The organism is Dyadobacter sp. CY312 (assembly GCF_021390535.1).
GTDB lineage: Bacteria > Bacteroidota > Bacteroidia > Cytophagales > Spirosomataceae > Dyadobacter.
The window spans coordinates 57672-396520 of sequence record NZ_JAJUXG010000012.1; the positions used below are offsets into that span (position 1 = coordinate 57672).

The window sequence follows — 338849 nt, forward strand, 5'->3', positions numbered from 1 at the left end:
ATTCAAAACAATACCTTTCCCGCTGTCACGGAATGCTCAGGAGAAGCAAATTTATGTTTTGATCGTGTGTCATGACTTAGTTTTATTTGCGAAATTTCGCTGACTGCGATTTTCTTCTGCAAAGAAAGTACAAGTTTTGAGCTAAACAAATAATATTTGGCAAAAACTTCAAAAAAATCAAATTCTCTTCAAAAGTTCTTCACCTGCAGACTGTGTATTCAGAATTTTATCCGCCGGAGTTGTTTCGTCTGCAATGTCCTTCGTTCTGAATCCGTCTTTAAGCAATTTGTCCACTGCAGCAATAATCGCGTCGGATTCTTCTTTCAAACCAAACGAGATATCAAGCAGAAGTGCGGCTGAAAGCACAGATGCTAACGGATTCGCGATACCCTTACCTGTAATATCGTGAGCAGAACCGTGGATTGGCTCGTAAACACCAGTACTGTCACCAATTGAAGCGGATGCAAGCATACCCATTGAACCAGCAATCTGGCTTGCTTCGTCAGTAAGAATATCTCCGAAAAGGTTGGCAGTTACAACAACATCGAAACGACGCGGATCTTTGATGAGCATCATTGCTGCTGAATCAACAAACTGGTGTTCAACTTCCACGTCAGGATATTCAGGAGCTAGTTTTTGAACAACTTCTCTCCACAATCTGCTTGTTTCCAATACGTTTGCTTTGTCAACAGAGCAAAGTTTTTTACGACGCGTACGGGCTGCATCAAAAGCTTTGCGGGCAATACGTTCAACTTCGTAACGGCTGTATTCTGCGATGTCGTAAGCAGTGTCGCCATCGTTTTTACGACCTTTTTCTCCGAAATAAATATCGCCGGTAAGCTCGCGGAAGAAAAGAATATCCGATCCTTTCAGGATTTCTGGTTTGATAGAAGATGCGCCAAGCAACTCGTCAAACAACTTGATCGGGCGAAGATTGGCATACAAACCAAGTTCTTTACGCATTTTCAAAAGACCTTGTTCCGGACGAACTTTTGCGCTTGGATCGTTATCATATTTTGGGTGACCCACTGCTCCGAAAAGAACGGCGTCAGAAGCTCTCATTTTTTCAAGCGTTTCATCAGGAAGCGGATTTCCTGTTGCTTCAATGGCAACGTGGCCAATCAGTGCCTCATCATAGGTAAATTCGTGACCAAATTTGGCAGCGATTTTCTCTAAAACTTTTTTACCAACTTCTGTAACTTCCTGTCCGATACCATCACCGGGAACAATTAGAATATGCTTCTTCATTAATAAATTTGGTTTACCACGGAGTTGCGCTGAGTTTAGCACAGAGTTTCACCGTGTTTATAATACAAAACGTTTTATTCCACTTTTTAAACTACTTACATTGAAATTGATCAAATAGCCGATTTTGAATTGCCCTAATCGCATGTATGTCAAGACTTGTGAAGTATGAACATCATGTAGTGACTCAACTGATTTTAATTCAAGTACAATCTTATTTTCTATCAATAGGTCAATCCTGTAACCACAATCAAGTTTTATCTCTTCAAAAATCAGAGGCATTGCCTTTTCTTTTTCAACAAATAAGCCGCTTTTGGTCATTTTATAGTAAAGGCATTCCTTATATGCATGTTCTAATAAACCCGGACCAAGCGCAGTGTGAACTGCGAAAGCCGAACTTAGGATTTGACTGGTAATATGGTCAAACTCCGGGTAACTCAGTGCCATACTCCGACAACTCCGTGGTTAATTGGCTCATTAGGAACGCCAATCAAATTCAACATCTTCTGCGTTGCCATGATCGCCGATACAGTTTGATCGGAGTCCAGACCTCTTGTTTTTACATCTTTACCATTAATTTCCCAGGTTATAATCGTTTCGCACAGGGCATCGGTTTTTCCGCCCGGCGGAATCCTTACGGCATAATCCGTCAGCATAGGAAGGCTGATTCCCTTTTTGCAATATATCTTTTTCAGCGCGTTCATAAAGGCATCATACTGACCGTCACCCTGTGCACTTTCTTCAAAAATTTCGTCACCAAACCGTATTTGCAATGTAGCGGAAGGCTTAAGATTTTTAGAATGCGTGAGTACATAGTTCACGATAACTACCTTTTCTTCAATAGCATTACTATCCAGAACATCAGAAATGATGTAGGGGAGATCGTCAGGTGTGACCGCTTCTTTTCTGTCGCCAAGCTCGATGATCCGCTGCGTTACTTTTTTCAGATCAGCATCTGCAAGGGTAATTCCAAGGTCACGCAGATTGTTCTCAATATTGGCTTTTCCTGATGTTTTACCCAAGGCATAAGAACGAAGACGTCCAAATCGCTCAGGCATTAACTTGCTGAAATAGAGATTGTTTTTCTTGTCTCCATCTGCGTGAATACCGGCGGTTTGCGTAAAAACACTTTCGCCAACAATAGGTTTATTGGAAGGAATACGAATCCCTGAAAATGTCTCAACAAGTTTGCTAACTGAATACAGTGATTTTTCATTCACAGAGGTTTCATACTCCGGCATGAAATCCTTCAAAACCGCAATTGTACTTGCAAGAGGGGCATTTCCGGTTCTTTCTCCCATACCATTTACGGTAAGGTGAAGTCCGTGTGCGCCAGCTCTCAATGCCTCCATCACGTTGGCAACGCTCAGGTCGTAATCGTTATGTGCATGAAATTCGAATCGACAGTTTGGATAACGGTCAACAATGGATTTCACAAACTCATAAGACTCAGATGGAGTTAAAATCCCTAACGTATCTGGCAGCAAAATCCGTTTAATAGGTATTGTACAAAGGAAATCCAGTGCCTGGAAAACGTACTCTTTCGAACTCCGCATCCCGTTACTCCAATCTTCCATGTACACGTTGCAGTCTATTCCGGAAGCCTGCGCCAGTTCAATGACCTTCCTGATGTCCTCAAAATGTTCGGCAGGTTGCTTTTTAAGCTGATGCGTAAGATGATTAAGCGAACCTTTTGTGAGCAGGTTCATTACTCTCGCACCAGATTCCAGCATCCAGTTTATCGAAGCGTCTCCGTCAACAAATGTGAGAACTTCTATTTTATCAAGAAATCCGTTTGCTTTTGCCCATTCAGTAATTTTTTTTACCGCCTGAAATTCACCCTCAGACACACGTGCCGAGGCCACTTCAATGCGATCTACTTTAACTTCCTGCAACAGGAGCTGGGCGATGGTTAATTTTTCTGATGCAGAAAACGACACACCGCTGGTTTGCTCACCATCGCGAAGTGTCGTATCCATTATTTCAATATAGCGTCTGTTCATGTGGGGCTGTCGGCCGTCGGCTGTCGGCTATCGGCCTGCATCGGTAAAAAAGCCGAAAGCCGATTGCTGAAAGCCGAAAGCCTTTTAATAAATTCTCGCTGCTTCAAATTCTTCGATCTCACTTTTCATAGCCTGAAGATAATCGATATCGTCAAAGCCGTTGGTCATATTGTGTTTTTTATAACCATTGATGTCGAAAGATTCTTTCTCTCCTGTTGCAAGAAGTGTAATGGTTTGCTCAGGAAGATTCACTTCCAGTTCAGCATTTGGATCAGCTTCAATAGCCTGGAATATTTTGTCAAGAAACTCTTCACTAACCTGAACTGGTAAGATTCCGATATTGAGAGAGTTGCCTTTAAAAATATCTGCGAAGAAGCTGGAAACTACGCAACGGAAACCGTAATCGTAAATCGCCCATGCAGCGTGCTCACGGCTCGATCCGCTACCGAAGTTGCGTCCGCCTACAAGGATTTTACCGGAGTAAATTGGGTTGTTCAATACGAAATCCTGCTTCGGAGTATCGTCACCGTTGTAACGCCAGTCTCTGAAAAGGTTATCGCCAAATCCTTCGCGTTTGGTCGCTTTAAGGAAGCGTGCAGGGATGATCTGATCCGTGTCAACGTTCTCAATCGGCAAAGGAACTGCCGTGCTTTTTAATATTGTGAATTTATCGTATGCCATTTGTATGTATGTTTTTAAGCAGGTTACACAGAGATTCACGGAGTTAAAAAAGAGGGACACAGAGATTTATCAACACTGCGCATAAACTTTTAACATCCCTTGAATCATGATTCTGAGTAACCTCATTTAATTTAAAAATCTTTTTATACCGTTTTTAAGCATTGAAACATTGAAATTTATCAGAAGACCTGCATCCATCTCTGCGAACTTCATGTATGTCAAAATTTGAGCAGTATGGACAGAACTTATTGCTTCAACGCTTTTCAATTCAACAACTACTAAATTTTCCACTACAAAATCCATTCGGTAACCGTACTCAATGTCAATTTCCTTGTATCGGATCGGAATTGGTTTTTGCCTTTCGAAAAGTAATCCAGCCTTAGTTAATTCATAAGCCAGGCACTCTTCATATGCAGACTCTAACATTCCAGGTCCCAGTTCTCTATGGATCTCAATGCAGCAACCAATAATCTCACCAGTTAAATCATTGATGTCCATAAATCAGTTGTGGTTATGCTTTATCTTACAGACACACAAGTGCAGTGCTGAGTCACACAGAAAATTATAGAACTTATTTAAAATAATCTCTGTGGCTCTCTTTTGTACTCCGTGAATCTCTGTGTAACCTTTCGAATTACAACAAATCTCTCGGATCTGTTACAACACCAGTCACAGCAGCAGCTGCTGCAACCAATGGACTAGCAAGCAAAGTACGGGCTCCTGGGCCTTGTCTTCCTTCGAAGTTTCTGTTTGAGGTACTTACAGCGTATTTTCCGGCTGGGATTTTGTCGTCGTTCATGGCCAGACATGCTGAGCAACCTGGCTGACGAAGTTCGAAACCTGCTTCAGTAAGGATATCAAGAATTCCTTCTTCTTTGATCTGCGCTTCAACGATATGAGAGCCCGGAACAACCCAAGCAGTTACGTTATCTGCTTTTTTGCGACCTTTTACGATGGATGCAAATGCACGGAAGTCTTCAATACGTCCGTTTGTACAGCTGCCGATGAATACGTAATCGATTTTTTTACCCAGCATGGATTCGTTTTCATGGAAACCCATGTAGTTCAGAGACTTGTCATAAGTAGCTTTGCCACCTTCAACTTGCTCAGCAGTAGGGATATTCAAAGAAATTCCCTGACCCATACCCGGATTGGTTCCGTAGGTAATCATGGGTTCAATGTCAGCTGCATCGAAAGTGTATTCCTTATCGAATGTGGCATCTTCATCCGTTACCAATGTTTTCCAGTAAGCAAGTGCTTTATCCCACTTCTCACCTTTGGGAGCTTGTTCGCGGCCTTCGATGTAGTCAAAGGTGGTTTGGTCAGGAGCGATCATGCCGCCGCGTGCACCCATTTCGATACTCATATTACAAACCGTCATACGGCCTTCCATGGTCATGTTACGGAACACATCACCTGCATATTCAACGAAATAACCCGTTGCACCAGCAGTTGTCAGTTTTGAAATGATATATAGCGTAACATCCTTAGGAGTAACAGCTTTACCCAAAACGCCATTGACGTTCACACGCATTTTCTTTGGCTTAGGCTGCATGATGCATTGCGAAGAAAGCACCATTTCAACCTCCGAGGTACCAATACCAAAAGCAATGGCACCAAAAGCACCATGGGTAGAAGTATGAGAATCACCGCAAACGATGGTCATACCCGGAAGTGTGATACCGTTTTCTGGACCCACAACGTGCACAATACCATTTCTTGCATTGCCCAATCCCCAGTGAGAAATACCGTATTTTGCAGAGTTAGTTTCCAAAGCTTTAAGCTGGTTGGCCGAAAGTGGATCTGCAACCGGAAGATGTTGATTAATCGTCGGTGTGTTGTGATCAGCCGTTGCGAAAGTACGCTCAGGATAAATAACACCAACGTTTCTACTTTCCAGACCAAGAAAAGCAACCGGACTGGTTACTTCGTGGATAAAATGACGGTCGATGAAAAATACATCCGGACCATCTTCAATTTTGCGTACAACGTGTGCGTCCCACACTTTGTCGAACAATGTACTCGCTTGATTACTCATAAGTTACAATATATAATTTCGCCATGGTGTTCAATTCTCAATTATAGGAATGCCCATTTTTCAACAGGTTTTCCGCAAAGGAGAAATGAGGCTACAAATTACCATATTATTATACAAATTAGTATAACGGTAAACGTTCAAAAAGTAGTGATTTTAGTTTGGAGGTGTAGTTTGGGCGGGAATTGGTATTGGGGGTAAAGAAACAGTGATCGGGGGGGTAATCCTAAAATACTTTTAAGCGCTTTAGAATCAAAATTGAAATAATTATAAGCAATGGCATCCCGAACAGTTGGAAAATCTCTTTTTGTTTGTTTGATAGGCTTTGATAAAGCTTAACTAATGATAAAAAAACAGGTATTGCCAGTGAGAGTGCTGCACCAACTAAGGAAAGTATGGCAAGAATTAAATAGCCTGCGCTTCTAAAACTTTCATTACTAACACTGGAATGACTTTTATTAGGTTCGGACAAATAGTAAAACAAGCACGCTATTGAACAATTGATGACAAAACCCCAGATAAAAATTTGATACTTTTTATCACCTGCATTTAATTGCATAACAATCGTATTTTATTCCTAGTGGAAATATTCAAACTTACTTTTCAAAAGACGGGAATTATAATAAAAGTAACAATAAGCGATTCATCGATTAAACACATTATACCGAATCACCCATGCCTCTTAGGCGTCACCCCAAATTTCTCCTTATAGGTTTTAATAAAATGAGAAACACTCTCATAACCAATCTCGGTACTAATTTCTGAAACGTTTTTGGTGCTGTTTCTTAACTGAAAATCGGCGTAGTCCAGTCTCTTGTTTTTCAGCCAGAATGCTGGGGAACTATCAAATTCTTCCTGAAAATCCCGCTTGAAGGCAGAAAGGCTGCGTCCGGATAAGCGTGCAAGCTCGTTTAGGGTTAATGGTTTCAGGTAATAGCTGTTCATGAGGAACGAAAGATCTACTTTTTCTCCTTTGTAAAGGCTATATAGAATAGCACGCAGCTGTTGCGAAGCATCCAGTTCGAGCAAGTGAAGTAGTAATTCCTGGAATTTGAGACGTAGGAAATGGTTTTTAAGGGCTGTTCTTGACTTAAAATAGGGAAATACGGATTGTATAAACTTCTCAAAATTATCATCCGATTTGAGAAGAAGAATGGGGTTTTCAAGAATTGCAGTTGGTTCTTCGGCATTGAAAAGCTCAGGATGAAGCCCTACAAATTCCTTCAAAAGTTTTTCGTCAAAAAAGAATACAAGGCTTTTGTAAGATTCATTGATGGATTCAGACATTAAATAGAAACCCCTCTGAATGAACAAAATATCACCCTTTTCAACATGTACTTCCTGTGTAGGGCTGGTGAATTTTTTCTCGCCTTCCAAAACGACAATCACCGCATGTTCTTCAAAAAAAACGTCGTATTTCGACGGATATACTTCGTTGCGATAGGCAACAAAAGTCATATCCTGAATCTTTAACGATTCAAATTCGGAAGAGCTGATATCAGAAGGAACGCGTAGCATGCTATTACTGACGCTTTTCTTCCATGATGATGAAATCAAGCCATTCCTTAGCAAGCGGAATGTTGTTTTGAATTACTTCCCAGACCAACTCGTAATCTACCTGAAAGTATTCGTGGATTAACACATCTCTTAGGCCTGTCATACCACGCCAGTCAACTTCTTTATACTTATAGCGAATTTCGTCGGGTACTTTTTTGGAGGCTTCTCCAATAATTTCAAGACTTCTTAAATAGGCCCGATTAATTAAATCGTCTTCAAGAAATTTATCAAATGTGATAGTCCTAGAGTGCGTTACGAGAAAAGTTAACTCTTTCTGAATATGTTCTAAAAACTCAATCAACGAAGGAGACATATTGAATATCTTTTTTTGCTTCTCTTTGAACGAAGGAAGCCATTCCTTCCCAAGTCAGTAAATCAACTTTTCTTTGAAGTGTTTCCTCTAATAAATCTGCCAAATCAAGGAGATTCTTATACTTTTTCATGCCTGATTTGAATTCGACAACAAAATCAATGTCGCTTGTTTCGTTCTGCTCGTTTCGGGCGAATGAACCAAAAAGGCCGAGTCGTTCAGCACCAAGCATTTGAATAGCTAGTCTACGACTTTGGATTAACTCTATAATATGCTGTTTATCAGGTAGCATAAATTTGGGGGATTGATTAACTGGCTAACAAAGATAACAAATAACCCAGCCATATGATTTTGTATTTTCTAGAGACCATCACACCAAAAACTGAAACAAATCCTGCTGGTCGTTCAGGTATTCGTAAACAACTTTATTTTCATCCATTCTTGAGATAAGCGGTTCAAAATCTTCTCTGTATTTCAGCTCAATTCCTACCAAAGCGGGGCCCTGTTCTTTGTTGGTTTTCTTGACGTATTCAAATCTGGCGATGTCATCATTTGGTCCAAGAACGTTCAAAAACTCACGGAATGCGCCTGAACGTTGCGGAAAACGGATGATGAAATAATGTTTTAGCCCTTCGTAGAGCAGTGAGCGCTCTTTTATTTCCTCGGTTCGGGTGATGTCGTTGTTTCCACCACTGATAAGTGCAACTACATTTTTGCCTTTAATTTCATCTTTTACAAAGTCCAAAGCAGCAACTGTTAATGCTCCGGCTGGTTCGGCAACAATGGCTTCTTCGTTGTAAAGCTGAAGAATGGTAGAGCAAACTTTTCCTTCCGGAATGAGCAAAACCTTATCTAAACTTTTACTACATATGTCAAACGTAATATCACCTGCCCGGCGAACGGCTGCGCCATCTACAAATTTGTCAATATGTTCCAGCGTCACTACGCTGCCAGCTTCCATGGAGGCGTGCATGGTGGGCGATCCTGCTGGTTCTACACCAATTAATTTTGTTTTGGGAGAAAGCTGTTTAAAAACCGTAGAAATTCCGGAAGCAAGTCCACCGCCACCAATCGCCATAAGCAGGTAATCGACCTTGAAATCGGCGTCTTTAAAAATTTCCAAACCTACGGTTCCCTGTCCTTCAATCACCTGAAGATCGTCGAAAGGATGTACAAATGTGGCATTGTTGGCTTTTTGGTATACTACCGACGCGTGATAAGCATCATCATAAGTGTCTCCTACCAAAAGAACATCCACCCATTCTTTTCCGAAAAGACGAACTTGTTTTACCTTTTGTGCGGGAGTAGTCGTAGGCATGAAAATCGCTCCTTTTACCTGCATTTTACGGCAAGCATAGGCAACGCCCTGCGCATGATTTCCTGCACTTGCACATACAACGCCACCAGCAAGAGCTTCGGCACCTATACTGGCCATTTTGTTATATGCCCCTCTGATTTTATAAGAACGAACCGTTTGCAAATCTTCCCTTTTTAGGTAAATATTCGCTTCGTATTGTTCGGATAAATGTGCGTTGTAGAGTAACGGAGTATGGTTTATGATTCCTCTTAGCCGTTCAGCAGCTAGGAAAATATTGTCGAGAGTGGGAGCGGAGTGAAACTGAGTGGTCATCAAATTATGGTTGAAAGGGAACTAATTATCCGAAGAGTACTTCTGAAATGTACTTCGGATCTTTCCCAAAATGTTCTGCAATATCTTTGACGATGCCTCGTAAAGTGTTTGTTTTTATTGGTTTGTGATCAGGAATGGTAATGTGATGCTGACCATTAATAGTAGTTGTAGCACGAATGTGACTGCCTACCTGCCGGGTTTTTTCATACCCAAAATGTCTAGAGCAAAGTTTGAGAAGTTCTTTTCCCGTAAGATCAGAAGGCACTATCATACAATCTCCAAAATTTCGTCTTTAACGAAATGAAGATGGGCAATCTTTGGTTTGTCAGTTGGATTATCAAAATGGCATTCAATTGCTTCCTGAATATTCGTTTTCAGTTCATCCATAGTTTCAGCATCTGTAAAAATGGACTCTCCCAAAGCTCTTGCTGTAAATCCGCCTTCTTCGGCTTCATTAATTAGAAAAATGATTTCCTTCATATTCCTGTGTCTTTTTTGCTTATCAAATATATGATTTTTGACTCAGACTGCAATCTCAACCCTGGCTCCAATTGCTTCGGAGACTAAACAAGCTAACTGTTTACAAAGGTCTGCTTTCAAGGTTTGATATTGTTTTAGAATTAGATCTTCTGACTTGGCTGAAATATGCCTTCTGAGCGTTTCCTCGATGTTGCCGATTTTTTGAATTATACATAATATTTCTATGTCAGGACCGCCAACAAATTCCACACTCAATGTTTTAAGCTAACCTCAGGTTTTATAACAAAAGTACCCCTAAACCAAAAGCTCAGGGGTACATGTATATTGAGATAGTTTAAAACTAGCTGTTTTCAGGACGTAATCCACGTACAGTAGTTCCAGCTCTCCACATTTCTGAATCGCGAAGCTCAGCAAGTTCAACTTCCAGTTTCACGCGGTAGTCAGGTTGTGAGTTACGAGTGATAGAAATCGTAGCTTGTTCTCCTGATTTTACAGAGTTGTAAAGTTGTTCGAAAACAGGCTTAGTTGCGTCACGGAAAGGCTTCCACCAGTCAAGAGCACCACGTTGAGCTGTTGTAGAGCAGTTTGCGTACATCCAGTCCATTCCGTTTTCAGCAACAAGAGGCATCAATGACTGAGTCAATTCTTCAACTGTTTCATTGAATGCTTCTGATGGAGAGTGTCCGTTTGAACGAAGTACTTCATACTGAGCAGCAAAGATACCCTGAATAGCACCCATCAAAGTACCACGCTCACCTGTAAGGTCAGATGTTACTTCACGGTAGAAATCAGTTTCGAACAAATATCCTGAACCAACACCGATACCCATTGCGATACATTTTTCACGTGCTTTGCCAGTTGCATCCTGGAACACAGCGAAAGATGAGTTCAAGCCTTTTCCTTCTACAAACAAACGACGAAGTGAAGTTCCTGATCCTTTTGGCGCTACAAGATATACATCTACGTCAGCAGGAGGAACGATACCAGTCTGATCTTTATAAGTTACACCGAAACCGTGTGAGAAATAAAGCGATTTTCCGGCAGTAAGGTTGGCTTTAACCGTAGGCCAAAGTTCGATTTGAGCTGCATCAGAAAGAAGGTAGCAAATGATTGTTCCTTTTGCCAAAGCTTCTTCAAGTTCGAAAAGTGTTTCGCCAGGAACCCATCCGTCAGCAACGGCTTTGTCCCATGATTTTCCGCCTTTACGTTGTCCAACGATTACATTGAATCCATTGTCGCGCATGTTAAGGCTTTGACCAGGACCTTGTACACCGTAACCGATTACAGCGATAGTTTCAGTAGAAAGTACTTCACGTGCTTTTTCAAGAGGGAATTCTTCACGGGTTACTACTTCTTCTTCGACCCCGCCGAAATTTAATTTTGCCATTGATTATTGATTGGATTAATTAATTACTCGATTTAAAAACAATATTACTAAAAATGAAAATCCTATTGGTAATACTCCCACTCAGCTTCCGGCAGGTAATCCACCAGCGTTTGAGGTGATTTGCTCACTGCCACACGTCCTGATCTTACAAATTCCAGGATTCCGTGCGGTTTGATATAGTCGAAGAACTCGAAAATCTCTTCTTCCGTACCTGTTTTCTGAATGATCACGTATGTCAGGTGCCAGTAAACAACCCATGCTTTGTGAGTCTTGTTAATTGTTTCAATATCAAGAGGTTTTGCGCCAATGGGTGTTGAAATTTTAAACATCGCAATCTCATTGTATGCGATGTCTTCATTCAGATAGCCAAATACAGCCAAAACTTCGATCACCTTACGGATCTGACGAACCAGTTTTTCGACTGCTTCGCGCGACTCATGGTGAATGACGATCGTGAACCGGGAAATACCCTTACGTTCCGTTTCCGAAACTGTCAGACTGTCAATATTTATCCTCCTTCTGGTCAGGATGGTTGTGATCTTGTTGAGAATACCAATCGTATTTTCGGTAAAGACACAAATGGTGTATGCTGTCATAATTTTTTTAGAATTCTTGTGAATGATGTGAAAGGATTTTAGAGATCGATTCTACATTATTCAAGTCTTATATCGGCCACACAAGCTCCGGTTGGAACCATCGGGAATACGTTTTCTTCTTTTTCCACAAGAACTTCCAGTAGATAAGGTTTGTCGGAAGCCAGCATTTTATCAAGAGAATCGTTCAAATCTTCTCTTGCTCCGCAGGTATGTCCGTCTATTCCAAATCCTTTTGCAATGGTGATAAAATCAGGATTTTGAAGTTCTACGAAAGAATAGCGCTTTTGGTGGAAAAGCTGTTGCCACTGGCGAACCATTCCTAAGAAATTGTTATTCAGAATAATAATTTTAACAGGAAGGCCGCTTTGCGCAATTGTTCCCAATTCCTGAATCGTCATTTGGAAACAGCCGTCACCGATAATCGCGACAACTTCACGGTCGGGAGCTCCCACTTTTGCACCAAATGATGCAGGAAGCGCATAACCCATCGTTCCAAGTCCGCCCGAAGTGATGAAAGAATTCGGTTTTTTGAACTGATAGTAACGGGCTGTCATCATCTGGTGCTGACCAACATCCGCAACGATCACCGCCTCACCCTTGGTTTTATCCGAAAGTGTACGAATCACTTCCGCCATTTTAATTTTTTCTGTTGTAGGCGCAAGTTCAGGCTGCGTTATTTTTTCATCCTCAATTTGTGCAAACTTATCAAATTCAGCTCTCCATGCTTTGTGATCGTTTTCTTTCAAAAGAGGAATAAGCAACTCCAATGCCTTTTTTGCATCACCAACTACCGGTGCGTCCGCTTTAACGATCTTATCAATTTCAGCAGGGTCAATCTCAATATGAACCACTTTTGCCTGTTTGGCATAACGGCTTAAATCGCCGGTTACCCGGTCATCGAAGCGCATACCTACCGCAATAATCAGGTCACATTGATTGGTAAGTACATTTGTGCCGTAGTTCCCGTGCATTCCCAACCAGCCCACATAGTTAGGGTGGTCAACTGAAACAGAAGAAAGCCCAAGAAGCGTTGAAGCTGCTGGAATATCTGTTTTTTCAAGCAATTGAATCAGTTCTTGTTCTGCACCAGCAATTTGTACCCCATGTCCAAAGAACAAAAATGGCTTTTTAGCTTCATTTATGAGTTTGGCAGCAGCTACAACCTGGTCTTCTTTCGGAGACAGTCTTGGATGATAACTGATCAGTTTCTCACATTTTTTGTGAACAAATGGTTTAGTCATCAATTTTTGCTGTGCATCCTTAGTAATATCGAGCAAAACAGGCCCCGGACGACCTGATTTAGCTATATAAAATGCCTTGGCAATGATTTCAGGAATTTCATCTGCATTGGTGATCTGGTAATTCCATTTTGTAATCGGAATAGTAACACCCATCACATCTGTCTCCTGAAATGCATCCGTTCCAAGCAAGTGAGACGCAACTTGTCCAACAATACAAACCATTGGCGTTGAGTCAATTATTGCATCGGCAATTCCGGTAACGAGGTTCGTTGCACCCGGTCCGGATGTTACCAAACAGACACCAACTTGACCTGTGATACGCGCAAAACCTTCGGCAGCATGTGCAGCACCTTGTTCGTGACGAACAAGGATGTGATTGACCTGCTCCTGATAATCATAAATCGCATCATAAACAGGCATGATTGCTCCGCCCGGATAGCCGAAAATGGTTTCTACACCTTCGGCAATCAGTGACTGAATGACTGCATGAGAACCGTTAATCAGTTCTGGAGTTGTAACCGGTGCCACTGGTTCAGCGATGTCGGCTACTTGTGTTTGGTTTTCATTAAATTCCATGACCTTTTCTATTTAGTCGGATGAATTTCAAGCTTTCTATATTGTAGACTATGTTTCCATAATCTTTAACTCTCTTCTTCTACGCTTCGTCAGTCACACATCCTTCACTGGCCGACTTCACCGTACGGATGTATCTTCCCAACATTCCTTTTGTGAACTTTGGCTCTGGTTGTACCCATGCTGCCTTTCTTGCTGCCATTTCTTCATCAGAGATATGAACAATCAGTTGGCGGGTATTTGCATCGATTGTGATACGGTCGCCGTCTTTCACAAGGGCAATCGGACCACCGTCAAATGCTTCCGGCGTAATATGCCCTACTACAAATCCGTGTGTTCCTCCTGAGAAACGGCCATCTGTGATCAGTGCAATTTTGTCTCCAAGTCCGGCCCCCATTACCGCAGATGTAGGTTTTAACATTTCCGACATTCCCGGTCCGCCCTTTGGTCCTGCATTACGGATTACAACTACATGTCCTTCTTTGATCTCACCTTGGGAAAGCATGGTAATAATTTCCGATTCGTGCTCACAAATTTTTGCTTCGCCGTCGAAAGTCAAACCCTCTTTACCTGTAATTTTTGCAACCGATCCTTGTGGCGCAAGGTTTCCGTACAATACCTGAATGTGGCCCGATGACTTTATCGGTGATTCAAGTGGGAAAATGATTTTTTGTGTTTCAAAGTTAAGATCAGGTGCTTCGGCAAGATCTTCCGCCAAAGTTCTTCCCGTTACGGTAAGACATTCACCGTGGATCAAACCTTTTGAATACAAATATTTCATTACAGCCGGCACACCACCAATTTCCAAAATATCTTCCATGTAATATTTACCGCTTGGTTTCAAGTCAGCAATAAATGGAACGCGATTGGAAATTTCCTGGATATCGTCCAATGTCAATGGTAGATCCGCTGCGCGGGCAATCGCCAAAAAGTGCAAAGCTGCGTTGGTAGAGCCACCCAATGCCATTACAACGGTAAGTGCATTTTCAAGAGATTCTTTGGTGATGATATCTCTTGGTGTAAGGTTCAATTCCAACAGACGTTTCATTGCAACGCCTATTTTTTTGCATTCCTCCTGCTTTCCTGCATGGGTTGCAGGATAACTGCTGCTGAAAGGAAGGCTCAATCCCATTGCTTCAATGGAAGCAGCCATGGTATTGGCAGTGTACATACCACCACAAGCGCCCTGGCCCGGAATCGCATTTTGAATTACACCTTTATAATCTTCGTCGGATATATTGTTTGCGAATTTTTTGCCGAGAGCTTCAAATGCAGAAACGATATCCAGTTTTTGTCCTTTGTAATGTCCTGAACGAATTGTTCCGCCATACACCATAATGGCAGGACGATCAAGGCGCGCCATGGCCATTATAGCACCAGGCATATTTTTATCACAACCTACAACCGCTATTACACCATCGTACCATTGTGCAGCAACCACAGTTTCAATAGAATCAGCAATAATATCACGGCTTGGAAGTGAGTAGCGCATGCCGTCATTTCCATTTGTCATACCATCGGATACACCAATGGTATTGAAAATAAGACCGATCATATCGTTGTTTGCCTGAACACCCTGTTTTACATAAACAGAAAGTCCGTTCAGGTGCATATTACATGTATTTCCTTCGTAACCTGTACTGGCAATTCCGATTTGGGGTTTTTCCATATCGGCTTCTTTCAAGCCAATTCCGTACAACATCGCTTGCGCAGCCGGATTGGTTACTTCCTGAGTTAGGGTTTTTGAAAATCTGTTAAGTTCTGTCGCCATTGGTGAATATGTTGTAAATAAAAAACCTCACTCATTTTGGTGAGCGAGGTGTAAGATATCAGGTTGTATATCATCCTCACTCACGCTCTTGGCGTGACTAGCACTAGGACCGGAATGAGAATAGCTTGTTTCATGTATAAAAACGTAAATTTTAAGTCTAGCGAAATTTCGCTGATTTGTTAATTTCGTTACAAATTAGAAGTCAATCTTTTTATTTTCCAAATAATGGAGCAATTTTTTGAAAATATTCTTCGATAAATACCAAATTTACATTGGTAAAAGAATGGTATGAGGAAAACAATTACTTTTGAAATCAAAAATCGGCAATATTATGCTTACCACAGAATCATCATCTCTTTATAATAATCTTGAACAAATGAGTGTTCAGGAAATCCTGAATTCGATCAATCGGGAGGATCAAACCGTGCCTGCGGCAGTGGCAAAATCGATCCCGCAAGTAGAAGCTTTGGTAGAACAGATCGTGCCCCGAATGAAAAACGGAGGAAGATTATTCTACATTGGAGCCGGTACCAGTGGCCGGTTGGGGGTGGTGGATGCTTCTGAATGTCCGCCTACTTTCGGAGTTCCTTTTGATCTTGTTGTAGGAATTATTGCAGGAGGTGATACCGCAATCCGGAAAGCGGTTGAAAATGCCGAGGACGACTGGAATCAGGCGTGGATAGATTTGGCTTCGTATGGGGTCAATGAGAATGATACCCTTATTGGTATTGCAGCTTCTGGGAGAACACCTTATGTAATAGGAGGGCTTAATGAAGCAAAAAAAGCAGGTTTGCTTACAGGTTGTGTCGTCTGTAACGATGGTTCGGCAGTGGCAAAAGCAGCGGAATTTCCTGTTGAAGTAGTCGTGGGGCCTGAGTTTTTAACCGGAAGTACTCGTATGAAATCAGGAACGGCTCAGAAATTGGTATTGAATATGATTTCGACTTCGGTCATGATCCGTCTGGGAAAAGTGAAAGGCAACAAAATGGTAGACATGCAAATGACCAACGAAAAGCTGGTGAATCGAGCCATTCACATGATTATTGACGAATTGGGAGTATCGCCTGATGAAGCTGAATCTTTATTGGAAGAATATGGAAGTGTACGTGGAGCGATTGAGGCTGTTAAGAAATAAAATAGGTTACAATAAAAAAGGAGCAATCAGCCCATGTAAGTTGATTGCTCCCAATGTTTTCAGTCGAAAGTTTTAAATGTCCGAATACTCTGTTGGATACAAAAATAGCTGCACATTTTTAGATACATTATTCTGATATTCAGGATTAACCTTCAATTTATTCCACTCAGCATCGTCGCTGAATGATTTCCAGTGTGCATCACGATCTGCCTTATTTGCAAATGTTGTCATGTACATCAGGTTAGGCATCTTGCTTCCTGCAATTACTTCACCATAGAAAACAGCGTTAAATCCTAACCTTTCAAATAGCGGTATTTCTCCTCCCGCATTGAACATTTTTAGCTTATTCCGGTAAATTTTCTCCGTATGCCCTTCATAGCTGCGCAACTCGTATATGCGTTCACTTTTCGGACCGTCCAGTTTGGATTTTGCATGAACGGGCATTTGGTCAAATGCCTGTAAGATAATCGATTCGAATCTTGAATAAGGTGGGTTTTTATACTCGGCATCAATGTAATCTCTCCCTGCTGCAAGGTATCCTGCGTCTTTATCAAGCTGTTTTGGTAAAGTATATAGTTGATCCAGTGATTTGAGAGGCGTTAATACATAAACCAGTTTTCCGGCCGCGGCAGTATCGGATTTTACTGGCTTAAAAACACCTACACTTTTTATACCCAAACGATGCAATGCAGGTATGTAGGCTTCTTTCAAATACTTTTCAACCCGTGATTCCTGATCAGCATTTTTTACCTGATATATTCTTATCTCGTAAAATTCTTTTTTGGGTGGAGCAGAGAAAGCATTGGAAGCGATTATCAGAAATGCCAAACTTAAAAGAATGGAGATTTTGGATGAATTAAACATGCGATAAGCTAATGGTTAGGTATTAATATTAATACAGCAAAGACGGCCTTTTCTGTACTTTACCTTATCCAATATTTAAAAAATTTAGAATTTTGGGCAGGATAATTGCTTTTTGCTGCTTTTTGATCTCTTTTGTTTTGGGGTGAGAGGCTCAAAAACGTATGAGAGCGATATTTCATGTGCGCCACCACTGCTTGCACCAAGGGTAGAGATCGTTACATCGTAGCTGTACCCGATTGAAAATTTGTCCTGACGAAAACCCGCAAGGAAAACAAGTGATTCGTGGTTGTTTATGCCTTTTTCGTATTGCTTGAAGGGGATTCCCCGGTACCATGCACCTAATACAAGGGGTTCGAGGGTTACGTATAAGCCTGCATCGAACTGATCATATTTGCCCTGTTTTTTATACATGATGGCAGGAGATATTGTTTTCTCCTTATCAATCTCATTTCCCAGATAAGTATAACCTGCAAACGGAATACGAAGACCCGCCTGAAAACTTGTTTTCATAGGAAGACGGGCAGTTTCGACTGAAGAAAATGCCTGATTCGGTCTGTTTAGATGATGTGCTGAAATTCCTGCCCAATACCAGTCGGAATATACCATTAAACCGGACCCAAAATCAGCATAATTTACATTCGGACCACCCTGCGCATATGGATCCTGTGATCCACCAGGCTGCAACCCACCATTGTTATATTGATCACCAAAAGTAAGACCGAAATAATCGAGCGTTCTGGAAGCGAATCCTCCTTGAATACCAAGGCGTAGAGATGTGACGTCGTTTAGCTGGATTTGGTACGAATATTGTAACGCAATGTCTGTCGATTTTAGGTTTCCTAATCCCTGGCTATCCATTGTAACTAATACGCCCAGGCCACTGTTGTAGTTGGGAAGGAAGACATCCGCACCAAAGCTGGTTGTTACGAAATTAGCAGAAAGTGATGGCCACTGGTTGCGGTAATTGACTGTTGCACGAGGTGCAAGTGCGCCACCAGCAAGGGCAGGGTTAAGGTACAGCGGGTTAGCGTAAAACTGTGAAAATTGTGGATCCTGACTCCAACCTTTCTGGCAAAGAAGTGTCAATATCAGGAAAGAAAGTATATGCTTGGTCATAAATGGTATACATTAACTGGCTTTTCAGAACATGAACGAAAAACCAGCAAAAAAAATACAAATATATTTCCACGAAAAGTGGTCAAATTGCGTATTAATATTCAAATTAGAATGCTTTTTATGACATTACCGCACAAAATTTTAACATTTTATTTTCGTTAGAACAATCAGGTAATGAGAATATCTAAAATGAATGGTTGGGGGCGATTGATCTAGTAACGAAACATGACTCAATTTTATAATAAACTGTCGCAACAATTTTATTGTTTTTTCTTCCTGATGCTCCTTCTGGCTGTTACAGGAAAGGCGCAGGATTTCACAGTTGATGGGCAATGTATGCTAAATCCCGACTGTGAGGATGATTCAACCACATTTACAGATACGCATGGGACCGCTATTGCGTGGCAATGGAGCTTCGGCGACGGTGGAACTGATACAAGAAAAATCGCACAGCATTCTTACGCCACTCCCGGACCATATACAGTTACTTTGGTGCGAACCTTACCCGGCGGCACTAGAGAGACATTAACCAAGGCTATTAATATTGGTGAACTGCCTCCCGTTTTTCAGGAATGGAAAGCGGATACGACCATTTGTAAAGGCGATACGCTCACACTGGATCCTTACCCTAACGGTGCGCCAGCGGGAGCCAAATTTTTATGGTACCCCAAAGGTGACACCACTCAGACTTTAAAAGTTGACAGTGCAGGATGCTACTCGGTGGAGGTCTTTTTGAATGGCTGTAAAATACAGGATCGGGTAAATGTAAAAATCTGTATTGAACCTCCTGCTCAGGAAGGAGCCAAATGGTATTTTGGTGGCAATGCGGGTCTTGATTTTTCTAATAATCCACCTTCTCCTATTACCGATGGAAAGGTAAATACTCCGGAAGGAACTTCGTCTATTGCCAATTCGAATGGTCAGTTGCTTTTTTATTCGGATGGGATTAAGATATGGAATAGGGATGGGGAGGAGATGCCGTGTTTTAACGCGGCTTGCGAGCCTTTGAAAGGTAGTCCTAATAGTACGCAATCGGTGCTCATCGTTCCTCAGCCGACCTGTAAAGGTTGTGAATACCTGTTTAATGTATTTACAACTTCTGATATCAATGGAGAAAAGCTGTTAACCAAAAGTGTGGTTGATATGCGTAGGGAAAATGGTAAGGGAGCGGTAATTGAGCAAAATACAATCCTGCAACAGCCTACAACGGAACGCCTCGCCTCTGTTCGTAATGATCGGGATAGTACCTACTGGGTTATTTCTCATGATTACGGTACCAACAAATTTCGGATTTTCCATGCAACCACAGGCGGTTTGATAGAAACCAGTGCTCCGGAGTTAGGAATGCCACACGACAGTCTGCACAAGGGCGAAGGTTACATGAAGTTTTCATCACCGGACACGACTAACGGACAGAGACGCCTTGCTGTGATTGTACCCGGGCCTCCTACCAATTATGTTGACTTGTTTTACTTTAATGACTCTACCGGAACACTTACGCATGACAAGACAGTTAATCTCGGGCCTGCTCCACCTACGGCTTATGGTATAGAATTCTCTTCATCGGGTGAAAAAATGTACATTTCATTCCAGGGAGAAAATGGAACAAAGTCAGTCCTGAAACAATACGACCTGACAATGCCGGACAGTCTTTTAACAGAGACTGCCATAACAATAGACAGCTCTGCCACCCAGAAATACGGTGCACTTCAATATGCTCCCGATGGCAAAATTTACATGGCCATAGAGGGAAGTGAATACCTGGCAACAATAGGAGAGCCTGAAGGCAACTCTGTGAGAGGTGTTGAATATGAAAGAGAAGGGGTTAACCTCGGAGGAAAGAAAAGCCAGCTTGGATTACCCTCTATGGTGCAGGATTTTAGTCAGGATGGTTCTGGGGCTGGTTTTGAGGCGGATGGTTTTTGTACGAATGAACCTACAACATTTGAGGCGAGCCCGGTGTGTGATCCTTTGAAAAATACTTATGCCTGGGATTTTGATTATGACCCTGCTGCTCCAAGTTTCACGCAACCGTCCGAACAGCAACAGACAACGCATACTTACACACAGGCCGGTACTTACAAAGTAGCTTTATTACTTACCGTTGAAAATTGCAGAGATACTACCGTTGTACAGGAAATAACAATTTATGAAACTCCGTTGGGAATTGATCTGGGACCTGACAAGGACACATGCGGAGCTTATGTGCCATTGAAAATTAATGTTGAGGCAGAAAATTATGTATGGATGCGAAGAGGAAGAGTGATCAGCCGTCAACAAGAATACCGGGCTACGGCAACTGGCGATTATATTGGAATTGCCTACAATGGTCCCAATAACGAATGTTTTTCATCAGATACCATTAAGATAACGCTTCGTCAGCCACCACCATTCTCCATTGGACCGGATACCACCATGTGTCGCGACAGCTCCGTTATGCTTTCTGTGGAGAGCACAAGATGGATCGAATTCAACTGGAGCACTGGTGAAAATACCAGGGACATAAAAGTTGAGTCGCCAGGGACATATTCGGTAACTGTTAAGGACGGGAATAACTGCTATAATTCTGACACATTGCAGGTAGGAGAGCTGCCTTCCCCGGTATTGAATCTGCTTCCCGAATATATCATATGTATTCCAGATGGACAGTCCGTAATGCTTGACGCCAACGGGGTTGGTGATATAAAGTATGAATGGCAGCATTCAGGAGACACTACGCGGACTGTTAGTGTCAATACGGAGGGTGTATATAGTGTTATTGGAACCAACACCGACGGTTGTTCTACTGAAAAATCCACAAGTGTAATTGATAAATGCGAACCGCGATTCTTTATACCCGACGCATTTACGCCAGATGGAAACGGTCCGCAAGTCAATGAAAATCTGGAAGTCTTCGGAGCCTATTACGTTAACTTCACCATGCGTATATACAACCGTTGGGGAGAGGTGATCTTTGCAACGGATTCTGTTGAAAAACGCTGGGATGGTACCTACAAAGGGCTTAAAGTGCAGCCAGGTGTTTATCCGTATGTCATTTCTTACGAGGCTCAATATTTCCCTGAACGAAATCCGGTTGTGAAACGTGGTTCAGTGATGGTCATCCGCTAGCTGCTTTCGGTTTTGACGATAAAAACGGTTATTTTTGTTTAAATAACTCAAACAGTTGTAAGCTAAATTTGTTGGATACTTCCTGCTAAATTTTAGTTGCCTATACTTCAAAAACATGCGTCAGGATTATTTGTCAGGAGATAAAGAAAATCTTTCCAATACCGAAAAAGAGATCGAACGGGCGCTTCGTCCATTGTCTTTTGATGATTTTACAGGTCAGGACAAAATCCTTGAAAACTTAAAGATTTTTGTACAGGCGGCCCGCCAGCGCGGTGATGCGCTGGATCATGTACTATTACATGGTCCTCCCGGTTTGGGTAAAACCACCCTTTCTAATATTGTTGCCAATGAGCTTGGAGCGGGAATCAAAATAACTTCCGGGCCTGTTTTGGACAAGCCCAGCGATCTGGCAGGTTTGCTCACCAATTTACAGGAACACGATGTACTTTTTATTGATGAGATACACCGTCTTAATCCCATTGTAGAGGAGTATTTGTACTCTGCTATGGAGGATTATAAAATCGATATCATGCTCGACAGCGGACCTAATGCCCGTAGCATTCAAATCGGCCTGAATCCTTTCACCTTAATTGGCGCTACTACCCGTGCGGGAATGCTTACATCCCCCTTACGTGCGCGTTTCGGGATCAATGCGCGCCTGGAATATTATGACGCAGCACTTCTGACAACCATTTTAAAACGTTCATCTGCGATTTTAGGAACTCCTCTGGAAGATGATGCAGCATTTGAAATTGCCCGCAGAAGTCGTGGAACACCTCGTATAGCAAACAATTTGCTCCGTAGAACCCGCGATTTTGCACAGGTGAAAGGTAATGGCAGAATAACCGTTGCCATTGCCGAAATGGCTTTGTTGGCATTGGACGTAGATCAGAACGGACTTGATGAAATGGACAACCGCATATTGAGTACCATTATCGAAAAATTTAAAGGCGGGCCGGTTGGACTTTCAACCATTGCCACAGCCTGCGGAGAAGAAGCGGAAACGATTGAAGAGGTTTACGAGCCTTTCCTGATACAAGAAGGGTATATGAAGCGCACTTCAAGAGGTCGTGAGGTAACAGAAAAGGCTTTTCGTCATTTAGGCATTTTGCCACGACATAGGTCAGGAGAGTTGTTCTGACATACAGGAGACTATTTCCTGATTATGTTCACATTACTAAATAATTACCAATTTAAATCGGAAGCATGGCGCTGTCTTTTTAGGACAAAGTTTCGTACTTTTGCGGAGAATTTAGTGTCACCGCTTGTATGATTGAAACTCTGGTTCCTGTAAAGTTGGTTGTGAGAGTGCCTTGTGCGATTATCGAACATCATGGAAAAATATTGGCAGGCCAGCGGAGCCCTATGTTGTCCTTTCCACTAAAATGGGAATTTCCGGGAGGCAAGCAGGAGGAAAATGAGACGGATGAGGAGACGCTTGCCAGAGAAATACAGGAAGAACTTGGTGTAGAGATTCGGATCATCGAAAAACTACCGGTTACAGTAAAAGATCAGGGTTGGCGGGAAATTATCCTTGTGCCTTTTGTTTGTGCTCTGCAAACAGAAAACATTACGCTTACAGAACACGAACAGATTGTATGGCTGGAACCGGACGATCTTCCTTCTCTCGACTGGACAGAAGGAGATCTTGGGATTATCCAGAGTTATTATCAGTATTTAGCGGTTAAAAAGTAATCTTTCTCCTTTTACCGATTCATCAAAGTTTCCGTTTTCGTACACCAGATGTCCTGAAACAAAGGTGTGTGTGATGCGTGAACCAAATTTAGTCCCTTCAAAAGGTGACCAGCCACATTTGGAATAAAGATTTGTTTTTTCTACGTCTGTTTCACCGTTAATATCTACCAGCACAAGATCCGCATGGTATCCTTCACGAATATATCCTCTGTCTTTAATATCAAAACAGTCCGCCACAGAATGCGTCATTTTCTCAATGGCTCTTTCCAGTGGAATTTTGCCTTGTTTACTTAGTTCGAGCATTACATTCAGCGTATGCTGCACCAAAGGCAGACCGGAAGGAGATTGCCAGTATGGTTGCGCTTTTTCTTCGATCGTATGAGGTGCATGGTCGGTCGCAATTACATCAATGCGGTCGTCGAGTAATGCTTGTAAAATGGCTTTTTTATGATGAGGAGCCTTAATTGCCGGGTTGCATTTGATATCATTTCCTAGTGTATGATAATCTTCCGCATCAAACCATAAATGATGCACGCAGGCTTCTGCTGTAATGAGTTTTTGTTGATTGTTATCCAGCAAAATCTTACCGTTTCTTCTCTCACCTGGTTCAAAAAGGAAAACTTCTTCTCCCGTGGAAATATGCAGGATGTGCAGGCGTGTATTGTGCTTGTGAGCAAGCGAAACAGCAAAAGTGGAAGATGCAAGGCAGGCTTCCTCATTACGTATCAGCGCGTGAATATTATATGGAACATTCTCACCATATTTTTCTTTATAAAACTCCATACGGCGCTTTACAGTTGGTTCGTCCTCACAATGCGTAGCGATGATACAGGGAGCATTTGCAAATATTTTTTCAAGAACATCCGGTGCATCTACCAGCATATTGCCTGTTGAAGAACCCATAAATATTTTGATCCCGCATACTTCCGCCGGATTTGTCCGCATTACTTCATCATAGTTGTCATTGGACGCACCCATGTAAAATGAATAGTTGGCCAGGGACGTCTCTTTTCCAATCTGATATTTATCCGCCAGCAATGGCTGTGTGAGCGTGTTTGGAACGGTATTGGGCATTTCCATGAAAGATGTTACACCGCCGGCAACAGCCGCCTTGGATTCGGTATAAATTTTGGCTTTGTGCGTGAGCCCCGGCTCGCGGAAATGGACCTGATCGTCGATAATACCCGGAATTAAGTGCAAACCTTTCGCATCAATAATTCTGTCTGCATCAATATGTTGCAAGTCGCCTCCAATTCTGGAAATGTGACCATCAGCAATTAGCACGTCAGATTGCTGAATTTTATTTTCGTTAACAACCAGGGCATTCAGGATAAGCGTTTTCATTCCGGAGCAAGTATTTTAATGAACCCTGCAAAGTTATTCAGTGACGGGCTAATTACTAAGGATTGAGGGGTTGGTTTTAGAAATTAGTTGAATGGGGTTTGTGAGTTTTTATTTACAGAAAGAATTGTCCGATTGTAACTTCCTAATTCATTGACGATTAGAAATGGCAAATCTGAAATCGGTATGGTTTGATTTTGTTGACCTGATTTTTCCACGTTGCTGCGAGGCCTGCGACGAAAGTCTGGTTGGCAATGAGGAGACTGTCTGCACCTCCTGCCGGATTGCTTTACCCAGAATTGAAAAGAATGGTGTGCATGCCGAAGGGGTTCAGTATCGGTTTGTTGCTATTCCGGAGGTTGTGTCCACGCAGGCTTTTTTACTTTTTACCAAAAGAGGAAAGGTTCAGAAACTGCTTCACGCATTGAAATATAAAGGAAACAGGGAGGTCGGTGTTTTGCTGGGTTTTATGTTTGGTCAGGAGCTTATTGCGGAAAAGAGGTTACCTGATGCTGAATTGATCATCAGTGTGCCTTTGCATAAAAAGAAAATGGCAAAGCGGGGTTATAACCAAAGCGATTTACTTGCCGAAGGGCTTTCCAATGCAACTGGCATTAGATGGAGCGGGACAGCACTTTCCAGGAATAAATATACTGAAACGCAAACAGGCAAGAGTAAAAAGGAGCGGCAGGATAATGTGGAAGGTGTATTCAGTGCTGAAAAGGGAAGGGATTACAAGAGTGTTATTCTGATAGATGATGTACTGACAACCGGTGCTACACTCGGAGCCTGTGTTGAGGCCCTGAAGAAAGCAGGCTGCCGGGAATTTCATATACTTACCATTGCTGTGGCGCAGCATTAAGATTCCTCCCGGTCTGAACGCTTTTTAGTGGTCTGAACGGAGAGGAGTTAAGGAGTTAAGGAGTTAAGAATGAAGAATGAAGAATGAAGAATGAACCGGGGTCGCGGGCGACAATGAAGAATGAACCGAGGTCGCGGGCGTCAATTAGAAATTTTTTGATGAAGGAATTATTACAATCAAAAAAGCCATTGCTCCGATCCGGAACAATGGCTTTTAAACTATTCGCTTAACTATTATTTTCTGCTTCCAGTCGCAATCATCGCGCAACGGAAACCTACCATCGCAGTAGCAGAATCCTGATCCATGTAGCGACGTGTTCCTGGTGACAACCAGTATGCAACGTCAGACCATGATCCGCCTTTGTAAACACGTAGGTTATCGCTAATGATTGAGTTAGAATTTTTAGTATCGTAATTTTTAGCATCATCCTGATATCCATCACGACGGAAAGAGTTCAAATCGTTCACGTCAGTGTTAGACATTGGACGATAAACGTCATAAACCCATTCGCTCACGTTTCCGGCCATGTCGTACAATCCGTTGTCATTAGCGGGATAGGAACGAATTTCCTGAGTAATGATCGCACCATCATTGGATTTTCCTGCAATACCAGCGTAATCACCAGGTCCGCGTTTGAAGTTGGCAAGCATTGTTCCTTGTTTACGTCCACGCGGGTTACGCATTGTAGAACCATCCCAAGGATAAATTCTTTGGTTTGACTGGTTTTCATCCGAATACTGCGTACCGATCATTGCAATGGCAGCATATTCAAATTCTGCTTCTGTTGGAAGACGGTAAGGAGGCATTACGTAACCGCTCTCAATACGTAGCTGAGGAGCTGGTCCTGAACTTGCCACAGCTTCTGCCTCAGCAGCCGCTGCTTTCTTTTTCTTGCCAAAAGAGAAACCTTTTTTCTTTCCTGCCGCCGCACCGGCAGTGTTGTTAGCCTGACTAACCGCTGCTGTACGCCAGGCGCTGTAATCGTTTGCCTGAACCCACGATACACCCACAACCGGATAAAGACGGAAACCAGGGTGACGCAGATACATGGTTACGTAAGAGTCATTGAATGACAATTCGTTGAACCAAACCGTAGTATCAGGTAAAGCTTTCGCATAAAACTCTTCAGAAGAATCCCGCTGAACAGCATTTAGATATTCAAGATAGTGAACGTTCGCAACTTCCGTCTGATCCATGTAGAATGACTGGATACTTACGGTACGTTTTGGATTATCTCTTCTTCCCATTACCTCTTCTTCAAGAGAACCCATCGTAAAACGACCTCCCTCAATGTAAACAAGGTCAGGTCCGGCAGGTAATGCCTTATACTGTTTTACTTCAAAGCCATCTTTACCGTTGTAGGCCAAACCCGTTTTAGAGCTTTCTTTGCCCGGTTTTAAACTGGTTGGTCTTTTCTTTTTACTACAGGAAGTGGCCGCTAATAACACAATCAAAATCAGCGCGATCGACCGGATACCCATCTTATGCATGCAAATCATTGCTTTAAAGTGACTTAAGTGTTTTGTATTTTTATAGTATGCGAAACCGCAAATGTATGAAATGAATCGAAATTATTCTTTAAAACTTGTTTATTGGGTCATTTCTATCAAAATTTTCCTCGCCTGATCTATGTTTTTAACCTCTTCACAAATCAGGATCAACTTGCCTTTCTGGTCTTTTAGTGACATTTGTTTCGGGTGCATTTTGATGTAATCGATCACACGCCCAAACTTTGCCGACTGGAAGAACTCGTCATTCTGCGAAGTAACGAAGTATCCTTTCATTGTATTGCTTTTCAAAGTCAATTTTTCGAAATACAAACTTTCAGCCTCCCAACGTAACCGCACCGTTTTCAAAAGATCCTGAACCTCAGAAGGTACCGGCCCGAATCTGTCGAGGATTTCTTTTTCAAATTTCGCCAGTTCTTCGTCCGACTCTATGTTGTCGAGGCGGGTATATAACGAAAGTCGTTCCGAAATATTCTTCACATAATCGTCCGGAATTAAAGTTGCAAAATCGGTCTCGATCTGGCAGTCGGCAACCAACTTTTCAGGAAGTCCCAGTGCAGAAGAAAACAGATCTTTGAACTCATTATTTTTTAATTCTTTTACCGCTTCGTCCAGCATTTTATGGTACAATTCGTACCCAAGGTCATTCACAAAGCCACTTTGTTCCGCTCCAAGCAAATTTCCTGCTCCGCGTATATCAAGATCGCGCATGGCAACTTTGAAACCATCACCCAGTTCCGAAAACTCTTCCAGTGTCTGAAGTCTTTTGCGGGAATCACTTGCTAACGTCGACATCGAAGGTGTTAACAGATAACAAAACGCCTTTCTGTTCGATCGTCCGACGCGTCCACGCATCTGATGCAGATCCGACAGACCAAACATGTGTGCTGTATTGATAATGATCGTATTCGCATTAGGGATGTCAATTCCTGACTCAATAATGTTAGTTGAAACCAGAATATCATATTCACCTTCAATAAAGGCAACCATTACTTTTTCTAGTTTATCTCCATCCATCTGGCCGTGTGCTACACCAATGCGCACATCGGGAACCAGTCGCATGATGATGTTGGCAATGGATTCAATATCGTTCACGCGGTTGTGAACAAAGAAAACCTGTCCGCCACGTTGCACTTCATAACTTATCGCATCGCGGATAAACTCTTCACTGAATGTATGAACTTCCGTAGTAACCGGCTGTCGGTTTGGCGGTGGCGTTGCAATGACCGAAAGATCGCGCGCGCCCATCAATGAAAAGTGAAGCGTACGAGGAATTGGGGTTGCCGTAAGCGTCAGAACGTCAACATTTACACGCATTTCTTTAAGCCGATCTTTCGCTTTTACACCAAATTTCTGCTCTTCATCCACAATCAGCAGACCCAGATCTTTGAATTTAACATCCTTATTCAGGATACGGTGTGTCCCGATCAGAATGTCAATTTTACCTTCTTCTGCCTGTTTCAGGGTATCCTTAATTTCCTTGGTCGATTTGAAACGATTGATATAACCCACTTTTGCAGGAAAATCGGCAAGCCTGTCGGCGAAGGTTTTGTAATGCTGCATGGCCAGAATGGTCGTTGGAACGAGCACTGCAACCTGCTTACTATCACAAACCGCCTTAAAAGCTGCCCGAACGGCAATTTCTGTTTTACCAAAACCTACATCTCCGCAAACCAGACGATCCATCGGATGTGCCTTTTCCATATCATCCTTCACATTGGAAGTTGCTGTTGCCTGGTCAGGGGTATCTTCATATATAAATGATGATTCCAGCTCGGCCTGCATGTAATTGTCGGGAGAGAAAGGAAACCCGGGAGCTTGCCGGCGTTTGGCATAAAGTGCGATCAACTCATGCGCAATGTCTTTCAGCTGTTTTTTAACCTTCGACTTTTTGGCTTCCCATTCACCGGAGCCCAGTTTACTCATCGTAGGCGGTGTTCCTTCCTTACCTGTATATTTTGCAATCTTGTGTAGGTTGTGCACACTCACATAAAGCAAATCATTGTCTCGGTAAATAAGCCGGATCGCTTCCTGTTCTTTGCCATTCACATCTTTTCTTTCCAAACCGGCAAATCTTCCTATACCGTAATCCACATGCGTTACGAAATCTCCGACATGAAGCGATTTGAGCTCCTTCATCGTGATCGCCTTCGACTTGCTAAATTTCTCTTTAAGCCGGTATTTATGGAAACGGTCAAAAATCTGGTGATCCGTGTAGCAGGCAACTTTCAGGTTTTCATCCAGAAAACCCTCACGAAGCGAAACGTGCAACGACTGGAATTTCACGAAAGGATCCAGGTCGTTGAAAATCCTTTCGAGCCGGTCGAGTTGTTTGGGTTGCTCGGCGGCGATCACATTCACATAACCTTTCGACTGATTTTCCAGCAGGTCATCCAGCAACCTTTTAAAATCTTTGTTAAAAGAAGGTTGTGGTTTGGATGAATAGGAAAGGCGGTTTTCTGTTTTGAAATAAAACCTTTTTCCGAATTCTACGGTCTTGAATTTTTTTATCAGATTGAGAAACCCCCGTCTTGTTTCGAACAGGTCCACCGGATTGGAAACAATCTGTACACCACCGGAAGTTACTTCCTGCAAAGCTCTTTCCGCCCCTTCAAAACATTTTTCGATTATTTCCAGCGTAAGCTCGGTATCCTTAAACCACAAAATGGTTTCGTTAGGGAAAAAGTTAAAAAACGATTCCCGTGTTTCGTGAATTAGTTTTTGCTGGATGTCCGGTACTATGTTGATCTGTTTGGCCGATTCGATCGAAAGCTGTGTGTCCGGATCAAATGAACGAAGTGTTTCTACCTCATCGCCAAAAAGCTCAATACGGAACGGATGTTCGCTGGCAAAAGAGAATACGTCAATAATACCGCCACGAACAGAAAACTGCCCGGCTTCAAAAACAAAGTCGGTCATTTCGAAGCCATAACTGTTCAGAAATTCAGTCAGGAATGAAGGATCAAGCTTTTCGCCAACCTTAACCTGAAAAGTATTCGCTTTCAGAGATCGTTTGTTGATCACTTTTTCAAACAATGCTTCCGGATAGGTAACGATCTGAAATGAGCCTGGCTTGCCAGAATTGAGCTTATTCAGGATTTCCCCACGCATAAGCACATTGGCATTATCTACCTCCTCGTACTGATACGGTCTTTTGTATGAAGTCGGGTAAAAAAGCACTTCCGTTTTGCCCAGCAGATTTTGCAGGTCATTCTGAAAATATGCAGCTTCTTCCCGGTCGGTCATAATGTACAGAGCCGGCCCTTTCTTTTTTAGCTGTATAGCCGAAGTCAACACCGCATCAAGGCTTCCCGTCAGTCCTTTGATCTGAACATGTTCGAACTCGGGGCTTTTTGAATTGATTTGATTAAGGATGAGATCAAGATAGCTGTCTCCTCCGTATAGCGTCAATAAGTCTTTAACTTCCAAGTAATTTGCGGATATCGTGAAATGCAAAAAGCCGTTCCGGGAAATATCCCGTCCGGCAAAAAGGTTAACAACAGTTTTTTTGCTTTTGTTTACTGTTGTTAATATTTATACAAAAATAGTCGAAACTGATAGAGCCTGTTTAAATTTGAATCATAAAATTGTTTATCGCTTATTTTTTAAGTGAAACAAGGCAAATTTTGCAGGGATAGCCAAAGCTATCACGAAAAATTTAACGCAGTTGTAGCTAAAAAATGGCATAAACAAATTATTATTTAAGTTTTGAACAGGCTCTGACCTGCGAGTTAATTTAGCTCCGAATTACAAGAAATAACAGTAATATAAAATGATCGACTGGCTGAACCAGAGTATTTCGCTTTCAGGCATTGCAACCACTCCGCTCGAAATTTTAGGTTTTCTCACCGGTGCGATCTGTGTTTACCTCAATACCCGGCAAAACGTCCTGGGATGGTTTTTCGGGATCATCAATGCGGTGTTGTATGCGGCAGTGTTTTGGCAGGTCAGGCTTTATGCCGATATGGGTTTACAGGGATATTATTTTTTCACGAGTATATATGGATGGTGGATGTGGATGTACGGGGGCAAAAGCCACGACGGTGTCCGGGTTACAAACACGCCGGTTAAACTTTACACTGCTTTTAGCATCATTTTTGTTGTTATAACCCTTTCCTGGGGCTTTTTGCTTGGCAGATTTACAGATGCAAGCCTTACCTACGCTGATTCAGCCTTAACCATAGCAAGCCTTATAGCACAATGGATGATGGCCCGGAAGTATCTGGAAAACTGGATTATCTGGATCGTCGCAGATGCCTGTTACGTAGTCATGTATTTCTATAAAGACCTGCACCTGACAGCCATATTGTATTTCATATTTCTGCTGCTTGCCATTATGGGTTACGTGCAGTGGAAGAGGGATTTGAGAAAAAATTGATAGAGTTTGGCTGAGATACAAAAATCTAATTTTAAATGTAGTTATTGTTTCAAAATAATAGTGTCCTAGTCCTCCAATTGAAGCTCCTCTTTACAATGCAGCAGAATAGATATTGGTTGATTTATGGAGATTAATATTCAAATTATTAATCTCCTTGTAGATATTTATCCCTTAGATGCCAGGTAGTACAGTTTGAATCATCCGCGGTCCGTCGGGCAAATGTGAAAGACATTCGTGAACTACAATTCTTGCTTGCTACATACGAAACCCCAACAAATGGATATCCATTGATAATGCTATCTGGTATAACAATACTGTTTGTCCTTGTTGACTGATTGTGAGGCGAAAATGATACCCCAAGACTATCTTTCAATGGAGCAATGACCCATATTAGTTCAGTTGATTCAGGAATGTTGGATGCGGTCAAAGTAAGTCCCTCAGCTGGATCGTAACATGCGGAGGATGTCACAATATCTGTTACTGATACACAGTTTTTATCCACAATTGTATTGGATTTACAACCAACTAATAATAGTAATATGGCAAACCCCAAATATGTAAAGTTTTTCATCGTATCTACGTTTTAGATTCAGGATTCATTTCTGTTTGAATTGGTTGTAGCGGAAAGATTGCTAACATCTAAAATTTTCAACGCATACTGAATTTCTCAGAAATTTTTCTACCACAAAAGCAACAAAAGGATCAAAAGTGGCTTTGTTAACTTTTGCTCCTTTTGTGGTTAATTCTTCACTTCCAACGTTTTCCCTCACTCAACCTCACCAAATGGTATTTCCTGTTCTTCCAACAGTCGCCTGATGCGTTCCGAGTCACTGAAAATGATGCGCAAATCTTTTTTAGCGGTTTCGTCGTCCTCATCCATCCATTTCCAATCTTCGGCGGTGGCGTCAAAAATATCGAGGATCGTCAAGATGCGGTCGTCTCCTTTTTCTTTGGAAAGCCAGTCGGCCGAGTTGCTGATGTAGATAATGACTTTTTCTTCTTTAATCCATTCCAGATCGTTGATCATCTCGTCGAGTGCATCGAGGTTTTTTCCGGAGTAATCGGGAAATGCCAGTGCAAGACCGATCTGCTCGTGAAACTCCTTCATGGTGGTCGCTTTTTGGCCATTTACTTCACCTATAAAAGCGCCAAGAAATATCTTTTTTAAGTTTTCGGCTGGTTTGGCTAAAAGAAAGTGCGTGTTTTTCATTTTGGTAACGGATGCGTTTTTGTAATAGGACAAATTTATGGATTGTGTGTCAGCGATGTATTATCACTGTTTTAATTCTTCAAATGTTTCGTAATGATCAGGGGTATACCAGGCTCTTTTTTCAGAAGTTACCAGTCTTTCTGCACCCCGGTTTTTTCCTTTTTTCTTAGGGTTTACATCCCATTCTCTATACTTCGCAGGTTTACCCATATAATCTTTCTGAGGTAATCGCCTTTCAAAGTTCCCGAATTTCCGTCCGCCTACATAACCTTCCGGTGCGGTATTATGCTTCCGAATGTAAGCCAATAAGGTATAAGCCTTTTCAGGAATTTGTCCGTCTTTTTTGCTGCTTGCCGACTTCTGATAAGTGTCTTTTGTTCGTTGTGCATTTTTAGGTCGGGAATGATCCTGAGAGACGGGAGCTTTTTCCTGCTGTGAGCTATGTCCGGGTTGGCAAGCAAAAACAATAAACGCAAGCAGCCAGAAAAAATATTTACGGAAAGATGTAGAAAACGACATTTAGTGAATTGTTTTATCATGAAAATGCCCCACCGTTTCAGAAACTGTGAGGCACTTTTAGGATGTTCGTTAGTTAAGCGAAAACATGGGCAGCCGCAACGCAACCACATTGTTGAACATGAGGCGGCATATTTTTGGATCCATGAAATCAATCAGTGGGAATTCGGAAACAATAGACATTACTTCAAACTCACTTTCAGCTCTTACCACACACCAAAGTTTCGAATAATCGTCCGATAACGCATAGGACATCATAATGCCCTGCTCCATCATTTCATTAATCTTTTTTCTCTGCGCAGGTATTTTAGCTGTAAATTCTTCCGACATCACGGCCGGAAGCTGGATTTCAACCATATATTGGCTCATGGGCGATAGAAGGTTAGGTGTACAGAAATACCTTTAATTTGATTCTGATATAAAAGGATATGTATAACGGATTAGTTCCTGAGATGTATAACGCTGAAATTTAACAGAACTGCAATAGACTTTATCACGGTCTTCTTCAACATCGGCTGTCGGCGGTCAGCTGTCAGGCTTTTGAACCAATCGCACTTTGCGCTGGATGATCCGGTCGATTGCCGACGGTCGACTGTCAATTTTCGGTCAGAAGGTAAAATTTATTTTGAATGCTTCCAACCTTTTTGAAAAAAGCAGTGTCATACTTCATGCTGGTTGGGTTTAACTCAAACAGAAAAATAATAAGAACAGTATTCAACTATCTTTGGGATAGGGTTGCTGAAAATATATAACCGAACGAAGCACCCCTAAACTTCGGATGACCTTTAACGAACAGGAATTGGTGAATGGCTGCAAACAACGCAACCGGCTCGCCCAAAAACAATTATACGATGTTTTTGGGGGAAAGCTGTTTGCTATATGCATGCGCTATACCAAAAACCGGTCCGATGCGGAGGATGTTTTGCAGGATGCTTTTATAAAGATATATGAAAACATAAGTTCGTTCCGAAACGACAGTCCGCTTGAATACTGGCTGAGATCCGTGGTAGTAAATACGGCGCTCAATCACCTCAGGCAACAAAAATACCTGAAAGATCTGGACGACATTGAAGTATATGAAAACGGAATAGCCGACCGCGAAGTAACGTTAGGCGATTTCCAGATGCAGCAGTTAATGGGACTTATTCAGGAACTGCCGCCGGGATGCCAGGTGATTTTTAACCTTTATGCTATTGAGGGTTATCAACATAATGAAATAGCCCAGAAACTGGGTATATCCGAAGGGACCTCAAAGTCGCAGTATGCGCGGGCAAGAGGAATTCTTCAACAAAAATTGAACAGGGAAAAAAGATTTGATGATGGATCCGTCCGAAACAGACAACTTTAACAATCAATGGAAAAAGGCATTTGAGAATGCTTCTGAAACTCCCCCGCCTTCGGTGTGGGAAGGTATAGAAGCCCGCCTTGACCGTGATGAAAACGATATAATCCCGCTTTGGTGGCGCACGCCAAAGCTGTGGTATGCTGCTGCGTCAATTATTGCTTTGCTGGTAGTGGGAGGAGGATTTTGGCTTAATAATAAAAATTCAGGTAATTTTTCGGGTCAAGGTTCAGTTGAAATGGCTTCCAAACAACCTGATGTTAAACAAGATAGCAAGAATCTGAATGAAGAGCTCTCAGATTTCCCTGTTGCTGACACCAATAAGAATGAGCCTTTCATAGCGAAAAGTCAGCCGGAAGTAGAAAAATCGTCTGATCAGAATGAACGTGTTGCTGCTATTGAACGAAAATCAGAGAAAACATCAACGCCGGATAAGCCTATTCTGGATAAAATCAATAGTGCCGGGGGAGAAAGAGCCATTGCAAAAGCAAAACCGATCAAAGAATCGGATCTCATCATAGAGAACAAAGATATTAATGAGGGAAATTTGGCTGCTGAGATTGCTTCTGTAAAGGTTTCTGCTCTCAAAGAGAAAGAAGGTGCTTCCATTGCCGACTTAAAACCACAGGAAGCAATTGCTGCCGTTGAAAACGAGGTGATGGAGATAAATGCGCTTACGCCAATGCCTTATAACGAACTGGCTGTTTACATGCAGAAACGTTATGTTTTCTTTAAACCGGAAATTGTAAAAGAGGAAAAGCTGCCCGAACTTAAAAAATCAAATGAGTATTGGGCTGGAGTGGGCATTATGCCTGCAACATTTAATCCGGATGTACAGATCAAGGAAGCGCCAACGGCATTTTCTGCACTGCAGAATTCCAGGCAAAAATCGCTGAACGGCACCAACAAAGCAGGTAATTCCTTTGCTTTACAAACGCAGGGCGGTATGAGGTTGTCGAAACACTGGTCTGTGGAAATGGGTTTAAGTTATCTCAAAGGCAATTCTCAATATGAAGGCGGTGGTTATGTATTGGATCCAGCTAACGCCCGTTCGACTAATGTTTTAGAGAATGCTATGGTAAGTTTGTCTGACAAAGCCGCACTGAATTACGATGCTTCATCAGGAGGATTCGGTCAAACCTTAGCAAATACGGTTTATATCGAAGTTAGTAAGAATATAGGGAACAATTATCAGTATCTGCAATTGCCACTGCAAGCAGGCTTTACACTTAATCCTGACAAAAAACTGAGCTATTCTGTACTCGGGGGAATGATGGCGAACTTCTTTTTGAGTAATGAGCTGGAAACAGCATCGGGAGATGTCATCAGAACGACAGCGAGCGATGAGGTGTATAGAAGTTTGAACTGGGCAGCAACAACCGGATTGAGGCTTAATTATAAATTAGCGACCAGATGGAAAGCCAGCCTGATGGGATCGTACCAAAGAGCAGTTTCTTCTGGTTTCAGAGCCAACCAGAGTATGGAATCTCATCCTTATCTGTACGGTGTTTCCTGGGGAATGCTATATTCTTTTTAAATTTTTGCGAAGCTTTCCAACCAATTTGGCTCTGCCTGCATCTTGCTTTAACAGAACTTTAAAGAAAGTCTGATCAAAACAGTCAAAATTCTTTAAAATTTATTAGCCATGTTAAAGACCTTAAAAAGAAGCATGCTGGTTCCGGTTGTAATGACGGTTTCTACTCCCTGGATACTGAAAACATTATAACCGGCACCAATAGCTTTGTCTTCAATTTCTTAAATCTCAAAGAAACTCAGCTTTTGAACTAAAAACTAATTTCTAAAACTATTGAATATCAATAGTTTGTCTTTGAAATTGGAGGGATTTAAAGTTGATATAAAAATAGGATTACCGGTAAAAAGCTAATGGCTGCTAGCCAAAAGCTCACAGCCAATAAAGATAAAAAATGCTGGTATTTGCCAGTATTTTCGGGGTGCGTTATCGTCCGAAGGCTTTGCTTTCGGACGATTTTGTTTTTAGTTCCAACCTTTTTGTGTCCACTTGCATCCTTGTATTATCTAGCTAAAAAATATAAAAGTTACTGTATCTAACAAACCTTCTAATTGTTATGAGAACAAGACTACTCTCCCTAATGGCTGTAATCCTGAGTATGGGATTGTGGTCTTGCAACGATCAATGCAAAGAAACCCGCGTTACGCGCCGCCAAATCCCTTTTACCCGCACTTTGGCTGATATTCGTGCCTCTGTAAAAATAGAATCACCTCACGAAATGAAAAGGCCCGGGAAACTTTATACGAAGGGTAAATACCTGTTTATAAATGAAATCAAACAGGGCATTCATGTGATTGATAATAGTAATCCTTCAAGTCCGGCATTTGTATCATTTATAGCGATTCCTGGAAATGGGGATCTGGCAGTAAAAGGAAATACACTTTATGCTGATAGTTATACTGATTTGGTTGCAATTGATATATCCGATCCAACCAAAGCCAAAGAAGTAGGACGTGTGCAAAATGTTTTCCAAAACGGGCAATTCGACGGTGCATGGTGGAATATCAACGCAGTAAACGGATCGGTATGGGATTCTGAGGACGCAACCATACAGGATTTTACAGTGGATTATGTGGAGGAGACCATTACAACCAATTGTGAAGACACAACACCCTACCCGTATTATTTTAACAGTGTAAATTCTTTTTGGGATATGGCGTCCTTCGGTACGTCGGCCAGTGCAGCATCTTCATCTCCCAACTCAGCACCGGGAACAAGTGGTAAGGCAGGGTCAATGGCACGTTTCGCGCTAAACAACGACTTTTTATATACAGTTAGCTTAACCAGTCTTCATTTGTTTGATATCTCCAAGCCTACAGCACCCACTACTTCCGGGGAAATTAATGTAGGCAGGAACATAGAAACAATATTTCCCTATGAAAACAAGCTGTTTATAGGATCTGCCAATGGCATGTTCATATATGATAATGCCGATCCGAAGAATCCAAAGCAGCTTTCGGTTTTTCAACACGGAACGGCTTGTGATCCGGTAGTAGTTGCAAACGATATTGCGTATGTAACGTTAAGGACCGGTACTGCCTGCTGGGGTACACAAAATCAAATGGACTTGGTGGATGTGAGCGATGCGTCCTCTCCGAAACTGATAAAGACTTACCAAATGCAAAACCCACATGGTTTGAGTGTTGATTTTCCAACTTTGTACTTGTGTGAGGGAGATTTTGGGTTGAGAATTTTTGATGTTACTGACAAAATGGGAATAGATAAAAATATGCTCTCAACATTCAGCAACATACATGCCTATGACGTTATCACCATGGGGAAAAACCTGCTTGTGATTGGTAAAGACGGATTTTACCAATACGATGCGAGTGACGTGAAAGATGTGAAGTTATTAAGCAGAATCCTTGTTAAGAAATGAGAGCGCTGATATTGGTGCTGATATACGTATTGGCGGGAAATATAGTAGTGGCCCAGGAAGAACCATTTAAGAGGAGATATGTAAATCATACGGAGTTGGGCGGTCTGTTCGGGCGGGTTAAATATAATTTGGGAGGTACTACTAATGTGGTTGAAAGCAAAAATAGCCTTACTGCTCAAATGTTTAATGGGATGCAGCTTAACAATAGGTTGTCGGTGGGGGGGACAGTAGGAGTGGATTGGTATAAAACAGTCCTTATCAATCCAATTGCAGCCGGTGCACGGTTCGACCTTGTCGGGAGAAAAAATGCAAGATTGTATGCAACCGGTGATGTAGGTTATGGATTCGGATGGTTTCAGCAAGATTCGGATGGATTTAATACCAAAGGAGGATGGATGATTAATCCGGGTATCGGTATGAGATATGGAAAACCGGAAGGCAACGCTTTTACAATAGGGATAAGCTATAAAAGGCAGGAGGTTCATGTGGACAAGCCTTTGCAGTGGGAACAAACCATACGTTATGAAGATCGTGTATACAACCGGTTGGTCATTAGGCTTGGGATGAGTTTTTAAATTGAAATACAGTTATGAAAATGAAGTTGAGTGTATATTTCCTAGGTCTATTAATGATTGGTCTGACGTTTTCCTGTGAAAAATCAGATATTGATTTTGAAGATGACATTGAAAAGAGTGAAAAGGCCTGGAAGGCTTTTAGGAGTTCGTCGGGAAACTCTTACAAATACGTGGTGAGTTTTTCGTCCTGGACAGGCACATCGTCAGAAACAACAATTACGGTATCAAACGGCAAGGTAATTAAGCGGGAGTTTAGATATACGGTTACGAAATACTTACCTGATAACTTCCCAAAAGAAGAATTGGAATGGGTTGAAAATGAAAATGAACTTAATGCCCGTTCAAATTCTGGGGCAGCAGCCTTAACGCTGGATGAAATTTACACAAAGGCAAAAAGTGAGTGGCTGGTAAAACGGGATAATGCCAAAACCTATTTTGAAGCCAAAAATGACGGATTGATTTCAAGCTGTGGTTATGTGGAAGACGGCTGTGCCGATGATTGCTTCAACGGTATCCGTATTTCGTATATTGGTGTCGTGAAGTAGAATACAACCATATTTATTTAAAAACCGAATCGATGCAACATCTTAGATCCATAAGCTGCGTGTTATTGATTTCATTGCTTTTCGCATTTCAATGTCAGAAAAATGATTGTTGTGTAATGCCTCCATGCAGCGATAATCCTACACTACAAGGGACATGGCAACTCACAGGTTACAGAGACGTGGCTACGGGAAATTTGGAAGGAGATCCGTTAGTAGAAGGTAAATTTGTGGAGTTTATCTTTGTAGATAACAAGAAAGAAGGAAGTATAACTGGCAAAACATTCAGTAATACAGTCTCCGGCTCATACACCCTGGGCGATCACTGCACCTACGAAATTCAGGTATTTGGCGGAACAAAAGTTGGAGAGCATGAATGGAGCGCCAGAGCCTGGCTTGCATCGGAGACTACCGGCAATTATGAGCGCATCAACAACCAGTTAATACTGTATCGGAATAGCGGAAAAGAAGCGATGATTTTCAAAAGAATGTATTAAAAATACGTTGAGCCGAAACACTGATTGTCCTTGATTTTCGGCGGACAACTGGTTTTTTGCCTGCTGCCGCAACTTTATTCAAAAACATGGATTCGCCTCTGCGATACCATTTTCTGAATTTTACAGTTTGATCCTGATGCTTTGGTAAATATTCCATAAGCACCGATAAATCGAACGTTTTGGACGTCACTCCGGCTCCTGCAATTACGCCATCAATAGCATTACATTCCTGTTCAAAATGATTGGGAACGGGTACCATCATCACCGGCTTGCCCAGATACATGGCTTCACAAACAGACTCAAATCCGGCTGTGGTAACTAGCGCTTTGCAGGAAGCCAGCTTTTCAAGATACTTTTCGCTGTTGATTCGGTGGAAAGTAAGCGTTTTATCAAATACAAACTCATCGGATACATTACTGTTATCCCAAAAGCAATGAAGGGCTACATTCGGATGCGCCAGATGCCATGCTATAATTTGCTTGCTAAGGCTGTGGTGGGTCATGTATACCAGAAAAAAATCTCCCTTTGAAGGTGCAAGATCAAGTACCTCCCGACGAAGCAGGGGAGGAACAACCGATATTTTTTCCTTCAAAACCCCTTCCATTTCACGAAAAGATAGCGCCAGGCGTTTTGTCGCCAGCCAAGAAGCGGCTTTAGAATTGAGGTTGATCAGGATCCTGTCCAGCGTTTTGTTTTTTGGGAAAACAAATTTTGGGTGAAGCAGTAAATATTGATGCGCAATGCAAAGCATTGGGATTTTAGGTCGAAAAATGACATTGTACAGCCCGCTATAAGTCTCATAAAAACTAATGATGAGGTCAGGCTGGACTTCACTTATTTTTTCGTGAATGGATTTTAAGCCCGCAAAATACCGCGGTGAATTTCTTACCAGAGCATAAAGTGTACGCCCTACGTTCATGCCGGCACCACATTGGCTATATACAATGGCCGGGGCAATAAATTCGTATACCGGTGCTTTGATCTGTTCTGCAAAAAATGAAGGAATAATCCGGTCGCTTGCTTTGCCAACAAGGGTTGCTGCTATCTCATGTCCGGCACGGCGCAATATCTGGCTAAGCGAAATAGCCTGCGTCATGTGTCCGCGCCCTTCTCCCTGTACCAGAAACAGAATTTTCATGGCTAAATAATTTGTTGATTTCTGCCCAGAAACACGCCTGAGAAAGCGACCTGCTTTTCTGTTCCTGGAAAATTTTCAATAATGGTGGTATTGTCCGGTTTCTTTTGCTGTTTGATCTGTTGATCGTAATAGAGCAAACTCCAGTTGCCTTCAAAATCTTCCACAAGCGCACTCAGTGTTTCCACCCAGTCGCCGGAATTCATGTATTTAATTCCATCTATCTCGCGGATGGCAGGGTGGTGAATGTGGCCACAGATCACACCGTCGCAGCTTCTCGACCGCGCAAGTTCGGTTAGCTTTTCTTCAAAGTCGGTCATGTAATTAACCGCCAGCTTCACCGATTGTTTTATTTTTTGGGATAGGGAATAATACGGCAGACCGCGCCATTCCCGGTATTTATTGTAAAATTTATTGAGCCAAAGTAAAAACGTGTAGCCCATATCGCCCAGGTAGGCCAGCCATTTCATGTTGCTAGTGATGGAATCGAACACATCGCCATGCGTTACGTAAAAGCGTTGCGTGCCCGAATTGAGTACGTAATCCTTCCTGATCTGAAAGTTTTTACCGAGCCGCAGCGGGATGATCTGATCCAGGAAATCGTCATGGTTTCCCCGAATGTAAATGACCTTTGTATTGTTCTGTTCGATCATTTTCAGCACCCGCTTAAAAAACATGGTGTGTTTCCGTTTCCAGACTCCATATTTTTTCAACTGCCAGGCGTCAATGATGTCACCATTCAGAATTAATTTTTTGCAGGAATAACTTTTCAGAAAATTGGTAACTTCTTCTGCCTTCGAACCACCCGCTCCGAGGTGTAAGTCAGAAATGATAATGGTCCGGAAGTGCGTTGTATCTGCCATGTTACAAATATTCTCATTTCATATTAACTGCACGTTACTTGCAGGTTATCAATAAGTTAATAATCATGGCAAATGTGTCCCAGTTCGCTATGTACAGTTATTTTGACAAGAAAACGAGATGTTCAAATGAAAAGAAAGGGATTTTATATATTTGCTGAAATCTAATTCATCAACCTATGAAGGGAATTATAGTCTTTTTCCTGCTTTCAAGTTTTACAGTTTTTGGTCAAACAATTTACCTACCTCATGAGGTGGAAAAGCAGGTGGAACCTACCGGTGGTGTGCTTTTTCTCAACCAATTCATTAACGCCAACTTACGAGCTCCATTCCAAAGTGCAATTAAAGGGCTTAATGGAAAAGTATACGTAAAAGGAATAGTGGAGCCCGATGGAAGTATGACTAACCATGAAATTGTGAAGGGAATCGATTCACTATGTAACCAAGAAGTTATAAGAGTTTTGAGTTTGTACAAAGCGTGGCAACCGGCTATCCTAAAAGGGGAGAGAGTAAGGCAACAATTCATTTATCCGATTCAGTTTAAGATAGAGCGAAGAGCTAATTTTGACAGTACGACCAATACCATCACACACTATTTTGACAAAAAATTTTACATGACTTCGGACCTTGCCCAGGCTGAATATAGGATTGTGCGAAAAGTGAATGAGCTTGGGTATATCAACGCGGATGTTGTTTATGACCAAAAACAAGGGAAGAAATGGTCGAATATGGGTAAAGTGCCTTTTCAGCGCAAAGAAATATGGTTTAAACATGCATACGTTGGTAACAAAATTGATTCTGTTAGGGCATATGAGCTTTCCGCCAGAGATGAGAATCTTGCCAGTTATGCTACGGAGGTGACACTTCTGGCAAATGGTACTGTGCTTAGTGAAAAAGAATTTTCGAGCGACAACAAGTTATCACGTTTCAGAGAATTTGACCTGAACGGGTTGCTTAGAAAACTGGACACCTATGCAGACAGCTCGCACACCGAAATTTTATGGCACGAAAATGGTCAAATGAAAAGTGTTGTAGAGTATCCTTTAACCGAAAGCTTTGTAAGTAAAGGAATTATATATGTGAATAGCTGGGAAAAGGACGGAACTCAAAAAGTCAAAGAAGGGGATGGCTTCTGGCAGTTGCAAGGCGCTGAACTGGGAGGGAAAAGCTATATCGAAGAAGGGCAGGTAGCAGGAGGACAAAAAGAAGGTAAGTGGCAGGGGAAATGGAATAATGGTGGAATTCACTATGAAGAGATCTATTTGGATGGTGCTTTAATAGAAGGCGTATCTTACGAAGACAGTGTTAAAAGGACATATACCCAAGCAATTATTCATCCCGAGTTTAAAGGTGGTGCTAGTAAAATGTATGCATTACTGGGGCAGAATATGAGATATCCTTCCGAAGCAGCAAGAAGAGGTATTACAGGAAAGGTGCAGCTTTCATTTGTTATTTGTGAGGATGGCAGTATTTGCGATTACAAAGTTGAAAAGGGTGTTGGATTCGGCCTTGATGATGAAGCGATTAGGGTTGTGAAAAAGATGAACGGTCTTTGGGAACCAGGTGTTTTTCGTGGAAAAAAAGTACGTGTCAGATACAATCTTCCTATAAACTTCCAGATGCAATAATAGACACTTCACCATTCATCCCATCCCAAAGCCACTCAAAAGCTTTGGGATTTTTTTGTACTATTTCTAAACGAAATATGAAACCTATTTGATAATATTGTGATATCATTTTACTATCACAATTAAAGCTATGAATGAAAAAGAATTACGTTCGATGTCGGGCTACATGCTTTTTGCAGTTGGCCTGATCATGTTGTTTGGTGGCGTGGTGTATGTGGTCGTTACAGGAGCTCCTGTTGTGGGTGTTGTCATTTCCGTCATCGGGTTCATCATCCTGATCGGTCTTACAGTCATTAACCCCAATGAAGCTGTTGTTACCACGTTTTTCGGCGATTACATGGGTACCATGAAACAAAGTGGCTTGCGCTGGGTGAATCCCCTGTTTCGCAGGAAGAAAATCAGTCTCCGTGCAAGAAACCTGAATGGACAGAAATTGAAAGTGAATGACAAGTTGGGTAACCCAATCGAAATAGCCGCAGTAGTGGTTTGGCGCGTGGGTGATACGGCAAAGGCATCTTTTGAGGTGGATGATTATGTAAAATATGTAGAAATCCAGTCGGAAGCGGCTGTGAGGCACCTTGCAGGTGTATATGCTTATGACACGATGGAAGCCGAGGAAGTGGAAATCCAGGAAGTGACATTGCGTGACGGAAGTGGAAAAATCAACGAAATGCTTGAAGGTGAGCTTACTGAAAGACTGAGCAGAGCAGGAATAGATGTACTGGAAGCGCGTATCAGTCACCTTGCCTATGCTCCTGAAATTGCCGGAGCGATGCTTCAGCGTCAGCAGGCTTCGGCGGTAGTAGCTGCACGCCGCCAGATCGTAAATGGTGCCGTGGGCATGGTGGATATGGCTTTGGCAATGTTGTCAGACAAGGGTATTGTGGAGCTGGACGAGGAACGGAAAGCAGCGATGGTTTGTAATTTATTGGTGGTGTTGTGTGGTGAGAAATCGGTTACACCTGTGTTGAACGCCGGAACTTTATATCCGTAATATGGCCGAGAAAAAAGCTTTTGTTTTACGCGTTAATCCTGAAATGCTCAAGGAACTCGAATCCTGGGCACAACAGGATTTCCGCAGTTTGAATGGACAGATTGAATATTTGCTTAGTGAGGCGTTAAAAAAACAGAAACGCACCAAACGTAAGGAGACGCCATCTGACGATGAACAATAACCTAAAGAGTTACGACGTAGCAGGCGGGGACCTTCCCGGCCTGCTATTTTTGTTATCTCATTACCAGAAATGCTGTTTTTGTAAATCATTTCGTTAAAATTGTAACCTCATAGTTGTCATACTATTTAATTTTTATCCAAGCCCGATGAAGCAGGTACTAAAAACCATTGTCTTTACTTTCCTTTCCTTCCAGATTTTTGCACAAATACCAGATAACTTCCAGTGGCTGCCAGATGGCAGTGGCTACCGGGATGTGGAGCAGGGAGAGGTTGTGGAAGTAGCATTACCTTCAAATCAAAAGAAAATTTTTGTTTCCAAAGCACAACTTACGCCTTCGCAGGGCGGTGAATCTTTGCCGGTAAGAAGCTACACCGTGAGCAAAGCAGGTGATAAAGTATTGATTTACACCAATACCAAGCGTGTATGGCGGTACGATACCCGAGGTGATTACTGGGTAGCTGACCTTGGTGCAAAAACTTTGAAACAAATTGGAAAAGGCCTGCCTGCTTCGTCATTGATGTTTGCGAAATTTTCCCCGGATGGTAAAAAGGTTGGATTCGTAAGCAAACACAATGTATATGCTGAGGATCTGCAATCAGGAGAAGTGAAACAACTTACCAAAGATGGAACGGACCGTGTCATCAACGGTACGTTTGACTGGGTTTATGAGGAAGAGTTCGATTGCCGTGACGGTTTCCGTTGGAGTGATGACAGTAAATCCATTGCTTACTGGCAGCTGGACGCACGCAAGATCCGTAACTTTTTGATGATCAATACAACAGACTCCATCTACTCATTCAATATTCCGGTAGAGTATCCAAAAGTGGGTGAAACTCCTTCTCCGTATAAAATTGGCGTGGTGAATGTGGCTAGTGCCGAAACCAAATGGATGACAATTCCGGGTGATCCACAGAATACTTATTTGCCAAGAATGGAGTGGTCGGGACAGGCAGATGAACTTGTGGTGCAGCAATTGAACCGCAAACAAAATGAAAGTACTTTGATGTACATCAATACCGTTACAGGAGCATCGAAACCTTTTTATACAGAAAAAGATGAGGCGTGGATCGATATCAAGAGCCGTTGGGAAAATGATCCGGTTGGCTGGGACTGGATTAATGGCGGAAAAGAATTTTTGTGGGTAAGCGAAAAAGATGGTTGGCGCCATGTGTATCGCGTGAGCCGTGATGGAAAAAAGGAAACTTTGATCACAACGGGGAATTTTGATATGATCAATCCGGTGAGAATTGACGAGAAAAATAACGCCTATTACTTTACAGCTTCGCCCGACAATGCAACTCAGGCATATTTATACAAAGCTCCGTTGAACGGAAAAGGTGCACCTCAAAGGTTATCCCCGGTGGATCAGACCGGAACGCACAACTATGAGATTTCACCTTTGGCAAAATTCGCGAAACATAATTTTTCCAACGCAAGAATGCCCTGGATGACTGAATGGATTACTTTGCCGGATCACAAATCATTAGATCCAGCAAATTCTATCAGCCAAACCATGATGCGAATTCGTCCGGCTGCTATGAATATTGAGTTTTTTAGAGTGAAAACGGATGAAGGTGTAGAAGTGGATGCGTGGATGGTGAAACCTAATAACTTTGATCCTGCTAAAAAGTATCCGATCGTTTACATGGTATACGGAGAGCCTGCAAGCAGCACTGTGAAAGATACATACGGAACTGGTCGCAACCGCATTTACGAAGGAAACATGGCCGAAGATGGTTACATATATGCCTCTATGGACAACCGTGGAACGCCTTCTCCAAAAGGACGTGCATGGCGTAAAGCGATTTACAGAAGCATTGGGACGATCAATATCAAAGATATGGCGGGTGCTGCGAAAGCAATGTCTGAGAAATTTTCTTTCATTGATACAAGCCGCGTTGCGGTACACGGATGGAGCGGCGGTGGTTCATCGACCCTGAATCTGCTTTTCAAATATCCTAAACAATTCAAGACAGGTATTTCAGTTGCCGCGGTAGGCAATCAGCTTACATACGACAATATTTATCAGGAACGGTATATGGGTGTTCCGCAGGAAAACCGGGAAGATTTTGTTAACGGTTCTCCGGTAACACATGCCAAAAATCTGGTTGGTAACCTGTTGTACATCCACGGGACTGGTGATGACAATGTACATTATCAAAATGCAGAAATGTTGGTTAATGAGCTGATTAAGAATAATAAAGTGTTTCAATTTATGCCATATCCGAACCGCTCGCATAGTATTTCGGAAGGAGAGGGTACTTCGAGGCACTTGCGCACTTTGTGTACAGACTATCTTAAAAAACATTGTCCTCCGGGAGCAAGGTGATAACGTCGGTCTGAACGATTTTGCAGCGAAAAGTGCAAATTTCGAACTGTATTAAGCATAGATGCAAACAAAGAAATCCGGTCATAGCGATCGGATTTCTTTGTTTATGGATACTCGCGGTATGAACGACGAAGTCGGGCTGAACGCTGTTGAAGTACTTTTTCCGTTAGCCCAGCTAAAAAAAGCTTTTCAGACCGGAATTTACTTTCTATACAATTTCTTAGCTGCCTCTTCGTATTTGTCTCGGGCAATCCACTGAGGTGCTTTCGCCATGTCCGCAATCAGCCTTGCAGCATAAGTATACGCCTGGCTAAATTTGAGCAGATAGTTAAAATCAATCGTTTCAGGGTTGTCGGAAACCTGGTGGTAATTTTTCATGATATCACCATTAAATTCTCTGAAACCAGGAGTGAAAGTTGGTGCAGGAATTCCCTTTTTTGCAAAACTTACATTATCCGAGCGGTCGAATAAACCTTGCTCTGGTGAAGGATCTGCGAATACTCCTAAACCAAATGCCTTGCTGGCTTTTTCCATTTCTGCTTTTGCACCCGTACGATCAAGCCCCATTACGGCAACGATGGTAGTATCATTGTAGCCGGCTCCGTCTGAGTTAATATTGAAAATGCATTTGTTGAGAGGAAGTAACGGATGAGCCGCATAATACTGACTTCCAAGCAGTCCAACTTCTTCCGCCGTCAGCGCAACAATCAGCACCGAACGTTTTGGAGGCACTTTTGAAAATGATTCCGCTGCGGTAAGCAATCCCACAACACCGAAAGCGTTATCGCGTGCACCGTTGAAAATACTGTCTTCTGCCGTATATGGCTGCCCGCCTTGCTTGCCAATGCCAACATGGTCATAATGAGCTGTAAGCAAAATGTACTCGTCTTTAAGTTTCGGATCTGTGCCTTCTATAAAACCAACAACATTGTAGCTGTTGATCAGTTTGGTTTGTCTTCCGCTGGTTTTAAACTTAATTTCTTTCACATTACGAAGCGCTCTGGTCAGGTTGGCGTCTTTGCCATTAACCCATGCATGCGGAATGGTTTTTCCAGTGTTGTTCTCCGCCGCAAGACCTATTTTTTCACCGGTAAAATATTTGTTTACCATATTCCACGGCATAGGTGCATTGAAAAGTTCAATCACTGCTATTGCCCCTTTTTCTATTGCGATTTTACGTTTTTCGGTAGAAGAAGCAATAATTTCCGAAGGTGTTTGTACATCAGGAGTTCCGCTTTGCACCAAAACGATTTTGCCTTTTACGTCCACATCTTTGTAGTCATCCCAGCCTTTCGCTGTGTTTTCAAGTCCGTAACCGGCATACACAAGAGCAGCGGTAGTATCCATCGCTCCGCCAGTCATAAGGATCCAGTCTGTTCCGCTTTTGAGCGTTGTCGCTTCTGCCACAATTTCACCTGATTCGTTGATACCCAATTTTTCAAAAGGGACATTCTGGAAGTAAGACTTTGTTCCCGTATTTTGTGTTCCATCCACAGGTTTTACACCCAGTTTACGGAATTGTTCGGCTATGTACCGGGCAGCTACCAGATTTCCTTGTTCACCGGTGCGGCGCCCGAGTAATTCATCCGCTGCCAAAAAACGCATGTGAGCCTCTGTTTCAGACTTTTTTACAGAAAATTCTGGTGGCAGGTTTTTGCTTTTTTGGGAGAAGGATGGAGCATTCATCAGCAGTAAACCTGCTGTAAGCAGTAATGGAGATATTTTATTCATTTTGAGAAATTAAGTAATTTTTGGCGTCAATAATAGTTTGGTTTAAATAGTTTAATAACCAAACAGGTTCAATATTATTCATTTTTTCTTCCAATTGGTTTCTTTGCCTCCTTTAATACTTTCTTTTCATCATTAGCCGAGTTGCGGTCTACGTATTATTTCAACTACTTTTGCGCTATTGGAGCCAATCCGATCATTTTCCCGACATCGGCAAAATGATCAGAGACCTTTATTTCGCTGTTTTCGCATGCAATTTTCGCTTTATTAATTACTTTGACGAAATTATCCCATTTCGTATAACCAAGTATTTCTTGAAGTTCACGCGCACTCCAGCATTCAATGCCTTTATACAGGAAACAGGCTTTTTCGAATTGATGAAGCAATTCTTGAATTTGTTCAGTTTTCATAGTTTATGGTTTTGTTGATGAAGTGTGTTTTATGTTACTGGAAACCAATTATATGGGAAATATAAAGAAAAAGGCAAAAAAATAAGGCAGAGTGTTAGCTCTACCTTATTGGAACATTGAAATCTATTTTCTAAAACTTATTTCCCCGATTTATCCGGAAATGCCGGAATAGACGGAACGCCTTTTTGACCTGGTTCGGTCAGTTTTTTCTTCATTTCTTCAATCGCTCTTTCCAGCTGGACGTCTTTACCCAAATATTCATCGTGCGGATCGTTGCTTACTTCAATATCAGGCGAAACACCTTCACCTTCTATAATGAACTTAGAGCCGTCTGCTGCAAAGTGCGCAAACTCCGGTTTACGTAAATCGCTGCCATCAATGAAAGGTAAAGAGCCGCGAATACCTACAACGCCGCCCCAGGTACGCTGTCCAATAAGCGGGCCGATGTTGTAATGTCTGAACTGGTATGGGAAAAGATCTCCGTCAGAGGCGGAATACTGATCGATCAGACACACTTTCGGGCCAATTTGTGCGTCCGGTTTTACCGTTGCCGATTTGCTATTCCGCATCATCGCTCCCAAACCAGGTTGGCGGCGAAGACGCTCAATGATCATTGGAGAAACGTTCCCTCCTCCATTTCCACGGTCATCGATAATGAGTGCTTCTTTGTCCAACTGAGGATAGAAATAACGTGCAAACTGATTCAGACCATCCGGGCCCATATCTGGAATATGCACATATCCGATTTTACCGCCCGATGCTTTCGTCACCTTGGCAATATTGTCCTGAACCCACTGGTGGTAATACAGATCCGATTCGTCGGCGATAGGTTTTACAAATATCTTGCGACTTCCTTTTGCAGTCGCAGTTCCGTTGATTTCAATCTCAACGACCTGGTCTGCTTTGCCAATCAATCCTTCAAAAAGGTTTGCAAAATCCTTAACATCATTTCCATTGATGCTGATGATAAACTCACCCGGTTTTACATCAAGTCCCGGAGCGCGAAGCGGTGATACCAGCGACTTGTTCCAGCTCTGTCCTGAAAGAATGGTCTCGATTTTGTAATAACCGCTTTTATCCCGGCTGAACGTAGCTCCCAGCAAGCCCATTTTGATTCTCTCAATTTCTGGCCTCTCACCTGGATTGGTATATGCATGACCAATATTCAATTCACCGATCAGTTCTCCGATGATGTATGTAAGGTCATTACGGTGATTTACGTATGGCAGCAACGCGGCGTACTTGTCATGCATGGCTTTCCAGTTTACACCATGCATATTGGGATCATAAAAATAATCTCGCATCTGACGCCAGCTTTCATCATAAATCTGCTTCCACTCGGCATGAACATCTGTGTTGTTTTTCAGACCTTCCAGATTCAGCTTGTTTTTAGGCTCAATTTTGGATGTGCTCAGGTCTTCGATGTACCAGTCAGCCATCTTTCTGAGCATGATTTTCTTGCCATCCGGACTAACTACATATCCGCCAAAATCACCAATTTCGGTCTCCTTTTTGTCTTTCAGACTGAAAAATTTGAATGAACGATCCTTTCCTGCTGAATTCGAAGTGTAATAGAGCCCCTCAGCACCAGCAACCAGTCGATAATAATTTCCGGCAGATACTGGCAGACTTTCAATTCTGTCGGCCAGGTTTTCTTCATCAACCTTAACCGCAACATCGCTTTCAGCTTTAGGTACTTCCTTTTTCGGAGTTTCCTTTTTTCCTTTTGCGGTATTGGCAGCCACGGCAGTTTCACCAGTGCTTTCGCTTTTTACAGATACTTCATCATTTTCGATCTGGAAAGAAGATTTAACTTCAGCTCCAAGGCGGATGAAGTATGGCTTCTCCATGTTGCTGTAAGCATGGTTCCATTCGGTATTGCTGTATGTTGGATTGAAATCGCGGGCAGAAACAAAATACAAGAGCTTTCCATCCGGGCTAAACGTCGGCTGCCCGCTGGTATACCAGTTATCCGTTACCTGCACAGATTTTTTGGTAGCGATATTGTACAGTTTTATTACATCAAATTCTCTTGCTTTACCAGGTTCGGTGTAAGCAATCCATTTGCTGTCAGGTGCAATGGTGTAATCATCAATTTCGCGGTAATCGCTGTGCGTAACTGCTGTTTTAGTTCCTGTTTTTGCATCGACATAATATAAATCCTGATTTCTGTCGGCCAATAGCAAATACTTACTATCCGGGCTCCAAATGGGATTAAATTTGTAACTACCAGCGCCTTTGGTCAGTTGCTTTGCAGGTTCTGAACCATCTTGTTTACGGATATAAAGTTCGTCTTCTCCTATTTTGTCTGATAAAAAGCTGATCCATTGTCCATCAGGGCTCCATTCAACATTACGATCATGTGCGTCGCTGCTTTGTGTCAGATTGCGGACTACACCACTCTTGGCAGGAACAGTAAAAACATCTCCTCGCGCACCCAGCACAGCACGTTTTCCATCGGGTGAAATGGCATAACTTCCCACCATTTTAGATGCGTCTGTCTGTTTGTTACGTCCGGATGAAAAGTCCTCCGAAATGGTTACGGAAAGTTTATCAGCTTTTCCGGTAGCAAGGTCATAGAGATAGATATACCCGCCGTTTTCAAATGCGATGGCGTTGTCACCAAGGGATGGGAATTTGCAATCAAACTCTTTAAAGTCAGTTATTTTTTTAGTCTGTTTGCTTTGTGTATCATATTCAAACAAATTCATCGTCCTGTCCCTGTCGCTCAGGAAATAGACTTTGTTTTTATGATACATCGGAAAAATGTCCTGAGCAGGGTTGTTGGTCACATTTTCTGTTTTTCCTGATTTTACATCAAAAATCCAGATATCGTCTGCCATTCCTCCTTTGTAATATTTCCACGTACGAAATTCACGGAAAACCCGGTTCATGGCCAGTTTGGAGCCATCTTCATTATAGCTCGTCCAGCTACCAACCGAAAAAGGAAGTTCTTCACTCAGATCACCACTAATTGGAGCTTTGTAAAGCTTTCCTTTAAAGGCATTAAATGAGTTGCCCCGGCTGCGATAAATCACGCTTTTGTCGTCCGGTGCCCAATCCATCACAACATTGTTGGGACCCATACGATCAGCCACGTCATCGCGGCCCAGCGTTGCGGTGTATGTAATTCTTTTTGGAGTTCCACCGGTTGAAGGCATTACAAAAACCTCTGTATTTCCGTCATACTGGCCTGTAAAAGCAATTTGTTTGCCATCGTGGCTGAATCTCGGAAACATTTCGTAGCCAGGATGGCTGGTAAGCTTTCGAGCAACTCCGCCACTTTTCGTAGTTGTGTAAAGATCGCCCGCATAAGAGAACACAACCTGATTCCCATGAATGGCAGGGAAGCGTAACAATCGTGTTTCCTGTGCCTGCAGACTGATTTGGGATAGCCCCAAAAGCAAAGACAATGCATAGGTTTTTTTCATACTCATATTTTATTTTTAACATGGCAACTCACTTCTTTCAATTGTTTGAAGGAAGTGAGTATATAATAGAGGCAAGTTACGGAAATTAGTGATTCAGGATGATAGCCGCCTCTTTTGCAAAATAGGTAAGGATGCATTTGGCTCCTGCACGGCGGATACTGAGGAGTACTTCCATCATGGCACGGTCGCCATCTAGCCAGCCGTTGAGTGCGGCAGCTTTAATCATGGCATACTCACCGGAAACATTGTATGCAGCAATGGGTATGTCGAAATTCTGATCCAGATCGCGAATGATATCCAGATATGAAAGAGCCGGTTTAACCATCAACATGTCTGCGCCTTCGTCAAAATCCTGCTGCGCTTCCAGTAACGCTTCACGTTTGTTGGCCGGATTCATCTGATATGTTTTTTTGTCGCCAAACTTCGGAGCAGATTCAAGCGCGTCACGGAATGGACCGTAGAATGCGCTTGCATACTTGGCAGAATAGGACATGATACTCACATCAGTAAATTTGTGGTCATCCAAATATTGACGAATGTATCGAACCCGACCATCCATCATATCGCTTGGCCCCAGAATGTCGGCTCCGGCTTTTGCCTGTGCCAACGACATTTTCCCGAGAATTTCTAGGGTTGCATCATTGACAATCTTTCCATCTTCAACCAGTCCGTCGTGGCCATCAGAGCTGTACGGGTCCATCGCCACGTCTGTCATAATTGCCAGTTCCGGGAATTTTTCCTTGATGGCCGTAATTGCTTTCAGGTAAAAGGTATCCTCACGATAACTTTCCGACGCGAATTTATCTTTTTTACTTTCCGGGTAATTGGGAAAAAGGTCTATACCGCGAATCCCAAGATCTGTAACTTCTTTTAGTTCTTCCAAAAGGTTATCCAGTGAATAGCGGTAAATACCCGGCATGGATTTCACTTCTACTTTTTGGTTGGAACCTTCCTGCACAAACATTGGGAATATGAAATCGGAAACCTGAAGTGATGTTTCCTGTACCAGGTCACGTACTGCAGACGATTTTCTATTGCGGCGTGGGCGGCGAGAAATATTAAACATAAGCTTTCGGCGATCAGCAGTTGGCTGTCGGCTTTTTAATTGATGGCATTAAATATATTACATAGAGAACCAAGGAGAAAAATATTGAGTTTCACAGCGCGTTTTTTTCTTTGGAATCCCATGCCCTATGCCGATGTTCTACACTTTCACCCCACCATCAACTTAAAACCCTCTCCATGCAGATTCATAATTTGGATCGATGCGTCTTCCCGGAAATGCTTTCTGAGTTTGGTAATGTATACATCCATGCTTCGGGCATTGAAATAAGAATCGTCACCCCAGATTGTTTTTAAAGCAAAACTCCGGCTGATAGGCTGGTTTATATTCTGACAAAATAATTTCAGTAATTCCGATTCCTTGCTTGTGAGCCGGGCCGATTTATCTCCAACTGAAAGCTGCTGATGACTGTAATCGAATGTGTAAGTCCCAACCTGAAAAAGTTTGTTCTCTTCCGGAGAATCGGCTTGTTTCCGGTAGCGGCGGAGAATTGCTTCAATTCTTAACAGCAATTCTTCTCTGTCAAAAGGTTTGGTTACGTAATCGTCGGCGCCCACCCGAAAGCCCTGCATGGTATCTTCCTTCATCGACTTGGCCGTCAGGAAAATAATCGGCACATCTCTGCCACTCATTCTTACTTCTTTTGCCAGTGAAAATCCGTCTTTTTTTGGCATCATGACGTCAAAAATGCAGAGATCGTATTCTTTGTCCACAAAACTTTGCCACCCTTTCTGACCATCCGTGGCGAGGTCAGTCGGAAAACCTTTGTCGATCAGATATTCCTGAAGTAGTATACCAAGGTTAGCGTCGTCTTCAACAAGTAAAAGGTTAGGCATTGGGCAATAGTTATGGGTGATTAGAAAGTCTGTTACTAACGCTTTCATCAATAAGCGTTTAAGGCAGTAAATTTCAGTTGTTGGAAAAAATGTTGACTATTGATTCTAAAAATTAATGTGACAATATTACAGATTCATGTGTTTTTATGAATTTACCGCATAATCAAAACTGATTTTGTGCCTAAAACTACCGAACTTTCGGGCTAAAGAAACCTTCTTGATTCTTAAAATATGTTAAAGCTAGCTCTGGCAATTGCCGCAGTCGTCGTAGTAATCGCCATTATTTACTTTTCCGGTCCCTCAGTTCCTGCCGCTCAGTTTAGTCCGGTTCTGCCCTCAGTTCCGCAGGATCTCACACATCTTGAAAAAGAAATTGATGATTCTGAAAAAGCAATTAAGGATCTGAAACGCGACAATCAGGCTCGAATCGTTTGGGCCGATTCTGCTAAAAAAGAGAAGACGCCATACAGCATTGTATACATTCATGGCTTTGGTGCAAGCTGGGCGGAGGGAGAACCTGTTCACCGGGATCTTGCCAAACGATATGGAGCGAACCTGTATCTGGCCCGTATGCACGACGCCGGAATAAGCGATCCCGACGCATTTGACGACCTCACGCCCGAAAATTTTATGCAGGAAGCAAAACGCGCTCTGGCGATTGGGAAGGTTTTAGGGGACAGCGTGATCGTGATCGGAACCTCAGCAGGTGGCTTGCTCACGGTGTATCTGGCAGCAACCAATCCGGACCTAAAAGGAGTGGTACTTTATTCACCTTGTCTCGCTGTGGCATCACCTGCGTTGAAACTGGTAACCGGTCCCTGGGGAAGAAAAATACTTTACAGCATTATGGGCGACCATCGCAAACCTATAGATGAGGAATCGGAACGCTCCAACTTCTGGTTGCAAAGCTACCGAACCAACGGTTTGCTCACGTTACAACAAACTATTGATGCTATATCACGCCCTGAAATATTCAAGCAGATCAAAATGCCGGTGTTTTTGGGATATTATTATAAAAACGATAAAGAGCAGGATGAAGTCGTATCTGTAAAAGCGATGCAGGAAATGTTCCCGCAGCTAGGTACGCCTGCAAATCTGAAAGTAGAGAAAGCTTTTCCTGAAAGTGCCGACCACGTGATAGCATCTTATTTGCGTTCAAAGGATGTGAAAGGTGTTTATGAGGCGACAGATTTGTTTTTTCAAAAGCAACTTGGCCTTGTGCCTGTCGTTAAATGAGGTAGATAGTCTGTAATAGAATATTGGCATAACAGATCAAAAATGCTTTACTTTGCGGGCTTTATTACAACACATTGCCGGGCTTTGGTATACAAAGATTTCATTTCGTCAGGCACTGCATGGCTAATTTGACTAAAATATTTAAACTAACATTATGGCTTACGGTTTATTAAAGGGAAAAAGAGGGATTATATCAGGTGCTCTGGACGAGAACTCAATTGCCTGGAAAGTAGCGCTTAAAGCGAAAGAAGAAGGCGCAATTTTTACTTTGACAAATGCTCCAATCGCAATGCGTATGGGGGGGATTCAGGAATTGGCGAAAACTTGTGATGCTCAGCTTATTCCCGCCGATGCCACTTCGGTTGAAGATATCGAGAATCTTTATACCCAGTCGATGGACGTTTTGGGAGGTAAAATCGACTTCGTTTTGCACTCCATCGGAATGTCTGTAAACGTTCGTAAAGGAAAATCTTACGGCGATCTGAACTACGAATGGATGCAGAAAGGACTGGATATTTCAGCCATTTCTTTGCATAAGTTCTTGCAGGTAGGAGAGAAGCTGGATGCGATCAACGAATGGGGATCGGTTGTTGCATTGTCGTACATCGCAGCACAACGCACCTATTCTTTTTACAGCGACATGGCAGAAGCAAAAGCAATGTTGGAAAGCATCGCACGCAGCTACGGTTACCGTTACGGAAAAGCGAAGAACGTTCGTGTAAATACCATTTCTCAGTCCCCTACTAAAACCAAAGCAGGTTCAGGAATTGAAGGTTTTGATGCGTTTTATGAGTTTGCAGAAAAAATGAGTCCGCTTGGAAATGCAACGGCTGATGATTGTGCCAACTACGCCATCACCCTTTTCTCAGACCTTACCAAATTTGTAACCATGCAGAATCTGTTCCATGACGGAGGATATTCTTCTACCGGTATTTCGGAAGAATTGGTAACGATGATTCAGCAGCAGAATAAGTAGATTATTTTTGCATTGATGAAATAAGCTTAGATTTACGAATCTGAGCTTATTTTTTTGTCCCTATCATTCAATCAGAACTCCTATCGACATGAAAATGAAAACCTGTTTATTGTCCATCCTGTTCTTCATGACGTTTCTAGTGTCAGGATTTACTCAAACCTTTACTTTGAAAGGAGGATTGAATTTATCATCCAGGCTGGTTCATTATAAAGGCAAATCAGAAAACGAAGGTTTAAAATTGAATCCTGGTTTGCATGTGGGTGGCACGTTCGATTTCCCGGTGAGAAAAAGGATATCTGTAGAAACGGGTTTACTATTGTCGATGAAGGGCTATAAATATTCCGGAGGTGGGCTCACAGGGATCAAAAGCAAGGTGGATCTGCTTTTTTTGCATGTTCCTGTAAATGGGAGAGTCTCTTTTAATTTAGGAGGGGCGAACATGTATGGGACATTTGGTCCTTATTTTGGTTATGGATTGGTGGGACGAAATAAGTATACCGATCTGAATGGAAACTCCTCAACTCAAAAATCGAAGGTCGTATGGGGTGATAAGGGTGTGATGAGACGATTAGATGCGGGTCTGGGAGTTTGTGTAGGTATTGTGGTACATTCCATGACATTCGGAATTAACTACGATTTGGGATTGCTTAATCAGGTACCAATAGATGATGATCTGAAAGTAAAAAATTCGGTACTAGGTGTTTCCGTTGGATACCGATTCGCTAAAAAGTAGTTTGTCAAATACCTGTTCAGCAGGATATAAATCCCTCTGTGGCAACGTGCACGGAGGGATTTTTGCATTTTTGATAAAATAATTGCTTTGGTTGTCCGTTCCGCGTTGTAAGATATTGGCGAACTGGTTAGTTTCGCCTCATTATTATTAGCTATGACTTTAAAAACAAATCCCCTTTATTTCATGAGAACTTCATTTCAGTTCAAATATTTTATGGCTTCGGCTATGATGGTCATGCTTGCGGCCTGTGGCGGCGAAAAAGAAGCGACCAAAGTGGCCTCAGATGCTCCTGTTTATACTTTGGTTTTCCTGGATAAAACGCAGAGTGTGAATGTAAATAAGAATTACGTCAATGAAAAATACCGCCAGGTGCTGACGGATATCATGGAGAATAACATGAAAAACAAAGGCGACAAACTGGAAGTTTATTTTATTCATGAAAACACATCGAAGGCTCGTGCAATGTCGGTAATGGTTCGGAGTGAAAAAGATAATATGGAGGCAGCTAATGCAACCGATCGCGAAGCTATTGAAACGGCGTACGCTATGTCTCTTCAAAAGGAGAAAGGAATTTTCCTGCGCCAGCTTCTTGCAAAACTAAATCAGCAGAATACGGGCGCATCGAACCTGTCGACGGATATATGGGCGAGCTTGCCTGTGATTGCGAAAGCCAATGAGAGCGGAGCTGATGTGAAAGTGTATTATTTCAGCGATATGATCGAAAGTGTGAAAGGCGCAGATCGCCGTGACTTTCATGTAAAACCTCCCAAGGATGATGCACAGGCGGAAGAAGAAGCCAAAGCGGACAGCAAGAAACTGGAACAATATGTGATTGGCTCACCGCAGGTTACCATCGTTTCTCCTTTTGAACCAACAGCTTCGTCCAAAGAAAATAATCCTCATGTTACGCATTACTGGCAAACGCTCTTTCAGGAATTGGGTGGGGTTGGAGTGGAGGAGTTGTAAACCTAATTTCCTGGTACTCTAAAAACCACCAATGGCTTTCAGATTTTCGGCTTCATCAAAAATGGCGCGAACCGGAATTTGAAAGCCATCAATAACAAAACTTTTTACTGATCCTTCTGATGATTTGAGGATCAGATCGTAGGCATTCCCATTTAAATTGTATTGTTCCAAAGTCTGTTTTTCAGGATCGATGATCCAGTATTCCTGGATTTTGTGGGCCTGATAATCCTTGAATTTTACGCCTCTATCACGATCTTCGGTAGAGTCTGAGAGAATTTCAATCACCAGATCGGGTGCCGGAAAGAGGATCTGATCTTCTGTGAAATGCTGTGATTTTTCCTTTTTGAAGAAGCAAATATCCGGTTCATAATCGTTCCGGGTCAGTGTAATCATTATTTTTTCAATACCAACAAATCCCAGGTCATTCTTGCCTGCAAAAATACTAATTAGTCGATAAAGAAGTCCACTGGCTGTGTTGTGCCTCTTTTTAACGGGTGAATGAACAACAATTTCACCATTAATAAACTCAACCTTTTCCTCTTTGAGAATATTGTTATGAAACTGAATCCTCTTTTCTTTTTCGGTATTGAGTATAGCCTCGACCTCAAGAAGCAGAAAATGGGCATTCGGCTCATTAAGTAATTCTGAAAGTATCCGGTTGTTCATATAGCATTAGTAAATTATAATCTGGTCAAAATTGCCTTTGCCAGCTAATTAAACAGCCCTGCGAACAAAATGCCCGGACAAAGAAGCAAACCCACCAACTAATCCGCCAACGAGTGCCGTCACTACCAATAGCAATATTCCGTTAGGAAGAGAGAAAATCTGAGCGATTCTGTTGGACATAGCACCTTCCGAACTGGTATGAAGGTACAATCCATATGCAAACCACAACAGTGCAATGGCAGCAAAACCTGTAAGGAAAGCATTAAAAGAAGTATTTGCAGGCCGCCAGAGTAATATGAGAAACGGAGCCAGAGCTACCGTCCACCAAGGGGCAAAATATTGACAAATGGCTGTTACAACAACGATCAGGATGATATTCATGGTTGTCAGTTCTTTTTAAATGTGATACCGGAAGTAAGACGTGGGTGCTGCTGATCTGCCGACGATAAAAACACAAGCTCATTCAGCTCTCCTTTTTCCCACTTATCCATCAGATTGAGGTAATACGGACTTCCCGGGTTGCCCGACTGCCCGCCTGGATAAATCCCATATCCTTTTGGTGAAGGGCCCAGTTCGACCACCATGCGCCAGGAAGGGCCATTTCGTTTGGTTATTGCATTCACAATGCCAGAGCCTCCTCCCGTTTTGAGCAACGGCGCATTGAAGGCTTTCAAACTTCTGCTTAAATGCTTGATCTCCGTTCCCTTTACATCGGTCCATTTCCAGGCCGGACTCATGCTGCCATGATGCTTTTTCAAAGTGTCCAGTGTTGCTTTAAAGCTGCTGAGCACAATGTCGGGCATGGTTTCCTTCGGTGTGGTTTTCACATTGTCGAACCACTTTTCGTTGGGTTGATTCAAAATCATGTACAACGTTCTGTCGCGTGAAGGATATTTCATCGGAACAATTTCGGAGCCGAATTCATCGTCCCATATGGAAGCTTGGAGAAGGGGCATCCAGGTTTCGAATATCGAAGCGGGAATAGATTCCGGGTTGTTCTGATAATCCCAGTCGGACAGCGTTATTTTAGCTGCTTTTTCTACCGGGCTTAACGGCGAAGAACTCAGTACGGATAAAAGTCGTGGCAAAACACTCCTTGCCAAAACATTGAAATTGTCGTTTTGTAGCATCCGTAAGCTGTCTGCATTCGCCTTCGTCATGGCGGCAAGGCGCTCATTGATACGAATACCTCTTTCGGAAGGCGCAAAAATCCAGTTGATATAATATGGATATGTTGGGTCGGTGGATGACTGATTGGCAGAGCTTACAAAACCACGCGGCGGGTTTTTGACAAACGGATTTTGTTCTGCCGGTATCCATCCATGCCAATCCTCGGACGCGTCTGATCCATCCAGCAGAAACTTACCCTGATCCTTATATTTCAGAGGTAATTTTCCATTTACCGTTAATGCGATATTCTTTCCATTGTCGGCGAAAATGAAGTTTTGAGCCGGACCAACATATTTTGCCAGTGCCTTCCTGTAGTCGTCGTAATTTTTGGCTTTATTAAGTTCATAAAATGTGAGAAAGCTATTTCCTGGCTCATGACCGATCCATTTTAGGGCCAAATTGGGTGGGCTGCCTTCTTGCTGATCTGTTTCAGTAACAGGCCCGTGATGTGTGTACACTACGTTTTCCCTTACCGGTTCCTTCTGGCCCTTTACATAAATGAGTTCCTCTCTTTTGCTGGTAGATTTCCACTGGTTATTGTGCCAGTATTCTGCCTGTGTGGTATCCTTGAATTTAATTTTATAAAAGTCAAACACGTCAGCATCAACGTTGGTTACGCCCCAGGCCACATTTTGGTTAAAACCGATGATGACGCTTGGAATACCCGGTAACGACACACCATACACATTCATATCCGGAGTGTGCAACTGCACCTGGTACCAGATTGATGGAAGCGTTAATTCAAGATGCGGATCATTGGCCAGAATTGGATATCCCGTAATGGATTTCTCCGCACCAACCGCCCAGTTGTTACTTCCGATTCCTTCTGGTTTTATTTCCTCCCGAGCAAATTTGCTTACAGAAACAGAGTCCTGGTTTTTTAACGGGTTTTCAACGGGAATTGGCAATCTTGGAAAATCCCACTTTGTTCCGGTTGGTATAATCGGGCTTTCCTGAAACATTGGATAATCCGGGAACAATTCGTTGATCACGTCCTTACCATATTTTTTCAGCACATTCGTTATGCTCAAATCATTCGCCCTGCCGGCAAGCGTGAGTGTCATTTGTTCCAGCATGTACATGGTGTTAATTGGTTTCCATGGTTCAGGACTGTAACCTAACAATTTATATTCTACCGGATAATCCTTTGGGTCAAGCTGAGCAATGTATGCGTTCACACCCGCCGAGTAACCTTCCAAAGCCGTTTTGGAATGCTGGTCGCTCATGGCCATTTTAAGATTGGCTTCGGCACCATAACCCATTCCCAGACGCCGGCTTTTCTGATCCATTTGCAAAGTGGCCGGACCGAGAATTTCTGAAAGTCTGCCGGAAGCAGCCCTGGTCTGAAGGTCCATTTGCCACAAACGATCCTTTGCGGTCAGATAGCCTTGTGCATAGAAAAGATCAAAATCATTTTTGGCAAAAATGTGAGGAACACCGGTATCATCAAAGCGAACAATTACCTCAGCACTGAGGCCGTCCGCTTTTAATATAATCTGATTTTTGTCGATCGTCTGCTTTTCACCATTTTGCCAAAATCCGGTAAATGGACTTAAAAATGCTCCTAATGCGGGAACGGGTCCCCATGGCCTGTTGAGCGCATAAACGAAACCGACGGCAACCAGAAGAGATGCAATTGCTTTGAAAAATTTCATATTGAGGACGGGTTAATCCTGTAATAAGATTCTGTTACACAAGCAAAAATCAGGCATTAACTACTTTAACAATAGCTTCCACAAGACCAAGGTCACTATACATTACTGATTTCTCATCGGGAATTTCGCCAGCCATGGAAATGCCCGCAGGGAAATACTTTTGGCGACCCGGACGGAATACCTTCGCTGTTAAATGCAAAGCGTGAACACCCGTTTCTGCTAAAGCAGCTGCATTGGTGTGATTTACACCACCTCCTGCCATAATTTCAATGGCACCATTTGCCTTTTTTGCAAGTTGGGCAAGCAGTTCCAATGCCTCCGGAGCCGATGGTTTTTGTCCTGAAGTAAGAATACGTTCTGCACCTGTTTCAATCACCGCCGCCAAGGCTTTCATTGGATCGGGAGTGAGGTCAAATGCGCGGTGAAAAGTTACTTTCAAAGGGTGCGCAAACTCAACAAGCGCTTTAGTTCTTTCAACATTTACCTGTCCGTCAGGATGCAGAACACCAAGAACAACACCATCCGCTCCCAATTTTTTTGCTGTACTAATATCTTTTCTCATGATCTCTTCTTCGAAGAAATCATAGACAAAATCTCCTCCACGCGGGCGAATCATCACATATACAGGAATTTGAACATACTCCTTCACCATTTCTATTAATCCTGCACTGGGTGTAGTACCGCCTTCACCTAATCCGCCACAGAGTTCGATTCTTCCTGCGCCGCCCGCCTGGGCATTAATACAAGATTCAAGGGAATAGGCACAAACTTCAATTGTCATATTTTATGTAAACTATAATGATGAGGGAAATTACAAAACGGGCGGGGAAATACAATCATCGGCGTCGGTAAGTGCGGTAAATAGACCCATTTGATTTCTTATAATTTGACGGGTTTTGAAACTGAGCGATATGGAGGCGGAAACTCAAATCAGAGCTAAACCAGGTAATAGCTCTTTAATGGCAGATGTGTAAAAGTAAGTGAAGAGAGATTAATTAATTAAAACTAATATTCTTATTATCAGGCACTTAAAAATTGAAATAAAATATTTTTAAACTAAAAACAATTATTTTTGTTTTTTTTCGCTTAAAGCTATTAAAAGATGCAGAATTTTTTACTTTTGCAAAAATTGTTAGTAACTATTAATAGGCGAAAATACTATGTACTGGACTCTCGAACTTGCGTCATATCTTGAAGATGCTCCTTGGCCTGCGAGCAAAGATGAACTAATTGACTTTGCCATCAGAACAGGCGCTCCGCTTGAAGTAGTGGAAAACCTTCAGGAATTGGAAGATGACGGTCAGCCTTATGAAAGCATTGAGGAAATTTGGCCTGATTATCCAACCAAAGATGATTTCTTTTTCAACGAAGATGAATATTAAATAGAAGACGGCGCTGAAAGGTGCCGTTTTTTGTTTTAGAGATATATCAAAAAGATAGGTACGGTTTTTTATCTCTATCAAAAAATTGTAAATTGTTACGTTATCTTCAAAGAAAGTAACAACAGGAATTGTCATTATTCAGATATCTAGCCATTCTAAAACCGATGGAACTTCGATTGCTGAAAGAGCTGGTGAAAAGAGGAGAGGGTGAACATGTGGAGTTCAAACTGAAATCCAATCATCCTGAAAAGATTGTCCGCGAAATTGTCGCGTTTGCAAACTCTGGTGGTGGAAAATTGTTCGTGGGAGTTGGCGATGACAAAAGCATTAAAGGCCTCAAAGATGCCGAGGAAGATGAGTACACGCTTTCCAGGGCCATTGACAAATACATTTTTCCAAAAATTTCTTACAAACACGAAAAGATTCCGATCACACACGATCGTGATGTCTTGGTACTAACCATTCCTAAAAGTATAGATAAGCCGCATTACGTGGTCGACGATACGGGAGTGCGGCAGGCATACATTCGTGTAGAAGACAAATCGATTCAGGCAAGCCGTGAAATGAAAGAAATTATGCGACGTGGCAAGGGCGAACGGGATGTAAGATTTCAGTACGGCGAGAAAGAAGAAAAGCTCATGAAGCTGCTGGATGAAAAAGAATCTGTGACAGTAGACTTGTTTGCTGCATTTGCGGGGATCCCGAGAAAAATTGCCTCCAACACGCTTGTAGTAATGGTTTTGGCAAGAATCCTTGAAGTTCATCCGCACGAAATGTTGGATAAGTTTACCATGTCGATGGCATATCAGTCCAATTGATAAGAATTATTTTCCCAGCCAAATGCCCATCAAGGTAGCTCCAAAACAAAGGATAAGACTTAAAAACGTGTTGAGCGCAGCGTCGCCGAAACGATTGTTTTGAATCAGCAGAATGGTTTCGTTGCTGAATGTAGAGAAAGTGCTGAATCCTCCGCAGAAACCTATGGCCACGAATGCCCGGTAGGTGCTAATATTATCAGAAGGTTTTAAGGCTGCCCAGCCTGTAAAGAAACCCATGATGAGGCAGGCCATTATATTGGCCGTCAGTGTACCAAAAGGAAATACTGACGACCACTTAACAAATGCTTTTCCAACTCCGTACCGGGCAAGGCTTCCAAGCCCGCCACCTACAAAAACGAGAATCATCTGGTTCATACGGCGTTGGAGATCAACCGGTTTTATTTACATATCCGGTTTTTTGGGTCTTAGAATGGAAGATCGTCAGAAGAATCTTCACTGAAAGTAGTTACGGGAGGGAATGCACCCGCACCCTGATTGGATGGAGCCGATGATCCGCCTGCGCTTCCGGCTTTGTCTACTTTCCAAGCTTTTACTTCTGTGTACCAGCGAGAATTGTATTCACGGCTTTCCACGTCTATCGAAGCAGTTACAGAATCATTTACCTGCAAGCCAGCCTGATCAATTTTGTCTCCCCAAAGCGCTATACACACTTTTTTCGGGTACTGAGACGGAATTTCAAGTATGAATTCCTGCTTACGCCACGTTCCGTTTTTGCCCTGGCCTGTTACTTCTGGAAGTAAAGCAATGACTGTTCCTGTTAATTCCATATCAAAAATTATATTTTTAGTTTCTTAAAATGCAGGTTCAAAAGTAGTGGATTTGGCTTTCGATTGCAAAAAAAGACATCATCCAATCGCCTGTTCCAGGTCATTAATAAGATCTTCCACATCCTCAATTCCAACACTCAGCCTGATCAGTGTATCTTTTAGTCCTACTTTCTCACGTTCTTCTTTTGGAATACTTGCATGTGTCATACTTGCCGGATGTGTACATAGCGATTCGACACCGCCAAGGGATTCGCCCAGAGAAAATACTTCCAGATTCTCCATAACGAGTACGGCTTCTTCATACACGTCGCCCTTCATTTCAAAAGAAAGCATCCCGCCAAAACCGCGCATTTGCTTTTTTGCGAGTTCATGACCCGTGTGAGAAGGAAGCCCCGGGTAATAAACCTGTGCTACTTTTGGGTGATTTTCCAGCCATTGTGCCACCTGAATAGCATTTTCACAGTGGCGTTGCATGCGAATGTGCAGGGTTTTTATACCTCTCAGTACAAGAAAGCAATCTTGCGGTCCGGGAACGGCCCCGGTCGCATTCTGGATAAATGCAAGCTGTTTTGCCAGTTCATCATTACTTGTAATCAGAGCACCCATTACAGTGTCCGAATGTCCGCCGAGGTACTTGGTAACCGAATGCATGACAATGTCAGCACCCATGTCAAGCGGATTTTGAAGATATGGAGAAGCAAAGGTGTTATCCACAGCGGAAAGAATACCTTTTTGCCTACAAAGTGTTGTGATGGATTCAATATCAATAATCCTCAGAAGTGGGTTTGTTGGTGTTTCCACCCAGATCAATTTGGTTTTATTAGTAATCACATTTTTGATGTTATCCACATTACTCATGTCAACAAAGTGGAAAACCAATCCCAACGGTTCAAAAATGCGCTTCATGATTCTATACGAGCCACCGTAAATATCGTTGGTTGCTATAATTTCATCACCGGGTCTGAAAAGTTTGAGCACAGCATCTGTTGCCGCGAGCCCGGATGCATAACAAATCCCGTGTTTACCATTTTCCAAAGCAGACAAAGCATTTTGTAGCGCTGTTCTGGTTGGATTGTGCGTCCGGGAATATTCGTAACCTTTATGCTTACCGGGACTTTCCTGTACATAAGTGGAGGTTTGATATATGGGTGTCATAATTGCCCCCGTTGTCGGATCGGGTTCCACACCTGCGTGAATTGCTTTGGTTCCGAATTTCATATTTCGATTAGCTGTGAGCTATAAGCTGCTGGCTTTTAGCTCTGGTTGTCTGAAAGCCGATCGCTGACGGCTACTTTTAACAAAGATAAGTTTATGAAAAACCTTTTTCGGCATGCAATCGTTGACTTGGGACATATATTACAAATATGCATTCGGAGAAATTACCAGCAAAAAAATTATCATTACCGGTTATCGTAAGTGTTTTGCTTACGCTCATTCCATTGGTAACCACTTCTATTGCCACAGCCTGGGCAGTCAGTAATGAACCAGTGCTGAGATCCTGGCCTGTCGAACATTGGATTTTAGTGACGGTCGGGCTTACAATTGCATCGGCCATTGCTCTTACTCCGCCTACTTTTCTGGCACTCGTATTCGGCTATTTTTTAGGTTGGCTCGCTCTGCCGCTTCTGTTCGGCCTTAATATAGGAGCCATTGCCATTGTTTTCGGGATGTCGCGCTTTCTGCAACCGGATGTGGTCAGGCATCACCTGATACGGATCTATCCTAAGGTATCCGGTTTGCTGAAAAAATTCCATCAGAACGAACTTCGTCTCATATTTTTCACAAAATTATCTCCAGTATTGCCTTTTGCTGTCACCAATTTATTCTTTGCCATGGCAGGAGCGCGCTTCAGGCAGGTACTGGCCGGTGGTACATTAGGTATGATCCCAAGAACAATTCTGGCGGTATGGGCAGGAAAGGAAGCGCAAAATATAGCCTATTTGCTCGATCATCCCAATGAAGGACTTTGGACTAAGGTGATCATTATTTTACTCATTATCATTTCCTCAGTTGGGATAGGCTACTTTTTCAGAGATAAAAAACATGTGTAGGAACAGTAAATCACGCAGATATAACGTCGAATGGTAATATCGTACAATAATCAGGCACGAATACATATAAAATTGTATTATTTATCCTGTTTATTTGCAATTAAGTGATACTTATCCAAAAAGTAGAATGAAATCCTTACCTATTGTTGACCTTCTTATCGTTATTGCTTACCTGGTGGGAATGGTGGGAGTCGGTATTTATTTTTCCCGGAAAAACACCACCTCCGAACAGTTCACAAAAGCTTCCGGGAAAATCCCCGGCTGGGCAATAGGAATTTCTATTTACGCTACTTTTTTGAGTAGTAATACTTTTTTAGGGGTTCCTGGTAAAGCCTATGGCAGCAATTGGAATTCCTTTGTATTCAGTCTTTCCATGCCGCTTGCTGCTTGGGTAGCTACGCGCTTTTTTATACCTTTTTATCGTAACACCGGTACGGTTTCAGCATACACCCACCTTGAACACCGCTTCGGCCCCTGGGCCCGTACTTATGCCGTTGTCTGTTTTCTACTCACACAGCTTGCCAGGATGGGTTCGATATTTTTCGGGATTGCACTTAGTTTACAGGCACTTACAGGTTATCCAATGTCTACGATCATGATCGTAGTGGGCATTTGCATTGTGATTTATACGGTGATGGGAGGGATGGAAGCCGTAATATGGACGGAAGTGGTGCAGGGTGTAATTAAGACAATAGGTGCTCTGGTAATACTCTATCTCGTGGTAAATGGCATGGACGGAGGTATTTCGAAAATCATCGATATCGGAAAAACAGATAATAAATTTAGTCTGGGCAGTTTTGCTCCCGATTTTTTGCAGTCATCGTTTTGGGTTGTGCTTCTGTACGGATTTTTTATGAATCTGAACAATTTTGGTATGGATCAAAATTACGTCCAGCGCTACCACACCACCACATCCATCAAAGAGGCAGCCAGTTCAATCTGGTTATGTGTATATCTTTATCTTCCTGTTTCGCTGATCTTTTTTATTCTCGGTTCCTGCCTTTATGCTTATTATCAAAGTAGTCCCGATCTCCTGAATGCTGTGCGGATGCAGGCAGCAACTGAACGTTTACCGCAAGGAACAACAGCCGCCATTCAACAGTTGGCAGCCACACTTACGCCGGCAGAGTATGGCGACAAAGTGATGCCGCACTTTATGGTAAATAAGGTTCCGGCAGGCTTACTTGGATTAATTGTGGCGGCAATTATGTCTGCGGCAATGAGTACGATCAGCTCAGGAATGAATGCTTCGGCTACCGTTTTTTCTGTTGACATCTACCAGCGTTACTTTAAAAAGGATTTAAATCCGGCGCAGTCAATGCGACTTTTATACGTGGCAACAACAGCTTTTGGATTGTTGGGAATGATAACTGGTATCGCCATGATTGGCGTTAAAAGCGTGCTGGATGTGTGGTGGATGCTTTCCGGAATTTTTGCAGGAGGCATGTTGGGGTTGTTCTTATTGGGAATTATTTCAAGGAATACTAAAAACACAGAGGCCCTCATTGCAACTTTGATTGGTATTGCGGTCATTATCTGGATGACTTTTTCAGCCAAACTCCCGGATGAATATGAATATTTGCGTAACCCTCTTCACCAAAATATGATCATGGTTGTAGGTACGCTCACCATTTTTCTGGTGGGAGTATTACTGACACGGTTCAAAAAGAAGGTGGATCCGGAGCCAGATGTGGTGCTGGAAAGGCATTGATCTAAGTGTATTATCGTTTGTACAGAGTTTTTGCCTAAAACGCGAAAGTTTGTGTCTCCCAAACTTCATTCCGACGTTGTCTTTTCTAACCTTTTGTGTTTTTACAAAATTTAAACCTAAACACTAAAAATTTAATAACATGACTACCATTCCTACACCCTCTTCATTACCACAAGGCTTTATTCCGGTTATGATCACGCCATTTTTGGAAAATGGAGCGGTAGACTACAAGGGGCTTAAACAATTGACTGAATTTTATCTGGAAGCAGGTGCAGCGGGTTTGTTTGCGAACTGTTTATCCAGTGAAATGTTTGAGCTCAGTGAACAGGAGAGGTTGGATGTTACCAAAACTGTGGTAGATCAGGTTGCAGGAAGAGTTCCCGTTGTTGCAACCGGGACATTCGGTGGTGCCATCCCCAAACAAGCGGATTTTGTTAAACGTATATACTTGACCGGTGTGCAGGCAGTTATTGTGATATCCGGTCTTTTAGCAGATGAGCAGGAGTCAGACGAGGTATTTCTTGCTAATGCCCAAGAACTTATTGCTCTTACTGAAAATATTCCTCTTGGTTTTTATGAATGTCCTGTCCCTTATAAGCGGCTGATAAATAGCGATGTACTTTCGGAATTGCTCAAAAGCGGGCGCGTTGTTTATCATAAAGACACCTGCCTGGACGCAGAAGAGGTTGCTCGTCGTCTTGAAGTGGCAAGAGAATATAATTTTGGACTGTACGATGCCTATATGGTCAATGCAGTTTCATCGCTTCGTGCAGGTGCTGCCGGCTTATCTTGCATTCAGGGCAACATTTATCCTGAGCTGGTTGTATGGATTTGCAAGAACTACAATGAGCCTGGTAAAGAGTATGATATAGCCAGAGTGCAGCAGTTTTTTGTAGATACGATGGATGTCGTACATGCCGCATATCCTATCAATGCAAAGTATGGTTTGGCAAAACGAGGTTTCCCGATATCAGCATATACAAGAAGGGACGTCGGGGTTTTTACAGAAACATTGAAAGACGGAATGGATGAGGTAATGTCACAATTGGATAGTCTTTATGAAGATCTGGGTATAATTAGCCTGTTTAAAAATTACGAAGTTGTAAAGTAGACATGATCTACTAATGCGATGTTTGAAATTGGATGAATACTACGTCGCTCATTTTGAGTGGATTAATGAACTTATTATAATCAATTGATTAATATCTTTTTCTTCTGATTCCTATGACTTTTCCAGATCGAGAAACGCTTAATCGTGTAACGCAGGGAGATGATGTTGCTTTCATGCAGGTATATCTGCATTTTCGTAGACCAGCACTGGTATTTTGTAGCAACTTATTGAAAAATGAAGTAGAAGCGGAAAATGTTATTCAGGATGTATTTGTAGAGATTTGGCGTCGTAGATCAGACATAAAGCCGGATTGTAGTTTTCAATCGTATCTTTTTGCAAGTTTGCGAAATCAGGTTTTTGATCAGTTGAGAAGAATTAAAAAGGACAGATTTCTTAGCGAGGAATATTTGAGACGTCTAGGAGTATATTCTGGGGAAGAACCGGCAGAAAAAGAGGGAGCAATAGAAAGTTTAAAAACGCGGTTGACAAGCTTTCCGAAAATAGAAAGCGCATCATTAAACTGAATGCGGAAGACAACTGGTTTACCAGAAAAAAGACATAGTATCATCAGAATGAGTATATCGTTGCCTATTCCTTTATTTATAGTCAACCAGGATCCCGCCTGTTAAAAAGAATTTCAAGCCATATTGATAAGGGAAATGATTTTCTTCCGTAAGCATGGAGATCGGAAGTATATCTGTCGGTTTGTCTTGCTTGGCAGTTAAGCTTCGATGGATATGTCTTTATATTTGGGATACCAAAATGAATATTAATAAATTGGATACAGTGAAAAGCAATTTTATGAAATGGATGTGCTTAATGTGTGTGGTCTTCCTTTCGGTATCCCTAGCGCTGGCTCAAAAAAAATATGATACAGGGATTCAAATGGTAAGTATTCCTTCCGGAAAGTTCTACATGGGATCGGAAGGTGAGGGAGAAACCGCAGATGAAAATCCGGTCCACCGGGTTTCTATAAAATCATTCAGGATATCTGCTACCGAAATAACCAATGCACAATACGAAGCATTTGACCCGTCGCATAAAAAATTAAGAGGCAAAAGTGGTTTCTCAAAAGAGGATGACGAAGCAGTTATTTTTGTCAGTTACGCCGAAGCTGTCGCCTTTTGTAACTGGCTGAGCAAAAAGGAAGGCAAAACATATCGGTTGCCCACTGAAGCGGAATATGTATGCCGTGCCGGAACGGTTACCGATTTTTCAACCGGAAGATTTTTGTCCAAAGCACATCTTAAAAGCCAAAAAACAGACCGGAATCCTGAGATCGTATCGCTAAAAGTTGCTCAGGCTGAGCCCAATGCATTTGGAGTTTATGATATGCATGGTAACGTTGAAGAATGGTGTTCAGATTGGTACGGACCGTATGCCTCAGGCGAACAAAGTGATCCTGTTGGTAGGGTATCGGGTTTGTTTCGTGTAACGAGAGGAGGCAGTCACGGAACGCCGGTGGTCTATCTTCGGTCGTCAAACAGAATGGCAATGATTCCGGAGGACAAACATTTTCAGTTGGGATTTCGGGTGGTTGAGGGGGAATTGCCGACAACTAAGCCTCTTGCAGCTACTCCGGCAACAGCTGTTTACAAAAATGTAACTCAGAAAAAATTTGGCTGGAAGAAAACTTCGGATACCAAACCGGTATTTATGGAACCTATAAGGTACGTTCACAAACCTGAGTGTCCGGATGAAGTTCCTTTTTTCCATCACAACCATTGTCCGGCTATTACCTGGTGTCCCAACGGGGATCTTCTGGCGATTTGGTTTTCTACAAATCAGGAATCTGGAAGGGAAATGACGATACTGGCAAGCCGGCTTAGGGCAGGGCTAAATGAGTGGGATAAACCATCCGAATTTTTCAACGTTCCCGACCGAAATATGACGGGCTCATCCATTTTTAGTGATGGAAAAGGCACGCTTTACCACATGAATGGTGTGGAAACTGACGGTGATTGGAAAAATCTGGCGATGGTGTTGCGAACAAGTACGGATAATGGTGCTACCTGGTCGGCTCCGTCCATGGCTGATCCCGAACATCAGGTTCGCAACCAGGTGATCGCTGGTATGTTTGAAACAAAAGAAGGGTGGCTGATTCAGGCAGGGGATGCAGATCCGGGGCCTGTTGGCGGTACGGCGATCCATATTAGTAAAGACCGTGGGAAGACATGGGAAAACCCATATACTGATCCGGCTGTTCCGGAATTCAAGTCGGGTGAAACAGGCGGTCTTATCGCAGGTATACATGCAGGAGTAGTGCAATTGAAAGACGGAAGCCTAATGGCGCTGGGAAGAAATAACAATATCACCGGTTCTGATGGTTTAGCAAAAATGCCGATGAGTATTTCCAGAGACATGGGCAAAACATGGACCTATTCAGCGTCAGAATTTCCCCCTGTTGCCGGTGGACAGCGGTTAATTTTGCTTCGTTTGCAGGAAGGACCATTGTTGCTGGTGTCCTTCACACATCATCCCGAAGACCCAGACGAAAACAAAAAAGGAATGCTGTTTTCTGACGGGAAAGGCGGCACATTCAAGGGATTCGGGATGTACGCGGCTATATCGTACGACGAAGGGAAAACTTGGCCGGTTAAAAAACTATTGACTGATGGGAAAGACCGTTATCTGAACGGCGGTGCATGGACAGGCGCATTTGAAATGAACGATACGCATGCCGAGCCGCGTGGGTATTTAGCGATTACCCAAACTCCTGATAATCTCATTCATTTGGTAAGTAGTAGTATTCATTATCGCTTTAATTTGAACTGGTTGAATTTGACAATCAGGAATTAATTTTTATTAAAATATTTTAATAAATTTAAAGTAAACAAGAAAATATTTTACTTTTAGTGGAATGTAGATCATAGTTACGCAACAAAACATGAAGCCGCATTTTCACAGGGTTCCGGTCAAATCCGAAAACTCATTTAGCATACGTCACGAGCAGGCATCTGGTTTCGGAACAGTTTGGCATTATCATCCAGAACTCGAACTTCATTATCTCATAAAGGGAAAAGGGGTGAGGCTAATCGGCGATAATATTAGCAACTTTTCGGATGGAGAACTGATCCTTCTTGGAGAGAATTTGCCGCACATATGGCGGATGAAAGAAGAGGCGAATGCAAGTGTTGAAGTGATTGTAATACATTTTTTGCCTGATTGCCTGGGAAGCGGACTCCTTCATTTACCAGAAGCATACCTACTGCCCAGGTTGTTTGAAAGGGCAAAAAAGGGGTTGGTTATTGAAGGAGAGGCAAAAGAAAAGGTGATACAGCTAATGCATGAAGCGGTGGAGGCACAAAACCTCGACAGGTTAATTATTCTTTTGTCGATTCTTAAAATTCTGGCAGAGACACCGGAAAAGACAGGTATCACTTCGGGTCATGCTTTTTATAAATCCAACGACCTGGAAACACTTCGGCTGAATAAAATCTACGATTTCACCTTGGCCAATTATCAGGATGACATCAACCTTCAGCAGGTTGCAGCAATAGCGAATCTTGGAGTTACCTCGTTTTGCCGGTATTTTAAATTGATGACCCGGAAAACCTATAATGATTTTCTGGTAGAGATCCGTATCAGCCATGCCTGCCGTTTTTTAATTGAAGACAGGCTGGCTACGGAAGTAATCTGTTTTGAATGCGGCTTTAATAATGTGTCCAACTTTTACCGACACTTTAAAAAGGTTACCGATATGACTCCTCTGGAATACAAGAAAAAATACCTGTACAAATCTGAGCCGCAGCTGGCGTGATCAATTGTTGTGATTCTTCATCCATTCGTCCATCGAGAATTTTCCGGATCCGGTTATAGCAAACAAGATCACAAGAAACAGTGTGATCATAGAAAGCCACAATTCTGAATTAAGGTAAGAGAATCCTACACGCATATTTACGAAGAATACAGCTACAACCAGAATCGGAATCTGGATGATTGACGACAATCTTGTGAGACATCCCAGTGCAATGAGAAAGCCACCAAAAATATGTGCAAATGCTACGTAATGTACTGCTGTGACAGTCCAGAGCTGGATGTCAAGCTCGCTTACCAACTCGGATAACTTCGTGGTATCGCTAATGAAGCTGATACCTTTTACAAACAGTAGCACTCCCAGACCAATACGCACAGCATCCAACCAGGCCGGATGATGTGTATCGCCCCAATGTTCGATTCGATCCATCATATTCATAGCTTCTGAAATGTTTGGTTTCCAGAAAGTTATAGATTTAAATGGATTATGTCAAGAGATAATTTGTCTATTCTTAGGTTGGCCAGTTTGTATCGTTTTTATGTAAATCGTTCTTCATCTCGGAATAGCACAGGAGTTTGGGTAGGTGAACCAATATAGTTCTTTTTCCGAAATGAAGAACGCTCTTTGAAATGATTGTTTAGGGTTTAAAAAGGCGGGTAGATAATCGTTTTACAGTTTTTTACTTCATTCCAACCGGTTCTGTTACTTTCATAATACCTCTCATCACACGCCAGTGACCTGGGAAAGAGCAGATGTAGGGATAATCTCCCGTCGCTTGCGGCACCTGAAAATCAAGCCTGAAATTTTGGCCCGGATTTACCAATGGCGAAGCAAACAGGACATCGGGGGAATCAGGAACAAAGTTTTTTTCAAAACCACCTGAAACACTTGCCATTGCATCCGCCGCTGCTCCCACTTTATCCTCCGCACCTGGCTTGGTGAAGACAATGTTGTGCGGCATCAGATCTGGATTATGGAAGGTAAGGGAAACTCTTCTGCCAGCAGGCAAAGTCAGCAATGCCTGATCAAACAACATCTGAGATGGTATCGCCGAAATAGCGATTTCAATGGTTGACGCATTATCCAGACTTTTAATTATTTGTTTCGAATTTTCTGAAGGTATCAGTCCTGCCAAACGTTTCCCCAAAGCCAAAGTTCGGTTATAGGAAGGTGCAAATCTTTTATTTTCAGGTGCTTTACTAGAAAACGATAAAATTCTTTTAGACAAAACCGGCGCATAGTTTTCTTTCAGTTCTGCATCATTTTTGCCTTCAATTACTTTTTGTGCAAGTTCAAGATAGGCGCCGTCGGGCTTAATCAGTTCTGCCAGAAGATTTGCTTTTTCAGCGTCTTTGCCCGGCATTTGAAACAAAACTTTGTAAGCAGCCTGGTGAATCGGTTGCACTATTGAATCCGAACTATTTTTTGCAAGATTGTCAGGAACGGTTGTGGTCAGCTTTTTCACTTTTTCATAAAATGACGATTGCAATTGCTGATCGTTTAACAGAGAAACCCCTTCCAGATAAGCAATAAGCGACGGACCTTTTGCGGTAGCAATCGGCCAGACATTTTGATCTGAACGGTCTGACACGATCAATGCCGCATAGCCAACAGATTGCATCAGAGAGGTATGATCCTGTTTCAAAAGATTTCTCAAAGAAGAATTGGATTCCGCAAGTTCGGTTTTGTTTCTTGTCAAAAGCAATTCCACCAAATCCTGTGCCGTTTTGTTATTCTGCTCGCGGTTACGAATACTTTCAACAATTATTTCCACCGGCTTTTTCCCATTTTTACCTGAAAGTGTTTTCAAAGCCACTTCTTTTACATCTCGTTGCACGGCAGGATTATCAAGCTGTGCTTCCAAAACATGATTTGTAGAGGGCAATGCGGCAAGTTCATTTGGTGCGAGTTTAGCTAGCAAATGTGAAGCTGCTAGTGCGTCATTTTCTAAAAATTTTTGATTTTGTTTAAACGCAGCCAGCCAAACGGGTTTAAGGAACGAAAATGTCTCATTGATTGCAAAATCCAGATAATAGTCCGTAGGTTGTTCCAAAACGCTTACCGCCGCCGCAACAGCCTCTTCCGACTCAAAATAACTGAAAGCTGTAATGGCTTCAATCCTCACGCGGGGTTCGGTATCCTGCACAGCTTTGCTCAACATCGCCAAAGCTTCCGGAAGTTCATCTTTCCAATATCTGACAATACGCACCGCGGCAGCACGTGCCCGGAAATCCTTCGCATTAAGCAGTGTAGTCAATAATTGCTTGTTTACCACATGGAAATCCTGATACAACCACAACGCTTCGAGTAAATTATGCTCGTAATTTTTGTCGGTCTTATTTAATCCTTTCACCCATTTTTCCAGTTCCGGAATCAGCTTTTCAGGAGCCTGTTCACGTATCAGCACACGGGAGCGATAGCGCAACCGATCTTCATGTTCTTTCAGATTATCAAGCAATTGCGGAATAGTCTGCTTAGAAATATCAATGATTTTTAATAAAGGTTTGTTTTTATAGGACACTCGCCAAATCCGTCCATGAACCTTATCGCGTGCAGGATCACGAGGCGGATTTTCACCATGCGAAATCAATGGATTGTACCAATCTACTACGTAAAGTGCTCCGTCAGGCCCAAATTCAAGATCAACCGGACGGAAATTCGGGTCGGAGGATTGTAACAGTGGCTCCACTTCTTTACTCGTTATGGCCGATTTGTCCGGCAAGACCTGATGCTGCTTAATTCCCTGAAAACCAATTGCATTGTTGATCAGCAGATTTCCCTGAACGTCATCCGGAAAATGCCTGCTGGATACGATTTCAAGCCCTGCCGTGGGGCGTACCCTTGTCGTGGTGAACATATTGATGCGTGGATGTTTGTCAGGATAATTGATTTTGCCGGTCATTGGCGGAGCAAAATAATTGGAACCATCCGAAGCATCGCCTATCAAGTGTGTTCCCCATTTATCAAAAATGTTTCCCCATGGATTGTAATATGGATACGAAATGTAATGGTCCAGCTTGCCGGTTCGCGGCTCAAAACGGTAAGTGGCACCATTGTAAGACCGAATCGGCCCGTAAGGCGTTTCTACCTGTGTGTTGAGGAAAATACCTTCATTGAAATAAATTCCACCATCCTGACCGTATGTAAATGCGTGTGTTGCATGATGGCTGTCTTCGGAACCAAAGCCCGATAAAACGATTTCTCTCACATCCGCGACATCGTCACCATTAGTATCTTTTAAAAATAAAATATCAGGCTCCTGCGAAACAAACACTCCGCCATTTCCAAATTCGAAACCCAAAGGCAAATACAGATTATCGGCAAAAACGGTGTGTTTATCTGCTTTTCCATCGCCATTTGTATCTTCGAGGATCACTATTTTATCGTGTACCGGAACGCCGGGAATGTATTGCGGGTAAGTTGGTATCGTTGCTACCCAAAGTCTGCCGCGCGCATCAAACGCCAATGCGACAGGTTTTGCCAATGGAAAATCCTGTTCGGATGCAAAGAGATTGGCCTCATATCCTTCCGGAAGTGTGAACTGCTCCACGCCGGCAGGCTGCGCACTTTCGACGTGACTTCCATGATGAGCCGGTGCAAGATGGCGACTTTGTTTACCAGTCATTTTCGTTACCAGAAATGCCTCCTGAGCCGCAGGATTTCCGCTTTCATCAATAATTGAAATTGCTTTTTTGTACGCATCCGCTCCTTTTCCTTTACTCAAATCCCAGATCACAGAATCGAGCGAAGTCGCCATTTGATCCAGTTTCGCCATTTCTGGTGGGAAAGAAATGATTCCGAAAGGCTCCCGTCTTCTTCCATAAATATACTCTCCATTTACAGCACGCCAGCGGTAAAAAAAGTGCTCATCTTTCATTTTAATAACACTACGAAGCTTTTCGGAGCCGTCTGCAGCCAGATCAATCGCAAGGGTTTTTGGCGTAAAACCCAGTTGCAGAGCCATCATTCGGGCGGTTTCTCTGTAACCCTTGTCAGTCAAATGAATTCCATTGATTGTAATTGGGTTTTGAGGAGCACTTTGTGTAAGAGCTTTCGTAGGTGCATATAAATCAATGAAAGACAACCCTTGCTGAACGGCCGTTTTTCGCATTGTTTCCGTGTACCTTTCAAGATTACGGTTATGTTCATCAGGATTAGGAAAATGTCCTCCCAACTTTTCATGTGCAATGGGCGAAACCAGAACCAGAACTGGTGCCGATTTCCCGTTGTACTTTTTGCTTTGCAGAGCTTTGATAAAAACATTGAGCTCTTTTTCAAATTGGGGTAAACCTTTTTCCCCTTTAAAAGCCTCGTTCATCCCAAAACAAAGAAAAATGATATCCGCACTTTGCTCGCTAAGCGATTGCTGGAGACCGTCAAAATTAAGCGCAATGGGCATGTTACCACCCTCTGTCCCCCAACTTCTGAAAGAAAGATCCTTGGGGTCTTCAATTTGTTTTTTGATTTCTCTTTTAAATCCTGGAAAATTAAGTGGCCGCGGCTGAAGACCTACTTCGTCAGCGCTCCATCCCATATTCCTTACAGTTAGCTGAAGATCGAGATAGTTGCTTTGAAGAAGTGTTTCAAAATATCCGAAATGCCGCATCCTGTCGGCAAAGGTGTTGCCGAGAATGATGATGTTGTCGTTCTTTTTTGGTGAAAAACGCGGACTCAGGCTTTGCGCAAACAAGGAGCTAGGTTGGGATAAAAAATATAAGCACAGGATTCCACACAGGAGAAAATTCAGCAAATATTGTTTCAGGTTACTTTTACAATTTTTATTTACAATCATACTTTTTCCCAAACGGGCCAATTGGAATGAACGGATGCAATAGTTGGGGTGATTGATTTTTAGAAATCAGTCAAAAAAGTAAAAGGGGATTTACCAGCCTGGATTCTGTTCCAGATTTGGATTTTTTTCTATTTCCCGCTGAGGAATAGGGACATAGTACATTTTATCCTGAAAAACGCACGAAACGCCATCCACTGGCTTGGCCTGGTAAGCGTAAGAACCATCGGCTTTTTTAGTGATGTACAATGCATTGAACTGTTTCCCATTCAAAACCTGAGAAGCAATTTTCCATCTTCTCAAATCCCAGTACCTTTTATTTTCAAAGCTTAATTCAATGTATCGTTCTTTCCTGATCCGTTCCTTCATCTGATCTTTTGACAATCCTTTTGGTAATTGATAGGGACTCAGCCCTGCACGACTTCGAATCTGTTCAACCGCATCATAAACGCTCTGATCAGGAGCACTCAAAGCTTCATTTTTTGCTTCGGCATAATTAAGCAATACTTCTGCATACCGTAGTTCATTCCAGTTTTGATCACTTCCCGAACTTCCGTAATAGTCATTGTTGCTTTCGTTCATTCCCTTCCGTAAAAGATAGCCGGTAACCGTTGCGTAGGGCAGATTGATACCATCTATTGGTGCACCTTCATATAAGAAAATGGTATTTCCGAAAAACTTTTCGCCATTGTACAAAACCGTCGCATGCAGCCTCGGATCTCTGTTCAGATAAGGTTTTGCAGGATCATATCCTGAACCTGCCTCTTTTATTCCTTTGCCATTTGCCATATCAAAAGCATCGACAAACTCCTGCACCGGACAACGCGCCGATGCTGCCTGACGCGACTGAGAATCAGGCTGTCCCCATGAATCCCAGCCGTGTTCGCGGAAAGGTTTTTGATATTGGACACTGAAAATTTCCTCCTCATTATTTTTGTCAGTCATAATGTTCCGAAAATTTGAATGCAGTTTATAAGTCCCTCCGTCAATCACCTCTTTATTGACAGCCGCGGCCTGCTCCCATCTTTTTACATCATTGGCGGGATTGTATAAAGCACTTGCCCAAAAAGTAAGAACTCTTCCCAAATATGCATTTGCCGAATGGTGATTCGCCTTTCCCACATCCACAGCGCGACTTCCATAAGTTTCGGGCAGTAAAGTGACGGCCTCTTTGAGTTCGTTTACCAAAAAAGTAAAGCTCTCATCCACGCTTGCCCTTTTTACAAACAGATCGTCGTTCAACGTTTGCGGAATGGTAATTAAAGGCACACCACCATACCTTTTTATCATTTCAAAATATTGCACAGCCCGAAGAAATTTCACCTGGCCTTTTAATGCATTCTTTTCGTCTTCATCAATTGTAGCTTCATCAATTTTATCAAGAAACATATTTGCTTTGCGTACCTGTCCGTAAGCCCAGTATTGCAGATGGTCCGTGTTGGCAAACCATTGTCCCTGCAAAATATCCCTAGGCGCACCGCCCCAGTAAGTCCTGGATTCGTCTGAAATATTGTCGTGCAGATTAAACTCAAATCCCTGCACATCGAGGTACATATTATTGACAAACAACTGCATTAGAGCAGCATCTTTGAAAACTTCTTCCTCCGGAATCGCGTCCGTGGCTTGCCGGTCCAGAAATTTTTCATCACACGCAGTATTGAACAGCAAAACGGCAATGAATATGATTGTTGTAATCCTTTTCATATCAATATTGTGTTTAAAATCAAAAAGTTAGATTCAGCCCCAGGTTCAGGGTGCGCTGCTGTGGATAGTAAGAGCCGGTAGGATTTTCGGTTTCAGGGTCAAAAATTTTCATTTTGTCGATCAACAGAAGATTAAGACCGGAGAAGTAAAGTCTCAGATTCTCAGCGTGGAATTTGCGGGAGATGTCTTTTGGTAAAGTGTAGCCAAAATCAACCGATTTCAACCGGATGTAACTTGCATCGCGCAGGTACAAAGTGGAAGTGAGTGAATTATTAGGGTGCCCCGCTTCCCACGGTCTTGGATATTTTGCATTAGGATTTTCTGGCGACCAATGATCCAGCAGATCCACGAAAGTATTCCGGGTTCCTCCCAGAAAGAAGTTTCTGGCCATTCCATCCAAAACACGGTTTACTCTTGCAGCTCCCTGAAACAATACGCTCAGATCGAAACCTTTGAACGATCCTCCAAAGCTAAGTCCACCGATGATTTTCGGGATGTGATTATCCATTGAAATAATGGTCAGGTCATTTGCATCCACTTTTTGATCTCCATTGATATCCGCATACTTCACATCACCGGCTTTTTGTCCACCATTGAACTGAGGCAGATATGCAGTTACTTCTTCATCTGTCTGGAAATATCCAAGTGCTTTGTATCCGGTTATAAATCCGAGGGGACGGCCGGTTTGGAGCAAATAATCAGGGGTGTTTGCAGGTTCATCAAGCGTAATGACATTGCTTCGAGAGAAACTTCCATTTGCTTTTACAAAGTAATTAAAAGACCCGATTCTTTTTTGATGGGTAAGGGAAAGTTCAATACCCTGATTGTCAACCACCGCATAATTTTCAGCTGGTAATTGCGCACCCAAAGTAGCAGGAATTGATCGGATCCGGCTGCGAAGAATGTTTGATGTTCTTTTGTTGAACCAATCAACTTCAAACTGGAACATGCCACTCCACAATGATCCTTCCAAGCCTATGTCAGTGATGTTGGCCTTTTCCCAGCTCACATTGGGATTTGGCAAAATTCCTGGTGAAATACTGGATAATGCGTTAGTACCCGAAATAATGCTTCCCGATGGATTGAACACCTGCTGATACTGGAATGAAGGCCGTCTTCCATAATACACGTTTCTGTCGTTTCCTACCACACCATAAGAAGCTCTCAGTTTCAGATTATCAATAAATCTCAGATTGCTGTTGTCACGAATAAATGATTCTTCGCTAAGCCTCCAACCCGCAGAAACGGCGGGGAAAAAGCCATACTTTTTTGTTGTAGGAAAAGCCACGGAACCATCTCGACGGAAAGAGGCTTCAAAAATATACCGCTGCATGAAAGTGTAATTGAGCCTGGCAATGGCTCCTCGCCTTCCATCCGTAAACGATCCGCCATTGGCATCTTTTTGATTTTCACCGCCATAAAAAAATTCATCAAGTCCTATAGCCGGGAAATTGGTCCGAAAACCATAGAAATTAGTGCCTTTCGCATCTATTTGTTCAAATAAAAGCAATCCGCCCAACTCATGCTTGCCAAATGTTTTGGAGTAATTCAAGGAAGCATTAAGCGTTGTGGTATTATATTCATCAAATGATTGATTCAGAGCCGTTTTCCCATTCCATCCTCCATAGGGATAAATTTCCAGCGTATTCCCGTCGGCATCCTGCCTGTTCATGAAAATCGGTACCAGATAACTTTTATTGGTAGAATATTCTTTCCCAAAAGACGCACGGCCGCTGACAGAAAGTCCCGGAACAAAAGGCAGATCATGTTTGAGCGTAACGGTTGTTTGCAAAAGATTCATTTTTGTTTTGCTGTAACCCGTTTTCACCTCCTCCATAGGATGCTGCTCACGTGTATAGAATATGGTTCCGTCGGGATTGTAGGCCATATCCATTGGGTAGGCCGCTACGATATCATCAAAAATGGCTTCTGCTGAATACCCGCTTCCATTACTGTTGCGTGTACTTGCATCAAAATCAGCCGAAATGGTGAAGTTTTTGTTAATCTTGGCATCCACATTGGAACGGATCGAATAGCGCTGGAAATTAATTTCATCATACATTCCATCCTGATCCATATAACCAACTGACAGATAGTATTTAATGGCATCAGATCCTCCATTTACGCTGATATTTTGCTGCGTTTGGAAAGACTGGTTTTTCATCGTCATGCCATACCAATCGGTTTCGGGCACTTTTCCCAACCGAATATCTTCCAGCATTTGATCCGTGTATTGGATCGGCTTGCCTACGTTCTGGACTGCTTTGTTTTTTGTTGTAGCGTATTCATATGCATTCATTACACGCGGATAGCGCGTAGGCTGCTGAATTCCTGCAAAACCATTGTAGTGAAAAGTCGGCTTACCTGTACTTCCTCGTTTCGTGGTGATCAGCACAACGCCATTTGCAGCTCGTGAACCATAAACCGCTGTTGCAGAAGCATCTTTTAATATGGAAACGCTTTCAATTTCATTGGGATCGATTTGCTCCATTCCCCTCACAATGCCATCTACAAGTACAAGTGCGCTATTGTCACCAAATGTACTTGCACCACGAATAGAAATGCTTGATCCTGATCCTGGCTTACCATTTCCGTTTACGGCGATCAATCCCGGCAATCTTCCTGTGAGCGCATTGGTAACATTGGTTACGGGTGTTTTCAACATCTCATCGCCATCCACCGCAGCAACGGAACCGGTCAGGTTGACTTTCTTCTGAACACCATAGCCAACTACCACAACTTCCTCCAAAGATTTGTTGTCAACCTTGAGTACGACATCAATCGTAGTGCTTCTGCCAACAGGTAATTCCTGTGATAAATAGCCTACAAAGGAGAAAACCAAAACAGCTAAGGTGTCGGTTACCTCAACTTCATACCGTCCGTCAGTATCCGTTACAGATCCCTTTTGTGTTCCCTTTTGTACAATATTCACACCCGGCAAACCTTCGCCTCTCTCATCAGAAATTCTGCCTGAAACCCGCAGATCAACCGGATTTGTTTCCAGTGCCTCATCTTTTTCCAAATGTCCGGATGATGGAACAACAGGCGCGGGTTCCGTACTTAAAATAATTTGCTGACCAACAATTTCGTACTTGATTTTGAGCGGCTTCACAACCTTCTCCAATACTTCCAGTAAGGTTTCATTAGTAGCAACAAGCGATACTTTCTGCTCGGACGGCACCACGCTAGGGCGATACGCGAATTTGACATTCGCCTGCTTTTCGATTTTAGTAAGAACCTTTCGAAGTTCCTGATTTTCTACACTCAGGTTAACCTTGCGGTTCAGTAATTCCTGCCCCGAAGCGTTGTGAGCTAAGGACACACCTGTAAAAATCACCGCCAGGAAGGCTTGCAATAGTGAGATTTTCATAAGGTGAAATAAGAATGAGTTTAGAAATAGTTGTCTTTTCATTAGATTTAAATGTTTTTGTGAATTTTTGAGCAAAAACACCTCCTTAGCGTCAGGAAACTGGCGCGCTGCATTTTGAACCGTGCTTTTGGGAGGAAACCTGCATCAGCGGTGTTGAGACCACCGCTGGTGCTTTTTGTGTAGAAGTAAACTTCGGGTTATTCCATAGTTGAGAGTTTAGTTGGAATGGCTATTTTTAAAACACTCTTTAACATCCTTTGCTGTAAATAATTACCTGAGCATCAATCAATTTGTAATTTGCTTCCAATACTTTACAGATCACTTCCAGCTTCTGAAAAAGATCCTCTTCACTGAGACTGATGGTCAGCCTACAATTCTTCATCAATTCTTCATCGAACACTACGTCAACCCCGTACGCCTTTTCCAATGTTGCAAAAACTTCTGCAGCTGAAGCATCTTCAAACGCAAAGGAAGGCAAACTGGCTTTTTCAACTAAAATGGAAGGTTTTTCGACTAAAGTTTTTGTTAACATGGCTGTTTCCTTTTGAAAAACTGCCTTTTGATTTGGCATTAAAATAATTCCATTTGTCTCCGGATCTTTCTCAGATTTATCAGAATACACCGATACGCGTCCGGTTTTGACGGAAACAGTGATGTCCGGCTCATTTTCCAGTGCCTGAATTGTAAAGCTCGTGCCTAAAACTTTGGTCACCAACCCATTGGCGTAAACCAAAAATGGTTTTTCAGGATCTTTTTCAACCTCAAAAAATGCAACTCCTTTTAAATGAACTTCTCTAAGTCCGCCCGAAAATTCTTCTGTATACCGGAGCTGACCATTATGCTGAAGATGGACCAAACTTCCGTCCGAAAGTTTTACGATCATTTCAGTTTCCTGTTTATTTATTACTTCTTTCCAATCACCGCTGGTTTGAATTTGTGATGAAATATTCGTTTGTTCCAACAAATACTTTCCCTTCCACAACCAACCAATACTCAGCAATAAAATAATCGAGGCGGCAATTCGCCAGTAACTTTTACTTGCCCAATTTGTGATACCGCTTGACTCGTTTTCTGAAACAGTTTGATCAATTCTCGACCATAATCTATTGACTTGTTCATCACTAATGGTATTATTATTTATCTCATACAGAGCCTCAACCAATATTCTGCCTTCTTCCAAAGCATAATATTTCTCTGGATAGTCGCGCTGAAATTCGGCCCAAAATGTTTCTGATTCTACGGTTGGCATACGCACCCATTCCTTGAAATAATCGTCGGCCGCAAAATCTTCCGCATTGAATTGATAATAGTTCATAATGATTTGATATTGATCATCTACATGATGCAGTGATGTGTGTATTCTTGCTAAACTATATCGGAAATTATGAGCAAAAGACTTAGGATTCTGACCGTTTCTTTCAACGTTTTCAGGCCGGAATAAATGAATTTGCAAGCCGACTGGTAGTTGATACCCATAATGCGAGCAATCTCTTCATTACTAAAATGGTTGTAGAACCGCAGGTTAAGCGCCTGTTGCTGCCTCGGACTCAGCATGGTGTAGCTGCAGCGAAGCTGTTTGAGCATCTTTTCCTTTTCCTCTAAATCAATCAGATGGCTTTCTATTAAAAATTCATCAGGATTTCCGCAAGCATTGTCAATATCAGTAGAATTGAAAAGCAGGTCCTTTTTCTGGCTGTTATTGATCTTATTTCGTAATGAGCGAAAGAGGTAGAATTTGATCGAATCGGTTTCACTCAAATTGTTTCCATGCTGCCAAAGCTCGATGAAAAGGTCATGAATACTGTCCTCAATCAATTGCACATTACTGGTTACTTTATAGCCGTAGCTAAGCAGATCTTTTGCGTAAATCTGATAGATCCGCTGAAAAGCTTCCTGATCACCCTTTCGAAATGAATTCCAAAGTTCAATATCCGGCATAATTGATCTCACTAAACTGCGTGATAACTATTTGAAACGATGCTATCGGCTTCAAACCAGCAAGACTAAGATGTAAACGGATAAGCCTCCGTATCAAAATCTTAATCCTTCCTTATACTAATGCGATTTATTGAATCTTTTAATCCTATTTTTTCTAAATATTTTGAAAATATTTTTTTAGCAAGAAAAATGTCTTGATAGAATGTGAGGAAAAGTAAATAAGAAAGGATTAATCCGATGCTAATGGAGGATTTCGATACAGTAGTCAGCCACTTTATCGACCAATTGTGTGTGTCCGCTTTTAAGAATTATAAACTTTTCAGGATCAATCAATTCCGATAGTTTTTTAACATCAGATGGCTTCATCAGTTTGTCATATTTACCTACAAATAAATACAGATCGACCTGATTTGACCGGACTTTTTGATAAAGTTGGGGTATATCAAAATGCAGTTTACGAAATGCAACCCAGGAATTATAAATCGAATGGCGCTTTTCCGGCGTGTTTAGCACCTGCATTGTGAATCTGAATAAGCTGCTATGGATAATGCCAGTTTTTTGCAGCAATTCCGCTGTTTTAAAAAGCACAGTCGGATTTTGCATCAACCATTTGAACAAATAGCGTGTCGGTGCGAATCGAGAAGCAAGTGTATATAGCGGATGTTCCGAAACGCCATCAGGTGCGGTAAGAAAGGCTTTGTTTATCCGATCAGAAAATGATTCCAGCGTAGCTAATGCAAAGCGTCCGCCCATACTGAAACCGGCAACATCGAAACGCGCAATGTTTTCTTTGGCCAGAAAAGTATTAATTGTTTTCGCCCATATCTCCTTTGTTACCAAATCGAGATGTCCCAAGCCATCACTTTTTCCATGAAAAAATAGATCAAAAGCGTAGATGGTATAATAATCACCCAGACTATCGGCAAAAGGTTGAAAACAGCTTGCGCCATCTTGCCCAATTCCATGGAAAGCAAGGAGAATGTTTGGGCCATGGCCTAGTTTGTGGTGGTGGAGGAGGTCAGTCATCTAGTTTTCCTTCATCCTTTAATTGCTTCACAAACTCATCAAACGGAATGGAGTCTTCTGATTTTCGTTCCTCAATTATTCGTGCATCTATTAAATCCAAAGTATCCTCAAAGTCATTAAATTTCTCTCTATGCTTATAGATCAAAAAGTCAACAAAATCAGAAACGGTTTCTCGCAAGTGCTCAGGTAGTTGGGAAATTTTGTTGTTCAAATCTTCGTCGGTCATTTTCTAGATTTTAAGTGAATTGACAAAAAACCTCTGAGTTCAAACATGCGAGTTTGTAATCCCAGAGGTTTTTTAAGTTTAATTGACAGAAAACTTTACGATTCCATCAAATAAGCCTTGATAAAATCATTGATCTCACCATTCAGCACAGCTTCTGTATTGGAAGTCTGGTGATCGGTGCGGTGGTCCTTTACACGGCGGTCGTCCAGGACATAACTCCGGATCTGCGATCCCCACTCGATCTTACGCTTTGAAGCTTCCACTTCTGCTCTTGCCGAGTTCCGCTTTTCAAGCTCGATCTGATACAGGCGAGATTTCAAAAGACGTATGGCTACCTCTTTGTTCATCAGCTGTGAGCGTTCCTGCTGACAAGCTATAATGATGCCCGAAGGTTTGTGATGCAGTCGAACTGCTGTTTCAACCTTGTTCACATTTTGCCCACCCGCACCGCCGGAACGATAGGTGTCCCAGGTGATATCAGCCAAGTTCACATCAATTTCGATGTTGTCGTCGGCCAATGGATAAACATAAACGGATGTAAACGAAGTATGGCGTCTTGCATTGGAATCAAAAGGAGAAATCCGGACCAGACGATGTACACCATTTTCTGATTTCAGATTACCATAGGCATATTCACCATCGATTTCCAATGTTACCGATTTTATACCGGCCACGTCACCATCCTGCAAATCCACTTCACGAACTTTGTAGCCGTTTTTCTCGGCCCACATGATGTACATTCGCATCAGCATGGATGCCCAATCCTGGGATTCGGTACCACCGGCACCTGAGTTGATCTCGATTACGGCAGGAAGTTCGTCGCCTTCCTCACCCATCATTTTCCGGAATTCTATTTCATCCAGCTTGTCAGAAAGCTTTTTGCCTTCTTCATCCACTTCTTCTTCTGTGGCTTCATTGGCATCATAAAATTCCCAGATCGTATCCAGGTCATCGCGTAAGCGCGCAAGTTCTTCGTATCCGTTTGTCCAGAATTTCAATCCGCGGATCTCCCGCATCGTTTTTTCTGCACGGGTGGAATCACCCCAAAATTCTGGTTGAACAGTTTGCTGTTCTAAATCTTCAAGTTGTCTTTTACGGTTACCGTAGTCAAAGATACCTCCCCAAAGCCTCTACACGGGCCTTCAAGTCTTTCAATTGCTCTGCTGTCATTTGAAGTTTTGAATTTTTAGTAAAAAAATAACCTCACATACGGAGTGTCTGGCTTTTAAATAATCATTATCACGGTGCGCTGCACCTCCCAATTTTATTGTTTTTGCTTTTCTACAAATACTTCGGTGCGCTGCACCTTTTAGCCCCAGGCGCAGAGCGCCGCAATACTTGTAGAAAACTGGGTAAAACGAAATATTAAGAGGTGCAGAGCACCGTAATAAAGTTGTTTGTCAGAGAAGCCGTGAATTACAAAATATTGAGTTTCACAAATCTTCAAATAACATTTAAGCACATTCAATCCGCACCAACTAAGGTTTGAAAGTCACAAAGGTACAACAAATGATGATTACCATCAGGTTCATGTAAATAGCTTCTCTTGTCAGTGTAGGCATTCCGGCAAATCGTCTTAACTTTGTGGAAATTTTTTGTCAACCCATTTCTTACAAATAAAAATACCAGAAAATGGCTCAAACATATGACGTGATCGTTGTTGGAAGCGGTCCCGGTGGTTATCCCGCAGCAATCCGTGCCTCTCAATTAGGTCTTAAAGTAGCAATTGTTGAAAAGGAGAGTTTAGGTGGAATTTGCCTGAACTGGGGTTGCATCCCTACAAAAGCGCTTCTTAAAAGTGCACAGGTTTTTGAATATATCAAACATGCGAAAGATTATGGTATCAATGCAGGAGAATATTCTGCTGATTTTGGTGCGGTAATCAAACGTAGCCGTGGTGTGGCCGATACGATGAGCAAAGGCGTTTCCTTCCTGATGAAGAAAAACAAGATTGATGTCATCATGGGTGCAGGTAAAGTAAAAGGAAGCAAAACTGTTGCCGTTACCGACAAAGATGGTAAAACAACAGATTATACAGCAGGAAAAGGTGTGATCATCGCAACAGGTGCACGTGCACGTGAGTTGCCGAATATTAAAATCGACGGTACTAAAGTAATCGAATACCGCAAGGCGATGAGTCTTGAAAAACAACCAGAATCTCTTTTGGTTGTTGGTTCGGGTGCAATCGGAATGGAGTTTGCTTATGTGTATGCATCAATGGGCACGAAAGTAACTGTTGTTGAATTCCTTCCAAACCTGGTTCCTGTTGAAGATGAGGATATCTCAAAAGAAATAGCGAAACAATATAAAAAGCTTGGTATCGAAACGTATGTAAACTCGACTGTTCAAACAGTAGATACAAGCGGAAAAGGATGCAAAGTTTCTGTTAAAACGCCGGACGGAGAAAAGACTTTCGAAGTGGAAGTAGTCTTGTCGGCTGCCGGAATCGTTTCAAACATCGAAAACATCGGTCTTGAAGAAACGGGCATCAAAACAGATAAAGGTAAAATTTCAGTAAACGAATGGTACGAAACCAGCGTTCCTGGATTTTACGCAATCGGTGACTGTACACCTGGTCCTGCTTTGGCACACGTTGCAACTGCGGAAGGTATCATCTGCGCTGAGAAAATTGCTGGTCACAAAACAGAAGCTCTGGATTACGGAAACATCCCAGGATGTACTTATTGCCAGCCAGAAATCGCTTCTGTTGGCTTTACTGAAAAGAAAGCCCGCGAAGCTGGTTACGATATCAAAGTGGGTAAATTCCCGTTCAAAGCGTCTGGTAAAGCGGTTGGTGCCGGTGTTACTGACGGTTTCGTAAAAGTTATTTTTGATTCGAAATACGGTGAGTTCCTAGGAGCTCACATGATCGGAGCAAACGTAACTGAAATGATCGCGGAAGTGGTTGTAGCCCGTAAACTGGAAACAACTTCTCACGAGATTATGCGTGCAATTCACCCTCACCCAACAATGTCAGAAGCATTGAAAGGTGCTGTTGAAGCTGCGTATGGAGAAGCGATAGATTTGTAGGAAGCTATTGGCTTTTAGCCTTTTGAAATAATAAAGCCCTGATGACTTTGGTTGTCAGGGTTTTTGTTTTTTATGGTAAATGTCAAACCTTACTTCACCTTCGCCCGTCTCTCCATAGCCTCCCGCCAGGTTGTCAAAATAATTCCTTCTTTTTCAATGTATTTCTTCAATTCAGGATCAATCATTGCCAGAAAATCTCCTTCTCGGGTAATATGCGAATCTGAAATGTGCGGGAAAATTTCTGAATGAATGGTACAATGCATAATCACCATCGTAAGTCCCGGTTTGATGTTTTTTATGGCGTTGATGTACTTTTCAGTCTTGTATTTTTGAAGCGCTTTTTCTGACTTATCACCATTTTCTGGACCTTTCCAGCCATAGCTGCTGTTTTCTAGATCATCCAGAACAGGTAATCCTGCATCCCAAAGTTGTTTTCCAACCATTCTGGTCATAGCCAGCTGATCGCCGATTACTTTCTCCTGTTGCTGTACAACCGTGTTATGCCCTCCTGGAAACATCACCGGGATTTTTTCCTGCATGCCTACTTTTAAATACCGTTGCAAAAACTCAGGGGTTGCGAACAACGTCCCCATATGAGAATCAAGGTGTGTAGGTTCCAGTCCCATGGTGCGGGCACGATCAAGTTGTGCACGGATTTCCGCTTCTACTTCGTCAGGTGATGCGTTTTTTACAACATCCCCAACACTTCGCCACATCGCTCCCTGCGAATCTACTAATCCTTTTACATTGGATTTTCCTGCCAGTGGTCCCCAACGGTAATCCTTCCACTCCGACGTCAGGGTCAGATGCAGACCCGCATCAATATCTTTGTTTTCTTTCCAATAATTTACAAAACCCGGCACCCAGCCACAGGGCATCATCACACTCAGAGAATTGGCAACGCCTTCCCGTATTGCTTTTATAGCTCCCTGATTGGATTCGTAAGACATGCCCACATCGTCGACATGAATGATCAAAACCTTTTTGCCTTTAGGATAGCCGAGTTTTTCAGCGAAGGTGGGTTCGGGGGTTTGGGCGAATGTGAGATACGACAATAGTACCAAAATGGTGGTTAGCAATTGTTTCATAATAGTTTCAGTATGAGAGAATATTGATATTTAATACTGTTGAATTATTAAAAAATACTATTGTATGAAGGTGGTTAATTGTGGACAATCATGCCTTGGTAATTGTAACTTGTGCTATTTTTTGAAATCGAGGTTAATATTAGTTTCGCTTTGAAGTTTTCATCATCATATTCTAAAATCATCAACTTTTGTGGAATGTCCTCGTAGTTTGTTCTTAAACTTTTTCTTAGCTCTTTTTCTTTTTTTGCAATATCCCAAAACGCTATCTTTTTGCCTTTATGGAATAGGGTAAGCGTAGCTCCAAAGTCACTACTTATAAGCATTAATCTATTATTATTGAATTTTTTCTCTTCCCAAGTGGAAAAGAAAAATAAGTATTTGAACTTATCAATGTTGATTATCTCTGTATTAGAAGATCCTGCGACAGAGAATTGAGTGAAATAGTCCTCTTTGGAGATTTTGTCAGACGAAACAAACTTGTTTAGATGATCTCTCATTCGACCATGATGAATAGATATGCGATTTACATCTTTCTTATCTATCGGAAATGAGGGAAAAAACTTCGCCAGTACATTGGAATCTCTTTGTTGGAAGAAATTAATAATTGAGAAAAGTTGATCGTAGTCTTTTTGAGGGATTTCTGCGGATAGCCCAATTTTATTATCCTTAGTCAATAATTTGTGAGTGGTAAGAAGATGTTGAAATTGGTTTAATTGACTGCTCTGAGCGATGGAGAAAATATTCCAGGGGCCAATACAGACCAGAACACAAATGATTGAAAGTGATACCGGGATAACCCGGATGTCGTTCTTTTTTACAAACAAAAAATAAATAGTTGTTCCTGCAAGCCAAAACGTAAGAACAGCTACCAGGTAACGATTTTCGGTTACACCATAATCATTAATTCTTCGAAAAATACCGATACCCAGTAAAACAATAAGTGGTAATAAGGCAAGATAGAATCGGTGACTATACATTTTGATCCAACGTTCTCCTGGATTATCCCGCAACGGATAAAGGAGCAGTAATGCTAAAATGCCTGCAATAGAAAATGCCAGGGTGAGATATGCTACGCCACCATCAGGTAAAGTCCATTGGAAGAGGATCTTGCCAACGTAAGCATATAATATAACCAGGTAAACAACTTCAAGTGGAAGCAGAACATATTGGGTAAATATTTTTAATCCGGGCGGATATACCACTTCCTGTTCCAGATCAGCTAGTTGTGTCGGAATTTTACTTAAAAAGAAAATGGTGTGAAAAAGTGCAAAAATAAACACCGCCAGATCTGCCTCAATTTCAAATGAAAATTTAACATTGAAGAGAAATTTAATGGTTTGAATAGCAATGAGTAATCCAACATACAAAGTGATTGAATATAGGGTAGCATTCAGAAATTGTAAGAAGAGCATTTTGTTAAATTGCCAGAATCCATTAAGCTCATTGGATCGTATAAAAGGAGCATAGGAAGCCAAAAGATGGACTCCTGCAAAAAAAATCATAAACCGATAATAGTCGGTTTGGTCTGGAGCCTGTTTAATTGAGAAGTAATACAGAGCAAGTACTACGCCTGTTAGTACCCAGATTCCAGCGACTAAAGTGTTTTTCCAAGAATGACGTTTAGCAGAAATGGTAATTGCGATCGCTAATGGAACCGAAAGAAAGCTTATGTACAACAATCGTGTTAAGTCATTGCGTAAGATTTCGTTTTTATAAGGGGTTTCAATATACCAAATGAAGAGGACCACTTTGGTCAGGGCCAGAAGTGTAACTAGCTTGTATCTCGAAATGGTATCTAGTGAACTATTGGCAAGTGTATTAAATGAAGGGAATTTGATCATGGCAGGGAGGTGAGAATCAATGAAAGTTGTAAATGAACAAATTTTAAGCGAAAGTTCATATTGCTGTTTTGGTACAATACACAACACCTTTTCTCGTTATTTGCCCAAAATCGCACCCCAACATATTTTCATGAATCGTTATCGCAGCCTCTTGGTATGTTTTCTGTTGACGTCGGTATCGCATACCTACGCACAGCACTTTTCTCTAAGTCGTTTGTTTTATCCCAATGTAACCCTGAAAGCGGATTATAACGTACCATCAAGTCTTGACGGCACACGGGATTATGGCGTTACCAGGAGTGGATTTTATGGTGTGATTCCCATCCAAAGTGAAGTGCAGCTTGGATATAGCCTTAAAAAGAAACTAGACCTTCGAGCTGTGCATACCGTTATGCTTGCACAGTTTACTCAAATACAGCCGACCATTGATGGCAAAAATGTACCGGACAACGGGTACAAAACCCTTTCTGTTGGTGTACTCAGATTACAGGCAAGCATCAAAGATCGCCTTTGGGTATATGGCGGTGGATTGGGTGTGACGGAGAGTAATGAAACATTTTTTTCTCCGCAACCATTCTTTTGGGGAGGTGCTGCCCGAATGCATATCTTAGGATTACGAACGCAGATTATCTATGGATCGGCAATTACCTACAATCAGAAATTGCGGTTCGTACCCGTTTTTGGAATCAATAAAGGGCTCGGACATTGGAGAATTTCAGCGCTGTTACCGTTTATGATCAATGCCAATTACAAGGCAACCAAATGGTTTAACGTGGATATGCTAGCTGGCTTAAATGGTTATAGCGGTGGTTTTCAGATTCAAACGCCGGATGAAAAAATGCTGAGACGTGAGAATTACCGTCAGATCAAAACAGGGATTGCTGCAAATGCACATTTGTTTTCGGCGATCAATGTTTCTTTGGAAGCCGGGGTGACAACTTTCCGTCAACTCAGAACTTTTAATAGCGCCCGGGAAAACCTGACCTCTCATACACCGGCAACAACACCTTACATTGGTGCCAGTGTAAGGTATATCACAAGCAGATCAGGATTTTCATCAAGATTCATCCGAAAACTTGGGTTAGGACAAACGGGAGTCAACTGGTAAATCAGCTCAGCTTGGCGGCTTCCGTTTTCAATAGCTCCTTGTCTATTGGAACTACGCCTATCATTTCACAAACAAGTCCACCGCCCAGATTCGAAATCGCAGCAATGGATTTGGGAGGAAGGCCCAATGCAACACAACAGGCTGCAATGCTGATAACGGTGTCTCCGGCTCCGGATACGTCGGCGATTTGACGAATATGGGCAGGAAGCTTGTGGATTTCTTCTTCAAAATCAATAAAAACACCTCGCTCAGAAAGTGTAATTAATGCTCCTTTCACGTTGAGTGTTTCTTTCAAGTGCTGAACCGTAGCTCTGAGCTCTTCCGGATTATCAACATTAAAGTCTATTTTCAAACCCTCTCTCAGTTCTTTCAGGTTTGGTTTGAATAGCGTTGTATTGTTGTAGGCAAGAAAATTCCGTTTCTTGGGATCTACAACCGTCGGAACATTATGTTCATTTGCAAAGTCGGTAATTTCGGAAATTGACTCTGGTGTAAGAACACCTTTGTCGTAATCTTCAAAAATAATCACCTGGCAAGAAGGAATCAATTCCTTCGCCTTGGCTATCAGTCTTGCTGTTTCCTGACGGTCGATAGGTTTGTCCGTTTCGGTGTCAATTCTTACAACTTGCTGCGAGCCAGCGATAATTCTTTCTTTAATAGTTGTGATACGATTGTCGCTACGAATCAACCCTTCGCAGTTTAATCCCTTTTCTACCAAACTATTATGAAGTAGATCTCCGGGAGAATCGGTGCCAATTACCGTACAAATGATGGCTTCTGCTCCCAACGCCTGAACGTTCAACAGTACATTCCCTGCTCCGCCAAGTCGATATTCTCTTTTTTGAACATTAACTACCGGCACTGGTGCTTCGGGAGATATGCGATCAACTTTTCCCCAGACGTAAGAATCAAGCATTACATCACCAATTACGAGTACACGAAGTGAGTTAAATGCTTCAAAAACCTGATGAATATTCATGTATGTATAATTCTGTTTTTAAGAAAAAGCTCCTTGTAATCCGGAGCTCTTATTAATATTAAAGTTTTGCGACGAAGTGCAAACTCGCCACCTGAAACCGCTTGTTAAGATACAGCCTGTGTGCATCCGTGCGAGTTTCACTGACCCCGGAATCCAGATCAACCTGATCAAAGCCTTGCTGTTTGGCATATTCAAAAATCCAGTCCAGCAGAATTCCCGCATAACCGTTTCCGCGATATTCGGGTAATGTTGAAAGATCGTCGATGTAAATGTACTTTCCGCGAAAAAGATTATATCCGGTTTCGAATACTGCTATGCCCGCTGCCTCACCGTTTCCTTCGATGTAGATAAGCTGACGATTGTCTGCCAGTGTTTTACTAACAGCTTCATGGTACAGTTCGTCAGTCAGCAAAGGTCGTAAAGCCTGAATAGCTCTGCGACATTTACTGATATCTTCACTCGTTAAAGCGCGTTTTACCTGACTCATCCTTTGTTTACAGGGAAAGTAAGATTGCTTAGATTGTGACCCATCTTATCCCTTTTTGTAATAAGATAATTCTCGTTATGCGGATTGGATGCGATTTCAATAGCCACTGAGTCAACTATTTCCAGACCGTAGCCAATCAGCCCGGCACGCTTTTTCGGATTGTTGGAAATCAATTTTATTTTTGAAACTTCCAGGTCACGCAATATTTGTGCACCGACGCCATAATCACGCTCATCGCTTGTAAACCCGAGTTCCAGATTGGCTTCCACAGTATCGCGGCCCATTTCCTGAAGTTTGTAAGCTTTCAGTTTGTTGAGCAGACCTATGCCTCGTCCTTCCTGGTTCATGTATACGATAACACCTTTTCCTGCCTTATCAACCATTTCCATCGCTGCGTGTAGCTGAGGACCACAGTCGCAGCGGCATGATCCAAAGATATCACCGGTAACGCAGGACGAATGGACGCGAACCAGTACAGGTTCGTCTTTTTCCCAGGTCCCTTTTACAAGGGCAAGATGGAGATCACCTGTATTAATCTGGCGGTAAGCGATTAAATCGAAATGCCCCCAATTGGTTGGCATATCAACGCCTATTTCCCTTTTGATCAGCGATTCTTCCTTTAACCTGTATTCGATCAGATCTTTAATGCTGACCAGCTTCAAGTCAAACTTATTTGCGATTTCCCGAAGTTGCGGAAGACGTGCCATGGAGCCATCTTCGTTCAGAATCTCAACAAGTACACCTGCCGGAGCAAGGCCAGCGAGGCGTGGGAAATCAATCGCCGCTTCTGTGTGGCCGGTACGGCGTAAAACGCCACCTTTTTTAGCTCTTAATGGGAAAATGTGACCTGGGCGGCCAAGATCTTCGGGTTTTGTTTCAGGGTCTACCAGCGCCTGAATCGTTTTGGCACGGTCGCTTGCCGATATACCCGTTGTGCAGCCGTGTCCTAAAAGATCTACCGAAACAGTAAACGCTGTTTCGTGTAATGCTGTGTTGTTACCGACCATCATTTCCAGGTCAAGCTCCGCGCAACGTTCTTCTGTGATGGGAACACATATTAAACCCCGACCTTCACGGGCCATGAAATTTACGATTTCAGGTGTGATCAGTTCGGCAGCACATATAAAATCGCCCTCGTTTTCGCGATCTTCATCGTCAACAACAATAATCATTTCTCCGCGACGTATCGCAGCTATTGCTTCTTCAATTGTATCTAACACAGTCGTATCACCGTTATTGTTCATTAATTGAGTTGATGAAAAATACTTTTGAACAAAAACTCGTTTTAAAATTCAAAGGTACAGTCTAAATGTGGAAAAGTTCTATTTTTGAATTTGTATTACAGAGAACAAAGGATTACCTCAATGCGTTTCAACGACGCTGACAATAATAATAGCAGTTTGCAGGTATAAAACTAACCCCGATGAAAAGAATATTACTTTTATTATCCCTGCTTATTCCATTTTTGCTTTTTTCGATTGGGGTTAAGGGGCAAGCGCCTGTGTGTAGTAACCCTGGGGGTGGTGCGTTTGACGTTGCACAGTCGGAAGGTTGTGCACCTTTGACGGTTACAGTGACTAATAAGAAAACGGGTGCAGATCTCATTGAATATGTTTATGATTTAGCGAAAGGTCAAGTAGATATTCCTGATAAAATCCTGAGAACTAGTTCCACCTCATACAGTTATACAAAGGCAGGGACATACACCATATTACAATGGGGTACAGCTGTGGTTGGATTTACTGCTTGTAAAGATATTGTGGTACGCGAAACAGCTGCGCCAAATGCGCAACTTACAACTTGTAAAAGCGGACGGGTTAGACTTACACTTGTTGACGACGCAATTTACCAGGCATACGATGCCATCGAGATTGATTGGGGAAATGGACAAAAGATAAAGGTGAACAAGGGCGGGTTACTTATTCACGATAAGGTCTTAGGTATAAATCCTTCCGTCAAAATAAAAGGGATTTACAATCAGGGTTTTTGTGCTTCCGAAGTAAAGTCTAACACTTTGACGGGCCTAATTAACCCTCCATCTTTGGCGAGTATCAAAATAAAGAGAATCGAGATGTCAGCGGACGGCAAGGCATTGATTGTTTTCAATGGTATGCAAGATATTGAATCAGAGTTGTTTATTTCCGATGGAGGACAATTCGCAACAACCAATAAAAAGAGCCATGTGAGTGGTGAAGTATCTATACTGGTTGAAGGGCTTGATCCGTCTAAGGTTTATAATTTTAAATTAATATCAAAAGATATCTGTGACAACCCAACTGACAGCCCGATAGCCAACAGCGTTGCTCTAAAGAAAGACATTGTTGTTAGCGACGAATCAAATTCCATGACCTGGAGTTCGTACAGTAGTTCGGGAGGACCACTGGTTTATCAGATACTCAGAGATAACGGAACAAGCAAAGATGAACTTGTATTCAATTCAGCCGATGCGCTCTTCTTTTCCGATGATAAGGTAAAGTGCGGGGAAACGTACACTTATCAGTTATTGGTTGCAGACGGTGATGTGCGCTCCTATTCTGCACCTTTGGAGTTGGTGCCGACCACTTCTGATCCTGAAAAAATTACAACGGCTAGCGTTGCAGTGGATGATGTCAATCTCGTTTCCACGTTGGTTAGCTTTTCGGGTAATGGGATAACTTCCACTTATAATCTGATTGTAGAACGTGCAAATGCAGGAAGTTCTGATTTTCTGCAGGTTTCGCCACCCGGTAACCAGAGCATTAACTATGAAGATACAGATGTAAACACTTCCTCAACCTCTTACTGTTACCGCTTTATTTACGAAAATTCGTGCAAGAAAATTTCCCCGCCAAGCGATCCGATATGTTCTATTCTACTGACAAATAATATCCAGGATATTTCCTGGTCGGATAAGTCGCCGTTTTCCTCTGGTATTGAGTCTTACGATCTGGTAAAAATGGATGCGGCAGGAGCGGTACAGGATGAAATGCCAAAGCAACTTGAAACGAGGCATGCAATTGATCTGAATGCCGATGGGAACAGTAGTTTTAAGGTAAAGGCGAAGTCGGGTAACATGATCAGTTATTCCAACGTAGTCAGTATCAGCGGAGATGTGATCATGCTTATACCGGACATCTTTACCCCGAATGGAGATACGCACAATGATAAGTTTGAAGTGAAAAGCATATTTACCAATTCTTTCAGAATAAGGATTTACAGCCGTTGGGGAGAAATGGTGTTCCAGTCAGAAAATGCCGTGGATGGTTGGGACGGAAATATTAGTGGAAAACCGGCGGCAGATGGACATTATGTCTATAAAATAGAAGCAACCACACTAAAAGGTGAGCCCATTTCTAAAACAGGTGGTTTGATGCTGGTCAGATAACTACATTACAATCCTTATCACACTTCTTTTAATAGTTAATGGTAAGGGAATCAGCGGCAAATCTCTTAAATTTGCACCTTCGTTTTTAAAATCTGTGTCCTGGACCTTTCAACAGGGATAAGGCTATTTGGTTTAAAAAGTTAATTATGAAATTGAAAACACACTTAGTATACGGCGTAGCTTTATTATTGATTGGTGGCAGAGTGTCAGCACAAGGGTTGTGTAGCAGGGAAGGAGGAAGTTTTACATTGAGCAGTACCGAGGTCTGCGTTGCGGCTCCAATCAAAGTTACGAATTTGGTGTCTAATCCAGCTAATGAGGGCATAGGGTATGTTACCAGATACGATGGAACATCCACACAAAACCTGGCTTACTTAGATCTTCTTCCTAGCCTTACATTTTCCTATAATTTCCCAGGTAACTATACAGTTTTACAGAGAGTTTTTACAACAAATGGTCAAACGTTATATCATTGTGAAAATGTAAAAGTTATCGAAAGTAGTGGTGTTACGGCCAGTTACAGCTCCTGTGGCGGTGGGAATATTAATTTAGTTCTTACTCAGGATGTGGTGCTTAACGCCTACGATCAAATAGAAATAAACTGGGGAGATGGATCGCCAATTAAGAAATGGAACAAAGGAGATGCTCTAATTTTGCCACATACATACACCAGCACTTCAGTTTCTCCAACTGTAAAGATTACAGGCTTGCATAATAATTCTACCGGTTGTAAAGAGGGTGTCCCGAAATCTATCCCAATAAAATTTGAGGTAGCGGAGCTAGCAGGCATTCAAGTCAACACTCTCGAAATGTCAGCCGGCGGAAGTTTGTCTTTTACTTACAAAGGGATTGATGCAATTAAAACGCAGGTGCAGTACAGTGCTGACGGAGGTGCAAACTTTACGAATGGTGGAAGTTGGTCGTTGGGTGGGACTAACACATTTTCTATCAAGCCAGTGATTAAAGATGTAGCTTACACGGTTAGGTTAATGTCGATTGATAATTGCGGAGGCAGTCTACCATCAAAGCCAATAACCAGTATGGCTATCAAGGCTGTGTCAAATAGTGGCGCGGTAAAATTATCTTGGAATAAATATCCGGTTGCGGGTGATTTTAAGAGTTACGAATTGTATAAAAATGGGAATTTGTACAAAACATTTAATGATATCGGAGAAGTCGAATTTACGGATACAGATGTTGACTGTGGTGACGTTGAGGTATATTATGTAAAAGCGATATTAGTAGGTGCCTCCTCAAAATCCGCGGAGGAATTGATTAAGGTAGATAACACAGGAAGTGTAGGTCTGGCGAAAGCGTCGGTGAGTGTAAGTGGAGATAAAGTACTCATAGTAGCCGAAGCGCCTGGAAAATCCTACGACCTGACGATTGAAAGGGCAGAAAGTGTAAGTGGCCTGTTCAAAAGGGTTATGATTCTTAATTCCCAGAATGAATATCTTGACGACAATAATGTTCATCCATCTGATCAGTCATATTGTTATAAATTGAGCTACTCATCCTGCGGGCAACATTATCCTGCCACACCTCCGATATGCACCATTCTACTTCAAAAAAAACATTCCACTTTTACATGGTCTAATGATCTGCCTTTTTTGGAGCCTATTGATGATTATACCATGTTGCAAACCGGTAGCAGTGGTAGCGCACAGGAAATTGTTGTTGGGCCTAATCTGTCTTTTACGGCTAGGCTGGACTCTGATAGTGATCCCGAGTACACTTTTCAGATTAAAGCAACTTCTGACAATGGTAACTGGGAAAGTCTTTCCAATGCAGTTGTATATAAAAGAAATACTGATATCTTCTTTCCAACTGCATTTACACCCAATGATGATTTTAAAAATGATGACATAAAGCCAATCACTACTGAATTGACATCCTATAGTTTTACTATCTATAATCGTTGGGGAGGAGTTGTCTTTCATACAACAGATCAAAATTTAGGATGGAATGGAAAGGTGAAAAATGAACTTGCGGAACTTGGATGGTATCTTTATAAAATTACTTTCAAAGATGATCTTGACCAAAAAGTTGAAAAAAGCGGTACTTTTATGCTCCTGAGATAGAACCTTTGTGGCCATTTCGGGTTTATATAGTACTATAAAATATTAGAGATATGTTTGGAAATATGGCAGATATGATGGGGCTGATGGGGAAAATGAAAGACCTTCAGTCTCGTATGAAAGATGCTCAGGAACAATTGGCAACCATTATTGAAACAGCCGAGTCGGGTGGAGGAATGGTAAAGGCTACCGTAAATGGGCAAAAAAGTTTGATCGGACTGGATATTGATAAAGACCTGATCAATCCGGATGACAAAGAAATGCTTCAGGATCTTATCGTGGCAGCTGTTAACAAGGCTTATGAGCGTATTGAACCTAAGATTAAAGAACATCTTCAAAAGGCTACAGACGGAGTTCTTCCTAATATTCCGGGTTTGGATCTGGGTGGATTAATGAAATAATACACGCTTTTCATGACCCTCCCCAGTGTTGCAATTGTTATCCTGAATTTTAACGGTAAACATTATCTTGAGCAGTTCCTGCCGGGTGTGATCGCACACTCTGTGGGATACGACATATGGGTAGCTGATAATGCGTCGTCAGATCAATCCATGGAATGGCTTCATACGCATTATCCACTGGTAAAAACGCTTGCTATTTCAGAGAACAAAGGTTATGCGGGTGGTTATAATGAGGCACTTATGCAAATTAAATCCGACTATTATATACTGCTCAATTCAGATATAGAGGTTACGGACGGTTGGATTGAGCCCGTGATATCCTACATGGAATCTGATGAAAAGATAGCTGCCTGTCAGCCAAAAATCCTGGCATATGACTTGCGAACACATTTTGAATATGCCGGTGCAGCCGGGGGCTACATGGATTATCTGGGTTATCCATTCTGCCGTGGAAGAATTTTTGATACACGGGAAGAGGATTTCGGGCAGTATGATGACGAGCGGGATGTATTCTGGGCAACGGGTGCTTGCTTATTCGTAAAGGCCGATGCTTTTCATGAAGCCAATGGATTTGACCAGCGATTTTTTGCCCATATGGAGGAAATCGATCTTTGCTGGCGTTTGCTCAATTTGGGGTATCGGATTACCTACTCCGGGAAATCAACAGTGTATCATGTAGGAGGTGGTACATTGCACAAATCAAATCCCAAAAAGACATTTCTGAATTACAGGAATAACCTGATTATGCTTTTTAAAAACCTTCCGAAAGGCAGAAGGTGGAAAACAATTTTTTTCAGACTGGTACTAGATGGTATCTCCAGTGTTCGGTTTATGGCTACTGGTGCATGGCCCGACGTATTGGCTATCGTACGCGCTCATTTCGCATTTTATGCGATGATTCCGTCACTTACGAAAGGTCAAAAAAGATTTACATACAGAGCACCTCTTTACTACAGAAGTGTGGTATGGGAATATTTTATTTTAGGAAAACATAAGTTCACACAGCTCACGGGAATTGCATTTCCTAAAGTTCCCAGATTGTAGGGCTGTTGTGTCTTCTCCAGTGCTGGCGTAGTTCCAGCCAGAAAGCAAGCACAAGATAAAGTATGATGGGAGACCCGAAAGTCATGAAAGTGGCGTATATGAAGTATAATCGAATACTACTGGCTGGAAAATTGAGCCTTTCTCCCAACTTCGCACATACACCAAATATCTGATCCTCTACGAAATACCGAAGCTTGTTCATATCCTCTTTTACAATAATTGCCTCATATTTAGCAATTTTCATCGCCAATTACAAGTGCTTTGGCAAAATTACAATCAAAAGTGGCAAAATAGCAAATTACCTTTAACTCGTAAATTTTCAAATTATTGAATCAAATAAATTATTTTACGCACAATTTTTGTTTCTTTGTGATTAAGGAATTTGTAAGTGGTTCATTATTATTAAGATGTCTTGATTAAAAATTCCAAAATTTCTTTTGTCAATCGGTTGTGCATCGCTCAATTGTTTGGTTAAGGAAAAGAGGGGTAAAATGGAGCGGTTACAATTCTGATGTATTTTCACCTTATTTAATTTTTTATTTACAACATTATGCCAACAGGTACTGTAAAATTTTTCAATGAAGCTAAGGGATACGGCTTCATCGTTGAAGACGACACAAACAGAGACATCTTTGTCCATGTGACAGGATTAGGAGGGCTTACAATTCGTGAAAACGACCAGGTTGAATACGAGGTTGTTGAAGGGAAAAAAGGTCTTAACGCTGTACAGGTAAAAAAGATATAGTTGTATTTTTTTTGCAGAAATGAAAAATGCCGGATTTCGCGATCCGGCATTTTTCATTTGAAGTGATTTCAAGGCTTATTCCACCCAGCTTTTTATATCGTCCACAGTCGGGAGCTTATCTTCTATTTTGAGCTTCTTGCGCATTCCACCCAGATCATTGAATATCTTATTGGGACTGGCGGCTTTAAGCTGCTCAATGGTGAGAATATTCATTTTTTGCAATGCAGGTATCCACACTGCCGGTACGCCGGCATTTACATAATCTTCATCTTTTGCGATCTCCTGTTTCTTTTCAGGACGCATTTGAGGGAAGAAGATTACCTCCTGAATACTCGAATTATTTGTGAGTAACATCGTTAGCCTGTCAATACCAATTCCAATACCGGATGTAGGGGGCATACCGTAGTCAAGCGACCGCAGGAAATCGTCGTCCACCTCCATGGCCTCATCATCCCCCCGCTCTTTCAGTTTCAGCTGATCTTCAAAGCGCTCTCTTTGTTCAATAGGGTCATTGAGCTCAGAATAGGCATTGGCAATTTCTCTTCCGTTGACAAAAAGCTCAAAACGCTCCACCATTCCAGGCTTGCTTCGGTGCTTTTTGGTAAGCGGCGACATTTCCACCGGATGATCGGTAATGAAAGTCGGCTGAATGATATGCTCCTCCACTTTTTCTCCGAAAATCTCGTCAATCAGCTTTCCTTTGCCCATGCTGTCATTTACTTCCATACCCCACTCGCGGCATTTTTCACGGATAGCAACTTCGTCGAGCGCATCTACATTCAGGCCGGTATATTGATGGATGGCATCTGTAATACTTAATCTCGGATAAGGCCCTGCAAAATCAAGCTCAGTATCTCCAAAAGTTGCTTTTGTAGTTCCGTTAACAGCGAAAGCAGCCTTTTCCAGCACTTCTTCGGTCATTTTCATCATCCACAGGTAGTCTTTGTAAGCCACGTATAGCTCCACCGTTGTGAATTCCGGATTGTGGGTACGATCCATACCTTCGTTCCGGAACAATTTGCCGAACTCGTATACTCCCTCGAAACCGCCTACAATGAGGCGTTTAAGGTGAAGTTCTGTTGCAATACGCAGGTAAAGACCCAGGTCCAACGCATTGTGATGTGTTTCGAAAGGTCTTGCTGCCGCACCGCCATGGATGGTCTGTAACACAGGCGTTTCTACTTCCAGCCAGCTCTTTGAGTCAAAGTAAGAACGCATGGTGGTAATAATCCTGGCGCGCTTGATAAAAATATCGCGTACATCAGGATTAACGATCAAATCCACATAACGCTGGCGATAACGCAATTCAGGGTCTGTAAATCCGTCATAGATGTTTCCTTCCTCATCGCGCTTCACAACAGGCAGAGGACGAAGAGATTTATTTAATAGTTTGAATTCCTGCACATGAACAGATATTTCACCTGTTTGCGTAGTGAACACAAAGCCTTTTACACCAATGATGTCACCGATATCGAGCAACTTCTTAAACACCGTGTTGTAGAGAGTTTTGTCGTCGCCCGGGCAAAGGTCGTCGCGGCGGAAGTATAGTTGTATACGGCCGCTGCTATCCTGCATCTCAGCAAAGGCCGCACTTCCCATAATCCGGAATCCCATCAAACGGCCGGCCATGGTCACATTCTTATAATCAATCTTATTGTTCTCGTAGTTTTTATTGATATCTGCGGCGTAAGTATTCACCGTAAATTCTTCGGTTGGATATGGTTCTATACCCATGCGCATTAACTCTTCGCGCTTCTGCCGGCGTAAAATTTCCTGTTCGCTTAGTAGCATTTTTATTCGCAGTATTTTATGATCATTACCTCTTCGTATACAAAAGAGTGCGCAAAACTAGCATTTTTTGCTGTGAATAGCGAAATTGACAGGTGCAACCTCTGTTAACAATCCAGGGCAAAGTATTTTGTGGCATGTTATTAGTAACATTCCTTTATCATACCACTGGCGCGTAACTGTTTTGTTGCCATATTGTGGTTAATCATTCCCTCTTTTCATGTTTTCGAAATTTTTAAAAATTACCGGAATTGTTGCGTTGGTAGGCATTTTGCTTTTTGGTGCAGTAGAGCTATGGCTGTACCGCAACAGGGAAGAACTGTTTCGTAAGGTGCAGGAAATGGTTAATGAACAGTTGAATGGTAATCTGGAAATAGGGGATTTTAGGTTTCGGCCTTTCCGTGGAGGTTTCGGTCTTAATTTTACCCTTGCCAATGTGAAAATTACTGACAGCCTTTATAAAGAGCACCATACCCCGTTCCTTGATTTGGAATTACTTCATGCAACTTTGGATTTAAACGGGTTGTATAAAGGCGATATTAAAATAAAAAATCTGGTACTGCAAAACGGAAGTCTGCGGATTTTTGTGAGAAAGGACGGCTACTCCAATCTTACGATATTTAAGAAAGCTGATCAGGACAAAACTCAAAAGGACAACGCAGGAAGTAAAGACGGATTTATAAAAAAACTAAGTAATCTTCGTTTTATCAATTTTGCTGTAAGTTACGCCGACTCCACCACGGGGAAAGGCTATGGAGGGCTCTTTCGTGATGCAAAGAATCTCATCACCTTAACAGACACTGCTACCAATGCCAATTTCTCTGGTTCGGTCTATTTCAATGGCTTGATCTTCAAGCCGGAAAAAGGAGGTTTTCTGATCAATCAGGAAACAAATATCAATATGCTGCTTTCATACAGGGAAAACGAGAAAAAGCTGACAATTTATCCATCCGTATTGGAGACCAGCACACAAGATAAAATTAATATCAGTGGCGTGTTCAATCTTCGGGACACGCTGAATCCTTTTCAACTCAATTTTCAGGCAAAAGCCATTGCTGTGGATCATGCGTTGCCACTACTTCCGCAAAAGGTAAGAGCACAAATCGATTCAATCGGTGTTAAGTCGCTTGTTGACACCGATGTGAGACTTCTGGGTAGGGGAAAAGGCGAAAAACCAAAGGTCAATCTTCGTTTCAAAACACATCCGTTTGTATATGAGCTACGCATTGGCAGTCTGAATAACGTCGTTGCCGAAGGTTATTATACCAATCAGGGTGATTCTCTTCAATCACCTGGTCCTTTAAACGCCAGGCTTACAGCCCCCAATGTGAAAGGATATTTTGGTAAAATACCATTCAGTGTTAAACTTGTTGTGAATAATTTCGTAGATCCTCATGCAAAGCTGGACGGTTATTTAAATGCGGATTCATCCAATCTGGATCAGTTGCTGGATCCTACGCGTTACCGTTTCAAAAATGGCCGGGCGCATATTGATTTTCATTTTAATGGAAGTTTAAACAAATTCTATGATGCATCCACGGATCGTTTCAATGGAAAACTGTGGGGAAAAGTGTCTTTACGGAATTTGGGGATGGATTATTTACCAAGACAGGTTCAGTTAAGAAAAATAAGCGGAGATGTGGTTTTTAATGAAAAATCTTTCGTGTTCTCAGATCTGAGTTTCTCCGACGGACCTAATATGCTATACCTTAAAGGCAGTGTAATTGATCTCATTCCCTATCTATTTGGTTCACCGAAACCTTTACGTTCGCTGGTTAATATCAACATCCCCAATTGGAAGCTCAATTGGCTGGAAACTTTGCTTGCTCCGCGTCAGCAGGTAGTGAAACGAAGAAAAAATCAACTTAAACTTTCTGAGTTGCTGGACGATGCCATTGATCAAATTGAAATCACGGCCAAACTAAATGCTGACAAAGTAAGTTACAAGCGATTTGCAGCGTCAAACATGAAGGGCGAGTTTACGGTGAAAGACAACGCACTCCGAATCGAGTATTTTGTAATGAAGGCCTTTAAAGGAGCGCTGGTACGGGTGTCGGGAGAGATGGATAATTCCGGAGCGAATCCATTGCCAAAACTTTCCTTGCGGGGGAAAGTGTCCAATGCAGATGTTCAGAGCGTATTCTATTCATTTGATAACTTCGGACAAAAAACTCTGACGGATAAAAATCTGAAAGGTCGATTGAGCACGGAATTTGATTTTGAGAGCCTACTGAATAATAACGTTCAGGTGGTGCCAGCTTCAATGAAAGGAGAGCTGCACATTAATCTCAGAAATGGCTTTATCAATAATTTTGTGCCGTTTCTTAAAATGAAAAAACTTCTATTTAAAAACAGGAATTTTGAAAGTGTTCAATTTGCGCCAATTACAAATACATTTCGACTCAATGGACAAGAGATTGAAATAGAACCGATGGAAATAGAATCGAATGTGATTACCCTGTTTGTGGATGGTGTATACAGCTTTGGTAAGAAAACAGATATTAACATCGGTATTCCACTGAGTAATTTAAAAAAGAGGGATTCTACTTATGTGCTTGATCCAAACAATCCGGAGAAAAAAGAAGGTTCTAAAATATTTTTGAAAGCGATTGATGAAAATGGAGAGGTAAATATCAAAATGGCTTTCAGAAAAAAGGACAGAAAAAAAAGAAAGGAAAGGTGATATACCTTTCCTGACAATTTTGACAGACGAATGTTTTCAAACTGCTTCGTTGCTGAACATATATCCGACGCCTTTCAGCGTTTTGATGTAGCGGTCGCCCAGTTTTTCCCGCAGTTTCCTGATGTGTACATCCACAGTTCTTTCCAGCACATAAATATCAGCTCCCCATATTTTTTGGAGCAATTCATCGCGGTTAAAAACCTTATTGGGAGTTTGAGCGAGGAAAAATAATAATTCGAATTCCTTCTTAGGCAACACCGTCGATTTCTCGCCTTGTTGGGTAACGGTATAATTTTTCCGGTTTATAGTCAGATCCAGTATCTCGATCTGATCACCCGAATCGGCTTTCTGAGCTTCTCTGCGAAACAAAGCGTTGATGCGGCTCATCAGAGCTCTTGGCTTAATAGGCTTCGTGATGTAATCGTCGGCACCCACTTCAAAAGCAGCTACCTCCGAGTATTCTTCCGAACGCGCTGTAAGAAAAAGGATGTATGTATTTTTAAGATCGGCGTTCTGGCGTAGTATTCTGCCGGTTTCGATGCCATCCAGCTGAGGCATCATGATGTCAAGTAAAATGAGGTCGGGGATAAATGTTTTGGCTATCTCGATTGCTTTCTTGCCATTGGAGGCGGTTAAAACAGAGTATCCTTCTTTAACTAAATTGTATTCCAGAAGTTCTACAATATCTGAATCGTCATCAACTACTAATACTTTCGGTGTAGCATGTAGCGTTTTTGCGGTGCTCATTTTTATTTGTGTTGTTAAATCGAATTCGAAATTAACAGATGTGATTATGACATTACATGTTTTATCACTTTGTTAACATAAACATAATATCAAGGATGGGTAACACGGTAAATTTGCCCCTGTTCATTGGTGATCAGCATATCGGTATTGTTCAAAAACAAAAGAGCTTCTGCTTGTTTTTTTACCATTCTGAAACAGCCAAGAGGTTGCTTAAAATTTACCTCGCCGTTTTCTACGGAAAATAGCAAAACTTTTCCATAGGTAAGCAAAGCGAAGGTTTTTCCATCAGGACTTATGTCGGCGGAAGTAACCTGGGTTTTTATATTGATGCTGTCAGTGGGAGATAATGAGAATTTTCCTGGCTGGTCGGACAGCTTATAAAGAAACACCAGATGATCTTTTGTGCTCCGGTTTTTAGAAAATAAATACAACTGATTATTGTAGTGGAAAAAAGCCTCACTGTCATAATATAATTTTTCCGGAGCGGGAGGAAACTCAGTCTGATTTGTATATTGAAATGTAATTTTTTCAGCAGTGTCCTGATCCTTAGGTAGTTTGTAAATGGTAAGATTTTTTCTTGCATTGCCATTGTTGCCAAAATCACCAATAAAGATGTTGCCTTTATCGTCCTCTGCCAGGTCTTCCCAATCCACATTACCAGCATCCGTGACGGGCCTGACAGACAAAAGTTCTCCTTTTTTGCTGATCTCGTATAATTCTGGTTTGCCGCCGCTGTCGTTGTGTGTCCAGAAAGAATCGGGGCGCTTTGCATAGGCCAATCCCGAACTTTCATTAGCAACAGCCGGAAGCTTGCCTATTTTAGTAATTTTGTATTGTGAGCGTACTTTTTCGAAACCATTCTCCTTATGATCGGGTTGGCAGGTACACAATACGGTTTTCACGGCAAACCACAGATACATTAACTTACTCATGAATTTTTCATCTCGTTCGGTTACAGGCAAAGATAGAGAAACACCCTTGTACCTGAAACTGGCCTCCACGCTGGTGGCGTTAATCGCCATTGTGTACATTCTGTACATATTACGCGAAACCATCATTCCACTGGCATTTTCTGTATTGCTGGCCATTTTGCTTCATCCATTATGCGCCTGGCTTGAGCGTCACAAAGTTCCGCGGATTGGAGCAATTCTGTTGAGTATACTAGCTCTATCGGTATGTATTGTTATGTTGGTCTATCTGGTATCAGTTCAAATTGGAAGTTTTACAGAAGAGTTACCCAGGATTACTAAAAAGGCGGAAGTTATTCTGGATCAAACGCTAACGATGGGCGAGCGTTACCTGAATCTCACGAGAAGCCAACAAGTGACCGAAGCAAAGAAATATCTGATCAACGGATTAAGTGAAGGAAGGGCATTTCTACTTAACACACTTGTGACCACCACAGGCGCAATTTCTACGTTTATACTAATACCGTTGTATATCTTCTTCTTCCTGTTATACCGTGATTTTTTCAGAAGATTTGTACACAAAGCAATCCATCGTGTTCCAAAGGATGAATTAAATGCATTGCTTAAAAAAATATACGTTGTGATTCAAAGTTATCTTTCAGGATTATTCCTTGTGATCCTGATTGTGGGTGTGCTCAATAGCATTGGATTATTACTTTTAGGAGTTCCTCATGCGATATTTTTTGGTTTTCTCGCCGGCTTCCTGATTCTTATTCCATATATCGGTATTTTAATAGGCTCCATATTGCCTGCTTTATTAAGCATTGTAACAATGGATTCGCCATGGTATGCGGTGGGCGTTATTGGTGTAATGAGTTTTGTTCAGTTTCTGGAAGGTAATTTTATCACACCGAACATCGTGGGTTCCAAAGTAAGTGTAAATCCGCTTGCGGCGATTGTAGCCTTGTTTCTGGGCGGACAGCTCTGGGGTTTGTCAGGACTTATTCTGGCATTGCCTGTTACGGCGATCTTAAAGGTTGTTTTTGACACAATACCATCACTGGAACCTATTGGTTTTTTGCTAGGTGAGCCTGTGCATGAAGTTGCTATCGAAAAAAAAGAAGAAGAGCAGGAAAATTTAAATCAACAGCCACACAAAAAACCTTACCGGAGGTACAGAAACAAGCCTAAAAAGAAACCAGGTGTTGCCGGTGAAGGAAATGGTACTCCCAGAACAGAGCGTGACGTTTAATTAACTTCGGTTTGTACTTTTTCCACACTGATTCCCACACTCATGATAAATGGCAGGGGATTTTGGCGCATAGATTGTGAAAGCTGGAAAGTGTATGTTCCTGATTTGGGGAATGAATGGTTTTTTACAATAGGTACTTTGTGATCAAAAAGATCACCCAAACCTTTGCCGAAAGGTTTTCCGGTGATTTCGTTTGAAACAAAAAGCTCCTCAAGTGTATTGGAGATCAGTTTGCCATCCGGACCGGTAACCTTGCGGGTGAGGTATAAATTGTAATATGGGTATTGCTGTGCGTTTCTAAAAATGTAATAGACATTATACGTACTCAGCGTGTCTTCAATCTTGACTTTGAATTCAGGCTTGTTTTTAATATACCATAAGCCGTCTTCCATGTCTTCATGCGCTTTGTAAACCACACTGTCATCGCAGGACCAGAGTAGTGCCATCAGGCATAAAGCCGCAATTGATCGAAAAAAATTCATCAGGATATTTTAAGTGAACACACAAAGCTACACAGCAAGGCTATTCTTTCAAAGTCAAACGCTTGGCTGTTCGGTAAAGTAGCGAGCCATCCAACTTTTTGAAGCCGGTGTCTTCCATCGGTTCATCCATTGCGCTTTTGTTGCAATCTGATTGTCAAAAATAATGGTTGACGAGGTGATCGTTTCGTCCGTAACGGCCTGTTTTATTTTTGGAACAGGAATCGTCTGCACTTCATTATTATGGTCTAAATAGGCCAGTGAGCGATCAAAGAAATCTACATTTAGCTGGCTTCCTATTTGTTGCAGCCAGTGTACTGACTTGTCAATTGAGCAGCCGCTTGGAAGTTCGTCGCGCTCGTCTACACCTATCACAACGAAACGGTGTTCAAACACTTTTCCCGATGCTGTGAGCGGTTTTCCATGTGCTTCCCAGGTATCCAAGGCAGATTTTAATGTCTCTGTAAGTACTCCGGTTTCTTCTTTGGTAAGCGCTCTGTTTGCCTGATAGACCCAAACACGGGCTTCAAGGTCAAGGTCACTGAATTGTATATACATCTTGAAAAGTCTTTATTTTAATATTGGTATTGGTCAAAAAACATTGGGCTGCCGCAGTAAGTTCTGGCAGGTTATTATTTATAATCCTTCTGCCTGGGCCACAAGCTCCGCCAGGTCATAAATTTTGACGGTGTCTTCCTTTTCCTTGTTCTTCAAGCCATCCGTCATCATCACCATACAAAACGGACAAGCAACAGCAATCGTATCCGCACCTGTCGAGAGTGCTTCTTCAATACGTTCGATGTTGACATCTTTTTTACCTGCTTCCGGTTCCTTAAACATTTGTCCGCCTCCGGCTCCGCAACAAAGTCCTTTGGTGCGGCAACGCTTCATTTCTACTAATTCTGCATCAAGCGATTCCAAAACATGACGTGGAGCTTCATAAACGTCATTTGCCCTGCCCAGATAGCACGAATCGTGAAAAGTGATTTTCTTTCCTTTGAAACTTTCACCACCCTCTACACGCACTCTGCCTTCGTTGATTAGCTGTTGTAAATATTCGGAATGGTGGATTACCTCATAATTTCCACCTAGTTCAGGATATTCGTTTTTGAGTGTATTAAAGCAATGCGGACAGGCAGTGACTATTTTTTTGATGCCATACATATCCAGAACCTGAATGTTGGACATGGCCAGCATCTGGAATGTAAACTCATTCCCTGCACGCCTTGCCGGATCGCCAGTGCAGCTTTCTTCTGTGCCTAATACGGCAAATTTTACGCCTGCCTTGTTCAGTATCTTCACGAAGGCAACGGTAACTTTTTTGTATCTGTCATCGAACGAGCCTGCACAACCTACCCAGAACAAAACCTCCGGAGTTTCGTTATTGGCAGCCATTTCGGCCATTGTCGGTACTTTATATGTGATATCAGCCATGGTCATTTGTAATTGTTAGTAATCATAAAGTGAGGACGAATTCACTCACTATTTTACCGCGTCAGCCCAATTGAAGCGGTCGCCGGGAGAGAATTTCCAGGGAGCCTGATTTGTATCCAGATTTTGAAACATCATATTCCACGAGCCGGGCGCTTTGGATTCATCCATTACCTGATGGCGACGTAATTGCAAAATGATATCCAGCGGATTGATAAGAATCGGGCATTCCTGTACACAGGCATTGCAGGTTGTGCATGCCAATATCTCTTCTTCGGAGATGTAGTCACCCATGAGGTTTTTACCGTCATCTACAAATTTGCCCCCGTTTGCATTCATATTCCTGCCAATATCTTCAAGACGGTCACGGGTATCCATCATGATTTTTCGGGGCGATAATTTTTTGCCCGTCAGGTTTGCCGGGCAGGCCGATGTACACCTGCCGCATTCTGTACAGGAATAAGCATCCATCAGGTTTTTCCAGCTCAGATCAGGAACATCCTTGGCTCCAAAACGTTCGGGTACTTCGTTACCGGCACCTTCTGCCGGATTTTCTATTCCGAGCATGATCTTCACTTCCTTCGTGATTTCGGGCATATTGTTCATTTCGCCTTTCGGAGTAAGGCGCGTGAAATAGGTATTGGGGAAGGCGAGGGCGATGTGCAAGTGTTTGGAATAAGTCACATAAGCTGCAAAAGCAAATATCCCGAGTATATGAATCCACCATGCCACGCGTTCATAAATGATGAGGCCGGACTCTGTCCAGTTTGCAAATAAAGGTTTTAGGAATTGGCTGAATGCAAAATTTCCCGTTTGCGTGTAATGAGGACTGCCAAGATCCTGCAAAACAGAATCGGCGGCATTCATGGTAAGTATCGCGGCCATGAGCACAATTTCAAAAATAAGGATGATTTTGCCATCCAGAGAAGGCCAGCCATTCATTTCCCGATGACGGGCAGGTTGCAATCTTTCGGTTTTAATCACCGTTCTACGGATCAGAAAGATAACGCAGGCGAGCAGTACACCGACAGCGAGAAATTCGAAAAAGCCGATCAGAATAGGATAGAAGGATCCAAGAAAAGGAGCAAAAATGCGGTGTTTGCCAGAAAGTCCATCAATTACAATTTCCAGTACTTCTATATTGATAAGCAGAAAGCCTGCGTAAACAGCAAAATGAAGGATTCCCACGATTGGCCTGTCGAACATTTTCTTCTGCCCAAAAGCGACACGCATCATAATACCCAGACGACGACCGGGTTGGTCTGTACGATCTTCCTCTTTTCCCAGCGCAATGGTGTTTTTAATGGTCGAGGCACGTTTGTACACAAGCCAGCCAGTAATTGCTAAGGCAATTGCGAAAAGAATTTGGCTTAATAATTCCATATATGGTACTTTTTAACAGTCATGGTAATATATTTAGTATGCTTGCATACTAATAGCAAATATGGGGAAAATGTATCTGGATAAATATTTTGCAGTAGAAAAAATTTATTTTAATGATTAAGGGCAAGATAGTCAGATGAATAACCCATTATTGTGATTTGTCCTGAAATTATTTTTAAAATATTTTCAACAAATAGTTTGGAAAGCAAAACCAAACTTCTAGTTTTGCAGTCCCAAACGGGACCAACTGAAACATGGTGATGTAGCTCAGTCGGTAGAGCAAAGGACTGAAAATCCTTGTGTCGGCGGTTCGATTCCGTCCATCACCACAGAAAGCCGCTTCTAGCAATAGAAGTGGCTTTTTTGCTTTTGGGGCAATTATTGCGACAAAAAGAGCCGCTGAAAATTGATTACTTACAGCGACTCTTTGAATTATTTAAAACTACTGCAAAACGATATCGCTTTGCGAAGTTTATTTAAATTTCTGTGAAACAGTATGTTGTAGTCAGTCAAGTCAATTTTTTCGTAGTTGCATAATGGTGATCAAATTCAGATCATGAATTCATGGATTGTAGGATCAAACCGACATTTGTACGTTAGAAACCCCTTTGACTGACTTTATGTCATATTTATTTTAATTAAAAATGCCAAATCGAGACATTTTGTCTTGTTGTTTGCTATCCTTTTTACTTAGGAACAAAAGTTGTTATTCTTCCATCGTACCCGATACGGTACTGAAACTTTAACATCAAAAAATTAAAACATAACAACAATGAGCACTTTAGTAAAAACACAATTCGCGCCTAAACACTTCAACGGCTTTTTTGGAAAAGATTTATTTAATGAATTACACAATCCGGCATTTGCTGGAAGTGTGCCAGCTGTGAACGTGGTGGAAAGCACCGAAGGTTTCAAAATTGAGGTTGCTGCTCCTGGCTTGCAGAAAGGAGATTTTAAACTAAATCTTGAAAAAAATCAGTTGACCATTTCAGCACAAAAAGAACAGAAAGAAGAAGAAAGCGAGGATAAGTATACCCGCCGTGAATTCAAATACTCTTCTTTCCAACGTACCTTCACACTTCCTAACTCGGTTGATGGAGAAAAAATCGCGGCAACTTATGCAGATGGCATCTTAACTGTGGCTTTGCCGAAACGCGAGGAAGCAAAAGAGAAGCCAGCCCGCGAGATTGAAATAGCTTAAAAAACTCGGATTTTTCAAAGGGCGTTATTTTTAACAAATAGCGCCCTTTTGTATTTTTGCGCTGTATATCTTTTTGGAGTGCGGAATAGTAGGTCGGGCATGATTGTTAAGTAAAAGAAAATGGCTCAGCCCTTTGTTAAATTATGTTAAAAGCAGTTAATACGGGAATATATTGCTCTTTGCTTTGCGTTATTCATTCATAAAAATAAAACCCCAACATAGTATATGAAAACAAATTGGAAAAGCTTGGTGTTGGTTGGGTTGATTTCAAGCGCATCAACTCTCGCTGGCTTTAAGCTATTAAGTTCAAATAATGGTACAGATGTAATTATTAAGGAAGCGCCGGGAGAATCTTTGGCTCGCTTTACTTCGGCAGGTTCTCCGGCTGGTGCACCTGGTGACTTTGTTTATGCTGCGGAGGCTACAACTCCTACGGTAGTGCATATTAAATCCACGGTTACTTCTCGCGGTAACAGCGGCAGAAGAAGTCAGATGGAAGATGTTTTCCGTGATTTCTTCGGTGGCGGAATGGGTGACTTTGGAGGAGGGGCGCCTCAGCCTCAGGAAGCTTCCGGCTCGGGTGTGATCATTTCTTCGGACGGATACATTGTTACAAATAACCACGTGGTGGAAGGAGCGCAGGAACTTGAAGTTACTTTGCATAATAAAGGTAAGTTCCGTGCCAAAGTAATCGGTACTGACCCTTCTACGGATATCGCAGTTATCAAGATCGAATCAAAAAACCTGCCTGCTATTACGCTTGGAAGTTCCGATGCGGTTAAAGTTGGGGAATGGGTTGTAGCTGTTGGAAATCCATTTAACCTGGAATCAACTGTAACGGCTGGTATTATCAGTGCAAAAGGACGTGGATTGGGAATTATCGGTCAGTCTAGCCGTCGTAATGGTGTAACTCCGGCTGCTATGGCTGCTGGTGATTCTCCGCTTGAATCTTTCATTCAGACTGATGCAGTTGTAAACCCGGGTAATAGTGGTGGTGCATTGGTAAACCTTAAAGGCGAATTAATCGGTATCAACACTGCCATTGCGAGTCCAACCGGAAGTTTTGCTGGTTATGCTTTTGCGGTTCCTTCGAGCATTGTAAAAAAGGTGTCTGGCGACATTATCAAATTCGGTAATGTGCAAAGAGGATATTTGGGAATTTTCCTTGATGACCTTGATAGCAAAAAAGCAGAAGAATACGGTGTGAAAGTGAACGACGGTGTCTACGTACGTGACTTCACAGAAAACAGTGCCGGTAAAGCGGGTGGTGCGGAAAAAGGTGACGTGATTGTGAAAGTGGATGGACTGAATATTCACTCTGTTCCGGAATTGCAACAAGCAATCGGTCTGCGTAAACCTGGCGATAAAGTGAATATCACTGTGAACCGTGATGGTAAAGAAAAGGATCTTGCAGTAACATTGAGAAACCGTACTGGCGGATCGGATGTGATCAAAAAAGACGAAAGCGCGGCAGTGATGTCTGCTTTGGGAGCTCAGTTTGGTAACCTGAATGATCAGGAGAAACAACGTCTTTCACGTTACAAAGTGGAAGGTGGGGTTAAAGTCCTGTCTGTTGATGGTGGGAAATTCGGACGCTCACGGGTGGAAGAAGGTTTTATCATCACCAAAGTGAATGGCAAAGCTGTTAAGACTGTAAAAGAATTTGAAGCAGCCATGGCTGGTAAAGAAGACTCAATGGTGCAATTTGAAGGATTATATCCTGATGCTCCCTATGACGTATTCTCCTTCGGGTTCCGGTTGTAAAGAACCCATAGTAAAAAAGCAAAACGGCCTGGTCAGATTTCCTGACCAGGCCGTTTTGCTTATATTGAGACTCTGAAAATATTCAGTTACTACATCATAAATTTCAACTTCACCACTTCTTTCTCACTCAGAAATCTCCATTTGCCACGAGGAAGGTCTTTTTTGTCTAAACCTGCAAATACGGTACGGTCAAGTTTCTGAACTTCATATCCCAGGTGTTCGAACATCCTGCGAACAACGCGGTTATGTCCACTGTGAATTTCAAGACCAATAACCATGGCGTCTGGTGTAACGATTCCTACTTCGTCAGGCCGTATAAATCCATCTTCAAGGTCTACACCGGCCTGAAGTTTTTCAAAATCCTCAGTGGTGATCGGTTTATCCAATTCCGCCTGATAGATTTTCTTAATTCCTCCCGAAGGGTGAGTCAGTTTTTTCGCCAATTCGCCGTCGTTGGTCATCAGTAGTAAACCTGTGGTATTTCTGTCGAGGCGACCAACCGGATAAATACGTTCCGAGCAAGCTCCTTTGATCAGATCCAATACCGTTTTTCTTTCCTCCGGATCATCTGTTGTCGTGATATAATCCTTTGGTTTATTAATCAGTACGTAAACGAATTTTTCAGGATTGAGGACCTTCTTGCCATATTTTACTACATCGGATGGCGACACTTTATGTCCCATTTCAGTAATTACTTTACCGTTTACAGAAATCTGTCCGGCTGCAATCAGATCATCGGCTTCCCTGCGGGAACATACACCCGCATTTGCAATGTATCTGTTCAAGCGCCTCTCATCAGTATCACTTTTGGGCTTTGTTAAGCCTATCTTTTTTGCGTAAGTTCCTAGTTTATAGTGTGGTGCAGTTTCAAAACGGCCCACTCTGCGGTTGGCTGCTTCCTCAGAAAAGTTCTCCTGATTGGCTGCTCTTTCCTCAGAAGTTAACGGCTCATCTTTTTTTTTAAAAGCTGGCTTCTCACTTCTGCCTGTGGAGCGGTCTGAATCACGTTTGAAATCACGTGGATCGGCGTCACGGCCGTATGTACGTGGTTTGTCAAATCCTGAACGTGCAGCACCATCTCTTGTTGGGCCAGCTTCTCCTCTTGGTTTAAAATCACGTGGAGCTCTTTCACGGTCAGACGAACGTGGTTTGTCAAAAGCTGGTCTTTCGGCTGAACGCTCAGTACGAGGTCTGTCGAAATCTTCTCTGCTACCTCTTTCTCTTGGAGCGAAATCACTTTTCGGTTTGAATGAACGTGTGTCATCCCGGTCAGAGTAACGTGGTCTTTCACTTCTCTGATCTCCGTAAGCTGGTTTGTCGCCTCTATCTGTTCTTGGTTTGAATTCGCGGTTGTCCGAAGATCTTGGCTTGCCGATACCTGGTTTGTCGAATCGCGGTCTGTCAAATCTTGGTTTGTCAAAACCTTCCTTGCCAGCTCTGTCATCATTTCTGAAATCGCGGCTACCGTTGTCTTTGTCAAAAGCACGAGGCCTGAAAGATGCAGGTTTGTCAGATTTCGGAGCGGAAGCGGCTACCCGTAAACTAGATTTTTTGATGCTTGGCTTGCTAAAACGGCTTTCTCCTTCCGGTTTGTTTGAAGCACGGCGGAATGGCTTTTGCCCGTCGCCAGATGGACGTGAGTCCTTGGAGTTATTAATTCTTTTTCTCATTAGGAATGCAGTATCACTACTGGATTTTTGTCTCCTCTTTACAAATTATGTGCATTACTGATTAGTATGGAAATAGCCGTTGCTATTGAACCGATTACTAAAACGCTTTAACGAACGTATCTGATGATCAGAGTACTAGTTGTTTATTTATTTCGGGTGCAAAGATACGTTAAATTTTTTTAGTAAATATTTGTCAGGCAATTTATGCCAAATGAAGGATACCAACGTTTATAAATACATTCAGAATTGCCAAAAATTTAAGCTGCATATTGAGTAATAAACAGACCGATTGTATTGAAGAATTAAGGTTTGATATGCATTAAATTTTAGGTAATTTTTCAGTAAAGCTGTTTATAGCTATATCCTTCAACGATAATTATGTCAACAGAAATAAAGACTGTACCGCTTTGGAAACCGGGGAAGGCGCTCATGGAGCAATCGAACCTTAAAAAATACATTGACTGGCTTTTTGTAAAAAAGGGATTATACTTTCGCTCTTACAAAGATTTGTGGGAATGGTCGGTTACAGATCTGGAAGATTTTTGGGAAAGTCTTTGGTATTATTTCAACATCAAGTCGCATGACTTATATCTTGAAGTGATTCAAAAGCCGAAATCCGGAATGATTGGTACGAAGTGGTTTACACGTTCAAAGCTTAACTATGCAGAGCATATTTTCAGAAACAGAACCAAAGATCGTCCGGCAATACTTTTTCAATCGGAAAAAAATGATCTTACCGAAATATCCTGGGCAACGTTGGAAAGTGAAGTTGCAGCAGTTTCCACCTGGCTCAGACAGCGGGGTATAAAGCCTGGTGATCGTGTTGCCGGTGTTTTGCCGAACATCCCGCAGGCAGTTGTCGCTTTTTTAGCTGTCAATGCAGTTGGTGCCGTTTGGTCTTCGTGTTCGCCGGATTTTGGAAAATCAGCAGTCATCGATCGCTTTCTTCAGATAGAACCTAAGGTGTTGTTTGTAACGGATGGATACACTTATAATGGTAAAACCTACGACAGTTCAGAATTTATCCAGTCCCTGTCCAGTTCATTTCCATCGTTAAAGGACATTGTGCTGATTGACAATATTCAGTCGGAAGTTACAACCGGACAGTTTACTTCGTGGGATGATATCCTGCATTTGCCTAATCATGGACTCGACTTTGATCCGGTTCCTTTCGATCACCCGATCTGGATCCTTTATTCATCCGGCACCACAGCGAAACCCAAAGCCATCACACACAGCGTAGGAGGTTGTCTCATCGAACATATGAAAGCGCTTATGCTTCATCAGAACGTGAAACCGGGCGACAAGTACTTCTGGTACTCGACTACCGGTTGGATGATGTGGAATTATGCCTTAGGATCAATGTTATGCGGAGCAACTTTGGTTATTTACGACGGTGCACCGGCTTACCCATCATCCCAGACATTATGGACGCTGGCTGAAAAAGCAAAAATTACTCATTTCGGAAGTGGGGCGGCCTATTTTCTTGCGTCGATGAAAGCCGGAGTAAGTATCGCTTCTGAGAGACTTCGTCACCTGGAAACGATTGGTTCTACCGGATCGCCACTTACGCCGGAGGCTTTTGAATGGATTTATACACATGTTAAAAAGGATGTCTGGCTCATATCCCTAAGTGGCGGAACCGACATTTGCAGTGCATTTGTCGGAGGTTGTCCGGTTGAGCCGGTTTATTCGGGAGAAATTCAGTGCCGCATGTTAGGTGCAAAAGTGGAAGCGTTTGATGAAAATGGGAATCCGGTAATCAATCAGCTTGGTGAGATGGTTATCACACAGCCAATGCCTTCGATGCCTGTGTATTTTTGGGGAGATGAGGATAATGAACGGTACATCGACAGCTATTACGAAATGTATCCCAATGTATGGCGTCATGGCGACTGGATTAAAATTACTGACAGACAATCGGTTATCATTTATGGGAGGTCAGACGCAACGCTGAACCGGGATGGTGTAAGAATTGGAACATCTGAAATATACAGCGCGGTTGAAAGCGTACCGGGTGTGAAGGACAGCATCGCTGTGTATCTTGAAAAGGAAAATGGCGGAGGTGTTGTGTCACTTTTTGTTGTGCTCGGAAACGGTGCAGAACTTACGGATAATTTGAAAGCGGACATCAAACATGCTTTGCGTTCACAATATAGCCCAAGACATGTTCCTGACACGATAGAGCAGGTGAAGGATATTCCTTATACGATCAGCGGAAAAAAAATGGAAGCGCCTGTAAAAAAAATACTGATGGGTATGGATCCCGCAAAGGCGGCAAATCCGGATACAATGCGTAATCCTGAATCTTTAAAAGGATTTGTTTGAAATCAATTTGGAATAGCTGAATCAAAAAAATAATCACAATGTTCCATAACAGGGACAGGGATTTTGGTTGTTTTAAGCAATCAAAATCCTTTATTTCACGTTAAAAATGCCAGTGCCGGACTAATTTTTTAATCCACTCCTAAAAATCTCAACCAATTGATGAATCAAGATACACCGCAGACGCCGATTCGCAACTCGCGCTCAGTAGTCAGGTTGCCCATAATTATCGGGCTTACGCTGGCCGCTGGAATGTTAATTGGTAGTACTTTTTTTAGCGGGGGAAAAAGCCTTACCGATGTGGCAAAAAGCTCTGCCAAGTTCAGGGAGGTGCTGATGTATGTGGAGAATAATTATGTCGATTCGGTTAACACCGAAGAATTGGTAGATTATTCGATCTCCAAAATGCTGGAAAAACTGGATCCGCACACATCTTATTTCAATACCGAAGAGGCAACCGCTGCAAGGTCTCAGCTGGAATCGGGTTTCGATGGTATAGGTGTTGAATTCAATATTTACAATGATACGGTATATGTCGTTACGCCTTTAAGCGGAGGTCCTTCTGAAACGGCAGGAATCCAGAGCGGTGACCGCATTCTGATGGTTAATAAAGAAAAGCTTTCTGGTCCGGGTGTTACCAATGCGCAGGTGTACAAGCTATTGCGTGGTAAAAGAGGTACAAAGGTTGATCTGGCAATTGAAAGGGTCGGTCTTAAAGATAAAATGAACTTTGCTGTTGTAAGAGATCGTATCCCAACCTATTCGGTAGATGCGGCCTACATGATCGATCAAGAAATTGGATACATTAAGGTGAGTCGTTTTTCTGAAACTACTTTTGATGAATTCAAATCGTCCCTTTCCACCCTGAAAGCAAACGGATTGAAAAAACTGATACTCGACCTGAGAGGAAATCCGGGCGGTTACATGGAACGTGCTACAAGCATGGCTGATGAGTTTATCGCAGGAGATAAGCTACTGGTTTACACCGAAGGGAAAGACAGCAGGTTCGACAGAAAAACCCGGTCTCATGTAAACGGTGCTTTTGAAAAAGGACCTGTTATTGTTTTGGTTGATGAAGGAAGTGCTTCCGCGTCGGAGATTTTGGCAGGAGCTTTGCAGGATCACGACAGAGCACTTATTGTAGGCCGTCGGTCATATGGAAAAGGACTTGTTCAGATGCCCATTAAACTTTCCGATAATTCTGAACTGCGCCTTACCATATCAAGATACTTTACGCCAAGCGGCCGCAGTATTCAAAAACCCTATGAAATGGGCAAAGGAGAGGATTACAGTCAGGACCTTTCTCACCGTTACGAAAGTGGAGAGCTTTTTAACGCTGATAGTATCAAGTTTGACAAGAAAAAAGTTTATAAAACAGACGGTGGTCGCACTGTTTACGGTGGCGGAGGTATTACACCAGATATTTTTGTACCGCGCGACACGCTGAATAACAGCAAGTATCTTTTTGAACTCTACGCAAAAAATATCATTCGTGAATACGCATTGCGTTATGCGAATGAAAATTTGAAAAAGCTTGAAAAACAGAGCTTCAAAGAGTTTTTGAGCTCTTTTGAAGTGACAGATGCCATGTTAGCCGAACTTGTAAAAGATGCTTCCATAGCGGGAATTAAGCCAAATGAAAAGGAACTGAAAATTTCTAAGCCTGTCGTAGTATCTCAGACAAAAGCAATCATAGGTCGATATGTGTGGGGAAGAAAACAAAAAACCGGGCTGAATAATGAAATATTCCAGGTATTGAATCCGGCAGATAATGTGTACCAAAGGGCTATCCAGCTTTTTGGACAAGCGTCTCAGTTGGAAGCAGGCGATTTCAGCAGCCTCAATACAGTGAAAGGAAGAGAAAAATAAGGAATGTTGTTAACGGACTGTCAACCGACAAGGAGTGTGTAGGAAGATTGTTGTCACTCCGAAATTAACAGCTAATCATTCGCAATTAACAATTAAAAATGTCTCGTATCGCGTTAATCACCGGAGCTACTTCCGGAATAGGAAAGGCCACCGCCGAAGCTTTTGCAGCATCAGGTATCAATCTCATTCTTTGCGGTCGTCGTCAGGAGCGCCTGGACGAGCTGGCAGGAGTATTGGCTTCCAAAGTGGAGGTAACAACCCTATTGTTTGACGTTAGGGACAAAGGATCGGTACTGGCAATGATTGGCTCATTATCAGACCAATGGAAGAACATCGATATTCTAATAAATAATGCCGGCAATGCTCACGGAATGGGTTCTCTGGATGAAGGTGACACTGATGACTGGGACGCGATGATTGATGGTAACGTAAAGGGACTTTTGTATGTGTCAAAAGCTATTATTCCGTTAATGCTCGAACAGGGCAAGGGGCATATCGTCAACATAAGTTCAATTGCCGGAAAACAAACTTATGTCAACGGTGCGGTTTATTGCGCGTCCAAAGCAGCCGTTGAAGTGTTGAGCGAGGGAATGAGACTGGAACTTACACAGCACGGGATTAAGGTTACGAATGTGGCTCCTGGTGCAGTGGAAACTGAATTTTCATTGGTTCGTTTCAAAGGAGATGAAAGCCGTGCCGAAAAAGTGTACGAAGGATTTGAGCCGTTACAGGCTGCGGATATCGCCGACGCGATATTGTATGCGGTGAATGCTCCCGCTCGCGTTACCATTGCCGATCTTACTATACTTGCAGGCGCCCAGTCTGCTGCAACCACCATACACAGAAAATAAATTAATGTAATTATCAATGTTTTCATTCCAAAACATTGTACTTTTGAAACATCAGATGATATGACGAATTGCAATGATTAAAAGACAAAGCCTGGCAGATGAAGTAGCCACACGGTTGGTTCAGAAAATTTCGGAGGGAGAATTTGCTATTGGTGCTAAGCTGCCAACTGAACCAGAACTGATGAACATGTTTGGGGTAGGGCGTTCAACTGTTCGGGAGGCTGTTCGGAATTTATCACAAACAGGTCTTGTGCGCGTGCAACAAGGTTTAGGAACATTTGTTGAGAAGAAACAGACTTCGTCTGAATCTTTATCGGAAAGATTTCTCAGGGCAAAAGGGTTGGAATTGAATGAAATTCGACAGCTTATTGAGCTCAAAATTGCAGAGAAAGCAGCTGAAAATCGGACTGATGAGGACATTGCTCAGATACGAAAACACTTGGAAGCCCGGAAGGAAATGGCTCTCGCCAATATTGCCGATAAGTGTATTCAGGCTGATATAAACTTCCACCTGGGTATAGCCATTGCTGCGAAAAGCGACATTCTGCTCGATTTGTACAGAACAGTCGCTGAACATCTTCAAAATTATTTTCTTGAACTGTATATCAATACCGAAAGCTTTATTGTGACACAGCATATGCATGAATCATTACTGCAAAGCATAGAGGATAAAGAGCCGCAAAAAGCCTGGGAGTGGGCAGCAAAGATCACCGGGCAGCCGGTGTAAAGAATTTATTAGAAAGTAAGTTTTAAGTTATGGAAAAAATTGAATCGCAATCGGCCAGCACCATGGCCGTACCAGCAGCCTCTGCGCAGCAAACCGTTTTCCCTATTTTATTAGCCCTGAGTTTTTCTCACCTGCTGAACGACACCATGCAATCGCTGATCCCATCGATTTACCCAATGGTGAAGGATTCGTTTAAACTAAGTTTTTCACAAATCGGATTAATCACCTTTACATTTCAGATCAGTGCGTCGGTTTTGCAGCCGGTGGTGGGACTTTACACAGATAAAAAACCTCAACCTTATGCACTGGCGATCGGCATGTGTTTCACGTTGCTGGGTTTAGTTGCGCTATCGCTGGCAACGAGCTTCTATCTTGTGCTTGTTTCGGTTGCATTGATCGGTGTAGGATCAGCCATTTTCCACCCGGAAGCATCACGCATTGCACATATGGCATCTGGCGGGCGGCATGGTATGGCGCAGTCACTTTTTCAGGTAGGAGGTAATGCGGGAAGTTCGCTTGGACCATTGCTCGCCGCTCTTATATTGCTACCCTACGGTCGTTTTCAGATCATCTGGTTCTCCTTGGTTGCGCTGTTGGCAATCATCATTTTATCCCGTGTTGGTGGCTGGTATAAAAACAACATGCACCGAATCAAGAAGAAAACGGCAAGTGCGGACAGCAGCTCTGCCACCCTGCAATTAACGAAAGGGAAGGTAACATTGTCGATCGCGATCCTGCTGCTGCTAATCTTCTCGAAATACATTTACATGGCCAGTATTTCGAGCTATTTCACGTTTTATCTGATCGATAAATTCGGTGTGTCAATCCAAAGTTCGCAGATGTATTTGTTTGCATTCCTGTTTGCAGTTGCAGCCGGAACCTTTATCGGCGGACCGGTGGGAGATCGTATCGGGAGGAAATATGTGATCTGGATTTCGATATTGGGAGTTGCCCCGTTTGCTTTGGCGTTGCCTTATGTCAACCTTTTCTGGACCTGTACATTGAGCATCATTATCGGTCTGGTATTGTCGTCAGCATTCTCGGCAATTCTGGTTTACGCACAGGAGCTAATTCCTGGTAAAGTTGGTATGATCGCCGGACTGTTCTTCGGCTTTGCGTTCGGTATTGCGGGAATTGGTTCTGCTATCTTGGGTAATTTGGCAGATAATACCAGTATCGAATACGTGTTTTGGGTTTGCTCCTTTTTGCCGCTTATTGGATTATTGACTGGCTTTTTGCCTAATTTAGAGAAGAGGCATCAGTAACCAATCCGCAATATCAAATTAGGATCGGGGCAGGAGGAAAGATAAAAACTCCTGTCCCTGATGCTGCATACTCCCGGGAAATCACCTTTGTAGTTACCCATATCTTCGATTACCTGAAAATGTAAATGAGGAGGCCAGTCTCCGTTTATAGGATAGTTGCCAATTTCTCCTATTTTTTCTCCCGCCATAAAAGTTTTGTTCTCATGAAGCCCGGTTATTGAACTCATGGACAAATGCCCGTATAACGTGTAAAAAGTTGCTCCGTCAAGTTCATGTTCAAGAATAATTGTTGGACCGTAATCTCCCATGTTATTGTTAAAAGCAAAACTGTGCACTTTACCTTTTAAAGGAGCATATACCGGCTCGCCTGCCGGAGCCCATATATCCACACCAAGGTGTATACAGCGTGGGTTTTCTTCTTCCTGGACGAAGTGTTTCAGTTTACGATAAATTACTCTGTGTTCATCATATCCTCCAATTCCGTTAAATGTTGAACTGGATAACATTTCTTCAAAAACATACTTTGTAAATACAGCTGTATCTGACAAATCAGTTTTCATCAGTTTATGATTTGTTCCTGAAAAATCCAACTGTTTGTGAGGTCTGTCACTGATTATGACCGGAGAGAATTCGGGATTTTTTTTAAGCAGATCGGTAAGTTGAGTTGTCATTATTGTTTTAGGTGTTTTAAACCAAAAAAGGTTGATAAGTAAGCGATTATCTGCTTTCTTATCAACCTTTTAGTATTACAAATTATTACTTTGGATCCAATGCAGATTTAATTCTCTGCGACAGATCCTGTAAATGATATTTACTGACCTTATCTGTTGTCTTTGGAATCGCAGCCTGAATGCTGCTTCTCAAGCTTTCCAGATGGGCGCGGCTGATAGACGGGAGATCCGTTTTTTCAAGGTCAACAACTCTTGTTGAATAACCATAGGTGATGCCAACCGGAACAGATTGAACGTTGGCTTTACCTGGCTTAAGTAAATTGATCAGTTTCTCAGTATATACTTTTTGAAGATTTCTACGGTAAATGTCAATTGCACCGCCTGTTTTTACTTCTGACCAGATTCCGCTTTCAAGTTCTGTAAACAGATCATCCAATGTATAATACTTTGAAGAAACACCTGTTTCCATCAATCTTACAGCGCGATCACCCGCCAAAAGTGAATTGATCGCAAAGTCCTGTAAAGTTTTGATCGCTTCAACACCCGATTCTGGTTTGATTTTGCTCAAAACCGCCGGATCCATCAACCAGATCGGTGTTTTAAACAATTGCGTATTCAGAAATGCAACGGCTTCTTTTTGAGTAGCTTTTGGTACTGTTACAAAAGTTTCACCCTCTGTATCATATGTTTTCGGGGTATCGTAAATACCGCCTACGTTTTTAATCACATGACCAATGTAACGGCGATACTGGCCTACTACATTACCATACAATTCTTCAAGTTCTTTGTAGCTTTCACCGTCTTCTTTGCTCCATTCGTTTAGTTTTGGAAGAATGCGTTTCAGGTTTTTGATACCATATTCGGATGCAACCATCGCGTTGTCGCTCAAATCTTCTGTTTGATAACGAGGATCGTAAGGGCTCATTTCTGTTCCAAAACGTAATCTTGGATTTTTGTAAGCTTCTTTGGTTTTTACATTCAATACCTTTTTATCAGCCTCAGCGTCTTTTGTACCCTGAATGTTGCTGTATCCCCACTCAACTGCCCATTTATCGTAATCTCCGATTTTTGGGAAAAGGTTGGTGATGCCATCTTCCGGCTGAGCTACATAGTTAAATCTTGCATAGTCCATAATAGAAGAAGTGTGGCCGTTTTTGTCAACCCATTCTTTATCACGAAGTTTTTCAACCGGTGTTGCCGAACTCGCGCCCATGTTGTGTCTTAGTCCAATCGTGTGACCAATTTCGTGAGAAGAAACAAAACGAATCAATTCCCCCATCAGCTCGTCGCTGAAATTTTTAGTGCGTGCTTTCGGATCTACCGCCGCTGTCTGGATCATGTACCAGTTGCGTAGCAAACGCATTACGTTGTGGTACCAACCCACATGACTTTCTAGAATTTCTCCGCTTCTTGGATCATGTACGTTAGGGCCGTACGCATTTTGAATGTCGGCAGCGAAATAACGTATTACAGAATACCGCGCATCTTCCAAGCTCATGGTAGAATCACCTTCCGGCCAGTATTCACCACGAATCGCATTTTTCCATCCTGCTTGTTCAAAGGCAACCTGCCAGTCATCAACACCGGCTTTCAGGTATTTTCTCCATTTTACAGGTGTTGCAGGATCAATGTAGTATACGATTGGTTTTTTCGGCTCAATCAATTCTCCATTTTTCTGACGTTCTGCATCTGCTGCATTTTTTGGTTCAAGGCGCCAGCGAACAGCAAACACCTCTTCATCCGATTTCTGAGATTCTTCTCCGAATACGGCATATTGGTTAGCAAAAAAACCAACGCGGCTATCGAAAAACCGTTTTCTCATTGGCGTTTTTGGCAATAATATCAATGAAGTATTCATTTCCATAGTCACTACACCGGCGTCCAGCCCAGCTGGCAAATAACGGCCAATAGATGGAGCAGGAGTGAGAGAAATGGTAGGAGGTACCACGGAGAATGTTTTCACAGTTCTGATTTCCGTATTGATAGGAAAGCTGCTCATTTTCTCGATAAAGGAAGCTTCCTTTTTGAATGCAGCCAGTTTTAAAAGTTGCTTGGAAACGTTGCTAAGTGAGAAAACCTGATTGTCGCTGTTGAAAAAATCAGTGACGTCAATGACCGAGGAGTTTCCGGAATCTTCTTTTTTAAGTGCCTTAATTTCAAATACGCCGATGATAGGATCTGAGTTTGAATTCTTTACAGCCTGAAAAATAGGTTTGGTGCTGTCGGGACTTGCAACTACCACTGTTACAGAACGTAACAAAATGTTGTTGTCCATTCCTTTCTCCCAGCGAATCATTTGTCTGTTCACCTCTTCACCACCAAAAATACCGCCACCTGCTGCAGTTTTGGAATAGCGCGTAACGGCCATAATATCACTGTTGATGATTGAATCAGGAATTTCGAAGTACCATTTTTCGGCAACTTTATGTACCGAAATCATTCCTTTCTGGCTCACTGCGGAAGTGTCAATAACTTCTTTGAAAGGTTTGGGGCCTTTCTTTTTATCGTCTTTCAGCTTGTCTTTTACGGCAGTGGCAACTGCGTCTACAGCCTTGTCGATTTTGGCATTTTCTTTTTTCTTTTCTTTCTTTTTTTGTGCAAATGCGCTGGAAAGGCACAAAATCATCATTACCGTCAGAAGAAGGTAGCGGGTTAATTTCATATTTGAACAGATGTTAAGTTACAGAATCTGCAAAAATAAGAATTTGATTTGTATGACAACTATTTATGGGATGAACGGATGGGGAGATTCTACTAAATAATTAATTCCCTATCATAGAAGCCAATACTCCTTCCTTAAGAGCATAGTTCGATACCTGTATTTTCCTGATCCCGTGGCTTCGAAGTACGTAGTCAATCAGGCACACTGCGACAACGATCATGTCAACACGTAAGGCGATCATGCCGGGAATGGCCATGCGTTCTTCATGGTTTCCTGCAAGAATGAGACTGTAGGCGCGGTAAAATTCTTCAATCGGTAAGTTGAAGTCTGTCTGGTCCTGCGGGCGCCACTGTTTGGTGCGATGTTGGAAATCGATGTCCATCAACGTATCAAAAGTACCCGATGAGCCTACGAGTTTTTCAGGAGCATATTGGTGAACTGCGTTTGCGAGCGGAATCAGTTGCTCATCAAGGTAATTGTAAAGCTTCTTTTTGTTTCCTTCTGCAAGAGGATCATTCTTCATGAATTTTTCCATGAGCCGTTGCCCACCTATTTCAAAACTCTGTTTCCAAAAAATCTGAGATTCATTTCCGATGATAAATTCCACACTTCCGCCGCCAATATCTATAATCAGGGAAGGTACTGATCCCAGTTTCGTTCCTAAGCGAACACCTTTATATATGTATTCCGCTTCCTTATCGCCATCAATGACAGTAACAGGAATACTGGTTTGTTTTAATACGGTTTCACAGAACACCTCTTTATTTTCTGCATTCCGTATTGCACTAGTCCCAAAGGCAGAGGTATTGTCGTGTGGAACATTAAACTCATCCAGCTTCTGTCTGAAAAAATTTAAAACTTCAAGAGCGCGTCCGATTGCTTCGTCCGTAATGATTCGCTTATTGATGCCTCCCAATCCGATACGGGCAGGACGGCTTTCATGGAAAAGTGTGGTTACTTCGGTTCCGTTTTTTTCAACAATGAGAAGATGAAATGTATTGGTTCCTAAATCAATAATGCCCAGTCGGGAGCTCATGGTTGACGAAAATTCGTTAAATCCTTTGTTTACAAGGGGCAATATGCAAAAATATCTTAATTTTAATGCCTTGTTACTTGATTTTCTGAATCATATAGCTTTCCTTTGCAGTCCGTTTCAGAAAAGCAATTCAAAGAACATTATATTTTATAAGCATGCTTATTATAAACATTAAAGACAACGAATCGATTGACCGCGCTCTTAAGCGTTACAAAAAGAAATTTGAAAGAACTGGTACAATGCGCCAGCTTCGTGCGCGTACTGCTTTTGAAAAACCATCTGTAAAGCGTCGTTTCGAAGTTTTGCGTGCGGTATATAAAGAAAAAACTTACGGTCATTTAGAAGACTAGTTCTTAGGAATTGTTTTCTGCTGAAGGTAATTGACGGGATCATTGTATCCTGTTATATGATAAAATAGAAAAGAGCTGTCTTGTTTAAGGCGGCTCTTTTTTGTATGTTAGGATTATGATAAACACATTTCTGGACTCGCTGCAATTTGAAAAACGCAGCAGTATGCATACAATTACTTCTTACAAAACTGATCTGGAACAGTTTAGTAAATACCTGCTGTTCCAATATGAGCTAAACCAGCCAGAATCTGCTGAGCCGGCCATGCTGAGATCCTGGATTGTAAGTTTGATGGAAGAAGGGCTTAGTCCTGTATCAGTAAACAGAAAAATTGCCTCCCTTCGGTCTTTTTATGGTTATCTGCGAAAGAAAAACCTCGTTAAACTGGACCCCACCAAAATCCTTTCCGCGTTAAAAACCCGTAAAAAACTTCCTGTTTATGTGGAAGAAAAATCCATGGAAATGCTTTTTGATGGCGAAGGATTTCAGGAAGATGAACCGGGCTTTCGCGATAAGGTTATTATGGAGCTTCTATATGGCTCTGGCATGCGTTTATCTGAGCTAATCGGGCTGGAAGTTTCCGATCTTGATTTGAAGGGAAAAACAATTCGGGTGATGGGTAAGCGTGCCAAAGAAAGAATGATACCTATCTCGTCGTCTCTGACAGAGTTATTAAGTAAATATCTTACAGAGCGTGCTCCGGCGGAAGATACTGATGCACTGATCCTGACCGACTCTGGCAAGCCCGCATATCCTGTTTTTATACAAAGAACTGTAAAAAAATACCTCTCCACAGTAACTACTTTGTCGCAAAAAAGCCCCCACGTTTTGAGGCATACATATGCTACTCATTTATTAAACCGGGGTGCCGATCTCAATGCAATAAAGGAATTATTAGGACATGTTAACCTCGCTGCAACTCAGATTTATACACATAACTCCATAGAAAAGCTCAAAAAAACACATCAGCAAGCCCATCCAAAGGCTTGAAACCAATTTTTTAGGGTATCTTTGTTTCCAATTTAAAGTCTCCAAATAAAATTTTGTCACTCCACTATGAATAATAGTTTTCAAGACTCCGTAGTAACAAAGTACAATATTTTCAATAGTCTTTTTCTTAGTTTGCCTTACCGTGGGATATTTCAGACGGGCTCACTACTGCCTTTGCTTACGCAGCAAAGCGAAGTGGGTTTTCAGGAAGGGAAGTCACCCAGACAAATTATAGAGAACTTTTTTGAAGAATTATTGGAGACGGCAACGCCCAAAGAGCGTACCGATCTTTTGTTTGCTTTTATTCAATACATTGAAAGACAGGTTGTTCTTTTTGACTCTGTTGAAGACGCCGCTTTTGATCAAACGCATGATCTTACCGGAAAGGGATCGATTAACTACCTCACAGACCGGATAGATAGTGATGTTTTAAAGAAAAAACTGCTGACAAAATTGCAGGATTTCAGTGTTAGAATTGTATTGACTGCGCACCCAACCCAGTTTTATTCTGGTAAAGTGTTGGGGATTATCAACGATCTGGAAGACTCTATAAAGAAAAATGACTTTACAGAAGTAAATCAGCTGTTGCTTCAGTTGGGTAAAACGGCTTTTATTAATCATGAGAAGCCAACACCTTTTGATGAAGCGGTAAGTTTATGCTGGTTTCTTGAAAATGTATATTTTGACGCAATACCGGCAATTCTGGTAAAACTGATAGAAGGCCTGGGAATGAGCGTGCATGACTGGCCATATCCTAACTTGTTCCGTTTGGGTTTCTGGCCTGGTGGCGACCGCGATGGAAACCATTTTGTGACAGCCGAAACGACTTTGAACGTTGCAGCCCGCTTACGTGAAACATTGCTTCGCGGATATTACCGCGATATACGCCAACTTAAAAGAAGACTGACTTTCAAAGGTGTGGATGAGGCTATTGTGATTGCTGAGCGTAAGATGAACAGCACCATTTTCGGGCCTTTTGACGAAGGGTATTCAAATGCACAGGAATTAATTGACGAGTTGCTGAAAGCCCGCGAAGTTCTGATCACCAAACACCAGGGATTGTTTGTTGAGTTGCTCGACAATTTTATTCTGAAACTGAACATTTTCGGTTTCTTCTTTGCCAGCCTGGATGTTCGTCAGGATAGCCGCAAGCATACAAAAGCGTGGGGAGATATTCTGAAACGTGTTGAGAAGAAAATCCCGTTATTGAAATACAGCGATTACGAAAGCTGGGATGAGGCTAAGAAAATCGACCTTCTTTTATCTCTTAACTTGCCGTTACGAATTGAAGATTATGAAGACGATCTGACCAAAGATATTCTCGGCTCAATAAGCGCGATCAAAATCATTCAGGAGAAAAACGGTGAGCAAGGCTCGCACCGATATGTGATCAGCAATAATCAATCTGCCCTGAATGTGATGGAAGTTGTTGCGCTGGCTAAAAATCTCATAGCGGACGAAGACGGCAACCTGGCACTTGACGTGGTTCCGTTATTTGAAACAGTAGACGACCTTGCCAATGCGCCGGGTATTATGCGCATCTTGTACGAAAACGATTATTACAGAAATCACCTGAAAGGAAGAGAGAATCATCAGACAATCATGGTGGGATTCTCGGATGGAACAAAAGACGGTGGATATTTAAGAGCTAACTGGTCTATATACAGAGCAAAAGAAGAGCTGACGAAGGTTTCCCGCGAATTTGGAATTAAAGTCACTTTCTTCGACGGGCGTGGAGGACCTCCTGCACGTGGTGGCGGAAATAACCACAACTTCTATTCTTCATTAGGTAAGGATATTGAAGACAAAGAAATTCAGCTTACGGTGCAGGGACAAACCATCAGTTCCAATTATGGTACCGTAACCACTGCCATGTACAACCTCGAAAGATTGTTTACAGCCGGATTGGAAAATCACCTTTTCAGGGGAAGCAGGAAAGAAGAAGAGCTGAATGAGAAGGATAAGGAACTGATTGAAGAAATGGCTGAGTCGGCCTATGAGTCATATCTGGATCTTAAAAACCATCCGATGTTTGTGAAGTATCTGGACAAGAAAACACCTTTGCGTTTTTATGGGCAGACAAACATCGGAAGCCGCCCAACCAAACGTGGAAACGATGATGAAGGTCTGAAATTTGAAGATCTGCGCGCTATTCCGTTTGTTGGCTCATGGGCACAAATGAAACAAAACGTTCCTGGATTCTACGGATTCGGATCTTCTATTGCTAAAATGGATGGAGTGGGCAAGAAGGAAGATATTAAAAAGCTATATAAAAAATCATTGTTTTTCAGGACACTGATTGAGAATTCTATGCAGTCGCTGTCAAAAGCATTTTTTCCTGCAACCAAGTATCTTCGTGATGAAGAGGAGTACCGGGAGTTCTGGGATAAAATGTATGACGAATTCCGCCTGACTCTGGAATCGCTGCTGGATGTTTCCGAACAGAAAGAATTGCTGGACAGCAACAATGTAACGAAGGCTTCCATCAAGGTTCGTGAACGAATTGTATTGCCTCTGATTACGATTCAGCAATATGCTTTGCAGATGCTGGCAGAAGATCCTAAAAACCTTCCGGTGGACGTGGAGACTTACAACCAGCTGATTATGCGGGCGATGTTCGGAATTATTAATGCGGCAAGAAATTCGGCCTAGTACATAATTTTCTGATTGAAGGAGGCTCGGGAATTTCCTGAGCCTCTTTTTTGTGTCATTACGTTATTTTAAAATTTGTATCGAAAAGGGTAAATTTTAAATAAAACATCGGTTACTTTCGCCTAATGTTATAAAATGAGCAATGAAAACGCAATATTAGTTAGTAGACCAATAATTGGGATGACTTATATTGCTATATTTAACAGCAGGAACACACCGATACCAAAATGACACATCACTCCGATCAACGTGCCTATTTCTTTAAGATTGACACAACAATAAAAAAGATAAGAAATGCTTTACAGAAGCAGCTTAATGAGGCAGGCTTTGACCTTACGGTGGATCAGTGGGTATTGATTGACCATATAAGAAGACAACCGGGTATCAGTCAGAATGAGCTTGCAGAGCTGACGTTTAAAGATCCGCCTACGGTAACCCGAATTGTAGATTTGATTGAGAAAAAGGGCTTGGTGGAACGTACGCCCGCAGCAGGTGACCGGCGGAAATTCAATTTGTTTCTGACTGAAAAAGGCAATGCTACGTATCAGGAGGCTTTTCCTATCGTTGCCGAAATTCGTAGAAAAGGATGGGGAGATCTGGAAGAAAGCGACTACCAGCATTTTGTCAGGATTATGGATTCGATCTATAATAATTTTAGCTAGGTCTTTTAAAAACAAGCGGATCCAAATCACAAAAATATCAGTAAAATTTTTTAGCCGGTTCCTGCAGACAGCAGAAGCCGGCTTTTTTCGTAGAAAACTTAAAATATTTGACGAAACCTGACTTCGGTTTACTCTTCATATTTCATTTGAAATGAGTCGGATATGTAACTATCACGAAACCGAACGCTGAAAATTCGTGATTAATTACTGATCCCGGTTAAACTTCTTAACATTCGTTGTATCTAACCTTCGTGTTTGCAATAAGCAACTGCCTGCAGCGTTAACTGCCCGCTTATACAGCAGCAGACACATTAATTTTTATCAGTATCTTTTTATTATTTAAGCCATGAAAAAAGCAATTTTGTTGAGTTCTCTATTATTTGGAGCCGTTTTGTACCCATCTTTTGCGCAAACTGCTTCAACACAGCAAACCGCCCCAACACGTAAAATTGAAGTTGCCGGTTTTGCTGAAATGGAGGTGGTCCCGGATGAAATTTATTTTAATATTTCGTTGAGAGAGTATTTCAACGACGAAAAAAATCAGAAGGATAAGGTCATTATTAGTACGCTCGAAAAGCAATTGATCAAAGCCGTGGCTGATGCCGGACTGCCCAAGGAAGCGTTATCGATAAGTGGAGTGGGAGGTTACCAGAATTATGTGGACAAAAAGAAAAAACCAGCTACATTTCTGGAAGCAAAGCAATATGAACTGAAAGTGAGCAGTGCCGACAAGCTGGATGGTATACTGGCAAAAGTGGAAAGCCGCGGTGTGCAATATGCAAATGTTAGCCGGGTTGATCATTCGAAAAGAGAGGAGTTCAAAAAGCAGGTAAAGATCGATGCTTTGAAGGCCGCCAAAGAGAAAGCGGGCTATCTTGTAGCAGCCGTGGATCAAAAGCTGGGGCAAATACTTGAAATTCGTGAGCTGGACGAAAACATTCAGTATCCGCAACCGATGTACATGAAGGCAAATGTCCGTGCTATGGCTATGGAATCAGCGGATGTCGTGCAGGACAGTACTGTAGAATACCAAAAAATTAAAATCAGCTACCGCATGCAGGCAGCTTTTGAAATAAAATAAGGTATGCCCTTCGCTCACGGCTTTCCAGCCGTGAGTTTGTTTTGTCTGGTTGGCACTATTTTTTAACCGTCTGTGGATAAGTGCTTGAATTCGTTTCTTTTATCTTGGAAACATAAGTACCTTTAAATAGTAATCAACTTTAGCACACAGAAAATTATGAGCATTAACGCAAAACACCTGGCCACATTTATCCTGGGCGCTGCTGCCGGCGTGGCTGCGCACAAATACCTGCAAACGGAAGAAGGAGAAAAGCTTTTGGAAGATTTGAAAACAAAGGCTAATGATTTGAAAGCGGAAGCCGAAGGCGCGATGGATAAAGCTCCTGAATACTTCGATGAACTTAAAACGAAAGGATCGGAAGCGCTAAAAACAAGTTTCCCTGATGCGGAGATCTTTCTAAAGGATTTGTACGCAAAGTTCACAACAAAGGGCGGTACAGAAGGTGCGGAAGCAACGCCAACTCCTGACCCGATTTCATAGAACTAAAATACAAACAAAAAGGGCTGAAACGGCATTACTGCTTTTTCAGCCCTTTTCTATGCTCTGAGCAAGTGATTGATCTGTGCGTACTGGATCAACATGATGGTTTTTGCATCTTTAATTTCACCGGATGTAACCATTCCTATTGCCTCGTCAAACAGAATTTCCATCACTTCTATATTTTCCTGTTCTGTTTCACAGCCTCCGCCGTCACCGATTTTCATTTCGTCAGAATATTCGGCAACAAAAAAGTAAAGAATTTCGGTGACAGAACCGGGAGACATGTAGGCTTCATATATTTTTCTGACAGAGCTGACCCGATAACCGGTTTCTTCCTCTGTTTCTCTCTTAATACACGCTTCTGCATTATCTTTATCCAGCAAACCCGCACAGGCTTCAATCAGCATGCCGGTTTCGTTTCCGTTGGTATAAGTGGGCAGCCTGAATTGTCTGGTAAGAATAACAGTTTGCTTTTCTTTGTTGTAAAGCAGCACCACAGCGCCATTTCCGCGGTCGTAAGCCTCGCGTGACTGCCGTTCCCAGGAACCGTCGGCTCTTTGATAATCGAAAGTAAATTTGCGCAGGGTATACCAGTTATCTGAAAGAACTTCCTGAGACACAATGTTGATTTTATTATTCATGAATGATCAAAATTGATTAATATTGATTATTTTTGATCAAATGTACGAAATGATATGAATTTTCAAAAAAGAAAAAATATAATACTGGCAACGTTAAAGCAGGATGGGGAAGTGAACGTAAAGGAGTTGGCGGAAGAAATAGGAATATCTGAGATTACAATCCGGCGCGACCTTGTTGTGCTTGCCAACGATGGATTGCTTTACAGGACGCACGGAGGGGCAATGCGGCTTGATCTGGTGAATACTCCGATTGACTTTAAAAACAAAACTGCCTCCAACGTAGAACAAAAGGATCATATATGTCGGATCGCTGCTCAGGAGATTGTTGATGGCGATATCATTTTTATGGATTGCGGGAGTACAGTCTTTCGCTTGTGTCAGTTTATCAGACATAAAAAAATACGTGTTGTTACCAATTCATTACCGGTTCTTTATGAATTAATGGATTCTTCGGTAGCAGTTAATCTCGTTGGAGGTGAGGTAGATAAAGAACGGCAGGCGGTGCATGGAAGGATTGCAGAGGAACACATAGCGCGTTATAAGGTGACGAAAGCTTTCATTGGCATTGATGGCATTTCGGCTGAAAATGGGCTTAGTGCCCATAGCGAGCAGGAGGCGGGAATAACGCTGGCAGCCGCTTCGCATGCCGATGTAACTTATTTGTTGTGCGATTCGTCCAAGGTGGGTAAAGATAAATATTTGCAATTTGCACCTCTAAGCCTGGTCAATGTGATGATAACCAATCAACAAACGGATGCTGTGCGCGCACTAGAAAAGACCGGGTTAAAAGTATTAACAGAATTAAAAACTATAAAATGAAACCTGCATCATACTGGATTGAGAAATACAATTTACTGCCGCATCCAGAGGGCGGCCATTATATAGAAACATATCGCTCGGCTGAAAGTGTTGCGGAAGATGGGTTGCCCGCCAGGTTTGAAAAGGGTAGCAGGTCATTCTCAACAGGAATATACTTCTTATTAGAACAGAATGAGTTTTCTGCTTTTCATCGCATAAAATCGGACGAGATGTGGCATTTCTATGCAGGCGAAGCACTTGATGTTTTCGTGATCCATCCTGAAACAGGACAACTCGAAGTAATTAAACTGGGTGCTGATCCTGACAACGGAGAGACCTTTCAGGCTGTAGTGCCTGCTGGAACCTGGTTTGCCTCGCGTCCTATGAAAGACAGCAGTTACGCATTGGTTGGTTGCACGGTATCACCGGGTTTCGATTTTGCTGATTTTGAAATGGCGAATAAAAATGACCTGATCAACTTGTTCCCAAAATACGAATCGCTGATCCGGGAGCTTTCAATTTCCTGAATCAGCGATTTTGTACCTTAAATTCTCTATCAGTATCCGACACTTGTATCGTCACCTCGCGGGTCTGCGCCTCCTTCAAGCCAGCCATCCGGTGTAACGAGTATACAATCCATTCTGCCAATGGTGTTGCGTTGCTGTTCGAGAATATAACCTTTGTTTTGAAGTCTCTTAATAGCTGTTTCAGAAAATGCGTTTGCCTCGAAAGTGGTTTTATCGGGCAGCCATTGATGATGAAATTTCAATGCGTTCACGGCCTGCTGCATGGTCATGCCATGTTCAAGTACATTCAGGACTGTCTGATAAACAGAAGTGATAATTGTGGAGCCACCAGGTGTACCTACTACCATCAGTAGTTTTCCGTCCTTTTCTATGATGGTTGGGGTCATGGAGGATAACATGCGTTTGCCAGGAGCAATGGCATTGGCTTTGTTTCCGATTAAGCCATACATATTAGGAGCGCCTGGTTTTACGCTGAAATCGTCCATTTCGTTGTTCATTATAAAGCCCCCACCTTTTATCACCACGCGGCTTCCGTAGCTGCCATTCAGTGTTGTTGTTACAGAAACTGCATTCCCGTCTTTATCCACAACAGAAAAGTGTGTAGTTTCGAGGCTTTCATATCCGGGAAGTACCCCGCCACTCACTGCACTACTTGCCGTGGCTTTATTCCAGTCAAAATCTTTCCAGCGCGTTTCAAGGTAATTTTTGCCGACCAGTTCAGTTACCGGAATTTTAACAAAATCAGGATCCCCCAGGAATTTTGCACGGTCGGCATACACGCGCCTTTCTGCTTCAATCATGACCTGTATGGTAGAATCGCTGTGCCATCCCCATTGCTTGATCGGAAATGGTTCTGTCAGCCGCATGAGCTGCACCAACGCGATGCCGCCGCTGGACGGAGGAGCCATGGTAATAACTTTGTAATCTTTATAGGATTCAGAAACGGTCTCCCGCCATTTCGCATGGTAATCTGCGAGGTCTTTCTTGCTAATAATCCCTTCCTTGTTCTGATTAATATCCTTAACAAGGTTTTTGGCAACCTTACCTGTGTAAAAACCATCACGTCCCTTTTTCTGGATTCGGGTTAATACCTTGCCAAGGTCTTTCTGAACCAATTTATCGCCAGCGACCCAATCGGTGCCATCTGATTTTTGAAAATAACTTGTTCCGGGATTGATTGATAGCAGGTCTTTTTTTATGGCGTTCAATCCTCTTGCTTCTCTTTCGGTTTGAATCACCCCTTTTGCTGCCAGATCAATGGCAGGTTGCAGTAGATTTTTCCAGGGAAGTTTGCCATATTTCTTATGGGCTTCCACCATTCCATCCACAGAGCCGGGAACACCCGAAGCCAGTCGGCCGAGAATACTTGAATTTGGAATTACATTTCCGTCTTTGTCCAAATACATATCCGCATGCCCTTTTGCCGGAGCTTTTTCCCTGAAATCAATGCTGCTTGTGCTTCCTGACTTATCCCGATATACGAGAAACCCTCCTCCTGCAATGTTTCCTGCCGAAGGGTGTACTACCGCCAAAGCAAACTGCACGGCAATAGCCGCATCAATGGCGTTACCTCCTGCCTGTAATATTTCGATTCCAACCCTGGATGCCTCAGGGTGCGCCGAAGCGACCATTCCATTTTTAGCTATAACACCTTTTCTATCACTAAAAAAGGACTTCTGATTGGGATCGTCGGAGAGAAACTGATAAAAACCTGATGATTCCTGAACGGGTTTTTGAGCTGCCAGAAATTCTGAGGAGCCGATGATAAAAAGCAGGAGTGTGTAACGAATGCGCATGTGGTTGATGTCGTGATTTTTTTGTAATTTATCAAATCTAAACAACAGCCATGTAATTAACCTCCTTTTTCACAATTTTCAGTTCAAAATCAGTTTATCGGACATTATATCCTTGCTACTCACACTGTTTTAATGCCTTCTGTCCTAATTTCCGTTGATGCCTGATGCAATGATGGTACTTTTCAGAATAATTCTTTATTTGCGAATCAAATATCAGGGCAGCATATATGAAATCATTACGCCAGTTATGGGAAAGTTTCCGGTTTGCCTGGCAGGCTCTCAGGTCAAATCTCACCCGAACTACTTTATCACTTTTGGGGGTAACTGTTGGGATATTCGCTATTGTAGCAGTTTTTACCATCGTCGATTCCCTTGAAAAAAGTATAAAGGACAGCATGAGTTTTATTGGTGACAAAGTGATATATGTCCAAAAGTGGCCCTGGGGTTTTGGAGGAGAATACCAGTGGTGGAAATATTTTCAGTGGCCGGAGCCAACTTTCGCAGAGTACAAATACTTGTATGATAATCTTGAATCTGCCAGTGCTGTGGCCGTTTTTGATTCCCGGGGCGGACAAACCCTGAAAAATGGTTCGACCAGTATTCAGGGGCAGGTTCAGGGAATTTCTTTTGAGTACAACATGATATCGGATATTCCCATTGTGAATGGCCGGTATTTTATGCCGCTGGAAAGCTCTAATGCGCGAAATGTTGCGGTAGTAGGTGCGGATATTGCTTCCGCGCTTTTTCCTGGACAAGATGCTGTGGGAAAGGAATTTAAACTGGCAGGAAATAAATTTGTTGTGATTGGTGTGCAGGAAAAGAAGGGTGAAAGTCTTGTAGATTTTGGCGGCAATCCTGATAAGAACTGTTATATCCCGTTTTCATCGTTTTCCAAATTATTCCAGTCAGGGAGACGAAGGGCAACCACGGTTGTGAAAGGGTTTCCTGAGGATGAAGGAATGAAAGAAGTGGAGGCAGAGATAACAGGACTGATGCGAACCAAACGTGGAATCAAGCCACGCGATACCAACAACTTTTCTTTGAATCGCCCGGAAGCGGCAGCTGAGGCTATTTCCGGATTGTTTGCTGTATTAACCCTTGCAGGCTGGGTTATCGGGAGTTTTTCTATTTTGGTAGGAGGTTTCGGAATTGCCAACATCATGTTCGTTTCCGTAAAAGAACGTACCAATTTAATCGGTATTCAGAAATCTCTGGGTGCAAAAAACTACTCAATTCTTTTCCAATTCCTTTTTGAGGCTGTCATGCTTAGTCTGGTAGGAGGTTTGGTGGGCATATTCCTGGTATACTTATTGTCATTCATTCCAATGGGGTCGTTGCAAATTATACTTTCCCCAAAAAATGTAATTCTTGGTTTGGGTGTTTCCAGTGTAATCGGTGTTTTGTCCGGCATCATTCCGGCCATGCTGGCTGCAAGGATGGATCCGGTGACGGCTATCCGGGCAAAATAATCACTAGGAAAAATCAAACCATTTTGCGAAGTTCGCCTTAATTCACAAACTTAGAATATCAAAAATTATGCGTAAGTGGGTCATATTCATCGTTTTCCTAGCCATTGTGTTCGGGATATTATACTATCTGACATTTGGTTATTACAGTGAAGGTAAGCGAGGTGGTTTCGTTACTCAGTTGAGTAATAAAGGATATTTGTTCAAAACTTATGAAGGTGAACTAAGAATGGGGGGCCTTAGTGAAGGAGATGGAACGATGAACTCTTCACAATGGGTTTTTTCTGTAAGTGGAAAAAATAAGGATGCAATTGCGAAGATTGAAGAAGCCATTCAAAATGGACACCGTGTTTCCCTGACTTACGAACAGAAGTTCTTTACTCTTCCCTGGAATGGTGATACTAAATTCTTTGTAACGGATGTTGAGGTATTAGGGGCTAGTCGTAGTAGCTTCCCACCGGCACAGACACCAGCTACACCTTTGCCAGCACCAACAGAAATAGATACAGCCGCTGTTTTATAAATATGGGGCAAAGGATTTGGGGCAGGGGAGATTTCCCTTTGCCCCAAACCCTTATCACTTATCCTCCTGCTTTTTTAGCTTTATAGTTTTTCGATACCAGCCATGCGATTACTTTTTCGCGGTGGTCGCCTTGCAATTGTACTTCCTCATCTTTAACCGTTCCGCCGCTTCCGCACAGTCCTTTTAGTTGTTTTCCCAATACTTCCAGGTCTGCGTTTTTGCCAATAAAGCCTTTCACAACGGTAATTACCTTTCCACCACCTTTGCGGTCAAGCCATATTCTTAAATCCTGTTGCTGAGGAGCCAGTGTTTCCGGCTCATCTTCTTCCGAATTTTTATATTCAAAATCGGGATCGGTGGAATAAACCACTCCTGAACGATTCTTTTTAGACATGTTGCATTGAGTTTTTCTGTGAAAATAGATTGCTGCAAGTCTTCAGACAATCACATTTAAGCTTTGCGGGTTAATTTTTATCCTGATCTTATTGGTTTCCAACTGAAATGGTTCGCCATCGTAGTGAATAATCGGAGGTGTATCCGTCTCCACGAGCGTTTCAGTGATATGTCTGTAAGATATGTATTTCGAAGTTTTAAGCTGTTTTGTAAAAAGCTGGTAGGCGAGTGACGTACCGAACCATTTGGGGAAAGGTTTTATGGTACATTCGTCCAGAATCCCATCCTGTAAACTGGCATGCGGAGCCACCCAGGCATTGTTACCAAATTGGCCGGCATTGGCAAAGGTGAGTGAAAATGCATCTGTTTTTTGACCATTTACCCTGAACACCTGAGGCTTATAATCCCAGTATGCTTTAAAAGATACATTGATGTACGTAGCAAGTCCTCTGCTCAGCTGCTGGCTGAAAAGCTGCCCTACATAGGCATCAAATCCCATTCCCGCTGTGCAGAAGAAGGGCATGTCGTTAATGAGACCATTATCAATGGTGATTACTGATCCTCCAAAAAGTTTTTCAAGAGATGCCTCCAGTGTGAGTGGAAGACCAAGATGTCTCGCCAGGCCGTTTCCTGAGCCCACAGGCAAGATGCCAACCGGTGTTGCGTGCCCGATAAGTGGCTGCGCAATTTCATTAACAGTTCCGTCTCCGCCAACAGCAACAATCGCTTTCCACTTATTTTTATCTACGTTTTCTCTTACAAGTTCGGTTGCATGGCCACGTCCTTCGGTGAAAAGTATATGGGCTGAGTTTTGAGTTTTTTCTGCAAATGAGTCAATGGTATGAGCCACAGCATCAATGTTTTTTCCGATAGATGTACCCGAATTCGGATTGAGAATAAAAAGATAATCAGCCACGGATCAAGCAAAAAAGACGAATAAAAGAAGAATGAAAACGATGATGAACAAGTAGTATAGTCCATCAATAAAAGGATATTTCTGACGATCCAGTTTTTTGAACAAATTATCAAACTTACTCATATGTGGCTTTGCGCGGTTGACTTATCATTTCCTGCACAAAATTCCACAAAAAATATGAGAAACCTTAGGGATGGGTGGATTCTTGTGAAAGTATGGAATGCGATGCGTACACAGTGATTCATGAACTGAGGAATATTGGTGAGTCAGTAACATGGGTTTACAAAAGCGGGATCGCTAAAATATTAACATAAAAACACCCTACTGGCTCTTGCCAACAGGGTGTTTTTATTATGGGAAATCAAATGATTATATTTTCTTCAATGTAATCACAGCATTCACTGCTGGCTTAGTTGTATCTGTAACAGTGTTTACAGTAATGGTCATTTGAGTAGCCGTTTGTGTGATTGGGAATTCGCTTACAAGCGCGCCATTGGTTAACTTAAGCTTATTACTAACAACTTCCCATTTGGTTTGACTTCCGATTGTTAGTCCTGCGGCTGCCATAGCTGACACTGCTATGTCACAGTTTAAAGCGGAAACGGTATTATTGGATTCAAATTTAAATACTAAGTCTTTCATACAGGTTATGGTTGGAATCAGAGCCAAAACCGGAATATTAGCGCCCGGCGTTTCAGGAGCAACAGAAACGTACTGCCAGCTTCCCACAATCGGGTTGGTGTCGACTTTTTCCGGTCCCTTATCATCGTCCTTACACGATACAAATAGGAATGCAATACATAAAACGGATAGGAAAAGGGTTCTGGCGAAGATTTTAGTCAATTTCATAAAATGAAAATAATAAGGTTGGAGAATCCATAACGTGATTAATAGGCTAAAATTACTCTAAAAAATACGCTAAAATGTGATTTTTGTAAAAATCCGCCCCGAATCCTATTCTTCTTCCTCGTGAAGAAAAATGTTCAGCAATCTCTCTGCTGCATGCAGAGGCAATTCTTTTCCGTCAGATACGGATTTTTCAACTTCTGCAATGTTCCGGGCAACTGCATCGCTTTCAAAAAATCTATTTTGAAGGGTTTGCTTTATGGAATCATACATCCATTCAATATTTTGCGATTGGCGGTTTTTGTGAAAGAAGCCATTACCTAAGCTGTGCTCCCGATGGCTGAGTATAATGCGCCAGATGACGTCAATACCGGTATTGGCAATTGCAGAACAGGGTACAACTTTGGGCGTAAAGCCTGACTCTGGTTTAGAGAACAAATGTAGCGCATTCGAATATTCCTGTACCGCCCGGTCTGCCATGGCTTTATTGGTTCCATCAGCTTTATTGATAGCAATGGTGTCTGCCATTTCCATAATGCCCTTTTTAATTCCCTGCAGTTCATCTCCTGCGCCGGCAAGCATCAGTAATAGAAAAAAGTCGGTCATGCCCTTCACAATCGTTTCCGATTGCCCTACACCCACGGTTTCGATGATGATGACATCAAAGCCCGCTGCTTCACAAAGTAGCATGGCTTCACGGGTATTTTGAGCAACTCCGCCAAGAGAAAGGTTGGAAGCTGAGGGCCGTATAAATGCCTTTGGATTGTGGGAAAGTTTTTCCATTCTGGTTTTATCACCCAAAATGCTCCCGCCCGTTTTTTTGCTGGAAGGGTCTATGGTGAGAACAGCCAGTTTTTTGCCTTTTCCTGTAATATAGGTTCCAAGGGTTTCAATAAAGGTGCTTTTGCCAACTCCGGGAACTCCGGTAATGCCTATCCGCAGAGATTTGCCGGTTTCGGGCAGGATATTGTTCAGTATTATTCTGCTTAATTCGCGATCCTCACGGAGCTGACTTTCAATTATAGTAATGGCGCGGCTTAATATAATGCGGTCTCCGGTCAAGATACCGTTGCTGTATTCATCAGGTGAGAGCCGTTGCCGCATTATTTGTTTTACGAATGTGGTTGACTGTAAAAGTCGTTATAGACGTGTAAAAATGAAACTTTTTAATCCGAAAAAACGCTAAATCCCTTATATTGTTCGTTTTCAATAACATCTTTTCAATACATTATCAATCGAATGAAAATATCAAAAATTCGTTTCGGCATTGTAGCGCTGTGCTGTCTTAGCTTTTCAGGTGTATTTGCACAGGAAGCCAAGAAAGCACAGTACGATGCTCACGTCCTTTTTCACCCCCTTTTTAACTTTCAGCCAGGCAGTGAATATCGCACAGGCAGCGGAGCACCCGGGCCTAAATACTGGCAAAATCGTGCCGATTACAAAATCAACGTTGCTCTGGATGAGCAAAAAGGAATTGTAAGCGGTGATGTTGAGATTGTATACAAGAATAACAGCCCTGAAAATCAGGAATTTATCTGGCTTCAACTGGATCAGAATGCTTTTAATGACCAGTCGAGAGGTGGAAAAACGACAGCTGTAACCGGTGGTCGTTTCGGCAATACCGGATTCAGTGGTGGTGATTCACTTCATTCTGTACAGATTCAACAGGGGAAAGATAAGTATGTAAATGCCGATTACATTGTGTCAGATACGCGCATGCAGATACGTCTGGCTACACCTGTGAAGGCGAACGGAGATGTTATCCGTGTGAAAATTGGCTATTCATTTAAGATTCCGCAGTACGGATCCGACCGGATGGGGACATTGGAGACCAAAAATGGTATCGTTTATGAAATGGCACAGTGGTATCCGCGCGTGGCTGTTTTTGATGATATTGAAGGCTGGAACCTGTTACCTTATTTGGGAGCGGGAGAGTTTTATCTGGAATATGGTGACTTCGAATATAATGTAACAGTTCCCTGGGATCATATTGTTGTGGGATCGGGAGAACTTCTAAATCCCAATGAAGTGCTGACAGCTGAGCAGCGTAAGAGACTGGCAGCAGCTGCCAAAAGCGATGAAACGGTGATGATTCGTACAGCTGAGGAAGTAACATCAGCTGCATCGAGGCCAAAACAGTCGGGTACTTTAACCTGGCGTTTTAAATGTTTGCAGGCACGGGATATTGCCTGGGCGACATCCAAAGCGTTTGTGTGGGACGCCGCACGTATGAACCTGCCTAATGGCAAAACAGCTCTTGCACAATCTGCATATCCTGCCGAAGATGGTGGGCTCGAAGGTTGGGGGCGCTCGACGGAATACGTGAAGGGTTGCATCGAATTTTATTCCTCCTATGTACATGAGTACACTTATCCTGTTGCAACCAACGTAGCAGGAATTGTGGGTGGAATGGAGTATCCGGGTATTGTTTTTTGCAGCAGCAAGAGCAGAGGAGAAGATCTTTGGGGCGTTACAGACCATGAATTTGGTCACAACTGGTTTCCAATGATTGTTGGCAACAACGAACGCAAGTATGCATGGATGGATGAAGGCTTCAACACATTTATCAACTTCCTTTCCGGCGATCATTTCAATAATGGGGAGTATAAAAGTACGCAGATGAACAACCTGCACCGTTTGGCTCCGATTATTTTCCGTCCCAAGGCAGATCCTATCATGACCATTCCGGAAGTAATCCAGCCTAATAATCTGGGTTGGGAAGCCTACTACAAACCAGCACTAGGCCTTCGGATGCTGAGAGAGCAAGTGCTTGGCAAAGAAAGGTTCGACTATGCATTTAAAACTTATGTCAAACGCTGGGCTTTCAAACATCCGACTCCTTACGATTTTTTCCGTACCATGGAAGACGCAGCTGGAGAAGATCTTGGCTGGTTTTGGAAGGGTTGGTTCTTCGAGAATTACCAGCTGGACCAGAGCGTAAAAGATGTTGTATATGTAGAGCAGAATCCTGAAAAAGGAGCGCTGATCACAATCGAAAACCTCAACGAGTGGGCAATGCCTGCAAAAGTGGACATTGAAGAAGTAAGCGGAAAGAAAACGCGGGTTGAGTTCCCGGTAGAAATTTGGCAACGTGGCGGTAGCTGGACTTTCCGTGCTTCAACAAGCCAGCCTATCCGCTCGGTAACAATTGATCCGGACCAAAGTCTACCCGATATTGAGCCAGACAATAATACCTGGAAACCGGCTAAATTTTCCGGTTCTGAGGTGAATTAGTTCTTTTGCAACATTAAAAAAGCCTTTCCATTTTGACGAACTCAAAATGGAAAGGCTTTTTAGTTTCTTAGCTATAAATATTGTCAGACTGTAACAAGCATGGCTCCGTATGAATAACCACCACCAAAAACGGTAATTACGATATTTTCTCCCGCCTTAAACTTATCTCTGTTTTCTGATAATGCAATCGCACAGCCAGCACATCCGGTATTTCCCAAATATTGAATATTAGAAAGAAGCTTTTCCGCCGGTATACCAAGTGTATTAATCACATTGAGACTGATACGGTGGTTGGCCTGATGAGGAATGAGGTAATCCAGGTCATCGATCGTAAGATTACATGCTTGTATAACCTGCTGGCTCACTTTCGGCATGTAAATACATGCATTCTGGAATACATCTCTTCCATAAGGCATAATTACACCGCGATCATTAGGTCGTAACACCACAGCTTCAATGGCTCTTCCGCTGGTTGCAGCACCTCCGGTGATCAGCTTTTTAATGTGCATGTCTGTCTTGGTCTGCCTTTCTTTCGAAATCAGCAATGCCGAAGCCCCGTCACCCCAGAGATGTCCTGAAACCGTATCCTGCTCATTGTTGTAAGCAGTATTATGATCAGAAACCACTACGAGCGCTTTTGAAGCTTTTCCCATAGCAAAATACCCTTCCACAATTTCAATCGCATTGAGCAATGATGAGCATGCCGAGGATATGGTAACAACGGGTATATCTGGAATTTGCAGGTGATGCTGAACAGCGTGCGCCAGTGTTACAATGGTATCGTAGGGTGTGTAGGTGGCACCTACTATAAGATCTATCTCGTTTTTACTGTAAGGAATATTTTCAAGCAAAGTATCCACAGCCTGAATCGCCATTGTTGCTGTATTTTCTTCGGGAGAAGCTCTCCGTCTTTCAGAAATTCCGGTACGTGCTACAATCCATTCGTCAGAAAGATTGTTAAGTTTTGTAAAATATTCATTACCAATAACTTGGCTTGGTAAGTAATGACTAACTGTATTAATATACATGGTTGAGAAGTTGACTCCGCAAACTAAAAATCTTTTTAATTCCGAAAGTTAAATATTTCGTAGAAAACGTAGTATTTAATATTTGAACAATTCAATAATAAATTTATAAAATCATAATATTTCGCTCCGTCTCAGCTTTGTGATTTTATAGAATAGTCTGATAAAAATTTAAAAGTGTCTTTTGCTCGTTTTCCCAATTATGGAATCTTTGAGACGCTTGTCTTCCTTTAGTGCCCATGGCGAAGGCCAGATCGGGATTGCTAATGATCCAGTCGAGTTTATCTGCCAACAATTCAGGATTCGTAGGATTGATACAGAAACCGCAAGCTGACTCTTCAACAATGTTGCGATACAAATTAAAGTTCGAAGTTATTACAGGCAAATTTAGTGCCATGTATTCAAACAGCTTTGCAGGATAGGATTCCGGATAATCGGCAACGGATTTCAGCAGGGCAATTCCTGCCAGACAATTTCTTGCAAATGGCAAGGAAAAACGTAAATCTGAATAACCATAAAAAATCAGATGTTTCCTGACATGGGCATACCCCGGAAGTTTGTTGGCCTCTTCTTCACTGAATCTTACCGGACCGAACAGATGGATAATAAGAGTTGGATATTTATCGGTAAGTAGAACCAGCGCCGCCACGAGTGTATCGAAACAGCGTTCCATGGAAACGACTCCGGAATAAAAGAAAGCAGGAGAATTTGGATACGAATTGCGTTCTTTTTTGGGGTGTTTGTCTACAAAAGCTAATGATACAAAATTCCTGACAACGGCTGATGGAAATGCAAGTGTATTGTACTCTTCGCGATAGGCTTCCTCGGTGAAGATACAAAAGAAGTTTTGCCGGGCATAAAAATCAAATTGCCTGAACATGTGCCGAAAAACTGTCTGGTTGTTGTATTTTTTTATCTCAAATTTCTTGTAGAGATTCTCTTGTACCTCATAAATTATTTTTGCTCCCAGCCACTGAAATAATATTGCGAGAGGAATGAGTTCTGGTACAAAAATGTGAACCAGATCCGGTCGCAGCCGGATACATTTCCAGAGCACCACAGGATGGCAAAGCAGGATCCTCACGAAAAGACTTTCAAAATGAGGCAACCTGATCATGGTCACGCTGTGATCCGTCTCGGTATAGGCCGAAGCGTTGGGCAGTGCGCAGATTACTTCATAACGGCTTGCTAACGACGGTGCGATTTTATAGAAAATGCGTGGGTCGGTTGCGGGATGCACGGAGCTGAGAAGTAGTACGCGCTGCATCAGGCCGGGGTTACAATGGATACACCCGCAGAAGTTCCTATCCTGTCGGCACCCGCTTCTACAAAAGCAATGGCCTGGTCATAGGTTCTGATTCCTCCCGAAGCCTTAATTTTAATTTGTTCGGGAAGTATAGATCTCATTTTACGGACAGTTTCGAGATCTGCACCTGTCGGGGCATAACCCGTCGATGTTTTGACATAATCTACACCCGCCTCTGCACAAATTTCGCATGCGGTATACAAATCAAAGGAATCCAGGTAAGCTGTTTCAATAATTACTTTTAGAACTGCCTGATTTTCGTGGGAAATTTCTACCAGTTGCCTGATTTCTTCCCGCACGCTCAGGTACGCCATCGACTTGAACTGAGCAACATTCATAACCACATCCAGTTCAGTAGCACCGTTGGCCAATGCATCGTGCGCTTCTGCAACTTTGATGGCGGTAGTGGAGTAGCCCATAGGGAATCCAATAACGGTGGCGATCTCTATTTTTACCGGACAGAATTCCAGCATTTCTTTGGTGTATGCAACATAAGTCGGTGCTATACAAACGGCCTTAAACTGATGAATCCAAGCTTCTTCGCACAATTTACGTATGTCTGTTTCCCGCGCTACCGGACTCAGTAACGTATGATCTATGTAGGAAGCGAGATTGCTCATATGAGGATGTCCGGAATCTGGATTAATACAAAAACCCCGTCAGGATCGACAGGGCTTCTGTTATATTGTGTATTGGCAAGGCTGAATTTTTATGCCTTCGCTTTTTCTTTTTTAGCTTTTAGTGCAGCAGCAGGCTCTTCGGCCACTGGAGCAGTTTCTTCGGCAACCTCAGGAGTTGAAGAAACAAAAAGTTCAGGTGTGTATTTTGACAGAAGATTGTACCAGGTGATAATTTTCTTGATGTCAGAAATGTATACTTTCGATCTGTCGAAATCAGGAAGAATTTTATTCAGGAATTCGATAAGATCTTTGTCAGAAGAAGCTTTCAGGTCAATTGAAACCTGTTCTCCATGAATTTCTCTTATTTTAAGGAACACGTCAGCCAATGGAACTGATTCTTCCTCTCCATCGGTAAAGATGGAAACATCTTTTAGCACAGATACACGAGCAGTCGGGCCAATTAATGTCTTTTCACGTTTTTCATCCAGGCTTTCCACGATTACACCTGCACGGCTCGGCTTTAAAATACGAAAAAGTCCGCCTTTGCCCGAAACGTTGGCTATTTCTTTCAGCAAATCCATTCCGTTTGTTTCTATTTTATCACTCATTTCTACTGTGCTATTAGTTTTTATTTAGATTTTTTTGCTCTCAATGTGTAAGAACAGGTTGCCGGCAATTCAATTTTACCGCAAAATAACGGAAAGATTCAACCGTAAACAACCTAAAATGCTATGCGTTTTTTGAAAACGTTTCATTATAAGTTTCTATTGTCTCAAGAATAGGTTCCCGTCCTTCTCCCTTCTCGGCTGAGGTTACAAAGAATGTGGGCACCTCTTCCCACAATTCTGCCAGTTTTGTAGTGTACGCTTCCAGTTGATTAGCCACCTGATACGCTTTCAGTTTGTCTGCCTTCGTGAAAATAATATTGAACGGAATTCCAGCTTCACCTAAACCTGCCATGAATTCGAGATCTGCTGCCAAAGCGCTATGGCGAATATCGACTAGTACAAATGTGCACAACAGATTTTCTCTGTTGTAGAGATAGTCCGATATCATGGTTTCCCATTTCTCACGTTCGGTCTTGCTTACTTTTGCGTAGCCATATCCTGGCAAATCGACCAAATACCACGAGTTGTTTATTTCGAAATGGTTGATCAACTGCGTTTTACCAGGTTGTTGGGAAGTTTTTGCTAGTGATTTTTTTGCAACAAGCATGTTGATAAGAGAGGATTTCCCCACATTGGAACGTCCTATAAAAGCGTATTCAGGTTTGTCGGGTGCAGGGCATTTCAAATAATCTGAATTGCTCATCACGTATTTTGCTTCCTGAATTTTCATTGTAGTATATCGTTATTTTGCTGCAAAGGTACTTATTCTTTTGGTAGCACTCGCCGGATGTGTGTCGTCAGACACGTAACAATCCAATTGATTGGAACCTATTGATTTATAATTGTCTTTACTAAAATAAAACAAAGTCGTATTTTCGTTATACCATTGTTTAATTCGTAATCAGAAAAAAATGAAGATTTGTAAGCAAGCATTGTTCTCCCTGATATTGTTGTTGTCAGTTTCTGTTGCCTATGCGACTGATGGAGGAAAGAAAGAAGTAAAAGTAGCTGATAAAGGCATCGTATTTACCAAAGGTACCTGGGCTGAAATTTTGAAAAAAGCCAAGGCAGAGAAGAAAGTGATTTTTTTTGACGCCTACACAACCTGGTGCGGACCGTGCAAATTATTACAAAAAAATGTGTTTACCCGTGCGGATGTGGCTGAGGTTTTTAATAAAAACTTCATTAATGTGAAATTTGACATGGAAAGTGGAGAAGGACCCATGCTGGCGGAAAAATATCCGTTGCAGGGGTATCCAACATTGTTTTTTATAGATCCGGACGGCAACGTGGTAAAAGAGGTTATCGGTTACCAAAACCCTGAAACTCTGATTAAGATAGGAAAGAAAATACCAAAACATAATACCAGAGCATTGTAATCAGATTCGATTCCGGTGCATAGAAAAAGCCCTTAATGGATGTCCATTGAGGGCTTTTTCTATGTGGTTGTCTTAAATAATCTTATTCGTAGTAGTTTGGAACTCTGTGTCCGCTGTTTTCCAGCAAACGATCCTTTTTGAATAATGCCAGATCGGAAGTTACCATATCATTCACAAGTGCTTTAAGATCATACTTAGGTTTCCATCCAAGTTTTGTCATCGACTTGGTAGGATCGCCGATAAGCAATTCAACTTCTGTTGGACGGAAATAACGAGGATCTACGGCAACCACTTCCTTGCCAATTTCTACCTGGAAGTCGGGATTGCTGCACTTAACGACTTTTGCGATTTCGGAAGCGCCTTCACCTGTAAATTCCAATTCGATGCCTACTTCTGCAAATGCCATGCGAACGAACTCACGGATGCGCGTTGTAACACCGGTTGCAATCACAAAGTCTTCCGCCACTTCTTGCTGTAATATAAGCCACATAGCTTCCACAAAGTCTTTTGCATGACCCCAGTCGCGCTCAGCATCAAGATTTCCAAGGTACACTTTGTCCTGTAAACCTAATGCTATACGTGCAACAGCACGGGTAATTTTGCGTGTTACGAAGGTTTCACCACGTAAAGGAGATTCATGATTAAAAAGAATTCCGTTTACAGCGAACATATCGTAAGCTTCACGATAATTAACTGTGATCCAGTAACCATACAATTTCGCAACTGCGTAAGGTGAACGAGGATAGAATGGCGTAGTTTCAGATTGTGGAACCTGCTGAACCAGCCCGTACAACTCTGAGGTTGAAGCCTGGTAAATTTTAGTTTTTTTAGTAAGTCCCAATAAACGCACTGCTTCCAGGATTCTGAGTGTTCCTATACCGTCTACGTTAGCCGTGTATTCAGGTTCTTCAAAACTTACCTGTACGTGCGACATAGCCCCAAGGTTATAAATCTCGTCCGGCTGAACTTCCTGAATGATCCGGATAATATTAGTCGAATCACTCAAATCTCCGTAGTGCAAGTGGAAACGTATGTTTTTTTCGTGTGGATCTTCGTAAATGTGGTCTATTCTTTGTGTGTTGAATAGAGAGCTTCTTCGCTTGATACCATGAACTTCATATCCTTTGCTGAGCAGTAGCTCAGCAAGATACGCCCCGTCTTGTCCTGTTATACCCGTAATGAGTGCTTTTTTCATTGTCAGTATGTATAGAAAAAATAATTTTAAGTCTGTTATGAGGTTTATTCAATGCTCGAATTCACCATGAGGCTCTTTTTGATCTCAACACGATCTGCAAGTATCACAGCCGAGGAATACTGAAGTTTAATTTGTTCCAGGTATTGTTCCGCGTCACTTCTGTAAATGAAGTCACCTGCTTTTACGCGATATGTAGGTTGAGAATAGGAGACATAAGGAGTTAGATCCGGCAAAACCTGATAAACGTATGACTTGGCGGCATCCGCTTCTTGTCTCACATTTCCTACATATAGCTGAATTCGGTATCCGCTGATGTATTTGATGGATTTGTTCTGTCTGGATAGAGAATCCAAAGCTGAGTCCAGTTTCTTGTTTACATAAAGGGGCTTGTCCGCTGGTGCTTTTGGAGAAGAAGGTACAGGTGTTGGTTTTGTAGTTTCTGCCACTTTTTCAACCGGCTCGGTGTATTCAAACTTAGGTCTTACTTTGGCAAGGTCATCACCATAAACGCTGTTGGAAGAACTGACAACACTTTTCTTACTACAACCCAGCACTGTGAGCAGAGCCATGTTTAAGGTCCAAAAAAGAAGTTTATTTTTCAGCAGCATACATTATTTGATTCCGAATAAGCTTGCAAACTTAACCAAAATTGGAAGAATCACCAATTCAGCACTATTTTGAATGTAATAGCTAACTTTGCAAGGTTAATATATTTTGGTTCATGGAAATTAAGCAGCACGTTTCACTTCGTGATTTAAATACATTCGGTCTTGAGTCAGAAGCCAGATACTTCGCAGATGTGAAGTCGGAAGCCGATCTTCAATCGTTATTGAGAAACCCGCGCTATCTAACAATTCCCCGGTTTATTCTTGGCGGGGGAAGTAATGTTTTGTTTACCCAAAATATAGATGCTCTTGTTATCCATCCCAATATCAAAGGTATTGAGGTAGTTAAAGAAGACGATCTGACCATATCACTCAATGTAGGAGGCGGAGAGGTTTGGCATGAGTTGGTGTTGTATTGTGTAAACAACAATTACGCTGGAATCGAGAATCTGTCACTGATACCAGGAACGGTTGGCGCTGCACCCATGCAAAATATCGGAGCCTACGGTGTAGAAGTAAAAGATGTGATTGAGAGCGTTAGGGCCATCTCAATAGATAATGGTGAGGTGCGCGTATTTGACAATGAAGAGTGCCAGTTTGGATATCGTGAAAGTATCTTTAAAAAAGAGCTGAAAGACCATTACATCATAACAGGTGTGGTAATGAAGCTGCAAAAAGTCCCGGTCTTCCGGGTTGAATATGGAGACATTCGCAACACGCTTGCGGAAATGCAAGTTAAAGAACTTTCAATAGGCGCGATCAGCAATGCCGTGATCAGAATTCGGCAAAGTAAATTACCGGATCCTGCCAGAATTGGCAATGCAGGCAGCTTTTTTAAAAATCCAGAAATAGATCAGCTTTTTTATAACAGCTTGAAAGAGCAGTTTCCAAACATGCCGGGATATCCAACTGAGCCCGGTAAAATCAAAGTTCCTGCGGGGTGGTTAATTGAGCAAGCCGGATGGAAAGGCTACCGCGAAGGGCAAATTGGCGTTCATGAGCGCCAGGCATTAGTACTTGTCAACTATGGTGGAGGAAGGGGAGAGGATATTAAACTACTGTCAGAAAAGATAAAAATTTCAGTGGCAGATAAGTTTGGAATTCAGCTCTCAACAGAAGTTAACTTTGTTTAAAAATAGATATTTATATGCATCCGCGTAAAGTTTACACTTCACTTTTTCTTTTGTTGCTCTTTATTGCCGTGTTTTTTCTAAAAGATAACTTTAACGGAGCCTTATATCAGGATGAACACCATTATCTGACCGCAGCAGTTACGTTCAGCAAGGAACCAATACCTTCTATCCATCTGCTTAAAAGTTATAACGAACTCAATACTCCTATCCCGTTTATCCTGGGTGGGTGGGTGGTCAGTATATTTGGAGAAAACATTCAGTACCTTCGATTACTGACCTTCGGTGTTAGTTTCCTGTTACTGATGACATTCGTATGGTCAGCTCCGAATAAATCCAGACGTTTTTTTATATGTCTGGCAGGCCTGCTTGCCTTTCCAAACTACTATTTATGCAGCGTCTACTATTATACAGACATATTTGCGATGGCAACAGCGCTTGCCGGTGCCGTGGCTTATGTCAAGGGCAGACATTGGTTAGCGGTTGTGTTTTTTGTGGCGTCGGTGTGTTGTCGGCAGTATATGCTGGCGTTCCCTGCAGCTGTGGTATGTTATGAGCTTTTTGTGATTTTAAAGCGAAGTGCAAATGTGAGTCAGTTTATCAGTAACATGCTTTCTGACAGAACCTGGATGCTTTATGTGGCAGCTGTTTTGAGTATCGTTCCCTGGATTTTACTTTGGAACGGGCCTGCTCCGTCCAGCGTAATGGCCGATCAGTATTACGATTCTGATAAGCTTGTAAAATACAACTTTGGGTATGTACTATATTCTTCGGTAGTGCTGGCGGTGTACTATGTGATACCTGAAATAATACTGACCGGAAAATTTCGATATTTTATAGATTATCCGCGCAATCATCCGCGCTTCTTTGCTGCCCTGGTAATGCTCGTCATTCTACTGGTATCATTTTTCCCGGCAAAACAGGCTTATAATCCATATTTCACCTGGCCATACCTAGGCTATGTAGATCAATTTCTTGTAACCATAGGTATCACAGGACTACTCAAACAATGTCTTTTTGGAATACTAATGATGATCATGCTAATGCGCTTCATTTCGCCTCATTTCAATTTTGCCAGTTGTGTTGTATTGTTTAACATTCTGCTTCTGGGGAAAGCGCAACTTTCATGGGATAAATATTCACTTCCGATGATAATGGTGCTATGGTTTTTGGCAATGTTTGATAACCACTGGTCATTGTCATTTTATGGATGTAACAAGAGCGAAACTCTGAATGTGAAATAATTAGTATATTTTTGATTCCGATATACCACTTCTAAAAACAGATTGTTAATGAGATGAATTTTACATCAAAAAAAATAATTGGACTACTCTTTCTCTTGGTTTTCTGTGCGGAAACTTACGGTCAAAGAGTGTATTCGGTAGTGTTCAATCAGCTACCGAAAGATATGCAGTTGTACGCTAGGGATGATAATAACCTTGCTGAGGTTCCAATTTCCGGCATCATAGAAATTCCTGGATGGAGTCACTTTTCGGTGGTTGTCTATAGAAACGGAGAACGTGTGGGGTACAAGAAATCTGTTTTAAACTACGCTGGAAAAAGTTCGGCATCATTTGAAATGAAACCTCAAATCAAAGCTGAACTGGCCGATTACAGCTTTGAAGTATTCGCCTGTAAAGAGTTGGACTCTCTTTCGATAATAAAACGTAATGAGGTTGTAGCTGGTGATTTCTACGTGATAAGTGGTCAGTCTAATGCCTCGGCAACTATTTTTGGAGATTGGTCAAGTAAATATGCAAGAACTATTGCAAGGATTCCTGATAACAATCCAGTCATTACCCCTGGGGATACAATGTGGATACCAGCTGCGTGGTCTTGGACTTATGTAGGTGCCTGGGGACTTGAGCTACAACGAAATATTATAGAAAAAGAAGGTATACCAACCTGTGTAATTAATGGGTCGATACCAGGGAAAAAGATTAGTGACTTTTTGATGCGTGATCAGGCGAATCCGGCAAATCCTAACACTTTGTACGGTTCGTTACTGAACAGAGTGGGAAAAGCAAATCCAACTCGGATAAGGAAGTTTTTTTGGGTTCATGGAGAGCAAGAAATATTTGAATATATTACTAACTATCCGCAAGAGTATGACCTCCTTTACAAGAATTGGATTACAGATTATAAAACAGTAGAGGAATTTGTAGTATTACAGGCCAATCTGATTTTGTTAAATCACACCAATCCAAATCCTGTTGGCGGACTGATCAGAGACTTTTTGCGAAGAACTAAATATTTGTATGAAAAAACTGATCATTTTACACCAATAGCAACTCCCGGTTACGATGGTGTACATTATTCTCGTGCTGGTTATGAGGAATTGGGGAGACGGTTATTTCGTTTTATAAGACCAAGTGTTTACAAATCCACAGATTTGGACAACGTTCGTTGCCCGGACATTGTACGGGCCGCTTATACAACAGAAAAAAAGGATGAGATTGTGTTAACCTTCAGCGAAGGTCAGGAATTGAAATGGGCTGCCGATACCACTGTAAAAGGCCAGGATGGACAGCCACTCACTTTACGCTTAAAAGATTTTTTCTATCTTGATGGAAATGAGATCAATCAGCAGGTGTCATCAGGAAGAGCCGAAGGTAACAAGGTGATATTAACTCTGAAAGAACCTGCAAATGCAACGAAAATTAGCTATTTGCCATCATTCATGCCTAAAAACTTACCTGATCCCACTGGTCTTTTAATTGGGTTTTTAAGTGGCCCCTTCCTTACAAACAAGCGAGGACTGGGAGCTTTCTCTTTTAATAACATAACTATTGAAACTTCACCTATTTTAGGTGTTGAGACAGCTAACAACAATTCTTACTGGCATTTATATCCTAACCCTGTGACCGATCTTCTGAAAGTTAATTTTCAACAGCCCGCAACTGGGAAATTGACTATTCATAATTTAACCGGTAGGGTTTATTTCTCGAAAGGATTGAAGGCAGTTGAATATTATGATGTTGAAGTTTCAACATGGCCTGCGGGTCTTTATTTCGTAACTATGGAAGATGTAAACGGTAAAATTCTTAGCAAAAAGATAGTAAAGAGATAATTAATACTTCTTTGAGTCGGTTCCTTTATGCAAAGTGCTATTTAGGTATAATCAGAATACATACTTATGTATTCGTGCATTCCCAGGACGTAAGAATTATTAATCGACAGATGAGGTTTATTAAGCGTAATTGCGACGTAAATTTTTAACAATTATAGATATAAAAAAGCATAGCTTTTATTTAATGGCAATGAGTGAAAAGTCTTTAAGGAATCTTAGTATAATATATCTTTTACTTCCAAATTTAATTTTTTATGTCTATTGGGTAAATATTCCAATAGCTGTCTGTGGAGTACTTATGCTATCTTATCTTCTTTTGAATGACAGGAAAGAAACCACTTTTCAGGCTGTGAAAATTTTTTCTTCTAGAGATTTATTTCTTATTGGCGCGACGACTCTATTTTTGACAGTTGTAAGTGGAATAAATGGTTATGTCTTTCAAAATGTTGATTATTGGGGACATAATGTAAAGTTTTACGAATTATTTAAATCATCCTGGCCAATTAAATTTCCAAAAGAGGGCCCCGTAATCTCTTATTACTATGGATTTTATGTGATTCCAGCACTGGTATCGAAGTTTACTGGGTCGGTCAACGAATTAGTGATTTTCATATGGACCTGGCTGGGATTGACCCTGGGAATTGGCTGGGTTTATATTGCTTTAAATAAGAGACTTATTTACGTTTGGCTGGTATTATTTATTGGAGATTTGCCAAGGGTTATAAAGGCTGTATTAGCTCTGTTTTCTATCCGACCTTATGAATTTGGTAACTTTGGAATTGAAAACTGGTCTAACTTTGAACATTTGTTATGGGTTCCAAATCAAACCATTCCGACTTTAATCATTGGGGGAATGTTTGTTTATATCTTAATCAGAAGATACAATACCGATCTATTAGTTTTACCCATAGCACTCTCATTTTGGTGGGCTGTTTTTCCTTCCTTTGTAAGTGGCATTATTGTAGGAGTTTTGGTGATAAGAAGCTGGGTGATTGGCCGATTTCGACTTGATTGGATGAGGATCGGTACTAAAGTTATCATTCCCTGTCTGGTCTGCTTACCAATACTTATGTTTTTTTTCTCTCACAATAAATCAACCGTATCAGGTTTTTTATGGCAATTTAATGAAGGTAAGAGCAATGTTTTACCGGAGTATATAATCAACGTGGGAATTAATATGGCTCTCTTTGCGGTTGTGTATGCTTATTTAAGAAGAATGCAGTTGCCTTTTCTTGATCAGGTTCCTTATATCCTAATTGTTTCATTAGGATTGTTATTCCCATTTTATAGGTTAGGGGACGCAAATGATTTTCTACTGAGGGGAATGATGCCAATTTCTTTAATCATCGGTATGTATCTTTTTTATCCACTCACATCGCTCACATTGCAGAAGACTTATGCATTAATGCGTGGCTCTGGTATAATGATTTTTCTTGCGATCATGTTGCTGACATCCTCTTTAATTGGTTTATCAAGAATTTTAAGAGCAGCAACTTTTAACAGGTTCAGCGCATTAATGAGTAGCGAAGCGACATTTACACCTATACCTTACGATGCATACCCCAACGTATATGAGGTGTTAAAAGATAAATGGTCACAAGATGCGGCAAATCAATACGTTGGGGATCCAGATTCTTTTTATGAAAAGTATATGGCGCCGGATGCGGACACTAAATGACCAAATAATTGAGCATGTCATATACGTCAACTCGCGGAAGTTTTTTTCCTACCTCTGAAGTTCAGGGGGTACATTTGAATGGCTTTGGGCAGATTAATAATAACCAATACATTATTGTATAATATACTTGCAGTTGATTCTTGAATTCAAGATTTCCATTCACTTACTATTTGCGTTCTTTTATGATTCTTTTGGTACCAATAGCGTTTTTGTTGTCCTTTGTGAATTTTTTCATTGGAGTATACAAAAACAGGCCTCAATCGTTCAGACGGTCGGCCTTAGCATCACTTATTTTAATATTTTTTTTTATTGGAATAACTACAGAGCTATTAGGTTTTTTTAACCTTATAACCACTTTTAATCTTTATATTACTTGGGGTATACTTAATGTTGCATTGTTTTTTTTGTATTCTAGAATAAAATCCCATTACAGTTTTTTTATGATTTGGAAATCTTGCTTAATAAATGGGTTGTCATTTATTAAGCAATTGGGTAAGCTCACTCAGATCATACTAACCTCTCTTTTGTTAATCACATTTTTTGTTGCAATTGTTTCACCTCCCAATAATCTTGACTCATTAAGTTATCATCTTAGTCGACTTGGATACTGGATTCAAAATAAAAGTGTTGAGCATTATGCTTCACACATTATTCGCTCTATTTCGTTTAGTCCATTTTCGGAATATGTGCACTTGCATAACTACTTGTTAACTGGAAGCGACCGATTTTTACAGTTGCTACAGTGGTTTTGTCTTCTAGGTATACTGATGTACGTTTCACTTTTAGTTGAAATATTTTCTGGATCTATTCGTGCAATGCGAATTGCGCTATGTTTTGCGGCAACTATTCCTATCGTCGTTTTGGAATCAATGACTACACAAAATGATCTTGTAGTTTCCTTTTTTATTATTGGAGTCTCTTTTTATGTATTTGACTATCTGAATCTTCCTAAACGCTCAACTGTTGTACTAATCTCCGCCTCTGTTGCTCTTGGTATAATGACCAAGGGGACTTTTGTTTTTTATGTTGCACCTTTTGGCATTTATTTAATAACTTCACTTTTCCGAAAAGGGTCATGGAAGATTTTTTTCCTACTAGGTACATACGTAATAATACTAACCTTATTGCTTAATGTACCTTTCTGGTTTCGAACCAATAAAATCTTTGATAGTCCTATAGGAACAATAAGCAACGGCAATAGAAACGCTCTTCACACTCCGGCTGCAATCGTTTCCTCAGTTTCAAAACACCTGTTTCTACAACTGGGATTTATTTCACCCGGTAATCGTTATAATTTATTTTTGGAAAAGCAATTAATTCAATTTCACAGTTTTTTGGGTATTCCCTTGAATGCAGATGGTATGGGTATGACCTTTAAAATGAATAAACTTAATTTTAATGAAGATTTTGCAAATAATTTTTTGGCTACTTGGATTATACTTATTTCATTAATTATAATGTTATTTCAGAAGTCTCTATTAATAGTAAGATGTTATTTGATACTTACTATTGCCAGTATTGTACTGTTTTGTACTTTCATAGGTTATCAAATTTATGGATCGAGGTTGCATATTCCTTTTTTCATCCTAATAGCACCAGTAATAGGCGTTATCTACGGGTCATTTTCGACTTATTTTCAAAAAATACTGCTTTTTGTCTTATGGATTAATGCACTGCCATTTTCTTTGCTTAGTGCTACACATCCTTTACTTTCCACGTCATGGTTTTTTAATATAGTTTTTCCCATGATCAATAAACATATTGGATTGCAAATACAACCGGAGAAACAATCAAACCTAATGCAGGAAAGTGTGGTGTTTAATTCTGGGGAACAAATGATATGGGGGGAATTATGGCCTGCAAAAAAGAGTATTCAGATATTTGCAGATTCAATTCATGCGGAACGAATTGGCTTTTATTTCGATGAGGCAAGTTATGACTACGGATATCAATATATTCTTAGAAAGCGGGGAAGACAATTTGCACATGTCGCCGTGCAAAACCCATCTTACTTATTGGAGAAAAGGGATTTTAATCCTGATTTCATTATTGCAGATATAGATGCTGGGGACAGATTATTTTACAATGGTATCTATTATATAAAGGAATATTTGAGTGCAAATACTATGGTATATGTTCCCGAAAAAAGTGGAAATGGTGTTCACCATAATAAGAGTAATTAGACCTCATTTAATACCAGTACAATCACACTTGCCCATTAATTTGTTAAAAATAATATGTTATGGTAATTCGATTACCGTGATAAAAACTATACTCTCAACCAGTTTGATTTTGGGTTTGTTCGCTACTGTCGGTTTGGCTCAATAATAAATTTTGTAACGTTGGAAGCCTGCCGATGAAGAGCTTTTTGTTGTGATAAAATAATGAGGCGGAAATCACAACTTCGGGAATAATTGAAGTGGCGGCCATGCCTATTTAGTAAGATACCAGAATCGGGCCTTCCAGAATTTCAAAGAACGTGGAATAAGCCTTGTATCTAATCATTTAGCTCTGGACCGCCTTCCCGTGATGGTCTTGAAGGATATCTGAAAATTGAACAGGAACTTACTGATATTGTCAGTATGGTGTAGGTAGAAAACTAACTTCTCTACGCTTGTAAAGGGATTTTTACTGCACTCCTAAATCCGATGAAATCATGATAGTGTTTGAAGATGATCGGGAAATTGTATAGCCCTACGATCTTATAAATGAGGAGAATTCGTTTCACAACAACGATTGGTAAACATAAGCCCTGAAATGGAATCAATTCTGATTATTTCTGGGCTTATATATTATATTGAAAGCGAAAATTAGCTTCCTAATCCATACCTTAAAATGCAATAAATAGCCCGGAAGCCATCTTTCCAATTGATCTTTTTACCTTCTTCATAGGTTCGTCCGTAATAGGATACCCCCACTTCGTAAATTCTTATCTTAGGAATTTTTGAAATTTTGGCGGTCACTTCTGGCTCAAATCCGAATCGTTTTTCCTGAAGATCAAGGCCTTTAATCAAATCAGCTCTGAATAGCTTGTAGCATGTTTCCATATCTGAAAGGTTGAGGTTACAGAACATGTTACTAAGGAAGGTCAGGAATTTGTTGCCAATGGTGTGCCAAAAGAAAAGGATTCGATGGGGGCGACCACCCATAAACCGGGAACCATACACTACATCAGCATACCCGTTTATTACAGGCTTTAACAGTATATTGAACTCTTCCGGATCATATTCTAGGTCGGCATCCTGAACAATAATGTAGTCGCCACTTGCCTTGCGAATGCCTGTATGTAGCGCCGCACCTTTTCCCCGGTTAATGTCATGTTTAAAGTAACTGATTTCGATCTGAGGGTTCTCTGCAATAAACTGTATCACTTTCCCTTCTGTATTATCTGCTGAGCAATCGTTCACGACTACGATCTCCTTCCAAAAGCCTCCAACCAATTCTACCGATTTTAGTTTTTCGAGTACTGTAATTATAGTTTTCTCTTCGTTGTAAGCAGGTACTATAACAGATAATTTCATTAGGATAATATATGTAAACCAATAGTTGTGAGAAATAATATTACACCCCATTTTCATAAAACGGGGTGTAATAAGAAAGACTTTTACTTATCATTCAAAGCACAACGAAGCGGCTCCCAGAAGCCCGGCATCATTAGCCAGAGTTGCTCTTTTAATGGTAATCGTTTTCAGGTAATAAGGCGTTAGCCAGTATTGGAAACGATCGTTAATAGCCGGCAGAATAAATTCGAAAGATGCGGAAATACCGCCGCCAATCAAAATGGTGGTGATGTCCAGAATGCGTATCATGGAGACCAGGCCTTCTCCCAGAAGATAACCCATTTCAAAGAAAATTTGTTTTGCCAATTCGTCTCCTGCTGATGCCGCTGCAACCAGACCGGTAGTCGAAATGGTTCCATCTGCCGGAAGTTGAGTGGTGCCAGTATATTCGGCTCTCATGGCGTTCGCCATATCCAGAAGCTCCTTTTTTCCGATATTTCTTTCCAGCACCTTCCCATTTTTAGATGGTACGTGACCAGGTTCCATGGCATTTCCGCCTCCACCTTTAAATACCTTTTTATCAATAATGGCAGCGCCTCCGATTCCAGTTCCCAGTGTTACGAAAATGTAATCCTCAGGCAGCTTGTCTTCTCCAAAATAATACTCTCCCAAAGCCGCAGCATTGGCATCATTTTCAAGAAAAAAATCGTGATTTGGAAAACGTTTTTTCAAATCCGGCACAATCGTGATACCGTCGATTTCAGGAATAGCTGTAATTTCAATTAAAGTTGTACGTGCTCGGTTAGTAAGACCGGGAACTCCTATGCCCACCCTTTTTACTTCGGGGTACTCTACCAGTTGTAAGGCAATTGCATCGCCAAGTCGATCTATAAAATGGCCTGAACTACGCCAGCTAGCGGTATCGTGGCTATAAAAATTGGATATTCTTCCGTCCGAAGCATCAACGATCCCCATTTTTACGTTGGTGCCGCCCACGTCTATACCGAGGTACTGTTCCATGAAATCAAATATGGGTTTAATAAATAAATTTAAAAATGCGGCAATTTAGTAAAATTGCTTTATTGTTTACAAATCAATCTAAATCTCCTAACTGCGGACGAATCAAAATTTCTTCAATTACAGCTCGTGGAGAAAGCGAGTAAGCCGACCAGATTGCCTCTGCCACATCGCGAGAATCTATAAATCGCTCTACAGGCAGGTCTGTGCCATGCCAGCTGTCTGTAAAAGTTGCGCCGGGAATTACGGCAGTAACTTTTACATTGAAAGGCTTCATTTCTTCCCGCAGTACTTTTGTCATGCCAAATAAGGCAAACTTAGAAATGCAATACGAACCTCCATTGGGATAGGCAGTGATACTGGCTGTGGAGCAAAGGTTAAAAATATGTCCTTTTTTTTGCTCTATCATACCTGTTACAACGCCTCTTGTAAGATGGTATGCACTGTATACATTGGTCTCCATCGTTTTCTCCAGAGTTCCTTCACTTTCGTTGTGCACCTGTCCAGGAATGAATACGCCGGTGTTATTGATTAGGGCCATGATCGGCCGGTTTTGAGACTGGATAAATGAGATGAAATCATTGACTTCTTCACGCAACGACAAATCAGCGGTTTTATAAAATAACTGCGAATTTGGAAAGCGATCTTTCATTTCCTGCTGTAAATCAAAAAGGTCTCTATTGTTTCTGGCACAGGTAATTGCATCAAATCCTCCCTCTAAAAAACGCTGTATTACAGCTTTTCCTATTCCTTTTGTTCCTCCTGTTACGATTACTAATGGATTCATTTTTCTGTTTGCCTCTTTTTTTGTCTAATTTTCCCGAAAATATTGAATACAATTAAGATATTATGTCTGTTATAGGTAAATACTTCATTTTTTTAGGATCATTATTTGGCAAAGGTGAAAAATTATCTGTTTACTGGCGGCGATTTCTTGAAGAGTGTGTAGGAATAGGGGTGAGTTCAATTTTTATTGTGGCCATTGTTTCAACATTCATTGGTGCTGTATCGTGTATACAAACTGCGTATAATCTTGTAAGTCCTATCATCCCCGTTTCAACTGTGGCACTGATTGTGCGGGATATGCAACTGCTGGAACTTGCGCCAACGATCACCTGTATTGTACTTGCCGGAAAGGTTGGTTCCAACATTGCAAGTGAGCTCGGTACCATGCGTATTACCGAGCAAATAGATGCTCTGGAAGTAATGGGAATCAATTCTTCTTCTTATCTGGTTCTTCCTAAGGTAATGGCGGCAATGTTCACCTTTCCTATGCTGGTTATCTTTGCTGCATTTTTAGGGATTTTTGGTGGCTATCTGGCTGGGACACTTACAGGTGTAATTACCGAAAAGGATTATCTGGCAGGAATACGTGATTCATTCGTACCATACAATCTCTTTTTCATGTGTGTAAAACCATTTGTTTTTGGTTTTCTGATTGCGACCATTTCATCTTATCAGGGCTTTTTCACCTCTGGTGGAGCATTAGAGGTTGGGAAATCAAGTACAGGAGCGGTAACCAACAGCTGTATCTCCATTCTAATCGCAGATTATTTATTGGCTCAGTTGCTGTTGTAATGGTGCCAGTTTGCACTGAATAATTATCAGGAAAAATGATTGAAATAAACGATATTCAAAAGGCATTTAACGGTAAGGAAGTACTCAAAGGAATTACTTCAAAATTTGAGAAGGGAGAAACAAACCTGATCATCGGTGGAAGTGGTACTGGTAAGAGCGTTTTGCTGAAATGTATGATCGGTCTGGTGAAACCCGATTCCGGAAGTGTGCTTTATAATGGTCGTGACTTTTACAACAGCGATAAAGACGTTCAGCAGTCGATCCGGCGGGAAATGGGCGTTCTCTTTCAAGGAGGAGCACTGTTTGATTCTAAAACCGTGGAGGAGAACGTTCGTTTTCCACTTGATATGTTAACGGACCAGTCAACAAGCGAGAAGCAGGACCGCGTTGCTTTTTGTCTTCAAAGGGTTGGTCTGGAAGCTGCTGCAAAAAGAATGCCTTCGGAAATAAGCGGCGGGATGAAAAAGCGTGTGGGAATTGCCCGTGCTATTGTGATGAATCCCATGTATCTGTTTTGTGATGAACCCAACTCCGGTCTGGATCCGCTTACTTCTGTCAAAATAGATGAACTCATTAAGGAAATCACCGAAGAATATCAGATTACAACCATCATCATTACCCACGATATGAATTCTGTACTCGAAATAGGGCAGAATATAATCTTTCTCTATCAGGGTGATAAGCTCTGGGAAGGAAAGAAAGATGACATCACCAAAACAACCGTAGCGGAATTGAAGGAATTTTTATTTTCCAATAAACTGCTGCGAGAGATGGAGGGGTAATCTTTATTTGTTTCGTTGTAGAAAGGGGATGTTTTTCCGTTCTACCAAAAATATAAGTGCTGCGAAGACAGAGAAAGCGAGCATGTGAACAGGAACGGATATCCAGAGATCCGAGATTTTGTACATCGTGGAGATGGTAATAAATAAAGCTCCAAGCCCAACGTAGCCCAAGGCAGATGTTACCTCGTAGGGTACCGGGTAATATTTTTGCCCAAAAATGTAGCACAAGGCTACCATAGCGAAGCCTGAAACCGCAAAGGCGATGGCAAATCCAAGATAACCAATTCGAGGCACCAATATAAAGCTGAGTGCAATGGTGATAAAGGCTCCTGTTAGCGTGAGCCAGGTTCCGTATTGTGTTTTATCGGTAAGCTTAAACCACGTTGCAACGTTATAATAAATACCAAGAAACATATAGCCTGCCAGTAACCAGGGAACGACAGGAAGGCCTTCATGGTAGATTTTCTTTTTCAGGAAAAGCTCAGCGAGCAAATCAAGATTCAAGCTGATTCCGACCCACATTAATACACAGATTATAACAAACCATTTGGTGACTTTTGCAAAAACCGGAGGGGCGTTTTTATCTTCTCCTTTTGAAAAAAAGAATGGTTCCGCCGCATATTTAAAGGCTTGGGTCGCCAGGCTCATAAAAATAGAAAGTTTGTAACATTGAACATAGATTCCAATGGCCTGCTCGGAAGTACGACCGGGGTAGAAGTTCTTTGGCAGAAGAAACTGTATGAAAGCACGGTCAAAAAGCATGTTAAGCACTCCACCGGCATTCATTACCATAATTGGGAAAGCATACACCCAAACAGGCCTGAACAGCTCTAAACTGAAAACGAACCGAAAGTCGGCCAGTTCACGTCTCAGCATCCACAAAAACGCAAAATTTGCAATGAGGTTAGCCAAAACAATGTAGTCTGGTGCGTTTAACGGATTGTAGAAAGTGCCGATAAGTGGTTGGAGAGATGATAAGTAATCCCCTTTGTAGATGTCCTTGCAAAGGATTAAGAAAAACAGGTTGAGGGAAATATTGATGAGGATATTTGAGACTTTGAGTACAACAAATTTTTTCCCTTTGCCCTCTAAACGCAGTCTTGCAAATGGTATAGAAACAATTCCGTCTATTGCCATGATACCAGCAAACATTCTGACGATAGAGACGCTTTCGGGATACTTAATCAGGACGGCAGCTTGTTCAGCGAATATGAAAAGCAGACCAGAAAAGAACAGGCTTACGACAATGACAGCGCTTAAAATTAAGTTGTAGTATTCCTTCCGATTCGTTTCCTGTCTTGCAAAGCGAAAGAAGGCTGTCTCCATTCCGAAAGTGTATAATACAAGTGCAAGGCCAGCGTAAGAATAAAGTTGCCCCTGAGCCGCAATTTGTTCGGGTTCAAACAGGCCCGTGTGGAGTGCTACCAGCAAATAGTTCAAAAACCGACCCAGCATGGTGCTGATTCCGTAGGTTGCCGTTTCGCTGGCAAGTTTCTTTAATACACTCATAATATTCTAACATATCCCGCTTCCGCTCCGGAAACAGAAAAAACATGTAAGGTCAGGTCTAACCATTCGGCAAATATACAGGAAGGAAAAGGTTTAAATATACAAACACAAAAAAGAGTCCTTCGTTTGGATATGGAAGGACTCCCGGTAATAAGGATGGAAATTTATTTATCCATACTGGTAATGATACTTTCTATGATGTTTTCGACTCTTTTCCAGCCTTCTTCTGTATTCAGGTCGATATCGATCATTTTAGGGCGGTGATCCTCGGCAATTACGAGGTAATAAATACCAGCTGTAAGGAAAGCCATTAATGCTTTTGTGTCACCAAAATTGGGAAGGTCTCCTATTTTTTCGAGAAGTCTGTTAGCTACATTATTTTTCGCATCCGAAAGCATGGATTTTCCAGTTCCGATTTCCCATCTGAGTAAGTCACGGGTTGCCTTTCTTTCACGCAGGTCGCTAAGGAAAGTGAGCATCAGATCGGTAAGTGCTTTGCTTCTATCTTCTGGTGCTACCGGTTCGATATTCTCAATGTAATCGTCTCCGGTGGTAGATGTGTATTCTCCCGATTTAACATACTGTTCCATCAAACCATCTACGCTCTCAAAGTACCTGTAAATGAGAACTTTATTAACTCCTGCGGTGCGGGCGATAAGATTGACTCCGACTTTATCTGTGCCAAACTGTTCAATGACCTCACCAACTGCTTTCAGGATTTTGCCTTTGGTGCGTTCTCGGTCGCGTTTTTTTACTTTTTCGATTTTCATTACGGGTGCCATTTAGGTTAAAACGCAGTAAATGTAACATTTCGTCGGAAAATAATATACAACACACCTCTGGTATGTAACCTTTTTTTTGTATTTTGGTACATAATAGATTTGCTAAAAATGTAGAAGCACTAAAACTTGCCCAAGTAAGCTTTTCGATGGAGTTGTAGATGAAGAAAAGTACTTTGAACAATCCATCTTAAATAGCTCATGGCCTCATTTAGATTTTGCCAAATGATTTGGAGTTTAAGAGTAGACCGGGAGACTTTTACCTTGAGAAATTACAGGTTTTGTACTTACAATTGGAACACTCTCGCAGCGAATTTTAAATGCTGTAAAAGCAAAAAACGCCTTCAACTTGTGTTGAAAGCGTTTCGGTTACTGTGGGAGTTGATGGATTCGAACGGCAGCGGCCGGCCGTCCCCAACGCTCTGCTTGCGGCAGATGCTCTGAACCAACGGAGCCGAACTAAGGAAAGAAGGTTGATGTATTTTAAGAGTTTCCAGTTTAATAAAATTGGAACACTTTAGCAGCGAATTTTAAATGCTTTAAAAGCAAAAAATGCCTCCAACTTGCATTGAAAACTTTTCGGTTAATATGGGAGTTGATGGATTCGAACGGCAGCGGCCGACCGTCCCCGACGCTCTGCTTGCAGGGCAGATGCTCTGAACCAACTGAGCTAAACTAAGGAAACAAGGTTGATGTATTTTAAGAGTTTCCAGTTTAATAAAATTGGAACACTCTCGCAGCGAATTTTAAATGCATTAAAACCAAAAAACGCCTTCAACTTGCGTTGAAAGCGTTTTGGTTTCTTGTGGGAGTTGATGGATTCGAACGGCAGCGGCCGACCGTCCCCAACGCTCTGCTTGCAGGGCATATGCTCTGAACCAACTGAGCTAAACTAAGGAAAGAAGGTTGATGTATTTTAAGAGTTTCCAGGTTAATAAAATTGGAACACTCTCGCAGCGAATTTTACATGCTGTAAAAGCAAAAAACGCCTTCAACTTGTGTTGAAAGCGTTTCGCTTCTTGTGGGAGTTGAGGGATTCGAACCCCCGACCCTCTGCTTGTAAGGCAGATGCTCTGAACCAACTGAGCTAAACTCCCTTATTTTTTGGCGACCATTGTCGTCGTTTGGGAGTGCAAATATGTAGGACTAAATTTATTTGTGCAACTTTTTTTAGAAAAAAAATTAAAATAATTTTTAACCTATTGATTTTCAATATCTCTTATTCGAAATTTAAATAGAGCGTTACAGTATGCGTGCTCAATTTTCCAATTCCTTTTCCCAAAGAATTTGGTGATGGTTGGAAAATATTTCCAACTCCGTGCGAAAAACGCAGCTCCGGGGCAAATTTGAAGAATTCGAAGAACCGTTCGTAGCCTACGCCATAGTCTACGGTGAAGTCGGTCGACTTTGTATTGAGTGTTCCCGCTTTGCCCGCGCGCCTGCTTCCTACATTGGTTTCCACAGCCATGGTCATCCCTGCAATCAGGTACATACGGGAATTAACTCTCCGCTGCGATTTGTATTTTAACAGTAACGGTACCTCGATCCATGTTGATTCCCGCTTCTCTATTCTTTCGGCTCCCGATGGATAACTATATTTTACCTGCCGATCGTAAAGTGATACCGATGGCGTTGTGCGAAGGTCAAATCGCTCGTTCAGATATGCATTGATGGTAAATCCCATTCTGAATGCGGTCTTGGTAGGCGATTCGATTAGAAATGCACTATCCTTTGCCATGAAATCTTCATTGTGCCTGATGGAATACCGGGTAAACGGAACTGCAAACAGAATACCGTAGTGAATCGGTTTGTCGTCGTAATATTCAAGGTGTTTACGACGATAGCCCTGACCCTGAGAAGCAGCTTCCTGAGCCGCCAGACTCAGAATAAGTAAGGTGCCTATGATTATTTTTGACCAATGTAAATTGTACAAATCCCGAAGGTTAGTGGTATGCATTTGGTATTTTGAAAACCTGCTTTTTTAAAAATTTCTAGGAAAGCCTCGCCATCAGGGAAAGCCTGCACTGATTCAGGCAAATAGGTATAGGCTGAACTGTCTTTTGAGACGGTTTTTCCAATTAAGGGTAATATATATTTGAAATAAAAATTATAAAGTTGCTTGAATGGAAAGCTGCGGGGCTTCGAAAATTCTACAACAACACAGGTTCCATCGGACTTCATAACGCGGTTCATTTCAGTAAGTCCGGCCAGCAAATTCTGAAAATTTCTTACTCCAAACGAAACGATGACGGCGTCAAAATAATTGTTCTGGAAGGATAAGTTTTCCGAATCTCCGCTTTGTAGTGTGATAATGTTCTGCTTACCCAGCTTTTTTACCTTTTCCCGACCTACGGCAAGCATACCTTCGGAAATGTCTACACCGATGATTTTCTCCGGGTTTAACGAAAGGGCTTCTATAGCAAAATCACCTGTTCCACTTGCGATATCCAGTATCACTTTGGGTTGTTGTTTGCGCAACAGTTTTATAGCTTTTTTACGCCAGTAAATGTCCACACCTCCACTCAGCAAATGATTCAGCAAATCATATTTGGGAGATATGTTATCAAACATTTCGGCGACTTGTTCCCTTTTACTGCCGTCTTTGTCTTTATATGGTACTACACTCATTATGAATCGTGTCAAATAAAATATATACAAAACTACAGTAATTTATCGTTCGCACGCCGGCGGCAAATGTATAGTTTGATATCTAAACGAATAGCCTTGGTTAAATACATTGTAAATCAGGATATTTTAATATTTTTATTGGAAATACATCAACACGCTATGAAACATATTTACCTAATCTTACTGGTCTTTTTCGGTGTGTTGGCGTCAGTTTATGCACAAAACCATAAGACGAAAGCCGGGTCGGTGCGTAAACAATCAAGCCATATCAGATCAAAAGAAATCTCCCGTTTCGCCATAACCGCCAAAGGTGGGCTTACCCAATTCTACGGAGAGCTGAATGAACAGGATATGGTAGGTTCTTACGGACTAGGAGTAAGCGGAAGACTTACAAAGGGTATTTCTGTTAGTCTGGATTATTCAGCAGGGAAGATTGGAGGACAGAAAATTACTTTTTTTAATTCATACTTCATTACAGAATACAACGCAGCGGAAATGATTGCGAAGTGGAACCTGACAAAACAGTTTTCCCGCAAGAAAGAGGATTTGTTTGATGTAAGTGTTTATACCGGAGTTGGGGTCATATTTTTTAACTCCAATGCCTATGACGTGGATACTGATGGGCTTCAAAGATTTTCGAATAGCGAGACTAGCAAGCGTAACCAGCTGTTTCTGAGATGGGGGAATCCGCGAGGCAGAGCAGGTATTAAAAAGACGCATGAGCGGATTATTCCTATTGGAAGTGCACTCGATTACAATCTGACGGAAAGATTGAAGATAGGAATGGATTTCAGATTTTATTTAGTGCGTACCGATAAGCTTGACGCTACTTCCGGGCAAAGGCTCACAAATCCCGAAGAGGCGGATTCGTACAGCACCACGCCTAACGATAAATTCAGTTTGCTTTCTGTTACTTTGACGTATTGCTTTGCAAAATCGGGCAGGCAATAGTTCTGTCTTCACTACATTTTTATACTCAATATTTTGGAAACAATTAAATACCGAATTTATCCTAGTTTATTGAATTGCTATGACCGTTATCTCCGGGGGAAGCTGGGAGGGGAAGAACTTATTGACCGGGTTAATCGTATACCTGTTCCTCAAACTATTGCTCAGGCTCGCGGAGTTTCGTTTGAGGATGCGGTGATAAAGGGTACTGGCGAGGAGTTGTATGATCCTGAAATTCTTCGTAAGGTAAGAGCGTTGCTGCCGAGGCCAATGGTCAAGACGCAGGTGTACTGTGAGTATCAGCTTGGAGATGTGTTATTTTACGGCTATGTGGATGTGATCGGCAAGATGCTTGCGGTTGATATCAAAACAACAAGTTTGTACATTCCGGATTGCTTTGCTCAAAGTCATCAGAATTTATATCTCCCGGCTCTGAAATCAAAAGGGATAAGATCATTGAGATACGTGATTACCGATTTTGAGGAGGTGTATCAGGAAGAGTATAGTCAGTCGGTAGATTTGACGTATCAGGAGGAGCAAATAAAATCCTTTTGCGGGTTTCTGGAAGAGCACCGCAAAAGGATAACAGACCTGCGCATATTTAATTTGCTACCGCGGTAAATAATCAGGGGATACGATTGAATATAAAAAGATCAATAAATGTCCATTTTGGTGTTGAGGACGTACCTTCTTCCAATTTACCCCGTTGAATCACCAGCTGATTTTGCTTACGTAATTCATAAATAATTCGCACTGTAGCATCATCTTTTTCAAATAGCGCCTGATTCTTTTTTGCCTCAATAAAATTATAAGTATCTGATACTTCTTTCTCTTCCAGGGCGATCATTCCGGGTTTAAAATGCTTTACATGCGCCACAGGTCCTTTCTCCGTTTGCTCAAAAGCGAAGAGTTCGTAGAGTGCGGGTTTGTCGTCTTTGATCATCCGGATAAAACCAGCGATATTGTTTCCTTCCGGTGCTGTCCAGGAAGCTTCGATAGGACCTCCGTTGTAAGTCCCTTTCCATCGTCCGTCGAGGAAACTGATATCATTTAAGGTGCCCGTTTTGGTAGTTTGAGCGTTGGAAGTGAAGGAGAGGAACACCAGGGCAATGCATGCCTGCAATAAATGTCTTGATTTAAGCATAAGGATTTAGATAGTTAAATGTTACAGCATGCAATTTAGCTAAATATGAATATTCGCGTCATCATGAATGAAAAAAGCCGCCCCTGAAAGGAACGGCTTTGATCGTCTACTTTATAATTCTTAGTAAGCTCTTTCCAGTTTTCCTTCATGAGAATTAGCAAAAGCCTTATTCACAACCTTGTTTCCTCCCATGGTTGGGTAATTTCCGGTAAAATACCAGTCACCCAGGTGATTAGGGCAGGCCTTATGCAAGTTTTCCACGGTCTGGAATATCACTGATACTTCTGCATTCAGATCTTTCGGGCGAATGATCTGGGCAATTTTATCGGATATTTCCTGATCTGTAAATGGCTCATACAGAGCCTTTACATAATTGGTATGATAAGGATTTTTGGTTGCTATGGAGGTTACGCTCTGTGTATAAACGTCTTCAAGCAGATAATCCAGATCACGCTCTTCGAGTAATTTCAGAACGGCACGGAAAGCCACAAAATCTTTCATTTTCGACATATCTATACCATAGCAGTCGGGGAAACGAATCTGCGGTGCCGACGACACAACTACTATTTTCTTTGGGTTTAGCCTGTCGAGCATTGTCAGGATGCTTTTTTCCAAAGTAGTACCGCGTACAATAGAGTCGTCTATAATCACGACTGTATCGACATTCTTCTTCACCACTTCAAATGTTGTATCATACACGCTCGATACCATGTCGTCGCGAAGTGCATCGGCGGTGATAAACGTTCTGGATTTAACATCTTTGGTTACCAATTTTTCGATCCTCGGTCGGAACGAAAGAACACGTTCGAGATCGGCTTCAAACAAGATGCCGTCCATAATCGCTTGTTTTCTCTTCTTGGCAAGATATTCTTCCAACCCCTCGATCATACCTAAAAAGGCAGTTTCGGCAGTATTCGGAATGTAAGAGAAAATTGTATTTTCAAGATCGTAATTGATCTCTTTAAGGATCTGTGGAATCAGTAACTTTCCAAGCTCTTTGCGTTCGTAGTAAATATCCGGATCTGTTCCTCTCGAAAAGTATATTCTTTCAAAGCTGCAGGAGCGTTTTTCAAGCCTGGGCAGAATAGGGAATTCATTATATTCTCCGTGCTTATCAATAATAAGTGCCGAGCCTGGGGTGATTTCCTTTATTTGGCCATAATCTACATTGAAAGCTGCTTTAATCGCTTGTTTCTCACTTGCAACCACTACCACTTCATCGTCTGCATAATAGAAAGCCGGACGTATTCCCGCAGGGTCTCTGATCACGAATGATGCGCCGTATCCTGTAAGACCACACATTGCATAACCGCCATCGAAATCACGACATGAGCGGTACAACATCCGTTGAAGATCCAGGTTTTCTTCTATAACATCTGAGAGAACCGGATTTTCATATATTCCTTTGAAACGTTCGAACACCCTTTGATTTTCTTCGTCAAGGAAATGTCCAATTTTTTCCATAACTGTGACAGTATCTACTTTGTCTTTTGGGTGCTGCCCAAGTGATACCAATTTGCCAAACAGTTCGTCAACGTTGGTCATGTTGAAGTTTCCTGCCATCACCAGGTTCCGGCTTCGCCAGTTACTCTGGCGCAACATCGGGTGACAGTTTTCAACTTCGTTGGTTCCATGTGTTCCGTAGCGTAAATGTCCCAACCACACTTCTCCTGTAAATGCGAGGTTCTCCTGCAGCCATTTTGCATCAGTAGCGCGATCGCGATTGTTCTTCAGACCCTTGCGGAATTTCTTATGTATTTTGGAAAAAATATCCGTAAGTGGCTGAGGTTCTACGGATCTGTATCGGCTTATGTATCTTTTGCCAGGCGGGACTTCGATTTTTATATTTGCAACTCCGGCACCATCCTGCCCTCGGTTGACCTGTTTTTCCATCATCACCGACAGTTTGTGCACGGCGTATAGCGGTGTTTCGTACTTGTCGATATAGTATTGATAAGGTTTTCGAAGACGGATGAGTGCAATTCCACACTCATGCTTAATAGCGTCGCTCATGGGAAGAATAATATGTTAGAAATATATTCGCTTGCTGTCTGCAAAGCTTATTCCTTTTGAATATCTGGTTAACGATTTAAAGACCTTTTTTAGTTCGCTGACATGTGCAAAGATACGAATCCTTTCCCTTAAAAATATTCAAACTCTCCCTATTTTTAAAGTGTCTTCATAGCGGGTAGATCTGATAAGGTATAGGTACTAGAACTATATGTGCTCTATTGATCATTAAGTATAAATAAAACCTGTCTTTGTTCTAATTTGCATATTAATCCAGGTTCAGGGGTTATCTTGACTATTTCAAAAAAACAGAATTTAAATCGGGGAAATGTCATGCTCCATAAAACCAGAGGTATTGCTCTGAGCTACATCAGATACCGGGAGTCGTCCATTATTGTAAAAATATATACCGAGCTGTTCGGTATCCAGAGCTACATTGTGAATGGGGTAAGGAGCAGTACTGCCAAAACTAATCGCATTGCACTTTTTCAGCCGCTGACGTTGCTGGACCTGGTAGTGTATCACAAGGGAAAGAATGATACCGTTCATAGGATTTCAGAAATGAAATGTTACAATCCTTTCAATACATTGCCTTACAATGTTACAAAATCCAGCCTTGCTCTTTTTGTAACAGAAATTCTGGGTAAGACGCTTAAAGAGGAGGAAGCAAATGAGCCTCTTTTTCACTTCATAGAGCATTCTGTACTTTACCTGGATCACGCTGAAATGGGTTTTGAAAACTTCCACATACAGTTTTTATTGCATTTGGCTTCATTTCTTGGTTTTGGTATAGAAAATCTTCACGATCTGGAACGGGAGATAAAGAGTCATCATTTTCCGCAGATGGCCGACAAAACAGAATTGAGCGCTACGGAGCAATTACTGCTGAACGGCTACGGAATGCCTGTTCAACTGGATAGAACCCGCAGGGTGTCCATTCTGGAAAAAGTACTTTTTTTCTATAAAATACATATAGAAGGGTTGGGCGAGATCCGATCCCTGGAGGTGTTAAAAGAAGTTTTAAAATAATATGCTACCGTACGCTGGCATACTTTTGTTGAAAATGTAATAAATCAAAAATGGTTGAACTATGAAAAATTTACTTGTTCTCACCTTCTGTTTAATAACTGGTGCCGTGTTTGCTCAGGCTCCTAAAGGCGCCTGGAAGTCTCAGGAACCGACCGGAAGCACTTCCATACTAATTGTTGCTGACAATTACATGTCAATAGCGTCTTTCAGCGTGGGTAATAAATACTTTGAGCGCGCGGAAGGTGGTCCTATTACGATTGACGGCGATAAAATGACATATACGCCTGAATTTAATTCAGCAGATACAGCTAAAGTCGGCATTCCTATCGTGTTTACAGTCACTAAAAAAAACGACATTCTTACGTTAAGATATGAAGAAGCTATGGTTTGGATGAAAGTCGACGAAGCTGAGAATGCATCTATGGCCGGTGCATGGCATATAACTGAGCGCGCAAGTAACGGAGAGGGAGAATTGGTGAAAATTCATCAACAGGGTACAAGAAAAACGTTAAAATTGTTGTCTGGAACACGATTTCAGTGGTTTGCAATTGATCCTGGTGTGAAGGGTTTTTACGCTACCGGAGGAGGAACGTACAGTGCTAAGGATGGCAAATACACTGAAAATATTCAGTTTTTCTCGAAGGATAACAACCGGGTAGGCACCAGCTTGGCTTTTGGCTGGAAACTGGACAACGGGCGTTGGGATCACAGTGGCAAAAGCAGTGATGGGAAGCGTATTCATGAAGTCTGGGAGAAGATAAAGTAAATCCATATCTTCTCCGTAGGATACAAACATATTCTCTGGCGCGCCTCTGAAACTTTTCGGAGGCGCGTTTTTCTTTGCCTTCCAGGTTCACTTCCCCATATCTGAGGACCTGGCGTGTCTAAGATAATTGTCTTTTACCAAGTTAAAATTTGAGAAAAATAAGTACCATTTTATAAAGTGGTCTTGCTTGTCGCAATGCATTCATCCTGTATTTCAGTGCGTTAAGTTAAATTTCATAGCACTTTAAAATATATTGTCGTATAGGTAAAGTGGAGCGATGGGGAGTATTTATATCAATACTTTTGACAAAAATATTCCTATAATTTATGAGTTAAGGGCTATTTGAATCTTTAAGCATCTCATCATTTAATCAAACCAAAAACCCCGCACGAATGAAACAATTGATTTACGTTGCACTTTTAGTTTATGTCAGTATACCAGCATTAGCACAGCAAGTTATGATGCAGGGATTTTACTACGATATTCCCAAAGCTCAATGTGGCGCGGCCTGGGCTGATACTATGGCTTTGAAGGCAAGCCAGTTGAAGGCATCCGGTTTTACACATATCTGGACTCCTCCTTTTCAGGGAAATGGAGCAAATAGCGGAGGTTATGATCCCAGGAACTTATATATAGGAGACAATACAACTGTAACGTCTCTGGGGACAAAACAACAAATTCTGGACATGGTTTCGGCTTACAATGCCACCGGAATGCAGGTGGTAGGAGATATGATATACAACCACAGAGATGGCGGTGCTCCCGAGATCAATGATCCTGTACTGGATTACGTAATGAATAAGGCGGGAGGAAATAATCCGGGAGGAAGCTACCAGTATTCTATGCCTTCGGACAGGTTCCATTATGTTTTACCGCTCGGTGGCACGGTAGGCAATGGAGAGGGAAAATATTATGCAAAATTCAGTTCTCGTAATGATACCTATGACGGTGCAAAATATATGCTTTATGTGACCACAAATAAAATCGGAGGTTCGCGCTGGTCGCCTGTTTTGTCTCCTGAAACAGTTTTGACAGAGATGTCTGGCAATTACGCTGTGGAGTTGGGGCGCAATTATGAAGTAAGGATTGATGGGAATGGAGATGTGGATGAATTTGAAATAACTGTTAACCCGGCAGATTTCAATGCGGGTGATGAGCTGATCATTTATGCTATTAACATAAATCCCAGTGATATTGCTTCTTACTCCAACCACCGACCATATGAAATTTGGTATGATCCTCAAGGTTCATCAGGAAACGGATCTGCGAGGCATGTCGCTACCGCAGGAAGTATGTGGGCGACAGGTGGTGGGCTTAGCACTGACTACAAGTTACGTGTAAAAACCTATACTGATTTCAGCAACTTGCCAGGAACGCCGACTGGTCAGGATATGCACGGTGGTAATTTCAGACCAAACTGGGGTGGTGATCCCGCGGCAGATGTGAACCAGACAACGCTTGGGCCGGCATGGAGTATGCAAAGCATGGATTATTTCTATGATTATGACCACCGGAATCCGGATACAAAACAAAAGCTGATTGACTGGACACTTTGGAGCTGGGATCAGGTTGGAATAAGGGGGCTTCGTATGGATGCGATCAAACATTTTCCAGCATCATTTGTGGGTGATTTGCTTTGCGCAATGCATGCAGCTGGAAAAGATCCAAGTATGATCGTAGGAGAATGGTATGGTGAAGATCCTGGTCCACAGGGAACCTGGCTGAACGATGTGTATGCAAAGTTGAATGCATGTGGTGGAGGAACGCTTAATCCAAAGGTATTTGACTTCAATCTTCGTTCGGCACTAAAAAAGGCAAGCGACGGCGGGAACGGTGTTAGTTTGTCAACCAGTTGCGGCGATGGTACTTCGTGGGATGTGAGAGGTGTTTTTGACCAAAGTTTGCATGATCTGGCTGGATTTAGTGGTAATAATGTTGTTACAATGGCAAATAATCATGATTTCAGAGAGAGCAATGTTACATATGGTAATTCACTGATACATAGTCGTGCAGACGCGCTGAACAGTTATGCTTACATGTTTACCAACAACCATTTGGGTGTCCCCACCGTATTCTGGCCTGACTACTATGGATACAATGCCACAACAAAAACATGGAATGGAACAACCTGTGTGGACCAATCACTAAGCTATTTCCCGGTATGGGCAGATGGAGGTTTATCATCAGAAATTGATGGACTTATAGGTGTGCTAAAAAACTATATTCATGGTTCATCTGAGATAAATTACCTTAATAAATTTGGTGGGCCTGCGATGACTTATCACAGTGGCTGTTACCAACGTTCCCTTATTTATCAGAATAGTGCGACAGGAAGTATTGGAGGAAAGGAAATAGTGAATGTGATCAATTATGGAGATGAAGCAATTGATGTAGAGATACCAATTATCCAGAGGAATAATATGATGAATGGCGAAATATTCACAAAAATTGCCGGAACGTCATCCACTGTTCAGCCCGTGTGGAGCGGAGGCGTGTTACGCGTATCTGTTCCTGCTCACAGTTTTGCAATATGGGCGCAAGGCGATTTTTCTCCATTACCTGTGACATTGACCAATTTTGATGTGAAGGCGTTACCAAATTCTATTGAGTTAAACTGGAAGTCAACATCCGAAAGTAATTTTTCAGGATATGAAGTACAGAGATCGTTTGATGGAAAGGAGTTTATCAACCTTAAATGGATTCCCGCAAAATTGGGAAAAGAGTCATCATCTACCTATATATATAGCGATAGCGAGGCGGCTGTTGGACAAACCCTGTATTATAGGTTAAAAATGACGGATACAGATGGTAGTTCTGCTTACTCTAATATTAAATCTGCCAAGATTGATCCCAATGAGCTATTGATTCAACTAATGCCAAATCCAGTTCACATCTCAGCAAACGTGTTGGTTAACAATCCACGTACGCAATCGTTGGAACTAAATATCCTGAACGTGGGAGGACAGGTGGTGCACAAACGTCATTATAATTTACCAAAAGGAATCAGCACTATTAAGGCAGATGTATCTCAACTTTCATCAGGAACATATCTCATCACAGTTACCGATGGAAAGAATCGACAAGTACAGCGAATGATTGTGCAATGATAAAATGAGCCTTTGGTTTTGTGGTCAGGAAATCGGAGGCTCATTTTAACTTCTTGTAAATGTGTAGGCTGGCATGATGATTGCTTTCATGTATTAAAAACGGAATTGCTATTTAGATTTCTTCAAAATAATTTTAAAAATGTTTTGAATCATTCTAAATAGGTCCTACATTTGTCTTAGTATTAACGAGAGAATAATGAGTGCTTTGATGTGCGGTGAGCCAGTAAACTTTTCTGATCAAATAGGTTGTTGGTCAAAGTCCCTGATGAGTGGGGAAGAGTGCGTCTTTAAAAAGTGCTGTGAAAAATATAAAAAGAAGGGAAAGCACTGCAAAAAGTGTCCTAAAAAGTAGGTTTTCCTTAGAAGATAATCTAGTAAATACAGTTCATGGTGAATAATTGTAAGAGAGGGAATGCCGGCGAGCGTTCCCTTTTCTATGTCCTCAATTATACAAACTTCCGTTTTAGCTCGAAATTTTGTCCCAGGTAAACCCTTCTCACAACCTCATCTTCTGCAAGCTCTTCGGCGCTTCCCTGTTTTAATATTTTTCCTTCAAATAAAAGGTATGCACGGTCTGTGATCGAGAGCGTTTCGTTCACGTTGTGATCCGTAATAAGAATCCCGATATTCTTGTGTTTTAATTTGGCGACAATACTTTGAATGTCCTCCACAGCAATAGGGTCCACTCCCGCAAAAGGTTCGTCCAGCAAAATGAACTTTGGATCAACTGCCAGTGCTCTCGCTATTTCTGTTCTGCGTCTTTCTCCGCCCGACAGCACCATTCCTTTACTTTTCCTTACATGCTGCAAATGGAATTCCTCCAATAGTTCTTCCACTTTAAGTTTTTGGTCGTTTCGGGAAAGGTTTGTCATTTCCAGCACAGCCCTAACATTTTCTTCAACTGTTAAAGAACGAAAAACAGATGCTTCCTGCGCGAGGTAACCCAGGCCAAGCCTTGCCCGCTTGTACATGGGAAGACTGGTAATATCCTTGTCATCCAGATACACTTTTCCGCTATTGGGCTTAACCAAACCAACAGCCATATAAAAGGAAGTGGTTTTCCCGGCGCCGTTTGGTCCTAACAATCCTACAATTTCTCCTTGTTCCACCTGATAGCTAACATTGTTGTTAACCAATCGCGGGCCGTATTTTTTAACAAGGTTTTCAGTTCTTAATATCATTGTAATTGTATCTAAGCGTAACGTATGAGGGAGGTCAGTGAATTTTAATGTCTTTAAGGAATAATTGTAACGATTTTTTATCCCGAAAGTTATTCTCTTCCAAATGATAGCATATAGAAAAAGGACGTTTGTTAACCAGATCTGTATAAACCTCTGCCATTCCAAAGCCAATTGCCGTAAAGGTGAGTGATCCTTCCTGCCTCACATTAAACCTGATGTGTTTTTCTTTCATTATTACCGGATCTCCAACCAGCGTAACATTTTTACTTTCAAACAGTGGCGTCATATTGCCCGGGCCGAAAGGTCCCATCTGCCGTAGAATGTTGTAAAACTTTGCATTAATCATACTCAGTTCCAGCGGCAGGTCAATGTTTACCATCGGAATCAACTGATCGGGAAGAATACGGCTGCTTACAATCTCGTTGAATCTGCTTCTGAATGCATTGATATTTTCAATTGGCAAGGTGAGTCCTGCGGCAAAAGTATGCCCACCGAATTGTTCTAAGAGGTCTGCGCATTCTTCAATGGCTTCATACACATCAAATCCCGGAACCGATCTTGCGGAGCCGGCAGCTTTGCCATGGGATTCGGTTAGAATAATGGTAGGACGATGATACTTTTCGATACAGCGACTGGCCACAATTCCAATAACACCTTTGTGCCAGTCTTCCTTAAATAGCACCGTGCTTTTGGCATCCGAGAACCAAACATCGTTTTCAATCATGAAGAGTGCTTCTTCGGTAATACTGCTGTCAAAAACTTTCCTGTCGTTGTTGTGTCTGTTTATTTCCTGAGCAAATTCATCGGCCTCTTCCTCTTCTTCCGACAGCAGCAGTCTCACAGCCTCCTTCGCATGTTTGATTCTCCCCGCTGCGTTTATTCGCGGACCTATACCGAACACAACATTGGTGATATCCAAAATTCCTGACATGCCGGCAATTTTAATCAAAGCTTTTATGCCGATTCTTGGAGCCGCGTTCAATTGCAAAAGGCCGTAATGTGCCAGAATCCGGTTCTCTCCGGTAATAGGTACAATGTCTGCTGCAATACTCACAACTAGCAGGTCCAGATATTCAAAGAGAACTTTCTGGTCCAGGTTTTCAGAAATACAGTACGCCTGTAAAAACTTAAAGCCGACACCGCAGCCTGTGAGTTCTTTATATGGATAGTCGCAGTCGGTACGTTTGGGATCAAGTGTAGCTACTGCCGGAGGCAACGTGTCGCCTGGCCGGTGATGATCACAGATTATAAAATCTATTCCGCGATTTTTTGCCTCTGTAACCTTATCTATTGATTTTATTCCGCAATCGAGCGTAATGATTAGTGTATAGCCATTTTCCTGAGCCCAGTCAATACTTTGCCAGGAAACTCCGTAACCCTCATTATATCTGTCCGGAATATAATAGTCCAGTTTGTCATAAATTCTTCTTAAAAATCCATAAAATACAGTCACAGATGTTGTTCCATCAACATCGTAATCTCCATAAATCAGGATTTTTTCGCCATTCTGCATTGCTTCCGTAAGGCGTTGCACAGCTACGTCCATATCTTTCATCAGATACGGATCATGCAAAAGTGAAAGGTCAGGCCGGAAAAACTGTCGCGAACTTTCAAAATCTTTGATTCCCCGTTGAGCCAATAATGTTGCCAGTGCAGCATTTATTTTCAGGGTCTCCCCCAATTCAACGGCAATCTGGTTCTGTTCGGAGGTTAATTCAGGATGATATATCCAACGCTTTTCAATCATAAAACAAAGATAAGGTTAATATACAATGTGTGTATCAAAATCAAGGTTACTCCGTTTCATTCAGGGAAAGCTAAACGAAACGTCTTATCTTTGCAAGTGATTAACTTATATTAAGGATGCCACGTCTTGTAGCAATTGATTACGGTGCCAAGCGCACAGGTTTAGCGGTAACCGATTCACTGCAGATTATTGCAACGGCTCTGGAAACGGTCAGGACTCACGATTTGCTTGAATTTCTAAAGAAATATGCGCTGAATGAAGAAATCGAAGCATTCGTAGTAGGCATGCCGAGAAGGCTTGATAATACGGATAGTGATAATACACCGAGGGTTCAGGCCTTTGTTAAACTGCTCATGAAAACCTTTCCCGATAAGCCAGTTCATACGCACGATGAGAGATTTACATCATCAATGGCTTTACAGTCGATGATAGCAAGTGGTTCCAAAAAAAGTGATAGAAGAGAAAAGGGAAATATTGATAAGATCAGTGCTACCATTATCCTTCAGTCATTCATGGAAAGCCGGCGTTATTGAGCTTGCCTGATCATCTGTTTTGTTTTAATTATTAAATATCATATTCTTTAAAAATGATTTATCCTGTTATAGCCTACGGCGATCCAATACTTAGAAAACCGACACGCTTTATTGAAAAAGAGGAGCTGGATTTGAAAAAATTATCTGCGGATATGTTTGAAACTATGTATTCTGCAAATGGTGTCGGATTGGCTGCCCCTCAGATCGGAATGAATATCCGTGTTTTTGTCGTAGACGCAACTCCATTTAGTGAGAAGGATGAAGACGATGATGATGAGCCGGATCTTTCTCTTGTTGATTTTAAGAAAACCTTCATTAATCCTGAAATTTTGGAGGAAGATGGGAAAGAGTGGGCCTTTGAAGAGGGTTGTTTAAGCATTCCTGGTATCCGGGGAGATGTATATAGACCGGAACGTGTGAAAATCCGTTACAGAGACATCGACTGGAATGAATATGTGGAGGAATATAATGGTATGGCTGCCAGAATTATTCAGCACGAATACGACCATCTGTTGGGTAAGCTTTTTGTTGATTATCTGCCTACCTTGAAAAAACAATTAATTAAGAAAAAATTGGCAGACATTACCAAAGGTAACGTAGATGCTGATTATAGAATGAAGTTTCCCGGACGCCGGTAATCCTTTTCTCAACAATCTGATAATATGAAAGATGAGCTGGCAGTTGCTTTAATACAAACGGATCTTTATTGGGAGGATACCACTGCCAACTTGTCTTCCCTTGAAGAAAAGATAGCTCAACTGGAAAAGGCAGTTGATATCATTGTACTTCCTGAGATGTTCAACTCGGGTTTTACAATGAATACAAGTATAGCCGAGCCGGTTAATCTGACTACGACCCGCTGGCTGAAGCAGATCGCTGCTCAAACCGATGCTCTCATTGTTGGTAGTTTTGCTGTAAAAGAGGCATCCGGTTATTTTAACAGGCTCTTTGCTGTATTTCCCGATGGCACTTTTCTTAATTACGACAAGCGCCATCTGTTCAGAATGGGGCAGGAGCATGAAATCTATTCTGCCGGAACGTCCCGAACCTTGATCAGTTGGAGAGGATGGAATATTTTGGGATTGGTATGTTATGATTTAAGATTTCCCGTTTGGAGCCGGAATATTAATTCTGACCCATTTGACCTCCTTATATATGTAGCCAACTGGCCGGCACGTCGTGCTCATGCCTGGAACGTACTCTTACAGGCAAGAGCAATTGAGAACCAGAGTTATGTTATAGGTGTAAATCGGATAGGTGAAGACGGGAATGGTCTTACTTATCAGGGAGATTCAGTTGTGAACGACTTCTTGGGTGAACCGATCTGTGCGCTCGGTTCCGCGGAGCAGTCTAAAATAGTGAACCTTTCAAAGAAGAGTTTGGAAATCTACAGGCAGGACTTTCCTGCGTATCTGGATGCTGATGCATTTCAAATTGTTATTCAATAACCTTCGGTACCATTATATAGGTTGTGTTTTTCGAAGGAGCGTTTTGTAGCGCTTCTTCACGGGTCAGAGCATTAGTGCTCTCGTCGCGTCTCCAGTTATTTTCTTCGTCCATCATGTGGGTCAAAGGTTCAACTCCTTCGGTATCAATCTCGTTAAGTTGTTCCATCCAGGAAAGTACCGAGTCCATACTGTTTAGCAGGGTAGTTTCTTCTTCTGGTTTTATCTCTAATCTGGCCAGGTGCGCAATCTTTTTTAGAGACTCTTTATCGATCTTCATAATTATTAAGAATTTGTTAAGTTCTGGGTTAATGGCTTTGTGGAACCCAAAATTATCACATTTTTGCCAACCATTCGACTTAATCTGATGAATGTAATATGAGATTAGTTCTCAACAGAGAACATTAATCGTCGGAAACTGTTCATACGAAAAGTGCAGAATGAGAAGAATGAAACTTTTTAAGCGAGTATTGATATAAAACACACAGTCAAAGTTACAATGTGTGGGAAATAATATTTGCTTTTCTGTTGATATATTGAAATTTTTTAAACCTTAAACGGGGTATTTATAAAACAAGTTGATTCAATTTGACTAAAAGAGTGCAATTTTAGTTTGTTCAAAATGTGGTTCTATCTTGCTCTTTATCAGTAGAAACGGCCGGTTGTTACCTAAATGCGTTCTCGTTAACATTCTTTAAATTATACAATTGGTGTTTAGGATACTTAAAAACGGAACAAAAAATCAGCGCAAAAGCTTGCTTTTTTTTAAAAGGAAAACTCATACTTTTGTGAAAGTCGATATGATAGCAGACTAACCAAAATTTTATTTTACAAAAGCCTGTTTAAACCAAAACTTTTATTTAATTCACAACCAAAATCTCAATTTAACCTTTAAAAGTAAGTCTGATGGAAAAGAAAGCTACAAGTCCGGCACCAGCACCTAAGTCTGCAGCAGCAGCATCAAAAGGCTCTGGCGGTTTAAATCCGGCATTGGTAATCCCTGTATTATTTGCAATCGCTTTGGCTGTTTACGTTTTCGTTCTGGGTGCTCCTGAGCACTTTGTTGACGGCGATCACACAAAAGGACCAAAACAAGGTGATTATTTCGGTATTGTCCACGAGGGAGGACCTATTGTACCTATTTTAATGACATGTTTCTTGATCGTACTTGTTTTTACAATCGAGCGTATGATTACAATTGGTAAAGCAAACGGTACAGGAAGTATTGATTCGTTTGTTCGCAAAATCAAAAGTCTTTTGGACAAAAACCAAGTTGACGAAGCTATCAAGGAGTGCGACAAACAAAAAGGTTCAGTTGGTAATGTTATCAAGGCTGGTTTGTTGAAATACAAGCAATTGGCTAACGAAACACAACTAGACAAAGAACAAAAACTAGCTGCTCTTCAGAAAGAAGTTGACGAAGCTACTACGTTGGAATTGCCAATGCTTCAGAAAAACCTGACAGTTATTGCAACACTTGCAGGAGCTTCTACCCTTATTGCACTTCTTGGAACGGTACTTGGTATGATCCGTGCATTTGCTGCTCTTGGAGCATCAGGAGCTTCTGATTCAGGTGCACTTGCAGCGGGTATCTCTGAGGCCCTTATCAACACTGCGATTGGTATCGGTACATCTGCAATTGCAACTATCTCTTATGCATACCTTAACAGTCGTGTAGACGACCTTACTTACAGTATTGACGAAATCGGTTTGAGCATTCAGCAGAACTTTGCTGCTCATTATTAATAGTTTTAAATACTATTGATATATAATTTTCGTTAATATTAAAAAAACTTATATATTTGTATAACCATGGGAGTAGTTAAGCCTAAGAAACACCCGCCGCATACTGACATGACAGCGATGACGGACGTGGCGTTCTTGCTACTGACATTCTTTATCATGACGGCTACTTTTAAAACGAATGATGCGGAGATTACAACTCCAACATCCATTTCGCAGATTAAAGTACCAGATGATGAGTTGATGATCATTAGCATCGACAAAGACGGCAAGGTTTACTTTGGCGTAGATGCAAAGCCGACGCGTATTGAAATGCTGGATAACATTGCTCAAACCAAGGGTATTTCATTCAGTGATGTTGAGAAGGCAAAGTTTTCGATTCAAACGAGCTTTGGTCTTCCTATTAATCAGCTGAAACCTTGGTTGAACATGCCTAAGGATCAGATGGCAAGCGTAAAGCAGCCTGGTATTCCAACGGATTCGACTGGAACCAGTGAACTTGCAGACTGGGTTTATGCCGCTAGAAAGGCGAACCCAGGATTGAGAATTGCTTTGAAAGGGGATAACATTGCCAAGTTTCCTAAGTTTAAGGATGTATTGGCGAACCTTCAGTCGCAAAATATCAACAAGTTCTCTCTCATTACAGGCAGCGAGGATGCTCCGGCAGGTTTTAAAGAGTAGTAATTAAAAGAACAACTGTTTCACTTTTAAAGTAATAACATGGCAGCTATTGAAGAATCCGGTGGCGGTGGGCATGGTAAAGGTGATGGTAAGGTTAGAGGTAAAAAGATGTCGACCCGGGTGGATATGACACCCATGGTGGACCTTGGATTTCTACTGATAACCTTCTTCATGCTAGCCACCACAATGAGCAAGCCAACGGCAATGTCTGTTTTCTTTCCTGACAAGCAAGAGGATAAGAAAGAAGAGCAAACCGAGCCGCTGAAAGCATCAAAAGTATTAACACTTTTCATGGGAGCGAACGATGATGTTTACTACCTGGACGGCGTTTCTGCTGACGATGATAATGCACAAGCTTCTTTGAAAACAACCCGTCACGGAGCTGAATTAAGAGACGTTATTTTTGCTTCGCAAAGACGTATCAATGCGGCGAATCCTAAGGATGATAAAGGTAATGAAGCATTCGTAGTGGTTATCAAACCGACTGATGTTTCTTCTTATAAAAACATGGTGGATGTTTTGGATGAAATGGCTATAACCAAATCTAAAAGATATGCGCTTGTGGATTTCCTGTCGGATGCGGAGAAAAAAGTTCTTGGTGACAAGATCAAACCTAAAAATTAATTCTAACAATTTTAATTAAATCGCCATGGCAGAATTAGGCCCGAATGCGACACTGGATGATATAGTGTTTGCAAATCGTAATAAGGCGTATGGAGCATTTACACTTCGCAGGGGATACCGTGCGGATGTGACAAAAGCTACTTTAATAGGTGCTGCACTCTTTCTAATGGCAATGTTTGCGCCAACGATTATAAGCAAATTTGCTACTGACGACAAAGAGGAGCTAGTTGAAGTTGAAGTGGATTTAATGAAAATGCCACCACCGCCAATAGATCCGGCAGAACCACCACCGCCGCCACCGCCGCCAATTGAGCAGCCTAAGGTGAACACGGTGAAATTCCTTCCTCCTGAAGTAAAAAAGGATGAAGAGGTTCCTGAGGAAACACCTCCGCCAACGGTAGAGGAAATCAAAGAAGCCGTTGTTGCCAACAAAACAATTGAAGGAGATCCTAATGCGAACGAAATTATTGTGGCACCAGAAGCTGTTGCAGCTCCTAGTAAAGGTACAGTAGTTGAGGCCGCTCCGGAACCTGAGAAAGTCTTTACCGTTGTTGAGCAGCAGCCAGAATTTCCGGGAGGTACTTCTGAGATGTATAAATACTTAGGTAAAAACATCAAATATCCGAGTGCTGCTTCTCGTGCCAACGTATCCGGACGTGTGTTTATGTCCTTCGTTGTAAATGTAGATGGAAGTATCCAGGATGTGCAAGTATTAAAAGGACTGGGCTTTGGTTGCGATGAGGAAGCTATTCGTGTTGTGAAAGCAATGCCGAAATGGAAACCAGGTAAGCAATCAGGACGTGCAGTACGTGTAAAATATAACCTTCCTATTAACTTCCAGTTGGAGTAACTCATGAAGGGAACACCATTGCATGAGAAGGTCCTGGATCTTGCCTCGTTGTTAATGGCTCTGATATACGTGGGAGGAGGGATCTATTTGATCTTCTCCTCCTCGTCTTTTAATTTCTTACCGATCACGAATGTGCAAAAGTATGCGTTAGCTGGCACACTTATTTTATATGGGTCATTTCGGGGCTATCGCGTGTGGAAAAGGCAAAAAAATCAGAACGAGCCATGAATATTTTCAGAAGTGCGGTTAAGCTTATTGTGATAATCCCAATCATGACCGCTTGCTCTACGAACACAAGTTCGGAGGTAGATAATCCAAGAAGAGGCACGATCACGATAGCATCTGACGAATCGTTTAAGCCATTGGTTGATGGATTGACGAGAGCTTATGAAGGTATATATCCTGATGCTCACTTCAAAGTTGATTATAAACCAGAGCAACAGACGGTGTTACAACTTTTGAAAGACAGCGCCAGGCTCGTTATTACAACCCGTGAACTGACGAGCAAGGAAAGTGATATTGTGAAGCAGCAAAAGGGATATGTGAAACATCAGCATATTGCAATCGATGGGTTAGCTGTTGTGGCAAGCAAAGTCAATTCCGATAGTTTAATGACTTTGGCGGAACTTAGGGGGATTTTTGAAGGAAAAATCACAAACTGGTCTCAGTTGCCAGGAAGTAATCAGACTGGATTAATTACCCTCATATTTGACGATGTTAATTCCAGTAACCTTAATTTTATAAGGGAGAAATTTGGGCTGAAAGACCTTAAAAATCTTCGGATTGTTGCTTCCGGCTCTAATGAGAAAGTGATCGAAGATGTGAGAAAGAATCCATTGGCCCTTGGTTTTATAGGAGTGAATTGGATAAGCGACGGACATTCGTTAAAAAGCAGAGAGCTGTCAGAAGGATTAAACGTATTTGGAATATCTAAAAAAGACAAACCGGATTCTTTGTCTAATTATTACCAGCCATTTCAGGCGGGTTTGGAGTTCAGAAATTATCCTTTATCCAGAGATGTTTACATAATCAGTCGTGAGGAGTATTCAGGTTTGGGAGGAGGATTGATGACTTACATAGCAAGAGACGTAGGTGGGCTAATTATCCAAAAAATGGGGTTAATTCCTACAATCCGATTCCCACGTCAGGTGGAGATCAAGACAGGCGAAAATTTTTAGTATCTTATATACAATTTTTCACATTTGGACTTGTTTATTGAAAGACCAAATTTTTTATCATTATATTAACCGGGTAAAAAATGAACAGAAACATGAGAATGAAGTTAGTAGCGTTTGTATTTAGTGTGTTGGCATTTGTGAATGTACAGGCACAAACAGTTCAGGATGGATTAGCCCTAATCCATACCGAAAGGTTTAACGAAGCCGGAGAATTGTTCAAAAAGTTAGCAGAAGGAACACCATCTGCCGACAATCAATATTATCTGGGCTATTATTATGTTAAAAACAATCAGCTAGACGAGGCTCAGAAGGCTTTCGAAAAAGGACTGCAATTAGATGACAAATCTTACATCAACAATGTAGGTCTTGGAACAATTGCTTTGGCTAAAGGTGATAGAACAAAAGCAAAGGCGCTTTTTGACGAAGCTGAAAAGAAAAAGAAAAAAGATGCTGAGGTTTTGTACAGAATAGGTGAGGCATATACATTGTTTGAAAAGAACAGTGATCCTGCGGAAGCTATACGTTTATTGGACGAAGCTGTTAAGAGAGATAAAAATCTTGCAGATGCTTACATTGCTAAAGGTGATGCATTGATGTTGCGCAATGAAGGTGGTGCAGCAGTAACCGCTTATGAATATGCACTTACTGCCAAGCCAAACTATGCAGTTGCTCACAACCGCATCGGTCAGATTTATTTGCGCGGTAAGAACTACAATCTTGCTTTGGAAAACTACAAGAAAGCGATTGAAGCTGATCCTAACTTTGCGCCAGCATACAAAGATCTTGCAGAGCTTTATTTCCTGGGTCAGAAGTACAAACAAGCTGCTGAAAACTTTGATTTGTTTGTTCAGAAAAGTGCAACTACCGATCCTGAGCTAATTTTACGTGGTGCTAAGTTTTCATTTACAGCGGATGATTACGCAAAAACACTTGAAATTTTGAAGAGCGTTGACGGTAAAATAGAAAATCCAATGATTCAGCGTATGTATGGTTGGGCTTACTTTAAGACTAACGAAGCTGATAAATCAATTACCAACCTTAACGACCTGATTAAAAAGGCTCCGGATAAAGTAATTGGTGACGATTATAAATATTTGGGACGTGCTTATAACCTGAAGGCAACAGCGGAAGGTAAACCATATGACTCTACTGGTGTTGTTTACATCATGAAAGGTGCCGAACTGGATACCAATAAAGCTGAGGCAGCAGCAACTTTTAAAGAAGTGGCTACATTGTACTACACCGCGAAGGATTATGATAATGCAATTCTAGCTTTCGAAAAAGGAATTCCTTTAGATACAGCCGCTAAGACAATTATCAATGATAATTACTATTTGGGGCTTTCTTATTTCCAAAAGGCTTCAAAAACGATTGCAGAAGGAGCCGACAGCGCTAAAATAGTTTTGGATAAAAGAGCATTGAATCTTAAAGCTGATTCTGTATTCGCAGTTGTTACTGTTAAGTCTCCTGAGTGGCCTTATGCATACTATTGGAGAGGTGTTTCTTTGTACAATGCCCATGACAGACAGGAAAATATAGACAAGGGTATATCTGCTCCGCACTACGCTAAGTTCGCAGAGATTGCAGAAAAAGACACTGATCAGGCTAAATACAAGAACTTTCTGAAAGTGGTGTATCCCTACCTGGCATTCTATTCAGCTACCACTTTGAAGGATGAAGCAAAGTCAAAAGAGTATTGGAATAAACTTCTGACGGTGGATCCGGAAAATGCGAACGCTAAGGAAGCATTGGGGTTAGCGGCAGCTGCGCAACCAGCGGCAGCGGCACCAGCGCCAGTTAAGAAGAAATAATTAGTTGGAGCAATTAATACAAAAGAGCCTTTCAGGATAATCCTGAAAGGCTCTTTTGTATTATTATAAATGCAAAGTAATTTTAACCTAATGGAGACAGATGAGGAAAGCAATTGTTCAAAACGGGTAAGTATACACTGCTATAATGTTCATAGCACCACAATCTCAATCTCTTAACTTCCGCCGGCATTAACATTCTTATTGCTTTTTTTAATTCCTTTTCAAACAATCTGCGGTCAAAACTCACCTTTTGCAGAATAATTTTAATGTATTCAAGCATGGAGGCCATAGTATTACGTAGTTTTGTGTTTAGGGACGTGATCTTCAAATAACAATAGCCAGTGTTCCAGCAACAGTACTGTCTGGCTACTCTTAAAGTTAACGAAATTTTCGGATGAGATTATATGCTATATTATATATAATTTTGTGTTTTTTAAATATTTCTCTGGCCCAGGATATAACCTCGACTGCTACCATCGAATTAGGATCAAGAGAGCTGGGTATCAATGAGCCATTTATAATTTCAGCTGTCCTGAAAGATGTTGAAAACAGACCTCCGGTAATATTCCCGGATATCAATGGTCTGGAAAAAAGGAGCAGATCTGCAACCAGTACAGTAAATACAATTGACGGTAAGAAGATAGTTGTTCAGACGATTAATCAGGAATATTATGCAGGCAAGATAGGGCAGTACGAAATACCCGACTTTTTTGTTTTGATAAATGGCGTCAAGGTCAGGTCGGAGGGAACCACTGTTTCATTTGGTGTCCCTGAATCCAATGTTATCAATACAGATGAAATTACTTACCTGCCAGAGCCTGAATTGAATGGAGAGGATGTATTTTTATCAGTTAAGACGGATAAACGTAGTGTCTATATCAGAGAGGGATTTGCACTCGGAATTTCTCTATACATAGCGGAGTCCGCCCCCGTACAGATGGAATTTTACCAATTTAATATTCAGTTACAAAATATACTCAAGAAAATAAGACCTGCTAATTGCTGGGAGGAAAATGTTGGGATCGAAGAAATTGTAAAACGCCAGGTTAATATTAAAGGGAAAAAGTACACAGAGTATAATATGTACCAGGCGCAGCTGTTTCCTATCACACTTCAGGATGTTGTACTGCCTTCGGTAGTACTTAATATGCTTGTGATAGAGAATAAGAATGCAGTAAATGTTCAGCATAAGGTAATCAGGTCATTCAGGTCTTTACCGCGGCTGATCAGAGTGAAATCTCTGCCCAAACATCCCTTAATGGATCAGGTAGCAGTTGGGCAGTATAACATGGCGGAAAAACTATCAAGTGCGCTCGTGTACCCGGGAGAAAGCGTCAGATATGAATTTAAAATACAGGGTTTGGGGAACATTGCGGCAATTCCTGCTCCGGTCATTGAATTGAATTCGTCATTTGACTTTTATCCGCCGGAAAGGAGTCAGGAAATAAAAAGGAGTTATTCCAAAGTTTCCGGAGAAATGACGTTTGATTACTTTGTAGTTCCACGTAAGGACGGGACATTTCCGCTGAGCCGTTATTTTCAATGGATCTATTTCGATCCTGTGCAGGAACGTTACGATACTTTGAGATCTGCCAAGAAAATAGAGGTAAAAGGAGAGGATTATAAACTTGGAAACATATCTTTGAGTGGATCAATGGGGTTGTATGATAACCTTGAAGCACTTGATAGTACTAAGGAGAGTTTTAACTATAAAGGATTTTTTAAAGCTGTAACGAATGCCCTTGTAATTATTTTGGTACTTGCAATGTTTTGGGTTTTCAGAAAGTAAATAGATAAATGGGAAGTACATACGGGAAAATATTTAAGATTGCCACTTTCGGGGAGTCTCACGGAGTAGGAATCGGCGTTATTATTGAAGGATGTCCGGCTGGTGTACAGTTTGATACTGATTTTATTCAGTCAGAACTTACACGAAGAAAACCAGGGCAGTCGAGAATCACAACACAACGTAAGGAAGCGGATGAATTCGAAGTTCTTTCAGGCGTATTTGAAGGATTAACCACCGGTACTCCAATTGCCCTGATAATCAGAAATGAGGATCAACGAAGCAAAGACTATTCTCACATTGCAGCGCAATATCGTCCCTCACATGCTGATTATACCTATCAGGTTAAGTATGGCGTGCGGGATTACCGCGGAGGTGGCCGGAGTTCTGCCCGGGAAACTGCTGCCCGGGTGGCCGCAGGTGCGCTGGCCAAATTGCTCTTGGCGCAAGTTGGGGTACGCATACAGGCGTATGTTTCACAAGTTGGTAGTATAAAGATTTCCAAATCTTATAAAGAACTTGATCTTACTGAAACTGAAAATAATGCAGTACGTTGCCCTGATCCGGTTATTGCTCAACAAATGTTTGATTACATAGATGGGATCAGGAAAAATGGCGACTCAGTTGGCGGGGTGGTAAATTGTGTAGTAGAAGGCGTGCCAGCCGGCTGGGGTGAGCCTGTGTTCGATAAGTTGCATGCGGAATTGGGAAAAGCAATGCTGAGTATTAACGCTGTGAAGGGTTTTGAATATGGAAGTGGTTTTGAGGGAGTGGAGATGCTTGGTTCACAACACAACGATGCTTTTTATGTAGACTCGGAAAACGGAGTGCATACGCGTACCAATCATTCAGGAGGAATACAGGGCGGTATCTCCAATGGAGAAGATATCTATTTTAAGGTAGCTTTTAAGCCTGTAGCCACTATTATGCAGGATCAGGCAAGTATTGATCAGCACGGTGACGTTGCGGTTGTTCAGGGTAAAGGACGTCATGATCCCTGTGTAGTTCCGCGTGCTGTACCTATTGTGGAGTCCATGGCAGCACTTGTTCTGGCAGACTTTTATCTTCGTAATAAAACGAGCAGAGTATGATATTAAGAGATATTTCCTGTCGGAAAATCTTTTTACTATTACTTGTCTGCTTTTTATCCCGTGGGCTATATGCTCAGGATAAAAGATATACATTTGAAAAGGGCTTGATGGGTTCGCCCTTCAAGCTCATTATTTATGCTCCTGACGACTCTACTGCTAATCTTGCGGCAAGAAGTGCATTTAAAAGGATTGAAGACCTGAATGCTTCTTTAAGCGACTACCGTGACGACAGCGAGATTAATCGTGTATCCGCTCAATCCGGTTCACGGAAATGGATCGAAGTAAGCAAAGACCTCTTTGATATTTTACACATTTCGAATGATATTAGTCGTAAAACCAACGGGGCATTTGATGCGACACTCGGCCCAATTGTTCAGGAGTGGCGACGCGCAACGCGTAAGGGTTATTTGCCAGATAGGAAGCTGATTCGGTCGGCACTGTCTAAAACAGGATATAAGAAAATTAAATTTGATGTAGCCAACCAAAAAATAGCTCTTCACAAGAAAGGTATGAGACTGGATATTGGCGGCCTTGGCAAGGGATATGCAGCAGATGAGGCTGTTAAAGTATTGAGAAGTTACGGAATCAAGTCTGCAATGATCGATGCAGGTGGTAAATTGGCGCTTATGGACCCACCGCCTGGTGAAAAAGGCTGGAAAATTGTAGTATCGACAGGCAGCGATTCTCTACGAACCATTGAATATGCTAATGTTGGTATTGCTACATCAGGACCTACCTACCGTTATCTTGAATATGAGGGGAAGCGATACTCGCATATAGTTAATCCCAAAACAGGTATTGGTCTACTATTTCATCTTCGTACGACAGTCATCTCCCCTAACGCCACCGAGGCGGATGCGCTTGCTACTGCTTTTAGTGTCTCGGGGATTGATGAAGGGAGAAAGTACCTTGACCGTTTTCCTGACAACAAAGTATGGCTGGTAGAAATGAAAGGAGAGCAGGTAAGAGAGTGGAATACAATAAACTAAAAAAACCGGAGTGATCTGAAATCACTCCGGTTTTTTTTAGTTTATAAGAGATGATTCTAAATCACAATAGATTTACCTGGAACAGCCACAGGATAGAAACCATCCGGACCAGGCATGATTTTCGGATTCGCATCCCATGCCAGCTTATCCGGGAAAAGGTTGATATCTGAATTGAGCGCCTCATCCCACTTGATCATTTTACCTGAATAAGTAGCCATACGACCCATAATGGCCGTCATTGTGCTTTTAGCGCCGTTTTCTGCATCCGCAAACTTATATTCTCCTTTAGCCACAGCTGCGAAAAGTTCGTCGTGTTCAACCTGATATGGATTTCCGTCTGCCTTAGCATCGTGTTGATAAATAACGCCTCCTTTATAATCTTTTAGTGCTGTTTTGTTGCCATCGAAGCTATCTATGCGTCCTTTCGTTCCTACGAAAGCTTCATCTACGCGGTTCCAGGTTCCTTCAAACTGACGGCATTGGCTGGAAATTGTTGTCCCGTCTGCATATACAAGATCCAAGGTATGGTGATCAAAAATCTCGCCATAAGCTTTTCCTTTACGCACTTCACGACCACCAGTTCCCTGAATTTGTACCGGATAACTTCCTTTTACCCAGTTGGCAACGTCAATATTGTGCACGTGTTGTTCAGAAATATGGTCACCACACAGCCAGTTAAAATAATACCAGTTTCTCATTTGGTATTCCATTTCTGTCTGGTTAGGCTGGCGTTCTTTCATCCAGGGACTGTTTCCAACCCAATACACTTGCCCGCCAACAATATCCCCAATAGCACCATCATGAATTCTTTTGATTGCCTGCAGATAATTGTTCTGGTAGTGACGCTGTAAACCAACGACTACATTTAATTTCTTCTGTTTTGCTTCTTCGGCAACCTGAAGCACCTTACGAATTCCCGGAGCGTCCGTAGCAACAGGTTTTTCCATAAAGATATGCTTGTTATTTTTTACCGCTTCTTCAAAATGCGAAGGACGGAAACCGGGAGGTGTAGCCAGAATAACTACATCAACATCTTTAAGAGCAATTGCTTTTTTGAAAGCATCGAAACCTACGAACTTACGATCGTCAGGAACATTCACCTTCAATTTTGTATCAACAGGAGCTCCCGCAGAATTTTTATATTTTTTCTGTGTAAGGCTGTTATATGCCTGGTCAAGTCTGTCTTTAAAAGCATCAGCCATCGCCACGATCTGAACATTCTGAGTTGTGCTTAACGCTTGTGCTGCCGCACCTGTCCCACGTCCTCCACAACCAATGAGTGCAACTCTAATTGTTTCGTCTACTGCACTGTTAAAACCGTAACCGGTCAACGGGTTGAGTAATGCACCGCCAGCAAACAAGCTGGATGCTTTAAGAAAATCACGACGATTTTGTTCCATAATGCTTTGTATTTAAGAGTTTAAGTAGTTTTTCAATAGTCTTCGATCAGCGTTGGGCTGAAATATGCTTTTATTTCCTCAGCTGATGGTGTCTTCAGGGGTCTCACCAATCGGAAACCAACAAATGAAGCGCTCGTCATCCACCACTCACTTTTAGGCAACTGAGGATCGAGTATTTTCCATTCAGGTTTTGAGGCTGTGCGGGCTGCACTTCTGATATTTTCTGGCTCGTCGTCCCATGATCCTCCTCTTACGGCAGTAGGGTACAATTCCGTTACTGGCGCATAAGCTTCACCTTTTGGCTGTTTTGCGTAGTAGTCCGGAATATATTGATCAAGCGTCCATTCCATTACATTACCATGCATATCGTGCAATCCCCATGCATTGGGTTTCTTCAAACCGATTTTTTTGTAAGAAGCGTCGCTGTTTTTCTGATACCATGCATACTCACCAATCTTGGATGCGTCGTTGCCAAAAGAATAGGCTGTGGTGCTACCGGCGCGGCAGGCATATTCCCATTCAGCCTCTGTTGGCAGTCGATAAAATATACCCGTTTTTTCATAAAGCCACTTGCAAAAATGAATCGCAGCATATTGTGTCATGTTAATCGCCGGATATCCAGCTCTTCCCATTCCAAACGACATATCAACATATGGAGGACTTGGTCTTGTACTTGCATCAGTTTTTGCAACGCTTTTATCAGGATCGGGATGGCGGAGCGCCATTTCTTTCTCCATGTTTTTGAAAGCGTAAAGGTCATAAATATCCCATACGACTTCGAATTTCCCCATCCAGAAAGGTTCCAGTTTTACCTTGTGCTGCGGGCCTTCGTCTTCTCTTCTGCCTTTTTCTGTTTTGGGACTTCCCATTGTAAATTCTCCGCCGGGAATGGCAACCATGTCGTAAACCTGAGCACTCCCGCCTATTTTTTGAGTGTAGTTTTTGAAGTCAGAGTTCTGAGCAATGGAGTTGGAAAAAATTAAAGATGGGATTAGGTAAAGGAATTTTTTGTACATGATAACTTGATGGTGTTCAATGGAACATTATAACAAAATATAAGGAGCAATATTATGGTATTTACCGTATGAAAACGAATTTTTTCTTAGTTGTTTAATATCTGTCCTAACTTTGTGTTTTAGAAATTGAATTTTACTTATGAATTACCTTTCAGCAGAAAATATTGCCAAGTCTTTTGGAGATCGATGGCTTTTTAAAAATATTAGTTTTGGAATAAGCAGGGGAGACAAAATAGCACTCATTGGAACCAACGGTACAGGGAAAACTACATTCCTGAACATTCTGACAGGTAAGATTCCCACTGATGAAGGATCAGTGAGTGTAAGAAAGGACATTCGTGTGGGATATCTGGATCAGAGCCCCGCATTTGACGAGACTCTACCGATTCTTGAAGTTATATTCTCATCCAATAACCCGGTAGCTCAAACTGTAAAAAGATATGAACATGCCATTGAAACAGATAACCATGATGAGCTGGCATCTGCAATGGAGGATATGGACAAGTATAATGCCTGGGACTTTGAATACAGGACCAAGGAAATCCTGGGTCGGCTGGGAATTCATAATACGGAAAATCTGTACGGAACATTGTCAGGCGGACAACGCAAACGGGTGGCATTAGCGAAAGTTTTGCTGGAAGATCCTGAATTGCTCATTCTGGATGAACCTACCAACCACCTTGATCTGGACACCGTTGAGTGGCTGGAAGAATATCTTAACACTTCTAATACGACAATTCTGGTCGTTACGCACGATAGGTACTTTCTGGACACTGTTTGTAACCAGGTACTGGAACTGGATCATGGCTCTGCATATACCTACAAAGGCAATTATTCTTATTTCCTTGAGAAAAAAGCAGAAAGGGAAGAAATTGAGGCAGCCGGAATCGATAAGGCGAGAAACCTGATGCGTAAGGAGCTGGAATGGATCCGTAAGCAACCCAAAGCACGTGGAACCAAGGCGAAATACCGTGTAGATGCTTTTGAGGATTTGAAAGAAAAAGCAAGCCAGAAGAAATTTGACACTCAGATGGAGCTGAACGTGCGCACGTCGCGACTTGGAAGCAAAATTATTGAGATGGAAAATGTCAATAAAGGCTTTGGAGAGCGCCAGTTGATCAAGAATTTTGAATATACTTTTAGAAAAGGAGACCGGATTGGGATTGTGGGGCAAAACGGTATGGGTAAGTCGACTCTTCTGAATATGATCACTGGTGAACTGCAACCGGATAGTGGTAAAATTGATACCGGGGAAACGGTGCAGTTTGGTTATTACAAACAATCCGATCTTGTGTTTAATGAAAACCAGCGTGTAATTGACATCGTGAAAGATGTTGCTGAGGTGGTACAGCTTGGAACCGGCGAAACGGTTACTGTGGGTAACCTGCTGCAAGCTTTCCTATTCTCGCCTTCCAAGCAATATGACTTTATTTCCAAACTGAGTGGAGGAGAAAAACGGAGGTTACAGCTTCTGTTAATATTGATCAAGCAGCCGAACTTCCTGATTCTGGATGAGCCAACCAATGATCTGGATATTGCAAGTTTAAATGTCCTGGAAGAGTTTCTTCTGAATTTTCCGGGCTGTCTGCTCATCGTTTCCCACGATAGATACTTCCTCGACAGGCTCGTTGAGCATATTTTTGTTTTCGAAGGCGAAGGTCGCATCAGTGATTTCCCCGGAAACTATACTGAACTAAGAGATTATCAGGATGATGTGGAAGCGGAGAAAAAACTAGCAGAAGCTTCAAAAGCCAACAAGCCTGCACCTGTAGCCCCAGTGAAAGAGGTGGTAGCCGCACCAGCTGTTGCGAAGAGAAAGCTGAGTTTTAAAGAGCAAAAGGAATTGGAAACTCTGGAAGCTGAAATGGCTCAGATGGAGAAGAAGAAAGCGCAATTATTAGAAAATATAAACAAGGGTGGTTCTCATGTCGAGGTGACCAAATGGGCTATTGAGATCGAGGGATTAACAAATAGCCAGGCTGAGAAGGAAATGAGATGGCTTGAATTGTCCGAGAATGCCTGAAAATAGAGCAGGTGTTTTATTACAAATCCGCAATAGTAAACCATGAATTCTATAACCGAATTTTTTCAATACATATTGAATTCCGAAGAGCTCATCCGTACGGGTGGGCTTTTGGTGATTACTTTCATCGTTTTCGCCGAAAACGGACTGTTCTTTGCATTTTTTCTGCCGGGTGATTATCTTGTGTTTCTTGCAGGAGTGTTCTGCGGAACGGGTATTTTGGATGTTCCGATCGCCATTTTACTAATATCCCTGTTCACTGCGGCTGTACTGGGATCGCTGGTGGGCTATATCTTCGGAAAATACTTCGGTGATATGTTTGAGAATAGACCGGATTCGTTGTTTTTCAAGAAAAAACACCTTGAAACAACGCGAAAATATTTTGACAAATATGGGAGTAGAACGTTGATTATCAGCCGTTTTTTGCCGATCGTCCGGACCTTCGCACCTATTCTGGCAGGCTTGGTAAAAATGCCATTTGTATCCTTTCTGATCAACAACGTGTCGGGCGGAGCTATCTGGATAATTACCTTAACGGGCGGGGGATACCTTTTCGGTGAGCGTTTCCCCGAGATTGTCAATTATGTTGAATACATCATCCTATTCTTCCTGGCCATCACCACATTTACAGTAATTAAAGCGTATCTCAATGCCAGGAAAGAAGCTAATCAGGATTCTTCTTCTTCTTTGAACCAACCCGAATAAGTAATGTAATTGTTAGCCGTTCGGTCAATGGCAGCGTTCAGTTCCTGTGATACGTCTTTTAAATATCTTGCAGGATTTCCGGCAAAAATTGTTCCGGGGGGCACTTTTGTCCCCTGAGTTACAATAGCTCCGGCAGCCACAATGGAACCTGTACCGATCACCGCGCCGTCCATTACAATCGCACCCATTCCGATCAGAACATGGTTTTCGATGGTGCAGCCGTGGACAATTGCATTGTGAGCGACGGACACATAATCACCAATGGTTGTCGCAAAGCGCTGATAAGTGCAGTGTATTACTGCACCATCCTGCACATTGGAAAACTTTCCGATACGAATACTATTTACATCGCCACGAATCACTGCGTTAAACCAAACGGTGCAGTTTTCTCCCATTTCTACATCTCCTACAATGGTTGCGTTTTCGGCAAACCAGCAATTTTTACCAAAGACCGGGTGTTTTCCCCGAACAGATTTTATAAGCGGCATAATTTTTATTAGTAAACTATCGGCGACAGTCGGTTTTAAGTTTGGAAACAGACACACATTTGCTGAAAGCTAATAAATGTTACCGAAATTAAATATATTTCGTAGATGAATTAACCATATCCTTATTCGTTATGTCTTCTTCCAAACATATAAAAAAGGGCAGTTTACTGATTGCCAAACCATTTCTGGGCGATCCGAATTTCGAAAGAGGAGTTATACTGCTGTGTGAGTATAACAGCCCCGGGAGTTTTGGGTTTGTATTGAATCAGGTGACAGATTTATTTTTGGGAGATGTGCTGGAAGAAACAATCTATCAGGATGTTCCCTTGCATCTTGGCGGGCCCGTCGAAAAGAATACACTTCATTTTATTCACCGCAGGCCGGATCTCATCTCTGGAGGAATGGAAATTATTGATGGGGTATTCTGGGGAGGTGATTTTGAACATTTGCAAAAGTTGCTGAACATGAACACCGTTAAGGAAGATGATGTCAGATTTTTTATTGGTTACTCAGGTTGGGGAGAAGGGCAGCTGGACGAAGAGCTTGATCAGGATTCATGGATCGTGACCAATACCACATCAGACTTCATTTTTGACACACCACCGGGCAACTTTTGGAGGGAAATATTACGTAGTATGGGCGGAGAATATCGTTCTATTGCACACTACCCAACTGACCCAAGGTTAAATTAAAAGCTCAATTGGGCTGATTTAATCCGTGTACAGACTCGTAATCCGATTTGATCCTGGCTACCTGTGTAGTTAAGAACGTTTGCAGCTGTTTGTTGAATTCCGCTTTATCTTCTTCTGATAAAGACGAATACAAATCCTTCAATTCCTGATTGATACTGGCTCTTTCCTGATCGGAACCTGCGTTCATGGATCTTATGTGGTAGCGCTTAAAATCAAACTCGGACATGGTATTGCTATTTTATATAATTAGGACTGCAAAACAGTTGAAATGCAAAAATATAAACTTTACCGTTCACCAATCGATTGAAACCGCTGGAAATCAGAATTTATCCGCTCGTGCAGTAACGTTACAATAATAATGTGTCTCTATGAACGTGAAAACATTCTTCAATGTTAACGGATGATATACATTGATTTTCGTTAAAATGAATCGAACATTTTTCTTTATACTGCTCACATTCATTCTTGTAGCAATTGACTGGTACGTTTGGCAGGGTTTAAAATTGGCCATTCGAAATTTCACCCCGGTTACACAGCGATGGATAGGCGGTGCATACTGGGGTTTTACAATGCTTACGCTCATAGCCTATGTTGGAATGCAGCTGTTACCTCCCGATTATTTTAGTCGTACTGCCCGAACATTCGTATTTGCATTTATTGCGATACCATATTTATCCAAATTGCTGGCTGTATTTGTGTTGCTAATTGATGACATTCGCCGTTTTTTTCAGTGGATTATCAGCTTTTTCTTTCCTTCCGTTGCGGTTCCGTCGCCTGAGACAGGAGAACCTGTAATACCCCGTTCAGAGTTTTTAGCCAAGACCGCGGTTGTTGCAGGGGCGGGATTAATGGGAACTTTTGCATTTGGAATAATATCCGGCGCACACGATTACCGGATACGGAGAGTGCGTGTACCACTGAAAAATCTGCCAAAAGCCTTTGACGGAATAAAGATTGCACAGCTTTCTGATATACACTCAGGTAGTTTTTTTAACAAAACTGCTGTCAAAGGCGGCGTAGAAATGTTGATGAAGGAAAAACCGGATATCGCTTTTTTTACAGGTGACCTTGTTAACGATCGCGCTAGCGAGGTAAAGGATTACATCAACATTTTTGACAAAGTAAAAGCTCCTCTGGGTGTACATTCTGTTTTGGGAAACCACGATTATGGCGATTATTTTCAATGGGCGAGTCAGGATGCGAAAATCAGTAATCTTGCTGATCTGAAAAGAGCTCATCAGTTGCTGGGATGGAACCTGATGCTGGACGAAAACCGGGCTATTAAAGTGGACGGAGAGGAGATCGGACTTATTGGTATACAGAACTGGGGCGCTGGAAATTTCGCTAAATACGGAAATCTTGAAAAGGCTTACCAGGGGACTGACAATTATCCTGTTAAAATATTACTTTCCCATGATCCAAGTCACTGGCAGGCTCAGGTGTTACCAAAGTATAAGGATATAGATATCGCCTTTGCAGGTCATACGCACGGTATGCAGTTCGGTGTAGAAATAGGTAAGTTACGGTGGAGTCCCGTGCAATATCGGTATAAGCAGTGGGCTGGTTTGTATGAAGAAAACGAGCAGTATCTTTATGTCAACCGGGGCTTCGGTTATTTGGGTTACCCGGGTCGGGTTGGAATATTACCTGAAATTACCATGCTGGAATTGGTAAGAGCCTGATTGGAACCCAAAATAACCTCGAAATTATACGCTTGCGATGGTTTTTGCGTTAGTTAAACATAGGAATTTACAGTACAAATCACAATTTGTTATGAAAAAAAGTATCTCTTTGCTGTTGCTATTTGCACTTTCTCTGAGCGTTACGATGGTAACACCTGTAACCGCAAAGCCGGAAACAGTGAAAACAGAGCTTTTTGGTAAGAAAAAGAAAAAATTCAAGGGGTATAAAAAGCCCAAATCCAAAAAAATACTGGGAATATTCAAGCGAAAGAGCGACTGTGGATGTCCCAATAAATGAGTTGGAACCTTTATTTAATTTTGTACATATTCAAGAGTAAGCATTGCCATCATTCTGCAAAAGATTTGATTGGATTTGCTTACTTTTGTACTTTATAACCACTTATTAACGGCCTTGTTAGCCCAAGTTAGATGAAAATTAACCTTCGTAGCCAGGACAAATTCGAAAACCGTCATCATGGTAAGGATGAGCAGGAGTTACAGGACATGTTGCGTACTGTCGGAGCTGCTTCTTTGGATGAATTGATAGACCAAACGCTTCCGGCGGCCATTCGTTTGCCAAAGCCATTAAATTTGCCGAAAGCGAAATCCGAGCAGGAGTTTTTGCAGGGAATCAAAAAAGTTGCCCGTAAGAATGCTATTTTAAAATCATATATCGGAACAGGATATTACGATACGATCACACCGAATGTGATTTTGCGTAACATTCTTGAAAACCCGGCCTGGTATACTGCTTACACACCTTATCAGGCGGAGATTGCTCAGGGAAGGCTGGAAATGCTTTTGAATTTTCAAACCGTAATTACCGATTTGACGGGGATGGAAATTGCAAATGCTTCACTTCTGGATGAGGCAACAGCAGCTGCTGAGGCAATGACGATGCTACACGGTCTTCGTCCTGCGGCAAGAAAGAAAGGAAATACTTTTTTTGTCTCTGAACTTTGTCATCCGCAGACAATCGATCTGATCTACACCAGGGCAAAGCCAATTGGAATTGACGTCGTGGTGGGCAATCATGCTACAGTGGATCTTACCGATGAAAATTTATATGCAGTTCTGGTTCAGTACCCGGCAACAAATGGTGAAGTAATTGACTATACTGATTTTATTGCCGCTGCGCATGATGTGAACTTGTCCGTTGCCGTAGCTGCGGATTTGCTAGCCTTAGCACTTCTCAAATCCCCGGGTGAAATGGGTGCCGATGTGGTTGTAGGCTCATCCCAGCGTTTTGGGGTACCCATGGGCTATGGCGGTCCTCATGCAGCATATTTTGCTACCAAAGAATCATTCAAGCGGAATATTCCGGGTAGAATTATCGGGATCTCAGTTGATGCGGAAGGTAATTCAGCGTTGAGAATGGCTTTGCAAACCCGGGAGCAGCATATTCGTCGTGAAAAGGCGACTTCCAATATATGTACAGCGCAAGTACTGTTAGCAGTTATCGCAGGAGCGTATTCTGTATATCACGGACCGGAAGGAATTAAAAATATCGCTGCCCGGGTACATGGACTTACGCACTTGTTTGTTGAGACGCTGAGGAAATTCAATTACAATGTTTTGACAGACCATTATTTTGATACAGTTACCGTTCAGACTCCCCTGGCTAGAAAAATCAAGGAACAGGCGGAGAAATGGGGTATCAATCTGAGATACAATAAAGATGAAACAATTGGTGTTTCGTTTGACGAAGCCAAGACTTTTGATGATGTTATTGCGCTTCTCAATGTATTCGCCGAAGTATCCGGCTTCCAGGGTGAGCTTGTTATAGATGAGGATGCGGAGCTTCTCATTCCTGAAAACATTGCTCGTACGTCGTCTTATCTGACGCATCCTGTTTTCAATCAGCATCATACGGAACATGAAATGCTTCGTTATTTGAAATCGTTGGAAAACAAGGATCTTTCTCTTGTTCACTCCATGATTTCCCTGGGAAGTTGTACCATGAAGCTCAATGCTACCGCTGAAATGATCCCGCTTACCTGGCCTGAATTTGGCGCAATACATCCTTTTGCTCCTACCAATCAGGTTGGTGGGTATGCGCAACTAGTAAGTGAGCTAAATATCTGGCTTTGTGAAATTACAGGCTTTGCAGCGATGTCATTCCAGCCGAATTCGGGAGCACAGGGCGAATACGCCGGACTTATGGCCATTCGTGCTTACCATGAAAGCCGCGGCGATTTCCATAGAAATGTTGTTTTGATTCCTTCTTCTGCACACGGAACAAACCCTGCATCTGCGGTGATGGCGGGTATGAAAGTGGTGGTTACCAAATGCGATGAGCGTGGAAACATAGATGTAGCAGATCTTCGTGCAAGAGCTGAACAATATAGCAATGAATTGTCTTGTCTGATGGTAACTTATCCATCAACACATGGCGTTTATGAAGAAAGTATTATAGAGATCTGTGAAATGATCCACTCGCACGGCGGGCAGGTATATATGGATGGTGCGAATATGAATGCTCAGGTTGGGTTAACCAGTCCAGCCAGTATCGGAGCGGATGTTTGTCACCTGAATTTGCATAAGACCTTCTGTATACCTCACGGTGGCGGCGGTCCTGGCGTTGGTCCAATCGGAGTTGCAGAACATTTGATGCCTTTCCTTCCAGGTCACGTTAATTTTAGTGTACAACCAGTTCATCTTCCGAACGGAGAAGCAGGCGCTGTTTCTGCCGCTCCTTACGGTAGTGCAAGCATTCTGACTATCTCTTATGCCTACATTTCTATGATGGGTGGAGACGGACTTACAAATGCTACCAAATATGCTATTTTGAATGCAAACTATGTTAAGGAACGCCTGAATGGACATTATGAAGTGCTCTACACGGGAACCAACGGACGATGTGCTCATGAGATGATTTTGGATTGTAGACCTTTCAAAGCATTCGGAGTTGAAGCAGAGGACATTGCAAAACGTCTGATGGACTATGGATTCCATGCTCCGACGCTTTCTTTCCCTGTTGCAGGAACACTCATGATTGAACCTACTGAGTCGGAATCAAAAGCAGAGCTGGATCGTTTTTGTGATACCATGATCGCGATCAGAAATGAGATCAGGGAAGTTGAGGATGGCTCAGCCGACAAAGTGGACAACGTTCTTAAAAATGCTCCTCATACATCACGTGTGGTAATGAGCGAGGATTGGAGCCGTTCATACAGTCGCGAAAAAGCTGTTTTCCCGTTACCTCATTTACGCTTCAATAAATTCTGGCCAAGTGTGAGCCGTGTTGACAGTGCCTATGGAGACAGGAATTTAATCTGCTCTTGTATACCTGTCGAAGCTTACGCTGAGGTGGAATAGGCATATTGAAATATAATAATGATCGGGAGCTGTTCTTTTGGGAGCAGCTCCCTTTTCTTTATCAGCTCATAGCTTCTATTAGAAACTTTTATCCGCTACATGTGAGTTATTAGCGCAAAAAAAGCGGATCGATGAGGATCCGCCTGGTATTTAAAGACGAAGTAGTTTTTAGAAATGCCTTTCTCCAATCTCTCTTTTACCCAACATTACCGCCCCTACCATGGCTACAAGTAAAAGAACAGATGCAAGCTCAAACGGTAAGAGGTAATCCCGGAAAAGCATTTTGCCTAAGTTTTCAATCATCCCTATCTGGGAATCAAATTGATTCGGATTGTAGGAAGGAATAAGCGTTTTTCTATACGCTCCAAAGAGAATAACGAAAAGAGTTCCTCCCACAATGGCCCCTGCAATTTTAGCAATATTGGCTTTCGTTTCCTCCTGATCCTGTTTAATGTTCAGGAACATGATCACAAACAGGAATAGCACCATAATGGCCCCTGCATATACGATGATGTTTACAACCGCCAAAAACTGGGCGTTAAGCAAAATATAATGACCTGAAAGTGTGAAGAATGTGAGAATCAGGTAAAGTACACTATGTATCGGGTTTTTGGAAAGTATTACCATCAAGGCACTAAGCACAGTGAGGGCAGAAAGAAAATAGAAAAATGACAGCGTCGGATTCATACAATAATTAGTTACTGCTTCTTATTTTTTATATCAAAGATCAGGGAATAGCCCGCGGAACAACATTGGTAACCTCACCATTTGCTCTTTTCGCATCCAGAGCATGAGCCTCCTCCTTAGTCCATGCTTCACGGGTGTAGCGGTTATTCATATCTTCCACAAGCAGATCTTTTCCCCATATAACCTGATCGCGGTCAGAAAAAACAGGAATAAATTCATCGTGGCGCAGATAAACTGCCTGTTTGGGACAAGCTTCCTCGCATAACCCGCAGAAGATACAACGCAGCATGTTAACTTCATAAACGGCTGCATATTTCTCTTCTCTGTAAAGAGTTTCCTCTCCTTTTACACGTTCTGCAGCAACCATAGATATTGCTTCTGCAGGACAGGCAACAGCGCACAACCCGCAGGCTGTACATCTTTCCCGTCCATCTTCGTCTCTTTTAAGAATATGACGTCCGCGGAAGACCGGCCCAAGGTAGCGTTTTACTTCAGGGTATTGTATGGTGACCTTTTTCGCAAAAAAGTGCTTGATGGTAATTGCCAGACCGGTAGCAATAGCCGGCAGGTAGGCGCGTTCCATCAGCGTCATTTCTTTATTGCTTACTTGCTTCGATCGATTAGTCAATTGCATGGCAAACTGTATTATATGTTTTTAATTCAACCAGGCTGTAATCAACGGCTTAAGAAATAATACCGCCGCACCTGTGATAATAATGTTAAAGATAGCCAGAGGAATCAGTTTTTTCCATCCCAGATTCATCAGCTGATCATAACGGAACCGCGGGATTGTCCAGCGTACCCACATATAGAAAAATATAAAGAATAGCGCCTTTCCGAAGAATACTGCAGTACCTATAAGCGTCGCGATGTTGTGTCCGGTTTGCGATCCCAGTGCAGCAGTGAGTTGATTGTAAACCCAATCCATACCCGGATAGTTATACCCACCAAAATAAAGGACTGATATAATCGCCGACGACACGAACATGTTGATGTATTCAGCAAACAGATAAAAGCCAAGTTTCATACTTCCGTACTCGGTATGGTATCCACCTACAAGTTCTGTTTCGCATTCCGGAAGGTCGAAAGGTACACGGTTACACTCTGCGAAAGAACAGGTAATAAAAATGATAAAGCCCAATGGCTGGTAAAAAATATTCCAGTTTCCGCCATGCTGCTGAGCCACAATTTCACCAAGAGATAGAGAGCTGCTCATCATGAGGATAGCAATGAGCGACAATCCCATTGCTACTTCGTAGCTGATGTTTTGAGAGGCGGCACGAATTGCTCCAAGCAAAGAAAATTTGTTATTGGATGCCCAGCCACCGACCATAATACCGTACACACCAAGCGCAACTACACCAAACACATATAGAATTCCAATGTTTGATTCAACACCTTGCAATACTACTTCGTGACCTTCCCAACGGAAAGTACTACCGAATGGAATAACTGCGCTTGCAAGCAGGGCCGTGAGCATAGCTAAGCTTGGACCGGCGATAAAAAGCCATTTGTTTGCTAGAGCCGGAATGAAATCTTCTTTAAAAAACATTTTTCCAGCATCAGCAAGTGGCTGAAGTAAACCTCCTGGTCCCGCACGGTTTGGCCCCATACGATCCTGAATAAAACCGGCCACTTTTCTTTCTCCCCATGTGGAATACATGGCGATGACGAGGGTCAGGGCAAACACAACAACGATTGTGATGGTTTTGATGACAAACTCCGTTAATTCCATTTTCTAGTTCACAGTTATTTAATGAATCACTTCCGGTGTTTTGGAAGTTAGTTATTTTGAGCTAATAATGAGCGATGATTCGCTTTGTCGTTGTTTTCGATACTTTGCTCACGAATGGTTTCTGTATCGGTTACGTAAGGGCGGCTATCATCAATATTTTTGAACTGAGTTGCAGCCAGCTTCAAGGCGAAATCAGGTTTTTTAACAAGATCAGCACGGTATTTATTAGCAGATATCACCGAACTGCGTTTCACCTTTGTCGGCCCTTCGAGAACCCAGTCACTGGTTTTCTTTCTTTCAAACCGGCAGGTGTTGCAAATGAATTCATTCACTTCACCCCAGGTATTTTTTCTGGCAGTTACTCTGATCACCTCGTCTCCGCGATACCAAACGGTAACTTTTCCTGAGCATTTTTCACAATCACAATGCGCATCTTCCGGTTTGGAGAACCACACGCGATTTTTAAATCGGAACGTTTTATCCGTTAATGCACCAACAGGACATACATCAATCACGTTTCCTGAAAAATCGTTGTCAATAGCTTTTTCTATATAGGTACTGATTTCGGATGCATCGCCGCGGCCCATCACCCCATGTTCTCTTTTATTGGTGATCTGATCAGCGGTGTAAACACAACGGTAGCAAAGAATGCACCTGGTCATGTGAAGCTGAACATAAGGGCCAATATCGATCTTATCGAAGGTTCTGCGCTCTTCTTCGTACCGTGTTTTGGCAGATCCATGCTCAAAAGCAAAATCCTGCAAATGGCATTCACCAGCCTGATCGCATATAGGGCAATCAAGAGGGTGGTTTATCAATAGAAACTCAACAATGCTTTTGCGGGTATCCAATACAGCAGGGTTGGTTGTGTTTTCCACTACCATTCCTTCCTGTACCTGCGTGATACAAGAGGGTACAAGCTTAGGCATTGGACGTGGATCTTTGGCCGAACCTTGTGCAACGCGGACAAGGCATGCCCGGCATTTTCCGCCAGAAGCCGGAAGTGGTTTATAGTAACACATTGCCGGAGGAACCAATCCTGCCTGTGTTTCGTCTGCTTCTGCAATTTTACGTGCAGCTTGCATGATGGTTGTTCCAGGCGCTACTTCGACTTCAATGCCGTCGAAAGTAATTTTTATCAATTGTGGTTTTACTTCTTCCATGCGAAATTATAATTCAATATTCTGCAATATTTTACTTTCGTATATATCGTAAGGCCCAATGGTTGAGCTAAATTTAAGTGTATTCCCGAAACTGTAATTCAGGATGTTTTTCGGGAAATTTCCACGATCTGTTATCACATAGTGAATCTGCCCTTTATCTATCATATTACGAAACTCTGAAAAATCAAAAGTTTGGTTTTTATTGGCTAGATACACCAAATCTTTAAAAGGTGTCAGCGTTTGATTGTAAAGAAAATGTCGGATAAAATAGTCCGATGTAGTTTTACTCTCTACCGAAATCCAATCCTCCTTCTTTAACCCTTTTTCAGTAAGCAGGTACTCAGCTACTTTTCGTTGCTCAATGTAAGTTGCGCTTTGATCATTTAACAGCACATTTTTGTAAGTCATGAAAACAAACAAAGTACAATAAAAATACACAAATAACAGATAAAGTGATATACCTATGCGCCCAAATTCTCCTCCAATTTTACTTCTCTCATTTTTGTCGGTGAAAAAAGCCGCGATTTGTATTACAGCTAAGATAAGGTAATCCTGATAATAGCCAACACCAGCTCCTATTTTCAGACTTGTGAGTGTTGCGAAGAGAAAAAATAAGGGGCTGGCAATAGATAAAAATAGAAAAAACGAAGTTGGTCTTTTCACAAAGTGATAGGCGCTAATCATCAAATTTAATACCATTAGCATTGCAAATTGCAAAACCCAACTTTTCAGAGTCCAGTCATAGAACCAGTCGAAACTGGTTGAATTAGCAACCCCGCCTATAATATTGGTGAAAAATAGTGGAATCGTGTTAACAGGAAGTATGAGGAGGTGGAGACAAAAAAACAGTACTCCGGCCAGCGTTATCCTGAATAGCATTTTCCACTGCCGGATGACTATAAAATAGACTCCGATAGCAATGGAATGAATTGCCCCGCTTTGTTTTACAAAAAATGCCGACACAGCGATAAAAATGGCAAGATACCACCAAGCTTCGCTGTTTTTATCCGAATTAGCTGCTTTGTAAATAGTCAGCAGCAATACTGAAGTAAGCAAAACTAAAAGACTATCGGGCCTGGACCCTGTTAGCAGCCAAAAAGCGAGGACATGATAAATGAATAGAGCAGATAATACAGATACTATCCTGTTTCTTATCGATACCAGATATACCATATACCCGGATAACACACTCGCTAAAATTGTAAATCCAATGGAAAAGGCCCGGCTGGCAAGGAAAACCTTATGAACTTCGAATGCGGTCCAGCTGGTTAGTTTGTAAAAGAACGAAACAATGGAAAAGTAGAGAGGGGTATATTGTGTCAACCTGAATGGTGCTTCTTCAGGATTCGTATATATCGGATCTCCGTTTATGAGCAGCTGTATAGGAAGTATAGTGCTTGTTTCACTGCCCGATATATCGGGCAGATAGCTTAAACTTGCCTTGGTTTTTACGATAAGAAGTACAGCAAAGCTTACTAATCCGAAAATACAGGAAAAGAAAAGAATGTTTCTATTAAGCCAACTGTACCAATTACTCAAACTCATTATACCAATGTCATTTCACCCATATAAACAGCACCGGGTTGTGAAGCTTCTTGCGGATGAGTAATATGCCAAACAAATTCGTCGCGGAAGTGCCTTATTGCGCTGGCAACAGGCCATGCAGCTGCATCCCCAAGCGGACAAATTGTATTTCCTTCTATTTTTTTAGAGATATCCACCAGCAGATCAATGTCGTGCATGCTTCCATGTCCGTGCTCAATTCGGTGAAGCACTTTCTCCATCCAGCCAGTTCCTTCACGGCACGGGCTGCACTGCCCGCAAGATTCGTGATGGTAGAAGCGTGAAAAATTCCAGGTATTCCTTACGATACATGCCGTCTCGTCAAAAACGATAAATCCGCCGGAACCCAACATTGTTCCGGTTGCAAAACCGCCGTCCGAAAGTGATTCGTAACTCATTAGCCGGTCTTCACCATTCGCGGTTTTGGTGATTAGATGTGCTGGCAGAATCGGGACAGAAGATCCTCCTGCAACCAATGCTTTAAGATGATGACCCTTGCGAATGCCTCCGCAGTACTCATCAGAATTAAGAAACTCATCTACGCTTACGCCTAACTCAATCTCGTATACACCAGGTTTTTGTATATGACCCGATGCTGAGATGAGCTTGGTTCCCGTACTGCGCCCAACTCCGATTGCTGCGTAAGCATCACCGCCATTGTTAATAATCCATGGCATGTTGGAGATTGACTCCACGTTGTTGACAACAGTAGGCGACTGATAAAGCCCTTTCACCGCCGGAAATGGTGGTTTATTCCTTGGGTTTCCTCTTTTCCCTTCCAGAGATTCAAGTAATGCGGTTTCTTCTCCGCAAATATACGCTCCGCCTCCTGGTTGCACCACAAGTTCCAGATCGTAACCGCTTCCAAGTATATTTTTCCCCAGGAAACCCTGAGCTTTTGCTTCTTCTATGGCTTTTTCCAGAATGCGGATCACATACATCAACTCGCCACGAACGTATATGAAGGATTTGTTGGCTCCCAATGCATAACTGGAAACGATCATTCCCTCAATTAATAAGTGGGGAATACATTTCATCAGGTGATGATCCTTAAAAGTACCAGGCTCCGACTCATCTGCATTACAAACCAGATAACGCGGCACTCCTTCGGGCTTGGCTAGAAACCCCCATTTCATTCCCATCGGAAATCCTGCTCCTCCTCTTCCACGTACGCCCGATTTCTTAGCTTCTTCCACAACCTCGTCAGGAGTCATGGTTTTTATTGCTTTTTCAACGGCGACATATCCTCCTTGTTTGCGATAAACTTCGAAGGTTTCGATTCCGGGTACGTTTATATGTTCTGTTAATATTTTTCTAGCCATTGCAGGATCAAATTTTCAGCCTTTGAAGGCTTATTTGCTTAATTCGTCTATAATTTCATCGACCTTTTCACGGGTCAGATTCATATAAAATTTCTCACGTATCTGGAACACCGGGCCCCAGCCACAGGCTGCAAGACATTCCACTTCTTTTAATGTGAAAAGTCCGTCAGGCGTAGTTTCCCCGGCCTTAATTCCAAGTTTTTCCTGTAGGTAACCATAGATTTCTTCTCCGCCCATCAAGCAGCAAGGACCAGTACGGCAATATTCAATTACATGTTTGCCAACCGCATCGAGGTGATACATGGTGTAAAACGTTGCTACCTCATACACTTCAACGGGCAAAATGTCCAGCAAACCTGCCACATAGTCCATTACTTCACTACTTACCCATCCCCATTGTTCCTGAGCGACATGCAACACAGGTAGCAAGGCCGACTTCTGGCGTCCGGCCGGGTAACGATCTATGATCTCTTTTACTTTCGCCAGTCTTTCGGGAGTAAAAGCAACAGGATTAGATGTTTCAGTCATTTTTATAATATGATCTTATGAAAATCAAACGGTTGCCGAATTAGCGGCCTCCGATCAGTTGTTCATTTTAAGTTCGTTAATTAAGCATCAAGCTCTCCTGCAATTACATTCAGACTACTCATTGTAAGAATCGCATCTGAAAGCGTACTTCCTTTGCACATCTCAGGGAATGCCTGGTAGTATATAAAACTTGGTCTTCGGAAGTGTAAACGGTATGGTGCCCTTCCGCCATCGCTGATCAGGTAGAAACCAAGCTCACCGTTGCCTCCTTCTACTGCGTGATAAACCTCTCCGTGTGGAGCATCTATTTCGCCCATCACGATTTTGAAATGGTAAATAAGTGCTTCCATGCTACCATAAACCTCTTTTTTAGGAGGTAAATAATATTCAGGAGCGTCAGCATAGTATGGACCTTCCGGTAGATTGTTGAGCGCCTGTTCTACGATTTTCAGGCTTTGCCACATTTCTTCTATACGTACATTGTATCTATCAAATGTGTCACCGCTTTGCCCGATCGGAATGCTGAAATCGAAATCTTCATAAGAAGAATAAGGATTCATTACCCTCACATCATAGTCGAGCCCGGCTGCTCTGAGGTTTGGGCCTGTAAAGCCATAAGAAAGTGCTCTTTCCAGAGATATACCACCAACGTTGATGGTACGGTCCATAAAGATCCTGTTACGACTCATCAACTTTTCAAACTCTTGTAGTACAGGAGGAAAAGTTTTGATGAAATCACGGATTTTGCGAATTGCTGTACTAGACAGGTCACGTTCCATCCCTCCGATACGCCCCATGTTGGTGGTAAGCCGTGCACCGCACACTTCCTCATAAATCTCATAGATATCCTCACGTTTTTGCATAACGTACAAGAATCCGGAGAAAGCTCCTGTGTCAACACCAAGGATACTGTTGCATATTAAATGGTCGGAGATACGTGCCAGTTCCATCATGATCACGCGTATGTATTGAGCGCGCTTGGGAACTTCAATCTGTAGTAATTTCTCAACTGTCATGTGCCATCCGAAGTTGTTGATCGGAGAGGAACAATAGTTCATGCGGTCTGTCAGCGTGGTTATCTGATAGAACGGTCGCCTTTCAGCAATTTTTTCGAAGGCACGATGTATGTAACCAATGGTTTGTTCACCAGAAACGATCTTTTCGCCATCCATTTTCAGGATGTTTTGAAAAATTCCGTGTGTAGCAGGGTGAGTCGGACCGAGGTTTAGCGTTGTTAATTCTTCTACCAATTCAGGTAACTCGGCCTGAGAAGGTACGTTATGTGGTAATAATTCAATATCTGCCATAGCTTACTTTGTTCAGTAACGGGTTATCGGCCAAAAAGAGCGTCGATTTTATCCTCACGAGTTGCATCTTCCAGCGGATATTCCTTGCGCATTGGAAAGTAATCCATCTCTTCAATATTCAGGATACGAATCAGGTTAGGATGGCCGTCAAAAAGGATTCCGTAAAAGTCGAAGGTTTCACGCTCCATCCAGTTTGCAGAAGCATAAAGTCCTGTTGCAGTAGGAATGTGAATGTCTGCTTCCGGAATATATACTTTAATACGAATACGGAAATTATGAATGAAACTGTGCAGGTGATACACGACCATAAACTCCTGTCCCTTGTTCTCGGGATACTGCACACCAGTTAAATCCGTAAGGAAATTGATCTGATATGATTTATGATCTTTCAGAAACTCCAGAACAGGGATAATATCTTCCCTGGTTGTTGAGAGTGTCAGCAATCCGTATGGCTCTTCAAAGTCATACACCTGCTCACCAAATTTTCCCAATAGCTCTTCTGCTACTTCCTGGTTACTTAGCATAGGGTAATTATTGAATATTATATGATGCTAACAAATGTTGATATTCATCCGTATTTCTTCTGCGGAGTTTTTCATTCTGTGCCAGATATTGAATGTGCATCAGTCCGTCAATAATCTGTTCAGGACGCGGAGGGCATCCTGGCACGTAGCAGTCTACGGGAATAATACGGTCAATTCCCTGTAAAACGCTGTATGTATCGAAAATACCACCGCTGGAAGCACATGCTCCCACGGCAAGAACCCAACGTGGTTCCGCCATCTGGAGATATACCTGCTTCACTACAGGTGCCATTTTTTTCGCGATGGTACCCATCACCATCAGAAGGTCTGCCTGGCGGGGTGAAAAACTCGGACGTTCGGAACCGAAACGGGATATATCGTAATGGGCTCCCATAGTTGCCATGAACTCAATACCGCAGCATGAAGTGGCAAATGGAAGTGGCCATAAAGAATAACTTCGCGCCAGACCTATCGCTTCATCAAATGAGGTAGCAAAAAAACCTGATCCACTATGTCCTTGCGGTGCTTCCGCTATAGTTACTTCTTTCATGATTTATAAGCTTTTGGCTGTAAGCGTTGAGCTGTCAGCCAGATTTGTCAATATAACTGATTCCTCTTTGAGACGATATGCTTGTTTGTAAAATTCTCAGGAGAGGAAGCGGGTGTTACTCTTCCCAGTTCAATACTCCTTTACGAATTATATAGTAGAATCCGGACAGTAACATCGCCATGAACAATAACATTTCAACAAAGCCAAACATTCCCAGTTCTTTGAAATTAACTGCCCATGGATACATAAAGATTACCTCCACATCAAACAACACAAAAAGAATCGCCACAAGAAAGTACTTTACAGATATGGGTGTTCTTGCGTCACCAACAGATTCGATACCACATTCAAATGGATCATCTTTGAGTTTGCTTTTACGGCTGGGTCCGATCAAATGCGTTACGATCATTGTGCCGCCTATAAATCCTGCTGCCAGCAGAAACTGAACGAGAATAGGCAGGTAGTCCGAAGGGAAATATGAATTCTTCATCAATAACTTTATTTCAAAAAGTAATAACTCTTCCTGTATCAGTCAAAATTAGCCTTTGCAAATTTATCAATCAAATTCTTTACTTTTTCTTTTATCTAATTAGTATCATACTAAATAAGCCCCGGAAGACCGGGGCTTATTTATAAACAAAAAAATAAATATTATCTATCTGATCACAATTTGCTTGGTAAGACTGGTGTTTTGGCCTGTAACACGCAAGATGTATTTGCCGGCAGCAAGGGTACTTACGTCCAGCTCCAGTCTGCTGTTTAGTAATACCGGAGGCGTGATGCGGATTACTCTGCCGAAGATATCGTAAAGTGTTACAGATGCGTCTCTGATATCGTCACGGGACTCCACATAAATCCTTGCTCCCTGGCTTGGGTTAGGATATATCACTATTTCGTTTGATTCGTTCGTTTTAAACTCACGCGATGCGGAATCAGAGTAGCAGGTTAATGAATTATTCCCAAGGGTGAATACAACCTGAGCGCGGGTAGAGTAGATACCTGTTTTTAAGATTTTGATCACGTTAGCAGTCGTGTCCTGGTCGGAACCTGGGCGACGCCAGAGATACTTTTCATTCAGACCTTGCTCAGCAATACTCGCAGTAACACTAAACGGACCTCCCGCTTCAATTACAGGCTTACTGATTGCAGGGCGTATTATAAGAGATGAAGCGTCTGAATTGTCGGAAACACATCCAAAAATATTCTGAGCCCTAACCTGATAGTTACCCGCTTCTCCGATTTTGATGGAGCTGCCCGTACCTAATACATTTGTTGAGCCAGCTACAAACCAGGAGTACGTATTATTTTCGGGTGCTACTGAAAACTGGAAAGCAGAATCAGCACAGGCTTGCTGAGGTCCCTGTTGCATAATGGTTGGCTTAGCTGGTTTTGCATCTTTTTCAAGAATTACAGCCGACGCAATAATGGTGTTGCCAAAATCATCTTTAACCACGGCACTGTATTTTCCAGCCTGGCTTACGGTTATTGAACTTCCCGTTGCTCCCGGTATAACAGCTCCTGTAGTTTCATTCTGCCACCTGTAAGATTTATAAGTAGTAGGCAAAGAAATAGTGACGCCGTTGTTTCCGGTTGTACAAATTGCTGAAAGTGCCGGAACGGGTTCTGATACAACCGGTGGAACCCTTGAAAAGAAGCTTGCATTCAGACTTTCATTCCAGGCATTTGCAAGTAGGGTTAACGATTTAACACCCGAGAAGTGTGTTCTGTCACCATTCCCGTCGCCAAGTCGTTCGGGGTCAAGAGGGTCAGTCTCCGGGCCAGGCCAGGTTGGATTAAAACTTTGATCAATAACGGCATTTTGAGCCGCAATAATGGCTGGATATATCTTATTGGGTACAGTTTCAAACTCGGCAATTCGGCTGGTCCGGGCTATAACCCAGGTAATACGCTTACCTGTATGGATACCAAGGCTATTCATCAGCGTTTGTAGATTATCTCTGTATCCGGCTACTAAATTATTATCTTTATCATTTTTAAGACCATCCGATTCGCCCTGCATCCATAGTATTGCCCGCAAACCATATTGGCTCGCATAGTTTTGTGCAGAAATCCTTAAATTGGCATACGGCATGTGTAAAGGCATGGTGTAACCAAAAGGCGTGGTGGTCGGTTTTCCTTGTGAACTTAGCGCCCAGTCTTTTGCAGATGTACCTTCCCAGGCGGTATTTATAAATAAAACCGGCATGTTCAGTTTAGTTACAAGCATGTCTCCCAATATTCCCCAGCACCATGCAGTTTGACCACGCGGTGAAATGAAATTAGTGTTTGAAGTAATTTTTGAAAAAACAGGAACTGGCGGATCATCAAGTTTGTCAACAACATCGTTGATGTAGTTGGAGATGTATTGAACCCGATCGTCAACGGCAGAAGGACCACCGAATTTTTTCAAGCCTTGAGCGTTAGACTGACCTGCTATAATAAATACCTCACCAACGCCTAGTCTCTGAAGCACTGCACGTCCCACTACCTGGCCTGCAACCGTTCCGCGCACCTCAACAGTGTACCAGCCGGCGTAAATCAGTAAATTCCCCTGATAAGCACCTCCCTTAGGAGCTACCTGCAGTTCTTTCCATGCGGTTGCTATTCCCTGACCTTCAATCACAGGAATGGCTCTTGCTTCAATTTTGTCAACAGGTACAGCGAATGTACCGGCAATGGTTACTTCGCGCTGGCCAGTAACATCCCTCTGGTATACGGAGTTGGTTATAGGAGAGGTAATGGTAATTTGTGAAAATACTGTTGCGGGTATGATGCAGAGCAACAGTAATGTTTTAAGCATTACCCTGGTAGCGAATTTACTATGCATTTGGTTTATTGGTACAGGTAAAGTCTCTCATAGTCAGAAAGAATGATTTGATAAAGTGGCTGATTTGTCTAACAGATTAGTTTTAGACAAATGAACGACAAATTTAGAAAAATTATTTCGTCAATAATATAACTATTCCGTTTTTCTGGAGTAATTGTCAGTTTTGCTTTGGAGGCTATCTGACCACAATGAATTTTTGAGATGCATTGAAAGTGGAAGAAACGATTCGGACAATGTATATTCCTGATGCGAGATCTGAGATATTAAAGATCTGCCGTTGGTCAAACTGAACTGTCCTGTAAGTTTTGTGAATCACACCTCGTATATCTATTATCTGCACTTCTGCATTAACTATATCCTGAACCGTTTCAATCAACAATTTCCCATCGGTTAATGGATTAGGATAGGCCACCATGCCATTGTTTTTATCATCTGCCACAAACACGAAAGGAGCGGAGTAATCGGAAAAACATGTTAGAGTAGGGCTGTAAACCACCGTATTGTTAACTACGTAGCTGCCAGATTTAACTGCCTTTAATGTTGTTCCTGTTTCGGGTAAAACAGTCTGTTCAAGCTTCCATACGTGATCTCCGTCGTTAATATTGTTTTCTGCCAGCAGTGTAAAAACACCAATTTTTCTGATTGTCGGGGGTGTTGGAGATGGTTTCACATCTACCGTAATTTCCGAAGAAAAAGGAGACAGACAACCTTGTAAATCTTTAACTCTTGCCGAGTAGGCTCCAGACGTCAAAACGTGGATAGAATCTTTTTCGGAACCAGTGTTCCATATAAAGTTAGCTCCGTTGGATGCCTGTAACGCTACAAAATCACCATCGCAAAATGTGGTGGCGCTAAGCGGTGTAACGAGTGGGGCAGGAGGAAGAGCGAGTGTTGATACGCCGATTTCATTACTTCGGTCCGAATAACATTGAAACTGGTTAATGGTTTGTACACTGTAAGTTCCATCTTTTGTGACCTTTATGGACTGACTGGTAGATCCGTTGCTCCACAAGAAACTGTTGGCAGTAGTGGATTGTAGATTTACACTCAAATCTGCACAGAAGACAGTAGGGCCGTCAGCTGTAATAACGGGCGTGGGAGGTAACGGGTTTACTGTCACCTGAACACCGGCAGATGGTTTGGATACACAACCGTTTTGGTCACGGGCTGAAATGGTATAGTTTCCAGACTCGTAAATATTAACTTCCTGTCCTCCTGCACCGTTACTCCACAGGTATTCGTGGGTTTCGCTACTTCTAAGTGTTGTAAAATCACGTAAACAGAATGTAGTTGGTCTTAAAGTGGTTATAGAGGGTGTAGCCGGAAGAGGATTTACTTTGATCGTTACCGGATCTGAGTTGGATTCGCATCCGTTAGAATCGCGCTGTTTTAGGGTAAAGGTCCCCGATTGGTTAACGGTAATTGTTTTATCGACAGCAGAATTGCTCCACGTATTCCCATTATCATAACTCGATGTAAGGGAAACATTACCTCCTTCACAGAAGTCTGAAGGGCCACTTAAATTGATAGCTGGTTTTGCCGGTAAAGCATTGACTTTTACAGTAACAGGATCTGATTCAGGAGAAAAACATCCTAAATTGTCAACGGCTCTCACACGGAATTCTCCGGACGACCGTACCTGGATGGATCCGGTATTAGCGCCATTGGACCACAGATTATTTACTTTGGAATTGGACTGTAAATTCACTTCACCGCCATCACAGAAAGTAACGGCCCCCGACGCACTGATGGTGGGTTTTTCAGGTAGCGGTGAGGTAAGAATGGTAATGTTAGTTTTAGAAGATGACGATTCACAACCGTACACATTTCTGGTAGTAACAAAATATTCCCCACCAGTGGTGACAGTCAAATGATCATTGGTTGCACCATTATTCCAGCGAATGTTGTCATTGGTACTGGAAATTAAAACGGCAGTATTTCCAAGGCAAACCGGGTTACTTCCCTGCAAGGTAACCTGGGGTTGCGAAGGAGTAATGGGTTCATTGATCCTGATCTCCGGGGAAAAAATCACATTTCCCTTCGCATCACGTGCGGTAACACGGTATGTACCGTTCCCCACCTGTATTGTGCTGGAATTTGATCCTGTACTCCAGTTTATATTTGAGTAGCCGTTCGAATTAACAGAAAGTGATACATTGTTATTGCCAGCACAACTAGCGGTTACCTGCAATTGAGAAACTGCCTTATAGGGCTCCGACCGTGAAAAGTAATCGTCGTTAAGTTGATTATTCCAAGCCTCTGCGAGTGTTGTCAGTCCTTCATGATGAAAATGAACTTTATCCTTATCAGTTCTTGGTATTTGAATAACATCTGTATTGGGACCTGTAAATACATTTGAAACAGTACTAATTACTTTTTTTTGTGCATCTATAATTCCTGGAGCTACTCTGGCGTCACTGTAAGAAGTAAGCGAAACCATCCAGGAAATATTTTTGCCTGACTCGTTTCTGCTGGCGTTAATTACTGCCTGTAAATCGCTGGCATAGGAATCTGAGGAAGTGTTAAAGTGATTATCACCTTCGCCCTGTATCCAAAGTACTCCACGGACGCCTGTAATGGGTACATAATATTGCAAAACAGATCGTAAATTACTGTATGGAGCTCCCGATGGTTCGTATGGAACAAATCTATCCTCGATATAAGGAGATCTTGCTGTGCCCGTAATACTTTCGCGCCAGCTCCTTACAATGGTTCCATCCCAGGCTACATTGTAAAACAAAATAGGCACTTGCAAACGATTGGCGAGCAGGTCTCCCAATTTTCCCCAACTCCAGGCACCAAGTCCACGAGGAGAAATCTGTGTATCAGATTCCAGGTGTGTGAATGAAGGGTAAGGCAATGCACTGGTGGAGGAATTGTGATTATTAAAATCAATACAACTCACACGGTCGTCGTTCGCTCTTTGTGCGCCAAAGTCAAATCCATCTTTGTTAACGAATCCTTGCCCATTGGATTGGCCTGCTATAAGGAAAACTTCCCCTATACCAATTGGTGAAACCGAGTGTTCACCCACTTTTTGATCACCGCGCATGCCTCTTACTTCAAGATTGTACCAGCCACCCGTGGAGCTGATGCTTCCTGCAAAAAATCCTCCCTGCGGATTGGCGTGAATGGTAATCCAATCTACGTTATTTCCGCCGTTTATCGGAGTGAGTTTTGCCTCAATCCGATCAACGACTTTGGTGAAACTACCTGAAACGTAAATGGTTGCAGAGTTGTTTTTGTCTCGCTGGAACACAGCGCGGGAGGTCGGATAATCAATATTTAGCTGGGCTTTTACATCCGTAAATGCAGTAAGTATGAGGACCCAGGTAACAAGTGGTAAACAGTATTTCATTAAAACCGGATAGTTATTTCATTCCAAAGTAACTCTATTGACACATATAATGTACCAATAGGTTGCCTCTGAAAGTAAAAAATTATTAAGCGGAAAGGGGATTGTTGATCACATCCCAAATACGATCCTTTAATTGCTCTATACCCTCTTGTGTTACAGCGGATATAAACAAATACGGAATTCCATCGGGAATATTGCTTTTTAGCTCTTCTCGTTCTTCGTCAAGAATGACGTCGGATTTGGAAATGGCCAGGATTCGGCTTTTATCTAAAAGTGAAGGGTTGTAAATGGTCAGCTCACGAAGTAATGTCTCGTATTCGGCTTTAATATCCTCGCTGTCTGCGGGAACCAGAAATAACAATATGGAATTTCTTTCTATGTGTCTCAGAAAACGCAGCCCAAGTCCTTTTCCCTGGCTGGCTCCTTCAATAATGCCCGGAATATCGGCCATTACAAACGATTTGTAGTCGCGATAGGGTACCACACCGAGGTTGGGCACCAAAGTGGTAAAGGGATAATCAGCAATTTCGGGGCGCGCTGCCGAAACTGCGGAGAGTAATGTTGATTTTCCGGCGTTGGGAAATCCAACCAAACCAACATCGGCAAGTACTTTCAGTTCAAGAATAACCCATGCTTCAAGTCCGGCTTCGCCAGGTTGTGCATGTTGGGGCGTTTGGTTGGTAGCTGATTTGAAATGGTCATTTCCCATTCCACCACGTCCGCCCTTTAAAAGAATAATTTCTTGTCCGTCCTCTGTAATTTCAAAAAGCTGTTCGCCGGTTTCCGAATTTCTGGCAACTGTTCCGAGTGGAACTTCAAGAATAATGTCTTTCCCGATGGAACCGGATCTGCGGCCTCCTTCACCAGCTTTTCCGTCAAATGCTTTAACGTGCTTGGTGTATTTTAAGTGTAATAACGTCCAGAGTTGTGAACTTCCCTTGAGTATGATGTGCCCCCCACGTCCGCCATCTCCACCATCCGGGCCTCCTTTTTCAACATGTTTTTCGCGCCTGAAATGCAAAGCTCCCGCACCGCCAGAACCGGAACGCACGTTGATTTTCACATAGTCAATAAAGTTAGATGACGCCATACTTAGTGTTGTTGATGAATACTTTGAGCGATTGTTTATTTTGAAGTAACTGAATCAATCGCCTTGTTAATTTCTGCAAATATAGTTTCTATTTCACCTATACCCTCGATCGGAACAAATTTACCTTGTTGCTGGTAGTAGTCGGCAACCGGTTTCGTCTTGCTGTTATACTCGTGAATTCGCTTGCTGATCAGTTCTTCGTTCTGGTCATCAGGACGTCCGGAAGTCTTACCACGGTTCAGCAAACGGGAAAGTAACTCACTATCGTCTACCACAAGTGCAATCATAACCGAAATGCTTTGATCGTAAGTTGCCAATAACTCGTCCAGCGCTTCGGATTGCTTAACGGTTCTTGGAAATCCATCAAAAATAAATCCGGCGGCATCTCTGTGATCCCTCAATTTATGGTCAATCATTCCGATTACCACTTCATCGGGAACAAGTAAACCCTGATCCATCAAAGTCTTAGCTCTAAGTCCCAGTTCTGATCCAGCCTGAATTTCGGAACGCAGCAAGTCGCCGGTCGAAAGGTGTATCAAATTGTACCTGGCTATAATTTTTTCACTTTGAGTGCCCTTCCCGGCACCTGGGGGGCCAAACAGTATAAGATTCAGCATAGTCGCTTGTTAAATTGGATGTCGCAGACGATTGGTGTTTTCGGCAAATTTACAATTCTTAATAGATGTCTCCCTATTTAATTGTATTCTTTTCAACAAAATATCTCAATTATTGTAACATTCATGGTAGAAATGGCACGAATCGATTCATTCCTACCATCATGTTAGTAAAATTGACATGTAACCAAGATTTACGATCTGAATATTGCAATTAATAACGCATAAAAAATCCCTCCGGCCTAAAACCAGAGGGACTGAAAATCTACCTTGATTAAATTAAGGAATTACAACTCTTTTTACTGCGCCATCTTCGTTCTGCACTACTGTAACAAAAACAGTCCCTTTTGTATTTTTCTTCAGGTCAATTTGTCCCACAAAGTTGCCGCTGAAATCCTTGATGTCTTTTTTACCAACTTCTTTGCCCTTAACATCTGTTACAATAATACTAAGGTCGCCTTTCTGAGGAACCTGGAAACGCAGGTTTAACACACCGTTGTCAGGATTGTTGGAATATACACTAAGATCCCGAACGGTTGCTGCTTTTTTAGACTCGCGGCTCCATGATTCTCCCAGGCGGTCTCCGAAATTCTCCATATCCCGCATCATCACCCGTGCTTTTGGTTTGAAATCTCTTTCGAAATTCCGCATGTGCGTGCGTAATTTTTCAGTATCAAAGTTAAAGTCCTTTGAAAAGTCATCGCTCCAATTGAACACAAGCGGTTCCCGGTCATCGCGGCGATCCACAATCACGTTTCTACGCTTTCTGGTCATAGTTTGCTTATCACCATCACCGTCGTCAACAGTTACCGAAACGATCTTTCCGCCAGTTTTAGAGTCGACACCGAGTGAATCCAGGACTTTGTCTACAAACTCTTTTCTTTCATCGTCGTTCATGCTTTTTACATGATACTCTTTTTCGATTTCTTTGCTTTTGCCGTCACCATCTTCCGATACTCTGACACGGATCGTTGTCTTTTTATCCTTGTCCGAAATTTTCTTGTCTTTGTCGGTCGACTGGGCCTGTGCAGAGAAGCCTGCAATGGTGAGAAATGACAGGAATACTCCCTTTACAAAAATATGTTTCATGGCATTTTATTTTGTGAATGAATCAATTACAAATTTAAAAAGTGCTTTTTGTGATGCGTGTTAAATTTTGTTAAAAACAATATCAGGCCGTTGAGATGAGTTAAATTTGTTCTCCGTCGAATGTCGCAGGAAGGATGTGAAACGTTGCATGACGGAATAAAAAATATGACAAAAAGAAAAATTCAGATAATTGTCGGCTTAATGTGCCTTGCCCTGATCGGGCTGATCGGCTTCCAGTGGTATTGGATCAGGGAAGCGATTGCGATACGTAACGATCAGTTCAATCATAAGGTAGCAGAATCGGTACAGGAAGTAGTACACAGGCTGGAAAAGCAGGAAATGATGTATCTGCTTCAACAACGAATAGAAACAGAACAGCAAAAAAGCAAACTGGAAAGGATCACGCAGCTTCGCAATGCGCCAATGAAGCGCACCAAACAGGTGAAGCAGGAAACTGTACGAGAGGCCAACCAACATGTACCTTCCAAAATCGAGGTTGTGATTGGACCAAACGGTGAAGAAATACATTATCGGATTGCATCAGAGGGTGTTGCAACTGACGCATTGAGCCCCAATTTTCGGGTAATGGTGGATCATCAGCAAAAGATCATTGAAGAGTTTTTTCAAGCGCAGCAATTTGGTTTGGCCGGTATGGACGAGTTTATGCGTCGCCGAATGGAGGATGAGAAGAATCTTGGAAAAGCACTTAAAGATATAGAGTCGAAGCAAGGAAAACTGGCCCAGAATGGCGGTCAGGAAACGAATTCCGGTTCGCAATATCTTAAAGCCAATCGGGAATCAACGTTAGGGAATGGAAGCAAAAATGCCCTGAAAGATGCCAAATATCTTCCCTTAAATACGAAGGGTACTCCCGACAAAGCTGAGATTTTAAAAGAGGTGATGAAAGATCTGCTTTACACGCAAAGGCCTATTCAGGAACGTGTGAACCGTTTCCTTTTGGATACATTATTGAAAAAGGAATTTGAAGAAAATGGCATTTTTCTTCCGTATGAATTTGCGGTGCAAGGGCAGAATCCTGACGGACTGATCTTTTCGACGGCCAATCTGAAACCGCAGGACTGGAAATTGAAATCGTACCGGGCTTCACTATTCCCAAATGAAACCTTACAGGGACAGAATTCGCTCTTCGTCTATTTCCCCGATCAGGAGAAACACATTATGAGTGGAATGGGCGTGATGTTTGGTGGTTCGGGTGTGCTTATACTTGTCGTGATGGCTTGTTTTTATATGGCGGTTACGACCATTCTTCGCCAGAAAAAACTTTCCGATATCAAAAATGACTTCATCAATAATATGACGCATGAGTTCAAAACGCCGATTTCTACGATTGCACTGGCGGCGGAAATGGCTCAGGAGAATTCTGCAAGTCAGGAGACTTCGCCTCGTTTATCCCGTTATCTGGGAATTATACGGGAGGAGAATAAACGGCTTGGAACGCATGTGGAGAAAGTTTTGCAAATGGCACTGTTGGACAAAGGGGAGGTAAAACTTAAAAAGACTTTTGTGAACATGACCGATTTGGTGACGAATGCGCTCAATAGTCAAAGTGTGCAGATCGAGAACCAAAGCGGAGAAGTGGATCTGGAATTTGAAGCAGAAAATGAAACTGTTTCAGGAGACGAAGTGCATTTATCCAATGTACTGAACAACCTGATAGACAACGCAATCAAATATTCTCCTGAAAAACTGCATTTGACGATTAAAACAATCAATATAAATAATGGTATTGAGCTCTCCATTTCTGACACCGGAATTGGAATGAACAAAGAGCAGCTTCATCGGATTTTCGATACGTTTTACCGTGTGCCTACCGGCAATGTGCATGATGTGAAAGGTTTCGGACTTGGACTGAGTTACGTCAAAACCATGGTAGAATCGCATGAAGGGACGGTGAAAGTGGAAAGCAAACCGGGTGAGGGAAGTACGTTTACAATATGGCTTCCAACGACTTCGGAGGCATAAAATTTTAGAAAATTTCGTCTGCAAATCCTAACTTGCCGTCTTTTTAAGACAGCAAACCGCGCTTTGGCGCATTTTTATACCTACAAGAATGATTTCCAAAACATATGCTCCCCAGGAAATAGAGGACAAATGGTATTCCTATTGGATGGAAAGCCGTTTTTTTAATTCAAAACCAAATCCGGACAAGGAGCCTTATACCATCGTAATTCCTCCGCCAAACGTGACAGGTGTGTTGCACATGGGGCACATGCTGAACAATACAATCCAGGATATTCTGGTGCGCAAAGCCCGTATGGAAGGCAAAGAAGCGTGCTGGGTTCCTGGTACGGATCATGCTTCTATTGCGACGGAAGCGAAGGTGGTTGCGATGCTTAAAGAAAGAGGCATTAGCAAAAAGGATCTGACGCGTGACGAATTCCTGGAATATTGCTGGGAATGGACGCATAAATATGGCGGTATCATTTTGCAGCAGCTTCGGAAACTGGGCGCATCCTGCGACTGGGATCGTACGCGTTTCACGATGGAGCCGGATCTGTACGATTCTGTTATTGATGTTTTTATAGACCTATATAATAAAGGAGATATTTACCGCGGTCACCGTATGGTGAACTGGGATCCGCAGGCGCGTACAACCGTTTCGGATGAGGAAGTGATCATGAAAGAGGTGAATCAGAAATTGGTTTATCTTAAATATGAACTGGCAGATGGAGAAGGACAGGGTGTGGTTGTGGCTACGACTCGCCCGGAAACGATTATGGCTGACGTGGCCATTTGTGTGAATCCGAATGACGAGCGTTACCAGCATTTGATCGGTAAGCAGGTTTTGATTCCGCTTATCAAAAGAGCCATTCCTGTTATTGCGGATGATTACGTGGAAATTGAATTCGGAACAGGATGTTTGAAAGTGACGCCTGCGCATGATACCAATGACTACGAATTAGGTAAAAGACATAATCTTCCGATTATCGACCTGCTTAATGAAGATGGAACGCTGAATGAAAAAGCGCAGATACTGATTGGGGAAGACCGATTTATTGCCCGCAAGAAAATCATCAAATTACTTGAAGAATCGGGTGATTTGGTGAAGGTGGAGGAATACCGGTCAAACGTTGGACATTCGGAAAGAACTGATTCGGTGATCGAGCCACGCCTTTCGGAGCAGTGGTTCCTGAAAATGGAGAAGATCAGCAAACCTGCCTTGGACAATGTGATGAACGATACGGTTCAGCTGATTCCTGCCAAATTCAAAAATACCTACCGTCACTGGATGGAAAATGTGCGTGACTGGAACATCAGCCGCCAGCTTTGGTGGGGACATCGCATTCCCGCATTTTACCTGAAAGACGGTACTTTAATTGTTGCCAAGAACAAACGTGAAGCGTTAAGAAAAGCGCAGCATGAATACCAGCTTTTTGCGCTTACAGAAGAAGACATTACGCAGGATCCGGACGTATTGGATACCTGGTTCTCATCCTGGTTGTGGCCGATTTCGGTTTTCAACGGGATCAAAGAGCCAGAAAATGAGGACATCAATTATTATTACCCGACCAATGACCTGGTAACGGCTCCTGAAATTCTCTTTTTCTGGGTGGCACGTATGATCATTGCCGGTTATGAATACAAAGGTACTTATCCGTTCAAGAATGTATATTTGACCGGTATCGTTCGGGATAAGCAAGGACGCAAAATGTCCAAATCCCTGGGCAACTCACCTGATCCGATTGATCTGATCAACAAACACGGCGCGGACGGTGTTCGTACCGGTATGCTTTTCAGTTCGCAGGCAGGAAATGATTTGCCTTATGATGACAAATTGGTTGAGCAGGGACGAAATTTCTGTAACAAAATATGGAATGCGTTCAGGTTGGTAAAAGGCTGGGAAGTTAAAAAGGAGGAAATAATTTCCGAAACAGGATCGGTTATTTCACGCGATTCTGTCGGCTCTGTTTGGATAAATTACTCACAGTTGAAGGGAGAATTTGAGTGGTTCGACTCCAAACTGAATCAGACACTTGCCGAAGTGGAAGATCACTTCTCCAAATTCAGGATTTCTGATGCTCTAAATGCAGTTTATAAGCTTATATGGGATGATTTTTGTGCCCAATATCTCGAAATGGTTAAGCCGGAATATGGCGAGCCCATTGGAGAAGTAGCGTATGTGGCGACACTGGATTTCTTTGACCGACTGATGCGTCTGGCGCATCCTTTTATGCCATTTATTAGCGAGGAGATCTGGCAGAATATTCAGGAAAGAGATAAGGGCGAATCAATTTGCGTTGAGGAATTTCCTAAGCCTGGTGTTATCAATTCGGAAATTTTAACAGACTTTGATATTCTTTTTGAACTTGTTTCAGGAATCAGAAACCTACGTAATTCTAAAAATCTGAGTCCGAAAATAGCTTTGCCACTGGCTATTCGCACGGATTCGAAAAGTCGGTATCAAAAACTGGAATCATTGATCATCAAACTTGCCAATGTAGAATCCATCAGTTACGTCGCCGAAGAATCCGAGGGAACATCATTCCGTGTGAAGTCGGATGAGTTTTTTATCAATCTTGCTGATGAAATAGACGTAGAAACCGAACGTGAAAACCTGCAAAAAGAGCTGGAATACACACAAGGCTTTTTAGACTCTGTAATTAAAAAATTATCCAACGAACGTTTCGTGGCAAATGCCAAAGGCGATATCGTTGAAAAAGAACGTCAGAAACAAACTGATGCAGAGTCGAAAATTGTGACTTTGAAAGAAGCATTGGTGCGGTTGGGGTAATGTAAAAAGATTGTGCAGGAAGTGGGTTAACCATTTCCTGCACAACATACATCAATACCTCGTTTTCAGCGCAATTTCTCCAAGATCTTTTATCTCGTCATTTTTCGTAAAAATGGCTCTTCCTCCTTTTGAAATTACCTCCCAGGCAATGATGCTTGTGATATCGTCTACAAGTTCAGGCTCGGTGTCGTCTTCGGCAAGCTCAATGGAATAATCATCACGTATCAAAGCGGTCTGGCTGTAACTTTCGTGTGCAATAAGCAGTGCTCCACGGTCTTCTTTCGCAGCCCTGAATATTTCCTGTAAATCGGTAATCGGCAGACCACGCTCAGTCTGCTTTTTAATACAATGCGCTACACCAGATTATGAGGCGCAGAGCGCCGTGATAATTGTAGATATAGAAAGCAAGTAAAACGCGGACGTGCAGCGCACCGAAATAATTTTTTGGAGTTCTACTTAGCCCGGAATTTCAAGAATAACATTTGGTTTTAAGTTCGGTCTGAGACCAATGTCGCTCGGCGTAGTATCATATAAAAACATGATTTTTTCAAAATGGTGTTTTATATGAGTTAATTTATTTTCAGTCCCCACACATTTGATTCATCGAAAACATGACGGAAAGTATAGTTCTCCGTCTAATCAATGTTCCTATTCATTTTCACAACTAAACTTGAAACACAATGAAATCAATGCGATTATTTGCCATAGCAGGAGCGTTGTTTTTAGCTTTGGCGTCGAGCCAAATGGCTGATGCTCAGATAAAAATTACAGAAGGAAATATAGACGCTCTGAAATCAGAATCCAAAATCAATGTTGAGTTCGTCTTCGACGACATGTCGATAGGCAAGATCAAAGGCAACAATATCAGTGATAAAAAGACCGAAGCTGATTATGTTGCGGAGATTGTTGCTGAGAAAAATAAAAAAACTGCCGGTAAAGGAGACGAGTGGGCAAAGGCCTGGGTTGAGGACAGAAAGAAAATATTTGAACCGCATTTTATCAAATATTTTGAGAAGGGAAGTGATATGCAGGCAGGAAGCATCAGCGATGCCAAATACACGCTCATATACAAGACAACGTTCATTGACCCCGGCGTGGCAACCGGAACAATATTCGGCACCAGAACGGCTACCGTTATTGCAGACGCATGGATTGTAGAGACGGCAAATAAGAGCAAGGTGATTGCAAAAATTACCCAGAACAGCTCAGGCGTTGCCAATTCGTTGTTTGATACCGGCCAAAGGATTGGTGATGCCTATTATGGCGCAGGCAGATTACTGGGAAAATTCATAAAGAAAAATTGAGCTCAGAGATCTTCGCAAAATTTTTTATTAAAAAAATAAAATTTAATCTTAGCTTTCTTATGATTTATCAACTAAACTAAAATCAATTTTTATGAAAAAGCTATTAGTAATTCTGTTATTCGCTTTCGTTTTTGTAGGGTGTAAGGACAAAGATGATGATGTGGACGCTGATTTGGGTATGAATGCAGTAGGAAATTATACTATGACAAGCCTTGGTAAAGGTGGCGTCAACCTGGATTTGCCATTTCAAGGTCTTTCAGGTACTATAAAGTCGACAAGGGTAAATGCCACGACGGCCTTTATGATTATTGAAACAAATGACAATGGAACGATAGAAAATATGGGTGAAGGCGAAATCAATCTCTCTAAATCCGGAGAAAAAATAATCCTTAAAGAAAATGGAACAGAAATTGGAGATATTGAGGGAAATACACTAACTCTCAATATTGCCGACGATGATGGGATAAATATCAAGATCCAGGCAAAAAAATAGATCTTAATGAAGTTGGATACGCCATTTAGAAGATTTTTTTATCTGACGAATGGCGTATTTTATTTAACAAACATTTTAAACTCTTAGAATGGAATTTTCTATTGCAGTTGCTCCAATCAGCAGGTCCAACTCATCATGCAAAGGTTTTCCTTAGCGTCTAAGCCTTACTTTTTCCTTATCATATCGCCTTATTGAGCCAAAAATTGGAATTATTGAAAGTCCGCCAGTGAATGCATCTACGGCTTTGTGAGATTTCATTTTATCAGCACTATTTTCTGCACCATACCTGAGTTCGACAATTGTAATCTCTGAAATAAAGCAGTTGTCAGCGCCTTTATCTCTCACTTACTTTGTTTAAGTCGAGTTTTCCGCGAAGGAAGAAAACCCTGTGTTTGGCGTAGTCGCCAGACTACGCCCGACTTGGGAAACTGGTTAACAGGACTTATTCCTTTTTGAAAACATTATCCACACCGTCAATGTAACTGTTATTCCCCATCATCAAATCGTCACAAAACAAAAGACGACCGGATAGTTGAGAAATAAAGGGCACGGTTCGGAAACCATACAGTTGATTTTCTTTTAATCCAACTGTCCAAGAATCTTTCAACTCAATCGTCCAGGTGAACGAGCCGCTTGTGTCCTTTGTCATAATTGTTCCGGAACCATCGGCTTTAAATTCGATTTTAAGAACTTTGGACGATTCTGTATCCTTTGCAGGTGTAGATGAGACTTGACCAGCTGCGGAGTACTTCCATTCCCAGTTTCCAATAATATTTCTGAGGGTGGCTGCTTCATCATAATTATTCTCCTGCTGACATTTCCAAATCGCCACATAAGCTTCTGCTGTGGTTTCCTCTTCTTTGCAGCCAATGAGCATTATCTGTAAGAGTACAGACAGAACAAGTAAAAGTTTAGATTTTAAGAGCATTGCTGGGATTGGTTTTGCCAAAGTTAATCTTGTTAACACAGGAAACCTTTGAAAAGCAAATGGTTGGATTGAAGGAATGTATTTCTTCGCCGTCTATGTTTGTTGGTAATCGCCGGACTATACTCAGTCTGGGTTTATTACGGTGCGCTGCACCTTGGGCTTTGTGATCTTGATTTTTTTTCTGCTACAAGTATTAAGGTGCTCTGCACCAGACTCGAAGGCGCATAGCGCCGGGATAATTGTAGATGTAAAAAAAGCAAATGAAATGGTGAGGTGCAGCGCACCGTAATAATTTTTTGGTACGGGTGGTCCGGAGACTACACAAACTTGGAATTTAGGTATACTAACTAAGCATTTTAAACAGCCGATAGGCTACAAAGCCCATTACAGCAATTAAAAACAATAGAATGAATGGATGAATTAGTTCTGAGAATGGAACATCAGCAACAATAAATACTATTCCAATAGTAATCATTGCCATCAATAAAACTATGGCTATTAGGTTAGTAAGAATTTTAGGGAATTTTATCACTTGCTTTTTCTCGGTTTGGCGTGACCTGGAGACTGCGTCCAATTAGTGCATAATTTGAGATTGTCAAGGGCATGTCCATTTTATATCAGAAAAAAGTAGGCCGTCGTTGGTAACGTTTTTTTTGGAATCGTATTCCATCGTGTAGTTTAGGTTAGCTTCTCCACCAAGACTTCTTACTTCTTTTGTCCCAATTTTATTATTTTCAGAAAACATATAGGGTTCTGAATGTGATACTCTGTAAATTAGATAATTAAGAGGTTTTAATGTATTGATGTTATTATCGTATTTATGGTATAAAGTAGACCAAAGTTGCATCCTTTGATTCTTGTCAGCTACGTAATATACCTCTTTAACTAAATTGCCTTTTTCATCATACTCATAGTCATAAGAGAGAATTGGTGTCAGAATATTAATATTATTTATAGTATCTCTTGTGATTATTGAGAATAACATGGACGAAGGCTTTCCGGCTTTTCCGTAAATATATTTGACCTGATTCACTTCACGATTATATTCGAAATTTGGAGGTGCATCTTCTAAATTATAATACCTTGAATCACGCTGGTAGCGGCGAATAAGTTGGATTCCATTTGGACCATATTCGTATTTGAATGCCAGATAATCTTTGTCAAGAAAGCGTTCGGTAATGTTGATGAGCTGTTGATTGTTAAACTCATACTGATACACTAGACTTGAATATAAATCGTTTCCGTAGTAAATGTCGGTTATGAGTCCTTCTTCATTGTACCGAGCGAAATAGTCTCTGTAATACTGATCAGAAAGTAAAAAGCTTTTTACTTTACAATTCTCAGAAAAAAATGTTGTCTGTTTGGTAATTTCTTCATTTTTACATCCTCCGATCAGTGAAATGAGTACCAAAATAATCCTAAAACTTAGTATTTGTAATTTCATAGTTTTTTATTTTATACCCACTATTACAGCAAATATAAAAGCGCTCAAAACACCCCTCCAAAGAAAAGCATTTCAAGCGCCATTTTATACTTCATAAAAGCCTAAGCCAGCTTCTTATATTTAATTCGCTTTGGCGTAGCATCTCCACCAAGTCGTTTTTTACGGTTTTCTTCGTATTCGGAGAAGTTTCCTTCAAACCAATATACTTGTGAGTCGCCTTCGAAAGCAAGGATGTGGGTCGCAACGCGGTCGAGGAACCACCGATCGTGACTGATGATTACCGCACAGCCTGCGAAGTTTTCGAGACCTTCTTCCAATGCGCGCAACGTATTAATGTCAAGATCATTGGTAGGTTCATCGAGCAGCAACAGGTTTCCGCCTTCTTTCAGCGTCATGGCCAGGTGAACGCGGTTACGCTCTCCACCGGAAAGTGTACCTACTTTTTTCTCCTGATCACCACCGCCAAAGTTGAAACGGCTTACATAAGCACGAGCATTGGACTGTTTGCCGCCAAGCATAATCCAGTCGTTGCCGTCGGCTACGCTCTGATATACACTTTTTGCGGGATCAAGGTTGTCGTGCTCCTGATCGACGTATGCCCATTGAACGGTATCTCCCACATCAAAGTGTCCGCTTAGGGGTTGAATCTGTCCGGTGATGAGTTTGAAAAGGGTTGTTTTACCAGCACCGTTGGGTCCGATAATTCCGACAATACCATTTGGCGGTAATGCGAAATTCAGGTTTTCATAAAGCAGTCGGTCGCCAAAGCCCATGGAAACGTTGTGCGCCTCAATTACTTTATTACCAAGTCGTGGTCCTGCCGGAATGAAGATTTCCAATTTCTCTTCTTTCTCTCTTCCTTCTTCGCCCAACAACCTTTCGTATGCACCCAAACGAGCTTTGGATTTCGCCTGACGTCCTTTGGCGCCCATGCGTACCCATTCAAGCTCACGCTGCAAGGTTTTCTGGCGTTTCGATTCTGTTTTCTCTTCTTTTTTCAGACGTTCCTGCTTTTGTTCCAGCCAGGAAGTATAGTTCCCTTTCCACGGAATACCTTCGCCGCGATCCAGTTCAAGAATCCATCCTGCTACGTTATCAAGGAAGTACCTGTCGTGGGTTACAGCGATAACCGTTCCTTTATATTGTCTCAAATGTTCTTCCAGCCAAAGTACCGATTCGGCATCCAAATGGTTGGTAGGTTCATCGAGTAGCAATACGTCTGGCTGACGGAGTAAAAGCCTGCACAAGGCAACACGGCGTTTTTCACCACCCGAAAGAATAGAGATGGAAGTATCAGATGGCGGGCAACGCAAGGCGTCCATGGCAATTTCCAGACGATTGTCGAGATTCCAGGCGTCCATGGCGTCCAGTTTTTCCTGAACTTCACCCTGACGTTCAAGCAATTTGTCAAAATCAGCGTCTTCTTCGCCAAAGGCTTCGTTGATCTGATCGAATTCTTTTAGAAGATTTACTACTTCCTGTACGCCTTCTTCTACAACTTCCCGAACGGTTTTTGTCGGGTCCAGTTTTGGCTCTTGTTCAAGCATTCCCACGGAGTAACCCTGCGAGAAAACTACCTCACCCTGAATATCTTTATCTATTCCTGCAATGACACGCAAGAGGGTTGACTTACCTGATCCGTTGAGACCTAAAACCCCAATTTTAGCACCATAAAAAAAGGATAAATAAATGTTTTTAATGATATGACGGTTTGGGGGAATGATTTTGTTAACCCCCGACATTGAGAAAATAATGGTTTCGTTACTCATTTTTTAGTTAATTTGTGCGTAACAAATATCGTTATATCCCTACACTTAGCAGATAAAAAAATTTGAAAGAATGGAAAATGCCACATTGAATGATGAATACGGCTATGTCAAAGACAGCAAAGTATTTTTAAAAGGGTATCTCGAACACCCGGACCGGCAAATTGGAGAAGTAAAAAGGACAGAGCAGGAAGCCATTGATTATTTCAAAAATCGATTCGTGATTGTGCTCAACAAAGTGGAGCAACTTGAAAACGAAATTGACGAAGCACTTAACAAAGGTTCCTATCTGACGAAATTGATTCAACTGCAAAGAAAACTGAAAGGTTTTGATGCATTGGGCGATTTCGTTCCGCTGTTAAAAAGGCTGGAAGAAAAAGAAGAGTATCTCCGGGGATTGATCGAAGTGAATCAACTTAAAAACCTGGAAATTAAAAGAGCTCTTATCGAGGATGTTACCGAAGCAGCGGCGATCGAGGATTATGCGGCAGCAACGGACCAGATCCAGGAAATTAAAGCGAAGTGGATCAGGACAGGACCGGTTGAAAAAGAGTATCAGGAAGAAGTTGAAACCCAGTTTCAGGGCATTCTTGATAATTTCTTCCAAAGACGCCGCGACTACTTCGACGAGCAGAACCGAATCAATCAGGAGCGTATCGACGAGTATGAACGCCTGATCAAGATCACCAAAACGTTGAGTTATTCGCGTGATCTGGACGATGCCTATTCAAAAGCAAGAGATGTACGCAACGCCTGGAACAATGTAGGAGAGGTTCCACCGAAGCGTTTCTTTAAAGTCAACAAAGCATACAGGCACTTCCTGAAACTGTTTTATGACAAGTACAATCTTGCCAAAGGAATTGAACCGAAGGTACGTATAGACCCACGTATTGTGGAGCAGCAAAAATTGCTTCAAACGGCAGAACAGTTGCTACGCGGACCGGATATTATTGAAGCGTCGCAGGAAGCGAAAGTGTTGCTGAGCAAATGGAAGGAAATTAAAATTCCTTTCAAACTGGCAGACAAGGAGCTTTCGGAGCGGTTCAGAATGGTATGCGACAAGATTTTCGAATTGAGCTACCTGGCTCGGGTTATCAGCAGAAAATACCCTGCTTTTGAACTGAAAAGTCAGGAAGAGCAATTGAGAACAAAATACAGAGAACTGGAATGGCTAGCCAAAAGAGAGAAAAGCGATCTTGAATTCGCGATCATCGAATTTGACAGAACCGCAACCGGCGATCCTGAAATTGATAAACAAGCCATGGGACGTATCAACATCCAGAAACGTAAAGTGGCAATGAAAGAAAAAATCCTTTCTGAATTTGAAAGAAAATTGAAATCGATAACTGGGTAAAGGTTAGGTTACACAGAGTTTAGGAGAGGTCAAAAGAGCGGCCGCCGCTCTTTTTATTTCTCTGTGAAACTCTGTGTAACCTTAACTCTTCCTACGCTTTTAGGGAAGATTTTTGTATGACCAGATTTGATGGGAGTACCCTGGTCTCGTAACTGGCCGGGGTATTTTTGCTTTCTATGAGGTCAAGAAGCAGGGAAGTGGCCTGTTGCCCCATTTCAAAAGACGGCTGAGTTACCGAGCTGATCGGCGGATCCATCAGCGACGACATTCCCAAATCACAAAAACCTATTACCGCTACATCGTCTGGCATTTTGTAACCAAGCTGTCGCAATGCCCAATGCACACCCATTGTAATCCTGTCACTCGCTCCGAAAATCGCGTCAGGCCTGTTTCTCAGCGCCATCAGTTGATAGGTTCTTTCTGTACCGCCTTCCTGGGTAATCGGGCTGTGGAGAACCCATTCCTCCTGAAACTCAATGCCATGTTTGGCCAATGCATCTTTATATCCGTCGAGCCGGTTTCTGGTAATGGATACCCGTTTTGGTCCGGCAATATGTGCTATACGTTGACAGCCCTGTAAAATAAGATGTTCAGTTGCCTCAAATGACCCTTTATAATCGTCCACACGAACTTTGTGTGTTTGAAGAGTGTCCAAAACCCTGTCGAACAAAACAACAGGAATACCCTGCTCTTGCAACTCAATAAAATGGTCCATGTTTTCAGACTCACTCGAAATAGCTACTACAAGCCCGTCAACCCTTCTCTGAGCGATGTGCCGGGTGGCCGACACTTCCCGTTCAAGCAATTCGTGGCTTTGGTAAATCATCGTATGGTAGCCCCGGCTGTAAGCAATGTCTTCAATTCCCCCGATCGTAGAGGAATAAAAGCGATTGGCAATGTCGGGCACGATCACACCGATAGTTTGCGTGCGGTTTTTGAGCAAACTTAAAGCGATAGGGTTGGGAGAATAATGGAGCGACTCGGCGAGGTCGATTACTCTTTTTTTCGTTTCCTCACTTATCTCACTGCTGTCTCTTAATGCTCTTGAAACGGTGGACTTTGATATTTCTAAAAGCCTTGCAATCTCTTTGATGGTAACGGACGCTTTTCTCATATAGGGTGTTATCAGAATAATGCAATTTTGATATTTTTTCTCGCAAATTCACTAAACGGTCGTTTGTGCGTAAAAATACAATTTCACATTTGGTTCCGGGAAAAAAGTACAAAACGGGAACGGTTCCGGGAACGGTTGCGTAAATATATTCATTTTTTCAAGAATTATTTTTGCATATCAACGAGTCTCTGCCTAAACTAGACATAGTATTACAAAGCATTGAGAGTCCAACACCACTGCAATTCAAGGAAATTTTCAATTATTAACCTATAATAATCCTGAATGGAAACGAAGACTTTTACCAGTACATTACCGTCTGCACATTCCCAGAAAAGTGTTTTGGAAAACTTATTTGGCAAGGTGGTCGCTAATGGAGATTATTATGCATTTCGTGAGTTGTTTACGCACCATTACAGGGCGTTGTGCAATTACGCAATGCGTGTGGTGGTGACGCGGGAAATCGCGGAAGAAGTTGTGTCGGATGTATTTGTGAAACTCTGGAAAAACCGCGAGCAGATTGAAGTGCACACTTCATTTCAGGCTTACATATATAGGGCCGTGCGAAACCAGGCACTGGATTACCTCAAACTTCGTGTACATCGCCAGTACGAGCGTGAATCTTTGGATTCGGTACAGTGGAACATGACCCATGCGGATCATTTTTCTCCGGCAGAAGAAATGTCTTTCAATGAATTTTATGATCACGTAGAAGGCTGCATCAATGATTTGCCAAGACAATGCCAGATCATTTTCCGTTTGAGCCGGGAAGAAGGTCTTCGGTATCGTGACATCGCTGAAAAGCTGGCCATTTCCGTAAAAACGGTTGAGACCCAAATGAGCCGAGCCTTGAAGGTGTTACGCGAAAGAGTACCTGAGCATAGGTTGGTAGCGTAAATAGCTTCTGGCTGTTAGCTTTTAGCGATCAGCTGTTTGCCGAACGACAAGTCGGATTTCTTTTTGATCCAAAATTCAATCAATCATTGTATGCTATTTCTGCTAATTTGCAGTGATAGTAGAAATCATAACCTTTAACTGCTTTAACCTTAGGCTTCGTTATTAGCGAAAAAGCGGCTCGCCGCAAGGCTAATAGCTTATAGCCAACAGCTAAAAGCCAATACATATGCCCTTAGAACAAACATGGCGTTGGTTTGGCCCGAATGATCCGGTTTCATTACAGGATATTCGCCAGGCCGGAGCAACCGGAATAGTAACCGCATTACATCACATTCCCAATGGAGTAGTATGGGAAACAGATGAAATTCAAAAAAGAAAGGAACTCATAGAAAACGCAGGACTAACCTGGTCTGTAGTAGAAAGTGTTCCTGTGCATGAAGCCGTAAAAACCCGAACCGGGGACTTCGAAAAGTATATTGCAAATTATCAGCAGTCACTGATCAATCTTGGAAAATGCGGCATTGATACGGTCTGCTACAATTTTATGCCCGTACTCGACTGGACCAGAACGGATCTGAATGCTCCGATGAAGGACGGATCGACTGGTTTGCGATTTGATGCTACGCAATTCGCAGCGTTTGACCTTTATCTTCTAAAAAGAGCGGCTGCTGAGAACGATTACAGCCAGGAACAAAAGGACAAAGCCAAAAGTTGGCTTGATGCTGCTTCCGAAGAGGCTGTTAATCTGCTCATCAGAAATATTATTGCCGGTTTACCTGGCTCAGAGGAAAGCTTTACAATAGAAGAGTTCCGCACTGTTTTGGACACATATCGCAACGTTGGTGATCTGGAACTTCGAACGCATTTATACCAGTTTATCCAGGCTATCGCCCCGGTTGCGGCAGAAGCTGGAATCAGGCTGGCGATACATCCGGATGATCCCCCATATCCGATTCTGGGTTTGCCACGTGTGGTAAGCACCGAAAACGATGCGATGCTTTTGCTGGACGCATACAACAACGAAGCGAACGGAATATGCTTTTGCACAGGGTCTTATGGTGTGAGAGCCGACAATGATCTTACAGGTATTGTCAATCGTTTGGGCAGCAGAATCCACTTTATACATCTCCGGGCTACGAGTCGTGAAGCGGACGGTAGTTTCTACGAAGCCGATCACCTGAACGGGGATGTGGATATGTATGGTGTGATGAAGGCTTTGATTGAAGAACAAAAAAAGAGGGTAGAAAATGGACGGACTGACTTGAGAATGCCGTTCAGACCTGATCATGGGCACCGTATGCTGGACGATCTTTCGGCTACCAAAAGAACCAATCCTGGCTATACAGCAATAGGACGTCTACGCGGCCTGGCTGAATTGCGTGGCTTGGAAATGGGGATTGAGAGAAGTTTGAGAGTGAAATAAACCTGTAAAAGGTTAAAAGTTTAAATTATACTGAAAGGGCTAATAGCTATAAGCTAAAAGCCAATAGCTACTAAAAAAATGGCAACAACAGTTTCCGCAGGACAAAAGACTTTCGTAGATGACAACTTCTTGTTAAAATCCGAAACGGCACGGACTTTATATCACGACTATGCGAAGGCAATGCCGATCATTGATTATCACTGCCATTTACCTCCCGATCAGATCGCAGAAAACAGGCAGTTTGAGAACCTGACGCAGATCTGGCTTTACGGGGATCATTACAAATGGCGTGCAATGCGTGCCAATGGTATCAATGAAAAGTACTGCACCGGAAATGCAAGTGATTGGGAGAAGTTCGAACAATGGGCGGCTACCGTTCCTTACACCATGCGTAACCCGTTGTATCACTGGACGCACCTGGAATTGCTGCGCTATTTTGATATTGATATTCTGCTGAATAAAGATACAGCCCGTGAGATTTATGATGAATGTTCTGCCAAATTGAAGCAGCCGGATTATAATGTAAGAAGTTTACTGACAAAAATGAATGTGAAGGTGATCTGCACAACAGATGATCCGATTGATTCATTGGAATACCATAAGCAGATCAGTGACAGCGGGTTCGACATCAAGGTATTGCCGACTTTTCGTCCTGATAAAGCCATGTTGCTGATCGATTCACCATCTGATTTTCAACAGTATTTGTCCAAATTATCTGAAACATCCGGTTTGGGGAGTATCAGCTCTTACGACGAATTGCTGGCTGCTTTGCAAAATCGCCACGATTTCTTTGCTTCAATGGGCGGACGACTGTCTGACCATGGTTTGGAACACATCTATTCTTCGTTTGATGAAGCCGCAGCAAAACAAGCATTCGCAGCGGCTCTTAAAGGAGAGGTGCCAACAGTTGAGCAAAGTCTGGCTTTCAAGTCGGTATTGCTTTACGATCTTGCCAAAATGGATCATGCAAAATCATGGACACAACAGTTTCACCTGGGTGCTTTGCGTAATAACAATGCCCGTATGCTTCGTGAGCTTGGACCTGATACAGGTTGGGATTCCATCGGTGATTACAGCCAGGCGCAGGCGTTGTCCAAGTTTTTGAACAAACTGGATTCCACAGATCAGCTTGCCAAAACGATACTTTATAATCTCAATCCGGGCGACAACGAAGTAATGGCGACAATGATCGGTAATTACAACGACGGAACGGTGGCAGGTAAAATGCAGTTCGGCTCGGGCTGGTGGTTCCTTGATCAGAAAGATGGTATGGAAAAACAAATGAACGCATTGTCGAATATGGGTCTTTTGAGCCGTTTCGTTGGAATGCTTACCGACTCACGCAGTTTCCTTTCTTACCCGCGTCACGAATATTTCAGAAGAATACTTTGTAACCTGATCGGCAACGATGTAGAAAACGGAGAGCTTCCAAACGACATACAATGGCTCGGAAAAGTGGTATCCGACATTTCTTACAATAACGCAAAGAATTATTTCGGATTTTAGAGGTAGGTTTTTGTAACGTTCAACTTATGGACGAAAATGGAGCTTGTCCTTAATTTAAATAGTAGTGTCACATTGAGCGGAGTCGAAATGTCATTTGCAGCACGCAAAAGGCCTTCGACTCCGCTCAGGCTGACAGCGCTACCGGGATTAGATAGTTTCCTTAACTTTTAAACACTATTTTTGAATAGGTATTAATAATTTAAAAGACGGTTTGTACTGCTTTTACAGTCAGAAAGTGATCGTCAATAACTCTTTTATGGCTCAGATAATCTCTTTCGGGGAAGTACTTATGCGACTTTCCACTCCCGGTTTTTCGCGCTTCGAACAAGCCCGTCAATTAAATGTAACGTATGCAGGAGGAGAGGCCAATGTGTCGTCTGCCTTGGCCTATTGGGGACATAAAACAGCGCACGTAACCCGCTTTCCGGATTCTCCGATCGGGCGTGCGGCGTCGCAGTACCTGGCTACGCATGGCGTGGATACTTCACACATTGTTTATGGTGGTCCGCGTATGGCAGTTTATTTCCTGGAAACAGGTGCTGCGCTGAGAGGAAGCCAGATCGTTTACGACCGGGCAAACTCTTCATTGGCAACCATTGACCCGGAAGAAATAAACTGGGATGAGATTTTGAAAGATGCCAAATGGTTTCATTGGGCTGGAATTACGCCCGCTTTATCACAAGGCGCGGCAGATGCACTTTTGAATGGGATTAAAACGGCACGTAAGTATGGACTGACTGTTTCCGGAGATATTTTTTACCGCGCCAACTTATGGAAATATGGCAAAAAACCGTCCGATATTCTGCCGGAACTCACTGCCGGAACTGATATTGTGATCGCCAACAAAGAAAACATACTCGAAATTTTTGGCATAGAAGGAAACGATTTTGTTGAATCGAGTGTCAACTTACAGAAGGCTTTCCCACAGGTGAAGAAAGTTATTGATACCAAACGCACTTCAATCAGTGCTTCTCATAACCTTTTGCGTGCCTTGATGTGGAACGGAAAGGAGCTGTTGGAAACTGCTGATATTGAGATCAATCCGATTATAGATCGTGTGGGTGGCGGTGATGCATTCATTGCAGGTTTGATCCATGGATTAATTTCTTTTGACGGTGATGATCAGAAAGCACTGGAATTTGGTGTGGCAGCATCGGCTCTGAAACATACGATTGAAGGCGATGCGCTGATTTCAACTATTGCAGAAGTAGAAGCCATCAGACAGGGAGAAACTTCGGGCAGGATTAAGAGATAATATTTATAAAAAGCTAACCGTTAATAGCCAACAGCTATTGGCCACAAAAAATATGGATAAGGACACAACATTGGTTTTGCTGAATGAAGTGGGGGTACTTCCGCTTTTTTACCATGCAGATATAGAAGTTGCAAAGGAAGTGATTAACGCAAGTTACCGCGGCGGAGCCAGGGTATTTGAATTCACCAATCGCGGGGAAAATGCTTTTAATGTCTTTGTAGAACTTTTGGCCCATGTAAAGGAAAGTTTACCGGGATTGTCATTTGGGATTGGTACTATTTATGATGCCGCCACAGCGCAGCGATTTATTGACGCGGGAACGGACTTTATCGTAACACCTTGCCTTAATCCGGAGGTTGGTAAAGTATGTGCGGTTGCCAATATTCCATGGATACCAGGTATTACCACATTGACGGAAATTTACAACGCACAGCAGGCAGGAGCCGAAGTTGTGAAGTTGTTCCCGGGTGAAGTAGTTGGTTCCAAGTTTGTGAAAGCCGTAAAAGGACCAATGCCTAACATCAAAATTATGGTTACAGGTGGAGTGCAGCCAACGAAAGAGAGTATCGACGAGTGGTTTGGTGCAGGAGCTTACGCCGTAGGCCTTGGTTCCAATCTCTTCCCGAAAGATGTACTTGCAGAAGGAAATTACAGCTGGATTCAACAGAAAGTTGCTGAAAGTATTGATCTGGTGAAGCAGTTCAGAGCAAACGCCTGATTCGCTGATTAAAATCAGTTATAGTTATTACAGCCGGAAAATGCTTCCGGCTGTTTTTTTGTATTAAATAGTGTTGATTTAGGTGGTTACGGCTAATTTTTTGACCAAAGCAATTAACTGCACATTTGCCCGAACATCAATTCTTGTTAACTTCGCTCCGAATCAGTTTCAATACCTGCAATGACTCAAATTTCAACAATTCGTAAAATACATTTTATATCGATTGGCGGTAGTGTAATGCACAATCTGGCCATCGAACTTCATCTGAAAGGCTATTTAATTACCGGGTCAGACGATGAGATATATGAGCCTTCTGTAAGCCGTTTGGCAAAATATGAATTACTGCCAGCTGTTACTGGCTGGTTTCCTGAAAAAATAACAGAGGATTTAGAGGCTGTGATATTGGGAATGCATGCCCGTCAGGATAATCCCGAGTTGGCAAAAGCGAAAGAATTGGGTATCAAAATTTATTCTTATCCGGAATATATTTTTGAGCAGAGTCAGCATAAGCAGCGTGTAGTAATTGCGGGAAGTCATGGTAAGACCACCATTACGTCTATGATTCTGCACGTTTTAAAATATAATAACCGGATTTTTAATTATCTGGTTGGCGCTCAACTGGAAGGATTTGATAACATGGTGAAGCTCTCCGACAACGCTCCGCTTATTGTTATTGAAGGAGATGAATACTTTACTTCTCCGCTTGATCACACACCAAAATTTATGCATTATCAACCACATGTTGCCCTAATCAGTGGGATCGCATGGGATCATTTTAATGTATTCCCAACCTGGGAATTGTATGTAAAGCAGTTTGAATCGTTGGCCGACTCGCTGCCAAAAGCAGGCACAATCGTGTATGACGAAACAGATGATATGCTGGATGTGATCGGGCAAAAGGAACGTGCTGATGTGGTAAGTATGGCTTACAATGTTCATTCGAATAAAATAGAAAATGGTCAGACAATCCTGATTACGGCTGAGCAGGGCGAAATCCCGGTTCTGGTTTTTGGAGATCATAATATGAAAAACATCAGTGGAGCACGTGCGGTGTGTGAGCGAATCGGTGTTACAGATGAAGAATTCTACGCTGCCATTCAGACTTTCAAAGGAGCGTCGAAAAGGATGGAACTGCTGGGCAGTAATGATACCACCAGTGTATACCGCGATTTCGCTCATGCACCTTCCAAAGTGGGCGCTACCACGGCTGCTGTGAGCGAACAATTTCCAGACAGAACGCTGGTTGCGGTAGCAGAACTACATACTTTCAGCAGTTTGAACAAGGCATTTCTGAAACAATATAGAAGAAAGCTGGATGCAGCTGATGTTGCTGTCGTGTATTTTAACCCGCAAACCATCGAACACAAACGCCTTGAACCGCTTTCGGAGGAGGATATCCGTACGGCTTTCAAACGTGATGATCTGAAAATATTTACCAGCTCAGAGGAATTATCAGCATTTCTGAAAAATCGGAAGTGGGAAAATGCCAATCTGTTGCTGATGAGCTCAGGAACGTTTGGGGATATAGATTTGCAGGAGTTGGTGGAGGAAGTGGTAAAGTGAGGAGTTAAGAAGTTAAAGTAGTTAAGAGGGTAGAGTAATTAAGAAGTTATAGGAACACCAGTCGGGGCATCCTTCACGGATGCCCCTGTGTTAATCAGTATTTTGTCAAATCTTAAAAGTTACTGAATGCAATCGATCGTAGTTTACTGCGGTTCCAATTTTGGGACAAATCCTGTTTATGCCGAAGCGGCTTATTCTTTGGGAAATGAATTGGCACGTCGGAAAATAAATGTGATTTACGGCGGTGGCAATATGGGGCTGATGGGACGCGTTGCCGATGGTTCTCTGGAAAACAGCGGAACTGTCACCGGCATTATTCCAAATTTTCTGGCTAAACTGGAAGTTGCTCAAAAAACTTTGACTGAGCTGCATTTTGTGGATACCATGCACGAGCGTAAGGCGAAGATGGTTTCTCTGTCGGATGGCGTTATTGCGCTTCCGGGCGGCTATGGAACCTTCGATGAATTGTTCGAGATTCTGACCTGGGCGCAACTGAAAATATTCGACGGACCGGTTGGAGTGCTTAACATCAACGGTTACTACGATCTGCTGATTCTTCAGCTGGATAAAATGGTGGAAGAAGGCTTTTTGCATATCGACAACCGAAAATTGTTGTTGGTATCAGACAATGCTGTCGACCTGCTTGAACAGATGCAGGAATTTGCTGTAAACAATCCGGGAAATAAGCCGCTGGATAAATCGTTATATCTTGAAAATGACAATGATTAAAGGCCTTACGGGTCAAATAATAGCCCGGTTACTATGCAGATGAATCCACGATTATCCAACACTATACCACTCGCTCATACCTTCCTGAATAAGATGAGATTTCCTCTGTTTCTAATTGCTTTTTCTTTCATTTCTTCCGTAAGTCATGCTCAGCTGGAAAGTCTTGGTAAGACGGTTAATACAGAATACAACGAAATAGCTCCAACGATATCTCCCGACGGTAAAACGCTGTATTTTTCCCGCGTAAGCCATCCTCAGAATACGCATGGCACCAAAGGAAGCCAGGATATATGGTACTCCGAACTTAAAAATGATACCTGGACCGCGGCAAGGAAACTGCCTGCTCCGCTCAATAAGGAAGATTACAACAGTTTGTACAGCATCACACCAGATGGGAACACGCTATTGATTAAAGGTGCTTACAAAAACGGTGTATACGAAACGAGGGGTTTTTCAACCAGTAAAAAAACAGCAAGAGGCTGGGCTGCGCCAAACAAAATTGACATTCCTGGTTATGCAAAAATAAGCAAGGGGCAGTTCGACTGCGGATATTTGTCAACCGATGGTAAAACACTGGTCATGTCGTTCAGTGAAAAGAAAAACAGCAAGGTTGATGACCTGTATGTGAGTTTCAAACAAAAGGATGGATCCTGGTCCAAGCCACTGAATCTCGGACCGGAAATCAATAGTGAAGAATTTACAGAAACCACTCCTTTTTTAGCTCCGGATGGTGTCACGTTATATTTCTCAAGTGACAGAAAAGGAGGGCAAGGCAGTAACGACATTTATTACAGCAAGCGGATCGATAAATCCTGGAAGCGTTGGAGCCGACCTGTAAATCTGGGATCCACCATCAATACAGATGGCTACGACGCTTATTACACCATTTCAGCAATTGGGGATTATGCCTATATGGTTTCCTTCAAAGGCACCGAAGGCAAAGGCGATATCGTTCGTTACGATCTTCGTCCGAAAGTGGTGCCGGGAGATACAGCACAGGCTCCGGTTGCCATTATTCCAACATCAGATCCGGTAGCAATGATCAGTGGAAAAGTGATTGATTCCAAAACAGGGAAACCTGTGGAGGCAACCATCATCTATGAGGATCTGGAAACAGGAGAGGAAGTAGGTACCGCTACTACAAGTCCTGCCACGGGAGAATACAAGTTGGTGTTGCCAAAAGGGAAGAAATACAGCTGGCGAGCCGTTGCACCTAATTTTATTGCAGAAGGCGAAAACGTTGATTTAACAGATTCTACCGCAGATGGGAAATCGAAGAATTTCAGTGAAATCACCAATAAGTCACTCAAAATGATCCCGATTGAAGAAGGACAGATCGTACGTTTGAACAACATTTTCTTTGCAACCGGGAAATCGACATTGAGTAACCAATCTTTTCCCGAGCTGAACCGGATTGCGATCACCATGTCGGAAAATAAAACATTGTCTATTGAGCTTGGAGGACATACCGATAATGTGGGCGGCGACGATTTTAACATGAAACTTTCTCAGGACCGCGCTGACTCTGTTCGTGAATACCTGATCGGCAAAGGCATTGAGCCAGACCGTGTGGCAAGTAAAGGTTATGGAGAAACGGTTCCAGTAGCGAAAAATGATACACCGGAAGGCCAGCAGCGCAACCGCCGTGTGGAATTCAAGATATTGAAGAAATAGATATTTGCGGTGGGCAAGCGGCCAGGTTTTGGCGTCACATAGAACATCACTGAATCATGTCTGCCAAGCGATCGCCTGCATTGGGTTTTATTTTCGTCACACTTCTGATAGACGTTATCGGACTGGGAATTATCATTCCGGTGATGCCCAAACTCATCAATGAGCTTACAGGTGACAGCATCAGTCAGGCATCCCGTGATGGAGGGTGGTTGTTGCTTACTTACGCTGCGGTACAATTCCTGTTTGCCCCACTTATAGGTGGGCTCAGCGATCGCTACGGCCGCAGACCAGTACTTCTCGCATCACTTTTTGGATTCGGAGTTGATTATTTGTTTCTCGCTTTCGCGCCAACGTTGGGATGGCTCTATCTGGGACGTGTCATTGCGGGAATAATGGGAGCTAGTTTCACTACTGGTGCAGCATACATTGCAGACATCAGTACGCCCGAAAAACGTGCACAAAATTTTGGTTTGTTGGGAGCGGCCTTCGGACTTGGTTTTATTATCGGACCGGTGCTGGGAGGTTTATTGGGCCAGTTTGGATCCCGCGTTCCGTTTATGGCTGCCGCAGGTTTTTCTTTTGTCAATTGGCTTTATGGTTACTTTATTTTACCAGAATCCCTCAAACCCGAAAACCGGCGAAAGTTCGATTGGACTCGTGCCAATCCGCTGGGTGCGTTTATTAATCTGAGCAAATATCCGGTCATATTTGGATTGATTGGAGCGCTCACGCTTGTATACATTGCCTTACATGCCGTACAGAGCAACTGGTCTTTTTACGTAATTGAGAAATTTGGATGGGATGAAGCTCATATTGGATATTCACTTGGTGCAGTAGGGCTGTTGAGTGCCATTGTACAAGGTTACCTTATTCGGTTAATTCTTCCCAAGATTGGACAGAAACGTGGTGTATATATAGGATTGCTTTTATACTCCATCGGTTTTATCCTTTACGCATTCGCTTCTCAGGGATGGATGATGTATGTTTTCATGATACCCTATATTTTGGGCAGCATTGCTGGTCCGTCGCTGCAAGGCATTATTTCTACTCAGGTCAATGCAAGTGAGCAGGGTGAAGTGCAGGGAGCTCTCACAAGTTTGCAGAGTTTCACTTCCATTCTTGGACCTTTGATGATGACTCAGCTGTTTGCTTTGTTTACCTCAGAGTCAGCGCCGGTATACTTTCCAGGTGCACCTATGCTGCTGGCTGCTTTGCTGACATTGGTTGGTGCTTACCTTGCAAGGCTGAGCTTGAAACGTCAGAAATAAAACTTGTTAGCTATTCCATTCGACCATAAATGGCCGAAAAGCCTTCAAAATAGTTCTAGATACAAGAATTTAGGAAAGATGATGGAGCAGATTTTCGTGACTTAGAGGCTTAGTGGCAACATAATATAACCCTGGTCCAAGACTAGTATAGCAATACCAGAAATATAAAAACCACCAGCCAAAGGGCATCTACAAAGTGCCAGTAACGGGTCATTAATTTGAGACGCAGCCTGTTGGGGGGATTGACACTGTATACAAACGAATCAACATAAGTCCTGTTTTTGATCGCTTTCCTGAACAGGATCAAGAGGTATATTACGCCAGCCAGAATATGTACCAAATGTAGTGCTGTGAGCAGGTATACGAATCCGGCAGAGTTATCGGTACTTGCCAACACCCCTGACTCGATCATTTCCAGCCAGCCGCTCACCTGAAGAAGCATAAAAGTTACTCCGAGTATAAAGGTTGTTCCGAGAAAAACCCTGTAATGAAGGAATCGCTCCTGAACAAAAGCAAGATTAGCTTCGTGTAGTGTAATGCTGCTGAACAAAATAACCAGTGTGCTAAGCCAGAACATGTCCGGAAGTGCTATAAAATGGCTGGTATCCTGATGCATCCGAAACAGATAGATGACAAAAATGGTGGTAAACAGAAGCGAACTACCCACCACTCCCAGCCAAAGCATAAAGCCCAGAGGCTCCCTTCTTTTGGAAAGTGCGTTTTCTTGTTCTTTTGTAGATGGCTTCGTGCTCATTCCTGTGTCTCAATCCTTTGTGTTTTTTTTGGAACCAAAGTAGGGAGTGAATATAGCTGGATTATTGTTCCCTACTGAGTACTAACTGCAAGAATAAAGTTAATTTAACATTCCCTGCCAGATATTGTAACGCTGAAACTGCCCGGACAGATCAATTTCTTTTTCGAAAATTCCATATAAAGTCGAGCCTGATCCACTCATCGCTGCATAGGAAGCTCCTTTTTTGTATAAATCTTCCTTAATTTCCTGTAAGAATGGGTATTTAGGGAAGAGTGAAGTTTCAAAATCGTTTTTCACTTCATTTTTCCAGGTCGATATGGGCTTTCCTAATAGTTCCCTCAGATCTGTCTCAGGCGCATTTGGTTTTACGCCGGCATATGCCTCCACCGTAGAGATATGTATTCCGGGATTCACCATTACGATCCATTTTCCTGCAAGATCCAGATCAATATTTTCGAACTGATCTCCCTTTCCATGGCAATATTTTTGCCTGTTCAAAATAAAGAAAGCACAATCACTTCCCAATCTACGTGCGTAGTCAAGCTGTTTTTCTTCAGATATATGTAAATCAAAAAGTTGGTTCAGCGCGCTGATCGTAAATGCGGCATCGGATGATCCACCTCCAAGGCCCGCTCCAATCGGAATAGCTTTGAGTAAATGAATATTCACCGGTGGAATATCGTAGTCAGCCGACACCGAGTGATAAGCTCTGATACAAAGATTATCGTCGGTATTTCCAGGTATAGAAATGCCATCCGCAGTGAAATGCAGTCTATCTGAAATTGTAATTTCAAGCGCATCCGACCAGCCAACGGGGTAAAAACAAGAGGAAATATCATGAAATCCATCGGGTCGCTTTTCAACAATATTTAACCCGATATTGATTTTGGCATTGGGGAAGACAAGCATTGGATTCGTTTTTACCACAAAAGTAACAAAAGAGATCAAAAGGGTTCGCTTTGTATTAGAATCGGGTTTTCCCTACTTCTCCATATCTTCGGCCAAAAAATCTACTTTTGTTTTCTCTTGTTTCTTTTGTGGTGAATAATTTCATGTCGCGGTTCAAAAATCACTCATCCATTTGCCAATAAAGGTCATTGACATAGGTTTTTTGACCGTCATTGTACAAATTCACGACATTGAAGTTGTACATTATTCCTTTGGGAACCTGCAATAGCTTCATATAGGTCATTAGTTGTGCTTCATGAATGGGCAGGGTCTTTTCAACAGATTTTAATTCAACACACAAAATTTCTTCAATCAACAGATCGCAACGTAATTCTGTCCTAATATCGATCCCCTTGTATTTGACAGGTACTATGATTTCAGACATGTATGTAATTCCTCGCAAGTTAAGTTCGTGATTCAGGCATCTGTGGTAAACACTTTCGAGTAGTCCTGGTCCAAGTGACTTATGAACCTCAATTGCCGCACCATTAATTTCGTACGTCAGTTCCTTTAGATAAGTTTTCGACATAAGGCTTTTTTATGTTGAAACCATAAACGAATCAAAAAGTCACATTTTAGGATCTTTGATCGAATGGTGATTCTGACAATACGTACGAAAAAGTTATTTTACCACAAAGAGTAACCAAAGACATCAAAAGTGGTCGCATTGCATCAGATTCTGGTTTTACTACTTCCCTATATCTTCGCCGGAAAATCTCCTTTTGTTTACTCTTGTTTCTTTTGTGGTGAAATAATTTTTCACACGTTTTTCGGAACAGTTCATACTTTTGATCAATATCTTCAAGTAGATCCCTGTGGAAAATACGATCCGAAAAATAGAAAGTCTGGGTGCCGGTAGCGAAACGCTTGCGCGGCTCATTCCGCTATTGCAAGAGGAAGTATTTCCTAAGGGGCATATTCTCATCAGAGAGGGGAAGGTGGAACGTTCGTTGTTTTTTCTGGAAAAAGGTGTTGCCAGAGCCTATCTGACCAATGAGGACCGTGATGTAACATTCTGGTTTGGAGTAGAAGGGGATGTATTGCTTTCTCTGAAAAGTTATTTTTCCAATGAACCCGGATATGAAAGTATTGAGCTGTTGGAAAAATCTGTTGTGTACAAAATTCCTTATTCTTCACTCATTGAGCTTTATCAGAGGGATGTGAGGATGGCGAACTGGGGAAGAAGGTTTGCTGAGTCTGAATTGATAAAGGCAGACGAGAGGTTTATCAATCAACAGTTTAAACCTGCTGCAGATCGATATGAAGAATTTGTGAGAGATTTTCCGGACTTGATCCGAAGAATTCAGCTGGGGCATATTGCTTCATATCTTGGTGTAAGTCAGGTTACACTCAGCCGAATCCGGGCCGGGAAAAGATAATGCCCTGTTTTTTTAACAAATGTAAAATTTATTGATGTCTCAAAGCCCGAGATTTGTAAGGAAATCATGAGGCGGAATTTTACGACGATTAACATAAATAACATGGCCTGGATCATATTAATTATTGCAGGGGCCTTTGAAATTGGCTTCACAACCTGTCTGAAACTTTCAGACAATTTCAGTAATACCAAATGGAGTATTGGATTTCTGATTTGTATTACTGCAAGCTTTATTTTACTCAACAAGGCTATTCAAACCATCCCGATTGGAACGGCTTATGCGGTTTGGACTGGCATCGGAGCAGTTGGAACTGTTTTAATGGGGATTGTTCTTTACAAAGAGCCAGCTGATTTTTGGCGGATATTTTTCATTTTCCTTCTAATCGGATCAATAATAGGGTTGAAAGTGGTGGCGAAGTAAGTGTTGATCAAAAACAAAAGCAGGCGGTTCGTAAGGATCGCCTGCTTTTGTTTTAATATTTCATCTTATTTCCCCCAACGCCATTCTTGCCCAATGACGAGCTCTTGTTTGAGTCCCTGCGATATGAGGAAATCTCTCGTTGCAGTGTCTGATAGTTTTCTCACAGCAAGCTTTGGTGATGTCGAAAGTGCATACAGATACATTGATGCGATACGAACGGTGCTTTCAAGTTGCTGTTTGTCAACCAGACTGAAATCGTCGCAATCTGCATGGTAGCATTGCAACACTTCCGGTGTCAATTGGCCTGCAAGTCCTGCGATAGGTACCCCTTCAAGCATAAACGGCTGGTGATCACTATGTAATCCTGCACGGTTTTGAAGCTCGTTTTTGAAGCCAGGATCCACATTTTGTACAGCGCTACCCACCGATTTAAAGAATTCTGTCATTTCTTCACGTCCAAAGGAGTTTGCTCCTTTTGGATCGTTGGTCATGTCCAGATTCATCATATAGCTCACTTTGTCAAGTGATCCTGACTTTTTCAGTTCTTCCACAAAATGCTTGGAACCAAGCAAGCCCTGCTCTTCACCCATAAAGAGAACGAATTGTATTGTACGTTCAGGTTTCACCTTCAATGCGCGGAATGCACGTGCGACATCTATTACGGCAAAAGAGCCAATTCCATTATCAATTGCACCTGTCGCCAGATCCCATGAGTCCAAATGTCCTCCAAGAATCACTTTTTCATCTGTTTTTCCTTTCAGGGTAGCAATAACATTCCTGGCTCTGATAGGCTTCGAAATGTTGTGCATATCAATATTAGCTTCCAATGGTGCTTCTTCTTTCAGCCATTTGCGCACTTCGTCACCACTTTCGTTCGAGATACAAACCGCCGGTATGGATATAATTGCACCTGTTACAGACGCTGTTCCGGTGAGTAAAATCTTGCCTGGTGCCCCATTAACCATGATAATACCAATTGCACCATACTGAATAGCTAACGCAGTTTTTTCAGACCTGTGAAGATTTTTTTTACCGGGAGCACCCACTAGCCCAATGTTAGCAAGGGCGATTTTTCCTTTAAGTTTCTCTTTAACTGCTTCAAAATCCTCAGGCAGGCCATTTCCTACATCCACAATCTCTCCCTGAATTTTCGCGTCGACGGGAGAATGGGCGAGAGCTACTACTTCCACATCGCGGAAATTATCGCTGCTTCCGGGAGCAATGCTCAATGTCACGGTGTCGCGCATCCATGCTTCCACCTCGAAGGGTTGATATACTACATCACTAAATCCGTAACTTTTTAAGAGTTTGTAAGCATATTCTTCTGCTCTTGCTCCGTTGCTGCTTCCTGTAAGCCTGTGTCCAATTGTTTTGGTGGCGTTTTCCAGGGTCTCGTAAGCTTTGCTGTTTTTTCTGATTTCAGAATTCAGCCGGGAAAATGGTTTTTCCCATTTCTTGTCTCCGGGTTTGAAACCTGAGAAGAGAACCAGGAAGGAGCTAACTAAAACTAATTGTACAACTTTCTTCATAAAAAGGTTTTTAGCAATCAACGCCATATCAGGTATAGTGAGGGAATAACGTCCCCTTGGATTAACACAATTTAGACTTCAAATAGATTCCAATAGTCTCAATAACTTTGTAAAAAAGTTTTTTTAAATATATTAATTTTCCAACACTTATATGATATCAGTGTCATGTAAGCCACGGAAAAGTGTTATACGTGTAATATTTACACTTAATTAGGAATAAATCTTACCTTAATGGAACATTTTTGAAGGTTTTAGGACTTATCTTTAAAAATTCATAGATGTTTAATCACAATTAAAACAATAAATATGTATTTCCTGGGATTTGATTTAGGCAGTTCGTCCATTAAAGCCTGTTTACTTCATGCAGATACCGGAGCGGTGGCTGCTTCTGCTTTTTACCCTGAAAAGGAAATGACTATTGCTGCTCCCAAGCCTGGTTTTGCTGAACAACAGCCAACGCAATGGTGGGAAAATGCTTGTCTGGCTTCGCAAGCGGTTATGAAAAAAGCAGGAATTTCACCTGATGAAGTTGGTGCTATCGGAATTTCCTATCAGATGCACGGACTGGTGGTTGTGGATAAAGACATGAATGTGCTCCGTCCTTCTATCATCTGGTGCGACAGCCGTGCTGTGGAGGTAGGCAACCAGGCGATGGAAGCCATTGGAGAAGAATACGTACTGCCTCATTTGCTTAATTCGCCCGGAAATTTTACAGCTTCCAAGCTGGGTTGGGTGAAGCAGAATGAACCCGATGTTTATGCCAAAGTATATAAATTCATGTTGCCGGGAGATTACCTCGCGGCAAGAATAACGGGAGAAATTGTGACAACGCCATCAGGATTATCTGAGGGTATTTTCTGGGATTTTGTGAATGAGCGTCCTGCTGATTTCCTTTTTGATCACTTCGGTTTTGATCATTCCTTAATGCCTACAGTGTTGCCAACCTTTGCCGAGCAGGGGAGAGTTACGGCGGAAGCTGCTGCTGCGTTGGGTTTGAAACAAGGTACGCCGGTAACTTATCGTGCAGGTGACCAGCCAAATAATGCTTTTTCATTGAATGTTTTGGAACCGGGTGAGGTAGCAGCAACAGCAGGTACGTCTGGTGTTGTATATGGTGTAAGTGATCAGATCAAATTTGATTCGTTATCAAGGGTCAATACTTTTCTTCACGTAAACCCGATTTCGAAGGCGTCCCGTTATGGTGTTTTGCTTTGTGTAAACGGAACCGGAAGTCTCAATGGCTGGTTGCGCAATTCATTGATGCAGGGAAATGTGTCCTATCCGCAAATGAACGACCTTGCTGCACAAGCACCCGTAGGTTCTGATGGATTGTTGTGTTTGCCATTTGGTAACGGAGCCGAACGTATGCTGGAAAATCAGGATCCGGGAGCAACTTTTAAAGGGTTACAATTTAGTCGTCATGGTCTTAGCCACTGGACGCGTGCCGCACAGGAAGGAATCGTATTTGCCTTGTACTACGGTATGGAAATTATGGAAACGGTTGGAGTTTCGCTTAAAAATATCAGAGCAGGGGAAGCGAATATGTTCCTGAGCCCAGTTTTCCGTGAGACCTTCGCCAACGTTTCTGGTGCAACCGTAGAGCTTATCAATACAGATGGAGCACAGGGAGCAGCGCGTGCAGCAGGTTTTGGTCTTGGTTACTATAAAACCAGAGAAGATGCCTTCACCGGACTATCTGCCTTACAAACCATCGAACCGAATTCGTCATTAACAGAAGCAACGAATGACGCTTATGGAAAATGGAAAGAGGCTTTGCTTAAAGGATAAAAACAGTTTCCTGATAACATGCGTCTTTCGCATGTTATCAGGAAATATGAATAGTGAAGCTCTATTCCAGCTCTCTGAATATGTATTGCTCCTCCCAGTCAATCTCAAAGGCCGTTAAAAATTTCTTGTATTCATCTAAAAAGGATTCCTTCTGATGGTGGATTTCCTGATTTTGAATGTAGCGGATAACATTTGGTATCTGACTTTTTCCGTAAGAAAATGCGCCGTAACCTTCCTGCCATGAAAACGGGTATTTGCTTATACCTTGACTTTTAATCCATTTACTGCTCTCCGTCTTCACATTCTGAATCAATAATGAAATTGATTGACTTGGTCGTATTCCGGCAAGAATATGGTCGGGCATGCTGTTAATTTGAAGGATTTTATGTCCGTTCTGCTGAAAGATACCTGTCATGAATTTGTGAAGTTCCTCTTTCCATTCGTGTTTGATAAGTGCCTTGCGGTATTTTACAGCAAATACAAATTGGATATGGATTTGTGTGTATGTATTTGCCATGGTGATGCGTTGTTACAAGACGTTCCGAAGGAACGTTGTGAATAATTTTACCGGAATATTCTACCGACGAGATGTCCCTAAGGGACATGAATTCCGGAATTTCAATTCATTTTTGAACTTTGCATATATCCGTGCCATGTTCCCACAGGAACATCTGGTCGGTAGAAAAAGCTATAAAGGATAGAGCATTTTCGTTCCGTTAGGAACGTTTAGTGAGGAGTCGGATATCTTATTCCACTTTAAATACAACCAGACGTTACCAAGGCACACGAAATTAATATTCCAATCCATCGGTATTTCTTTGACACAAACTGGCCGTGGATTTGCTATTATATATTGGCATACAACGTGTTTTTCACAAGACGTTCCGAAGGAACGTTGTGAAAAATTGTATCGAAATGTTCTACCGACGAAATGTCCCTAAGGGACATGACACGAGCGACTCAATCTACCATTCGTCTATCGCAAATTGGCGTGTACATAATTGATTGTTCATGTTTTTTACAAGACGTTCCTAACGGAACGTAGGGGACTCATTTTACCGAAATATTCTACCGACCAGATGTCCCAAAGGGACATAATTCTGGAAATTGGATTGACAACAAAACTTTGCTTGGCTCTGCGTCATGTTCCCATAGGAACATCTTGTCGGTAGAAAAATACACACCATTAGCGCATTTTCGTTCCGTTAGGAACGTCTTGTGAGGAGACAGATTCATGGAATCTAATTCTCTCACGCCTTTGCTTCCTGACCCTTTACAACTTCCTCCACTTTAAAGGCGACAATTTCTACCACCTTTACAGTCAGGTTTTCTTTATTTTGATATTGGCGGTAGTTTAGTTTTCCTTCCACAGATACTGTTTTCCCCTTTTCCAATAAGGCTTCACAGCGTTGCGCAAGCTGCCCCCACGCCACAATGGAATGCCATGCGGTGTTTTTAACTTCTTCTTTATTTTTGTTCACATAGCTTTCATTTGTTGCCAACGAGAACGTGGTTACTTTGCCGCCTTCAAATTCTTTCACATTGATTTCGCGGCCTACATTTCCGATTAATTTTACTGAGTTCATGTCTGTAATAGTTTAAAAAGTTGAATGATTAAGTTTGGATTCTTTCGTTGCGAATCGACCTGACAAAGGTGTAGGGTTGTCAAAACATTATTCGGTTTTTAACTATTTACAGTCATATAAAAACATTTGCACCCGTTTGCAAATGGAAGTTACTATTTGATGTTAGCGGGATTGGGAATTTTTATATATTGCGTAAACACTTGATCTACAAATATTTTAAGTCGTTTAGACTTAAATAAAACTGAAATTACCATGGCAGATTGTTTGGAGTGCGGTAAGCCACTGATGGGCAGAGTGGATAAGAAGTTTTGTTCGGATATGTGCCGCAACAGCTACAATAACAGGTTAAACTCTGATTCTTATAACCTGATCAGAAACATGAACAACCAGCTTCGGAAGAACAGAAGGGTACTTGAAGAGCTGTGTCCCGAGGAAAAGGCAAAAACAACCAAGAGTACTTTAACCGCAAAGGGATTCGACTTTAATCTCATCACCAGTGTACGACCCACTCAAAAAGGGAATATTTACCACTTCGTATACGACTATGGTTATCTGGAACTTGATAACGATTTTTATTTGATCGTGAAAGATAAAAGGCTGGAAAAGTAGGTAAGTTACAGAACTGTTAAACTGAAAATTTAATGGCAAGTATCTCATTTTAAAGGGTCTGGAAGCTAAAAGCCAATAGCTGACCGGCAACAGCGCCATATTTGTAAAATTAGGCTATTTTTGCAGTCTGATTCAAACAACCGCCGCATGAAAAAAGTTAGTTTAAGTGATTCCGGACCAAAAGTATCTGAGGCCATCTATGGTTTTTGGAGATGGACCGACGAAGGTTCTGTTACCACTGCCAATATCGAAAAAACGATAAACCTCTGTCTTGAACTCGGGATCAATACATTTGATCACGCCGATGTTTATGGAGATTTCACAATAGAAGAGCATTTCGGGAAAATTATCCGCAACAAATCTTTTAAGCGTGAAGACATCGTGCTTTTCAGTAAATGCGGTATCAGGCATTCTGAAAACGGTAACCTGAAATATTATGATACTTCCCGCGATCACATCATCAATAGCATCAACGGCTCGTTGAAAAGATTGCAGACGGACTATCTGGATATATTTTTGCTCAATTGTAGTGATTTTCTTACGGATCCGGAGGAAACCGCAGGTGCGTTGGCAGAAGTGGTGAAGTCGGGTAAAGCAAAGCATATTGGTGTTACCAATTTTTCAGTTTTTCAGCACCAGTTGCTGGCGTCCTATCTGCGGATCCCGATTGTGACCAATCACATCGAATTAAACCTGATGAATACTTCGGCTATTGAAGATGGCCGGATTGACTATATAAAACAGTGTTTCAGCAAACCTCTGGCATGGGCGCCATTGGCGGGAGGGAAGATTCTAAACGGAACCGACGAACATGCTGTGAAACTGCGAGCGAAATTGCAGGAAATTGGTACCAAATACGATGCCAATATCGAACAAACTGCCGTGGCCTGGCTTATGAAACTGGGAACTTTGCCCATTATCGGCTCACAATCTGAAAGCAGGATTCGTAATGCTGCAAGCGCATCTGCCATCAGGTTAAGTAATCAGGATTGGTACGAGATATATGACGTTTCTAAAAAAGATTAAATAAAACTCGGGATTATGCTCATGCATAATCCCGAGTTTTATTACTCATATTTGGGGTGAACCTTTTCTTAGGAAATAATCATTTTGAGATAACAAGACTCCACTCATTTCCGCTATAAACCTTATATTTCTCGGAGAAGCTGCCCATATTGATTCCCAGTGAAAAATTGAGCAGGCTGTTGAAATAGCCCACATCGTCACCTTCTTGCACGTCTCCGAATGTATTGACATACGTTACCATACCTTCGTAAACTTTATGCTGGTCGTTAAAAACAGCAACTTTGATCTGATCCCCGGTTTTCGCTCCAAGTTTGTTGAAGGTCTGTTTGTCGATATTGGTCCAGACATTGCCATATTGAATGTCCAGAATCGGAATGGCTCCTTTTACTTTTCCGTCAGAAAATGAAGGTTTTTGGTACGGGATGGAAACAATTTCGTTTGGTAACTTCGGTCCTACTTTATCGAGCGTAATTACTTTTGAAGCCAGACGTGCGGCGGTGAATGCGTACACATCCCTTCCGTGAAAGGTGTATGATTCACCGGAATTTTTTCTGCGATTGTTTGCCTCATCAATCTCTCTGACCTCCTGAATACCCAACTGTTCCGCCACCAGGGTGAGTGTTCCGTTATCTGGTGTAACGAAATAATGGCCGGATTTGGTAAGTAACACCACCGACTTGCGGCTAGTGCCAACGCCCGGATCGACCACCGAAACGAATACAGTCCCTTTTGGCCAGTATGAAGCCGTTTGTGCCAGTCGGTAGGACGCTTCCCAAATGTTGTAGGCAGGAATTTCGTGCGTGACATCATACATTTTGATATCAGGAGAAATTCCCGCGGCTACGCCTTTCATGGCAGAAACGGCACCGTCTTTCAAACCAAAATCGGATTGGAAAACGAGGATATTATTTTGTGCCAAAACTGCACTTCCGGCGGAAAGACATAACCAAATAACTGTAATGAGTTTTTTCATGGCAGAATAATTGATAGTCTGCAAAAAGCGGATATTGATATTCTACTACTCCTTCAAAGCCTTCGCATCGAGCTTCCGGATAATCTCTTTTTTATCAAAAAGTAGTCTCCATACTGCAAACGGAGTTTCCTGATCCGGCATACACTGTTTGCAAATAGGGCTTTCGGTTGCAACTGGTACATTGTAGACAAGTAAAGTGTCGTTCAGCAATTGCACGTTGTCACTGGCCACCGATTTTGATTTGGCGCTATACAGATAAGCTTCCAATAGCTCTCTTTCCTTGGTGTTGATTGACGGATTTTTGATATCCGCCTCTCCCAACAGTTGAATTTGAACGCCATATTCCTTTTGAATGGCATTGATAATGGCTATTTGAGATACATCCTTGCAGATTACCCCAGCTTTTTCGGGGTGAGCGACAAGTTCCTTTTGAAGTGCTTTGCTGGTAATTTGCGAGATTTTCTTTCCCCATTCATCCACTGTGTAAATGAGCTGGGTGTTGGTAACACGCTTAATTTGAGATGCTTTGATTTCTCTCGAAAGTTCTTTGGTATTTTCCAGGCGTTTGGACTGGCAGGCGGTTGCAAGAATAATGGCAGCGAAAGCAGAAAGTTTCACAAATCCGGATATTGAGTGTTTCATCATGATGCAATATAAAGAAGGAAAACGGAATTTAAAGGGGACTATTTCAAATCCAAAGAGGCATTTCGACTCAGGTTGAGATTCAATCGTTCGCCCTATCAGAATTCAAAACTGAATATTACGTATCTTTGTGCCCCAAATGACTATTGCCAAGATATATGTTAGATAAATTAGAAGCTATAAAGGAACGTTTCGAAGAGGTTTCGCAACAAATAATACAGCCTGAAATCGTTTCAGATTCTGCCCGCTATTCCAAAATAAGCAAGGAATACAAAGACCTGGGTAAGATCGTTGATAAATATACCATTTACCAAAAACTGCAAAAGGATATTGCAGGAACCAAGGAACTGATAGATAACGAGAAGGACGAGGATTTAAGGGAAATGGCCAAGGAAGAGCTCAATGAGCTGAATCCTAAAATGGAAATTCTTGAACAGGAAATTAAGGAATTACTCATTCCAAAAGATCCGAATGATAGCAGGAACGTCATTCTCGAAATTCGTGGTGGTACAGGAGGAGATGAAGCGGCGATTTTCGCAGGTGATTTGTTCCGTATGTATCAGCGGTTTTTTGAAAAGATGGGCTGGCGTACATCCATCATGGATTTTACCGAAGGTACAAATGGTGGTTACAAAGAGATTATCTGCAAGGTTGAGGGGGAGGATGTATATGGCAAAATGAAATTTGAGTCGGGTGTGCATCGTGTACAGCGGGTTCCGCAGACGGAATCTCAGGGACGTATTCATACCTCTGCTGCTTCGGTAGCGGTATTGCCAGAGGCGGAAGAAGTGGATGTACAGATCAATATGGGGGATGTCAGGATTGATACATTTATGTCGTCCGGTGCTGGGGGACAGTCGGTTAACACCACATATTCAGCTGTGCGTCTTACACACATTCCTTCGGGATTGGTGGTGAGCTGCCAGGATGAACGTTCACAGCTTAAAAATAAGGAAAGAGCTTTAAGTGTACTTCGTTCGCGTTTGTACGAAATCAAACTTAAAGAGCACAACGACTCCGTGAGTTCTCAGCGTAAGTCCATGGTAGGCAGCGGTGACCGTTCCGACAAGATCAGAACATACAACTATCCGCAGAGCCGTATCACCGATCACCGCATTGGTTACACAGTTTATAACCTTCCGGCCGTAATGGAGGGAGACATTGCCGAATTTATCGAAAGACTGCGTATTGCCGAGAATGCAGAGCGCATGCAGGAAGGAGAAGCGGTATAAAAGCTCCACGGGTGCTGCCCATGTAAGAGAGATTAAAGCCTTTCAGGCTTGCTTATAGCGATAGCAAGCCTGAAAGGCTTTAATGTGAATAGCCCCGGATACATTCCGGGGAATTAATAAATGTCTGCCCCGCCAATCAACCCAGAAAGGGTTGAACATAGATTATTTCGCAGGATACAACCCTGGATAAGTCTTTGCTTTGTAAGTCTCAAATGCTTCCTTTTTGTGATAATTTTCACCAATAAAAGTAATCACCTCATGAAACTCTTTGGCTTTCATATAACCCGGTAGCGGCTGAATCATCTGAAATGTATCGTCCAGAAATACGGTTGTCGGGTAACTGGGTTGGTTGTTGGTCAATGCGAGAGCAAGATCATGCGTACGACCCTGCGAGGTGAATTTTTTGTCACCCAATGTAATGGCGCCTTTTTGCTCGGCATCCAGTTTTACCGCGTAGTATTTTTTATTGATATACTCTACCACAGCCTTATTCTTGAAGGTTTCCCGATCCATTACCTTGCACCAGCCGCACCAGTCGGTGTATACATCTATCAGAATCTTTCTCGGTTCTTTTTGCATTTTGGCATAAGCTTCTTCAATAGTAAGCCACTTAATACCTTCATCTGCACGTTTTTCAGAACCGGAAGTAAAACCTGTGAGCGTTGCCAGTGTTACACAGAAAATAATAAAAGCGGAGAATCGATTTTTCATGCTGTTTTTCTTTATTTGCTTAACAAATATGAAAAGAAAATAATTTTAAAGCCATGAAAGTCAGTCAGGTTATTCCAATATTGAGAATTTTTGATGAAGCGAAAGCACTTGAATTTTATGTAGGCTGGCTGGGTTTCACCATCGACTGGACACATCGATTCGACGACAATGCACCGCTTTACATGCAAATTTCGCTGAATGGCATTGTGTTACACCTATCTGAACATCATGGAGATTCTACGCCCGGAGCCAAAGTATTTATCGAATGTGAAGGCGTACGAGAATTTCATAAGGAGCTCAACGAAAAGCAGTATAAATACAATCGACCCGGATTGCAGACAGAACCGTGGGATTCAATTTCGGTTACCGTAGTAGATCCATTTATGAACCGGCTGGTTTTCAATGAAAGGCTTCATACGGATACGGAATAAAACTCAGGATTTATCCTCCAATGGTGTTTTACTCTTTGCCAGAGAAACCAGAACCCCGCCCAATACAATCAACACCATGCCGCTTAGCATGGAAAGGGAAGGGATGGCTTCTCCCATAAAGAATCCGATGAGGGTGGAAAACAGTATGTTGGAATAACCAACTGTGGCGACACGGCCAGCTTTGTCGTAGGTGAATGACTGTGTCAGCATTTTTTGGCCTAACAATGCCGTTAAACCCAGAGCCAGAAAAGCCAGCCAATGCCAGATATTTTCCGGCCACCGGAAGGTCCCGATCAGAAAATCCAGTCCTTCGATCGGATAATAAGTTCCTACCAGCATCGACAAAACAGGCATCACAATTCCGCTCAACATAAATGAAAGAATGATAGCGCGGGAATCATAAACCCAACCAAGTTGCCTGATGGATAAATAGGAAACGGCAGTAAGCACTGCATTGCCCAGACCAAGCACATTATCGCGCCAGGAAAGTGAAAGGTCCGGACGGAACACGAGCAGAATTCCCGCAAAACCAATAAATATCGCTGCCCATTCTTTTTGATTTAATGTTTCGCCAATTACGAGCCAGGAAAATAATGCAAGAAAAATGGGGTAGGTGTATTGATACGTAGAAGCGCGCCCCAATCCTAATGTCTGGATTGCATAAAAAAGCAGGTACAACGATAGTGTTCCTACAACACCCCGAAAAATAAGCAGTCCAAGTTTTCCTCCACCTTTTTGTTCAAACGGACGCTTCCATATACTTGAAAGAATAAATACAACACCAACAATATTCCGGAAGAAAACGAGCTGTACGATGTGAAATTCCTTGCCGATATGTTTGGAGATTGCGGAAGTCAGCGAGAAGAAAAACGCTGCTCCGAGCATGAGCAGGATACCTTTTTGGGATTCGGGGAAAGCTATTCGGTTGGAGACAGGCGTGATCAAAGCTGCAAAATTTTAACAAAGATAGGGATTTAGGAGCAGAGGGTGGCGGGCTTGGGGTGTGGGGAACTGCGGCCGTAAAGAAATCAGGTTAATATTCATTACTTTTGTGACGTTTTGGCGCCATGCTCCGGCTCAGTCCGGGGAATTGGCTTAATAGGGAATTTCGTTAAAAGCGAGAGCTGTCCCCGCAACTGTAAGTCCGTAAAAGGATGATCCATACTTCAATAGCCACTGGGTTATAATGATAGAATGAGTGAATTTTGAATGATAGAATAAGCCGCTTGCGATGCGTCATAGCTCGGGCGACCCAGTCTATCATTCTATCATTAAATCATTCAAAATTATGTACCCGGGAAGGCCCAGGATCATAGGACGAAGCCAGGAGACCTGCCAGAAAAATGCAAAGCAATCGGTTTTCGGAGGAAATACCATGCAGCAATCTTAAAAGTTGTCCATGTATATTATTCGTTGTGTTTAAAAGCTGCCGCGTTTGTCTGTTTGTCATGACAGCGATAGGATTTTCCATACCCGGAAAACTGATCGCTCAGAAAGATACAATCCAGCTTGCGCCCGTTGTTGTTAAGGGATTTGTACCCGAACGGTTTATGAGTGGTCTGAAAGTTCAGAAAATTGATTCTGTGACAATGAGCCAGTTTAGGTTTCAGAATCTTGCAGATTTGCTTTTGTACAACACAGCCATTGCTTTTAAAAACTATGGTCCGGGACAGTTGAGCACGGTTTCATTTCGAGGCACTTCGGCCAATCATACCGCTGTTTTGTGGAATGGTTTAAATATAAATTCCCCCACGCTGGGACAATCCGATTTTTCTACCATACCCGTGGCTGGTTTCGATCAGGTATCCGTTCAGTATGGATCTGCGGCGAGTATTGTAGGGACGGATGCTGTTGGGGGGAGCATTTTATTAAATAGTGTTGCACCTGCTCATGGTCTGAACGTAGCCATTGGCAGACAACAGGAAAGTTTTAATAACAGTCAAACCCAAGCCGTTGCGCAATATGGAACATCGTTGAGCGAAAATTGGGGCTTATCAGGTAAAACCTCTGCCTATTACGGCAGCATGAAAAATCGATTCCCGGATAGTACCCGTCGCGATGCCCGTCTGCTACCTTCCGAAAGTTTTCAGAAGGGATTGGTTCAGGATCTTTTTTTCAAGTCAAAAAACAATCATGAGATTTCTGCACATGTGTGGCTCACAAGTAACGAACTCACTCTGAACCCACGCAATTTGGCAGGTAGAGAGCTCACGCAGACCGAGGCTTACAGGACGATGCTGCGGTATCAATGGAAAGATTTCTCTGTGCGCACATCCTGGGTGCGGGATATTCTGGATTATGCCACGGGAGATTATTCGACACTTGACCATGCCGTTACGGATAAACTTGCAGGCAGAGTAGAAAAGGATTTTCACTGGAATGTTGGCTCAGTAGGTAGTATTCAGGTGAAAGCAGGAGGAGATTGGACTCATTTCCGGACGCGGGTTACAGGTTATGAAAAACCGGAGATTACGGAAAACAGGGGAGACCTGTTTTTGCTCACCCGCTGGCAGTCGATGTCGGGACTACTGGTTTCGGCGAATTTGCGCCAGGCATTTGTCACCAGATATCAGCCACCTTTCACGCCCTCGCTTGGAGTGGAATATCCGTTGATCAGGAGGGTGAATTATAACCTTAAAATAATGGGATCGGTGGCGAGAAGTTATCGTGTGCCGACACTGAACGAGAGGTATTGGAAGGTACTAGGTACTCCGGACATCAAACCGGAAAGTGGTTTTAACAAAGAAATTGGTATAGAACAGCGTTTTGCACTTAACCAAAGCCACTCATTTACAGCATCTCTGACAGGTTATCACAACCGAATTAAAAACTGGACTTACTGGAATCCTGGACAAAGTTTTAAAGTAGAAAATTTGCAGGAAGTATTGGCAAGAGGCTTAGAGGCGCAAGGCGGATGGAACGGCACCTTTGGTGTTTTTAAAACAGGAGCGAGGGCAGGTTATACTTACACACGCAGTTCGCAGGAAAAAGTTTACGACGCTTATGCTGTGGATATTATTGGTAAACAGCTGACATACGTGCCTGTTCATTCTGGTAATCTTAATGCTTTTGTATCCTATCAAAAAGTGCGGTTGTCTTGTCAGGTATTGGGTGTAAGCAGGAGATTTACCAGAACCGATAATTCCCTTTTTCTGGAAGGTTATGCGTTGACAAACCTGCTTGCTGAAACCACTCTGGATTGGAACAAAACACAAGTACGCATTCAGGGGCAAGTCAATAACATTGGAAATACTTTTTACCTGAATGTTCGCAACAACGCCATGCCGGGAAGAAGTTTTGCCGTTAATTTGCTATTTAGTTACAAGTCCCAGAGCAAGAACGTACAGGAAAATTAAAACATCAAAACGCTTTAACAACGACAATCCGGGTTAGTAACCGGATGAATCACTAAATTTGAATATGAAAATGAAAAAACAACTTACCCAGGGGATTTTAGCCGCATCTTTATCCATAATAGCATGGTCGTGTAACCAGAGCGATCCAAAGCCAAAAGGCAGTTATACTGATGGCGTTTTTGTAACGACAATGGGCAACTGGTCTGATAATAACGGAAGTTTATCATTCTTTAACCGTGAGCAGAGAGAAGGGGATATCGACGTTTATGCAACAGTTAATGGTGGAAGCCTTAAAGGTGGTGTGCAGGGTTACGCAGTGCTAAATGGAACTGGTGCTATCGCCGTTGACAATAATGCCGCTGGTCAGGATAAGGTGGAAATTGTAGATGCCAATACTTTGGAGAAAATAGCTACAATAGGTGCTCCTGATATTGAAAACCCAATAAGAGTAGCTTTCGCAAGTGCTTCGAAATTATACGTTTCATGTTGGGGATCAGATGTTTCCAATTATTCAACAGGGTACGTGGCTGTTATTGATTTGGCAACCAATAAGGTTACGAAAAAGATAAACATTGCCAAGGGGCCTGAAAATTTGCTTATTGATGGTGGTAAGCTGTATATAGGAACGACCTCTTTCACAAATGGGAAAAACCTTACTGTGATTGATATTACTACGGATGAAATCATTAGGACGGTCGCCTTTGATGCAGCTCCAACGCCAATTGGAATAGATGCTAATGGCAAACTTTGGGTTGGATCAGGAATTGGAATTTCGAAAGTGAGCACGGATACGTATGCAAAAGGAACACTTTACGCAGGAGCGGATCAGGCGAAATTAGCCTCGAATTTTACTTTCAGTCTGGATCGCAGGACAATTTATTTTGTGCTGACATCTGATTTTAGCCAAAAGGGTAAAACCTATAAAGTAGGAATTGACGATTCGCAGATTAATGTAACAACTCCTTTTATCGACCGACTTTTTACCGGGTTGGCTGTTGATCCAAAACAAGGATTAATTTATGCGGGAGTTACTCCTTCATTCGTACAATCGGGCTACGCTGTTCGCTACCGTACCGATGGCTCTGTTATAGATTCAGTAAAAGTAGGTGCGAATCCAACTGGATTTGTTTTCCGTTAAAAATCAAAAAATATAAAAAGGCGATCCGTCAGACATGTTCCGGCGGATCGTTTTTTTTGATCCGGTCTGCACGACATCGTCGGGCTGAACGGATCAAAAAAATGAAACTACTTGATCGTTCAGCCTGGCTACGCCATGCAGACCGCCGACTTATAAAAATTGGAACTGTTACTTAGTCGTTCAGCCTGGCTTCACCATTCAGACCGAAGTTGTCGAAACTATTGCTCTTTAAAATGAGATATTGGTATATTCGTTGCTGTCAATTGAATCCGGAAATGAACGTAATACAACAGTGAATATATTAACACTCGCCGGAAGGTATTTTGCTTTCTTCTTCTTACTTCTCAATACCGATCACCTATTTGCCCAACAACCAGCTTCCTCAGAACCTGCCTGGCTGAAAGAATATTCCGAGCATCAGCAATACGGCAGCGTTTACGTGGTCAAGAAAATCGATGTTTCCTGCCGCAGCTATCAGAGTTTTTTGGTTGATAAAAATGGCAACAAACTAACCCCGGCTTACAAAGACATCGGTGAGTTTGCCGACGGTCTGGCCGAATTTGTGCCTATGGAAGCAAATGCAGCCAAACAAGGATTACACGGTTTTATCAACAAAAAGGGCAGGGTAGTGGTGGAGCCTGTGTATTTGGGTACCGACAAATTTTACAAAGGCAAAACCTGGGTCATTTACTCCGTTGGGAAACAATACGGACTCTCTTACATTGACACAACGGGAAAAACGATTTACAGAATTCCCATTGAAAACTTTAAAAATGACTTCCTGATCTCAAAAGCGACGGTCGATTTCGTTTGCAACCGCGACACAAAGGAGGACATTATCTGGTGGAAGAAAAAAGAACTGTATCTGCTCAACTGGAATTTTAGTCCTTACATAGAAAAAGAGATAAAGGAAGCGAAAGGCATCTATCACTTTCTGTACAAAGGCAAATACGGGATTATTGACAAAAATATGATCCTGCGTATTCCGGTTGCACTTGATGACATTGATCCTGAATACAAGTTCTCCGGTCAGGGAATGGAGCGGGTGAGATATGGCGACAGGTATGGTTTCATCAATGTTTTTACCGGCGAAATGATTACGGGCTTTGAATATACCGATACACGAAAACCAACTGCCGGGTTGTTTTGGGTGAAAAAAAATAACAAATGGGGATGCATTGATAAAACCGGAAAAGTGAGAATTCCATTTCTATATGACGAAGCGAGCGGTTTTACCGCCGAAGACCGGGCTGCGGTGGCTATTAATGGCAAATTCGGGCATATCGATAAAACTGGGAAAATCAGGACTCCGCTTAAATATGAGTTTGCGTCCTATTTTCAGAACGGGCTTTCCATGGTTCGTCTCAATGAAAAGTATGGTTATATAGATGTTGATAATAAGCTGGTCACCAGAGACGACTATGCTCATGCACTTCCTTTTAATCAAAAAACAACCACCGCCGACAGGAACGGAATACGTTATGAGTTGAGTCTGGACGGTACCGAAACGTTTGTCGGTTTTTCCTACGCATGGAATGCGGTCTTCATCATTATAGCGGTTTTATTGTTCGTTTGGTTGAATGGCTACATTTTTAAAAGAAGGCAAAAAAGTAAAACCCGGTAAACTGAGAGTCAGATTACCGGGTTTTATTGATAGGCCATTGCCGGAATGTTTACTCAAAATTGGCTCTTTTCAATTTAAAAACACCTGTGATACGCGTTTTCTGATAACTCAGGCAGTTGTCTTCTGGTTTGTTATAAACCCGGATATCGAAAGTACCTTCAATCGTACCGCCATCTTTGTCGCTATATTTGGTAACGTCGATCGTTTGAAAATCTACTGTCTGTTCTTCTTCACTACAAAGTCCTTCACCCGTCGGGAATCTGCGGTAGTTAGCCCTGTTGTCGTATATCAACAGAGGTGAAGGCTTTGCCGCAGCAGAGCCGGTTCTGATCCTTTTTATGTACGTTGAGGTATTGGCCGCGTTGGTATTTTCCTTGGCAAACTGATATGCTCTGGCGCTGGTGACACCCGTAACTTTGAAACCAGCATCAAATCCGTTGGATTTGGTGGGATCCTGATAATTGGTTGCTCCGAATCCAATTGCCATCTGGTCGCCATCGAAAAAACACCCGACAGTCAATATCCCTTCAAAAGTTGTTTCGGGACTAAACTGACTGAAATGGACGGTTCGTCCGTCATCAAAAGTGGCGTCGAGGCCATAGCTATTAATATTCTCAGGTTCAATTTCTTTTTCTTTCTTTTCGCAGCCAAGGAAAAGAAAACCAGCAAGGAGGATAATGACCAGCTTATTCATGATATAGAAATTTTTGGTTAAAGAAATCAGGAGATTGAAAACACTTATTTGTTTACAAATTTCCTTTAACCTTGGGTGCGGTACAATAACATATTAGGGTTAGTGGCGTTGGGAGCGCTTGCCTGCTACTTTCCCTGCGAAACCTTATACAAAGCTTCCGTAGCGCTATTTACATGTAGCTTTCTGTAAATGCTCTTGATGTGAACTCGAACCGTTTCGACCGAAATCGCCAGTTCGGAGCCAATCATTTTGTAGCTGTAACCTTTCACAAGAAATTCCAGAATTTCATTTTCTCTTTTGCTCAGAAGTTCGAGATTGGGGTCTTTTTTGGTTTCAAATTTGGGCAGAAATCCAAGTACTTTGCGGGCAATGGAGCCCGACATGGGAGCGCCTCCGGCCAATACGTCGGTTACAGAAGCCTGTAAAGATTCAAGGTTCTTTTTTAGAATATATCCGTTGGCACCGGCGCAAATGGCGTTGAAGACATTGTCGTCATCTTCAAAAACGGTGAACATCAATACCGGAACGTCTTTGTTAACTGTTCGTAGATCTTTCACGGCGCTCACGCCATTGCTGTGAGGCATGTCTATATCCATAATAATAACGTCGGGCTTGTAACGTGCCACATCCTTTTTTACAAAACTTGCATCTGTTATAGCACCGACCACGTCACACGATTTGTCCCATTCAAGAAGCGTCACCACGCTGTCGCGCAGGTTTTCGTTATCTTCATATATGAGCACTTTTGGAATCATGGATCAAATTTAACTCAGGTTATTGATCAATAACATACCATATTCAGGTTATAGGAATCAGTAAATGCACGAGTGTTCCTGAGTTACCAGGCACGATGGAAAGTTCTCCTCCAAGCTGTCTGGCGCGTTCCATCATGCTTTTTGTTCCCGTACCCGTTCCGTCTCCTTTCCAGTTGCCGTTGTCTTTAATATTCAATTCCAGCGACTCTTTGTTTCTGCCAAACGACAGGGCCACTTTCGATGCCTGCGCATGTTTGGCAATGTTACTGATCGCCTCCTTGCATATCAACAGCAATTCTTTTCGTGTTTGAATGGGTAATTCTTTGTCAATCAGTTCGTCATCAAATGTAATTTTGATCTCAATATCGAGGGCTTCCAGCGTTTGCGAGGCATATTCTCTAATTCTGGCGACCAGGCTTTCGATTTTTTCATTTTCTGAACGGATAGCCCACACAATGTCACTCATCTTCTCCTGCACCGTTTTGCTTTGTCCCGCTATTTTGCCCAGCATTTCCTGTGCCTGCTGAGGATTTGAGTTCATCGCTTTTTGAGATACATTACTCAGGATATTGATACTCGTAAGCGTGCTGCCGATCTCGTCATGCAGGTTTTTACTTATACTGTTTCTGATCGCCAGAAGATCGGCTTGCTGTTGTATTTTCTTCCGCAGTTTGAACCGGTTAAACCACGTAAAACCTGTAACCAACAATAGCGCCAGGCCGGCAAGCAGCAGGTTTCTGATCATTTTTTGATTGGTGAGCTGATTTTCTCTCAATTCAGTTTCTTTTTCTGCCAGTGCCAGTTGCTGTTCTTTGTTTTTGGTGATCAGGTTTTGTTTTTCCAATGCCTCCTCATTCAATTTTTTCTCAGTCGAGAGCAGTTCTATCTCTGCCTGTTTTTGTTTAGCCACCAAAAAGTTACCTGCTATCACGGCTTCCTGTTTCTCAATTTGCAGTTGTTTCAGTTTTTGAAGTGTATTGAGTCGTGTTATTTCTCCGTCTTTCTTCTCTGTTTCATATGAAGTGCGGATCTCCGTAATTTTTGCCAGATTACTTTTTTCTGAAATACTGTCACGGTAAGCGATATACTGTTTGTAGTTAAAATGTGCCTGTTCAAAATTCTGTCGTCCGGTAAAGAATATGCTTATCTTTTCATAGGCATTGGCAATGTTTTCCTTATTGTTCATCGCAATCGCCAGATTGAGCCCCTTCTTGTAATAACCTATGGATTTTGCGGAATCATTCGCCGCATTCGCCAGATTTCCCGCTGAAACGTACAGCCTGGACAGCATTTGTTTATCGTCAATTTCTTCAAATAATGTGATCCCTTTTGTTTGCCAGATCAGCGCCTCAGGATAGTTTTTGGCTCTGGAATAGTAAGCCGAAAGAGCGGAGGATGCAGAGGCCAACAGTTTCTTATTTTTTAATTCTTCTGCGTATTTTAAGGCTTGTTGTAAATGGGTTAGTGACAGTGGGTTATTCCCTTTAATGAGGTAAAGTTGTCCTATGTTGATATTCGTGGTGGTAAGCCCCTTTTTATCGTCCAGTTTTTTTCGGATTTCGATGCTTTTTTGTTGATACTGAATGGCATCATCCACTTTTCCCAAAAGATAAAACAGGGAGGAAATATTGCTGTATGTTTCTCCCATGCCTTGTTCTGCACCATTTTTCTCGTATAGTTTCAATGCTTTTAAGAAATTCTCCAGAGCTTTATCTTTTTCACCTTTGCCAAGATACATGGAGCCGAAATTGCTGTATACCTCAGCTGTTTTTTTAGAAGCTTCCTTCTCCAAACCAAGAGCAAGTGCCATCCCTAAATAGTTTTCAGCCTCCTTATGTTTGCCTTTTTCAATGAACTGAATCCCTTGCCGATTGTATACATTGATCAGCAGAACCGTGTCTTTAAGTTGCTTCACAATGGGCAGGGAGAGGGAATCAAACCGGTTCATTTCGTTTGTTTTGCCTACAAGGAGACTCAATTCGGCCAGTTTATCATAACATACCACAGCAAGATGACGGGCATTGGTATTAAGTGAAAGTTGTAGCGCCTGTCTGAGCCTGGAAGAAGCTGAGTCGTATTCGGCGCGCTTGATTAAGGTTTTCGAGGAGGAAAGTAAATTCTCAATAAGTGGGGATAAAGCAGGTTTGGTTGTTTGGGCCTGAGCAGGACATAATTGCCAGGCTAATGCATGCAGAAGAATCGCAAATAATGCTGATTTCATTTTTTTGCCAGATAGGGTAGCTTGGTCATGAAAAGCAGGTGGTGTATTCCTGGCTGTTCAAATGCTAAAAGTAATGGCAAATTACCGGCTCATATCTACCGTTAAATAAAGACTTTTGATCCCAATTTGAATAAAAAAACCTACCCCTCAGGTTTCCTGATTGGGTAGGTTTTCATTGTATTGTCTGAATGCTTACTTAAAGAAGCCAAGCGGATCTGGCTTTCTGGCTTTTAATAATTCAACAAAATCAAGGTTGATCTGGCCAAAGTCCAGTTTTCGTCCATTGTGCAAGCTTTCCCAAGCTTTATCAGGATCGTCCAGATTGTAGTGAACCAGAGCCATGTTGTACTGCCCGAGAGCGTAAGTCGAATCCAGACTTGTGGCATGCTTCAAAACAGTAGCAGCTTCATCCAGTTCCTCCTTTCTTTTGGTAAGTTCGAACAATTTCAGATCAACCGTTGAAAGGTCCACAAGTAAAGCAACATTGTTTCCTTGCAGTTCAACCCCTCGGCTAAGCATTTTTTTAGCATCTACCCAGTTCTGACGTTGGTAAGACACAACACCCAATCCCCAATAAGGCTCTACGTTTTTATCGTCAAGTAAATGGGCAAGATTGAAGCGGTAGCATGCCGTATCAAGCGCACCTTCCTGCAGATATTCCCACGCGCGGGCTGTAAAAAAACTGCTGGCTTCGGTACGGGTAGTAAACGATTTGTCGCATTCGCTCAAAAAGCGAATTTCTTCATCAATCTGATCTGAGGTCTTACTTAGTTCGCCAAACAAAGGCAGAATACGTCTTTCTTTTAATTCCAGGGGCCTTTTCGAGGCCACGTTGGTATCAGAAGCAGGACCCGCGCTGGCCAGATGGGTTTCCTGGGCCATACTGAATGCAGGTATTAACAGGGCAAGCCAAATAACAAAAGAATCTTTCATAAAAGCTTTAATAGAGAAACAGGTTTTCTATTGTCCAAGATAAACGGAATTATTCGAAATGTATTGCATTAAGCAGCTCCTGGCAAGGAGCTTTTAGCGTTTGGATCAATAACTGTCCGATTATTAATAAATTAGTCAAAGCCATAACTTTAACTAATTTCCGCACTGGTTATTTCCTTTTGGATCGTCCGCTTGAATTGTTGCGGGTTCCCGGATTCCTGTTGCGAGGTTTCTGGCCTTTGGAAGGCGTTTTCATCGCCGGACGATATGTTTTCTTTTTTTCGTGAAAAGCGCCAAGAAAGGTTGGATCTTCTTTCCTTTTCTGGTTATCTATTTCTCTGAGCATATCCTGTCGTTCGTCATGCGGCGTTGACGCAATTTCAATTTCTTCGGGTAGCTCTTCACGCGGAATTTCCATGCGGATCATCTTTTCGATCTTATGGATGTGATATTCGTCCGCAACCGTAGCAAATGTAATGGCCTGCCCAATGTGGTTTGCACGCCCGGTACGGCCAATCCTGTGTACGTAATCTTCATAAATAAGCGGCACATCGAAATTGATCACATGGCTGACCTCTGTAATGTCAATACCGCGGGCAACTACGTCTGTCGCTACCATTACGCGTACAAAACCTTCACGAAAAGCATCCATCGCGTTAATACGCGTATTTTGCCCTTTATTTGCATGAATCACACGCAGCTCATTTTCCTGAACCACCCGTCCAAGCAAATTCTGGTGAACAAGGCTGGCTACTTCACGGCTCCTTGTAAAAATCAGAACACGGTTAAATGTTTCCTTATCTTCCAGTAAATAGGTGAGCAGGTTAATTTTCGTACGGAAATTCGGTAATTCATAAAGTTTTTGTGTCACCATTTCAGCCGTGGTAGACTGCGGCGTCACTTCTATTCTTGTCGGAAATTCAAGGAATTCGTAAGAAAGATTTTCGACTTTATCGGAAAAAGTAGCAGAGAAAAGCATGTTTTGCCTTTTTCTGGGAATGATTTCAAGCACGCGACGTATTTGTGGCATAAAGCCCATATCCATCATTTTGTCAGCTTCGTCCAGGATCATCACATTCAGGTACTTAACCACGATCTCCTCTTTCAGATAAAGATCCATGAATCGCCCGGGCGTTGCCACAATGATGTCCACGCCTTTTCGTAACGCTTCTATCTGTGATTTAGGGCCAAGTCCACCGTAAAGCACTACGGTACGTATATCCGTATATTTGCTCAGCTGAATAATTGCCTCTGAAATCTGCATGGCAAGCTCTCTGGTAGGTGCAAGTATTAAAGCCCGGGGATGTTCTCCCTGGGCAAATTTGATTCGCATGAGTAGAGGCAATGTGTAGGCGGCTGTTTTTCCTGTGCCTGTTTGTGCTATTCCTAAAATATCCTGTCCACCAAGTGCAAGCGGGATGGCCTGTTCCTGAATCGGAGTTGGCTCGGTATATCCGGCTTCTTCAATAGCATTGAGTAATTGACGGTTAAGTTTAAACTGCTCAAATTTGTTTTCCGTAGTCTGCATACTGCAAAGGTACAAAAACTATATCAGCTAAGCGGAATTATGGCTTCACAGCTTCCTCTACCATAGCAGCTGAGCCAACGAAAATGGGTGATCGCTGGTGCCCGGACGTGGGAATAATATCCAGAATAGCGCCAAAGCCATCACTTGCTTTTCCACCGGATTTCTCTGCGAGAAAAGCCAGCGGATAACATTCGTAAAGAAGCCGCAGTTTTCCTTTCGGGTCTTTTTTTGTGGATGGGTAAAGATAGATACCTCCTTTGAGCAGGTTCCGATGAAAGTCACCTACAAGCGAACCAATATACCTGGCACTGAATCCCTTGCGTTTGCAGTTATCCAGATATTTTTGAACAGATTCAAGATAGCTGTAATAATTTCCTTCATTAACCGAAAAAATATTTCCTGATTTGGGAGAGCAGATGTTCTTATGGGAAAGAATAAATTCACCCAGTGACTGATCCAGTGTAAAACCATTTACATCTTCACCCGTTGAAAAAACCAGCATCGTGGACGAACCATAGAGTATGTAGCCAGCTGCGATCTGTTTACGTCCGCCCTGAAGAAAATCCTCCATCGTAGCAGCTGTCCCTGTTGGTGTAACCCTTCTGTAAATTGAAAAAATGGTCCCTATGGACACGTTCACATCAATATTGGATGAACCATCCAGCGGATCCATTGCTACCACGTATTTGCCCTGATCGTTTCCGGTGTGTATAATGTCTTCATCTTCCTCAGATAAAATAGCACAAACCTCTCCACCATTTTTCAGCGCTCTGATAAACCGGATGTTGGCAACAATATCCAGTTTCTGTTGATTTTCGCCCTGCACATTTTCCGTTCCGTTGCCGCCTGCAATATCCACCAGGCCTGCTCTGTTAATTTCCCTGTTGATGATCTTGCCGGCAAGTGCAATGTCACGCAACAGTTGCGAAAGCTCTCCTGTGGCATACGGGAAAGCGCTCTGGCTTAGCATAATAAATCGGTCGAGGGTGACGCCAACAGGTAATGCAAGTTCTTGTGCGGTTTTAGAGCTCATAGTGGAAAGTGATCATGTATGTAGTAATATTTAGGAAATTTACAGCCGCCCGGATCACATTTCAAAGCACGGTCGGCTAATAATTTTTTTTAATAATTAATATTAATTTACCTCAATCAATTACTATTATAATCCTAAGGGTTAGGTAGTTGAATTTTCGTCAGCTTGTACTTTTTTCAGTTGGATTCTGGTTTTTTAGTTTTGAGATTGATGTGCCTTTTTGCCCCAAAAGGAAATGAATATCTCTGGGAAGTTATCTTTACAGCTTCAATCCTGAACCTATTCTGCTATGTCAAAATTCCTCTTTCAATACTTTTGGATTACGTTGTTTTCAGGTGCTGTAATGGCAGAAGAAGGCGTATACATTCCGCTGGGTGGCAACACATGGGTCAAAGGAGGTAGCACTGCTAAAATCACAGAAAAGGGACTAGCTGATTGGAGCAATTCCACAGAGGTGCCGGAAATATATGTGTACCTGGCAAAAGCCGGTGAATTGAACGTTACCTTAAATTTGAGCACAGCCGGGACCGCCCAACTGGAATTGTCAGCTCTTGGCAAATCGCAAAAAGTGGATGTAAGTCCTAAGTTTGAAAAATTTTTAGTTGGTAAATGGATTGTTGAGAAGGCAGGCTATCTCAAAATAGCTGTTCGGGGTATCTCCAAAACGTCCGCAACTTTTGCAGAGATAAATGGGATTACGGTTGATGGGAGCGCTGTAAATGAAAAAATGGCATTTGTAAAAGACAACAAGGATGGCTACTTCTATTGGGGACGACGCGGTCCGTCCGTTCATTTGAGTTACACCATGCCGGAAAATGAAGAAGTAGAATGGTTCTATAACGAGGTAACTGTTCCGGAAGATCAGGATGTGATCGGATCGTATTACATGGCGAACGGTTTTGCTGAGGGATATTTCGGAATGCAGGTCAACTCTGAAAAGGAAAGACGGATATTATTTTCAGTCTGGAGTCCCTTTCATACCGATGATCCCAAGTCGATTCCAAAAGACAAACAGATTAAAATGCTTGGAAAAGGGAAAGATGTTTACACTGGCGAGTTTGGCAATGAAGGTTCGGGAGGGCAGAGTTATCTGAAATACAACTGGAAGGCGGAAAATACATACCGTTTTTTGCTGAGAGGAAAACCGACCGGCGACAGTACTACAACCTACACCGCTTATTTTTTTGCTCCTGAGGAGAATCAGTGGAGGCTCATTGCCAGTTTTCAAAGACCCAAAACGCAAACTTATCTGAAACGATTTCATTCATTTCTCGAAAACTTCATCCCGGAAATGGGTGATGTGAGCCGTCAGGTAAATTTCGGGAATCAGTGGATAAAAAGTAGTTCGGCTAAATGGTCAGAACTTACAGAGGCAAAATTTACAGCAGACGCAACGGCCAGGAAAGGTTACCGGCTTGACTATGCCGGTGGACAGCAAAAGGATGTGTTCTTTCTGAAAAACTGTGGTTTTTTCAATGAAACTACCCATATCAATACACTTTTCACTAGAAAGGCATCTGGCAAAGAGCCGGATGTAGATTTTGAAGTTATAGATCGGTTGTCCGCAGGTATTTCAGACAAGCCCTGATTTCCGGGTAAGAATAATTATCGCCCAAAGCATTTTTTGCTTCGCCAAGCGTGGCCTGTCTGTTTGCAGTCAGATAGGCCGTAATTGCGGTGATCTTGTCAGGAGCGTATAGCTTATAAATATCAAGTTCCTCGGTTTCAATAAAATGGATTAGATGGGTTTCTACGGTTGCCGGTGTCAAACCTCTTTCAAGTGCTACTTCATCAATGGTTTTACCTTCCAAAAACAGTTCTAAGCTGATGCGTTTGGTATCGGATTTCTCCTTTTTTGTTTTCAATCCTAAATCCGAATGTGCCGCTTCGTTAATCTCCGGTATTTCGACATCGTTTTCAAGGCAATAATTCTTCACGATCCCGATTAATGATGATCCGTACCGGTTGACTTTCGCTTTCCCTATTCCTTTAATATGAGCAAGCTGGTCTGACGTTGTTGGCAGTGTTTCCGATATTTCAAGTAATGTTTTCATGGGTATTACCATGTAATCGAGTACATTGTTTTCTGCGGCAACGTCTTTTCTCCACGATTTCAGAGTAGCATAAAGCTTACTGTGCTGCATGTTTTTGGGTGCCGTCACCTCCTTTTTAACAGGACCCGCATCTTTTTTGGCTTTGAAATCTATGTCTGCGTTGGCCTTTGCGCGCAGGTATGCGTTGGTGCTAAATCCTTCCTGCGAAACTTTTACACATGCACTTTTCACAAATACAGATTTTTGTAAAACTTCCAGTGCCTGCAATGCCACTTTTTTTACGGCCGTATTGTCTGTTTCGATATCCAGACCACTCGTTTCCGGCTCTAAAAAGGAATTTATTTTTTCGGAGAAATAGTTGATGGCTTTGCCAAAGCGCTCTTTTACGGCATCATTTTCTTCCGGCAGAGCCACTTCCGCCATGAGTTGGTTAAGCTGGTTTCTGAATTTTTCTGCAACAATGAAAATATCCCTTTCAAAAGTGTCCCGCGTTTGTCTTACAGCATCCAGAATAGCAGGATTCATGATGGTTGCGTTTTCTTCCAGGACTCTGTTCAAAAGAAAGAATGCTCTTTTGGTCTCGCCAAAATCAAACAATTCGAATAAAAGGGATCTCTGGAAATCAAACTTGGCATCAAGTAGCTGTCTGTTGTCAGGCGGATTATTGCTTGCGTCGCGCGAATAAGCAGCCACAGTTCCATCCGTTTTTACACTTGAAGAACCAATTTTGGTGCTTAGCACCATACCTTCAAAACTTTTGCAGCGGCTAAGCGCTACATAAACCTGACCATGTGCAAATGAGGCATTCGCATCTATAATGGCCTTTTCAAACGTAAGTCCCTGACTTTTATGGATCGTTATCGCCCAGGCAAGTTTGAGTGGGTATTGAACAAAACTGCCGATGATCTGTTCCTCAATTTCCTTGGTTTGCTCATTCAGTGCGTATTTTACGTTGCGCCATTCAGCTCTCTCCACTTCTATTTCACCGTATTCTCCCTTGCATTTTACATAAATCGCTTCCGAGGTCATGCGGGAAATTTGGCCTATTTTGCCATTGTAAAACAGTTTTTCTCTCGAAATGTCATTTTTAACAAACATCACCTGAGCACCCACTTTTATTTCAAGGTTTTGTTCGGTCGGGTACGACATAGCCGGAAAATCTCCTGAAACCTCAGCTTTGAAAGTCTTGGTTTTGGTATCGAGTTCCTGTAATCTTTCTGAATTGATATTCTGAGCACTCGCATTGTGCGTGGTGAGCGTAATGTAACCTTCGTCATCTGCCGGTTTAAAATTCGGGATGTAGCGTTGGTTCAGTATTTCCAGCGTTCGGGTATCGAGTTTATTTTCTCTGACACTGTTGAGCAAATCAATAAACGTTGTATCCGATTGCCGGTAAATGTGCGTCAGTTCAATCCGTACCGGGCTGGTCTTACGCAAAGCATGGCTACTGAAAAAGTAAATGGTGTCATAATACGCTTTCAGCATGCCCCATTCCTCATCCTTGATCACCGGAGAAAGCTGATGCAAGTCGCCGATCATAAGCAACTGTATACCTCCAAATGGCCTGTTGCGGTCTTTGTATTTTCTGAGAACTTCATCAATTCCATCCAGCATATCAGCCCGCACCATACTGATTTCGTCGATCACCAACAGATCCAGACTTTTGATCAGATTGATCCTTTCCTTGCTGAATTTGTGAACACTAGCCGTAGCCATAAAGCTCTCCGGAATATGAGGACCAAACGGAAGTTGAAAAAAGGAATGTATCGTAACGCCGCCCGCATTGATCGCCGCCACACCCGTAGGCGCCACAATGGCCATGCGTTTGTGAAGTGTCTTTTTGAGATTATGTAAAAAGGTGGTTTTGCCCGTTCCTGCTTTTCCTGTTAGAAAAATATTCTTGTTGGTATAGTGCATGAACTCAGCCGCGAGCTGAAGCTGTGTGTTTTGTTCCATTGGCTTGTGGGGCAAATCATGAAGTGCGCATTGTCACAAAAGTAAGGTTTATAGGAGATAAGGTTACAGAAAATGAAATTAGTAACTTCATTTAAGCACAATCCGTTGCAGATTAGTAATACGGAATCAATAGATTTAAGTTTCTATGTGTGGTATGGGTACACAGTTTACGCCATACAGGTTACTACAACGAGAGTCTACATACTGTTGAGACGGCTACACGGGAATTTATCTGAATTCATAGTTTTTTAAACTCAATTGCACGAATCCGAATCAACAACCTTTCCATTTTTATTAATCAAAACTTCTCTCCCATCTAGTGTTGCAGAGGTACAATTCCGATTACCTTTGAAGCTTGATGGTAAGGTAAAAATGGGTTCTGTTAATTCTTTTCCGCTACTCAGAAGATAGCCGAATTTCCCATTTATACTGTAATAGTGGCAAAAGTCGTCTTTATCTTTTAAATATAGGTTATCATACTTAAAGTCAGTTAGTTGCATTCCTAGTCTAAATAGAGCATACTTCTTGTTCTGTTTTACACTATATTCTTCGAAATTTTTACTTCCATCAGCAACAATATTTTCATAATTAAAAGGGATGACGATTTTGTTTAAGCTATCAATGACTCCATATTTACCGTCCTTTTTTAAAATATAGTAACCTCCTATATAGTTGACACGTGTATCTTGATATTCTACTGGAACGGTAAATTTCTGAGTATTGATATTAAAATAACCAATCTTGTCATTTATTTTGACCTGATATATAAATTCGCTGTTTGAACATGTTTGTATATCAGTAAACTTTGGCTCGACTAGCCATTGACCCTTATTGTTGAGAACACCATTGAATTTTCCGTCAGTTAGAAACATTATCCCACCATTTTTTCTGTAAAAATCGCTGTCTCCATGATATTCCACCCATTTTAAAGAGAATCCACTTGGTATTTTAGTGTGTTTGGTAAAGTACTTGGACTCGTTCAAGTCACAGTTTATGTCGCAATCGCAGTTTCCGCCAGTCTGTTGTATTTCTTTGTTTGTAACTTTGACATTAATAATTGTCTCTCTGCCTAGCTCAACCGAAAAATCATCAAGTGAATAAATGTATTTTTCGGTTTTATATAAATAATCTGCTCCATAGTGTCCAATCTCTAGGTTCGACAATGAGACTGTCTTTGAATCCAGTTTTGTATATAATATCTCTTCTTGACAAATCAATTGCGCTGGAACTTCTGACAGCCTTATATGATTACTCGCGAAACGGAAATTTTTGATACTGAATTTTTCTATATCATGGGGAAATTTTAGGGTCGCAAAACCATGTTGTAATTGCGCATTACAATTGAAATGTAGGGATAAAGATATGCCGAAAAGCAATGATACTATTAAAAATTTCATGTTTGTTGATTGAGTTTGTTAGTCGGTATTGATGAAGGCAAAATTGGTTTAAATTAATCGTTCTAACTTCTTTTAAGAATATTTGATCTTTCAATCAGGATTCTTAACGTTTGTGTGAGTAGGGTAAAAGCAATTGTACTGACAGTGCGTAACTTTCAGATGTCGCAACGATATGTATATATTGCATAACCTACATTTCTCAAAATTTACCCCAATATACATGAATAAATATTTCACTACCATTCTAATCATCTTCATCTCTTCTTTCGCAAACGCCCAGCAAATCACTGGATCCTGGAATGGCGCGTTGAAAGTACCCAGCGGACAAATCAATATCATTTTTAATATCGATAAACAGGACGGTAGCTATCAGACTGTGATGGATATTCCCTCTCAGAATGTGAAGGGAATGAAGGCCAATTCGGTGATGTTCGAAGAGAAGAAGATAACTGTCAATTTCGAAATGATCAAATCCGTATATGTGGGCGAGTTGAGCAATGATAGTACCATCACTGGCGAATGGCAGCAAAATGGCTTCAAGTTTCCTTTGATTTTTTCTAAGAATAAAGCAGGATATACCGGCCCCAACCGTCCGCAAACTCCGAAACCTCCGTTTCCATATTCGGAGAAAAAGGTGAGGTTCGAGAATAAAAAAGCAGAAGTCACCCTGGGAGGGACATTGACAATACCAAATGGGAACGGCACTTTCCCGGCAGTGGTGCTGGTGAGTGGATCCGGACCTCAAAACCGGGATTCCGAGCTTTTCGGCCATAAACCCTTTGCTGTGATAGCCGATCATTTGAGCCGGAACGGAATTGCCGTTTTAAGATACGATGACAGAGGAGTCGGCACGTCATCAACAGGGGACTTTGCAAAAGCTACCACCTACGACTTTGCAGAGGATGCCGCCGTTGCTTTGGAATATTTGAGAACAGAAGAAAAAATTACTCATGACAAAGTAGGATTGATAGGCCATAGCGAAGGCGGGCTGGTTGGCCCAATTGTCGCCGCAGGGAATAATCGTCCGGATTTTCTGGTACTGCTTGCTGCTCCCGGGATGGAAATTGATGAGCTAATGTTGGAGCAGATTCGATTAACCAGTGAAGCATCCGGCGCTTCCCCGGAGATGCTGAAAATATATAATGATACAAATTCAAAAGTATATGCTTTGCTCAAAAACGGTTCGGTCACAGACAGTACAAAGAAGAAGATAGAAGGCCTTTTTGTATCGCATCTTAATATGCTTTCAAAAGGAACAATGGACGAGAATACAGTCAGGAAGCAGGCACAGCAATTGACGGAAAAGACGGTTTCACCCTGGTATGTGGCCTTCATGAATCATAAACCCAAAGAATATCTGGCAAAAATAACAGGTCCTGTTCTGGCTTTAAATGGGAGTAAGGATTTACAGGTTCCGGCAAAGCAAAATCTGGAAGGAATTCGGGCGATATTGGGCAAAAACAAAAAGGTAGCGTTAACCGCACAGGAATTGCCCGGGCTCAATCATCTTTTTCAAACTGCGAAAACAGGTAACGTATCGGAGTATGGTGAGATTGAAGAAACGTTTTCACCGGCAGCATTGAAAATTATTTCAGACTGGATTTTGCTTAGATAAATCCTTAATCGATTCATAATGATCTACATTGCTTTACTTCTATCTGTCATTTTCTTTTCGGTCGGTTTTATTGTTACAAAAAATAACGCCAAATACATTTTGTCGGGTTACAATACAATGTCCGAGGCAAAACGTGCCGCTGTCGACCTTGATGGGTATTTGAAATTCTTTAAACGATTTCACATCATTTTAGCAATTTCACTATTTGCTGGAACCGTGCTTATCAGTTTGATTAACAACAATTGGGCAAGCATGTTTATGACTTTGTATCCGTTGGTCGCTTACATGTATATGATCATTGCAGGAAACAAATATAACGCTGATAAGGGCCAGAAAATGACTTCGTATGTAGTGGGAGGTGCTACATTGCTTGTTGCTGCATTTGTTGTGATTTCACAGTTCTCAGATTACGAAACCAGTGAGCTTGTGCTGAAAGAGAACGTTTTAGAGATCAAAGGTTCTTACGGTGTCACGTTGACCAAGCAGGAAATTTTGGGCCAGAAACTGGCAAATGAACTGCCTGAAATATCTTACAAGTCGAATGGTTTTGCAGCTGGTGACTATGCGAAGGGAAGTTTTAAATTGAAAAATGGGAAAGAGGTTAAACTCTATGTCAACAAAAAGGTGAGCCCATTTATCCTTCTGAATACTGCAAAAGGAGATATTTATTACAATACGGATGAGGAAGATAATGCTGAACTTTACAAAAAGATTCAAAACTGGCGAGGGCTTTAAATTTGTAGTTTTAGTATTGAGGATGTCTAAAATGTATCATATGCCGGGTAAATTTCTGTTCGTTTTTCTGTTGTTTAGTGTGGTTCTCTCTGAAAAGGCATTCTCTCAAAAAGAGTTTCAGGTCAAAGAGGCAAAACAGGCTGTCGCTGTTGACAAAGGTCATTTTTATGTGATCAACAATAGCACGATTCATAAGTATACCAAAGCTGATGGCAAACTGGTTCAATCCTGGGACGGATCGGAGAGGGGAATTAAACATCTGAATAGTGGTGTCGTAATAAAAGGGAAGCTCTACTGCGCCAATTCCAATTATCCGGAGATTCCAATGGCCAGCGCTGTTGAGATTTTTGATGCCAAAACACTTCAACACATTGGAAATCATAGTTTCGGAATCAACAATCACGGCTCACTGACCTGGCTGGATCAGAAGGATGGTTTCTGGTATATCGGTTTCGCTCATTATGGTGGAAAAGAAGCCAGTGAAGGAAGGGATGTACGCTGGACCTCATTCGTTAAATACACGCTTGACTGGAAAGAAGTAGAGTCCTGGATTTTTCCAAAGAATATTGTTGAGCTGTTTACTCCTAAAAGTAATTCAGGCGGTGCCCTTGGTGGCGATGGATTATTGTACCTCACAGGCCACGACCGTCCGGAAATATATGTGATGAAAATCCCATCCTGGGGTTATACTTTGGAATACGTCAAAACAATTCCTGTTGGAATTCACGGTCAGGGTATTGCCATTGATCGTATCGTGAAGGATAGGGTAGTGGTGTATGGAATCAACAGAGCGGAGAGCACCGTTGTGGTGGAGGATATAAAATAACCCCGAGGTGATCCCGGGGTTATAAATGTTTATTCAGCTATTTGTGTAACGATCATATTTTCTTTTACCGCCTGTTCAAATCCCGGGAGCAGGGTAAGATCAGCTCCCCACAAATCAGCATCGGCGAGTACCTGGCTGGCCAGATCGAGCGGAGAAGAAGCATTCTTCCATTTTTCGTCAAAATAAGCTGCTGAATCGCAACGGATTGAGTAAAGCTGTCCGTTACGATCTCCGTAGAATCCGCCGTCTTTGTGCAAAACAGGTTTCATAAATTGGAGGAAAGCTGCAAATCCTTTTGCAAAAAGCTCAGGAACTGCATCTGAATTTTTATAGTGGTTCAGAAGTGTCGGTACGTTCCGCATTTTCATTTTTGCCGTGTATTGCACTGTAATATCAATAAGCTGGTGGCGGATAAAAGGATTTCTGAAACGATCCAGAACCTGGCCTCCAAACTCCTCAGCTACGCTCAGATCTAGTTCATATGGAATGGCGGGAGCGAGTTCTTTCAACATCACATTGGCTATGTAATCAGCGGTTTCAGGATTTTCCATCGCCTGGCGGACGGTATCTTCTCCGTGAAGGTAACACAGTCCTGATGCAAGCGTATGCGTTCCATTAAGCAACCGCAACTTCAATTCTCTGAACAGATCAATATTCGGAGCAATAACAACACCTTTGTCTGCCTCAGCAAAACTTAGAGCTGCACTTACTTTTTCGCCGCCTTCAATCGCCCACAGACTATACACTTCGGAGACAATAAGCAGGTCGTCTCTGAAACCTTGTCTTTCGGTTAATTCTGCAATGGTTTCGGCATCTGGTTTTCCGGGTACGATCCGGTCTACAAGTGAATTGCAGAATTCATTGTTGAATTCCAGCCACTCAGCAAATGCCTGTCCCAGATCGTGTCGTTTCGCCTGTTCGAGTACGATTTCACGTAGTTTGGTTCCGTTGCCTACGATCAATTCAGTCGGGATAATCACCATCCCTGACTCTGCCGATCCGTTGAATGTTTTGTAACGTTCGTACAGGTAAGCCGTCAGTTTTCCTGGAAATGAAGCCGGAGGCGAAGCGAACAGATTGTCGTCCGTGAGCTGTATACCCACTTCCGTTGTATTGGAAACCGCGATTTTAATTTCAGGATTACGGGCGCATTCAAGTATTTGTTCCCAGCTGCTGGCTGCTGCAAGCGTGCGGCTTATAGCGGTATTGATCACGATATCATCAATCTGATTTCCGTTTTCAATTCCTCTTATGCTGTGAGAAAAGATATTTTTCTGTTCAGAAAAAGCGTCTGTTCCACCCGTATTAGTTGATTTTACGACTACAATTCTGCCATTAAAAATTCCCTGCTGATTTGCCTTGTTGACAAAATAGTCGGGTAAGCCACGGAGCAATACGCCAGTACCAAACTGGATTATTTTCTCTGGTAAGGCAAGAAGTTGTGTATGGCCTAGTAATAAATCAGGGCGCTGATCCAGAAGTTCTGGCGATAGTTGTGGTAATGACATTTGAAGCGATTTCTTGTTCAGCAATGATGACGCAAGTTTTTTGCAGTAACCCTTAAAATAACATAGAGGCACTTGCGGGTGCCTCTTTGCTGTTTGATTCAATATTTCACCAACTTTAATTAAATGGCAGCCGAGAGTTTCTCAATATTTTCATCGTATTTTAAATTTGTGCTGTTTTCCGGGTAGAACTTTGCCAGAACCTGTCGTATAAGAGACAAAGTTTGTGGTGACTGAACGGAAGGAGCAATTAACTGATCAATGAGCTGACTCATCAATTTTGTCTTTTTTGATTCGTACTGCGACGACATGAATGAAGAGGTATCAATATTATCGTGCAATAAAATCATTGCATCAACTTTTTTGATGTCTTCAATAAGGTCTATAAGTTTAAAAACCTGAGAATTATTCATGGTCTGATTTTTAAAATTGTAACTCCAAAAATCCTTTTGGGCTTTTTACGCCACTACGGTTTCTTTTAGCTTTATCAAATAAATCCATCCAATATAACCTGTCTCCCACATACAAAGGATAGTTTATATGATCTCTTGGATAAACCAAAACTATGTAGGCGTCTAGTTCAAAGTTAGTTAAAGAAAAAGGATATTTAAACCTATCCAATCGCTTGTCATTGTTTTCTAGTTCTTTATAATTTATAAAGCTTACAATGTCAATATCTGCCGGATCCGGTTTTTTGCTAATAAAAGAACCATCTATCCACTGTAACAATGAGCTTTCTGTCAGCTGACTTTTCAACAAATTAGAATATTCAACATATTTTGTGAATAGATGCCTTCGTCTTTCAGAATCTATATTATCAACAAACTCAGATTCCAGTTCTGCCAAGTTCGAAGAGATGTTAAGATTTGGAACTAAGAAACCCTTTGCGTTGAAATGTAGCATAGTGTTTGTCGATTCTAAAGTCTAACAACTCAAACATCCACCGTTACAAACCCGCTTTCCTCTTTTTCCTTTTTTTCTTCCGGAAAAACGAACTGGGTAGCGTTCTTAACTTTTTCGGGAAGCAAAGCAATCGCCAGTACTTCATCAATCTGATCCACGTAATGGAAAGTCAGATCCTTGATGTAGTTTGCTGGTACTTCTTCCACATCCTTACGATTTTTAACGCAAAGAATAATTTCACGAACACCTGCGCGGCGCGCTGCAAGAATTTTCTCTTTCACACCACCAACAGGAAGCACTTTTCCACGAAGCGTGATTTCTCCCGTCATGGCCAGATAAGGCTTTATACGGCGCTGGGTGAATATGGAAGCCATGGAGGTTACCATTGTTACACCGGCAGAAGGACCATCTTTTGGTACCGCACCAGCCGGAACGTGTACGTGCAGATCGTAGTGATTGAAAATACGGTAGTCAATACCCATACGGTCCGCATTGGCTTTCAGATACGAAAGGGCAGCCACAGCCGATTCTTTCATGACATCTCCCAATTGTCCCGACAAAGTCAATCCGCCTTTTCCACGGCTCAGACTTGTTTCAATAAACAGGATTTCTCCTCCAACAGATGTCCAGGCAAGGCCCGTTACAACACCTGCGAAATCGTTATCCTGATAAAGGTCTTTGTCAAATATTTCCGCTCCAAGGTATTTTTCAACCTGTTCGGTTTTGATTGTTTTAGGATATTCCTGCTCCATCGCTACTGATTTTGCAATTTTCCTGACCACAGCACCTACCTTTTGTTCCAGATTACGAACACCTGATTCACGGGTATATCCTTCAATGATCTTAACCAGAGCGGTATCGTCCATTTTTACATCAGTTGCCTTCAATCCGTGGTCTTTCCGTTGCTTGGGAACCAGGTATCTTTTCGCAATCTGCAATTTCTCCTCAATCGTGTAACCGGTCATTTCAATGATCTCCATACGGTCACGAAGGGCCGGATGAATGGTGTCCAGAGAATTGGCCGTTGCAACGAACAAGACTTTCGAAAGGTCATATTCTACTTCCAGATAGTTGTCTGTAAAAGAAGAATTTTGTTCAGGATCCAGTACTTCAAGCAAAGCCGAAGAAGGATCGCCACGGTAGTCGGAGCTTACTTTATCTATTTCATCCAGAATGAAAACAGGATTGGCAGAGCCGGCCTTTTTGATATTCTGAATGATTTTGCCAGGCATTGCCCCTATATAAGTTTTTCTATGGCCACGAATCTCGGCTTCGTCATGCACACCACCCAAAGCCATACGGATGTATTCCCGGTTGAGTGCTTTGGCGATCGATTTACCCAAAGAAGTTTTTCCAACTCCCGGAGGGCCATAAAGACAAAGAATCGGTGCTTTCAGATTACCTTTCAGTTTGAGAACAGCAAGGTATTCGATGATCCGCTCCTTCACTTTTTCAAGTCCGAAATGGTCAGCGTCCAGGATTTTCTGAGCTCTTACCAGATCGAAATTGTCTTTAGTATATTGCGACCATGGGAGGTCCACAAGGTTTTCCAGATAATTCATCGTCACCGGATATTCGGGTGCCATTGGATTAATCCTTTGAAGCTTGTTCAGTTCTTTTTCAAAATGCGCTTTTACAGTATCAGGCCATTTTTTCTGGCTTGCTTTGAGACGAATCTCATCCATATCACGCTCCGGGCTGTCGATCCCCAATTCGTCATGCAAAACCTTGATCTGCTGACGAAGGAAATAATCCCGCTGCTGCTGGTCAATATCAGAGCTTGCTTTTGACTGGATCTCACGTTTCAGTTCAAGCATCTCAATTTCCCGCATCATGTATTGCAGCAAAAGAGTGGCTTGTTTATGTCCGTTACGTTCTTCAAGCAGCTTTTGCTTGTCGGCAACTTCTACATTGATATTGGAAGAAAGGAAATGGATCAGGAAAACCGGACTTTCAATGTTGTCCAGCGCAATGCGTGCTTCCTGCGGAATTTCCGGATTAAGTCGCATGATTTTATGCGCGCCATCTCTCAAAGACTGCAACAATGCCTTGGATTCCTTTTTCGTAGGAGCTACAAAAGTATCTTCAATCGCCTGAACAGAAGCTGTAATGTACGGGTCTTCGCTGATGATCGATTTGATCTCAAAACGCTGCCTTCCCTGTACAATGATCGTTACATTGCCGTCCGGTAAAGTGATCATTTTCAGGATTTGAGCTACTGTTCCAACACTGTAAAGATCCTCAGCTGTCGGATCTTCCTTGTTAGGTTTCTCCTGCGTTACAGCTCCTAAAATGCGGAGGTTGATGTCCGAGTTGCGGTATATTTTCTTTACCAGTCGAATGGCTTTCTGGCGTACTACGGTTACAGGAATTACCATTCCCGGGAAGAGAACAGTTTGCCTTATTGGTAATATAGCGAGTTCGTTAGGCAGTTCAAAAGGCTCATCGGATCCGTCAGGACCTCCGAGAGGGACAATTTCAAGGCTATCCATATCCGAATCGGACATCAGTAGCCGACTATATAAGTCAGAAGGTTCAAATTTCATAGGCGGTCTGTCAATATGACAGAATATCTTTTCCCAATATATAAATAATGACTTTCAAAAGAAAGGGAATATATAACAAAATAGCCATGCCATAGTTCATTATGTCAGGCTTTGGTAAGTTAACCAATTACAGAGAATGAACAAGTTGTCCCTTCTTGAAAAGGTAGGTTTTCTTACCGGACGAAATGGTAATATTCGTCATATTTACCTGGTCGTCAAACGTTTCTGCTAAAATGCTATTTTGAAGTTTGTGACCTGTCAACGGCATTTTAAAAGGGATTTCTGCATAAACCCAGGTAGCATCTTCTTCCTGTTCTTTTCCAAGGTATCGAATCGGCAAAACCTTTTTTTGATCGTCGGCAAGTACAAAATGCTTTTGAATGTAACCCGATACAAAGGAGTCGTTCTGGTCGTTATTCTTAATCGAAAACCGGCTGTTACCATTGGTTTGACCTAATGCCCTTTCCAGATCGTCGGTAAAAATCCGGATACTCACTTCAAACAATCTGGTGCCGGGATTGTACTGCATCTGTGTAACGCTCACATGGTAATCATGTTTGGGAGATGCAGAAATCAAAAAAAAGGAAGAAACTAAAATGATAAAAGTTGAAAAACGAAGGAAGGAGAAAGGAGAAAAGTGCCTGGTGTTCAGTCTGATTAATTTTCCTCCGTCCTTCATTTTTCCATTATCCATTTTAATTAAAATATCACTTTCCAGACATCATTGAAAATCGCAAATGCCATTAGTCCAAGCAGAAGAACCATACCAACCTTCTGTGCATTTTCGAGGAATGCATCGGATGGTTTACGTCCTGAAATGATTTCGTAAGAAAGTATAACTGCATGGCCACCATCCAGTGCAGGAATAGGCAGGGCGTTCATAAATGCAAGTACCATAGATAAAAGTCCGGTTAGGCGCCAGAATTTGCCCCAATCCCAAACACCACCAAACATACGCGCGATCCCGATAGGACCGCTCAATGCTTTGGATGCCGAAACTTCACCACGGAAAATTTTACCAAAACCTTTAATATTGTTATAAACCACACCAAAGGCATCAGCTGTACCAGCGCTTATAGCCTGCGGCAATGTGTATTCAACAGTTGTGAAATTCAGGAGCGTTTGAGATCCGAATCCGATGGTTCCTTCCGGAGTTACTTCCACAGGCAGCGATTTTTGCTCTGCTCCACGTTGAACTACCACCGTTGTTTGTTTGCCTTTAAGCTTTTTCAATTCTGCCTGCAATTCGTCGAAGTAGCGGATTGGTGCGCCATTAATCCCGATGATGCGATCATCTACCTTAATACCCGCTTTTTCAGCGTTGGATCCCGGTGCCAGTTCTCCAATTTTGAAAGGAGCACGTGGAAGAATGAAAGTTCCTTTTTCGTCCAGATCAGCCAACTGCTCGATCATGTTGTTAGGAATATCAATCTGAATTTCCTCTCCGTTGCGGTCGATGGTGTAAGAGCTGTTGGATCCCATAAGTACTTCCGGGCCAATAATATCTCTGAAATCGTTATAAGGTTTTCCGTTCACCTTCACGATTTTATCACCGGTTTTCAATCCAATTTCTTCTGCAAGGGGGCTCGCAACGATTCCGTATTTGTTCAATTCTGTGCTTGGTAAAATTTGCTCTCCTTCATTGTAAGCAAGTACTACGAAGATGAAAATACCAACGATCACGTTTACGATAATTCCACCAAGCATCACGATAAGTCGTTGCCAGGCTGGTTTAGAGCGGAATTCCCATGGCTGTGGTTCTGAACTCATGGCTGCGGTATCCATCGACTCATCGATCATACCTGATATTTTTACAAAACCTCCAAGCGGGATAGCTCCGATTCCGTATTCTGTTTCTCCTCTTTGTAAGCTAAATATTTTGGGAGGAAAGCCGATGTAGAACTTCTCTACCCGCATACCGAACAGCTTGGCTGCTGCCATATGCCCCCATTCATGCAATCCTACGAGTATGGACAAGCCCAAAATAAGCTGTCCTGCCATTACTATTACTTCCAGGGCTCCTGGCCACCATTCCTGTATTCCTTCCAAAATTGACAATCCCAATACGAACTGTCCCGCCATCATTACTATCATTCAGGTTATTATAAGCGTTATTTATTAGAGATATTCATTTTAAATTCAGCCCCACGCATGTTGCTGTTATCCACAAACGTAATTATGAATGGTAAAGTTACGTAAAACAGCCGATATCATTTGAAGCAGTTTCAATTAGGCTTATTTTGTTACTTATCCGGACCAATGTCGATACCCATCATTTTCATGAGTTCAGATGCATTGAAACTACGGCATATTCCCTCATGAAGTTTGTAATCAAAATGCAATTGCCCGTTTTCTACATCCGAACGGAAATGGAAGTTGTGAACGTAATTTTCAGTAGCTCCCCATTCGCCCAGTTCAAGGTCGTGGGTGGAGACAAACCCTGCCGACTTTTTGGGATGCAATTGCCTGATCAGTGCTTCGGCTCCGCGGTGGCGGTCTGCCGAGTTTGTGCCTTTCAAAATTTCATCCAACAGGTAAAATACAGGCGCTTGATTCACCTCATCAGCCATTTCCAATAATTGCCTCAGTCTTTTCAACTCAGCATAAAACGACGAAGTATTTTCTTCGAGTGAATCCTGGGTTCGCATGCTACTGAAAACCCTCACCGGCGTGCAGGAAAATTTGGCGGCCGACACAACCGCTCCCGCCTGAGCAAGCACGATATTGAGCCCGATGGTTCTCAAAAAGGTACTTTTACCCGACATGTTAGAGCCGGTTACAAGAATGGTTTGTCCCATTCCGCTCATCGAAAAATCGTTACTTACCCGTTGTTCCTTCGGAATAAGCGGATGTCCCATATTTTGTGCCTCAATCACAACCCCGTTTTCCCAGGTCACTTGGGGAATCACATATTCCGGGTGAGCATAAGCATGTCCTGCCAAACTGTTCATTGCCTCAACGTCAGCCAATACGTCCAACCAATCGTTTAAATGTGTGTAGTGAGCTGCTTTCCACTTTTCCAGCCCTGCGATGCAATGTAGGTCCCAGAGAGAAGGAATACCGACGAACAAAGAGAAAAAGACATTGTTACGGTAATCCAGTTTTTCAAACAGACTGCCGACTTCTTTGAGTGCCTTTGAAGAGCCTGAAATAAGTGCTTTCCTTTCATTCCACCATCTGGAACGGTGCGGTGCAGTTTCAGCCAGCTCAAGCAATTCAGAATAGGCAGTAAGCGTAAAACCCAGGGCTGTGGTACGGTTGGTAACGGAAAGAATAGCTTCCTGAAAACGTTTCAACAGAACAGCGTGCCAGGCCAAGCTCAGGAGCAGAACCCAGCCCGGAATTATACCTGCAACGCAAAACCCGGCTACTAGTAAAGTTACAACCGGCCAAAAACGCCATTTTAGTGAATTTTTGAGTTCTGTTGGCAGGGTTTCTGATGACCAGGCACGAAAAGCACCTACCTGTTGTGCTGCATGTTCGTGGAGCAGAGCAGTGGCTTCCCATTTCTGACGTAAGTCTGTGTGCTTTTTAAATTCTGCGGAGGCTTCCTGCCGCATCAGAATTTCTTCCAATCGAGCATGGTTTTTAAGCCAGTTTGCCAGTCGTTTGCTTCCTTCGGCGGTGCGGGTTCTGTTCAGCAACCGATAAAGCGAATACTCTCCAAATACATCAAGATCGGTAGCGTAGCTGTGATTTTTTTCTTGATAATGAACTCCTGTATCAGTTCTTTTAAAACGGAAAGCCAGGCGTTCCAATTCATCTTCATTTACAGTCTGTAAGTTTCTCTGAAAATTTCGCTCTCTCTTCGCAGTCTGTTGTTTTTTCATCAATACAAAAAACAAAACCGTGAGAACAAGCGTACCAATCAGTATGGTGTTTATTGCCGTTTTATTGACCAGCCAAATGCTGAGCAAAAGGAGGAAGAAAACGAATAGTCTGGCAGCTGCTAATGTGTTGAAATTTTGCTGTGCTTCTTTTTCCGACAAGCGGGCTTTGTCCAACTCATTTTGAAAAAAAACAGAAGGGTTTTCTACGTTGATATCTTTACTATTTTCCATTAAAGGCTTTCTGTTGCTTCAAATTGTAATTTTATTAAACTGGCATACAGACCATTGTCGAGCAAGGAAAGCTGTTGATGCGTGCCTGACTCTGCAATCTGTCCTTCTTTGATCACATATATCTGATCAACCTTTCTGATCGTAGCAAGCCGGTGCGCAATCACAATTGTGGTCCGGTTTTTCATGAGTTCGTCCAACGCAATCTGAACCAGTTTTTCTGATTCTGCATCCAGCGAACTCGTTGCTTCGTCCAGAATAAGGATCTTCGGATCTTTTAAAATTGCTCTGGCAATGGCAATACGCTGGCGTTGGCCTCCCGAAAGTTTTATCCCGCGTTCACCCACAATGGTTTCCATTTTCTCTGGGAAAGATTCGATGAATTCCAGCGCATGGGCACGTTTGGCTGCATCATAAACTTCGGCAGGCGTGGCAGAAGGTTTTCCATACAGGATATTTTCATGAATGGTACCTCCAAACAGCATCACTTCCTGAGGAACAACCGCAATGTTTTTTCGTATTTCTGAAATGCCATATTCCGTAAGCGGTTTATTGTCAATCAGAATTTGACCAGAATTGTAGTTGTAGAAACGCAGCAAAAGCTGGATGATGGTGGACTTACCGGCACCACTGTAACCAACAAGTGCGATTTTTTCTCCTGATTGAATATCAAATGAAATCCCCTTCAAAACAGGTAGATCCCGACGGGAAGGATACGAGAAATGGACGTTCTGGTAAGATACGTGGCCTTCAATCATTGCAGCCGGAATGGTAGAAGATTCTTCCGGAGAAATTTCGGCGGGTTCTTCAAGAATCTCAAAAAGCCTTTCAGATGCACCTACGGTTTTGTTGATCTGGGCATACAAATCGCCCATGCCGCTGATGGATGCGCCGATGAAAGTGGTGTAGAGAATAAAAGTGAACAGATCTGCCAGATTCATTTCACCCGACTGCACCAGACCGGCTCCAAACCAAACCACACCAACAATACCTCCAAAAAGAGCCAGAATCACGAAAGAAGCAAAACCGCCCCGGAAACGCGCTGCGTACAACGACAGATCCACAACACGTTGCAGAATGGTGGTGTAACGATTTATTTCAAGGTGTTCGTTTGTAAATGCCTTCACAACATTCACCGATTGAAGCGTTTCTTCCGCCACTACGTTCGCTGCTGCGAGTTCGTCCTGTGCTTTTTTTGACAATCGGCGCATGTGCCTGCCAAAAAATACCGAAGCCACCACAAGCAAAGGGAATGTAGCAAGCATGAAAAGCGTCAACTTCCAGGATGTGTAAAATAGAATGGCAATACCGACGACAAGCGTAGCTATTTGTCTGAAAAGTTCAGCAATCGTGAAAGACAACAATCCCTGCAATTGCGAAACATCAGACGTAATCCTGCTGGTAAGCTCACCAACGCGCTTTTGTTCCAGATAGGTTACGGGAAGTGTGATAATCCTGCTGAAAACATCGGAACGGATATTGAGCATAGATCTTTCACTCACAATAGTGAACAGATATATCCTGAAAAAGGAAAAGATCGCCTGTAGAATCAGAATAACAAAAAGAAGAATCGTTACCTGATTGATGGTGTAGGACGATTTTCCCTCCATTACTTCGATGATGCTTCCTATGAGCTTGGGAAATGCCAGTGAAGTGGCCGTGGAAAGCACCAGAAATAGCATTCCTGCTACGAAATATCCTTTATAGGGAAGGATATATTTGAAAAGCTTAAGTGTTATTTTAAGTCCGTCCCAGCTTATTTTCTTTACTGAAAAAGGAGATTTTTTCTCCGTATTAATGTCACCTTCGGCCATTTTAAGCTGTAATTCGATATTTGGAATGCAGTTATTTAATCAGATCAGCGTTGTATACAATCGGCTGATGTTCATAGTACTGCAATTTTAGCCTCAAAAATACGCAATAAATATCAAGTACGTATTCCGAAAAGGACGGACGGTAAATGGTATTTGAGTGTAAAAGCTTGTTGTATATGGCAAAGGATTGAGAATTAGTTGTAAACTTTGTGGATTAATAAAATCTGAGGGATGAATACAATTGTGAGCCGGGTTCGGGGAATAGTGGTTTTTGTTGGAATTCTGCTGTTGATTGCGGTTTCGGTCACAATGGCACAGCCCGTTGTACAGATTAAAGATGCTGTGGATCAGCACATGTTTACAGGTCGGGAAATTGAATTTCTGGAAGATACAGCAGGTAATTATACACTGGCTGATGTAAGAAAGCCCAGCCTTAACAGTCAGTTCCAATCACTGACTAAAAATACACCGCAGAATTATAATCTGAAAGCAGCCTACTGGTACAGAATCAGAATAGGGCATGATCCTGCAAGCTCTAAAAACTGGATACTGGAATTTTTCGATCAGACGATTGATGAGATAACCATGTACCTGCCGGATGAAAAAGGGAACTACATTGCCCGTACAACGGGAGATCAGTATCCGTTTAAACAACGGGAATACAACCACAAGAACTTTGAGATCAATATCGGGAACAATGAGTCTTATGAGGGTACTTATTATTTCCGTGTCAAATCGCATCAAACTGCCGATGTAATCGTTGTGTTACGTTCGGTGAGCAGGTTTATCCAGTATGCGCTGGATGAGTATTTCATCTTTGGGATATTCTACGGAATGGTGCTGGTATTCAGTTTTTACAACCTGATGATGTACCTGGCAGTTCGACAGGTGCAATACCTCTATTACGTCCTTTACAATTTATGCGTTGGCCTATTTGAAATGTGTATTGACGGTGTCGCCTATCAATATCTATGGCCAAATGCTCCCGAGTGGAATCAATATGCCTACGGTGTTGCGCTTTACGGCGTGAGTATTTTTGCTTTACAATTTACAAGAACACTTCTTTATACACACAGAAAAGCGCCCCGGCTGGATCGGTTTATCGTGTTTGTGATCATTGCCAGGACAGTTTTCTTCGGAATTTGTCTGCTTTTTAATACAGACTGGTTTAGTTACAAATTCGTTGAGCTGGTGCCATTGGCGGTAGCATTTTATTCGGGGATATACATTTACCGGCAAGGCTATCGTCCGGCTCGGTTCTTTGTTTTGGGTTATGCTTTTTTGTCTATTGGTTTCATACATAAGCTATTACTGATGCTTCATGTAGACGGCATCAATTTCGGTGTGATCACCTATTACAGTCTGAGTATTTGTTTTGTTCTGGAAATGGTATTCCTGTCGTTTGCGATCGGGGACAAGGTGAGAATCCTGAAAAAACGGAAAGACAAGGCTCAGCGTGAGATCATCCGGCAAATGACATTGAACCAAAAACTGAAAGATACCCTCAACATAGAGCTGGAATCACAGGTGAAGGAGCGCACGAAAGAAGTTTCTGAGAAGTCGGCAATCATTGAAGAACAGAACAGAGAGTTGATGGATGTGAACGTGCTTCTTCAACAGCAAAAGGAGGAGATTTCTCAAATGAATTTATTGCTGGCGCAGGATAATGAAGTATTACAAACCAATGTAGTTAAAGTAACCCGTGCACGGGTGATGTCAGCGGAGGTCGATTTTGAAGAATTTAGCAAGATTTATCCCGATAATGACAGTTGCTTTAAGTTTCTGGCAGGAATAAAATGGAATGAAAGCACAGAAGGCGGAGGATACATCTGTAAAAAATGCGGGCATGATCACTATTTCCACGGGCATAGCCCTTACAGCCGCAGATGCGCCAAGTGCGATTATGACGAGTCGGTGATTTCTCATACCATTTTTCAAAATACACGCATTCCTATCAATAAAGCCTTTTATATGGTATTCCTGATTTACACCACTAAGGGCAAAATATCATCTCATAAACTTTCCGAGATTCTCTCCATTCGTCAGAGTACCTGCTGGGCTTACGGTAGTCGTATTAAAAAAGTAATGGAAGACCGCAAAAAAGAACTTGCATCATCCAAAAACTCAGAAGGATGGAGCAAACTCATTCTTGATCACGTGAGCGAACCGGCTTGAAATTTTTTGTGAAAAGTGAAATGTGCGAGCTGCTCGTCAACTGGGCAGCTCCTTAATTACCACTGCGCAAGGCCAGGATTCATTTAAATTACAACTCTTCATTTTTCATTCTTAACTCTTCATTGCTCTTATTTTGTCAAAACAACAGCGGTTGCGAGGCGTATCGGCAGGGATGTTGCTTTGCTAACCATTTCTTCTCTTAGTGCTTGTCTTTCAGCATAATCAGTCTTAAATAATTGCGGTTTTAAACCGTATCAATTTAATTATAACTATCTGTTATTCAGTAATTTATGTAAAAAAATATTTGCATAATCCATAAAACCAAACCAACTTTGTTGCATGGAATTGTCCTAAAATTTATAGAATAAATTACCAATATTTGATTTAACAATTTATGGGAAAGCGAGTTACGTTATTCATTGCCATGCTTTTCGCGATAACCAGCCTTGCGCATGCACAGGACATTGTCGTAAAAGGTGTCATTAAAGATCAGCAAAACCAGACACTACCGGGAGCCAGTGTTTTGGTGAAGGGAAGCCAGACCGGAACGGTTACAGATGTAGATGGGAATTATTCAATTTCTATACCAAATACTCAGGCAGTTTTAGTGTTTTCCTTCATTGGATACGGATCACAGGAAGTGGTTGTAGGGAATCAGACAGCAATCAATGTAACCATGACTGCCGACCAGCGAAGCCTTGATGAGGTGATCGTGATCGGGTATGGTACGCAAAAGCGCGGTGACGTTACTACTTCTATTGCTTCGGTGAACACGAAGGATATAGAAGAACGTCCGATTCTTCAGGCGGCTCAGGCTTTGCAGGGAAAAGCCGCCGGTGTTCAGGTAACTCAGCCATCAGGTAAGCCAGGTGCAGCATTGTCCATTCGTGTGCGCGGAGCTACGTCGGTACAGGCAGGAAATGAGCCTCTTTACGTAATCGATGGTGTGCCAACAATGGATACGCGTGACCTGAACGTAAACGACATTGAGAGCATTCAGGTTTTGAAAGATGCATCGTCTGCCGCAATTTATGGAGCGCGGGCTTCCAACGGGGTCGTGATCATCACCACCAAAAGAGGCAAAGCCAACCAGTCGCAGGTGAGCTTCGGAGCGTACTATGGATTTTCTAACATGGCTAAGAAAATCGATGTGTTGAATCCACAGCAGTATGTCGCACTGATGAATGAAATGGGTAACAACGTTACCGTAGGAAATGAAACCACAGATTGGAATAAGGAAGTGTTTACAACCGGGCACAACCAAAATTACCAGTTGTCTTTTTCGGGTGGTACTGACAAGAGCAAGTACTTTGTTTCAGGAGCTATTTCAAAAGATGATGGTATCATCAAACCTGCGAGTTATAAAAGGTATGCTTTCAGAGCGAACCTTGATAATCAGATCAAAAGCTGGTTTAAGTTGACAACCAATTTTAGCTATGCCAATGCCAGGATTCGTGATGTGAAGGACAACAACAATGCGGGTCGTAATGCGGTAGTGTTGGGAACACTGGGTGCTCCTCCGACTATGGGAATCTATTCTGAACATCCGGTGAGAGGCACCATTTTCTCCACAAATCCATTGAAAGCTGGCTGGGATAATCCGCTTGCTGCCATGTTCGGACCTTCTCAAGCAACGAAAGACAACCGTATTTTTGGTAATGTGGTGGGTGATATCACTTTGGCAAAAGGTCTGTTTGTGCGTTCCAACTTCGGGATTGACTATATGAACCACTCCAACGATTACTATCTTGATCCATACCGGACTACGGAAGGTTGGGGAACTGACGGAAACACACATGGTTTAGGAAATGCGACCAGAAGTAACTCTTTCACTTACCTGTGGGAAAACACGCTGAACTATGAAAAGAGTGTGGATAAACACAATTTCTCAGCACTTGCAGGAACAACCGTCCAAAAGAACAACTGGAACAATTCGTACATGGCAGGAAGAGATTTCCCGGCTGACGGTATTGTAAAAACCATCAATGCTGCAAACGAGATTACAGATGCTTACACCGAACAATCGGAGTGGTTTTTGAACTCTTACCTGGGACGTTTGATGTATAATTTCGACAGTAAATATCTTGTTACAGCCAACTTCCGTGCGGATGGTTCTTCTAAACTTGCCAAAGGAAATCAATGGGGATTCTTCCCATCGGTATCTGCCGGATGGCGTATCTCTGCGGAGCCTTTTATGCAGGATGTTAAGTTCATCAATGATTTGAAACTACGCGGAGGCTGGGGACAGAATGGTAATCAGGAAGGGCTTGCCAACTATGCGTCTAAAGGTTTGAACCGTTATACGCGTCGTACTGCTACAACTCCGCCATCAGGTCCTGCCGTAACTGGTCCTGAATATGCACCAAACCCTGATTTGAAATGGGAAACAACAACCCAGACCAACATTGGTGTGGATGTGAGTATGTTACAGGGAAAAATCACTTTGACTGCCGATGCATATCTGAAAAAAACCAATGATCTATTGCTGAATGTACCATTGCCAAATACAAGTGGATACAGCTACATCCCAAGAAACTCTGGGAAGCTCGAAAACAAAGGTCTTGAATTCGTGTTGTCGACTGTGAATTTTGATAAATCCGATTTCCAGTGGAATACTGATTTTAATATCGCTTTCAACCGTAATAAAATCACCGATTTGCAATTGAGCAAGGTGTATCGTTACGCAGACGTCGAAGGAAGAAGTGATCAGATCATTATTTTGCAGGAAGGTGCTTCTTTGGGTACATTCTATGGTTACATTTCGGACGGTGTAAATCCTGAGACAGGAGACATTATGTATCGCGATGTAAATAACGACGGTGCTTTCACGCCACAGGATCGTACGATTCTTGGTTCTGCTCAGCCGAAGTTTACTTACGGTATGAACAATACCTTGACTTACAAAAGCTTCAATCTTTCATTCCTTTTCCAGGGATCGCATGGAAACAAGGCGTTCAATGCATCACGTCTGGAAACAGAAGGAATGTATGACAGCAAAAACCAGTCGACCGAAGTGTTGAGACGCTGGCAGAAACCGGGTGACATCACAGATATTCCACGTGCAACCGACGGGAATGTGAATAACTCACTGATTTCATCGCGTTTTGTTGAAAACGCATCTTTCCTACGTCTTAAAAGCGCTACGATTTCTTACAATCTGGATAGAGAGTGGGCCAATAAAATCAAGCTGAGCCGCGCATCGGTTTATGTAACTGCACAAAATTTGTTGACGTTTACAAAGTATAAAGGTTTTGATCCTGAGGTGAATGCATTTACATCAAGTGGAGCAACATTAGGAATTGACTACGGAACCTATCCGGTTTCCCGTGCTTTTGTTGTGGGTCTTAATGTTCAGTTTTAATCAAGAGAATTCATGAAAAAATTAAGTTATATAGCCATACTTCTTGGATCGGCAGCATTGCTGCCTTCCTGTCAGGATCAGCTGGATCTTCAACCTATATCTCAGACCGTCGTTGGTGGTGACGGAACCGGAACGGCAGGATCATCTATCACCAATGCGGCTACTGCCGAAGCTGCTTTGGCGGGGTGTTACTCCATTTTTAAAACCAGCTCAGCGGAGTACTATGTGATGGATAATTACATCATGGCTGATGGTCGCTCGGATAATTCTTATGCCGGTGCAGACAATGCTGCCTGGTTCGAGGTGGATGAGTTCAGGATATTATCCACGAATGCAGTAGCGGCAAGAGACTGGCGTTATCTGTACAACCACATTGCAAGTGCCAATTCAATCATTGCCAATGTTCCAAAGGTAACCGACGCATCACTGAGTGCTGACCGTAAAGCGCAGATCGTAGGAGAGGCAAAGTTCATACGTGCCCGTGCATATTTTGACCTGGTTCGTTTGTATGGCGATATCCCTTTGGTGGTAGACGAGCTTCCGACCATTACATCTTCCAATGTGGCAGAGATATATGGTCAGCTGTATCCGGCGAGCAGTACAGCCGCGGCTGTTTATACACAAATCATCAAAGATCTGGACGAGGCTGCTGTGGCAGTTCCAAAGACAGGTCCGGATAAAATGACTGTAACACCAGGTGCGGTGTATACGCTTCTTGCAAAAGTACACGCTACTAACAAGGATTGGGAAAAGGTAAAAGCGAATACTGAAAAAGTGATCGGTCTTGGCTACTCTTTATTGCCAAATTTTGAAGAGCTGTGGGACGGAAAGCATGAAAATAGTGCAGAGGCCATTTTTGAACTGAACTTTACAGATTGGGCAACCGGTGGAAACTGGGGAACAGGAATGTTTTACGGAACAGACTGGAAGAAATTCAACACGCCTTCCAACGATCTTGTTAAAGCGTATGATGATGAAAAAGATGTGGTTCGTAAGGCTTCCACCATTTTCACTGCGGACGTGACAGGTAAATGGTCTGATAAATACTGGGCGCTTACCAAATTCCCTTTTGCATATAAAATGCGTAACGGAGACGCTTCTCAGAATATTATCATGTACCGATTGGCTGACGTATTGCTTCTAAGAGCAGAGGCTTTGAATGAAACGGGAGATCTTGCAGGTGCGAAGACACTTTTGAATCAGGTGAGAACGAGAGCGAAACTGGCTGCAAATACTTCTGCTGATCAAGGCTCTTTGCGTTTGGCTATCGAAAGAGAACGCCGTTTGGAGCTTGCCTTTGAAGGACAGCGTTGGTATGACCTGGTGCGTACCGGAAGAGCAATTCCTGTTATGGAAGCTGTGAAAGATGGTAACGGTAATAGCTTAAATTACAGTTTGAATGAAGCAAAACTTCTTCTACCTATTCCGCAGGGAGAGATAGATAAAAACGAGAATCTTAAGCAGAATCTGGGTTATTAAGAATTATGTCGGCAATGCCGGAGGTGGATTCCGCTTTCGGCATTGCTTTAATAAACGAATGAGATGAAAAAAACAACATTGGTTTTTGGTTTGTGCCTTAGTATGGTAATGAACGGCTGTTCTGCGGATTCTCCCAATGAAAGTGTGAAGCATCCGGAAGTGGATGATGCCGGAAAGGTGGCAGTGTGGGTAACCAATGGCTCTCAGACCAAATTGTTGCAGAAGGAAAATCCGCTGAGCATAGGTAAGAGCAATACGGCTGGGTCTGCGAATCTGATCAATATCAATTTTGGTACAAAATTTCAGGAAATGGAAGGTTTTGGAGCAGCATTAACGGGCTCTTCCGCTTACCTGATCAACAAGAAAATGGATGCCACGCAACGTGCCGCTTTGTTGAAAGATCTTTTTGACCCGGAGGCAGGAATTGGCATGAGTTATTTGAGGGTAACGATGGGAGCGTCTGATTTTTCGCTAGAAGATTTTACCTACAATGATCTACCGGCAGGACAAACTGATGCTGAACTGAGTAAATTCTCAATCGCAAAGGATCAGGACGATTTGCTCCCGGTTTTAAAATCGGTTGTAGGTGCACAGCCTGCAATACGCATTATGGCTACGCCCTGGTCGGCGCCGGGTTGGATGAAAAACAACGGGAAACTGGCGGGTGGAAGTCTGAAACCGGAATGGTATGGCGCATTTGCCAACTATTTTGTAAAATATCTGGATGCATACAAAAAGGAAGGCATCAGCATTGATGCGATTTCAGTTCAGAACGAGCCATTGCACGAAGCAGCATATCCTTCGATGGGTATGGATGCGGCGGCACAGAATGTTTTTATCAAAAATCACCTTGGACCTGTTTTTAAAACCAATGGAATTAAGGCCAAAATCCTGTTGTATGATCACAACTGGGACAGACCGGATTATCCGATCGCCATTTTGAGTGATGCTCAGACAAATCCTTTTGTAACAGGTTCAGCTTTCCATGCTTATGGTGGAAATGTGTCAGCCATGAGTGAGGTCCACGACAAATTTCCTGACAAAGGACTTTATTTTACCGAAATATCAGGAGGTCGCTGGGCAACCAATTTCTCGGACAATCTGAAATGGAACATGTCCAATATCTTTATTGGTACCGCCAACAACTGGTCAAAAAATGCATTGTTATGGAACCTTGCCCTCGACGAAAATGATGGCCCTAAAAACAAGGGGTGCGACAATTGCAGAGGTGTAGTAACAATCGCTGCCAACGGGTCGGTTGTCAAAAACGTCGAATATTATACCATTGCACACATGTCCAAGTTTATCAGACCGGGTGCATTCAGAGTACAGTCTGATAAATTTACATCTGCGAGCAAACTGGAAAGTTCAGCCTTTGTGAATACTGACGGAAGCAAAGTCCTTGTGGTTCTGAATCAGGGAGTAGATAATCAGAAGTTTACCGTAAGCGATGGTGCAAATCAATTCAATTATACGATTGAGCCTAATTCGGTAGCTACGTTGGTTTGGAAATGATAGAGAAACAATCCTGAAACAGAGATTTAGTCACTCGGTGATATTGAAGGCAGAAGTAGCCTTTTCTTTATTCTTATACCAATTTCGGATGTGATCGATTGCGGGTTTCTCAATATATCTGGTGATGAAATCAGCAAGGCCGATGCAGACCAGAATTGATAAGGCCATGGCGGCGTAAATGTGTAAATGCAACGATTCATGGAACGTTCCGATCAATTGTAATCCTATAAACTGATGTAGGAGGTATAAACTATAAGATATCTTACCCAGGTAGAGCAACGGCTTACGAATAAGAAAGGTCAGTTTTCCGTAAACAAATAAGAAAAAGATTACGTGATAAAGTAGAATGATCCACTGATGTTCCAGCAAAGAAATCATCTGATAAGATCTTCCGCCCTTGTCATGAAGGTAGAAGGTGGATAAAAAACACAATGTAATGAGCAGCAGATATTTTAGAGAGAACCCGTTGACCTTCATCTTGTAAAACAATATTCCGGAGAAGAATAAAGGAAAGTGATTTATCAACTGTAACTTTTTGCCTGCGAACCAGTAGAAATTGGGGTACCAGGCAGCAAAATAATGAAAGAGCATAATCCCAATTGTACAACAAAGTGCAATTGGGATTATTCGTTTCAGACCATTGAAAATAAATATGATCAGTATCCAGAAGTAAAAAAGAAGCTCAATGAGAAGGGTCCAGTAAGTGCCGTCGAGGTCTTCCTCGCCAAAATAAGCAGGGAACATGGTTAAATTGGCAGCAAATTGAGATATACTGAAAGTGGAAGGTTGGTAGATCAATATAAAAATTCCGGTGAGTGTTACACATGCCCAGTAGGTAGGATACAGGCGTGAGAATCGGGACACGACAAAGTCTTGCCATTTTTTTGTCTTGTTTATCGTAAGAAAAATCACAAACCCGCTGATCATGAAAAAAATATCAACTCCGGTGACACCGTAGGTGAAATGGAAACCTACTTCCTTTACTTTTTGATATGATGTAAAATGAAATAAAAGGACACTCAGCGCCGCTAATCCTCTTATTGCATCAAGTTCCTGAAACCGATTAAGTGTGTGCATTCATGTGTTGGTGTTTGGTCTTGCTGCAAACTTTGCATTTAACGAATGACCTGGCATTTCTACTGGTAAATAATCAATAGACGCATGGTTATTTAGGTTATGAATTTCATTAGAAAAGTCATGTTTTCAAAATTTATTAAAAATTATTCTCCCTCCACGCAACCGTTGTCGCAAAGCAACCGTAATTGTAGAAAAATGAAATGGCATGCCTGAGAACAACTCCGCTGTTCTGCAAGAACTACTCGACGGCTGTATGAAAAAAAATCGTCGTAGCCAGGAATTGCTCTATAAGCAGTTCTATGGATATGCTATGGGGGTATGCCTGAGGTATTCAAAAAACAGGGAATCGGCGAAGGAAATTCTTAACGACGGATTTTTTAAGGTTTTTACAAAGCTGGATAGTTTTGACACCAATAAATCATTCAAGGTGTGGCTCGGTCGGGTGATGATTAACACGGCTCTGGACCACTACCGGCATGAAGTAAAGAGAGATATTTTTGAGACCGCCGAAGCAGGGGAAGATGTGTCGGTGGATGAGAACGTGATCAGTAAGCTGGCTTATGAGGAGTTGGTGGGTCTTATACAACAACTGACTCCTGCGTACCGGCTTGTGTTTAGTTTGTATGTTATTGATGGTTATAATCATGAAGAAATTGCGGAGCAGTTGAACATCTCCACCGGTGCGTCGAAGTCAAATCTGTCTCGTGCCCGGGAAAAGCTAAGAGAAATGTTATCAAAAATAAACATTGACAATTATGACAGAGTTACCAGATGACGAACTGGATAAACTCTTCAGAAAGTCATCCGAAGAGTTTGATCCAAGTTATGAACCCGCAGACTGGGATGCTTTAAGCAGGCGTCTGGATGAGCATGATGGGAAGAGTCCGCTTGGCTGGTTGAGGAAATGGTGGCCTTTGGGATTGCTATCACTGCTTATTCCAATGGGCTTGGGCTATTATTGGTTGAAATCTCCCGTATCTGATGTCAATCATTCTGCAAATACAGGAAAAAAATATGTGACAGTTAAGGCAAATGAAGTCGAGATACCAGAAAGGAGATCGCAGTCAGCAACGTCCGCGGAAAAAATTACTGAAACAGAATTAATTCCAGATGAATTGCCAACCGTTTCAGAAACGAGCGTTGCAAAGAGAGCGAGGAACCGTGCTAAAAATGATGTGCCCGTATATGTCAACCGTTACCGAAAATCCGATGTCGGTTCTCCCCGTAATCTGGTTAGAAAATCCGAGAAGATGGCTTCCGGACTTTTAAGAAAAGAAGCTGGATATTTTGAATCCGGTCGCTTAAAAAACGAAGCTGGTGAAGGTATATCATCTCCTTTGGAATCAGGAAGAGAGGCAGCCGGGAGCAAAACTTTAAGCGGTTCGCGTCAAACGTCCACAGATGTGCAGGGTAGTCAGGAAACGATTATACCTGAGGTCGCAGAAATGCAGCAGGGACGCAGTTCAGCAGATGGCGTAGACTTTATCAATCCATTGCCTTTCACAAAAAATGAAGGTTTGGCGTTGCCTGATATTGATTCACCGGAAACAGTTCCACCGTTAGAAAGAGAGAAACAAAGGGATATTTCTCCTAAAATGGCGATCCGTTTCGGCTATTCTCCGGATTTGACTACGGTTGGGTTGAAGAACTTTTCCAAGCCGGGATCTGCTGTTTCCATGATGATTGAGTACGCTCTCCTTCGCAAATTGTACGTGCAGGCTGGCGTAGTGCGAAGCGTGAAAGATTATAGTGCGGGGGCAGGAGAATACAAGCTGAATAAATATGTGACGAATATCAATACACCTTATGGTGTGGACGGAACGTGTACCATGATCGAAATTCCTATGGGCTTCCGTTATGATCTGGTTCAAAATGAACGGTCCAGGATATTTGCCGGAGCAGGCTTTGCCTCCTATTACGTTCAAAAGGAAAAATACGACTATAAATATTCCGATTATGTGCACGGGCAGGTGCCTGGCTGGAAAGGAAAAACAGGCTGGTTTTGGCTGAGTCACAGTACACTGTCGGCCGGTTATGAGCACCGGATTTCTAATAAACTCTCTCTCCTCGCTGAACCCTATATCCGCATTCCTCTAAAGGGTGTCGGCTATGGAAAGGTAAATCTCGTAACTACAGGTATGTGGCTTTCGCTGCGTTACACACCTGTTTTCAATAAATAAGCTCAGGGAATTTACTGCTTATTCGCATTCACCAATCAATTATATCACTATGAAAACGTCACAAGCAGAAGGAATGAAAAGGGGAGAATTTTTAAGAAGTCTTGGTTTAAGCACTTCCACATTGATGGCTTTTTACTGCCTTGGAACAACAATGACTTCATGCGGTTCCAAGGAAGATGATCCGGGCGCAGGTGCCGGAGCGGGAACAGGTATAAGTGGAACTACAACGGGAAACAGTGTCAATTTTACCATTGATCTCACTAACAGCAGTTACTCCAAATTCAAAACAGCTGGTTCTTCTGAAATTATTGGAGATGTTCTGGTAGCGTTCACGACTTCGAACGGATATGTAGCGCTATCCAAAAGATGTACCCACGAAGGAAGCCAGGTACAATACCGTACCCAGCAAAATGACATTTTTTGCATAAGCCATTCATCAGAGTTTTCATTAACTGGTGCCGTTGAGCAAGGCCCTGCTGCAACTGCTTTGAAAGTCTACAAAACATCGCTCTCGGCAGATGGAAATACCCTCACTGTAACTGCTTAATCCTCATTTTATTTTGCTATGAAATTACTCCGCATATTAATATTGCTGGCTGTCCCTGCTATGTCCCAGGCGCAGGATGACCTGCTGAGCCAGTTGCAAAAAAGTGACAGTGCTCAATCGTATCCCGTTACGGCAACCTTCAAGTCTACCCGGGTTGTAAACGGGCAATCGGTTGAAACGATGAAGAAAAAGCATCTTGATTTCCGTATTTCTCACCGTTTTGGAAGGCTTAATTCCGGTGCATACCAGTTTTTCGGCCTCGATCAGGCGACCATGCGAATGGGGTTTGAATATGGAATAACGGACCGGTTTATGGTTGGGATAGGAAGGAGTACATCGCAGAAGGTTTATGATTTTTTTGGTAAGTATAAAATGATTGAACAGACATCCGGAACAAGGATTGTACCTGTTTCTGTAACACTTTTTGGTGGAGGAGGTATTGCCACAGTCAACAAGGAGCTTAAATTTCAGAATAAGATCCACTACACGGCGCAAGTGCTCATTGCCCGCAAATTCAGTGAGAAGTTGTCTTTACAACTTTCTCCCACGTATCTGTATCGTAACCGGCCGGAAGTGACGGGAGATGAAAAGCTGCTGCTCGCTGTCGGTATCGGAGGAAGGTATAAGATATCAAAACGTGTTTCGATCAATGGCGAATATTTCTGGACGGCCAGGGAGAAAAATACGCTCACTGCGCCATACCACGATTCTATGTCTTTTGGCGTAGATATTGAAACGGGAGGCCATGTTTTTCAGCTGCATTTTACCAATTCATTGGGCATGATCGAAAAGCAGTTTATTGGTGAAACAGCCGGAACCTGGGGAAAGGGAGACATTCACTACGGATTTAATATTTCCCGGACATTCAGTTTTGATAAAAAGAATAAGAAATCAGCCAACTAAATAACAGTTTGTCATGAGTAAGTATTTATCGATCGCATTTATTCTGGTAGTTGGCCGTTTGGTTTTGCCATTGGAGACATTGCAGGCGCAGTCTATGTTCTCTACCAGTGCCGGTAATACAAAATTTTCATCTGAGACGCCTCTGGAAAACATCAACGCGGAAAACAAGAAATCGCAGGCAATTTTGAATACTTCCACAGGTGAGGTTGCCATGCGAATGAATATGAAAGATTTCTCTTTCCCAAATAAACTGATGCAGGAGCATTTCAATGAAAACTATATAGAATCGGATAAATATCCGACGGCAACGTTTAGCGGGAAAATTGATCAGGCTGTTGATTATTCCAGGGATGGAGAATATGACGCTTCGGCGACTGGAAAATTCACCGTTCATGGTGTGACCAAAACCAGGACAATCAAGGGTAAAATCAAGGTGGCTGGTGGGAAAATTTTACTTACATCCACTTTTCTGGTGGCGCTTGCAGATCATAAAATTGAAGTGCCACAAATCGTGTTCGTTAAAATTGCACAAAATATCACTGTTAAAGCAGACTATACCTTGCAAGCTGTGAAGTAATAGTTGGCTGGAAACCCGCGCGCCTGCACCGAAAGATGCAGGCGCGCGGGTTATGTTTATCTTCTTCTCTTCTTTTTCCTTGCCGCCGGTTTCTTTCTAACCGGTGCTTTCCTTTTAACCGGTGCCTTTTTTACAACTGCTTTCTTAACCACCGGTTCTTCTATTTCTTCTTCCTCCTCATTCAAAGTCGTATTGTCGCCTTCACTGACCAAAGGTTCAATGCTGGAGATTCCAGGTAGGTAAGGCAGTTGGGAATTTAATACTTCGTCAATGTTTGTGGCAGGCTCAATCGCTTTCAGCCGGAAGGAATAATTGTATGTTTTGGCAGGAAGCTGATAAGCCGCATGCACTCTGGGGGACCAACTGTCGTCTCCGCCCAATCCCATTTGTGCTAAGTCCAGATTAACAGTAGTCATGTTTCCTCTTGCTAAAACGGCTCCTCTGGTTTTGGCTGCTTTTAGTTCTTTATCGGAATAATCGTGGGCACTCGCATTAAACAGCGAATCGCTGATCGCCAGCAAACCTACCCCCCCCTGATTGGTAATGCTTACCCAGCGAAGGTCCGTTTTATTGCCATTTTCCTGAGGGGCTATGTATGGAAAATGCTGTGCATCCACATTTCCGGAATATACACCGACACGGCCACTCGTTTTTCGATCAGCATAAGTTTCGTGCGGACCATTTCCGTACCATTGCATTTTATTAAAGGTTGAAGGCATTTGCAGCTGCATACCCACTTTTGCCATCATAGGCCAGTCACCTGAGGGTGTGAAGGTATTTTGAACATGAATATCTCCTGTCGCATATACCGTGTAAACTGAATTTACCTGCATTTCACCCGTAGTACCTTTCAAAACTTTTGTTAACAGTACACGATGCGCATGGGTATTGACTCTTTCTGTTTTGATGGCGCATGAGAGCAGCTGCAATGTATCCAATCCTGCATTACGCCATATCGATGCAAAACTTTTAGCACCTCCGCCTTCGTCATTATCAGTGGTAACACGCCAGAAGTTTGCATACGGACCAGCTTCCAGCATTTCTTCTTTTTTGTTTTTAAAAGAAATCATGCGGCCTTCTTTTTTGTCAAAAGTCACAGAAAAGTACTGACCAGTAATTTGTGTCCGGTTGCTGTTTAACTGGGTTACCCGCAGCGCCGTATTGCGGGTAAGACTTACCTGCTCTTTTTCCGGCTTGTATGCAGCCACAGGAATTTGATACCAGGCGACTTCATGTCCTTTTTCAGCCCATGTATTGGTAGCCTTTAAAGAGACACTGAGGTTTAGAAAGAACTCACTCCTGGCAGATTTTCCATTTGGAAGTTCATAAGGAATGTTGATTTTGTGCGCCTGGTGCGGCGGAATGTTTAGATTAGCAAGTATTCCTTTTGAAATAATTTTTCCGTTTTCCTGCAATGACCACGCAAGATCAAATCCATTGGTGGACAGAAAATCGTAGTTATTCCGGATCACAACCGTTTTTTGTCCTTGTCGCAATGTATCTGGCAACTCAAACTTAATGTACTGATATACTTTTTTTACTTCGCTCAGCTCTGGCTGAGGTATACGGTCAGGATTTACGAGACCGTCGCCGGCGTTTGCACCATCTATATAGTTGAAGTAATCCCAATACGCTGTGCCGTCTTCGCGTTTCAGTTTCAATCCCTGATCCACCCAGTCCCAGATAAAACCGCCCTGCATCGTTGGATACTTTTCGATCACATCCCAGTAATCCTTAAAATTACCAATGCTGTTTCCCATCCCATGTGCATACTCGCACACGATTAATGGCCGGGCTTTGTCCTGCCTCACCAGTTCGATCATGTCGTTGGTGGAAGGGTACATCACTGAAATAATGTCAAAATCGCTCAGGGTTGTTGGTTTGTAATTTCTTCTCCCTTCATAGTGAATTGGCCGACTAGGATCGGCAAGGCGTATGAAATCTGCCATAGCGGTGAAATTGGCACCCATTCCTGATTCATTTCCAAGCGACCAGATGATGATAGACGGATGATTTTTGTCACGATCCAGCATCGCCGTTCCTCTTGCCATAAATGCTTTTTTCCACTCTGGTTTATCGGCCAGAATAATATTTTTTTGCCAAAGGTCATGGCTTTCAATATTGGCCTCATCCATCACGTACAGGCCATATTGATCGCAGAGGTCGTACCATTCCGCCACGTTCGGATAATGTGAAGTCCGCACCGCATTGATGTTGTGCTGCTTCATCAGTTTGATATCCTTTATCATGGATTCCCGGCTGATGACGCGTCCGGTTTCGGGATCAAATTCATGTCTGTTTACACCCTTAATCGTGATGGCTTTGCCGTTTACAAGCAGCTGGCCATTTTTAATCTTAATGGATCTGAAACCAACCGCCTGACTTACTGCTTCCAATACTTTACCATCGGAATTCATGAGCTGGATCGTCAGTTTATACAGGTTCGGAATCTCTGCACTCCATTTCAAGGGGTTTTGCACTGGAATTTCCACCCTGATCGCCCTTTCCTGATAAGATTCCAGTTCACTGATTGACTGGCTCACCGGACTGGTTACGACAGTGCCATTTGCATCATATAGCGTAAAAACTGCCTGATGCGCATGAATGGGCTGTGTTGCGAAGTTTTTCACAAATGCGCCGATTCTTAGCGTTGCGTTTTCATCTTTTTCATCCAGATCGGTGCGTACCGAAAAGTCGGTAATGATTGTTTTTGGTAAAACGAGCAGGTTTACGTCACGGAAGATTCCGGAAAGCCGCCAAAAATCCTGATCTTCCAGATAGCTGCCATCCGACCAGTTGATCACCTGCACCGCCAGATGATTCACACCCTGTTTAATATCCTCGGTTACATTAAACTCGAAGGGTGTCATGCTGTCTTCATGGTATCCGATCGCCTCACCATTCAGCCATACATAACAGGCCGATGCCACGCCTCCAAACTGAATAAAAACTGTTTTGTTCAGAATGTCTTCAACTGTAAAAGTTGTACGATACATTCCTACCGAATTTGTGTCAGAAGTGATGCGGGGCGGATTGGCGGGAAAAGGATGTTTAATATTGGTGAAAATGGGCTTGTCGTAAGGCCGGCCTTCCCTCGCCGCAATTACCTGCCAGTTGGACGGTACCGGAATGTCGTCCCAACTGGTTGTGTTTACCGTTGGATTGTAAAATCCGGGCATTGCTTTTGATGGATGCGATGCCCATTTGAACTTCCAGGAGCCATTAAGTGAAGTTACGAAAGGAGACTTGCCTGATTTCAGTATTGCACTTTTCTCATCGGGGTAGGGTATAAAATCCGCCCTGGACCTTTCTGTATTGACGCTGACAACATTTGGATCCTGCCATTCCGGAACGGCCTGGGCATTTGCGTTGTAAGAAAAACGAAACAACAGAACTGAAATAAGGAAGAACGAATGGATGGAAAAGTTGCGCATGTTTTTCACCTGAGGGAATTGACTAACCTCTTGGAGTAATTTAAAGCTGAGGAAAAGTATTTGACGGCAAAATTAGATATAAACAAAATAAACTGGGGGAATTCGACCCGGCAAATGAAGTTTTATTTACATAATACTTTTAATTTGTCGCCTCTAATTAAATCTTCTCTATGCTGTTAGCCGTTGACGTTGGGAATACCGACACCGTTTTTGGACTTTATGACACAGGCACGTGGACTCATATCTGGCGCGTGCGATCGCTGGTTCATGATAACGAGTCACATTATGAGTCCAGGCTCAGGCTTCACTTTCTGGAAGCAGGACTTTGGTTTGGAGATGTAGAAACGGTGGTTTTGAGCAGCGTGGTACCTGCCATGACGCCGATCATTCAGAAAACACTACGGTCATTATTTGGAGAAGATATCATCATGGTTGGGCCGGATATTTTTCCTGATCTTGACATTGCGATTGATCACCCACACGAGATCGGTGCCGATCTGATTGCCAATGCAGTTGCCGTGATCACACGCTACAAGCAAAATTGCGTAGTCGTAGACTTTGGAACAGCACTCACTTTTACGACGGTATCTGCCGAAGGAAAAATTCTGGGCGTGGCCATTTTACCAGGTCTTGTTACCGCTGTAAAGGCACTGTTTGCCAATACTGCCCAGTTGCCCGAAGTACCTTTGAAATTGCCGGAATCGGCCATCGGGAAAAACACAGTGGAGGCTATACAGGCCGGAATTCTACTGGGTTATGAAGGGTTGGTCAAATCGCTCATACAGCGTATCAGGGCCGAACTTGGCGGTGATTGTATTGCCGTTGCGACAGGAGGATTATCTTCTATTATTGAAACGTTGAAAGACGAATTCGTTGAAATCGATCGTAAGCTCACGCTCGACGGATTAAGGATAATTGGGGAAAAGGTCAAGGGGAATCATGCTTAATGAGTATTATAAAAACGTTATGAAAATCAAAATAGGAGCAATAGTATTCTTTTTATCAGTTTGGTTAACCGGTTGTGTCTCAAATAATATGGCTTGGCGGACCAACGAGCGGATTAAGGAGGTAAATCTTGGCATGACCAAAAGTGAAGTGATTGCAATTTTGGGTCCAAAATACATGATCGCATCTTCTTCCAAAGATGAAAAAGGAAACCCCACGGAAGTGTTGGCATACAAAAGTGATAGTTCAGAAGAATACAGGCTCAAATTCATCAGCAACAAACTCATTGAGTGGAACAGAGAGCATGTGAATAAATATGTAGTCCCGGACCAGCCGACACCTGTTGTCAAATAGGTTTAGCTAAAATTTCTAAAATCTCCGCTTTCAATTTCTTTCAATCCCACAATGGGTTGGTTGTACAGATATGTCCAGCAATTAAGAACCGAGCCATTTTTCAATGTAACCGGAACCATGCGACGTACATAAAGGCTCAGTTTTTCATCTTCATTAATGTCTTCATACTCGTCCAGCTCAGGAAGCAGATCGGTATGAGCCGGTAACCTATAAATCTCTCCGAATACCCTCTTTTGCGAATCCGGGACATATATCGCACCGGGATACCAACTTACGGCATATAAAATTCCCGAAAAGAAACCGTTAAATTCAAAGTTGGAAAATTGATCCAGTTTTTTGGCAAAATCATTGTCAAATCCCTGCATGAGCGTACCATAGACAAACAAATAATCAGAACTTATATTCATTGAAATCGGGAGGTTGGTTTTAACGTAAATGATCAATCCGGTATAGAATTTTTCTCTTCCAATACACAATCTGTCTTGTTCAGGTAGGATTGAAAGTGGTATTTTTCTTATATTTACACATAAAGCTCTTCATCTTTAAGATACAATTATGTACGATAAAAATCTCGGGACAAAGCAAAAGGCCTTAAAAATCAATCTCGATCGTCGAATTTATGGCTCATTTGCCGAAATCGGAGCCGGGCAGGAAACGGCTGCTTACTTCTTCAAAGCCGGAGGTGCTTCTGGTACGGTAGCAAAGACGATGTCGGCATATGACATGACTTTCAGTGACGCAATATACGGAACGGAAGAGGGCGGAAGGTATGTGGTGGAATCGCGTCTGATGAAAATGCTCAACAGGGAATACAATCTTGTTGAAAAAAGGTTATCTGAAAAACGGGGCAAAGACAGCCAGTTTTTTGCTTTTGCCAATACCGTTGTTGCACTTAACTTCCAGAAGACCAACGAGTCGCATGGCTGGATTGGTTTACAGTTTCAACTTACGCCGGAAGGACCTACCAATTATGTGGTAATTCATGTCCGGATGCGCGACAACGAGAATCTGCTTCAACAGCAGGCGCTGGGTATCATTGGTGTTAATTTGATGTACGGCTGTTTTTTCTATTACAAATCGCCTGAAACGTTGCTGCTTTCGCTCATGGATGATCTTACCACAGAGCGTATAGAAATTGATATGGTGCGATTTAGCGGACCGGATTTCCTGAAAGTGGACAATCGGTTAATGAGTCTTCGCCTGGTAAAAAATGGTTTTACCGATGCCGCTCTTTTTGGCAGCGATGGCGGTGTTTTGCAGCCTTCGGAAGCGTTGTACAAAAAACACATTCTGATGATGCGTGGTCGTTTGCGGCCCATAACCAACGTACACATTGATCTGATCAGCAATGGTCAAAAGCAGTTTCTTGCCGAACCCGATGTGGACGAATCCAAAGTGGTACTTGTGTCGGAACTTACGTTACACAACCTGAAAGGCGGAGATCGGGATATTGATGAAAAGGATTTCCTTGACCGTGTTGACATTCTTTGTTCACTTGGGCACATGGTAATGATATCCAATCACCACGAATATTTTCGTTTGATGGCGTATCTGTCGAGACTTACGAAACTAAAAGTAGGTTTGTTGCTGGGAAGCCCTAGTTTGCAGGATATTTTTGAAGAAAAACACTACGAATTCCTTTCCGGGGGTATTCTGGAATCCTTTGCCACGCTGTTCAGTCGTAAGGTTAAGTTGTTCATATACCCAACTTTACAGGCTGACGGATCGGTATACAGCTGCGAAAATTTTGTCGTTCCCGATCATCTCCGGCCATTATTCCAGTATCTTATTGTCAATGATAAAATTGAAGATATCCGGAATTACAACAAGGAGAACATGAGCATGACGACAGACAGCGTGCTTGAAAAAATAAAACGGGGTGAGCCTGGCTGGGAAAAACTCGTTCCGGACAATGTTGCCAAGATCATCAAAGAAAAGTCTTTGTTCGGATTACCATCCGATGACAACTACGAAGACACCGTGAAGCAGATTCACCAGGCTGTCGGGAATCTATAAAATTGAGAATGCCACGGATACACCGCAACGGCGGACCGTAGATAAACACGAATAAGTATAAAAATTCGTGCTCATTCACGGTTCGCCGTTCATCCGTGGCAAAAATAGTTAGCTATTCCATCGAAGGCTTCAAAACTGTATATTTCAAATTATCAACAGTAATTCCTGTTGCCGATTTAATATGCAGTTTGGACATCGGCGTTTCCGGGAAGAAAATGTCCGTCATCACCGTAAGGCCATTGTCGGCAAAGAGCTCTACGGAGGCTACATCTGCAATTAAGGTTAGTGGAATAATACTTCCTGTGGCAAACCTGGGTGCAATGTGTATTTCTCCAAAACCCTTTTCAAAGTCGATTTTGCCTGATTTTGTGCGATCGATGTAATATTGATTTTTGGCTTTGTCGTATCCAACAACCAGTTCGTTGCCTGCTTCATTGGCCAATACAATTGAAAAATCTGCTGTGTTTTTGGTCGTTAAATCCAGGCGGAATAATCCGGTTTTGTTCTTTGCCTTTTCCGTCAGATCCAGTTGGTCTTTCACTTTTACCGTTTTCAATGAAAAACCGGTGGTGTTCAGCACATCCAGTTCTTTAACAGGAGCCGAAGTCAGGTAAATTTCTTTTCCAACCGTTTTCAAACCCAATTCCCGGGCAATTGTATTTGCGCTTCTCCAAGGATCCGTCGGAACCTGATTGGCATATTGCCAGTTGCTCATCCAGCCCATCAGAATGTTGCGGTTGCCGGTATTGGCGAACGTTACCGCGGCATAATTATCCGTTCCAAAATCCAGCCATTTGGTTTCTTTTGAATTCGACATGAAAGTTTTACCATCAAAATCTCCCAGGAAATACTGTCCGGCCGAACCTTTGTTTGGTCCACCCGGATTGATATTGACAATCAGCACCCAAATATCTTTGCCTTCGTGTTTAATAGGAAACAGATCAGGGCATTCCCATACCCCGCCATGGCCGCCTTCATTGGCACCGAAATCACTTTCATGCGTCCAGGATTTCAGGTCAGGAGAAGAGTAAAACGCAATATGGTCTTTTGCTGCCAAAGTCATAACCCATTTTTTCTGAGCCTCAAACCAACTTACTTTCGGGTCGCGGAAATCGCTGATACCCGGATTTTTGACAACTGGATTTCCTTTGTATTTCGTCCAGGTTTTACCGTCGTCCAAACTGTACGCAATGCTCTGCGTTTCGTGTTTGCCGGTTTTTTGTTTTTCCTGTACCGGGTCATGATGCGTGAAAATGGCTACCAGTGCATCTTTCCCGAATCCTGCTGTATTGTTTTTGTCCACAACGGCGCTTCCTGAAAAGATGTAACCCAGACTATCCGGATACAGCGCGATCGGCTGCTCTTTCCACGAGATCATATCCTTACTCGTCGCATGTCCCCAGTGCATCGGTCCCCAAACCTTGTCGTTGGGATAGTATTGATAAAAAAGATGGTAAATCCCGTTGTGATACACCATACCATTCGGATCGTTCATCCAGTTGGCTTTTGGCGTAAAGTGAAACTGCGGACGGTATTTTTCCTTAAACTCCTGAGCCGTAGCTCGCGATCCAGCCAGTGCTGCAATAAGAAACAGGCAAATGATTATTTTTTTCATAAGTATATTTTTCTGTCTGTCAGAGATTGGTGATTTAGTGTTGATTGCTGTTGCTGAGAGAATTCTCACTGAGTTACTTAAAAATTAATTTAGTAGTTGTGAAAATAGTTGTTTGTACGGATTTTACCCACCCCGCCCTATCGGGCACCCCTCCAAGGAGGGGAATTTCGCTCGAATCCCCTCCTTGGAGGGGCGGTCCGCCGCGCGGTGCCCAACGGGCGGGGTGGGTATTTATCCTATTTACAATACCAAAAGCTTACACTTTAATAAGCCGACCGCTATTTAGAATCCCGGATTCTGCTTATACAATCCCTTTGTAAAACTAATCTCACGTTGCGGAATAGGAAGATATTCATCCCGGCCTGCTGTGAATTTGGCGGTCGACAAAAATGGTCTTCTTACTTTTTCTTTCTCAAGGTACGCATTCAGCGTCTTCTCGGCAATTCCCCAGCGAACGAGATCAAAAAAGCGTGGACTTTCCGTTGCAAATTCAAGGCGACGTTCCCATTGCAATGCTTTGCGGGCATAATCCTGCGTCCAGCCTGCCGCTGAATACTCTTTGACATTGTATTTGGAAGCAAACGTACCGTCTGTCTTTTTCAATCTGCCGGTGCTGTTGCCAGCACGTTTTCTGATCTGGTTGATCAGCGGAAGTGCCATAGCCTGCTGTCCCAATTCGATATAAGCTTCTGCCTGCATCAGCAATACGTCGTCGTAACGCAATACATCGATGTTTTTGGACGAACCAATAAACGGACCTTCTTTGTGGTAGGATGCGCTGGTTGCCAATTGTTGCTCTTTCATGGTATGGAAAAAGCCATAAACCCCCGGGTCACGTATCCAGCTGTTGCTGAATGGTTTGGTCGCATCGTATTTGTATGGGTGTCCGTCAATTCCGATGGTGTGATCAACACGCGGATCCACCGTTTCGGTTGCGAAATCAACGTTTTTATCATTGTAAGTATCAAAAAGCGGCAATCCGTCGGCACCTGTTTTGTAGGCATTGGCAAGGCTCTGGCTTGGCTGGTGAAAACCGCAGCAGCCGTATTGTGGTGCGCCATGCGGATAATTCAATCCGGTTACATAGCTCAATCTTCCAACGGCTGTTCCATCATTGATCGAGTACTGAATCGCAAAAATCGATTCAGGTCCGTTTTCTGTTTCAGCGATAAAATTCTCAGCAAAGTCCGGTTGCAAGCTATATTGTCCCGAGGCAATCACCTGTTGCGTAAGTGTTACCACTTCCTGCAAACGGGTTTTATTAATGCTCGTCACCTTGTGCATATCATCCTGTTCATAAGCCTGATACAACCGCAATTTGGCAAGATAAGCTGATGCAGAGATTTTGTTAGCCCGTCCGATCTGAGCCTGTTTAGCAGGCAGGTTGTCTATTGCAAACTGGAAATCCTCTCCAATTTTACTCCAAAGCTGATCATTGGTAAGCGCCACATTGGACGTTTGCAGGATTTCTTCGCTCGTCAGATTTTCGGTGATATATGGAATATTTTTGAAAAGCATTTTCAGCATAAAATGAGAATGCGCACGTAAAAAACGCATTTCAGCTATACGGGTTTGCTTCAATGGAAATTCAGCTTCTGTAAGTGCATTCAAACTCGAAAGCGCGGCATTGGCGCGGCTTATTGCTTTGTAAAAATTCTCCCAAGTGAAAGGGTGCATCGATCCAAGATCGGGGCGGGTAAGGTTGTAATGCTCATAAAAATCAATTTCCGCAACATCCGAAACACCGCCACCACCTTTGTAGGCGTCATCCGAACGAACGCTTCCGTACACCCACATGCTCGTCATGGGCCCGATCATTTCGTCGTTTCCAATGCCCGCATAGGCCGCAGTTGCCAACGCTTCCGCACTGGAAGCCGACTTTATTGCATCCGAAGACAAAAGTCCTTTCGGTTCGTAATCCAGGTATTCTTTGCAGGATGTGGCGGTTAGCAAGCCGCCTGCCATTAAAATGCTGTATATGAATTTGGTTCTCATTGGAGTTCTGTCAAAAAGTTAGAATGAAACATTTAAGCCAACTGTGATTGTCCTTGGAATTGGGATGGCGTTCACATCGACGCGTTCAGGATCCGGACCTGCAAACTGTTTGGATTTGATCAGGAACAGGTTTTCAGCCATCACGAATACACGCAGTCTTTGCAATTTGATCTTCTCTGTAATCTTTGGATCAAGAGCATAACCAAGCTGCACGTTTCTCAATTTGAAATACGAGGTATTCACGTTGAAATAATCCGATGCGCGGGTTTCATTGTTTGCGTCAGAAAGCGACAGGGCTGGAATTTTAGAGTCCGTATTTTGCGGCGTCCAGGCATCAAACACGCCCGGCCCTGCGTTTTCACGACCTCTTACAAAATTGTTGTAAAAGGTGTAAGCGTCGAATCCCGACCGACCTGCAACACCTGATCCGAATATGGACAGGTCAAAGTTTTTGTAAAATGCTTCGATTTTCAGGTTGTATTCAAATGCAGGTAATGTTGTTCCAAAAAATACCCGATCCAAATCATCAATCCTTCCATCGCCATTGGTATCCACATAACGTATCCGGCCAGGGCCTGCACCAACTTGTGTCGGAGCTCCATCAACTTCCTGCTGATTTTGGAAAAGTCCGTCGGTTTTGTAGCCAAACAAATCAAACTGAGAATGGCCTAAAATCGTCTGCGTTACATTGCCAGGATAAGCCGCACGTACTTCCTCCGGCAACACAGTGATCTTATCGCGGAAACGGCTCACACCTGCCATGATATTGTAAGTGAAATCACCTTTTGGTTTGGCATAATATCCAACAGAAAACTCAAAACCGTTATTGGATTTTTGTGCACCATTCACCACTTTCAGCTGACCTTCGCCTACTGCCGATGCAACGGGTGGTGTGATTAATATATCGCTGGTTTTACGTGTGAAATAATCCAGAGATCCCTGAATACTTCCGTTGAACAATCCGAAATCGACCCCGAAATTGGCTTCATCTGTTGTTTCCCATTTCAGGTTTGGATTGGCTCCCTGTATCGAAACAATGCCTGATGGAAGATTACCCGTATTGGCTCCATTCAAATCGTAAGCCGTTCCAATGTTGTAAAACTGATCGAAGAAACTGTTGTGACCGTCGGGAAACTGAGAACGTCTGGTTCCGTAGCGGGTGTCGTATAACCCGAATCTTGCCAAATCACCGATTTCCTGATTTCCAACCCGACCAACACCTGCACGGAGTTTCAGGGTGCTCACCGATTTCAGATCCTGCATAAAAGCTTCTCTGTCAATACGCCAGCCAACCGATGCGGCAGGGAAAATTCCGTATGCATTTTCTTTTCCAAAGCGGGAAGAACCGTCACGTCTGATCGTCACTGCTGCCAGGTATCTATCCGAAAACCCGTAATCAACTCTTGCAAATTGTGAAAGTAATCTGCTTCCTGAACCCGTTCCTGTGATGTTTGCATTTCCTGTACCGGCATTGAGTACAAAATAGTCTTCTGTTTGCTGGGCAAATCCTTCCTTACGTGCGATTTCAAAACTCAGGTCATTTTTAATTGCTTCAATGCCGCCGAGTAGCTTGATGTGGTGTTCGCCCAGATCAAAATTGTATCTGATGGTATTAGACCAGGTTGCACTCAAATAACGGTTTTGGTCAATGGTAAGACTGTTATTCGTGCGTCCGAATGAGCCTTCTTCAAAAGCCTGTTCTATATTCTTGGAATAAAAACTCGCATTGTCCATTCCCAGACTGGTGCGCAGGAAAAGATGTTTAATAGGTTCAATTTCAGCGAATACGTTTCCAAACAAGGTAACACGGTTTGTGTTGTCCCATTTGTTAATTTCCTGCATGTGGAGCGGATTGTTCCTGTCCGAATATCCCGAACCAATTCCACCTCCCCAAGTCCCATCTTTGGCATAAACTGGTATGGTAGGAGCAAGGGTAACAGCCAGTCCGGTTGTAGCAGCACCACCAATGTCTGTGGAAGCAAGTCTTTCATTGGAAGAGGCGATCTGTACATTGGCACCAATTTTAAGTTTACCATTGAAAGCATTGGTCAAAGCATTGATACGACCACTCAGTTTGTCATAATTAGTGTATCGCAACATGCCCGTATTTTTGAAATAACCCAGGTTGATTTGCAGCGAAGAAGTTTTATTACCTCCCGAAATCGTTAATTCGTTGTTGGTCACGATGCCCGTTTTGTACAATTCCTTTTGCCAATCGGTATTGCCTGCGGGCATATTGGCATTGCCACCAACAAGCGGCTGCACGGTAACGCCATTTAACACCGGATTTTTAAAATCTTTGTTCCAGTCAAACTTGTAAAGCGCGCCGTATCCATCTTCCGGATTCACGCCGTCGTTTACAGACGCCTGCCAAAGTGCACGTCCGCGGTCAACGGAATTGAGCATTTTAAATCTTGAATACTTTTCAGATTGTGTGGAAACGCTGGTATTGAAGTCAATCGTTAGCTTTCCATCGGCACTTGCCCCGTTTTTGGTAGTAACAATAATAACCCCGTTTGAAGCTCTTGAACCATAAATAGACGAAGCAGAGGCATCTTTCAAAACCTGAACTGACTCAATCGAATTGGGATTCAATCCCTGAAAAACCTCCGGACGTTTGGTAGGAACACCGTCGATGATGTACAATGGATCAGTGTTGCCCAGTGTGTTCGCTCCGCGTATCAAAATCCGTGAGTTGGCTCCGCTTGGCGAACCTGTTCTTTCAATGTACAGTCCGTGAACACGGCCTTGAAGCGCCTGCATCGGGTTTCCTGAGCTGATATTTTTAAGCGGTGCCATGTCCACAATTGCGATTGCTCCGGTCAGATCTTCTTTCTTGGAGCTGGTGTAACCCACTACAACCACCTCATTCAGACTTTTCTGATCATATTCCAGCGTAACGTCTACAATGGATTGGTTGCCCACAGCCAACTCTTTTGCGACCATTCCCACGTAAGAAAAAACCAGTGTAGCAGATGAGTTTACCGAAATCGCGTATTTTCCTGTTGCGTCACTCACAGCTCCGTTGGTTGTCCCTTTTTCGAGAACACTTACGCCCGGAAGGATTTCTCCGTCCGTCGCTTTTACAGTTCCGGATACCGAAACCTTGTTTTGTGCCCATGCCAGCTGCATACTGCATAGGATGGCAAATGCCATCATTAGTAATCTTTTGTTCATGGAATTATTGGTTAACTGTTATAAAATCATCAAGTTCTGATTCGGAAATCTTGGGTGTAGCACCGGAATAGGAAGCGACCAAAGCACCTACGGCGCAGGCTTTTTTAAGTGCTAACGGGATGGATGACCCGGAAACATATTCTTTCAGGAACATGGCCAGGAATGAATCGCCGCTGCCAATGGTGTCCTGCACTTCTACCTCGTATCCGCCTTGTCTATGAAAGCCTTCGCTGGAAAGTACCACTGCGCCATCGGCGCCCAGCGTTACACAAACCAGTTTCAGATTGAAGCGCTCGAATAGGAACTTCATTTGGGTTTCCACGTCGGGCTGTATGCCAAACCAGGTGCAAACAGTATTGAGCTCATGCTCGTTTACTTTCACAATGTCCGCTTGTTGCAGCAGGTATTCGGTGGTGGCTCTGTCCAGGTGCGGCGGACGGATGTTGACGTCGAAAACTTTCAATTTCGCATCTTTCAGTAACTCAAAAAGGGTGTCACGAGATTGCTGGCTGCGAACCGAAAGGGTTCCGTATACAAACACTTCTGAGTCTTTTACTAATTCCTGGTTTTCGGGTGTGGTCATAATGTAATCCCAGGCCACCGGCTGCACGATTTTGTAAGTAACTTCGGTTTTGTCGGTCAGGTTTACTTTTACAATGCCGGTAAGGTGTGTAATTCCGGTTTGAATAAAATTGGTATTAAAACGCTGGTTGTTAAGATATTCCATGAGTTCAACGCCCAGGTCGTCGTCGCCAACCCGGCTAATGAAAGCGGGATTCATGCCAAAGTTTTTGAGATGGATGGCCACATTCATGGGCGCTCCGCCGGGCTGCTTGCCGGAAGGCAGCATGTCCCAAAGCATTTCCCCGAAAACGGTTATTTTAGGTGTCATATAGATTGAGATAAGTATTAGGAAGAATGAGTGTATCTTATTGATTATTAGTTAATTGTCGATTCTATTGGGGCTGATGGCCAATAGCTAACAGCTCACAGCTAATGCAAAACCATCGTCTTGTCAGTCCGTTCCAGCGACGTCCCTTTGGTTTCGGGCATGATGCGCCACACGAAAATGAGTTGCAAAATCATCATGACAGCGAAGAATGAAAAGGTGATTCCGCCGCCCAGATATTCAGAAATAATGGGGAAGGAAAAGGCGATGATAGCAGCCATAAACCAGTGTGTGAAACTTCCCAGTGCCTGACCGTTTGCCCGTACTTCATTCGGGAAAATTTCAGATATAAATACCCAGATCACCGCGCCTTGTGAGAATGCAAAAAATGCGATGTATACAAAAAGGAAAACAGGTACGCCGGTAAAGTCCTGTATGAAAAATGCCCTTGCAACCAATCCGAGTGTGATGATGACGCCTACTGAACCGATTGCCATAAGGGTCCGACGTCCAAAACGATCTATGAAATTGATGGCTAAAAGGGTGAAGGCGAAGTTGACGAAACCAATTCCTGCCGAAGAAAGAAACGCAGCTTTTGCTCCCAATCCGGTCATTTCAAAAATGCGCGGACTGTAATAAATGATGGCGTTAATTCCTGAAACCTGATTGAAAACGGCAAACAGAATGGCCAGTGTTACAGGCGTTTTGTATTTGGAAGAAAACAGTCGTGCGGAAGGTTTGTCTTTGGTCTCCTCGTTTGCGTTCATGATGGCAAACAAAGTTTCTTCGCTGGTTTCGGTGTCAATGATATTGAGGATTTCTCTGGCCTGCTGCACGTCACCTTTTTTCATTATCAGCCAGCGCGGACTTTCAGGAACGTAGAGTATTGCTAAAAGGAAAATGAGAGAAGGCAATGCCTGTACACCCAACATCCATCGCCAGGCGTTCTCGCCCAGATCCTGCATGAAGTAATTGGAGAAGTAAGCGATTAATATCCCGAAAACCACGTTGAACTGAAACAGTCCAACCATTTTTCCGCGTGATTTGGCAGGAGAAATTTCGGAGATATACATCGGTGCGGCAACGGAGGAAGCACCTACACCCAATCCGCCAATGAAACGGAAGAATATGAAGACATACCAGTCGGTTGCGAGTGCGGAGCCGAGTGAAGAAACCAGGTATAAAACAGCAATCCAGAATAGGGTGGTTTTTCTTCCGAGCCTGTCTGCCGGAATACCGCCCAGCATGGCGCCAAGAACGGTTCCTATCAATGCGATGGAAACGGTGAACCCGTGCTCGACCGCGGACAGATCCCATAAATGCTGAATGGCTTTTTCCGCGCCTGAGATAACGGCCGTGTCGAATCCGAAAAGAAATCCGCCAAGCGCAACGACGATCGACCAAACTAATACCTTGCTGTTTTTCATTGGTAGTTCTGATTTTTTGTCAAAACTACCGCCACTTAGCACCCGGAATAACTAAATAATATCCCAAAAAAGTTAAACTTTGATACAGTGGTATTTTAGGGGTATATAATTATGATAATCAATGAATTAGCTCATTATTTAAAATTTGATACATCGACGGTATTTCAATTTTGATACATCTTGTTTAAAAATTGTATCATTTGTGAAGCGGAGAAAATCAGAATGGTACAATCGGGGGAAAAGATTTGACAATAAAATGTTGTGGATTTGGACAGATCCGATGGTCTTAACCATTGTTTCTGAATCTGTATAGGTAAGGAGCCTTGTTGGCGGCGCCGGTGAATTTCTTTTCCAAACGTTCCAAAACATTTAGATCCAGCATTTTTTTCTGAAAATTGTTACGCGCAAAAGGTTTGTCAAAGATAGCTTCGTAGAGCTCCTGCAATTCCTTCATTGTAAATGTTTCAGGAAGAAGATTAAAAGCAATCAGTTTTTGATCCAGATTTTGCCGAAGACTTTCCAACGCCTTTTCAACAATGTCCTTGTGATCCATAATCAGGCCTGGTAAATCCTTCACATTACACCAGTCTATCACTTTGTCAAGTTCTGCTTTTTTAGGGATTGCTGTATTGATATCTACAAGAGCATAATAGCCGATTGAAATGAATCTGTTGTTGAGCCAGTCATAAACCTCATTCCCCATCGTACCCGGATTGAGTTCTATAAGTTTTTTGAAAAAACCAATGTTGTTTCGGGCTGCATTCCCGAACACATGAAATTGTTCCAGATATATCTCCGTGATACCCGTTCTTTCGTGAAGAATCCTGTAAGCTGCCGTGTCAATATCTTCATGCTGGTTGATAAAACCACCAGCCAAAGACCAGAAATTACCTTCAAAATTCAGCTTCGATACGAGCACTTTCAATTCCTTATCGCGGTACCCGAATATGACGCAGTCAATGGAAATCTGAGGAATGTAATTCTGATTATTTAGGATTTGCATAACGTATGAGGGTTTAGGAAACTGAAATCTTATTTCAGGGCTGGCAAAAATAAAAGCCAATGGCAAAAATAGGTGTTTACATGTTAAATACCGACGATGTAACCACTGCGAAAACTATCACTATACAAATGTAAATTAGAAAAATATTTATTGTCTAACTTATAGACAATAAATAAATTAATAATAGCTTTGTTGAACTTAATCACTATGATATATAAAAAATGAAAGTTAAACCAATTGTGCCCGGACTGTTGTTTCTGGCACTTCTTATCGCGGTGAACATATCATTTGCCCAATCACCCAAATTTAGAATACTGGTTTTCAGCAAAACGGCTTCTTTCAGGCATGAGTCTATTGCTGCCGGAAAAGCAGCGCTGACCAAGCTTTCGAAGGAAAAGGGGTTCGATGCAAGCTTCACGGAAGATGCGACACAATTCAACGAAGCCAATCTGAAAAAGTTTAGCGCGGTTGTCTTTCTGAACACGACCGGTGATATACTTAACAACGAGGAGCAGAGTGCTTTTGAGCGTTACATCCAGGCAGGTGGAGGTTATGTTGGAATTCATGCCGCTACGGATACCGAATACGATTGGCCATGGTATGGTCAGTTGGCCGGAGCCTACTTTCTGGATCATCCGATGACGCCAAGCAATGTGCAGAAAGGGAAATTTATCGTTACTGAAAAAAATCACTGGGCAACACAGGGAATGCCCGATGAATTTGAACGGGCTGATGAGTTTTACAGTTTCAAAGACATTTCTCCTAAAATCAATGTAGTTCTTAAAATTGATGAGAAGAGCTATGTAGGTGGCAAAAACCCTGATTTTCACCCGATGAGCTGGTATCAGGAATTTGACGGCGGCCGTTCGTTTTACACGGCAATGGGGCATACAGACGAAACATTTTCAGAGCCTCTTTTCCTGAATCACCTTCTGGCAGGTATTAAGTACGCGGTGGGTGGCGATGCTCCCAAGCCACTGGATTTTTCAAAAGCGCGTCCGGAGGAAAACCGTTTCACCAAAGTGATTTTGCAGGAAAAACTGGATGAGCCTATGGAACTGAGCGTGTTGAACGATGGCAGAATTTTATTCATTCAGCGCAAAGGCGAGGTGAAACTTTATAACATCAAAACAAAGGAGATTAAGACGATCGCGAATATTCCTGTAAGTGTTAAATATAAAAACAAGGAAGGCAAGGAATCAACTGGAGAAGATGGACTTCTGGGTTTGAACAAGGATCCAAACTTTGCCAAAAACAACTGGATTTACCTGTACTATTCTGTTCCCGAAGAACCTAAAAATGTATTGGCGCGCTTTGAACTGAAAGGTGATGAGCTGGTGATGAATTCGAAAAAGGTACTTTTGGAAATACCGACACAACGTGAAGAATGCTGCCATACAGGTGGTTCTATTGCCTGGGACAAGGCGGGGAATCTGTACTTATCAACAGGAGACAACACCAATCCACACGGATCAAACGGATATAGCCCGAGTGATGAGCAGGAGGGAAGAAGCCCTTGGGATGCTCAGAAATCTTCTGCCAATACAAACGATCTTCGTGGTAAAATCATTAGGATTAAGCCTAAGGCGGACGGCGGTTATACCATTCCTGAAGGAAACCTGTTCCCCGCAGGAACTGCAAATACACGCCCGGAAATTTACACCATGGGACACCGTAATCCTTTCCGTATTTCAGTTGACCAAAAAACGAATTTCGTATACTGGGGAGAGGTTGGCCCGGATGCAGCCAAGCCGGATTCGACAAGAGGACCTGCCGGACACGATGAAGTAGGCCAGGCACGGAAAGCCGGTAACTTTGGCTGGCCGCATTTTGTGGGCGACAACAAGGCTTATTTTAAGTATGATTTTGCGAATAAAAAATCACTGGAAAAATGGGATGTAAGCGCGCCAACCAATAATTCTCCGAATAATACAGGCCTTAAAGTACTTCCGCCAGCCGAAAAAGCATTCATCTGGTATCCGTATGGCGTTTCAAAAGAATTCCCGCTTGTGGGTGCAGGAGGACGAAATGCGATGGCCGGGCCGGTTTTTTATGCTGATGAATTCAAACCAGCGGCAGGTATTTTCCCAAAATACTATAATGGAAAACTGCTTACCTACGACTGGATGCGAGGATGGATTATGGCTGTGACCATGGACAAACAAGGGAACTATGCTTCCATGGAGCGCTTCATGCCAAGCTATAAATTCTCGAACCCGATGGATATGGAATTCGCTGAGAATGGCGACCTGTATATGCTGGAATATGGTACCGGATGGTTTTCTGCCAATGATGATGCCCGATTGGTACGTATTGAATACAATGCAGGAAATCGTAAACCGCAGTTGCTGATGACTGCTAATAAACAGGGCGGTGCTGTTCCACTTGACCTTAAACTGAGTTCAAAAGGTACTGTGGATGCGGACGGAGATGTGCTGAAATATTCATGGAAAATTTCTTCAAAAAATGGTTTCCAAAAACTGATCAATACAGCTGATGCGAATCTGGCGCTAACGAAAAAAGGTATTTATCAGGCTACACTGACGGTAAATGACGGCAAAGGAGGGATCAGTACACAATCCATGGAAATAACTGTTGGAAACGAACCTCCCGTTTTGAGCTTGGACATGCCGAAAAGCAACAGATCATTTTATTCAGCTAACAAACCCTTTAACTATGATATCAAGGTAACGGATAAAGAAGATGGTTCGCTGGGTAAAGGAATCGATCCGGAGCGGGTGGCGGTTAATATTGATTATCTGGCTGAGGGTTATGACAAAGTAGCTATTGCACAAGGTCACCGTTCGGCAGATGCCAGCGCGCTTTTTGGGACAGGGAAAAAACTTATTGAAGCTAGCGATTGCAAAGCCTGTCACAGTGTGGATAAAAAATCAATTGGTCCGTCTTACAGAGATGTAGCAACGAAATATAAAGGTGAGAGCGCGGCGCTTGAAAGGCTGACCAAAAAAGTAATCTCCGGCGGTGGAGGCGTTTGGGGTGAAACGGCCATGGCTGCACACCCGCAATTATCCACTGCCGATGCATCGGAAATGGTGAAATACATCCTGAACACCGTGAATGAAAAACCGAAGGAGAAATCTTTGCCAGTTGTGGGAAGTTACAACGCGAAAATTCCGGCAGGCGACAAAGGAAAAGGTGTGTTCATTGTTAGAGCGGCTTATGAGGATGCCGGAGCAGGAGGTCTACCATCACTGAGATCTGAAAAATCATTTGTATTGAGAAATGCAAAAATGGATGTGCATGGTTTTGATGCATATGACTTGATTAATAAAATGACCAATTCTGGTATGAATCTGGCTATTCCGGGCAAGTCTGGAGCCTACATGCTTCTTAAAGATGTCGATTTGAATGCTGTTAAGGAGTTGCAAATTATGGCGGTGGCACCTAAGCCAATGGTGAATGCGATTGGTGGAAAAGTGGAGCTGAGGTTGGGTTCATTAACCGGGCCAATATTAGGCGAATCGGCTTTCCTTGAACCGACTGAAAAAGCGGATTTCAAACCTTCCATTTTAACTGTACCTGTGAAAATACCCGGGAAGCCGGACGACAAGCTGCACGATGTATATGTGGTTTTTGTGAATCCAAAGGAACAGGACGGCTCGCTGATGGTGGTAATGGGAACTGAATTCAAGCTTGAAGAGAGCAAGTAACAGGAGTGTTTTGGATGCTAACTTTTAATAAAACCGTAGTTCACTTTTTAACTAAACAGAAAATGAAAAAAACAGGAATTATCATCGCCATTTTGTTTTTAGGTATTGCCTTTAACGGCTTTTCACAGACCGCCCCAGCCACAGATTTTTTTGCCGGGAAATGGGAAATTGCTATTCTGGGAACACCAAATGGTGATGCCAAGTTAGTGACGGAACTTGTAAGAAAGGACGGTAAACTTACCGGCGAATTGAAAGATCCGACTGGTCAAAATCCAGAGGCTATTCCACTTACAAATGTTGTAGATGAAGAAAATAAACTGACATTGTCATTTTCTGCTCAGGGTGCTGACGTTACTGTGGAGTTGGAAAAAGTAGATGCTGATAACCTGAAAGGATCACTTTTGGGTATGTTTGATGCTACTGCAAAAAGATTGAAAGAGTAGGAAGAGACTACTTTAAATGGGCCTGGTTTGTTCTATGAAGAATAAGCCAGGCCTTTTTTATGACGACTTCTTATATTCCATCGGTGTTTGATTATACTTCCCTTTAAACGCGGTTGAAAAATAAGTGGGAGAGGAGAAGCCAACCTTATAGGCAATATCCGCAACTGTCAGATCATCGCGGCGTAGTAAAAATCTCGCCTTATTCAGCCGAACCTGCTGCATGTATTCATTTACGCTCATGCCCAGCAGCGCTTTCACTTTTCTGTAAAGCTGCACCCGCGACATGCCCATGTCTTTGCCAATATCTTCAACACTCAGTTCTGAGTTGTCGTAATGCTCTTCAATGTAAGCTGTGAACTGCGTGATGAATTTCTTGTCGAGCTTGTTCGGATTGGTGCCGGAGGAAGTTTCAATAGGTAATTCGCTGGTGTAATGTTCCCGGAGCAACGCCCTGTTTTTGAGCAGGGTTTTGATCATTTCCTGCACATACAACAAGTTGAATGGCTTGGTGATGTAAGCGTCTACACCCGTTTGTATACCTTCTATTTGCTGCTCCGTGGTGGTGCGGGCTGTGAGTAAAATCACCGGAATATGCGATGTTCGGAAATCGGTTTTAAGAATGGAAGTCACGCTCAGACCATCCTTTTTAGGCAGCATGACGTCGCATACGATCAGATCCGGAATGTGTTCAAAAGCCAGCCGTAAACCTTCTTCGCCGTCGTTGGCTACGAATATCTGATAGCCAGTTTGTAACTTTTGTTCCAGAAGTCGTACCAAATCACTGTTGTCTTCAATAATCAAAACGGATTGTTCTCTGGCTGACACTCCGCCAACTGCCGGGACATTTATCGGTGCAATTTCTTCATTAAGCTCAAAATTTTGAACCATTGAAAAGTCTTCGACCTGTTCGTTTCGCAATTCATCTGGTCGGAAGTGGTTGTTGCCAAGTGGTAATTCAATGGTAAAAGCGGTTTCTTTATTTGGCTGACTGCGAACAGAGATTGTTCCTTTATGAAGGGAAATAAGCTCTCTGGAAAGTGCCAGTCCGAGCCCGGTTCCGAGTGCTTTGTAATTGCTTTCTGCCTGGTAAAATACTTCAAAAACGTGAGCAACTTCCGATTCTGTCATGCCAATCCCGTTGTCTTCCACAGTTATCTGCACATGATCGGGCGTTATGCTTTTGATATACAGATAGACCCGCCCCTTATCCGGCGTGAATTTAAAAGCGTTTGAAAGTAAATTGAATATCACTTTGTCCAGCATTGTGGTATCAAACCAGACCATCATTTCAGCTTCTGATGCAATCAGTTGAAAATCAATTTTGTGTTTTGAAGCAATGCGTTCAAAGGCCACCATAATGTCCTTCACGAATGCCACCAGATTGTGCTCGCCAGCACGCACCTGCATTCGGTGACTGCCCAGTTTCCTGAAATCCATCAGTTGCGTTACCAGCCGTAGTAGTCGCAAGGTATTTTTTCTGATCAGTGAAAGCTCCTGTTTAATAAGCGGATCGCGGATTTTATCACTTGCCAGGACGTCTTCAACCGGTGCAAGAATCAAGGTAAGTGGCGTACGGAATTCGTGAGAAATGTTGGTGAAAAATTTGAGTTTGGCTTCGTTTTCAATTTCAGCGCTTTGTGCAAGTTGTTCAATCTGGTTTTTATGATCTGATATTTCATGGTTCTGAACTTCCAGTCGTCTGTTTATCTTGCGGTTTTCACGTAAAGAATAAAAGGAAATTGCCCCGAAAATGAGTGCTAAAGCAAGCGTAATGGAAACGGTGTAGATAACAATACTTTGATTTTCAGAGATGGCACGCTGCTCTTCAATTTTCTCCTGGCGCCGCTCAATGTCCTGCTGTTGTGCCACCAGTTTTTCACTCTGTAACTTCATGATCCGTACATTGGTAGAATCAATCGTAGTGATCTGAAGCCGGTTTTCTCTTTTGAAAGGCTTCTTTTGCAGAATAGAAATGGCAGTTCGAATGGCTTCTTCGCCACCGGTTGGATATAAAATCGTAGCATTCAGAATGCCCTTGTCCACCAGATCAATTCCTCCATTTGGCCCTGTAAGTCCGTCGACACCAATTAAACGGATCCTTTTTTCAATACCTAAATCCTTGCAAACCTTAAAGGCAGTCAATGCACGGCGATCATTCTGGCAGAAAATGACGTCAATATCTGTATGCTCTTTCAGGAGTTTTGTCAGCGGAGCTTCAAATGAATATTTGTCCCAATCGCCATCCAGTTTTGCAATTAACTGAATACCGGGAAAACGGTTTATCGTTTCCATAAAACCTTTGTGACGGTCAATATCAGCGGAGGAGCCTGGTTTTTCGCTGATCTCAATAACTTTTCCGGTTCCTTTCAAAAGCGTGTTGGTGTAAGCTCCTGCAATTTGCCCAACCTCCAGATTGTCGGCACCGACATAAGCCGTATACTGGTCGGAGTTGGTGCGGCGATCCAGAATAATTACGGGAATACCATTTTGATAAGCTTTTTCTGCAATGGGTGTAATCGGTTCTGCTTCATTGGGTGAGATAATGAGCAGATCAACATTCAATTTGATCAACTCTTCAATTTGTGTGATTTGCTTGTCGCTTTGTCCGCCCGCATCTTTCATGACGAAATTAATCTCCGGATTAAAAGACAATTCCCGATACATACTTTCCTGCATCGTTTTACGCCAGTTATCAGCCCCGGTACACTGCGAAAAGCCAACGGTATATTGCTTCGACTCTTTTTTGGAGCAGGCTGTTAAGAGAAATAAAAGGAGAAAGGCGACGGCGAAGTATTTCAATTCTTTCAGCTATTTATACTATTTCATTGATCTGATCAAATGTATTACAAATGCATTTGAAACAGACGTAATATTTCATCAGAGTTTAGCAAAGACCCGGATTTTGCTATCGTGATGATGTTTGAATCAATATTACTCATTGATTAATAGTATTAAAGTTAAAATAAATAGTATTATTCTGTAAGGTATCCTTGCGGATATTTCGTCATTCATCTTGTATTTTCCTCATCCCCGACATTCCTAATCCTATATAACCATGCAAGATCAAAATCAGGTTTCCCGTAGAGAATTTATTAAAAATTCGGCTGGGGTAGCAGCAGTGCTTGCTATTCCTTCAATCATTCCTGCAAGTGCGTTCGGTGCCAATGACCGCGTTCGTGTTGCAGTTTTAGGCGTCAATGGACGTGGTCAGGATCATATCAAAGGATATAACAAACTGGAAAATGTAGAAGTGGCTACTTTTTGTGACCCAGATAATGTAATCCTGCAAAAACGTGCACAGGAATTTACCGAAAAAACGGGTAAGAAAGTAAAGACTGAAAATGACCTACGGAAAGTGTTTGAGGACAAATCTATCGATGTGGTGAGTATTGCAACGCCCAATCACTGGCATGCGCTGGCTGCGATTTGGGCTTGTCAGGCAGGAAAGGATGTGTATGTTGAAAAACCAGGCACACACAACCTGCACGAAGGGCGGAAGCTGATTGAAGCAGCACATAAATACAAACGAGTTGTGCAGCACGGAGTGCAGTTGCGGAGTTCGGAAGCACTTAAAGAAGCGGTGAAACACATGCGGGACGGACTGATTGGAAATGTGTATATGGCACGTGGATTGGTTTATAAATGGCGACCAGATATTGGAGACAAGGGAACTTCAAAAATACCAGAAGGGCTGAATTATGACCTTTGGACCGGACCGGCAGAAATGAAACCGTTTTCGGAAAACTATGTGCATTACAACTGGCACTGGCATTGGAACTATGGCAATGGAGATATCGGGAATCAGGGAATTCATGAAACCGACATGTGTATGTGGGGACTTGGTGTGGACAGTTTTCCGGAAAAAATTACGTCGTCAGGAGGTAAATTTCTTTGGAACGACGCCAAAGAAACGCCTGAATTGATGACATCCTCTTTCATCTATTCCAAAGAAAAAAAGATCATTGAATTCGAAGTGCGCCCCTGGATGACGAACGACGAAGGTGGTGTTGGAATTGGTAATATATTTTATGGAAGTGAGGGCTATCTGGTTGTGAAAGGTTACGATTTTTATGAGACTTTTTTGGGTAAAGACAAAAAGGCCGGCCCGACCAGAAAAGCGGGTGGAGACCATTACAAAAACTTCATTGATGCCGTAGTAGCCCGCGATCCAAAAATGTGCAACGGTCCGGTAGAAACGGCTCATTTATCTTCTGGATTGGCACATTTGGGCAATATAGCCTACCGCACAGGCCGGGCCCTGACTTTCGATCCGAAAACAGAAAAATTTGTAGGCGACGACGATGCTAACAAATACCTCACCAGAAATTACCGTGCTCCGTATTCGTTACCAGCTACGGTTTAGTGTTTAATGTGTTTGGTATCTCAATTCAGCCTGGGTTTTTATCCGGGCTGTTTTTTGGTAAATACACCATCGGAAGTGTTAGGCATGACGGGTTGAACAGCCTACCTCTTTTTGAAGGTGTAAAAATATTCTTGAATAGCAAGCGTGTCATTTTTACCAACTTTGCTTATGTAGGATTGATCAAACTCATTGAACTTAGTACCTGATGTGGAGGATTTTTGTAAAATTGGTTCTGGGAAATAACCTGACATTAAATACCATTTTACTCGTTTGTATTCAAAAGTAGACAACTTTAATTCAGTATAATTACCATATCCCACCAGCATATGGTAAGTGCTCCATTTGCTATCCCATACCGGCTCAGCCTCGCTCTTATATTTTGCCATGTTAAAGTTTGTTTCAATGGCTTCTTTACTCGTAATAATTCGGTTTGTAGATTTAAAAAGAAATTGTTCTCCATTTTTAGTGACAATCAGGGAAGGGAATGTATTTAGAATTCCAGCGGAGTCAGTCGAGAAGAAAGTAAAATGCTCGTCGCTGACCAGAGAAGTGTCGTTTTGTGCAAAGCCGCCATTGGTTTTTACAAATTTACTAATAACGGCGGGATCGGTTATTTCCTTTCCATCACTATACAAATGAAGCTTTGATTTTTTGGTTATACCATTTAAATAGAGTGTGGAGGGAAATTCCGGGAGTTGTTCGATATCTGTCTTTTTACAGGCTATCACAAATATTAATAGAGAGAAAGTGTAGATATATTTCATTAATCTAGTCAGGGTTGATAATTTATCTTTAATAGGTCACATAAAGCTAATAGATTTTACAGGAAAAATAGGTTAAAAAGACGTCTTAGCTTTAAATGGATTGTAATGTAGGAAGCTTAATTACACTTCGAGCATACTTCTTTATTTGCCTGACCAAGTGATAATTAACCTAAGATCGTTTAACTTAACACCTGGAAATCCCTGGTCAATTCTTGTCTACAACGTTATTGATGCTTTAAATAAAAATACGCTATGGATACGTCACTCAAAAAAATACTGATTCTAAGCTGTTTGGTTCTTATTTGTTTGGTATCAAAAGGATTTAGCCAGGACAGCTGGCCCCGGCAGATTCCTTATTCCGGAGGTGGGACGATCACGATTTATCAGCCTCAGCCGGAAAAACTGACTGGTGATAACCTGGAAGCGAGAGCTGCGGTATCAATCCGGAAAAATGCTGCGGATGAGCCGATCTTTGGTGCGATGTGGATTAAAGCGGCTCTTTCGGGTGCGGGAGATGTCGCTACTGCAAAGGAGGTGACAGTGGTCAATTCTAAATTTGCCGAAGATGAGAATATAAACGCAAAGGATTTTAAAAGTTCTGTTGAAAAGGGATTGAGTGCGCTCAGTGTCAAATTTTCCCGTGAGCGTGTACTTGCTTCGATTAGTCAGGAGCAGGGTGAAAATACACTCAAAAATGATCCGCCGCTTATTATTTACAGAGACAAACCTACGACGCTTATTGTACTGGATGGAGAACCTCTGGAGGAAAAGGATGATGACCTTAACATGGTTCGTGTGACGAATACCCCGTATCTGATTGTGACGAATCCCGGGGATAACAAATATTATCTTTACGGCGGCAGTTTTTGGTACAGTTCACCCCGTGTCAAAGATGGCTGGACTTCTGTTAAAAGCTTGCCTTCTGCCATCAGGCAGATAGATGTAAAAATGAAGGAAGAGGAGAAAAAAGCCAGTTCTCAGAATGAACAAACGAGCCAGTTTACGACACCAACTGAAATACTGGTCGTAACCGAACCGGCAGAACTGATACAGACAGAAGGAAAACCTACTTACCAGGCTGTACAGAATTCCACTTTGTTATACGTAAACAATTCACTTGACGAGATTTTCAAAGATATCGACAGCCAGAAAAACTATATTCTTCTTGCCGGCAGATGGTATAGAAGCAGTGCGCTGAATGGTCCCTGGGAATATGTTTCGCAAAACGATCTGCCTCGCGCCTTTGCCGATATACCAGCGGGTTCTGAAAAGGACGGTGTGCTGGCCAGCGTGGCCGGAACGGAGGAAGCCAATGACGCGGTAATGGAAGCGCAAATTCCGCAAACGGCGAAAGTGGATAGGAATACGGCACAGGTGGAAGTTAATTATGATGGAAACCCACAATTTGAGCCAATAGCAAATACAAGCCTTTCCATTGCCGAGAATAGCAATATCACGGTGATGAGAACTACGGATAACCGGTTTTATGCGCTGGAAAACGGAATCTGGTTTGTTGGGAATAGTGCATTTGGTCCATGGCGCGTTGCCAATGAGCGACCTTCGGATGTGGATCGCATTCCGCCAAGTAGCAGTGCTTACAATGCAAGATATGTGCACATTTACGAAACAACTCCGCAATACGTATATGTAGGTTATACCCAAGGCTACATGGGAAATTACATTTACGGCCCAACCGTGGTTTGGGGAACCGGATGGCGTTATCGCCCATGGAGAGGCAGATATTATCGTCCAAGGCCAGCCACCTGGGGTTTTGGAATGCATTACAATCCGTGGACAGGCTGGTCCATGAGTTTTGGTCTGGGTTTTAATGTGGGCTGGTACCATTATGGTTATTCAAGACCGCATTATGGTGGAGGCTGGTTTGGACCTCCTGCATTCCGTCCGCCGCATCGGCCATGGGGTTGGAATGGAGGTTATTATGGGGACAGAGGAAATTCCCGTCCGGGTTATACCAATCGTCCCCGCCCGACTGTGGTAACCAACCGACCTGTTAATGGAGATGGTAGACCTAACGCGCATTTTGGGAATAACAACAATTTATATCGTGATCGGGAATATGTAGTTGCGACCCGTGATAATGTGTACGTGCCGTCTCGCAGGCCAGTCACCAGACCTGTACCGGAAACCGGAGGCAACACCCGTCCGGGAGTGAGCCGTCCCGGCAATCAGTATGAACGCCCTGGTACCGGAACAACAAGACCCGAAGTTACAAGACCAGGAAGTGGTGGCAACACCCGTCCGGGAGTAAGCCGACCTGGCAATCAGTATGAACGCCCTGGTAACGGAACCACGCGACCTGAAATCACAAGACCGGGAACTGGTGGTAATTCCCGTCCGGCGGTAACCCGACCCGAAGTAACGCCAGGTGTAAGGCCAGGAAGACAACCAGGGCAAACTACCCGACCAGAAATTACGCGACCACCCGTGAGCAGACCAGCACCACCCGCAAACCAGAATACCCGTCCGGCACGGCAGCCGACTGTTACTCCTTCGCCAGGACGTAGTCCGGCAGTATCCCCAGGTAGGGCTCCTGCTAATAGTCCTGCACCAAGATCACAACAGCCATCAAGAAAACCTGCGGAGGATGCTGGAAGAAGAGGGAATTAATAGAAAATGTACCAATCGCTTACCTAAGAAATGGGAAAGCTGTCCCGTCCTGAAATAGCGATACACAAATTGTACAGCTATGCAAGAGAATCCTGAAACCAAGTATGTTAAACGAACGCAGAAGGACTATTCGATGTCTTTTAAATT

General features: G+C 42.4%; 284 protein-coding genes, 3 tRNA genes and 1 riboswitch. Of the genes, 131 read left to right on the top strand and 156 right to left on the bottom strand.

Translation table 11 applies throughout. The annotated features are described in order from the left end of the window. Positions 1–177 precede the first annotated feature (177 nt). The 17 genes from leuB to ilvD all read right to left on the bottom strand — a co-directional run bounded on the left by leuB (position 178) and on the right by ilvD (position 15509). A complete protein-coding gene (gene leuB, locus LZG71_RS17000) occupies positions 178–1248 on the bottom strand; it encodes a 3-isopropylmalate dehydrogenase (RefSeq protein ID WP_233822278.1) in 1071 nt (356 codons plus the stop codon). Between the two features lie 57 nt (positions 1249–1305). Next, on the bottom strand, positions 1306–1692 hold the full coding sequence (locus LZG71_RS17005; protein ID WP_233822280.1) for a GxxExxY protein: 387 nt from the start codon (positions 1690–1692) through the stop codon (positions 1306–1308). Next, positions 1683–3248 (bottom strand): alpha-isopropylmalate synthase regulatory domain-containing protein, encoded by a 1566-nt coding sequence (locus LZG71_RS17010; RefSeq protein WP_233822282.1) that lies wholly within the window; start codon positions 3246–3248, stop codon positions 1683–1685. Before LZG71_RS17010 ends, LZG71_RS17005 begins: the two co-directional genes overlap by 10 nt. An 84-nt stretch (positions 3249–3332) precedes the next feature. Then, positions 3333–3929, bottom strand: a complete 597-nt coding sequence (gene leuD, locus LZG71_RS17015; RefSeq protein ID WP_233822284.1) for a 3-isopropylmalate dehydratase small subunit — start codon at positions 3927–3929, stop codon at positions 3333–3335. A gap of 126 nt (positions 3930–4055) precedes the next feature. Continuing rightward, positions 4056–4427 carry a GxxExxY protein gene (locus LZG71_RS17020; RefSeq protein WP_233822286.1) on the bottom strand — a complete coding sequence of 124 codons (372 nt, stop codon included), beginning with the start codon at positions 4425–4427 and terminating at the stop codon, positions 4056–4058. Positions 4428–4563: 136 nt separating this feature from the next. Next, the gene (gene leuC, locus LZG71_RS17025) at positions 4564–5967 is read right to left on the bottom strand and encodes a 3-isopropylmalate dehydratase large subunit (protein WP_233822288.1); all 1404 of its coding nucleotides are present in this window, start codon (positions 5965–5967) and stop codon (positions 4564–4566) included. A gap of 223 nt (positions 5968–6190) precedes the next feature. After that, entirely contained in the window at positions 6191–6523 is a 333-nt protein-coding gene (locus LZG71_RS17030; RefSeq protein ID WP_233822290.1) for a hypothetical protein, read from the bottom strand. Positions 6524–6633: 110 nt separating this feature from the next. Next, complete coding sequence (locus LZG71_RS17035) at positions 6634–7482, bottom strand: helix-turn-helix domain-containing protein (protein ID WP_233822292.1); 849 nt, start codon at positions 7480–7482, stop codon at positions 6634–6636. Between the two features lie 4 nt (positions 7483–7486). After that, a complete protein-coding gene (locus LZG71_RS17040; protein WP_233822294.1) occupies positions 7487–7834 on the bottom strand; it encodes a DUF86 domain-containing protein in 348 nt (115 codons plus the stop codon). Continuing rightward, positions 7815–8123 carry a nucleotidyltransferase family protein gene (locus LZG71_RS17045; RefSeq protein WP_233822296.1) on the bottom strand — a complete coding sequence of 103 codons (309 nt, stop codon included), beginning with the start codon at positions 8121–8123 and terminating at the stop codon, positions 7815–7817. Before LZG71_RS17045 ends, LZG71_RS17040 begins: the two co-directional genes overlap by 20 nt. Before the next feature lie 78 nt (positions 8124–8201). Then, on the bottom strand, positions 8202–9461 hold the full coding sequence (gene ilvA, locus LZG71_RS17050; protein WP_233822298.1) for a threonine ammonia-lyase IlvA: 1260 nt from the start codon (positions 9459–9461) through the stop codon (positions 8202–8204). Between the two features lie 25 nt (positions 9462–9486). Continuing rightward, complete coding sequence (locus LZG71_RS17055) at positions 9487–9732, bottom strand: type II toxin-antitoxin system HicA family toxin (protein WP_233822300.1); 246 nt, start codon at positions 9730–9732, stop codon at positions 9487–9489. Continuing rightward, positions 9729–9941, bottom strand: a complete 213-nt coding sequence (locus LZG71_RS17060; RefSeq protein ID WP_233822302.1) for a 2-oxoisovalerate dehydrogenase — start codon at positions 9939–9941, stop codon at positions 9729–9731. The genes LZG71_RS17055 and LZG71_RS17060 overlap by 4 nt, the downstream gene beginning before the upstream one ends. A gap of 340 nt (positions 9942–10281) precedes the next feature. Next, positions 10282–11328 (bottom strand): ketol-acid reductoisomerase, encoded by a 1047-nt coding sequence (gene ilvC / locus LZG71_RS17065; RefSeq protein WP_233822304.1) that lies wholly within the window; start codon positions 11326–11328, stop codon positions 10282–10284. Between the two features lie 62 nt (positions 11329–11390). Next, a complete protein-coding gene (gene ilvN, locus LZG71_RS17070; protein ID WP_233822307.1) occupies positions 11391–11924 on the bottom strand; it encodes an acetolactate synthase small subunit in 534 nt (177 codons plus the stop codon). 56 nt (positions 11925–11980) lie between these two features. Further along, positions 11981–13741, bottom strand: coding sequence for a biosynthetic-type acetolactate synthase large subunit (gene ilvB, locus LZG71_RS17075; RefSeq protein WP_233822309.1), 1761 nt, complete (start codon positions 13739–13741; stop codon positions 11981–11983). Positions 13742–13820: 79 nt separating this feature from the next. After that, positions 13821–15509: a dihydroxy-acid dehydratase gene (gene ilvD / locus LZG71_RS17080; protein WP_233822311.1), complete on the bottom strand. Its 1689-nt coding sequence runs from the start codon at positions 15507–15509 to the stop codon at positions 13821–13823. Between the two features lie 331 nt (positions 15510–15840). Here ilvD and murQ point away from each other — a divergent pair, with 331 nt between their 5' ends. Beyond that, a complete protein-coding gene (murQ, locus tag LZG71_RS17085) occupies positions 15841–16644 on the top strand; it encodes an N-acetylmuramic acid 6-phosphate etherase (protein ID WP_233822313.1) in 804 nt (267 codons plus the stop codon). Between the two features lie 72 nt (positions 16645–16716). Here murQ and LZG71_RS17090 read toward each other — a convergent pair whose 3' ends face one another. Together LZG71_RS17090 and LZG71_RS17095 are read right to left on the bottom strand one after the other, a co-directional pair. Continuing rightward, on the bottom strand, positions 16717–17508 hold the full coding sequence (locus LZG71_RS17090) for an NIPSNAP family protein (RefSeq protein ID WP_233822315.1): 792 nt from the start codon (positions 17506–17508) through the stop codon (positions 16717–16719). Between the two features lie 84 nt (positions 17509–17592). Next, positions 17593–18624 (bottom strand): type IX secretion system membrane protein PorP/SprF, encoded by a 1032-nt coding sequence (locus tag LZG71_RS17095; protein WP_233822317.1) that lies wholly within the window; start codon positions 18622–18624, stop codon positions 17593–17595. 225 nt (positions 18625–18849) lie between these two features. Between LZG71_RS17095 and LZG71_RS17100 the strand changes: the two genes are divergently transcribed. From LZG71_RS17100 to LZG71_RS17110, 3 genes are all read left to right on the top strand, one after another. Then, complete coding sequence (locus LZG71_RS17100; RefSeq protein ID WP_233822319.1) at positions 18850–21732, top strand: PKD domain-containing protein; 2883 nt, start codon at positions 18850–18852, stop codon at positions 21730–21732. 115 nt (positions 21733–21847) lie between these two features. Beyond that, positions 21848–22873, top strand: a complete 1026-nt coding sequence (gene ruvB, locus LZG71_RS17105; protein ID WP_233822321.1) for a Holliday junction branch migration DNA helicase RuvB — start codon at positions 21848–21850, stop codon at positions 22871–22873. A gap of 128 nt (positions 22874–23001) precedes the next feature. Next, a complete protein-coding gene (locus tag LZG71_RS17110; RefSeq protein ID WP_233822323.1) occupies positions 23002–23427 on the top strand; it encodes a (deoxy)nucleoside triphosphate pyrophosphohydrolase in 426 nt (141 codons plus the stop codon). On the opposite strand, the gene LZG71_RS17115 is transcribed toward LZG71_RS17110, so the two are convergent. Further along, on the bottom strand, positions 23410–24771 hold the full coding sequence (locus LZG71_RS17115; protein ID WP_233822325.1) for a dihydroorotase: 1362 nt from the start codon (positions 24769–24771) through the stop codon (positions 23410–23412). The genes LZG71_RS17110 and LZG71_RS17115 overlap by 18 nt on opposite strands. Positions 24772–24934: 163 nt before the next feature. On the opposite strand from LZG71_RS17115, the gene LZG71_RS17120 reads away from it, so the two are divergent. Further along, positions 24935–25630, top strand: a complete 696-nt coding sequence (locus tag LZG71_RS17120; RefSeq protein ID WP_233822326.1) for a ComF family protein — start codon at positions 24935–24937, stop codon at positions 25628–25630. A 233-nt stretch (positions 25631–25863) separates the two neighbouring features. Here the strand turns inward: LZG71_RS17120 and LZG71_RS17125 are convergent, their stop codons facing one another. Together LZG71_RS17125 and mfd are read right to left on the bottom strand one after the other, a co-directional pair. Continuing rightward, positions 25864–27120, bottom strand: a complete 1257-nt coding sequence (locus tag LZG71_RS17125; protein WP_233822327.1) for an SUMF1/EgtB/PvdO family nonheme iron enzyme — start codon at positions 27118–27120, stop codon at positions 25864–25866. 99 nt (positions 27121–27219) lie between these two features. Beyond that, the gene (gene mfd / locus LZG71_RS17130) at positions 27220–30567 is read right to left on the bottom strand and encodes a transcription-repair coupling factor (RefSeq protein WP_233822328.1); all 3348 of its coding nucleotides are present in this window, start codon (positions 30565–30567) and stop codon (positions 27220–27222) included. 343 nt (positions 30568–30910) lie between these two features. Here mfd and pnuC point away from each other — a divergent pair, with 343 nt between their 5' ends. Then, on the top strand, positions 30911–31516 hold the full coding sequence (gene pnuC, locus LZG71_RS17135) for a nicotinamide riboside transporter PnuC (RefSeq protein ID WP_233822330.1): 606 nt from the start codon (positions 30911–30913) through the stop codon (positions 31514–31516). A 145-nt stretch (positions 31517–31661) separates the two neighbouring features. Here pnuC and LZG71_RS17140 read toward each other — a convergent pair whose 3' ends face one another. From LZG71_RS17140 to LZG71_RS17155, 4 genes are all read right to left on the bottom strand, one after another. Continuing rightward, positions 31662–32087 carry a hypothetical protein gene (locus LZG71_RS17140; protein ID WP_233822332.1) on the bottom strand — a complete coding sequence of 142 codons (426 nt, stop codon included), beginning with the start codon at positions 32085–32087 and terminating at the stop codon, positions 31662–31664. Between the two features lie 195 nt (positions 32088–32282). After that, on the bottom strand, positions 32283–32726 hold the full coding sequence (locus LZG71_RS17145) for a barstar family protein (protein WP_233822334.1): 444 nt from the start codon (positions 32724–32726) through the stop codon (positions 32283–32285). 63 nt (positions 32727–32789) lie between these two features. Continuing rightward, on the bottom strand, positions 32790–33245 hold the full coding sequence (locus LZG71_RS17150) for a ribonuclease domain-containing protein (RefSeq protein WP_233822336.1): 456 nt from the start codon (positions 33243–33245) through the stop codon (positions 32790–32792). A gap of 69 nt (positions 33246–33314) precedes the next feature. Next, positions 33315–33611, bottom strand: a complete 297-nt coding sequence (locus LZG71_RS17155) for a muconolactone Delta-isomerase family protein (RefSeq protein WP_233822338.1) — start codon at positions 33609–33611, stop codon at positions 33315–33317. 409 nt (positions 33612–34020) lie between these two features. Between LZG71_RS17155 and LZG71_RS17160 the strand changes: the two genes are divergently transcribed. The 6 genes from LZG71_RS17160 (at position 34021) to LZG71_RS17185 (ending at position 39608) form a co-directional block, all read left to right on the top strand. Then, the gene (locus LZG71_RS17160; RefSeq protein ID WP_233822339.1) at positions 34021–34590 is read left to right on the top strand and encodes an RNA polymerase sigma factor; all 570 of its coding nucleotides are present in this window, start codon (positions 34021–34023) and stop codon (positions 34588–34590) included. Continuing rightward, complete coding sequence (locus LZG71_RS17165; RefSeq protein ID WP_233822341.1) at positions 34559–36121, top strand: anti-sigma factor; 1563 nt, start codon at positions 34559–34561, stop codon at positions 36119–36121. Before LZG71_RS17160 ends, LZG71_RS17165 begins: the two co-directional genes overlap by 32 nt. 550 nt (positions 36122–36671) lie before the next feature. Then, a complete protein-coding gene (locus LZG71_RS17170) occupies positions 36672–37994 on the top strand; it encodes an LVIVD repeat-containing protein (RefSeq protein WP_233822342.1) in 1323 nt (440 codons plus the stop codon). Then, entirely contained in the window at positions 37991–38569 is a 579-nt protein-coding gene (locus LZG71_RS17175; protein ID WP_233822344.1) for a hypothetical protein, read from the top strand. Before LZG71_RS17170 ends, LZG71_RS17175 begins: the two co-directional genes overlap by 4 nt. A 14-nt stretch (positions 38570–38583) precedes the next feature. Then, the gene (locus LZG71_RS17180; RefSeq protein WP_233822346.1) at positions 38584–39114 is read left to right on the top strand and encodes a hypothetical protein; all 531 of its coding nucleotides are present in this window, start codon (positions 38584–38586) and stop codon (positions 39112–39114) included. 32 nt (positions 39115–39146) lie between these two features. Beyond that, positions 39147–39608, top strand: coding sequence for an META domain-containing protein (locus tag LZG71_RS17185; protein ID WP_233822348.1), 462 nt, complete (start codon positions 39147–39149; stop codon positions 39606–39608). Here LZG71_RS17185 and LZG71_RS17190 read toward each other — a convergent pair. Both LZG71_RS17190 and LZG71_RS17195 read right to left on the bottom strand, forming a co-directional pair. Continuing rightward, complete coding sequence (locus tag LZG71_RS17190; protein WP_233822350.1) at positions 39592–40746, bottom strand: glycosyltransferase family protein; 1155 nt, start codon at positions 40744–40746, stop codon at positions 39592–39594. The genes LZG71_RS17185 and LZG71_RS17190 overlap by 17 nt on opposite strands. Positions 40747–40748: 2 nt before the next feature. After that, the gene (locus LZG71_RS17195) at positions 40749–41606 is read right to left on the bottom strand and encodes a UDP-2,3-diacylglucosamine diphosphatase (RefSeq protein ID WP_233822352.1); all 858 of its coding nucleotides are present in this window, start codon (positions 41604–41606) and stop codon (positions 40749–40751) included. A 176-nt stretch (positions 41607–41782) separates the two neighbouring features. Between LZG71_RS17195 and LZG71_RS17200 the strand changes: the two genes are divergently transcribed. From LZG71_RS17200 to LZG71_RS17215, 4 genes are all read left to right on the top strand, one after another. Next, positions 41783–43231 carry an energy transducer TonB gene (locus LZG71_RS17200; RefSeq protein ID WP_233822353.1) on the top strand — a complete coding sequence of 483 codons (1449 nt, stop codon included), beginning with the start codon at positions 41783–41785 and terminating at the stop codon, positions 43229–43231. 130 nt (positions 43232–43361) lie between these two features. Next, a complete protein-coding gene (locus LZG71_RS17205; RefSeq protein WP_233822354.1) occupies positions 43362–44225 on the top strand; it encodes an SPFH domain-containing protein in 864 nt (287 codons plus the stop codon). 1 nt (position 44226) lies between these two features. Continuing rightward, complete coding sequence (locus LZG71_RS17210) at positions 44227–44406, top strand: Arc family DNA-binding protein (protein WP_233822355.1); 180 nt, start codon at positions 44227–44229, stop codon at positions 44404–44406. A gap of 145 nt (positions 44407–44551) precedes the next feature. Then, positions 44552–46735, top strand: a complete 2184-nt coding sequence (locus LZG71_RS17215) for a DPP IV N-terminal domain-containing protein (RefSeq protein WP_233822356.1) — start codon at positions 44552–44554, stop codon at positions 46733–46735. Between the two features lie 201 nt (positions 46736–46936). On the opposite strand, the gene LZG71_RS17220 is transcribed toward LZG71_RS17215, so the two are convergent. From LZG71_RS17220 to LZG71_RS17240, 5 genes are all read right to left on the bottom strand, one after another. Beyond that, positions 46937–48466, bottom strand: coding sequence for a M28 family peptidase (locus LZG71_RS17220; protein WP_233822357.1), 1530 nt, complete (start codon positions 48464–48466; stop codon positions 46937–46939). Positions 48467–48630: 164 nt separating this feature from the next. Continuing rightward, positions 48631–48873 carry a BRO family protein gene (locus tag LZG71_RS17225; RefSeq protein WP_233822358.1) on the bottom strand — a complete coding sequence of 81 codons (243 nt, stop codon included), beginning with the start codon at positions 48871–48873 and terminating at the stop codon, positions 48631–48633. Positions 48874–49010: 137 nt separating this feature from the next. Continuing rightward, positions 49011–52304: a S41 family peptidase gene (locus LZG71_RS17230; protein WP_233822360.1), complete on the bottom strand. Its 3294-nt coding sequence runs from the start codon at positions 52302–52304 to the stop codon at positions 49011–49013. 85 nt (positions 52305–52389) lie between these two features. Continuing rightward, positions 52390–53370 carry a porphobilinogen synthase gene (hemB, locus tag LZG71_RS17235; RefSeq protein ID WP_233822362.1) on the bottom strand — a complete coding sequence of 327 codons (981 nt, stop codon included), beginning with the start codon at positions 53368–53370 and terminating at the stop codon, positions 52390–52392. A gap of 146 nt (positions 53371–53516) precedes the next feature. Then, the gene (locus LZG71_RS17240; protein WP_233822787.1) at positions 53517–54203 is read right to left on the bottom strand and encodes a response regulator transcription factor; all 687 of its coding nucleotides are present in this window, start codon (positions 54201–54203) and stop codon (positions 53517–53519) included. A 231-nt stretch (positions 54204–54434) separates the two neighbouring features. Between LZG71_RS17240 and LZG71_RS17245 the strand changes: the two genes are divergently transcribed. The 4 genes from LZG71_RS17245 (at position 54435) to LZG71_RS17260 (ending at position 58114) form a co-directional block, all read left to right on the top strand. After that, a complete protein-coding gene (locus LZG71_RS17245; RefSeq protein ID WP_233822364.1) occupies positions 54435–55439 on the top strand; it encodes a carboxylesterase in 1005 nt (334 codons plus the stop codon). A 154-nt stretch (positions 55440–55593) separates the two neighbouring features. Next, a complete protein-coding gene (locus LZG71_RS17250; RefSeq protein WP_233822366.1) occupies positions 55594–56415 on the top strand; it encodes an enoyl-ACP reductase in 822 nt (273 codons plus the stop codon). Between the two features lie 94 nt (positions 56416–56509). Then, positions 56510–57148: a porin family protein gene (locus LZG71_RS17255; protein WP_233822368.1), complete on the top strand. Its 639-nt coding sequence runs from the start codon at positions 56510–56512 to the stop codon at positions 57146–57148. Between the two features lie 183 nt (positions 57149–57331). Continuing rightward, positions 57332–58114 (top strand): hypothetical protein, encoded by a 783-nt coding sequence (locus tag LZG71_RS17260; RefSeq protein WP_233822370.1) that lies wholly within the window; start codon positions 57332–57334, stop codon positions 58112–58114. An 18-nt stretch (positions 58115–58132) separates the two neighbouring features. Here the strand turns inward: LZG71_RS17260 and LZG71_RS17265 are convergent, their stop codons facing one another. The 4 genes from LZG71_RS17265 to LZG71_RS17280 are packed head-to-tail and all read right to left on the bottom strand — an operon-like array spanning position 58133 to position 62386. Then, positions 58133–58780 (bottom strand): Uma2 family endonuclease, encoded by a 648-nt coding sequence (locus LZG71_RS17265; protein WP_233822372.1) that lies wholly within the window; start codon positions 58778–58780, stop codon positions 58133–58135. A 48-nt stretch (positions 58781–58828) separates the two neighbouring features. Then, positions 58829–59161 carry a hypothetical protein gene (locus LZG71_RS17270; protein ID WP_233822374.1) on the bottom strand — a complete coding sequence of 111 codons (333 nt, stop codon included), beginning with the start codon at positions 59159–59161 and terminating at the stop codon, positions 58829–58831. Between the two features lie 5 nt (positions 59162–59166). Next, positions 59167–61605 carry a penicillin acylase family protein gene (locus LZG71_RS17275; protein WP_233822375.1) on the bottom strand — a complete coding sequence of 813 codons (2439 nt, stop codon included), beginning with the start codon at positions 61603–61605 and terminating at the stop codon, positions 59167–59169. Positions 61606–61654: 49 nt separating this feature from the next. Then, positions 61655–62386: a copper homeostasis protein CutC gene (locus tag LZG71_RS17280; protein WP_233822376.1), complete on the bottom strand. Its 732-nt coding sequence runs from the start codon at positions 62384–62386 to the stop codon at positions 61655–61657. 379 nt (positions 62387–62765) lie between these two features. Here LZG71_RS17280 and LZG71_RS17285 point away from each other — a divergent pair, with 379 nt between their 5' ends. After that, positions 62766–62987, top strand: a complete 222-nt coding sequence (locus LZG71_RS17285) for a DUF2795 domain-containing protein (protein WP_025762642.1) — start codon at positions 62766–62768, stop codon at positions 62985–62987. 164 nt (positions 62988–63151) lie between these two features. Beyond that, on the top strand, positions 63152–63805 hold the full coding sequence (locus LZG71_RS17290; protein WP_233822377.1) for a helix-turn-helix domain-containing protein: 654 nt from the start codon (positions 63152–63154) through the stop codon (positions 63803–63805). A gap of 6 nt (positions 63806–63811) precedes the next feature. On the opposite strand, the gene crcB is transcribed toward LZG71_RS17290, so the two are convergent. From crcB to LZG71_RS17305, 3 genes are all read right to left on the bottom strand, one after another. Further along, positions 63812–64180: a fluoride efflux transporter CrcB gene (gene crcB / locus LZG71_RS17295; RefSeq protein ID WP_233822378.1), complete on the bottom strand. Its 369-nt coding sequence runs from the start codon at positions 64178–64180 to the stop codon at positions 63812–63814. Between the two features lie 50 nt (positions 64181–64230). Next, positions 64231–64593: a DUF3127 domain-containing protein gene (locus LZG71_RS17300; protein WP_233822379.1), complete on the bottom strand. Its 363-nt coding sequence runs from the start codon at positions 64591–64593 to the stop codon at positions 64231–64233. A 78-nt stretch (positions 64594–64671) separates the two neighbouring features. Beyond that, positions 64672–65811, bottom strand: coding sequence for a cystathionine gamma-synthase (locus tag LZG71_RS17305; protein ID WP_233822380.1), 1140 nt, complete (start codon positions 65809–65811; stop codon positions 64672–64674). A gap of 146 nt (positions 65812–65957) precedes the next feature. Between LZG71_RS17305 and LZG71_RS17310 the strand changes: the two genes are divergently transcribed. From LZG71_RS17310 to LZG71_RS17335, 6 genes are all read left to right on the top strand, one after another. Further along, positions 65958–66644, top strand: a complete 687-nt coding sequence (locus LZG71_RS17310) for a TVP38/TMEM64 family protein (RefSeq protein WP_233822382.1) — start codon at positions 65958–65960, stop codon at positions 66642–66644. A gap of 127 nt (positions 66645–66771) precedes the next feature. Next, positions 66772–68355 (top strand): sodium:solute symporter, encoded by a 1584-nt coding sequence (locus LZG71_RS17315; protein WP_233822384.1) that lies wholly within the window; start codon positions 66772–66774, stop codon positions 68353–68355. A 139-nt stretch (positions 68356–68494) separates the two neighbouring features. Then, complete coding sequence (locus LZG71_RS17320) at positions 68495–69466, top strand: dihydrodipicolinate synthase family protein (RefSeq protein WP_233822385.1); 972 nt, start codon at positions 68495–68497, stop codon at positions 69464–69466. A 113-nt stretch (positions 69467–69579) separates the two neighbouring features. Continuing rightward, positions 69580–69990, top strand: a complete 411-nt coding sequence (locus tag LZG71_RS17325; protein ID WP_233822387.1) for an RNA polymerase sigma factor — start codon at positions 69580–69582, stop codon at positions 69988–69990. 238 nt (positions 69991–70228) lie between these two features. Continuing rightward, the gene (locus tag LZG71_RS17330) at positions 70229–72265 is read left to right on the top strand and encodes an SUMF1/EgtB/PvdO family nonheme iron enzyme (protein ID WP_233822389.1); all 2037 of its coding nucleotides are present in this window, start codon (positions 70229–70231) and stop codon (positions 72263–72265) included. A gap of 88 nt (positions 72266–72353) precedes the next feature. Further along, complete coding sequence (locus tag LZG71_RS17335; RefSeq protein ID WP_233822391.1) at positions 72354–73226, top strand: AraC family transcriptional regulator; 873 nt, start codon at positions 72354–72356, stop codon at positions 73224–73226. Here the strand turns inward: LZG71_RS17335 and LZG71_RS17340 are convergent, their stop codons facing one another. The 9 genes from LZG71_RS17340 to prfB all read right to left on the bottom strand — a co-directional run bounded on the left by LZG71_RS17340 (position 73227) and on the right by prfB (position 87446). Beyond that, the gene (locus LZG71_RS17340) at positions 73227–73661 is read right to left on the bottom strand and encodes a DoxX family protein (RefSeq protein ID WP_233822393.1); all 435 of its coding nucleotides are present in this window, start codon (positions 73659–73661) and stop codon (positions 73227–73229) included. Between the two features lie 241 nt (positions 73662–73902). Continuing rightward, entirely contained in the window at positions 73903–77913 is a 4011-nt protein-coding gene (locus tag LZG71_RS17345) for a PVC-type heme-binding CxxCH protein (RefSeq protein ID WP_233822395.1), read from the bottom strand. 192 nt (positions 77914–78105) lie between these two features. Continuing rightward, complete coding sequence (locus LZG71_RS17350) at positions 78106–79716, bottom strand: RagB/SusD family nutrient uptake outer membrane protein (RefSeq protein ID WP_233822397.1); 1611 nt, start codon at positions 79714–79716, stop codon at positions 78106–78108. 19 nt (positions 79717–79735) lie between these two features. Then, the gene (locus tag LZG71_RS17355; protein ID WP_233822399.1) at positions 79736–83086 is read right to left on the bottom strand and encodes a TonB-dependent receptor; all 3351 of its coding nucleotides are present in this window, start codon (positions 83084–83086) and stop codon (positions 79736–79738) included. 247 nt (positions 83087–83333) lie between these two features. Continuing rightward, the gene (locus tag LZG71_RS17360) at positions 83334–84401 is read right to left on the bottom strand and encodes a FecR family protein (RefSeq protein WP_233822401.1); all 1068 of its coding nucleotides are present in this window, start codon (positions 84399–84401) and stop codon (positions 83334–83336) included. Positions 84402–84451: 50 nt separating this feature from the next. After that, entirely contained in the window at positions 84452–85024 is a 573-nt protein-coding gene (locus tag LZG71_RS17365; protein WP_233822403.1) for an RNA polymerase sigma factor, read from the bottom strand. Between the two features lie 240 nt (positions 85025–85264). Continuing rightward, positions 85265–86050 carry an alpha/beta hydrolase gene (locus LZG71_RS17370; RefSeq protein ID WP_233822405.1) on the bottom strand — a complete coding sequence of 262 codons (786 nt, stop codon included), beginning with the start codon at positions 86048–86050 and terminating at the stop codon, positions 85265–85267. Next, the gene (locus tag LZG71_RS17375; protein ID WP_233822407.1) at positions 86043–86276 is read right to left on the bottom strand and encodes a DUF2281 domain-containing protein; all 234 of its coding nucleotides are present in this window, start codon (positions 86274–86276) and stop codon (positions 86043–86045) included. The genes LZG71_RS17370 and LZG71_RS17375 overlap by 8 nt, the downstream gene beginning before the upstream one ends. Positions 86277–86371: 95 nt before the next feature. Further along, positions 86372–87446 (bottom strand): peptide chain release factor 2 gene (prfB, locus tag LZG71_RS17380; RefSeq protein ID WP_233822409.1). Its coding sequence is split into 2 segments (ribosomal slippage): positions 86372–87385 and positions 87387–87446, totalling 1074 coding nucleotides; the frame shifts between segments, so codons are not numbered across the junction. Between the two features lie 462 nt (positions 87447–87908). Between prfB and lpdA the strand changes: the two genes are divergently transcribed. Next, entirely contained in the window at positions 87909–89306 is a 1398-nt protein-coding gene (gene lpdA, locus LZG71_RS17385) for a dihydrolipoyl dehydrogenase (protein ID WP_233822411.1), read from the top strand. 89 nt (positions 89307–89395) lie between these two features. Here lpdA and LZG71_RS17390 read toward each other — a convergent pair whose 3' ends face one another. Continuing rightward, positions 89396–90394, bottom strand: a complete 999-nt coding sequence (locus LZG71_RS17390) for a polysaccharide deacetylase family protein (RefSeq protein ID WP_233822413.1) — start codon at positions 90392–90394, stop codon at positions 89396–89398. Positions 90395–90468: 74 nt separating this feature from the next. After that, positions 90469–92235 (bottom strand): DUF4153 domain-containing protein, encoded by a 1767-nt coding sequence (locus LZG71_RS17395; protein WP_233822415.1) that lies wholly within the window; start codon positions 92233–92235, stop codon positions 90469–90471. A 130-nt stretch (positions 92236–92365) separates the two neighbouring features. Here LZG71_RS17395 and LZG71_RS17400 point away from each other — a divergent pair, with 130 nt between their 5' ends. Then, positions 92366–93343: a hypothetical protein gene (locus tag LZG71_RS17400; RefSeq protein ID WP_233822417.1), complete on the top strand. Its 978-nt coding sequence runs from the start codon at positions 92366–92368 to the stop codon at positions 93341–93343. Position 93344: 1 nt separating this feature from the next. Here LZG71_RS17400 and LZG71_RS17405 read toward each other — a convergent pair whose 3' ends face one another. Genes LZG71_RS17405 through LZG71_RS17415 form a run of 3 tightly spaced genes read right to left on the bottom strand, consistent with a single transcriptional unit; the run spans position 93345 to position 96053 of the window. Next, a complete protein-coding gene (locus LZG71_RS17405; protein WP_233822419.1) occupies positions 93345–94322 on the bottom strand; it encodes a bifunctional heptose 7-phosphate kinase/heptose 1-phosphate adenyltransferase in 978 nt (325 codons plus the stop codon). Positions 94323–94380: 58 nt separating this feature from the next. After that, positions 94381–94809 (bottom strand): GNAT family N-acetyltransferase, encoded by a 429-nt coding sequence (locus tag LZG71_RS17410; protein WP_233822421.1) that lies wholly within the window; start codon positions 94807–94809, stop codon positions 94381–94383. Next, on the bottom strand, positions 94806–96053 hold the full coding sequence (locus LZG71_RS17415; protein ID WP_233822422.1) for a bifunctional 3,4-dihydroxy-2-butanone-4-phosphate synthase/GTP cyclohydrolase II: 1248 nt from the start codon (positions 96051–96053) through the stop codon (positions 94806–94808). The genes LZG71_RS17410 and LZG71_RS17415 overlap by 4 nt, the downstream gene beginning before the upstream one ends. A gap of 179 nt (positions 96054–96232) precedes the next feature. Here LZG71_RS17415 and LZG71_RS17420 point away from each other — a divergent pair, with 179 nt between their 5' ends. From LZG71_RS17420 to LZG71_RS17435, 4 genes are all read left to right on the top strand, one after another. Next, a complete protein-coding gene (locus LZG71_RS17420; protein WP_233822424.1) occupies positions 96233–98173 on the top strand; it encodes a gliding motility-associated C-terminal domain-containing protein in 1941 nt (646 codons plus the stop codon). Positions 98174–98319: 146 nt separating this feature from the next. Further along, positions 98320–100254 (top strand): gliding motility-associated C-terminal domain-containing protein, encoded by a 1935-nt coding sequence (locus tag LZG71_RS17425; RefSeq protein ID WP_233822426.1) that lies wholly within the window; start codon positions 98320–98322, stop codon positions 100252–100254. Positions 100255–100304: 50 nt separating this feature from the next. Continuing rightward, the gene (locus LZG71_RS17430; RefSeq protein ID WP_233822428.1) at positions 100305–100652 is read left to right on the top strand and encodes a YbaB/EbfC family nucleoid-associated protein; all 348 of its coding nucleotides are present in this window, start codon (positions 100305–100307) and stop codon (positions 100650–100652) included. 12 nt (positions 100653–100664) lie between these two features. Beyond that, a complete protein-coding gene (locus LZG71_RS17435; RefSeq protein WP_233822430.1) occupies positions 100665–101696 on the top strand; it encodes a glycosyltransferase family 2 protein in 1032 nt (343 codons plus the stop codon). On the opposite strand, the gene LZG71_RS17440 is transcribed toward LZG71_RS17435, so the two are convergent. Further along, entirely contained in the window at positions 101677–101898 is a 222-nt protein-coding gene (locus LZG71_RS17440; RefSeq protein ID WP_233822789.1) for a PspC domain-containing protein, read from the bottom strand. The two genes, LZG71_RS17435 and LZG71_RS17440, sit on opposite strands and share 20 nt — an antisense overlap. A 348-nt stretch (positions 101899–102246) precedes the next feature. On the opposite strand from LZG71_RS17440, the gene LZG71_RS17445 reads away from it, so the two are divergent. Beyond that, positions 102247–102441, top strand: a complete 195-nt coding sequence (locus LZG71_RS17445; protein WP_026629450.1) for a cold-shock protein — start codon at positions 102247–102249, stop codon at positions 102439–102441. Positions 102442–102516: 75 nt separating this feature from the next. On the opposite strand, the gene lysS is transcribed toward LZG71_RS17445, so the two are convergent. Then, the gene (gene lysS, locus LZG71_RS17450) at positions 102517–104232 is read right to left on the bottom strand and encodes a lysine--tRNA ligase (protein WP_233822432.1); all 1716 of its coding nucleotides are present in this window, start codon (positions 104230–104232) and stop codon (positions 102517–102519) included. A gap of 217 nt (positions 104233–104449) precedes the next feature. Between lysS and LZG71_RS17455 the strand changes: the two genes are divergently transcribed. Next, positions 104450–106912: an AsmA-like C-terminal region-containing protein gene (locus tag LZG71_RS17455; protein WP_233822434.1), complete on the top strand. Its 2463-nt coding sequence runs from the start codon at positions 104450–104452 to the stop codon at positions 106910–106912. A gap of 36 nt (positions 106913–106948) precedes the next feature. Here the strand turns inward: LZG71_RS17455 and LZG71_RS17460 are convergent, their stop codons facing one another. Both LZG71_RS17460 and LZG71_RS17465 read right to left on the bottom strand, forming a co-directional pair. Next, on the bottom strand, positions 106949–107659 hold the full coding sequence (locus LZG71_RS17460; protein WP_233822436.1) for a response regulator transcription factor: 711 nt from the start codon (positions 107657–107659) through the stop codon (positions 106949–106951). A gap of 89 nt (positions 107660–107748) precedes the next feature. Then, entirely contained in the window at positions 107749–108591 is an 843-nt protein-coding gene (locus LZG71_RS17465) for an SdiA-regulated domain-containing protein (RefSeq protein WP_233822438.1), read from the bottom strand. On the opposite strand from LZG71_RS17465, the gene LZG71_RS17470 reads away from it, so the two are divergent. Then, entirely contained in the window at positions 108590–109819 is a 1230-nt protein-coding gene (locus tag LZG71_RS17470) for an AI-2E family transporter (protein WP_233822440.1), read from the top strand. The two genes, LZG71_RS17465 and LZG71_RS17470, sit on opposite strands and share 2 nt — an antisense overlap. On the opposite strand, the gene LZG71_RS17475 is transcribed toward LZG71_RS17470, so the two are convergent. The 4 genes from LZG71_RS17475 to LZG71_RS17490 all read right to left on the bottom strand — a co-directional run bounded on the left by LZG71_RS17475 (position 109816) and on the right by LZG71_RS17490 (position 113112). Further along, positions 109816–110301 (bottom strand): gliding motility lipoprotein GldH, encoded by a 486-nt coding sequence (locus LZG71_RS17475; protein ID WP_233822442.1) that lies wholly within the window; start codon positions 110299–110301, stop codon positions 109816–109818. The genes LZG71_RS17470 and LZG71_RS17475 overlap by 4 nt on opposite strands. 54 nt (positions 110302–110355) lie before the next feature. Then, on the bottom strand, positions 110356–110856 hold the full coding sequence (locus LZG71_RS17480) for a hypothetical protein (RefSeq protein ID WP_233822444.1): 501 nt from the start codon (positions 110854–110856) through the stop codon (positions 110356–110358). A 78-nt stretch (positions 110857–110934) separates the two neighbouring features. Next, complete coding sequence (locus tag LZG71_RS17485) at positions 110935–111732, bottom strand: (Fe-S)-binding protein (protein ID WP_233822446.1); 798 nt, start codon at positions 111730–111732, stop codon at positions 110935–110937. 48 nt (positions 111733–111780) lie between these two features. Then, positions 111781–113112 carry a (Fe-S)-binding protein gene (locus tag LZG71_RS17490; RefSeq protein ID WP_233822448.1) on the bottom strand — a complete coding sequence of 444 codons (1332 nt, stop codon included), beginning with the start codon at positions 113110–113112 and terminating at the stop codon, positions 111781–111783. Between the two features lie 256 nt (positions 113113–113368). On the opposite strand from LZG71_RS17490, the gene LZG71_RS17495 reads away from it, so the two are divergent. The 3 genes from LZG71_RS17495 (at position 113369) to LZG71_RS17505 (ending at position 116077) form a co-directional block, all read left to right on the top strand. Continuing rightward, positions 113369–113441, top strand: a tRNA-Phe gene (locus LZG71_RS17495). 443 nt (positions 113442–113884) lie between these two features. Next, entirely contained in the window at positions 113885–114313 is a 429-nt protein-coding gene (locus LZG71_RS17500; protein WP_233822450.1) for an Hsp20/alpha crystallin family protein, read from the top strand. A gap of 225 nt (positions 114314–114538) precedes the next feature. Then, complete coding sequence (locus LZG71_RS17505; RefSeq protein WP_233822452.1) at positions 114539–116077, top strand: Do family serine endopeptidase; 1539 nt, start codon at positions 114539–114541, stop codon at positions 116075–116077. An 89-nt stretch (positions 116078–116166) separates the two neighbouring features. Here the strand turns inward: LZG71_RS17505 and LZG71_RS17510 are convergent, their stop codons facing one another. Further along, entirely contained in the window at positions 116167–117747 is a 1581-nt protein-coding gene (locus LZG71_RS17510; protein ID WP_233822454.1) for a pseudouridine synthase, read from the bottom strand. Between the two features lie 378 nt (positions 117748–118125). Between LZG71_RS17510 and LZG71_RS17515 the strand changes: the two genes are divergently transcribed. The 5 genes from LZG71_RS17515 (at position 118126) to LZG71_RS17535 (ending at position 124784) form a co-directional block, all read left to right on the top strand. After that, positions 118126–120075, top strand: a complete 1950-nt coding sequence (locus LZG71_RS17515; RefSeq protein ID WP_233822456.1) for an acetoacetate--CoA ligase — start codon at positions 118126–118128, stop codon at positions 120073–120075. Positions 120076–120234: 159 nt separating this feature from the next. Further along, positions 120235–121941: a S41 family peptidase gene (locus LZG71_RS17520; RefSeq protein WP_233822458.1), complete on the top strand. Its 1707-nt coding sequence runs from the start codon at positions 120235–120237 to the stop codon at positions 121939–121941. A 98-nt stretch (positions 121942–122039) separates the two neighbouring features. After that, positions 122040–122792 (top strand): SDR family NAD(P)-dependent oxidoreductase, encoded by a 753-nt coding sequence (locus LZG71_RS17525; RefSeq protein ID WP_233822460.1) that lies wholly within the window; start codon positions 122040–122042, stop codon positions 122790–122792. A 73-nt stretch (positions 122793–122865) separates the two neighbouring features. Beyond that, positions 122866–123519, top strand: coding sequence for a FadR/GntR family transcriptional regulator (locus LZG71_RS17530; protein ID WP_233822462.1), 654 nt, complete (start codon positions 122866–122868; stop codon positions 123517–123519). Between the two features lie 29 nt (positions 123520–123548). Continuing rightward, entirely contained in the window at positions 123549–124784 is a 1236-nt protein-coding gene (locus tag LZG71_RS17535) for an MFS transporter (protein ID WP_233822464.1), read from the top strand. Here the strand turns inward: LZG71_RS17535 and LZG71_RS17540 are convergent. The 3 genes from LZG71_RS17540 to LZG71_RS17550 all read right to left on the bottom strand — a co-directional run bounded on the left by LZG71_RS17540 (position 124778) and on the right by LZG71_RS17550 (position 129153). Continuing rightward, the gene (locus LZG71_RS17540; RefSeq protein WP_233822466.1) at positions 124778–125455 is read right to left on the bottom strand and encodes a peptidoglycan DD-metalloendopeptidase family protein; all 678 of its coding nucleotides are present in this window, start codon (positions 125453–125455) and stop codon (positions 124778–124780) included. The two genes, LZG71_RS17535 and LZG71_RS17540, sit on opposite strands and share 7 nt — an antisense overlap. Before the next feature lie 85 nt (positions 125456–125540). After that, positions 125541–128117: a zinc-dependent metalloprotease gene (locus tag LZG71_RS17545; RefSeq protein ID WP_233822468.1), complete on the bottom strand. Its 2577-nt coding sequence runs from the start codon at positions 128115–128117 to the stop codon at positions 125541–125543. A gap of 100 nt (positions 128118–128217) precedes the next feature. Continuing rightward, positions 128218–129153, bottom strand: a complete 936-nt coding sequence (locus LZG71_RS17550; RefSeq protein WP_233822470.1) for a phosphatase — start codon at positions 129151–129153, stop codon at positions 128218–128220. 155 nt (positions 129154–129308) lie between these two features. Between LZG71_RS17550 and rpsU the strand changes: the two genes are divergently transcribed. The 6 genes from rpsU (at position 129309) to LZG71_RS17580 (ending at position 135366) form a co-directional block, all read left to right on the top strand. Beyond that, complete coding sequence (rpsU, locus tag LZG71_RS17555; protein WP_090154901.1) at positions 129309–129503, top strand: 30S ribosomal protein S21; 195 nt, start codon at positions 129309–129311, stop codon at positions 129501–129503. A gap of 115 nt (positions 129504–129618) precedes the next feature. Then, positions 129619–130491 carry a tyrosine-type recombinase/integrase gene (locus tag LZG71_RS17560; protein ID WP_233822472.1) on the top strand — a complete coding sequence of 291 codons (873 nt, stop codon included), beginning with the start codon at positions 129619–129621 and terminating at the stop codon, positions 130489–130491. Positions 130492–130557: 66 nt separating this feature from the next. Next, positions 130558–133143: a phosphoenolpyruvate carboxylase gene (locus tag LZG71_RS17565; RefSeq protein ID WP_233822474.1), complete on the top strand. Its 2586-nt coding sequence runs from the start codon at positions 130558–130560 to the stop codon at positions 133141–133143. Positions 133144–133370: 227 nt separating this feature from the next. After that, on the top strand, positions 133371–133805 hold the full coding sequence (locus LZG71_RS17570; protein ID WP_233822476.1) for a MarR family winged helix-turn-helix transcriptional regulator: 435 nt from the start codon (positions 133371–133373) through the stop codon (positions 133803–133805). Between the two features lie 346 nt (positions 133806–134151). Next, complete coding sequence (locus LZG71_RS17575) at positions 134152–134886, top strand: SIMPL domain-containing protein (protein WP_233822478.1); 735 nt, start codon at positions 134152–134154, stop codon at positions 134884–134886. 156 nt (positions 134887–135042) lie between these two features. Continuing rightward, entirely contained in the window at positions 135043–135366 is a 324-nt protein-coding gene (locus LZG71_RS17580) for a YtxH domain-containing protein (RefSeq protein ID WP_233822480.1), read from the top strand. A 56-nt stretch (positions 135367–135422) separates the two neighbouring features. Here the strand turns inward: LZG71_RS17580 and nudK are convergent, their stop codons facing one another. After that, complete coding sequence (gene nudK, locus LZG71_RS17585; RefSeq protein WP_233822482.1) at positions 135423–136007, bottom strand: GDP-mannose pyrophosphatase NudK; 585 nt, start codon at positions 136005–136007, stop codon at positions 135423–135425. Positions 136008–136061: 54 nt separating this feature from the next. On the opposite strand from nudK, the gene LZG71_RS17590 reads away from it, so the two are divergent. Next, on the top strand, positions 136062–136826 hold the full coding sequence (locus tag LZG71_RS17590; protein ID WP_233822484.1) for a DeoR/GlpR family DNA-binding transcription regulator: 765 nt from the start codon (positions 136062–136064) through the stop codon (positions 136824–136826). Continuing rightward, complete coding sequence (locus LZG71_RS17595; RefSeq protein ID WP_233822486.1) at positions 136823–137332, top strand: cupin domain-containing protein; 510 nt, start codon at positions 136823–136825, stop codon at positions 137330–137332. Before LZG71_RS17590 ends, LZG71_RS17595 begins: the two co-directional genes overlap by 4 nt. Before the next feature lie 29 nt (positions 137333–137361). On the opposite strand, the gene ggt is transcribed toward LZG71_RS17595, so the two are convergent. Beyond that, positions 137362–139128, bottom strand: a complete 1767-nt coding sequence (gene ggt, locus LZG71_RS17600) for a gamma-glutamyltransferase (protein ID WP_233822488.1) — start codon at positions 139126–139128, stop codon at positions 137362–137364. Positions 139129–139355: 227 nt separating this feature from the next. Between ggt and LZG71_RS17605 the strand changes: the two genes are divergently transcribed. Then, the gene (locus LZG71_RS17605; RefSeq protein WP_233822490.1) at positions 139356–140597 is read left to right on the top strand and encodes an ABC transporter permease; all 1242 of its coding nucleotides are present in this window, start codon (positions 139356–139358) and stop codon (positions 140595–140597) included. A 67-nt stretch (positions 140598–140664) separates the two neighbouring features. Next, positions 140665–141117 carry a hypothetical protein gene (locus LZG71_RS17610; protein ID WP_233822492.1) on the top strand — a complete coding sequence of 151 codons (453 nt, stop codon included), beginning with the start codon at positions 140665–140667 and terminating at the stop codon, positions 141115–141117. A gap of 58 nt (positions 141118–141175) precedes the next feature. Here LZG71_RS17610 and LZG71_RS17615 read toward each other — a convergent pair whose 3' ends face one another. From LZG71_RS17615 to meaB, 4 genes are all read right to left on the bottom strand, one after another. After that, the gene (locus LZG71_RS17615; protein ID WP_233822494.1) at positions 141176–141511 is read right to left on the bottom strand and encodes a translation initiation factor; all 336 of its coding nucleotides are present in this window, start codon (positions 141509–141511) and stop codon (positions 141176–141178) included. Between the two features lie 42 nt (positions 141512–141553). Then, on the bottom strand, positions 141554–142426 hold the full coding sequence (locus LZG71_RS30615; RefSeq protein WP_233822496.1) for a diacylglycerol kinase family protein: 873 nt from the start codon (positions 142424–142426) through the stop codon (positions 141554–141556). Between the two features lie 369 nt (positions 142427–142795). Next, positions 142796–143275 (bottom strand): hypothetical protein, encoded by a 480-nt coding sequence (locus LZG71_RS17625; RefSeq protein WP_233822498.1) that lies wholly within the window; start codon positions 143273–143275, stop codon positions 142796–142798. A gap of 105 nt (positions 143276–143380) precedes the next feature. After that, complete coding sequence (meaB, locus tag LZG71_RS17630; protein ID WP_233822499.1) at positions 143381–144376, bottom strand: methylmalonyl Co-A mutase-associated GTPase MeaB; 996 nt, start codon at positions 144374–144376, stop codon at positions 143381–143383. Positions 144377–144511: 135 nt separating this feature from the next. Between meaB and LZG71_RS17635 the strand changes: the two genes are divergently transcribed. After that, positions 144512–146506, top strand: a complete 1995-nt coding sequence (locus LZG71_RS17635) for a M1 family metallopeptidase (protein ID WP_233822501.1) — start codon at positions 144512–144514, stop codon at positions 146504–146506. An 83-nt stretch (positions 146507–146589) separates the two neighbouring features. Here the strand turns inward: LZG71_RS17635 and LZG71_RS17640 are convergent, their stop codons facing one another. The 5 genes from LZG71_RS17640 to yihA all read right to left on the bottom strand — a co-directional run bounded on the left by LZG71_RS17640 (position 146590) and on the right by yihA (position 150795). Next, on the bottom strand, positions 146590–147534 hold the full coding sequence (locus LZG71_RS17640) for a 3-oxoacyl-ACP synthase III family protein (protein ID WP_233822503.1): 945 nt from the start codon (positions 147532–147534) through the stop codon (positions 146590–146592). A 145-nt stretch (positions 147535–147679) separates the two neighbouring features. Next, positions 147680–148798, bottom strand: coding sequence for a glycosyltransferase (locus LZG71_RS17645; RefSeq protein ID WP_233822504.1), 1119 nt, complete (start codon positions 148796–148798; stop codon positions 147680–147682). Continuing rightward, positions 148798–149457, bottom strand: a complete 660-nt coding sequence (gene deoC / locus LZG71_RS17650) for a deoxyribose-phosphate aldolase (protein ID WP_233822506.1) — start codon at positions 149455–149457, stop codon at positions 148798–148800. The genes LZG71_RS17645 and deoC overlap by 1 nt, the downstream gene beginning before the upstream one ends. 89 nt (positions 149458–149546) lie before the next feature. Then, entirely contained in the window at positions 149547–150065 is a 519-nt protein-coding gene (locus LZG71_RS17655) for a DUF5606 domain-containing protein (protein ID WP_233822508.1), read from the bottom strand. Between the two features lie 121 nt (positions 150066–150186). Further along, on the bottom strand, positions 150187–150795 hold the full coding sequence (yihA, locus tag LZG71_RS17660) for a ribosome biogenesis GTP-binding protein YihA/YsxC (protein WP_233822510.1): 609 nt from the start codon (positions 150793–150795) through the stop codon (positions 150187–150189). 181 nt (positions 150796–150976) lie between these two features. Between yihA and LZG71_RS17665 the strand changes: the two genes are divergently transcribed. Beyond that, complete coding sequence (locus LZG71_RS17665) at positions 150977–151444, top strand: thioredoxin family protein (protein WP_233822512.1); 468 nt, start codon at positions 150977–150979, stop codon at positions 151442–151444. A gap of 82 nt (positions 151445–151526) precedes the next feature. On the opposite strand, the gene gmd is transcribed toward LZG71_RS17665, so the two are convergent. Then, positions 151527–152639, bottom strand: coding sequence for a GDP-mannose 4,6-dehydratase (gmd, locus tag LZG71_RS17670; RefSeq protein WP_233822514.1), 1113 nt, complete (start codon positions 152637–152639; stop codon positions 151527–151529). A 44-nt stretch (positions 152640–152683) separates the two neighbouring features. Beyond that, positions 152684–153208 carry an SPOR domain-containing protein gene (locus LZG71_RS17675; RefSeq protein ID WP_233822516.1) on the bottom strand — a complete coding sequence of 175 codons (525 nt, stop codon included), beginning with the start codon at positions 153206–153208 and terminating at the stop codon, positions 152684–152686. A gap of 152 nt (positions 153209–153360) precedes the next feature. Here LZG71_RS17675 and murB point away from each other — a divergent pair, with 152 nt between their 5' ends. From murB to LZG71_RS17700, 5 genes are all read left to right on the top strand, one after another. After that, a complete protein-coding gene (murB, locus tag LZG71_RS17680; RefSeq protein WP_233822518.1) occupies positions 153361–154377 on the top strand; it encodes a UDP-N-acetylmuramate dehydrogenase in 1017 nt (338 codons plus the stop codon). A 14-nt stretch (positions 154378–154391) separates the two neighbouring features. After that, positions 154392–155618, top strand: coding sequence for a hypothetical protein (locus LZG71_RS17685; protein WP_233822519.1), 1227 nt, complete (start codon positions 154392–154394; stop codon positions 155616–155618). 53 nt (positions 155619–155671) lie between these two features. Then, the gene (locus LZG71_RS17690) at positions 155672–157444 is read left to right on the top strand and encodes a T9SS type A sorting domain-containing protein (protein WP_233822520.1); all 1773 of its coding nucleotides are present in this window, start codon (positions 155672–155674) and stop codon (positions 157442–157444) included. A gap of 190 nt (positions 157445–157634) precedes the next feature. Further along, on the top strand, positions 157635–159122 hold the full coding sequence (locus tag LZG71_RS17695) for a hypothetical protein (RefSeq protein ID WP_233822522.1): 1488 nt from the start codon (positions 157635–157637) through the stop codon (positions 159120–159122). A 440-nt stretch (positions 159123–159562) separates the two neighbouring features. Further along, positions 159563–161305, top strand: coding sequence for a glycosyltransferase family 39 protein (locus tag LZG71_RS17700; RefSeq protein ID WP_233822524.1), 1743 nt, complete (start codon positions 159563–159565; stop codon positions 161303–161305). A gap of 627 nt (positions 161306–161932) precedes the next feature. Here LZG71_RS17700 and LZG71_RS17705 read toward each other — a convergent pair. The 3 genes from LZG71_RS17705 to LZG71_RS17715 form a co-directional block, all read right to left on the bottom strand. Continuing rightward, on the bottom strand, positions 161933–162643 hold the full coding sequence (locus tag LZG71_RS17705) for a glycosyltransferase family 2 protein (protein ID WP_233822526.1): 711 nt from the start codon (positions 162641–162643) through the stop codon (positions 161933–161935). A gap of 90 nt (positions 162644–162733) precedes the next feature. Next, on the bottom strand, positions 162734–163642 hold the full coding sequence (locus LZG71_RS17710) for an ROK family protein (protein WP_233822528.1): 909 nt from the start codon (positions 163640–163642) through the stop codon (positions 162734–162736). A 73-nt stretch (positions 163643–163715) separates the two neighbouring features. Then, the gene (locus LZG71_RS17715; RefSeq protein ID WP_233822530.1) at positions 163716–164426 is read right to left on the bottom strand and encodes an SDR family oxidoreductase; all 711 of its coding nucleotides are present in this window, start codon (positions 164424–164426) and stop codon (positions 163716–163718) included. Positions 164427–164488: 62 nt separating this feature from the next. Here LZG71_RS17715 and LZG71_RS17720 point away from each other — a divergent pair, with 62 nt between their 5' ends. Both LZG71_RS17720 and LZG71_RS17725 read left to right on the top strand, forming a co-directional pair. After that, positions 164489–165217, top strand: a complete 729-nt coding sequence (locus tag LZG71_RS17720; protein ID WP_233822532.1) for an ABC transporter permease — start codon at positions 164489–164491, stop codon at positions 165215–165217. 35 nt (positions 165218–165252) lie between these two features. Continuing rightward, on the top strand, positions 165253–165999 hold the full coding sequence (locus tag LZG71_RS17725) for an ABC transporter ATP-binding protein (protein ID WP_233822534.1): 747 nt from the start codon (positions 165253–165255) through the stop codon (positions 165997–165999). Positions 166000–166002: 3 nt separating this feature from the next. On the opposite strand, the gene LZG71_RS17730 is transcribed toward LZG71_RS17725, so the two are convergent. From LZG71_RS17730 to ubiE, 6 genes are all read right to left on the bottom strand, one after another. Then, entirely contained in the window at positions 166003–167508 is a 1506-nt protein-coding gene (locus LZG71_RS17730; RefSeq protein WP_233822536.1) for a lipopolysaccharide biosynthesis protein, read from the bottom strand. A gap of 164 nt (positions 167509–167672) precedes the next feature. After that, positions 167673–168278, bottom strand: coding sequence for a TetR/AcrR family transcriptional regulator (locus LZG71_RS17735; RefSeq protein ID WP_233822538.1), 606 nt, complete (start codon positions 168276–168278; stop codon positions 167673–167675). 598 nt (positions 168279–168876) lie between these two features. Further along, a tRNA-Ala gene (locus LZG71_RS17740) sits at positions 168877–168964 on the bottom strand. A 345-nt stretch (positions 168965–169309) separates the two neighbouring features. Further along, positions 169310–169384, bottom strand: a tRNA-Val gene (locus tag LZG71_RS17745). Between the two features lie 122 nt (positions 169385–169506). Beyond that, positions 169507–170244 carry an outer membrane beta-barrel protein gene (locus tag LZG71_RS17750; protein WP_233822540.1) on the bottom strand — a complete coding sequence of 246 codons (738 nt, stop codon included), beginning with the start codon at positions 170242–170244 and terminating at the stop codon, positions 169507–169509. Next, the gene (gene ubiE, locus LZG71_RS17755) at positions 170193–170915 is read right to left on the bottom strand and encodes a bifunctional demethylmenaquinone methyltransferase/2-methoxy-6-polyprenyl-1,4-benzoquinol methylase UbiE (RefSeq protein WP_233822542.1); all 723 of its coding nucleotides are present in this window, start codon (positions 170913–170915) and stop codon (positions 170193–170195) included. Before ubiE ends, LZG71_RS17750 begins: the two co-directional genes overlap by 52 nt. A gap of 159 nt (positions 170916–171074) precedes the next feature. On the opposite strand from ubiE, the gene LZG71_RS17760 reads away from it, so the two are divergent. Then, positions 171075–171866, top strand: coding sequence for a hypothetical protein (locus LZG71_RS17760; RefSeq protein ID WP_233822544.1), 792 nt, complete (start codon positions 171075–171077; stop codon positions 171864–171866). 30 nt (positions 171867–171896) lie between these two features. Further along, on the top strand, positions 171897–172484 hold the full coding sequence (locus LZG71_RS17765; RefSeq protein ID WP_233822790.1) for a hypothetical protein: 588 nt from the start codon (positions 171897–171899) through the stop codon (positions 172482–172484). A gap of 4 nt (positions 172485–172488) precedes the next feature. Here the strand turns inward: LZG71_RS17765 and LZG71_RS17770 are convergent, their stop codons facing one another. Together LZG71_RS17770 and LZG71_RS17775 are read right to left on the bottom strand one after the other, a co-directional pair. Then, positions 172489–173007, bottom strand: a complete 519-nt coding sequence (locus LZG71_RS17770; protein WP_233822546.1) for a DUF6265 family protein — start codon at positions 173005–173007, stop codon at positions 172489–172491. A gap of 120 nt (positions 173008–173127) precedes the next feature. Further along, positions 173128–175020: an amidophosphoribosyltransferase gene (locus LZG71_RS17775; protein ID WP_233822548.1), complete on the bottom strand. Its 1893-nt coding sequence runs from the start codon at positions 175018–175020 to the stop codon at positions 173128–173130. 330 nt (positions 175021–175350) lie between these two features. On the opposite strand from LZG71_RS17775, the gene recO reads away from it, so the two are divergent. The 3 genes from recO (at position 175351) to LZG71_RS17790 (ending at position 179919) form a co-directional block, all read left to right on the top strand. Further along, a complete protein-coding gene (gene recO, locus LZG71_RS17780) occupies positions 175351–176046 on the top strand; it encodes a DNA repair protein RecO (RefSeq protein ID WP_233822550.1) in 696 nt (231 codons plus the stop codon). A gap of 61 nt (positions 176047–176107) precedes the next feature. Further along, positions 176108–176812, top strand: coding sequence for a hypothetical protein (locus tag LZG71_RS17785; RefSeq protein ID WP_233822552.1), 705 nt, complete (start codon positions 176108–176110; stop codon positions 176810–176812). A gap of 392 nt (positions 176813–177204) precedes the next feature. After that, positions 177205–179919, top strand: coding sequence for a T9SS type A sorting domain-containing protein (locus LZG71_RS17790; protein ID WP_233822555.1), 2715 nt, complete (start codon positions 177205–177207; stop codon positions 179917–179919). Positions 179920–180365: 446 nt separating this feature from the next. On the opposite strand, the gene lptB is transcribed toward LZG71_RS17790, so the two are convergent. Together lptB and recJ are read right to left on the bottom strand one after the other, a co-directional pair. Further along, a complete protein-coding gene (lptB, locus tag LZG71_RS17795) occupies positions 180366–181100 on the bottom strand; it encodes an LPS export ABC transporter ATP-binding protein (RefSeq protein WP_131959632.1) in 735 nt (244 codons plus the stop codon). A 34-nt stretch (positions 181101–181134) separates the two neighbouring features. Beyond that, positions 181135–182847: a single-stranded-DNA-specific exonuclease RecJ gene (recJ, locus tag LZG71_RS17800; RefSeq protein ID WP_233822557.1), complete on the bottom strand. Its 1713-nt coding sequence runs from the start codon at positions 182845–182847 to the stop codon at positions 181135–181137. Between the two features lie 116 nt (positions 182848–182963). On the opposite strand from recJ, the gene ruvX reads away from it, so the two are divergent. From ruvX to LZG71_RS17815, 3 genes are read left to right on the top strand one after another with little or no spacing between them, the layout of a single operon-like run. Then, positions 182964–183380: a Holliday junction resolvase RuvX gene (gene ruvX, locus LZG71_RS17805; protein WP_233822559.1), complete on the top strand. Its 417-nt coding sequence runs from the start codon at positions 182964–182966 to the stop codon at positions 183378–183380. Positions 183381–183433: 53 nt separating this feature from the next. Further along, positions 183434–184018, top strand: a complete 585-nt coding sequence (gene def, locus LZG71_RS17810; protein WP_233822561.1) for a peptide deformylase — start codon at positions 183434–183436, stop codon at positions 184016–184018. A 24-nt stretch (positions 184019–184042) separates the two neighbouring features. Beyond that, a complete protein-coding gene (locus tag LZG71_RS17815; protein WP_233822563.1) occupies positions 184043–184828 on the top strand; it encodes an amidohydrolase in 786 nt (261 codons plus the stop codon). On the opposite strand, the gene gatC is transcribed toward LZG71_RS17815, so the two are convergent. Beyond that, positions 184818–185105: an Asp-tRNA(Asn)/Glu-tRNA(Gln) amidotransferase subunit GatC gene (gene gatC, locus LZG71_RS17820; protein ID WP_233822565.1), complete on the bottom strand. Its 288-nt coding sequence runs from the start codon at positions 185103–185105 to the stop codon at positions 184818–184820. The genes LZG71_RS17815 and gatC overlap by 11 nt on opposite strands. A 626-nt stretch (positions 185106–185731) precedes the next feature. On the opposite strand from gatC, the gene LZG71_RS17825 reads away from it, so the two are divergent. From LZG71_RS17825 to LZG71_RS17850, 6 genes are all read left to right on the top strand, one after another. Next, positions 185732–186571, top strand: coding sequence for a MotA/TolQ/ExbB proton channel family protein (locus tag LZG71_RS17825; RefSeq protein WP_233822567.1), 840 nt, complete (start codon positions 185732–185734; stop codon positions 186569–186571). A gap of 66 nt (positions 186572–186637) precedes the next feature. Beyond that, positions 186638–187249: a biopolymer transporter ExbD gene (locus LZG71_RS17830; RefSeq protein WP_233822569.1), complete on the top strand. Its 612-nt coding sequence runs from the start codon at positions 186638–186640 to the stop codon at positions 187247–187249. Positions 187250–187288: 39 nt separating this feature from the next. After that, positions 187289–187873 (top strand): biopolymer transporter ExbD, encoded by a 585-nt coding sequence (locus LZG71_RS17835; protein WP_233822571.1) that lies wholly within the window; start codon positions 187289–187291, stop codon positions 187871–187873. A 25-nt stretch (positions 187874–187898) separates the two neighbouring features. After that, entirely contained in the window at positions 187899–188723 is an 825-nt protein-coding gene (locus LZG71_RS17840; RefSeq protein WP_233822573.1) for an energy transducer TonB, read from the top strand. A 224-nt stretch (positions 188724–188947) separates the two neighbouring features. Further along, positions 188948–189901: a PstS family phosphate ABC transporter substrate-binding protein gene (locus LZG71_RS17845; protein WP_233822575.1), complete on the top strand. Its 954-nt coding sequence runs from the start codon at positions 188948–188950 to the stop codon at positions 189899–189901. Between the two features lie 80 nt (positions 189902–189981). Continuing rightward, positions 189982–191712, top strand: a complete 1731-nt coding sequence (locus tag LZG71_RS17850) for a tetratricopeptide repeat protein (protein WP_233822577.1) — start codon at positions 189982–189984, stop codon at positions 191710–191712. Between the two features lie 82 nt (positions 191713–191794). Here LZG71_RS17850 and LZG71_RS17855 read toward each other — a convergent pair whose 3' ends face one another. Then, positions 191795–192001 (bottom strand): hypothetical protein, encoded by a 207-nt coding sequence (locus LZG71_RS17855; protein WP_233822579.1) that lies wholly within the window; start codon positions 191999–192001, stop codon positions 191795–191797. A gap of 135 nt (positions 192002–192136) precedes the next feature. Here LZG71_RS17855 and LZG71_RS17860 point away from each other — a divergent pair, with 135 nt between their 5' ends. From LZG71_RS17860 to LZG71_RS17870, 3 genes are read left to right on the top strand one after another with little or no spacing between them, the layout of a single operon-like run. Beyond that, positions 192137–193501 carry a BatD family protein gene (locus tag LZG71_RS17860; protein ID WP_233822581.1) on the top strand — a complete coding sequence of 455 codons (1365 nt, stop codon included), beginning with the start codon at positions 192137–192139 and terminating at the stop codon, positions 193499–193501. A gap of 8 nt (positions 193502–193509) precedes the next feature. Next, positions 193510–194589, top strand: coding sequence for a chorismate synthase (gene aroC / locus LZG71_RS17865; RefSeq protein ID WP_233822583.1), 1080 nt, complete (start codon positions 193510–193512; stop codon positions 194587–194589). Continuing rightward, positions 194586–195578: an FAD:protein FMN transferase gene (locus LZG71_RS17870; protein WP_233822585.1), complete on the top strand. Its 993-nt coding sequence runs from the start codon at positions 194586–194588 to the stop codon at positions 195576–195578. The genes aroC and LZG71_RS17870 overlap by 4 nt, the downstream gene beginning before the upstream one ends. 56 nt (positions 195579–195634) lie before the next feature. On the opposite strand, the gene LZG71_RS17875 is transcribed toward LZG71_RS17870, so the two are convergent. Continuing rightward, complete coding sequence (locus LZG71_RS17875) at positions 195635–196978, bottom strand: Gfo/Idh/MocA family protein (RefSeq protein WP_233822587.1); 1344 nt, start codon at positions 196976–196978, stop codon at positions 195635–195637. Positions 196979–197010: 32 nt separating this feature from the next. Continuing rightward, positions 197011–197994: a formylglycine-generating enzyme family protein gene (locus tag LZG71_RS17880; RefSeq protein ID WP_233822589.1), complete on the bottom strand. Its 984-nt coding sequence runs from the start codon at positions 197992–197994 to the stop codon at positions 197011–197013. A 139-nt stretch (positions 197995–198133) separates the two neighbouring features. Here LZG71_RS17880 and LZG71_RS17885 point away from each other — a divergent pair, with 139 nt between their 5' ends. Together LZG71_RS17885 and LZG71_RS17890 are read left to right on the top strand one after the other, a co-directional pair. Then, positions 198134–200017, top strand: coding sequence for an ABC-F family ATP-binding cassette domain-containing protein (locus LZG71_RS17885; RefSeq protein ID WP_233822590.1), 1884 nt, complete (start codon positions 198134–198136; stop codon positions 200015–200017). 42 nt (positions 200018–200059) lie between these two features. Then, positions 200060–200722, top strand: a complete 663-nt coding sequence (locus LZG71_RS17890; RefSeq protein WP_233822592.1) for a DedA family protein — start codon at positions 200060–200062, stop codon at positions 200720–200722. Here LZG71_RS17890 and LZG71_RS17895 read toward each other — a convergent pair. Next, a complete protein-coding gene (locus tag LZG71_RS17895; protein WP_233822594.1) occupies positions 200686–201210 on the bottom strand; it encodes a gamma carbonic anhydrase family protein in 525 nt (174 codons plus the stop codon). The two genes, LZG71_RS17890 and LZG71_RS17895, sit on opposite strands and share 37 nt — an antisense overlap. Before the next feature lie 131 nt (positions 201211–201341). Between LZG71_RS17895 and LZG71_RS17900 the strand changes: the two genes are divergently transcribed. Then, positions 201342–201902 (top strand): YqgE/AlgH family protein, encoded by a 561-nt coding sequence (locus LZG71_RS17900; RefSeq protein WP_233822596.1) that lies wholly within the window; start codon positions 201342–201344, stop codon positions 201900–201902. Positions 201903–201906: 4 nt separating this feature from the next. Here LZG71_RS17900 and LZG71_RS17905 read toward each other — a convergent pair whose 3' ends face one another. Continuing rightward, positions 201907–202128, bottom strand: coding sequence for a hypothetical protein (locus LZG71_RS17905; protein ID WP_233822598.1), 222 nt, complete (start codon positions 202126–202128; stop codon positions 201907–201909). Between the two features lie 199 nt (positions 202129–202327). Here LZG71_RS17905 and LZG71_RS17910 point away from each other — a divergent pair, with 199 nt between their 5' ends. The 3 genes from LZG71_RS17910 to gcvP all read left to right on the top strand — a co-directional run bounded on the left by LZG71_RS17910 (position 202328) and on the right by gcvP (position 206902). Beyond that, on the top strand, positions 202328–203584 hold the full coding sequence (locus LZG71_RS17910) for a metallophosphoesterase (protein ID WP_233822600.1): 1257 nt from the start codon (positions 202328–202330) through the stop codon (positions 203582–203584). A gap of 91 nt (positions 203585–203675) precedes the next feature. Then, complete coding sequence (locus LZG71_RS17915) at positions 203676–203882, top strand: hypothetical protein (protein WP_233822601.1); 207 nt, start codon at positions 203676–203678, stop codon at positions 203880–203882. A gap of 131 nt (positions 203883–204013) precedes the next feature. Next, positions 204014–206902 (top strand): aminomethyl-transferring glycine dehydrogenase, encoded by a 2889-nt coding sequence (gene gcvP, locus LZG71_RS17920; protein WP_233822603.1) that lies wholly within the window; start codon positions 204014–204016, stop codon positions 206900–206902. 168 nt (positions 206903–207070) lie between these two features. Here the strand turns inward: gcvP and LZG71_RS17925 are convergent, their stop codons facing one another. The 16 genes from LZG71_RS17925 to LZG71_RS18000 form a co-directional block, all read right to left on the bottom strand. Then, entirely contained in the window at positions 207071–207589 is a 519-nt protein-coding gene (locus LZG71_RS17925) for an NADH-quinone oxidoreductase subunit J (RefSeq protein WP_233822605.1), read from the bottom strand. 40 nt (positions 207590–207629) lie between these two features. Then, complete coding sequence (locus LZG71_RS17930; RefSeq protein ID WP_233822607.1) at positions 207630–208223, bottom strand: NADH-quinone oxidoreductase subunit I; 594 nt, start codon at positions 208221–208223, stop codon at positions 207630–207632. Positions 208224–208244: 21 nt separating this feature from the next. Beyond that, positions 208245–209324 (bottom strand): NADH-quinone oxidoreductase subunit NuoH, encoded by a 1080-nt coding sequence (gene nuoH, locus LZG71_RS17935; RefSeq protein ID WP_233822609.1) that lies wholly within the window; start codon positions 209322–209324, stop codon positions 208245–208247. 47 nt (positions 209325–209371) lie between these two features. After that, entirely contained in the window at positions 209372–210487 is a 1116-nt protein-coding gene (locus tag LZG71_RS17940) for a 2Fe-2S iron-sulfur cluster-binding protein (protein WP_233822611.1), read from the bottom strand. A gap of 6 nt (positions 210488–210493) precedes the next feature. Further along, entirely contained in the window at positions 210494–212032 is a 1539-nt protein-coding gene (locus tag LZG71_RS17945) for a glycosyltransferase family 39 protein (protein ID WP_233822612.1), read from the bottom strand. Further along, on the bottom strand, positions 212032–213372 hold the full coding sequence (gene nuoF, locus LZG71_RS17950) for an NADH-quinone oxidoreductase subunit NuoF (protein ID WP_233822614.1): 1341 nt from the start codon (positions 213370–213372) through the stop codon (positions 212032–212034). The genes LZG71_RS17945 and nuoF overlap by 1 nt, the downstream gene beginning before the upstream one ends. 30 nt (positions 213373–213402) lie before the next feature. Continuing rightward, entirely contained in the window at positions 213403–213900 is a 498-nt protein-coding gene (gene nuoE / locus LZG71_RS17955; RefSeq protein WP_233822616.1) for an NAD(P)H-dependent oxidoreductase subunit E, read from the bottom strand. Positions 213901–213980: 80 nt separating this feature from the next. After that, positions 213981–215207, bottom strand: a complete 1227-nt coding sequence (nuoD, locus tag LZG71_RS17960) for an NADH dehydrogenase (quinone) subunit D (protein WP_233822618.1) — start codon at positions 215205–215207, stop codon at positions 213981–213983. A 23-nt stretch (positions 215208–215230) separates the two neighbouring features. Next, positions 215231–215731, bottom strand: a complete 501-nt coding sequence (locus LZG71_RS17965) for an NADH-quinone oxidoreductase subunit C (protein WP_233822620.1) — start codon at positions 215729–215731, stop codon at positions 215231–215233. Between the two features lie 7 nt (positions 215732–215738). Further along, on the bottom strand, positions 215739–216281 hold the full coding sequence (locus LZG71_RS17970) for an NADH-quinone oxidoreductase subunit B (RefSeq protein ID WP_131959598.1): 543 nt from the start codon (positions 216279–216281) through the stop codon (positions 215739–215741). Positions 216282–216396: 115 nt separating this feature from the next. After that, positions 216397–216771, bottom strand: coding sequence for an NADH-quinone oxidoreductase subunit A (locus tag LZG71_RS17975; RefSeq protein ID WP_233822622.1), 375 nt, complete (start codon positions 216769–216771; stop codon positions 216397–216399). Positions 216772–216936: 165 nt separating this feature from the next. Then, the gene (locus LZG71_RS17980) at positions 216937–219108 is read right to left on the bottom strand and encodes a T9SS type A sorting domain-containing protein (RefSeq protein WP_233822624.1); all 2172 of its coding nucleotides are present in this window, start codon (positions 219106–219108) and stop codon (positions 216937–216939) included. A 175-nt stretch (positions 219109–219283) separates the two neighbouring features. Further along, complete coding sequence (locus LZG71_RS17985; protein WP_233822626.1) at positions 219284–222466, bottom strand: T9SS type A sorting domain-containing protein; 3183 nt, start codon at positions 222464–222466, stop codon at positions 219284–219286. A gap of 85 nt (positions 222467–222551) precedes the next feature. Continuing rightward, positions 222552–223556 carry a GTPase ObgE gene (gene obgE / locus LZG71_RS17990; RefSeq protein ID WP_233822628.1) on the bottom strand — a complete coding sequence of 335 codons (1005 nt, stop codon included), beginning with the start codon at positions 223554–223556 and terminating at the stop codon, positions 222552–222554. 35 nt (positions 223557–223591) lie between these two features. Next, positions 223592–224173, bottom strand: a complete 582-nt coding sequence (locus tag LZG71_RS17995; protein ID WP_233822630.1) for an adenylate kinase — start codon at positions 224171–224173, stop codon at positions 223592–223594. Positions 224174–224449: 276 nt separating this feature from the next. Further along, a complete protein-coding gene (locus LZG71_RS18000) occupies positions 224450–225259 on the bottom strand; it encodes a T9SS type A sorting domain-containing protein (protein ID WP_233822632.1) in 810 nt (269 codons plus the stop codon). Positions 225260–225424: 165 nt separating this feature from the next. Here LZG71_RS18000 and LZG71_RS18005 point away from each other — a divergent pair, with 165 nt between their 5' ends. Then, entirely contained in the window at positions 225425–227242 is a 1818-nt protein-coding gene (locus LZG71_RS18005; RefSeq protein ID WP_233822633.1) for a sensor histidine kinase KdpD, read from the top strand. 88 nt (positions 227243–227330) lie between these two features. Further along, entirely contained in the window at positions 227331–230012 is a 2682-nt protein-coding gene (locus LZG71_RS18010; protein WP_233822635.1) for a valine--tRNA ligase, read from the top strand. Between the two features lie 51 nt (positions 230013–230063). On the opposite strand, the gene LZG71_RS18015 is transcribed toward LZG71_RS18010, so the two are convergent. Further along, positions 230064–230240, bottom strand: coding sequence for a hypothetical protein (locus LZG71_RS18015; RefSeq protein ID WP_233822638.1), 177 nt, complete (start codon positions 230238–230240; stop codon positions 230064–230066). A 452-nt stretch (positions 230241–230692) separates the two neighbouring features. On the opposite strand from LZG71_RS18015, the gene LZG71_RS18020 reads away from it, so the two are divergent. Both LZG71_RS18020 and LZG71_RS18025 read left to right on the top strand, forming a co-directional pair. Continuing rightward, positions 230693–231316, top strand: a complete 624-nt coding sequence (locus LZG71_RS18020) for a hypothetical protein (protein WP_233822639.1) — start codon at positions 230693–230695, stop codon at positions 231314–231316. Positions 231317–231407: 91 nt separating this feature from the next. After that, on the top strand, positions 231408–231809 hold the full coding sequence (locus tag LZG71_RS18025) for a hypothetical protein (protein WP_233822641.1): 402 nt from the start codon (positions 231408–231410) through the stop codon (positions 231807–231809). A 442-nt stretch (positions 231810–232251) separates the two neighbouring features. Here the strand turns inward: LZG71_RS18025 and LZG71_RS18030 are convergent, their stop codons facing one another. The 3 genes from LZG71_RS18030 to ettA form a co-directional block, all read right to left on the bottom strand. Further along, positions 232252–232737, bottom strand: coding sequence for a hypothetical protein (locus LZG71_RS18030; protein ID WP_233822643.1), 486 nt, complete (start codon positions 232735–232737; stop codon positions 232252–232254). 595 nt (positions 232738–233332) lie between these two features. Beyond that, a complete protein-coding gene (locus tag LZG71_RS18035) occupies positions 233333–234181 on the bottom strand; it encodes a hypothetical protein (protein ID WP_233822645.1) in 849 nt (282 codons plus the stop codon). Between the two features lie 101 nt (positions 234182–234282). Then, positions 234283–235950 (bottom strand): energy-dependent translational throttle protein EttA, encoded by a 1668-nt coding sequence (gene ettA / locus LZG71_RS18040; protein ID WP_233822647.1) that lies wholly within the window; start codon positions 235948–235950, stop codon positions 234283–234285. A gap of 70 nt (positions 235951–236020) precedes the next feature. Here ettA and LZG71_RS18045 point away from each other — a divergent pair, with 70 nt between their 5' ends. After that, positions 236021–237301: a DUF349 domain-containing protein gene (locus tag LZG71_RS18045; protein WP_233822648.1), complete on the top strand. Its 1281-nt coding sequence runs from the start codon at positions 236021–236023 to the stop codon at positions 237299–237301. Between the two features lie 91 nt (positions 237302–237392). Here the strand turns inward: LZG71_RS18045 and LZG71_RS18050 are convergent, their stop codons facing one another. Further along, complete coding sequence (locus LZG71_RS18050; RefSeq protein ID WP_233822650.1) at positions 237393–238415, bottom strand: LacI family DNA-binding transcriptional regulator; 1023 nt, start codon at positions 238413–238415, stop codon at positions 237393–237395. Between the two features lie 282 nt (positions 238416–238697). Here LZG71_RS18050 and LZG71_RS18055 point away from each other — a divergent pair, with 282 nt between their 5' ends. The 9 genes from LZG71_RS18055 to LZG71_RS18095 all read left to right on the top strand — a co-directional run bounded on the left by LZG71_RS18055 (position 238698) and on the right by LZG71_RS18095 (position 249445). Then, on the top strand, positions 238698–239309 hold the full coding sequence (locus LZG71_RS18055) for an RNA polymerase sigma-70 factor (protein WP_233822652.1): 612 nt from the start codon (positions 238698–238700) through the stop codon (positions 239307–239309). 226 nt (positions 239310–239535) lie between these two features. Next, positions 239536–240732: a mannonate dehydratase gene (uxuA, locus tag LZG71_RS18060; protein WP_233822654.1), complete on the top strand. Its 1197-nt coding sequence runs from the start codon at positions 239536–239538 to the stop codon at positions 240730–240732. Between the two features lie 78 nt (positions 240733–240810). Beyond that, a complete protein-coding gene (uxaC, locus tag LZG71_RS18065; protein WP_233822655.1) occupies positions 240811–242238 on the top strand; it encodes a glucuronate isomerase in 1428 nt (475 codons plus the stop codon). 256 nt (positions 242239–242494) lie between these two features. Further along, a complete protein-coding gene (locus tag LZG71_RS18070) occupies positions 242495–243493 on the top strand; it encodes a sugar kinase (protein ID WP_233822656.1) in 999 nt (332 codons plus the stop codon). Positions 243494–243545: 52 nt separating this feature from the next. Further along, positions 243546–244211, top strand: a complete 666-nt coding sequence (locus LZG71_RS18075) for a bifunctional 4-hydroxy-2-oxoglutarate aldolase/2-dehydro-3-deoxy-phosphogluconate aldolase (protein WP_233822657.1) — start codon at positions 243546–243548, stop codon at positions 244209–244211. A gap of 180 nt (positions 244212–244391) precedes the next feature. Further along, on the top strand, positions 244392–245774 hold the full coding sequence (gene murC / locus LZG71_RS18080) for a UDP-N-acetylmuramate--L-alanine ligase (protein ID WP_233822659.1): 1383 nt from the start codon (positions 244392–244394) through the stop codon (positions 245772–245774). Between the two features lie 126 nt (positions 245775–245900). Further along, entirely contained in the window at positions 245901–246503 is a 603-nt protein-coding gene (locus LZG71_RS18085) for a TIGR00730 family Rossman fold protein (protein ID WP_233822661.1), read from the top strand. 93 nt (positions 246504–246596) lie between these two features. Further along, positions 246597–248177 carry an OmpA family protein gene (locus LZG71_RS18090; RefSeq protein ID WP_233822792.1) on the top strand — a complete coding sequence of 527 codons (1581 nt, stop codon included), beginning with the start codon at positions 246597–246599 and terminating at the stop codon, positions 248175–248177. 56 nt (positions 248178–248233) lie between these two features. Continuing rightward, positions 248234–249445 carry a TCR/Tet family MFS transporter gene (locus LZG71_RS18095; RefSeq protein WP_233822663.1) on the top strand — a complete coding sequence of 404 codons (1212 nt, stop codon included), beginning with the start codon at positions 248234–248236 and terminating at the stop codon, positions 249443–249445. A 142-nt stretch (positions 249446–249587) separates the two neighbouring features. Here LZG71_RS18095 and LZG71_RS18100 read toward each other — a convergent pair whose 3' ends face one another. The 3 genes from LZG71_RS18100 to LZG71_RS18110 all read right to left on the bottom strand — a co-directional run bounded on the left by LZG71_RS18100 (position 249588) and on the right by LZG71_RS18110 (position 251676). After that, on the bottom strand, positions 249588–250199 hold the full coding sequence (locus tag LZG71_RS18100; protein ID WP_233822665.1) for a cytochrome c oxidase subunit 3: 612 nt from the start codon (positions 250197–250199) through the stop codon (positions 249588–249590). 99 nt (positions 250200–250298) lie between these two features. Further along, entirely contained in the window at positions 250299–251147 is an 849-nt protein-coding gene (ispE, locus tag LZG71_RS18105; protein ID WP_310587763.1) for a 4-(cytidine 5'-diphospho)-2-C-methyl-D-erythritol kinase, read from the bottom strand. A 121-nt stretch (positions 251148–251268) separates the two neighbouring features. Further along, complete coding sequence (locus tag LZG71_RS18110; RefSeq protein WP_233822667.1) at positions 251269–251676, bottom strand: GxxExxY protein; 408 nt, start codon at positions 251674–251676, stop codon at positions 251269–251271. A gap of 286 nt (positions 251677–251962) precedes the next feature. On the opposite strand from LZG71_RS18110, the gene LZG71_RS18115 reads away from it, so the two are divergent. After that, positions 251963–252526 (top strand): Crp/Fnr family transcriptional regulator, encoded by a 564-nt coding sequence (locus LZG71_RS18115; protein ID WP_233822669.1) that lies wholly within the window; start codon positions 251963–251965, stop codon positions 252524–252526. Between the two features lie 102 nt (positions 252527–252628). Then, a complete protein-coding gene (locus LZG71_RS18120) occupies positions 252629–252946 on the top strand; it encodes a multidrug efflux SMR transporter (RefSeq protein WP_233822671.1) in 318 nt (105 codons plus the stop codon). A gap of 65 nt (positions 252947–253011) precedes the next feature. Here LZG71_RS18120 and LZG71_RS18125 read toward each other — a convergent pair whose 3' ends face one another. Then, positions 253012–254475, bottom strand: a complete 1464-nt coding sequence (locus LZG71_RS18125; protein WP_233822673.1) for a M20/M25/M40 family metallo-hydrolase — start codon at positions 254473–254475, stop codon at positions 253012–253014. Between the two features lie 306 nt (positions 254476–254781). Between LZG71_RS18125 and LZG71_RS18130 the strand changes: the two genes are divergently transcribed. Continuing rightward, entirely contained in the window at positions 254782–256263 is a 1482-nt protein-coding gene (locus LZG71_RS18130) for a xylulokinase (protein WP_233822675.1), read from the top strand. A 61-nt stretch (positions 256264–256324) separates the two neighbouring features. Here the strand turns inward: LZG71_RS18130 and tnpA are convergent, their stop codons facing one another. Then, positions 256325–256780, bottom strand: coding sequence for an IS200/IS605 family transposase (tnpA, locus tag LZG71_RS18135; RefSeq protein WP_233822677.1), 456 nt, complete (start codon positions 256778–256780; stop codon positions 256325–256327). A 733-nt stretch (positions 256781–257513) separates the two neighbouring features. Beyond that, positions 257514–257849: a single-stranded DNA-binding protein gene (locus tag LZG71_RS18140; RefSeq protein ID WP_233822678.1), complete on the bottom strand. Its 336-nt coding sequence runs from the start codon at positions 257847–257849 to the stop codon at positions 257514–257516. A 252-nt stretch (positions 257850–258101) separates the two neighbouring features. On the opposite strand from LZG71_RS18140, the gene LZG71_RS18145 reads away from it, so the two are divergent. Both LZG71_RS18145 and LZG71_RS18150 read left to right on the top strand, forming a co-directional pair. Beyond that, positions 258102–258458 carry a hypothetical protein gene (locus LZG71_RS18145; RefSeq protein WP_233822679.1) on the top strand — a complete coding sequence of 119 codons (357 nt, stop codon included), beginning with the start codon at positions 258102–258104 and terminating at the stop codon, positions 258456–258458. Between the two features lie 147 nt (positions 258459–258605). After that, positions 258606–259484, top strand: a complete 879-nt coding sequence (locus LZG71_RS18150; protein WP_233822680.1) for an aldo/keto reductase family oxidoreductase — start codon at positions 258606–258608, stop codon at positions 259482–259484. Positions 259485–259563: 79 nt separating this feature from the next. On the opposite strand, the gene LZG71_RS18155 is transcribed toward LZG71_RS18150, so the two are convergent. Together LZG71_RS18155 and LZG71_RS18160 are read right to left on the bottom strand one after the other, a co-directional pair. Next, the gene (locus tag LZG71_RS18155) at positions 259564–260457 is read right to left on the bottom strand and encodes an S-adenosyl-l-methionine hydroxide adenosyltransferase family protein (protein ID WP_233822681.1); all 894 of its coding nucleotides are present in this window, start codon (positions 260455–260457) and stop codon (positions 259564–259566) included. A 45-nt stretch (positions 260458–260502) separates the two neighbouring features. Beyond that, on the bottom strand, positions 260503–261102 hold the full coding sequence (locus tag LZG71_RS18160) for a hypothetical protein (RefSeq protein WP_233822682.1): 600 nt from the start codon (positions 261100–261102) through the stop codon (positions 260503–260505). A gap of 155 nt (positions 261103–261257) precedes the next feature. Between LZG71_RS18160 and prfA the strand changes: the two genes are divergently transcribed. Next, positions 261258–262331: a peptide chain release factor 1 gene (prfA, locus tag LZG71_RS18165; RefSeq protein WP_233822684.1), complete on the top strand. Its 1074-nt coding sequence runs from the start codon at positions 261258–261260 to the stop codon at positions 262329–262331. A gap of 162 nt (positions 262332–262493) precedes the next feature. Here prfA and LZG71_RS18170 read toward each other — a convergent pair whose 3' ends face one another. Beyond that, the gene (locus LZG71_RS18170) at positions 262494–263042 is read right to left on the bottom strand and encodes a DUF255 domain-containing protein (protein ID WP_233822686.1); all 549 of its coding nucleotides are present in this window, start codon (positions 263040–263042) and stop codon (positions 262494–262496) included. Positions 263043–263095: 53 nt separating this feature from the next. Between LZG71_RS18170 and LZG71_RS18175 the strand changes: the two genes are divergently transcribed. Next, positions 263096–263473, top strand: coding sequence for a glyoxalase superfamily protein (locus tag LZG71_RS18175; protein ID WP_233822688.1), 378 nt, complete (start codon positions 263096–263098; stop codon positions 263471–263473). Between the two features lie 3 nt (positions 263474–263476). Here the strand turns inward: LZG71_RS18175 and LZG71_RS18180 are convergent, their stop codons facing one another. Beyond that, on the bottom strand, positions 263477–264418 hold the full coding sequence (locus tag LZG71_RS18180; protein ID WP_233822690.1) for a DMT family transporter: 942 nt from the start codon (positions 264416–264418) through the stop codon (positions 263477–263479). Positions 264419–264516: 98 nt separating this feature from the next. Further along, positions 264517–264828, top strand: a riboswitch (cobalamin riboswitch). 93 nt (positions 264829–264921) lie between these two features. Here LZG71_RS18180 and LZG71_RS18185 point away from each other — a divergent pair. From LZG71_RS18185 to LZG71_RS18195, 3 genes are all read left to right on the top strand, one after another. Further along, positions 264922–266829 carry a TonB-dependent siderophore receptor gene (locus LZG71_RS18185; RefSeq protein WP_233822692.1) on the top strand — a complete coding sequence of 636 codons (1908 nt, stop codon included), beginning with the start codon at positions 264922–264924 and terminating at the stop codon, positions 266827–266829. Positions 266830–266899: 70 nt separating this feature from the next. Then, positions 266900–267967, top strand: coding sequence for a DUF5074 domain-containing protein (locus LZG71_RS18190; RefSeq protein ID WP_233822694.1), 1068 nt, complete (start codon positions 266900–266902; stop codon positions 267965–267967). Positions 267968–268259: 292 nt separating this feature from the next. Further along, complete coding sequence (locus LZG71_RS18195; RefSeq protein ID WP_233822696.1) at positions 268260–269591, top strand: WG repeat-containing protein; 1332 nt, start codon at positions 268260–268262, stop codon at positions 269589–269591. A gap of 49 nt (positions 269592–269640) precedes the next feature. Here LZG71_RS18195 and LZG71_RS18200 read toward each other — a convergent pair whose 3' ends face one another. The 6 genes from LZG71_RS18200 to fbp form a co-directional block, all read right to left on the bottom strand. Continuing rightward, on the bottom strand, positions 269641–270285 hold the full coding sequence (locus LZG71_RS18200; protein WP_233822698.1) for a hypothetical protein: 645 nt from the start codon (positions 270283–270285) through the stop codon (positions 269641–269643). 125 nt (positions 270286–270410) lie between these two features. Beyond that, positions 270411–271040, bottom strand: a complete 630-nt coding sequence (locus tag LZG71_RS18205; protein WP_233822700.1) for a response regulator transcription factor — start codon at positions 271038–271040, stop codon at positions 270411–270413. A gap of 43 nt (positions 271041–271083) precedes the next feature. Then, positions 271084–273261, bottom strand: coding sequence for a tetratricopeptide repeat-containing sensor histidine kinase (locus LZG71_RS18210; protein WP_233822702.1), 2178 nt, complete (start codon positions 273259–273261; stop codon positions 271084–271086). Positions 273262–273453: 192 nt separating this feature from the next. Continuing rightward, complete coding sequence (locus LZG71_RS18215; RefSeq protein ID WP_233822703.1) at positions 273454–274194, bottom strand: M48 family metallopeptidase; 741 nt, start codon at positions 274192–274194, stop codon at positions 273454–273456. 169 nt (positions 274195–274363) lie between these two features. Next, the gene (locus tag LZG71_RS18220) at positions 274364–275722 is read right to left on the bottom strand and encodes a DEAD/DEAH box helicase (RefSeq protein ID WP_233822705.1); all 1359 of its coding nucleotides are present in this window, start codon (positions 275720–275722) and stop codon (positions 274364–274366) included. 37 nt (positions 275723–275759) lie between these two features. Beyond that, positions 275760–276755: a class 1 fructose-bisphosphatase gene (fbp, locus tag LZG71_RS18225; protein ID WP_233822707.1), complete on the bottom strand. Its 996-nt coding sequence runs from the start codon at positions 276753–276755 to the stop codon at positions 275760–275762. Between the two features lie 289 nt (positions 276756–277044). Here fbp and LZG71_RS18230 point away from each other — a divergent pair, with 289 nt between their 5' ends. After that, positions 277045–278343 carry a DUF3472 domain-containing protein gene (locus LZG71_RS18230; RefSeq protein WP_233822709.1) on the top strand — a complete coding sequence of 433 codons (1299 nt, stop codon included), beginning with the start codon at positions 277045–277047 and terminating at the stop codon, positions 278341–278343. On the opposite strand, the gene LZG71_RS30480 is transcribed toward LZG71_RS18230, so the two are convergent. Beyond that, positions 278303–280765 carry a helix-turn-helix domain-containing protein gene (locus tag LZG71_RS30480; protein WP_255713120.1) on the bottom strand — a complete coding sequence of 821 codons (2463 nt, stop codon included), beginning with the start codon at positions 280763–280765 and terminating at the stop codon, positions 278303–278305. The two genes, LZG71_RS18230 and LZG71_RS30480, sit on opposite strands and share 41 nt — an antisense overlap. 254 nt (positions 280766–281019) lie before the next feature. Further along, the gene (locus LZG71_RS18250) at positions 281020–282162 is read right to left on the bottom strand and encodes a WG repeat-containing protein (RefSeq protein ID WP_233822711.1); all 1143 of its coding nucleotides are present in this window, start codon (positions 282160–282162) and stop codon (positions 281020–281022) included. A 220-nt stretch (positions 282163–282382) separates the two neighbouring features. Here LZG71_RS18250 and LZG71_RS18255 point away from each other — a divergent pair, with 220 nt between their 5' ends. From LZG71_RS18255 to LZG71_RS18265, 3 genes are read left to right on the top strand one after another with little or no spacing between them, the layout of a single operon-like run. Then, the gene (locus LZG71_RS18255) at positions 282383–283777 is read left to right on the top strand and encodes a S9 family peptidase (RefSeq protein WP_233822713.1); all 1395 of its coding nucleotides are present in this window, start codon (positions 282383–282385) and stop codon (positions 283775–283777) included. An 18-nt stretch (positions 283778–283795) separates the two neighbouring features. Beyond that, entirely contained in the window at positions 283796–284512 is a 717-nt protein-coding gene (locus tag LZG71_RS18260; protein ID WP_233822715.1) for a DUF3784 domain-containing protein, read from the top strand. Between the two features lie 40 nt (positions 284513–284552). Further along, on the top strand, positions 284553–285338 hold the full coding sequence (locus tag LZG71_RS18265; RefSeq protein WP_233822717.1) for a hypothetical protein: 786 nt from the start codon (positions 284553–284555) through the stop codon (positions 285336–285338). 29 nt (positions 285339–285367) lie between these two features. Here the strand turns inward: LZG71_RS18265 and LZG71_RS18270 are convergent, their stop codons facing one another. From LZG71_RS18270 to LZG71_RS18305, 8 genes are all read right to left on the bottom strand, one after another. Further along, positions 285368–286846 carry a tagaturonate reductase gene (locus tag LZG71_RS18270; RefSeq protein WP_233822718.1) on the bottom strand — a complete coding sequence of 493 codons (1479 nt, stop codon included), beginning with the start codon at positions 286844–286846 and terminating at the stop codon, positions 285368–285370. Positions 286847–286965: 119 nt separating this feature from the next. Then, positions 286966–287256: a hypothetical protein gene (locus LZG71_RS18275; protein ID WP_233822720.1), complete on the bottom strand. Its 291-nt coding sequence runs from the start codon at positions 287254–287256 to the stop codon at positions 286966–286968. A 10-nt stretch (positions 287257–287266) separates the two neighbouring features. Then, on the bottom strand, positions 287267–287746 hold the full coding sequence (locus LZG71_RS18280) for a DUF6932 family protein (protein WP_409013639.1): 480 nt from the start codon (positions 287744–287746) through the stop codon (positions 287267–287269). Positions 287747–287775: 29 nt separating this feature from the next. Then, a complete protein-coding gene (lon, locus tag LZG71_RS18285) occupies positions 287776–290292 on the bottom strand; it encodes an endopeptidase La (RefSeq protein WP_233822724.1) in 2517 nt (838 codons plus the stop codon). 127 nt (positions 290293–290419) lie between these two features. Continuing rightward, positions 290420–290986 carry a DUF6702 family protein gene (locus LZG71_RS18290; protein ID WP_233822726.1) on the bottom strand — a complete coding sequence of 189 codons (567 nt, stop codon included), beginning with the start codon at positions 290984–290986 and terminating at the stop codon, positions 290420–290422. A 5-nt stretch (positions 290987–290991) separates the two neighbouring features. Beyond that, positions 290992–292308, bottom strand: coding sequence for an RIP metalloprotease RseP (gene rseP / locus LZG71_RS18295; RefSeq protein WP_233822798.1), 1317 nt, complete (start codon positions 292306–292308; stop codon positions 290992–290994). A 227-nt stretch (positions 292309–292535) separates the two neighbouring features. Continuing rightward, on the bottom strand, positions 292536–294353 hold the full coding sequence (locus tag LZG71_RS18300; RefSeq protein ID WP_233822728.1) for a MutS family DNA mismatch repair protein: 1818 nt from the start codon (positions 294351–294353) through the stop codon (positions 292536–292538). After that, positions 294353–296164, bottom strand: a complete 1812-nt coding sequence (locus LZG71_RS18305; protein ID WP_233822730.1) for an ABC transporter ATP-binding protein — start codon at positions 296162–296164, stop codon at positions 294353–294355. The genes LZG71_RS18300 and LZG71_RS18305 overlap by 1 nt, the downstream gene beginning before the upstream one ends. A gap of 231 nt (positions 296165–296395) precedes the next feature. Here LZG71_RS18305 and LZG71_RS18310 point away from each other — a divergent pair, with 231 nt between their 5' ends. The 4 genes from LZG71_RS18310 (at position 296396) to LZG71_RS18325 (ending at position 304694) form a co-directional block, all read left to right on the top strand. Then, on the top strand, positions 296396–298339 hold the full coding sequence (locus tag LZG71_RS18310) for a 7TM diverse intracellular signaling domain-containing protein (RefSeq protein WP_233822732.1): 1944 nt from the start codon (positions 296396–296398) through the stop codon (positions 298337–298339). 394 nt (positions 298340–298733) lie between these two features. Beyond that, positions 298734–301700, top strand: coding sequence for a TonB-dependent receptor (locus LZG71_RS18315; protein WP_233822734.1), 2967 nt, complete (start codon positions 298734–298736; stop codon positions 301698–301700). Positions 301701–301712: 12 nt separating this feature from the next. Continuing rightward, positions 301713–303179 carry a RagB/SusD family nutrient uptake outer membrane protein gene (locus tag LZG71_RS18320; protein WP_233822736.1) on the top strand — a complete coding sequence of 489 codons (1467 nt, stop codon included), beginning with the start codon at positions 301713–301715 and terminating at the stop codon, positions 303177–303179. Positions 303180–303242: 63 nt separating this feature from the next. After that, positions 303243–304694: a glycoside hydrolase family 30 beta sandwich domain-containing protein gene (locus LZG71_RS18325; protein WP_233822738.1), complete on the top strand. Its 1452-nt coding sequence runs from the start codon at positions 303243–303245 to the stop codon at positions 304692–304694. A 30-nt stretch (positions 304695–304724) separates the two neighbouring features. Here LZG71_RS18325 and LZG71_RS18330 read toward each other — a convergent pair whose 3' ends face one another. Beyond that, the gene (locus LZG71_RS18330; protein ID WP_233822740.1) at positions 304725–305771 is read right to left on the bottom strand and encodes an acyltransferase; all 1047 of its coding nucleotides are present in this window, start codon (positions 305769–305771) and stop codon (positions 304725–304727) included. A 253-nt stretch (positions 305772–306024) separates the two neighbouring features. Between LZG71_RS18330 and LZG71_RS18335 the strand changes: the two genes are divergently transcribed. Genes LZG71_RS18335 through LZG71_RS18355 form a run of 5 tightly spaced genes read left to right on the top strand, consistent with a single transcriptional unit; the run spans position 306025 to position 309978 of the window. Continuing rightward, positions 306025–306546: an RNA polymerase sigma factor gene (locus LZG71_RS18335; protein ID WP_233822742.1), complete on the top strand. Its 522-nt coding sequence runs from the start codon at positions 306025–306027 to the stop codon at positions 306544–306546. Beyond that, the gene (locus LZG71_RS18340) at positions 306527–307951 is read left to right on the top strand and encodes a hypothetical protein (protein WP_233822744.1); all 1425 of its coding nucleotides are present in this window, start codon (positions 306527–306529) and stop codon (positions 307949–307951) included. Before LZG71_RS18335 ends, LZG71_RS18340 begins: the two co-directional genes overlap by 20 nt. Positions 307952–308000: 49 nt before the next feature. Continuing rightward, on the top strand, positions 308001–308498 hold the full coding sequence (locus LZG71_RS18345; protein WP_233822746.1) for a ubiquinol-cytochrome c reductase iron-sulfur subunit: 498 nt from the start codon (positions 308001–308003) through the stop codon (positions 308496–308498). 18 nt (positions 308499–308516) lie between these two features. Next, on the top strand, positions 308517–309401 hold the full coding sequence (locus LZG71_RS18350; protein WP_233822748.1) for a DUF5777 family beta-barrel protein: 885 nt from the start codon (positions 308517–308519) through the stop codon (positions 309399–309401). 13 nt (positions 309402–309414) lie between these two features. Next, on the top strand, positions 309415–309978 hold the full coding sequence (locus tag LZG71_RS18355; protein WP_233822750.1) for a YceI family protein: 564 nt from the start codon (positions 309415–309417) through the stop codon (positions 309976–309978). A gap of 56 nt (positions 309979–310034) precedes the next feature. On the opposite strand, the gene LZG71_RS18360 is transcribed toward LZG71_RS18355, so the two are convergent. Next, positions 310035–313412, bottom strand: coding sequence for a glycoside hydrolase family 2 TIM barrel-domain containing protein (locus LZG71_RS18360; RefSeq protein ID WP_233822752.1), 3378 nt, complete (start codon positions 313410–313412; stop codon positions 310035–310037). A gap of 170 nt (positions 313413–313582) precedes the next feature. Between LZG71_RS18360 and LZG71_RS18365 the strand changes: the two genes are divergently transcribed. Beyond that, the gene (locus tag LZG71_RS18365; RefSeq protein ID WP_233822753.1) at positions 313583–314359 is read left to right on the top strand and encodes a type III pantothenate kinase; all 777 of its coding nucleotides are present in this window, start codon (positions 313583–313585) and stop codon (positions 314357–314359) included. A gap of 19 nt (positions 314360–314378) precedes the next feature. Next, a complete protein-coding gene (locus tag LZG71_RS18370) occupies positions 314379–314711 on the top strand; it encodes a hypothetical protein (protein ID WP_233822755.1) in 333 nt (110 codons plus the stop codon). Positions 314712–314713: 2 nt separating this feature from the next. Here the strand turns inward: LZG71_RS18370 and LZG71_RS18375 are convergent, their stop codons facing one another. After that, the gene (locus LZG71_RS18375) at positions 314714–315118 is read right to left on the bottom strand and encodes a gamma-glutamylcyclotransferase (RefSeq protein ID WP_233822757.1); all 405 of its coding nucleotides are present in this window, start codon (positions 315116–315118) and stop codon (positions 314714–314716) included. Positions 315119–315266: 148 nt separating this feature from the next. Between LZG71_RS18375 and LZG71_RS18380 the strand changes: the two genes are divergently transcribed. Next, a complete protein-coding gene (locus LZG71_RS18380) occupies positions 315267–316727 on the top strand; it encodes a TonB-dependent receptor (protein ID WP_233822759.1) in 1461 nt (486 codons plus the stop codon). 112 nt (positions 316728–316839) lie between these two features. Here LZG71_RS18380 and LZG71_RS18385 read toward each other — a convergent pair whose 3' ends face one another. The 6 genes from LZG71_RS18385 to LZG71_RS18410 form a co-directional block, all read right to left on the bottom strand. Then, positions 316840–318342, bottom strand: coding sequence for a glycoside hydrolase family 32 protein (locus tag LZG71_RS18385; protein WP_233822761.1), 1503 nt, complete (start codon positions 318340–318342; stop codon positions 316840–316842). A 282-nt stretch (positions 318343–318624) separates the two neighbouring features. Further along, a complete protein-coding gene (locus LZG71_RS18390) occupies positions 318625–320337 on the bottom strand; it encodes a RagB/SusD family nutrient uptake outer membrane protein (protein WP_233822763.1) in 1713 nt (570 codons plus the stop codon). An 18-nt stretch (positions 320338–320355) separates the two neighbouring features. Continuing rightward, entirely contained in the window at positions 320356–323514 is a 3159-nt protein-coding gene (locus LZG71_RS18395) for a TonB-dependent receptor (RefSeq protein ID WP_233822765.1), read from the bottom strand. 4 nt (positions 323515–323518) lie between these two features. After that, complete coding sequence (locus LZG71_RS18400) at positions 323519–324406, bottom strand: carbohydrate kinase (protein ID WP_233822767.1); 888 nt, start codon at positions 324404–324406, stop codon at positions 323519–323521. A gap of 101 nt (positions 324407–324507) precedes the next feature. Next, entirely contained in the window at positions 324508–325830 is a 1323-nt protein-coding gene (locus LZG71_RS18405) for a sugar porter family MFS transporter (protein WP_233822769.1), read from the bottom strand. Between the two features lie 286 nt (positions 325831–326116). After that, positions 326117–326833 carry an NrtR DNA-binding winged helix domain-containing protein gene (locus LZG71_RS18410; RefSeq protein ID WP_233822770.1) on the bottom strand — a complete coding sequence of 239 codons (717 nt, stop codon included), beginning with the start codon at positions 326831–326833 and terminating at the stop codon, positions 326117–326119. A 221-nt stretch (positions 326834–327054) separates the two neighbouring features. Here LZG71_RS18410 and LZG71_RS18415 point away from each other — a divergent pair, with 221 nt between their 5' ends. Both LZG71_RS18415 and LZG71_RS18420 read left to right on the top strand, forming a co-directional pair. After that, positions 327055–330504, top strand: a complete 3450-nt coding sequence (locus tag LZG71_RS18415; protein ID WP_233822772.1) for a ThuA domain-containing protein — start codon at positions 327055–327057, stop codon at positions 330502–330504. Between the two features lie 62 nt (positions 330505–330566). Further along, the gene (locus tag LZG71_RS18420) at positions 330567–330947 is read left to right on the top strand and encodes a hypothetical protein (RefSeq protein WP_233822774.1); all 381 of its coding nucleotides are present in this window, start codon (positions 330567–330569) and stop codon (positions 330945–330947) included. 57 nt (positions 330948–331004) lie between these two features. On the opposite strand, the gene LZG71_RS18425 is transcribed toward LZG71_RS18420, so the two are convergent. Then, a complete protein-coding gene (locus tag LZG71_RS18425; RefSeq protein ID WP_233822776.1) occupies positions 331005–333746 on the bottom strand; it encodes a substrate-binding domain-containing protein in 2742 nt (913 codons plus the stop codon). Positions 333747–334002: 256 nt separating this feature from the next. Between LZG71_RS18425 and LZG71_RS18430 the strand changes: the two genes are divergently transcribed. Next, the gene (locus LZG71_RS18430; RefSeq protein ID WP_233822778.1) at positions 334003–335310 is read left to right on the top strand and encodes a Gfo/Idh/MocA family protein; all 1308 of its coding nucleotides are present in this window, start codon (positions 334003–334005) and stop codon (positions 335308–335310) included. 101 nt (positions 335311–335411) lie between these two features. Here LZG71_RS18430 and LZG71_RS18435 read toward each other — a convergent pair whose 3' ends face one another. Then, on the bottom strand, positions 335412–336074 hold the full coding sequence (locus tag LZG71_RS18435) for a hypothetical protein (protein ID WP_233822781.1): 663 nt from the start codon (positions 336072–336074) through the stop codon (positions 335412–335414). Positions 336075–336326: 252 nt separating this feature from the next. Between LZG71_RS18435 and LZG71_RS18440 the strand changes: the two genes are divergently transcribed. Further along, complete coding sequence (locus LZG71_RS18440) at positions 336327–338702, top strand: hypothetical protein (RefSeq protein ID WP_233822783.1); 2376 nt, start codon at positions 336327–336329, stop codon at positions 338700–338702. Positions 338703–338849 lie beyond the last annotated feature (147 nt).

What these genes read in the sequence shown, in the direction of transcription:
- leuB (WP_233822278.1), bottom strand. Translation starts at nt 1,248, where the DNA reads ATGAAGAAGCATATTCTAATTGTTCCCGGTGATGGTATCGGACAGGAA.
- LZG71_RS17005 (WP_233822280.1), bottom strand. Translation starts at nt 1,692, where the DNA reads ATGGCACTGAGTTACCCGGAGTTTGACCATATTACCAGTCAAATCCTA.
- LZG71_RS17010 (WP_233822282.1), bottom strand. Translation starts at nt 3,248, where the DNA reads ATGAACAGACGCTATATTGAAATAATGGATACGACACTTCGCGATGGT.
- leuD (WP_233822284.1), bottom strand. Translation starts at nt 3,929, where the DNA reads ATGGCATACGATAAATTCACAATATTAAAAAGCACGGCAGTTCCTTTG.
- LZG71_RS17020 (WP_233822286.1), bottom strand. Translation starts at nt 4,427, where the DNA reads ATGGACATCAATGATTTAACTGGTGAGATTATTGGTTGCTGCATTGAG.
- leuC (WP_233822288.1), bottom strand. Translation starts at nt 5,967, where the DNA reads ATGAGTAATCAAGCGAGTACATTGTTCGACAAAGTGTGGGACGCACAC.
- LZG71_RS17030 (WP_233822290.1), bottom strand. Translation starts at nt 6,523, where the DNA reads ATGCAATTAAATGCAGGTGATAAAAAGTATCAAATTTTTATCTGGGGT.
- LZG71_RS17035 (WP_233822292.1), bottom strand. Translation starts at nt 7,482, where the DNA reads ATGCTACGCGTTCCTTCTGATATCAGCTCTTCCGAATTTGAATCGTTA.
- LZG71_RS17040 (WP_233822294.1), bottom strand. Translation starts at nt 7,834, where the DNA reads ATGTCTCCTTCGTTGATTGAGTTTTTAGAACATATTCAGAAAGAGTTA.
- LZG71_RS17045 (WP_233822296.1), bottom strand. Translation starts at nt 8,123, where the DNA reads ATGCTACCTGATAAACAGCATATTATAGAGTTAATCCAAAGTCGTAGA.
- ilvA (WP_233822298.1), bottom strand. Translation starts at nt 9,461, where the DNA reads ATGACCACTCAGTTTCACTCCGCTCCCACTCTCGACAATATTTTCCTA.
- LZG71_RS17055 (WP_233822300.1), bottom strand. Translation starts at nt 9,732, where the DNA reads ATGATAGTGCCTTCTGATCTTACGGGAAAAGAACTTCTCAAACTTTGC.
- LZG71_RS17060 (WP_233822302.1), bottom strand. Translation starts at nt 9,941, where the DNA reads ATGAAGGAAATCATTTTTCTAATTAATGAAGCCGAAGAAGGCGGATTT.
- ilvC (WP_233822304.1), bottom strand. Translation starts at nt 11,328, where the DNA reads ATGGCAAAATTAAATTTCGGCGGGGTCGAAGAAGAAGTAGTAACCCGT.
- ilvN (WP_233822307.1), bottom strand. Translation starts at nt 11,924, where the DNA reads ATGACAGCATACACCATTTGTGTCTTTACCGAAAATACGATTGGTATT.
- ilvB (WP_233822309.1), bottom strand. Translation starts at nt 13,741, where the DNA reads ATGGAATTTAATGAAAACCAAACACAAGTAGCCGACATCGCTGAACCA.
- ilvD (WP_233822311.1), bottom strand. Translation starts at nt 15,509, where the DNA reads ATGGCGACAGAACTTAACAGATTTTCAAAAACCCTAACTCAGGAAGTA.
- murQ (WP_233822313.1), top strand. Translation starts at nt 15,841, where the DNA reads ATGCTTACCACAGAATCATCATCTCTTTATAATAATCTTGAACAAATG.
- LZG71_RS17090 (WP_233822315.1), bottom strand. Translation starts at nt 17,508, where the DNA reads ATGTTTAATTCATCCAAAATCTCCATTCTTTTAAGTTTGGCATTTCTG.
- LZG71_RS17095 (WP_233822317.1), bottom strand. Translation starts at nt 18,624, where the DNA reads ATGACCAAGCATATACTTTCTTTCCTGATATTGACACTTCTTTGCCAG.
- LZG71_RS17100 (WP_233822319.1), top strand. Translation starts at nt 18,850, where the DNA reads ATGACTCAATTTTATAATAAACTGTCGCAACAATTTTATTGTTTTTTC.
- ruvB (WP_233822321.1), top strand. Translation starts at nt 21,848, where the DNA reads ATGCGTCAGGATTATTTGTCAGGAGATAAAGAAAATCTTTCCAATACC.
- LZG71_RS17110 (WP_233822323.1), top strand. Translation starts at nt 23,002, where the DNA reads ATGATTGAAACTCTGGTTCCTGTAAAGTTGGTTGTGAGAGTGCCTTGT.
- LZG71_RS17115 (WP_233822325.1), bottom strand. Translation starts at nt 24,771, where the DNA reads ATGAAAACGCTTATCCTGAATGCCCTGGTTGTTAACGAAAATAAAATT.
- LZG71_RS17120 (WP_233822326.1), top strand. Translation starts at nt 24,935, where the DNA reads ATGGCAAATCTGAAATCGGTATGGTTTGATTTTGTTGACCTGATTTTT.
- LZG71_RS17125 (WP_233822327.1), bottom strand. Translation starts at nt 27,120, where the DNA reads ATGCATAAGATGGGTATCCGGTCGATCGCGCTGATTTTGATTGTGTTA.
- pnuC (WP_233822330.1), top strand. Translation starts at nt 30,911, where the DNA reads ATGATCGACTGGCTGAACCAGAGTATTTCGCTTTCAGGCATTGCAACC.
- LZG71_RS17140 (WP_233822332.1), bottom strand. Translation starts at nt 32,087, where the DNA reads ATGAAAAACTTTACATATTTGGGGTTTGCCATATTACTATTATTAGTT.
- LZG71_RS17145 (WP_233822334.1), bottom strand. Translation starts at nt 32,726, where the DNA reads ATGAAAAACACGCACTTTCTTTTAGCCAAACCAGCCGAAAACTTAAAA.
- LZG71_RS17150 (WP_233822336.1), bottom strand. Translation starts at nt 33,245, where the DNA reads ATGTCGTTTTCTACATCTTTCCGTAAATATTTTTTCTGGCTGCTTGCG.
- LZG71_RS17155 (WP_233822338.1), bottom strand. Translation starts at nt 33,611, where the DNA reads ATGAGCCAATATATGGTTGAAATCCAGCTTCCGGCCGTGATGTCGGAA.
- LZG71_RS17160 (WP_233822339.1), top strand. Translation starts at nt 34,021, where the DNA reads ATGACCTTTAACGAACAGGAATTGGTGAATGGCTGCAAACAACGCAAC.
- LZG71_RS17165 (WP_233822341.1), top strand. Translation starts at nt 34,559, where the DNA reads ATGATGGATCCGTCCGAAACAGACAACTTTAACAATCAATGGAAAAAG.
- LZG71_RS17170 (WP_233822342.1), top strand. Translation starts at nt 36,672, where the DNA reads ATGAGAACAAGACTACTCTCCCTAATGGCTGTAATCCTGAGTATGGGA.
- LZG71_RS17175 (WP_233822344.1), top strand. Translation starts at nt 37,991, where the DNA reads ATGAGAGCGCTGATATTGGTGCTGATATACGTATTGGCGGGAAATATA.
- LZG71_RS17180 (WP_233822346.1), top strand. Translation starts at nt 38,584, where the DNA reads ATGAAAATGAAGTTGAGTGTATATTTCCTAGGTCTATTAATGATTGGT.
- LZG71_RS17185 (WP_233822348.1), top strand. Translation starts at nt 39,147, where the DNA reads ATGCAACATCTTAGATCCATAAGCTGCGTGTTATTGATTTCATTGCTT.
- LZG71_RS17190 (WP_233822350.1), bottom strand. Translation starts at nt 40,746, where the DNA reads ATGAAAATTCTGTTTCTGGTACAGGGAGAAGGGCGCGGACACATGACG.
- LZG71_RS17195 (WP_233822352.1), bottom strand. Translation starts at nt 41,606, where the DNA reads ATGGCAGATACAACGCACTTCCGGACCATTATCATTTCTGACTTACAC.
- LZG71_RS17200 (WP_233822353.1), top strand. Translation starts at nt 41,783, where the DNA reads ATGAAGGGAATTATAGTCTTTTTCCTGCTTTCAAGTTTTACAGTTTTT.
- LZG71_RS17205 (WP_233822354.1), top strand. Translation starts at nt 43,362, where the DNA reads ATGAATGAAAAAGAATTACGTTCGATGTCGGGCTACATGCTTTTTGCA.
- LZG71_RS17210 (WP_233822355.1), top strand. Translation starts at nt 44,227, where the DNA reads ATGGCCGAGAAAAAAGCTTTTGTTTTACGCGTTAATCCTGAAATGCTC.
- LZG71_RS17215 (WP_233822356.1), top strand. Translation starts at nt 44,552, where the DNA reads ATGAAGCAGGTACTAAAAACCATTGTCTTTACTTTCCTTTCCTTCCAG.
- LZG71_RS17220 (WP_233822357.1), bottom strand. Translation starts at nt 48,466, where the DNA reads ATGAATAAAATATCTCCATTACTGCTTACAGCAGGTTTACTGCTGATG.
- LZG71_RS17225 (WP_233822358.1), bottom strand. Translation starts at nt 48,873, where the DNA reads ATGAAAACTGAACAAATTCAAGAATTGCTTCATCAATTCGAAAAAGCC.
- LZG71_RS17230 (WP_233822360.1), bottom strand. Translation starts at nt 52,304, where the DNA reads ATGAAAAAAACCTATGCATTGTCTTTGCTTTTGGGGCTATCCCAAATC.
- hemB (WP_233822362.1), bottom strand. Translation starts at nt 53,370, where the DNA reads ATGTTTAATATTTCTCGCCGCCCACGCCGCAATAGAAAATCGTCTGCA.
- LZG71_RS17240 (WP_233822787.1), bottom strand. Translation starts at nt 54,203, where the DNA reads ATGCCTAACCTTTTACTTGTTGAAGACGACGCTAACCTTGGTATACTA.
- LZG71_RS17245 (WP_233822364.1), top strand. Translation starts at nt 54,435, where the DNA reads ATGTTAAAGCTAGCTCTGGCAATTGCCGCAGTCGTCGTAGTAATCGCC.
- LZG71_RS17250 (WP_233822366.1), top strand. Translation starts at nt 55,594, where the DNA reads ATGGCTTACGGTTTATTAAAGGGAAAAAGAGGGATTATATCAGGTGCT.
- LZG71_RS17255 (WP_233822368.1), top strand. Translation starts at nt 56,510, where the DNA reads ATGAAAACCTGTTTATTGTCCATCCTGTTCTTCATGACGTTTCTAGTG.
- LZG71_RS17260 (WP_233822370.1), top strand. Translation starts at nt 57,332, where the DNA reads ATGAGAACTTCATTTCAGTTCAAATATTTTATGGCTTCGGCTATGATG.
- LZG71_RS17265 (WP_233822372.1), bottom strand. Translation starts at nt 58,780, where the DNA reads ATGAACAACCGGATACTTTCAGAATTACTTAATGAGCCGAATGCCCAT.
- LZG71_RS17270 (WP_233822374.1), bottom strand. Translation starts at nt 59,161, where the DNA reads ATGAATATCATCCTGATCGTTGTTGTAACAGCCATTTGTCAATATTTT.
- LZG71_RS17275 (WP_233822375.1), bottom strand. Translation starts at nt 61,605, where the DNA reads ATGAAATTTTTCAAAGCAATTGCATCTCTTCTGGTTGCCGTCGGTTTC.
- LZG71_RS17280 (WP_233822376.1), bottom strand. Translation starts at nt 62,386, where the DNA reads ATGACAATTGAAGTTTGTGCCTATTCCCTTGAATCTTGTATTAATGCC.
- LZG71_RS17285 (WP_025762642.1), top strand. Translation starts at nt 62,766, where the DNA reads ATGTACTGGACTCTCGAACTTGCGTCATATCTTGAAGATGCTCCTTGG.
- LZG71_RS17290 (WP_233822377.1), top strand. Translation starts at nt 63,152, where the DNA reads ATGGAACTTCGATTGCTGAAAGAGCTGGTGAAAAGAGGAGAGGGTGAA.
- crcB (WP_233822378.1), bottom strand. Translation starts at nt 64,180, where the DNA reads ATGAACCAGATGATTCTCGTTTTTGTAGGTGGCGGGCTTGGAAGCCTT.
- LZG71_RS17300 (WP_233822379.1), bottom strand. Translation starts at nt 64,593, where the DNA reads ATGGAATTAACAGGAACAGTCATTGCTTTACTTCCAGAAGTAACAGGC.
- LZG71_RS17305 (WP_233822380.1), bottom strand. Translation starts at nt 65,811, where the DNA reads ATGAAATTCGGAACCAAAGCAATTCACGCAGGTGTGGAACCCGATCCG.
- LZG71_RS17310 (WP_233822382.1), top strand. Translation starts at nt 65,958, where the DNA reads ATGCATTCGGAGAAATTACCAGCAAAAAAATTATCATTACCGGTTATC.
- LZG71_RS17315 (WP_233822384.1), top strand. Translation starts at nt 66,772, where the DNA reads ATGAAATCCTTACCTATTGTTGACCTTCTTATCGTTATTGCTTACCTG.
- LZG71_RS17320 (WP_233822385.1), top strand. Translation starts at nt 68,495, where the DNA reads ATGACTACCATTCCTACACCCTCTTCATTACCACAAGGCTTTATTCCG.
- LZG71_RS17325 (WP_233822387.1), top strand. Translation starts at nt 69,580, where the DNA reads ATGACTTTTCCAGATCGAGAAACGCTTAATCGTGTAACGCAGGGAGAT.
- LZG71_RS17330 (WP_233822389.1), top strand. Translation starts at nt 70,229, where the DNA reads ATGAATATTAATAAATTGGATACAGTGAAAAGCAATTTTATGAAATGG.
- LZG71_RS17335 (WP_233822391.1), top strand. Translation starts at nt 72,354, where the DNA reads ATGAAGCCGCATTTTCACAGGGTTCCGGTCAAATCCGAAAACTCATTT.
- LZG71_RS17340 (WP_233822393.1), bottom strand. Translation starts at nt 73,661, where the DNA reads ATGAATATGATGGATCGAATCGAACATTGGGGCGATACACATCATCCG.
- LZG71_RS17350 (WP_233822397.1), bottom strand. Translation starts at nt 79,716, where the DNA reads ATGAAAAGGATTACAACAATCATATTCATTGCCGTTTTGCTGTTCAAT.
- LZG71_RS17355 (WP_233822399.1), bottom strand. Translation starts at nt 83,086, where the DNA reads ATGAAAATCTCACTATTGCAAGCCTTCCTGGCGGTGATTTTTACAGGT.
- LZG71_RS17360 (WP_233822401.1), bottom strand. Translation starts at nt 84,401, where the DNA reads ATGAACTATTATCAATTCAATGCGGAAGATTTTGCGGCCGACGATTAT.
- LZG71_RS17365 (WP_233822403.1), bottom strand. Translation starts at nt 85,024, where the DNA reads ATGCCGGATATTGAACTTTGGAATTCATTTCGAAAGGGTGATCAGGAA.
- LZG71_RS17370 (WP_233822405.1), bottom strand. Translation starts at nt 86,050, where the DNA reads ATGACTGACCTCCTCCACCACCACAAACTAGGCCATGGCCCAAACATT.
- LZG71_RS17375 (WP_233822407.1), bottom strand. Translation starts at nt 86,276, where the DNA reads ATGACCGACGAAGATTTGAACAACAAAATTTCCCAACTACCTGAGCAC.
- lpdA (WP_233822411.1), top strand. Translation starts at nt 87,909, where the DNA reads ATGGCTCAAACATATGACGTGATCGTTGTTGGAAGCGGTCCCGGTGGT.
- LZG71_RS17390 (WP_233822413.1), bottom strand. Translation starts at nt 90,394, where the DNA reads ATGAAACAATTGCTAACCACCATTTTGGTACTATTGTCGTATCTCACA.
- LZG71_RS17395 (WP_233822415.1), bottom strand. Translation starts at nt 92,235, where the DNA reads ATGATCAAATTCCCTTCATTTAATACACTTGCCAATAGTTCACTAGAT.
- LZG71_RS17400 (WP_233822417.1), top strand. Translation starts at nt 92,366, where the DNA reads ATGAATCGTTATCGCAGCCTCTTGGTATGTTTTCTGTTGACGTCGGTA.
- LZG71_RS17405 (WP_233822419.1), bottom strand. Translation starts at nt 94,322, where the DNA reads ATGAATATTCATCAGGTTTTTGAAGCATTTAACTCACTTCGTGTACTC.
- LZG71_RS17410 (WP_233822421.1), bottom strand. Translation starts at nt 94,809, where the DNA reads ATGAGTCAGGTAAAACGCGCTTTAACGAGTGAAGATATCAGTAAATGT.
- LZG71_RS17415 (WP_233822422.1), bottom strand. Translation starts at nt 96,053, where the DNA reads ATGAACAATAACGGTGATACGACTGTGTTAGATACAATTGAAGAAGCA.
- LZG71_RS17420 (WP_233822424.1), top strand. Translation starts at nt 96,233, where the DNA reads ATGAAAAGAATATTACTTTTATTATCCCTGCTTATTCCATTTTTGCTT.
- LZG71_RS17425 (WP_233822426.1), top strand. Translation starts at nt 98,320, where the DNA reads ATGAAATTGAAAACACACTTAGTATACGGCGTAGCTTTATTATTGATT.
- LZG71_RS17430 (WP_233822428.1), top strand. Translation starts at nt 100,305, where the DNA reads ATGTTTGGAAATATGGCAGATATGATGGGGCTGATGGGGAAAATGAAA.
- LZG71_RS17435 (WP_233822430.1), top strand. Translation starts at nt 100,665, where the DNA reads ATGACCCTCCCCAGTGTTGCAATTGTTATCCTGAATTTTAACGGTAAA.
- LZG71_RS17440 (WP_233822789.1), bottom strand. Translation starts at nt 101,898, where the DNA reads ATGAACAAGCTTCGGTATTTCGTAGAGGATCAGATATTTGGTGTATGT.
- LZG71_RS17445 (WP_026629450.1), top strand. Translation starts at nt 102,247, where the DNA reads ATGCCAACAGGTACTGTAAAATTTTTCAATGAAGCTAAGGGATACGGC.
- lysS (WP_233822432.1), bottom strand. Translation starts at nt 104,232, where the DNA reads ATGCTACTAAGCGAACAGGAAATTTTACGCCGGCAGAAGCGCGAAGAG.
- LZG71_RS17455 (WP_233822434.1), top strand. Translation starts at nt 104,450, where the DNA reads ATGTTTTCGAAATTTTTAAAAATTACCGGAATTGTTGCGTTGGTAGGC.
- LZG71_RS17460 (WP_233822436.1), bottom strand. Translation starts at nt 107,659, where the DNA reads ATGAGCACCGCAAAAACGCTACATGCTACACCGAAAGTATTAGTAGTT.
- LZG71_RS17470 (WP_233822440.1), top strand. Translation starts at nt 108,590, where the DNA reads ATGAATTTTTCATCTCGTTCGGTTACAGGCAAAGATAGAGAAACACCC.
- LZG71_RS17465 (WP_233822438.1), bottom strand. Translation starts at nt 108,591, where the DNA reads ATGAGTAAGTTAATGTATCTGTGGTTTGCCGTGAAAACCGTATTGTGT.
- LZG71_RS17475 (WP_233822442.1), bottom strand. Translation starts at nt 110,301, where the DNA reads ATGAATTTTTTTCGATCAATTGCGGCTTTATGCCTGATGGCACTACTC.
- LZG71_RS17480 (WP_233822444.1), bottom strand. Translation starts at nt 110,856, where the DNA reads ATGTATATACAATTCAGTGACCTTGACCTTGAAGCCCGTGTTTGGGTC.
- LZG71_RS17485 (WP_233822446.1), bottom strand. Translation starts at nt 111,732, where the DNA reads ATGGCTGATATCACATATAAAGTACCGACAATGGCCGAAATGGCTGCC.
- LZG71_RS17490 (WP_233822448.1), bottom strand. Translation starts at nt 113,112, where the DNA reads ATGGAATTATTAAGCCAAATTCTTTTCGCAATTGCCTTAGCAATTACT.
- LZG71_RS17500 (WP_233822450.1), top strand. Translation starts at nt 113,885, where the DNA reads ATGAGCACTTTAGTAAAAACACAATTCGCGCCTAAACACTTCAACGGC.
- LZG71_RS17505 (WP_233822452.1), top strand. Translation starts at nt 114,539, where the DNA reads ATGAAAACAAATTGGAAAAGCTTGGTGTTGGTTGGGTTGATTTCAAGC.
- LZG71_RS17510 (WP_233822454.1), bottom strand. Translation starts at nt 117,747, where the DNA reads ATGAGAAAAAGAATTAATAACTCCAAGGACTCACGTCCATCTGGCGAC.
- LZG71_RS17515 (WP_233822456.1), top strand. Translation starts at nt 118,126, where the DNA reads ATGTCAACAGAAATAAAGACTGTACCGCTTTGGAAACCGGGGAAGGCG.
- LZG71_RS17520 (WP_233822458.1), top strand. Translation starts at nt 120,235, where the DNA reads ATGAATCAAGATACACCGCAGACGCCGATTCGCAACTCGCGCTCAGTA.
- LZG71_RS17525 (WP_233822460.1), top strand. Translation starts at nt 122,040, where the DNA reads ATGTCTCGTATCGCGTTAATCACCGGAGCTACTTCCGGAATAGGAAAG.
- LZG71_RS17530 (WP_233822462.1), top strand. Translation starts at nt 122,866, where the DNA reads ATGATTAAAAGACAAAGCCTGGCAGATGAAGTAGCCACACGGTTGGTT.
- LZG71_RS17535 (WP_233822464.1), top strand. Translation starts at nt 123,549, where the DNA reads ATGGAAAAAATTGAATCGCAATCGGCCAGCACCATGGCCGTACCAGCA.
- LZG71_RS17540 (WP_233822466.1), bottom strand. Translation starts at nt 125,455, where the DNA reads ATGACAACTCAACTTACCGATCTGCTTAAAAAAAATCCCGAATTCTCT.
- LZG71_RS17545 (WP_233822468.1), bottom strand. Translation starts at nt 128,117, where the DNA reads ATGAAATTAACCCGCTACCTTCTTCTGACGGTAATGATGATTTTGTGC.
- LZG71_RS17550 (WP_233822470.1), bottom strand. Translation starts at nt 129,153, where the DNA reads ATGAGCTCCCGACTGGGCATTATTGATTTAGGAACCAATACATTTCAT.
- rpsU (WP_090154901.1), top strand. Translation starts at nt 129,309, where the DNA reads ATGCTTATTATAAACATTAAAGACAACGAATCGATTGACCGCGCTCTT.
- LZG71_RS17560 (WP_233822472.1), top strand. Translation starts at nt 129,619, where the DNA reads ATGATAAACACATTTCTGGACTCGCTGCAATTTGAAAAACGCAGCAGT.
- LZG71_RS17565 (WP_233822474.1), top strand. Translation starts at nt 130,558, where the DNA reads ATGAATAATAGTTTTCAAGACTCCGTAGTAACAAAGTACAATATTTTC.
- LZG71_RS17570 (WP_233822476.1), top strand. Translation starts at nt 133,371, where the DNA reads ATGACACATCACTCCGATCAACGTGCCTATTTCTTTAAGATTGACACA.
- LZG71_RS17575 (WP_233822478.1), top strand. Translation starts at nt 134,152, where the DNA reads ATGAAAAAAGCAATTTTGTTGAGTTCTCTATTATTTGGAGCCGTTTTG.
- LZG71_RS17580 (WP_233822480.1), top strand. Translation starts at nt 135,043, where the DNA reads ATGAGCATTAACGCAAAACACCTGGCCACATTTATCCTGGGCGCTGCT.
- nudK (WP_233822482.1), bottom strand. Translation starts at nt 136,007, where the DNA reads ATGAATAATAAAATCAACATTGTGTCTCAGGAAGTTCTTTCAGATAAC.
- LZG71_RS17590 (WP_233822484.1), top strand. Translation starts at nt 136,062, where the DNA reads ATGAATTTTCAAAAAAGAAAAAATATAATACTGGCAACGTTAAAGCAG.
- LZG71_RS17595 (WP_233822486.1), top strand. Translation starts at nt 136,823, where the DNA reads ATGAAACCTGCATCATACTGGATTGAGAAATACAATTTACTGCCGCAT.
- ggt (WP_233822488.1), bottom strand. Translation starts at nt 139,128, where the DNA reads ATGCGCATTCGTTACACACTCCTGCTTTTTATCATCGGCTCCTCAGAA.
- LZG71_RS17605 (WP_233822490.1), top strand. Translation starts at nt 139,356, where the DNA reads ATGAAATCATTACGCCAGTTATGGGAAAGTTTCCGGTTTGCCTGGCAG.
- LZG71_RS17610 (WP_233822492.1), top strand. Translation starts at nt 140,665, where the DNA reads ATGCGTAAGTGGGTCATATTCATCGTTTTCCTAGCCATTGTGTTCGGG.
- LZG71_RS17615 (WP_233822494.1), bottom strand. Translation starts at nt 141,511, where the DNA reads ATGTCTAAAAAGAATCGTTCAGGAGTGGTTTATTCCACCGATCCCGAT.
- LZG71_RS17625 (WP_233822498.1), bottom strand. Translation starts at nt 143,275, where the DNA reads ATGAAATTGACTAAAATCTTCGCCAGAACCCTTTTCCTATCCGTTTTA.
- meaB (WP_233822499.1), bottom strand. Translation starts at nt 144,376, where the DNA reads ATGCGGCAACGGCTCTCACCTGATGAATACAGCAACGGTATCTTGACC.
- LZG71_RS17635 (WP_233822501.1), top strand. Translation starts at nt 144,512, where the DNA reads ATGAAAATATCAAAAATTCGTTTCGGCATTGTAGCGCTGTGCTGTCTT.
- LZG71_RS17640 (WP_233822503.1), bottom strand. Translation starts at nt 147,534, where the DNA reads ATGTATATTAATACAGTTAGTCATTACTTACCAAGCCAAGTTATTGGT.
- LZG71_RS17645 (WP_233822504.1), bottom strand. Translation starts at nt 148,798, where the DNA reads ATGCAGCGCGTACTACTTCTCAGCTCCGTGCATCCCGCAACCGACCCA.
- deoC (WP_233822506.1), bottom strand. Translation starts at nt 149,457, where the DNA reads ATGAGCAATCTCGCTTCCTACATAGATCATACGTTACTGAGTCCGGTA.
- LZG71_RS17655 (WP_233822508.1), bottom strand. Translation starts at nt 150,065, where the DNA reads ATGAGTGATAAAATAGAAACAAACGGAATGGATTTGCTGAAAGAAATA.
- yihA (WP_233822510.1), bottom strand. Translation starts at nt 150,795, where the DNA reads ATGAAAATTCAGGAAGCAAAATACGTGATGAGCAATTCAGATTATTTG.
- LZG71_RS17665 (WP_233822512.1), top strand. Translation starts at nt 150,977, where the DNA reads ATGAAGATTTGTAAGCAAGCATTGTTCTCCCTGATATTGTTGTTGTCA.
- gmd (WP_233822514.1), bottom strand. Translation starts at nt 152,639, where the DNA reads ATGAAAAAAGCACTCATTACGGGTATAACAGGACAAGACGGGGCGTAT.
- LZG71_RS17675 (WP_233822516.1), bottom strand. Translation starts at nt 153,208, where the DNA reads ATGGCTCTGCTCACAGTGCTGGGTTGTAGTAAGAAAAGTGTTGTCAGT.
- murB (WP_233822518.1), top strand. Translation starts at nt 153,361, where the DNA reads ATGGAAATTAAGCAGCACGTTTCACTTCGTGATTTAAATACATTCGGT.
- LZG71_RS17685 (WP_233822519.1), top strand. Translation starts at nt 154,392, where the DNA reads ATGCATCCGCGTAAAGTTTACACTTCACTTTTTCTTTTGTTGCTCTTT.
- LZG71_RS17690 (WP_233822520.1), top strand. Translation starts at nt 155,672, where the DNA reads ATGAATTTTACATCAAAAAAAATAATTGGACTACTCTTTCTCTTGGTT.
- LZG71_RS17695 (WP_233822522.1), top strand. Translation starts at nt 157,635, where the DNA reads ATGAGTGAAAAGTCTTTAAGGAATCTTAGTATAATATATCTTTTACTT.
- LZG71_RS17700 (WP_233822524.1), top strand. Translation starts at nt 159,563, where the DNA reads ATGATTTGGAAATCTTGCTTAATAAATGGGTTGTCATTTATTAAGCAA.
- LZG71_RS17705 (WP_233822526.1), bottom strand. Translation starts at nt 162,643, where the DNA reads ATGAAATTATCTGTTATAGTACCTGCTTACAACGAAGAGAAAACTATA.
- LZG71_RS17710 (WP_233822528.1), bottom strand. Translation starts at nt 163,642, where the DNA reads ATGGAACAGTACCTCGGTATAGACGTGGGCGGCACCAACGTAAAAATG.
- LZG71_RS17715 (WP_233822530.1), bottom strand. Translation starts at nt 164,426, where the DNA reads ATGAATCCATTAGTAATCGTAACAGGAGGAACAAAAGGAATAGGAAAA.
- LZG71_RS17720 (WP_233822532.1), top strand. Translation starts at nt 164,489, where the DNA reads ATGTCTGTTATAGGTAAATACTTCATTTTTTTAGGATCATTATTTGGC.
- LZG71_RS17725 (WP_233822534.1), top strand. Translation starts at nt 165,253, where the DNA reads ATGATTGAAATAAACGATATTCAAAAGGCATTTAACGGTAAGGAAGTA.
- LZG71_RS17730 (WP_233822536.1), bottom strand. Translation starts at nt 167,508, where the DNA reads ATGAGTGTATTAAAGAAACTTGCCAGCGAAACGGCAACCTACGGAATC.
- LZG71_RS17735 (WP_233822538.1), bottom strand. Translation starts at nt 168,278, where the DNA reads ATGAAAATCGAAAAAGTAAAAAAACGCGACCGAGAACGCACCAAAGGC.
- LZG71_RS17750 (WP_233822540.1), bottom strand. Translation starts at nt 170,244, where the DNA reads ATGCATACCACTAACCTTCGGGATTTGTACAATTTACATTGGTCAAAA.
- ubiE (WP_233822542.1), bottom strand. Translation starts at nt 170,915, where the DNA reads ATGAGTGTAGTACCATATAAAGACAAAGACGGCAGTAAAAGGGAACAA.
- LZG71_RS17760 (WP_233822544.1), top strand. Translation starts at nt 171,075, where the DNA reads ATGAAACATATTTACCTAATCTTACTGGTCTTTTTCGGTGTGTTGGCG.
- LZG71_RS17770 (WP_233822546.1), bottom strand. Translation starts at nt 173,007, where the DNA reads ATGCTTAAATCAAGACATTTATTGCAGGCATGCATTGCCCTGGTGTTC.
- LZG71_RS17775 (WP_233822548.1), bottom strand. Translation starts at nt 175,020, where the DNA reads ATGAGCGACGCTATTAAGCATGAGTGTGGAATTGCACTCATCCGTCTT.
- recO (WP_233822550.1), top strand. Translation starts at nt 175,351, where the DNA reads ATGCTCCATAAAACCAGAGGTATTGCTCTGAGCTACATCAGATACCGG.
- LZG71_RS17785 (WP_233822552.1), top strand. Translation starts at nt 176,108, where the DNA reads ATGAAAAATTTACTTGTTCTCACCTTCTGTTTAATAACTGGTGCCGTG.
- LZG71_RS17790 (WP_233822555.1), top strand. Translation starts at nt 177,205, where the DNA reads ATGAAACAATTGATTTACGTTGCACTTTTAGTTTATGTCAGTATACCA.
- lptB (WP_131959632.1), bottom strand. Translation starts at nt 181,100, where the DNA reads ATGATATTAAGAACTGAAAACCTTGTTAAAAAATACGGCCCGCGATTG.
- recJ (WP_233822557.1), bottom strand. Translation starts at nt 182,847, where the DNA reads ATGATTGAAAAGCGTTGGATATATCATCCTGAATTAACCTCCGAACAG.
- ruvX (WP_233822559.1), top strand. Translation starts at nt 182,964, where the DNA reads ATGCCACGTCTTGTAGCAATTGATTACGGTGCCAAGCGCACAGGTTTA.
- def (WP_233822561.1), top strand. Translation starts at nt 183,434, where the DNA reads ATGATTTATCCTGTTATAGCCTACGGCGATCCAATACTTAGAAAACCG.
- LZG71_RS17815 (WP_233822563.1), top strand. Translation starts at nt 184,043, where the DNA reads ATGAAAGATGAGCTGGCAGTTGCTTTAATACAAACGGATCTTTATTGG.
- gatC (WP_233822565.1), bottom strand. Translation starts at nt 185,105, where the DNA reads ATGAAGATCGATAAAGAGTCTCTAAAAAAGATTGCGCACCTGGCCAGA.
- LZG71_RS17825 (WP_233822567.1), top strand. Translation starts at nt 185,732, where the DNA reads ATGGAAAAGAAAGCTACAAGTCCGGCACCAGCACCTAAGTCTGCAGCA.
- LZG71_RS17830 (WP_233822569.1), top strand. Translation starts at nt 186,638, where the DNA reads ATGGGAGTAGTTAAGCCTAAGAAACACCCGCCGCATACTGACATGACA.
- LZG71_RS17835 (WP_233822571.1), top strand. Translation starts at nt 187,289, where the DNA reads ATGGCAGCTATTGAAGAATCCGGTGGCGGTGGGCATGGTAAAGGTGAT.
- LZG71_RS17840 (WP_233822573.1), top strand. Translation starts at nt 187,899, where the DNA reads ATGGCAGAATTAGGCCCGAATGCGACACTGGATGATATAGTGTTTGCA.
- LZG71_RS17845 (WP_233822575.1), top strand. Translation starts at nt 188,948, where the DNA reads ATGAATATTTTCAGAAGTGCGGTTAAGCTTATTGTGATAATCCCAATC.
- LZG71_RS17850 (WP_233822577.1), top strand. Translation starts at nt 189,982, where the DNA reads ATGAACAGAAACATGAGAATGAAGTTAGTAGCGTTTGTATTTAGTGTG.
- LZG71_RS17855 (WP_233822579.1), bottom strand. Translation starts at nt 192,001, where the DNA reads ATGGCCTCCATGCTTGAATACATTAAAATTATTCTGCAAAAGGTGAGT.
- aroC (WP_233822583.1), top strand. Translation starts at nt 193,510, where the DNA reads ATGGGAAGTACATACGGGAAAATATTTAAGATTGCCACTTTCGGGGAG.
- LZG71_RS17870 (WP_233822585.1), top strand. Translation starts at nt 194,586, where the DNA reads ATGATATTAAGAGATATTTCCTGTCGGAAAATCTTTTTACTATTACTT.
- LZG71_RS17875 (WP_233822587.1), bottom strand. Translation starts at nt 196,978, where the DNA reads ATGGAACAAAATCGTCGTGATTTTCTTAAAGCATCCAGCTTGTTTGCT.
- LZG71_RS17880 (WP_233822589.1), bottom strand. Translation starts at nt 197,994, where the DNA reads ATGTACAAAAAATTCCTTTACCTAATCCCATCTTTAATTTTTTCCAAC.
- LZG71_RS17885 (WP_233822590.1), top strand. Translation starts at nt 198,134, where the DNA reads ATGAATTACCTTTCAGCAGAAAATATTGCCAAGTCTTTTGGAGATCGA.
- LZG71_RS17890 (WP_233822592.1), top strand. Translation starts at nt 200,060, where the DNA reads ATGAATTCTATAACCGAATTTTTTCAATACATATTGAATTCCGAAGAG.
- LZG71_RS17895 (WP_233822594.1), bottom strand. Translation starts at nt 201,210, where the DNA reads ATGCCGCTTATAAAATCTGTTCGGGGAAAACACCCGGTCTTTGGTAAA.
- LZG71_RS17900 (WP_233822596.1), top strand. Translation starts at nt 201,342, where the DNA reads ATGTCTTCTTCCAAACATATAAAAAAGGGCAGTTTACTGATTGCCAAA.
- LZG71_RS17905 (WP_233822598.1), bottom strand. Translation starts at nt 202,128, where the DNA reads ATGTCCGAGTTTGATTTTAAGCGCTACCACATAAGATCCATGAACGCA.
- LZG71_RS17910 (WP_233822600.1), top strand. Translation starts at nt 202,328, where the DNA reads ATGAATCGAACATTTTTCTTTATACTGCTCACATTCATTCTTGTAGCA.
- LZG71_RS17915 (WP_233822601.1), top strand. Translation starts at nt 203,676, where the DNA reads ATGAAAAAAAGTATCTCTTTGCTGTTGCTATTTGCACTTTCTCTGAGC.
- gcvP (WP_233822603.1), top strand. Translation starts at nt 204,014, where the DNA reads ATGAAAATTAACCTTCGTAGCCAGGACAAATTCGAAAACCGTCATCAT.
- LZG71_RS17925 (WP_233822605.1), bottom strand. Translation starts at nt 207,589, where the DNA reads ATGAATCCGACGCTGTCATTTTTCTATTTTCTTTCTGCCCTCACTGTG.
- LZG71_RS17930 (WP_233822607.1), bottom strand. Translation starts at nt 208,223, where the DNA reads ATGCAATTGACTAATCGATCGAAGCAAGTAAGCAATAAAGAAATGACG.
- nuoH (WP_233822609.1), bottom strand. Translation starts at nt 209,324, where the DNA reads ATGGAATTAACGGAGTTTGTCATCAAAACCATCACAATCGTTGTTGTG.
- LZG71_RS17940 (WP_233822611.1), bottom strand. Translation starts at nt 210,487, where the DNA reads ATGGAAGAAGTAAAACCACAATTGATAAAAATTACTTTCGACGGCATT.
- LZG71_RS17945 (WP_233822612.1), bottom strand. Translation starts at nt 212,032, where the DNA reads ATGAGTTTGAGTAATTGGTACAGTTGGCTTAATAGAAACATTCTTTTC.
- nuoF (WP_233822614.1), bottom strand. Translation starts at nt 213,372, where the DNA reads ATGGCTAGAAAAATATTAACAGAACATATAAACGTACCCGGAATCGAA.
- nuoE (WP_233822616.1), bottom strand. Translation starts at nt 213,900, where the DNA reads ATGACTGAAACATCTAATCCTGTTGCTTTTACTCCCGAAAGACTGGCG.
- nuoD (WP_233822618.1), bottom strand. Translation starts at nt 215,207, where the DNA reads ATGGCAGATATTGAATTATTACCACATAACGTACCTTCTCAGGCCGAG.
- LZG71_RS17965 (WP_233822620.1), bottom strand. Translation starts at nt 215,731, where the DNA reads ATGCTAAGTAACCAGGAAGTAGCAGAAGAGCTATTGGGAAAATTTGGT.
- LZG71_RS17970 (WP_131959598.1), bottom strand. Translation starts at nt 216,281, where the DNA reads ATGAAAGAAGTAACTATAGCGGAAGCACCGCAAGGACATAGTGGATCA.
- LZG71_RS17975 (WP_233822622.1), bottom strand. Translation starts at nt 216,771, where the DNA reads ATGAAGAATTCATATTTCCCTTCGGACTACCTGCCTATTCTCGTTCAG.
- LZG71_RS17980 (WP_233822624.1), bottom strand. Translation starts at nt 219,108, where the DNA reads ATGCATAGTAAATTCGCTACCAGGGTAATGCTTAAAACATTACTGTTG.
- LZG71_RS17985 (WP_233822626.1), bottom strand. Translation starts at nt 222,466, where the DNA reads ATGAAATACTGTTTACCACTTGTTACCTGGGTCCTCATACTTACTGCA.
- obgE (WP_233822628.1), bottom strand. Translation starts at nt 223,556, where the DNA reads ATGGCGTCATCTAACTTTATTGACTATGTGAAAATCAACGTGCGTTCC.
- LZG71_RS17995 (WP_233822630.1), bottom strand. Translation starts at nt 224,173, where the DNA reads ATGCTGAATCTTATACTGTTTGGCCCCCCAGGTGCCGGGAAGGGCACT.
- LZG71_RS18000 (WP_233822632.1), bottom strand. Translation starts at nt 225,259, where the DNA reads ATGAAACATATTTTTGTAAAGGGAGTATTCCTGTCATTTCTCACCATT.
- LZG71_RS18005 (WP_233822633.1), top strand. Translation starts at nt 225,425, where the DNA reads ATGACAAAAAGAAAAATTCAGATAATTGTCGGCTTAATGTGCCTTGCC.
- LZG71_RS18010 (WP_233822635.1), top strand. Translation starts at nt 227,331, where the DNA reads ATGATTTCCAAAACATATGCTCCCCAGGAAATAGAGGACAAATGGTAT.
- LZG71_RS18020 (WP_233822639.1), top strand. Translation starts at nt 230,693, where the DNA reads ATGAAATCAATGCGATTATTTGCCATAGCAGGAGCGTTGTTTTTAGCT.
- LZG71_RS18025 (WP_233822641.1), top strand. Translation starts at nt 231,408, where the DNA reads ATGAAAAAGCTATTAGTAATTCTGTTATTCGCTTTCGTTTTTGTAGGG.
- LZG71_RS18030 (WP_233822643.1), bottom strand. Translation starts at nt 232,737, where the DNA reads ATGCTCTTAAAATCTAAACTTTTACTTGTTCTGTCTGTACTCTTACAG.
- LZG71_RS18035 (WP_233822645.1), bottom strand. Translation starts at nt 234,181, where the DNA reads ATGAAATTACAAATACTAAGTTTTAGGATTATTTTGGTACTCATTTCA.
- ettA (WP_233822647.1), bottom strand. Translation starts at nt 235,950, where the DNA reads ATGAGTAACGAAACCATTATTTTCTCAATGTCGGGGGTTAACAAAATC.
- LZG71_RS18045 (WP_233822648.1), top strand. Translation starts at nt 236,021, where the DNA reads ATGGAAAATGCCACATTGAATGATGAATACGGCTATGTCAAAGACAGC.
- LZG71_RS18050 (WP_233822650.1), bottom strand. Translation starts at nt 238,415, where the DNA reads ATGAGAAAAGCGTCCGTTACCATCAAAGAGATTGCAAGGCTTTTAGAA.
- LZG71_RS18055 (WP_233822652.1), top strand. Translation starts at nt 238,698, where the DNA reads ATGGAAACGAAGACTTTTACCAGTACATTACCGTCTGCACATTCCCAG.
- uxuA (WP_233822654.1), top strand. Translation starts at nt 239,536, where the DNA reads ATGCCCTTAGAACAAACATGGCGTTGGTTTGGCCCGAATGATCCGGTT.
- uxaC (WP_233822655.1), top strand. Translation starts at nt 240,811, where the DNA reads ATGGCAACAACAGTTTCCGCAGGACAAAAGACTTTCGTAGATGACAAC.
- LZG71_RS18070 (WP_233822656.1), top strand. Translation starts at nt 242,495, where the DNA reads ATGGCTCAGATAATCTCTTTCGGGGAAGTACTTATGCGACTTTCCACT.
- LZG71_RS18075 (WP_233822657.1), top strand. Translation starts at nt 243,546, where the DNA reads ATGGATAAGGACACAACATTGGTTTTGCTGAATGAAGTGGGGGTACTT.
- murC (WP_233822659.1), top strand. Translation starts at nt 244,392, where the DNA reads ATGACTCAAATTTCAACAATTCGTAAAATACATTTTATATCGATTGGC.
- LZG71_RS18085 (WP_233822661.1), top strand. Translation starts at nt 245,901, where the DNA reads ATGCAATCGATCGTAGTTTACTGCGGTTCCAATTTTGGGACAAATCCT.
- LZG71_RS18090 (WP_233822792.1), top strand. Translation starts at nt 246,597, where the DNA reads ATGAGATTTCCTCTGTTTCTAATTGCTTTTTCTTTCATTTCTTCCGTA.
- LZG71_RS18095 (WP_233822663.1), top strand. Translation starts at nt 248,234, where the DNA reads ATGTCTGCCAAGCGATCGCCTGCATTGGGTTTTATTTTCGTCACACTT.
- LZG71_RS18100 (WP_233822665.1), bottom strand. Translation starts at nt 250,199, where the DNA reads ATGAGCACGAAGCCATCTACAAAAGAACAAGAAAACGCACTTTCCAAA.
- LZG71_RS18110 (WP_233822667.1), bottom strand. Translation starts at nt 251,676, where the DNA reads ATGTCGAAAACTTATCTAAAGGAACTGACGTACGAAATTAATGGTGCG.
- LZG71_RS18120 (WP_233822671.1), top strand. Translation starts at nt 252,629, where the DNA reads ATGGCCTGGATCATATTAATTATTGCAGGGGCCTTTGAAATTGGCTTC.
- LZG71_RS18125 (WP_233822673.1), bottom strand. Translation starts at nt 254,475, where the DNA reads ATGAAGAAAGTTGTACAATTAGTTTTAGTTAGCTCCTTCCTGGTTCTC.
- LZG71_RS18130 (WP_233822675.1), top strand. Translation starts at nt 254,782, where the DNA reads ATGTATTTCCTGGGATTTGATTTAGGCAGTTCGTCCATTAAAGCCTGT.
- tnpA (WP_233822677.1), bottom strand. Translation starts at nt 256,780, where the DNA reads ATGGCAAATACATACACACAAATCCATATCCAATTTGTATTTGCTGTA.
- LZG71_RS18140 (WP_233822678.1), bottom strand. Translation starts at nt 257,849, where the DNA reads ATGAACTCAGTAAAATTAATCGGAAATGTAGGCCGCGAAATCAATGTG.
- LZG71_RS18145 (WP_233822679.1), top strand. Translation starts at nt 258,102, where the DNA reads ATGGCAGATTGTTTGGAGTGCGGTAAGCCACTGATGGGCAGAGTGGAT.
- LZG71_RS18150 (WP_233822680.1), top strand. Translation starts at nt 258,606, where the DNA reads ATGAAAAAAGTTAGTTTAAGTGATTCCGGACCAAAAGTATCTGAGGCC.
- LZG71_RS18155 (WP_233822681.1), bottom strand. Translation starts at nt 260,457, where the DNA reads ATGAAAAAACTCATTACAGTTATTTGGTTATGTCTTTCCGCCGGAAGT.
- LZG71_RS18160 (WP_233822682.1), bottom strand. Translation starts at nt 261,102, where the DNA reads ATGATGAAACACTCAATATCCGGATTTGTGAAACTTTCTGCTTTCGCT.
- prfA (WP_233822684.1), top strand. Translation starts at nt 261,258, where the DNA reads ATGTTAGATAAATTAGAAGCTATAAAGGAACGTTTCGAAGAGGTTTCG.
- LZG71_RS18170 (WP_233822686.1), bottom strand. Translation starts at nt 263,042, where the DNA reads ATGAAAAATCGATTCTCCGCTTTTATTATTTTCTGTGTAACACTGGCA.
- LZG71_RS18175 (WP_233822688.1), top strand. Translation starts at nt 263,096, where the DNA reads ATGAAAGTCAGTCAGGTTATTCCAATATTGAGAATTTTTGATGAAGCG.
- LZG71_RS18185 (WP_233822692.1), top strand. Translation starts at nt 264,922, where the DNA reads ATGACAGCGATAGGATTTTCCATACCCGGAAAACTGATCGCTCAGAAA.
- LZG71_RS18190 (WP_233822694.1), top strand. Translation starts at nt 266,900, where the DNA reads ATGAAAAAACAACTTACCCAGGGGATTTTAGCCGCATCTTTATCCATA.
- LZG71_RS18200 (WP_233822698.1), bottom strand. Translation starts at nt 270,285, where the DNA reads ATGAATAAGCTGGTCATTATCCTCCTTGCTGGTTTTCTTTTCCTTGGC.
- LZG71_RS18205 (WP_233822700.1), bottom strand. Translation starts at nt 271,040, where the DNA reads ATGATTCCAAAAGTGCTCATATATGAAGATAACGAAAACCTGCGCGAC.
- LZG71_RS18210 (WP_233822702.1), bottom strand. Translation starts at nt 273,261, where the DNA reads ATGAAATCAGCATTATTTGCGATTCTTCTGCATGCATTAGCCTGGCAA.
- LZG71_RS18215 (WP_233822703.1), bottom strand. Translation starts at nt 274,194, where the DNA reads ATGAAAGATTCTTTTGTTATTTGGCTTGCCCTGTTAATACCTGCATTC.
- LZG71_RS18220 (WP_233822705.1), bottom strand. Translation starts at nt 275,722, where the DNA reads ATGCAGACTACGGAAAACAAATTTGAGCAGTTTAAACTTAACCGTCAA.
- fbp (WP_233822707.1), bottom strand. Translation starts at nt 276,755, where the DNA reads ATGAGCTCTAAAACCGCACAAGAACTTGCATTACCTGTTGGCGTCACC.
- LZG71_RS18230 (WP_233822709.1), top strand. Translation starts at nt 277,045, where the DNA reads ATGTCAAAATTCCTCTTTCAATACTTTTGGATTACGTTGTTTTCAGGT.
- LZG71_RS30480 (WP_255713120.1), bottom strand. Translation starts at nt 280,765, where the DNA reads ATGGAACAAAACACACAGCTTCAGCTCGCGGCTGAGTTCATGCACTAT.
- LZG71_RS18250 (WP_233822711.1), bottom strand. Translation starts at nt 282,162, where the DNA reads ATGAAATTTTTAATAGTATCATTGCTTTTCGGCATATCTTTATCCCTA.
- LZG71_RS18255 (WP_233822713.1), top strand. Translation starts at nt 282,383, where the DNA reads ATGAATAAATATTTCACTACCATTCTAATCATCTTCATCTCTTCTTTC.
- LZG71_RS18260 (WP_233822715.1), top strand. Translation starts at nt 283,796, where the DNA reads ATGATCTACATTGCTTTACTTCTATCTGTCATTTTCTTTTCGGTCGGT.
- LZG71_RS18265 (WP_233822717.1), top strand. Translation starts at nt 284,553, where the DNA reads ATGCCGGGTAAATTTCTGTTCGTTTTTCTGTTGTTTAGTGTGGTTCTC.
- LZG71_RS18270 (WP_233822718.1), bottom strand. Translation starts at nt 286,846, where the DNA reads ATGTCATTACCACAACTATCGCCAGAACTTCTGGATCAGCGCCCTGAT.
- LZG71_RS18275 (WP_233822720.1), bottom strand. Translation starts at nt 287,256, where the DNA reads ATGAATAATTCTCAGGTTTTTAAACTTATAGACCTTATTGAAGACATC.
- LZG71_RS18280 (WP_409013639.1), bottom strand. Translation starts at nt 287,746, where the DNA reads ATGCTACATTTCAACGCAAAGGGTTTCTTAGTTCCAAATCTTAACATC.
- lon (WP_233822724.1), bottom strand. Translation starts at nt 290,292, where the DNA reads ATGAAATTTGAACCTTCTGACTTATATAGTCGGCTACTGATGTCCGAT.
- LZG71_RS18290 (WP_233822726.1), bottom strand. Translation starts at nt 290,986, where the DNA reads ATGGATAATGGAAAAATGAAGGACGGAGGAAAATTAATCAGACTGAAC.
- LZG71_RS18300 (WP_233822728.1), bottom strand. Translation starts at nt 294,353, where the DNA reads ATGGAAAATAGTAAAGATATCAACGTAGAAAACCCTTCTGTTTTTTTT.
- LZG71_RS18305 (WP_233822730.1), bottom strand. Translation starts at nt 296,164, where the DNA reads ATGGCCGAAGGTGACATTAATACGGAGAAAAAATCTCCTTTTTCAGTA.
- LZG71_RS18310 (WP_233822732.1), top strand. Translation starts at nt 296,396, where the DNA reads ATGAATACAATTGTGAGCCGGGTTCGGGGAATAGTGGTTTTTGTTGGA.
- LZG71_RS18315 (WP_233822734.1), top strand. Translation starts at nt 298,734, where the DNA reads ATGGGAAAGCGAGTTACGTTATTCATTGCCATGCTTTTCGCGATAACC.
- LZG71_RS18320 (WP_233822736.1), top strand. Translation starts at nt 301,713, where the DNA reads ATGAAAAAATTAAGTTATATAGCCATACTTCTTGGATCGGCAGCATTG.
- LZG71_RS18325 (WP_233822738.1), top strand. Translation starts at nt 303,243, where the DNA reads ATGAAAAAAACAACATTGGTTTTTGGTTTGTGCCTTAGTATGGTAATG.
- LZG71_RS18330 (WP_233822740.1), bottom strand. Translation starts at nt 305,771, where the DNA reads ATGCACACACTTAATCGGTTTCAGGAACTTGATGCAATAAGAGGATTA.
- LZG71_RS18335 (WP_233822742.1), top strand. Translation starts at nt 306,025, where the DNA reads ATGAAAAAAAATCGTCGTAGCCAGGAATTGCTCTATAAGCAGTTCTAT.
- LZG71_RS18340 (WP_233822744.1), top strand. Translation starts at nt 306,527, where the DNA reads ATGACAGAGTTACCAGATGACGAACTGGATAAACTCTTCAGAAAGTCA.
- LZG71_RS18345 (WP_233822746.1), top strand. Translation starts at nt 308,001, where the DNA reads ATGAAAACGTCACAAGCAGAAGGAATGAAAAGGGGAGAATTTTTAAGA.
- LZG71_RS18350 (WP_233822748.1), top strand. Translation starts at nt 308,517, where the DNA reads ATGAAATTACTCCGCATATTAATATTGCTGGCTGTCCCTGCTATGTCC.
- LZG71_RS18355 (WP_233822750.1), top strand. Translation starts at nt 309,415, where the DNA reads ATGAGTAAGTATTTATCGATCGCATTTATTCTGGTAGTTGGCCGTTTG.
- LZG71_RS18360 (WP_233822752.1), bottom strand. Translation starts at nt 313,412, where the DNA reads ATGCGCAACTTTTCCATCCATTCGTTCTTCCTTATTTCAGTTCTGTTG.
- LZG71_RS18365 (WP_233822753.1), top strand. Translation starts at nt 313,583, where the DNA reads ATGCTGTTAGCCGTTGACGTTGGGAATACCGACACCGTTTTTGGACTT.
- LZG71_RS18370 (WP_233822755.1), top strand. Translation starts at nt 314,379, where the DNA reads ATGAAAATCAAAATAGGAGCAATAGTATTCTTTTTATCAGTTTGGTTA.
- LZG71_RS18375 (WP_233822757.1), bottom strand. Translation starts at nt 315,118, where the DNA reads ATGAATATAAGTTCTGATTATTTGTTTGTCTATGGTACGCTCATGCAG.
- LZG71_RS18380 (WP_233822759.1), top strand. Translation starts at nt 315,267, where the DNA reads ATGTACGATAAAAATCTCGGGACAAAGCAAAAGGCCTTAAAAATCAAT.
- LZG71_RS18385 (WP_233822761.1), bottom strand. Translation starts at nt 318,342, where the DNA reads ATGAAAAAAATAATCATTTGCCTGTTTCTTATTGCAGCACTGGCTGGA.
- LZG71_RS18390 (WP_233822763.1), bottom strand. Translation starts at nt 320,337, where the DNA reads ATGAGAACCAAATTCATATACAGCATTTTAATGGCAGGCGGCTTGCTA.
- LZG71_RS18395 (WP_233822765.1), bottom strand. Translation starts at nt 323,514, where the DNA reads ATGAACAAAAGATTACTAATGATGGCATTTGCCATCCTATGCAGTATG.
- LZG71_RS18400 (WP_233822767.1), bottom strand. Translation starts at nt 324,406, where the DNA reads ATGACACCTAAAATAACCGTTTTCGGGGAAATGCTTTGGGACATGCTG.
- LZG71_RS18405 (WP_233822769.1), bottom strand. Translation starts at nt 325,830, where the DNA reads ATGAAAAACAGCAAGGTATTAGTTTGGTCGATCGTCGTTGCGCTTGGC.
- LZG71_RS18410 (WP_233822770.1), bottom strand. Translation starts at nt 326,833, where the DNA reads ATGCAAATCCTAAATAATCAGAATTACATTCCTCAGATTTCCATTGAC.
- LZG71_RS18415 (WP_233822772.1), top strand. Translation starts at nt 327,055, where the DNA reads ATGAAAGTTAAACCAATTGTGCCCGGACTGTTGTTTCTGGCACTTCTT.
- LZG71_RS18420 (WP_233822774.1), top strand. Translation starts at nt 330,567, where the DNA reads ATGAAAAAAACAGGAATTATCATCGCCATTTTGTTTTTAGGTATTGCC.
- LZG71_RS18430 (WP_233822778.1), top strand. Translation starts at nt 334,003, where the DNA reads ATGCAAGATCAAAATCAGGTTTCCCGTAGAGAATTTATTAAAAATTCG.
- LZG71_RS18435 (WP_233822781.1), bottom strand. Translation starts at nt 336,074, where the DNA reads ATGAAATATATCTACACTTTCTCTCTATTAATATTTGTGATAGCCTGT.
- LZG71_RS18440 (WP_233822783.1), top strand. Translation starts at nt 336,327, where the DNA reads ATGGATACGTCACTCAAAAAAATACTGATTCTAAGCTGTTTGGTTCTT.